We start from the raw sequence: 457,024 nt of genomic DNA, 5'->3' as shown, positions 1-457,024 counted from the left end.
GTCATGCTCCGAGGTATCCCGATGAAGTCGCTCACCCTTCGCCGCCCTGATGACTGGCATCTGCATCTGCGCGATGGCGCCATGCTGGAAGGCGTGATCGGGGATACGAGTCGCCATTTCGCCCGCGCAATCATCATGCCGAACCTGGTGCCACCGGTAGTCACCTGCGCCGATGCCCGCGCCTATCGCGAACGCATCGTCAAGGCCATTCCGGCGGGCGACCGTTTTGAGCCGCTGATGACGCTTTATCTCACCGAGGACACGCAGGCCGACGACGTGGAAGAGGGCAAGAAAAGCGGCCTTATCACCGCCGTGAAGCTCTATCCGGCCGGCGCGACTACCAATTCCCACGGCGGCGTACGCGATTTCAACAAGGCGATGCCGGTTCTGGAACGCATGGCGAAGATCGGCCTGCCGCTTTGCGTGCATGGCGAGGTGACGACGCCGGAGGTCGATATTTTCGACCGCGAGAAAGCCTTCATCGACACGGTTCTGGAGCCGCTGCGCCAGCGCCTGCCTGAACTCAAGGTGACGATGGAGCACATTACCACCCGCGATGGCGTGGACTACATCAAGTCGTCCAAGGCCAATCTCGCCGGTTCCATCACCACTCACCATCTCATCATCAACCGCAACGCCATTCTGGTCGGTGGTATCAAGCCGCATTATTACTGCCTGCCCGTCGCCAAGCGCGAGGAGCACCGGTTGGCTCTCCGTGCGGCCGCGATTTCGGGTGATGCCCGCTTCTTCCTCGGCACCGATTCCGCCCCGCATGTCGATCCGCTGAAGGAATGCGCCTGCGGCTGCGCCGGCATCTATACCTCGATCAACACCATGAGCTGTCTTGCGCATGTCTTCGAGCAGGAAAACGCTCTCGACAAGCTGGAAGCCTTCGCTTCCCTCAACGGCCCAGCCTGGTACGGGTTGGCGCCAAATGAGGAGACGATCACGCTGGTGAAGCGCGATGAGCCGGTGTCGTTTCCCGCCAAGATCGAGACGGGCGCCGGGCCGGTGACCGTATTCGATCCGATGTTCCCGCTTCATTGGGACGTGAGCTGATTTTTTTGATGACCGCCGGCAATGCCGGCGGTTTTGTTATGATCCACAGGCATCCATAAGTTCCGGTGCCGCCTGCGGATGCCTGCAATGCTGAACCGAGACGTTGTGCTTTCCGAAAACTGGCCCCGGTTTTCGGAGCGATAAACCAAGGCCGAAAAAGGAGAACGCCTATGAACCATTTCACATTCACTGACCGCACTGTCGTTGCAGAACTGGTTGCGAAGATGTTGTGGGAAATCAAGGCGGTCCACTTCAACTCGGAAAGCCCGTACACCTTCGCGTCGGGCATGAAGAGCCCTGTTTATATCGACATGCGCAAGCTCATTTCCTTCCCGCGTATTCGCTCTGCGGCAATGGATTTTGCGGCAGCGGCGGTGATGCGCGAGGCCGGTTTCGAGAAATTCGACTGTGTCGCGGGCGGTGAAACGGCGGGCATTCCCTTCGCGGCTTTCCTTGCCGAGCGTCTTGGCCTGCCGATGATCTATTGCCGCAAGAAGCCAAAGGGCCATGGCCGCAACGCTCAGATCGAAGGCCATATGCCGGAAGGCGCCCGCGTGCTCGTCATTGAGGACCTGACGACGGCCGGCGGCTCGATGTTCACCTTCATCGACGCCATCCGCGCGGCAGGCGGCATTGTCGATCACGGTATTGCGCTCTTCTATTACGGCATTTTCGAACAGGCCGAAGCGCGCTTTGCCAATGGCAATGTCAAGCTGCATTATCTCACGACCTGGCGCGATGTTCTGGCTGTTGCCCGGGCTGAAAAGCTGTTCGACGAAAAGACCCTGTCGGAGGTGGAAGCATTCCTCGATAACCCGCTGCCCTGGTCTGCAAAGCGCGGCGGCGTCAGCGAATTGCCGCAATCTTAATTTCGGATGCGGCCAGCCAGCTTGTGGCTGGCCTTCCGATCGATCTTCGTCTAAATCGATTTAAGTCCATTTGATTTGCTGTTTGAGGAGGACCGTAATGATCCTGTGTTGTGGTGAAGCCCTGATCGACATGCTGCCCCGGCAGACGACGCTGGGTGAGGCGGGTTTTGCCCCCTATGCAGGCGGAGCGGTCTTCAACACGGCCATTGCGCTCGGGCGTCTCGGTGTCCCGTCCGCTTTCTTCACGGGTCTTTCCGATGACATGATGGGCGATATCCTGCGGACAACCCTGCGGGCGAGTAACGTGGATTTCAGCTATTGCGCAACACTTTCGCGGCCGACCACCATCGCCTTTGTCAAGCTCGTCGATGGCCATGCCACCTACGCCTTTTATGACGAAAACACCGCCGGCCGGATGATCACCGAGGCCGAGCTTCCGGCCTTGGGCGCCGATTGCGAGGCGCTGCATTTCGGCGCGATCAGCCTGATTCCGGAACCCTGCGGCAGCACCTATGAGGCGCTTATGGTGCGCGAACATCAAAGCCGAGTCATCTCCCTCGATCCGAATATCCGCCCCGGTTTCATCAAGGACAAGCAGTCGCATATGGCCCGCATCCGCCGTATGGCTGCCATGTCTGATATCGTGAAATTCTCTGACGAAGACCTCGAGTGGTTCGGTCTGGAAGGTGACGAGGACACGCTCGCTCGCCACTGGCTGCATCACGGCGCGAAACTGGTCGTCGTGACCCGTGGCGCCAAGGGTGCGGTCGGTTACACCGCCAATTTCAAGGTGGAAGTGGCTTCCGAGCGGGTGGAGGTCGTCGATACCGTCGGCGCGGGCGACACCTTCGACGCCGGCATTCTCGCCTCGCTGAAAATGCAGGGGCTTCTGACGAAGGCGCAGGTCGCTTCGCTGACGGAAGAGCAAATCAGGAAGGCTTTGGCGCTCGGCGCAAAGGCTGCTGCGGTGACCGTCTCGCGAGCTGGCGCAAATCCGCCCTTCGCGCATGAAATCGGATTGTAAAGGATATGGTTGAACCGTTTTGAAAAGGCGGTTCACCACTCCTGCCTGGGCCAGGGTCGTAAAAAACCGATATTTGGATATCAAGAAGCTTGTGTCGGCCGGTCTTTCACGAAACAAGCATCGCATGAGCGTTCCAACAACCCATCCTTTCGATTTCGACCCGACCTATGGCATGCGGCGCGAGCAGTTGCTGGCCATTATCCCGCCTGAGGCGCCGCCGGGCTTTGATGATTTCTGGAAGAAGCGTTATCGCCGCGCGCTGGCCACGGATCCGCGACCGGTGCTGCGCAAGAGCAAACTCAGCCATCCCCGCTGGCATGTTCTCGATATCTCATACACATCCACCGGCGGCTTCCGCATCGGTGGATGGATGCTTCTGCCGCGCAAAGGACAGGTGCGGCGCGGACTTGTTGTCGGCCATGGTTATGGCGGGCGGGGAGAGCCCGATTTCGATGTGCCGGTTGAAGAAACGGCCGTGCTGTTTCCCTGTTTTCGCGGGCTTTCGCTAAGCGCCTGTCCGCCGATTTCGTCTGACCCGGCCCTTCATGTCCTCTACAACATCGACAGAAAAGACGACTACATCATCGGTGGCTGTGTCGATGATCTGTGGATCGCCGTCTCCACGCTCGTCACGCTCTATCCATGGCTGGAGGGGCAGGTGGGCTACAGCGGCATCAGCTTCGGGGGCGGGATTGGGGCTTTGGCGATACCATATGATGCGCGCATTGACCGGGGCCATCTGGTCGTACCCACATTCGGACACCGGCCGTTCTGGCTGACGCTGCCGACCGTCGGCAGCGCGGATGCGGTCCAGACCTATCAGAAGACCCATGCCAATGTGCTGGAAATGCTGCGTCTGTTCGATGCCGCTTCTGCGGCTTCCCGCATAAAAGTGCCGATGCTGGTCGCGCCCGCCCTGTTCGATCCGGCGGTGGCGCCGCCGTGCCAGTTTGCGGTTGCCAATGCCCTGCCGTTCTCAAAATTTAATGAAATCTTCATCCTAGACGCGGGACATTTCGAATACGCTGACAGTGCATCCCAAGATGCGGTCCACAGGGACAAGGTCAGACAGTTTTTCAAGGTGCCATGAAACGCGAATATCTCCGCTGGTATAGTCAAAGGCTTCATCGTGATATGGAGCTGTTGATATTCGGTCATTCTGGCGCCAAGGTGATGATGTTTCCCACACGCGACGGGCGCTTCTTCGAATATGAGGAACTTGGCCTTGTCGACAGTATGGCCGATAAAGTGGAGGCCGGTCATCTTCAGCTCTATTGTATCGAGGGGCTGGCCAAAGAGACCTTTTATGCGGCCTATAATCACCCGGCCGAGCGCATTCGCCGCCATGCCGCCTTCGAAGATTATATTCTCAATGAAGTGCTGCCGCTGATGGCTGAGAAAAACCCGCATGGTGATACCATCGTGCAGGGCTGCAGTCTCGGCGCGTTTCAGGCCGCCAGCCTCGTCTTTCGTCACCCACATCTTTTCCGCAAGCTCGTCGCCTTTTCCGGCCGCTACGATCTGACGATGAAGGTGGAATCCTTCGGCGATCTGTTCGACGGTTACTACGATGACGATGTCTATTTCCACATGCCGAGCCACTTTCTGCCGGACCTCGCCTGCGGCTGGCGGCTTGAAAACCTCCGCCGCATCGACATGGTTTTCACCATCGGCGATGCCGATCCGTTTTTGGACAACAACCATCACCTGAGCCGGGTTCTTAATGACAAGCACATAGGGCATCAGTTGCATGTCTGGGAGGGACGTGCCCATCGGGCAGGCCCCTGGCGCAAGATGGCGGCGCTGTATATCTGAGGCGACCGGCGCCGCCTCAGGCGAGGAGAAATTCCATCAGGGCATTCTGCGCGTGCAGAAGAAATGCCTTTGCGGGCCGGCTTTGACAGGCCGGATGGGTCATTGCGTCTGCCGTCACTTCCTGACCACGGGCGACCGGCGGGCAGGGTAAAAAGATCACCTCGGGCTGCATCCTGTCGAGAAGGGATGCGGATATACGGTAGTCGATCAGGATATGATCCGAACCGGCGGGCCAGGAATCGGTAATGACCACATCCGCGTCCAGCAACTCCGCCATATCAGAGCTGGCCCGGAAATTCGGGTTGATGAGCGCAGCATCGGTGACGTGCCATTGTTCGGGGTAAACTTGTGTGACCTGAATTGGCAGGGACATCGAGGCCTCGACCCAAGAGCGCAAAATATTGGCATCCGGCGCGACGCCGACGATCTTGAGACCGTCGACCCGGCCTCTCAAGCTTTTGATGTGGGCAAGATCGCCAAGCGTCTCGCAGGGATGATTGGACTTGGTCCGCGCGTTGATGACGGGTGCGCGCATTTCGCCCGCAAGCGCCCGGAGGGTCGAGAGTTCTTTCGTGCGGATAATGACTAGATCGAACCAGTTGTCGAGATAGCCCGCCAGGTCGGCGATTTCTTCGCGGCCATTAAAGCTGATCGGGACGGTGACACAAATACCGCCCATGGCCTGAATGCCGAGATCGAAGGCGGCGGTGTTGCGCCAACCGGTGTCGTCGACGATCAGCCCGATGCGTTTTCCCTTGAGCAGCTGTGGCATCGTGCCCTTTGACCAGTCCTGCGCCAGACCGCCTGCACGGTCTATGATCGACAGCACCGCATCTTCAGGCAGGTCATGAAACGCCAGAAAATCCTTGCCTTGCCGCAGTGCCATATGTGCCTCCAATCGGCGTTCCATCGATGCTGAATTGAAAAAGCCGGAAGTTTCCTTCCGGCTTTCGTAATCATCAAGGGAGCAAGGATTTTACCCCGCCAGTCCCGACAGTACCTTCACCAGACCCTGTGTCGAGCTGTCATGGCCGGCTGCACTTTCCTTGCCTTCAACGACGGGAAGCAGGCCGGTTGCCAGTTCCTTGCCAAGCTCCACACCCCACTGGTCGAAGGAGTTGATGCGGAACAGCACGCCTTCCACGAAGACGCGGTGTTCGTAGAGCGCGATCAGACGGCCAAGCGCAAATGGCGTCAGTTTGTCGTAGACGAAGGTAATGGACGGGCGGTTGCCGGTGAAAACGCGGTGCGGCGCGATGAAATCTGCTTGGCTGTCTTCCATGCCCTTGGAGGTGAGCTGGGCTTTCGCTTCGGCCAGCGTGCGGCCCTTCATCAGGGCTTCCGACTGCGCCAGGCAATTGGCGATGAGAAGCTGGTGCTGATGGCGCAGTTCCGGTTCGAAACCGTTGGCGGCGATCATGAATTCCGCCGGAATGACGCTCGTGCCCTGGTGGATGAGCTGGTAGAAGGCGTGCTGGCCGTTGGTGCCGGGTTCGCCCCAGACGACCGGGCCGGACTGGCCTTCGACAGGTGTCCCGTCGATCGTCACGCCCTTGCCGTTCGATTCCATGTCGAGTTGCTGCAGATAGGCAGGGAAACGCGACAGGCGCTGGTCATAGGGCAGGATCGCCCGTGTGGAATAGTTTAGCACGTTGCGGTGATAAAATCCGATGAGACCGAGCAGCATCGGCAGGTTTTCACGGATCGGCGCCTCGCGGAAGTGCTTGTCCATGGCATGCGCGCCATCCAGAAACTTTCCGAAATTCTCCGGCCCGATGGCGATCATCAGCGGCAGGCCGATAGCCGACCAGATCGAATAACGTCCGCCAACCCAGTCCCAGAAACCGAAGATGCGATCGCTCTCGATGCCGAAGGCGGCAACCTTTTCCAATGCTGTCGAAACGGCGGCGAAATGGTGCTTCACAGCCTCTTCACCCAGCTTTTCGGCAATGAAACGGCGCGCGGTCGCGGCATTCGTCATCGTTTCGATTGTGGTGAAGGTTTTGGAGGCGACGATGAAGAGCGAGGTCTCGGGATCAACGAGCTTCAGCGTGTCGGCAATATGCGCGCCATCGATATTGGAGACGAAATGCGCACGCGGACCATCATGGAAAGGCGCAAGCGCCAGCGTCGCCATGACGGGGCCGAGATCGGAGCCGCCGATACCGATATTGATGATGTCGGTGATCTTCTTGCCGGTCGCACCTTTCAGGGAACCGGAGCGAATGGCGTCGGCAAACTTGCCCATGGCGGTAAGAACGGCGTTCACATCCGGCATCACATCCTTGCCGTCAACGAGAACCGGCGTGTTGGAGCGATTGCGTAGTGCGGTGTGCAACACGGCACGATCTTCGGTGAAATTGATCGCCTTGCCGGAGAACATCTCCTCGCGCTTTGCCTCGACGCCACCGTCGCGCGCCAGCTGTTCGAGAAGCGTGACGATTTCGTCATTAACAGCGCATTTGGAATAGTCCATCAGCAGGTCATCGAATTTGGCGCTGAAACGGCTGAATCGTTTGTCGTCGGCCGCAAAAGCAGCGCGCAGATCGGTTGCGGCTGTGCTGCTTGCCGTTGCTTTCAGTTTTTCGATGGTGGCCTGCATCTCGTGCTCCTCGGCTTCCTGGAAGGATGAGGAAACTATTCTTTTTCAGGCGACCAAATCAAGGCGACTTCGGTAAAAGAAATGGACTGGGAGAAAAGAAAAGAGCCGGTCACCCGGCTCTCGTCCTTCAGTTCAGATTGCGCAACTCACGCCGCAAGATCTTGCCGACGTTCGATTTCGGCAGCTCCGTTCGGAACTCGATGATTTTCGGCCGTTTGTAGTTTGTCAGGCTTTTGGCGCAGAAGGCCTTGAGTTCCGCTTCCGTCAGCGACTGATCCTTCTTGACGACGAAAAGCTTGACGGTCTCGCCGGAATGTTCGTCGGGAACCCCGATTGCCGCGCATTCCAGTACGCCGGGATGGCTGGCGGCCACTTCCTCGATCTCGTTCGGATAGACGTTGAAACCGGAAACGAGGATCATGTCCTTCTTGCGGTCGACGATCTTGGTGTAGCCGCGCTCGTCCATGAAGCCCATGTCGCCTGAACGGAAGAAGCCGTCTTCGGTCATTGCTTTCGCGGTTTCATCCGGCCTCTGCCAGTAACCTGCCATGACCTGCGGCCCGCGAATGCAGATCTCGCCGACCTCGCCGGTCGGCAGGCTTTTGCCTTCCTCGTCGCGAATGTCGATTTCCGTAGAGGAAATAGGCAGGCCGATGGTGCCGCTGAATTCCGTGGCATCGAGTCTGTTAACGGTGGCAACGGGCGATGTTTCCGATAGCCCGTAACCTTCGGCGATCGGGCAGCCGACCATGGAAAGCCAACGCTCGGCCACCGGCCGCTGCACCGCCATGCCGCCGCCGAGGACGAGAATGAGCGAGGACAGATCGAGCTTGCGGAAATCCTCATTGTTCATCAGCGCGTTGAACAGCGTATTGATACCCGGAAAAATATGCGGTCGATAATGCGACAACTCTTTCACGAAGCCGGGAATATCGCGTGGATTGGCGATCAGCAGGTTATGGCCGCCAAGCGCGATGCCCATCAGCGAATTCACTGTCAGCGCAAAGATGTGGCACAGGGGCAGCGCGCAGATGAAGTTGAGGACTTCTGGACGGTCCTTGCGTTGGGTGAAAGCGGCATCCAGCCACAGGCTGATCTGGGCCTTGTTGGCCAGAAGATTGGCGTGGGTGAGGATCGCACCTTTGGAAATGCCCGTCGTTCCGCCGGTATATTGCAGGAATGCGATATCCTGCGGCAGGAGGCGGACCGCCTTCAGGGAAAAACCCTGACCTTCCTTCAACACGGCCTTGAAGCTGATGGAGCCGGGAATAGCGTAGGCCGGCACCAGTTTCTTCACCTTGCGAACCACAAGATTGACGATATGTCCCTTGAGGCCGAGGAGATCACCCATGGCCGCAACGACCACATGTCTGACGGCGGTTTTCGGCACCGCCTGCTGCGCCACATGGGCGAAATTCTCCAGTACGAAAAGCGCTTTTGAGCCGGAATCCTTCAGCTGGTGTTCCAGCTCGCGCGGCGTATAGAGCGGATTGACGTTGACCACGATCATGCCTGCCCGCAAAATTCCGTATACGGCGACGGGGTTCTGCAGGATATTCGGCATCATCACGGCAACCCGGTCGCCTTTTTCCAGCCCTCTGGATTGCAGCCATGCGGCCACCGCGCGGGTTTCAATATCCAGATCCCGGTAGGTCAGGGACTTTCCCATGCTGGAAAAGGCCTTCCTGTCGGCAAATTTCGCGCAGCTCTTTTCGAGAAGTTCGACAAGGGAGGTATTGGCGGATGCGGGGATTTCGGAAGGTACGCCCGGCGGGTAGGATGCCAGCCAGCGCTTCTCTGCGCTGACATTTTCCGGATGTCCCAGGGACAATTCACTCATGCTTCTCCTCCCAGAGTCTCTGTCGCGCCGTGCGTTCGATGGAACGCATGAAAGGCGCTATAAGCTGCCTGATCATCATGAGACCCCCAATCAACCGGCGTAATGGCCGGATTGAGGGAACCGCACGTGGCGTCACCGGATCGACTGCTCCTCCGCTCCCCGATGACGAATGATAGACGTCTAATCACCTGACGTCCATCGTATCGGCAAAGCCTATTTAACTCTAACGTAAACGTCAATATTCCTGCCGAACATCTCGCAACCTCGTGAATGGAAACCTATTTTCCCCGCCTTTTGACTTTAATCCTGATTTGAGCGATCAACATAATTCGCAAAGCAGGGCAGGATTGGAAATGGCAGGCAACGCAGCGCTTGAACTGAAATCGGTCGGAAAAAGATTCGGCGATACGGATGTATTGTCCGATATCGATCTGACCGTCGAACGCGGCGAAATCATTTGTCTGGTGGGACGTTCCGGCTGTGGAAAATCGACCCTGCTGCGCATTATAGCGGGTGTGGAAACGCCGGATCATGGCAACGTTTGTGTAAATGGCGCAGTCGTTGCTGGTCCGGCCGGTTTCGTGGAACCGGAAAAGCGCAATATCGGTTTCGTCTTTCAGGATTATGCGCTCTTCCCGCATCTCACCGTCGAACAGAATGTGATGTTTGGTCTCAGGTCATTGCCAAAGGCCGAGGCCCGCCGCCGGGCTGCGGAGATGATCGAGCACGTTCATCTGCAGGAGTTGGCCAAGCGCTATCCCCACACGCTTTCGGGCGGTGAGCAGCAGCGCGTAGCCCTCGCCCGCGCCCTTGCCCCGCAACCCGGCCTGCTGTTGATGGATGAGCCCTTTTCCAATCTGGACCGGGGATTGCGCGACACTGTGCGCGAGGAAACGCTGGGCGTCCTGCGGCAACTGGGCACGACGGCGATCATGGTCACCCATGATCCGGAAGAAGCGCTTTCCGCCGGCGATCGTGTGGTGCTGATGCAGCGCGGTCGTATCGTCCAGAGCGGCACGGGCTACGAAATCCACGATCATCCCAAAAGCCGCTACGCCGCCGATTTTTTCTGCGCCTTCAACAAGATCGAGGGCAGGGTGAGGGAGGGGCGGGTGGAAACGCCGCTCGGGCCTCTGGGCGATGCGTCCGGTCTGGCGGAAGGTCTTGCCGCCACCGCCTATGTTCGCCCCAATGCGATTTCGATCATCGAGGACAGCGCTGCGAAAGACGGGATTGCCGGCGAAATATCAAGTCGTGTGTTTCTCGGCGAGATCGAACAGCTCGGCATAGCCGTTCCCGGCCTTCCAGCCGACCTGCGCGTCAGGACGATGCAGCGCACACCCGCCAAGACCAAGGCCGTGCGCTTCGACATCGATCCGAAGGGTGTCCTGATATTTACCTGAAGTTGAATGAGCGGATTTGCATGTTTATTTTCGCTCTATTTTCAACTGTTGGTGATCGAAACCCGTCTGAAAACGGCCAAATAAAACTTGATTTGATACGTCATGTATGATGTTTGCTCCCCCTATATTGCGCCATCGAAGAGGGAGACACACCATGACGAAATTTGCCAAACTTGCCCTGCTTGCCAGCACGGTCACTTTTGCAGCGGGATCAGTCAGCGCTGCTGAACTGAATATCTACACCACGAGAGAGCCGGCCCTGATCCAGCCCCTGCTGGAATCCTTCACGGCCTCCAGCGGTGTCAAGGTCAACACCGTATTCCTCAAGGATGGCCTTGCAGAGCGCGTTCTGAGCGAGGGTGCAAGCTCACCTGCCGACGTGCTGATGACGGTGGATGCCGGCAATCTCGTCGATCTCGCGGAAAAGGGTGTTACCCAGCCGGTTGAATCCGAAACCCTGAACAAGGCTATTCCGGCGGAACTTCGCGACGCCAAGGGCCACTGGTTCGCACTTTCCATGCGTGCCCGCGTTCTCTATGCGGCGAAGGATCTCGACCTTGCCTCCTTCAACTATGAAGACCTGGCAGATGCGAAGTGGAAGGGCAAGATCTGCATTCGCGCCGGCCAGCATCCCTATAATACGGCTCTCTTTGCCGACTACATCGCTCACTATGGCGCAGCGGACACCGAAAAGTGGCTTGCCGGCGTCAAGGAAAACCTGGCCCGCAAGGCAGGCGGCGGTGACCGTGACGTTGCCAAGGATATCCTCGGCGGCATTTGCGATATCGGCATCGCCAACTCCTATTATGTCGGCCTGATGCGCTCGGGCAAGGGCGGCGAGGAGCAGGTGAAGTGGGGCGACGCGATCAAGGTCGTTCTGCCGACGTTCAAGAATGGTGGCACGCAGGTCAACATCAGCGGTGCGGCTGTTGCCAAGAACGCTCCGAACAAGGCCGAAGCCGTCAAGCTTCTGGAATACCTTGTTTCGGACGAAGCCCAGAAGATCTATGCCGAAGCCAACTTCGAATATCCGGTCAGGCAGGGCGCAGCACTCAACGACATCGTTGCCTCCTTCGGCACCCTGAAGGTTGACAACAAGTCGCTGACGGAGATCGTCTCTCATCGCAAACAGGCGAGCGAGCTGGTCGACAAGGTCGGTTTCGACCAGTAAAGGCCAATTGGCGACAACAAGTTGGAAGGCGTTCGCATCCGCGGGCGCCTTCCCTGTATTTTCAAGAAGCTCATGAATCCAGACGCCGTCCAGCCATTGATGCCCCGCGCAAGACCAAGGTTTTCATCCTCCTTCTGGTGGCTGAGCCTGTCTCTGGCAGCGGTCTGTGGCGCCATGCTGCCGGTTCTGGCACTCGTCTCACAGGCGGTGCAGGGGTCTGATGGCCTGTGGTCCCATCTCGGTTCCAGCGTGATTTTGACGGCTTTGCCGGATACCGCCGTTCTGATGCTCGGCGTCGGGTTGCTGGCCGGTGTTATCGGCACATTTGCCGCCTGGCTGGTTACGGCCTATGATTTTCCCGGCCGCAAAATACTGGAATGGGCGCTGCTGCTGCCGCTCGCCATGCCCACCTATATCGTCGCTTACGCCTATCTCGATATCCTGCATCCGATCGGGCCGGTGCAGGGGGCGATCCGCTGGCTGCTGGGCTATTCCAGCCCGCGTGAATTCCGCCTGCCGGACATAAGGTCCATGACGGGCTGCATCATCCTGCTCGGTTTCGTGCTGTTTCCCTATGTCTATATTCCCGTGCGCGCCATGTTCCTCACGCAGGCGGGCAACCTGCTTGAAGCGGCACGCACGCTTGGCGTTTCCAGACGCGCGGCTTTCTTCAAGGTTGCGGTGCCTTTGGCGCGCCCGGCCGTCGCGGTCGGCATCAGCCTTGCCCTGATGGAAGCGCTGAACGATATCGGCGCATCGGAATTCCTTGGTGTCCGAACACTCACCGTTTCGGTCTATACCACATGGGTCACGAAATCCGACCTGCCAGGTGCGGCGCAGATCGCGCTTTCCATGTTATTCATCGTGGTTGCCCTCGTGGCATTTGAACGATGGGCGCGGCGTAAGCAGCGTTATACCGTGTCGGCGCAGAAAAGCAGGGAACTGGAGCCTGTGCGTCTCACCGGTCTTAAAGCTTGCGGTGCCTTTGCGCTCGGCAGCCTGCCGGTTCTGATCGGCTTCGTGGCGCCGGCAAGCTATCTCGTCACCGAGGCATGGAAGCGTTTCCGGTTCAGCGGACTGTCGTCCCGTTTTGCCGATGAGGCTCTGAATACCATCCTCTTTGCCGGACTGGCGACGGCGATCACCCTCGTCCTCGGCCTTGCGGTCGCTTACGCGATGCGCCTTGCTCCGGGACGCCTCTCGCTCTGGTCCTACCGGCTTTCCACGGTAGGTTACGCGGCCCCCGGCACGGTCATCGCCATAGGTGTACTGATCGCGCTTGGCGGCTTCGACCGGTTTGTCGACCAGACCATGCGCGACTGGTTCGGCATATCCACAGGCCTTATTTTCATCGGCAGCGGTGCGGCCCTGATTTACGCCTATTCGGCGCGGTTCCTCACCATTGCGGCTGGCGGCGTCGATGCCGGCCTGAGCCGTATCCCGCAATCCTTCGATCACGCCTCGCGAACGCTGGGACGATCCGCAACACAGACATTCCGACAGATCCATCTGCCGCTTTCAAAGGCATCGCTGGCCGCCGCCGCCTTGCTGATCTTCGTCGATTGCGTCAAGGAACTTCCCGCCACACTCCTGTTACGGCCGCTGAATTTCGAGACTTTCGCAACCCATCTTTACGGTGAGGCGGCGCGTGGCACCTACGAGGAAGCGTCGATTGCGGCCTTGGCGATTGTCGTCATCGGCATCCTGCCGGTCATGCAGCTTGCAAGGATCGGGCGGCGCAAGAGCTGACGCCTGCACCATAAATGACAGGCGCAAAACTGTGCGAGAAGCCAATAAGCTTCAAATCTGCCCAGAAAACGACAAGCATCCGGCCTTAATCCTGATGTAAATACTCAGCTTAATTGAGGTGCTGCGGCCTGCCGTATATAAACGTCGGCCGTGATCTGTTTCGGGGCATATCTTGAAAAATTTGCATGAGATGTTTTTGGGCCGCCTGGCTTTGGGAACGGCTGCCATTGTCTTGATGGCGCCATTGGTAGGTCACGCACAGCAGACGACCGTCCTGCGTGAGATCACCGTCGAGGGGCAGGGCGCGGAAAACGCCACCGGTCCGGTCCGGGGGTACGTCGCGAAGAAAAGCGCGACGGGTTCGAAAACTGAGACGGAAACGAAGGACATTCCTCAGTCCGTATCGGTCGTCGGCCGCAAGGAAATGGATGACCGCGGCGTCGTGACCAAGATCGACGAGGTACTGCGCTACACGCCCGGCGTAACGGCGGAACCTTTCGGCACCGACCCAGATACGGACTGGTTTTACATTCGCGGATTCCAGGCAACCCAGACCGGCGTGTTTCTGGATGGGCTGAACCTGTTCAGCTACGGTTTCGGCGGTTTCCAGATGGATGCCTATGGTTTGGAGCGGGTGGAGGTGCTGAAGGGACCGGCTTCGGTGCTCTATGGCGGCGCCAATCCCGGCGGCATCGTGCAGATGGTTCGCAAGCGCCCGCAGGATGAGCCAGTCCGCGAAACGGAAATCGGAATCAACAATTTCGGCAATGCTTTCTTCGGTTTCGATCTCGGCGACAAGGTTGACGGTGAGGGCGTGTGGAAATACCGCGTCACTGGCAAGGTCTCGGGCGGCGATAATTACACCGACTACTCCGAGGATCTGCGTGGCTTCATCATGCCGCAGATCACCTTCGAGCCGGATGCTCAGACCAGTGCCACGCTCTACGGCTATTTCTCGGCGCTGGATCAGGTGCATGTCGGGAATGGCTTCCTACCCTATGTCGGGACTGTGGTTGACGCACCTTTCGGCAAGCTCGACCGCAAGGCCTTTTATGGCGAGCCTGATATCGACAATGGTCGCGTCTACCAGTCCATGGTGGGTTACGAAGTCAGCCACGAATTCGACAATGGCTGGAAGATCAGCCAAAATGCCCGCTACGGCCACCTCTACAAGCACGAAACCGGACCCTATTCGGGCGGCTGGGCCAATACCGACGCCAATGGCCAGCCAATCCTCGATGCCACCACCAATGACTATATGCTGACCCGCTTTGGTTATGACGGCCTGTCGAAGGTCGACAGTTTCGGCGTCGACAACCGCGTCGAAGGCCAGTTCGATACCGGTGCTGTCAGCCATTCGCTGCTCTTCGGTCTCGATTATAAATACTACAAGCTGGATCAGGTGCAGGCGTGCTGCGGATCGAATGCGATCGGTGCGCTCAACCCGGTCTATGGTTCGACGCAGGGAACGAATTTCGTCTACGCCAATAACGTCGTGACGCAGCAGCAGATCGGCATCTATGCACAGGACCAGCTGCGTTTCGGCGATGGCTGGCTGGTAACGCTGAACGGGCGCTACGATTACGTCGATACGGAACTGAACAACAGGCTGCCAGCGGGTGTGTCTCGCCGCTCAAATGACGATGCGCTGAGCGGTCGCGCCGGTCTTGCCTATGAATTCGACAATGGCCTGACGCCCTATGTCTCGGCGGCCACCTTCTTCAATCCGCTCATCGATACACTTGCGGACGGCAGCTCCGCCGTACCCGAGGAAGGACATCAGTTCGAGGCCGGTATCAAATACGAGCCGACCTTCTTCGATGGCAGCATCACCGCCTCTGTCTTCAAGCTGGTGAAGGACAACGCCATCGTTTCCTATACCGCCGGCGGCGTAACGACGAGCGGCCAGTTCGGACAGGTGGAGTCCACCGGCTTCGAGCTGGAGGCGAAGGCCAATCTCACCGACAACTGGAAAACCATCGCCTCCTATTCCTATACCGATCTCGATATCACCAAGGACGCCAATCCTAACCTGATCGGCAAATCGCCGTGGATCGTGCCTGCTCACACCGCGTCGCTTTGGGTGGATTACGCCTTCACCGATGATACGTTTGAAGGCCTCAGCATTGGCGGCGGCGTGCGCTATCAGGGCAAGTCCTGGGCAGATGCGGCAAACACGCTGCGTGTTCCGGATGCTGCGGTCTTCGATGCCGCGATCCGCTACGAGAAGAACGACTGGACGGCATCCGTCAACGTCGCGAATGTCTTCGACAAGGAATACGTCAAGAGTTGCGCCGGCGTCTCGGTTTGCGGCTGGGGTGACAGCCGCACCATCACCTTCAAGCTTTCCAAGAAGTGGTAACGGGTAGCTGGCAGTTGCGGGGAAAATAGTTTGCCCCTATAAACATGAATAATCTTATCATGTTTATAGGGGCGCCTTTGCGCCTTGCGGGATCGAGAGGCCATGGCTTTCCGCGTTCGGATGGAAAATGAGATCGAGGGCTTTGCCGTCATCGGCGGCCCACGCTCGCGGGTGTGGAACGGCATCGTCGCCGATCTCTGGGACGTGCGTTGCGCATCGAAGGCGGGTGGCCGCTATGTCGGCAAGGACCCGCGTTTCGTTTTCCTGCTTGATATGGATGGCACGGATGATGGCCAGTTCATGATGAACCGTAGCCGCCGCGACAATTACGCGTCATCCGAAGCGAACCGCATTTCCTTCGTACCGGCCGACCTGGATGTACATGCGGAACTCAGCAATGTTTCCTTCGTGCGCCATCTCGATCTGCACTTCGATGCGGGATTGTTGGGGGCGCGGCTGGTGCAGGGGTTCGATCCGCACGGGTTGCTCGATCCGCACCTGATGTTCGAGGATGAGCGCCTGCTGGTGCTTGCGCGGCTGATCGCCGCCGAATGTGATAATCCAGACCCTTTGCACGATCTATACGGCGAAAGCCTCGTGCTGGCGCTGTTGACGGATTTCCTCAAGGTGAAGCGGGAGCCGGTCAAAAAACGCAGCAAGCTGGCCTCCTGGCAGTTGAGGGCGGCGACCGATTACATTCGCGAACATTGCTTGCGGTCGATAAGGCTGGAGGAACTGGCAGAACTCACCAACCTGTCGCAATCCCATTTCAGCCACGCCTTCAAGGCGTCGACAGGCGTACCGCCGCATCAATGGCAGATGCAGGCGCGTATCGATCGGGTCAAGGACCTGATGATGCGAACCGACATGGCGCTGACCGACATCGCCATCGCAGCCGGGTTTTCGGATCAGGCGCATTTTTCCCGCGTCTTCCGTAAAATGGTCGGCGTTTCTCCTTCCGTCTGGCAAAAAATCCGCCAATAGGGCTTTTTCCGCGCCTCCTGATCCGCGTCTTCAGTCCGCAGCGCGCGAAAAGCTTCGGAACGAATTTCCGGTGGAGGGGTTTACCAGGCGTAATACTCACGAGGAAAAAACCAAGGAGGAAAGACGTTATGTTGCATCAAGAACCCCGTGCCGGGCAGGACCCTTACGTCAAGGATACACCGAGCCTGATCGCCAGCGACAAGGTTGAAGGCACGCGCGTCTATGGCGCCGATGGTAAGCATATCGGCTCGATCCAGCGGATCATCCTGGAAAAACGCGGCGGCCGTGTCGCTTATGCGGTTTTGAGCTTCGGTGGCTTTTTCGGAATCGGCGACGACTATTATCCGCTGCCGTGGGAAAAGTTGCATTATGACGAAGAGCTTGACGGCTATCGCATCGATCTTACTAAAGAGCAGATCGAAAATGCGCCTCACTTCGCCAACCTGGACGACGACGACCTGCTGCATTCGCGAGACCGCAAGGTTTACGACTACTACGGCGTCGCACCTTACTGGATGTAGATCGAACGAAATATAGCAAGCATGAAAATGGCCCCTTTCGAGGGGCCATTTGTCGTCTGAATATGGTCAGTGCGGATTTTTCTGCATCTCGGAAACCGCATCGGTAAAGCACTTTCGCGCTTCCTCCGGCGATTTGCGTCCATCAAGCGCAGCGCGGCAGGCGCTTCTGGCTCTCACGAAACTCAATCCGCGAATTTTGGGCCAGCCTTCCGTCAATAACATCAGTGCCTCGAACGGGCCGGCGATAACGCTTTTGCCCTTCGCCTCGAGATTGACCTCGACAGGCTCTGTCCATCTCTCGTTCTTCATCGTGCACCTCCCAGAGCAACGCGATCCCGAAATACACCCGACAGCAAAGCAACCCATGAACGCAGCCGTGTGTTACCGCTGATTAGAATAAGCGCAAGCGATCGAATTGACAACGGTGATCAACGAAAGCCGAAAAACGAAAGAATCGCCAGAACGATGACGACGAGGCCCACGATGTAGATGATCTGGTTCATGATTTTCTCCTTAGCTGGTGTCATCACCATAACGTGAGGGAGAAGATGAGGTTCCAGTCGGAATTACGAATTTAATCACGTACTAAAATATTGTGCGCATCTGATGGTTGTTCCGTCATATGCCGCGCAAATCTCATTTGCGCAGGATCACCCAGATCGCGTGAATGATGCCGGGAATGTAACCGCAAAGCGTGAGCAGGATATTCAACCAGAAATGCAGGCCAAGTCCGACCTGGAGAAACACGCCAACCGGCGGAAGAATGATGGCGATGAGAATACGAAGGACATCCACGATGGCAAGCTTTCCATTTGATTGCGACTTGCTGCTCAACGTGCGGAGGCCTGTTTGGTTTCAAAGGTTTTATGATTGCAGCAGCAGCGCCAAATGACGATTTCCGCCAGTGGACAACGCCGCGTCAAAGACAACTCAATGTCGGAAATGAATTTTTTGGGAAGAAATGGTGCCGCTTACGTGACTCGAACACGTGACCCCGTCATTACGAATGACGTGCTCTACCAACTGAGCTAAAGCGGCCCGATTGTGACCCGTTTGTTACGGATCAGCTTCATGGCGGGCTGATACAGGCAATGCTGACGGATTTCAAGCCTTGAATGCGCGGGTTTCGAAAAATCCGAAAAAAAGCTTTGCCTGCCCGTTGTTTATAAGTGGCCTCAGCCTCTCGCGCAGATGCGCTGTCTGGCTGCCTCATACTCGCGTACCAGCCGATCGACGAGGTCAGCCACCGGCTCCACCACCTTGACCGCGCCGATGCCTTGTCCGGCGCCCCAGATATCCTTCCAGGCCTTTGCGCCGCCGGTGGCGGTTTCGAAGTCCATCTTGGAAGGGTCCGCTTCCGGCAGGTTGTCGGGGTCCATGCCTGAGGCGACGATCGAGCTTTTCAGGTAGTTGCCGTGTACGCCCGTGAAATAGTTCGAATAAACGATGTCCTTGGCCTGTGCCTCCACGATCGCCTGCTTGTAAGCGTCGGAGGCCCGGGCTTCCTGCGTCGCGATGAAGGGGGAGCCTATATAGGCCATATCCGCGCCCATGGCCTGCGCCGCAAGGATGGAGCCGCCATTGGCGATGGCGCCAGCCAGCAGCAGGGGGCCATCAAACCATTCGCGGATTTCCTGAACCAGGGCGAAGGGCGAAAGCGTGCCCGCATGTCCGCCGGCACCCGTTGCCACTGCAATCAGCCCGTCCGCGCCCTTACGGATGGCGGAGCGGGCGTGGCGATCGTTGATGACATCATGCAGCACGATACCGCCATAGGAATGCACGGCCGCATTGACTTCCGGTACTGCACCAAGCGAGGAAATCACCACCGGCACCTTGTATTTGACGCAGAGGCCGAGATCGTGTTCCAGCCGCCGGTTGGACATATGTACGATCTGGTTGACGGCGAAAGGAGCGGCCGGGCGCTCGGGGTTGGCCCTGTTGTGGGCGGCCAGCTCCTCGGTGATCATTGCCAGCCATTCGTCCAGCTGGCTTTCGGGCCGCGCATTCAGCGCCGGGAAAGCGCCGATGACGCCCGCCTTGCATTGCGCCAGCGTCAATTGCGGATGCGAAATAATGAATAGCGGTGACGCTATGACCGGAAGACGCAGATTGTCTTTCAGCACGGACGGCAGCATGTCTCCTCCCACGGATTACGTTTACGCGCACGTAAGTCAATATCGTGTTCGGTGGCGGATTGAAAGCGAAAACAGCGTCGCACTGGCCCGCCGGACCTGCGCTCGCAGCGCCACAATGGATCGATTTTCCCCAAGGCAATCCGGTCTTTATCGCAAACGATGCTTGCGGAGGCGCGGCATAGCCGTTACCGAATCGTAAACCAATGGCGCACTGCCACATATTTTTTGCGAAGAGCAGTAGAATAAGGATCGGTCGTGAGCGGACTGGAAACGGCAATCAGAAATGCTCTGGAAAAATCGGACAGATCGAACGCCGAAGTTCGTGCACGAATTTACCAATCGTCCCGTCAGGCACTGGAAGCGGGCCTGCGCAAGCAGGGCATAGACGACCCGCAGATTGTGGGCCAGCAGCGCCAGCGGCTCGAAAGCCTGATCCATGTTATAGAGAACGAAGAGCGGAACCGTCTTCTGGACAGGGTGGAGCAGCAGTTGCGGCCGCCTGTGCCGGAAAGTGCGGCGCATGACGGCCCCTCGGTCGATCCCGTCTCACAATCGCAGCATCACGGCGATATGGCCGTCGAGCCGGAATTGCGTGGCGAAACGCGCGATGTGCGGCCGGGCGCCGCTGCGGCTCCGGAACCGCTGAGTGCTGGACGTCGTAGTGGAAAACCGCCAAGGAGAGGCTCCAGCGCAGGTGACGCCTCGCTCGCGTTTCGTCCGGAAGGTGCCGTTGGCCGCCGCAAGCGTCGCGGACTTTTCGCCCGGCTTTTCATGCTCGTGACACTGCTTGCCTTTGTAGGTTTCGGCGCCTGGTGGGTCTATTCCTCCGGCCTGCTGCTCACGCCGGAGCAGCGCGATACCAGCGTGCCCAATCCGCCGGCACAAGTCCAGGCGGAGGACTTCAACGGTACCGAGCCCGCGCCGAGCCTTTCCGCCGGCCGCGGTTTTTCCGACGACTGGGTGGAAGTATTTAATGCGGAGCGCGGCAGTTCCGGAGTTTCGGCAGGCTCCCGCGCCAGTGTCGAGAACATCGCCACACCCGCCGGCAAGGCGATACGGGTGACGTCGAGAAGCGTCTCTCAGGACGGCGCAATCAGCGTCGAGGTTCCGGTGGAAGTGATGCGCGACATGGCGGGTAAATCCTCGACCATCTCGATCACGCTGCAATCCTCCAGCGATCGGCAAACTCAGGTTTCCGTAGCATGCGATTTCGCCACGTTGGGCGATTGCTCCCGTCACCGTTTCACGGCAACGGCCGAGCGTGCGGATATGCTGCTGAACACGACGTTCGAGCGTTCGCTTGCCCCGAATGCGCCCGGCAAGATCTTCATCAACAGCGATATCGATGGCAATGCCCGCCCGGTGAACCTGTACTCCGTGCGCATTTTGCCGGGTCAGTAAGAATCCAGCAAGAAGAGGGAACAAGCGCCGCAGCCGGGGCGCTTGTTGACATCTCCCAGTCTTATTTCAGAAAACCCGGTCCTGATCCAAGGATCTTGTCGTCGATTTCGCCAATCGCCTTTTTGTCCTTGCCGTCGTAGTCAAGCGTATTGAGGATGTGGCGAATGAGGTTCACCCTCGCACGGCGTTTGTCGTTGGCGCGCACCACCGTCCACGGGGCGACATCGGTGTGGGTCTTTTCCAGCATCTCGTCGCGCTTTTGTGTGTAGTCGTCCCACTTCGTCAGCGCGGCGATATCCATGTCGGAAAGCTTCCAGCATTTCAGCGGGCTGTGGCGACGGTCATGGAAGCGCTCGATCTGCGTTTCGCGGCCGATATCAAGCCAGAACTTGAACAGATGAACACCCTCATGGACCAGCATCTTTTCGAGGCGTGGTGTTTCCTTGAGAAAGCGCTTGTGCTCTTCCGGGGTGCAGAAGCCCATGACAGGCTCCACCCCGGCGCGGTTATACCAGGAACGGTCGAAGAGGACGAATTCTCCAGCCGTCGGGAAATGCGAGATATAGCGCTGGAAATACCATTGGCCACGCTCGGTCTCGGTTGGTTTGGTCAGCGCCACGACACGGGCATAGCGGGGGTTGAGGTAAGCGTGGGCCGCAAAGATCGCGCCGCCCTTTCCGGCGGCATCGCGTCCTTCGAAGACTGCCATCACTCGTTTGCCGGTGGCCTGCAGCCAGAACTGCACCTTGACCAGCTCTACCTGCAGGGCCTCGAGGGTGGCGTCGTATTCCTCCCGCTTCATCTTTTTGTCGTAAGGAAAATCTCCGGCGGAAAGCTTTTTTTCCTCCACCCAGTCGGGAAGAACCGGATCGTCGATGTCGAAGCTGCGCAGCTTGCCGCCAATGGTGATCTCCACCGATCGCTTCTTCGTTTCTTCGCCCATGCTTTCCTCCTGATGTTGTTGTGTAAAGGCAACTCGCTGCCAATGAGTTCATATCCACCCGCATAATTCAAGTGAAAGAGGATTGGTTAGCCGGAGTGCTACCGCAGTGACGATTGCGGCGCAGATTTTGCGCATATACGCTGTGGAAAATACGCGATGATGAATCTCTGTCATGAAGCTGGCCTATGAGACTCCGATGCGCTGTCAGGTGAAAGTGGAAAGTGTGCTGAAATGGCAGTCATGAAAGGCGAGAGCGGATTGAAGCTTTTTGCGAAAAAGCTTGGCCGAAACTGGTTGCCTGTTCTCGTCGTCAGCATGCTTGCAGTCGCTGCCGTTTCTGAGTTGCAAACGCCCTACATGCCCGCCGTCCTGTGGCTCTGTGCCGTCATCGCTATTTTGACCGCCCGGCAAAAGCCGGAGGAGCCGGCTAAGGATGAAACCGCAGCTGCTGAGGCGGAAGAACCTGATGTGCCCGGCGAAAACGTCATTTCCGGGGTGAGGGCGGGTCTGGCCGTTCTGGATACGCCGGTCTTCATCCTCGATAAAAACGCAGGCGTTCTTTATCAGAACGGCGCGGCGGAACGCGCCTTTGGCCAGCTTCCGGCCGGCGCGCATATTTCCGCCCGGCTGCGTTCGCCGGGCTTGCTGGATGTCATTCGCGAGACCATCACCACCGGCCAGCCCAACCAGGTCGAGCATTCCGAGCGTTTTCCCTCAGAGCGGGTCTTCATCGTCCGCATTGCCCGGGCGGATGCGGGAGAGGCAGCGGGTCCACCGTTCTACATACTTTCGTTCCGCGATGTTTCGGAGCTTCGCCGCATCGACCGCATGCGCAGCGACTTCGTCGCCAATGCAAGCCATGAATTGCGCACCCCGCTCGCCTCGCTGCGCGGTTTCATCGAAACCATGCAGGGGCCGGCCCGCAACGACCCCAAAGCGCAGGAACGTTTCCTCGCCATCATGCTGGATCAGGCCACACGCATGAGCAGGCTGGTGGATGACCTCATGTCGCTTTCAAGGCTGGAATTGCGGGCGAATATTGCGCCGGACCAGAAGGTCGATCTCGTCCCAGTCATCGGCCATGTGCGGGATGCGTTGCTGCCGCTCGCCAACGAGCTGGATGTGGTTATTACGCTGCATCTGCCCGACCGGCCGGCAGAAGTGCAGGGCGACCGCGACGAGCTGGTGCAAGTGTTTCAGAACCTCGTTGAAAATGCTTGTAAATATGGCCAGGAAGGCAAGGTCGTGGATGTCTGGCTGCGTGCCGAACCCGGTAAGCCGGTGGAGGTGAGCGTCATTGACAAGGGGCCGGGCATTCCTGCTGAACATGTGCCGCGTCTGACGGAACGGTTTTACCGCGTCAGTGTCGCTGACAGTCGCTCCAAAAAAGGGACCGGCCTCGGGCTTGCCATCGTCAAGCACATCCTCACCCGCCACCGCGCCCGCCTCATCATTAAATCGGAACTGGGCAATGGCACGGACTTTACCGTCAGATTCTGACATAGAGTATGTTCCAGTCTTTAGCTTCGAAAAATTTTATAAATAAAATCAATAATTTAGGCTGTCACAAATCTTTCACCGAAGTGACATAAAAGGAAGTGGTTACGGTGGTTAAGAAGAGACCGCCGAGCGCATGCTAAGAGCGTCTGCCGCTATCGGCTGCGTCCACAAACAAGCCCACGACGGGAGAGACAAATGAACTTCGTTAAATTTTCCGCAGCAGCTCTGGTGGCTTCTGTCGCCTTCGCTGGCGCCGCCGCTGCTCGCGACCAGATCCAGGTTGCTGGTTCCTCCACGGTTCTGCCCTATGCCAAGATCGTTGCCGAAACTTTTGCTGAGACTTTCCCGAACTTCAAGGCTCCGGTTGTTGAGTCTGGCGGCACGGGCGGCGGTCTGAAGGCGTTCTGCTCCGGCGTCGGCGAAGGCACCATCGACATTGCAAACGCTTCGCGCCCGATCAAGAGCGACGAACTTGCCGCTTGTAAGGCCGCTGGCGTTGCCGACGTTCAGGAAGTGAAGATCGGCTACGACGGCATCGTCTTCGCGATGGACTCTTCCAACAAGGACATCAAGCTCGAGCCGAAGGATCTGTACCTCGCGCTCGCCGCTGAAATCGTCAAGGATGGCAAGCTCGTTGCCAACCCTTACAAGAAGTGGTCGGAAATCAACAAGGAACTGCCTGATGTAGCGATCGCCGCTTACATTCCGGGTTCCAAGCACGGCACACGTGAAGTCTTCGAAGAGAAGATCATGGCTGACGGCTGCAAGGAAGCCAAGGCGACCGACGCCATCAAGGCGCTGATCACCGACGCCAAGCAGGCTGCTGCCAAGTGCGTTGCAGTTCGCAAGGACGGCGCTGCAGTCGACATCGACGGCGACTACACCGAGACGCTTGCCCGCATCGACGCCAACAAGACCGGCCTCGGCGTTTTCGGCCTCGCATTTTACGAGAACAACGCTGACCGCCTGAAGGTTGCGACCGTCAGCGGCGTTGTTCCGTCCACGGAAACCGTTGCCAGCGGCAAGTACCCGGTTTCGCGCCCGCTGTTCTTCTACGTGAAGAAGGCTCACCTGGGCGTTATCCCGGGCCTCAAGGAATATGTCGAGTTCTTCGTTTCTGACGAAATGATCGGCCCCGACTCTCCGCTCGCAAACTACGGCCTCGTTGCCGCTCCGGAAAAAGAACGCGAAGAAATTCGCTCCAAGTTCGCTGCCGGCGCTTCGATGTAATAAACAAGGAGGGGTGCGGCCTGCCGCACCCCTCTCTCCGCTCCGGTACCGTTGTGCTTAAGGCGGCTGTCTACGGTTGACAGTTCCCATCCATCGCCGTCCACATAATTGTTGATGGATTACAGATGGATAGGATGTATCAACCTTGACGCTTGCCAGACTTTGTTACAGTCAGGCGGCAAGCATCTCTGGATGGTCCAGCGGTCTCGTTTTGATGACTTTTTGATTTGCCCGATATCGCACCGTGCTCTTGAGGCACGACGAGGGAACTCTAATGAACACATCGATCCTTTTGCTGATACTGGTGTTGATCGGCATCGGCAGTTATCTGCTCGGCAGCCGCCGCGCCGTTGCTTTGTCTGGTGGGCGTCCCTCCAGCATGCATTCCCGTGCCGGTTATCACGGTTCCTACGCTGTCGTCTGGGCGGTGCTGCCTGCAGCGCTCATTCTCTGTATCTGGCTTGTTATCAGCCCGCTGATCGTTACCTCTGCGGTGCGTGGCGAATTTCCCGAAGATGTGCGCTCCCAATCCGAAGCGCAGCAGAGCCTGACCTATGGCATGGTAACGTCCATCGCCCGCGGTCTTCAACGTCTGACGCCGGAAGAAACCGCAAAGGTTGATGCGGATACGGCTGCGGTAAGATCGCTTCTTGCATCGAAGGGCGTGGCAATTGCCGGCGAACCCCAGCGTTTCATGGTCGATGCCGCCCAGACGCTGAATGCGATGACCTCCACCAGCCGCCTGGGCATGATCGCCACCGTGCTGCTGGCCGCATTCGCCGGTGCCGCTTATGCACTGCGTTCAATCGCGCCGCGTTTTCGGGCGCGCAACAGGGTGGAGCGGGTCATTCTCGCGGCTCTGGTCGTCGCGTCGTCCATCGCCATCCTGACGACCATCGGCATCGTCCTTTCGATGCTTTCAGAAGCAATCCAGTTCTTCACCATGGTTCCGGCGCACCAGTTCTTCTTCGGAACGGTATGGGATCCGCGTTTTGCCGCTGCCGGTGCGACCGACTCTTCCGGCCAGTTCGGCCTGATCCCGCTGCTCGCCGGCACGCTCTATATCGGTTTCGTCGCAATGCTGGTCGCCGTTCCGGTCGGGCTGTTTTCGGCGATCTATATGTCGGAATATGCGACGCCGCGCCTTCGCTCGATTGTAAAGCCGCTGCTCGAGGTGCTCGCGGGCATCCCGACAATCGTCTACGGCTTCTTCGCGCTGACGACCGTTGGTCCTTTCCTGCGAGACATTTCCACGCAGATCAGCGGTCTTGCGACAGGCAACTACGCCAACTTCATCCAGGCGCAGAGCGTCATCACCGCCGGCTTCGTCATGGGCATCATGCTGATCCCTTATGTTTCGTCGCTGTCTGACGACATCATCACCGCCGTGCCGCGTTCGCTGCGCGATGGCTCTCTCGGTCTCGGCGCCACGCGCTCTGAGACCATCAAGAAGGTCATCCTTCCCGCCGCTCTTCCCGGCATCGTCGGCGCCGTGCTGATGACGGCGTCGCGTGCGATCGGCGAGACCATGATCGTAGTTCTTGCGGCTGGCGTCGCTGCCCGCCTGCAGCTCAACCCCTTCGAACCCATGACAACAGTGACGGTCAAGATTGTCAGCCAGCTGACGGGTGACCTTGAGTTTACCTCGCCGCAAACGCTGGTGGCCTTCGCGCTGGGCATAACTCTTTTTGCAATCACGCTTTGCCTGAATATCTACGCGCTTTACATCGTGCGCAAATACCGGGAGCAATATGAATGACCGACATCGTTTCCCCGGCGGCCGGTGCTGCCGCCGTGAACAAGGCCACGCGCCGTGATATCGGCATCAAGCGTCGCTATGCTGCTGAACGCCGCTTCCGCGCCTATGGATTGGCAGCAATCTCGTTCGGCCTCATCTTCCTCTTTCTGCTGCTCTGGTCGGTCGTATCCAAGGGTCACACCGCCTTCCAGCAGACGATGATCACCGTTCCGGTCGAGTTTTCCGAACTGATCATCGATCCAAAGAACGAGCGCGCAACCAATCCCGCAAAGCTGATGACGGCCAACTACCCCGTCCTCGCCCGTGATGCAGTGGCCAAGGTTCTCGGCGTCGCGCCGACGGATAAGGCCGGTCTTCGCGCCGTCAACGTCATGATCTCCGACAGCGTACGCACCCAGTTGCGTGATATCGTCGTCGCCGATCCGTCCGTCATCGGCACCACGCGCAGCGTCACGCTTCTGGCGTCGGGTGATGTCGACAGCGCCTTCAAGGGCCAGGTCGACATGTCGGGGGATGAAGCAAACCGCCGTATCTCGAACCAGCAGCTCGGCTGGATGAACCAGCTCGTGGAAAGCGGACAGCTTGGCAAGCATTTCAATACCGGCATCTTCGTCAACGGCGCTTCGAGCCGTCCGGAAGCCGCGGGTGTTGGAGTTGCGCTGATCGGCTCGTTCTACATGATGCTGATCGTGCTGGTGCTGTCGCTGCCGATCGGTGTTGCGGCCTCCATCTATCTGGAGGAATTTGCCCCCAAGAACCGTTTGACGGACCTTATCGAGGTCAACATCAACAATCTGGCGGCTGTTCCCTCCATTGTTTACGGTCTGCTCGGTCTCTCCGTCTTTATCAACTTCATGGGCTTTCCACGCTCGGCCTCGCTGGTCGGCGGCCTCGTCCTGACGCTGATGACCCTGCCGACGATCATCATCGCCACCCGTGCTGCATTGAAGGCCGTGCCGCCGTCGATCCGCGCCGCCGCACTTGGTCTTGGCGCTTCCAAGATGCAGACGATTTTCCATCACGTCCTGCCGCTGGCAATGCCTGGCATTCTGACCGGCACCATCATCGGTCTCGCCCACGCGCTGGGCGAAACGGCGCCGCTGCTTCTGATCGGCATGGTGGCATTCGTCGCGAACTATCCGACAACGCCTATGGATCCGTCCACGGCCCTGCCGGTGCAGATTTACATGTGGGCGAACGAAGCTGAGCGTGCCTTTGTCGAACGGACATCTGGCGCTATCATCATCCTGCTTCTGTTCCTCATTCTCATGAATGTTGGCGCAATCCTGTTGCGTCGCCGCTTTGAGCGGCGCTGGTAGAGGGAGCTAGAGCAATGAACATGTTGTCGGAAGCAGCAGTTGAAAAGGCGCTGGACAAGAAAATGAATGAAGTCTCATACAAGATGATCGGCAAGGATGTTTCGGTTTATTACGGCGAAAAGCGCGCGCTTTACGACGTGAACCTCAATGTCCGCGAAAACACGGTGACTGCACTTATCGGCCCGTCCGGTTGCGGTAAATCCACTTTCCTGCGCACCTTGAACCGCATGAACGACACGATCGACGGTTGCCGGGTCACCGGCAAGATCACGCTCGATACCGACGATATCTACGATCAGCAGATCGACGTCGTGGAACTGCGTGCCCGCGTCGGCATGGTGTTCCAGAAGCCGAACCCGTTTCCGAAGACGATTTATGAGAACATCGCCTACGGCCCGCGTATCCACGGTCTCGCCCGCAACAAGGCGGATATGGACCAGATCGTCGAGCATAGCCTGCAGAAAGCGGGTCTCTGGAACGAGGTGAAGGATCGTTTGCTGGAATCCGGCACGGGTCTCTCCGGTGGCCAGCAGCAGCGTCTGTGCATCGCACGCGCGGTTGCCGTCAGCCCGGAAGTGATCCTGATGGACGAGCCGTGCTCGGCGCTGGATCCGATCGCGACTGCGAAGGTCGAGGAACTGATCCACGAACTGCGCACCAACTACACCATCGTCATCGTCACGCACTCCATGCAGCAGGCGGCGCGCGTTTCCCAGCGTACGGCCATGTTCCATCTTGGTCATCTTGTCGAAGAAAACGAAACCGACAAGATGTTCACCAATCCGGACGACCAGCGCACGCAGGACTACATCATGGGCCGCTTCGGCTGATCCCCGGCCGGTGCTTTATCGTAACCGTACAAGACTGGTGCCTCTGCCGTGCCCCGCTGTTGGGCACGCGCATGCAGGCCAAGCCGGAGGAATAGACCATGACACAGACAACGACCCATTCGCATATCCTGTCTGCCTATGACGACGAACTGAAGTTTCTGACGCGCCGCATCGCCGAAATGGGCGGTCTTGCCGAGCAGATGTGCGGTGACGCCGTGCGCGCACTCGTCAATTCCGATGCTGCGCTCGCGCAGAAAGTCATTTCGGACGATACCATTCTCGACCACGCTGAGCGCGAAATTGGCGACAAGGCGATCGTAACCATCGCCAAGCGTCAGCCGATGGCGGCAGACCTTCGCGAGATCATCGGCACCCTGCGTATCGCCGCCGATCTCGAACGCGTCGGCGATCTTGGCAAGAACACGGCCAAGCGCGTTATCGCTGTCGCCGGCACCGGCGTTCCGCGCAAGCTCGCCCGCGGCATCGAGCATCTGTCCGACCTGGCGCTGGTGCAGCTCAAGGAAGTCCTCGACGTCTATTCCACGCGCTCCGCCGAAAAGGCCAATGCGATCCGTGAACGCGACGAGGAAATCGATGCCATGTACACGTCGCTCTTCCGGGAGCTTCTGACCTACATGATGGAAGACCCGCGCAACATCACCACTTGCACGCATCTTCTGTTCTGCGCCAAGAACATCGAGCGTATCGGCGATCATGCGACGAATATCGCAGAGACGATCTATTACATGACCACCGGCAGCCAGCCGGAGGGCGAGCGTCCGAAGGACGACAGTTCCAACACGCTTGGTTCGGTGACCGAGTAACAGACAAGCAGAAGCTTGCGGAGTTCAGCATATGGTGCCCAAGATTGCAGTTGTGGAAGACGAGGAAGCGCTGAGCGTCCTGCTTCGTTACAATCTCGAGGCTGAGGGATACGACGTCGACACGATACCCCGTGGCGATGAGGCGGAAATCAGGCTGCAGGAGCGCATTCCGGATCTTCTTATCCTGGACTGGATGTTGCCCGGTGTCTCCGGTATCGAACTGTGCCGGCGCTTGAGAATGCGGCCGGAAACAGAACGCCTGCCCATCATCATGCTGACGGCGCGTGGCGAAGAGAGCGAACGGGTTCGCGGTCTCGCTACCGGCGCTGACGATTATGTCGTCAAGCCGTTCTCGACGCCGGAACTCATGGCCCGGGTCAAGGCCATGTTGCGCCGGGCCCGTCCGGAGGTTCTGTCGTCGGTGCTCAAATGCGGCGATATCGAACTGGACCGCGAGACCCATCGCGTTCACCGCAAAAGCCGCGAAGTGCGTCTCGGCCCGACGGAATTCCGCTTGCTGGAATTCCTGATGACGTCGCCGGGTCGGGTGTTTTCCCGCTCGCAATTGCTGGATGGCGTCTGGGGTCATGATATCTATGTCGACGAGCGCACTGTCGATGTGCATGTCGGACGTCTGCGCAAGGCCCTGAACTTCTCGCACATGCAGGATGTCATCCGCACGGTGCGTGGTGCGGGATATTCGATGGAAGCCTGAGCGAAGCGGAACCAGATAGTTTCGCTGGCGAAGTAGTGCAGCAAAAAATCAGGAAGCCCGAAATCTGAAACGATTTCGGGCTTTTTCTATATGAGTATTCGCCAGACTCGATGCCATTGTCCGTTTTAACCGGAGGAGATCGGCTGCGCGTTGAAATCCGGATTGAAGGGTCACGCCCAATAGTAAGGGGAAAGGGTGTGGCCTGCCATCAAGCCGCCCAGAAAGCGGCTTTATTTTTGTCATAAAAAAACGGGCCCGAAGGCCCATAATTTTTGAGTGCTGAATGCGTGCCGCAACACTCAAGCCTTGCGGCGCTCGCTCACCGGCTGGTAGGCGAGTTTCGCATGGAACTTGCAATAGGGCGAAGATTCCAGCGCTTCACAACCGCAGAAATGGAAGTCGTCCTTCAGCGGATCGCCAACCGGCCATTTGCAGGTGCGCTCGGTCAGTTCCGTCAGCGTCAGGCGACGGGAAATCGGCGTGACAACGTTCTTGGAAGGAACGTAATCGAGCACCTGCGCGGTCTCGATATCGATCTCCTCGTGCAGCGCCGTTGCAGCGTTCGAACGGGTGAGGATACGCGCCGGTGCCGCGTTGACGCGACCTGCGAAAGTCGTCGCGCGCGGGGCAGGGGCAGCTGTGCGCTTCGGCGCGGAGCGTGCCGAAGTCACTGGACCGCCAGCCTTGACGCGTCCCGGCAGATTGAGACGATGGACCTTGCCGATCACGGCATTACGGCTGACGCCGCCCAGCTGCGCTGCAATCTGGCTGGCGCTAAGGCCCTCGGACCACAATTTCTTGAGCTTTTCGACTCGTTCGTCTGTCCAGTTCATGCCGCTTCTCCGCTTGTCGCGTGTATTTTCGGCAGAATCCCTCTCCGTCTCGCGCGCATGCCGCAAGCGTGGTTTCCGCCTGATTTTCGGTGACTAGTTCCGCCGCAATGCAGTCTAGTAATTAGCGATTAACCTAGTGCCAGCCCGACTCCGTGGCAAGAGTCGCGGGAATCATCTGGAATCGATTTTCCGGTTTTCCCCAACTTGCTGGCGTATTGAGTCTGAAAGGCAACACCTTGGGGCTGGCCCGCCGCCGCATACTAGTGCTTGAGAAGCCCGGGAAACGCTGACTTTTGTTGACATCGGCAAACGAAGTGACAATAGTGCCCCTGCCGCCGCAAGGCGGCATTTTGATTTTCAGGCGAGGGATAACCCCGCAAGCCTATTGACAACAGTTTGACAGCGCATCTGCGCAAGGAGTGATACAGCCATGGCCGAAGCCGGCGCGCCATTGTTTGATACGTTTTCAAGAGCCCCCCTGCGCTTCGAGCGCGGTGAGGGTGTATGGCTGTTCACGGAAAGCGGCGAGCGATATCTGGATTTTGCGGCCGGTGTCGCTGTCAACTCGCTGGGCCACGCCCATCCTCACCTCGTTGATGCGATCAAGACGCAGGCCGAGAAGGTCTGGCACGTCTCGAACCTTTATGAAGTGCCGGGACAGGAAAAACTCGCCAGGCGCCTGACGGAAGCGACTTTCGCGGACAAGGTATTCTTCACAAATTCAGGCGCGGAAGCCCTGGAATGCGCCATCAAGACCGCCCGCCGTTATCACTATACCAAGGGCCATCCGGAGAAGTTCCGCATCGTGTCCTTCGAAGGCGCTTTCCATGGCCGTACACTGGCGACGATCGCCGCGGGTGGCCAGCAGAAATACCTCGAAGGTTTCGGTCCCAAGGTCGAAGGTTTCGATCAGGTTCCGTTCGGTGATGTCGATGCCCTCAAGGCCGTCATCACGGCTGAGACTGCAGCACTTCTGATCGAGCCCATCCAGGGCGAGGGCGGCATTCGCTCGCCCAGCAAGGAATTCCTGCAAATCCTGCGCGGATTGTGCAACGAGCACGGCCTGCTGCTGATTTTCGATGAGGTCCAGACGGGTGTCGGCCGCACAGGCAAGCTGTTTGCTTATGAACATACCGGTGTTGCGCCCGATATCATGGCGGTCGCCAAGGGTATCGGTGGCGGTTTCCCGCTCGGCGCATGCCTTGCCACGGCAGATGCCGCTTCCGGCATGACGGCGGGCGTACATGGCACCACTTACGGCGGCAACCCGCTGGCCATGGCAGTCGGCAATGCCGTGCTTGACGTCGTTCTCTCCGAAGGTTTTCTCGAGAAGGTCCGTGACGTCGCGCTGGTCTTCCGGCAGGGTCTGGCCTCGCTCAAGGACCGTTATCCTGACGTGATCGAGGAAATTCGCGGCGAAGGCCTGCTTCTGGGCATCAAGGCGAAGATTCCTTCGGGCGAATTGCTGCAGGCCATGCGCGCAGAGCATCTGCTTGGCGTGCCTGCGGGCGACAATGTCATCCGTCTTCTGCCGCCGCTCGTCACCACGGCGGAAGAGGCCCGTGAGGGTCTTGCACGTATCGACGCGGCTGCCGCCTCCCTGACGGTTGCGAAACAGGCAAAAAGCGCCTGAAAAAATCAAGAGCGGGCCTCTCTTCAGGGGCTCGCAAGCATGGGACAGATTAGAATGGGTTCACCAAAACATTTTCTGGACCTCTCGGCCGTCGGGTCGGAGGATCTGCGGACAATTCTTGATGATGCGCGCACGCGCAAGATTGCCACCAAAACCGGCACGGCGGAAAAGCCGCTTGCTGGCAAGATGCTGGCAATGATTTTCGAAAAACCGTCCACACGCACCCGCGTCTCCTTCGATGTCGGCATGCGCCAGCTCGGCGGTGAGACCCTGTTCCTGTCGGGCACGGAAATGCAGCTGGGCCGCGCGGAAACGATTGGCGATACGGCCAAGGTGCTGTCGCGCTATGTCGATGCCATCATGATCCGCACCACGGATCACTCGCGTCTGCTCGAGCTTGCCGAACACGCCACCGTGCCTGTTATCAATGGCCTGACGGACGACACGCATCCCTGCCAGATTATGGCGGATATATTGACGTTCGAGGAACATCGCGGCCCGGTCAAGGGCAAGACCATTGCCTGGACGGGTGACGGCAATAATGTGCTGCATTCGTTCGTGGAAGGCTCCGCCCGTTTCGGTTACCGCATGGCGATGGCAGTACCGATGGGTTCGGAACCGCACGACAAGTTCCTGAACTGGGCACGCAACAATGGTGGCGAAATCTCGCTGTACCACGATGCCGATAAAGCAGTGGCGGGCGCTGATTGCGTCGTCACCGATACCTGGGTGTCCATGAACCAGGAACACAAGGCGCGCGGCCACAATATCTTCCAGCCTTATCAGGTCAATGAAGCGCTGATGGCGAAGGCCAACAAGGAAGCGCTGTTCATGCACTGCCTGCCGGCGCATCGCGGCGAGGAAGTAACGGATGCAGTGATCGACGGGCCGCAATCGGTGGTCTTCGACGAGGCGGAAAACCGGCTCCATGCTCAGAAGTCCATTATTGCATGGTGCATGGGCGTCATCTGACCGCTATCGGCCGGGTGCTTGAACTCGGCGATGCACATTCCCATCTGTGGGGCTTCGAAGACGCTCGTCGGCTTTTCGCTGGCGGGCCACCTCACGATTTGCACGATTTTCCCCGGAGGCGGTTTCGCTTCCCGGATCTCTGTGCGACAAGCTGAAAAAGTACATTTTAAAAGCCGGACTTTTGGACGGTAGCGGCGCAACGGCTGCGCCAAGGAGTTATGACATGGCAGATGTAACGGTTGAACTGGACAATCTCGATTTAGCTGGCGACGACAAGGTTGTGCCCTTTCAGGTCGAAGGTCTGGACGTGCGCGGTCGCGCCGTACAGGTCGGGCCGCTGTTGAATGCCATCCTCGAACGTCACGAATATCCCGAGATTGTCGCCCGCCTGCTCGCGGAAGCAACGGTTCTGACGGCGCTGATCGGCACATCCCTGAAATTTTCCGGCAAGCTGACTGTGCAGACCAAGGGCGACGGCCCGGTTGACCTTCTGGTGGCGGATTTCACCGCGCCCGAGAGCATGCGCGCTTATGCTCGTTTCGATGAGGAGCGGCTGGCGGAAGCTGTCGCTGCGGGGCAAACCTCGCCCGAACAACTGCTCGGAACCGGCATTCTGGCCTTCACCATCGATCAGGGCGTCGGCATGCAGCCTTATCAGGGCATCGTGCCGCTGGACGGTTCTTCGCTGGAAGAAATCGCCGGGGTTTATTTCCGTCAGTCGGAACAGCTTCCCACCCGCGTGCGCCTCGGCGTTGCCCAGTTCTTCGACCGTGACGGCGAAGGCAAGCCGCGCCATAGCTGGCGTGCAGGCGGCGTGATTGCCCAGTTCCTGCCGCAGGCGCCCGAGCGTTTGCGCATGCGCGATCTCCATGGCGGTGACGGCGACGAGGGCGATTATGAAGTGGCGGAGGACGATGCCTGGACAGAGGCAGTGTCGCTGCTGAATACGGTGGATACCGACGAGCTGACCGATCCGCAGGTGCCAGTGGAGCGTCTGCTTTACAGGCTTTTCCACGAGAGCGGCGTTCGCATCTACGATCCGCAGGTCATTTTCGACCGTTGCAGCTGTTCACGGGACAAGATCAAGGGTGTGCTGTCCGGTTTCACCGCTGAGGAGATCAAGGCGAGTGAGGAAGACGGTGCGATTGCCGTGACGTGCGAGTTCTGCTCCACGACCTATCGTTACGATGTCAGCGAGTTTGAAAACGTCTGACGAGGAGAGCCGCGCTTGTGAATGGCGCGGCTTTTTTGTCAGTTCAGCACCCGCAACAGGCCGGGTGAATCCAGTGAAAAGGCGGGGATGGTGACGTTGAACACCTCGCCTTTGTCCGTTTCCATTTCATAGTGGCCAAACATAAGGCCTGACGGCGTATCCAGCGGGCAGCCGGATGAATATTCGTAACTGTCGCCGGGGTTCAGATGCGGTTTTTCGCCGACGACACCCGGCCCGTAGACCTCATCCACCTGTCCGTTCTGGTCGGTGATGTGCCAATAGCGGTTGACGAGTGTTATCGGAACATCGGAATTGTTCGAGATCACGACTTTATAGCCCCAGACATAACGATCGTCATCCGGGTCGGACTGCTCCTCGAGATAATACGGATCGACCGTTACCTCGATATCCCTTGTCAGAGCACGATACATACGCGCCACACCTCGATATTTTCCCTGCTGCCATCATCCTACACTACAGGTTCTGGCTATCGTCAAGAAAATGAATGACTTGACGACCACGTGCATCTTCTGTTGCGCCGTTTTTTCACCGTTAGGGATAACGGTAAAGGTAAATATTGGTTGCCCGACGCGGGCTCTCACCCAGGCGGGATGCGTGCCATGGCCCGACGGCGAAGTCGGGCCATGGCGGTATGTCGATTGAATCCTTAAACTGAAACGGCCGCAAGACCCTTCGCCAGATCTTCCAGCAGATCGTCCGTATCTTCGATACCGCAGGAAAGACGCAAGGTCCCGCCGGAAATACCCAGTTCGGCACGCGCCTCGTCGGTCAGGTTCTTGTGCGTCGTGGTGCCAGGGTGGGTAATGAGGCTCTTGGCATCGCCGAGATTGTTGGAAATCTTCACGATATCAAGCGCGTTCTGCAGTGCGAATGCCGCTTCCTTGCCGCCCTTCAGTTCGAAAGCCACGAGCGTCGAGCCGCCCGACATCTGCCGCGCGATGATGTCTGCCTGCGGATGGTCGGCGCGACCAGGATAGATCACTTTGGCAACCTTGCCGCTGTCGGCGAGGAAATCGGCGATCTTCGAGGCATTGGCCGTCTGTTGCTTGACACGCAGCGGCAGGGTTTCGATGCCCTTCAGCAGCGTCCAGGCATTGAACGGCGACATGGCTGGGCCGGTGTGGCGGAAATAGTCCTGCAGCTCTTCCTCAATCCACTTCTTGTCGGAAAGGATCACGCCGCCAAGGCAACGGCCCTGACCGTCAATATGCTTCGTCGCCGAATAAACGACGATATGGGCGCCGAGTTCGAGTGGCTTCTGGAAAAGCGGTGTGGCGAAAACATTGTCGACAACCACTTTCGCGCCGATCTGGTTGGCGAGCTTCGCCACGCCGGCAATATCCACCACTTCGAGCGTTGGGTTGGTCGGGCTTTCGAGGAAAAACAGCTTGGTGTTCGGCTGGATCGCCTTTTCCCAATTGTTGAGATCGCGTCCGTCGATCAGCGTGCACTCGATGCCGTATTTGGGTGCAAGCGTTTCTACCACCCAACGGCAGGAGCCAAAAAGCGCGCGGGCAGCAACGATGTGATCGCCGGCACGCAGCTGGCACATGATGGCGGCTGTCACGGCGGCCATGCCGGAGGCAAGCGCACGGGCGTCTTCCGCACCTTCCAGCAGGCACATGCGCTTTTCGAACATGTCATTGGTCGGGCTTGCATAGCGGGCATAGATGAAGCCATCCGTTTCGCCCTTGAAGCGCGCTTCGGCGGCTTCGGAGTTTTCGTAAACGAAACCCTGGGTCAGATAGATCGCTTCCGACGTTTCACCATAGGGTGAGCGTAGCGTACCACCGTGAACGAGCTGGGTTGCCGGGCGCCATTTATTGCTCATGTGATCACCTCAAAACAAAAAAACCGGTCGCAAAAGCAGACCGGTTCCTAGCACCCGGTCTTTTTAGCCACTTGTTTAACGTGGCTGCAAGCCGACCGGCCAAATCACCACGGGATAAGCTTGCCATACTGCCGTTACCGGCTTGCGTCAATGCTTTCCTTTTGGTTTTGTCGCCGTAAAAAGGAATGATGATCATGACCAGAACCACGGGCATTTTGGCGGATGGCGCGATCAGGGCGCTGTTTGCGGGCGGCAAGCTGAAAAGCGAGGCTGATCTCGATGTCGATCAGGTGCAACCCGCGAGCCTCGATCTGAGACTGGGCTCCAAAGCCTATCGCGTGCGCGCCAGTTTCATGCCCGGCCCCGGAACCCGAGTCATCGACAAGCTCAACCGCTTCAGCCTGCACGAGGTCGATCTGAGCGAGGGGGCGGTGCTGGAAACCGGTTGCGTCTACATCGTGCCCTTGATGGAGAGCCTCGAGCTGCCGGCGGATATGTCGGCTTCGGCCAATCCGAAAAGCTCGACGGGGCGTCTTGATATCTTCACCCGTGTCATGACCGACAATGCGCAGGAATTCGACAAGATACCTGCGGGCTATGCCGGCCCGCTCTATCTGGAAATCAGCCCGCGCACCTTCCCGGTCGTCGTGCGCCGTGGCTCGCGCCTCTCGCAAATCCGTTTCCGCATCGGCCACTCGTTGCTCAACGAAGCCGAGCTTCTGAAATTGCACGAGACGGAGATGCTGGTCGCCAGCGAAACCCCTAATGTGACCGGCGGCGGCATCGCGCTTTCCATCGACCTAAAGGGGTTTGGCGAAAAAGGGCTGATCGGCTATCGCGGCAAGCATCACACAGCGGTGGTAGATGTCGACAAGAAGGCTCAGCACGATGTTCTCGATTTCTGGGAACCTCTATACGCCCGCGGCCGTGCCGAACTGATCCTCGATCCGGATGAGTTCTATATTCTCGTTTCGCGTGAAGCCGTGCATGTACCGCCACTTTATGCGGCCGAAATGACGCCCTTTGATCCCTTGGTGGGCGAGTTCCGCGTGCATTATGCGGGCTTCTTCGATCCAGGCTTCGGCCATGCGCAGGCGGGCGGCACGGGCAGCCGCGCCGTTCTCGAGGTGCGCAGCCACGAGGTGCCCTTCATCCTCGAACACGGCCAGATCGTCGGCCGGCTTGTTTACGAGCACATGTTGCAAAAACCTGATGGCCTCTACGGCAGCGGCCTTGGCTCCAACTATCAGGCACAGGGCCTGAAGCTCTCCAAGCATTTCCGCACCGAGTAATGATCCTGTCGGGTGCTTGACACCCGATAAGAACTGTCCGATGTCTTGTGCGCGGCGCGGGTGTAGCTCAATGGTAGAGCAGCAGCTTCCCAAGCTGAATACGAGGGTTCGATTCCCTTCACCCGCTCCATATTTTCAAGGCAATCCAAACAACTTCCTGGCCGGTCAAAAGCGCGCATGTCACCGCCATCGCTGCGGCAAACGTGCGACTATGCGATTTAGCTTGACTACAATTAAATTGCACGTAATAGTTGATGCGGTCGTAACATTATTGGGGGAGTGTTATGAGTCGCAAGCTTCTTTCGGAATTTCTTGGCACTTTCTGGCTCGTGTTCGGAGGTTGCGGCAGTGCTGTTTTTGCCGCTGCTTTTCCTGAACTCGGCATTGGCTTTCTCGGTGTCGCTTTCGCTTTCGGTCTCACGGTTTTGACCATGGCCTATGCGGTCGGCGGCATTTCGGGCGGTCATTTTAATCCGGCCGTTTCCGTCGGTCTGTCCGTTGCTGGCAAATTTCCGGCATCGAACCTCGTTCCTTACATAGTGGCGCAGGTTTTAGGGGCGATTGTCGCGGCGGGGGCGCTTTATGTCATCCTTACCGGCAAAGCCGGTGCCGATATTGGCGGTTTTGCCGCAAATGGTTACGGGGAACATTCACCGGGTGGATATTCGCTCGTGTCGGCGCTGCTGATCGAAGTCATTTTGACGGCATTTTTCCTGATCGTCATTCTGGGATCGACGCATGGCAGGGTTCCCATTGGTTTTGCGCCGATCGCAATCGGCCTTGCTCTCACACTTATTCATCTGATCTCCATTCCGGTCACCAATACATCCGTCAATCCGGCCCGCTCGACGGGACAGGCATTGTTTGTTGGTGGATGGGCGCTGCAACAGCTCTGGCTGTTCTGGCTCGCTCCGATCCTCGGAGGCGCAATCGGCGCCGTGGTCTGGAAACTTTTCGGCGAGAAAGACTAAGGCTCAAGGCCCGCTTTCTCCGGCCCGCACAGACATGAATGGGAAGCATTGTTTCTCCGAATGGTCGGGGAAACCTGTGAGGAGGATGACATGGATCTTACTTCGATATTGGCCCAAATTGTCGGCGGTGCGGTTGGCGGTTCGGCCGGCGGAAAAATACTCAAGGATTCTGATCTCGGTGCGCTCGGCAACCTGATTGCCGGCGCTATTGGCGGCATCGGCGGAGGAACCGTGCTCGGATCGCTGCTCGGGACGGCGGGAACTGCTGCCGCCGGCGGCATGGATATAGGCGCTCTTGCCGGCCAGCTTGTTGGCGGCGGCGTCGGCGGCCTGATTGTCCAGATCATTGTGGGCCTTATCAAGAACAAGCTCGTTACCAAGTAGAGCTGCTCGGCCGATCTTTTGCGAAGCGATAAAGCTTGCCGATGGAGAAACCTCGATCGGCAAGGCGTTTTGGTTTGTGCCATATCCGCAGTGGCGGCGCTGACGGAACCGGAATTCGTTTATGAAATCTGGTCGTCAGGCCTTGTTCCTGATGACCGGCATATGCGGCGTCTTGTTCCAGACGAACGGCTTGGTTTTCAATTCCACCACGGCGCGCCATGCGGCGAGTGACAGCATCAGCCAATAAAGCGGGATCGCCAACCAGCGCCGTCCGACCTGTTGTTTCTCATGAGCTATCATCCTGTTTCTGCCCATCAGTACGAAGATGGCGTAGCTTCCGAAAATATTCAGCGTATCGATGAAAAACAGAATGCCCTGCCAGGAAAGCAGCATATCCGTGCCGTTTTCCCGGATTGCCATGGCCATGAAGGCGAAGGAAACAAACAGCAAGGGATGGGCCAGCGACGACAGAAGCATGCCGCCGATCAGCAGCTGAAAGACGATATAGGCGATCCATCCCATGCGGCGCGCGGTCGTGAAGGGCGAGCGGGTCATGACCAGCCAGCTTTGCAGCCAGCCCTTGTACCAACGCGCGCGCTGGTTCAGCCAGACGGAAAGCGAGGTCGGGGCATCCTCCAGTGTCTGTCGCCGGATGACACCGCAGCGATAACCCAGCCTGTGCAGCCGGAGGCCCATATCGGCATCTTCCGTCACATTATAGGGGTCCCATCCTCCCACCCGGCGTAACACGGCGGTGCGGAAATGGTTGGAGGTGCCACCAAGCGGCAGCGGTAACCTGCACGCTGCAAGAACTGGCAACATGCAGCGGAAAAGGCCGGAATATTCCAGTGCGAAACAGGCGCTGAGCCAGGAGGAACTGGCATTGCTGATAATAAGCGGCGCCTGCACACAGGCCACCTCGTCCGGCTGGTCGCGGAAGGCGGCATAGGCCTCGCGCAATTGCAGCGCATGCGGCCGGTCCTCGGCGTCGTAAACGGCAACGAAAGTGCCACGCGCGCCGGAAAGCGCATAGGTCAGGGCCTTGGGCTTCGTGCGTGGCATGGATGGCGGCACCTTGACGATCTCGATATGCGGACCGGGATTTATCCGCTGGATGGCCTCGATCGTCGCTACGTCGTCTGCCTCGCATACAAGCTTGATATCGAGCCGGGATTTGGGCCAGTCCAGCCGCTCCAGCGCATGAATGAGCTGCTCAACGACCGCCTCTTCGCGATAAAGCGCCACAAGAATAGTGTAGACCGGCAGCTCCCCGTCCTGCTGGAGTGGTATGACGGTTTTCGCATCGTTTCCTTTTGGCGTATGGACAAGTGCAAACAACCTGAAAAGCAAGGTGGAGAGATAAAGCATCGTGAGGGTGACGTGAATATAGGCCATGGCCGCCTGCGTATAAAACAGTAGCGACAGAACGAGCAGGGTAACGAAAATGCCGCTGACAAAACCCTGCTCGCCATGCAGCGTGATCCTTGCGGAATGCTGCGGCGCCGCGTTGAAAAGCTGATGTCGCGTGTCTCGGCAGCGGCGTGCTTCGCCGGCCTTCCAGATTGCGCTGCGCATGGCCTGTGGTGTGGTCACGGCAAGTTCTTCGAGAAGATACGGACGCTGATCGAGGATGCCTTTCAGCAATTCCATCCTTGCCAGTTCCGGCACGATCAGCAGCACTGGCTTACCATTCAGCGGTGTCAACCGCAGGAGCCGTGGTTCGGCTAGTTGCGCGTCCAGGTGATTGAGGTCTGCCACACGACCCGGATCGATTTCCGGTCGGAACGGCAATCGCAACAATCTGGCAAAAGCACCGTAATACGCATCCGCATCGACCAGGCCGCTCGCCAGCAATTCGTCTTCCACGGTTGAGCCGTTTTTGAGGGCCTGCTCTTCGAATGCAGCGATGTAAGGCTTGCCGAACCCCAGCGAAGAGAGAAAGCGTGTTGGTCCGTGCTCGTCCGGTTCGGGCGCTGTCCAAAGCGGATTGTCGCCGATGAGCGAAAACGCAATTTTTCGCCCCGCTGACGTCGTGCGGAACGATTCTCGTGTATAGTGCCTAAAATAATCCATGCATCGCCGCCGCCGCCATGGTAACGCCCTGCTTCTTGCTACGGACAGTATAGATGAGAATGATGAATGTAACGCGGAATATAGTTATTGGTTTTACTTTAGCTGTCGCTTTACAATTCGGTGGTAATTTGGGAGAACTTCACGCGGAAGGTCTCTCGGACAGAAACCGCATGCCGGTGCTGTTTGATGCGCAAGAGCGGTTTCCGGGTGGCGATCTCTCCTCCGTCCCCCGGATCAGGTTTTTGATGTCGGTCGATTTCCCACCCTTTAATTTTACCGATCAGGAAGGCCGGCTTGCCGGTTTTCATGTCGATCTGGTGCGCGAAATCTGCGCCCAGCTGAAGGTTGAGAGCAAATGCCAGGTGCAGGCACTGCCGTTTGACGAGCTGGAGGCAGCGCTGGAAATGGGAGAGGGCGAAGCGGTGATTTCCGGCATTGCCACCACCGCCGATCTGCGCAAGAGTTTCACCTTCTCGCGACCCTATCTGCTGTTGCCCGCCCGTCTTGCCGTCAACAAAGCTGCGAAATTCACTGGCTCCGGCGCAGATGCCCTGTCGGGAAAGAAGGTGGGTGTGGTCACGGGCTCGCGGCACGAACAGATGCTCAAGGCATTTTTCCCCAAAGCCTCGGCTGAAGGCTTTAATGGTTACGAACCCATGTATGAGGCGTTGAAGACGGGCAAGGTGGACGCGGTTTTTGCGGATGGGCTGCGTCTGCCTTTCTGGGTTTCGGGAAGCGCGTCCGGTGCTTGCTGTGCGCTTTTCGGCGGACCTTATTTATCCGACAGATTTCTTGGCGAAGGCCTTTCCATCATGGCAGTTGATCCGGACGATGTGCTAGTACCGGCCTTTGATCAGGCGCTTGCCGCGCTTTCGCGTAATGGCCGGCTGGAAGAAATCTACCGGCGTTATTTCCCCTACGGGCTCTATTAGAGAAATCCGGTTTCACTCGGATCGGGGCCCGGATGACGTTCTATTTGGCGGTCGCAAAGGCTTCTTCGTTGCGCCGCAATCGCAAAAGCGCGATCCAAACGGCGGCGGCGATGGCGGTTTCCACGAAGAAATAGCTGCCGATCGTTCCGGAAATGCTGAAGGACCAGGTGAGGAAGGCGACGATAACGGAGCCGATGAGATTGCCGCTGTTCCATATCTTGGCGCGGATATCCTGCCGTCCGGATGCGCCAAGCGCCTCAAGCGCGGTCGCCGCAACGGCCATCGGCAGCACGACCCAGCAAAGGATACGGGTGATGATCGGCAGCGAGACGTATTCGTCGCCGAACAGTAGCGGCAGGAAGGGTGCGATGATGAAGATGACCAGCGCGCTGCCGACTGCGATTACAAGCGCTGCCTTCAGCACATTATAAGCGCGCTCTATGGTCTTTCCGATACCCTGCAGGGCGGCTGAGGCCGACCCCGGATAGATCAGCCGGTTCAGAGCCTCGACGGAGAGGTAGGAGCTGTCGAGAATTCGCCGGGCAATGGAGTAGCTGCCCAGAACCTCGGCGCTGGCAACGGCACCGAGAACGAGAATATCGGCATTGCCACGCACGGCCTTGAACAGGAACTGGGTGGAAAACAGGATGCCAATGCGGATTTCATCGCGAACGATCCGGAAGACCGGCCGACCGAGCCTGCTGATCGCCTTCAGCGAAATCACTGCCGCAATTGTATGGGCAGCCAGGTTCCACAGGGCCCAGGCCTCCACCGTCTCCACCTTGAAGATGAGACAGGCGACCACGGCGGCAATTGTGCGGGCAACGGCGAACATCACTTCCAGCTTGTTGGCGGAGGCGAAGTCGGAATGGGCGATGAAGCTTTGGGTGGAAAGCGAAATGACTTTCAGAAGGATGAGGTTCGTCACCAGGATCACGAAAGTGGTGATGAGGGTATGCAGCAATGTTTCCGACGTCGGGAAAAACACCGGGATCGTGACCATGCCGATGATGGTCAGCACAATGCCGGTAGCGGCGCTCAAGAGATAGCTGTGGCCGAGCATCACGGGAAACATGCTGCGATCCTGCGCCACGCGGCGGATCAGCGATTCCTGCGAACCGAAACCACAAATCTGTACGCCGAGATTGGTCACGGCCGTGATCGAGGCATAGAGCGCGAATTGTTCCACGCCGAGATGGCGGGCAAGCAGGGCGAAGGTCAAAAGCTGGGCGGCGCTGGACATCAAAAGCGCCCCGCCGGATGCCATATAGGTCAATCCGAGTCTGACTAGATGGCTGAACCGCGGCGTATTCAACGACACCTTATTCTCCGTGCTTTCCGGCGTCGCCGGGCGAATTCAAGATAACTGCCGTGTTCTTAAAATTGATGAACTGGAAAACCCGGCAAGGGTGCAATAATTCGAAGGCCGTCGACCTCTATGAATGGCAGTTGCCCAGTCTTAGCCTTCTTGAGGTAAGAGAGGGTTAAAGCAATTGTATAATAATGATGATAATGACTGTTATGGTTATTTGGACATGGCCCGGTTTCAAAAAGGGTTTCGTTGTTCGTCACAAGGCAGGCCAATGATCCGATTATCCTTTTTCGATGTGGCCGACGATGCCGCCTTTCACTGATACGCAGTCCATTCCTGTACAAAGCAACAGCATGTCGCTTACGGGCGGCCGTCGCGACGCGATTTTTTTCGTCGTCACGATGCTTTATATCTGGATTTCCGTTGCGCCTTTCGAAAATCTTGCGGCTGCACCCGTGCCGCACGCCGCCGCAAACCAGCTGACCGGGCTGGTAATTGCGCTGATGCTGGGTGTTTTTGCCCTGCGTCATCGGCTGACGGGGCTTTTGTTGCGGCCGCGTCTGCCCATTCTGCTGTTGTTTTCCTGGCTGGTGATTTGTTCGGTGCTTGGCTCCCAGCCTGGCACTTCGCTGCAACGTTTGCTCTTTACGGGCCTTCTGTGCTTCATCACCAGTGTCCTCGTCGTCATGCCGCGCGACAGGCGGCAGTTCGACCGGATGATGGCCATCTTCGCCGTCATCCTGCTGGCGCTCTGCTACTTCGGGGTGATCTTCCTGCGCTCGCGCTCGATCCACCAGCCCTACGATCTCGATGAAACGGCGCTCGCCGGCGATTGGCGCGGCATCTTCAATCACAAGAATGCCGCCGCTCCGGCCATGATCATTCTCGTCATGATCGGGCTTTACCTGCGCAATAGCTGGTCGACGGTTGGCGGCATTGTCATCACGCTTCTGGCAGGGTTCTTCCTCTGGAAAACCAACGGGAAAACCGCAGCAATGCTGTTGCCCGTCACTGTTGCGCTGGTCTGGGTCATGGAAAGACATGCCGGTCGGACATTGCTGATGATCGGAGGTCTTCTGGCTTTCCTCAACATCCTCGCGGTCGGCTCCACCTATTTTCCGAGCATACGGCATGTGGTCGATAGTCTGGGGATCGATTCCACCTTTACCGGCCGAACGGATATATGGCGCCTGTCCTTCGACACGTTTGCGCAATCGCCGATCTTCGGGCAGGGTTTTCAGGCATTCTGGACGAGTGACCGGCTTCTGGCGCAGGCCGATACTGCCGGCACCTGGGCGGTCACCGCCTTCCATGCCCATAACGGCTTTGTCGAAAGCCTGCTGAATGGCGGCCTGCCGGCCTTTGTTCTCATCGTCATATGGCTCGTCATCATACCCGCAAACGATTTTCGTATAGCTGTGAACAAGGGTACCGATCCGGCATTAACGCGGCTTTTTGCACGAATTTGGGTGTATGCACTGCTTTCTTCGTGTCTTGAGAGTAATTTCTTTACCGGAACCGGGCCTATCTGGTCTTCTCTACTGATTGCAATCTATTGTTTGAGGCATCAGGCGTACGACATACTTGAGCAGGGGCAGTAATTTGCAGACAGGCCGGGGGGCTTATGCATGACACAAAAAATCGGGACATTTGCAGACAGGATCAATAACCGGCTGGTGCAGTACTTTCCAGGACCGGCGGCGCTGATCAAAACGTCCGAACCAATCGTCTCCTTCACATTCGATGATGTGCCGGCGACCGCCTGGACAAAGGGCGCGCGCATTCTGGAAAGCGAGGGTGTTCGCGGGACATTTTATCTCGCAGGTACTTTTATCGACAAGCACTATGAACAGCAGGACATGATTTCAACCGAAGGCTGTTCGGAACTTGCAGTGGCTGGCCACGAGCTTGCCTGCCATACTTTTTCCCATCGCAAACTCTCGAGCTTTTCACGGCGCGGGCTTGAAGAGGATCTTGATCACAACGAAACCGTGCTGGGATCGTTCGCCAAAAACCGAGGCAGGCGGAATTTCTCCGTTCCTTTCGGCATGGCCTCGCCCGTCATGCAGCCCCTGTTACGACGAAGGTTCAAGACCGCTCGCGGCATCATGCCTGGCATCAACCGGGGCAGCATCGATCCGTACAATCTTGCCGGGGTGGAGTTGCGCGCGGACCAAAACTATCTCGATGCCGCCGATCGTTGGCTCGAGGATGTTTTGCAAAATGGCGGCTGGCTCATCATTTTCACCCATGATGTTTCGCAGACGCCGAGCTTTTACGGTTGCCCGGAAGACAAACTTCAGAGCCTTGTCCGCAGGGCAGCTTCCGGCGGCGCGAAGATCATGACGGTTGATGCCGCGGCAACGTCACTCGGTCTGTAAAGGGATAGTATCGACGCCTGCTCTCTGAGTTGTGCCCGGGCAAGTAGGACGCCTGTCTTCGCAATGGCGGTGTCTATTGGCTGGCCCAGATGATGCGGGCGATCCATTCCACATCGGCCATGTCGAAGCTGCGGTTCGGATGTTCGGGATTGAGCGAAAGAAGCTCTATATTCTTGGGGCTTTGCCGCGCCAGCACCTTGGCCATCACTTCGCCGTCTCGGCTTTTCAGCACCACGCGGTCGCCGCGCCGCACCTGCGCGCCCGGCTCCACGATCAGGATATCGCCGTCGCGGTAAAGCGGCATCATGCTTTCGCCCTGTACTTCCAGCGCGTAGACGCCCTGCTTGCGTTCGGGAGAAGAGGGGAACTCCACCACATCCCAGCCTTGACCGGCCGGAAAACCGCCATCGTCGAAAAAGCCGCCGGAGCCCGCCTGCGCAAAACCGAGCAGGGGGATGGCATTGTCCGCACCTGAAGGCTGCATTGTCTGCGTCCTGCCGAAAGCATAACCAAAAAACTGGTCGACGCTTGCCCCCGTCGCCTCCAGCACCTTGGATACCGATTCCGTCGAAGGCCAGCGTTTGCGGCCATCCGGGCCGAAACGCTTCGATTTGTTGAACGAGGTAGGATCGAGACCGGCACGCTTCGCCAAGGCCGAAGGCGTCAGTTGGTGACGTTTGGCAAGCGTATCGATGGCGCTCCAGATCGTCTCGTGTGAAAGCATGATGAAAGCCCGCAGGTGGAGCCCGTGGCGGAAAAGCTCCTGTCGTTTACTTCGCGGAATCTAGACCATATCCCGTCAGGAGTAAAGAAAAGAAAGGAATAAAATCCTCGATTATGCCACCATGGCCGATGTGTTTATCTTGCTGAGCTGTATCACCGCCTGTGTACGGCTATCGACCTTAAGCTTCAACAGAATAGCGGAGACATGCGCCTTGATGGTGGCTTCCGAAACATTCAGCGCATAGGCGATCTGCTTGTTCAGCAGGCCTTCGGCCAGCATGCCCAGAACCCGACTCTGTTGCGGCGTCAGCGTTCTGAGCCGGCCGATGAGATCAGCCACGTCAGGATCATGCTCCTTTTCGCCCTGACAGCTTGCCGGTATCCACACATCGCCTTCAAGAACCGCGCGAATGCCATCCCTGATATCGTCGATGCCCGAGGATTTGGAAATAAAACCGGAAGCGCCGAGTTCGATGGACCGGCGAACAGTGGTCGCGTCGTCCGTTGCCGAAACGATGACGATGGGCAGGCTGGAAAATTCCGCCCGCAGCGCCATCAAGCCTGAAAATCCGCTGACACCCGGCATGGCGAGGTCCAGAAGCATCAGATCGGCGTCGTTGCATGCCGTCGCGGCACTTCTGGCAGCCTCGAAATCCCCGGCTTCCATGATTGTCTGCTGCCCGTCGAGACCGGATACGGCCTGTTTGAGGGCACCGCGAAAAAGCGGGTGGTCGTCTGCGATGATAATGACAAGTTCCGACATTCTGGCCCCCTCCCAAGGGCGTTATGCGGTTCTTTGAAAGGTATGGCGCACTCCCGTTTGCCGGCAGTCTAGACTGCTTCCGGCTCCTCTGCTGAAAGGTTGCTCTAATCGGTTGCGTATTACAAGAAAAAGCTTGGGAACAGCCGTCGCGGGAATAAAAATGCCGTGGAAACTGTGGACAATCGACCCGCTTTGCGGCAAACCGCCCAGACTGAAAAGCCTTGGAAAGCCTTCGGAGAGCCCCATGCAGGAAACGTCCGCGATCATTTACAAAATCGTGCCGGAGACGTTGTGGAACGCAGCCAGGGCACAAGGCGTCTTCGAAGGCGCCGCCATCGATCTGACGGATGGGTTCATTCATTTTTCAACGGCAAAGCAGGCGGCCGAGACTGCCGCCCGGCATTTTTCCGGCCAGACCGACCTGCTTCTGATCGCTGTTGATGGTGCAGCACTTGGCGACAAGCTGGTTTATGAACCCTCGAGAGGCGGCGACCTTTTCCCCCATCTCTATGCGTCTCTTCCCTTGACCGCCGTGCTTTGGGAAACGCCGCTTTCACTCGGCCATGATGGCCAGCACCAGTTTCCGGAGATTTTGTGATGAGCGGATTATTTTCCTCAATCGGCCGCAAGGGCCTGTTTCTTGTCGATGCGGAAAAGGCACATGGTCTGTCCGTGGCGGCGCTGAAAAGCGGCTTTCTGCCCACCTGCATGGTGCCGCACGATCCGCGGCTGCAGCAGACCGTTGCAGGCCTCGTTTTCCCCAATCCGCTCGGCATGGCGGCGGGTTACGACAAGAATGCGGAAGTCCCGGGACCGCTTCTGAGGCTCGGTTTCGGCTTTACTGAAATCGGCACCGTCACGCCGCGTGGGCAATCCGGCAATCCCAAACCGCGCATCTTCCGTCTGGTTGAGGATGAAGGCGTCATCAACCGCCTCGGTTTCAACAATGAAGGCCATGCCGCGGCGCTGGAGCGCCTGAAGCAGGCGCAGCTACGCGGCATCGTCGGCGTCAATATCGGTGCCAACAAGGACAGCGAAGACCGCATCGCCGATTATGTCCAGGGCATCGAGGCCTTTTATTCGGTCGCATCCTATTTCACCGTCAACATCTCTTCGCCCAATACGCCGGGTCTGCGTGACTTGCAGGCGCGCGAAAGCCTCGCGGCACTTCTTGGCGCCGTGCTGGAGCGCCGCAGGGCAGAAGCCGAACGTTTTGGCAAACGCATTCCGATCTTCCTGAAGATCGCGCCCGATCTGACCGAGGAAGGGCTGGATGACGTGGCGGAAGAGGCGCTGGCCCATGATCTCGATGGCCTGATCGTCTCCAACACCACGCTCTCGCGTGAAGGCCTGCGGCCCGGTCCGCATAAGGGTGAGGCGGGTGGATTGTCCGGCAAGCCGCTATTCGAGCTGTCGACCACTGTTCTCGCCAAGATGCGCCGGCGCGTCGGCAGCAATCTGCCCATCATCGGCGTGGGTGGCGTTTCTTCGCCGGAAACGGCACTGGAAAAGGTAAGGGCAGGGGCCGATCTGGTTCAGCTCTATTCCTGCATGGTCTATGAAGGCCCCGGCCTGCCGTCGTCCATCGTCAAAGGCCTGTCGAAGCTGGTCTCTCGCGAAGGTGTGCAGTCCATTCGTGACCTACGCGACAGCACGGTCGACCGCTGGGCCGACCGCAAGCTTGGATGACGATGACCTGAACGGTCGAGACGCTGCGTCGGTTAAGATAAGTGCTTATCGTGGTGGTGTGCTCTCCTGTCTCATCCCTGTGACAGGGACAGGAATGAGGGTGGAGGGGGCGCCCCCCGTTATCTCACGCGCAGAGCACCATCGCCCAGTAGGGCCGGTTGCGGCTTGCGGCATCATAGGCAACCGCGACGCCAAGGCCATTATATGGTCCGAGCATGTTTTCGAGATGATGTTTCGAGCCGATCCAGGCCTTGACGACACGCTCCACGCTGTCCTGCCCGGCCGCCACGTTTTCCGCTGCTGGTAGCGGCACATTGCCGTCCTTCATGCGGATGAGGAAACTGTCGGTCAGGCCGATCAGATGCGCCATCTTCTGCGCCTTGACCATGCGTCCGGCCTGATAAGCGGCCGCACCACTTGCCGCACTACTGAAGGAGAGTGGCGAAAGCCCTTTCGAGCGGCGCAACTCGTTGACCATTGGAAGCGCTGCCGCGGTCTCATCGCGGGTGCCTGACGGCATGCCCTTGTTTGTAGGCACGGAAACACAGGCGGAAAGAACGGAACCGGCGGAAATCAGCACGAAGCCGCGCCGCGTAAGCGTCTGGAAAGATGTGTCGGTCATGTCAGCGGCGATAGCTCAGGAGGCGCAGGATGATGAAAATGGGTATGACGATCGTCGCGCCAAGGATCAGATAGTCGCCGATTGCGCCAAGCGCGTGGAAACCGCTGCGCCACAGATCGACCACGAAGTCGCGTGCGCCATAGATGATATTCCATGGCGTCAATCCGAAGATCGCCATCAGAAAGCCGACGAGCAATGAAACCACCAGCAGCTTCACCACGGTGCGGGCCACCGTATCACCCAGCATTTTGTTGACCTCACCGGCCATCAGCAAGTCTCCTGTTTTGTCCTGACATATGAAGCACGCTGCTTCGATGCAAGTTTCGGTGCACTATATCGCGTCATATTCGCAATTCCATGAGTGCGCCATGAAATAGGACTTGAGTTTTTTTATGGCTTGATAAATGACAGCCGACATCTTCTCAGGAAATCTTGAATGGCCCCAAACCAGTTTTCTTCCGGTGACGTCATTGCCGACCGCCGGGCGGACTATGCCCGCATGTTGGCGGAGAGCGGTGATTATCCCGCCGCCGCCGAACTCATGGAGCAGGCGCTTGAACTTGCGCCGCGGTGGACGGCGGGCTGGTTTCGCTTCGGGGAATATCATGAAAAGGCGGGGGAAACGGACAAAGCCGTGGCGGCTTACGAAAAAGTCGCCGAACTGGATACGGAAGGGCTGTTTGCAGCCGAACTGAAACTCGCGGTTCTCGGCGCCGCGGACACACCGGAGCAGCCGCCGAGCCGTTATGTGGAAGGGCTGTTCGACGATTATGCAGACCGTTTCGAAACGTCGCTCGTCGAGAAACTGGATTACAGCGTACCGCAGAAGCTGGCGGAACTGATCGGCAAGGCGACGGGAGGCGGCGTCTTCGACACCATTGTCGATATCGGCTGCGGCACCGGCCTTCTCGGCGTTGAAATCCGCTCCCTGGCGAAGCGGCTGGAAGGTTTCGACATTTCCCAGAACATGCTCGCCAAGGCGGAGGAAAAGGGACTTTACGACCATCTCGGCCAGGCCGATCTATCGCTGGAAGCTGACGCCTCGGGACTGTTCGCGTCGGCAATGCCGCACCACCGCGCGGACCTCGTCGCCGCCGCCGACGTGATGATGTATCTCGGCAGTCTCGAAACCGTCATGCCCCTCGTTTCGGCCCTGCTTGAGCCCTCCGGCTTCTTCGCCTTTTCGGTGGAGGACGCAGGGGATGAAGATGGTTTCGTGCTGCGGGAATCGCTGCGTTACGCACATTCGAAAAGCTATGTGAGCGGCCTTCTTGAGCGGGCGGGCTATTCTCTTATCGAAATCCGCAAAACCACCATTCGCAAGGATGCCGGAAAACCCCTTTCCGGCATTCTTTTTCTTGCCCGCGCCAAAGCCTGAACATTTCGTTTCTTGCCTTTTTCACGATAGGTCAGTCGTCCTTACGTATCCATCTTGATCGCGTGTTTGTTGCAGTGCAAAATGCGCGGAAACCTGAGGGAAAAAGCGTGAGCAGAACGAGAAGCGTTTACAGCATGTGGAGTTCGGATCCGGCCAAACATGCGCCGGTGGAAGACGTGCAGGGCATCGTTACCGGAGCTATCGTATCGGCGCTCGGTTTTTATCTGCTGAACAAGGTCGGCCTTTTGACCGGTGGCACCGCCGGCGTCGCCTTCCTCATTCACTATGCCTTCGGCATCAGCTTCGGCCTCCTGTTCTTCCTCGTCAATCTGCCCTTCTATTACCTCTCGTTCCGCCGCCTCGGTCTTGCCTTTTCCATCAAGACCTTCATTGCCATCGGTCTTGTTTCGGTGCTGACGGAAGTGGAAGCGCGCTGGATGGTCATTGACAGCATCAACCCGCTCTGGGCGGCGCTGCTCGGTGGCCTGCTCCTCGGTTACGGGTTGCTGGCGCTTTATCGCCATCGCGCCAGCCTCGGCGGCATCGGCATTCTGGCCATCTATATTCAGGACCGCTTCGGCATCCGCGCCGGCCTGATCCAGCTTGCCTTCGATGCATTCGTGATGCTCTGCGCCTTCCTCGTCATCGATCCGGCCACCGTTATTTATTCGATTGTCGGCGCTTTCGTCCTCAACATGTTTCTCGCCATCAACCACCGCTCGGACAGATACATCGTTGTGCGCTGAATAAAGTACGCTTGAAATCTCTCGCGCTTGGGCGCAATAGCTCGATCAAGGCCGGAAAATCAGGGGAACAGGCATGGGCGATACGACTACGCGAAAGCGCGTGAATATCTGGGCTTCCGCGCCCGATCGCCATTCGCTGCTGGAAGATGCCCAGGGCGTTCTGGCGGGCAGCATGCTGGTCTCGCTCGGCGTGACGCTGCTTTCCGCTGCGGGCCTCCTCACCGGGGGTGTGGTGGGTATTGCCTTTCTGGTGCACTATTCGATCGGCTTCAGCTTCGGCGCGGTGTTCTTCCTCGTCAATCTGCCGTTTTATTATCTCGCCTTCCGCCGTCTCGGCCTTGCCTTCACGGTCAAGACCTTTTGCTCCATTGCCATGACGGCGCTGCTTTCGGAATATATGCCGGGCTTCTTCGCTTTCGAAAGCATCAATCCCGTCGCGGCCGCCCTTTTCGGCGGGTTGACGGTCGCGGCAGGCATGCTGGCACTGTTCCGCCATCGCACTAGCCTCGGCGGCTTCGGCATATTGGCGCTTTATCTCCAGGACCGTTTTGGCTGGCGCGCCGGTCTCGTCCAGCTCGCCTTCGATGGCATGGTGCTGGCCTGCTCATTCTTCGTGGCGACACCCTTCGTCATCCTGTGCTCCATCCTCGGCGCGCTGGTCATGAACCTCGCGCTCGCCATCAATCATAGAAATGACCGCTACATCGCCATGTAACGGTCGTCCGGTGCAGGTAAAGCGGATCAGGCTGCTTTTGCTGCCGCTTCGACCGGGTGCTGCGAACGGAAGCCGACGGCGATGCGGTTCCAGGTGTTGATGGCACCGATGGCAACGGTGATCTTCACGATGTCCTCATCGGAGAAATGCGCCTTCAGGGCCTCGAAGGCGTCATCCGGAGCGCCGGTTTGGGCAATCTTCGTTACCGCATCCACCCAGCCGAGCAACGCCCGTTCCTGTTCGGTATATAACGGGGATTCCCGCCAAACGCTCATCAGGTTGATCCACTGTTCGGAAAGACCGTCGTGACGGCTTTCCTTCACATGCATGTCCACACAGAACGCGCAGCCATTGATGATTGATGCGCGCAGCTTGATGAGATGAACGAAGCGGCGCTCGAGGCCGCTGCTCTGGACGTAAGTTTCGAGCGCCATCACGGCTTTGAAGGCTTCAGGGGATGCCTTGGCGTAGTTCAAACGGGTTTTCATGTGTCTCTCTCCATTCGTGGTTCAGGTTGAGGGGCATGTGTCATCGTTCCGGGAAGCTGCGAAGCTCTCCGGTATTTCAGATGGTTGGGTGTTTTTAGGTTCTAGCGCGTCGCCGTCCTGCGCTCGTTCAGCTCCAGAAAGGCGCAGCCGCGTGCCGCAATGCCGCCGTCGTCAGTGGCGGCAAGGTCGCCCAGAATGTCGGCAATGCTGGTTTTAGCGAGTTCCGCCCGATAGGCTTTCTCCGCCTTCAGCATCGCGGCGTTGATGCCGCAGGGCTTGGTGAAATAACGTCCCGGCAAGGGGTTCGGCCCACGCTGGCGAATTTCCGCGCAGCGAAAGGCAGGCTGTGGTCCCTCCACGGCCAGAACAATATCAAGCAGGGTAATCTTGTCGGTTGTCCGGGCCAGACGATAACCGCCCTTCGGCCCTGGTACGGTGGAAACTATTCCGGCACCGGAAAGCAATTGCAGGTGCTTCAAGAGATAACTCGTGGAAACGCCATGGAATTCTGCCAGCGCCGCCGCCGAGAGCACGCCGCCTTCGGAAAGTCCCGCTAACATGCCTACGCTGTGAATGGCCTGTTCAACGCCGTCGCCGAGTTTCATCCGATTTGCTCACGTTTGGTTTGCTTTAGTATCGTGGACATTATTTATCCATGATTATGCATTCCTGTCAAGCAGCTCTGTTCCGCTCTTCTTTTTTCAAGGTTTCTCACTACCTTGAAGGCGTGAAACACGCTGAGTCTCCCATTTCCGGCACGCATGTCGGCACCTTGCCCCTTTCATTCCAGAAATGGTTTGCCGAAAAAGGGTGGTCCCCGCGCGCGCATCAATTGGAGCTGATGGCTCGGGCGCGTGGCGGCGAAAACATGCTGCTGATTGCACCGACGGGTGCCGGCAAGACGCTGGGCGGCTTCATGGCGTCGCTCACCGATCTTGCTGAACGCGGCAAGGTGCCGCCGGGCTCCGCCTTTGTCGGCGTGCACACGCTTTACATCTCGCCGCTCAAGGCACTTGCGGTGGATATCGAACGCAATCTCACCAAGCCTGTCACGGAAATGGGCCTGCCGATCTCAATCGAAACCCGCACCGGCGATACGCCGCAGGCAAAACGCCAGCGCCAGAAGGTCAAACCGCCCGATATTCTCCTGACGACGCCGGAACAGGTGTCGCTGCTGCTTGCCAACAAGGAAGCCGAGCGCTTTTTCCGCGACCTGAAATATGTGGTGCTGGATGAGCTGCACTCGCTCGTCACCTCCAAGCGTGGCCATCTGCTGTCGCTCGCGCTCGCGCGGGTGCGCAGGCACGCGCCGCATGTCCGCTTCATTGGCCTTTCCGCCACGGTGGCGGAGCCGATGGATTTGCGCCGTTACCTGGCACCGCAGGGGCAGGGAGAACCGCCCGCAGGTCTTATAACAGTGGAAGGCGGCGCCAAGCCAAACATCGCCATTCTGCAGACGGAGGAGCGTATTCCATGGTCCGGCCATTCCGCGCGCTACGCCATGAAGGATTTGTATCCCGCTCTGAAGGCGCACCAGACGACGCTCATCTTCGTTAACACCCGTTCGCAGGCGGAACGGATTTTTCAGGAACTCTGGAATGTAAACGACGATAATCTTCCGATCGCCTTGCATCACGGTTCGCTGGATGCCGGACAGCGCCGCCGGGTGGAGGCCGCGATGGCTGAAAACAAATTGCGCGCGGTCGTCGCCACCTCCACGCTCGATCTCGGCATAGACTGGGGCGATGTCGATCTCGTCGTGCATGTCGGCGCGCCAAAGGGGGCGAGCCGCCTTGCCCAACGCATCGGCCGCGCCAATCACCGCATGGATGAGCCGTCAAAGGCAATCCTCGTTCCCGCCAACCGTTTCGAGGTGATGGAGTGCCGGGCCGCACTCGATGCGAACTATATCGGCGCGCAGGATACGCCCCCCATTGCCGAAGGCGCACTGGATGTTCTTGCCCAGCATGTGCTCGGTATGGCCTGCGCCGAACCTTTCGATGCGGATGATCTCTATCGTGAAGTGACCAGCGCTTCACCCTATGCCGATCTACCGCGTTCTACCTTCGACCGCGTTGTGGATTTTACCGCTACCGGTGGATACGCACTGCGCACCTATGAACGTTACGCCCGCATCCGCCAGATGAAGGACGGCCGCTGGCGTGTCTCCAATCCGGCGGTCGCGCAGCAATATCGCCTCAACCTCGGCACCATCGTCGAGGCTGCGGAACTCAATGTCCGCATGGTCAAGCGCAATGCCAAGGGCTCGGTCGGACGCGGCGGCATGTCGCTCGGCAAGGTCGAGGAATATTTCCTCGAGCAGCTGGTGCAGGGCGATACCTTCCTGTTTGCCGGCAAGGTTCTGCGCTTCGAAGGCATCCGGGAGAATGAATGCCTGGTGTCGCAGGCCTTTTCGATGGACCCGAAGATACCCTCCTATGCCGGCGGCAAGTTTCCGCTTTCCACCTACCTTGCGGACCAGGTGCGCTCCATGCTGTCCGATCCCGCCCGCTGGCAGTCGCTGCCGGATCAGGTGCGCGACTGGCTGGCAATCCAGAAGGAAAAATCGATCATTCCCAAGCGCGACGAGCTGCTGGTCGAGACATTTCCCTTCCGCAAACGCTTCTTCATGGTCATGTATCCTTTTGAAGGGCGTCTGGCCCACCAGACCCTCGGCATGCTTCTGACACGGCGGCTGGAACGGGCGGGCGCAAAGCCCATGGGCTTCGTTGCCACCGATTATTCGCTCGCCATCTGGGCCATGGAGGATATTGGCAGGCGGCTGAAATCCCGCCGCCTGTCGTTGGCGGAACTTCTCGACGAGGACATGCTGGGCGACGATCTCGAGGCGTGGCTGGACGAATCCTTCATGCTGAAGCGGACCTTCCGCAACTGTGCCGTCATTTCAGGCCTCATCGAACGCCGCCATCCCGGAAAGGAAAAGACGGGCCGTCAGGTCACGGTCTCCGCCGATCTTATTTATGACGTTCTTCGCAGCCATGAGCCGGATCATATTCTGCTGGAGGCAACCAGACGTGATGCGGCGGCGGGACTTTTGGACATTGGCCGTCTTGGCGATATGCTGAAGCGAATCAAGGGTCACACCACCCATCGTGCACTGGAGCACGTCTCGCCGCTTGCCGTTCCTGTCATGCTGGAAATCGGCCGCGAGACGGTGGCGGGCGAGGCGATGGATCAGGTGCTGGCCGAGGCCGCAGACGAGCTTATCGCCGAAGCCATGTCCTGAAGCATCAAACTGGAATGAAGGAACGACCACAAAAGTGCTAAGCCGACTGACATTGAGCGACAGGTTTTCCAATGGCTTCGAATGCCTTGGCAGCGAAACTGCCATCAACGGCGTCGCCGCCTGGTGTGACCCGTTGGGTGGGCTTTACCTGCCCGATCTGTCGCTGCTGGTTGTCTCGGACCTGCATCTGGAAAAAGGTGCGGCCTTTGCCCGGCGCGGGCGCATGTTGCCGCCTTACGACACGATCGCTACCCTCAAAATCCTGTCTTCCCTTGTCAGCCGTTACGATCCGAAGATCGTCGTCAGCCTCGGCGACAATTTCCACGATCGGGTCGGGTCCGAGCATCTGCCGCTTATGCTGCGCGAACTGATCCGCGAGATGGCCCGTGGTCGTGACTGGATATGGATCAACGGCAATCACGATCCGGATGGCACGGTCGATCTGCCGGGATCTTCGGTAGATGAGATGTTTTACGGCAATCTCGTTTTCCGCCACGAGCCTAAGGTAGGAGATGCCGCGGGTGAAATCGCAGGCCATCTGCATCCCTCCGCCACTGTTCGCCGTCGCGAAAAAACGGTGCGGCGCCCCTGTTTCGCCACCGATGGTTCCCGCCTGTTGATGCCGGCCTTCGGGGTGATGAGCGGCGGACTGGATTTGCGGCACAAGGCCATGCGCGGTCTCTTCGACCACGCTGCACTCGTCGCGCATCTGATGGGGCGGGACCGCATCTATTCGGTACGGTTTTCAAATCTGCTCGGCTGAGCGCATCGCTCCGCCCGTCTATTGGCGGTATACCAGCACCGGTATCTTCGAGTTTTTCAGCACCTTGGCCGTAACGCTGCCGACAAGCATCTCGACGAAGCTTCTGCGCCGGTGCGAAGCCATGGCGATGAGGTCGCAGCCTGTCCTGTTGGCGATTTCGACAATCGCCTCATCCGGCCGTCCCGCCCGCGCCAGCAGGGCTTCGCAATCCAGCCCCATCGATGCGGCGTGCGCCTGCGTATCTCTCAGAAAATGCTCCGCCTCCTCGCAACGGTGGAATTCCTCTTCGGCAATGGCGGCAATGTCCTCGACATCGCTGGCAATCACGTGAAAGGGTTCGGACACCGTCACGACGGTCACCTTTGCGCCTGCCTCTCTGGCGAGAGCGAACCCTTGGTCGATTGCGATCTGCGCCAGCGGCGAGCCATCGGTGGGAATGAGAATGTGCTTGAACATGACATTTCTCCTTTTCATCCCGGTCACAACCGCACTTGCCGCCATAAGCTGCGTACGTGGTTGTAACGTCTTGAATTTTACCGCAAACCATTGAAGGAAGCGAACGCTATCTTTTACGCCGAAGGCGAAAGACGCGCTCTTTTACGGGAATGAAAAACACTCAGTCCTTGCGGAAAATAATACTGGCACTCCAGCCCGTGACGACGGCGAGGAGAACGCACAGCGCGCCATAGGCAAGCGGTGTCTGATGCGCGGCATCGGTGATTGCCTGTTCCATGCCGGTCTTGACGACGCGCAGTTTCAGCTCGCGCTGGGCGATGAAATTTCCGCTCTTGAAGAGATAGGCACGGGCCGTATGCACGCCGTTCGGGACGTTGGCGGGCAGGCGCAAGGTTGCCCAGAACAGACCGGTGCGTTCAAGCCGCACGCCGGTCGTGTCGTTGCGATAGATGCCGCTTGAAAGCCGCAGGCGCCGATAGGCCTCCTGAAAATCGAAGACATTGTCGGGCACGCCGGAAAACACCGCACTTTTGAGCGACAGATGTTCGACACCCAGCCCCATTGCCCGCAAGGTGCCAGGCGAAGCGACGGCGCTGATATCGCGCGTGCTGGCCATGGAATAGGATTCCGGTAGCGGCGTGAAGGTGATGGCGCTTGTATTGATCCAGATACCGGCCACGCGCTCCTTCTTGCGCACGGTCATGTAGTCGCTGGGGCCTTCGAGGGTAACAACGATATCATATTGGCCGATAGCGAGCAGCAACTGGTCGGTGTTGTTAAGGGCGCCGAAAAGCGTGAAATCCGCCCCGCGAAAATCGGAGGTGATCGGAATCTCCGTCGTCGATGCGCCGATTTCGATATTTTCCTGCAAGGACCGCTGCTGTGTGCCGGGAGGCAGGGCAAGCGGCGGTGTCTGCGCCGAAGCGGTAAAGGCAAGGCAGGAACCGATAAGCAGAAAGGCGCAAAGCAGCAGGCGGTGGGTCAATAACCTAACCCTCCGACGGCGACCGAGAACAGGTCTTCGGGGCGAACAACCAGTGCCACGGCAAGGCGAAGGGCGACTGCAAGCACCAGAAGCGCCAAAAGCGCGCGCAGTTGTTCGCCGCGCAGTTTCTGCCCGACGCGCACGCCATATTGCGCGCCGATGACGCCCGCGACCATCAGGATGAAGGCCAGCACCACATCGACGGAATAGTTCGTCGCGGCCTGAACGATGGTCGTATAGGCGGTAACGAAAATGATCTGGAACAGCGAGGTCCCGACAACGACGTTGGTCGGAATACGCAGAAGATAAATCATGGCCGGCACCATGATGAAGCCGCCGCCGACACCCATGATCGAGGTCAGGATGCCGATACCGAAACCCAGCGTGACGACGGGAATGATGCTGAGATAGATCTTCGACTTCTTGAACCGCATTTTCAGCGGCAGGCGGTGAACCCAGTTGTGATGGCCGGGGCGGCGCAGCGTCACCGTCTCATTACGGGCAGCACGGCGCAGGGCGGAAATGCTCTCCTTCAGCATCAAGGTGCCGACAGTGCCAAGCAGGATGACATAAAGCAGCGAAACGATGAGATCGAGCTGGCCGATGCTGCGCAGGAAGGAGAATATCCACACGCCCACCGTAGCGCCCACAAGACCGCCGACCAGCAGGACGCTCCCAAGCTTCACATCCAGCGTTCCGCGCCGGAAGTGCGTGATCGAGCCGGAGACGGAAGAGGCCACCACCTGGTTTGCGCCCGTCGCCACAGCCACTACGGGCGGAATATTGTAAAAAATCAACAAGGGGGTGATGAGAAAACCGCCGCCCACGCCGAACATGCCGGAAAGAAAACCGACGGCCGCGCCCATGCCGAGAATGATGAAAATGTTCACCGACAGTTCTGCAATCGGCAGATAGACAGTCACGGCTCGGACCTCGGGCAAATGGTTCCGGGCGGCAGGGCTTGTCCGGGTGTGGGGCCGCGCCGCGATTTACATTTTCTGTCTGAAAAGACCGGGCATGCCCAGCCTTCATCCGTCATGCCCGCGAGGGTCCGACGTGTCAACATTCAACGGTAAATACGTTGATAATTTGGAAAGATAGCGATCAGGCGTGGGAGCAGCGCCACATTCCGGCGCCAAACTGCGGGGAAGCGGCCGGGAAGGCCGCTTCATCCGTTGCGAAACGGTTATTTGTTGCGGGCGAGCAGCGCCGTCACCAGCTCGTTGGTGATGCGCCCGTCGGGTGTCTGGCCAACGGATTTCTGGAAATCCTTGATGGCGGTAACCGTGTTCTTGCCAAGCTTGCCGTCGGGCTGGCCGGCATCGAAACCGTTCTTGTTCAGGATTGCCTGAATGTTGCGGATCGCCTTTTCCATGTCCACGGAGGCAGTCTTCACGCCGTCCTTGCCAGCCCATTCCTCGGGCGGATTGACACTGTTGGCGTCTTCCGAAAGCGGCTTGACCTTCCACGCGTCGGCTTTCGCACGTGCGCTCTGAAGCTGCTGCGGGTTCATCGCTCCCGCAACCTCGTCACGCTTCTGGGCAGCGTCCGTGTCGCCATCCTTGGCGGCAATGGAGAACCACTTGTAGGATTCCTCGATATCCTGCTTCACGCCGCTTCCGCGCGCGTAGAGAATGGCAAGGTTGAACTGGCTGTCGCGGACGCCGAGTTCGGAAGCCTTGATGAACCATTGCGCGGCGGTGGTGAAATCCGGCTGGCCGGCCGCATCGGAGGCGAGCAGGACGGCGAGATTGTGCATGGCGCCTGCATTGCCCTGTTCGGCTGCCAGCGTGTAATAGCGCTTCGCTTCGGAAAGGTTGCGCTCGACGCCATTCGCCTTCTCGTAAAGGTTGGCGAGACGATATTGTGCGGGAGCAAGGCCGCGATCCGCAGCCAGCTTGTACCATTTGGCGGCTTCCGCGCGATCGGCGGCAAGGCCGCGACCCTCGGTGTAGCGTGCTGCGATCTCGTACAGCGCCTGCGTGTCGCCTTTCGCTGCGGCTTCCGCCAGCGATGCTGGCTCGATACCGGCGGGAACTACAATCGCGCCCTGGGCGGCGGCAGCCGTGGTAGCGGCCTGCACCGGTGCCTGCGGCTCACTCTGTGCGACAGTGCCTGACGTCGCCGCATCCACAGCGGGCGCATCGGCAACAGGCGGTTCATTGGCAAGCGGCGCGCCGCCAATGGTACGCGGATCGATGGTGTTTTCCGATGGTGCTGCGTTTTCGATGCTGTCGGCGGATGCCGCCTCCTGCGGATCGATAGCCAGTTCGGACGGAATGGTCACGGCCTTGTCGCCGGTCTCGGGAAGTGCGGAGACCGGGGCATCGCCCATCTTCTCTTCGATGACCGGTGCCGGGGCTTCCGCGCCGCCCATCATCGTCTTGACGAGCGGCATGGCCATCATCGCAAGAAGAATGGCGCCGATGCCGAGCAGCAGCGGGCGACGATAACGTGAAAGCGCCGAAGCGTCGGGCTTGCGATTTTTCTTGCCGGTTTCAAGCTTCTCCGGTGAGGTTTCCATGGCGGCAGCCTGCGCTGCGCGACGGGCGGCGGCGATGAAATCCGTGCGGCCTTCTGCATCCGCCGCCTTGCCGCTGGAAGCGACCTGGCTGGCGCGCACCCGTTCCAGTATTTTCTTGATATCAGGTGCGCCAGAGCCGGGCTCCAGAAGTTCGTTCTCCTGGCCCGCGGGCAGCACGTCGATTGGATCGAGCGAGGGGGCGGGTTCCACCTGCGTGCGGGTGGTGGTTGCCGATACGGGTTCCTCTGCCGATTTGGCGGTCTTCGCCGTGCCGGTTTTGAAACGCTTGGTCAGGCCGGCAAGCAGGCTCTTTTTCTCTGCTTTTGCGGGTTTTGCAGCGGCGGGCGGCACGATTGCCATCGCATCCGCGCCGTTTTCGCCGGCATCGCGCGTGTCTTCGAGAATAAGCTGTTCTTCGGTGATGTAGCCCTCTTGCGGGAAGATGGCGGCCGGCATGGCCACGTCTTCGCGGGCGGGCGTAATCATATGCTGCGCGACGTTGCGTGGCGCTGCCTCTTCGCGATAGGCGGGAGCGGGAGCGCGATTATCAAGGCTGTCCAGTCGACCGGCGATCTGCACCAGCGTCTCGTGCAGCGCCTCGAAGGTGCGGTGCGTGCGTTCTTCCGTGTTGCGGCTCAGTGCCTCGAGGCTGCGCAGATCGGTGGCAAGATCGGTCAGCATCGTCATATCGGCGAAGTTTGCGCCGGAGGAGACATTGTTGCGCGTAAAGGCGTCCAGAACGGCCTCGGCCGCCTGTCGAGCCGCTTCGATGATATACTCATCGTTGGACGCCATGTAGTCCTCGATCGCCGACATGCGGGCATCGAGTTCCGGCGACATGCCCGCCGGCTGGTGATGACCCGGCTGGCTGATTAGCGAGGAGAGATGGGCGATCTGATTTTCGAGGCTGAGCAAAGCGCCGCTGTCGGCGGGTGCGGCATGGGCGGTCTCGTCCAGACGGGCCGCGATATCGCCAAGCCGTTCTTCCAGGCGCGAAAAAGTGCCTTCGTTGAAACCAGCAACGGGCTGCGGCTGGCTGTAGCGATAGTCGAGGTCTTCGATGCGCCGGGAAAGCGTGTCGAGCCGTTCCGCCAGGCCGTCATTGACGGTGCCGTGATCCAGCGCGTCGATCTTGCGGGAAATGTCGCTGAGGAACGATGTCAGTTCCGCCTGCTGTGAGGGGCGCTGCGAACGCTCCAGAAGCAGGGAAAGCTGGTCCAGCCGCTCGTGCAGCTGTGCCGCGTCGCGCGCCGTGCTCAATTCGTCGATCTTGGCGGCCAGCGTTTCAAGACGGGCGGTGAGATCCACAGCAGGATCGGGCTTTGCGGCGGCAATACGATTGATATCACCGAGCTGTTCGGCAAGGCCGTTCAGGCGGGTTTCCAGCCGCTGTGCCAGTGCGTTGTCGGTGGCCTGTGCACTGTTGGAGCGGGCGCCAGTAGCGGCAATGGCGCGGCTGATTTCATCCAGTCGCTGGTCCAGACCGGAAAACTGTTCGGTAAAGGCAGCCTCGTTCGGCTGCATATGCTTGCCGAGCTGCTCCACCGCGCTTGCGATGGTGATCAGCTTTTCCTCAAGCACGCGCACGGCGGGATTGTTGCTCATGCCGCCGAGCTGGGTCTTGATGTCGTCGAGACGATAGGCGAGCGAGACGATTTCATCCTGCAGCGAGGCCGTGTCGAAGCCGCGCAACGTGTCTTCCACGGTGTTCCAGCGGCTTTCGATCCGATGTACGCTGTCTTCACGCGCAAGCTGGTCGATGGTGAGGCGCAGGTCATCGAATTCATTGCGCAGCCCGTAGGCATCGGGAGAGGCCAGATTGCCGAGCTGGTCGATGCTGCCGGCAAGCCTTGCAATATCGTCGCGCAGGTCGCCGATGAACTGCTGGTCTTCCGCGATCGCGCGAATGTTTCGGATTTCGGCTCGCAGCCCTTGCGCTTCGCGCGCCACGCCCTCCGAGATATCGTGCTTCAGCTCATGCCGCAGGTTGACGAGCGCTTGCGCGATCTCCTGCAAGGCTGCGTCGTTTCGCTGCTGCTCCTGATAGGGCGGGATGGAGCGCGCGCGCGGTGCGGGGTTGGCCGCCGCGTTCTGCACGTCGTTCGGCCGGTATTCAGGCGCAAGCGGTCTGGTAATGGTTCGTTCCGGGCGCGCAACGGGCTCCTGCGGGCGCTGGAAGCTTGCCTCAAGCAGGCGCTGGCGCTGGCGGATTTCGTTGACCGGGTCGAGTTGCGGCGGGGTGACGGTGGCGCGTGGCTCGCGCGGCGCGGCATGGGCCTCGTTTTTCGGCTCAGCTGTCGTGGCGCGGTGGTCGCGCGGAAATTTCTGGCTCATCAGCCCTTCGATGCGGGCTTCAAGGCCTTCAATGGTGCGATTGAGAGCATCAAGAGACGACCTGTCGCTCGGGCTTTGGTTTTTCGATCGCAATCCGTTCATCTTCTCGCTCGCTTCGCTTCCGTCCGGCGTGCCCGGTGTTTGTTGCAACGGCTACCCGCCTGATAATGCCGTCGCACAACATGCAGCAATTCTAGAGCCGGTATTTGCCCCCATGGAGGAAAATGCTTCGATTGACGAAGCAGTTACCTCGTGTCGGAGAATTCACGAAACGTGGTAAAGAAGTGGTTAACTATGGTTGGAATTTTTTAACTTTTGCGGCGCGTAACGCTTTCGCGTGGGGCTGGCCAAGCATTGCGCGGAAAAAGGGCCATGACATTCGACCGGAATTTATTTGACGTTTACGCGCACGTCAAATATTGTCATCCCATATCGGCCGGATCGGCTCCGGCTTTCACGATGCGGAGGAACATCGGTAATGCCTGTTTACAAGGCCCCAGTTAAAGACACGCTTTTTATTCTGAACGACGTTCTTGGCCTCGAGCGGTATAACAACCTGCCCGGCTTCGAGGATGCAACCCCTGACATGATCGAGGCTATTACCGGCGAGGCGGCGAAACTTGCCGAGGAGCGGCTTTTCCCGCTGAACCTGTCTGGCGATCAACAGGGCTGCAAGCGTGCAGATGATGGTTCGGTTTCCGTTCCTGATGGTTTCAAGGAGTCTTACGACGCCTATTGTGAAGGCGGCTGGATCGGCCTCGCCGTACCGCCGGAATTCGGCGGGCAGGGCCTGCCCTATACGCTGCATGCGGCGATTGGCGAGTATATGTCGTCCGCCAACCTGTCGCTGATGATGTATCCCGGCCTGACGCAGGGCGCCATCGCTGCCGTCCTCGTCCATGGCACGCAGGAGCAGAAAGAAACCTATCTGCCGAAGATGGTCGAGGGAACATGGTCCGGCACCATGAACCTGACGGAACCCCATTGCGGCACCGATCTCGGCCTGCTGCGCACAAAAGCAGTTCCGCAGGGCGACGGCAGCTACAAGATTTCCGGCCAGAAAATCTTCATTTCGGCCGGCGAACATTCCATGACTGACAATATCGTCCATCTGGTGATTGCCCGCATCGAGGGCGCGCCGGAAGGCACCAAGGGTATTTCGCTGTTCATCGTGCCGAAATTCCTCGTGAAGGAGGACGGTTCGCTCGGCGAGCGCAACGGCGTCACCTGCGGCGCGATCGAACACAAGATGGGCATCCACGGCAACGCCACCTGCGTCATGAACTATGACGATGCGACGGGGTATCTCTTGGGTGCGGAGAACAAGGGTCTCTCCGCCATGTTCGTGATGATGAACGAAGCCCGCCTCGGCGTCGGCCTTCAGGGCCTGTCCGTGGGTGAGATCGCCTATCAGAATGCGGTCGAATATGCCCGCGAGCGCATTCAGGGCCGTTCACTTTCCGGTGCGAAATTCCCCGATAAAAAGGCCGATCCTATCATCGTGCACCCGGATATCCGCCGTACGCTGATGACTATCAAGGCCTATAACGAGGCTGGTCGCGCCTTCCTTCTGTGGACCGCGCTGCAATCCGATATCGCCCATCGGTCGACCGATGAGAAAGAGCGTCAGACGGCAGATGACCTGCTCGGTCTCGTCACGCCGATCCTGAAAGGCGTGCTGACCGACAAGGGCTTCGACCATGCCGTGATGGCGCAGCAGGTCTTCGGCGGTCACGGCTATATCGAGGAACATGGCATGAGCCAATATGTCCGCGATGCCCGCATCACCATGATCTATGAGGGTGCGAACGGCATTCAGGCGCTCGATCTGGTCGGCCGCAAGCTCGGCATGAATGGCGGCCGTGCCGTCATGGCGCTGTTCAAGGAAATCGGCGATTTCTGCGAGGAAAACCGCGCCGACGAAAAGCTCAGCCTTTACACAAAGGGCCTGAAGAAGGGCTTGAACGATCTACAGGCCGCAACCATGTGGTTCATGCAGAACGCCATGGCCAAGCCAGACAATGCCGGTGCCGGTTCGACCGATTACATGCACCTCTTCGGTATCGTGGTGCTGGGTTACATGCAGGCCCGCATGGCGAAGGCGGCGAGCGAAGCCCTTGCGGCAGGTAGCACTTCTGACGAGGATTTCCTCAAGACCAAGCTTGTCACGGCGAAGTTTTATATGGAGCGCATCATGCCGGAAACGGCGCTACGCAAGGCCCGCATCGAAACCGGCGCGGACACCATGATGGAACTGGCTGCGGAAGCATTCTGACAGGGCGTGTCACGCGCCGAGGGAGAGAGTTAATGACCGACGTTTACATTTATGACCATGTCCGCACCCCGCGCGGACGCGGCAAGAAGGATGGCAGCCTGCATGAGGTGCCCTCCGTTCGCCTTGCCGCCAAGACGCTGGAAGCCATCCGCGACCGCAACGGGCTCGATACGTCTGCTGTCGATGACATCATCATGGGCTGTGTCGATCCCGTCATGGATGCCGGTGCAGTTATCCCGAAAGCCGCCGCCTTCGAGGCCGGTTATTCCAACAAGGCACCGGGAATGCAGATCTCGCGCTTCTGCGCTTCAGGTCTCGATGCCATCAACTTCGCGGCCGGCAAGGTCAAGGCAGGCTCCGACGATATCGTCATTGCCGGAGGCGTGGAAAGCATGTCGCGCGTCGGCATGGGCATGTCTGGTGGCGCCTGGTACATGGACCCTTCGGTCAACTTCCCCGCCTTCTTCATGCCGCAGGGCGTGTCGGCAGATCTCATCGCCACGAAATACGGTTTCTCCAGGGACGATGTCGATGCCTATGCCGTCGAGAGCCAGAAGCGCGCCGCGCATGCCTGGGAAAAGGGCTATTTCAACAAGTCCGTTATCCCCGTGAAGGACCGCAACGGCCTGACGATCCTCGACCGCGACGAACATATGCGACCCGGTACGGACATGCAGGCGCTGGCTTCCCTCAACCCCTCTTTCCAAATGCCGGGTGAAATGGGCGGCTTCGAAGCCGTCGGCATCATGGCGCACCCGGAAGTGGAGCGTATCAACTACGTGCACCATGCGGGCAATTCGTCCGGTATCGTCGATGGCGCGGCCGCCGTTCTGGTTGGTTCCAAGGCGGGCGGCGAGGCTATGGGCGTGAAACCGCGTGCCCGCATCAGGGCTTTCGCCAATATCGGTTCCGATCCGGCGCTGATGCTGACCGGCCCGGTGGATGTGACCGAGAAGCTTCTGAAAAAGACCGGGATGTCGCTTGCCGATATCGATCTTTTCGAACTGAACGAGGCCTTCGCCGCCGTCGTGCTGCGTTACATGCAGGCCTTCGACATCAGCCACGATAGGATGAACGTCAATGGCGGCGCAATCGCCATGGGCCATCCGCTGGGTGCGACAGGAGCGATGATCCTCGGCACGGTGCTTGACGAGCTGGAGCGGCGCGATCTGAACACCGCGCTCGTCACGCTCTGCATCGGCGCGGGCATGGGCACAGCGACCGTTATCGAGCGGGTTTGAGTTACGGAGGGCTAACCCCAGGCTCCTCACCCTGTGCTCGTCACAGGGATTCCAGCAGCGCCGCGTCTGCGGCGCGCGAGAGTCTTCCAGCCCAAAGACTTGGGCTGACTGGGTTCCTGTGACAGGCACAGGAATGAGGGATCGGGAAGTTCGGCGAAACGAAATTCAGGGAAGAGGAATCCCAAAATGAGCACTTATACCAATTTCACCATCGAGACGGACGCAGACGGCATTGCCCTCGTCACCTGGGACATGCCGGAAAAGTCCATGAATGTCTTCACTTCCGAGGTGATGGACGAACTGAACGCCATCGTTGACGCAACTGTCGCCGACGCTGCCGTCAAGGGTGTTGTCTTCACCTCCGGCAAGAGCACGTTTTCCGGCGGTGCCGATCTTTCGATGATCAAGTCGATGTTCTCCTTCTACAATGACGAGAAGGCGAAGGACCCGGATCAGGCAGCCGCCAAGCTGTTCGAACTGGTCGGCCGCATGACCGGCTTGTTCCGCAAGCTGGAGACCAACGGCAAGCCCTGGGTCTCAGCCATCAACGGCACCTGCATGGGCGGCGCTTTCGAGCTGTCGCTTGCCTGCCACGGTCGCGTCGCGTCGAATGCCAAGAGCCTCAAGATAGCCCTTCCTGAAGTCAAGGTCGGCATCTTCCCTGGTGCCGGCGGCACCCAGCGCGTGCCGCGCCTGACCGATGCGCAATCCGCCTTGCAGATGATGACCACCGGCCAGTCGCTGACCGGTGCGCGCGCCAAGGCCATGGGGCTGGTTCATCAGGTGGTGGAGCCGGATCAGCTCATTTCCGCTGCCAAGCAAATGATCAAGGACGGCCTGAAGCCGGTTGCCCCCTGGGATGAAAAAGGCTTCAAGGCCCCCGGCGGCGGCATCTGGACGCCGGCCGCTGCCCAGCTCTGGCCGGCCGCTCCGGCGATCCTGCGCCGTGAAAGCGCCGGCAACTATCCGGCAGCACTTGCTATCCTGAAATGCGTCTATGAGGGTCTGCAATTGCCGTTCGATACGGCGTTGAAGGTGGAACAGCGTTATTTCACCGAAATCCTTCGCTCGAAGGAAGCTTTCGGCATGATCCGCTCGCTGTTCGTTTCCATGCAGGAACTGGGCAAGGGCGCGCGCCGCCCGGCCGGTCAGCCGAAGACGGAGTTCAGAAAGGTCGGCGTCGTCGGCGCGGGCTTCATGGGCGCCGCCGTTGCTTATGTCACCGCCGCAGCCGGTATCCCCGTCACGCTGGTGGACCGCGATCAGGAAGCCGCCGACAAGGGCAAGGGCCATTGCGAGGAAAGCGTCAAGGCCGCCATCGGCAAGGGCAGGCTGACGCAGGATGAAGGCAAGGCCTTGCTCGACCTCGTTACCCCGACAGCGGATTACGCGGCGCTCTCCGACGCCGATCTCGTCATCGAGGCCGTCTTCGAAGACCGCGACGTGAAAAAGGCCGTCATCGAGGCCGTGGAAGCCGTGTTGCCGCAAGGCGCAATTTTCGCCTCCAACACCTCCACTTTGCCGATTACCGGGCTTGCGAAGAACTCCAAGCGCCCGGTGGATTTCATCGGCATCCACTTCTTCTCGCCGGTCGAGAAGATGATGCTGACGGAAGTCATCCTCGGCAAGGAAACGGGCGATAAGGCGCTGGCCGTCGCGCTGGATTATGTGGCCAAGATCAGGAAGACGCCGATTGTCGTCAACGATACGCGCGGCTTCTTCGTCAATCGCTGCGTGCTGCGTTACATGGCGGAAAGCTACGACATGCTGATCGAGGGTGTGCCGCCCGCCATGATCGAGAATGCCGCGAAATTCGCCGGCATGCCGGTCGGCCCGCTGGCGCTGAACGACGAAGTGGCAATCGATCTTTCCTACAAGATCCTGAAAGCAACCGTCGCCGATCTCGGTGAAAAGGCTGTCGATCCGCGCCATATGGAACTGGTGAAGAAGCTGGTGGAAGGCGAGGGCCGTTTTGGCCGCAAGAACGCCAAGGGCTTTTACGACTACCCGCCAAAGCCCGCCAAGAAGTCCCTCTGGCCCGGCCTGAAGGATCTCTATCCTCAGCAGAAGCCGGAGGATGTGGATATGGAAGTGCTGAAACAGCGCTTTCTGGTCACCGTGGCGCTGGAAGCCGCCCGCACCGTGGAAGAAGGCATCGTCACCGACCCGCGTGAGGCCGATGTCGGCTCCATCCTCGGTTTCGGCTTTGCGCCCTACACCGGCGGCGCCCTCTCCTATATCGACGGCATGGGCGTGAAGACCTTCGTGGCGCTGGCCGAGAAGCTGAGCGAGACCTATGGCCCACGCTTCAAGCCGACGCCGCTTCTGAAGGACATGGCGGCCAAGGGCGAGACCTTCTACGGTCGCTTCGATCCCTATGGCAGCACCGCGAAAGCGGCATAAGCCTTCAAGACACACAAATGAACAGGCCCTTCGGGGCCTGTTTTTTTATCGGCCTATCGTGCCGATACCGTCGCTTTATGTGCATCCTTTGCCCGGCTGGGGCGTTGAGAAGGCGTGAACGGGCGATGCGCGCCCGGTGCCGCAATTCAGGACACTTCAGGAGACTGCAATGAAGACATCGCTGCGATCCCATGGTTTCGACAAACCATCGGACCTTGACGACCACTTGGCTGAACTTGATGAAGAAGCTGCGGAGAAAGAGGCAGAAAAGCCCGCTGTCCGAGAGGCGCGTGCTTCCGCTACGGTGGACCAGTCGATACGCGCGGAACTGGACGAACTCCGCAAACAGTTGGAAAAGCTGCGCCGCGATGTGAAAAAGCTGGAATCGGCGTCCCATCCAACCCGCCACAAACCCGCAGATCTCAGGCACGAGAAAGACCACGAGAATTCGCGCCTGATGATGGTTGTGCGCTCCGTTGCCGTTACCTCGCTTGCCAGCCGCATCTTCGCGTCCTCACCCGTCATGGCAGCTCTGGTGGCTGTGGTGCCTTTTGCGCTTGGACTTGCCGCACGGCGCAGGGAAGGGGCATAATTGCCCCAAGCCGCCCAACCGCCGCTCGCCCGGATCAGCCGCGCCTGAACCCGCCACCTGACTTATGTTGATCAGGTCTGGCGGTTTGCCGATAGCGCGTTTCCAGCCACGATAAGGCCTTCACAGCGCACGTATTCCAGCCATCCACAGGCGCCGTGAAAAAACTGTCAAAAAACTTCGCTATGGCGCTTGCCATGTCCGAACAAGATGTTATAACCCCGCTCACTTTCGGGGCACCAAACAGCCCCGCCCGCCAAAAGCGGAGGTTCTTCAAGGACCTGAAGTGCCCGGATAGCTCAGTTGGTAGAGCAGCGGATTGAAAATCCGCGTGTCGGTGGTTCAAATCCGCCTCCGGGCACCATTCTTCTTAATTTCATTTTTTCCTGAATTGAATGCGTGTTGCCTCCCCCGCGCTGGCGAGATCAGATTGCTTCCGTTGTCATCAGTTTTTTAGCGCGGACGATGTAACTCGATGCGTTACGTCTGCCTACTTGTCCAACAATCGGAAAGCCGCCCGCAAGTGGATCATCGGATAAGACCCGTCGCAGGAGAGTTTCCTTGACCTTCAGGAAGGTAATTCACGCAAAACTTGTCTGAGTCCGCGGTGCTAAAGATGCTCCCGATTATCCGAGTTCTGCTCCGCCCGGTCCCGATAAAGCGCGGCACGCCCCAGCAGCATCAGCGACACTGGTGTCGTCACCGTCACGAAGATGCCGATGAAGATCTCGTGGAAGGCGAAACGGTCGCCGGAGACGGAGAAATAGATGATGGAGGCCATGACGATGCCGCCGGTGCCCCAGCTGGTGCCGAGCGTCGGTGCGTGCAGGCGCTCGTAGAAGCTGTTGAGCTTGGCGAAGCCGATGGTGCCGATCAGCGTCAGCGAGGCGCCCAGAAGGACGAAGAACGCCACCAGAATGGCGGCCCAGAGCGGAAATTCTGCTGCATTGTTCATTCAATCACCTCGCCACGCATCATGAATTTGGAAAGGGCAACGGTGGAGACGAAGCCGAGGATCGCAATGAGCAACGAGGCCTCGAAATAGATGTCGTTGCCGGTGCGCAGGCCGAAGGTCAAGAGAAGCAGCATGGCGTTGACATAGAGCGTGTCGACGCCGAGCACCCGGTCCTGGGCGCGTGGGCCGATGGCGATGCGGTAAACGGAAATCGTCATGGCAATGGCGAGCATCAGCTGCGCGAGCGAAAAGGACCAGAAAAGGATAATCGAACTCATTCGAATATCTCCATCAAAAGTTTTTCATATCGGTTCTTGATGAGGCTTATCCAGGCCGCCTCATCCTCATCGTCGAGAACATGGAGCAGAAGCGTTCCCTGGCTGGAATTATATTCGAGCCAGGCGCTTCCCGGTGTCGAGGTGAGGATTGTCGCCAGAACGGCCAATCCCATCGGATCGCGAATATCGAGCGGCACCGCTAGGAAACCGGATTTGCGGTCTCTCTCGCGCTGGAACAGAATGATCTTCACGACGGAAATATTGGACAGGACGATGTCGTAAAGCACGATCGCGATCAGCTTGACGAGCTTGTGCCAGTTGCGGATGCGCGGTTTTGCCGGCCGGAGCGACGCCATAGCCCAGGAGGCGATGAGGGCCACACCGGTGCCTAGCAGCAGATGTCCGGCTGAAAAGCTGTTGATCGTCATCCAGAAGATGATCAGCGACACCGTCAGCAGCGGGTAGGGCAGGACACGGCTTATCATGGCTGCGCCTCCGGATTGGTTCCCGCTCTCGGGGCGGAAATGACGCCCTGAATGTAGCTGGCCGGCAGATCGAGAATACGCGCCGTCTCCTGCATGTAGCGCATCACCGGCCCCGCCTGCACGGTCATGGCGAGTGTCAGTCCAAGCAGCAGCATGATGGGCGCTATTTCGATGACGAGAACACGCGGCACTGTGCCTTCGAGGGAGGCCCAGAAGGTGCGGATGCCCGCGCGGGTCATCGAGATCAGCGAGGCGAAACCTGCAAAGACAATCAGGAAGACCAGCCACCAGGAAAGGGTGGAGACGCTGTCATTGGCCCCCAGCCCTGAAGGGTTGAGAATGGCGGTCAGCATGGAGAATTTGGCGATGAAGCCCGAGAGCGGCGGCAGACCGGCGAGGAGAATGCCGCAGGCTGCAAAACACGCCCCGAGCACCGCCATGGTGCCGGGCATGGTTACGCCGACTTCTTCTTCCTCTTCCTCCTCTTCGCCCTCGCCATAGGCTTCCATGGTTACGGCAAGAACGTTCGCGCCGGCATCCTGCCCGCGTTCCACCAGTTCGATCAGCATGAAGAAAGCGCTGATGGTGAGTGTGGAACTGACGAGATAATAGAGCGCGCCGGCTGCAACCGTGGGATTGCCGGTGCCCATGGCGGCGAGAAGCGTTCCTGAGGACACCAGAACCGAAAACCCGGCCAGCCGCCCAAGCGCCTGCGAGGCAAGAACGCCGATGGCGCCGAAGATGATGGTGGCGATGCCGCCGACAAGCAGGGCATCATGACCAAAACCGGCCGATTCCCCGGCCGTCTGCCCGAAAAGCAGGAAGGACAGGCGGGCAATGACATAGATGCCGACCTTGCTCATGATAGCAAACAGCCCGCCGACAGGTGCTGAAGCCGAGCCATAGGCGGAAGGCAGCCAGAAATTCAGCGGCCACATGCCGGCCTTGACCAGGAACGCGATGCCGAGAACCGCAGCGCCGGTTTCAAGCAGCATGCGCTGGTCCGGGTTGAGGCCGTCGATGCGGTGGGCAAGGTCACCCATGTTCAGCGTGCCGGTGACGCCATAGATGAGGCTGACGCCGATCAGGAAGAACAATGCGGCGACGAGGTTGATGGCGATGTAATGCAGCCCGGCCTTGACGCGCTGCTGACCGGAGCCATGCAACAGCAAACCATAGGATGCCGCGAGCATAACCTCGAAGAAAACGAAGAGGTTGAAGAGGTCACCGGTCAGGAAAGCACCGTTGACGCCCATCAGCATCATCTGGAACAGCGAATGGAAATGCGCGCCTGCCTTATGCCATTTCGCCAGCGAATAGATCAGCGAGGGAATGGCAAGCAGTGCCGTCAAAAGCACCATCAGCCCGGAGAGGCGATCGGCAACGAGCACGATGCCGAAGGGCGCCGGCCAGTTGCCGAGCAGATAGACCCCGCTCGAAACCACCGCCGCGATCTCGGTATTGACCGTCGAGTTCACCTCGCGGAACAGCAGGATGGCGACAACAAGCAATATCACGGTCGAGGCAAGGCTGATGGCGGCCTTCGCCACGCGCTGGCGCTCGTCGAAGAACAACAGGAGGGCTGCGGTGATCAGCGGCACCAGAATGGGCGCGATGACGATGTGGAAGGGGAACGACATCATTTCGATTCCCTCCCGTCCACATGGTCGGTGCCGGTAAGCCCCCGGGCGGCCAAAAGCACGACGAGGAACAGCGCAGTCGTCGCAAAGCCGATGACGATTGCCGTCAACACCAGCGCCTGCGGCACGGGGTCGGCAAGCGTGGAACTGTCGACGCCGTTCACCAGCACCGGCGGCGCATTGGTCTTGATGCCGCCGACGCCGAAGATGAACAGGTTGACGGCATAGGACAGCAGCGAAAGCCCGACGATGACCTGATAAGTGCGTGGGCGCAGGATCAGCCAGACGCCGGAGCCGGTCATGATGCCGATGCCGATTGAAAGAATGAGTTCCATTACACGTCCTCCGCTTTTGCGGCTTCAGGCGTGCGAACGCGGTAGTTACGCAACGATTGGTGTGCCAGTGCTATAAGAATAAGAACGGTGGAGCCGACGACCAGCGAGAAGACGCCGAGGTCGAACAGCAAGGCGGATGCTGTCGGCATTTTGCCGATATAGGGTATCTCCGTGTACTGGAAATAAGAGGTCAGGAACGGATAGCCGAAGTACCAGGACCCCATGGCGGTTGCCGCCGCCATCAGAAGGCCGAAGCCCATCCAGCGCAGCGGCAGGATGCGGATGCGATCCTCCGCCCAGCGCGCGCCGCCGGCGAGATATTGCAGCAGGAACGCGATTGCCATGGTGATGCCGGCCGCAAAGCCGCCGCCGGGCAGATCGTGGCCGCGTATGAACAGGAAGATCGAAAAGGTGACGATAACCGGGAACATCCATTGCATGACGATGGACGGTACATAGAGATAGTCGCGCACCGTATCGCCCTTGCTGCGGTCGGGCCGCTCCGCATCGAAGGCGTTTTGCATCTGCTGCTGTTCCGGCACCCCGATGCTTTCATGCGCAGGGCGGAAACGGCGAAGCAGCGCAAAGACCGTCAGCGCCACGATCGCCAGCACCGCGATTTCGCCGAATGTATCGAAACCGCGGAAATCGACGAGGATGACGTTGACGACATTGGTGCCGCCGCCTTCCGAATAAGCGCGCTCGAGGAAATAGGTCGCGATGGCGTTCGGCACGGGCAGGGTCATGACCGCATAGGCGATGACGGACATGCCAATGCCGCTTGCGGCGGCCAGCAGGAAGTCACGGGCGCGCCGAAGCTGCGCCGGCAATTCATCGCTGCTGTCCACCTTCTCGAAGCGTTTCGGCAGCCATCTGAGACCGAGCAGGATCAGAACGGTGGTCACGATTTCGACCAGCAACTGGGTGATCGCGAGATCGGGTGCAGAGAGCCAGACGAATGTGAGGCAGGTGACAAGGCCGGAGACGCCGAGCATGATGAGTGCGGCGAGACGATGATATTTCGCCTGCCAGGCGGCACCCAGCGCGGCGATCATGCCGATCAGCCACAGAATGGCAAAGATCGGATCGAAGGACGTCACGCGCGGCAGCGACAATGAAAATTCCGAGAGGAAAAGCGGCGAGAAACCGGCAAGAATCGCCACGAGGATCAGAAGCCTCAGCTGCGGCTGCAGGCGCCGGGTGCCGAGCGTGCTTTCCAGCCACCGCGCCCACTTCCAGGACACGGTGACGAGAATGCGCTCGAAGATGCGCTGTCCCCGAAGATGCCGGAAGATTGGCGGGCCGTCGTCGCAGCGGGAGAAATAGCCGCCGAGCAGGGCATAGATGGCAACGCCGCCGCCGAGTGCCGCAATACTCATGATGAGCGGCAGGTTGAAACCGTGCCAGATCGACAGGCTGTAGACGGGTGTTTGCGGACCGAGAACGGAAAGCACGGCCGAATGCAGGAACGGGCCGATCGACAGGCTCGGAACGATGCCTACGATCAGGCAGGCGAAAACCAGGAACTCGATAGGGAAACGCATCCAGCGCGGCGGCTCATGCGGATTGGGGTTCGGCAGGTCAACCGGCTTGGGGCCGAAGAAGACCGTGTGAATGAAGCGTAGCGAGTAGGCGACGGCGAAGGCGCCTGACAACGTCGCGACGTATGGCAAAGCCCGGTCGAGTAGCGAGTCTGCGTGGGTTTCGACGGCCTCGGCAAAGAACATTTCCTTGGAGAGGAAGCCGTTGAACAGGGGTACGCCGGCCATTGCAGCGCTCGCCGCCATGGCGAGCGTCGCGGTTGCCGGCATATAGGTGTAAAGCCCGCTCAGCCGCCGCATGTCGCGCGTGCCGGTTTCATGGTCGATGATGCCGGCCGCCATGAACAGCGATGCCTTGAAGGTGGCGTGGTTGACCATGTGGAAGATCGCTGCAACCGCCGCAAGCGGGCTGCCCAGGCTCAAAAGCGTGGTGATGAGCCCCAGATGGCTGATGGTCGAATAGGCGAGCAAGCCTTTCAGGTCCTGCTGGAACATGGCGAAATAGGCGCCGAGCAGCAGGGTGATGACGCCTGCAGCACCCACCAGCCAGAACCATTCCGGCGTGCCTGCCAGCACCGGCCAGAACCGCGCCAGCAGGAAAACCCCGGCCTTCACCATGGTGGCCGAGTGCAGATAGGCGGAAACGGGCGTGGGCGCCGCCATGGCATTGGGCAGCCAGAAATGAAACGGAAACTGTGCGCTTTTCGTCAGCGCGCCGCCAAGGATGAGAATAAGTGCGGGCAGATAAAGGGAATGGGCGCGGATATCGGCACCGGCCGCGATGATCTTGTCCAGATCGTAGCTTCCCGCCATGTGGCCGAGGATCAGAAGCCCGGCGAGCAGGCTGAAGCCGCCGATGCCGGTCACGGTCAGCGCCATGCGGGCGCCATCGCGCGCGCCGGCGTTCTGGTGCCAGTAGCCGATCAGCAGGAACGAGAAGATGCTGGTCATTTCCCAGAAGATCGACAGCAAAATGACGTTGCCGGACAGCACTATGCCGAGCATCGAGCCCATGAAGGCGAGCAGAAAGGCGAAAAACCGTGGAATAGGGTCCTGGGCCGACATGTAATATCGGGCGTAGAGAACCACGAGCAGGCCGATGCCGGTAATGAGGATCGCGAAAATCCAGGCGAAGCCATCCAGCCGCAGGGTAAAATTAAGCCCCAGCTGCGGCAGCCATTCCACATCGTATTTCAGCACGCCACCGCCACTGACATTTGGATAAAGAAGGATGCTGCCGACCAGGCCGAAGAGGGCTACGGCGCTAGCTACGTAGGCCGCGCTTGCGGCCGCGCCTTCGCGCGGCATGAAGGCCGTTATGAGAGCGCCGACGAACGGCAATGCGATAATAAATGGTAGAACGGTTGCAAGTGTCATATGCGGCGGCGGTTTTCTCTCTGGAATTGGAGCCTACGGCGGGTTTCCGACGACTCCGATCCCTCAAGGTTCGCAAGGAACCGAATGATGAGGACCGCCGGAATGACTAAGAGATAATATGCGGAGGTGCTCTTGGAACCACGTTCGCAAAGTCTCGGAAAGTTTGTGGCGCGATGGCAACAGGCGTGACGGCCGGTTTGGCGTCAGCCACGATCCGCAGGATGGTCGAGGGAAAACCGACGGGGCGAAGCCCCGGAGCACCGTTGTGAGCCTTGCAGCCGTGATCGTCGCCGGTGGTGCAGTCCTTATCGCGAAGCGAGGGGGAGTGGCTTAGGTCAGCCGTCTGCAATCGTTCCAGACGGCTGGTCTTTGAGATTGCCTTGATGCCGGATGGCGCCTGAAAGCCGATGATGACGAGCAGGCTCGCAACCACAAGACCGATCAACACTTGCGGATGGCGCCTTGAACAGCGGCATTTCTCCATCCGTAACAAGTTGGCGTCTCCTTGATCGTAAAGGTCTCTCTAAAGCATCACCGCTGAGCGAATATCCCGTTGATTTGTTTTAGGGGAAGGCGGACACGCTTGTCCAGCGCACAGGCTGGAAAAACCGCCCGTCGCGTCCGATTCCTTTTCGTTTTTGCCCGTTTGCGGCAAAGTAGGGGCGACAATGGCTAAAAGCTTTTACAAATTTTACCGTTTGACGCCGGTGCTGATGTTTCTTAACTTTCAAGCAAGGAATTAACCATAAAGATTGATGGTATTTCCACGGCGGAATGGGGTTATCTCCCCTTCCAGGCATGACGCCGCACTGCCGTACCGGGCCCGATCCGGTATTTCGTTTCTTGGTTCAAGAAGGTCAGGCAAGCGTCGATGCCGCATCGTCCGCGATGGGTATGTTCGTTCAAAAATCCCCCTTAAGGGTGCTGGCGTTCTGAACCTTGCCATTTGGCCGGGTTTTACCGGCCGTCATATTATTGGGGTCGTCGGTTGGGGCAGGACTTGCCATCAGAACAAGCGCGGAGATCGGCAGGCGCAAGCCTGGCGGGGCGGTTGCGCTTTGCCGGCCTCGACGAGACGCAATCCGATTTCCTGCGCAATTATCGCAGCATGCTGGAGCCTTACGTTAAGGCCGGCCTGCGCGATGTGATGAACCGTTTCCAGTCTATGCCGGACTGTTCGCCGTCTTTCGAAAGCGAAAACCAGCTCGACCGCCTGCACGATTTGCAATCCTCGCACTGGAGCGTGCTTACCGATGCGCGTTTCGATGGGCTTTATGCGGAACGGGTGAAAGTGCTTTCCGACAATGCCGGTCGCATGGGTCTCGATCCGCGCTGGCAGATCGCCAGCCATGCCGTCGTTCTGGAACATCTGCTGGGCGGTCTGGTGACTGAGCACGCGCCGCGCTCCATCCTGCCCGGCAACCGCAAAAAGAGCCGCGAACTGGCGGAAGCCGTCAAGAACGTCGTCCGTCTGGTGATGGTCGATACCGAGATTGCCGTATCGTTGCGCTTCAATGAATTGCGCCTGCGCCATGGCCGGGAACTGGCAGAACAGCGCGACAATGACCGCTCTGAAGCCGCAAGGTTGCTGGGCGAAGCGTTGACGGCATTTGCCGCAGGCGATTTGCAGGCCCGCATCGGCGGCGACGTGCCCGACGCCTACCGCGACGTTGCTGCCACTTTCAATGCGGCACTCGAGACGATTGGCGTGTCACTGACATCGGCTCAAAACAGCATCGGCGAAGCCGAGGCGCTGAGCGCGCGGTTTGCCGACATTGGCCGTTCCATGGCGGAGCGCTCCCGCCAGCAGGCCGCAGCCCTTGCCGAGACCTCCCGTGCGATCCAGACGATGATCGGGGATGTGACCGAAAACGGCGCCCGCATTTCGGCGGCGGAGACGGCGGTTTCCCATGCCCGAGAGGCGGCGGTCGAAAGCGGCAAGGCAATCGGCGAGGCGATAAACGCCATGTCGGATATCGAGCAATCCGCCGAGCAGATCGGACGGATCATCGGCACGATTGACGAGATCGCTTTCCAGACGAACCTTCTCGCCCTCAACGCCGGCATCGAGGCAGCACGCGCCGGTGACAGCGGACGCGGTTTTGCCGTTGTCGCGCAGGAGGTCCGGGCATTGGCCCAGCGTTCCGCAGACGCTGCAAGAGAGATCAAAAGCCTCGTTGGCTCCACGAAAAAGCAGGTCGAAGGCGGCGTGCACATGGTCAACCGCACGCAGGACGCAATCGGCGGTGTTGTCCGGCAGGTATCCGGCATCAACGACATGATCACTGAGGTCTCCCGGCACGCGGCAGAGCACGCCGGCGAATTGCAATCAGTCGCTGCCGACATCGGTGAACAGCAAAGACAGGCTGACCGGAACCTTGCCGATATGGGCAATGGCTCCTCGGAGGCCGATACGCTTCACACTGTCATTCTGGAACTCGGCCGCACCATTCGCGAATTCCGCATTGCCCGTCAGGGACAGGCGGCAGCTGTCGCCGCTACGGCTCGGCAGGACACATCATTTGTGGACCGTGCGGATAACCGCACGGATTACGGCCAGGATTACCAACAATTCAGACGCCAAGGAGTCATGTAATGGCAGCCAGAAAAGCAGCTGAGGCGACGCTGAAACTGTCACCGGTGCTGGATCTCAACGAGGCATCGGCGCTGCACGGCAAGCTGATGACGCTGAGAGGAGCACCTTTGTCGGTGGATGCGTCCGAGGTGGAACGTATCGGTGCGCTTTGCGCCCAGGTCCTGATGGCCGGTGCAAAGTCCTGGGAAGAGGACGGCAAGCCGTTCGGTTTTGCCAGAGTGTCCGATGCATTCGACAAGACCATGAAACTGATAGGCGTCGAAATCGATCATTTGCTCCTGAAGGAGATCAAGAAGTGAAGAAAAAAGTTCTTACCGTGGATGATTCCAGAACGATCAGGAACATGCTCCTGGTCACGCTCAACAATGCCGGTTTCGAGACAATTCAGGCCGAAGACGGCATTGAGGGTCTCGAAGTGCTGGAGCAGAGCAACCCCGACGTTATCGTGACCGATATCAACATGCCCCGTCTTGACGGTTTCGGCTTCATCGAGGGTGTGCGTCGCAACGAGAAGTACCGGGCCATACCGATCCTCGTTCTGACGACCGAAAGCGACGCAGAGAAGAAGAACCGCGCCCGTCAGGCCGGTGCGACCGGCTGGATCGTCAAGCCGTTCGATCCTGCGAAGCTCATCGATGCCATTGAACGCGTAACTGCCTGATACGGGACATTTCACGATGGATATGAACGAAATCAAGGAAATCTTTTTCCAGGAATGCGAGGAACAACTCGCGGAACTGGAATCGGGGCTTCTTAAATTGAATGACGGTGACCGTGATCCGGAAACCGTCAACGCCGTTTTCCGTGCCGTTCATTCCATCAAGGGCGGGGCGGGTGCCTTCGGTCTGGATGATCTCGTGGCCTTCGCCCACGTTTTTGAAACGACCCTCGACTGCGTTCGCTCCAACAAGCTGGAACCGACACAGGACGTCCTGAAAGTCATGCTGCGTTCCGCCGACGTGCTGGCGGACCTGACCAATGCGGCAAGAGACGGCGGCAGCGTCGACGAAAGCCGCACCCGTGGCCTCGTCAAGGAACTGGAAGCCCTGGCCAACGGCGAAACCGTCCACGCATCCGCGCCGGTGGCAGCGCCGGTTGTCGCAAAGATGCCGGAACCCGTCGCGCCCAAGCCGACGGACGATAGCGGTTTCGAGCCGATCCCGTTCTCCTTCTCGGACTTTGCCGATGAAACGACGCCGTTGATGGAGACGCCGTCTTTCCAGATAACCTTCAAGCCGCACGCATCGCTTTATTCGAAAGGCAATGAAGCAGCCCTTCTCCTGCGCGATCTCTCGCGCATCGGTGAGATGAGCGTCAATTGCGACCTGTCGGAACTACCCTCGCTCGACAAGCTCGATCCAGAAGCGTCCTATTTCTCCTGGACGGTTTCGATCTCGACCGACAAGGGTGAAGAGGGTATCCGCAGCGTCTTCGAATTCGCCGAATGGGATTGCGATCTCGAAATCACCCCGATTCTCTCGGAAACCGCTGCGGATGCGGAAGAGCTGCCGATGATCCCGGTTCCGTTCGACCTGTCGGCTCTCGACGGTGATGCGGAAGGGGAAACGGCCGTTGTGACCGCCGGGGCGGAAGAGCCCTACGTTGCCGCAGTCGTCGAGGCTGCCGTCGCGACGACGCAGATCGCCCAGAGCGTCAACGCCGCCATCGAAAAGCGTGAGGCTGCGGCAGCGCCGGCCGCAGCGCAGGCGAATGCCAATGCCGCGGCCAATGCAAGCGCCGGCCAGACCATCCGTGTCGATCTCGACCGTGTTGACCGCCTGATCAACCTCGTCGGCGAGCTTGTCATCAATCAGGCGATGCTGTCGCAGAGCGTCATCGAAAACGATGCGAGTGGCACGTCTGCCGTCAACATGGGTCTCGACGAACTCCAGCAATTGACGCGCGAAATCCAGGACAGCGTCATGGCGATCCGTGCGCAGCCGGTGAAGCCTGTCTTCCAGCGCATGTCGCGTATCGTTCGCGAAGTTGCCGACATGATCGGCAAGCAGATCCGCCTCGTTACCGAAGGCGAGAACACGGAAGTCGACAAGACGGTCATCGACAAGCTGGCCGAACCCCTGACGCACATGATCCGCAATGCGGTGGACCACGGGATCGAAACGCCGGAAAAACGCGAAGCCGCTGGCAAGAACCCGGAAGGCACCATCAAGCTTTCGGCCAAGCACCGGTCGGGCCGCATCCTGATCGAGCTTCAGGACGATGGCGCGGGCATCAACCGCGAGCGTGTTCGCCAGAAGGCGATCGACAATGATCTCATTGCCGCCGATGCGAACCTCACCGATGAGGAGATCGACAATCTGATCTTCGCGCCGGGCTTCTCTACCGCGGACAAGATTTCCGACATTTCCGGCCGTGGCGTCGGCATGGATGTGGTCAAGCGTTCCATTCAGGCGCTTGGCGGCCGTATCAACATCTCCTCGCGCCCCGGTCTTGGCTCGACCTTCACCATGAGCCTGCCGCTGACGCTTGCCGTTCTCGACGGCATGGTGGTAACCGTGGCCGGGCAGACGCTTGTCGTTCCGTTGACGGCGATCGTGGAAACCCTGCAGCCGGAAGCGAAGAACATTCACTCCTTCGGCGCCAACCAGCGGCTGATTTCCATCCGCAACTCTTTCTGCCCGCTGGTCGATGTCGGACGCGTTCTGAACTTCCGTCCGACCCAGGCCGATCCTGTGGAAGGTGTGGCGCTTCTGGTGGAATCGGAAGGCGGCGGCCAGCGCGCCCTGATGGTCGATGCGATCCAGGGACAGCGCCAGGTCGTCATCAAGTCTTTGGAAGCCAACTATACCCATGTTCCAGGCATTGCCGCCGCCACCATTCTGGGTGACGGACGCGTTGCGCTCATTCTGGATGTCGACGCCATCGTCAGCGCTTCGCGCGGGCAGCCACTGAAACAGGAAATGTCACTCGCGGCGACGGGTTGAAGGCGGATATCCAATGGCAGCACTTAATCTCAGCGATCAGCGACAGTCTCCCGATGACGTTCTTGCCAGCGGCGAATATCCGCTGACGAGACGCGATTTGTCGGAGATCGCTGCGATGATCTACGCGGATGCGGGCATCTATCTCAACGACACCAAGGCGTCGCTGGTCTATTCGCGCTTGTCCAAGCATATCCGCAATCTCGGACTGGCCGGGTTTCGGGAATATTGCGCACTGGTGTCATCGCCCGATGGAGCGGCTGCACGCCGCGAAATGCTGTCGCACCTGACGACGAATTTCACGCGCTTCTTCCGCGAGAACCACCATTTCGAACACCTGCGCGACGAGGTTCTGCCGGGCCTCATTGCAAGGGCAAAGACTGGCGGGCGCGTCCGCATCTGGTCGGCCGCCTGCTCAGACGGGCAGGAGCCCTATTCGATTGCGCTCACCGTGCTCGCCATGTTTCCCAATGCGGCGGACTACGATTTCAAGATCCTGGCGACGGACATCGATCCGAAGATCCTGGCGCAGGCCCGTGCAGGCGTTTACGATGACAACGCGCTCGAAACCGTGTCTCCCGCCATGCGTAAGCAATGGTTCACGGAGGTTGATGCCGGCGGTCGCCGGAAGTTCCGCATCGATGACAAGGTCAAGCGCCTCATCACCTTCAATGAACTGAACCTGATGACGCAATGGCCCTTCAAGGGCAATTTCGACGTCATCTTCTGCCGCAACGTCGTCATCTATTTCGACGAGCCGACCCAGATGCGTATCTGGACGCGTTTTGCAGGCCTGCTGCCGGAAGGCGGTCATCTTTACATCGGCCATTCCGAAAGAGTGTCCGGCGACGCCAAGAACCTGTTCGACAATACCGGCATCACCACCTACCGCTACATTGGTCACACGTCCGGGAGGAAGGCATGAGCGCACTCGCACGGGTCCTCGTCGTCGATGATTCCCCCACCATGCGTGGCCTGATTTCCGCCGTCCTCAAGGCCGATCCGGAGGTTGAGGTGGTTGGGCAGGCCGGCAATGCCATGGAAGCGCGCGCCGCCATCAAGCAACTCAATCCCGATGTCGTGACGCTCGACATCGAGATGCCGGAAATGAATGGCCTCGAGTTTCTCGAAAAGATCATGCGACTGCGGCCGATGCCGGTCATCATGGTCTCGTCCCTGACGCACCGCGGCGCGGATGCCTCGCTCGCCGCGCTTGAAATCGGTGCTTTCGACTGTGTCGGCAAGCCGGCTCCAGGCGATGCGCGCCCCTTCGGCGACTTGGCCGACAAGGTCAAGGCCGCCGCACGGTCGCAACACGCAGCTTACCGCGCGGCGCGCCCGGAACCCGTTGTCGCAGCCCAGCCGACCCCGGTCAGCGATTATCGTGCCGGCCGCAAAGTCGTCGCCATCGGCTCCTCCACCGGCGGTGTCGAGGCACTGATTGCCGTGCTCCAGAAGTTTCCGGCCAATTGTCCGCCGACGGTCATCACCCAGCACATGCCGCCGACTTTCACCAAGAGTTTCGCGGAACGGCTGAACCGCATCTGCGCACCCGTCGTGGAAGAGGCGACGGATGGCGCGCGCCTGCAGACCGGCAAGATCTACCTTGCGCCGGGCGGTGAACGCCATTTGCAGATTTCCAATCGCAACGCGCCCTGCTGCCGGCTTATCGAGCGCGATCCCGTCAACGGCCATCGCCCTTCGGTCGATGTGCTGTTCGATTCGGTCGCCGAGCTTGCCGGACGCAACGCCGTCGGCGTCATTCTCACCGGCATGGGCCGCGATGGCGCGGCCGGGCTGCTCAAAATGCGGCATGCCGGTGCGCGAACCGTCGGCCAGAACGAAAAAACATGTGTCGTCTACGGCATGCCCAGAGTGGCCTTTGAGCTTGGCGCCGTTGAACTGCAATTGCCGCTGGCCTCAATCGGCGAAGAAATCCTGAAACTAACCACTGCCCGCAAAGAAGGTGCTGACTAATGTCTCTCGCAGAAAAGATCAAAGTTCTGATCGTCGACGATCAGGTGACCAGCCGGCTGCTGCTCAGCGATGCGCTGACACAGCTCGGCTTCAAGCAGATCACTGCCGCTGGCGACGGCGAGCAGGGATTGAAGATCATGGAGCAGCAGCCCCATCATCTCGTTATCTCCGACTTCAACATGCCCAAGATGGACGGCCTCGGTTTCCTGCACGCCGTGCGGGCAAACCCGACCCTCAAAAAGGCGGCCTTCATCATCCTCACCGCACAGGGCGACCGTGCGCTGGTGCAGAAGGCAGCGCAGCTCGGCGCAAACAACGTGCTGGCCAAGCCCTTCACCATCGACAAGATGCGCGCAGCCATCGAAGCGGTTTTCGGATCGCTGAAATGATTGAAGCTGCGGCCAAGCGCGTACATATCATTCAGGGCGAGTACAAGGTTGTCAGCGATCCCGACGTGGTCATGACGACGATACTCGGTTCGTGCGTGGCCGCCTGTCTGAGAGACCCCGTTGCCGGCATTGGAGGAATGAACCACTTCCTGCTGCCGGGAACGGGCAACGTGACCGGTGGGGATGCGACGCGTTATGGCGTGCATCTCATGGAACTGCTGATCAACGGTCTTCTGAAGAAGGGCGCACGCCGCGACCGGCTGGAGGCGAAGGTTTTCGGCGGCGCAAAAACGATTGCCAGCTTCTCCAATGTCGGTGAGCAGAACGCCATCTTTGCCATGCAGTTTCTGAAGGATGAAGGCATACCGGTCATCAGCTCCTCCACGGGCGGGGATCATGGCCGCAAGATCGAGTTCTGGCCGGTTTCGGGCCGTGCACGACAGCATCCGCTGAGCGGCGCGGAAACCCAGAAGACGGTCGCCATGGAAACGCGTCCGGTGCCGGCCCCCAAGCCCGTCGCCAACGACATCGAATTTTTCTAGTCACGGAGTTTCCAATGCAGATTGCAAACAACACCGGCACCACTCCGTTCGAAGAAGCCTTGCCCGACGTTCTGATGCGCGTGGTATCGGAACTGCACGATGTCGCCTATCTGATCGAGCGCATCGAGCCGCAACTGCTGGAAGCGACAAGCGGCGAATTGTCCAGCGATGGCGTCAAGCTCTTGCAGGGCATCGACCTTGCCGTCCAGAAAACCCGCGGCCTTGCCGAGTTCATCGATACCGTCACCGGCTCAATTCCCGGTGATTGGATCGTGGATGTCTCGACCGCGCTCAGCCTCGTCAAGCTGGCAGAAATGCAAAAGGCGCTGGGCGCAGCCATCCGCCACGGCCATTCGCAGCCGCTGGACAAGGTCGCCGGCGACTTCGATCTGTTCTAGACAGCATTCATCTGGCGGTTCCCTTCCTTTCGCGGATTGCGGATAAAGGCAACGCTCGCGCAAGCTTCGCACCCTATTGTCATTACGGGGCCAAAAGGTCTCGGACTCTATGAATGACGGTGCGGAACAGAATGAATCTGTTAAATCAAATCCCTCAGGTCTTGAAGAATTTCGCGGCGCTGGGTCAGACACGGTTGTTGATGCTGGGCGGCGTGGGCATTTTGTCCATGGCCATTATCCTTGCAGCAGCACTTTACGTGAACCGTCCCGCTTACGAGACCCTTTATGTGGGACTTGAAAAAAGCGACCTCAACAAGATCAGCATTGCACTCGCCGAAGCGGGGCTGGACTTTCAGGTTGGAACGGATGGCGCCAGCCTCCAGGTTCCGGTCGGCCTCACCAGCAAGGCAAGGCTGCTTCTGGCCGAGCGCGGCCTGCCTGACAGTGCCAATGCCGGTTATGAGCTTTTCGACAATGTCGGTTCTCTCGGCCTGACTTCCTTCATGCAGGAAGTGACCCGGGTTCGCGCGCTTGAGGGTGAGATCAGCCGCTCCATTCAGCAGATCGACGGAATTGCGGCCGCACGCGTCCATATCGTCATGCCGGATGTCGGTAATTTCCGCCGCGGTGAGCAGAAGCCCACCGCATCGGTCATGATTCGAGCCAATGCCACCGCCGGGCGCAAGGCGTCCGCTTCCATCCGTCATCTCGTCGCCTCGGCCGTTCCCGGCCTTGAAGTCGATGACGTGACGCTGCTCGATTCCACCGGCCAGCTTCTCGCTTCCGGTGACGACGTCACCAACGCCGCCATGAACCGCTCGCTGACGCTGGCGCAGAACGTTCAGCAGGAAATTACCACCAATATCGACAAGGCGCTGGCGCCTTTCCTCGGCATGGACAATTTCCGCTCCAGCGTGACGGCGCAGCTCAATACCGACAGCCGGCAGATTCAGGAAACCGTCTACGATCCGGAATCGCGCGTCGAGCGCTCCGTCCGCACCGTTAAGGAAGACCAGAAGTCCCAGGAAACGCAGCCCGATACGGCCGCGACCGTGGAACAGAACGTACCGCAGGCAGCGCCCCAGGGCGGCGCAGGCGGCCCGCAGTCTTCCGACCAGTCTGCCAAGAAGGAAGAGCAGACCAACTACGAAATCAACTCCAAAACGGTCGCCACCGTCAAGAATGGCTATACCGTCGAGAAGATTTCGGTCGCCGTGGTCGTCAACAAGGGTCGCATCGCCAAGATGGTCGGCGAACCCGTCGACCAGGCCAAGATCGACGCCTATCTTGCCGAAATGCAGAAGATCGTCACCTCGGCTGCGGGGGTTTCCTCCGATCGCGGCGATATCGTAACGCTGACGGCGATGGACTTCCTCGAAACGCAGCTGCTCGACGAAGCCGCAAGCGGGCCGGGCATCATGGAAGTGCTCAGCCGCAATTCGGCAGGCATCATCAACTCGCTCGCCTTCGTCGCTGTTGCTTTCCTCGTGGTCTGGCTCGGTGTACGCCCTCTGGTTCGTACGGTCACCGGCAACGGCGCGGCAGCAGGCCAGATCAGCCAGGAGACCGCAGGCCTCGAACTGCCGGATTTCTCTCCCGGCATGGATGCGGGTGCTGGTGGTCTCATGGAAGGGTTTGGGGCGGATTTCGGCTTCGACAGCACCGACGATCTTCTGGCAGGCGGCGACAGCGAAGGCACCTTCAACCGCCGGGTTCGCGAAGGACCCGAGCGCAGGCTCTCCCGCATGGTGGAAATCAGCGAAGAACGCGCAGCCAAGATACTTCGCAAATGGGCAGTGGAAAAAGCTGCATGATTTTGAAAAAGGCCGGGGTTATCCCGGCCTTTTGCGCATTTCCGGGTTCTTTGGTATCTTGGCGCCGCGCGCCGTCGCATTCCCGCTTTGGGACACTGTTTACAAAAAATTCAGCAACGATACAGTTTGCTGGGAATAGGCTGAGAATGCCGTTTATGGATTGGTCAGCTTTTCAGTATGTTTTTTAGGAATAGACGAACAAGGAAATACGTGGAAAGGCTGGTGTCAGGTAATGGCAAATCCCAGTCCGTTCCATAAAATGAAGTGATTCGGTCTCCGGGGGCTCACCATCCCATTTTGGTAAGCTTCTCGAATGGAATGATTCCATCCCGAGGTATAATCTCCCCATTGGGAGCAAGAGGGCGTAGGCGATTGAAAGTCGATGTTGATATCCGCAGGCTGTCTGCCAAGCCTATGGAGGGCATGGGTAAGCCCTTGCCACGCGACCAGCTTGCCAAGAACGTCGCAGCCTCGGCCGCTGCCGGCAACGTTTCAGGCGCGCTGGATCTGCTCGTAACCTACGCCGGCGCCTCGCATTATCTGCTGGCGCGGGAGGATCTTCTCGAAGAAACCGGACTGAAATTCATCATCACATCCGACTGGCCTTTCGATCTGGTACGCAGGCTTGGTGCCGAACTCGCCAACAGCCAGAACAGATCGAGCGAAATGGAAAAGTGCCTTTCGCTTCTGCAGCCGCGATTGCTTGTTCTTCCGGACGACGTTTCTGTCCCCTTCGGCATCGACCGGCAATATTCGGCGCTTTCCTTCTGTGTGGGCCGCATCCGTCTTTCGCTTCTGCTGCTGTTTCCAGAACACTCGGTTCCTTCGCCGGACCGTCTGCGCGAAATCGCGCTTCTGACCGGCTATTGCGTCAGCTTCGGCATTGCCAGCGAAGCAAAGGCCGTGCGTGACATCGACCTCACAGAACGTGAGCTTGAGTGCCTGTTCTGGATCGCGGAAGGCAAGACAAGCGACGAAATTGCGATGATACTTGGCATTTCGCGCAATACGATCAATAATTACATTACAAGCGTGATGCGGAAAACCGCGACGAAAACCCGCTCGGAGGCAATCGCCTACGCCGTGCGCAACAACCTCGTATAGATGGTCGGGACCCATGGTACAGACGAAAGATAATGAGGGTACGAGTCAAAGCAGCGGTATGTTTTACCGCAGCCCTGTTGTGACAAGCCGGTCGGATCTGTTTCCGAAGCTGGTCGCCATGCAGAAACTGGTCGGCGCACGTAATTTCGTGGTGACGAAGGCTGCCGCCTCCGGCTTCCCCAACAAGAAGAAGCTGACCTGCGAGCTGGAGAACTGGGGCATGAATGCCGCCGAACAGAGCGCGCAGTTCATCCGCGCTGTCGGCGATATTCTTTTGGATCATATCGAGACATCGCTGCTGCCGGTCATCTGGCGTAACAAGAATGCCGGCGGTTTTGCCGATCTTCCTGACGTGCCGGCTTTGATGCGCCGGATCGAGAACGATACATTGCCCTATGCGGGACTGGCTTTGCCGGTGCGGCTCGGCACGATCGGCAACGGCTACATCGTTTTCTGTGGCAGCAACCTCGTTCTCGACAACGAGGTCGTCATCGAACAGCACATCAAATGCTGCGAGATCATGGTCGATATGCTGGCGCTGGATGAGCGCAAGGTGGCACCGTCTGAAGCGTTGAGCGAAAGGGAAATCGCCTGTCTGCAACTGGCGGGTGATGGCCGTATCAGCGAAGAAATCGCGGTGAAGCTCGGGCTTTCGGTACACACCGTCAACGCCTATCTGGGTTCAGCGACGATCAAGCTCGATTCCGTCAACCGTATCCAGGCGATCGCAAAGGCCATCCGGCTCGGCTATATCCATTGATGAAGGGGGCGGGCTTTCCCGTCCCTGTAAGTCGGCAGGCGCCGGCGCGGCTTGTGTAATCCACTCTAAAAGCTGCTATCGGTACTTCGCGTTTTTTTAACAGTTGCCAACTAGAACTTTTATAAGTTTGGTTTTGGGGAACTGTTTCATGCACAACCGGCTCTTTAAGTCCGTTGCGGGTAAGGTCGTCGTGCTGACGATCGGCCTGATTGCGCTCAGCGTCGCGGCAGTTGGTTTTTCGACATACATTCGCCTGAAGGACAATATCATCACCACTGCGCTGCGTGACACGCACAGCGCGATGCGCGGCATGGCGATCCTTTACGAGATGAAGGTCGGCGGCGTGGCCCTCGAAATGGTGGATGGAGAGCTCAAGAGTATCGGCCGCGCCAGCATCGGGACACTGCGCGACAATGATCTCGTCGACCGCACTGCTGCCGGTAATGGCGGCATCGCCACGGTTTTTGAAGCCAAGGCCGGCGATTATATTCGCATGACCACCAATCTGAAGAACGAAAAGGGCGAGAGAGCAGCGGGCACGAAGCTCGCCACCGACCATCCCGCTTTCGAAAAGGTTTCCAAGGGTGAGGGTTATTTCGGCGCCGCCACGCTTTTCGGCACCAATTACATGACCGGATACATGCCGGTTCTCAACAGGTCCGGAGCGACCGTCGGTATTCTTTTCGTGGGCGTTCCCATGGCCGTCTACGAAGCCCAGATTTTCGGCCTGCGCGACCTGATGCTGATCTGTGGCGCAGTTGCCATGGTCGGCGTGGGATTGCTCGCCTATTTCGTCATCCGGCGCACCCTGCAGCCTCTGGGCAAGCTTACCGATGCGGTGAAGTCCCTTTCGGACGGCAATCTCGATACGCCGATCCCCTATGCCACCAATACCAATGAATTCGGCAACATCGCCCGCGCTCTCGTGATATTTCGCGAGAATGCGCTTGAGAAACTCGCGATCGAGGGCAAAAGCGCTGAGGAACGGTCCGTGGCGGAATCGGAGCGTCACCGCAACGATGCCGAGAAGCAGGAGCTGGACGGCCAGATCGAATTCGCAGTCAGCGAGATCGCGTCCGGCCTCGGCAGGCTTTCGCGCGGTGATCTGAGCCGCACGATCGAGACACCCTTTAACGGCCGTCTGGATCGTCTGCGCACGGACTTCAACGAATCCCTTCTCAACCTGCGCGATGCGCTGGGGCAAATCCGCGAGCGCACCCTGGTCATCCAGCATAGCGGTTTTGAAATCGAGCAATCGTCGGTCGATCTGTCGAAGCGCACGGAGAATCAGGCGGCCTCGCTGGAAGAGACGGCAGCCGCTGTCGAGGAAATCACCGCAACGGTCAGATCGTCGGCCGAGCGGGCGCGCGAAGCCAACGAGGCCGTCCGCATCACCAAACAGAGCGCCGACAGTTCCGGTTCGGTCGTCAGCAATGCCGTGGACGCCATGGGCCGTATCGAAGACGCCTCGCGCAAGATCGAGCAGATCATCGAGGTCATCGATGACATCGCGTTCCAGACCAACCTTCTCGCCCTCAATGCCGGCATCGAGGCTGCGCGTGCGGGCGAGGCGGGCAAAGGTTTTGCGGTCGTGGCGCAGGAAGTGCGTGAACTTGCACAACGCTCCGCAGATGCGGCACGTGAAATCAAGCAGCTCATCAACCAGTCAACGCATGAGGTGAGCTCCGGATCGAAGCTGGTGCAGGAAGCGGGCACGGTTCTTTCAGCCATCAGCCATCAGATTGTCGCCGTCAGCCAGCATGTCGAAACCATCGCGACGGCGACGCAGGATCAGTCCTCCGCGCTCCACAACGTCAACGGGTCCGTCAACCAGATGGACCAGATGACCCAGCAGAACGCGGCGCTTGCCCAACAGTCGAGCGCAGCCAGCAGGGTGCTGTCGGGCGAAGTGGAAGCGTTGCTCGATCTGGTTCAGCGTTTTCAGATGGAGCAGGGCTCGGCGACTGGCCAGGATCGACTGAGCCGCGCAGCCTGACATTGGAATTTTTGAAAGTCGAAGAGCTCCCGGATCGCAAGGTCCGGGAGTTTTTTTATTCTGCCGCCGCGCGGGTCGTGCTGGATATCTGGTTGATATAGGCCCGCAGCGCCGCCGGTTTGACCGGCTTATGCTGGACGGAAATCCCATATTTTTCCGCATCGCTGCGCACTTCCGGGCTGCGGTCCGCCGTCACAAGCAGGGCAGGGATCGTTTTGCCGTAGAATGTCCTGATCAGGCGGATGGCGCTGATACCGTCGCCGTCGTCGAGATGATAATCGGCAATGATGACATCCGGCGCCGCTGACATTGTCAGGAACGGTTCTTCGAGTGTGGCCACCGAACCTGCGGGTAAGACCTCACAGCCCCATCCCGTCAGCAATAGCGTCATGCCCTCGAGGATTTTCGGCTCGTTGTCGATGCAGAGTACCCTGACGCCGGCAAGCCGGTCGCTCGCCACCGGATTGGTGATCCCGCCAGCGGCCTTGGCTGGCGTCAGGCGGTCTGCCTCGCGCGGCAGGTGGATACGGAATGTCGTACCTTTTCCGGGTGTGGAAATCAGCTGTACCGGATGGTGCAGCATGCGCGACAGCCGGTCGACAATTGAAAGACCAAGTCCGAGGCCGGAGGCCGTTTTTGCACCCTCATCCAGCCGGGCGAATTCCTTGAAAACCGTGCGGAATTTGGATGCGGGAATGCCGATGCCGGAATCCGTCACCTGAATGACGACATCGCCTCCCCGGCGGCGCGCGCCAACGATGACCTTGCCACTCAGCGTGTATTTGATGGCATTGGAGACGAGGTTTTGTATCAGCCGCCGCAACAGGTTGGGGTCAGAGCGGACGGTGAGCGAGGTGGGCATGACCACGAGATCGAGGTTTTTTTCCTGCGCCATAGGCGCGAAATCGGTTTCGATGCGTTTCAGCAGCTCGTTCAGCGGCACCGATGTCATGCGCGCTTTCATCGAACCGGTGTCGAGGCGGGAAATATCGAGCACCGCGCCGAGAATGGTCTCTACCGACTCGAGCGCCGAATCGATGTTCTGGACGAGATCGCTTTCCCCCGAGGCGCCAAGCCGCTCGACCAGCGAGGAGGAATAAAGCCGCGCGGCATTCAGCGGCTGGAGGATATCGTGGCCAGCGGCAGCGAAAAACCGTGTCTTGCCGATATTCGCCTCGTCGGCCGATGCCCTTGCCTCCGCAAGTTCGCGGTTGACGCGGGTAAGCTCGACGGTTCGTTCCGCCACCCGCTGTTCCAGCGTTTCATTGGCCTGTTTCAGTGCCTGATCGCTCGCCACTCTCTGCGTGATATCGGTGAAGGTGGCGACGATACCCTTGTCCGGCATGGTGTTGGAGCGCACTTCGATGATGCGCTCGCCGCCGCCAAGCACCAGCGAGAAAGGCAGGTCCATGGTCAGGAAACTGGTGATAAGCTGTTCCGTGTCGCCCGGCGGCATGTCGCCGCGCTCCTGCAGCATGGAAACGATGTCCGTCAGCGGCAGCCCCACCTGCCCGAATTGCTCAGGTAGATCGAGAAGGGTGCGGAAGCGCCGGTTCCAGATCGTCAGCTGCTGCGAGTGTACCCTGTAGCGGTTTTTTGCAAATTTGACACGAGGAATTGCAAAAACGAACGTTTGCAATAGTCTGTCAGACTAGCTCCAACGTGGCCCTAAGTGTCTGTACCCTGTAGCGCGAAATCGGAATTTTGACACCAGAAATCGGAATTTCTAGAATTCCAATAACGGTGTCAAACCTGCCTTAAGTGGTTCTTGAGGGTCATTTAAAACCCATTCAATAACGCGGGCGGTTCACGTCACAGCGCAGATACGTCGAGCACGGTTTTCGTGACGGGATCGAAGTCGCAAGTGTACCTCACATGCTTCCATGCGCCGAAGCCATTCTGCATTTTTAACTTGTCACCAATGTAGGTGACGATGCCGTCTTTTTGGCTCTTCCAGCGATAGTGCGAGAGTTTCGTTTCAGACCAACTGTCGGTCCATTCGAAATCCCATTTTGCGAGCTTTTCGATTTCATTCGGGCAACGCGCTGTAGCCGCCGCCCAACCTTCTTCCCCCCAGCACTGGATGTCGGCGCGGCACGCGACGTCCTTCGCCTTGCTCTCTTCCTCGTCCTTCCGCCTTTGGGCTTCCGCTGCGAGTGCTGCGGTCTTTGCGTCTTCGTCGGCTTTCGCTTGCCGCTCTGCTTCCACTAAACGGGTTTTCTCAGCCTCGTCAGCGGCTCGCTGCACCCGCACTATTTCGTCTGCCTTCTTTATATCAGCCCAAATTGCAGCATCGGCGATGCCAGCTTTGTTTGCGCGAGACTGATCTTCCATGCTCGCAAAGCCTGCCATTTTAGCGTCGCGATCAAAAGAGAAACCGATACCAGCCAAAACCCCAACGCCTACCACGAAACCGGCTATGGCTCGGCGCTTCAGTAACTTGCGGTGGTCTTTCCGCCAGACCATCGAGACGACTGACCACAGAACAAACCCGCAGACCAGTATCCATATAAAGATGAGAAAGAGCGTCATTCTGTATCCCCAGCCAACGTTAGTGACTTGGTTGTAACGACTTCAAAATGACCCGTACAGAGGGCGGCTACGTCACGCCGTGAGCGTGGCACTTAGGCACCTGGCCGCACCAGACCGAGGCGTGGCACAAGTCCTTCAATGATCACGCATCGTTGAAGCCATGCGACATCAGCGGTGGGCGGTGCCGAAGCGCCGAATGCCGGCACAAACTTGTAGCTTGAATTGGCATCGGTATTGCCCGCATCGCAGGGTATGCCGCCATAGGTGATAGGCATCCAGCCGCCAGCACCTGACGCTGCACCCCACATCAAGGCACCGCCGGAATACGTGCGTAAACCGTTGTTCGCCCGTGTGACGAAGCTGGTAAACGGTACACGCTGCAAGGGATTGGCCTTGGCGAGCATAATGGCTGTGACCGTTTTCCCGGACATCGAGGCCCGCTCCGTCGCATCGAACGAATTCGATATGGACGAGAAATGCCCGTTAGCGTCTGCCGGCTTGACCTTGGCCGAGTATGCCGCACCTGCGCCAGGGTGGATATTTGCCGGGTCGGTATCTTTGGTTGCCGAACCGGCCGACACGGCAGAAAAGTTAACCGGAAGCGCACCAGACCAGTTTGAAAGATCGCCGTTGATGAACAGGTTTGTGCCGATCGGCAATTCCATCCAGCTGACGGTTGAAAACGCCGCCTTCTTTGCTTTCCTAAAGGACGCCATAAGCGCACCGGCCGCTAGCCGCGCACCCTCATCGTTACCCTGGGTATCGGACGGATGGTACACGGGCGAAACATCGTTCGTCCGGTAAAGGATCGGTGCCTTGCCCGCGTCGATATAAAGCTTGTGGGTATCGACGATGGTAAGGCTCGGGAAAACCGATGCCACGCCGAGGATGGCGTTATAAACCTTGTCGTATCCCGCGTTGTCGCGCCACGGGTTTTGGGTGGTGATGACCTGCGGCACGTCCTTCCATTGCCAACTGATCAAGCCGATGATCGACCAGAACAGCCCGCGCCCGATCGCCAAATCATTTCCCGGCGTCTCGAATGAGGACATGTTGTGGCCGTGATGGGTGATAGCAACATCGGGTCGCGGGATCGCGTCGATTGCGGTCGGCTTGCGCGATGCCTCAAACATGCAGCCGGCGACTTGGCCAGGAAGAGCAGCCAGCCAGAAGTCAATCGTCTGAGACGTTCCATTGCGGATGACAACCGGCGCGGCATAGTCCTTCGGACCATTGGCAGATGAACCACCCCATTCGGCCCACCGGTGCATGATAACGGTGGCGTTGTAGAGGTCGCCTAGAGCCACGGCGAATTTGTAGTACGGCCCGTATTCGGAATAGCCGGTACTGTCGGTGTTTGCGAAAATGTTGGCGTTGTTGCCCGCTGCCAGCTTGGTCTTCAGCGGGCCGAAGGCAGAGCTTACCTGGTTGACGGAGAAAACGTCTGCCTCATTCGCTGACAGCGCCAGTGGACCATTCTGCGGCAGGATAAGAGGCAGGTTCGCAAACCGCATCAGGAGTTGTCCCAAACGGTCAGCGTCTTGCTGGCCGGATTATTGCGTGCGACCAGGCGCAAGCTCGGAAGCTTGGCGATCCGCACGATAGGCGTGGACGTGCGGTTAAGTGTGGCGACGGTCACCCAATCTGCATCGACGGAAACGCGCGCTTGTACGTCCACGGTCGCTTGGTCGGTGGTGGCGGCGATCTGGAGGTAAATCTCATCTGCTGGTGTCCAGGGTGCGCCTTCGAGAGTTTCGGCAATGGTGGTGAGCTTGATCATGCGTTGCCTCCTTCAGGCCAGACAATGGACGCGACGGCCTCGGCCGTCGTTGCTGCGAGAACGTGCATGGTCAGTTCACCGAGCAGCGTCTGGCACTTGACGACATGCGCTTTGCCATTGCGGCCGGCCTGCTGAATTTGAGCCGCATTGTGCATCTTCCAAGCCCACGCTCCGACTGCATCGCAGACCCAGAACGGTGTCGCCCAATCGGCTGGCAGGTCTGGCATAAGGCTGTCGGTGACAGACCCCATGAGATTGATTTGCGCCTTGATGTCGCTCGGATAGGTGTGGGGGTTGCCAAGCGCGCTGGACGCGAAGCCGCCTATGATCGTTGCCTCACATGCTGCCCTGAGAACTTCAACGCGAGCGGCCTTCACCGCATCGAGCGAACCGTCCACGGGCGCGGGCGCTAGCAGCTCATTCCCTTTCAGAACCCAATCGTGATCGACCGCATCAGGAGCCTCCAAGACAGCCGGATCGTGCTCTCCCGTGGCACCCTCCCGTGTCGGAAGTTTCGGGTCGACATCGAAAATCTGGAGAACCTTGCTGTCCTGAACCAAAACGTACTTCATGCCTGTTTCCCTTACCAACGTAGCAGGACGAGACCGGCAGCGCCCGCCGCAGGAACTCCGTTAAAATATGCTCCACCAGCGCCACCGCCGGGCTGTGTTCCCGGCGAACCCGTCAGTCCGCCAGCACCACCGCGAGCCGCCGATCCACCAACAGGCGGATCGTTGACGCCCGCACCAGAGCCGGACCCGCCCATACTTCTGAGATTGAGAATGGTGCCTAACATGCCTTGTCCGGGACCAGACCCGCCCACACTGCGAGGTTCACCACGCTGCCCGCCCGTCGCGTAAATCAGTGCAGAGCCGCCTTCAGGCGAAAACGACGAAAGCCCACCCGGAGCGCCCGGAGCGTTACTATTTGCAGTCAAGGCTCCGGACCCACCTGCACCCACTACAACGGTGTATTTCGCCCCCGGCGTGACATCGTAAACGCCAAGGGAATAGCCGCCCGCACCAGCCGCACCGCCGTATTGACCGTTGACGTTTGGCGCTGATGCAGCGCCGCCGCCACCAGCCCAAAGCTCTACCTCGACGCGGGTAACACCGGCCGGCGCAGTCCAGGTGAAGGTGCCGGCCGTGGTATAAGATTGTACGCCAACACCACGAGCCAGTGAGGTCAGAAGACCTGAAATCTGCCAGCCGGTTGCGTCATAAATCAACTCGACGATCTGACCTGTCACAAGGTCACCCGCAATAAGAGGCGTTTGATCTGCGCGACGGATAGCTTTTGCGCCGAGCCCGTTGACGTTCAAAGTAGCGGGTCCGGTGTTAATCGCCGCGACCTTAAGGCGAATGGCTGTTCCCTCACGATAGGCATCGGGAGCGGGCGTCAGCGACGTTGTCAGCGCGTTCTCCGTTCCACCTGCAACGGCAAAACTCCATTTGCCTGACTGCACATCGAGCGCCGGTTTCTCAATCAGGCCGAGGCCGAAGCAATTGATGAACACTCTACCATCTGGCAGACCGAGGCCTTGGCCATTGTTATTGACGAAATACCGCCAAGACGAACCGGTCCATTGTGCGATCTGCCCAAATTTTCCTGCCCAAAGACCGGAAGCATTAGCTGGAATATAATAGGTGTCCCCGATGCCTGGGCTGCCAGGCGGACTGGATAAGGTGATCGAGATAACCGCCAGCCACTGGCGGCTTTGATTCTGAGGGGAAAGGCCCAAAGCGTTGAGCGCCTGCCACAACTGCGACCAGTCCGCATCGCTGGGAACAAGGCCCGCTGAAGTTATCACCTTCAGGATTTCTTCCTGCACACTGTTGAGGTGAAGGGCGGTGACTTCTGTGCCGGCCGCGCCAGCTGCAAGGTTTTCGTCGCGAAAGCCACGACGGCCGCCGCCGATATCGATAGTGTCAGCGCCATTGATGCGATCCATCAGGCTTCTCCGTACTTGAAAACAATTGTTGTATGGGCGGGCTTGTAGCGGCGCAGAACGCACTCGATGGCCGAGACCTGGAATGATCCAAGCCTGTGACCGGCACGGCTGGCACCTGCCCGAAAGTCAGTGAGTGTGACGAGGCCGGGAATATTGACACGCCAGACGAATTGAGACCCTTCGGGGCGCAGCCGCTGACCAGCGCGAAGCACGCCCGCGCGGGAGGGCCAGAATTCCTCTATCGTAATGGTGACGCCAAGCGCGGCAGCGACCGAGATAAAGTAGGGGATCGATTGTCCGCCTCGGGCAGTCCAGCGCTGGAAAGCGAGTTGTCGGCGCTGCTGGACGGACAGACCGTCTTGGTCGCGGCCGCATGGATCAGGGCCTAGGCATCGCTCAAAATCGGCAAGCAGCTTATCCGCCAGGCGCGGGTCCGTTTCATTCATCATCGCTTCGGCGGCCGCCTCGGCGTCTGCGATGGTCTCGGCGACCGCGCCGAGGATCACGCGCATGACGCCACCGCGATAACGCAGCGCCCATCCGATCGGCAGTTTCGAAAAGAGGCTTTGAAGGATGGTTGAAGAGGTCCTGGACATGTCTCAAGACCTCCTTAATTCAGCCAGGTGATGGCGGTGGCGACGGGACAGGCTTTGACGCCGAGCGTGTATCTTGCGGCCGGGATGGTCAGGTCATGGGAATATTCTCCATCTGCGGCGGAAATGGCTTCTGATATCCGCGACGGCTCAATGGTCGCGCCAATCGGGCTTTCGTTCTGCGGATCGTCCTCGTCACCGATGGTGGCGATGAAGCGATTGAATGCCGCCTGAACCGCCGCCCTCGTCAACGCGCCATCAGGGCGAAGGCGCACGCTGACGGGAATACTGACCAGCTCGGCCGCCAGCGGGATGACCCTTGCAGTGACGGGACGAGCGCCAGTTTGACTGCCCTGTGCACCGAGATAGTTGCCGATCGCCGTCAGCTCCAGCGCGGTCGGGATGCGCGGCGTGCCGTCATCGTTTTTCAGGGCGATGACGAGACCCACGGAGCCGCGACCAATCCAGTCTTCCACGACCTTCACGGCGTACACGCTGGCGACATTGCTAACCCAAGCACGGTAATCCGAGGCAGAACCGCCCATCGGCGGCTCACGGATGCGCTGAAGGTATCGCTCCTGAATGCTCTCCGGTTCCTCATCATCGGTGCCGCCGGCAAATGGGGTGGCAACCGTGATTTTCGATATCTGAGGAAAGGCAACAACGGTCGAGAGCTGCACGCCGCTTTCGAGGTTGCCAGAGCTTCCGGGCGCGACGGCTTGGGCGGTGACGGTGACGGTGCCGCCTGCCGCGATTGTCCCGCCTGCTGTCGTGACATACGTGGTGGAAGCCGTAGATGCCATCGCGATGCCCGAAGCAAGAACCGTTCCGGCCGCTCCCTCGATCGTGACCGAACCGATGGCTTTTTTGGCATCACGAGGATCGATGCCCCAGATGGAAGCGTGCCGCATGATCATCGCTTCGTCATCGGCACTGTCCGGCATCCATTGCCGCGCCCACCATGCAACATGGTCGTGGGTTTCGCGGACCTCAGGAGCGACGGCACTCCAGATCACCGCGAACATTCCGTTTGCCGAGCGCACGGCGCGGGAAATCTTTTTCACATCCGCCTGCGGATAGATGCTCAGCAGCAGCACTTCGGAGGCGGCTGCGAGGCGTGAGAAGATCGTTTTAGCGGCAGGAACGGGCCAGACCATCACGCCACCTTTCGCGTCAATTCGAGGGTGGCATCCTCGACCAGGACACGATAGGCCAGCACGCCGTCGCGCAGCCACCAGACTTCGATTTCGGCTGGCGTGCCTGTTTCGCTTTCCGCCCAGGCAAGGCCCTCGGCAATATAATACTCGGCGAGCTGGCGCGTAATCTCGGTTTCCTTCGCGCGCTCTAGAAGCCAGAGCTTGCAGCCGGACATGTCACCGGCAGCATTCAGGCCATCAAGCAGCGCGCCACGACGCTCGGAAAAGGAAACAGGCGCAAGAAACTGCGATCGGCCTTCCGGCAGCTCATCATCCGGAGAGGCGCGGCGATCGATGCCAAGAGAAAGCAGGATCGGGGTGATAGGGGTTTCGTCCACGACCAGGTTGAAATCGTCATCGAGCACCAGATCGCAGCAGCGCCGCGTGGCGTCATAGGTCAGGGCAAGGTCGAAAAATCCGGTCATGGCGCGAAACTATCGCGCGCGCGCAAGGCTGATCAGGCCCGCCGTGGCGGGCGGTTAGTCGCTAACTGGCGGACCAGGAGGACCGGGCGGAGCAGTAACGCGCCCATGGTCACTGCCGATGTTGATGCCGTTGTGCGTCAGCCTGCCACCAACTATGGCAACGCCATCTGCGCTTTGTGTCATGGTCACGCCGCCCACCTTCTGCGTGATGGACGCGGCCGCCTGAACCTCGATGCCGCCGCCTGCCCGGATGATAATGCGATCGCCGAACTTATTAGAAAGACCGACGTCGCCCTTGCTCAAGCCGCCCATGCGCTGGGAGGGATTGGCGAGCGGCAGGATCACCATGTCGCCTTCGTCGCCGCCGATCGCCAGCGCCACGCCGACAGCGCCGTCATCATCAGGAACCGAGTGGAACCCATAGGGCTGCATGATTTCGAGATCGTCACGCCAGACACCCTCGGCCACCTCCGCCGAGGCGGTTTGCATCTGGCCGTCATCCTTGATGTCTTTGACGGTGACGCGACGGACAAGACCGCGCAGCTTGTTGACGATCTCGCTCATAACGCCTCGGCCTTCCCATCGAGCGGCCCGGTGCTTTTGTTGGCCTTGCCCTTTCCGGATTTGTTTGTTCGTCGCTTGCCGACCGGCTCCTTATCGAAAGCCTCGGCCGAGCAAACGGAGATATCCGTGGTGATCTGGTCGGCCTCGGCATAACGGACAGCCGAGATTAGCAGATCGCGCTCAATGCCAAGGAAGGCATCCGATACGGGTACGACCTGGTTGACTGTCCAAAGCGCACCATTCGCCTCGTGGCCCTTGACGGTGTAGGTCTGTTCGTCGCCTTCAGCACGAGACGTTCGATTGCGCCAGTCGGCTTCGTCCTGGGCGCTGTCTGCACCAGCCTTGCTTCGGGCAAGATGGACTTTCGGGCGATATCGCTTGATTTCATCATCTTCGGCCCGGCCAGTCGCGACGGTTCCCTTGCGCTCTCGCTCACGGGCCGAGCCGTCACCGTCATTGCGACCGTCCGCGCCGATCGGCTCGGCTGTAGCATCGAGCGCGGCAGCGCTGCGGGCTTTGCCAGACCGTTCCGATTGACCCCGCACTACAGTCTTGCTGAAGCGGTTTGCGGTACTGAAGGATGCGCTGACGGCCATGACGTTACCTGGCAGGCTAATCCCATCGGGTGCGCGTGTCTTGCCCGTTCGGGTGATGACGATGTTGCCGACGCCATCGGAAAGAATGAGGACACTGCGTTGCCGCGATCCTTTCTCGATGGCGGAAAAGGCGGTCTCGCCAAGGTCGATCGAATAGCGATCGAAGGTCTCGCCGGTGTCCACTTCCGTGCGGACCTTCAGGCCAAACGGTTCGGCGATCTTGGCGGCGGCGTCTTCCAGCTTGACGCCCTTCAGCTCGGCCGGACCTTCCGCCAGTGCCGAGCAGTCGATCAGATCGCCGGTCTTGTCGCGGCCGGAGATCGTCACCGATGCATTACCGTCGCTAACATCATAGGCCACATCTTCGACATGCCCCAAAAGGACTGTGCGTTTACCGATCATGATTTTAGCCTGCATCTGGGAGCGCAGGCGCGGTAGGATCGGCATAGAAGCGAAGACGAAAGTCTGTTTTGAAGCCTCGCCATCGCGAAAGGTAAAGCTGAAGGCACCGGAAAAATCCTTCAGGTCGCGGGTGACTTCGCCTGATGTCCATTGGTCATAGGCCACGCCGTCGAGGAAGAGCTTGATGCTTTTGGCCATTAGCTGCGCTCCAGAAACTCGACATCGCCGGCAGGCAGTTGCGCAGGGTGTGACGGATCATTGCGAGCGACGAGGTCGGCATAGACCGCTTCCAGCTGCGCTGGCGTGTCGCCCGACAGGTGCTGCGCGATTAGCCAGGCGTCGGTATCGCGGCTGACGGAGAGGCGGCGCACGGATGGCAGGCGGCCGATGACCTCATTGAGATCGGAGACGATGGCAGCAATCAACGATCGTGCGGATGATGAGGCGGCTGAACTGGCGGCCTGCATGGTGGCCGGTGCTTGTTGTTCGACCTGGTCAATGAACGAGCCGAGAGCCGAGGTCATGGCGGCGCGATACCGAAGGGCCTCCTGCCGAGATACAAAATCCGCATAAGAAGACTGCTCGGCCGACGCGGCTACGAATTGGCCGGCAGCGCCGACCAGCAAAAGTGCGTCGATCGCAGACGGTGCCTTACCCGCTTCCGCCAGTAATCCTGTTGCGATGGAAAGGCCAGCGCTCATCAGTGCCTGGGCGCTGGGCGTCGTGGTCGCGATCGTCGTCGCAGGGGCGACGGCCGGAACGTCGATCGTCTGCGCGATGACCGAGGCGGCCGAGCTGGCCCAGGCGTCGAAAGCGGAGGGCGAGACAGGAGAAGCGGCGGCCAGCGCGGAACGTATCTCACTGACGGCCGAACGGGCATCCGGACGCGCCACGATGGAATTGGTCACGGAAGACGTGATGCGCCGGCTGCGAATGGTCGCAGCGGTGCGGGCGCTGGAAATGACGGTCAGCGCGATCGAGGTGGCAAGCGAGGTTACTGCGCTGGTGAAGTTGGACAGGGCCGAGGGCAAAAGTCCGCCAGAGAAACCTGACACCGATGACGCCGGCGCGCGCTTGAACCGCGCTGAAATCCGGAAGACCCGGAGTTCCCTTTCGGAAAAGCGGATTTGCGCCGGCTCTTCCATGATGACCTGCATCGGGCCAAGCCATGGATGAATGAGAAGCGCCGGCCCTGGTGTCTCAAAGGCCTTGGAGAGCAGCTTTGCCCGTGCGCGATAATCGTCTCCGACATAAAGCGCTTCGATACTGATGCCGGAGGGCCCCACGCCGAAATCGTCATAGGCGGCGGGATCGACGCCGGGGAACAGATATTCGAGAACCCGCCGTCCATGGTCGCTCGACACATCGACGATGGAAATCGGGATGCCGCGATAGACACCCGGCAGCAGCCCTTCAGCAGAATCGAGACTGTCGAGCAGCATCAGTCCCTCCCGACGGCGCGGCCGGTATTGACGTTCGGCGACGGCGACGTGACCGTGGTAGTTTGGCCGACAACCTTGCCGGGGCCTTCGACAACAACCTTCGCCTCGGTTTTGACGTTGAGCTGCTGCGGCGCGGCGGGCGCGGTCGGCGATGCCTGTGCCGGCAGGACGCCGTTCTGGTTAGCGGGCTGGCGACTGCCAGGACCGAACTCCGTTAAATTGCGCTTGCCGGAAACGCCTAGTGCGTTCGAAACACTTTCGATGCTGAGGGCGGCCTTCACGCGCTCCAGTGCCGTGGCAACACTGTTCCACGCCTCGGCGATGCCGTCCGGCATGAGTGCGCTCCAATTGATCCCGCGGTTGACGGCTTCGACCAGGGACGCAAGTCCTTTCACCACCCACTCGATCGCCCCCGCTACGTCTTCAAGGATTTTGAATGCCGCTAGAACCGTCTGGCCGCCGAGGTCTCCTAGGAATTTCATGACGCCGGTAAACATGCCGGACATTTTGCCGCCTTCGCCCAGCCCGACAAGTTCGCGGATAGCAGCTCCGAGCCGGATGAAGCCGGTCGCGATGCCGCCGATCGATCTGACCGCGCCGCCTGCCGCCTTGCCGATCGGCTCAAGCCACGGTGCAAATCCGGAGCCGAATTCCTTCATGCCCTGCCATGCCCTGGCAATGCCGTTCAATGCGACATCAAGACCACGGAAGGCCGCGAGCTTGGCATCCTCGATTGTCAGGCCGGAAAGGTCGAACTTGAGATCGAGGCCATCGGCAAAGCCGGACATCAGCTTCTTCAGGTTTTGCCATCCTGCCGTCACGTCGTCGAGCGCTGCTCCGAGACCGGCGCGGATAATGGGGCCGTAGCGACCAGCCAAATCGCGGGCAACGCCCATGACCTGGTTGCCGATATTGCGCAGATGCGGAACCGCTGCGGCGGCTTTCTGACGAACAGTTCCCCAGACATCGCCGAGCCGGTTCCACATTTGCGACAGGCGTGGACCGTAGCTTGACCAGTTGCGATAGATATAGACGCCGGCAGCAGCGATGCCCGCCAGCGCGATACCCACCGGGCTGAACAGCGCCGCCAGAACCGACAGACCCGCGCCGATCGCAGGCAACACGACGCCCAGGACGCCGAGACCGACTGCCGCCAGAACGGCCACGCCTGCGAAGGCAAGGCCCTGCTTGACCATTCCGCCCGTCGCCGCGTCGAAGTCGCGAACCCATTTGAGGCCATCCATCAGATAGCCGTTGATCGCTGGCATCCATGTGCCGAAGGCAAGGCCGACTTCGCGGGATGCCTGCGTGCCGATTTCGCGGAAGATTGTGAGCTGGCGGTTGAGGCCCTGCATCTGGGTTTCAAAGTCGGCATCGACGGCGCTACCGGTCGCCTTGGCAACCTCGTCCTTGATCGACTTGTATTCGTCGATGTTGCCGAGCATCGGGATCAGGAAGTCCATCACCTGCATGTCAGAGAACAGTTCGCCGAGCTTGCCAGCGCCGTAAATCTTTTCGAGCTGCTCGCGCACGGTTGCCAGCGCGTCAGCGTCGGACATGCCGGCAGCCTTCGCCTTGCCCATCAGGCCCTGAATTTCCTTGCTGGAAACGCCGGTCAGCTTCGTGATCTTCTGTACAACAGCTTCTATCGGGTTGATGCCTTTCGTCACCGCGTCCTGCATCACACTCTGAATATCGACGCCCATGTCCGCGAAGTTCTTGACCGTGGCCGGGGCAAGGATTTTCGACAGGAAGTTCTTCAGGTTGTTGGCGGCCTCGGCCGGATCGGATGTACCTTTACGGGCGATCTGGAGGGCGGAACCTAGGAAGTTGATCGCCTCGCGGCCGGTCACGCCGAACTTCGCCATCTGCCCGGTCAGTGTCGGGAAGTAGCGCGACATGTCCTTCAGCTCGAAGGAACCGAGCTTGCCGGCCGTCACCAGCGCGCCCATGGCGTCATCCAATTGATCGGCCGGAAGCTTCAGCGTGGTGAGCAGCGACGTGGCGACGGACGCCATGTCGTTCATCTCGGCATTGGCGGCGGTGGCGGCGCGGCTGATCGATCCGATGGAGCGGTCTACAAGCCCGTTATCGACGCCGGCCGCGATCATCTGTCCCGCGCCTCGGGCGACAGTGTCGGAGAGTTGGCCGACATCAAGGGCGAGCTGCTCGAATTTTGCCTTGGACTGATCGACGAACGCAAAGGCCGCCTGTCCCGTCAGATTTGACGTTCCGGCTATGTCGATCAACTGCTGCTGAAAAGCTGCGGCCTCCTGCATGGGGCCGAGGAAGGAAATACCGGCAATGGCAGCGCCGACAAACCCGATCTTGCGAGCGGCATCAATGACGCCATTAAGCGCACCTTTAATGCCGCGCAAAGGTCCGCTCAAGAGGTCCTTGAGGCGAACGATGACATCAAGATTCATGTTCCGATTGGCCACGGCGCGCCCCGCTTCAAAATAAAACGGAATTTCTCACGCGCGCGTGAAACTGATCAGGCCCGCCGTTGCGGGCGGGCCTGATCTAGGTCTTTGCGAGGTCGTTTACATGTTTTCGGTAGGCCATGATGCAGTTCCACCAGAACTGCACTTTGTCGATCGTCATGTTGGCGATCTCGGCCTCGCTGAACCCGGAGCCGTCAGCGATGCCGCCGAGCTTTACTGGCCAGTCTTCGTCCCACTCGTCAAAAAACTCATAACAATCCTGTGGCCGTCTGCGACATCGACGCCATCCATTTTGTCGAAGAGTTTATCCATCACCATTTCAGAAATGCGGGTCGAGCGTGAGAACATCACGACAGATGCCTTGGCGTCGCTGGTCGCCTGGATGGCTCGCAAATCAGCGCCGTTGAAGCGATGGAAGACCAGTTCGGTGAAAACGCGGTCCCTGACCTTGCCGTCTTTACGGGTGGTGAGCGTGACTTTTTCAAAGAGCGGAAGCGTCACCGAGCCATTGGCGTTCGGGCGCGCACGCTTCGGCAGCTTTGAATCGGCGCTGGCGTCTTCGTCGATGATGTCGTCGTCCACGAGTGTGCCGGCATCCTCATTGATGACGGTCTCCGTTTTCGAAACAACGTCGTCGTTCGGTGCGTCTTCGTCGAGATCGACCTTCAGTGTAGTACTCATCAGAGAATTTCCTCGGGCGATCCGCCAGCCCATTTGAGTTCGATTTTCCCGCCTTCGCCGCCCGTCACGTCGGGAATGTCCCCCTCAAGAAAGGCGTCGTTCAAGACGTATGTCTGGCCGGTGTCGCAGACGATCTGCAATTCACCCTCGCCGGGATCGAGCAGGCTGCCCAGGCGCTGCCCCCTTTCGAGGTGGGTTGTGGCCGTGACCTGCGACCCTTGATACTCTTGGGCGCGGCCGACGCCTCGGCCATAGGTCACGGCGTTGTTCTTGATACCGCCTTTGCGGAATTTCGCCCCCTTCTCGACGGGGATGTTACGTCCCCGCCAGACGATATCGACGATGCCCAATACCTGTGTCATCGCTTAAAGCTCCTGTTAAACCTGAAATTCGAGACGGCCGGCGAAGACCATGAGATTGCCGACGATCACCACCTGCTGGCGGCTTTCCAGCCGCTGTCGATCGTCCGTGGAACGCTGGAAGACGCTTTCCTTGAGGGTGCGTTGGACGTTTTCGATCCAAACCTTCTTGCTATAAAGCTTGCATCGTGCCGCCCAGGAACCGGCCATGCGCTTCGCCGTCACCACGGCCGTGCCGGCGTCCTCGTCATCGTCATCGCGTGTAGCGAAGGATGCGTCGCTGTCGTCATCTACGAGCTTGGAACGCGGGTACATCAGGTTGATGTAGACCGACCAGTCATAGCGGATGCGGCTCATGGTGACCGGCACCATGATATCGAGCCAGGCGCGATCGGCGATGTCGAGCGTCGTCTTCTTGTAGGTCGTGATCATGCGCGAGATCGTGACCGAACCGTCAGACAGGCAGTCGAAGGTGGAAATGCCGTTGCGCAGCAGCAGATCGTTTTCCTCGTCAAGGAACTGATCCGCCTCGGCCGGCGCTTCGACACCCGGCAGAACGAGCGACTTCAACTGGCGGGCCGGGTCGTTGGTCAGGTGGAACGACGCGATACCCATGGCCGAGGCGGCCATCGCCCAGGAGGGCGTCGGGCTTTTCTTCAGGCCTGCCGTGGTGAGGAATGGTGAGTTGGTCAGATTGCCGAGGGTCGTGAGCTGGCCGTATGTGCCACCCATGAACACGAAGCCATGGCAGTCGAGCTTCGAGGTGGCGAGATAACGCACCCGCAGCCACTCGGCCGTTTTGGCAAGGTTGGTCGCATCCGACCAGGGATGCGTGAGCTTGGTTGCCCAGGTGCTGACAAGAAGATCAAGCGCCGGCTGCACGTCGGGATTTCCAGAGCCGCCCGCCATGGCGACGACAGCGCAAGTCAGACCGGCCGGAAGCGGCTGGGCTTTGGTATCGACGCGCAGATCGATTTCGTTGCCGACTTCCCCGCCATGACGAGAAGTGACGGTGACCACGCCGAGTGCTGCCGTCGCAGTCACGACCATGTCGAGATCGGCATTGATGGCGGCGGCAAGCTTTGTCGCCAGTGCGGCGACGGCATCGCTGGAGAGCGCCGTCATACGCACCTGCCGACCGCCAATCTTGAAGCGCAAGACGACGGAGCTGGTGGGCGAACCCGCGAAGGTGAAGGTGCCAGTCGCCTTCAGCGCGCCGCCGGCGTCGGGGAGTGCGATCACGAAAAGCGGCGCGTTACGGTTCGCCTTCTTGAAGTAGGCCACCTGTTCCGCACCGATCGAGCCACGGCCGAATAGTGCGATCGCCTGATCGGCGCGGGTCACTTCCTGTATTGCGCCGGCAGCGAGCGTGCCGGTGGCGAGCTTCTGGCCGATAATGAAGGCCTTTTCCGGCCATGGCAGAATGCCGACATTGCGATAGTTCGGCCCGATTTCGAGCAGTGTCGCAGGTTCGAGGCGATCGACGGGGATTTCGTTGAAATCCATTATTTGTCTCCTTCAGGCTTCTTGGCCGGTTCACGCGGCTTTTCGATCAGATCGCCGTCCTGGACGCGGCGGCGCGTGAAATGCGTGTCGGGATCGGGCATGCCTTCCTTCGGCCATTCGGAGCCGTCCGGGAGGTGGACCGTGCGGCCCTCGGCCGCGATGAGAACTTTCTGTGTGGCCATGGCCGGTTTTACTCCTGGGGTGGTTGAAGTTCGTCGGTGATGGTTTCGGTCGAGCCGTTCACAGACCAGGTGACGCCAAGCGCCTTGAAATCTTCGGGCTGCATCTTCCCGGTCGCAGCTGCACGGCATGCGAAGCTGAAGGTGAAATCGAGCTGGGCAATCGCGACGTTGTCGTCGGTCCAGCCGTCCGCAATGACGCTGTTGGAAAGTGTGATGTTGGTGACGCCCTGGTCATCGAAGTTGATGCCCTGGAGAAGCACGGAGGCGACGTCGACCATCGCATCCATGCCGATATCGAACTTGTCGCCCTTAAAGCGGGCTTCAAGGCCGCTCGAAACCCTGTTTATCAGGATCAGCCGCCAGAGCATGTTGCCCTTCAGCATACGGCCACTGTCAGGGTCCGGTTTCATGCCCGTCCAGGCGAGACCGATGAACGGCGACAACTTAACGACGCGCTTGAACTCATCCAGGCTAAGAACCTGTGGCACGCGCTCGATCGTGAAAGGGTTTTTCGGGAAGGCGATCCGGAGCCGCTCGATGATCAGCGGCTCCTGGTTACGGATCGGCATTAGGGGAAACGTGTCCATCAGAAACCCCGTAAGGTTTCGAAGGTGACGATGCGGTCACGATCGGAGATGCGCGGGCCGGAGCCGACCGCGTTGCCGCCTGTCGGCGATGCCAGCGGAATGTCCAGGTGCACCATTTCCTTGGCGATGTTCTCAAGCCATTTGATGACCTCGGCGCGACCCTTCGCCATTTCTTCCGAAGGGCTGGAGCGCTCGGTATCGGCGAGATCGTAGCGGGCGAGGATGCAGGTCGCGCGCACCAAGTCTTCTGGCGGACTTGCGATCGGCGTCATGTAGCGACCGCGAATGTAGCTGTTGATCAGCGACGTGGCGTCGGTCAGGGCAGTGTTGACCTTTTCCACGTTCGGCGTCTCGGCCTCTCGATCTTCCGTATTGGACAGACGCACGATCTGCACCTCTCCAAAGCGGGCGATCATGTCGGTGACGGTGGCGTACATGGCAAAGTCTCCAGTGGGGAAAAGGGCTGACCCGAAGGCCAGCCCCGGACAAGTCAGTTCGATCAGCAGTAAATCCAGCGGCGGTAATGCAGAGACTGCCCGCTGGTCAGCCAGCTTTCGCGGTAGATATCCTTCAGCTTGCCGATTGCCTTGAAACCGGAGACCTTCGGTAGGGCGAGACGTGCCCAGAGGAAGGCGGCGGGCTTGGCCAGGGCGTGCACCACGAAGCGCGCGATGTTGACGGCGAAGACGACGGTGCGCCCGGCAAACGTCGAAAAAGCTGTGAGGCAGGCGAAGAATGCGAGGCTGAAGTAGCCGTAACGTCGTGTCATGCAGATTTCCTCTTTGGGTTGGCTTCAGGGTTTTGCCGCTGTTGCCGATGGCCTCTTGCGAGCCTCGTGCCATCGGCGGGCTTCGGGGCGATTGGTCCGGCGACCTGATCCGGTCCGCAAGCCCCTCGCGGCGCTCCCGTCAGGAGTTACTTCTTGACGGTCTTTTTGCCGTCGCTGCCGTTGGCCTCGCCAGCGCCGCCCGCCTCGGTGCCGGACTGCTGGCTTTCGGAGCCGTTCGCCTGGGCGGATTTCAGCACGGCGATTTCGGTTTCAGCGGCCAGCAGCTTCTTGCCAAGTTCATCGATCGCGTTGTCGTGGGCCGCCTTCGTGTCGGCGAGCTTTTCCGCGACGGCATCAGAAACCGTTTTGTTGAAACTGTCCTCAAGCTTCTGGCGCTCGATCTCGACGCGAGCCTTCACGGCCTGCTCGATGTCGGCGCTGGATACTTCGGCGGCCTTGCCATGGACTTCCTGGACGATGAAGGCAGGATCGGCATCGAAGGCCTTAAGCTGATCTTCCGTCCAGTGGCCGGGTTCGTAGGTTTCCTGGGCGGGATGCACGACACCGTTGCGGCGAAGGCCCGGTATCGAGCAAATGATCTGGATTTTCGACATGTGTGGTTCCTTGGGCTTCGGGGTTCGGGAAAGCGGCTGCATGGCCGTTTTCCGGAAACCCGCCAGCAATCGGGAGGATGACTGCTGGCGGTGCGGTCAGGCGATGTGGAACGCCCGGCCGGTTACGCGAGGTGCGGGATGACTTCGACGCGGGCGGTTTTCGCCCAGACGTTGGTTTCACCGCCGTTGATCAACGCGGCCTCGACAACCTGACGGGCCTGTGCTTCGAGGGTCGGAGACACCAGCAAGACGGTCGGACGGATGGCCTTGATCTGGCCGTCACGCTGACGGATGGTCTGCATGGCGGTACGGGCGGCCGTGTAGTTTGCGACGTTCAGTGTGGCTTTCGATTTGTAGGCAAGCTGCCAAAGGCCGAAACCGGCATTGCCGCGCGTGTCGGCACCCCAGACGTATTCAGCCTTCCAGAAGACGTTCGGGTCTTTTTCGTCGAACATCTGCGTCAGCTTGATCGGCTTGCGGCTCTGCCAGACCATGGGCTTCAGAACCTGCGTATCATCGATCAGATACCAAGCAGGGCCGGCGCCATCGGTGAAGTTCGAAACCGAGATCACATTGCCCTGCTCGTTATAACCAGGGTGATCGCCGTCGAAGTAATACTGGCCATCATAGCAGAGCGTGGTTTCGCCCTTCTTGAACAGTGGCCACACCAGACTGTCAGGGAACGCGCCGCCGTCCTGGCCGAACTGTGCCGCAACCGGCGCGAAGATGCCGACCTGATCGTCCTCGATCTGCTTGCGCTTGATCTTCAGGGTCTTTTCGAAATCGCGGTTTGCGATCTGGTACAGTGTCGCGCCGACATCATGGGCGACGCGGTCACCGATCCATTCGCGGAAGCCGGGCAGATCATCCAGGCGCGGGTACTGGTTGGCGAATGTGGTGGAGGTCACCGTCATCGCAATCTTCTGGTAAAACGGCGTAACCGTTGCCATCGACTGGTTGAAGATGGTGGAAAGCGAGGTGTAAATGCCCCGCAAATTGGCGACGTTAATATCCATCGTGGTTCCTTAGAGGGGCTTCAGCCAGACGCCGTCAGCGTCGATGGCATCGATTTTTCCGGCCGGCAGCAATGCGCCGGCAACGAGCGTGAAGGTGTCGTCTGCCGAGGCATAGACCGTCTTGCCGATATCGGCCGGGGTCGCGCCTGCCAGCGGAATGAGCCTGATTTCCTTTTTCAGGTTGATCAGGCGATCACCGGTCGCGCCGTCGCGGTTATCGACGGCCTCTTCGGCGAACCCGATCAGCGCGACGCAAGACGCGTGGCCTGCCGGCACGGCGGCAAGAGCAGCCGTCACGCCGCACATCGTGCCACCAAAGATGCGGACGCCGGCAAGAACGGAATAACCGTAAGCATTGCCAGAGCGGGTTTTAGGGCGAATGTCAGCCGTAGCCGTCATGTCACATGTCCTTTCCGAAGAGCGACTTGTGCTCTTTCTTGAAGGCTTCCGGATCGACACCCATCATGGCGGCGACAGAAAGCTCTTCGCTGGTTGCGGTCTCACCCTCCTTGGGCGGCTGGCGGCCACCGAGGCCGCCTGCGTTGAGCGACGGCATGACCTTCAGCTCCGCCTCAACCTCGGCCGGGTCCTTCATGTGGCGGGCGATCATGTGCTCGCGCAGAGAAGGAACGACTTGCATCTTGGCGATCGCGGCGTCGATCACGGTGGTTGCCTTGTCCTTCGCCGTGTCGGTGACGAGGGTTTCAAGGCGGGTGTTGAGCGACTTGACCTGATTTTTCAGGGTCTCGTTTTCCTTCTCGACGCCGGTGGCCGGCTTCGTTTTCGCCTGAAGGGCGGTCAAGAGGGCGTCAGCGCCGGCCGTGACTTCGACGCCAGCGACTTCCGCCAGTCTCGCCATCAGGGCCGCATGTGCGGTCTCGGCAGAGTGAGCCGCAGTGATGGCCGCAAGGATCGCGGCTGCATCTGCGGTTTCCGGCAGGCCAAGCGCCTTCCGGAGAGCTTCCAAATCCATGGTGGTCTCCAAATTTTGAGAGTGAAGCGATTTCAGGTTGAGGTTGGGATCGTTGGTCAGCGCCACGCGCAGCAGCTTTTGAACCGCAAAAGGGGCTTTGGCGCTGTGCGTGAAAACCGGGGAAATGTAGCCGTAGGCTTTGCCCTGCATCATCGCGAGGCCGTCAGGCGTCCACTCGACCTTTGCCCAGACACCATCGTCTCGGCCCTCAAGTGCTGTCAGCCAGCCACGGGCGGGTGCGGAAAAACCCTGCTTTGCCGCAAGGTCTGTCGAATGGTTTTCATCGACCGGCAGCTTCTTGCGCTCGGCATTGAAAGCCGAGATCAGGGCGTCGGCATTGTCCAGGACGTAAGGGCCGCGACCATCAACGCCAGAGAAACGACCGGTCGGCAGAACGTGCAGCCATTCGGGCACCGTGGCGGCCGACTGCAACGCGACAATATGGGTCGAGACCGGCACAACCGAGGCCGAATGAAGTGCAACAACAGTGGTCGAGATCAGGTTTCGCATGGTCCGGATATGCCATGCGGGCAAAATTCAATTCATGCCTGCGCCTGCGGGCGGGCCTGAAGCAGAGTGAATTTCAGCGGGAGGAATAGCGATCCACAAAACCGAAGACGGTCTCGGCGATCATCGCTTCGTCATCCGACGATATACCGAGGAAGGGGCGTGCGGGCAAGGTAACACTGTCGGCTTTGATAAGGTTCCCGCCGATCCGGAACCAGAGATGCGTTGCCCGAACCGGCACGATCGTCGCGCCGAACTGGTGAGCGGCCGCGTAAATCACATCGGTGCCCACCTGCACCTCGTCATTGCTGGCCCTGGCATTGATGCTGTTCCGGAGCCGTCCGCTTTCGGTCAGGATGCGTGAATTGCGCTTCCCTTCTGCGTATGCCGTGTTCAGCGCTTGCCACGCCTGGCCGTCCGGATCGGTCTGGGTCACGAAGCGCATATGTGTCGAACCGACAAGGCCGACGCCGATCGCGCGCATGACGGGCGTGGTATTCGTCATCAGGCCTTCGAGTTGGCGAAAGCCGCGCCGCACTTCTGAATCGAGAACCTGTGTCGTGATCGAGACCGACGCGCCGCTCATGCCAAGAACCTCACTGCCAGCCGGAGCCGAAGGCGTCGGTCAGATCAGACCGGCTGACGCGCTGAAGCGAGGTCATGTAGACCGTCTTCCGATCGGCCTTCATGACGATATCGACATCGGCCCGATAAAAAACGCCATCATGCTCACCGACGAAGGCCGACCGGCCGCGATTGTCGCGCAGCAGTTTTCCCGATCGGACGAGCTGGCCGGGAATGACGCCGATCGTGTCGGGCGTCAGAGCTTCAGCTATTTGCGCCTGGCTGCGGATGGTGTCGGCCGTCAGGCGAATTTCCGTGCCAGCGGCGACATTGAGGGCGGCCCCCGTTGCCTTGTTTGCAGTCGCAACCGGCGTCCAGGCACCGTCAGGCCATTTGCCCTTCAGCGCCGATTGAACGAAGGCCGCGACCTGCACCTGGTCGGCGCTGACCGCCTTCGGACCAGGTGCGGTTTGCGTCAGCCAGGCAGCGCCGGGATTGTAGGCGAAGGACGGATCAATGCCCCGCGGCTGATCCGTGCCGAGCTGGTCAAGGTTGGGCGGGGTGTCGGGCTTGGATTTACCCAGGCGACGAAGACCAGGACGAGACACAGGCGTCACGAAGCAACCACACCGGTAACCGTTCGGCGGATACATTTTCGCCCAGACCGGATCGGTGGCTTCGTAGCATTCGCCGTCCCATGCTTTGTGCTCCAGGCGCGGATGCAGCGCGCCGGAATGATTGTACATCCAGTAGGGAAACGCTTCGAGCGTCTCCGGAGCCGACATCTGGGCGTAGCGGCCGGCCGCATAGGCGGTGCTGAGATTGGTTTCGAAGATGATGCGGGAGCGCCAGCCGCGTGAACCGTTGTATTGCCAGCCGTGACGCGCGACGATCGCATCGAAGTCGGCGCGGAAATCTTCGAGCGTCAGACCCTGTTCGGCGGCCTTGACGATCGCCGCCTGAAAGTCTTCGACCAGCGCCTTTTTATTTGCGCCGGCCACCATGAACATCTTCGAATGAGCCGCGTCCCAGACATCGCGATGGCTTGTCGTCGGGACGGCCGTTTTCTGACGAAGGAAGTCGATCGCCTCATCAAACGGCAGACTGATCGCGCCCACGGTCGTCGCCATCAGAGCAACGACGAAAGGCTTAAAAATTGAAGCAGGTTTAAAGGCCGTGGAAGCGTTTTTCGGGCCTGAAGCTACGGATGCCGCAAAAAGCCCCCTGAAGCGCGCCAGCGGGCCTCCTGTCATGACTGCCTCTTGAGGTCATCGATGAGCGCGGCCTGCCCAATCAGGTGCGCCATCGTCATGCCGCGCGCCATGGCTTCCCCGAGATCCTCGGCCGACAATTTGAGATCCGCGAGATTGCGCGCCGCCTCCCGAAGGTCCGTGGCCGAAAACAGGATATCGCGGACTTCATCGATCATGCCGTCCATGGCGGCCGCCGCGTCCTTCTCCAACCGGTCGGTCAGCTTTTCGAGCAGGTCCGGTTCCTCGCGGGAATGCGCCGAGGCAAAGAGCCGATCGAGGCTTTGCTTTGCGGTCAGCGGTTTTTTCTCTGTTTTGGCCTCGGGCGGAACGACCGTCTCACGTCCGCCGACCAACTCGGCACCCGTCGCGGGCGTGGGAATGCCGAGGCGGTCACGGAGAAAGCTGGCCTCAGCGGTCAGGCCATGCTTGGCGAGCTTGTCGAAAGCCTCGGCAAAGTCCTTCAGCGGCACCTCGTCCGGACGGCCGATGTGGATTTTCGGGTACTCGTCCTGGGGACCGAAATTGAAGGCGATGATATTAGGGACGAGCTGCGCATTGAGCGTGTCGGATGCGTCAAGCGCGTCGGAACGTTCAATGTCCTCCTGGACAAGGCGATGTTCCTTGGCGACGGCATGGCCACCGGAAACAGCGTCCGTCGTTGTCGTCTGGCCGAGGATCAGCTTGGAAATCTCGCGGTTATACCAGTCAGCCCGCTTTTCGAACATGTCCGTCGAGCTGCTCTTCGACCCGACCTCGTGAAACTCGATCAGCATCTCGCGGGGAATGATGGCCGCGCAGTCGCCGGCAATGCCGGAGACCGCCCGCCACAAGACATCCTTTTCCTGCTCGGTTGCGCCCCGACCATATTTGCCGATCCGGATCGGCTGGCCGTAGTTTTGTACGAAGACCGCCCAGTCTTTCACGGTGAAGCTCTTGAACATCCAGAGCCAGACGGCAACACGGGCGATGCCTGACCGGATGGTCAAGCCCGACTTCGCCTTGGAGCGATGGACAACGAACTTGTGCGGAATGAGCGGCTCACCGGCAACGCCCTCGCGCAGCAGCAAGGTTTCGCCATCTTCCCGATCAAACGTGAACCAGCGCTGTGTCCGCCAGACGAGAGCACGCGGCAGGATGTTGCCGTTCTTGTGGTGCCAATCTGTCTCCAGAACAGAGATTGCCTTGCCGATCGCATCTAGCATGTCAAAGAGAGAGGAACGCAGCACGCCTGTCTCAATCCAATCCCGCAGGAACTGGGCGTGCTTCTTGTGTTCCTCGCTATCCGACGCGGACGTGACGGTGATAGGAAGCTGCGCCACCGATCGGCGGCGCGTGGCGAGCTGCGCGAGGTAGTGACTGTCGCGCTCCTCGATGTCCTCGGCCAGCTCGAAATACGCTTCCACCTCGCCCTGGTCTGCGGCCCGCAGAATGGACGCGAGTTTCAACGGCGTCATGCCATCGGCAGGGTGACCGGAAATCCACTGACGAACCCCGCCCACCTGTGCGCCGGCAACTTCTTCCGTCAGCTCGGCCGCGCTGACGACCTTGCCGTCCTGATCCTTCATGGAGCTGGCGAGGTGACGAGAAATCTTCTGCTTCTTCTTTTTCGCCATCAGAGCGATCCTCTCAGGTAGATATCGACAGACCCGCCACGGCGGTCATCGTCATGCATCGGCGGGCCGCCATTGTGGCCCTGCATCGGATTGGTGGGTTTGCGGTTGGTCTCGTACTCGTAGGCGATTGCCTCCTGGTTGGAGGCAAACCATGCCAACGCTCCGGCCGGCGCGGTATCGCCATGACGATCGTAACCGTCAGCGCCCTTGGTCGAGTGTTCGTCCGGAACCTTGATGATGCCGTTGACGTAGGCCAGTGCCTGGTGATCGGCGAGAACGTCGGCGTCGTTCGGAAACAATACGCTCTTGTCGCCGAATGCTTCGATGTAACCGGGCATATTGGCGGCGTACCATTTGGCCGACAGCATCACTTCATGGATGCATTCCCCCCAGCGCTGGCGGGCCTTCTCGGCAAGGTACTGGCCGTTGCCTCGCGCATCGAGCGCGCCGCCGATCAGACGCGGCAGTGCATCGCCGACATAGAAGAGAATATCGCGTTGCTGGTCGAACGGGATGTTCTTCAGTTCGACGATCAGGCGAGCACGGCGAATGAGATCAGGCCCGATCTCGAAAACCACGATTGCCGTCTTGTCGCCGGAGCGGGCGAAGTCTTCACCGAAGCTGTGTTCGCGATCCTTGTCGAGCCGGTCTAAAAGCGGCTTCAAGAGGCCTTCACAGAACTCTTCAGCCTGTTCGGCGCGCTCGAAATCGTCAAGGTTCTTGAACTCGTCCGGCCGGTCCCACCGAATGACGGCCGGCAGATCGGCACTCATGCAGCGCTCGATCAGGACGCGGGTCAGTGCCGATCCTTCCGCCTCGGCCGGGATTGCGTCCAGCTCCTGTTTCATCTTGGAGGTGCGCGTGCCGTAGGCCGAACGGATTTTCGCTTCCCAGGCGTCTTCCTTTTCCTGCGACCAATCTTCGCCCTTGATCAGGCAGACGCGTTTGAACAGGCCGTTCTTGACCGCGTCGCCGAAGGTGAAGGTGTGGAAGTTGAAGCCGTTCTTTCCGGCCTCCGCTTCCTTGATCAATTCGTTGAACGGGTTGCTGACGCCATTGTGCGAGGAAATGATGCGGACCTTGCCGCCCCAGATCAGAAGTGCGGCGACGGAATCAATGACGGCGCGAACATCACGGTGGAAGGCGGCTTCGTCGATGCAGACCGTGCCCTGAAGACCGCGAATGTTTTCCGGGCGGGAAGAAAGCGCCTCGATGCGGAAACCGGACTTGAAGCGGATGATATAGCTGGAGATCGCGTTCGTGGTGCCGTCGTCGCGCTGATCGAAGAAAATGCCATCCTCGATCGTCAGCAGTTCCTTGGCGACGGTCTTGGCGAAATGCGCGGCATAGCCGATGAATTCCCGGCCCTTGGGCTTGGTGTCGGGAATATAAAAATAGTTCTGCCCGCCCGCTGACCGCTGGGCGGCTGCAATAAGGGTCGCGTCGAGCGCCTCGGCAAACGTGATGCCGGTACGTCGGCCCTTGGCGCAGCCCTTCAGGATGCTGTCATCGGCAAGCCACTCTGCCTGGTGCGCCATAAGCACGCCCTCGGCCAGCGGGTCGAGGTCGGCCGGAATATCGGCACCACGAGGCAATTCGACCGGCAACATGGCCGGATCGATCGGAAGCACTGGCGGGTCCGTCCATTTGCCTTGCGGCAAACCGGGCAAGGCTTCAGCCACGCTGTTCCTCCATGCAAGCAAGACCGGTCCCTTTGCAGGACCGGCAATCGTTCTTCAGGTCATAGACGGCGCTGGAAATGCTGCCGTCACGTCGGCGGTTGATCCGCCTGATGGCCCGCCCCGTGCCATCGCACCTGGTGCACGGGTCTTTCGGAAGGGTGACAGTCATTATTCGCCATCCTTCTTGTCTGCGTCAGGCGCAACCTCGGGAACAGATTTCGCCTTCGGCCGCACGCCGAGGAACTCGCGACGGGCGCGGGCGATAGCCTCTTTCGAAATACCGGGTTCGTTGGACAGCACGTCCAGGGCCTTTTCCGCCTTGGCATTCATGTCGGCCTCGATGCGGCGGGCCTTCTCTTCGGCTTCCAGCTTCAGGCGGCGGTTCGACGATGTGACCTGGGCGGCTGAAGCGGCGCGCAGCGCGTTCGCCAGTTCCATTGCACCCTTGGGCGAAATGCCCGCGTCGCCGGCAGATTGCAGCAGCTCGAAAATCAGCGTCTTGATCGCCTCGGCCGCGATCAGGGTGAGATCGTCGGAGCCGGCCGCGTCCATGCGCTCGGATATGGTGGCGGCGATCTCGCGTGTCTGTTCTAGCCGGCGTGTCATCTGCGACAGCCGGATGGCAAAGCGGTTGAATGCCGAAAATGAAGGGATGTCGAAATCGAGGCCGATTTCGCCCTGAAGCGCGATCAGCTTCGTTTTCCACTCGGCATAAATGTCGAGCTGGCTACGATCACGGTCCGCAAGTTCCTGCGACGCCCAGGAGATGGCATCGCTGCATTCCTCGGGCAGGAGATCGATTGCTGAAAGACGGCCGCGTGCTTTTGCCATGTTACGCACCCACGCGGGACGGACGCTTCACGCCCTCGATCGCGACATGACGATCGACATGGCGGCGGCCGAGATCAGTGAGCGAGGCAATCTTGACGGTTCCTGCGCTGACGACGACGACAGCGCCCATGGTTTCCAGATAATCGATCTGCTGATGCACCCAGGGCCGCTCCTGGTTGATGCCGAAATTGGCAAGAACCGGCTCAAGCATGGAACTGCTCAGGCTCTCATTCACCTGTTCCGCCAAGGCCCTCAAGATGATGAGCCGCGCTTCCTCGCGCATGATTTTCATATAGTCGATGCCGATGCTCATGGTTTGGCTGCCGTTTCCACTAATAGTTGGTTCATTCTCTCGTTGGTGGCCTTGATGGGCTTGAGGGTCTCGTTCAGCGTATCGAGACGCCCGTTCACCTTTTCGAGGGCAAGCTCCAGTCGGTGCTGGCTTTCCCGATCGGGCAGGTGGCGCATTTCCCCTTCGATTGCCTGGATGCGGCGATCGTGGCTTATCAGCTTGGTCTCATGGGCTTCGATGTCTTTGCCAAGAAGCGCGATTTCGTCGCGGCCACTCTTGATGTCAGCCTCAAGCTTCTTTTCGCCACTGGAGAAAAACCCTTTGAGATGACCAAGCAGAGCCACGCTGGAAAGCACCAGCGTCAGCCAGGGAATGATTTCGGTAGGCGTCATCTGCGGCCTTTCTCAAACTTCGTCTGACAGGCGATGCACCGGGTGGCCGATGGCAATGCGATGCGACGGTCGCGGGCGATGTCGTTCCCGCAGTCTTCACACTCGATCGTGCCGGGTGTACGCAGGGAGCGCGAGGCGGCGGCAATAGCCGCCTCGCGCTCCTGTTCGGCCCGCTCGGCCGCTAAATCGAAGGCGGCGTTTCCACCAAAGTTCATCTGGCGGTCTCCACCACCTGGCGGACACCAACGCCTTGGATCATCTCCGGCAGCTTCGACATGATTATCTCGTTCAACGCCTTCGCGTTGACACCGAGTTTCTCGATCGCCTCCGGGTTCTTCTCGATGACGTATTTTGCAGCGTCCGCTAGAATTGAATCGCTGACACGCCCGCCCACGTGGATAACCCCGGCTTTGGCCAGAGCGAACCGCACGGCATTCGCGGCCGATTGGTGCAGGGCATCGCGCAACTTGCTTTCGATATCGACGCGCTGCTTTTCGTCCGTGATCTTCAGGAGCGAAATCAGGCGGGCGCTGATCCAGGCGACAAGCACCGGTCCAACCGTCGAGACGAGCAGCACCGCGACAGGCTGCACGATCGTCCACACCTCGTACCAGATCGAAGACGGTGCAATGATCGCGCCAGCCTCCTGGGCGAAGGCGGGTGTCAGGACGAACCAGCTGATGCAGATGAAAGCCAGTAGGCCGGCAAGATAATAAAACAGCCTGGTCATGGTCAGTCCTCAACCTTCCTGGCTTCGCGCAGTGCGAGCGTGATAGCGGCATATGCCTCGGCGGCCTTCACGAGGGCGTTCGCAGCGGTGACGGAAGACGGATCACGGCAGACCACGTACGCCGCGTTCCACGCGGCTTGTTCCTTGGCCACTGTGGATGACTTGATGGTGCCGGTGCTGGCGACAACGACGAAAGCGCTATGCGCGGTCGCAGCTGCCGAGCAGACCTGCGGCAAACTCTTCTGGATCGCATTGTCGATCGATCCGGTGGACTGGCAGGCGGACAACGCAAGCGTTGCAGCGACTGCGACAAAGACAGACTTGAACATCATGGTCCTTTTGGTGATGGGTGTTGAGGGGGGCATTCCCGTCAGGCCTCGCTTTTCGAGACCGGCGCGCCGGCGCTGGAAAGCTCGACCTTGCCGCCGATCGGCGCGTCGGCCGTCTTGGGCCAGCGGATACCGCCAGTTACGAGGCGGCTTTTTTCGATACGGGTGATCGAAACCGAATTGTTCTGGTTGCCGCCCAGCACGTGGTAGTGCGTCCGGTCCTCACCGACATAAAAACCGACATGCCCGCCGCCGTTGCGGCTGAAGACAAGGATTGCACCGCGTGCGACCCGGCTTTCGACGCCGAACTTCTTCCAGTTCAAAGCGCCGAGAGGATTTGCAGGGAGCGCCTCTTTGGGGAGCGTGGTGGCGATGAGATTGCCGATAAACAGACCGCACCACGGAATATCGTCATCGGTGAAAAAGCTGGAGATCCAGCCGCCGAGCTTCTTGGCCCATCCCATGATGGTGGGGTTGGATTTCGGGCCGGAGATTTCCTTCAGGCCCATGAAACGGTGGCCCTCGCGCATCCAGACCGGCTCAGCGGGAACCACGACCTTGTCGTGAACAACAAGCGTGCTGCTCGGGTTCTTGCTCTTCACGCCGCGTAGGAGATTTACGGTCGCAGTATCAGCGCGGCCGGTCTCGTCCAGGCCTGCTGCATGCTGAAAACGCAAGAGCGCCGCGATAACCTCACGGCCATGGACACCGTCCGCGACGCCACCATAAGCGCCGGCGACGCGCAGGCGTTCGATCAGCCATTCGTCGAAAGTTTGAGTGGTCAAGGAAAGCCCCGTCATGATGGCAACTGGCGGAGATCGCGCGGGCCGATATGGGGGCAAATTAGAGTTTGGGCCTGAAACAAATCAGGCCCGCCGTGGCGGGCGGGCCTTCAGAACATTTCAATCTGGCGGGGGTCTGTCTTTCGCCTCGACTTGAGCGGTTCCCGCTTTCGGGCGCGCTTCAAAAGTCTCTCAACACCGCTTTCTGTCAAACCGAGCCGTTTGGCGATATCGCGGTTGCTCATTTCGGCATCGACATAACGACGGGCGCGGAACTCGCGTGCCAGAGGCACCCTTATATATCCGCCCGGATAGGCTTTGGCTAGACGGTATGCAGCATCAACTCCGATCGTCGAAGGAAGTTCGCTGCGCTCGGGATCAGCAGGGACATAAAGCCTGACACCGGCGTGCGCTTCGACCAGGGAGAAGAAGCCGTCTTCGCCAAGCGTCGATAACAGATCAAGGGTGAGATCATCGGCCACGGGTAATCCTGTTCGAAATGATGAGTTGCTCTTCGGTCAGCGCCCGCAGGCGTGCTTCCAGCTCAATGCGTCGATGTGAAAAGCGCGGTAGGTTGGCGATCCGCACCGCCAGTTCGTCGCGCCGCGATTGAAGAACGTCGATCGCCTGCCGGTCCGGCCAGCCAAACAACGGCATGCCAGTCGGGGGAGCGACGTTCCCGGTCATCACTGTTGGGCCTTCTTCTGCCGGCGAACCTGCGGCCCGAAATGGTTCATGACCGTGATCCACTCGGCATCGCTCAAGTTCCGGTAGCTGATGCTTTCGTTGGCGATGTGGGTGACGGCCTGCCAGAAAGCGTTCGGCTCGGCCGGATGCAGGATTGCCCATTGCGCGCGGGCGATCTTGTAACCGGGGCTTTTCTCGTAAGGCTCACAAGGCACCCGATCGGCCCAGGCGACGCCGGCGCGCCCAAGCATACCCTTCAGCGCCTCCACGACGCTGGCACCGTCGCTCGCCTTGTGAACGAAACGCATGTCGGAAATATCAGGCAACTGCCGGCCCATAGCGAAGGCTTCCAGGGCGCTGTCACGGCGATCGTCGATGACACCGAGATTGTAGCAGGCGATCCAGAGCGCCCGCATCTTCGGCAGGTACTTGCCGGAAAGCTTGCGCTTGCCGTCGCGGCCGTCCTGGCGAACCGGGACGGGTCGCGTCACAGTGCCGCGAAAGTTGACAAGGACCTTCTGGCGCTCGACTTCCGTCATGTCCTTGATGGATGTCTTGCCGGTCAGAATGTGCAGCTTGGCGCGATAGGTGTCATCGTCCAGGCCGAGTTTCTTCTGCTCGATCTTGATGGCAGCGATGGTCCGGCTCATTTCGACATTCCTTTCGCCGCGTGGGCTGCAATGTCGGTAAGGCAAAACTCGGAAGACTTGTCTTCGCCGCCTTCCTCGGTCACGACCAGGACGTACATCTTGCCGCCTTTGGCGTGAACGAAATGGCCGTCCTTTAGAAATGCATCGATCAGCGCCGTCAGAAACTGATCAGGTTCAAATGTCCTCGGCATCGTAGGCCTCGCTGATTTCCTTGGTGGTAAAGGTGGCTTTGAAGACCGGAACGAAAAAGCGCACGTAGACCAACTGGACGGACCAGCCGCGACGTTGTGCCTTTTCCCAGGTCTCGCGTTTGCGGTATTTGGATGCGATCGCCTTGGCGGCGGTCGCGCTCCACGTTTTCGGCTGAAGCTTTCCGGATGGAGAGCAGAGCACGTAGCCTTTCGCGAAGGCCGCAGGGATTTGCCGCTTACTCGTCATGAGCGACAAACTCCAGTTCACCGGGGTGGCAATGGCTATAGTGATCATCACCGTGAAAATGGACGCGCACATAGTGCTGGTGCGAGCGGCCTTCCGGCTTGATCTTGCCGTACCGGGCGGTCACCGTGTGCCGGACGAGCCGGTTCACGGTGATCTCAATGCCATAGTAGTTGCGGATGTAATCGTAGCTCACTGGCGGACGCCCCCGACTAACGCCGGGGCCAAATGCCGCAACACCATGGCCTCGATCTCTGTGAGCGGCACGCTGGCGCTGGCAATCGTTGTGAGCTGCGCGACGAACCACATGTGCGTGTCGTCATCGAGCGCCGCAAGCAGCGCTTTCTCCGGATGGGCGATCACAAGGCTTTTCAGGTTGGCCTCGATCTTGCCGAGTTCCGCTTTCTTGGCGGTGAACCACGAAAGCCCGGTTGCCAAGTCTCCGATGTCGTCTTCACAGAGCGATGGCATGTCGGACCAGTTGCGGGTCGCGATGCCGAGGAAATCTAGCGCTTCCTGCCTCGTGACAACCGTTGATGGCTGTTCCATTGGCAGCGCGGCGCCGGCCGGTTTCGCGGCCTGCCACATGTAGTCCCGCAACTGTTCGAGGGTGATGAGGGCGTGATCCGGGTATTCTTCAGGAGAGGTTATGTCAGGCGTCTCACAAAGATACGTCCAAGCCTCTTCTGGCGTCAGCTTGTTTTCATCAGTTGCCCGTCTATTCCACGCAGCGGCCGCCTCTTCCTCGGTTTCCCCGCAGACGGACGGTCCAACAGAGCAACCGCCATCCTCGTCGTAATGGTCACCGTTCGAGCAACGGATCAGCTTCTTGGTAGGACGACCACCATGCCAAGGCTGCACTGTGGCCTCACCGCCGCAAAAGGGGCAAGGCAGTAAACTGATCGTGCTCATGCTGCACCGCCTTCCTCGATGTCGAACGAGGCAGTTGCGGCGATGGCGCGAAAACCGGCTGCATTGTTAAGGGCCATGCAGAAATAAGCAGTGAGTGCGGTCACATCCTCGTCAGGCATCATGCCGGTCGGGTCGATGGTCAGCACTTCTTCTCCGGCATTGTCGAGAATGGTGCCACCGTCCAGGCTCGATGGCACCAGAGGAAACAGGATGTTCCGCTTCTCCATTTCGGCGAGGAACGCTTCGGGTGTGGCGGGGTTGTCAAATCGAATATTGGTCATGGCTGCACCCTCACGCGTCAGCAATGTTGAGGGAAATGCGGATCCACTCGGCATCGTGCGATTCCCGGAAGCTGAAATGCAGATACTCTTTCGAGCCGATTACCCGCACGGCCGCGTTGATCGCCTCCATCGCATTGATCCAGCGCGGATCATCGCTTTCGATCTTGAACAGTTCGAACACGGCGTCCTTGCTGATTTTACCAGCCTGATCGACATTGAAGGCACGAGTGACGAGGCCACGGATTTCGGCGCGACCGTCTTCCGTCCATTCGTTCAGGCATTCGTCGATCAGACCTTTCGCGACCTGTAACTGCGGCCCGAACTCGATCAGCTTGTTTACGCGGGTCTCGACCGACATCAGCCCGTCTATCGTGCGATATTTCTGGTTCCCGGCTCCGGCGCGACCGCGCTTGATAAGGCCGTACTTGGCCTCAAGGTTGCGATCGAACTCGGCGATATCGGCGCGGGTATGCTTCTTGAACCGGCCCAACTCGGCCGAAAGCGTCTTGGCAAAACCAATGATCTTGCGGACCATCTGATCTTCAAGGAAGTCTTCGGGCTTCACCAGGGCGAGAGGCGTCAGGCCGCCGTCGCCGTTGGTGACGTATTCTTTGCCGTTTACGACAGTGATGCCGGCTGCGGCCTTTTCTTCCAGAATTACAGCTTCCATGGGTTTAACCTCATAATTTAATGTGAAAGGGGATCAGGCCGCGTCGCCACCGGACGGCGCGGTAGGTGCAGGGGCATTGGAGGGTTTGGGGCGGAACTGGACGACCTTGCCGCCGTCCATGGTGTCGGGCCGCATAAGGCCGAGGACCTCGGCCGTGATCGTGTTCATGTCGGAGAGCAGCTTGACGCGATCCTCAGACGCGCGGCGGTTCCACTCCGCCTGCGACCAGGCGTTTTCGAGCCTTCGCGCCAGATCGGCTATCCGGCCGAGGTGAACGATGAAGCTGGCGGACGTGACGCGATCGAGATGGATCAAACCGTGCTGAGCGACGACGCTATTCAGGTCGCGCTGCAACTCATGCAGAAAATCGGAAACGCATTCAGGCTTCGCCGTCATTCTTCTTTCCTCCAAAGTTCGGGCGGATGATGTTGCCTTCGGCCTTTTTCAGCAGGCCGGTCAGTTCGCCGGTGGCGAGTTGCTCGGCCGTCTTGGCGAGAAGCTTCCCGGCCTCGCTGTCGCGCAGGATGGAAAGCTCCAGCTCAAGGTGGCCGGCCTGCTGTGAAAGCGCGCGAAGGGTTTTCAGGACGGTCTGGGCGGATTGTGCATCCAGCTCCAGCTTTTCGTCCGGCTTCATCTTTCTGGCTTCCGCGAAGATGCCCGCGAGGTAATCCAGATGAGATTTCAGGGAAGGGGCCGCCGATGTCATAGGCTGTCTCCCATGTCGCGGTTCTTCCAGGCGGCCTGAAGATGCTCCAGCCGCACGCCTTCCTCGCCGTCTCCGATGGCAAGCATAGAGGCGGCTTTCATGGTGCGGTCGATCTGGCGCAGCGCACCCGGCTTGCTGGCAATGCCTTTCAGGAAGGTGGCGCAATCGGTGCCTTCCTCAATGCCCCAGGCCTTGATGAGGATTGCAGCGTCCGCAGCCGGATTGCGCGCCGTCCTGACCTGTCGGTCAAACCGGGAAAGCACCTGTGCGCGGCTTGCTACTGAACGCCCGAGGTCCTTCACGAAGGCCGTGGCGGTATCCTCATTGCCGAGCAGGGCAACGCCGCACTGGTCGTTATCGACGAAGTGACGAAGCTGGTTGATGGCTTCCGGTACCGCGTTCTGTGCCTCGTCGATGATCAGCAGCGAGCCTTCGCCGACACGTTTCAGCTTGGCACCGATCGAGCGGACGAACCGCGCAGGGTTATGCTCGTGCACTTCCAGTGCCGCGCAAAGTTCAACGAGCATGCCGTGAACGGTTTTGGTGCTCGGGCTAAGTGTGGCCATGAAGACGTGCGGCCGCGTGTTCAGGAAGTGCTTTGCAGCCGTGGTCTTGCCGGAGCCTGCGGGAAGCGTGACGCGGATGAAACCGGATGTCACCTGGGCAAACAGCAGGGCATTATAAACGTCCATACCCACCGCCGTGCGCTGGAATGGCGGCGATACCGGCATCGTGGCAGCCATGTTCTGGCTCGCGTCGAGCGCATCGAGCCAGTTGGCGACCTTCTGGTTGATGTTCGACAGGACGCCGAGATATTTACCGCTGAACCACGGCGACAGCGTGCCGTCAGGTACATCGGTGCGGCGGGACACTTCGGCTTTGGTCCAGCCGAATTCGGTTGCAGCGTCAACCATCCGCGATGTCAGCTTGCGCCATTCGTCAACGTCGGAAGCAGGATGCTTTGCGATAAATTCGATTGTCGGTTGCGACTGGTCCCACACGATATTTGTGTTGGTGGTCTTTTTCATGCTAGAGGTTCCTTTGTTCAATTGCGGGGCGGCCTTCGGGTCGCTCATTTTTTTTCGCCCTGTTGGACTGGAACCGTACTCAGTACTTTTCGGCTCTTCTTTTGCGGGCAGGCTTGCCGCCTGCCTCGGTATTCCCGGTGGGGAATTGGATGATCGCGCTTTCCCCGCCTGCCACTCTGGCGAGGCCACGCGCAAAACTGTCTTCGAATTGATCGGCGCTGACCGTCTCGACCGGCGCATGTGCGAGGTTGCCGGTGACGAGGCGCGTGACGACGGAACGAACCGGCGTCTGCGGACGCTTCGCGGCCTCGGCCTTCCGGCCTTTCTCCATGATCTCGCCAAGCTGCATCGGTGAGAGCGCCGCATTGCTCTTTGCCACGGCCTGAAGGTTCTTGACGTGGGTCTTGCGCGCCTTCTCCTGACGACGGGCGGCACCCGTATCGGCAAAGCCAGTCTTGACAAGGCAATCGGCGTCACAAAGGAAACGGCCTTCCGGATCGTAGACCTTGACCGGCTTATGCAGGTCAGCCGGATCAAACCGAACCGTCAGCTTCTTGCCGATCCACTCGTTAAGCACCGCATTCCAGTAGCGATTACCGTGCATGTGGATCGCGCCGTCCGGCTTGCGCGCCGTGATGGCAACGGCCGAGAGCATCCAAAGCGAACGCTGTGCCATGCTGGCATAACGAACGATGGTGGACGGCTCCGCGATCGACGCGTCGAACGTCTGCGCGAAGCTGCGACCGTTGGCGGTTTCCGTGGTGCGGTTCAGCCTGTGATTATGCTCGTCAACGCAATGTGCGACATGGCGCTGGAGCGTTTCTAGCGGAATGGCGCTGTTGCCGTAGTTTTCTGGCTTCGCCTCTGGCTTGTTGCCGGTGTAGCAACCGGACATCGACGGATGCTTGGAGATTTCCTCGGCTAGATCGCGCCAGGCGCGTTCGATCGGCTTCGACTGACCGGAGCGCGGCTTGACGAAATGCGGCTCGATGTCGAGGGTTTTCAGGAGGCCGGCAACATCGTCCTCATTGACCTTGAAGCGGTGGCGGGTCTTTGCCCCGCCCGAAATCATCTTGCCCGCAAACGCGCGGCCGTTGTCCATATAGATGTGATAGGGCAGCATGCCGTCATGGTTCTCGATCATCGAACCGATGCAGGTGCGGACAGCCTCCCAAGTCTCAGCCTCGGCCAGCGTCCACGAAAGCACCTTGCGGGAATAGATGTCCTGAATACCGATGAGTATGATGCGCACCGGCGTTTGAGACCACGGAACCCGAACAAACAGATCGAGCTGGTGACCGTCGGTGTTGACGATCTCCATGGCATGCAGGTGGGCCACGGTGCGCTTTTGTGCCGGGAAAAGCTGTTTCGCCTTGTCCTTGCCTTCGCGGGCGATGATCTGGGCGGCCTTCGGCACTTCCGCGTCGAGGCGGCGGCGCAAGGAACGCTCCGAAGGGATCGGCGACAGGTTCTGGTCACGGGCGACCATCATCATGCGACGGTAGCAGGCGCTAAAGGATGGACGTTCCGGCCGCAGGAAGTCGGATTTCAGGATTTTCCATGCTTCCGGGTGGCAGGGGGTGACATCGGCGACTTCACCGCTTGCGCTTCCGCAAAACGAAGGGGCGAGTGCGGCAAGCCAATCCTGTCGGGAATGCCCCTCAACGCTTTCCATCCAATTATAGACGGTGCGGGGAGATACCGATGCTTTTCTGGCGCAAAACTCTATTGCCTTTACAACCTGCAACCCGGCCGCGCGAAGCTCTGCGACTTCGGTGAGCACATCGAAGCGGGTTTTGCAGATGGCTTTATGGGCATCCGAAAGGGCCTCAAACCGGTCCCAAAGCATCTTTGAAAGCTTTGTCGGGCGCGGATCGGTCGGCTCCGCATTGAGAAAAGCAAGCTTCGCCTGCGCCACCGGAGGCAGGAAGGAATAATGGTACTCAAACCCGCCGCCCTGACCGGCCTTTGGGCGGGCCTTCGCGGTGGACCGCACACCAGAGCGGTCGATAAAAAGATCGATGCCTTTTCGGGACTGCGGCAGGCCGGGGAGGGCCGCGTCAGACAGCTCGGCGGATGTGAACCATTCTTTCTTCATTTGCGCACCCGACGAATGTGCACTGGCGTCGCCTGAAGAACTTTCAGTTCCTGGGCGAGCTTCTTTTGCTCCTGGCGAATACGTGACATTTCCGCGAGGCGGGCTTCGTCGCCTTCGAGCAGCAACAGGCCGTCATCGGAAACAACGACATCCCAAAGCCAGAAAGCGTTGGTCGCGCGGACAAACGCCTTGAAGCGCGGCATGCTGATGTCGTGGGCCGTTTTGCTTTCGGCGGTGTAGCTGTCGAGAGCGGACTTCGAGACCTTGTCCAGGCCGAGATAGTAAGCCATGCGCGCGGCGATCGTGTCGCGGTCGTACTGGCATTCCCGGATGGCACGCGCCATTTCGCGTTTCAGGGTCGAACGGAAGCGGTCGATATCGAGACGTTCCGATGCAGAGCGCACCGGGAAAACTGTCTCTTTGAAAAAGTCCATCTGGTTGGGATCGCGTTTCGTGCTCATGCTGCCTCCTCGCGGATCGCAGCCATGAGGGCATCCGGCGTGTTCGACATGCCGATGTGCTCAAGGAAGCTGTCGCGGGTTTCCTCGCTCGCCTCGTCCCAGGCGGCGATCAGTTTCGTGAGGATGATGGATTGAGAAGGGGCGGGTGGCGTGGCGACCAGAGCCGGGGGCTTGGTGAAGGCCAGTACCTTTTTCACATCCCGGGTGTGCTTCAACGCGCCGGCTATAGCGATCTGGTCTTCCCGAGGAAGCTTGGCCAAGGTCAAAAGCTGCGACTGATCGTTTTCAGCCGTGGTGCCGCGCACCGCCTGCTTCAGCACTGGATCAAGCTTCGTTCCAATGCTGACTGCGCGTTCGTACTTGTCTTGGCTAATGCCGAGGCGTTCCTGCACCAGTTTGGACAGCTCGCGGCCGGCGCTGAAAACCAAACCCGCATTTTGCGGTTTTGATTTCTGGTCGCCGCCTCGTGTGATCTTGCCGTGCTTTTCTTCCCACAACTCGCGGTACTTCATGACAAAGATGGCGCGATCGAGCGGGTTCAACTCGTTGCGATATAGGTTCTCGGAGATTTCGAGCAGCTGCGCTTCAACGGCGTCAGCCTTGACGACAATGGCGTCGATCTCCGTCCAGCCGAGCAACGTCGCGGCGGTGGTTCGGTAGCCGCCTGCCACCAGCGTGTAAGGAGTTCCTTTTTTGGCAGGCGTCTTGCGGATCATGATCGGGCTGATCTGCCCGTGTTCAGACATCGAGGCGGCAATGGCCTCGGCATAATCCATGTCGATCGGGCGAAGGCGCTCACCGATATGGATGCTGGATACGGCAACGCGAATGAACTCAGCCATATGCCGCGTCCTGTCCGGCTGCTTCGTGCAGCATGGTCATAAAGTTGTCTTTTGCCCGCGCGGCAATCCGTTCGTAAGCCTTGTCAAATACCGGCTCGAAGCGTCTCGCCTCGACGATGCGGACAGCCTGCATCACAGTCCAGCGGGCCACGCCGAGCAACACGACCAGGCGCCGGCGCGGCACATTGAAATCGACATGAAGCACATAGATCGCTAGCTGACGAGCAAGCTTCGCGTCAAACATTTCGGCAGGGGGATTGATGATGTGACGAAGGGGAAGGTGATTGAAGTGAGAGCGAGTGGCGCGGTAGCTGGACGCCACCATCGCCTGCAGGCGCTCTTCATCGGAATACGGATTGACCATCGAAAACCTCGGGTTCGTCGCGCGGCGACGGCATTGCGGCAGATCGATGCCGGGGCGGTGGGGACCGGGATTTTGGCCGCCCCGGCATCTGGCGTCGCTCCCAGGGGGTAACAGAGCGACGGTTCGGAAAATCAGCGTGATTTGAGGGTGCCGGGGCGAGAAAGGATGTGGCAAAGCTCCGGCTGCATATCGATCGTCAGGCAATCGATCAGCTTGGCGTCGATATCCTCATTCTGTTCGGACAGAAGGAAATCGACGAGCATGTTTCCGGGCGTCATATCGACAAAGACATCCGTCACCATGTGTTCCGCTTCGGCCTCAAGCAGATCGCGCAACGCTTCTGCAACGATCGTATCTTCGACGATGATTGAATCGGGGCTGTAGCCCGCTTTACGCTTTGTTTCGAACAGGTCGTGCGCAGCCTTAACGACAGCCCGAGCCTGTTCTAGGCGCAAAGTCCGCTCCGGAGATCGAGCCACTTCACAAGCCATGTCCTGTCCCGAGCGCTGCACAATCTTTGTGATCGTCGGGCGTTCAGCAGAACTGACGCGCAGTTGGTTCGCCGCCTCGTCACTGATGTTAGAGACAGCCGTCAGCAACTGCTTTCGGGTGACAGCTACCGGCTGAACCTCGGACGGATGAGGTCGCTCGATCAGACCGTTTTTGACGCGTTCGTGCCAGTGGGCGAAGTCGTCAAACGTTGGCCCTTCGAGATTGCGCTTTTTCACGGCGTTGCCGAAGAAATAATAGGCTTCACGAACTGACTGCCCGCGCTCGACGATGTTGTCGAAAGTGGTGATGACCAAGTCCATAATGCGTGGCGGGACACGGTCAAAGAAAGGCACGGCGACGTAGTTGCGGACTGCGGTCATTGAGCTGCTCCATAGTGTTTGATGATGGTGAAAAGGACGGCCGAAACGCCTGCGAACGCAGGACTAAAAATCAGCAGGGTTTCGGCCCACCGGCACACGCGAGAGCGGGCCGGAATGAAAATCGGGCTGTCGAAATTGGCATGCGGTTTTGTCATTGTGGGGTGTCTGCTGATCGGCGATGGTCGGGGTGTGGAGCGGTCGAGAGATTGGGTCTGACAGCCGGGGCGATTGAGCGCCTTGCACACGATGTGCGGCAGGCTAGAGCAGCAATCCCGAACCGTTCCACGCTTCATGCTGCGGCCTGATCCGCCTCGACGGCGCGACGGCCGTTCCGGTAGTTTTCCGAGGGCTGCGGGCTAAGCCTGCGACCATCGGCCAGGTAGCGGGAGAACCATAGAAGGTGGGGCCGGGTATCAAGGGCCGCTGCAATAGCGCGTTCGCCAGCCACATGAGGCTCGTATACGGCGTTACCGGCCGTGCCGGTCGGCAGGCCATATTTCTTGTCGATCTCGGCAAGCGTAATTTTGGCAATGATGAGCATGCCCTTAATCCGGGCAATTTCTTCCAGCCGCCTGCGTTCGGCAAGGGTAACCTTGCCGTCGTCAGAGACACGGTGCATAAAGGATTCCTTCCAGAAGGGAGGCCCTGACCGGCCTCCTTTTTTGGGGTTATTAATTCTGCGAACACAGAAAGGATTAAACCAGAAATTCGGTTTTGTAAACTGGATTATTGGTTTAACTGGGAAATTATTGGCTAGACCTGAAGCGAAACCGAAAACGCCGCTCGCGGAGCGTCTGCGAGACTTGCGGCGTAGGCTCGGCGATCCCGAAAGAGATTTGTTCGCCGAGCAACTCGGCGTCAGTAAAAATACGCTGGCTTCATATGAGCGCGGGGAAACAGAACCTACCGCATCGATCCTTGATGCCTACCGACAGAATTTCGGAGCCAGTGTCCTATGGATTGTCACCGGGCAAGGTGACATGTTTTCCGAATCTGCGACGATAACTGAAGGCGTGGATATGGTGAAAATTCCGCGCTACGATGTTCAAGCCGCCGCTGGCTCAGGCTTGATCCCAAAGGATGACAGCCCCCACAATGAGGTGGCGTTCAGCCGAGCTTTTCTCCAAAGCATCGGCGCGAAACCCGAAAGCTGCATTATGCTTGAGGCGAAGGGCGAAAGCATGTTGCCCACCATTCCGGACGGCGCATTTATGATCGTCGATCAGAGCAAAACTGACATCGTCGATGATGAGGTTTTTGTTTTCCGGGTCGGCCCTGGTATCAAGGTAAAGCGGGCAAACTGGCGCATGGACGGTTCGCTTGAACTGCGATCCGACAACGAGCAGAACGGCTATCCCGCCGAAGTCATCAGCGAGGACATTGCAGATGATCTTTCCGTGATCGGCCAAGTGCTCTCTCTTCTTCGTCGAGCATAATTTGAGATTCTCTCAATGGTGGCATTGACTCATTTCTCAATGAGAACAAAATAGGAACATTGGTAACGCCAAAAGTGAGGTAAAAGGGTATGGCGCCAACTGATAAGTTCGTTGTTGTTCCATTCGCGGAGCGGAGAATTGAGATGGTGGATGTTGACTGGAAGATTGCCCCGAAAAACGCCCGCTGGTGGGCGATCGATGCCACTGGCGAGGCTCACTGGTTTTGTGAACCTGATATCGCGGCATTTACGGATTTCTGGTTTTCGGAGCCGGTTATTGCACCATCCTTCGGCTTCAATGGTGACTGGAGAGCGAGCTTAACGGAACGCCCCGCCCGATTTGGCCTGGTCAGGTAATGCAAAAAGCCGCCTTCCATCTTCTGGAGGGCGGCTTTTTTCGCTTCGGCGTTGATTTTGCAAGGTTATTTGTCTTTTCAGACGAACATGGCAGCTTCTTCCATCTTAGAATTGGAAAGTGGGCGCTCTTTGATGTCTGTTTGAGTGCGGCAGCTTAGTCCGCCGAGATTTTCGAAAGGCCGGTTTTCCGGGCTTTGAAGGCTCTTAAAAGGCCGCTATAGCTATTCTTGAAGGGTTGTTGAGGGCCGTTCGAGTTTTCGCGATTTTTGCCACGGCGGTTCGCAGATCACGGCGCAGGTCTGTCAAACTCGGTTTTGAATGGTGATCTTCAAGTCCTACGAAAGCCCCTGATTTATAAGGCTTTCTCGCCAGTTCCCACATATTCCCGGATATTCCCAGAGATTGCAGTAAGTGGTGACAAAGTACAGCGAGCTGTCGAAAACGGCGATGCCCTGGTCCATCTGCGCCAGCGCCGTTTGCAGCATGTCCTGATTATATTGCAGCGCTTCGCTTGCCTGATCCAGCAGCCAGGCCGTGTCGGCGCTGGTGTCCTCCGCCTTCTGGAGAATGATCGAAAGCACGAGACGGGCTGAGGAGGAGCCGATGGCGCTGCCCAACAATTGTTCGGAGAAATGGATCAGCGCCATGTCGGCGGGCTGGTCGTCATTGAGCTTCCTGCCCGCCGTCTTTTCATAGGTCGCCAGTGAGCGCAGCATGCGCTCTTCACCGAGATAACGGGCAATCGCGCTTTTGAGATCGCCGACGCTGACGCGGGTTTTCCAGCCGCGCGTGGCGAATTGTGATTTCGAATGGCGCTTCACGAAGATGCCGGACTGGATGCGCTCCACCGGTCGTGGGTTGCGTGAAAGCGAGCCAAGCACGAAAGCCATGCTGTTGACGAGCAGGCTGAGGATGACCGCGTTCACAAAAGGATCGGCCTCGGGACCGTTGAAGACCGTACTGCCGGAAAACAGGAAGCCGAGAACGGTGGCCGCGACCTCTGAGTTATCAGGCCCGCCGAAGCTTGGCAGAAACAGCAGGTAGGCCCAGACAAAAAAGCCTGAACTCAAACCGGCAATCGCACCGCGCGCATTGGCGCGCCGCCAGAACAACCCGCCGAAAAGGGCAGGTGCCATCTGGGCGATGGCGGCAAATGCCAGGAGGCCGATGGAGGCAAGCCCGGTGGCACTATCGGCCGCACGATAATAGCCGTAGCCCAGAAGCATCACCGCAAAGATCGCTGTTCTGCGGATGTTGAGAAGCGTTTTGGCAAAGTTGTCCCGGTGCGGCGAGCGGTTCAAGAGCTTCTGCCGCAAAAAGATCGGCATGACGATGTCGTTGGAAATCATGATCGACAGCGCGACCGAGGCAACGATCACCATGGCGGTCGCCGCTGAAAATCCGCCAATGAAGGTAATCAGCGAAACGACCGGCATCTGATGCGCGAGCGGTAATTGCAGGACGTAAAGATCGGCGTTGCCATTGGCGCCGAGCGTCAAAATTCCGGCAAGCGCTATCGGCAGCACGAAGATGTTGATCGCAATCAGATAAAGCGGCAGCAGGAACCCCGCCATGCGCAGCTCTTCCGGCGTACGATTTTCAACCACGGTGACATGGAACTGGCGCGGCAACAGGATGATCGCGAAACCGGAAAGCAGGGTCATCACGATCCAGCGGCTGATGGGCGTGTGATAGGATATGGCCCGCATAGCCCGTTCATTGCCCGACGCAAGTTCCCACAAATGCGAGGGGCCGTCGAAGAGGACGAACAGAACGTAAAAGCCGACGGTGCACATGGCCACGAGCTTGACGAGCGATTCCATCGAAATCGCCAGAATAAGCCCGTCCTGATGTTCGGTGGCGTCGGTATGCCGGGTGCCGAACATGACGGCGAAGCCCGCCATGACGATGGTGACGAGCAGCGGCAGATCGAGGAAATAGAGGTTGCCGCTGCCAATGCCGTAATCGCCGGGATCGACCATCGTCGCCACCGAACTGGAAACGGCCTTCAATTGCAGCGCGATATAGGGAATGGCGCCGACAAGCGCGATGATGGCGACAATCATCGCCACGGTGGAGTTCTTGCCGTAGCGGGCGGCAATGAAATCGGCAACCGACGTCAGCTTTTCGGTTTTGGCAAGCTCCACGATCCGGCGAATGATCGGCATGCCGATGGTGAAGGCAAGGATCGGCCCGGTATAGATGCCGAGGAATTCCAGCCCCTTGTCCGCCGCAAGCCCGACGCCGCCGAAATAGGTCCAGGAGGTGCAATAGATCGCCAGGCTAAGCGCATAGACGAACGGCCGCCCCTTTTTGGGAGCGTTTCTTTTCCGGCTGTTCCTGTCCCCATAACTTGCAACCGCAAACAGCAGCAGGACATAAGCGAAGGCCGAACCGAATATGATCCACCCAGGAAGCACGCATCCTCCCCATGCAACAATCCCTGAAAACGAGCATAGGCGAATTCCGGGCCGTTGAGAATGAGCGCGGTCTGATCATAAAGTTCAAGACTACCGTGCAAAAAGCCTAATAAATGCAATCTTGACGAATTCCAAATGGGACAGGGAATCTATATGGTTGAACCCGTAGGGACAGTCACATAGCTTCAGCTCGCGAAGCAGGAGAGGGACCATCTGATGCTTAACGAATTTAAAACCTTCATTGCCCGTGGCAATGTCATGGATCTGGCCGTGGGTGTTATTATCGGGGCGGCGTTCAGCAAGATCGTCGATTCCGTCGTCAACGACCTTATAATGCCGATCGTCGGTGCGATTTTCGGCGGGTTCGATTTTTCGAACTACTTCCTGCCACTCAGTTCCAGCGTCACCGCCAGCTCGCTTGCCGCCGCGCGCGATCAGGGCGCTGTCTTCGCTTATGGTAACTTTCTCACGGTCCTCATCAACTTCCTCATCCTCGCCTGGATCATTTTCCTGATGGTCAAAGGGGTCAACAAGCTTCGCGCTTCTGTCGACCGGAACAAGATCGAGGAAAAGTCGGAACCGGCTCCGCCGCCGGAAGACGTCAAGCTTCTCACCGAAATCCGCGATCTGCTGAAGACGCGTTGAAGCTTAGATTGTCCCGGCGCGATATTGCTGACCATGGGTCAGCTCCCTTTCGCCGGGCATCCATCCATAAAGAAAATCCATGACTGTTGCACGGAATATCATGCATATCGCCCGTTCGATGCGATAAGAAGACACCAAACGGAGTGTCTTTAATGTCCATTTTGAACAGTCTGAGTGCGCGCTCTCTGGCGGCTCCCGAGAGCGGCATTGTCGAGGTCGTGAATTATGCCCGGGGACGGGACAATCTTCTGCCGCTTTGGGTCGGCGAAGGCGATCTGCCAAGCCCGGACTTCATCAACAAGGCGGCCATCGACGGGCTCAACAATGGCGAGACCTTCTATACCTGGCAACGCGGCATTCCCGAATTGCGCCAGGCGCTCAGCAGCTACTACGAGCGTCACTTTTCAGCCTCTCTATCCGCAGATCATTTTTACGTAACAGGTTCCGGCATGCAAGCGATTGCGCTTGCCGTGCAGGCGCTGACCTCGCCGGGCGACGAGATGATCTATCTCACGCCCACCTGGCCCAATATTGTTGCCGCCATCGGCGTGGCGGGCGCAAAGGCGGTCGCAGCCGGCATCGATTTCCACGATGGTCGCTGGGATCTCGATATCGGCAAGCTGGAAAGTGCGATCACCGGTAAGACGAAGGCGCTCTTTATCAACACGCCGTCCAACCCGACCGGCTGGACCGCAACGCGAGACAATCTTCGCGATGTTCTGGCACTCGCCCGCAAGCACGACCTCTGGATCGTGGCGGATGAGATTTACGCACTTTATCACTATACCGGCACCCGTGCGCCGTCGTTCCTCGACGTGATGGAACCGGATGACAAAATCGTCTTCGCCAATTCTTTTTCGAAGAACTGGTCCATGACGGGCTGGCGTGTTGGCTGGCTTGTGGCGCCGCCGGTCATCGGCCAAGTGATCGAGAACCTTATTCAATATTCCACCTCCGGCGTGGCGCAGTTCATGCAGCGCGGCGCAGTCGCGGCTCTCGACCATGGCGACGGTTTCGTCCGCGAGAACTACGAACGCGCTCTGACATCCCGCGACATTCTCTGCGATGCGCTGATCGCGACGAACCGCGTGGAAACATTGAAGCCGGATGGCGCTCTTTATGCCTTCCTCAAGGTGGACGGCGTGACCGACAGCCGCGCCACGGCTCTGGATATCGTTGACAAGACCGGCGTCGGCCTCGCGCCGGGCACCGCCTTCGGCCAAGGCGGAGAGCTGTTTCTCCGTGCCTGCTTCCTGCGCAACCCAAAGCAGATCGAAGACGCAGCCGATCGGCTTGCGTCCTATATTCTCGGCAGATAACCGCAATCCTGCGATAGCCCGCCCTGCCGCGCCGAATTTGGCCGCGGCAGGCAGATTTTCTACCAAAAGAATCATGGCGAGCCGCTAAAACTACAACCTCACGGCGTACCAATCGACGTGCGGGCTTTTCTGTGCTATGCGCCTTGTGTTCCATTTATGAGAACATTTTCATCTAATAAATAAAACACACTTCATTGCGCTAACCAATCGTAAGCCACCTTTTCATAGGGGCGAGGGATAGGTGGGGTATTTGCTGTGCAAGTAATCAATGATGAAGAATTATTGGCTTTGATGGACGCAACAAAAGCAAACAGGGAAGTAATGTCATGGCTGTTCTGGTCACCGGTGGGGCCGGTTATATAGGAAGCCACATGGTGTGGGCTTTGCTCGACGCCGGTGAAGACGTCGTTGTTGTCGACCGTCTTTCGACCGGATCACGTTGGGCGGTCGCGCCAGCGGCGCGTTTCTATCTCGGCGACGTCGCCGATCGCGACTTGCTCGGCCAGATTTTCGAACACAACCAGATCGAGACCATTTTCCACTTCGCTGGATCCGTCAGCGTCCCTGAATCGATCAGCCAGCCGCTGGAATATTACGAAAACAATACCGGCACGACCCGCGCCCTTGTTGCGGCGGCAGTCGGTCATGGTATCCGCAATTTCATCTTCTCTTCAACTGCCGCGGTCTATGGGAACCAACCCTTTGATGGCCCGGTGCCGGAAACGGCAGTTCTCAGCCCGGAAAATCCCTATGGCCTGTCGAAACTCGCCTCAGAAATCATGTTGCGCGATGTCGTGCAGGCGCATGATTTCAACTATGTGGCGCTGCGTTATTTCAATGTTGCCGGCGCCGACCCGAAGGGCCGTGCCGGGCCGTCCCCCACGGGTGTGGCGAACCTCATCAAGGTAGCGTGCGAAGCGGCAACCGGCCGGCGCGACAAGGTTGAGGTTTACGGAACCGATTATCCGACCGCTGACGGCACCGGCGTTCGCGACTATATCCATGTCAGCGATCTGATCGACGCGCATATGCTCGCCATGGCGCATCTGCGTGCTGGTGGCGGCACACGAACGCTCAATTGCGGTTATGGCGTCGGCTATTCGGTACTGGACGTGCTGCACGCCGTGCAGCGGGAATCTGGAAACGATTTCCCGGTTATCCATTGTCCCCGCCGCGCCGGCGACATTGCCGCGATGGTTGCGGATTCGAGCCGCATCCAGTCGGAACTCGGATGGTCGCCGCGTTTCAATGATCTCACAACCATCGTTCGCACGGCCCTTCAGTGGGAGGCTAAACGTCAAGCCCAGCGAAGCGACAGGATTCTGCCTGGGCAACATAAACTGGCAGCGATAGGCTGAGTAGCCGTTGGTTTTCGGGATGCGGTTCTACCTGACGGAAAAATAGAGGACCGGTCGATCCGAAAGAGTGGCAGCGGGAAGCCATTTCTCGCTGTCGAAAAAGCTGCGCGTGAGCTTCAGTCCCGGCAATTGTTCCGTTGCCAGCAAAATCAGGTTCAGCCGATGCGGCGCAGACGGCTCCGGCTTTAGGGAGACGGAAATACCGAAATGCTCTGCCTGATAGGGTTGCAGCCTGCGTGCCGGCTCAAGCATGCTGGCAAGGTCGGCCCAGCGCGTCTGCTCGATGATCATCGCCAACGCGTCCTCAAGCTTCGTCAGAATAACGGCACCATCAGGTGTCTGCGGCGCAACCACTTTCATCCTGATAGAGCGAACCTCGTCGGACGCCTCGCCTCTGATGTCGAGAAAAAGCGATGCCCGTTCCGACGCGTTCGCCGTGTCCCCGACCACAAGATCGGCCATGCATTCGAAATTGCGGATCTTCACCGGGCTTGCGTGCCAGCCTTGCGGGTTGGAAAAGCCCGCCGCGGTAAAGCGGTCGCAGAGGTCCTTGCCGGACAGAACGAAGTCGCGGGCAAAGGATGCCCTGTCGCCGCCTTGCTCGAATTTCAGCAGATGCGGCGGTAGATTGAGCTTTTGGGCGGTAACCTTTTGCCGCTTGACGGGCTTCATCCGGGCTGGCTGCTCGGCGGAGCGTGTGGCAGGCGCAAGGTTGAGATAGCTCAGCAGGCTTTTGAGATGTTTCTTGTCATTGGCAAGCAGCACCGTTGCCAATATGGCAAGACAAACTGCCAGCACCGCAAACAGCAGCGCGCCAGGCCTTACTCTTTTTTGCAGGCTTGCGTCCATCGGGGAACCCTAATGGCTGCCGGGGGAGGGGCGTCAACCGGTTTTTGATATGGCTTTCGGGCTGTCGGTAACCCGGTGAATATACTGCGAGCTGAAGGTCATTAAAAATATTCTGTATTCCACCGCCGGATTTTCCGGCGGCGCAACGTTATTCGGAGGAATTTTTGAACGAGTCCTGCTCGTCCGCGCTGCTTTCGTCGTCGGCGACAGGAATGGCGTAGGAACCGTTCAGCCAGCGGGCGAGATCGAGCGAGCGGCAGCGATCCGAACAGAACGGATAGTCTTCCCGTGTCGAGGGCCGCCCGCACTCCGGACATGGCTTCGTTTTCCGAAGCGGCGTAACATTTCCCGCACCTTCAGGAGATGATTTTGTCATGGTCTATCCTTCGAGCCAGCCCGACGTCACCTCGAATCCTTCACCGGAAAGAAGCGACATGGTCTCATACAGCGGCAGGCCGACGACATTGGTGTAGGAGCCGGTCAGTTTCTGCACGAATGAGCCGGCAATGCCCTGGATACCATAGGCCCCGGCTTTGCCGCGCCATTGCCCGGAGGCGATATAGGCGTCGATCTCGCGCGTGGTAAGGCGTTTGAAACGCACCTTGGTTTCCACAACCTTCTGACGGATTTTGCCGCCGGGCGTCACAAGGCAGATGCCGGTATAGACCCAATGGCTGCGCCCCGAGAGAAGATGCAGCGCTGCGGAAGCCTCTTCGGTATATTCCGCCTTGCCGACAATGCGGCGACCCACGGCCACCACGGTGTCGGAGCCGAGAACATAGGCGTCTTTCCACGTCTGCTCGCTCTTCAGCGCCGCATGCGCAGCCTCGGCCTTCTGTAGCGACAGGCGACGGCACAGCGTGCGCGGATGCTCAAGCTTTACGGGCGTTTCGTCTATATCCATCGGCATCAGACGTGCCGGCTCGATGCCGATCTGATGCAACAGTTCCAGACGCCGCGGCGAACCGGATGCCAGAACGAGCTTTTGTTTTGAGTTGGTCATTGCGCTGCCCGGGCTTCCGAATGCCGAAAACGGATTACTTGAAGCGATAGGTGATGCGGCCCTTGCTCAGGTCGTAAGGCGTCATTTCGACCAGCACCTTGTCGCCCGCCAGAACGCGGATACGGTTCTTGCGCATGCGGCCCGCCGTGTGGGCGATGATTTCGTGTTCGTTCTCAAGCTTCACGCGGAATGTTGCGTTCGGCAGCAATTCGGTTACGATGCCCGGGAATTCGAGGACTTCTTCTTTTGTCATGTAAGGGTTTTCTTCCTGTTGATAGTGCCGGACCTGTCGTGTCCGGGAAAATTGCGCGGAAACTACACAATCCCGGCACATTTGTGAACCTCTAAAGCATCACGGCGAAAATCGGAACCGATTTTCGCCAGGTGAGAGGTGCGGATCGAATAAATGCCTGTCCTGTGCGGCGTTTGAAGTGTCTGGTCCGATCGAAGCGGACACTCAACCTCAGTCTTTTGAAAGCGTATCTGCTGCCGGCTGCGGCCTTCCTGGCAGGCGTTCGGCAATCAGCCTGGCAAGATGGTCCCGCACCTCGCGATAGGCATCCAGAATCTGGTCCCGCGTGCCGGTGATGACGGTTGGGTCCATGGTTGGCCAATAGACAACGTCGAGCGAGTTCGAGCGTGTCAGTTCAAGCGCTGCGTGATGAGCTTCGGGTGTCAATGTAATGATCAGATCGAAAAAATCATCCTCGATCTCGTCCAATGTGCGCGGTTTGTGTTTGCCGAGCGAAAATCCCTGTTCTTCCAGCACCGCATCCACAAAGGGGTCACGCTCGCCCGCCCGCACGCCGGCCGACTGGATGTAGATGCCGGGCGCCACCAGTCGTTTGGCGATGACCTCGGCCATGGGAGAACGGATGGAGTTCATGCCGCACATGAAGAGGACCGATTTGGGAGCCTGTCCCCCATTTGGAGCCGTGGCGGGATTTCTCATCTCTAACCCCGCCAATAAAGCACACAGACAAGGGTGAAAAGACGGCGCGCAGTATCGAAATCGATTTTGATCTTGCCGGAAAGCCGGTCCATCAAAGTCTGCGAGCCGTCATTGTGAATGCCCCGCCTGCCCATGTCGATCGCCTCGATCTGGCTTGGAGTGGAGGAGCGTATCGCCTCGTAATAGCTTTCGCAGATCAGGAAATAATCCTTGATGATGCGGCGGAACGGCGTCAGCGACAGGATATGGGTCGAGACATCCTTCTCGTCTTCGGTCTTGATCGAGAAAACCAGCTTGGCATCGACCAGCGATATATGCAGCCGGTATGGGCCGCCCTCATGGCCGAATGGTTCGAACGTGTTTTCCTCTATCAGATCGAAAATGGCGACGGCGCGTTCATGCTCCACGTCCGGCGTGGACCGGCCGATGCTATCGTCCAGAACCACATCGCAGAGCCGGAAATCGCCTGAAGCCATCTCTTAACTTTCCGGGTTTAGGCGAATGGAGACGGAGCGCGCATGCGCGTCCAGCCCCTCCGAACGGGCAAGGGTGATCGCCGCCGGCGCAAGCTGCCGCAGCTGCTCAGGCCCGAGACGCAGGATCGAGGTACGTTTGACGAAATCCAGCACTGAAAGACCGGAAGAGAAGCGCGCTGAGCGCGCCGTCGGCAAAACGTGGTTGGAGCCGCCGACATAATCGCCGATCACCTCAGGCGTATGGCGCCCGACGAAGATCGCGCCGGCATTGCGGATATGCGCCATCAGCGCGTCCGGATCGTCAACGGCAAGCTCCAGATGCTCGGCCGCAATGCGGTTGGCCAAGGGAATGGCATCGGTGAGCTTTTCGACGAGAATGATCGCACCGAAATCCGCCCAGCTCGCCGCTGCCGTCTCGGCGCGCGACAGCCGTTTCAGCTGCCGTTCCACCGCCGCCTCCACCGCCTTGCCGAGTTCGGCATTGTCGGTGATGAGGATGGACTGCGCGCCACGGTCATGCTCCGCTTGCGCCAGAAGATCGGCGGCCAGCCAATCCGGATCGTTGTCCTTGTCGGCAATGACAAGCACTTCGGAGGGCCCGGCGATCATGTCGATGCCGACAGTTCCGAAGACATGCCGTTTCGCGGCCGCCACATAGGCATTGCCGGGGCCGACAATCTTGGCGACAGGCGTGATTGTTTCCGTGCCGTAGGCGAGTGCAGCCACGGCCTGTGCGCCGCCAATGCGGTAGATTTCCTCAACACCTGCGATGCGCGCGGCGGCAAGAACGGCGGGGTTTATCACGCCGCCATTCGCCGGCACGACCATGACGATACGCTCGACACCGGCAACCTTGGCCGGGACAGCATTCATAAGGACGGAGCTCGGATAGCTCGCAGTGCCGCCGGGCACATAAAGGCCGACAGCTTCGATCGCCGTCCAGCGTGAACCAAGGCCCACACCGATCTCATCTTCGTAGATATCGTCCTTCGGCATCTGCCGCGCATGGTGTTTTTCAATGCGCCGGGCTGCGAGTTCGAGAGCTTCGATGACACTTCTGTCAACGGCTGCGACGGCCGCATCGATCTCTTCCGCTGTCACCCGCATCGAGACCTTCGAGAAATCGATGCCGTCGAATTTAATGGAGTAGTGGGCAAGGGCCGCATCGCCGCGATTGCGGACGTCATCGATGATGTCGCGAACGGTCGCGTTGACGTCTTCCGAAACTTCCCTCTTGGTTGTCAGGAAGGCAGCGAATTTCTGTTCGAAATCAGCCGATGCCCGCTCCAGCCAGATTGCCACGCCATTACCCTCTCATTTTCCTCGCGGCGATCCCGCGAGGTGCACGAACTCACCGCAGAAAAATGCGGCTCTGGTATGTGGCATAAATCGAAACAGTGACGAAAGGCAACCGTTGCAATGGCGTGGAGAGCTTATTCGCTATCGGGATGATGCGGTTTAGCGGCAGTTTCCCAGGCGCCGCTCACATCCGTCAGCTGCGCCTCGATGCATTCGACATCGAGTGCGATCGCGCCACCGCCCGAAAGCGTCAGTTCGACGGCGCCATCAGGGCCTTCGCCGTTCTGCACGAAGCGGATTGCAAGGAGCGAAAGCACCTGTTCCTTATCAGCGCGATTGATGCCGTGCGAGCGGACGGCGGAGACCCGCTTCAGGAAAACCACGCTGCGGCATCGCTCCGGCGGCAGGTTCTTTTTATTCGCGCTTTCCCAGACGAAACGATTGGCGGAAAGTGTAAATTGGCCCTGCTTTGCCTCGAATGCAACGTCCTTCAGTTTGAAGACGCTGTCCTGCATGTGCGTCGAAATGACGGAGAGATCTTCAGTATCCAGCGCGAGCAATTTCAGGCCGCTCATCGTTTTCTTCCTTTTCCGCGGGGCCGCGCCCGCAATGTCTATTCCTTGTACAGGAAATAGGCAGTCGCGGCCCGCTCTGCAACGGGGAGAAAACGAATGAGCGGCGATGAAAGGATCAATCGCTGACGCGTTCGACCAGCGCACCGCAGCGGGTGAGCTTTTCTTCAAGCCGTTCGAAACCGCGATCGAGGTGGTAGACGCGCGAAACCATGGTCTCGCCTTCCGCCACCAGGCCCGCAATGACCAACGACACCGAGGCGCGCAGATCGGTTGCCATGACAGGCGCACCCTTCAGGCGGGTAACGCCTTCGATACGGGCCATCTGCCCGGAGAGCGAAATCTTCGCGCCGAGACGGGCCAGTTCCTGCACATGCATGAAGCGGTTTTCGAAGATGGTTTCGGTAATGTGGGATACACCCTGCGACCGGGTCATCAGCGCCATGAACTGCGCCTGAAGGTCGGTAGGGAAGCCGGGGAAGGGTTCGGTGACGATATCGACCGGCTGAATGCCGTTGCCGTTGCGCACGACGCGCAGACCGGTCTCCGTGTCGCTGATCGACACTCCGGCAAGCCGCAGCGTGTCCAGCGCATTGTCGAGCAGCGATGCACGCGTGCCTTCCAGCACCACATCACCGCCAGCCATGGCAACGGCCATGGCATAGGTGCCTGTCTCGATACGGTCAGGCAGCACCCGGTGGCGTGCGCCGGAAAGCGATGTGACGCCCTCGATGGTGATGGTGGAGGTGCCAGCGCCTTCGATCTTCGCGCCCATCGCAATCAGGCAGTGCGCTAGATCGACGACTTCCGGTTCGCGGGCGGCGTTGTGAATGACGGTGGTGCCTCTTGCAAGGCTCGCGGCCATCAGCATCACATGCGTCGCGCCGACGGAGACTTTCGGGAAGGTATAAACAGCGCCGATAAGGCCGCCCTTTGGAGCGCTGGCGTTGATATAGCCGCCATCGATCTCCATCGTTGCGCCAAGCGCCTGCAGGCCCTCGATGAACAGGTCCACCGGACGTGTGCCAATGGCACAGCCGCCGGGCAGTGAAACGCGCGCACGGCCTTCACGGGCCAGAAGCGGGCCGATGACCCAGAAGCTGGCGCGCATCTTGGAAACCAGCTCGTAAGGTGCGGTGGTGTCGACAATGGTACGGCAGGTGAAGTGGACCGTGCGGGAATAGGCTTCGCCCTGGCTTTCACGACGGCCATTGACCGAAATATCGACGCCATGATTGCCGAGAATACGGATGAGCTGCTCGACATCCGCCAGATGCGGCACGTTTTCGAGCGTCAGCGTATCGCTGGTCAGAAGCGAAGCGATCATCAACGGCAAGGCGGCGTTTTTCGCGCCGGAGATGGGGATGATGCCGTTGAGCTTATTGCCACCCGTAATTCTGATGCGATCCATGCGTCCCTACGGGCCTGTGCCCGCCTTTCTTAATCATGCCTTGCGGAAATGCGCGTCCTTAGACGAGTTTCCGCGGCGTTTCAAATGATGCTGGTGAATTCTCTATGAGGATGATTCGTCCGTTTTTGCGGCAGGCAGGCCAATCGTCTCATCCGCATCGCCGGCCCGGCGCGCGCGAACCTGCTGTTTGCGCTTCTGCAGGTTTTCACGCAGCTTCTTCGCTGCCCGCGCCTTGCGCTCCGCTTCGCGTTGCCGCGCCTTCTCGCCGGGACCTGCCTGCGCGTTTCCGCTTGCCGCAAGGGCAACGGGGTCTTCTGAAGCGTTCACGGAAAACGCCGCCTTTGCCTGTTTGTCATGATGTTCGTTCATAAATTCAGCAATATCCGAAAAATACGTTTTTCAACAGGGGGAACGCTTTTTTGCCTCGCTTGTTGAAGAATATCGTTTTGCGACTTGCGCTCGTCAAAAACCTATGGCAATAGGCCGCCACGCTTGATGCTGAAGCAAACGCTTCGGCACCGGATGCTGCTATAGCTCAGGGGTAGAGCACTCCCTTGGTAAGGGAGAGGCCGAGAGTTCAAATCTCTCTAGCAGCACCATTTTCCCTAATAAAATCAGAAGTTTACGCAACGTGCCGGTGGGTCTTGTCCACTATGTCGGCTTGCTTTTTCGCGCATTCTGCACCGGTCTCGGTAAATGTGAAAACCGCGCCTCTTGCGAAGCGCGGTTTCCATTTCCGAATATTCTGTTGCTGCCAGAGCGGGACGAAACCGCCCGTAGCCAACGGGCGCCGCTTACTGGCGGAATAGCGACAGGATATTCTCGGAGCTGGTATTGGCGATGGAGAGCGACTGGATTGCCAGCTGCTGCTGTGTCTGCAGAGCCTTCAGCTTGGTAGACTCTTCGTTCATGTCGGCATCAACGAGGCGGCCGACGCCCTTGTCGATGGAGTCTGTGAGCTTGTTGACGAAATCTTCCTGCAGATCGAGGCGCATCTTGATGGAGCCGAGATCGGCGCTCGCGCTGATCAGCGATTCCAGCTTGGTGTTGACGAACTGGATCATGTTGTCGAGGCCGTCATTGTCCGTCAGCGGCTGACCCTTGGCGTCCAGCAAACCGCTGAGATCCTTGGTGATGTCGAGATCGATCAGCGAGTAGCCGAGCTTCTGTGCCATCTGGGAATCTGCGGCGGCGGTTTCGAGGTAAATATTGTTATTGGACGAACCGCCGGTTCCGATTGTCGTTACAGTGGTGCCTGCAGGCGTCGGCGCGGTATTGTTGGCTTTTACGTAGAGGGCTTCACCCGCTGCGTTTTCGCCGATCTTGAAGTAGGTGCCGTTGTTTCGTGCGGTTGTCGCCGCAGCAACGGTTACGAGGCCGGTTACTGCGTCTGGAGCAGAAACTGTGGTCGTCGTCCCCGAGGGGAAACCCAGAAGCTGGGATTGCGTGAACACCTTTGCGGTAGAGGGCGTGTTTGTGGCAACACCTGCGGGTGTGGTCGTGGTGATCTCGAAATTGCGCAGGGAGCCTGTATCGGAATAATAGGCGGCGCTATCGAGGATACCGTTTTTCGCCGCACCGGTCGAGGTATCGAAAAGGGCAGTCTTGTTGTCGACCTGAACGTTGATCGTCTTGACTGCAACATTGCCCGCGCCGTCACGGATGAAGGAGCCGACGATCTGCTTCGTTATCGGGGTGAGGTTGCCGGATGCGTCGCTGATCTTGCCCTTCAGCCAGTTTTCACCGGAGAAGGATGCGGATTCGCCGATGCTTTTCAGCTGGTCCTGTAGCTGACGGATTTCTTCCTGGATCTTTGCCTTGTCGACGCCGGCCTCGCGGGCGGCAACCAGCTTCTTGCTGATTTCCTTGACGACATCGACAGTGGTTTCCATGGCGGAATAGGCTGTATCGACCTTTGCAGCGCCGAGGCCGAGGGCGTCCTGAACAGCGGAAAGAGCACCGTTATCCGAACGCATGGTGGTCGCGATAGACCAGTAGGCGGCGTTGTCGGAGGCGGTTTTGACGCGCAGGCCGGAGGACACACGCGACTGCGTTTCTTCCATGTCGCTGCCGATTGCGCGGAGGGTCTGAAGGGCGGCCATTGCCGCGACGTTCGTCAAAATGCTGGTCATAATTATTTGCCCCTTGATTGGCTTAAATGAAAAGGGACATTCCGGATTGCCGCCGGTAACGATCGCGCGGCTTGATGCCTGTTAACCTCTTTTTCGTCTTGGTTAACCAATCGTTTCGATGGCTAGGTTTTAGGGCCCGAATGGTTAACAAAGCCTAAACTGTCGTTAATAAAAATTAGGAAATAATAATTTCTCTTAACCATGACGGAAAAAGCCGCACCCTTTCGGATGCGGCTCGATTTTTTGGCGATGTCTTTTCCGATTAACGGAAGAGCGACAGGATGCTCTGCGAGTCGTTGTTGGCGATTGACAGGGCCTGAACAGCAAGCTGCTGCTGGGTCTGAAGAGCCTTCAGCTTCGTGGATTCTTCGTTCATTTCAGCGTCGACGAGACGGCCGATGCCCTTGTCGAGCGAGTCGGTCAGCTTGTTGACGAAGTTTTCCTGCAGTTCGATGCGCATCTTGACCGAGCCGAGGTCGGCAGCGGCGGACGTCATGCTCTGGAGCTGCTTGTCAACGAAGGAAACCATGGCGTCGAGGTACTGGTTTTCCGAGACTGCCGAGCCGTCGCTGTTCTTGAACGTGCCGGTCAGATCCTTGGTGATGTCCAGAGACGTCAGGGAGTAGGTGAGCTGCGTTGCGAGCTGGGCGGTTGCGCCTTCTTCGAGGTAGATCTTGGTGGTGCCGTCGAGGCCAACGGCAATGTTGGTCTTGGTTGCCGGCGAGGTCGGCGCAGTCGTGTTGATTTTCACATACTGGTCGTTGCCAAGATTGAAGTAGGTGCCGTTGACGTCGGGGACTGTCGCATCGGCGTTAGCGATCGTGACGATACCCGTTGCAGCAGCGGTTGTGAAGGTGACGGGGGTGCCGGCAGTTGCTTCCTTCAGGCCCTTCAGCTGGGCTTCAGTGTAAACCTTGGCTGCTGCAACCTTGGTCACCGGCTGGGCGGCGCCTACGCCGTCCGAGTCATTGGTGATTTCGAATAGCTTGTAGCTGCCCGTGGAAGAAAAATAGGCGTAGGAGTCGAGGACGCCCTGCTTGTCCTTTGCAGCGCCCGAAGACGTGTCGAAAAGCACCGTGTTGCGGCTCAGGTCAACATTAACGGTCTTTACGGACACGTTGCCGGCAGCGTCGCGGATGAAGGAGCCAACGATCTGCTTGGTGACGTTTTTCAGTTCGCCAGCACCGTTGCTGACGGTTGCCTGCAGCCAGTTTTCACCGGAGAAAGACGAGGAGCTGGAGATCGACTTCAGCTGATCCTGCAGCTGGGTGATTTCTTCCTGGATCTTGGACTTGTCGACACCGGGTTCGCGGGCGGCAACCAGCTTGTTCTTGATTTCCTTGACGACGTCGATGGACGATTCCATACCCGAATAGGCAGTGTCGACCTTTGCGGCGCCGAGGCCGAGGGCGTCCTGAACAGCAGAAAGCGCACCGTTGTCCGAACGCATGGTGGTCGCGATCGACCAGTAAGCGGCGTTATCGGAAGCTTCGCCGACGCGCTGGCCGGAAGACACGCGGTCCTGCGTCGTTTCCATGTTCTGGCCGATGGAGCGCAGGGTCTGGAGTGCAGACATAGCTGCTACGTTAGTGAGAATGCTCGTCATAGTAAATTTGCCCCTTGAATGGCTGATTAAAGAAGGGACATTCCGGTCTCACCGGGAACAGCGCACAGCATCATGCCTGCTAACCTGCTGATTTTTAATGGTTAGCTCGCCGTTTCGATGGCTCTAGCTAACCTCCATATGGTTAATGAAGAGCTAAGGGTCGCAAAAAAATGCACACGCTGAGATTTTATTATGCAATCTTCGCGCGCATGCGCGCGTAGCCTGAAATGTTTAAAAAATAATAAAGCCGCACCCGTTTCCGGATGCGGCTTTGGTAAAAGGGCAATACGCTTGGGTCAGCCTCCGTCACGTTTGCCTGTTTCACGCAATTGCAAGACAGTCAGCCTCCGCTTGCGATCCTGCGTGTTGTGTCATTCAGGCCAGCGGCTATCCGCCTGTCCATGCCCAAAATCTGACAGCCGGTGCTTTCCAATTCCCTAATTTCAGGGCGCTCCCGGCGCTTCGCTCAAATCGTGGTAAATGCTTTCAAAGCAAGGATGGTAAACGAAATCTTCCCGTTTGCGGAGCACTCCACAAATGCAAAACCGCGCCCTTTCGGGCGCGGCTCGACTTTTGTAATTTTCGGTCCGATTAACGGAAGAGCGACAGGATGTTCTGCGAGTCGCTGTTGGCGATCGACAGAGCCTGGATTGCCAGCTGCTGCTGCGTCTGCAGAGCCTTGAGGCGGGTCGACTCTTCGTTCATGTCGGCGTCAACCAGACGGCCGATACCCTTTTCCATCGTTGCCGTCAGCTTGGAAACGAAGTCGCCCTGCATCGAGATGCGATTGGAGACCGCGCCCAGATCGGCAGCAGCGCTGTTGAGGGTTTCAAGCTGCTTGTCAACGTGGGTGATGAGCTTGTCGAGGATGTCGTTGTCCGTTGCAGCGGCAGTGCCGAGCATGGTGGCACCAGCGCCCTTGTAGATGCTCAGGTCGGAAATATCGAGGTTCGAAACCGACTGCTTAACGCCGTCTGCGACAGCTGCCTTGTCGAGGATGCCCGTACCCTTGCCGTCTGTTACAGCGCCGGTATCGAACAGAACGTTCGAGCCGCTGAGCTGCAGATCGACGCGCTGAACCTTGACGGCGCCAGCGGAGTCACGGGTGAAGGAAGCAACAACCTGCTTCTTCAGGTTGGCAATAGCCGCATCGTCAGTACCGGCAGCGAATGCTGCGCCGTCGTTGGATGCTTTCGTCTTCAGCCAGTTTTCACCGTTGAAGGTCGCGGAGTCGGCGATCGACGTCAGCTGCTTCTGGAGCTGGCCGATTTCCTTCTGGATCTTCTTCTTGTCGGCAGTCGGGTCCTGGGCAAGGATCAGCTTGTCCTTGATTTCCTGAACGACCTTGATCGTCGCTTCCATGCCGGAGTACGCGGTGTCGACCTTGGCTGCGCCGATGCCGAGTGCGTCAGAAACGGTGGAGAGCGCCGAAGCGTCCGAACGCATCGTGGTCGCGATGGACCAGTAAGCGGCGTTGTCGGAGGCGGAGCCTACCTTCAGGCCGGTCGAGATACGACCCTGCGTGGTCTCCATGTTGTTGCCGATCGAACGCAGCGTCTGGAGAGCAGCCATAGAGGAGGCGTTGGTGAGAATGCTTGCCATAATATTTTGTCCCTTGTTTTTACGAGATACTGGAGTTGGGGACATTCCGGACTTTGTATTACCGGTCACAACGTTTCGGCTTCATGCCACTCGGTTCCGAATTACTTGCCTTTGGAAACCAAACCCGCTGTGTGTAGGGAGAATTTGGCAGCAAAGAATTGCCCAATTGTTAATTTGAGCACTAAGAAATACTAGAAAATACTTATGGTTACTGCGACGTATATTTAATTGGTAAGTTTTTAATTTAAAATTATAGTTATCTGACCCCTAGCAAAAACGGTAACCAAAGGGTTAAAATGCGAAAACCCCGCAGCCGTGGGGCTGCGGGGTTAACAAACAGGATTAACGAAGATTATTTCGGCACAATTGCCGTCAGTTGAACGATCTCACAAGGCTGCCGACCAGCAGGTTCCAGCCGTCGATCAGCACGAAAAAAAGGATCTTGAACGGCAGGGAAATCGAGGTGGGTGGCAGCATCATCATGCCCATGGCCATGGTGATGGTGGCGACGATGAGATCGATGACCAGAAACGGCAGGATGATCAGGAAACCGATCTCGAAACCGCGCCGGATTTCCGAAAGCATGAAGGCCGGAACGAGCACGCGGTAGTCGACCACATTGTCGGTCATCACGACCTGTCCGCGCTCGCGGGCGATATCGACGAACAGCTTCAGATCCTTGTCGCGCGTATTGGCGTTCATGAAGGTACGGAAGGGTTCGGCGATGCGCCCAATCGCCTGCTGTTCGTTGATCTGGTTCTGCAGCAACGGCTGCACGCCGTCTGTCCAGGCTTTATCGAAGGTCGGCGACATGACGTAGAAGGTCATGAACATCGCCATCGACAAGAGGATCATGTTCGACGGGGTCGAGGCAAGCCCCATGCCGGAGCGCAGGATCGAAAAGGCGATCACGAAGCGCGGAAAGCTCGTGACCATGATCAGGATGCCCGGCGCGACTGACAAGACAGTCAAAAGGCCGAAGGTGCGAATGATCCATGCGGCGACGGATCCGTCTATCTGTGTATTGAACAGATCGGTCGGAAATTGCTGGGCGTTGGCAAGGCCCGGCAAAGCCAAAAGAACAGCGATGGTAACAAGAAATCGAATCATTCGATGACAAAGGTCCGGAACATGACCTTGGATACGCGCCCTTGAGAGCGCAGGTCAACTCGTTCCTGAATGTCATCCTTAAGATATTGAAAGCCGCGCGGGCCTTCCAGCTGCTGAAGGGAAACGGTGCGGACGTAGGCCATGATATCCTGATGGATATCCTCCGCGAGATTGACCTCTACCGGACCCTTGAACATCAGCGCCACTTCAAGCCGCACCCAGTTCGTGGATGGGTATGCAAGGTTGGTGGTGATGGGATCGAGCTGGACGATACCGTTCGCCTCTGCCGGGATTTTATCGATGCCCTCGCCCTTCTTCTCGCCATGTTCGCCGGCGGCAACCGGGGCATGCGCCTCGGCGCCGGCGATCTTCGGGGCGACCATGCCGCCCACGAACCAGCCGCCGCCCGCACCCAGCAGGGTGAGGATTGCAACGCCAGCGATGGTAATGACCATCGGCGAGGATTTTTTCTTGCCCTCAGTCTGTTCGTTTTCCATGGGTCAGTCCCGCTTTCGCATGTCGGCGTCAGAGCGGCGAGAACAGGTCGACGACCTGCTGACCGACCGGGGGTTGCTGCACTTCCGTCAGGCGGCCGCGGCCACCGTAGGAGATGCGCGCCTCGGCGATGCGCTCGTAGGAGATCATGTTCTGCGCATCGACATCCTGCGGCCTGACGATACCGCCGACGTTGAGGATGCGGATTTCGTGATTCACGCGCACTTCCTGCGAACCGCTGATGATGAGGTTGCCGTTTTCGAGAATGCCGGTCACCACGGCCGCCACCATCAGCGTCAGCTTTTCGGAACGCTTGGTCTTGCCCTTGGCCTGGGTGTCTGTATCGGAGCCGTATTTGATGTTGGAATCTGCCTCCGGCGCCCAACCTAAGATTTCCGCCTTTGCCTTCCAGTTCAGGCCGCTGGAATTAGTACGGTTGCGCTCGGTTTCATTGTCGAAATCGGCCTTGTCGTTGATCTGGATGTTGACGGTCAGGATGTCGCCGATGTTAAGCGCACGTAGATCCTTGAACAGCGCACCCTGGCTGTCGCTCCACAACGAATAGCCGCTCGCCATGTGCTTTGGCTGCTTCGGATACATGCCCATCTGCGGCGTCTGGCTGAATTGCAGGCCGCTGCCGATCGGGCTCATCGCGGGAGCGTTGCCGATTTCCTTAAGGGTCTGGTTGTTCTGGCAGCCGGCAAGCAGGGCAAGCGGCAGGAGGAGGGCCGGAAGACGCGGGGTCATGAAGGATCCTTCGAAGTGTTTTTGTCGATTGCCTGCGACATGATGCCGGCGACGATTGCGGCTTTCTGAGCATCCATTTCACTGAGGATGAGGCCCGATTGGCGCGGCGGAAGCTGCATGATGATGGCAGCCGCGATTTCCACATGCATCTTCTCGAGCTGCGGTGCTGCGGCATCCGCCTTCATCGTCTTGTAGATATCGACCAGATTGCTTTTCGCCTGCTCGAGGAAATGATTGCGGCGTGCCAGCCAGTCCTCATATTCCGCCTTGCGGTCCTGCAACGCGGAAATGCGCTCGTTGACGTCAGCCTGAAGCTTTTCCAGCTCCTGCTTCTGCATGAGATAGCGCTGGTCGCGGGCCGCATCGGCAATATTGGTGCAGAATTTTTGGATTTCATCCTGCGTGCTGAGTTCGGACACCACGTTTTGCTGGCTTTCGGCGCCGGCGGCGGGCAGCAGGAAAAGCAGCGAGGCAACGGCCGCGAACCGGGTAAAGCCGTTCCTGAAAGCAGTTTTCTTCTGAAGTTCCATCATTGCAGCACGAGCTCCGCCTGAAGGGCGCCGGCGGATTTGATGCCTTGCAGAATGGCGATGATGCCGTCCGCCTTGAGCCCGATGCTGTTGAGACCGGCAACCAGCGTGCGAAGGTCAGGGCCTTCGACGATGGCGACCTTGCTGCCTTCCTGCAGTGCCATGATATCCGTCTGCGGTTGCACCGCCGTCTCGCCGCGCGAGAAGGGCGCCGGCTGGATGACCTGCGGCGATTCCGTCACCTGCACGGTAAGCGTTCCATAGCTCACCGCCACGCGGGAAATACGCACATCCGCGCCGATGACGATCGTGCCCGTGCGCTCGTTGATCACGACTTTCGCCGGCGTATCCGTCTGGACCGTCAGGTTTTCGATTTCCGCCATCAACCGCGTCAGGTCGGCGGTGCGGGGCTTCTGCACCGAGATTTCCTGCGAATCGCGCGGTTCGGCGATGCCATCACCGTAACGGGCGCGGGCAAAGGCGTTAACGACATCGGCGACGCGCACCGCGGTCGAAAAATCGGGATTGCGCAGCTGAAGGACCAGATTGACCGAATCCTTGAATTTCGACGGCAGTTCCCGCTCGATGATCGCGCCGTTCGGCACACGCGCCGAGGTCGTTACGCCCTGCGTCAATGTCGCTGCATCGCCCTGTGCCGAAAAGCCGTTGACGATCAGTGCTCCCTGCGCGACCGCATAGATCTGCCCGTCTGCACCGGAAAGCGATGTCATGATGAGGTTGCCGCCGCGAAGCGAGGAGGCGTCGCCGAGTGAGCTGACCGTCACGTCTACACGGCTGCCGGGGCTGGCGAATGGCGGCAGGTTGGCCGTCACCATCACGGCGGCGATGTTCTTGGCATTGGACTGGCCGCCCTGCGTGGTGATGCCGAGGTTCTGCAGCATGGCGCGCATGGACTGTTCGGTGAAGGGTGAAGAGCGCAGGCTGTCGCCGGTGCCCTGTAGGCCCACGACGAGACCATATCCGATCAGCTGGTTGTCGCGTCCGGCCTGCAGGGATGCGATATCCTTGATACGGGACGTGTCTGCCTGGGCTGGCGGCGTCGAGAGGAAGGGCAGGGCCGAAATGACCAGAGCCGCACAGAGGATACGAAGCACTTTCATTTCGCCATAACCTGAATGGTTCCGTCCTTCATGACGGTACCGCTGACCATCACGCCGGAATCGATGTTGCGTACCCTTACGACCTCGCCGAGCGAGCCGTCGCTCATGGGCGTTCCGGACGCCATCAGCGTCATGTTGCCGATGTGGAAAACGAGTTTGACGCTCGTGCCGCGCACCACAAGTGACGGTTCCCGAAGCGCTGCAATGGGGATTGTGCGGCCGGGAAGCAATGTCTGCTTGGAGATCATGCCTTCCACTTCGCTGATATCGCTCGCGTAACCAGCGGAAATGTTGGGGTTGGTCACTTCCACCGGCTTCACCTGTTCGGGCGTGATCGTCTCGCCCGGATAGATCGTGCGAGTAGGAACCAGCGCCGTCGGTGCCTGTGCAAAAGCGGGAGCCATGGCACCCAGTGAAAAGGCAGACGCAAGGCACATACGGACGAGTGCCGTTCTGCAGCTGCTATGTTTCCGGCCAAACCTCATGTCCGCCTGCCTTTCCGTTCTTACTTCAGGTTCTTGCTGACAATCGAAGCCATTTCGTCAGCGGTGGTGATGACCTTGGAATTCATCTCGTAGGCGCGCTGCGCCGTGATGAGGTCGGTGATTTCCTTGACGGCATCGACGTTCGAGCCTTCGAGGTAGGATTGCTTGATGTAGCCGTAGCTCGGATCGTCAGGCACGCCGATAACGGCGGCGCCGGAGGCCGGCGTCTGGGAAAAGAGGTTGTCGCCGAGCGGCTTCAGGCCCGCCTCGTTGGCAAAGTTGGCGATGGTCAACTGGCCGAGTTCAGTGAAATCCGCAGCGTTGCCGATGCGGGCGGTCACCTGACCCGTGCGGGTGATGGTGATGTCCTGCGCGTCGGTCGGGATATTGATGTTCGGGATGACATTGTAGCCATCAACCGTCACGAGGTTGCCGTCAGCATTCTTGTTGAAGGCGCCGGCGCGGCTGTAGAGCGTCGAACCGTCGGCCGCCTCGATCTGAAACCAGCCCTGGCCGATGATTGCCACGTCGAGCTTGTTGCCGGTTTCGATCAGGTTGCCCTGGGTGTGGATGTTGCGCACCGCGGAAGTCTGCACGCCGAGGCCGATATTGGCTCCCTCAGGCACAATAGCCTGGTTGGCACGGTTCGGCACACCCTGCATGCGTTCGGTCTGGTACAGAAGATCGGTAAACTCTGCACGCGCGCGCTTGTAGCCGGTGGTGTTGATGTTGGCGATGTTGTTGGCAATGACTTCCAGATTGGTCTGCTGGGCGTCCATACCGGTGGCAGCGATGGCAAGAGCTCTCATGTCATTTTTCCTGCGGGGCTAGAGCATTTCCAGTAAAGGCGCGGAGCGGTTCTGCGTCCGGAAAGTGCTTAAAAACAAAGGCCTAGAGCGCGGCCAACGATTGGCGTCAAACCGGACGCGCTCTAGATCTGCATCTTGGTAATGTCGAGATAGGCCGACACGATCTTGTCGCGGAACGCGATGGCCGTTTGCAGGGACTGCTCGGCCGAAAGCACGGCATCGACCACTTCGCGTGTGTTTGCCTTGCCCTGAATACCTTCGAAGGAGGCCACTTCCGCCTTCTTCAGGTTGTTCATCGCATCCGTCGACATATTGCCGAGAACGCTTGCGAAGCTTGCGCCCGTCTGCTGGGCGGGCGTCGTCTGCTGGCTGCCGAAAATGCTGTCGGTCAGCGAAGAGACGTTGCTCGTGCCACGCGTGAGCGAGAGGGAACCGAGTTGTTTGATGCCGTCGATCATTGCGATGCTTTCAGAAGGTCGATGGTGGAGGCGACGAGGTCGCGTGTCTGGCGGATGACCTGGAGGTTGGCGTCGTAGCTGCGGTTGGCTTCGCGCATATCCGCCATTTCGATCAGAACGTTGACGTTCGGCATCTTGACCATGCCGCTGGTGTCGGCGGCCGGATTGCCGGGGTCGTATTCATGGACGAAATCGCCGCGGTCGACGCCAAGCTTCTTTACCGTCACGCGCTGCACGCCGCTTACGCGGTCAAGCTCGGAGCCGAATGTCACGGTCTTGCGGCGATAGGGGTCGGCGCCAGGCGTGTCGCCGGTCGATCTTGCGTTGGCAATGTTTTCCGAAACGATACGCAGTCGGGTGGACTGCACTTCCAGGCCGCTGCCCGCGATCTTGCTCGCCGCACTCAAGGGATCCATGGTTTACCTCTTTACCGTCATCAGCATCATGCGATGGAAGGATTTGACGAGACTGGCGTTCAGGTCGTATTGCCGCTTGATCTCGCCGGTCTTGGTCATTTCCTCGGCAAGCGCGACCGAATTGCCGGACTCCTGCATGCCGATCTCGTTATTGATCGGGTTGTCGCGCACCGCGATATTTTCGCTGAGCTCGCTAGCACCGAAATGGGCGGGATGGGTCTTCGCCATGCCAACCTGCTGGCTGGTGGCCTGCATGACCGCTTCGAAAGGACTGACATCCTTGGCGTGAAACTTGGGTGTGTTGGCGTTGGCGATGTTGGTCGCCACGACTTCCTGCCGCACGCTCAGCCATTCCGCTTGGCGGGAGGCCAGATCGAACAGTTGAATCGGTTGCATAGACTTCTCCATCTCGTATGGCCCGAACCTACGGTGCTAATCTTGCGTCAGACTTGCGGTGAGGGGCGCAGGTGCGGAAGCACTGGAGAATCTGATCCCGAAGGCGATTGCGGAAACAAAAATGGCGCGCCGTTAAATGCGGCACGCCTTGGGATCGAATAGTGGATTGCGAAGACGTCTCCGTCCTGCCGGACTGGATCCGGCGACGGCAGCAGACTTCAGCAGAGTGCCGGTCTGGCTACTTCTCGGGATGATAGGTTTTACCGGAAGAAGTCTCTATCATCCACTCGCCGTCGCGCTGCTCGATTTTGGTCAGGCGCGCATTGTCGGGCAATGTGGAGCCCACCCGTACCATATACATGCCCGATCCGTCCTCGATGAGGGCGCGGCCGTTGGAGACATGCAGCAGGCGGAAGGAGGTCTGGCCGGGGAAGGGCTGGTCTTCAAGCCCTGCGGCGAGATTGTTCTGCTTTTCCTTACCCTTTTCGCTGACCGTCGCCGTCGTCAGCATGTCCGGCAATTCGCCGGGGGCTGGCGCGTCTTCCTTGTTGCGATTGGTCATGGCCAGGGGCGAAACGCTGAAGACTTCACGCGGACCGGTATGGGGCAGGTCGCGCGTGCGGTCGCCGTCTGCCACTCTCATTCCAAACTTGTCCTCGTTGAAGAACACGTACCAGGGGAAAAATGCGGCGGCGGCGGCAAGTCCTATTCCCGTCCACGCCAGAATACGGTCGGGCGTGAAGAAGGGAGGCTGCGGCTGTACGTTCTCGAGGTCGCTATCGTCGATCTTGTCGATCTGTTTCTTTTTCACGGGTCAGCCTCTCATTCTCGGGTTTACCTGTGGCTGATTATTTTGCACTCCACCGCGCAACGCGGTCGCCAGATCGGCGTAGGCGTCCTGCGCCGCCGGTTCATTCGGAAGCTGTTTCAGCGTTTCATAGATGATCGGAACCTGTTTCACCGCCATGTCGAGATCGGGATCGGTGCCGGGTCGATAACCGCCGATGAGGCGCAGATCCCGCGTTTCCTCAAAGCGGTGCACCAGCGCTTTCAGACGCGACACCAGCTTTTCCTGATCCGGGGTCCATGCCTTCTTGGCGAGACGCGAGATCGAGGCCAGAGGATTGATCGGTGGATAGCGGCCTTCTTCTGCAAGGCTGCGATCCAGCACGATGTGGCCGTCGAGAATACCGCGGGTCGAATCGGCAATCGGATCGTTGTGGTTGTCGCCGTCCACCAGAATGGAGACGATGGCGGTGATGGTACCGCTGCCTTCGGCGCCGGGTCCCGCCCGCTCCAGAAGGCGCGGCAATTCGGTGAAGACCGAGGCCGGATAGCCGCGTGCCACCGGCGGTTCACCCGAAGCGACCGCCACTTCGCGGATCGCATGGGCAAAACGGGTCACGCTGTCGATGATAAGAAGGACGTTGTCGCCCCTGTCACGGAAATATTCGGCAATGGTGACGGCCGAAAGCGGCGCCATCTTGCGCAGCATCGGGCTTTCGTCGCTGGTCGCGACAACGGCGACGGACTTGCCCATATTCTCGCCCATCGTATCTTCGATGAACTCGCGCACTTCGCGACCGCGCTCGCCGACAAGCCCGATGACGACCTTGTCGAAGGCATCGGCCTTGGCAAGCATCGATAGCAGCGTGGATTTGCCCACGCCTGAGCCCGCAAAAATGCCGAGACGCTGACCAAGGCAGAGAGGCGAGAAAATATCGATTGCCCGGACACCCGTCTTGAATGGCGTCTCCACCCGCTTGCGCGTCATCGACGGCGGTGCACTGCTGGAAATCGGACGGCGCTCCGTGCCTGATGCAAGCGGACCCTTGCCATCGATGGGTTCGCCAAGCGCATTGATGGTGCGGCCGCACCAGCTGTCGTCAGGCGCAACGCGGAAGGCACCCTTGCGGATGACGGTGTCGTGAATGCCAATCGGCTCGCCCGGTTCGATGGGGCAGACGTAGCAGATATCGGGTTCCACACGCACGACTTCGCCGAGATGGATACCGGTCGCGCTGCGATGGGCGACGAACTCGCCCAGCCTCACATGCCGCGACAGGCCGGAAACCGTGTAGTGTCCGGCGGCGATGGTGCGGACATGGCCGCCCGGCGCCACCGAAAACTCCGGATCGGCATAGTGCCCGGCAAGGCTGGCCAGCAGGGCGAGCTTCGGTGAAATCGCGTCGACCGTGAGCGTGGATTCCGGCATTGTCATCGCTCAGTTCCTTAACGTGCGCCGCCAAGCGTCTTGATGGCATCGCCGAAAGTGGATTCGGTATCGCGCATCAGCGACGAAATGCTCTCGAAGGCCCGGTTGACCTGGATGAGCTGCGTCATCTGGGAAATGCCGTTGACGTTCGACTGCTCGAGATAACCCTGAACGACGCCGACCTCGTGATTGTTGACGACCGCCGTCGGCGGGGCCACGGGCTTCACGCCGCTATTGGGATGGCGCAGGAAGCCTTTCGAGAAATCCGCCTGGAAGATACCGAGCGTGGCGACGATGTTGTCGTTCTGCCTGATCGCACCATCGAGACTGACGGTGATCGGGCCACCATTCGCATTGAGCTGGATGGGACCGCCGCCGGCGTCGAGAACCGGATAACCGCTTGAGGAGATGAGCGCGCCGTCCGGGCGCATGGTGAAACGCCCGTCGCGGCTCAGGATCTGGCCGTCTGGCGTGTCCATCGCGAACCAGGCATCGCCCTTGATGGCGAAATCGAAACTATTGCCAGTCTGTTCGAAGGCGCCCTGACGGGTGGAGAGATAGTCGTTACCCTGCGATACGAACGCCACCTTGGCATTCATGTCATTGTGGTTCTTGGCGACCATTTCGTCGAATTTCACTTCGGAACCGCGGAAACCCACCGTGTTCGCATTCGCCATATTGTCGGAAATGGTGGTGAGACGACGCTCCAGCGCAATCTGCGAGGAAAGGGCGACGTATAGTCCGGATTGCATATCATTTGCCTCCGAGTTTCAGGGAGTTGATGGAGATCAGCAGGTCCGGGGAAATGCCGTAGCCGCTGGAGGAGCCGAAAACGGCCAGAGGATCATAGGTCGTGGAGGGATTTTGCATTTCCCACATGATGGTGAAACGCTCGAGCAGCTTGCCGACCTTTTCAGGATTTTGCAGATCCTTGATATTGATGGATTTTTCGATGAGCGCGGCCTGTTTTTCGACGCTTCCTGCCGCAATTTCGTCAGGCAGGTTGTAGGCGGTGCGGAACACCTGCGCGAGCGCGTCGTCGGCTAGAAAATCGAGACCCGATTTGATCGTTGGTGCCTTGCGCTCGAAGTAAAGAGCAAGCCGGACACCGTTATTGTCGCCGCCCGCCTCCTGCTCCAGCGTCTGGCGGGTGTATTTGCTGATGATGCCGGACTGGGCCGCTTCGGTCGCAGTTGCAGCTGCACCGAGACTTGCAAAGTCGAGCGATTTCGCAAGGTCCGAATAGCGGCTGTCGGAAAGCTTGTTGGCGAAGGCGTTCTTGTCGGCCGTGCCTTCGGTCAGCACCTTGCGGATGAAGGCTTTCGCATACGCCATGTCCTCGAGGCCGTTAGCTTTCAGCGCATAATTGTAAAGACGGGTATCGGCCATGAAGTCGTCGACGGATTTCACGCTGCCGATCTTCGACCGGTAATATTCGGTTTCGCGCGCCACGTCGGGTTGCTTCGACACACGCTCAAGCGATTTGCCGATGTCCTGACTGATCAGTCTGTAGCTGGTGTAGGTGGAAGTCACTGAACCGCCGCTCTCGTTTGATCCCGATACCAAGGCGCACGTCCGCCTTTGTCGGGATAATGCCGGATGTTGCTTGTGCGAAACTGGCTGCGGCGACGAGGGAAAGAGGCCCCGCGGACAGGTTCACGCAAGCCACATTTTCTAGAGATGGCGGCATGGAACACTGTTCGGGCGTGGTCGATCAATGAATATTGTAATTGGACTTATAATCACCTTCGGCTGCATCATCGGCGGCTACATGGCGATGGGCGGCCATCTGGACGTGCTGGTTCAGCCGTTCGAATTGTTGATTATCGGCGGTGCCGGCCTCGGCGGCTTCATCATGGCAAACCCGATGAAGGTCGTGAAGGATTCGGGCAAGGCGCTCGGCGAGGCCTTCAAGCACTCGGTCCCGAAGGAGCGCAACTATCTCGACGTACTCGGCGTACTTTATTCGCTGATGCGCGACCTGCGCACGAAATCGCGCAACGAGATCGAGGCGCATATCGACAATCCGGAAGAATCCTCGATCTTCCAGAGCGCACCCTCGGTGCTGAAAAACAAGGAGCTGACGTCGTTCATCTGCGACTACGTCCGCCTCATCATCATCGGCAACGCGCGCAGCCACGAAATCGAAGCACTGATGGACGAGGAAATCGAGACCATCCTGCACGACAAGCTGAAACCTTACCACGCGATCACCACCATGGGCGATTCCTTCCCCGCCATCGGTATCGTCGCGGCGGTTCTCGGCGTCATCAAGGCCATGGGCAAGATCAACGAATCACCGGAAGTGCTGGGCGGCCTCATCGGCGCCGCACTGGTGGGCACCATGCTCGGCATCATCCTGTCCTATTCGATCTGCAACCCACTCGCTTCGCAGGTCAAGATCGTCCGCACCAAGCAGCACCGCCTCTACATCATCGTCAAGCAGACGCTGATCGCCTACATGAACGGCTCGGTGCCGCAGGTCGCGCTTGAATACGGGCGCAAGACCATCTCCAACTACGAGCGGCCGTCCATCGACGCCGTCGAACAGGAGATGATGAACCCCGGCGGCGAAAACAAGGCGGCATGACCATGGCTAAAGCTGCACAGCAAAGAGCACCCGTCATCGACACGTCGCTGCTCGCGAAACTTACCGGCGGGCTTTCCGACCGCAAGACAATCGCGAAGGTCGGCTCCGATATCGGCCATCTCTACAGCGAATTCCTGCCTGATATCTTTCACAGCGAGACCGGCATTGCGATAGACGTCGAATATATCGGCTCCGAATCGGGGCTGATGACCGATCTCATCGCCAATATCGGCGGCAATTTCTCGGTTGCGGATTGTTCTCTGCGCAACTGGTGCCCCAATTTCATGATGGCGGTCGGCAACGGCTTCGTCATCGCGCTCATGGAGCGCATGCTGGGCGCCGCCGCCGACACCATCGGCGAGCCGGACGAGCGCAGCCTGTCCCACATCGAACTCGACCTGGCGGCCATGGTTCTCGGGCGCATCGGGGGTGTCCTGCGGTCGGGCGTCAACGCGCCGGGCGGTTTCGAGGCGACGATCGACCCGCCCTTTACGGCCAATGGAAAAAGCGCCTTCGAGGAGATGATCGCCGGCCTCTACGGCGTGACAGTCCGCATGAAGATCGCCATCGGCAAGGTTTCTTCGGAATTCGCGCTGATCGTGCCGCAGCGGCCCCTGCTCAAGACCTCCATCGCCGCTCCCAAGGCTTCAGCCCAGGCGCTGAAGAAGCAGGCGGAATGGGTGGATTTGATCTCTGAGCAGGTGAAAAGATCGCAGGTAACGCTCGAGGCGCGCATCAAGCTCGAAACCTTGACCCTGCGGACGATCTCCAGGCTGGTGGCTGGCGACGTCATTCCGTTTCAGGATCTGAAGCAGGACGACATCGGCGTCGAGGTCAGCGCCAACGGCTCCAAGCTCTATAATTGTGAATTCGGCAAGTCCGGCGACCGCTACATGGTTCGGGTAAAGAACAATGTCAGCACGGACGACGAGATCTTGCGACATCTGATGGGTTAAAACCTGTCCACCTTTTTTGGGTTCTGGGCAGGCTGACGCAAGTTTCAAAGGGAATAATCAGCGCATGGCTACGAAGAAAACACCTGTGACCGATGATATGGCGCTGCCGTCGCTTGAAGATGGCGGTGAGCTCGACCAGGCTATCGGCGATCTGCGTGGCGTCCTCAAGACGGATGCGGAAGGTTCGCTGTCCGACTTTGGCGACTTCGGGGATTTCGGGAGCGTTGACGACGCTTCCGCCGACAGCGACCTTTCCGCCTTCGGTGGTGGAGCGGGCGATTTTGCAATGAACGATTTCGCGGCCACCCCACAGGTCGCGGGCATCAAGGCGCCGCTCGGCAGTGGCCTGTCCGACAATATGGACCTGATCATGGATATCCCGATCGATGTCCAGATCGTTCTCGGCACCAGCCGCATGCTCGTCTCGGGTCTGATGAGCCTTGAAGAGGGTGCAACGATCGCGCTTGACCGCAAGATCGGTGAACCGGTCGAGATCATGGTGAATGGCCGCCGTATTGCGCGCGGTGAAATAACGGTACTTGAAGACGACGATACGCGCTTCGGCGTAAAATTGATTGAAGTAATGAGTACGAGAAAAGCCTGATCCCTGTGGGGACGGAGAGGAAAGACCATGATGGACTTCGAGGATTTCGGTAACCCGCTGGCAGGGAAGCCGTTGTCTCAGGCCGACAAGGCGGCCGCGGTGCTTCTTGCCATGGGCAAGGGCGTCGCCGGCAAGCTGCTGAAATTTTTCACGCAGCACGAATTGCAGATGATCATTTCCTCGGCCCAGACGCTGCGTGTCATTCCCCCTGACGAACTCGCCCAGATCGTGGCGGAGTTCGAAGACCTGTTCACGGAAGGAACGGGTCTGATGGACAATGCCAAGGCGATCGAAAGCATTCTCGAAGAGGGCCTGACACCGGAGGAGGTGGACAGCCTTCTCGGCCGTCGTGCAGCCTTCCAGGCCTATGAAGCGTCGATCTGGGATCGCCTGCAGGAAGCGGAGCCGGAATTCGTCGGCAAGTTCCTGCTGCGCGAGCATCCCCAGACCATCGCCTATATCCTCTCCATGCTGCCCTCGTCCTTCGGTGCCAAGGTCCTTCTGACCATTCCCGAAGGGCAGCGCGCCGATATCATGAACCGCACGGTCAACATGAAGGAAGTCAGCCCAACGGCTGCCCAGATCATCGAGAAGCGTGTGGTCAACCTCATCAACGAGATCGAAGCAGAGCGCAATGCGGGCGGCTCCACGAAGGTTGCCGACCTGATGAACGAAATGGAAAAGCCGCAGGTCGATACGCTGCTCAGCTCGCTCGAAACGCTCAGCAAGGAAGCTGCCAACAAGGTCAAGCCGAAGATCTTCCTCTTCGACGATCTCATGTTCATGCCGCAGCGCAGCCGCGTCCTGCTGCTCAACGATGTCTCGGCGGACGTTCTCACCATGGCGCTGCGTGGCGCAACCATGGAAATCAAGGAGTGTGTGCTGTCCAGCATCAGCCCGCGCCAGCGCCGCATGATCGAATCGGACCTCGCCGTGCCGCAGGCTTCCATCAACACCCGCGAAGTGGCGATTGCACGCCGCGCCGTGGCGCAGGAAGCGATTCGGCTGGCCAATTCCGGTCAGATTCAGCTGAAGGAAGCCTCCACAGAGGAACAATCCGCAGCAGCCTGAGCGGAAGCCGGTTGATAACCCGCCTTATAGGCAATGCCGGCCATTGCGATGGCCGGTCTCGGGCGCTAGTTTTGGAATGACGGCCTGCCGCGATCGGCGGGCCTTTTTTTATCCCGGGAACGTGCCTTGGCAGACGATCAGGACAAGGACAGTAAAACAGAAGACCCAACGGAGAAAAAACTCCGTGATGCGGCGGAAAAGGGCAATCTTCCCTTTTCCCGCGAGGTGCCGATCTTTGCTTCGTCACTCGCCTTTTACTGCTATCTGGTTTTCTTTTTGCCCGACGGCGCCGGTCGCCTCGGCGTAACGCTGAAGGACCTGTTCGGCCAGCCCGAACAATGGAACCTCAGCACCAGGCCGGATGCCCTGTCGCTGCTTTATTTCCTCGGGACGTCCATGGCCTATCTGCTCATGCCGGCCATGATCATGTTCATCGTCTTCGGCCTTGCCTCCTCGTTTTTCCAGAACCTGCCGTCGCCCGTGCTTGAGAGGGTGCGTCCGCAATGGTCGCGCATCTCGCCGGCAAAGGGGTTCGGCCGCATCTACAGCAAGCAGGGATTTGTGGAATTCGGCAAATCGCTGTTCAAGATCTTGATCGTTTCGATCATCATGTTCCTGTCTCTGCGCGGCGATTTCTACAGTCTCATCGACCTGATGTTCTCCGACCCGCAGGTCATTTTCGTCAGGGTTGTCGAACTCACCAAAAAGATGATGGTCGTGATTCTCTTTTCGACCGCGCTGCTTGCCGCCGTCGACCTTTTGTGGACGCGCCACCACTGGTTCAGCCAGCTGAAAATGACGAAGCATGAGGTGAAGGAAGAGTACAAGCAATCGCAGGGCGACCCGGTGGTCAAAGCCCGTCAGCGTTCGGTCGCCCGTGACCGCGCCCGCCGCCGCATGATCGACAATGTGCCGCGCGCGACACTGGTGATTGCCAACCCGACACACTTTGCAGTGGCGTTGCGTTACGTTCGCGAAGAAGGCGACGCGCCTGTCGTCGTTGCCAAGGGTCAGGACCTTATCGCATTGAAAATCCGCGAGATTGCGGAAAAAAATAATATCCCCGTTTTTGAAGATCCGCCGCTCGCACGCTCCATGTTTGCGCAAGTCTCGATCGATAGTGTGATTCCACCAGCTTTTTACAAGGCTGTAGCTGAGCTCGTTCATCGGGTTTACGCCATGAAGTCATCGAAAATACGGGTTCAATAAAACCAATGAAAAAATCCGCCTATTCTGAAAAGCGGGAAATGATCGTCGCAGAGGCGATCAACCCGATCGCCACCGAACTGCGCCTGCTCGATCCGGCCGACCTGATTTCATTGCTCAGATTCGAGTGCTACGGCAGCATTGCCGACCTCGTCTCGTCGGCCGCGGAGCTTTATTATCATCCGGGCACGATCAATTTCGGTGCCGGTGGCGAATACAGGCTCGAATGGGAAGGGGCGCCGGAGATCGTCCTCGATCTCGAACTGAAACCGCACGGCGCGACGGTTTATGCGCAATTGATTCTGGCCAACGAGCATGCTGCGGTCGAGATCAATCATGTTTCGTTTCAGAACCCTTCGGAAAATCCGGACGAGAACACCGAATTTCTCCGTCAGAGCCTGACGGCTGCCCGATTCGTGTCGGCCCGCCAGGGCGAAGCTGCCTGAACCAGTCCAGCGGACATTTTCATATATTATCCATTGCGCCTTCCGAATTCGCGGGCGCGATGGCTTGATTCGGGCACTTTTTCACCCGACCTTGCCTGAAGCGTGTCGGTTTATGCAAAACCGGCCTGTGAAGGCAAGGAACGCCTTGCAAATCAGCGTTGTTGTTTGGTACCTATCGAATTAACGATTTGTTAACGAACGGCAGGTCGCGGTGGCTCTTTTTACCATCGCTGATGCGCATGATGCCTCTGCTCGTTTTCGGCGCAGCGCCGGATTTTTCCTGACAGTACCAATTGGGTGGACCCAATGACCAGCATTTTGACCAATGCGGCGGCGATGGCCGCGCTGCAAACCTTGCGCATGATCGACAAGAATCTCGAGACGACGCAGGCGCGTGTGTCGTCCGGCTACCGTGTCGAAACGGCGGCGGACAATGCCGCCTACTGGTCTATCTCCACAACCATGCGCTCCGACAATGCAGCGCTCTCGGCCGTGCAGGATGCATTGGGACTGGGCGCCGCCAAGGTCGATACGGCCTATGACGCCCTTGCGAACTCGATCGAGGTCGTCAAGAAAATCAAGGAAAAGCTTGTCGCCGCCTATGGCGTCGGGGCTGACCGCGGCAAGATCCAGGACGAAATCAAGCAGCTTCAGGAACAGCTGAAGAGCACGTCGGAATCTGCCTCCTTCTCCGGCGAGAACTGGCTGCAGGCCAGCATCAGCAATGGTGGCACGCCGCCGGTTGTAGAACCCATCACCAAAAAGGTCGTCGCGTCCTTCACACGCACCGGTTCGGGCAATGTCGGCGTCACCACGGTTGACTATGTGCTGGACGGCAGTGCCGTGCTTTTCGACCTCAGCGGCGGAAAACTCGGTATTCTCGACAAGAGCGCCGTTTTTGTCGCGAAGACGGAACAACAGATCACCCAAACATCGACGACAGCCGGCGTGACCACCAATGCGGGTTACGTCGTCAAGAAATTGACGGACGCGGAAATCGGCACGCTGAATGCGGCGACGCCGGATACGAATACCGACCCGAGCGTCTACAGCAACGGAACGGTGAATTATCTTCGTTTGTCCGAGAATACCTGGGTCAAGGTGACGGCGACCAACCCTTCGAGCGGCACCACCACCGTCGCGGCGGCCTATCGGGACACAGGCAGCAACGATTGGTTTTATGACACGACCGGTGCGCCGACCTCCGTTGCCAGATCCCTCGGTCTTTCCGTCTCCACGCTCGATCTCGACAATCTCGATGTCGTGGCGGCAGCCATGAGCGGTTTTTCCGGTGGCACCACGAACTACACCGCTTCCGACGCCATCGATGTGATGATGAGTTTTGTCGACAAGCAGCTCGAAGCCATGACCAGTACGGCCTCCAGCCTCGGCTCCTTGCAGAGCCGCATCAACATGCAGGAAAACTTCGTCTCGAGCCTGATGGACGTGATCGACAAGGGTATCGGCCGTCTCGTGGATGCGGATATGAACGAGGAATCGACCAGGCTGAAGGCTCTGCAGACACAGCAGCAGCTCGGCATCCAGGCGCTCTCGATCGCCAATGCCAACGCGCAAAACATCCTTCAGCTCTTCAAGTAAACCGGCGTCGGTCCGGCGGGTTCGGGGGAGTTGGTTGCAAGGTTTCTGAAAACGGGGCCCGCCTTCATCCTCGCACAAGTTTGAACACCTAACGTCGGGGCAATATCGGGTGGATCGCATGGCGTGATCCGGCCGGAAACAATTGAAGAGACGGGCAGGGTAGCAAGGATGACGGTGGTGCCGCCAAACGGCTTTGATCGCAGGCAACGAAACATGTCTCGCCCCTTTGGCCTGTTTTGCCGGGGGCGGGCATGAGCGCGTCCATTGCAAGATATCTCAAGGATTTCGGTGACGTGCAGCCCGCGGGACTGACGTTCGGCGAACCGTTGGCGGATGTCGACGGCATTTCCGGTTTTGGCGATATTGCGTCCGGTTTCGATGAATTCGAGCCGCTCGACGTCGAAAGCGAAAAACAGGCCGCCTATGCCCGTGGTCACGAGGATGCGACCCGCGAGATCACGGAGAAAATGCAGGCCGAGCGCGAGGAGCTTCTTGCTGCTCATGCCGCAGAACTCGAAGGCTTACGTTCCGTCTATCTGGAAGAAATTGCCGTTTTCCTGTCGCTAAGACTGCGTGAAGGCATCGATGCGATCGCCACCAATCTCAGCGAACAGACCGCCAATATCCTTGCCCCGGTTCTGACCGAAGAGCTGTCGCTGAAGGCGGTTTCGGCGCTTGCGGATGTCGTTCGCGCTTCCATGCCGGATGGCGAGGCCGTGACCCTTGTCGTGAAAGGCCCGAAAGATTTGTTTGAGCAGCTGAAGACGCAGCCGGGCTTTGAAGAAGAGACGATGAAATTTATCGAGACGGCAGATATCGACCTCTCCGTTGAGTTGGGTGAAAGCGTGTTCGTCACGCGCATGTCCGCCTGGGCGTCCAGTCTTCGCAAGGTGATGAAATGAGTGAAGGCGAAAATCACCACCACGGCAAGAACGAGATCATCATCGTCAAACGCCACAAGGGCGGGCATGATGGCGCCCATGGCGGCGCGTGGAAGATCGCTTATGCCGACTTCATGACGGCCATGATGGCGTTCTTCCTCGTCATGTGGCTGGTCAACGCCGCAAACGAGGAAACCAAGGCCTCGGTCGCCAGCTATTTCAATCCGATAAAGCTGTCCGATGAGAAACCCTCGTCCAAGGGGCTGGAAAAACCCGTGGACAAGGAAGAGGGCGTCGAGAAGAAAGACCAGTCCAACATAAAGGCGGAAAAGGTCACCCAGGGTTCAGCCGCCGCGACAGGTGAAGACCTGACCTCGCAGACCGGGGAGCAGTCGAACTTCTCAGAAGCGGACTTTTTCGAGAATCCCTATTCCGTTCTGGCGGAAATTGCCCAGCAGGTCGGGCAGCAGGCCAATGTCAGCGCCAAGGGCGAAGGTGGTGCTGCCGATTCCGGCCCGGCGACGGGTGCGAGCGGCGGTGAGGCTTACCGCGATCCCTTCGATCCCGATTTCTGGACCCAGCAGGTGAAGATCACACGTGCGGACCAGCAGCAAAATCCGGTCGAACAGCAGCAATCTGCCGAGAACAAGCAGCAGGACGCTGCCAAGGATAATGAAGCGGTTGCGGCTAAATCGTCTCAGCAGCCAGCCGATGGTGCAGATCACGGCAAGGCCATGGAAGTCGCCGCCGTGGTGCCGCAGCAGCGGCCGGGTGCCGCAGAGCAGGCAGCACTTACGCAGCCTCAGCCGGAGCAGCAGCAAGGTACTGCTGCGCAGAAGGAAGAGGCCAAAGAGCTGCGCCAAGAGATCGAGAAGCAGATATCCGGCATTAGCGGCAAGCTCGCCGAAGGTCTGGTGGTGACGCCCGCCGAAGGCGGATTGCTGTTGACCATTTCCGACCAGACGGAAACGCCGATGTTCAATGTCGGATCGGCTGTGCCCCGCGGCGAAATGGTCCTGGCCATGGAGAAGATCGGCAAGTTGCTTCAGGAGCGTGGCGGCAGCGTGGTGATCCGCGGCCATACCGATGGACGCCAGTTCAAGGGTGAGGCCAATGACAATTGGCGGCTTTCCATGGACCGCGCGCATAGCGCCTATTACATGCTGGTTCGCGGCGGCCTATCGGAAGAGCGGGTGAAACAGGTTTCGGGTTTTGCGGATCGCAGATTGCAGGTGCCGGCAGACCCGCTGGCGAATGCGAACCGCCGTATCGAAATCCTGCTTGAGGCCGATCGGGGGTGAGTGTGACGAAATCCTCGAAACGTTGGGTTTTTCTTGCGGCGACACTGTGTGGTCTCGGTGCCGAACCGGCGAAGGTTTTTGCGCAATCGCAAGACAACCTCATGCCCTATGCCATGTTGCGCTCCCTGCAGTTCGTGCAGGATTCCGTCACCATGGGAGACCATTCGGCAACCGAAATGCAGCGGTTTCTGCTCCAGACGATCGACGAGCGGCTTAAGAGCGCACCTTCGGCGATCTTCAAGGATCCGCGCAATGTCGATGCGGCGCTTGTCTACGCGATGAGCGGCGGCAATCCGGCCACGCTCGAATTGCTCGTCGCGCGGGATGTGGACGGCAATTTCGACAGCCGCGTCGCCGATATTCTGCGCAAATATCTGTCCGGCAAGGGAACGCTGGTCGCCCAGAGCATCGCGGCCATGGTGCCCGAGTATCGCGGCACGAGAATTGGCGCCTATCTTGCACTGATCGGCGGCAATGTGACGATCCCCCGCGATCCGGTGGCTGCCCTCGGTTTCTATGACATAGCCCGGCTCGAAGCGCCCGGTACCATCGTGGAGGAGGCTGCACTCCGCCGCTCGCTTGCTATCGCCGTTGAAGACGGCGATGCCGGGCGTGGCGTCGAATATGCACAGCGTTACGCGCGGCGGTTCCTGCATTCGCCCTATGCCAGCCAGTTCGCGGACCTTCTGGTCTCACTGGTGGTCAAACGTGTCGATTCCATCGGGCACGACACGATAGAGGAAACATTCGCCATGATGGACGCGGAGAGGCAGAAGGAAGCTTATCTGCGCCTGTCCCGTCTCGCGGCGATCAGCGGCAAGGATTCGCTGGCGCGCATGGCGGCGTTGAAGGCGAAAGCGCTGTCGCCGGATATGCCGGACCAGCCGCAAGTTCAGGCAAATCTATATGAAAGCCTTTCCAATATCGGCACGCCCGATGTGGTGAGCGCGATTGAAACAATCGGGCAAATTCCCGAGGCCCAGCTTTCGGATCGCGACAGGGCCCTGCGGGACGCGGCAAGGGCAATCGCCGACCAGGTGGTTCGTCCGCCTTCCCCGCAGCCTGGCGCCGATCCCGGTGTCACGGCAGGGCAGGGGGCCGGGTCGGGCGCGCCCGCGAATGAGGCGGCCAGTGCCGAGACCAAGGGCATATGGAGAGTTGAAAACCACAAGGCTGAGGATGAGGGCGAGAACGTCCGGCAACTCGTGACGAGCGGCCGCAGTAAGCTCGATGAAATCGACAGCCTTTTGAAGAAAGGCGAGGGGGCACCATGATCGACGCAACCATCAACGCGATAGTGAATGCGCCATATAACGATCCGCGCGCTGGCAGCGCCAGTGTGAGGGACGACGCCAAAGGCGGAAGTTTCGGCGACACCCTCGCGACGGTCAGGGAAGAGCGCCCGCCGCAGGCACCGCATTCGCGTCATCAGCAGGAAGCGGGATCGGCTGAGGAGCAGCATGCGCAACCGGATGACGATGCGGAAAAGACTGATGTGCCGGTCAAGCGGCCCCCGAGCTTCCTGAACGTGCTCGTCAAGGACCATTCCGGAGAAGGCCATGGTCACGAGGCGCTGGCGGAGCTTCAGAATGCGATTAAGACGGCGCACACATCGCCTGAAAACGGCAAACCTGGCAAGAAGGTCAAGGACGCCGACAAGGAGAGCCAGACGGCGGCGGATGCAACCGATCCGAAGCTGGCAGAGCTGCAGACGCTCACGGCCAATGTCGGCGATATCGTGACAGCCAAGACGCCCCTTGAGGAAATTGCGCAGGCGATTGCCGGCAAGGCCGATGTCAAATCCGAAAAGGTCGAAACTGTCAGGGGTAAGGCTGAGCCTCTGGCGAAGGACATGCACGCACGGACCGAGCTTGCCGGAAACGAAGCCGGATCCGGATCGGGCACTGAAGGCGACGCCTCGGCATTCCGCTTCGCATCTCCTCGTTCCGGCACAGCCCGCGCTCTCGATATGAGTACGGTTCAGCGGGATGGCCGCGTCGAGTTCGATGCCCGGGAAAGCAGTGGCAAGGCGACCGAGACGATTACCGTTCTCGATTCGCGGCGGTTCATTGGTCTGGCACCTTCATCCAACGCCTCGGCTCTGACTGGCCTCATCGCCAATGATTCTGAATGGGTTAGCGCCATGCAGCCCGGCTCGTCGCTGTCCAATGAGGCGGCCAAGAGCAGCACCGGCAAAGTCGTCCATACGCTGAAGCTGCACATGACGCCGATCGAGCTGGGATCGGTGACGATGTCGTTGCGTCTTGCCGGTGATGAGCTTGCCGTTCACATGACGGTGGAGAACGTGGCCGCCTACAAAAAGCTTCAGCAGGACAGCAAGAGCATCCTCGAGGGCCTCAAGGCGCAGGGTCTGACGGTTGATAACATCACGATCAGCATTGCTTCTTCTGACAAGAGTGACCAAACGGGCACACAAGCCAACAATCAGCAAAATCAGCAGGCGCAGCAGCATGGCCAACAGGCCGCCGCAGGGCGCAACCGTGACGAGTCCGGCACACGCGGCGGACGGCAGGGCAATGGTGATAATTTGGGGGTGCATAATGAAGGCATGGATGGCGCTCTTGGCTCTGCCCGCACTTCTGCTGACAACGGCGTTTACCTCTGAAAACGCCTCCGCTTCGGCAACGTCAGGTGTCTGTGAAAGGGAAATTCAGTCCGCTGCCCGCAAATACGGCGTGCCGGAGGGAATTCTCTATTCTGTCGGCCTGACCGAGACCGGTCGCAAGGGTCGGCTTGACCCCAACGCCATGAATATTGAGGGAAAACCGGTATTTGCCTCCTCCACCGAGGAGGCATTGACCACTTTCGAGACGGCAAAGCGCAACGGCGCCAAGCTGATCGACCTCGGATGCATGCAGATAAACCACTATTTCCATGGCGAAAACTTCACATCCGCGCGTGAAATGTTCGATCCGCGCCGCAATGTCGAATATGCCGCCATGTTCCTGCGCAATCTCCACAACAGGCACGAAACCTGGACCATGGCGGTTGCCCGCTATCATGCCGGGCCCAACAACGACCCGGCTCAAAAGAAATATGTCTGCCGGGTGATCGCCAATCTGGTGGCGACGGGCTACGGAAAATGGACCGCCAACGCGAAAAATTTCTGCGACGGATAACAACCATCGATTGTTTTGATGCGGTCAAGGACTCGCAATTTGAAATGTGGCGAGAGAAAGCCCTAAAAAGGCGTCGCAAGCGATTTTTTCGGATTTTTGAAATTTTTACACAAAAATTTTGTACCGTATATGGTTAACAACCACTATATATAGATCAAATCGGCACAAAATGGTTAATCAATTATTAATAACTATCGATGATTTCCTACAGTTGTCGCTGAATCCCCCGATTCGTACCAATGCCGCATTGGAAAACACCACACTGATTCGGAGGCGGACGAATGATCGTAGTGGTTGATGAGCGCGAGCTCGTTAAAGACGGCTATACTTCTCTATTTGGGCGTGAGGGCATCCCCTCGACCGGTTTCGATCCGGTCGAATTCGGGGAATGGGTCTCGACGGCAGCGGACAGCGATCTGGCGGCCGTAGAGGCATTCCTGATCGGTCAGGGCGACCGGAGCTTCTCCTTGCCGAAGGCGATCAGGGATCGCACGACGGCACCGGTGATCGCGGTCAGCGACCAGCCATCGCTGGAATCGACGCTGGCGCTGTTCGACAGCGGCGTCGACGATGTCGTGCGCAAGCCGGTTCACCCCCGTGAAATCCTTGCGCGTGCGGCGGCGATCCGTCGCCGCCTGCAGGTTATCTCGAATTTCACCGATGCGGGACCGATCCGGGTTTTCTCCGACGGTCGTGATCCCGAAGTCGGTGGCGAGGTCTTCGCCTTGCCGCGGCGCGAGCGCCGCATCCTTGAATATTTGATTGCCAATCGCGGACGCCGCGTTTCCAAGGCGCAGATTTTCAATGCCATCTACGGCATCTTCGATGATGACGTCGAAGAGAACGTCGTGGAAAGCCACATCAGCAAGCTGCGCAAGAAGCTTCGCAAGAAGCTCGGCTACGATCCGGTCGATTCCAAGCGTTTCCTCGGTTACAGCATTGATTGGCAATAATATTCATTCATCCGCGTGGTCTTTTTCAAACGCGGTATTTCAGACAGCTTCACGCAAGCCAAACGCTTTACCTTCTCCCTGAAGATGACCACGAGGGTTTTTGAATGAGTATTTTCGGCACTATGCGAACCGGTGTGTCCGGCATGAATGCACAGGCTAACAAGCTGGGAACCGTTGGCGACAACATCGCTAACGCAAGCACCACCGGCTACAAGCGCGCATCGACGTCGTTCTCCTCGCTCGTTCTGCCCTCCTCGTCGGGCAGCTATGCCTCCGGCGGCGTGCAGTCCAACGTTCGCTACAGCATTTCAGAGCAGGGCAACCTGTCCTACACCACGTCGAGCACCGATCTTGCCATTCAGGGCAACGGTTTCTTCGTGGTTCAGGATGGTGGCGGCACGCCTTATCTCACACGTGCCGGCTCGTTCGTGAAGAATGCGGAAGGCTACCTGGAAAACGCAGCGGGCTTCCAGCTGATGGGTTACCCCTACGGGGCAAATGCGCCAGCTGCCGTCGTCAACGGCTTTACCGGCCTTGAGGCCGTCAACGTCAATAATTTCGGCCTGACAGCATCGCCCTCCACGCAGGGCAGCTTCCCGGCCAACCTCAATCGCGATGAAGCCGCTGTTGCGGCGGGCTCGCGTCCGAGCGACAACCTTGCAACATCGACGATCGGTAACAAGACATCGTTGACGGCGTACGACAGCGGTGGCGCGAAGGTTCTCTACGATTTCTATTACACCAAGACCGGCGCCAATACCTGGGAAGTGGCAGTCTATCGTCAGGACCAGTCGACCAATGGCGGCTTCCCTTACACGGCGACCCCAGCAGCGAACCTTGTCAAGGAATCAGTCACGCTGGCATTCGACCCGGCGACCAATAAGCTCACACCTACCTCTCAAAAGTCGATCACCATCAACGACACGGTCAGCGGCGTCCCGCAGGCAATAAGTATCGACCTGTCCGACATGTCGCAGTTCTCGACGAAGTTCACGCCCGGCACCGCGATCCTGAACGGTAACGGCCCGAGCCAGATCAAGGACGTGGAAATCGGCAAGGACGGCGTAGTGACTGCAGTCTATCAGGATGGTGGCCGCCGCAACATCTACCAGCTGGCGGTTGCCACGGTACCGAGCGTCGACAACCTCTCCCCTCAGAACGGCAACGTTTATCTGCCGAGCAACGAGTCGGGCGTCGTCACGATCGGTTTCCCGCAGACGGGTAGCTTCGGTTACATCCAGAAGGGTGCGCTTGAGGGCTCGAACGTCGATATCGCCAGCGAACTCACCGACATGATTGAATCCCAGCGTATCTATACAGCGAATTCGAAAGTCTTCCAGACCGGGTCGGATTTGATGGATGTCCTGATCAATCTGAAGAGATAGTAATTCTCACGAGGACAAATGAATGTCGCTCACGTCAGCAATGAATACTGCGCAGTCGATCTTCAACAATACAGGTAAGCAGACGGACGTTACTTCGAAAAACATTGCCAATGTGGGTAATGCGAACTACGTCAAGCGAACCGCCATTCTCGGCACGACCATGTCAGGTGCAAGTATTGTCGCCAACGGCCGTGCCCAGAATGAGAGCCTCCTAAGGCAGACGATCTCCAGTGCATCCCTCGCCTCCGGCCAGAAAACCGTTCTGACCGGGCTCGAGGAGATGAAAAGCCTTTTCGGCGGCAACGATTACGAGAGTTCGCCTGCCACCTATATGAAGGAACTGCTGAAGAGCCTTGACGGTTACGCCTCAAAGCCGAGCGATTCCGCGCTTGCTGCGACTGCGGTTACATCCGCCGTGGACGTCGCCAATTCCCTGAACAAGGCTTCGTCCGAGTTGCAGGCGATGCGCCTGCGTGCCGACAAGGAAATGTCCCTTCAGGTCGACAAGCTGAACGGCCTGCTCGCGAAATTCGAGGAAGCCAATAACGAGGTCAAGGCGCAGACCGCGATCGGCGGCAATCCAAGTGATGCTCTCGACCAGCGCGAGACGCTGCTGAAGGACATTTCGTCCATCATCGGGATCAACGTCGTCAATCGTGAAAACAACGACGTGGCGCTCTACACGGCAGATGGCGCGACCCTGTTCGAAGTTGTACCGCGCAAGGTTACTTTCAAGGCGCAGCCGGGCTACGACGCGACGGTCACGGGGAACGCGATCTACGTTGATGGCGTCGCGATCAAGGCGAGCAGCGGCAGCAACACGACAGCGGAAGGTTCGCTTCAAGGTCTGATGCAGGTTCGTGACGACCTGGCGCCAACCATGCAGAGCCAGCTCGACGAAATTGCGCGCGGCCTCATCACCATGTTTGCGGAAAAGCCGGCCAGCCCGACCAGCACGCTGCCGAAGATGCCAGGCCTCTTCACCTACGGCTCCCCTGCGGCCACAACCATTCCGGCAAGCGGTGTTGTCTCTCCCGGGCTCGCTGCGAGCATTACCGTCAACCCTGCGTTAATTATTTCCAAAGGTGGAAACCCGGAATTGTTGCGCGACGGCGGTATCAACGGTACCGCTTATGTAATCAACAGCACAACTTCAGGCGGAACCGGGTTTTCCGCACTGATCGACAGCTATGTCACTGCTTTTGACGCGCCCATGAATTTTGCCGCGTCGACACGTATCGATACGAATACAAGCATCCTGAAATACGGCACCAACTCGGTGGGGTGGCTCGAACAGGAACGATCCGGCGCAACTTCGGCAAACGAAGCGAAAAGCGCGCTCTATGAGCGCTCCGCCACCTCCTATTCGAACAATACTGCCGTCAGCCTGGATGAGGAGCTTTCGCTGCTCATGGATATCGAGCAATCCTACAAGGCCGCCACGAAGCTGGTGACCACCATCGACGACATGCTCAAGTCGCTGATGGATATGGTGAGGTAATAGATGAAAACGTCCTTCATTTCATCGCTGGCGATGCAGAACAGCATGCGCAGCACCATCCTCAAGGCCCAGCTTGAGATGACGAACCTCAATACCGAGCTGACCACGGGCAAACATGCGGACCTGGGCGTGACGCTGGGTGCCAACACGGCCCGCAGTCTTGACCTTAATCGCGATGTCGATCGTCTCTCTTCGCTCGTCAGCGTCAATTCCATCGCCACGCAGCGCCTCAAGTCTTCTCAGGCGGCACTTGATGGCATGGCAAAGGCCGCCCAGGAAATTCAGAAGGTTCTTGTTCCGAATACCAGCAGCGCAGCACCAACGCTGGCAACGGTCGCCAAAACCATTTCGAATGCGTTCAACACCTTCACCGGTTTTGCCAATACGGCAGTCAGTGGCGAATTTCTGTTTTCCGGCATCAATACGGATGTGAAGCCTATCGATGACTACTTTGCCGAAGGATCGACGCTGAAGGCAGCCTATGAGGTTGAGCTGAACGCGTTCATGGCGGCACAGACACCTGCGGTCGGTAACATTGCCGACCTGTCCAAGGATCAGGCCGCGGCGTTCATGACCCGTATCGAAGGCGTGTTCAACGGTACTACGCCGGTTACGAACCCACCGCACAGCGATCTGACGGCCGGCCAGAATTACGATTTCTGGACGACCTATGGGTCGAAGGCGAGCGACACGAACATGACGAGCCGCATCAGCCAGAACGAGGTGGTCGAGACATCGACCAACAGCAACTCGCAGGGCATGCGTTATTTCGCGATGACAGCAATGACGGCGATGACGTTCCTTGATGACAAGGTCCCAAGCGACGTTCGCGAATTGGTGGCAACCAGGTCGGTGACCAATATAGGCACGGTCATTAGTGGTTTGAACCAGCAGCAGAGCCAGCTCGGCCTTTCCGAAAGCCGTGTTTCGAAAGCGAACGACTCGCTCGCCGCCCAGAAAAAGATCATCGAGACTCATCTGCTGGATATCGAGGGGATCGATACCTACGAGGTGAAGACACGCCTGGATCTGCTCCAGCAGCAGATTGAAATTGCCTACAGCCTTACGTCGCGTCTGCAAAAAATGAGTCTGGTAAACTACCTCTGATGAACAGGGGTGGCGGCAGATAAAGGATACATGAATGTACCAGTTTTCCTACGCCGAAATCATGGAGGATGGTGTCGCAGACGCGAAGGATCGCGAGCGGCAGGCGTTGACAAAATCGATCGATCTACTGGTGGAGGCAAAGGATTCCTCTTCCCAGCGCCACACGATCGAAGCGCTTTTTTACACTCGACGGGTCTGGATCCGCTTCATTGAGGACCTCAAGCAGCCCGAAAACCAGCTGGCCATGGAACTCAGGGCAAATCTGATTTCGATCGCGATCTGGATTTTGAAAGAGTGCGAACTGATCCGGAAACGTCAGTCGACGAATTTCCAGGGTATAATTGACGTGACAACCATCATCAGGGATGGACTGAAATGAAAAGTACACTTCGAATCTCGCTGAAATCGGGCGAAAAGATTTTCATCAACGGCGCGGTTTTGCGGGTGGATCGCAAGGTGGCCCTCGAATTCCTGAACGACGTCACGTTCCTGCTTGAAAACCACGTCCTGCAGCCGGAGCAGGCGACGACGCCGCTCAGGCAGCTTTATTTCATCGCCCAGATGATCCTCATCAACCCGGAAGGACGCGAACAGTCGACGAACCTGTTCCGTAAATCCGTGAGCATGCTGCTGAATTGCTTCCAGCATGAGGAGATTCTGGCCGAACTCAAGCGTATCGACGGTCTGGTTGCCTCGGGTAAGGCTTTCGAAGCGCTGAAGGCCATTCGTGGCCTGTACCCGACCGAGGAAAAGATCCTCAACAATCAGGAAATGACCCCCGCAACGATCGAGCAGATTCGCAAGGAGATCGCACCATGGCGGTAGATGCAGTCACGTCGGCAGCCTCTAACCCCTGGGCAAATGCCGGGGCGAGCAGCAACGACAAAAGCGCGGCCTCGCTTAACTACGACAGCTTCCTGAAGCTTCTCATCGCCCAGATGAAAAACCAGGATCCGACCAGCCCGATGGATGCCGGCCAGCAGATGTCGCAGCTTGCGAGCTTCTCGCAGGTTGAGCAGACGATCAAGACCAACACCCATCTGAAGAGCATGCTGCAGGCCGAAGCCCTGACGCGCGCTTCCGACCTGGTTGGCAAAACGGTCAAGAGCGCCGACGACAAGGTCACCGGCGTGGTAAAGGAAGTCGAAGTCTATTCGGACGGCGTCGTCGCCATCACAGAAGCTGGTGACAAAGTGCTGCTGCAGGCCGGTGTGACCTTCTCGAACGGTCCGATCGCGACTACACCTGATAGCGGCACCGATTCGGACGTGCCGGCAGGTTCCTGACATTGAAGAGGCGGCATGACGCCGCCTTTCCGGAATAAAGGATGCGACGATGAACGAGGCCGATGCGCTTGATATCATGCAGGCGGCAGTCTGGACGGTTCTCGTCGCGGCCGGTCCCGCCGTTCTCGCGGCCATGATCGTTGGTGTCGCCATCGCCTTCATCCAGGCCCTGACCCAGGTTCAGGAAATGACGCTGACCTTTGTCCCTAAAATCGTAACGATCATGATCGTTCTCGGCGTTGCCGCCCCGTTCGTGGGCGCGCAGATCGCCCTTTTTTCCAATCTCGTCTTTTCGCGGGTTCAGTCGGGCTTCTGACGCCCGTACCGTCTGGATGCCATCCTCGCGCAAGCTTCAGCGACTAGGGATAGGCTGAAGCATCGGGCTGAATTGCGTCAGCGATTTTAGAAAACCGGTGCCGCGGAACCGTGCGGCGGCTTTTCCGTCGCCCTTCTCATGAAGAGACAGGACGATTTTATGGCGCAACCACCAGTCATTTCCTTGCCCAAGGTAAGCCCGAGCATGCGGGATGTCGGTTTCGCATTGGGCATCGTGTCGATCCTCTGCGTGCTGTTCCTGCCCATTCCGGTCGTTCTGGTGGATGTCGGTCTGGCCTTTTCCATAGCACTTTCGGTCCTCATCCTCATGGTGGCGCTCTGGATACAGCGTCCGCTGGATTTCTCGTCTTTTCCAACCGTGCTGCTGATCGCGACCATGATTCGCCTGTCGCTGAACATTGCGACGACGCGTGTCATCCTTTCGCACGGCAACGAGGGGCCGACGGCGGCGGGCGGCGTGATTGCGGGCTTCTCCAGCCTCGTCATGTCCGGCGACTTCGTGATCGGTCTGATCGTCTTTCTGATCCTGATCACCGTCAACTTCATCGTTATCACCAAGGGTGCCACCCGTATCGCCGAAGTCGGCGCGCGCTTTACGCTGGATGCCATTCCCGGCAAGCAGATGTCGATCGATGCGGATTTGTCCGCCGGCATCATCGATGAAAAGGAAGCGCAACGCCGTCGCCGCGAGCTGGAAGAGGAAAGCTCGTTCTTCGGTTCGATGGACGGTGCTTCCAAATTCGTACGCGGCGATGCGATCGCCGGCCTGATCATCACCGCGATCAATATTTTCGGCGGCATCATCATCGGTTACTTCCGCCACGGCATGCCGATCGGCGAGGCTGCCGATGTTTTCGTAAAGCTTTCGGTCGGCGACGGTATCGTTTCGCAGATCCCGGCCCTTATCGTGTCGCTGGCGGCTGGCCTTCTGGTGTCGCGCGGCGGCACCTCCGGATCGACGGATCAGGCCGTCATCAATCAGCTGAGCGGATATCCGCGTGCCTTGATGGTCGCAGCCATGCTGATGGGGCTTCTTGCCGTCATGCCTGGATTGCCCTTCCTGCCCTTCACGCTTTTGGGCGGCATCATGGCCTTCGGCAGCTGGTATATTCCGCGCCAGGTCGAAGCGGAAAGCGCGCAGCGCCGTCAGGAAGAGGAGGACAAGGTTCTCCAGACCAACGAAGCGGAAAAGGACTCCGTCAAGCAGGTCCTCAAGACGTCCGAAATCGAACTTGCCCTCGGCAAGCAGGTTTCGACCCGCCTCCTCGGCGCGCATCAGGAACTGGCTTTCCGTGTCGGCAAGATGCGCAAGAAATTCGCGACCCAATACGGCTTCGTCGTGCCGGAGATCAAGGTCTCCGACGACATCATGATCCCGGAAAAGGCCTACCAGATCCGTGTCCATGGCACGACGATCGCGTCGAGCAATCTGCGCGTTGGCGATGTTCTTGTCGTGACGGGGGCAGGGCGCAAGCCGAGCATTCCGGGCGACGAAATCCGCGAACCCGCCTTCGGCATGCCGGCCGTTTCCATTCTCGAGACATTCACCGAGGATTTGAAGCGCGAAGGTTTCCACCCGATCGACAATGTCTCTGTGGTGCTGACGCATCTGAGCGAAGTCATTCGCAACAATCTGCCGCAATTGCTGTCCTATAAGGACGTCAAGATCCTCATCGACCGGCTGGACCCGGAATACAAGAAGCTTGCCGACGAAATCTGCTCGTCGCACATGTCCTATTCCGGCCTGCAGGCCGTGCTGAAACTGCTGCTCGCCGAGCGTGTGTCGATCCGCAACCTGCATCTCATTCTGGAAGCGGTCGCCGAACTTGCCCCGCATGTGCGCAAGACCGAGCAGATCGTCGAACATGTACGGGTGCGCATGTCGCAGCAGCTCTGCGGCGATCTTGCCGACAATGGCGTATTGCGTGTGCTTCGCCTCGGCAACAAATGGGACATGGTCTTCCATCAGGCGCTCAAGCGCGATCAAAAGGGCGAAATCGTCGAATTCGATATCGATCCCCGCCATCTCGAGGAATTTTCCGAGCAGGCATCGAAAGTTATCCGTGAATTCATGGATCGCGGACTACCCTTTGTCCTTGTCACGTCGCCGGAAACACGGTCCTATGTGCGCATGATCATCGAACGACTCTTTGCGACCCTGCCGGTTCTCTCGCATGTGGAACTGGCCAAGGGGCTGGAGATCAAGATTCTGGGCGCCATTTCATGATAACCGACCCGCAAGGGACAATTATCGCATTGTTCCTTGCAATTTGCCGTATCGGCGCCTGCTTCATGACCATGCCGGGCTTTTCCAGCTCCCGCATCTCGCCGCAGATACGCATTCTCCTGTGCGTTGCGGTGTCCATGGCGCTTCTGCCGGTACTGTGGGATACGATCTATCCGAAAGTCTCCGGCGCAAGCCAGGGCGCCGTTGTCGGCCTCATCTTCACCGAGATCGTCATTGGCGCGATGTACGGGCTGATCGCGCGGTTTTACACGCTCGGCTTCCAGTTCACGGGCGCGCTCATCGGCGCATCCATCGGGCTTAGCGCTCCCGGCGGAGCGGATGCCGTTGAAGACGTGCAGGAAAACCAGATATCGAACTTCATCACCTTCGGTGGGCTCATGGTGCTGTTCATCCTGGATTTCCATCATATCGTCCTGCGGGCGCTGGTCGATTCCTACGCCACGACACCGGTCGGCGCGCTCATCAGCGGCCAGAAGATGCTGATAACCCTGACAGACACGCTGCGCGCCTCCTTTTCCATCATGCTGCGGCTTGCCAGCCCCTTTGTAATTTACGGTCTGATGTTCAACGTTGCGGTCGGCCTCATCAACAAGCTGGCGCCGCAGATACCGGTCTACTTCATATCGACGCCTTTTGTTCTCGCGGGCGGTATTTTCATGCTTTACCTGTCGATCGCGGCCCTCATCCGGCAATTCGTGGATGGTTTCGGCCCGGTCTTCATCGGCTTCTGATCTGGAGAAAACGCCATGGCTTCGGACAAGCGTTCGGCCAAACTCAAGCGCCTGGTAACGGTCCAGCGCCACATGGAGAAAATGGCCGAGGTGGAACTGGCCGACACCACCCGCGTGCGTGCCGAAGTGGCGCAATCCATGGAGAACGTGCTTGAAGCGATGAGTTCCATGGAGCCGGTCCACCAGACGTTCTCCAGGCACTATTCGGATCGTTACGGCCGCCTTGTCGTCAAGGACCGTCAGCTCTCCGGCGTGCAGCAATTGCAGGAAAACAAGGTGCTCAAGGAAAAGACCAAGGCCGACCGGCTGGAGGACAGGATGCACCTCGCGCGCGATCTCGAGGATCGGGAGGCCGACGACAATGCAATCTATGATCTGTTAGAAATCACGAACGCATCCCGGACACCAGCCTCCAGCAAGGTTGGCGATCCATAGTCTGTCCCGTTGTTGCATCGTTGGGCGTCCAGAGAGACGTATTCAGCGGTGTTTCTTGATTGAGCGAACGCCCCGGTTTTAATGCCGCCCGTTCGTCAGCTCGGGAGTTCTGGACGTGGCGATATCGGTTATAAGCGATCTGGTGATGGATGTGGTTCGCGCTGCGGACCCTCAGGAAGTGCAGGTCGCCCAGGAAAAATTGAAGGCGAACAAGGCGGCTTTCGCTGCGACGAGCCTTGCCGATTCGGGCAAGGGCTTTGGCGCTGCCATTGATATGCTTGACAGCGCCACCTCGAAGGCAGGTCTCGGCAATACCAACATCCGCTCTGCCCGTACCGAAGTTCCGGAAACATATCGCAAGTATGAGGCTTCCGTGCTTCAGACCTTCGTTGCCAACATGCTGCCGAAAGACAGCGAGGAGGTCTACGGCAAGGGCAACGCCGGCGAGATCTGGAAAAGCATGATGGCGGAACAGTTTGCCGACACGATCTCCAGAAATGGCGGCGTTGGCATTGCAGAACAGGCCTACAAGGATGCGTTGCGGAAAGCCGAGAGCAAAGGCATTACCGACGTATCCATGAATGACAAAGACCATAATGCTGCAATTCGGATGGTGGCGGAGTTCGAAAGGCAGGTCCTCGGCGTTTCCAATGATAAAACGGACGAGGCTTGAGCATGATAAATCATAACGAGGAGACAAGCATGGACCTTATGTCGAACGACCACCGCATCAAATCCGTTCTCGGCCGTCTTGAAATGATCATCGACAATGAGAATGACAATATCGGTAAGGACCCCCAGTTCGATTTCAAAGTCTCCAATGCCCATAAAAGCCGTTGCCTCTATGAGTTGACGATGTTGTTCCGCGATACGCCCCATGAGGAAATCGCCGCCGGACATCTCGATCAGGTGCAGGGCATCAAGTCCAAGCTCGCGACCAATGCCAGCCGCGTCGAGGCGCATCTGAATGCGGTTCGCGCTGTTGCGGATCTTCTCAAGACCGCGATTCAGGAAGCCGATACGGACGGCACCTATTCCCAGGAACAGTTCATGTACGGCGCAGCCTCCTGATGTTGAAGCTTCTTCTCACCGGCGTCTGGGTTTGCGCCGTCACGCTCGGCGCGGTGTATTTCTCCGTCCAGATGGCGACGGCCCCCTCGTCGGGAGATGAGGCGGGGGCGAAAAAGGCAAGTCTGCAGCTGGTCAAAGGCGAAAGCATCACCATCCCCGTCATCAATGACGGTGGTGTGAACGGTTATTTCCTCAGCCGCATTTCCTTGCGTGTCGACAAGGACAAGATGGCGAAGATCGAACTGCCCGCAACGCAATTGATGACCGACGAACTCTTCACGCTTCTGGCGGGTTCTTCCATGGTCAACATCGCCAATATCTCCACCTTTGACCCTGATGTCTTCAAGCAGCGCATCCGAGAGGGGCTGAACAAGAAACTTGGAGACGAGGTGGTCGGGGACGTACTGATCGAGCAGCTCGATTATCTATCGAAGGCCGATATTCGCGAGCAAAAGGGCAACGGCTCGCCCCGGTCGGTGAAGCTTGTCGAAGGCGAGAAAGTCGACACCGGAAAAGAAGCGGCCCCAAGCCACTGACGGCGGCGCGGTGCAGGCCACCGGTCTGGTTAATCGCCCCTTTCTATTTTCCGGAATATTCGATCGGTTGCCTTCAGGGTAAATTCAACCAGCACCTGTATAAACAGACCCATGAGCTGCCGTCCCGCAAACCATGCGCCGGATTGGCGGCGGTGGATTTGGCATTCGGGGGCTGGCATGAATTTCGCAGCAGATTTTGCGCGGACGGGATCGCAACGGAATATTCACGGACTGCGCGTCTGTGATCTGGACTGGAACGGGGCGCTGGAAATGGTCAGCGGCCAGGCTTCGGCTTGTGATGGCCACACGATGCTCTCGTTTCTTACCATCCAGAATGCCAGGCTATCCCTCAAGGACATTGCTTACAGGCAGATTCTGGAAAGCTGTCTGCTTCTGCCGCAGGGCAGGGGGATGAATGCCGCCGCACGCGCCGAACACGGCAAGCCTCTGCCCGAGACCATCGATGGCGTTGCCTTCGTCATGGCACTTCTGACCTATATGGCGGTGCCGAAACGTATCGGCGTTGCGGGGGATGATGCAGCACAGGTCGGAGAGGTCCTCGCCAAGCTGCGCGCACATGCGCCCTGGCATGATTTCGTCATGCTGAACCGGGATACGTCGGGCGTGAAGGTGGATGTCGTGCTGGCGGGCATGCTTGCGGAAAACCAGGAGAAATGGCTGCATCGCAGCATCAATCGCGATGATGCGCGTCTCGTCATCGCGGTCGGTCCCCTGTTCAAGGTGCTGGCGTCCGAAGTGGCTGGCATGCCCGAAATCTTTCGCAAGCTGCATATGAGCTGGCTTTACAGCCTTTGCGCCGAGCCCTGGCACATCGCGCTCGGCAAGGGCTGAGGCGGGTCGGCAAGGCCCGCGTTAACCATTTGTTTGCCACGATCCTTTAACCTCCCGTAAGGTTTTGAAAGCCGCCTGTTGCGGGCGGCGCCGAGCGTGGCAGACGGCTTCAGATGGTTGATCACAGTCCCGATATGATGGCGACGCGCCCTGATGAGGATGGTGTTGCCGTGCCTGCGTCGCAATTTCGCAAACATTGTCTGCGGCTTCTGACAGCCGGTTGCGTAGCCGCCGCCACCGTTGTGGGGGCTGCACTTCCGCTGCTGCTAATCGATTCCGGTTTTCGCGGATATGTTTCGCAGGCGCATGTCGAGGTTACCCAGGCCGGCTACGATGCACCCGATGCGGCACGCTTTCTTGCCATGGCCCGCCGCACCCTGCTTTCTCCGTCCGGTCTGGACCGTATAACGGGCGACCTCAAATTGAAGCCCGCCGACATGGTCGGCGTTCGCAATCAGGGCGAACTTGGCCTGCTTTTCGACCTTTTGACCGGGGCGGATGCCCGTTCGCTTTCCCCGCGTGAAGCATTGAACGGTGCTGTGGGCGAGGCGATCCGTCTGGAACTGACGCCGGATGAAAACACGCTGATCGTAACCTCGAAGGCAGCGACGCCGGAAACCGCGATGCGGCTTACGGATTATCTTTCGATGCGTGTCATGGCGGATGGCAAGGCCGGCACCATGACGCCCGCCATGCGCGAGACGGAGCGGGCGCGCACCCGGTTGGACGAGGCGGAAGCCGCCTTGAACGGTTTCCAGATGCGCCACGGCGAGACCGTCCTGGCGGAAGTGCAGCAACTCGAGCAGCAATTGCGCGATCTCAATGACAGCCTTGCGGGGACGACCCAGCAGCAGCAGTCGCTTCAGACGGATCTGGCGGTGGCCACCGGCCTCAAGCCGAGTGACGTATTGTCAAAGCCTCTGCCGTCAGGCGCTGCTTTCTCTATGCTTGAGGACATCAGGCAAAGACATGCAAGTGCCAGCATGGCGCTTTCAGGCGTCTCGATCGATTACGGCCCGAAACATCCCCGCCGCATCGCCGCCCAGAATGCCGTAGACGCCGTGCAGGCGCTTGTCGCTCCCGCATTGCGTCAGCTGGTCGATGGCTTGCGCGCCGATGAGAAGCGCGTCGCACAGGAAGTTGCAACCGCGAACGCCGAACGAACGAAACATCTCGACCGCCTGAGCAGCCTTGGCGTCACGCCCGGTGAATTCTCCAGATTGCAGGGTGAACTGGAAACGGCGCGAAATGCCTATCTTGAGGCGAGCGAGCGTCGGGACATGTCCTCATCCACCACAACCGCCGTTGAGACCCGCCTCACCAGGAAGGCCGGACCGGGCGAATTGTCGCGCGACCTCACACAAGCCGCTATGCTGGCAGGCGGTGGCGCGTTGCTCGGCCTGCTGGGCAGCCTGTATCTCCTGAGCTACCGTCGCCATGACGAGGAGGAGGCACTCGTCCTTGATGATGCGCACGTTCTGCCCTCCGAAAAAGCGCCTGAGCAATCGGGGCAGTTTCCCGAGTTCGAGCCGATCGAGCCGGATGTGTTCGATGATCTTGAAGAACTGGCCGCGGATAGCGAATTCGAGCCGGAGGCTGAGTTCGCGGACTATTACGCCGGGGCGGCGAACGATAGCGGATTCGATACCGATGACATTCCGCTGGACGAGCGTGTGCGGCAGGTTCTGATGGGCAACCGCACCGTCAGGAATACCCCCCAGACGACACCGGAGCTGCCGCCCTTGCTCAGTGAAGCCCTTGCCGGGCATTTCGATCACGAGCAGGCCGAAGCCGAGGAATTGGCGGAATTGAGACGCGAGTTGGCGCTCTTGAGGGAGCGCCTCGCCGATTACGCCGAGCATCGCGACGACTACCGCAAAACTGCCTGACGAAGCTGCATTTTTGCTTGCATTCCTGCAAAGTCGGCACCATACGGGGCCAACGTAATCCAGCAGGAGCAGGACGCATGGCAGTTGTGATTGACGGAAAGGCAAAGGCGGCTTCGGTAACGGAGGCGGTCCGCAAATCGGCAGAAACGCTTGAGGCGGAACAGGGTGTGAAGCCCGGTCTGGCGGTTGTCATCGTCGGCAACGATCCGGCCAGCCACGCTTACGTGAATTCCAAAAGCAAGACAGCCAAGCAATGCGGTTTCAATTCCGTTCAGCACACGCTGCCGGAAGAAACAACTCAAGATCAGCTTCTGAAGTTGGTCGGCGAACTGAACGCCGATCCCTCCATCCACGGCATTCTGGTACAGCTTCCTTTGCCGAAACACTTCAATTCCGATGAGATCATCCAGTCGATCCTGCCCGAGAAGGATGTGGATGGCCTGAGCGTGCTGAACGCCGGCAAGCTGGCGACCGGCGATCTCGCAACCGGCCTCATCTCCTGCACGCCAGCCGGCGCCATGCTTCTGGTGCGCAGCATTCACGGCGAAGATCTTTCCGGCCTGAACGCCGTGGTCATCGGCCGCTCCAACCTCTTCGGCAAGCCGATGGGCCAGCTTCTCCTGAATGCCAACGCCACGGTGACGATGGCGCATTCGCGCACCAAGGATCTCGCCACCGTCTGCAAGACGGCCGATATTCTCGTGGCGGCGGTGGGTCGCGCGGCAATGGTGAAGGGCGATTGGGTAAAGCCCGGCGCGACCGTCATCGATGTCGGCATCAACCGCATTCCCGCTCCGGAAAAGGGTGAAGGCAAATCGAAGCTGGTCGGTGACGTCGCCTATGATGAGGCAAGCGCAGTCGCTGCTGCCATCACCCCCGTTCCGGGCGGCGTAGGCCCGATGACGATTGCCATGTTGATGGCCAACACCGTCATCGCCGCCTATCGCGCACTTGGAAAGACCGCACCGAAGTTCTGAAATCGGTAGTTACTCTTTCGGAGCCGGTCCTGTGGAGGCGCGGACGACAAGTTCCGCCTTCCAGAGTTCCTGATGAGGTTCGGTCTGGTTAAGCTTGATCCGGTTGATCAGGCGCTGCCCGACACGCACCCCCGCCGCCCGCAAGGATGAACGGGTGGTGGTGAGCGGCACCGAGAAATTGTCGGGCTTCAACAGCGGCAACACATCGTCATGGGCAATCAGCGAAATATCCTTGCCCGGTTTCAAGCCACGCTGGTTGAGCGAGCGGATCACGCCGAGTGCCAATGCGGTACTCGCGCACACGATGGCGGTTGGTCTTTCCGGCTGTGACAACAGCGCTTCCATGCCGAGATAACCCTCCTCGTCGGTCATGCTGCTGTGTCTTGTATTTTCCGGGCGCAATGTCAGCCCGTTTGCCGTCAGCGCCTTTTCCACCCCGAGACAGCGGCGGAAGGTGAAGTCGTAGCCCTCCGGCCCGTTCAGAAGCCCGATCCGCTTGTGGCCAAGCTGAAGCAGCAGCTGGGTAGCGTCGCGAAATGCGGCCTCATTGTCCACGTCGAGAAAGGGATAATCCTCTTCCACGCCGATGGAGCGGCCATGGACGAGGAAGGGCAGGGAAAGCGATTGCATCATGGCGATGCGGGCGTCGTTCTTCTTCATATAGGCGAGGTAGATGCCATCGACGCTGCCGCTCGCCGCCAGCCCCCGCAGGGCTTCCCGTTCCTTTTCCGGCTCCGTGGGCGTGATGACGAGGTGAAATCCGCTGCGAGCCGCTTCTTCGCCTAGACCACTCAGGAATTCGCCGAAATGCACATCCGAGCGGTGGTGCTCGCCAACCGGCATGACCAGTCCGATGGAGCCGACCTTGCCGGTCGCCAACCGTTGCGCCGCGGCATTCGGGCGATATCCGGTCTTTTCGGCGGCTTCCATGACGCGGCGGCGCGTCTCTGCGCTCACCTCGGGATATCCGTTGAGCGCTCTGCTGACGGTTGTCTGAGAAATCCCCAGCAGTTGCGACAACTGTTTCAGGTTCATGTCTGTTTTTCCTCCATGCGCGCGCATCGGAAATGGCAAAAGCCTCTCCTCTAACTCCCAAAGCGCTTTAGTTTTTTACCAGTCCCTGCCGGTTTTCTCAATCGAAAACGATAGCCGCCTTTCCAAGTAAGTATGACTATTCATACGACAATGCGGCATGTCTAGCGAAAGAGCCTCTTGACTCCTTCTCAATGACAATGAGATGAATAGGCAGCCAAAGCGCTTTGATTTATGGGAGATGCTTTGAGCCTTTTATGTGATGGGAGGTAAATCACATGCAGAAGACCTTTTTGGCGACGGCGGCTTCTATAGTGCTGCTGTCGGGTTCGGCCTTTGCCGCCGATCTGAAATTCGCGCCCGGTCAGGATGCCAAGTTCAACTGGAAAAGCTACGAAGACTTCAAGGCGGCCCATGCCGATCTGAAAGGTCAGACGCTGACGATTTTCGGGCCCTGGCGCGGTGAGGACGAGGCGCTGTTCCAGACGGTGCTGGCCTATTTCTCCGACGCGACCGGCGTGAACGTCCGCTATTCCTCCTCGGAAAACTACGAACAGCAGATCGTCATCGATACGCAGGCGGGTTCTCCGCCCAACATCGCCATCCTGCCGCAGCCCGGTCTTCTGGCCGATCTCGCCGCCAAGGGTTTTCTGGTTCCGCTCGGCGATGAGACCGCAAACTGGGTCAAGGACAATTACGGCGCTGGCCAGTCCTGGGTTGATCTCGGCAGCTACAAGGGCAAGGACGGCAACAAGGCTTACTTTGCATTTCCCTTCAAGGCCGACGTGAAGTCGCTCGTCTGGTACGTGCCTGAGAACTTCGAGGAAGCGGGCTATAAAGTGCCCGAGAGCATGGAAGACCTGTTCAAGCTGACGGACCAGATCGTTGCCGATGGCGGCACACCCTGGTGCATCGGCCTCGGTTCCGGCGGTGCGACCGGCTGGCCGGCAACGGACTGGGTGGAAGACCTGATGCTGCGCACGCAGCCGCTCGACGTCTATCAGAAATGGACGACGAACGAAGTGAAGTTCACCGATCCGGCCGTAGTTGCGGCAATCAATGAATTCGGCAAATTCGCCAAGAACGAAAAATATGTCAGCGGCGGCGTTGCGGCTGTGGCCTCCACCGACTTCCGCGACAGCCCGAAGGGTCTCTTCGACATTCCGCCGAAGTGCTACCTCCACCATCAAGCCTCCTTCGTGCCGTCCTTCTTCCCTGATGGTACCAAGGTCGGAACGGATGTGGATTTCTTCTATATGCCGACCTATGCCGCAAAGCCTGAACTCGGCAAGCCGGTTCTGGGCGCCGGCACGCTCGTCACCATCACCAAGGAAGCGCCCGCCGCCAAGGCTTTCGTCGACTTCCTGAAAACCCCGATCGCCCACGAAGTCTGGATGGCACAGTCCAGCTTCCTGACGCCGTATAAGGGTGTGAATGTCGATACCTATGCCAATGAGCAGATGAAGCGCCAGGGTGAAATCCTCACCTCCGCGACCACCTTCGGCTTTGACGGTTCCGACCTGATGCCGGGCAAGATCGGCGCGGGTGCATTCTGGACCGGCATGATCGATTTCGTCGGCGGCAAGTCGGCCGATCAGGTCGCTGCCGATATCCAGAAGGCCTGGGACGGCCTGAAGTAACCTCAACAGAGCTTGGCCCGGCGGTGATGCCGCCGGGCCTTTGCCAACGGAACGGCCGTCGACCGCATAAAATCAGCGCGGCGCGGAGAGGATCAAGGGAGGGAACATGGCTCAACAACTCGTTTCTGCCATCGGCGTCATGGTGGCCGGCGTTTTTGCCTGCGCTGCCTATTATTGGCTATCCGACAAACTGTTGCAGGTAATCTTTCCCGTCCGCTCGGGAGACGTGTTGCAGGCATCCCGCAACCTCAACCGCCGCGCGTCGGTCAGGCCCTGGCTGTTCATCGGCCCCGCTCTTCTCCTTCTTCTCGTCTATCTGGTCTATCCTGTCATCGCGACGCTCATCCTCTCGTTCTATGACCGGACCGGCGCCGAATTCGTAGGTCTTGCCAATTATCGCTGGGCATTTTTCGATGCCGGCTTCCGGCAATCGATCTTCAACAACATCCTCTGGCTGGCCGTGGTGCCGGCCGCCTGCACCTTCTTCGGCCTCGTTATTGCCGTCATGACCGACCGCATCTGGTGGGGCAACATCGCCAAATCCATCGTCTTCATGCCGATGGCGATCTCCTTCGTCGGTGCCTCCGTCATCTGGAAATTCATTTACGAGTATCGCGCCGAAGGTCAGGTGCAGATCGGCCTCCTCAACGCCGTCGTCGAGTTTTTCGGCGGCAGCCCGGAGGTGTGGATTTCCATGCCCTTCTGGAACAACTTTTTCCTGATGGTCATCCTCATCTGGATTCAGACCGGCTTTGCCATGGTCATCCTGTCGGCAGCGCTGCGCGGCATTCCGGAAGAGACAATCGAAGCGGCCGTCATCGATGGCGCCAATGGCTGGCAGATCTTCTGGAAGATCATGGTCCCGCAAATCTGGGGCACTATCGCCGTCGTCTGGACGACGATCACCATTCTCGTTCTCAAGGTTTTCGACATCGTGCTGACCATGACCAACGGTCAGTGGAACACCATGGTTCTCGCCAACCTCATGTTCGACTGGATGTTCCGCGGCGGTGGTGACAGTGGCCGAAGTGCGGTCATAGCGCTCGTCATCATGGCGGCCGTCACCCCGATCATGGTCTGGAACATCCGCCAGGCGAACCGTGAGATGGAGGGCCGCTGAGATGGATATCGTAAAACGTCTGCGCCGCGTCGGCCTGCCGCGCCTCATCGTCCATGCCAGCGTGCTGGTCGTCGTGCTTCTCTGGCTTCTGCCCACACTCGGTATTCTCGTAAGTTCCCTGCGCGACAAGGACCAGATCACCGTGTCGGGCTGGTGGACGGCCTTTTCCAGTTCCGAGCAGACCGCGGCGGTTCGCCTTGCCGACGCTGCCGTGCAGAAGCAGGACGGGAACCGCTACGTCATATCAGGTAATGTTTTTGAAACCGGACAGGGGGGCAAGGTTGCAGCCTTCGGCGTTCGCGTGCAGGAGCCTACGGCCTTCAAAGCCGGTGAAGCGGCAGATATCGGCGACGGGGAAACGCTGCTCGTCAACACCGATGGCACCTACGAATACAGCAAGGCCTCAAGCTTCGAGGGCTCTCGCGGCAAGCGCGTCTATATTTCCGTCGCGACACCGCCGGTCTTCACACTCGACAATTATCGAACCGTCCTGACCTCGGAAGGCATCGGCCAGTCCTTCGTCAACTCGCTGACAGTCGCCGTGCCGGCAACCGTCATTCCGATCCTCATCGCCGCCTTCGCCGCCTATGCGCTGTCATGGATGAGCTTTTCCGGCCGCAATTTTCTGATTGCGATGGTGGTGGGCCTGATCGTCGTACCGTTGCAGATGTCGCTGATACCGCTCCTGAAACTCTACAACGAAATCGGCAATATCTTCGGCGTTCCGTCCAAGACCTATGCCGGCATCTGGCTGGCGCACACCGCCTTCGGTCTGCCGCTCGCCATCTACCTGTTGCGCAACTACATTTCCGGCCTGCCGAAAGAGATCATCGAAAGTGCGCGTGTCGACGGCGCGAGCGATTTCGAAATCTTCGTCAAGATCATCTTGCCGCTGTCCTTCCCGGCGCTCGCCTCCTTCGCCATCTTCCAGTTCCTGTGGACCTGGAACGACCTGCTCGTCGCCATGGTCTTCCTCGGCACGCAGAAGGATGAGCTGGTGCTGACCGGAGCGCTAAACGCGCTGCTCGGTTCGCGCGGCGGCAACTGGGAAATCCTCACCGCCTCGGCCTTCGTTACCATTGTCGTGCCGCTTGGCGTCTTCTTTGCCCTTCAACGTTATCTCGTGCGTGGCCTGCTCTCAGGCTCCGTCAAGGGAGGCTGATTATCCATGAACGCCCATACCAGACAGGATGAGACTATGACCGCTCCGGTGACTTCCGCTTTGACGCCCAACAAGGATTGGTGGCGCGGCGCCGTGATCTATCAGATCTACCCGCGCTCCTATCAGGACTCCAATGGCGACGGCATCGGCGATCTCAAGGGCATCACCGACCGGTTGGCGCATATTGCCGGTCTCGGTGCCGACGCAATCTGGATTTCGCCCTTCTTCACCTCGCCAATGAAGGATTTCGGTTATGACGTCTCGAATTATGTCGATGTTGATCCGATGTTCGGCACGCTTGCCGATTTCGACGGGTTGATTGCAGAAGCGCATCGTCTGGGCATCCGCGTCATGATCGACCTCGTCATGTCCCACACGTCTGATCAGCATCCCTGGTTCGTGGAAAGCCGCGCCAGCCGCAACAATCCGAAATCAGACTGGTATGTCTGGTCGGACAGCAAGCCGGATGGCACGCCGCCCAACAACTGGCTGTCAATCTTCGGCGGCTCCGGCTGGCAGTGGGACCCCACCCGCATGCAATATTACATGCACAACTTCCTGACCTCGCAGCCGGATCTCAACCTGCATAATCCGGAAGTGCAGGAAGAACTGCTCAATATCACCCGCTTCTGGCTGAAGCGCGGCGTCGATGGTTTCCGCCTCGATACCATCAACTTCTATTTCCATGATCTGGAATTGCGCGACAACCCGGCGCTGGCGCCGGAGCGCCGCAACGCCTCCACGGCACCTGCGGTCAATCCCTACAATTTCCAGGAACATCTCTACGACAAGAACCGCCCCGAAAACATCGCTTTCCTGAAACGCTTCCGCGCCGTGCTGGACGAGTTTCCGGATATCGCCGCCGTCGGAGAAGTGGGCGACAGCCAGCGCGGGCTCGAAATCGTCGGTGAATACACCTCCGGCGACGACAAGATGCAGATGTGCTACGCCTTCGAATTCCTGGCGCCGGATGCGCTCACGCCGCAGCGTGTTGCCGATGTGCAGGCGGATTTTGCCAGGGCCGCACCGGAAGGCTGGGCCTGCTGGGCTTTCTCCAACCACGATGTCGTTCGCCATGTCAGCCGCTGGGGCGAGCATGTCGAGGATAAGGATGCTTTCGCCAAGGTGCTCTCGGCGTTGTTGATGACGCAGCGCGGCTCCGTCTGCATCTATGAGGGTGAAGAGCTGGGCCTTACTGAAGCCGATATTGCTTTTGAGGATTTGCAGGACCCCTACGGCATTCAGTTCTGGCCGGAATTTAAAGGCCGCGACGGTTGCCGCACACCGATGGTGTGGGATGCGGGCCATGCGCAGGCCGGCTTCTCGACGTCGGACAAGACCTGGCTGCCCATTCCGGCCGAACACAAGCAGCGCGCCGTCAGCGCCCAGCAGGGCAATGAGGCATCCGTGCTGGAGCACTACCGCCGCTTCATTTCTTTCCGCAAAAAGCATCCCGCTTTTGCCAAGGGCGGAATCGAATTCCAGCCAGTGGAGGGCGACGTGCTGAGCTACACCCGCACGCTCGGCAACGAAACCGTTCTGTGCCTCTTCAATCTGTCCGCGACACCGGCAAAGGCGACGCTGCCGGAAGGGAACTGGGAGGTTCTCGAAGGCCACGGCTTTGCAAACGGTGTGGACGGCAGAAGCGTAGAACTTCCGGCATGGGGCGCTTTCTTCGCCCGTTACGCCTGATAGAGCAGGGAGGAACAACCCATGACAAGTCTCGTTCTCAAGGATATCCGCAAATCATACGGGCAGGTAAAAGTCCTGCACGGCATCGATCTGGAGATCGAACAGGGCGAATTCATCGTTTTCGTCGGGCCGTCCGGCTGCGGGAAATCGACGTTGCTGCGCATGATTGCGGGTCTGGAGGAAATCACCGGCGGCGAAATGTTCATCGACGGCCAGCTGGTCAATGAAATCCCGCCCTCGCGTCGCGGCATTGCCATGGTGTTCCAGTCCTATGCGCTTTATCCGCATATGACTGTTTACGACAACATGGCCTTCGGCATGAAGATCGCCAAGGAAAATAAGGAGGAGATCGACCGCCGCGTCCGCGCCGCTGCCGAAATCCTGCAGCTGACGCAATATCTGGAGCGTTTGCCCAAGGCTCTTTCTGGCGGCCAGCGCCAGCGCGTCGCCATCGGCCGTGCCATTTGCCGCAATCCCAAGGTGTTCCTGTTCGACGAACCCCTGTCGAACCTCGATGCCGCGCTGCGCGTGGCAACCCGCATCGAGATCGCCAAGCTCAATGAGCAGATGGCAGACACGACGATGATCTACGTCACCCACGATCAGGTGGAGGCGATGACGCTGGCCGACCGTATCGTCGTTTTGAATGCGGGTCGTGTGGAACAGGTCGGCCCGCCGCTGGAACTTTATGAAAACCCCGCCAACCTCTTCGTGGCGCGGTTCATCGGCTCGCCCGCCATGAACATCATTGCGGCAAAAATTGCCGTAACCGGAGAGCGGACTTCGATCGAACTTGCCGGAGGCAAGACGCTGAACATCGTCGTTCCCACGCCTGCAACCGAGCAGGGCAAGGCCGCGAGCTTCGGTGTCCGGCCGGAGGATTTGAGCATCGTCACCGGCGACGATTATCTTTTCGAGGGAAAAGTCGCGATTGTCGAGGCTCTCGGTGAAGTGACCCTGCTTTATCTCGAAGCGCCCAAGGGGCAGGAGCCGATCATCGTCAAGGTGCCGGGCATCGTATCCGTCGCCAAGGGTCAGACCCTGCGTTTTGCGGCACCGCAGGCAAAGCTCCACCTCTTTGATGCCGAGGGCAAGAACTACCGCAGATAGTTGCGGAAACAATGGCCGCGAGCTTCAGGAAACATGCCCCGGAACGTCCCGTTCCGGGGTTTTTTCATGATATTTTGCCGCTGTGGAAAAATGCCAAAAATGTTCCGTCTTCGGTCTGTTTAAGGTGACGCTGATATGAATTGTTAAAGACTACGTTTTAATCTCGGAGACGTAGAAAGAGCATGGAGGTCAGGGCGTGCAGAACAGTGCGGGTGTTATCAAGAACAGTTACCTGACCAAGGAAGAATCCTTCATGTACGACCGCGAAGGCCGGTTTCGCATGGAAGACACCATGAATGCGGCGCGCATCGAATATACCGAGAAGGCCGTCATGCATATGGCCGCTCGCCGTTGCGACGTCATTCGCATTTCCCAGACCGAGGCAGTGCTGGCACTGCTGACGAAATACAATCTTCCGAACCAGTTCTATCTGGATATTCCCGACGCCCGCATCACCAAGATCGGCTGCGTTATGTTGCGCGTCAACGCCAACAACACCATCCACGTTCGTTTTCTGCGCATGTTGACGCAAAAGGAACTCGACCGCATTTTCGTGTTCAGCACGCATCCGGCGCATAAGGACCGGAAGCTCGATATCCGGTCTTTCTGAGGGGCTGGAGAATCTCCGGCTTCAGGAAAGCCCACCCAGAACCGTCTGCTTCAGCTTCACATCCGGCACTTCCGCAAAGGCAAGATCGCTGCGGCCGAAATAGGATTTCTGGTTGGTGGCGGACCAGTCGTTGCAGACCAGTTTGTATCGCTCTCTTGTGACCGGTTTTTCCGGCATGGCGTAAAGATAATCGCCGGTGCGGTCAGCAAGCGGAATGTCGCCGTCCTGATTGCAGCGCTTGAGGATTTGCGCAAGCGTTTCGCCATCCACTTCCGTCACCATCAGCTTGCCGTCGAAACGCAGCGAGGCGTTGAAATCGTAGCGGCGGATATCACCCTTTGGCAAACCAGCGCCGAAGGAGGTGTGGCCTATGAAGCCGACATCCGCGCCGGTTTTTGCGGCGATCAGTTGCGCCACACGGCGTCCGGCCTCGTCAACTGTCATCGCCTTTTCCGTTTTGCCGACAACCGCCTTCTCTTCTGCCGTCAGATGTTTGTCGAGTGTCTGTTCGATCAGGCCTTTGAGCGCCGGGGAGGAGGGGGCGTCGCTGTCAATGGCGACGGTCTCGATCGTCGGCGCCTTGCCAGAAGCTTCGATCGTCGCAATGGCCATGGATGTGCACCATGAGCCCGTGTGGACATAGCGCGTCGCACCCTGTTCATGCACGAAGTTCAGGTGATCGTGGCCGCCGATCAGCAGGGTGCCATCAGGCAGCAAAGGCAGGATATCGCGGTCGGCAACAACACCGGCGTGGCTGAGAACGATGTTGATGGCCTCCGGCTTGACGATTGCCGGCAGATTCGCCTTGGCCCATTCCACAGGCTGTGGAATATCCAGCATCTCACGCGTCGCCTTCGGATAGGTATTGATCGCGTTGGTGGCAAGGCCCGCAACGACGACCGGCCGTCCGCCCACACTTACCTCCACACTGGCCGGTGCATAGGGTGCGCCGCTGCGCTTGTCGATGATGTTGGACAGCACGGTGATGCCGAGCGCGCGGGCACGACTGACGAAATTGGCGAGGTCGTTATCGATATCCGGTTCATGGTTGCCGATATTGATGACGGTGGGCGCGAGCCTGGCGAGCGCCGAGAGGAACGTCCACTCGATTTCGCCGGACGACCTTGTTGCCACAGCATTGCCGGTTTCGAACAGGTCACCGTTCAGAAGAATAATGTGGGGCGTCTTTTCAGCCGCGATGCGCATTTCTATGGCCGCTAGGAGCTGCCCGATGCGCTCATAGGCCGAATGCAGGTCGGAAATCACGATTGCACGCAGGGCCACATCCTGCGCCTCCGCCGGCGTTGCCACCACCATCAGCGGCAGTATGGCGGTGCCAGCCATAAGCTTCAGCACGTCACGGCGTTTGCTTGAGAAAATCGTCATGTCTGGCCCCATCATCTTGAAATGCGTCATCGTCCCGCGGCTGGCTGAGAAGCCCCTATAGGGCGATCATCACAGCCGCATGACAAGTTTGGCGTTTAAGAGACGGGAAATAAAGCGGTTTCAGCGCGGGTTGTGCAGGTCATGCCAAGAGGGTGCGGAGGCGAGGCCGAATCCGGCCTTCGCCTCCGGGCGATCAATGGAACAGAACGCTGGCGCCCTGGTCGGCAGGGCCGACATTACGGCGGAACGGGGCGAAAAGTTCGCGGCCCATGCCCCATTCGTTGGCGGAAAGGTCGGCGCGCGTCGGTTCGCGCTTTGCCAGCTCTGCGGCTGGAACAAGCACTTCAAGCGTTCCGGAAATGGCGTCGAGACGGATGATGTCGCCATCGCGGATGAGCGAGATCGGGCCGCATTCGGAAGCTTCCGGCGTGACATGGATGGCGGCCGGCACCTTGCCGGAAGCGCCGGACATGCGTCCATCCGTCACCAGCGCCACCTTGAAGCCGCGATCCTGCAGTACGCCAAGTGGCGGTGTCAGGCGGTGCAGTTCCGGCATGCCGTTGGCCTTCGGACCCTGGAAGCGGACGACAGCGATGAAATCGCGGTTGAGCTTGCCGTCCTTGAAGGCATCCTGAAGCTCCTGCTGGTCGTTAAAGACGATCGCGGGCGCCTCGATGATATGGCGTTCGGGCTTGACGGCGGAGATCTTGATGACCGATTTGCCGAGATTGCCGGTCAGCATTTTCAGACCGCCGGTCGGCTGGAACGGCGTTTCAATGCTGGCGAGAACCTTCGGGTCGTGGCTCTGCTCGGGAGAAGGCTCGCGGGTCACTGCGCCGTTTTCGTCAAGCTTTGCATCCACGGTGTAGGCTTCGAGCCCCTGTCCGAAGACGGTGCGGACATCGTCATGCACGAAGCCCTGTTTCAAAAGCTGCTTGATGAGGAAGCCCATGCCGCCTGCGGCGTGGAAATGGTTCACATCCGCAAGACCGTTGGGATAAACGCGGGCGAGCAGCGGCACGGTATCCGACAGATCGGAAATATCCTGCCAAGTGAGGATGATGCCGGCTGCGCGCGCCATGGCGATCAGATGCATGGTGTGGTTGGTCGAGCCGCCCGTCGCGTGCAGGCCAACGACGCCGTTGACGATAGAGCGCTCGTCGATCATTTCGCCCGCAGGCGTGAACTCGTTGCCCTGCGCGGTGATAGCGAGTGCCCGTTTGGCGGCCTCGCGTGTCAGCGCGTCGCGCAGCGGCGTGCCGGGATTGATGAAGGAAGAGCCGGGCATGTGGAAACCCATGATCTCCATCAGCATCTGGTTGGAATTTGCCGTGCCGTAGAAAGTGCAGGTGCCGGGACCATGATAGGATTTGGACTCCGCCTCCAGCAGCTCGGCGCGCCCAACCTTGCCCTCTGCATAAAGCTGGCGAATGCGGGATTTCTCGTCGTTCGGCAGGCCGGTGGTCATCGGCCCGGCGGGGATGAAGATGGAGGGCAGGTGACCGAAGGAAAGCGCTGCGATGACGAGGCCGGGAACGATCTTGTCGCAGACACCGAGATAGACGGCGGCGTCGAACATGTTATGCGACAGGCCGATGCCGGCAGCCATGGCGATGGCATCACGGGAGAATAGCGAGAGCTCCATGCCCGGCTGGCCCTGGGTTACGCCGTCACACATGGCAGGCACGGCACCCGCGACCTGCGCCACGCCGCCGGCTTGCGCTGCGGCCTCGCGGATGATTGCCGGAAAGGTCTCGTAGGGTTGGTGCGCCGACAGCATGTCGTTATAGGCGGTTATGATGCCGAGATTACCAACCCGGTCGCCGGCAAGGAGGTCCTTGTCGGCGGGGGAACAGACAGCAAATCCATGCGCGAGGTTACCGCAGGAGAGAGTGGAGCGATGAACGCCCTTCGAAACCTGCAGCCGCAGCCGCTCGAGATAGGTCTCGCGGTAAGGCTTGGAGCGTTCGACGATGCGGGCGGTAATGGCCTGAATGCGGGAATCGGCGGACATGAGCGTTCATCCTGTTCGTTGGTCGAGAACCGGTGTTCCGGGAGATGAAGGACCGGTTATCGTGTTTTAGTCTTGTGTCGTCGGGCGCTGTCGCGGGGCCGCTTGCGCGGCAACCGCATCCAGTTATGGCGCCCAGTAAATATCCAGGGCGGTTTCTGCCCGGTTCAGCACGGCGCGGATCGGCATTTCGTCCTCATCCTCGCCCGACTGTGCTTTTTCAAGCGTCGCCTTTTTTGCTGCACCTTCGATGTGGAGCACCAGAAAACCTGCATCGTGAAGGCTGGAGAAGTTGAACGTCAACCGTTCTTCCCCCGCGGTTTCCGCCGCCATGGTCAAAACGCCGCGCGGTTCGTCAAGGTCGAGCGCTTCGTAGAGATTGTCGCCACCGGGAAAGAACGATGCCGTATGCCCATCCGTTCCCATGCCCAGCACGACGACATCAAAAGGATCGCAGATCGCTTCGGTCTTGACGGTCGCAAGCGTCGCTGCATCCTCAGGCGAGGCCGCGGGCTGGAACAGCGGCACGAAATAGGCCGCCTTCGCCTTGTCCTGCAACAGGTTCTCGCTGACCAGCCGGTGGTTCGAGCGCTCGCTCTCCGGCGGCACGAACCGTTCGTCCACCAGCGTCACGCTGATGTTGCTCCAGTCGAGATCATGATGGGAAAGCGCCTGGAAGAACAGCTTGGGCGTTGAACCGCCCGAAACGGCAATGCTTGCCGTTCCGTATTCTTTCGTTGCCGCGTCGAGACGCGCGGCAACATCCGCCGCCAAGGTTTTCGCCAGTTCAGCGGCTGTGTCGAAGACATGGATTGTTTCGCTCATACCCGCGCCCTCAGTCAGCGTCGTGCCAGGTGCGGCCGTCGCGCTCGATCAGTGCGATCGAGCCGCTCGGACCCCAGGTTCCGGCAGTGTAACCCTGTACGCCCTGTCCCAGCTCTTCCCAGCTCTTGAGGATCGGATCGACCCAGTCCCATGCCGCTTCCACTTCGTCGCGGCGCATGAAGAGTGTCTGGTTGGAGCGGATGGTATCCATCAAAAGCCGCTCATAGGCATCGGGGCTGCGCACATTGAAGGCCTCGGCAAAGCTCATGTCCAGCGAGACCTGACGCAGCCGCATGCCGCCCGGGCCGGGATCCTTGATGAGCAGCGACTGCTTGACGCCTTCGTCCGGTTGGAGGCGAATGACCAGCTTGTTGGCTTCGATCTTGCCGGCCGCATCGTCGAAGATCGAATGCGGGATCTGCTTGAACGTGACGACGATTTCCGAAACGCGGGTCGCAAGGCGTTTTCCCGTGCGAATGTAGAAAGGAACGCCGGCCCAGCGCCAGTTTGCGATTTCGGCCTTGATGGCGACGAAGGTTTCCGTGTTGGAAACGCCGCCCTCCAGCTCCTCCAGATAACCTTTCACCGGGCCGCCTGCGGAAGCGCCGGCGCGGTACTGGCCGCGAACCGTCAGCTTTTCAACATTGCTGGTGTTGATCGGCTTCAGGGAGCGCAGAACCTTGAGCTTTTCGTCACGCACGGCTTCCGCGTTCATGGAAGCGGGCGGCTCCATGGCAACGAGGCAAAGCAATTGCAGAATGTGGTTCTGCACCATGTCGCGCAACGCACCGGCCGTATCGTAATATCCGGCGCGACCCTCAAGGCCGACAGCTTCTGCGACCGTGATCTGCACGTGGTCGATATGGGCGGAATTCCAAAGCGGCTCGTAAAGCGCGTTGGCAAAACGCAGTGCCATCAGGTTCTGCACCGTCTCCTTGCCGAGATAGTGGTCGATGCGGAAGATCTGTTCTTCCTTGAAGACATGGCCGATGGTGTCGTTGAGTTCCTGCGCCGAGGCAAGGTCGCGGCCGATCGGCTTTTCGACGACGATGCGGGTCGAGCGGGTGATAAGCTTGTGTTCGCGGATCTTGTCGGCGATATCGCCGAAAATGCCGGGCGCAACAGCGAGATAGAAAGCGCGTATGCGCTCCTTGCCCTCATCGAGCAGCTTCTTCAACACGTCCCATCCGTTGCCGGATTTTGCGTCGACGGGAACGTAGAAAAGCCGGTTGAGGAACAGCGCAACCTGCGCATCATCATATTCGCCCGCCTTCAGATGCTCCTTCAGCGCGTCCTGCGCGAATTTGCGATATTCCTCATGGCTCATGACCGAACGCGACGCGCCGATGATGCGGGTCGGCTCCGTAAACTGGCCTTCGACCTGACGGTGATAAAGGGCCGGCAAAAGCTTGCGCTCTGCCAAATCGCCTGTGCCGCCGAAAACGACACAATCAAAAGCTTCAACAGGAATGATCTGACTGCTCATATCGATACTCTCGATCTTCAAGGGTTGGGGCATCCATAATCTAATCGATTTAAAAATGCCAGTCTCAGTTATGTGAAATTATGAATTTTGGTTTCACGGGTCGAAAACCCGTACCGATTGTCATTGAGTGATGCCGGCTAGAAAGCAGGGTTCTTGAACAAGCCTTTGGCCGGCGGCGGAACGGAAAAAAAGAAAAAAACGACGATTGCTGCGATTTTCCCCATCCATGATCGCGGTGATGGCTCATCGACCTTGTGCGAGGCATCTATACTGTCCAGCAGCAGTCTTGCCTCATGCCGCTGCCACTCCGGCACCCGGATTTCCATGCCTCCGAAAGCGACCGTCAAATGCCAGTTCACGGAAACGATATGGGCCGAGGGCACGGTGGTGTGGATGCCATAGGCGCGCAGAAACGAGCACGTCACGGCGGTTTCCGCCATCCCGTAACCGGTCGCAATCGTTACAAGCCTGTCGCTAGGTCTTTCCATAAGATCTCCAGAGGTGGGCGGATTTCCTAAAACCTGTCTCGCAACGCGTACCATGAGAGCGCCAGGAAAAGCAGCGGCGCCCGCAGCGATGCACCGCCGGGGAACGACGGAACCTTCAACCGCGCGAATGGCGCCAGCATATCCTGTCTGCCGAGAACGAGATCGGCATAGAGCTTGCCGCAATAGTTCGACAGCATAACCCCGTGTCCGGAATAACCGCCGATGGAGGTGACCCCTGGCATGACTTCCCGCACGAACATCCGCCTTGGCAGGGTGATGCCGACGGAGCCGCCCCAGGAATGGGTGATCTCGACATTTCCGAGTTCGGGATAGATTTCCGCGATCTGCCGGCGAATATGGCTGGAAATGTCGCGCGGCGTATCGGCCGTATAGGCCTCGCGCCCGCCGAACAGCAGCCGGTTGTCGACCGTCTTGCGGAAATAGCGCACCACGAAACGGGAATCGGCCACGGCTTCCTTGCCGGGAATAATGTCGGGATAAGCGTCAAGCGGTGCGGTCGCGCCGATGAAGGAGCGGATGGGCATGATATGGGCCGCCGTCACCGGTTCCAGATTGCCGATATAGGCATTGGTCGCAATCAGCACCCGCGTTGCGGTCAGCGTGCCGGAGGGCGTTTCGATGATGGTCTTGCCGCCCGCCTGGCGTATGGATTTGGCGGGCGTCATTTCATGGATGCCGGCGCCCGCCTCTTTTGCGGCTTTCGCAAGCCCGACCAGCAGCTTCAGCGGATGGATATGGCCGGTGCCGGTATCGCGTGTGCCGCCGAAATAATGGCTGGAGCCGACACGTCTGCGTGCGTCCGCCCGCTCCATGTAGGAAATATGCGGGTAGCCGTAGCGATTGTTCATCGCATCGACGCTTTTGCGGTAATCGTCTTCGTAAGCAGCCTTGTGCGCCACATAGAGCTGCCCCGGCAGATACTCCATGTCGATGCCGTGATCGCGGGCGAAGTTGAGGACGTAGTGTTTGGCATCCTCGGCGATATCGAACAGTACCTTCGACTGCTCGAAGCCGATCTCGTCTTCCATCTCGTCGGGAAACGAGCGCTGCCCGGTGCCGAATTGCCCGCCGTTGCGGCCGGATGCGCCGTCGCCGAAACGATGCGCCTCGATCAAGGCGACGGAGACACCGTTGGCCGCAAGATTAAAGGCGGCCTGAAGCCCGGTATAGCCACCGCCGACGACCGCGACGTCCACTGCTTTCGACCCGTCGAGCGCCGGATATTGCGGCCGCTCCTGGGCGCTTGCCTGATACCAGGAAATCCCCGGCGCTATCGGGCTTTGCCACGTCATGCTTCAGACCTCACACGTTGAGAAGCAGGAATTCCCGCTCCCATGGGCTGATGACCTGCATGAATGTCTCGAATTCCCCGCGCTTCAGGCCCGCATAAAGGCCTACGAATTCATGGCCGAACACCCGCTCGAACTGTTCTTCGCCTTCCAGCAGCGCCACGGCTTCCAGCAGCCCGCGCGGCAGGTCGATGGAGCCTTCATTGGCCGTATCGGCGGTCGGTTCGGTCGGCTCGATATTGTTGACGATGCCGAGCCAGCCGCAGGCAAGCGAAGCGGCGAGCGCGAGATAGGGATTGGCATCCGAACTCGGCAGGCGGTTTTCGACACGCCTTGCCTGCGGGCTGGAAATCGGCACGCGGAAAGCCGTCGTGCGGTTGTCGTAACCCCAGGCATTGTTGACCGGGCAAGCCATGTCAGGTGTCAGGCGGCGATAGGAATTCACGTAAGGAGCAAGCATCACCAGCGCGTTCGGAACATAACGCTGCATGCCGCCGACGAAGGCGAAGAACTCCTTGGACGGGCCGCCGTCCTTGTTGGAGAAGATATTGCGGCCGCTGTCGATCTCCACCACCGACTGATGGATATGCATGGCCGAACCCGGTTGACCCTGCATGGGCTTGGCCATGAAGGTGGCGTAGATGCCATGCTTCAATGCTGCTTCACGGATCGTGCGCTTGAACAGGAACACCTGGTCGGCAAGTTCGATCGGATCGCCATGGCGCAGGTTGATTTCCAGCTGGGCCGGGCCTTCCTCGTGGATCAGGGTATCGATCTCGAGGCCCTGCTTTTCGGAGAAGTGATAGATATCGTCGATCAGTTCGTCGAACTCGTTGATGCCGGCGATGGAATAGCTCTGCCCACCGACGATGGAGCGTCCGGAGCGGCCCTTAGGCGGATGCAGCGGATAGTCAGGGTCGTCATTCATGGCGACCAGGTAGAATTCGATTTCCGGCGCGACGACCGGCTTCCAGCCTTTTTCCGTGTAAAGCGAAAGCACGTTTTTCAGCACGTTGCGCGGCGTATAGGGAACGAAATTACCCTCGGCATCCACGACATCGCAGATCACTTGCGCGGTCGGGTCGCTTTCCCATGGCACCACGGACAGCGTGGAAAGATCAGGCACGAGCTTCAGGTCGCTGTCGCGCGGCTCATAGCGGAAGTTTGCCGTCTCATCCGGGTATTCGCCCGAGATCGTGTGGCGATAGAGCGCGGAGGGCAGGGCAAGCGAGGTGTCGCCCGTAAATTTCGCCGTCGGCATCATCTTGCCACGCGCAACCCCGGCAAGATCGGGTGTTATGCATTCAATATCCTCAATACCGCGCGCCCTCAACCATTGCGAAGCTTCGCGCCAGGAGGAAACGCCACGGGTAGAGGAAAGGTCGAGGGGAGGTTTCTTTGCCATGGTTGCCTGTTTCTTCGGGCGGAGCATGGTTTTCTTCGGGGGCATGTATCACCGGGTCTGTGTTTCGACTGGCGCCATCATAACCGGAGTTTGGCAATTGGCGAGGGGGAAAGCGCCATTGACAACGGGCGACACTTCGAAAAGAGGAAAGGGAGAAGCAAACGGAAAGCAACTATGGCAGACAAATGTGACGTGCTGATTTTGGGGGCGGGGGCTGCCGGCATGATGTGCGCCATCCGTGCCGGCCAGCGCGGCCGCTCCGTCATCATCCTCGACCATGCCAAGGCGCCGGGCGAGAAAATCCGCATCTCCGGCGGCGGCCGCTGCAATTTCACCAACATCCACGCCGGGCCGAAGAATTATCTCTCCGCCAACCCGCATTTCGCCAAATCCGCACTTGCCCGTTACACGCCGCGCGATTTCATCGCTCTGGTCGAAAAACATCGTATCGCCTGGCATGAAAAGACGCTTGGGCAGCTGTTCTGCGACGATAGCGCCAAGGACATCATCCGCATGCTGCTTGGCGAAATGCAGGCTGCAAAGGTGAAATTGAGGCTCGAAACCGCTGTTTCTGATGTCGCCCATGATGGCGGCCGGTTTCGCTTGACGACCTCCGGCGGCGTGATCGAGGCGGAAAGCCTTGTGGTCGCAACGGGCGGCAAGTCGATCCCGAAAATGGGTGCGACGGGTTTTGCCTACCAGATCGGCGAGCAATTCGGCCTGTCGCTCATCGAGACGCGCCCCGGCCTCGTGCCACTGACGCTTGATCCTGCGGCACTGGAAAGACTGAGCCCCCTTGCCGGTGTTGCCGTGCCAGCCGAAATTTCCCATGGCAAAACGGCTTTCAACGAAGCACTGCTGTTTACCCATCGGGGCCTAAGCGGCCCCTCAATCCTGCAAATCTCCTCCTATTGGCGGGAGGGCGATACGATCCGCCTGAAACTGGAGCCTGCGCGCGATATCGTCGCCTTGCTAAAGGAAGCGAAACAGAAGAACGGCCGCCAGTCGGCCCAGACCGCTCTTGCGGAAATCCTGCCGAAACGGCTGGCGCAGCATGTCGTCGAAAAATCGGGGCTGACCGGCAACCTTGCCGATATGTCAGACAAGGCTCTGGCGACCCTGGCAAATGAGGTGCAGGACTGGCAGATCAAGCCAGCCGGTTCCGAGGGGTATCGCACGGCGGAAGTCACGCTTGGCGGCGTGGATACGACCGGCCTCGATTCCCGCAGCATGGCAGCGAAAACCGTGGCGGGCCTCTATTTCATCGGCGAATGTGTTGACGTGACCGGCTGGCTGGGCGGTTATAATTTCCAGTGGGCCTGGGCCTCCGGTCAGGCAGCAGGTGAATTCGCCTGAAACCGCTCGTATTAACACCTTGTTAATAGGCACGGAGTCATCCTGACAGAATGCCAGCAAAGCCGGATCGCGTTGTGGTTCCGCTGTACATGATGTCATGCTGGAGGCTCTTAACAGGGCATGGGTCGGTTGAGTTTTTCGTCAGGAGCCCGCGCATGAACAGATCCGCACATCGCCGCCCTCGCGCCATTGCTATCGCCCGCGCCGAAAGCGAGAGCAGGCAGTTGGCCTTTCGCCTGACTGCAATCGCAGCCGGTGCCGTGGCTGCCCTGATCGCCCTTTTTTACTAAGGTCAGGCTCTTCGCTTTCGCCTTTGCAGCAATCGCGGTAAACAGCCGCCACGGCCAGGATGCCTCGGCCATATCGGCATAGAATTTCTCTTCCTGCCGGATGGCTTCCCGCCGCGTGCGCGGCGTCTGGTTCTCGATGATGGCCAATGCTGAATAAAATACGTGCATGTCACTCTCCATGTTGCGGAGGGCCATGATGCACGCCGTTTTTTGTTTTATCTGCGCAAGAAAATGCGCTACGTTTTTCATAAATGAAAAACGTCACTTGGGATTCATACCAACTTTTCCTCGATGTGTCACGCAGCGGCGGCCTGACGGGTGCTGCGGCGCTGACGGGTTTGAGCCCTGCGACTATCGGGCGACGCATGGTCGAACTGGAGGAGCGTATCGGCAAGGCGCTGTTCCAGCGCAGCCAGACGGGATACGCGTTGACACCGGATGGCCGCGCGCTGTTTGACCGCCTTCAGGCGATGGAAAACGCGGCAAAGGATATCGAGGGATGGCAGAAGGCGTCATCAGCCTCTTCCGTCGTACGTATCGCCGTCGGTACCTGGAATGCCTGGCTGCTGACCGGGAACTTTTCCGCCATCTGCACGGATCGCGATGATTTCCGCATCGATCTTTTCATCGCCGAACAGAGGGCGTCTTTGGCGCACCGTGAAAACGACATCGGTATTCGCGCTTTCGAGCCCGAGGAACGCAACCTCGCTGCCATCAAGACGGGGGAGGTGGCCTATGCGCCCTACAGGTTGCGCAACGCCGCCAGCTCCGTTTCAGACCGGTGGTTGGCGGTGGCGGAAGAAAACGCCATTTCCGCCTACCTGCGCTGGCCGCATGAAAACCGGCGAGACAATATCGTGGTGACCGTCAACAGGCCAACGGCACTGCTCGATCTCACGCTGGCGGGAGCAGGGGTTGCCGTGCTGCCGTGTTTCGTGGGCGATGCCGATGCGCGGCTAATGCGTGAGGGTGACGAAATCGAAGCGCTTCGTCACAATCAGTGGATCGTCATGAACAATGACGATCGCCACCGCCGCGATATACGGACGGTGGCGGACCGGATGACGCGTCTCATCAAGCGACATTCCGATTTGTACGCCGGACGAAAAAGCCGTCCGGCGTGAGCGGTGTCACGCAGCAGCACTTCCCTGCGCAACGATGACCGGGATCAGAAGATCGCCCCAGTTGCCGCCCCCGCCGTGATGGCGGGCTGAGCGGACGAGTTCAACGGAAACACCGGCCTCAACTGCCTTCATGACGGCCTGATTGAGGCGGTGCAGATCGTTGGCCAGCATGCGGATGGCGACCTGTTGATCCTGCGTCATGGCAGAGGACTGCTCCTCGGCGCGTTCCTTGACGTGGGTCTTGATGGGGTTATGGGCATTCATGGCATTTCTCCTCTCTTTATTGGTTGGGGTTCTTGATGCGATTTGCAAGCCCTTCCCGTTCAAGGGAAGGGCAGTTTTCCAGTTTATTCCGCCGCCGGGCGGAACTGGTCGTGCTCGGTGGATTCCTTCATGGCGGTGGTCGAAGACGTGCCGCCCGAGATTGCCAGCGACACGGCGTCGAAGTAGCCGGTGCCGACTTCGCGCTGGTGTTTGGTGGCGGTGTAGCCGTTAACCTCGGCCGCGAATTCCGCTTCCTGAAGCTCGGAATAGGCCGCCATCTGCCGCTCCTTATAGCCGCGCGCCAGTTCGAACATGCCGTAATTCAGCTGGTGGAAGCCGGCCAGCGTGATGAACTGGAACTTGTAGCCCATTGCCCCGAGTTCGCGCTGGAACTTGGCAATCGTCGCGTCGTCGAGGTGCTTTTTCCAGTTGAACGACGGCGAGCAATTGTAAGCCAGCTTCTTGCCGGGATGCGCCTTGTGCACGCCCTCGGCAAACCTGCGCGCCTGCTCGAGATCTGGCTTGGAGGTCTCGCACCAGATCAGATCGCAATAGGGCGCATAGGCCACCGCACGGGCGATGCAGGGTTCAAGACCGTTCTTCACCTGATAGAAGCCCTCTACGGTGCGGCCGGCATCATAATCAACGAAGGGCTGGTCGCGCTCGTCAATGTCAGAGGTCAAAAGCTTGGCTGCCTCCGCATCGGTGCGGGCGATGACCAGCGTCGGCACGCCCATGACGTCGGCTGCAAGTCGTGCCGCCGTCAGGTTGCGAATATGCGCCGCCGTGGGGATCAGAACCTTGCCGCCGAGATGGCCGCACTTCTTTTCAGATGCCAGCTGGTCTTCATAGTGAACACCGGCTGCACCGGCCTCGATGAATGCCTTCATGATCTCGAAGGCGTTGAGCGGTCCCCCGAAACCTGCTTCCGCATCGGCAACGATAGGCGCGAACCACGTGTCGACCGAAAGGCCCTTGCCCTCTGCCGTCTCGATCTGGTCTGCCCGTTGCAAGGTGCGGTTGATGCGCTTTGCGAGCTCCGGGGCCGCATTGGCGGGGTAGAGCGATTGGTCCGGATACATGGCGGAGGCCGTGTTGGCATCTGCCGCAACCTGCCAGCCGGAAAGATAGATCGCCTTCAGCCCGGCGCGAACCATCTGCATGGCCTGGTTGCCGGAAAGCGCGCCGAGCGCATTGATGAAATTCTCTTCGTTGATCAGCTTCCACAGCCGGTTGGCACCCATCTCGGCCAGCGAATGGCGGATTTCAACGGAGCCGCGCAACCGCTCCACGTCGGCGGCGGTATAAGTGCGCTCAATGCCGTCGAAGCGTCCCTGCGGTGCGCCCGGAACAAGTTTGTAAAAATCCGTCATACTTCTCTCTCCCATGATAAGTGCGGTTTCAGAAACGTGCTATCTTCAACTGTGTGAAGCGCCGTTCGATGTGACTACATTTACATTTTCATGAGTTTGAGCGCCAGAACAAACATAAAAACAGTGACTTGAAAGAGGTTATGCTGTAGTGTGCATGACAGGGTGGAGCTGTAAAATTGTAAATTTTGTAAAAGCCTCGTGCCCGGCGATTTTGTAACAGACTTGTATGAGTCTTTCGATTTGAGGTTGAGGTTGAGGCTGTGTCGGAAAACAAGATTTTTGCTGGCCCGCGCGTACGTCGTATTCGCAACGGTCTGGCGCTGACGCAAACGGCCATGGCCGAGGCGCTGGCAATCTCGCCTTCCTACCTCAATCTCATCGAGCGCAATCAGCGGCCGCTGACCGTGCAGCTGCTCTTGAAGCTCGCTTCAGTCTACAAGGTGGATCTGGACGACCTGCAAGGCGAGAGTGCCGGTTCCGCCGGGCAATTGCGCGAGGTCTTCGCCGATCCGCTCTTGGTGGGCGAGGTGCCGTCGCCGCAGGAGCTGATCGAGGTGGCAGATGCCGCGCCCAATGCGGCAAGTGGCGTCGTTAAGCTGTATAGGGCGTATCGGGAACAGGCGCAGCGCCTTTCCGACCTCTCGGATCTTCTGGCGCGCGAAGGGCATGAGACGGCGCTTTCCTCCACCCGCCTGCCGATAGACGAGGTGCGGCACGTCTTTGAAAACCGGCCGGCCTATGTCCATTCCATCGATGCGGCGGCAGAAGAACTCCACAAGCAATTGTCGGCGGGCGAAGATCTCGCCGCGGGCCTTCGCGCATGGCTTCAGAAAAACCACGGTATCGTGGTCAGAACTCTGCCGGTCCATGCCATGCCCAATCTGCGGCGGCGTTATGACCGCCATTCCATGCGGCTGTTTTTGTCCGAGCGCCTGTCGCAGCCGGATCAGCTCAGGGAAATGGCGATGGAAACCTGTCTTCTGGCGCTTCGAGAGGAGATTGGCGCTGAGCTGGAGACGCTTGGCCTGAAGGGGGAGGAGGCACGGCGCATCGCCCGCTTCGAGCTGGCGCGTTATGCCGCCCATGCCCTGATGATGCCCTATGGTGCGTTTTTGAGTGCCGCCCAGCGCGCGAAATACGATCTCGATGTCCTGCGATCACGCTTCAATGTGTCGTTCGAGCAGGCCGCCAACAGGCTCGTCAGCCTGCAAAGGCCGACGGCTGCGGCAATCCCGTTCTTTTTGATGGAGACTGACAATGCCGGCAACCGTTTCCGTCTTGCGGGCGCCGGTGGCTTCCCGAGGGCACGGTTTGGTGGCCTCTGTCCGCGTCTTAATATCCACGCAGCTTTTGCCCAGCCGGGGCAGGTGCTGGTGGAGCCGGTGGAGATGCCTGACGGTGACGCCTTCCTGACTGTGTCGCGCACACTTGAAGGCCCGCAGGCCGGTTTCGGCGAAAGGGTGCGGCGAACGGCCGTGCTTCTGGGCTGCGATCTCGCCCAGGCCGGGGAGACGGTTTATGGGGCTGCCGGCGCAGGTGGGCCGACCATTGCCATTGGTCCCTCGTGCCGGCTGTGTGAAAGGCAGGGCTGTCTGTCGCGGGCTGAGGCCCCGCTGACGAGGCCGCTCGGCCTGGACGAAATGGTGACCGGTCTTAGTGTTTTCGACTTCCAGTAGAGGTTTCGCATCACTTTTTTCCCGGTGGAACACATTCGGTTGAAAATGCTGTGCTGCACATTTCCCGCTTGCTCCCTTTTGTTTTCCTTTCTAGTCTCACTAAAAAAGGGGATCACGCTTCCGTCACGAGGATGCGTTAACAGGAGAAATCATGAAAAACCGTTCGCTCCGTTTCACTTTGGCTCTCACGACGGCGCTCGTTGCTGCAGGCTCGGCAATGGCCCAGGAGAAGGTCGTTCACGTCTTTAACTGGTCGGATTATATCGACGAATCGATCCTTACCGATTTCACCAAGGAAACCGGCATCAAGGTCGTTTACGATGTATTCGACAGCAACGAACTCGTGGAAACGAAGCTTTTGGCCGGCAGCTCCGGCTACGACGTGGTGGTGCCGACAGGCCCCTTCCTCGCCCGCCAGATCAATGCCGGTGTTTTCCAGAAACTCGACAAGTCCAAGTTGCCGAATCTGAAGAACATGTGGCCGGATGTCTCCGAGCGTCTGGCGAAATACGACCCCGGCAACGAGTATGCCGTGAACTACATGTGGGGCACAACAGGCATCGGCTATAACGTCGCCAAGGTGAAGGCGGCTCTTGGTGATGTTCCGGTCGACAGCTGGGATATTCTCTTCAAGCCGGAAAATGCCGAAAAGCTTAAATCCTGTGGCATCAATATTCTCGATGCATCGGACGAGACCTTCGCCATCGCGATGAATTACCTCGGCAAGAACCCGGACAGCAAGGAAACGGCCGATCTGGAAGCGGGCGGTGCCGTCTATTCGAAGATCCGTCCCTTTGTGAAGACCTTCAACTCCTCCGCCTATATCGACGAGCTGGCGAATGGCGACAGCTGCATCACGATCGGCTGGTCGGGTGACATTCTTCAGGCGAAAAAGCGTGCCGAAGAAGCCAAGAACGGCGTCGAGGTGAACTACGTCATCCCGAAGGAAGGCACCTATATGTGGTTCGACAACCTTGCCATCCCGGCGGATGCGAAGAATGTCGAGGAAGCTCACACCTTCATAAACTACCTGATGCGCCCGGAAGTCATCGCCAAGGCGTCCAACTATGTTCAGTATGCGAACGGCAACCTTGCCTCGCAGGCGCTGATGGATCCGTCGGTTGCCAAGAACCCGGCGGTCTACCCCAATGCCGAGACGATGAAGAAGCTCTTCACCATCTCACCCTACGGACCGAAGGAACAGCGTGTCTTGAACCGCGTCTGGACGCAGATAAAGACCGGTAGCTGATAGCTCCGCGCGCTGGTTGAGAAACGGCCGGCGGGCCTGTTTCTCTGATACCTTGCCGGCAGGTCACGCAACCTGCCGGCGCTGCCCGCCTCATGGCATCGGACCGAAAAGTGTGACGCGGTTTTCGGGAAATCCGATGCTCAAATCTACAAAATCAACGGGATTTGAGGGTAGGGTGAATGGCGAAAACTCTGGGGCCGGTCAAACGCAAATTTAGCCCTTGGGACAATCCCGATGCGGTTCCCTTCATCCGTTTTGAAAACGTCACCAAGCGGTTTGGCGATTTCGTCGCCGTCGATAATCTGACGCTCGATATTTACGAGCGGGAGTTCTTTTCGCTGCTCGGTCCTTCCGGCTGCGGCAAGACCACGCTGATGCGCATGCTGGCCGGTTTCGAGGAACCGACCAATGGGCGTATTCTCCTTCAGGGCAAGGATATTTCCGGCGTGCCGCCCTACAAGCGCCCGACCAATATGATGTTTCAGTCCTACGCCCTTTTCCCGCATATGTCGGTGGAGAAGAACATTGCCTTCGGTCTGGAGCAGGACGGTCTGCCCAAGGCAGAAATATCCTCGCGGGTCGAGGAAATGCTGCGGCTCGTCAAGCTCAGCGAGTTTGCCAAGCGCAAGCCGAGCCAGCTTTCGGGCGGCCAGCGGCAGCGCGTGGCGCTTGCCCGCTCGCTTGCCAAGCGGCCGAAGGTGCTTTTGCTGGATGAACCGCTCGGTGCGCTCGACAAGAAGCTGCGCGAGGAAACCCAATTCGAGCTGATGGACATCCAGACCAATCTCGGCCTCACCTTCCTGATCGTCACCCATGACCAGGAAGAGGCAATGACGGTGTCGGACCGGATCGCGGTCATGGACAAGGGCATTGTGGTGCAGGTGGCAACGCCTGCCGAGATCTACGAGGCGCCGAACAGCCGTTACGTGGCGGATTTCATCGGCGACATCAATATTTTCGACGCCAACGTCGTCACTAACGCGTCCGATATCGGCAAGCCGGGACTGGTGACACTCGATTGCGACGGGCTGACAGTTGCCGTGGAGCAGGAATGTGCCGCTGTCACCGGAAGCCGGGTGGCTTTCGCCATCCGCCCGGAAAAGGTCCGCATCTCGCTCGATCAACCCACCGACAGCGCCGTCAATTCCGCTTATGGCGAAGTCTGGGATATCGGCTATCTCGGTGACTTCTCGGTGTTCATCGTCAAGCTTGCCGATGGCCGTGTCATCCGTGCAGCGCAGGCGAATGTCTCGCGTCTCGTGGATCGCCCGATCACCTTCGGCGATATGGTGTGGTTGAACTGGAAACAGGATTCCGGTCTTGTGCTAACGCACTGAGGGAGGCTTTTATGGCGATCACCACTCCTGAAAACCGGCAAAGTCCCTGGCGATGGCTGGTCGTCGCCGTTCCCTATTTCTGGCTGATGCTGTTTTTCGCAGCGCCCTTTTTTATCATTTTCAAAATATCGCTTTCGGATACGGCGATATCCATGCCGCCCTATACGCCAGTCTTCGAAGGGTTTTCGAAGCTTGGCGCATTCTTCTCGCAGCTGGATTTCGAAAACTACCTGTTTCTGACGGAAGACCCGCTCTACATCGACGCCTATCTCTCGTCGCTGCGCATCGCATTCATCTCCACCTTCCTGCTGTTGCTGATCGGTTATCCCATGGCTCTTGCCATGGCGCGTTCGCCGTCATCCATCCGCCCCACGCTGGTGATGCTGGTCATCCTGCCGTTCTGGACCTCGTTCCTGATCCGCGTTTACGCCTGGATTGGTATTCTGAAGCCCGAAGGTCTGCTGACGGTGCTGTTCCAATGGCTCGGTTTTCTGGGGCCGGACCAGCAGGTCAATATCTTCCGCACCGAGACGGCGATCTTCATCGGCATCGTCTATTCCTATCTGCCGTTCATGGTGCTGCCGCTTTATTCGGCGCTGGAAAAATTCGACAATACGCTTCTGGAAGCGGCGGCCGATCTGGGTTGCCCGCCCTGGAAAGCCTTCTGGAAGATTACCTTCCCGCTGTCGCTTCCGGGCGTGGTGGCCGGGTCGATGATCTGTTTCATCCCGATAACCGGCGAATTCGTCATTCCCGATCTGCTTGGCGGTGCGCAGACGCTGATGATCGGCAAGACGCTCTGGACGGAATTCTTCGGCAACCGCGACTGGCCCCTGGCATCCGCCGTTGCGGTGCTGCTTCTACTGTTGCTGGTGGTGCCCATCGCCATCTTCCAGAACCAGCAGAAGAAAGTCGGGTGAGGCCATGAAACGCGGAAAATTCGACATCACCGTCCTGACCCTCGGTTTTGCCTTTCTCTATATCCCGATCATCATCCTGATCGTTTATTCCTTCAATGCCTCGAAGCTGGTCACCGTCTGGGGCGGATTTTCGCTGCAATGGTACAAGTCCATGTGGTCGAACCAGGGGCTGATGGATGCAGCCTGGGTGACGCTTCGTGTCGGTATTTTGAGCGCCACCATCGGCACCATCCTCGGAACGCTGGCGGCGCTGTCTCTGACGCGCTTTGCGCGCTTTCCGGGACGCGTGCTGTTTTCGGGCATGATCTATGCGCCGCTCGTCATGCCGGAGGTCATTACCGGTCTGTCGCTGCTTTTGCTGTTCGTGGCTGTTGGGGTGGATCGCGGCTTCTGGACGGTAGTCATCGCCCACACCACCTTCACCATGTGTTATGTGGCAATCGTCGTGCAGTCGCGTCTGTTGACCTTTGATCGCAGCCTCGAGGAAGCAGCGCTCGATCTCGGTTGCCCGCCGGTCAAGACCTTCTTCAAAATTACCCTGCCGCTGATCTTCCCGGCCGTCATCGCCGGCTGGATGCTGGCGTTTACGCTGTCGCTCGATGATCTCGTGATCGCAAGTTTCGCCACTGGTCCGGGTGCGACGACGCTGCCGATCAAGATTTATTCGCAGGTTCGTCTTGGCGTCACACCTGAGATCAACGCCATCTGTACGATCCTTATCGGGCTTGTCACAATCGGCGTGATTGTCGCTTCCATCGCTTCCAAACGCACGGAACTCCAGCGGATGAAGGACGAACACGCAGCCGCGCGCAACTGATCGAATATTCCTCTCCGATTTCTACGCGTTACTGTTGAGGCATCGATAAAATTAGAAACCTGTAATTTAGTTTTTGACTTTTACGGTCTCAAAATAGGAATTATCGTCGGTAATTGATCGATTTTGGTTTTAACCGCTTGTTAATAGGAGTTGGCGGAAAGTAAATCCCAACGCAGGGCTGTCAAACTTTAGATAGCCGGGATTGATAATTTCCATATGGCGAGGTTGTCCCCCTTTCTCTCGTTAAAAAAGCACAACTAATACAGGCGGCCGAGAGGCCGCCTTTCTTTTTGCCGCCATGCGGGTTGCCTTCAGCGGTTTTCCGGATGATCCATCGATTTCGACACGAGAAGCACGGGGATAAGCCCGGCAATGATGATGATGATCGCCGGCACGGCGGCATCCTGCACTCTTGAGCGGGACGCGTCTTCATAGACCAGCGTGGCGAGCGTGTTGAAGCCGAAGGGCCGCAGCAGGATCGTCGCCGGCAGCTCCTTCATGGATTCGATCAGTACCAGAAGAAAGGCTGTCAGCGCCGCAGGCCGCATATTCGGCAGCAGCACCTTGAACAGTGTCTGCAACCGGTTGCGCCCAAGCGTTCGCGAGGCCATGTCGATATGCGGCGAGAGCTTCTGGAACCCGGCATCAAGCGTTCCCTCCGCCATGGTCATGAAGCGTACTGAATGGGCGTAGATGATGGCAAAGGCAGTGCCTGACAGCAGCAGGCCGCTCGAAAATCCAAAGTGGGAGCGGACAAACCCGTCGACGTGATTGTCGAGACCAGCCAGGGGAATGAGCACGCCGATGGCGAGCACCGTTCCCGGCACGCCATATCCCATGGAGCCAAGTCGCGCGGCCACCTTTGACGTGCGCGAGCGCTCGGTGCGGATGGCATAGGAAAATACGAAAGCCGCAATCAGGGTGACGAAGGCGGCGGAAAGCGAGACCTCGAGACTGTGACCGAGTGCTTTCAGCAGCTTCGGCGCAAACAGCGCATCCAGCCTTTTTGCGGCGTAACCGCCAAGAACGATGACGGGAATGAGGAAACCACTCGCCACGGGAACGATGCAGAAGAGGCTTGCAGACCAGCGCCGCCAGCCGCGAAGGCTTTTCAACCGGTGGCGTTGCGCCATGGTCGTGGCTTTTGGAGCGGCAAAGCGCTGTTTTTCGCGGGCATTGCGTTCGATGAAGATCAACGCACCAACGATGAGCAGAATGACAGCGGCGATCTGTGTCGCATTGGCAAGATTGCCGCGATTGAGCCAGGTCTCGTAAATCGTGAAAGTCAGCGTCTGGACACCGAGATATTCGACAGCGCCAATATCGTTCAGCGTTTCCATCAGAACCAGCGAAAGACCGATGGCGATCGCCGGCCGCGCCATTGGCAATTGCACGGAAAAGAATACGCCAAGCGGTTTCGCACCAAGTGTGCGCGCAGCTTCGGCCGCAAACCGTCCCTGCATGGAAAAGGCGGCGCGGGCCGAGAGATAGACATAAGGGTAAAGCACCGAACTCAGAACCACCACGGCGCCGCCAAGCGAGCGTACGTCCGGAAACCAGTAGTCGCGGATGCTGTGATAGCCGAAGGCGGCGCGAAGGGCGCTTTGTACCGGGCCGGTGAAATCGAGGAACTCGCCGAAAGCATAGGCTGCCAGATACGAGGGAATGGCGAGCGGCAGGACAAGTGCCGCCGATAATACCCGCCGCAAAGGGAATTCGAATGTGGTGACGAGCCAGGCGCAGACAATGCCGAACAATGCCGTCGTTGCGGCCGTCATCGCCAGCAGCAGGAAGGTGCGCAACCCGGCGCGCGGCAGAACATTGGCTAGAAGGTGTTGCCATCCTTCCGTGCTGCCGGTCAGCGCCAGCCAGAAGACCGCCAGAACAGGCATGGCGGCGATGGCTGCGACGATGACCGCCGTGATGGGCAACAATGAAACGCGTCTTGTTGCCGGAATGGAAACCGTCATGGAAATGCCAGCCTGCTGTCCTGCGAAAGCCTCAACCGGCTGTCCGTTTAGCCGGCGGTTCCCGCATTGCTACGCCCGCATGGCCTCAGTTGGCAAGAACCCGCTGCGACGGAAAGGTAATTTCCACCAGCGTTCCCTCGTTCGGTGTCGAGGTGATGGAGAAGTTCGCGCGGTTGGCGTCCACCATCGCCTTGGTCAAGGGAAGGCCGAGCCCGGTGCCATCGCCGCGCACGCGCTTGCCCGATGACGCCACCTGCCGGAACGGCTTCATGGCCTGTTCCAACTCAGCTCGGGTCATGCCGATGCCCGTATCGCGGATACGCAGCGCGACGCTGCCATTGGCCTCATAGGCGGTGGAAACCACGATCTGGCCGCCTGATGGCGTGAAGCGGATGGCGTTCGACAGGATGTTGAGCACGATCTGCTTGATCGAGCGCAGGTCGGCAACGATCTGTGGAACGGATTGCGAAAGCGCCGTACGGATGATGACACGCTGATTGTTGGCTTGCGGCTGCACCAGCGAGACCGCCTCGGCCACCGTCTCGTTCAGCGGAACCGCGATGAAATCGACATCCATCTGCCCGGCCTCGATCTTGGAGATGTCGAGGAGGTCGTTGACGATATCGAGCACATGCCGGCCCGAACGTCCGATATCATTGGAATACTCCACATAACGTGGATGACCGATCGGCCCGAAACGCTCGGTCGCCATCATGTCCGCAAAGCCGATGATGGCGTTGAGAGGCGTGCGGATTTCGTGGCTGACACGCGCAAGAAAATCGGTCTTGTGTGCATTGGCGGTTTCCGCCGCGCGCTTGGCGTTGCGTAACTCTTCTTCCGTGCGCTTCCACTGGGTGATGTCACGGATGACCACGCAATAGCCGTGCGAGGATTTGAGTCGCCCGATCGTCATGAACAGCGGCAGAAAACCGCCGGATGCCTCGCGGCCAATCACCTCGCGGCCATCGTTCAGCACACTGGCGACACCGTTATTGGCAAGGCCGGAAAGATAGTCCAGCACCGCGCGCTGGCTCTCATGCGCAAACAGGGTGACGAAGGGCTTTCCTGCGATTTCGCCATTGTCATAGTTGAATAGCGCACTGGCAGAGCGATTGAGCGAACGGATTTCGCCGTCGTCTCCCAAAAGCACCACGCCATCCGTTGCCGTTTCCAGAATGGAATGCAGTTCTTCGACTTCGCCCTGCAATACGGAAACGCTGCCTGCGTCGGCATTCGCGGTTTCGGCCGCTGACGTATTCTCGTTGGCTGCCGTAACCGGTGCCTGCTTTTCTTCCAGCGGAACCAGCGACAGCATCAGCGCCTTGGTGTCTTCCCAGCGGATGGATTGCAGCCGTGCCTTGACCGGAATGATGTCATTTTCGGCGCTGACGACGACCATGCCGCCTTCGTTATCAGGCATATCCTCAAGCTCCTGCCGTTGCAGCAGGGCTTCCAGTCCACCGACCTCGTCCAATTCATCAAGAGAGCCGTAGCCCGTCAGCCGCAGGAAATCCGGATTGGCATGGATCAGCCTGTCACCGGCATGCACCAGCAGTGCCACGGGCATCTGGTCCAGCGTTTCGGCGCTCAGCGCATCGGCGGGGCGCAGCTGTGGGCTAACCATCGCAGCGGCGATATCGGCCGCCGGTACCACCTCGGTGAAGGCGACTGTCTTTTCTTCGATGTGGATTTCATCGGCAGGCTTGTTCGTGGCCGCAGGGCGTTCGCCGCGAACATAGTCCGCGAAGAGATCGTCTTCCTCAGCCGGTTCTGCGGCATTAACGTCTTCTTCCAGCACGGGCGGCAGGTCCACCGGTGTTACCGCGTCGATATCGTCTTGGATATGCTGTGCAGCCGGATCGGTAGAAGGAGCGTCTTCTTCCGCCTTCGGGCCTTCGTCTGAAACGGCATCTACGGGTGCCAGCGTCCGGCCGATTTCGCGGAAGGCGGCCTGCTCGCCTGCGGTCAGGCCCTCGCGGGAGCGCCAGCGGCGCTCTTCCAGATGGACGACTTTGTCGGAGTAGGTTGGCTCAGGCTCTGGTTCCGTGGTCGGTACGATTTCCAAGGCCGGCACTTCGAATTCCGGCGGGCTGTAATCGTGGGGCCGCTCTTCGTCCGAAATCTCGGCTGGCGCATCTTCAGCGGCCGGGGTTTCCTCATCGAGCTCATCGAGAAAAGCCAGCAATTCCTCGTCTTCATCCTCGGCAGCCGGCTGCGGCAAAACCTCGGTTTGAAGGATGTCTTCGCCGTGCAGGAAGGTGAGGCCGGTAGCGTGCGGATCCTCTGCGGCATCGGCCAGCCGCACGATGCCGAAACCACGGAAACCGTCAAATTCGCGCGAGCGCGTATAGGTGGGAAGGGCGGCGAGATCGATCGGCACCATCAGAGAAGTGCCTTCAACCGGCCAATAGATCGTCTTGCCAGACCAGGTATCACGGCGGCCGAGAAGCTCGCGAATCTTGCCTTCCGGATCGAGATTGAACAGTGCCGCCACATCGGCAAAACTCATGCCTTCGACAGCTGCCGCCTTCGCGCCCACAGCCTCCGCAAATTCGTGCGAGATCGAGCTGAAGCGGCCCTCGGCATCGATTTTCCAGACGAAACGGGATGCACGCGCACCGGCATTGAAGACAAAAGGCCGGGGTTCGTCGGTCTGTTCCACGGCCGCTGGGGCATCCTCTTCAACGGGTGCAGCGTCCTGCGCCGCTATTGTTTCAGCGACCTCATCTTCCGCCTCTGCGCGCTCCACGTCCGGGGCCTGTTCGGTATGGTCTTCGCTGGAAGCCTGACCAGCTGCCGGAACCTCTTCCTCATCCGCATCCAGTTCGAAGAGATCGGCAATATCGTCCGTCATAGCCGCATTCGCAGCCGTATCGGCATCCTCCAGCGGGACATCCGCCGGAGCATCCGTTTCTTCTTCTGCTGCAAGCAATGGCAGGACGGCTTCCTCATCCTGTTCCACCGTCACTTCGTCTTCGACGTCGGAAGGCAGTTCCGGCACGTCCACATCTTCTATCCCAGCGACGGCGTCGAGCACGGAATCGAACGAGGCAGCCGTTGCGGCAACAGGCGCGGTCTCGGCAACCGGCAAAGCCGGTTGGGCGGCGGCCGGTGCTTCTTGCGGCTTGTCTTCGGCAAAGCCGTTAACGGGATCGAGTGTCCCGAGCGCGGTTTCGACCACGAACAACAGATTGAGTTCTGGCGATGTCGTGATCTGGCCGGCGGCGGCGGGCATGTAACCCTTGCCGGTCGGCACGGGCCGTTTGACGAGGTGGCCAGCCTGACCTGCGGCCATCCTAACCAGCGTCTTTGCCGTATGCGGCGTGATGCCGAGCGACGCAAACTTGGCCGAAGCGGCAACGACCTCGTTATCGCCATTGATGACAGCGATATGGATATCGGGATCGTCAAAGCCTTCAATCATGCGCCTTGCGCATTCCGCCGTGTCAGGTGCGGCCTGATCGGTGAGGGCGGAAAACAGAATAGCAGGCTGGCCCGGTTCGGCCTCGATGATTTCCGCCTTGGCGGTAACGGCAAGGCTGCGGAAGCCCGCATTGATACGAATGGTAAACGACAGGCTGTCGCCCGTCTTCGAAAGACGCGCCGCCGTCGCGGCCAGCTGCCGGAAGGTCACGTCCTGCCGTTTGGGTCCCTGTTCCAGAAAATCATAGACCATCGGCGTGCCGAACAGCGCTGCACCGCGCCCATTGGCCCAGAGCGCACTCTGAAGATCGAGCGAGAACAAAGCCATCGCCTCGCCGCGCCCGAAACCTTCGCGCACCCGTTCATGCACTGCGATATCGATAAAGGGATACTGGACGGCGGGCATGTCGAAACCTATTCTGGCACTACCGGACCTTGCGAGGCTTTCGGCTTCCTCATGAAGCTGAAACGTAAACCCGCTGAGGCACCACGTTAACAGAATTTTAAATAACTTCACAGGGCGGCGCGGTCCACCGCCGCCTGAATGAATCGCCAAATAGAGTTAACATGAACAGGCCCGGCAAGACCCGTTCTGGCCCCGTTCCAGATTGCAAGCGGTATACCCGGCTATCGACTGTTGCCAGCTCTGGCGCCATGAAAACGGCTTGCCTTTCCAAGCCTTTTTTCGCAAAATTCGCTGAAGGACTTGCAAATAGCGAAAACACCTTTTATGTCACCCCCCGTGGCGCCGGTTCGGCGTTTGATGTGCGGTTGTAGCTCAGTTGGTTAGAGCGCAGGTTTGTGGCACCTGAGGTCGGAGGTTCGAGACCCCCCAACCGTACCATCTCCAATTTCCTAAAATTCCTGAAAATCATTGCAGCGATTTCAAACCCGATTTGGGTTATCGCAAACGCATGTCTTTGCTGCGCGTCGACTGTGCGGTTTCCTCCCTTCCAAAAACCATTTGGCTAAAATCTCTTGCGCTGGTATTGTCCGCCCAACGAAACCTTATGAAAGCCAGCAGCATAGCGTCTACGCTTGTGCGCGGCGAAATGGACAAGACAGTGATCGACCCCGGAAACGGCCCAAAGCCGTCGGAACAAGGGGCGTCGGTGGCAAACAAAGGGAAAGCGAAGCGATCCCGTCGTGGCAAGAAAAACAGGCGTGACGGTAAACCCCGTGACGTTGCTGTGCTGTCGCATGATGTTGCCGCGGATGTTCCGGCCGGTTCCCCCTATGTATCGGCTCTCGAGCCGGATGCCGAACCGCGCAAAAGAAAGCGGCGTCGGCGTTCCCGTGGCAAAGGCACCTCCCATCAGACGCCGCCTGCTGCCAGTGAACAGCCAGAGGCTGTCGTCGCAACGGATGCCACCAATCCATCCTCCGTGCCGCCTGCCGGTGGTCGCAAGTCGCGTAACCGCAAGCGGGCTCACCGTGATCCGCGCAGCCGCGATCCGCAGGGTCGCCCGCTGGTTCCCTCCCATGCGCCCCGACATGTCGGTAAGCAGAACGGTCGCGCCAATGGGACGGCTCAGGAACCGCACCGGCAACAATCCGAAATGTCCGCCCGTCACGGCGCCCGCCATCACGAGCATGGCTCCGAATTCGCAACGGACATGTATGCGGCGCTCGATCTCGGAACCAATAATTGCCGACTGCTGATCGCGCAGCCGACACGGCCCGGCCAGTTCCGGGTCGTCGATGCCTTTTCGCGCATCGTCCGGCTGGGCGAGGGGCTGGTATCGACCGGCCGTCTTTCAGACGATGCCATGGATCGCGCGGTGGAGGCTCTCAAGGTCTGCTCCTCGAAACTTGCTGGACGCCCGATCAGGCGTATGCGCCTCATCGCCACCGAAGCTTGCCGGGCAGCAACCAATGGCGAGGAGTTTCTGGAGCGGGTTACCCGGGAAACCGGGCTCAAGCTTGAGATCATCAGCCGCGAGACGGAAGCGCGTCTCGCCGTTTCGGGTTGCGCCTCCCTGGTCGGGCGTGAAGCCCGTTCGGTGGTGTTGTTCGATATAGGCGGCGGATCGTCGGAAATCGCGGTCATCAAGGTCGGCGAAAACCGTTCCAACCGGCTCGCCAACCACATCACCCACTGGACATCGTTGCCGGTCGGCGTTGTTACCCTCTCGGAACGCCATGGCGGCCGCGATGTGACGCCGGATGTGTTTGCCGCCATGGTGCGGGAAGTCGAAGGGCTGCTGGATGCCTTCCAGTGCCCGCCTCTGGCGCCGCTTGCGCATCACGAGGATTTTCACCTGATCGGAACCTCGGGTACGGTGACGACGCTCGCGGGCGTTCACCTCGACCTGCCGCGCTACGATCGCCGCAAGGTGGATGGCCTCTGGCTTTCAGATACCGAGGTGACGGCGATGCAGGACAAGCTTCTGGCATGGGATTTTGCCGGCCGCGCCGCCAATGCCTGCATCGGTCCTGACAGGGCCGATCTGGTTCTGGCCGGCTGCGCCATCCTCGAGGCCATTCGCCGTCGCTGGCCGGCGCGGCGCATGCGTGTGGCCGATCGCGGGCTGCGCGAAGGCCTGTTGACGGATATGATGGCGGATGACGGCGCATGGCGGCGTAACCGGATAAGGCGCATGCAGATGGCACGGCAGGACAGAACGGAAGGTTTGACATGAGCAAGGCGCCCACAAGCACCAATCGCACCGGCCGAAAGATCGGTCAGAAGGTCAAGAAGACCAAGCTCAAGGCCTCATCGCGCCGCTGGCTGGAACGTCATATCAACGACCCCTATGTGCAGCGCGCAAAGCTTGAAGGCTATCGCGCCCGCGCCGCCTTCAAGCTTCTGGAAATCAACGACAAGCACCAGATCCTGAAGGGTGCCACCCGCATCATCGACCTTGGTGCGGCACCCGGAAGCTGGTCGCAGATCGCTTCTAAGGTGACGGATTCCACCGAGGATGATATCCGCGTCGCCGCTATCGATTTTCTCGAAATCGATCCCATCCCCGGCGTTAAGATCCTGCAGCTCGACTTCCTCGATCCGACCGCACCGGACCAGTTGATGGAGGCCGTTGGCGGCACGCCGGATCTGGTGCTGTCCGACATGGCGGCACCAACCACGGGCCACCAGAAGACGGACCACATCCGCACCATGCATCTGTGCGAAGTCGCGGCCGATTTCGCGGTTCAGGTGCTGGCGGAAGGCGGCCATTTCCTCGCCAAGACCTTCCAGGGCGGCACGGAAAAGGCCTTGCTCGACATGCTGAAGAAGAACTTCAAGCAGGTCCTGCATATCAAGCCGGCGTCCTCGCGCTCGGAATCAGTCGAAATGTTCCTGCTCGCCAAGCATTTCAAGGGCCGGACAGCCGAAACGCAGTCCGTTATGCACGTGGATGAGGCGGACGAAGACTAATCACTCTGCCGGTTGCGAGACTTTGCCGCGGTGGCCGGAAACGGCCGCGCCCGCTTGCGCGTCCATGCGGATGATCGGCACGATTGCAAACAGCGAAACGAGCGCCACGATGGTGAAGGCAACGTGGAAATCGGCGAGCTGCAGATGCGAGCCGGATAACATGCTGCTGACTTCCAGGATGGCGGCTGCGAAAGCCACGCCGAGCGCAAGGCTGATCTGTTGCAGCACGGATGCCATCGAAGTTGCCTGACTTGCCTGGCTGTCGTCTATATCGGAATAGCTGAGCGCGTTGGATCCGGTAAAGAAGAAGGACCGGGCAAAGCCCGCCGTGACCAGGCAGATCATGATCAGCGGGTAGGGCGTTTCCGGCGTGAAGAAGCTGTTGGCGAGCGTCGTGAAGGCGCCGACGATGCCGGCTCCGATCAGCGTTGATCTGAACCCCGTTGCGGCAAAGACCCGCTTGGCCATGAATTTCGTGGTGATCGCGCCGATTGCCCCGGCAAAGGTGATCATGCCTGATTGAAAGGGGTTGAGCCCGAAACCGATCTGCAACATCAACGGCATCAGGAAGGGAATGGCGCCCGTGGAAATGCGGAAGGCGGTGCCGCCAACGGTGGCCGCCCGGAATGTCGGGTTGCGGAAAATGCGGAAATCCAGAATGGGGGCAGGGTGGTTTGCCGCGTGGCGCACATAAAGAAAGCCGCAGATGAAACCGATGACCGTCGAAGCGATGCCGATGGCGGGCGGCAATGCAGGAAGGCTGACGACCGACACGCCGAAAACCACGCCCGATGCTGCAAGACCGGATAATACGAAACCCTTGCCGTCCATCGGTGGCGGATTGGTGGTCTCGATTTCCGGCAGGAAGATCGTCGACAGCCAGATGCCGATGACGCCGATGGGCACGTTGATGAGGAAAATCCAGTGCCATGAAAAATAGGTGGTGATGAAGCCGCCGATCGGCGGGCCGGTCAGAGGCCCGACAAGCGCCGGTATCGTCAAAAGCGCCATGGCGGAAACCAGTTCGCTGCGTTGCGTCGTCCGCAGGAGGACGAGGCGGCCAACGGGCGTCATCATCGCCCCGCCCATGCCTTGCAGGAAGCGCGAAACGACGAATTCGAATACCGATGACGAGACTGCGCAGCAGATCGAACCGACGACGAAGACGCCGATGGCGAAACGGAAGATTTTCTTCGCGCCGTATTTGTCGGCCATCCAGCCGCTGATGGGAATGAAGATCGCCAGCGACACCATATAGGCCGTCAGTGCGAGCTTGAGCGTGATCGGACCCACATGAAGATCGGCCGCAATGGCCGGAAGCGACGTTGCGATGACGGTGGAGTCCATCTGCTCCATGAAGAGAGCGACTGCCAGTATCAGGGGAATGATGCGGTTCATGAGGCTGCCTGCGGCTCTCCGCTGCGACAATGGTATCGCAGTTCCTCCTACGCCTGATGGGCCGACTTGCCAACACGTTAATTATCAATTTCTGAAGTTCCGATCAAACCTGCGTGAGGCCGGTTTTCTTGCAACTTTCTCGCTCTATTGTCCGTTGGGCAAAGTGACATTGGCGAGAATCGGGAGAAAAATGATGACTCAATCCTTGAGCATGAGCAGACGCGGCCTTATCGGTGTGGCGGGAGCAAGCGTTCTCGGCGCGCCGCTTTTGATGGCGCGCACCGCAACGGCGCAGACGAACCAGCCGCAAACTTCCATGGAGATCAAACACGCCATGCCGCCTGAAACCAATCGCTTCAAGCTTGGTAATTTCGAAGTGCTTGTCGTGAAGGATGGCGCGCGCGCCGCGCCCAATCCGGGCGAGACCTTCGGCACCGATCAATCGGCGGAAACCGTCGGCAAGCTGCTGGAAGACAATTTTCTGCCGAAGGAGCAATTCGTCAATTCCTTCTCGCCGGTTCTCGTAAATACCGGCACGGACCTCGTGCTGTTCGACACGGGTTTCGGCGAGTCCGGCCGTGGCGCTGGTAATGGCCGTCTTATCGAAGGCATGGCGGCTGCCGGTTACTCTCCTGAGGACGTGACCGTGGTGGTGCTGACCCATATGCACGGAGACCACATTGGCGGATTGATGGAAAAGGGCGCGCCGGCCTTCTCCAAGGCGCGTTATGTTTTCGGCCAGGCGGAATATGATTTCTGGACGGACGAGAAGCGGGTTGGCACGCCTGCCGAAGGCGGCCAGAAGGGCGTCATCGCCAACGTCAAACCGCTGGCGGAAAAGGCGACCTTCATCGGCGACGGCGCTGACGTGGTTTCCGGCATCACCGGCATTGCGGCGTTTGGCCATTCGCCGGGCCACATGATCTTCCGTGTCGAATCGGAAGGCAAGCAGCTGATCCTGACGGCTGACACGGCCAACCATTTCGTCCTGTCGCTGCAAAAGCCGGATTGGGAAGTGAAGTTCGACATGGACAAGGCGGCGGCCGCTGCAACCCGCAAGAAGGTCTACGACATGATCGCCACGGACCGGCTGCCGTTCCTCGGCTATCACATGCCTTTCCCGGCTGTCGGTTACGCGGAAAAGCTGGATACGGGGTACCGTTTCGTGCCGAAGTCCTACCAGTTCGACATCTGATGCATATCGCGCAAAAGCGTTAAGCGGTTTTGCGATAACGACATGCGTAAAAACAAGCAGTTAAAGCGCGTCGTGCGGAACAGGGATCCACAGGACGCTGTTTAACGCCTGCTGCAATGCAGCAACAGAATAAGCCCGGAAGGTCATTCCGGGTTTTTTCTATTTCCTTCCTGTCATGAACGTGTTACCAGCCCTCGCCAACTTCCAAGCAATCCTTGCAGGGCGCCGGGGTGAACTTTTCGTTCCGGGACGGCCACGCATTTTCATTATGAAGGAATTTGGTCATGGCACGCATCATTCAAACACCCACTGGTTTGGACGCTCTCACATTTGACGATGTGTTGCTGCAGCCCGGACATTCCGAGGTTATGCCGGGACAGACAAATATCGCCACCCGCATTGCCCGTGATATCGATCTCAACCTGCCGATCCTATCTTCCGCCATGGACACGGTCACGGAAGGCCGTCTTGCCATCGCCATGGCGCAGGCCGGCGGCATCGGCGTCATCCACCGCAACCTTACCCCCATCGAACAGGCCGAAGAAGTCCGGCAGGTAAAGAAGTTCGAGAGCGGCATGGTCGTCAACCCGGTCACCATCGGCCCGGATGCCACGCTGGCAGAAGCACAGGCTTTGATGAAGGCGCACGGCATTTCCGGCATTCCGGTGGTTGAAAACGGCGGTGCCGGCGGCCACAAGAATGGCCGTCTCGTCGGCATTCTGACAAACCGCGACGTGCGTTTCGCATCCGATCCGCAGCAGAAGATCTATGAACTGATGACCCGCGAAAACCTTGTTACGGTCAAGGAAAGCAGCGTCGATCAGCAGGAAGCGCGCCGTCTGTTGCACAAGCACCGCATTGAAAAGCTGCTGGTGGTGGATGGAAAGGGCAATTGCGTCGGCCTCATCACCGTCAAGGATATGGAGAAGTCGCAGCTCAACCCCAACGCCACCAAGGATGCGCAGGGCCGTCTTCGCGCCGCTGCCGCCATCAGCGTCGGTGCCGATGCCATCGAGCGCGCAGAACGCCTCATCGATGCCGGTGTTGACCTTCTGGTCGTTGATACCGCGCATGGCCATTCGCAGCGCGTGCTCGATGCCGTTTCGGTGGTCAAGAAGATGTCGAACTCCGTTCGCATCATCGCCGGCAATGTTGCGACCGCTGACGGCACCAAGGCACTGATCGATGCCGGCGCCGATGGCGTCAAGGTCGGTATCGGCCCCGGTTCCATCTGCACCACCCGTATCGTCGCCGGCGTTGGCGTTCCGCAGCTTGCTGCGATCATGGCCTCGGTCGAAGTGGCCAATGCTGCAGATATTCCTGTCATCGCCGATGGCGGCATCAAGTTCTCGGGCGATCTGGCGAAGGCTATTGCCGCCGGCGCCTCCGCCGTCATGATCGGCTCGCTTTTGGCCGGCACGGATGAAAGCCCGGGCGAAGTGTTCCTCTATCAGGGCCGTTCCTTCAAGGCCTATCGCGGCATGGGTTCCGTTGGCGCCATGGCGCGCGGCTCCGCCGACCGTTATTTCCAGGCGGAAGTGCGCGACACGCTGAAGCTCGTTCCGGAAGGTATCGAAGGTCAGGTTCCCTATAAGGGTCCGGTCTCCGGCGTCCTGCACCAGCTGGCCGGTGGCCTGAAGGCTGCCATGGGTTATGTCGGCGGCGGCACGATCAAGGAATTCCAGGAGCGCGCCACCTTCGTGCGCATTTCCAGCGCGGGCTTGCGCGAAAGCCACGCCCATGACGTGACGATCACCCGCGAAAGCCCGAACTACCCCGGCGCGGTTTGATCTTTCGAGCCGAATCCGCAACAACATAGTCTCAGTATTTGGCGCTCCCCGATTCATGCCGGATCGGGGAGCGTTATTGTGATTGGAGGAGAAAGCATGTCACCAACGACCGCAATGTTCTGGCCGATGATAGCCCATGCATTTCTCGTGTTCGTTCTTTACGCCCTACTGCTTTACCGCCGCAAAAAATACACGCTGACGGACCGCGACACCGCGCTTAGATATCGCGATACGGGACAGGAAGGGCGCGAAAGCTATCTGGTCAACCGAAACATTGCCAACCAGTTCGAGCTTCCGGTTCTCTTCCACCCCGTCTGCCTGCTGCTTTATATTACCGACGCGGACAATATCGTTACCGTCGTTCTGGCCTGGCTGTTCGTGATTTCCCGTTATGCGCACTCCTTCGTTCACGTCACCAGCAACCGTCTGCGTTATCGTGCGCCATTGTTCGCGATTGGTTTCGCGCTTCTCGTCTGCCTCTGGGGCTGGCTCGCCATCTGGTTGGCGCTGGAGTGAGATGGCACCGTAAGGTTGCTTCATAAGTGAGACAATCGCGCCTCTAAAATGCTGCGATTTGCGATGGGTCAATTCCGTGACGCCCCATCCCCGGTAGTCTCTGCCTCGCCGTCGAGAATTTCAGGCGAGCAGAGATTAGGGAGTATGTCATGGCTAAAACAATGAAGGCCGCGGTTGTCCGCGCATTTGGCAAACCGCTGACCATCGAGGAAGTGGCGATACCGGATCCTGGCCCGGGTGAAATTCTCATCAATTACAAGGCGACCGGCATTTGCCACACGGACCTGCACGCCGCAACGGGCGATTGGCCGGTCAAACCCAATCCACCATTCATCCCCGGCCATGAAGGCGTCGGCTACGTCGCCAAGATCGGCGCTGGCGTGACCGGCATCAAGGAAGGCGACCGCGCCGGCACGCCGTGGCTTTATACCGCCTGCGGATGCTGCATTCCGTGCCGTACCGGCTGGGAAACTCTTTGCCCAAGTCAGAAGAACTCGGGTTATTCCGTCAATGGCAGCTTTGCGGAATACGGGCTTGCGGATCCGAAATTCGTTGGCCGACTTCCCGACAATCTGGAATTCGGCCCCGCTGCACCCGTGCTCTGCGCCGGTGTCACCGTCTACAAGGGTCTCAAGGAAACCGAAGTGAGGCCCGGCGAATGGGTGGTCATTTCGGGCATTGGCGGGCTTGGTCATATGGCCGTGCAATATGCCAAGGCCATGGGCATGCATGTCGTTGCCGCCGATATTTATGACGACAAGCTGGAGCTTGCGAAAAAGCTGGGCGCGGATTTCACCGTCAACGGTCGGGCGCCGGATGCGGTGGAACAGGTGCAGAAGGCGACCGGCGGCGTCCACGGCGCGCTCGTGACGGCGGTTTCGCCCAAAGCCATGGAGCAGGCCTACGGTTTCCTGCGCTCCAAGGGCACGATGGCACTTGTTGGCCTGCCGCCGGGCTTCATCTCCATTCCGGTTTTCGAAACGGTGCTGAAGCGCATCACGGTGCGTGGCTCCATCGTCGGCACAAGGCAGGATCTGGAGGAGGCGCTTTCCTTCGCTGGTGAAGGAAAGGTAGCCGCCCACTTCTCCTGGGACAAACTCGAAAACATCAACGACATCTTCCGTCGAATGGAAGAGGGCAAGATCGACGGCCGTATCGTCGTGGACCTTGCCGCCTGAGACAGATGACCAGCGGTGGCGCTCACGCAAAAGTGTGCCGCCGCTTGTTCACCGGGCGGCGATCTGCGCTATCCTCCCTGTGCATCTGCGCGTTCAGGGAGAAGAGAGCGATGGACGACAAGCCGAAGATTACGCAGGCCATGATCGACGCTTACGATGAATATACCCATCTCAGTCTCGATCGCCGCAAATTCATGGAAAAGCTCAGCCTGCTTGCCGGGTCCGGCGCAGCTGCTGCCGCAATCGCGCCGCTTCTTTCGGCCAACAGCGCCCGTGCGGCAATCGTCGCGCCTGATGATGCGGGTATCGTTGCGGAAGAGGTGACCTATCCCGCCCCCGGTGGCGAGATGAAGGGCTATCTCGTCACGCCGAAATCGGTTTCCGGCCCCATTGGCTCGGTTATCGTCATCCATGAAAACCGGGGCCTGAACGACCATATCCGCGATGTGGCAAGACGCGTGGCGCTTGCGGGGTTCAGGGCGCTTGCGGTTGATTTCCTGTCGCCGCAGGGCGGCACGCCTTCGGACGAGGATAAGGCACGGGAGATGTTCAGCGGCCTCGATATGGACGCGACAGTCGCCAATGCCGAAGCCGGTCGGGTGTGGCTCGCTGCAAGGCAGGGTGCGAACGGCAAGGTTGGTGCGGTCGGTTTCTGCTGGGGCGGCGGGCTGGTCAACCGGTTCGCCACCAAATCGGCAGGCCTGAATGCCGGCGTCGCCTATTACGGCCAGCAACCGCCGGCGGCCGATGTGCCTGCTATCAAGGCGCCCCTGCTGTTACAGTATGCCGGTCTGGACGAGCGCATCAATGCCGGTATCGACGCGTATAAAAAGGCGCTGGAGGAAAACGGCAAGACCTTCGAAATCTTCGTTTATGACGGCGTCAACCACGCCTTCAACAACGATACGTCCTCGGCGCGATACGACAAGGCCGCGGCCGATCTCGCCTGGGGCCGGACAACGGAGTTCTTCAAAAAATATCTGGCGTGATGGGGTTTTGGTCCGCTGTGACGGACAACCCCTGAAATCCCGCTCTAGACGCCGCCAGCCCCGCGTTTCAAATGCTCATCAAGCCGGGGCATGATCTCAACGAAATTGCAGGGCAGGTGGCGGTAATCGAGCTGGGCTTTGAGAATACCGTCCCAGGCATCCTTGCAGGCGCCGGGAGAGCCGGGCAGCACGAAGATGAAGGTGGCGTTTGCCACGCCGCCGGTCGCCCGTGACTGGATGGTGGCGGTGCCGATCTTTTCATAGGAAATGCGATGGAAGATGGCAGAAAAGCCGTCCATGCGCTTTTCGAACAGGGGTTCCAGCGCCTCGGGTGTCACGTCGCGGCCTGTAAAGCCGGTGCCGCCGGTGGTGATGACCACATCCACGCTCCCGTTGAGCGTCCAGTCGCGCACGGTGTTGAAAATAGCAGCCTTGTCGTCTGCCACGATGGTGCGAGCAGCGACCTTGTGTCCGGCTTCCTCTATGCGTGCGACTAGCGTGTCGCCGGACTTGTCATTCTCAAGCGTGCGGCTGTCCGAAACGGTCAGAACCGCGATGCCGAGGGGAATGAAGGGTCTTTCGCCTGCCATGGCCTTATCCTCGAATTGTGTTGTCTTCAGATGGTCCGCGTCGCCTGAAAATACCAGCCGGGGCGCTTGTTTCGAAGCGATGTTTCCGCTTTTCGGGCGGCCTCGAAGGAATGAAATAGTCCAAAACAGGTGGCACCCGAACCGGACATGCGCACAAGGGAAGCGCCTTCCTGCGACAGCATACCGGCGATTGCGCCGATATCCGGCAGGAGCGCCTTGGCGGGGACTTCCAGATCGTTGCGGCTTTGCGCCAGAAAATCCATCCAGCCGCCTTCTTTCCGCTCCGGCAGGGGCGGGTTGGCCTTGTCGAGCAATCGCCGAAAAATCTCCGGCGTCGAGACTGCTTTCAGAGGGTTGGCCAGCACCAGAAAGAATTCCGGCAGATCGGAGACCGGCTCGATATCCTCGCCGATACCTCGTGCGATGAGTGGACGGCTTTGAAGGCACATCGGCACGTCAGCGCCAAGCGCAAGCGCGATGGGTGCGAGATTTTCAGAAACAATCCCGGCATTCCAGTGCCGCAACAGCGCCCGCAGTGTCGCTGCCGCATCCGCTGAGCCGCCGCCAATGCCGGAGGCGACCGGCAGGTTCTTTTCGAGATGGATGGCAACCGGGCGCGCCGATTGACCTGCCGCCACAAGCGCATCACGCAAAAGGTCTCTGGCACGGACGACGAGATTGTTGCCGCCATCGCCTGAGCGCAGCAGATCGCCAAACGGGCCGGAGATGGAGAAAGTGTCGGCATCGGCATCGCGAACATGGATCGCGTCGCCTGCTTCGGTGAAGGTCACCAGCGTCTCGAGCAGATGATAACCATCTGCCCGCTGACCGGTTACATGCAGTGCCAGATTGATCTTGGCCGGGGCCGCCTCGGTTGTTTCGACAGCCCCGGTAATGTCATCCGCGCGCATGTCGCGTCAGGATTTCTTGTCCGGGGCAGGGGCAACAGGGGCCGGTGCTGGCGGAGCCGGCGGCTGCGGCGCGGCCTCCTTCTTGGCGGTGTTTTCGGCGTCCTTTTCCAGCGGCGGCAGGCCGTTGGCAATCTTTTCCTTCACCTTGGCCTTGTCCAGATCGTCATTGTCGCCAATCAGCGCGCGGTTCCACTGATACACGGCCTCGATCTTGCGACCGACACGCCAGTAGGCATCGCCCAGATGATCGTTGATGGTCTGATCGCCGGCCTTGAGCTCGATTGCCCGCTCCAGTTCGGTGACGGCCTGGTCAAACGCGCCCAGCCGGAAATGCGCCCAGCCAAGCGAGTCGACGATATAGCCGTCATTCGGCCGAAGCTCGACCGCGCGGCTGATCATCTTCATCGCTTCGTCGAGGTTGATACCTTTGTCCACCCAGGAATAGCCGAGATAGTTCAGCACCTGCGGCTGTTCCGGGTTGAGTTCGAGCGCACGCTTGAAGTCCGGCTCGGCCTTGTCCCATTCCTTCAGGCGCTCATGGGCGATGGCGCGCTGGAAGAACACGGTCCAGTCCGACTTCTGCGGCACGGCACCGATCACCTCGACAGCCTTGTCGTAGTTTTCGGCCATGGCCTTGTAGTCCTTGGCGTCGGAAAGCACGCTGCCATAGGCGAGGTAAGAACGGATATCCTTCGGATCGGATTGCAGCAGGGATTGCAGGTGGTTGCGCGCTTCCTCCACCTTGCCCGTCTGCGCCAGCGTCAGCCCGAGCTGCAGCTCGGAGATGCGGTGCATCGGCGAATCCTTCGGCACGTCGCGGTAGAAGGCGATGGCGCGGTCGGGCTGTTTCATCGCCTCGGCAAGTCCGCCGAGAAGGATCAGCGTATCGGCGCTTTGCGGATCGAGCGCACGCGACGTCTGAAGGTAAAGCGTGACGATCTCTTCGGCACCTTCGCGGTTCAGCGCGCCCGCGATGGAAAACATCACGGAAGCCGCGCCTTCAACGGCATTGGTGATCTGCTGCGGCGGCTTCTCGCCCTTCTCGATGGATTGGCGAAGCGCTTTGAGCGGCGCATAGTTCGGCGCAAAAGTGTCGCCGACCGCAATTGCGTCCAGCGCCTTCTGCTTGTTGCCGGCTGAAGCCTCCAGCCGTGCAAGCGCCATCACCGCGCGCATATAGGTGTCGGAAGCGGTTGCCCCGCCTTCACGATCCGTCACGGCCTCATTGAGGCTCTTGCGGGCAGCATCTGTGTTGCCGGAGACAAGGGCGATCGCCGCGGCATTGTATTTCTGGAAAATCGAAATCCAGCCCGGACCCTTCATGTTGTTGACGAGGGCCAGCGCTTCCTTGGGCTTGCCTGAACCGGCGCGCGCCCATGCCGTCAGAAGCGTGTTGACCATGCGGTCGAGATCGTTCGGGCCGGTATATTTCAGGATTTTCTCGGCTTTGACGAATTCCTTGTCCTTGATGGCGTCGAGGCCGCGCACGATGGTCGTCACGCGTTCGACGGAGGTATCGTCCTTCATCGAATCGGCAATCTTGGCGCCAGCCTCGAAATTGCCGCTCAACAGTTCGGCGATCATCAGGCGCTGGCGGATTTCCGAATTGGCCGGATCGAATTCCAGCGCCTTCTTGTAGAGCGAAATCGCGGTGGGGTAATCCTGATCGACATCGGCATTGCGCGCGGCAAGGAATGCGCCGGAGAAGGTATTTACCTTGGCAGGATCGAAAGTAACGGCCTTGGCGTCCGTTTTCGTCTCCGCAAAGCCGGGGCTTGCACCCGCGCCAAGTGCGAGAGCGGCGGCAAGAGCCGCGCTGCAGAGAAGACGAAGTGCTGGTTTACGCCGCATGAGGGAACCTTTGCCTTTGTGCAGAAGCACGGAAAAATCAGTTTCCATTGTTTGGTCACGATAGAATGGCTTTTTTGAAGCAACCCCGCAAGAAATTATGGCCCGCGCCACAATCTACCCTTGCGGGACACCCAGTCCGAAACAGCGGCGGACGGTCTTGTCCATCCGCCGTTTGCCTGAGGCCTCCAGCGTCAGTTGAGACGCTCGATGCAGAAGTCGATGACTTCCAGAAGCGCGTTTTTCCACGGGCTTTCCGGCAGCGGTGCAAGCGCATCGCGGGCAATGGTGCCGTAATGCGTGGCCCGGCCGATCGTATCGCCAAGACCGTTGTATTTGGTGATGAGACCGAGCGCCTTTTCGAGGTTTTCGTCGCTGCTTTCGCCGTTTTCGATGGCGTTGCGCCAGAAGGCGCGCTCATCCTGCGTGCCGCGGCGATAGGACAGGATGACCGGCAGGGTTATCTTGCCCTCACGGAAATCGTCACCCGTATTCTTGCCGAGATCGGCGGATTTGCCGCCGTAATCCAGCACGTCGTCAACGAGCTGGAAGGCGAGGCCGAGATTCATGCCGTAGGATTTCAGCGCGCTGCGGCTTGCCTTGTCGGTTTTGGCGACGATGGGGCCAACTTCCGCGGCCGCTGCAAAAAGGGCGGCCGTCTTGGCGCGAATCACCTGCAGATAATCGTCCTCGGTCGTCTCCATGTTCTTGGCGACCGAAAGCTGCAGCACTTCGCCCTCGGCGATGACCGAAGCGGCGGTGGACAGCACGTCGAGCGCATCCAGCGAGCCGACATCCACCATCATGCGGAAGGCTTGGCCGAGCAGGAAGTCGCCGACGAGAACGCTTGCCTGGTTGCCCCAGATGGTGCGGGCGGTGGACTTGCCACGGCGCAGATCGCTTTCATCCACCACGTCGTCATGCAGCAGCGTCGCCGTGTGCATGAATTCCACGCTGGTGGCGAGCTTGATATGGTGGTCGCCCTCATAACCGAACATCGAGGCAGAGGCCAGCGTCAGCATCGGCCGCAGGCGTTTGCCTCCGGACGAGATCAGATGGTTAGCCACCTCAGGTATCATCTGGACATCGGAACCGGCTCTGGAAAGGATAAGCTGGTTCACCCGTTCCATGTCGGCACGGGTCAGGTCGACAAGCGGCTTGACGGATGCGAGTTTGTTTTTGCTTTCTTCAAGCGGTATGACGACGCCCAAGGGACAGGACTCCTGTTCGAATTTGAGTTCGACAATAAAAACTGGCGCCTGTCGCGGCAAGGGGCGAATTGCCGCTAGCCATTCAAAAAAATGGGAATTTGGGGCTTATCCATGCGTGAACTGATCCGTACCAACGATGCCGTGCTGTTATCCTTCGCCGAAAGCCTGATGAAGGACGCTGGCATCCATTGCCTTGTCGCCGATCAGGCAATGAGCATTCTGGAAGGATCGCTCGGTCTTTTGCCCCGACGGTTGCTGGTGGAGGAAGACCGCGCCGGTGAGGCCCGCCGCATTCTCGTGGATGCCGGTCTGGGCGACGAATTGCGCAACGAAGAGGCGTAAACGAACGTGGGCGGCGAGATTTCGGAAACTTTGGATGCGTTTCACCGGGGCCGTTTTCACATTCTCCAGCCCAAGGGCAGGGGGCACCGCGCCGGCATGGACGCCATGCTTCTTGCCTCGATGGTGGCAGACGAGCGCGCCTGCCGCATAGCCGATCTCGGCGCGGGCGCGGGCGCGGCAGGTTTCGCGGTTGCCACGCGGCTTGAAAAGGCCGAAGTGACCCTGTTCGAACGTTCGCCGGAAATGGTGGAATTTGCCCGCCGCAGCCTGGCATTGCCGCAAAATGCCGCTTTTTCCGCCCGTATCAGCGTGCGTGAGGCCGACGTGACACTGCGTGGCAAGGCGCGCGTCGAGGCCGGACTGCAGGACGGGCATTTTCACCACGTCATCATGAACCCGCCCTATAATGATGCAGGTGACCGCCGCACGCCCGATGCGCTGAAGGCTGAGGCCCACGCCATGACGGAGGGCCTGTTCGAGGACTGGATCAGGACCGCAGGTGCGATCACGGTTCCAGGCGGGCAGCTTTCCCTTATTGCACGGCCGCAATCGGTGACGGAGATCATTGCCGCCTGTGGCAGCCGTTTCGGCGGCATCGAGATCACACTCATCCACCCACGCCCCGGTGAGGACGCGGTGCGCATGCTCGTAACGGCGATCAAGGGGTCACGGGCGCGGCTGTCGTTCCGGGCGCCGCTCGTCATGCACGAGACCGGCAGCCATGCCTTCACGCCCATCGTGGATGACCTGAATAATGGCCGCACCGCCTATCGCCGTAATGTAAAGGCAATCGGGCCTGGCCTATAAATTCGCCGTTCCTCCGGCCGCAAACCATTGTGTTTCGCAGGGCAATACATACATCCGTGACGAACAGGCAAATGCTGCGAGGAGTGAATTGTGGGTTTTCTGAAGTATCTGGTGCCGAAACGCTTTCGCAAAAAAGAACTCGTCATCCCGGTTGTGCGCATGCATGGCGCCATCATGGCTGGCGGCAACCAGTTCCGCCCCGCTCTCAATCTTGCCTCCTATGCACCGCTGCTGGAAAAGGCCTTTGCCGTCAAGGACGCGCCAGCTGTCGCCATTTCCGTGAATTCTCCCGGTGGCTCGCCGGTGCAGGCGCGAATGATCTATAATCGCATCCGCCAGCTTGCCGAGGAAAAGGACAAGAAGGTCCTGATCTTCGTTGAGGATGTGGCGGCCTCCGGTGGCTACATGATCGCGCTTGCCGGCGACGAGATCATCGCCGACCCCACCTCCATCGTCGGTTCGATCGGCGTCGTTTCCGGTGGTTTCGGTTTCCCGGAAATGTTGAAGAAGATCGGGGTGGAGCGCCGCGTCTATACGGCCGGCGAGAACAAGGTCATCCTCGATCCCTTCCAGCCGGAAAAAGAGGGCGACATCGAATATCTGAAGTCGCTTCAGGTCGAAATCCACAATGTTTTCATCGATATGGTCAAGATGCGCCGCGGTGCAAAACTGAAGGGCGATGAGACGGTCTTCTCCGGCCTGTTCTGGACCGGTATGCGTGGCCTGGATCTCGGCCTGATCGACGGCTTGGGCGACATGAGGGAAGTTCTGCGCCGCCGTTACGGGACGAAGGTCAAGCTTCAGCTCGTCACCGGCGGGCGCTCGCTGTTCGGCAAAAAAGTGCCGGGCGTGAATGCGGCACTCGGCCTCAATGCCGAAAGGCTTGCGGCAGGCGCCGTCTCGGGACTTGCGGAAGTTGCCGAAGAAAAGGCATTGTGGTCGCGTTTCGGTCTATGATGTCGCAGGAATAGGGCCTTATGGCGCAGCTTATTACAATTGTTCTTCTGGTGGTGGGATCCGTCATCCTCTACCGCCGCTTCGTTCGCGATGCGGAAAAGCTTTCGGCAAAATCGAAGCAGCGCGAAAAGGAACGCGAAACCGGCGCCATCGGCACGCTGATCAAGGATCCCGAAACCGGCGAATACCGCGTGAAGCGTGAGGATGAGACGTAAGCCGGTGTCTCCACGCATAAATCCTTGACCCCTTCGCCATGCCGTGGCACCAGTCCGCATCCGAAGTAAGTCAGTGCTTACTTATCCTCACAACGCCGCGATGACTGCAATGACCGATATTCCAGACCATATGAACCCCAAGCGTTCCTTTCAGGCGCTGATCCTGACGCTGCACAATTACTGGGCCGACAAGGGCTGCGCGGTATTGCAGCCCTATGATATGGAAGTGGGCGCGGGTACGTTTCATCCGGCAACGACGCTGCGCGCGCTGGGCCCGAAGCCGTGGAAGGCTGCCTATGTGCAGCCCTCGCGCCGGCCTTCCGATGGCCGCTACGGTGAAAACCCCAACCGTTTGCAGCATTATTACCAATATCAGGTCATTCTGAAGCCCAACCCTTCCAACCTTCAGGAACTCTATCTCGGTTCGCTGAAGGCCATCGGTCTCGATCCGCTGCTGCATGATGTGCGCTTCGTCGAAGACGACTGGGAAAGCCCGACGCTCGGCGCCTGGGGTCTCGGCTGGGAGTGCTGGTGCGACGGTATGGAAGTGTCGCAATTCACCTACTTCCAGCAGGTCTGCGGCATCGAATGCTCGCCGGTTGCTGGCGAACTGACCTACGGTCTGGAGCGTCTGGCCATGTATGTTCAGGGCGTCGACAATGTCTACGACCTCAACTTCAACGGCCGCGAGGGTGAAGAGAAGATCTCCTATGGTGACGTCTTCCTGCAGGCCGAGCAGGAATACTCCCGCCATAATTTCGAATTTGCCGACACCGGCATGCTGCATCGCCATTTCATCGACGCGGAAAAGGAATGCCTGGCGCTTCTCGCTGCGGGCGCGCCGGGTGATGATGACAATCAGCGCCTGCATAAATGCGTGTTCCCGGCCTATGACCAGTGCATCAAGGCAAGCCATGTCTTTAACCTGCTAGATGCGCGCGGCGTGATCTCGGTGACGGAACGCCAGAGCTATATCCTGCGCGTGCGCACGCTGGCAAAAGCCTGCGGCGAAGCCTTCCTGCTCACGGATGCGGGCGGGTTGAACTGGAACAGGGCCGCCTGAACCTTTATGTAAGGCGGGGCAACAGTCTAACGTGCGGGTGCCGTTGCGGCGCTCGCGCCTCTTGAGGAGGGGTCGGGAATGTTCATCACGCTGGCAATCATCGCGGCAATCGCGCTCTATGTCGTCTTCATCTATAACGGGCTCGTCAAGGCGAGGCAGATGAAGGAAGAGGCGTGGTCGGGCATCGACGTGCAGTTGAAACGCCGCGCCGATCTCATTCCCAATCTCATCGAGACCGTGAAGGGCTACGCGGCGCATGAAAAAAGCACCTTCGAAGAGGTGATTGCCATGCGCAACCGGGCCCAAGCCGTGCCGGCTGGCGATGTCGAAGGCCGCGCCCAGGCGGAAGGCATGCTATCGCAGGCGCTCGGCAAGCTCTTTGCGCTCGCTGAAGCCTATCCTGATCTGAAAGCCAACACGAACTTTCTGGAATTGCAGCGCTCGCTGGAAACCATCGAGGGCGAACTGCAGATGTCGCGCCGTTATTACAATGGAGCCGCGCGCGATCTGAACGTCAGGGTGGAAAGCTTCCCATCCAATCTGATTGCCGGCCAGTTCGGTTTTGCCAAGGCACCCTATTTCGAGATCGACAACCCGGCAGACCGCGCCGTGCCGACCGTGAAATTCTAAGGCGACCGTTCCCCGGGTCCAAATCCTCCCGCCGACATTCCTGTATCCTGGCTCTCTGCCGCATTCTTTGACAAGACGACGATCATGATCGAACTGACCATCACCCCGCCCGGCCACCCGCTTTCCGGCAAGGTAGAGCCACCCGGCTCCAAATCCATCACCAACCGCGCGCTTCTGCTGGCTGGCCTCGCCAAGGGAAAAAGCCGCCTAACCGGCGCTTTGAAGAGTGATGATACGCTCTATATGGCCGAAGCCCTGCGCGCCATGGGAGTTAAGGTGACAGAACCTGACGCCACGACCTTCGTGGTGGAGGGTACAGGCGTGCTTCAACAGCCGGAAAAGCCGCTTTTTCTCGGCAATGCCGGCACAGCCACGCGGTTCCTGACTGCGGCTGCAGCACTGGTGGATGGCGCCGTCATCATCGATGGCGACGAGCACATGCGCAAACGCCCGATCATGCCGCTGGTGGAAGCGCTGCGCGCCCTCGGCGTCGAAGCGGATGCGCCGACCGGCTGCCCGCCAGTTACCGTGCGGGGCAAGGGCATGGGTTTCCCGAAGGGCAGCGTCACCATCGATGCCAACCTCTCCAGTCAGTATGTGTCGGCACTTCTGATGGCGGCCGCCTGCGGCGACAAGCCTGTCGATATCATCCTCAAGGGCGAGGAAATCGGCGCGAAGGGTTATATCGATCTCACAACATCAGCCATGGAAGCTTTCGGCGCAAAGGTGGAGCGGGTCAGCAACGCCATCTGGCGCGTGCATCCGACCGGCTACACCGCGACCGATTTCCACATCGAACCGGATGCATCCGCCGCCACGTATCTCTGGGGCGCGGAGCTTCTGACCGGCGGTGCTATCGACATCGGCACGCCCGCCGACAAGTTCACCCAGCCGGATGCCAAGGCCTATGAGGTCATGGCGCAGTTTCCGCATCTGCCCGCTGAAATCGACGGTTCGCAGATGCAGGACGCCATTCCGACCATCGCCGTTCTCGCCGCGTTCAACGAAACGCCAGTACGTTTCGTCGGCATTGCCAATCTGCGTGTGAAGGAATGCGACCGCATCCGCGCCGTCTCGCTCGGCCTCAACGAAATCCGCAACGGTCTGGCGCATGAGGAAGGCGACGACCTGATCGTGCATGCCGATCCGGCGCTCGCTGGTCAGACTGTCGATGCCTCCATCGATACTTTTGCCGATCACCGCATCGCCATGAGCTTTGCGCTGGCGGCGCTGAAGATCGGCGGCATCGCCATCCAGAACCCTGCCTGCGTTGGCAAGACCTATCCGGGCTACTGGAAGGCGCTCGCCTCGCTCGGCGTCGACTATACCGAAAAGGAAAGTGCTGCCGAGCCGCAGCACTGAAACCGGCTGGAGGAGACCGCCCCGTGAAGACCATCGCCGCAAGACTTCTCGCGCTGCTTGTCTTCCTGGGCGCGACCTGCCCGGCCTTTGCGGAAGAATTCATCCGCTCCTATCATTCCGTCGTCGAGGTTGCGAAGAGTGGCGAACTGACGGTGACGGAAACCATCACCGCCCGTGCTGAAGGTCAGAACATCAAGCGCGGCATCTTCCGCGATTTCCCGCTTTATGCGCTGGATGCGAATAACCGACGCACCAAGGTGGATTTTAACGTCGTATCGGTGGAGCGAGACGGCGCGCCGGAGAACTGGCGCACCGAGAATATCGATGGCGGCATCCGCATTTATACCGGCAGCGCCGACCGTTTTCTTCCGACCGGCGAGCATATCTTCCAGATCACCTACACCACCGCCCGGCAGATCCGTTATTTCAGCGACTATGACGAACTCACCTGGAATGTCACCGGCAATGGCTGGCAGTTTCCGATGGGTGAGATTTCCGCCACCATCACTTTGCCACAGGGCGTGAAGGCCACCGATACTGCCGTTTTCACCGGTCCACTCGGTGCCAAGGGCAAGGATGCGCGCATTTTGAGCGAAGGCAACGAGGTGTTTTTTGCCTCTACCCGCCCGTTTTCAGTGGGCGAGGGCATGACAGTTGCCGTGAAGTTACCGAAGGGCGCCATTACCGCCCCCGACTCCTCCCAGGAGGCAGGTTGGTGGCTACGTGACAATCTTGCCATCCTGCTTTCGGGCGGCGGGCTTTTCGCAGTGCTGCTCTATTATCTGCGAGCATGGTTCGCGGTCGGCCGTGATCCGGCCAGGGGTGTAGTCGTGCCGCGCTGGGATGCACCGGAGGGGCTTTCGCCGGCTCTGGTCAATTACGTTGATAACAGGGGTTTTTCCGGCGCAGGCTGGACAGCGCTGTCCGCCTCCGCCCTTGATCTGGCGGTCAAGGGTTATGTCGTTCTGGAGGATCTGAAGAACTCCATCGTCATCCGCCGCACGCAAAAGCAGGCTGGGGTGGAGTTGCCGAGCGGGCAGAAGACGCTGTTGTCCTCCATCGGTGGTCCGGGCGAGACGCTCACCATCGACAAGGCGCATGGAACGGAAGTCGAAAAGGTCGGCAAGCAGTTTCGTGCGGCGATAGAGAAAGAGCACCGCGGCAAATATTACCGCAGCAATGCCGGTTACATCGTTTTCGGCATCTTCTTCAGCGTCGCCATCATCGTCGCGACGCTGGTGTTCGGTGATCTCGATGAAAGCGCCATTGCCGCCGTGCTGGTCTTCGGCTTTTTCGCCTTCTTCTTCAGCATCCTGTCGATCGGCATCGGCCGACAGTTCTCGCGTGGCGCGTCGTTGAGCAAGCGCATCGGCGGCATCGTCATGCTGGCCTTTGCCGGTTTTGTGGCTTTCTCGGTCATTGGCGGCATTGCCACGCAGATCCTGCTGGATGTGACGCATGACACCAAGTCGCTGGCGCTGGCCGCCATCGGCGGCATCGTGCTTACCAACGCGCTGTTCCTGTTCCTGATGGGTGCGCCGACGCCGCTCGGCCGCAAGCTGATGGACGGCATCGAGGGCCTCAGAACCTATCTGACGCTGGCGGAAAAGGACCGGATGAATATGGCGGATGCCCCCGCCATGTCGCCGCAGCATTTTGAGACATTGCTGCCCTATGCGGTCGCGCTCGGCGTGGAAAAACCCTGGAGCCGTACCTTCGAGACCTGGCTCGCGACAGCCGCCGCTGGTGCCGCCGCGGCAAGTTATGCGCCCGGCTGGTATTTGGGCAGCAATTACGGCAGCTTCGGAGACCGGATTGGTGGGTTCTCCACTTCCATGGCGAATACAATCGCTTCCACCATTCCCCAGCCTGTCAGCTCATCTTCCTCCAGCTTTTCAGGTGGCGGTGGCGGTGGTTCTTCCGGTTCGGGCGGCGGCGGCGGTGGTGGTGGCGGCTGGTAACGTCCACCGGCGGTAATTTAACCGATAGCTGATGACTTTTGCCGCTGGTCTTGCTAAGTCCGCGACACTCTTTTGCAACAGATTAAAGTCCTTATCCCATGCCCGATCTTCTGCTTGAACTTCGCTCCGAGGAAATCCCCGCACGCATGCAGCGCAAGGCGGCGGGCGATCTGAAGAAACTCGTCACTGACGCCTTGGTGGAGAGAGGGCTGACCTATGAGGGTGCGCGCGAATATTGGACGCCGCGCCGCCTCACGCTGGATATTCGGGGCCTCAACGCCCGCTCCGCCGATGTGCGTGAGGAAAAGAAGGGTCCGCGCACCGATGCCAACGAAAAGGCGATTGAGGGCTTTCTGCGCGGCGCTGGCCTTAATGATGTCTCCGAGGCTCAGGTCGTTTCCGATCCGAAGAAAGGCGATTTCTACATCGCCATCATCAACAAGCCCGGCCGCCCGGCGGAAGAGATCATCGCCGAGGTGATGCCCGGCATCATCCGCTCCTTCCCCTGGCCGAAATCCATGCGCTCCGGCCCGGCCTCCATGCCGAAGGGTTCCAGCTATGCCGGCATCGAAGGCAAGGGCTCGGAGAGCCTGCGCTGGGTGCGCCCGCTGCAATCCATCGTCTGCCTGTTCGGCCCCGAACATGACGAAACCCAGGTCATTCCCTTTGTCATCGACGGCATCGTCGCTGGCAACGTCACCTATGGCCACCGTTTCCATGCGCCGGGTCCGATCACCGTGCGCCGTTTCGAGGATTATGTCTCCAGCCTTGAAAAGGCGAAGGTCATTCTCGATGCCGACCGCCGCAAGGATATCATCCTGCACGATGCCAAGGATCTGGCATTTGCCAACGGCCTTGAGCTGGTGGAAGACGAAGGCCTGCTGGAAGAAGTCTCCGGCCTTGTTGAATGGCCGCAGGTGCTGATGGGCACTTTCGAGGAGGATTACCTGCAAATCCCGGCGGAAATCATCCGGCTGACCATCAAGACCAACCAGAAGTGTTTCGTCACCCGCAATCAGGGTGCGGAAGAGGGTCTTTCCAACCGCTTCATCCTGATCTCGAACATCGAGGCAAGCGACGGCGGTAAGGAAATCATCCATGGCAACGGCAAGGTCGTCCGCGCCCGCCTGTCGGATGCCCGCCATTTCTGGAACCGTGACCAGGGCGATCTGCCCGATCTGGAGACGCTCAAGGATTCGGCTGCGAAATTTGGCCTCGATCTCAAGAAGCCGCTCGACCAGCGCATGGCCAAGCTCGATGCGCTGAACGTTACCTTCCATGCCAAGCTAGGCACTCAAGGGCAGCGTGTGGCCCGCATTCGCGAACTGGCCAAGGCTCTGGCCCCCGTCGTCGGTGCCGATGCTGCTCTGGTGGACCGCGCCGTGGTGCTGGCGAAAGCCGACCTGCGCACCGAAGCCGTCGGCGAATTCCCCGAGCTTCAGGGCCTGATGGGCCGCAAATATGCGACCTTGCAGGGCGAAAACGAAAGTGTCGCCGCGGCGATCGAGGATCACTACAAGCCGCAGGGTCCCTCCGACCGCCTGCCAGCCGACAAGGTGGCGATCACGGTTGCTCTCGCCGACAAACTCGACACGCTCGTCGGCTTCTGGGCCATCGATGAAAAGCCTACCGGTTCGAAGGATCCCTTCGCACTGCGCCGTGCGGCGCTGGGCGTAGTTCGTATTCTGCTTGAAAAGAACGTGCGCCTGCCTCTCTTGAGCGTCGCGAAGGATACTGACCTTCTCTCCTTCTTCCACGACCGCCTGAAGGTCTATCTGCGCGATCTTGGCGCCCGCTACGATCTGATCGATGCAGTCCTGACACCGGAGTCCGACGACCTGCTGATGATCGCCCGCCGTGTCGAGGCGCTGACCGCCTTCATCACCGGCGAAGATGGCCGGAACCTGCTGGCCGGTGCAAAGCGCGCCACCCAGCTTCTGGCCGCAGAGGAAAAGAAGGGCACCGTGGTTGCGAACAGCGTTTCAGAAGAACTGCTGAAGCTCGACGCCGAAAAGGCGCTTTACGCGGCGATCAAGACCGCTTCCGCCGATGCCGCAAAGGCCGTCGAGACGGAAGATTTCCGCTCCGCCATGCAGGCGCTTTCGACACTTCGCGCGCCCGTCGACAAGTTTTTCGAGGATGTTCTCGTCAACGACGAGGACGCAGCCATCCGCGCAAACCGTTTGGCGCTGTTGAAGGCCATTCGTGAAGCCACCGGAACGGTTGCGGATTTCTCGAAGATTACGGGGTGAGGCAGGGTTGCCAATGGTAATGTTTATGTTACTATTGCTCCATGAAGGTCGTTGAATATCTGGACCCTAACGGATCGAGCCCATTTGAGCGATGGTTCGTGAAGATCGACGCGCGTGCAGCGTCGAAGGTAACGATGGCCGTGACCCGATTGGGGCAGGGCAATCTCTCCAACGTAAAATCCGTTGGCTCCGGTGTTCTCGAATACCGGATCGATTATGGCCCCGGATATCGTGTCTATTTCGGGCGTGACGGTGATGAGCTGGTGATATTGCTGATTGGTGGAACCAAGGCGCGGCAGCAGAACGATATCGAAGCGGCCAAGGCCTTTTGGCAGGATTATAAATCCAGAAAGGGTGCCCACAAGGGTGCCGGGATGGGTGATTGACATGGCGCTAACGCGGGAATTCAAACAGACAGTCAAGGCGAGGGCGGAAAAAGACCCAGCCTTCCGGGCGGCTCTCTTGTCGGATGCTGTGGAACTGTTGCTGGAGGGAGATGTCGAAACCGGCAAGTCGGTATTGCGAGATTTCATCAACGCCACGATCGGTTTCGAGACTTTATCCAAACACGTGGATGTGCCTGCGAAAAGCCTGATGCGCATGTTCGGCCCGAAGGGAAATCCCCGGGCCGATAATCTGTTTAGTGTCATTCAAGCGCTTCAGAAGAACTCGGGTATACATCTCGCTGTCGCAGCGGCCTGATGATCACCAAAATCCTAATCAGCGCCTGCCTTCTCGGCCAGCCGGTCAGATATGACGGCAAGGGCAAACCTCTCGTACACCCGGCGATAGACCGCTGGCGGGATGAAGGCAGGCTGGTGGCGATCTGTCCGGAAATGGCGGGCGGGATGCCCGTGCCGCGCCCGCCGGCAGAGATCGAGAAGGGAGCTTCCGGTCTCGATGTGCTGGAAGGCCGCGCCCGGGTGCTGGAAGTAACCGGCGGCGATGTCACGGCGGAATTTATTGCCGGTGCGGAAAAGGCGTTGGCCCTTGCTAAAGCCAATGGCTGCGCGCACGCGCTGTTGATCGACGGCAGCCCGTCCTGCGGATCGGTTGCGATCTATGACGGCTCGTTCTCCAGCATCAAGCATGCGGGCAATGGCGTGACGGCGGCGCTGCTTGAAAGAGCGGGAATTAGGGTCTTTTCGCCTGCCGATATCGACCGGCTGGATACTTTGACACGTTGAAACAAAAAAACGCCGGAGTTTCCTCCGGCGTTTTCGTTTATACATCACCTCAGCGTCTATCACCCCGCCATGCGCATCTGCTCTGCCATGCCGTGCAGCTGGTGGCTGGAGGAGACGCGGAAGCCGCGGATGAGGTTCAGCAGCTCTTCGGTATCGACGGCCAGCGCTTCCGCCGAAGCCGTGGTCTCTTCTGCCATCGCCGCATTGTGCTGGGTGGCGACGTCGAGCTGGTTGAGCGATGTGGAGATAGAGCGCAGCGTCGTGTCCTGTTCGGCCGCCGAATGGGCGATCTTGCCGACGATCTCGTTGGCGGATTTGATCTGGTCCGAGATGCGTTTCAGCGCGTCACCGGCTTCGCCGACAAGACGCACGCCGTTTTCCACCTGGTTGGAAGAGCGGGCGATCTGGTCCTTGATCTCCTTGGCGGCGGCGGCAGATTTCTGCGCCAGTTCGCGCACTTCCTGTGCCACCACGGCAAAGCCCTTGCCCGCTTCCCCGGCACGCGCCGCTTCCACGCCCGCATTCAGTGCCAGAAGATTGGTCTGGAAAGCGATATCGTCGATCACGCCGATGATGTTCGAAATCTGATCGGAAGATTGTTCGATGCCGCTCATCGCCGCAATCGCTTCTTCCACCACCCGGTCGCTGCGCATCGCTTCGGAACTGACTGTCGTGACGCGTTTGGCGGCGTCGGCTGCACCTTCAGCCGTCTGGCGTACCGCAACCGTCAACTCGTCGAGCGCGGCAGAGGTTTCCTCGAGATTTGCCGCCTGCCGTTCGGTGCGCTGCGAAAGCTCGTTGGAAGCCTTGCGGATTTCTTCCTTCGAGCCGCCGATATCGATGCTCTTGGAATTCACCTTGGCCATGGCGGCGTCGAGATGGGTCAATGCCTCGTTGAAATTGTCGCGCAGCGCGGCGTAACGGTTGCCGAGATCGGCGCAACGCACGGTCAGATCACCGCCGGCGAGTTTTTCCAGCGCCTCGCCAATGGTGGTGACGACACGCGCCTGCAATGCGGCCTCGTCGCGCTGCATGTCGAGGTTGTTCTGGCGCTCGGCGTTGAGCTGCTGCTGCTGTTCTTCCTCCCGGCGCTGCATGGCGTGGCGCTCCCGCACCTTGTCCTGAAGCGAGGCCGTGGCCTTCGCCATCATGCCCACTTCGTTGGTCAGCCCGGTATGGGGTATGGTGAGCGAGACGTTCTCATTGGCGACTTCACCGAGCGCCCTGTGAATGTCGCCGAGCGGCTTCGATATCCCCCGGATAACGTAGAAGGCGGCGGCAAGTGCCAGCACGAAGATGGCGGCACCGATGGACAGCGCCCTCATCACCTCGCCACGAACCTGGGCATTCAGATCATCGATGTAAACGCCGGTCACGACCACCACCTGCCAGGGCTCGAAAGCAAGGGCGTAGGAGCTTTTGGCGTAGTCATTGCCTTCCATGCCGGGCTTCGGACCGTAGAAATCCGTCTGGCCGCCGCCGTTGCGGCCAAGCCGTACGAGCTCGTCACGATACTGGAAGCCCTTGCTGTCCGGCTTGCCCTTGTAGTTCTCGCCGACACGCTTCGCGTCGGGATGGAATTTCATCGTCACGTCGTAGTCGTAACCGAACAGATAGCCATCCGGGGTGAACCGCATGGCGCTGACGGTGGCGAAGGCCTGCTTCATGGCGTCTTCGTGTGAAAGCGTCCCGGCCTTTTCCTTGTCGTGGAAGGATTGCAGGATGGAAATGGCTGATTGCACCTGTGTCCGCAGCATGCCGTAGCGTTCTTCATAGATCGCGTCGGTGGCAGATTTCAGCTGGTAAAACGTTGCTGCTGCGAAGGCGGCCATAAGGGCCACCACGAGCACGATCAGCTGACGGGAAATGGAAAGATTCTTCATGGGCGCTCACAAGCTTTTGCGTCGCGAGCCGGAAAAAGCCGCGCGCTGCCGAAGTTTCGAAAATGGGAAGGCGCCTGATGCGCTGTGATCAGCCTGAAAGCGAAAGTCCGCTCCAAGCCCTCATGTCGTGCTGCATCGCACTATGAGGTCACTTAGCGGCAAAAAATTTGAATAAATATTTAATTAGCAAAAGCTTTATGAGCGTGCTTGGCAGAATAATGGATGCATAATTTATTATTCACCGGATGGTTGCCGTGCACTTCGAAAAATGCAGCGATGACGCGATTATTTGACTTTTGTCATCAAAGACGCCGCCGACACTGTCGGTCAATTGCCGCGCAATTTGAAATCCTGGAAATCGGGTGCCGCCATTGCTGATGCGCTTGACGGTGCCGTGGCATTGGCCGCCGAAATTGTCTTCGTCGCTGCCGTGGTCGCGGTCATGTCTATGCCTGCTGGCGTGGCTGCCGTTTCCTCGGGGGGAGTGCCAGCTTCACCCTCATCATAGGTGGCAATTGCGGTGCCGGGGGTTTCCTGCGGCATCCACGCGGGGTTGGTGCTGACGAAGGTGACGGGCGCGCCGCCAAGCCAGGCCTCGGTGCGCACCAGCGTGCGCTTACCCTCGATTTCACGCATTTCCGTGTGCTGCGTGCCCGGCTCGATGGAGGGGATGGCAAAGCCCTCGGGGGCAGGGTTGTCCTTCAAGGGCTGGCAGCGGGCGCAGTCGAGGCGAACGAAGCTGCCATTGCTGGTGTGGGTGCCGTTTACATATTCGATGGAAGACGCCATCGCAGACCCGCCGGTCAGCGCGACAACCGCTGTCAAAAGAAGACGACGCATCGAAAAACCCCCGAAATGACGGCGCAGCCTCACGATCGAGACAGAATGCGCCCTTCAATGTTCGGCAGATATTATCGGTCTTTCGTTTCCATCAGGTCAGCAAACTTGGTAAAAATTGAGCGAAATATGCGCTCGGGCCGCTGTATGCCTTGAATGGTCAGACTTTTTCGCGCGCCACGGCCTGCCAGCCGATATCGCGACGGCAGAAGCCGTTTTCCCATTCCACCTTGGCCGCCAGCGCATAGGCGCGCGCCTGCGCTTCCATCACGTTCTTGCCAAAGGCGGTGACGTTCAGCACACGTCCGCCCGTCGCCACCAGTCTGCCGTCCTTCAGCGCCGTCCCGGCATGGAACACCTTTGCCTCTTCGCTGGCATCGGGAATATGGGCGATGGGCGTGTTCTTGTCGTAGGCACCGGGGTAACCCTTGGAAGCTAGAACAACGGTCAGCGCCGCATCGTCGCGCCATTCCGCTTCCACCTTGTCCAGCGTGCCGGTAGCAGTGGCGTAGAGGATCGGCAGCAGGTCGCTCTTGAGGCGCATCATCAGCACCTGACATTCCGGATCGCCGAAACGCACATTGTATTCGATCAGCTCGGGGCCTTTGGCGGTGATCATCAGACCGGCGAAAAATACGCCGGAGAAGGGATTGCCGTCTTTCGCCATGCCAGAAATCGTCGGTTCGATGATTTCTTTCATGGTGCGCTCCACCATGGCCGGTGTCATCACCGGGGCGGGGGAATAGGCGCCCATGCCGCCGGTGTTGGGGCCGGTGTCGCCATCACCCACGCGCTTGTGGTCCTGGGCTGTTGCCAACGCCAGCGCGGTTTTGCCATCGGAAAGGCAGAAGAAACTGGCTTCCTCACCGTCGAGGAAAGCTTCCACCACAACCTCGGCGCCGGCAGCGCCAAAAGCGCCGTCGAAACAGTCGTCGATGGCGGCAAGCGCTTCCGCCTCGCTCATGGCAACCGTTACGCCCTTGCCGGCGGCAAGCCCGTCGGCCTTGATGACGATGGGTGCGCCCTGTTCACGGACATATTGCTTTGCCGGTTCGGCGGTCTTGAAACGCTGGTAAGCCCCGGTTGGAATATCGTAACGGGCGCATAGATCCTTCGTGAACCCCTTGGAACCCTCAAGCTGAGCGGCTGCTTTCGAAGGCCCGAAGGTGGCAATACCGGCCGCACGCAGATCATCTGCCAGACCGGCAACCAGCGGCGCTTCCGGTCCGACGACGACGAAGTCGATCGCCTTTTCCTTGGCAAAGGCGATAACGGCGGCGTGGTCTTCCACGTCAAGCGAAACGAGTGTCGCATGGTCGGCGATGCCGGGATTGCCGGGAGCGGCATAAAGTTCATCGAGCAGGGGAGACTGGGCGATTTTCCACGCCAGCGCATGTTCGCGTCCGCCGGAACCGATCAACAGAACTTTCATGGTCAACACCCCTGCAAATTCGCCTGTAACCTTGTTTGAGGGGCGTTAAGGGCAGGGGGGCGAAAGGTCAAGGAGAAAGCGCCTCAAATGCCCGTCTTTCCCTCGAACTCAGCCTTTCCTGTGGAATCGTTGCCGCCTCTTGTTGTCACGCCACAATCAGACATTATGTTCGCCGCTCCAGATGTGACATCAGAGAACCCCATGACCGCAGATAATGCCCGCCTCGCCACGCTCATCGCCTCCGAAATCAACGCCCGCGCCGATCAGGTGAAGGCGGCAGTGGCGTTGCTGGACGAGGGAGCGACCGTGCCCTTCATCGCCCGTTACCGCAAGGAAGCGACGGGAGGGCTGGATGATACCCAGCTTCGAACGCTTGCCGAACGCCTCGTCTATCTGCGTGAACTCAATGCGCGCCGCGCCTCCATTGTTGATACCATCAACGGTCAAGGCAAGATGACGGACGCCCTGATGGTCAAGATCATGCAGGCGGGCACCAAGGCGGAGCTGGAAGACCTTTATCTGCCCTACAAGCCGAAGCGCCGCACCCGCGCCGAAATCGCCCGCGAGCGCGGTCTCGGTCCGCTGGCCGAAGCGATCTGGGCAAACCGCGCAGCCGATCCGGCAAAGCTTGGCGAAGCCTATGTGCAGGGCGAGGTGGCGGATGTGAAGGCAGCGCTTGAAGGCGCGCGCGACATCGTGGCGGAAACCATGACGGAAAACGCCGATCTTCTTGGACGCCTGCGCGACTATATGCGCCAGAACGCCATTTTCCGCGCCAAGGTGGTCGATGGCAAGCAGGCGGCAGGCGAAAAATTCTCCGATTATTTCGATCATTTCGAGCGCTGGGCGACAGTGCCGGGACACCGCGCGCTGGCTATGCTCCGCGGCTGGAACGAGGAGATTCTGACGCTGACCATCGATGTCGATGCGGATGATCCCTCTCCAGTCAAACCCGCGCAGCGTACCGTCGCAGCGGCCTTCGATATCCGCAATGCCGGCCCCGCCGATCAATGGTTGATGGAAGTGGCAGGCTGGACCTGGCGTGTGAAGCTCTCCATGTCGCTTTCGCTCGATCTCATGCGCGAATTGCGCGAACGTGCGGAAGAAGAGGCGATCAATGTTTTCGCCCGCAATCTCAAGGATTTGCTGCTGGCTGCACCGGCGGGCTCACGCGCCACCATGGGGCTCGATCCGGGCATCCGCACCGGCGTCAAGGTGGCCGTGGTGGATGGCACCGGCAAGCTGCTCGACACCACGACGGTCTATCCCTTCCAGCCGAGGAACGACGTGCGCGGCGCGCAGGCGGAACTCGCCATGCTCATCCGCAAGCACAATGTCGAGCTGATCGCCATCGGCAACGGCACGGGCAGCCGTGAGACGGAAAAGCTGGTCGCCGATCTGCTGACACAGATGCCGGCTTCGGCTTCCGGCGCAAAGCCCACCAAGGTCATCGTTTCGGAGGCGGGCGCATCTGTCTATTCCGCGTCGGAACGGGCGGCGGCGGAATTCCCCAATCTCGACGTGTCCCTGCGTGGCGCGGTGTCCATCGCCCGCCGCCTTCAGGACCCGCTGGCCGAACTGGTGAAGATCGAGCCGAAATCCATCGGCGTCGGGCAGTATCAGCACGATGTCGATCAGGGCCGTCTTAGCCGTTCACTCGACGCGGTCGTGGAAGATGCGGTGAATGCCGTCGGTGTCGATCTCAATACCGCCTCCTCGCCGCTTCTGGCGCGGGTTTCCGGCCTCGGTGCTTCGATTGCCGATGCCATCGTTGCACACCGCGACCAGACCGGCCCCTTTGCCAGCCGCAAGGAGCTGTTGAAGGTGCCGCGCCTTGGCCAGCGCACCTTCGAGCAATGCGCCGGCTTTCTGCGTATTCCCAACGGCAAGGAACCGCTGGATTCGTCCTCCGTGCACCCCGAAGCCTATGGCGTTGCGAAAAAGATCGTTGCCGCCTGCGGTCGCGACCTGCGCACGCTGATGGGTGACAGCGCCACGCTGAAGGGGCTGGATCCGAAGCGCTTCATCGACGAACAATTCGGCCTGCCCACCGTCAAGGACATCATCGCCGAACTGGAAAAGCCCGGCCGAGACCCGCGCCCAAGCTTCAAGACGGCGACCTTTGCTGACGGCGTGGACGAGATCACCGATCTGAAACCGGGCATGTTGCTGGAAGGTACCGTCACCAATGTCGCCGCCTTCGGCGCTTTCGTGGATATCGGTGTGCATCAGGACGGGCTCGTGCATGTCTCGCAGCTGGCCGACCGTTTCGTGAAAGACCCGCATGAGGTCGTGAAAGCGGGTGATGTCGTCAAAATCCGTGTCGTGGAAGTGGATGTGAAGCGCAAGCGTATTGCCCTCACCATGCGTAAGGACGGCGGCGAGGCGGCACCCCAGCCAATGCGCGAAAAGGGCAATGCGGGCGCCATGCGCCACGCGAATTCCAAACCGCAGGGACACAACGAAGGGTCGCAATCCGGTGGTGCTCTTGCTGCGGCTCTGGCCGAAGCGATGAAGCGACGCTGACCTCCGGTTGAAATGATTTCTATGGAAAAGCCCTGCCGGAAACCCCGGTGGGGCTTTTTGCTTGATGAAATCGTTCAATTTTTTTGAAATAAGACTATCTTGAAACTTGTGCCGAAAGGAATACGGTCAGAAAAATTGATAAGTGAGACTTAGCAATTGGGGGTGCCATGGCGTCGTCTCTGCATGTTCTTCTCGAAAAGATAATCAAGAACGGTAATCTTGTCGTCAATAGCCCGGGTGGTAGCCGTACATTTGGTAACGGTACAGGAACAAGGGTGGTTCTGAATTTCACCGACGAAGCTGCCATGCAGGAGATCGCTGCCGATCCTGCGCTGAAACTCGCCGAAATTTATATGGAAGGCCGTATGCAGGTCGTCGAGGGCGACATCTACGACTTTCTGGCGCTGGTTAAAAGCAACACGCTAAGCGAGGCGCTGTCCTTCGGCATGGTGTGGCGTGGTATGGCCCGCATCATCGCCGCCCGCATCAGGATGCATCTGCCGGTAAACCACAACAAGAGCAACGTCGCCCATCACTATGATCTGAGCGCCAAGCTGTTCGACATCTTCCTTGATGAGGACTGGCAATATTCCTGCGCCTATTTCAATCCGCCGGGCATCAGCCTTTATGAGGCGCAGGTCGCCAAGAAGCGGCACATCGCCGCCAAGCTGATGACGGAGCCGGGCCAGAGCGTACTGGAGATCGGATCCGGCTGGGGCGGCATGGCGATGTATATTGCCGAAAGTGCAGGTGCCGATGTGACCGGCATCACGCTCAGCGAGGAGCAACTGCGCGTTTCCCGCGACCGTGCAGCAAAACGTGGGCTTGCCGGCAATGTTCGTTTCGAATTGCAGGACTACCGTTACCTGCCTGCCTCGAAGAAATTCGACCGTATCGTCTCGGTCGGCATGTTCGAACATGTCGGGCCGACCCATTACCGCGATTATTTCGACAAGGTGGCGGAGGTTCTGGACGACAAGGGCGTAATGGTGCTGCATTCCATCGGCCAGCCCAGTCCGGCACTGGCGACTAATCCCTTCATCGAAAAATATATTTTCCCTGGTGGTTACATCCCCTCGCTTGCCGAGGTGCTGCCGGCCATCCAGAAGTCTGGGCTGCTGGTGAAGGATATCGAAATCCTGCCCATGCATTATGCGCATACGCTGCGGCACTGGCGCGAACGTTTCGTTGCGCGCAAGGCAGAGGCGGTAGCACTTTATGACGAACGTTTCTTCCGCATGTGGGAATTTTATCTGGCGGGGTCCGAAATGGCCTTTACCCACGAAAATTTCCATATTTTCCAGATCCAGCTCGCCAAGGATCGCGACGCTGTTCCGCATAATCGCGATTACATTGCCCGCAACGAGGAAAAGCTGCTGGAGTTCGAAAAGACGCGGCCGCCGCTTGCGAAGGTTATGTTCTAAGGCTTGTCCATTCGCCATCGTCAAGCCGGACCTGATCTGGCATCCAGCCAGCCCAAGTCCTTGGGCTGAAAGAAGGCTTCCTGCCGCGCAGACGCGCGACGTCTGAATTCCGGCTCAGGGCCGGAATGACGGAAGAGCTAATCGCCGCCTTCTCGCGCTGGTTAATGGAATGGAAACGGAATCCCTCTAATTCTACGCTTACCTGTTTGTATTGCGTTTCCTGGGGTTATTTTCATGTTCAAGCCATCAGCGGCCGTCGCCGCTTGTGTTTTATCGCTTTTTGCCGTCGGTAACGCCCATGCCGATGGCTGGTTTTCCGGCGACTGGTATTTGAAGCTCGGCGGTTCGGGTTTTTCTGCGCCGAAATATCAGGGCGACAACAAGAACGAATTCGGCTTTTCGCCCATCATTTCTCTCGGCCGTCAGGGTCAGGGCGCGCGTTTCACGTCGCGCAACGACAGCGCCTCGATCTCGCTGCTGGACAATGGCCCGATCAGCATGGGTCTTGCGGGAAAGCTGGTGTCTCCGCGTGACCAGAAGGATTCGGCCGATCTGAAAGGCATGACCCGCATCAAGCGCGGCGGCGAGCTTGGCGGTTTCGCCGAGGCTTATCCCACCGACTGGCTGCGTATTCGCGGCGAAGCCCGTCAGGGCATCCGCAGCCATAGCGGCGTGGTCGCCGACCTCTCGGCCGACGTCTTCACTGATATCGCCCCCGGTATCCAGATTTCCGCCGGCCCGCGCGCCACATGGGTCAGCAGCAAATACAATGAACGCTATTACGGCGTAAGCGCCGCGCAGACAGCGGCCGGCGCGCCATCGCCCTACAGCCCCGGCGGCGGCCTGCATTCCGCCGGCGTTGGCGCCGCCATCACATGGAAGGTCACGGAAGCCGCTGAAGTTGGTTCCTTCGCCGAATATCGCCGCCTGACGGGCGATGCCGCCGACAGCTCGCTGGTGCGTGAGCGCGGCTCCAAGAACCAGTTCGTCGTCGGCGTCCAGGCAAGCTACAAATTCGGCTTCACGCTGCCCTGAGGCGGGCGAGTATGCCCACCCCAAGCCCCGCCGCGAAAGCGTTGCGGGGCTTTTTTGTGTCTGCGGCCAAGTGCTGAAATCGATTCCGATTCGCCTGCCGATGCTGTAGAACCATCGCCATGGTTCACCACAGCGATTTGTCAGACCGCGTCTCCGACGCACCATCCAACAACTGGGTCTATCGGATTTTGCCGAGACCCCTCTGGCCCTATGCGCAGCTGGCAAGATGGGACCGCCCCATCGGCTGGCAATTGCTGATGTGGCCGTGTTTCTGGTCCGCAGCACTCGCGGCCAATGCCGCGGTAGCAAGCGGCGGTTTTTCCTGGGGCACGCTGATCTGGCATTTGGCGCTGTTTTTCATCGGATCGGTGGCGATGCGCGGTGCAGGCTGCACCTATAACGATCTTGCGGACCACAAGATCGACATGGCCGTTGCGCGCACGCGCTCGCGGCCGCTGCCATCTGGTCGCGTGAGCAGGGCGCAGGCGAAGGTCTTCATCGTGTTGCAGGCGCTCGCCGGACTCGTGGTGCTGTTGCAGTTCAACGGATTTGCGATTGCCACCGGCATATTCTCGCTGGTCTTCGTGGCAATCTATCCCTTCGCCAAGCGCTTCACCAACTGGCCGCAATTTTTTCTCGGCCTTGCCTTTTCCTGGGGTGCGCTGATGGGCTGGGCCGGGCAGTTCGGGTCCATCGCCTGGCCAGCTGTCCTGCTTTATGTCGGCTCCATCGCCTGGACGATCGGTTATGATACAATCTACGCCCATCAGGACAAGGAAGACGACACGGCTGTGGGCATCGGTTCAACTGCCCTGCTGTTTGGAGACAACACACATCGCTGGCTGGTTTTTCTTTATGGCACAGCCCTTGTCATGATCGCCCTGTCCTTCTGGGGAGCGGGCGTTAACCTGATCGCCTATAGCGGCCTTGCCGCCGCCGCCATCATGCTTTTCCGGCAGGTCTGGGTGCTCGATATCGACGACGTGGCGCAATGCCTTGTGCTGTTTAAATCCAACAACCGCGTCGGCGTGCTGATTTTCGCCGGCCTCATTCTGCCGCTTCTGTTGGCGTGAGGTTGTTGAAAGGCAAGATGCAAAAAAGCCCGGCCGCGATATCCGCGCCGGGCTTTTTATTGTTTTGTCTGAAGATTATCAGCTGCGAGCGATGATTTCCTTGCCCTCGATCTTCATGCTCATGCCGAGAGAACCGGTGGAGCGGCGCACGAGGAAGCGCGGGCGACGATCCGCGAAATAGGAGTGCCGGCGACGGGGGCGGCTGTTCTTGGTGCGCACCTTGCCGAGATGTTCTTCCAGCGGACGGGCGACGCCATCGGCCTCCACCATCAGCATCGGAATACGATAGGCCTCGGACCAGCTGCGCCAGTCGGCGGCGATGTCGCAAAGATCATGGGCGACGAGAAGCGGAACGCAAAGTTCCGGATCGTCGTGGTGAAGCTCCAGCGTCACCGTCACCTGTCCATCACCATGGTCGATGGCGCGGGCGGCAACGCCCTTGAAAGCGCGGGCTGGCAGGGCGAAGGACAAAGGCAGGCCGGAAGAGGACAGGACCTTTCGCAGAACGGCACCCCGTTCATCGAGCGTGACGGCAACATCGGTTGCGCCATTGCCCCTGCCATAGGTGACCTGTTGCGGAAAACGTGCCGGGTCAAGTCTGAGTGTGGCGACGGCCCAGTCGGGCTTCAGAACGGTCTTGGTCATGTTTATTCTACCCTTGTTTTACCTGAGAGCCGGTTTCCGGTCTTCTCATCGGGACTTTTCGTCCTCTGATGTCAGGAGAATATCCGCCGCATGTTCGAGACTGCTTAAAAATCGCGGTTAAGAAAACTTTGCATTCCCAAATGGTTAGCAAAACCCACCGTGGCATGGTTTCGCTGAGGTAAAGCCGATTGAGACAATGCGATTTTTCTAAGTCCCGAAACTGTGCTCTTTCAAGCTCCGGGCAAGGCGCGTCATGCACAGTCGCGCCAAGGCCTGCCGTGCGTCCGGATGGAGGTGTGGTGGGCGAATTCAAAACCGGAGCCGGCCGTATCCAGCGTGATGCGCGGTGCTCCAGGGGGCATTCGCATGGTATCGACTTTTCTGACCTACGACCTCATCAACCGCGATATGAAGGCAAGCATTTCACGCGTGTCGCAGCAGGGGATCGTCGAGCGGCAGACGAAATATTACAAGGAAAACATCGGCAATGTAAAAAGCGTCGACGAGTTCCTCAATAACTACCAGCTCTATTCCTATGCCATGGATGCCTTCGGTCTCGGCGAGATGACCTATGCCAAGGCCTTCATGAAGAAGGTGCTGGAAAGCGACCTGAACGACCAGAACAGCTTTGCCAACAAGCTGACCGATGAACGTTATCGCGAATTTGCCGCATCCTTCAACTTCACGCAGTCCACCACCACGGTGCAGACGGAGGCGCAGCTCGACAAGATGATCGGGCTTTACGACACCTCGATCACCAACCTCGATGACAGCCTGTCCGAAGAAACCCGTTATTATAAGGCGATCATCGGAACGGTCACGAACGTGGACCAGCTGCTTCAGAACGATAGAACCCGCGCCTACATCTTCGAGGTCTTCAGCATTGATGAGAAGACCTACAGCTATTCCCACATCAAGGGATTGATGACGAGCGATATCGATGACCCGAACAGCTATCTGAACCAGAAGTTCGGCGCGGCCTATTCCGCTGCCGTGGAAAAGCTTACGACCAAGGGCAATATCGAGTTGCATGGGGATGTGACGGATCGGATAACGGCCATCGATACCGCGCTGGCTGATACCACGCTGACCGCCGAACAGCGAACCGCCCTTGAAACAGAGAAAACCACCCGGCAGGATCAGCTCACCCAGCTTGAAGCCGTGCTGCCGCCGAAGGACCAGTGGGCGGCGACCCTTGCCTCCATCACGGCGGAGCAGACCCAGCTCTCCAATACCGTCTCGCAATATAATACGATGGCGCAGATGGCCCAGGCTTTCGAATTTGCCAATGACGGTACCGTTGCGGCCGGCCAGGCGCAGACCGCCGACAACGTCAAGATCCTGACCCAGGCCTATGTCGGCAGTGCCCCGCGTGTGACCCCGACCGTTGCCACCTTGAACAGGGATTATTTCGAATCGAAGATCGGTTCGATCAAGACCGTCGATGAGTTAATGGCAGACCCGCGTCTGGTGAATTACATCAAGGTCGCATTCGACCTGAATGACTTGACCATAGTCAATGCGACGATCGAGAACATTTTGACCAGCGATCTCAGCGATCCCAACAACTATATCGCCAAGTTCGGCAATGGCGACAAACGTTACATCGCATTGCGCGAAGCGTTCAATTTCAAGGCGGATGGAACGCTGCCGGACGGCACGGCACCACAGACGACGACCCAGACCGTTACCACGACCAACGGGTACATGAACCATTATAACGACAAGGACGAAGCCGCTGACGAAAACGCTTTGAAGCTGTTCAAGAGCGATATTGCCAACGTCAAATCCGTTGCGGACTTCCTGGAAAGCAGCGCGGTTTACACCTATGCGCTCAAGGCGGTCGGCCTCGATCCGACGAAGGTGAATATTGCGGACGTTCGTAGAGCCCTGACCAGCGACCTGCTGGACAAGAAGAGCTACGTTTATGCGCTGAAAGACGACCGTTACGTCAAACTCGCGGAACTCTTCAACTTCAAGTCTGACGGATCGCCAGGCTCTCCGGTTCTTGCGCAGTCCGAACTTGAAATTCAGAGCATGTCGGTCGACTACATCAAGAAGAAATCAGCCTTCGGAACAGACCAGGAAAAGGAAGCCGCCAAGAAGGAGGCGGAATTTTTCCGTTCGGAGCTACAGAAGGTCAAGACGCTCAGCGATTTTCTGGGGAATGATCGCCTGACGAAATTCGCGATGGAATCGCTTGGCATCGACCCGACGAAGGTCACCAAGGACCAGCTGCAAAAAATGTTCACGTCCAATCTGGATGACAAGGACAGCTATCTCAACAAGGAGATGGACCCGGCTTTTCGCCGTCTCGTCACCGCGTTCAATTTCGATACGGACGGTAATATCCTGCGCGAGGATCGAAGCTCCATCCAGACTCGTCGCGGCCTCTACGAGACGCTGGACAATTATCTGACGCAGACGCTGGAGACGCAGGCAGGTGAAGAAAATGCGGGCGTGCGTCTGGCGCTCTATTTCAAGCGAATGGCGGCGGGAACAACGTCCTATTACTCCATTCTTGCCGACACCGCGATCCAGAACTTCATCACGACCACCTTTGGCATTCCCGATGAACTCGGCAATGCCGGGGTCGATACGCAGGTGGCGATGATGAAGAAATATTTCGACATCGAGGACTTCCAGGACCCCGATAAGGTCAAGAAGCTGATCGCCCGTTTTACCATCATGTACGACGACAAGCAGAACACCACCAACCCGATCATGATGCTGTTCAACGGCAGCGGCTCGGTGGGCATCAGCGGCGACACGCTGCTGGCTGTCGCATCGCTGCGTGCGCGGTAGGCTGGAAAGCGAAGACGGACGATGGAAAGGCCAAGCTTACCCGGTTAAGGCGTCTCACACGACCGCATTTGCGGACCCATTCACCAGCCCGGCAGCATGTGCCCGGCGCGTAGGCGCGGCATCTTCGGGTAGGTCTTCACATCGTTATCCAGCTCATCGGCGACGTTCATCGGAGAGATGTTGTCGAGGCAGGCGGTGATGTGGTCTGTAATGGCGTTCACCAGCGAGGGCGACAGGCCGGGCCGTTTCATCAGGCCGATCTGGACCGGCGGCAGCGGTGGGAAACCGTCCGAGGCGGTCAAAACCTTCATGCCGGTACGCAGCGCCGATTCCGGCAGCACGGAAACCGCCATGCCTGCCAGCACGGCGGCGGCAACCACGGTGGAAGACCAGCTGGTGAACAGCACCTGATAATCCCGCCCGTCGGCATCGAGCGCCGAGCAGGCAAGTTGGCGCCAGTGACAGTCGCGCCGGCCGACAGCCAGCGGCACTGGCGCATCATCCTTCAGCGGATGGTTCGCGGAGGTGACCCAGCAGAGTGGCTCGGTGCGCACGACATCGGATGAGCGGGCGCGGGGATTGTGGGTGACGAGTGCTATATCCAGCTCGCCGCGCGCCATTTTTTCGGCAAGGCTCACCGAAGGTTCGCAGACGATGTAAAGCTCGACATTCGGATGGGTCTTGGCGAAACGCCCGATGATCTCTGGCATGTAGCGGTCGGCATAGTCGTCCGGGGTGCCGATGCGCAACGTGCCCTCGAGCCTGTTGTCATCGAAGGCCGCAATCGCCTCGTTGTTAAGGCGAATGATGCGGCGGGCATAATTCATCAGTTTCTCGCCCTCGGCCGTCAGGCGGTTGCCGCGCCCGTCCTTTGCAAAGAGCTGTTTGCCGATCCGCTCCTCAAGTCGCCGCATCTGCATGGATACGGCGGATTGCGTCTTGAAAACGCGCTCAGCGGCCTTGGTAAAGCTGCCGGTATCGACAATGGCGATGAAGGTGTGCAGCTGGTCTATGTCGAGAGGTGCGGACATTGATACTCATCCATCAGAATGATTGATGCCTCACATTAGAAACATTCGTTGGACTGATCAATAGTCTTGCGACATTTTGACACCCAGCAAATCAATCTCAACCCCGGGGCGGGCACATCGTCAGGCCCCCAACCCAAGGCAGCTTCCCGCGCACGGTGCGTCGGGAGCGGTGCCGCATCGTGCCGTTACGGAAGGATCATTGTTATGCGCACGGCAGAACGGAAAATGGAACTGGAATTCGCAACCGGCCAGCAGAGCGACACCCTGCGTCGCATCGCTTTCGGTGTTGCTTCCACCGTGAAAACGTTTGTGCAGCGCATCTACAATCGTATCGTCGCAAATGGTCTCACGGAGCTTGACGATCGCCTGCTCGCCGATATCGGGCTGGCGCGCTCGGATGTGACCAACGCGCTCAATACCGGCTTGCTCGAAGATCCGACCGCCCATCTGACCCGCGCCGCACGCACGCGCTCAGTCACGCGGTTCAAGACGCTCTAGGCTTGTGTTCGTGCAATTCCGGCGTACCTCCAGACGCCGGGATTGCTTGCGAACCGATAAGGTTTTCCCCGCAGGGTGATTTGCCAATAACCCTGCCTTTGCCCGGTGTCAGGCCCCTCGGCCGCACCGGGTTTTTTTATGGCAACGCCTTGCCTGTCTTGCGCATTGTCCAGACATAAAGCCGCTGCGCAGTTTCAGCGAAATGCTTTAATACTGATATTCATCGAATACTGGCAGCACCGATCCACCCCAGCGTCCGTTATAGAGCGCAAGCAGGTCTTCGGCGAGCGTGGTCTTCTTGGCAAGGACCTCGTCCAGCGAGGACAGGAACACGGTTTCGTCCTGGCCTTCGCCGTTCAGCCGGTTGCGGTTCTTGAGGCCGGTGCGGGAAATGTCGAGCACCTCGCGGGCGAAACCGAGAAGCGGCTTGCCGGCGATCTCCGCGGCCAGCCCCTTGGCCGGCACGGTATTACGAAGGGCGATGACCTCATCGAAACTCCAGTCGGCTGTCAGCGCATCGGCTGCGTCAAGCGCTTCCTGATTATAGAGAAGGCCGACCCAGAAAGCGGGCAGGGCACAGATGCGTCTCCATGGGCCGCCATCGGCACCACGCATTTCCAGAAAGCGCTTCAGGCGCACATCGGGGAACAGCGTGGAGAGATGGTTCGTCCAGTCACCCATGGTCGGTTCCCATTCGGCGATTTCACCCTTCAGAGCCCCGTTCATGAACTGGCGGAAGGTGACATGGGTGCAATCGTGATACTTGCCGTCGCGCACGATGAAATACATCGGCACATCCAGCGCCCATTCGACATAATCCTTGAAGCCGAAATCGTCATTGAAGGTGAAGGGCAGCACGCCGGAGCGGCGATTGTCGGTATCGCGCCAGATATCGCCACGCCAGGAAAGCAGGCCGTTCGGCTTGCCTTCGGTAAAGGGCGAGGATGCAAACAGTGCGGTGGCCAGCGACTGGAGCTTCATGGAAACGCGCATCTTCTGGCGCATATCCGCTTCGGAAGAGAAGTCGAGGTTAACCTGAATGGTGCAGGTACGGTACATCATGTCGAGACCCTTGGTCCCGACCTTCGGCATGTAGCGCGTCATGATCGCGTAGCGCGATTTCGGCATGCGCGGTGTTTCGTCATAGCTCCACAGCGGGCTGCCGCCAATGCCGAGAAAACGGATACCCATCGGCTCCGCCACTTCGCGCAGGGTCGCCAGATGCTGGTTGGATTCCTTGCAGGTCTGATGCAGGTTCTCGAGCGGGGCACCTGACAGTTCGAACTGGCCGCCCGGCTCGATCGATATGGCGCCCATGCCGTGCTGTTCGCCAAGTCCGATGATGTTTTCACCATCCATGATCGGCTCCCAGCCGAGCTTTTCCTGCATGCCCTTCAGCAGAGCGGAAATGCTGGCCTCGCCGAAATAGGGAACCGGCCGGTTGCCCTCGCGGAAAAAGGCGAATTTCTCGTGCTCGGTGCCAATGCGGAAGTCGGCTTCAGCTCTGCAACCGCCGGCCAGATAATCTGTAAGCTCCGTGACGGAGGAGAGGGGTGTCTGGTCGGTCGTATCGCGTGCCATGGCTTACCTTGTTATGACGTCTCTGTTGCGGCGAGGCATATGTGTGGCAGATAGAGCCGGATCGTATCCGGAGGCAAATGAATTTCTTTTAAAGATGCATGAAGCGCAATGGTTCAGCGCATGTCGCGTAAAACTGTGCAGCGGTTTTGCGATAAAGACATGTTCCAGATAGGTCAATTCCAGTCGCCGATCGATGCCTGAATGACCGCAAGGGCTGCGACCGCAGCCGTATCGGCCCTGAGGATACGCGGCCCGAGCGGGATGGGGGTGACGAAGGCAAGGCTGCGCAGCAACTCTCTTTCCTCTTCGGAAAACCCGCCTTCCGGGCCGACCAGAAGAGCGATTTTGCGTTCCTTGATGGATTGCAGGACAGGCAGCGGATTTTGCCCCGCGTCGCCCTCGTCGCAATAGATGATCCGTCGATCCTGGGGCCAGGTCTCGAGCATGTCTTTCAGTTTCACCGGCTCGGCCACGTCAGGCAACGACAGGATGCCGCATTGCTCGGCGGCCTCGATGGCATTGGCGCGCAGCTTTTCGGTATTGTGGATCTTGCCCTGCACATGCTGGGTCATCACCGGCTGCAAAAGACCGGCCCCCATCTCGACCGCCTTCTGCACCAGATAATCCATGCGTCCGACTTTCAGCGGCGCAAAGAGGTAGTGCAGATCTGATGCCGACGGCTGGGGCCGTGTCTGTTCCAGAGGGATGAGGGTAATCTTCTTGCGGCTCGGAAAGGAGAGCCTCGCCTTCCATTCCCCGTCGCGGCCGTTGAACAGCAGGATTTCCGCGCCATCGGTCATGCGCAGCACATTGGCGAGATAATTGAACTGTTCGGTCGTCGCTTCCTGCGCCGCGCCCGCGACAAGCGGGGTTTCGACGAACAGGCGTTGCATCCGGAAATTTGCGCGCATGGGACTTTTCGGTTTCAGCGTCAGAGAAAGAGGAAGGACATAAGCCAATATAACAGTGCTGCAAGCGTAGCACTTGCGGGAACGGTCACCAGCCAGGCGGCGATGATGGTCATGAAGTGGGATCGCCGGACGAGATAACGGCGGCGTATCTCGGAAGGATTGTCCAGATATCGATCGGCCCGGCGGATTTGGCTGGTGCCGGCCTGGACGAGTTCCTGCCGCCGTCGAGACGCCTGCGTGTACCATTCGCGGAAGAAGCCGACGCCGAACACGGCGCCGATCGCCGTATGGGTGGTGCTGACCGGCAGGCCGAAGCGTGATGCGACGAGAACCGTCAGAGCCGTAGCCACGGAAACGCAGAAAGCGCGCATCGGGTTGAGCTTGGTGATCTGTTCACCGACAAGGCGGATGAGGCGCGGGCCATAGAGAAGAATACCGCAGGAAAGCCCGAATGCGCCGACCAGCATCACCCAGAGCGGCGCTCGGGCGGACGTCTCCACCGCCTCGTCGTGCAGTGCCCGCACGATTGCCACCACCGGGCCGATGGCGTTCGAAACGTCATTTGCCCCATGCGCAAAGGACATGAGGCCAGCCGCAAGAACGAGCGGCCACTGGAACAGCGTTCGAAGCGACTGGTTGCGGTTTTCCAATCCCACCGATTGTTTGCGGATGATCGGCACGCACATCCGCCAGGCGACGAGGCCGGTCAAAAGCCCGATGCCGCTTGCATGGCCAAGCGAGACATGCACGATCTGCCTCAGCCCCACCCAGATGAGATAAGCGGTGAAGACCCCGGTCATGATGCCGATCAGAACAGGAACCCAACGCTTCGCGGCGTCGATCTTGTCCTCCCGGTAGATGATAAATTCCTTGATGAAGGCAAGGAGGGCGATGGCGATGGCCGCGCTTATAAAGGGCGCTAGAACCCAGGCAAAGGCGATGCTGCCAAGCGATAGCCAGTCGACTGCCCGGATGCCATAGGCCGCCATTCCAGCCCCCGCAACGCCGCCAACCACCGTGTGGGTGGTGGAAATCGGCGCTTTCGTCCAGGTCGAGATATTGACGAGAAGACCGGCGGCGAGAAGGGCCGACAACATAGCCCAGGAAAACACGGTGCGGTCGGGAATGGTCTGGATGTTGATGATGCCGCTGGAAATGGTCTCGACGACGTTGCCGCCGGTGATCAAGGCACCCGCGATCTCGCAGATGGCGGCGATGATGAGTGCCGCTGCAAGCGGCATCGCCTTGGCGCCGACCGCCGGGCCGACATTGTTTGTCACATCGTTTGCGCCGATGTTGATTGCCATATAGGCGCCGATGGCAACGGCCGCGATGATGATGACGGCGCCCGCCGTGCCCGTGACGAAGGCGCCGGCAAATATCGCCGCCAGAACAACGAACATCACCCCCGCACCAAGGCCGGCAAGCTGCTGCGTGACGTGCAGCGTCGCCTCTTCGACACGGGTGATCTTCTCGAGATCCTTGTCGAGCGTCGGCTTCATGTTCGGTGGCGGCTTCATTGCCATTCAGACCTCGTTCGCCAGCATTCCCATTCGTCCGGCAATGTCGCGGGCTGAAGGCAATTTACAGAAAGACTGTTACATCTCGCACATCTTTCCAAAATGAAAGACAGTAAAAGCCATGTTGGAAAAACAAACTGCAGATTGCCACTATTCGGGCGTGGACGCTATTTCGAAAGCGCCATCCGCTTGTCGAAAGTGAGCATGAGCGCTTTCAGTTCCGGCTCGTTGACCCGTTTGGCGGCCTCTTCGGGAGTGACCCATTCAAGCCGTCTGGAATCCTTCTCGGGAAAGCTGTCCTGCAGCTCCGCCACTTCGAGCAGATGTACCTGAACCTTACACAGCACATTGATGCCGCTGTTCAGCTTTTTCTCATACTCATAAAAGCCGAAGGGGGCCTTATCCACCCTGCCTTTGACACCGGCTTCCTCGTAGGCTTCCTGTTCGGCAACTGCATGCGCCTTCTTGTTGGCCATGGGCCAGCCTTTGGGAATGACCCAGCGCCCCGTATCCCTGCTTGTCAGCAACAGGACTTCCGGCTCACGAAGTTTTTTGGACGATCGATAGCACAGCGCTGCGTATTGCTGTCGCGGCGGTCTGCGCAACATCAAGCCTACATCTGTCGCCAATCGATTCAAAATCTTCAATCCGTGTGGATCCTTCTTCGCCTGTTAGTCGTAACTGCTAATATAGATATCCTTTATGTCCCGCCAATCCCCTCTCACGCATAACCCACGATTGTCTTCATGCCGTTGAAGATCGTAGGCAGCAGGGGATGTGGCAGGGGTGCGAACGAAGGCTTTGCCCGGTACGTAACCGTCAGCGACCGATCGCGGGAATACTGCATTTTTTCTGTTTTACGCTATTCAGAACGCAAAACCGCTATGAATTATTGCCGGAACTGCGTTGGCCAGTGTGCAATCCCCAATTCTGGAGACCTTCGATCACACCGTCAGCTTCGGTCGCGCGCGAGAGGAAAAAACGGCTGTCATTGTTCGCCAGCGAAAGAAGCTCCGGCAAGGCATTGCCAACGATCACACCGCGAATACCATTCAACTCGAACATCGCCCGATCATTGCAAGTATCGCCCGCAACCACTGATTCGTCGAGACCAATGTGCAGTTGTCCACATAACCACGCCAATGCCGCACCTTTGTCTGCGGCCTTGGGTAATATGTCGAGGTCGCGGTTGCTGGAATAGACGATCCGGGCATCGATATCCGCCGCGACGAGCGTGGCTTCGATATCACTGAGCGTCTTCTCATCCGCACCATGCAGGAACCAGCTGGATTTGAGGCCATGCTGATAGCGTTCCGCCTGCATGGTCACACCCGGCAGGCCGGCCATGACATCGGCGATCTTTTGCCGGTCGAAACCCGTACCGAGCGAATGCGTATAGGCGCTTTCAAGCTCGCCCCGCTCTCTTGCGTGCAGCATGGTGCCGACCCCGCCGATAATGTAGTCGGGCCTCGGCAAGGGAACGTCTTCCAAGAGGGCGAGCTGGTCATCGACCAGCCTGCCGCTGTTGAAGACCAGAACCGGGCGAAGATCGTCCGGCAGCGAATGCCAGAAATCGCGGAACCGGCGCGTAGCGGCGTTATCGCCGACGACGGTTCCGTCGAGATCGGTGGAAAACAGGCGAAGCGGTTTCAATCGCCGTCGTTCCATGGTTCTGCCCAATCGGATTCTTCCAGAACAGGCATCAGCGGCCTGCCTTCCACCAGCGCCAGCAATTGCTGCGCGATTCCCGTCCAGGTGAAAAGGCTGCGCGCCTTGTGCGCCCCCATGCGGGAAAGCCGCCCATACAGCCGCTCGTGCTTGAACGGCTTCATCATGGTGATGCCAAGGTCTTCCTTGTCGAAAGGATCGGCAAATAGCGCGTGGCGGCCGTAGCTGACGGCACGGAACAGCCCGCCGTGGATGGTTACCACGGTCGGAGTTCCGCTCGCCATCGCCTCGATTGCGGTCATGCCGAATGGCTCGTAACGGCTCGACAGAACGAAAAGATCGGCTGCCCGGTAGATATCAGGCAAATCCTCGTCCTCGACATAGCCGGAAAACGCCACCTTGTCCTCCAGCCCGAGCGATTTGACCCGCTCTTTCAGCTGATTGAGAATGGTGGTTTCCTGCTCGTCCATATTCTCGCCGCCGACAGCCAGATGAAGGCGGGCTTCCGGTTCGCGCGCCGCAAGAACCGAGAAGCCGTCGATCAAAAGGTCGTAACCCTTGTTGGTGGCAAGGCGTCCAAGCGCCAGCACCACCTTGCCCTCGAAACCGAAACGCTGCCGGATCATTTGCCGCGTCGCATCCGAGACGGGGAAGAATCGGTTGTCGTCATAACCCGGCGGGATCATGTGGATGTGCTTGCGCTTCAGGCCGTAATCTTCGATCAGGACGTCGAGTTGCACCGGCGTCGTCGCAATCACCATGTCGCAACTGCGATAGATGATGAGTTCGTGCTGGATACGTTCCTTGAAATTGAACTCAAGTTCGAAGGTATCGGCCTTTTCCGGGTAATCGGTTTCCATCTGGCGTTTTTTCCAGAGGCCGAGCGAATGCGGCGTGTGCAGATGCGGGACTTTCAGCGCCTCGGAAAGCCGCTGCCCGGCAACGCCCGCATCCCAGTAGTGGCTGTTGATGAAAGAGTAGTTGAGGTTGTTTTTCTTGATGAAGCGCAACGCGTTTTCGCACCATTCCATCAGGTGGCGGTGCAGATATTCCTTGGGAATGAAATCGCGCCCGCCGCAGGGAATGCGCACCACACGGACGCGCTCGTCAACCTCGTCGAATTCCGGCTGGTCTTCGAAGCGGCGGGTATAGAGATCAACGGTGTAACCGAGCTGGCCGAGTTTGCGTGCAAGCTCAAGCACATAAACCACTTGTCCCCCGGTGTCCGCTGCGCCGAGTGGCGGGTGCGCGGCGACATAGCCATGCGTCGATATGAGAGCTATCCTTGGATAGCGTTCAGTTTCGCTCGTGGTCGTCATGGGTCCCATCTTGGTAAATTTTTCCAATTAACCCCAGAAAAAGACCAAAGAGGACAAAAGGTTCCATAAAATCTGAAGAAAAGCGATGCCGCATTTCGTCTGAAGCTGTTTTCAGGCGTTGCGCTGCTGTTGTCGCAGGCGTGAAATCCGGTCCCATTCCCTTGCCTGATGCGCCTTGGATGTGGTGTCCACGATGAAATCGATATGGGTTTCCGCCGCAGCCCTTGCCCCTGCCGCATTACCGCCCGCAATGGCCTCGTGGATGGCGATATGCTGTCTCAGCACCTCGTCATGCGCACCTGCGACACTGAATATGAGATGGCGGTTATAGAAGATGTCGTCGCTCAGGAGCCGGTAGCAGGACCGCAATGTGTGCATCAGCACGATATTATGTGCCGCCTCGCCGATGGCGTTGTGAAATTCCACATCGCTTGCAAGTTCTTCTTCGAAGCGACCAGCCTCATGCGCCTCCCGCATTTTTTCGACGATAGCCGCAAGGTTGCGCCTGTCCGGTTCAGTCGCCCGCTGTGCCGCAAGTTCGGCGGTCATGCCTTCGATATATCGGCGATACTCCAGAAAATCCCGCGTTGCGCGGCTGTGGCGTGTGATCAGCGCGCTCAAGGGATCGGAAAAGACCGGGCCGACAATATCGGCCACATAAGTCCCACCGCCGTGCCGGCTGGTGAGAAGGCCGCGCGTTTCGAGTTCCTTCAGCGCTTCCCGCAGGATTGGCCGCGAGACATCGAGCTTCTGCGCCAGTTCACGCTCGCCGGGCAGCCGGTCGCCATCCCGCAATATGCCGTCGAGGATGAGCTCCTCGAAACGTAAGATCACCTCCTGCGATGTGCGGCTGTGCTCTATTCGGGCGAACAGTGTTTCGTCCATCGCAACATTCTCCGGCGAAGTCCCGCCCCGTATTCGATGAGGCAAATTATCAGCGAAGCATCGCACTGGTCAAATATTCTGTCCAGTTCTGCCATAAGCTCTGCGCCATGCCTGCGGCAACACGGCACCTGCCTTTTTAAACTGGCTTTTGTTAAAGCACCCGCACAGGGTGATGATGGCGGTTTTCTCCGTCAGGTGCATCAAAACAATTACATATGCTTCGATTGCGGTGTCGTCATCGCGATGGATGTTCTAGATAACCGGCGAAACAGGCGGGGACGATATCGCAATGGCCAAGGGTAGATTTGCTTTCGCAAGCGCGCCGGAAAGATCGCTGGCTCTCGGCGAGGTTCATGCGCGGCCGACCGTGCTTCTCGCGCCGTCGCGCATCATCGTCCAGCTTGCCTTCATGATGGATGGCGGTTCTGCCGTGCATCACTCGGTCATTGCGGAAATGTCGCGTAGCCGGGGTGTCGCGCCGCCGGAACGGGATGCCCGCCACCATGCCATGCCCTGGGGGCAGGGTACGCTGCGCTGGGAGCGGCATACCGAATTCTCGACATGGTTCTGGGATGGCCCCGCGCCGGAAAAATTCGGCGGCGATATTGTCGGCGACCCGTTCGGCGACGGTTTTTCACCACCCGGCTCCCTGATATCAGGCATACGGCTGGAAATCCGTCCAGATGGCGCAACGGCCCCCAACGCGGAGACCATGTTCGAGCCGACGAGCCTCTGTTACAGCGACGTGCGCGACGGGCAGGCGGCGATCCTCACCGATTTTCGTCAGGATCGCGACGGGTTAACGCAGATATTGGTGATCGACCGTGGCTTGAGCGATTACAGCCGCGGTGCGCTGGTGCAGCGGCTGCTGGATATCGAGACCTATCGCACGCTTGCAATGCTCGGACTGCCGATGGCGCAGACGCTGTCGCCGGAAATCCGTCGCATCGAAGATGGCCTGACGGGAATCACCCAGCGCATGAAAAACGGCGCACGCGACGAGGCCGATGCGCTGCTGGCGGAGATGACCCGGCTTGCGGCGGAACTGGAAGCCAATGCCGCGCTCAGCCTCTATCGTTTTGGCGCCAGCCGCGCCTATGACGGCATCGTGCGTGAACGTATTCGCGCGCTTGCGGAAACGCCGGTTCAGGGGCACGAGACCATGGGCAGCTTTCTGGAAAGGCGTCTGGCGCCCGCCATGCGCACCTGCCAGTCGGTCGAGGAGCGGCAGGCCAACCTGTCGCGCAAGCTCTATCGCGCCACGGCACTCGTCAGAAGCTGGATCGACGTGGAACTGGAACGGCAGAACACGGTGCTCCTGAACACCATGAACAAGCGCGCCGCCATGCAGCTTCGCCTGCAGCAGACGGTGGAAGGCCTGTCGGTCGCCGCCATCTCCTATTACGTCGTCGGATTGATCGGTTATCTCACCAAGGCGATCAGCCACGACGTGCTGCCGGTTGATCCCGCCGTGGTCACCGGTCTTTCCGTTCCCTTTGCCGTGCTCGGCGTCTGGTGGGTGGTGCGCCGCATTCGCCGCTCCCATGTCGAGGGCGGGCACTGAATACCGGCGTCAATCATGCTCCCAATAGGGTGAGGGGCCGTAAAGTCCGGCGAGATAGTCGATGAACAGCCGCACCTTCGCGGGCAGGAACTGGCGGCTTGGATAGACCGCCGACAGCGTCACGTTTCGCGATCCCTCATAGCTGGGTAGAACCTGCACCAGCCGGCCGGCGCGCAATTCGTGGCCGATATCCCAGGTGGAGCGCAACGCAATTCCCAGTCCCGATATCACCGCCTCGCGGATCACTTCGCTGGAATTGGTGACCAGCATGCCTTCCGGGCGGATGCTGAGCGCCCCGCCAGGTCCTTCCAGTCGCCAGATATCGTTGTTGTGGGCCGGCAGGCAGCGGTGCTTCTTAAGGTCCTCGATCGCAGCCGGCATGCCGTGGGCAGTGACATATTCCGCCGAGGCGCATAGCACGCGGCGGACCGGCGCCAGCCGGCGGGCGACGAGGCTGGAGGAATTGAGATCGGCGATGCGGATCGCCAGATCGTAACCGCCTTCGATGATATCGATGAATTCGTCGCTGAGCACCAGATTGACCGACAGGTCCGGGTGGCGCTCCATGAACGTCTTCAGATGCGGCGCAATATGCATGCGACCGAAGGAGGTGGGAGCTGAGATTTTCAGCGTGCCGTTGACGGTGTTGGCGCGCCCAGACACGAAATCCTCGGCATCCTCCAGCCCTTCCAGCACCGCAAGTACCCGTTCGTAAAAGCCCTGGCCCGCTTCGGTCAGTGAGATCTGCCTTGTCGTGCGCTGGAACAGCCGTGCGCCGAGCTTTTCTTCCAGCCGCTTGATGCGCTTGGAAATAACAGCGGGCGAATAACCAAGCTCCTTGGCGGCAAGCGACATGCTGCCGGAGGCGGCAACGGTTGCGAAGACCTCCAGGTCGCCCAGATTTGTCACAGTTGCCTCCCGATTATTTCCAGAACGGAAAAAATCCTTAGCATTTGATTGCGCTCCTTCAAAGTGGTAAAGAAACAATACCACTTGGCAAGACGTGCATGGAGGAGGGGGCGGTGACGCAGCCGATCAAGTTTCTGGAGCCGCGTGCGGCGGTTTTATCGGGCCGTGACCGCATCATATCCGATCTGAAGGATATCCTGGCCGAGGACTGTCTCGTGCACGAGCCGCGTGAGCTCGTGCCTTTCGAGACCGACGCTTTCGTCTCCTACCGCCGCCTGCCGCTGGCCGTCGCCTTGCCGAAGACCACCGAAGAGGTCGCAGCGGTACTGAAATATTGTCACCGTTACGGCATTCCTGTCGTGCCGCGCGGCGCGGGTACCTCGCTTTCCGGCGGCGCCATTCCGCAGGAAGATGCGGTGGTGATCGGCCTTTCGAAGATGTCCGCGATCCTCGAACTCGATTTTTACAATCGCACGGCAAGGGTACAGGCGGGCGTCACCAATCTCTCCATTTCCGATGCGGCCGGTGCGGAAGGCTTCTTTTATGCGCCGGACCCAAGCTCGCAGCTTGCCTGCACCATCGGCGGCAATGTCGGCATGAATTCCGGCGGTGCGCACTGCCTGAAATACGGTGTCACCACCAATAATCTGCTCGGCGTAAAAATGGTGCTTGTCGATGGCACGGTGCTGGAGCTGGGCGGCAAGCATCTTGACGCTGCCGGTTACGATCTTCTCGCCCTCGTTTGTGGTTCGGAAGGCCAGCTCGGCATCGTCACCGAGGCGACGGTGCGGCTGATTGCCAAGCCGGAGGGCGCGCGCCCGGTGCTGTTTGGTTTCGAAACCTCCGAAGAAGCCGGCTCCTGCGTGGCCGATATCATCGGCGCGGGCATCATTCCTGTCGCCATCGAATTCATGGACAAGCCGGCAATCGAGATTTGCGAGGCCTTCGCCAAGGCCGGATATCCGCTGGATGTCGGCGCGCTGCTGATCGTCGAGGTCGAAGGCTCGGAGGCGGAAATGGACGCCATGCTGGCCGATATTGTCGCCATTGCGAAAAAACACGGCGTGAAGACGGTCAGGGAATGCCAGTCGGCCATGGAGGCCGCGGCGATCTGGAAGGGCCGGAAATCCGCTTTCGGCGCAACGGGCCGCATCGCGGACTATATCTGCATGGATGGCACGGTGCCGCTTTCCCAGCTTTCCTATGTGCTGAAAAAAACAAGCGAAATCACCGACCGCCTCGGCCTTCGCGTCGCCAATGTCTTTCATGCGGGCGATGGCAACATGCATCCGCTGATCCTGTTCAACGCCAACGATCCGGAAGACGCCGCCAGGGCCGAAGAGGCGGGCAATGAAATCCTGAAGCTCTGCGTCGATGCGGGCGGTTGCCTCACCGGCGAACACGGTGTCGGCATCGAAAAACGCGACCTGATGCGGCACCAATATGCCGAGGCTGATCTTGCCCAGCAGATGGCGGTTCGCGCTGCTTTTGACGAGGGTTGGTTGATGAACCCTTCCAAGGTGTTTCCGCTGGAGGGGAGGGGATGATGCACTTTAGCTTTGTAGCCTTGGTGGGTGCGGCTCACCCCTCCGTGCCCGGCAGGGCAGAGGAGGGTATCTCTTGCTCGGAGCGCACCCCATGCTGACCCCTTATGCAGAAACCCAGGTCGCCGACATCATCCGCGACCACACAACCCGAAAAACCCCGCTGAAAATCATCGGCGGCAACACCCGCTCCGGTTTCGGCAATGCGGTCGAGGCAGATGAAACGCTTTCCTCCCGCGCAATGTCTGGCATCATCGCCTACAACCCCGCCGAAATGGTCATGACGGTCAAAGCAGGCACACCTCTCGCCACCGTCGAGGCCGCCCTTGCCGAAAACCGGCAGATGATGGCCTTCGAGCCGATGGACCACCGCCCGATCATGGGAACCACAGGCGAGCCGACCATCGGCGGCGTCTTTGCTGCCAATGTTTCCGGCCCGCGCCGTTATGTGGCTGGTGCGGCGCGTGACAGCCTGCTCGGCATCCGTTTCGTCAATGGAAAGGCGGAAGTCATCAAGGCGGGTGGCCGGGTGATGAAGAATGTCACCGGGCTAGATCTCTCGAAGCTTCTGGCGGGTTCACACGGCACGCTCGGTTTTCTCACGGAAGTAACCTTCCGCGTGTTGCCGAAACCGCCAGCGGAAAAAACCGTGGTTGTCTGCGGTCTGGACGACGAGGCCGCGACGCGGATCATGGCGGCGGCGATGGCGATGAGCGTCGAGGTTTCCGGTGCGGCCCATCTGCCGGAAAGCGTTCGCTCCCATTTCATCGCAGGCGCGCTGCCGGAAGGTCCGGCGACAATCCTGCGGTTGGAAGGGCTCGGGGCTTCCGTCGAGGCGCGCGCGGCGAAACTCCTTTCCGTCATGGATCGGGTTGGCCCATGGGCGCTGCTGGAAGGCGAGGAGAGTGCTGTTTTATGGCGGCAGGTGCGGAATGTCGCGCCCTATGCCGGGCAAGATGCCAAACCGCTCTGGAAAGTCTCGGTCGCGCCGAGCGAAGGCCACAGGCTGGTTGCTGCCTTGCGCATGGAAGCGGGTATCGATGCCTTTTACGACTGGCAGGGTGGTCTCATCTGGATGCAGATGGAGGCGGACCCCGAAGCGGAATTGCTGCGCGGTGCCATCCGCGCGCTCGGCGGCGGGCACGCCACCTTGATGCGGGCGAGCGACGCGGTGCGCGCCACCGTGCCGGCATTCGAACCGCGCCCGACGGCGGAGGCCATATTGTCTGCGCGCATCAGGGAAAAGCTCGATCCGGCGGGCATCTTCAATCCTGGCAAGATGGGAAGGGCCGTCTGAACCATGCAAACATCCTTCACGCCCGAGCAGCTGGCTGATCCGCATGTGGCGGAATCAGAAAAAATCCTGCGCAAATGTGTGCATTGCGGCTTCTGCACCGCCACCTGTCCCACCTATGTCACGCTTGGCAATGAGCTGGACAGTCCGCGCGGCCGCATTTACCTCATCAAGGACATGCTGGAAAATAGCCGCCCGGCGGACCGCGAAGTCGTCACCCATATCGACCGCTGCCTGTCCTGCCTTGCCTGCACCACCACCTGTCCGTCCGGCGTCGACTACATGCATCTTGTCGATCACGCCCGCGCCCATATCGAACAAACCTATAAACGTCCCTTCATGGACCGCCTGACCCGCAATCTTCTGGCTGCAGTTCTGCCTTATCCCGGTCGCTTCCGGCTGGCCTTGCATCTGGCACGGATCACGCGACCCTTCGCCGGTGTGCTCGCGAAGTTTCCCGCGCTGAAACCGCTGCAATCCATGCTCGCTCTCGCCCCGGCTTCCGTGCCCGCCGTTTCAGCTTCTGCCCGTCCGGGTGAACGGTCAGCCGAAGGTGAAAAGCGTGGACGTGTCGCCATTCTTACCGGCTGCGCCCAGCCGGTGCTTGACCCTGGTATCAACGAGGCGACGCTGCGTCTTCTGGCGCGGCTTGGCGTCGAGGTTGTCGTGCCGAAGGGGGAAGGCTGCTGCGGATCGCTGGTGCATCATATGGGGCGCGAGGCCGAGGCGCTCGCCGCCGCCCGCCGCAATGTCGATGTATGGATGCGTGAAATGGAAAATGGCGGCCTCGATGCCGTCATCATCACCGCATCCGGCTGCGGCACGACCATCAAGGACTACGGCCATATGCTACGGCTTGATCCGGCCTATGCGGACAAAGCCGCACGGGTATCGGCACTCGCGAAGGACATCACCGAATATCTTGCCACGCTCGACCTGCCGCAAAAGGAAAGCCAGGGCCTGACGGTTGCCTATCATTCGGCCTGCTCCATGCAGCATGGCCAGAAGATCACCATGGCACCGAAGCAATTGCTGAAAGCGGCTGGTTTTACCGTCCGCGATCCGGCGGAAGGGCACCTCTGCTGCGGGTCGGCCGGAACCTACAACATCATGCAGCCGGAGATCTCAGGAAAGCTGAAGGCGCGCAAGGTGAGGAACATCGAGGCCACACGCGCGGATGTCATTGCCACCGGCAATATCGGCTGCATCACGCAGATCGCGACTGGCACGGAAATGCCGATCCTGCACACGGTCGAGCTGCTGGACTGGGCTTATGGCGGACCGAAACCCGCGAGGCTTTTGGCTTAGAGCGCCGTTCGCTTGTAAGGGCCATCGGACCCGACACAAGGTTCGGGCCGGTGCGTCGTTCGCTCTGCTCATCCTGTGACAAGCACAGGAGTGAGGTTTGAGGGTAGCTTGGCACCTGTCGGAAAGCGCCCTCTATTTCCATCCCAGCTTTAGAACTTGTAGGCCACGCCGAAGTTCACCGCATTGGTCATGATATCGGTTTTCAGCTTGCCGCCATTGTCGATATCCACGTCGATAAAGGAGTAGGTGCCTTTATATTCCACGAAGGTCGACCAGTTGTCGGTTATGCGGTAGCTAAGGCCGGCCTGCGCCTGCAGGGTTGCGCCACCGAACTGGTATTCGAAGGTTTTGCCGGAAGCCCGGGTAACCTCCACATGCGGCACGTTGATGCCAACGCCCGCGCCCACGTAAGGCGTCAGGCGCCAGGTCTCCAGCGGGAAACGATAGAGCGCGTTCAGCGTCAAAAGGTTCAGGCCGTCGGTGAACTCGAAATGCGACCAGCCGGAACGCGCCAGCGTCTGGTCGTCGGCATAGACCTTGTCGTGGGTGTAATCGAGCGAGATGCCGAGATTGTTGAGCTGGCCTTCCTCGAACCAGTAGGTGCCGCGCACCCCCCAATAGGCCGGGCTCGAAAATGCCTTCCCTTCCCACCCCGCCCGGAAGTCCGTTCCGTCCGAAACCGTGACATCGCTGTGCGGGGCGCTTTGCCAGCCGCCGTAACCGGAAAATTCAAATTCCCCCGCGATTGCGGAAGAGAAGGAAACGCCGCTGAGTAGCAGGGCGCAAAGAATGGAAACGTGGCGCAGCATGGGGAGAATCCAGTTTGGTGTTGAGGACACACCAAACCGCTTTTTAGTAACATTTAAATGACAGAAACGAAAAACGGGCGGTCAGTTGACCACCCGTTTCAAGGCCGTTCCATCATCCCCTGAGAGAGGTCCGGCGCCTGGCGTCCCCCGCCAAGTCTCCTTCAATCAATCTAGTAGCGATTGTACCGCTGCGGGACATCAATTCAAGCGCGATCTGCCGTGGTGTGGGCTGCAAGTCCGCGTATTAGCGGCACCGTTGCCGTCATATCACAATGACGGTTGTTCCGACGTTCACACGCTCGTAAAGATCGGTGACATCCTCGTTGCGCATGCGGATGCAGCCTGAGGAATTGTTGCTGCCGATCGTCCAGGGCTGGTTGGTACCGTGGATGCGGTAAAGCGTGGAGCCGAGATACATGGCGCGCGCGCCCATCGGATTGGCAGGTCCGCCTTCCATGAAGGCCGGAAGGTAGTGTCCCTTCGTCGCTTCGCGGCTGATCATTTCTTTCGGGGGCGTCCAGCTCGGCCATTCCGCCTTGCGGGTTACCTTGTGCGTTCCGGCCCATTCGAAACCGGGCTTGCCGACGCCGACGCCATAACGACGGGCCTTGCCATCCGCCATGACGAGATAGAGGAAGCGGTTCGGCGTATCGATGACGATGGTGCCGGGCTTCTGAGTGGTCTGGTAGCTCACGATCTGGGGCAGGAATTGCGGGGCGATCTGCGTGCGCACCGGCGCATTCGGGCGAACGGCGGCGTTCTGTACCCGGGCCGGGCGCTGCGAGGTGACGCCGGAGCTTGGGCGCTGTGGCATGGCGGCCTGGCGCTGCTGGAAGAAAGGCTGGCGGGCTGCTGGCGCGCGCGGGTAAACCACGGGGCGCACATTGCCGCCACCAAGCTGCGTTACCCAGGGGGCGGAAAGGTCTGGACTGACGACGACAGGCGGGCGCTCCCGGTAACGCTCACCAGCTGCGGCGGCCGGGGCGGCGAAGGTGGAAACGAGGCTCAGCGCCAGAAAAACGGACTTCATCGTCATCGGGTGGACTCTCTCTGCGGTATGTCGCAACAATAGCAATTGCGGGATCATTCGCCCGCCTTGCCGGCTACGTTCGCACCTTGACGCCAGCGAATCGTAAATGGCTGTTCATTAAAAAGCGCTTGATTAGAAAAAGCTGGATTTAAGGTTAGCGACCCGTTTTGAAACGTGGTGAATGAGTGGTAAGTGCGCGCATCACGCCGGTCACGGGCGGGAGCGAAAAAGGGTGGTTGCGGTATGAACGAGGCGGGACTTGAAACGGGCGCGGATGGCCGCGTGCGGTGTTTCTGGCAGCAGGGACTTGAGGATTACAGCCGCTACCATGACGGAGAATGGGGTTATCCCGTCACCGACGATCGCCGCCTGTTCGAGAAGATATGTCTCGAGGGCTTCCAGTCAGGCCTCTCTTGGCTGACGGTGTTGCGCAAGCGCGAGGCTTTCCGTCTTGCCTTTGCCAATTTCGAATTCGAAAAAGTGGCGCAGTTCGGTGAAGCCGACATTGAGCGCTGTGTTGCGGACAAGGGCATCATCCGTCATCGCGGCAAGATCGTGTCGACCATCAACAATGCCCGTCGCGCCATAGCGCTCCGGGACGAATTCGGTTCGCTTGCCCATTATTTCTGGGGGTTCGAGCCTTCCGCCGCAGAAAGGCCGCAAAGGCTGGACTATGCGACGTTAAGGGCCAACCCCACCAGCGACGCGTCCATTCGTCTTTCCAGGGATTTGAAAAAGCGCGGCTGGACCTTCGTCGGCCCGACGACCGTCTATGCATTCATGCAGGCCATGGGTATGGTCAACGATCATATCGAAGGCTGTCATTGCCGTGAGCCGATCGAGGCCATGCGGCGGGAGTTTGTACGTCCATGAAAGCAAAGTCCCTTCTTCTGGCTTTTGCCATGGCCGTGGCGGCCGTGCCGCATCCATCCTCTGCGGAAAGCCGCAACGTCGACGGCATCTGGCTGGACGACGGCGAAAGGCTCAAGGAAGTTGCCCTGCCGCCCACCGGGCCGCTGAAACTAGATGGCTGGACACGGCGCGGCCGTGGCGATGTCTACCGCCTGAAGGTCAAGGCCGGGCAGACGATGAAGGTCGAGCTTACCTCTTCCAGCGAATTTGTCCTGATGGCGATCTTTGATTTTTCGACGCCGGATCAGGACGCGATCTTTTTCAGCGACTCCGAAGGTAAAATCGCCACGTTGACGCCGAAGGCGGATACCGAATGGCTGATCCGCCCGACGCTTATCCTGGGATCACCGCGTCGCGGGCTCGGCGCGCATTATATCCTGACGGTCAGCACTCAGAAATAACGGCCCGCCGCACCTTCAGGCCGTTTGCGTCAGCGCGATCAGGCCGAAGCTCAAGATTCCAAGCAGCACGAGCGAGAGGCTGGCGGCGACGATGACCTTGCCCCCGGCATGGCGAAGGCTGCGAATGTCGACCGACAGCCCAAGCGCCGCCATCGACATGATGGTGAGGATGTTGGAGAGCGAGGCGAGGGGGCCTAGCAGAACCTCGGGAATAAGGCCGAAGGAACGGGCCATGATCATCAGCACGAAGCAGATGATGAACCACGGAACCATCTGCTGCAACTTCAGCCGGCCCTTACCAGACTGGCCGTGGATGACGGAGAGGGCAGCAATGACCGGCCCCAGCATCAGGACGCGTATGAGCTTGACGATTGTCCCGGTCTGCACCGCAACGGCGCCGAGCGGGGCGGTGGCGGCTAGCACCTGCGGTACGGCATAGACCGTCAGGCCGGCGAAGATGCCATATTGGGTGGCATCAAGACCGAGAAGCTGCGGCAGAAACGGCATCAGCAGAACGGCGGCGACACCGAGAACGGCTGTAAAAGCAATCGATGCGGCGACATCTTCTGGCTTGGCGCCAATGGCGGGCGCTGCCGCCGCGATCGCCGAATTGCCGCAGATGGAATTGCCGCAGGCGATAAGGGTTGCGAGTTTGGGTGGCAGCCCCAGCATCCGCCCGGCGGCATAGCTGAAGATCAGCGACAGGGCGACGATGACAGCGATGCCGCCGATCAGCAAACCGCCGGCGCCTTTTAGAATGGCAAGGCTCAAGGATGCGCCAAGAAGCGCCACCGCAATCTCGAGCAGGGTCTTGGCACTGAACTTAATGCCGGCCGAAGCAACCGCTGGCAGCGACACGAGCGAACGCAAAAGTGTACCGATCAGAATAGCCAGCACCAGATCGCCGAGCCATGCATGTCCGGCAAGCCGCACCTGAAATCGTTCCGCCAGAATGGCAGCGCAACTGACCGCCGCGCAAAGCAGAATGCCCGGCAGAAGCGGGGTCAGCGAGCGAAAAGAAGACTGGAAGGGATGAGTGAGGGTGCGATGCTGTGCCATGGCCAGACAATGCCGGAATGACCTGTTTTATTCTATCAAATAATATGGCATATATTATTCGATAAAATCGAATGAAAAAGCCATGACCTTCGAACAACTCCGCATTTTCATCGCCGTCGCCGAACGCGAGCACCTGACAAGGGCCGCGCAGGCGATCGGTCTGACCGCCTCGGCCGTCAGTTCCGCGATCAAGAATCTCGAGGCCTTTTATAATGTCGAGCTGTTTCATCGCGTCGGCCGCAATATCGAATTGACCGAAAGCGGACGGGTGTTTCTGGGTGAGGCCAGGGCGACGCTGGCGCGTGTGCGCAGCGCCGAACTGATTCTCTCCGAGATGGGCGGTCTGACGCGCGGCGAAATCACCGTATGCGCCAGCCAGACCATTGCCAGCTACTGGCTGCCGCCGATCCTCATGCAATTCAAGAAGCTTTATCCGGGTGTGACGCTGAAACTCGATATCGGCAATACGAAAACGGTAACGCAGGCCGTGCTCGATGGGCTGGCTGAGGTCGGCTTCATCGAGGGCAAGATCGACGAGCCGGCGCTGATGGTGCAGCCCGTGGTATCCGACAAGCTTCTGGTCGTCACCGGCTCCGCCCACCCCTTCGCCGACGGCCGTTATCTCACCGCCCTCGATATTCTATACGGAACGTCGTGGGTGTTGCGCGAACAGGGTTCCGGCACCCGCTCCGCCTTCGAGGCGGCGGTGCGGCAGATGGGTGTCGACCCGGCAGATCTTTCCGTGATGCTGGAACTGCCATCCAACGAGGCCGTGGTGATGGCGGCACGCTCCGGCGGCGCGGCGACAGCGGTTTCCGCTTCCGTCGCCTCCCTCTTCTTACGCCAGGGATTGTTGGTCCGCGCCGGCATCGATCTGCCCGCCCGCAATTTTGCTCTGTTGCGCCACAAGGAACGTCACACCAGCCGTGCCGCCATGGAACTGGAACGCCTCAGCCGTGCCGCCTCGGAGGACTACAAGGCCGGTCTTGCCGGTTTGTAGGTCGAAAGGCCGCGCGGCATTATCGGGATCGCGGCGCGGGGGCAGAGCCTCTCACGTCAGCTCATGCGCAACAACGTGATGAACGATTCGATAGTCCCTGCTTTCCTCTCCCAACGGAGCGAGTGGCCATTCCCATGCGGCGGCCGGCGCGGACAGATCAGCGCCATGCAGCAAGTCCTCGTGCTGGTGCAGGCTGCCGTCTTTGCCGATAACGTCAAAGGATGTGTCCGTTACCAGGCACACCTTGCAGGGAAGGGCGGCCAGCGCATCCAGATGCGTCTGAATGAGCCTCGGCAAAAGGTCATCAGGCGCGCCGGCAATCTTCTCCCGCTCCAGCCGATGCCGCGCGCCGGTGCCGATCTGTGACAGGAGGTTGGCCGAGACGACGAAATCCAGATAGGGCACCCGCCGCAGGAACTCGAGCGGTTCCGGTTCTTTACCGGCAACGATATCGTCAAAACCGGAAAGATCGCGGTTGACGATGCGCACATTCTTTTTGGAATTGAAGCGCAGTTTCGCCTGCACGCTGGCAAGATGCACCAGATCGACCAGAACCACGGTATCGAACATCGCCACCAGCGCATCGTATGGCACGTCGCGCAGCAGACCCGACCCGAGCACCACCGCCGTCCGCCTCTGTTTGAGTTTTCTCACCGATTGCAGCACAAATTGCTGGCTGTTGTTTTCATGCTCCGCCCATGCTGTTGCGCAGCGATTGGCGCGCGCCCATAGATTGACGGAATAGCGGATATGCGGCCGGAATGGTTTCGGCGTGGCCGCACGCGTGGCGGCATATTGCAGGGCTTCGAGGATCATTGATGCCTAACGGTAGATTTCGCGGCGATGGCCAATTTCCACCACCAGCACGACAAGCTTGTGGTCCTGTATATCGCAGATGATACGGTAATCGCCTACCCGGTAACGCCAGAAGCTGCCGAGTTCTGAGCCTTGCAGGGCGGCACCTGTCTGGCGGGGATTGTCGAGCGCCGCTACTCGGATACGCTGACGCGTCTGCGGATCGATTTTCCGCATCTCTTTCTGGACAAGAACATCGTATTCAATTGTCCAGATCACGCCAGAACTCCTCGGCGCTTACCACCTTTGATTCACCGCGCTGGATGCGCCGCGTCGCCTCTTCGGCTAGATAGAGATCTTCCATATCCTCAATATGTTTCTCAATCGCCTCGCGGATATAGTATGCGGACGTACGGCCCGTGCGCTCGGAAAGCGCTTTCAGCCGTTCATAGGTCTCGTCCGGCAGGCGGATGGCAGTCTGTTTGCTCATTGCTTGCGCCCTTTTCGACTAAAATGGGATACATGCATCCCATATAGCATTGTTTGCCCCGTGCGGCCAGTAGAACCAGAGGCTTTGCGGCTTGCCGCACCGGGCTTCATCATCTAATACACCGGCATAATTTCAGGAAAATATCGGATCGGCATCATGAGCGAAAAAGCAAAAAAGCCTCAGAAACTGAAAGCCCGCCTGCCGCGTGGCTTCGTGGACCGTTCTGCTGCCGATATCCATGCCACCAATGAAATGATCGACAAGATCCGCAAGGTCTACGAGCTTTACGGCTTCGATCCGGTGGAAACACCGCTGTTTGAATATACCGATGCGCTCGGCAAATTCCTGCCTGATAGCGACCGTCCGAACGAGGGCGTATTTTCGCTGCAGGATGACGACGACCAGTGGATGAGCCTGCGTTACGATCTCACTGCACCGCTTGCCCGCCATGTCGCGGAAAATTTTAACGAAATCCAGCTGCCCTACCGTACCTATCGCGCCGGTTATGTGTTTCGCAATGAAAAGCCCGGCCCCGGCCGCTTCCGCCAGTTCATGCAGTTCGATGCCGATACGGTCGGTGCTGCCGGTGTGCAGGCCGATGCCGAAATGTGCATGATGATGGCCGATACGCTGGAAGCGCTTGGCATTGCGCGCGGTGACTATGTCATCCGCGTCAACAACCGCAAGGTGCTGGACGGCGTCATGGAGGCCATCGGCCTTGGCGGCGAGGAAAATGCCGGTCGTCGCCTGAACGTTCTGCGCGCCATCGACAAGCTCGACAAGTTCGGCCCGGAAGGCGTGAGACTACTGCTCGGCCCCGGCCGCAAGGATGAATCCGGCGATTTCACCAAGGGTGCGGGTCTTGATGACTATGCGCGTGAAAAAATCATGTTGCTTTTTACCCACAACGGCGACCAGTCCGCGGACTATTTTGCTGCTATGCAACCGTCCGATGTTTTGCCCTCTGACGCATTGCTGACAGGAGGACAAAGCTCACTGCCTTTGGTTATAGCGAATCCAAGTTTTCTCGATGTATTTGAGCAACATTTCCCAGACGCTGATTTGTTTAGAGAAGGTCTTGATGAACTACGTAAGATCAGTTCTCTCGTTCGTGCGGCAGGTTATGGCACTCAACAAATTCGCATCACTCCTTCCGTAGTGCGTGGCTTGGAATATTATACAGGTCCTGTATTCGAGGCAGAACTTACTAAAGCCATTCCGAATGAAAAAGGTGAGATCGTGCGCTTTGGCTCGGTTGGCGGCGGCGGGCGTTATGACGGTCTCGTCTCGCGCTTCATGGGGCAGCCGGTTCCGGCCACGGGTTTTTCCATCGGCGTGTCGCGACTGATGACGGCCTTGAAGAACCTCGGCAAACTCGGTCAGGTCAAGCCGCTCGCCCCGGTTCTCATCACCGTCATGGATGGCGATGTGGACAGCATGGGACGTTACCAGCGCTTCACACAGGCGCTGCGTGCCGAGGGCATCCGCGCCGAAATGTACCAGGGCAACTGGAAGAAATTCGGCAATCAGCTGAAATATGCCGACCGTCTCGGCTCCCCCATCGCCATCATCCAGGGCGGTGACGAGCGCGCCGAAGGCGTCGTGCAGATCAAGGACCTGATCGAAGGCAAGCGCCTGTCAGGTGAAATCGAGGACAATGCCAGCTGGCGCGAAGCGCGGGTGGCACAGATCACCGCGCCAGAAGCCGAACTGGTGGCGAAGGTTCGCGAGATTCTGGAGCATCATGCAGAGGACGTTCGCCGCGCCGCTGAAGGGCACTGAGGCGATGGCGATCCTCGCGCTCGATCACCTTCAACTGGCGATGCCCGTCGGCCGGGAAGACGAGGCGCGCGCCTTTTATGGCGACCTGCTCGGCTTTGCGGAGCAGGCAAAACCCGCCAATCTGGCGGCGCGCGGCGGATGTTGGTTCTCATCTGGACCGATAAAACTCCACCTCGGCATCGATCAGGATTTCAGACCTGCCAGGAAAGCCCATCCTGCCTTTCTGGTAGACGATCTCAGTATCTTGCGAAAAACACTTGAAACTGCAGGCTACCATGTGGTTGAGGATGAGCCGCTCGAAGGATATCACCGGTTTTATGTCCTTGATCCCTTCGGAAACCGCATCGAAATGATGCAGCCGCTCGAACCGTGACGAAAAGTACCGTTCCATGCCCCTGATCGACATGCCGGAATTTTCCGGAGAGCTACTGGAAGAATTCGCCGCGCGCCGCACAAGTCGTGTGAACACGCCTGTGATCCAGCCTGCCGAACCGTTTCTGGATATGGCGGGCGAGGATTTGCGTCGGCGTATTTTCATGACGGAGAGCGAGACAGGCGAAAGCCTGTGCCTGCGCCCCGAATTCACTATTCCCGTCTGCCTGCGCCATATCGAGACAGCGACGGGTACGCCGAAGCGTTACTCCTATCTGGGTGAGGTCTTCCGCCAGCGCCGGGAGGGTGCGAACGAGTTTTATCAGGCCGGCATCGAGGATCTTGGCGATACCGATATCGCCGCCGCCGATGCCCGCGCCGTGATTGATGCAACCGCCATTCTGAAACGCCTTTTGCCTGGCCGTTCGCTCGCCGTCACGCTGGGCGACCAGCAGGTGTTCGAGGCGGTCGTTGCAGCGCTCGGCCTGCCGCTCGGTTGGCAGAAACGGCTGGTGCAGGCTTTCGGCGATATGGCGCAGCTCGACGCGCTGCTGGAAAGCCTCGTGCACCCCAAGCCCATGACCGGCCTTGACGCGCGGGTCGCTGGACTTCTGGCAACGGGCGAAGAGGCGGTGCTGGTCGATTATCTCGACACGGTAATGCAGGAAACCGGCTATTCCACCAATGCCAGCCGCTCGCCGCAGGAAATAGCCCGCCGTCTGCGGGAAAAGCTGGCGCTTGCCGCCACGCGTCTGCCGGATGAGAGTTTCGAACTGCTCAAGCAGTTCCTGGCCCTGCAGGCGCCCTTGCCGCAGGCCTCGCAAGTTCTGGCCGATTTTGCCGCAAAGGCGAAGCTGAAGCTGGACGGTGCGCTTTCCGCTTTCGATAAGCGTGTCGCGGCCCTTGCGAATGCCGGGGTCGATCTCGAAACAGTCAGCTACGGCGCGGCCTTCGGCCGTCCGCTCGATTATTATACTGGCCTCGTTTTCGAGGTGATGGAAGAAGGTAGCGATAGCGTTTTGGCCGGTGGTGGCCGTTTTGACCGGCTGCTGACGCTGCTTGGCGCGCAGGAAAAAATACCGGCCGTGGGCTTTTCCCTCTGGCTGGATCGCATCGAAACGGTGCGCGGGAGCGATAAGCCATGATCACCATTGCCTTGCCCTCCAAGGGCCGGATGAAGGAAGACGCCTCCGCCGTTCTCGAACGCGCCGGGCTGAAGGTCGCCGCTGTCGGTAACGACCGGTCCTATCGCGGCCGCATCGAAGGGCGCGACGATATCGAGATTGCCTATCTCTCAGCCTCCGAGATCGCCCGCGAAATTGGTGCTGGCAGCGTGGATTTCGGCGTGACGGGTGAAGACCTGGTGCGAGAGGGGCTGACCAACGCCGATGCGCAGGTGGAATTCTGCGCCCGCCTCGGTTTCGGCCATGCCGATGTCGTTGTCGCCGTGCCGGAAATCTGGCTGGATGTGGACAGCATGGCCGATCTCGGCGATGTGGCCTCGGAATTCCGTGCCCGTCATGGTCGCCGTTTGGCAATCGCAACCAAATACTGGCGGCTGACGCAGCAGTTCTTTTCGCGCCAGCATGGCATTCAGCTTTACCGTATTGTCGAAAGCCTTGGCGCCACCGAAGGTGCGCCGGCGGCAGGGCAGGCGGATATCATCGTCGATATCACCTCCACCGGCTCGACGCTGAAAGCTAACCACCTGAAAATCCTCTCCGACGGCATCATCGTCCGCTCGGAAGCCTGTTTCGTGCGCGCCCGCAAGCCGGAGCACGAAGGTGATCCGGCGGTTCAGGAGATCGCGGCGCGAATAAAAGCGGCTGTCTGAAAGCACAAAAGAAAAAAGGCCGCCGGATCGCTCCGGCGGCTTTTTTCTTGGTCAGCCTATGGGTTCAGGCGCGGGCGGCAACGAAGCCGCGCTTTGCGTCGACGGAGTAGGCGCCTGCACCGAAGGTTGCGAGCAGGATATAGGCGCCGGCAAGGGTGATGTTCTTCATCAGCATGATGCCGTTCAGCGTGTTGATCCAGCCGAGAGCAGGCTCAGGCCAACCGGGAACGGCAACGGTGCCGCTGTGGAATACGAGGCCGGTGAACACGCAGAATGCTGCAAGCGCCCATGCGGCGATCTTCGTCTGGAAACCGGCGAGAATGGCAAGACCGGCAACGAGTTCGAACAGGCCGGCAAGATAGGCAAGCGCGGTTGCGGCAGGCATGCCGGCGCCCGAGATCATGCCGGCAGTGCCAGCCGGATCAGTGAGTTTGCCGAAGCCGGAATAGATGAAGATGAAGGAAAGCAGAATGCGGGCGATGAGAACGAGAGCGTTCTGGCTGCTGGACATGGAGTATCTCCGGTAAGTGATCGGCGTGTCGCCGGTTAAACTGCAAGGTGATGTCTGGAGATATCAATGACCGAAAATCATGCATCTATAAAGATGAACAATAGAAGACAAATTGTCTTCATTTTGTGAACGACCAACAATGTCGTTCAATGACATTGAGCGCGCATCCCCCGTTTGAACGGGACCATTCGACTCGATCTATCTATTTGTTTTAAAAAAATTTCCTGACATAAAGCCGCTGCGCAGTTTTACTGGAAACGCGCTAGGCGGCGAAGCGCATATCCTCGAAACGCGGAAACAGGAAGAGCCCCGAAATGCGCCCTTGCTGGCCGATCTCGAAACCCGAGGATTCGCCCATGCAAATAAGCGGCTGCCGCATTGCCGGCAGGGTGAACAGGCCGGTGGAAAAGCAGAAGCGTGAGGGTGCGGCGGAAGCCTGTTCGAAAATTTCGAGCACGCGGTCGTGGTGACCCCGATCGTAACAGCGGATCAGGCTGAGCAAGCCGCACTCACCCTGCGGCAGCCCATGCATGAAAGATGCGTGTTCGCCAAGCTTGATGACGCCGCTCGAAAGATCGCCGCTCCATTCCTCCGAAATAAAGAAATGCGACAGGGTCTGAGTATCCGGCATGGTTGTCGCGACCGCAGGCAGAGCATCGTTGCGTCTTGATATTTCGAACAAATCGCGCCCCCGCATGAACATCGTACCAGCGCTGCAATCTCAAGCGTCGCTGCCAAGTTGATTTTTCATCGCCATCCGCATTCCAGCGTGCTTGCCAAGCATCGAACCCCTTCAATGCTTGCATCCCGCCGCGGCACCCTCACGGGCGCTGACTTATAGTTTATTTTCTTCTACCCACAACAACCTGTCAGAGAGAAAATCAAAAATAATATGTATTCCTTCATCGTAATCGCGAAATATATGAAAAAAAGACAACTAAATGTCGTGCTTATAAACTGGAGAGGGCGAAAATCCGCCCCATCGGCAATTGTGATTCGCCTCTATCGGCACCCGATTATTGCACGCGCTGCCAAAAACAAGCCGACTAAAGTTATCGCTGTTTCAAAAAGAGACAATATTTTTTAAGCCCTATCCCGGCAAGTGAAGATATCGCGCCAGCTCTCACAAGGCGCATGGGCGGCAACGAAAAAAGGGTGATCCGAAGACCGCCCTTTCGTATTCAAATGGCAGGACTGATTGGAAGTCCATGCCGCCCGTCTGGCGCGCTTGCGGCGCCAAATCACCAAAAGGCATGGGTGGCAACGAAAAAGGGCGATCCGAAGACCGCCCTTTCGTATTCAAATGGCAGGACCGATTGGAAGTCCATGCCGCCCGTCTGGCGCGCTTGCGACACCAGATCACCAAAAGGCATGGGCGGTAACGAAAAAAGGGCGATCCGAAGACCGCCCTTTCGTATTCCAGTGACAGGACTGATTAGAAGTCAATGCCGCCCGTCTGGCGCGGTTGCGACGCCAGATCACCAAAAGGCATGGGCGGCAACGAAAAAAGGGCGATCCGAAGACCGCCCTTTCGTATTCCAGTGACAGGACTGATTAGAAGTCCATGCCGCCCATGCCGCCGCCAGGCATCTGGGGCATTGCCGATTCCTTCTTAGGAAGTTCGGCGATCATGGCTTCGGTGGTGATCAGCAGCGAAGCAACCGAAGCTGCGTTCTGCAGGGCCGTGCGAACAACCTTGACCGGGTCGACGATGCCGAGCTGGATCAGGTCGCCATATTCGCCGGTCTGGGCGTTGTAGCCGTAGTTGTCTTCGTTCCGGTCGAGGATCTTGCCAACAACGATGGAAGCTTCGTCACCTGCGTTTTCTGCAATCTGGCGAACCAGAGACTGCAGAGCCTTGCGGACGATGTTGATGCCGGCTTCCTGGTCGTCGTTCTCACCCTTGACGGTGATCTTCGTGGAAGAACGCAGCAGGGCAACGCCGCCGCCCGGTACGATGCCTTCCTGAACAGCAGCGCGCGTCGCGTTGAGAGCGTCGTCGATGCGGTCCTTCTTTTCCTTCACTTCAACTTCCGTCGAACCGCCAACGCGGATCACGGCAACGCCGCCAGCGAGCTTGGCAAGACGTTCCTGCAGCTTTTCGCGGTCGTAGTCGGAAGTGGTTTCTTCGATCTGCGCCTTGATCTGGGCAACACGGCCTTCGATGTCGGACTTCTGGCCAGCACCGTCAACGATCGTGGTGTTTTCCTTGGAGATCGAAACCTTCTTCGACTTGCCGAGCATGTCGAGGGTAACGCTTTCGAGCTTGATGCCGAGGTCTTCGGAAATGACGGTACCACCGGTCAGGATGGCGATGTCTTCCAGCATGGCCTTGCGGCGATCGCCGAAGCCAGGAGCCTTGACGGCAGCGATCTTGAGGCCGCCACGCAGCTTGTTGACGACGAGCGTTGCAAGGGCTTCGCCTTCTACGTCTTCAGCGATGATGACGAGCGGCTTGCCGGTCTGAACGACAGCTTCGAGAACAGGCAGCATGGCCTGGAGGTTCGAAAGCTTCTTTTCGTGCAGAAGGATGTATGCGTCTTCGAGGTCCGCAACCATCTTTTCCGGGTTGGTCACGAAGTAAGGCGACAGGTAGCCGCGGTCGAACTGCATGCCTTCGACGACTTCGAGTTCGGTTTCAGCGGTCTTGGCTTCTTCAACGGTGATCACGCCTTCGTTGCCCACGCGCTGCATTGCTTCAGCAATGTCGAGACCGATCTGACGCTCGCCGTTTGCAGAGATCGTGCCGACCTGTGCAACTTCTTCCGAAGTGTTGATCTTCTTGGCCTTGGCCTGAAGGTCCTTGACGACTTCAGCAACGGCCAGATCGATACCGCGCTTGAGGTCCATCGGGTTCATGCCGGCAGCAACTGCCTTTGCACCTTCGCGAACGATGGCCTGGGCCAGAACCGTTGCGGTGGTGGTGCCGTCACCGGCGATGTCGTTGGTCTTGGAGGCAACTTCGCGAACGAGCTGTGCGCCCATGTTCTCGAACTTGTCTTCGAGTTCGATTTCCTTGGCGACAGAAACGCCGTCCTTGGTGATGCGCGGTGCGCCGAAGGACTTGTCGATAACGACGTTACGACCCTTCGGGCCGAGGGTGACCTTCACTGCATCAGCGAGAATGTCGACGCCCTTGAGCATCTTTTCGCGCGCTGTGCGGCCGAATTTGACTTCTTTGGCTGCCATTTTCAAAACTCCTGGTTTCGAATGGCCGGACGGGGTCCGGCTTGAAATTTAAGGAAACGATGGGTGCGGCGAAATCAGCCGATGATACCCATGATGTCGGCTTCCTTCATGATCAGAAGGTCTTCGCCGTCGAGCTTGACTTCGGTGCCCGACCACTTGCCGAACAGGACGCGATCGCCAACCTTGACGTCGAGAGCGACGACCTTGCCGGCCTCATCGCGAGCGCCGGAACCGACGGCGACGATTTCGCCTTCCTGCGGCTTTTCCTTGGCGGTATCGGGAATGATGATGCCGCCCTTGGTCTTTGCTTCGGACTCAACGCGACGAACGACGACGCGATCATGAAGCGGGCGGAAATTGGTGCTTGTCATTGCCTAATCCCTCGATCAAATGACTTCAGGAACCTTTTGCAGGTTCACGTGATGGGTGTTAGCACTCCTCTTGTTGGAGTGCCAGCAAAGCCGAGATAAGGAGGCGTCCCCCCGGAGTCAAGAACGCACTGCCGGAAAAATTTCACGGCCTATGGTTACCAGCGTTCCATGACAGAAAATTTCCACGCTCTGACGCGCGCGGACAAATCGCTCTTTTTCAGGCAGCCTTCGTTTTCGGCGTAGAGGGGTTTTATGTTCGGATGGTGGCCGGTGGGCCGGAGGCGGGCCTGGCACCGCTTTTTTCCTTGCCATCGGCGTCCTGCTTTGCCATGTGACGCACACCCTTTTTTCGCACCCGGAAAGCATATCATGGCCCATCGCATTCTCACCCTCGCCGAAATCACTGATGGGTTCGACGTTGTTCTTTCGGATGTCTGGGGCGTGCTGCACAATGGCGTTAGCGCTTTCCCGGATGCGGCGGTTGCGCTGCACGACGCGCGCAAGGCCGGCAAGACCGTGGTGCTCATCACCAATTCGCCGCGTCCGGCCCCCGGTGTCATCGCCCAGCTTCGCGTTCTCGGCGTGCCGGATGAGGCCTATGACCGCATCATCACATCGGGCGACGTCACCCGCGGCCTGATCGCGGAAGGCCCAAGAAAAGTCTTTCTGCTCGGCCCCGAGCGGGACATGCCGCTGCTCGAAGGTCTCGATGTCGAACGGGTCGGCGAGGTGGAAGCGGAATCCGTCGTCTGCACCGGTTTCTTCGATGACGAGACGGAAACGCCGGAAGATTATACGGAAATGTTGAAAGGCTTCGTCGCCCGCAAGGTGCCGATGATCTGCGCCAACCCCGATCTGGTGGTAGAGCGCGGCGAGCGCATCATTCCCTGCGCCGGCGCCATGGCCGCATATTACGAACAGCTTGGCGGCGAAGTCCGTATTGCCGGCAAACCGCACGCGCCGATCTATGAAGCCTGCCTTGCGGCGGCGAAAGAAGTGCGCGGCGATTTCCCGAAGGATCGCGTGCTCGCCATTGGCGATGGCATGCCGACGGATGTGAAGGGCGCAATTGCGAGCGGCCTCAACCTTCTTTATATCAGCGGCGGCATTCACGCCGCCGAATATACGCTGAATGGCCAGACGGACGAGGCGCTTCTGAACGCCTATCTGAAGGGGCAGGGCGCGGCTCCCGGCTGGTGGATGCCCCGCCTTGCCTAGGAAACGTCTGGCGTAAGCCGGCGTAAACAATGGATCGACTGCAATGACCGTCTTTCATCGCAATGAAAAAAAGGAGCCGCTGCCTGAAGGCTTGCGCGGCGGCGTCATCGCGATCGGCAATTTCGATGGTGTGCATCGCGGCCACCGTGCCGTTCTGGACCGTGCGCTGGAACTGGCCGAGGCGCGTGGCGTTCCGGCACTGGTGCTGACCTTCGAACCGCATCCCCGTTCCGTCTTCCGCCCTGAAACGCCGGTCTTCCGCCTGACACCTGCGCCGTTGAAGGCACGTATTCTCGAGGCCATCGGTTTCCGCTCGGTCATCGAATACCCCTTCGACCGCGAGTTTTCGCAGCGCTCGGCGGAAGAGTTCGTCAATTCCATTCTGGTCGACTGGCTGGGCGCCAGCGCCGTCGTCACCGGCTTTGATTTCCATTTCGGCAAGGGCCGCGAAGGTGGCCCGGCATTTCTGATGGCGGCCGGCAAGCGCAACGGCTTCGACGTGACGCTCGTGGATGCCTTTCGCGACGAGGGTGCGGATGTCGTCTCCTCTAGCCGTATCCGCTCGCTTCTGTGCGAAGGAGATGTGGCAGGTGCCGCCGGACAACTCGGGTATCGTTTCACGGTGGAAAGTGAAGTCATCGGCGGCCAGAAGCTGGGGCGAACGCTGGGTTACCCAACGGCCAACATGGCGCTTTCACCCGAAACGGAGCTGAAAGCCGGCATCTATGCCGTGCGGTTCCGCCGCCCCGACGGGGCGATTTACGATGGCGTTGCAAGCTTCGGTTACCGCCCGACGGTCACCGATAACGGTGCGGCACTTCTGGAAACCTACGTCTTCGATTTTTCCGGTGATCTCTACGGTGAGGTGTGTTCGGTATCCTTCTTCGGGCACCTGCGTGACGAGCTGAAATTTGACGGCTTGGACCCTCTGGTCGCGCAGATCAGGCGGGATGAGGAAGAGGCGCGGGCGATGCTGTCAGGCGTTCGGCCGCTCAGTGAATTGGATGCGAAGATAGCATTTTGAGCGGGCAGATAATCCTGTCCCGGATTGTCGTCGCTTTTCACTTCCTTTTTGCCCGAAAACCGCATAAACAACCGGCCATGTCCCAATACCGGTTGCTGTTTAAAGTTCAGATAGGCCGAATTATTGGCCCGGCCTTCCGCCCGCTCTGAAGAGCCGGAAGGTCCGGGATTTTGGCGCTCGTCATGGCATTTGACATGGCGCTTTCCGTATTTGCCCTCTTTGAAATTGAGACGGCGCGACCGACACGGCGCGCAACAACGGTACAATTATGAGCGACACCGCAGAAAAATTCGACTATTCCTCGACCCTCTATTTGCCGCAGACGGATTTCCCGATGCGTGCCGGCCTGCCGCAGAAAGAACCGGAAACGGTGAAGCGCTGGCAGGAAATGGGGCTTTATAAAAAGCTCCGCGCATCCGCCGCCGGTCGCGAGAAATTCGTGCTGCATGATGGCCCGCCCTATGCCAACGGCAACATCCACATCGGCCATGCGCTGAACAAGATCCTGAAAGACGTCATCACCCGCTCGTTCCAGATGCGCGGTTTCGACGCCAATTACGTGCCCGGCTGGGATTGCCACGGCCTGCCGATCGAATGGAAGATCGAGGAAGCCTACCGCGCCAAGGGCAAGAACAAGGACGAGGTTCCGGTCAACGAGTTCCGCAGGGAATGCCGTGACTTCGCGGCTGGCTGGATCAAGGTTCAGTCGGAAGAGTTCAAGCGCCTCGGCATCGAGGGTGACTTCGAAAACCCCTACACAACCATGAACTTCCACGCGGAAGCCCGAATCGCCGGCGAACTGCTGAAGATCGCCAAGAGCGGCCAGCTCTATCGCGGTTCCAAGCCGATCATGTGGTCGGTTGTCGAGCGCACGGCGCTGGCGGAAGCCGAGGTTGAGTATCACGACGTTGAAAGCGACATGATCTGGGTGAAGTTCCCGGTGAAGGACGCTGCGCCAGCTCTTTCCGGCGTCTCTGTCGTCATCTGGACAACCACGCCGTGGACCATCCCCGGCAACCGCGCCATCGCCTTCTCCTCGCGGGTCGAATATGGCCTGTTCGAAGTCGAAAGCGCGCAGAACGATTTCGGTCCGCAGCCGGGTGAAAAGCTGATCTTCGCCAGAAAGCTTGCCGATGAGGCTGCTGCCAAGGCGAAGGTGACCTTCAAGTTCGTGCGCGATGTGAAAGCTGAAGAACTGGCCGCCATCACCTGCGCCCATCCTTTGGCGTCGCTTGGCTACGATTTCCCGGTTCCGCTTCTCGATGGCGACCACGTCACCGACGATGCAGGCACGGGCTTCGTGCACACCGCGCCGAGCCATGGCCGCGAGGACTTTGACGTCTGGACCGCGCATCAGCGTGAGCTGGAAGCGCGCGGCGTTTCGCCGGCCATCCCGTTCCCCGTTGGCGATGACGGTTTCTACACCGAGGACGCACCCGGTTTCGGCCCGTCTGCCGAAGGCGGTGCGGCCCGCGTCATGGATGATAACGGCAAGAAGGGCGATGCCAACGAGCGCGTCATCAAGGCGCTGATCGCGGCCAACAACCTGTTCGCGCGCGGCCGTCTGAAGCACAGCTATCCGCATAGCTGGCGCTCCAAGAAGCCGGTGATCTTCCGCAACACGCCGCAGTGGTTTGTCTATATGGACAAGGAACTGGGCGACGGCACGACGCTGCGCTCGCGTTCGCTTGATGCCATCGACCAGACCCGTTTCGTTCCGGCATCCGGCCAGAACCGCCTGCGCGCCATGATCGAAGGTCGGCCCGACTGGGTTCTGTCGCGCCAGCGCAGCTGGGGCGTGCCGATCGCGGTCTTCGCCGACGAGCAGGGTGAGGTTCTGGTCGACGAGGCTGTCAACGCCCGCATCCTCGAGGCTTTCGAGGCTGAAGGTGCGGATGCCTGGTTCGCCGAAGGCGCCAAGGAACGTTTCCTCGGAAATGACCATGACCACGCCAAATGGCAGCAGGTCATGGACATCCTCGATGTGTGGTTCGATAGCGGCTGCACTCATACCTTCACGCTGGAAGACCGCCCGGACATGAAGTGGCCGGCGGATGTCTATCTCGAAGGATCGGACCAGCATCGCGGCTGGTTCCATTCGTCGCTGCTGGAAAGCTGCGCGACGCGCGGCCGCGCGCCCTATAATGCCGTCGTCACCCATGGCTTCACCATGGACGAGCAGGGCCGCAAGCAGTCTAAGTCTCTCGGCAACGTTGTTGCACCACAGGACGTGATGAAAGAGTCCGGCGCGGATATCCTGCGCCTGTGGGTCATGACGACCGATTACTGGGAAGACCAGCGTCTGGGCAAGGCCATCATCCAGACCAACATCGACGCGTATCGCAAGCTGCGCAACACCGTGCGCTGGATGCTCGGCACGCTTGCCCACGACAAGGGCGAGGAGATCGCCTATGCCGATCTGCCGGAACTGGAAAAGCTGGTACTGCACCGCCTGTCCGAGCTGGACAAGGTCGTGCGCGACGGGTACGACGCCTTCGACTTCAAGAAGATCGCCCGCGCCCTGATCGATTTCGCAAATGTGGAGCTGTCGGCTTTCTACTTCGACATCCGCAAGGACACGCTTTATTGTGACGCGCCGTCGTCGCTGAAGCGCCGTGCATCGCTGTCGGTCATCGCCAAGCTGTTCGATTGCCTCGTCACATGGCTTGCGCCCATGCTGCCCTTCACCACTGAAGAAGCATGGCTTTCGCGCTATCCGGATGCGGAATCGGTGCATCTTGCCCAGTTCCCGGAAATTCCGGCGGAGTGGAACAACGACGCGCTGGAAGCGAAGTGGGAGAAAATCCGCAAGGTCCGCACGGTCGTCACCGGTGCGCTCGAAGTGGAACGCCGTGAAAAGCGTATCGGCTCCTCGCTTGAGGCAGCGCCCATCGTGCACATTGCCGACGCCGATCTTCTGGCGGCTCTCTCCGGGCAGGATTTTGCCGAAATCTGCATCACCTCGGCCATTTCGGTGGTCGGCGATGAAGGCCCTGCCGATGGCTTCCGCTTGCCGGAGGTCGCAAAGGTCGTGGTCGAGCAGAAGCTGGCGGAAGGCGCAAAATGCGCACGCTCCTGGCGTATCACCACCGATGTCGGTTCCGATCCGGACTATCCGGAGGTTTCGGCCCGTGATGCGGCGGCACTGCGCGAGCTTGCCGCGCTGGGATGATTTAAAGCTGCTGCGCATCGTTCCTGTCGAAAAATCGATTTCGAGTTTCGGGCCGATGCGCGAGGAAAATGGCCGGATGAATTGCGCTTTAGCTCTTCATCCGGTACACCTGCCTGAAAATGGCCGGATTTGCACGGCAATGCGGGCTACCGCCTGCCGAAAGACGATGTCTGGCGCAATGGGACGGACGGCTGGAAGGGTTTTTATGAAGACGATGAAGGCTTTTGGGCAGGATAACGCGCAGGGTTTGAGCATGTTCCGCACGGTTGCAGGTATCACGGCGATAGGCGTGCTGCTCAGCGCCTGCACGAGCCCGACCTATGGTACGGGCAAGACTGCGGCAGAACAGCTTGTAGACGACCTCGGCAACGCGACTTCGATCACCGGCAACGATCAGGAAAAACGCAACCTGAAATACAGCCCGCGTCCGGGTCTGGTTGTCCCCGCCCAGTCCCGCGCCGAGCAATTGACGACGCCGCAGCAGAACATGGCCAGCCGCGAAAACAACCCGCAATGGGTCGAATCGCCGGAAGAAACCCGTGAACGCCTGCGCGACGAGGCGGATGCCAATAAGAACAATCCGCATTACCGCTCACCGCTGCTTGCCGGCAACGGCACGGCCGGCCAGATGACCGAAAGCCAGAAATGGGAAGCCTTCCGCAAGGCCAAGGCAGATGCCCAGGGTGGCTCTGTCGTCAACGCCCAGCGCAAGTTCCTGACTGATCCGCCGCAGGAATATCGTAGCGTTCCGCAGGATCAGCTGACTGACCTCGGTGAGCCGGAGCAGAAGAAGGAAAAGCGCCGTAAGAAAGAAGCGGCGATGGCAAACACCGGCAAACCCTGGTGGAACCCCTTCTGATAAAATGAAGGGCTTATGGCCTGCGGGAAAGATTGCATCTCCCGCCGGCTGCTTATTCGTCGAGACGTTTCTCGCGAAAGAATTTCCGCAGAATTTCAGCACTTTCGCTTTCCGCCAGCCCCGAATACACATCAGGCGCGTGGTGGCATGTCGGCTGGCTGAAGAAGCGCACGCCACTATGCACCGCGCCGCCCTTCGGGTCTTCCGCACCGTAATAGAGACGACGGATGCGGGCAAACGAGATCGCCGCCGCGCACATGGTGCAGGGTTCCAGCGTTACATAGAGATCGGCACCGGGCAGGCGTTCTTGTTCCAGCGCCTCGCAGGCCATGCGGATTACGGCGATTTCGGCATGCGCCGTCACATCGTTCAATTCACGGGTGCGATTGCCGGAACGGGCGATGACGCGACCGTCCATAACCAGGACTGCGCCGATCGGAACCTCCTGCCGCTCACCGGCGGCACGGGCTTCCGCCAGCGCCAGTTCCATGAAATGCGTCCTTTCGGCCATTGCGTTTCAATTTCCTCTTAACCCTTGTGCTTGGACCTGATAGGACAGCCCAAACAACAGGCAAACAGCAAATGACTTTTAAAGACAAGCCGAAGCGTGACGGTGGCAAGACTTTTAGCCGCGACAAGAAGCCGAAAGGCCCCGGCAAGCCCGCCGCAGAGCGTGAAAAGAAACCGGTAGAAGCCAAGGCGGCTCCGGTGCAGGAAGCCGTTATGGGCACCAAGCCAGAGCGCATTTCCAAGATCATGGCGCGCGCCGGCGTTGCCTCGCGCCGCGATATCGAGCGCATGATCATGGAAGGCCGCGTGTCGCTGAACGGCGTCAAGCTGGACACCCCGGTGATGAACGCGACTCTTTCCGACAAGATCGAAGTGGATGGCATGCCCATCCGCGGGGCTGAGCGCACGCGCCTGTGGCTTTACCACAAGCCCGCTGGCCTGGTGACGACCAATTCCGACCCGGAAGGCCGCCCGACCGTTTTCGACAATCTGCCGGGTGAATTGCCGCGTGTGCTCTCTATCGGCCGCCTCGACATCAATACCGAAGGCCTGCTGCTGTTGACCAATGATGGCGGTCTCTCCCGCGTGCTGGAACTGCCGACGACCGGCTGGCTGCGCCGCTACCGCGTGCGCGCCCATGGCGAGGTCGATCAGGCAGCGCTCGACAAGCTGAAGGAAGGCATTGCCGTTGACGGCGTGCTTTATGGCGCTATCGACGCGACGCTCGACCGCACCCAGGGTCACAACGTCTGGATCACCATGGGTCTGCGCGAAGGCAAGAACCGCGAGATCAAGAACGTGCTCGGCGCGCTCGGCCTTGAGGTCAACCGCCTGATCCGTATCTCCTACGGCCCGTTCCAGCTTGGCGATCTGCCTGAAGGCAAGGTGCTTGAAGTGCGTGGCCGCATGCTGCGTGACCAGCTTGGTCCGCGCCTCATCGAACAATCCGGCGCCAATTTCGACGCGCCGATCTACGATGCGCCTGTCGCCGACGATGAAGAAGAAAATACGCCCAAGCGCGCGCCCCGGTCCGAATGGGCAAAGAGCGATGCGCCGGAAGGCAAGCCGCGGTTCGACAGGGCTGCCGGCAAACCGGAAGATCGCCGCGAAAAGGCGCTCGGCCGTCTCGACACCAAGCGCGGTGACAAGCCAGCCGGCAAGTTCGGTGGCAAACCTGCCGGGAAATTCGGCGCGAAAACCCGTGGCGAAGAGGATGGCGAAGAACGCCGCCCCGCCCGCCCGCCCGCGGGCACCAGCCGCACGGCCAATGTCTGGATGGCGCCCGGCGCAAAGCCCACCCGTGATGGCAAGGAGCGGAAGTCTTCTGCCCGCGCGGAAGCGGAAAGCCTGTTCAAGAAGCCATCCGCCCAGGCGGAAGCGCGCCGCAACGTCGTCAGGCATGCCGATTCCGAGGGCGAGTGGATCCGTTCGGATTCCCCGCGCGAAGAGGAAGGCGGTCGTGGACGTGGCGACGGCCCGCGCGGTGGAAAGAGCTTTGGAGATCGCGGCGGGAAATCCTTCGGTGACCGCCCGTTCCGTGACAAGCCACGTGAAGCGGGAGATCGCCCGCGTGGCGACGGTCCTCGCGGCGAGAAGAGCTTCGGAGATCGCCCCGCACGCGGTGGAAAACCGTTTGGCGACCGTCCGTTCCGTGACAAGCCACGTGAGGAGGGTGATCGCCCGCGCAGCGACCGCCCCCGCGGCGAGAAGAGCTTCGGAGATCGCACAGCACGTGGTGAGAAACCTTTCGGTGAGCGTCCGTTCCGCGACAAGCCCCGCGAAGACGGTGATCGCCCACGCGGCGACCGGCCTTTTGGTGACAAGCCAAGAGGCGCAAAACCGGGTGGAAAACCCGGCGGCAGGCCCTCATCGGGCAAGCCTTCTTTTGGAAAACCGGGTGAACGTGGCGAACGTTCGGGTTTTTCAGGCAAGGGCAAAGGCCCCGGTGGCGGTAGCGGCCCCGGCGGCGGCAAACCGGGCGGCAAAGGCCCGGGTGGCAAACCTTCTGGTGGCAGGGGAATGACACGTAATGCGGATCGTAGGCGGTGAGTTCCGCGGCCGAAATCTGGCCGCGCCGAAAACAAATTCCATTCGTCCGACAATCGACAGGACACGGGAAAGCCTCTTCAATATTCTAAGCCACGCCTATCCGGAAAGTCTTGACGGTACGCGCGTTCTGGACGTTTTTGCCGGAACGGGCGCGGTCGGGCTGGAGGCGCTTTCGCGTGGCTGTCGTGTGGCGCTCTTCGTCGAAAACGGCGTTGAGGGCAGGGGGCTGTTGTGGGAAAATATCGATGCGCTGGGGCTGCATGGGCGTGCCCGCATCCTGCGGCGTGACGCGACCAAGCTTGGCGGCGTCAACAATATCGAGCCCTTCGATCTCCTGTTCGCCGATCCGCCCTATGGCCAGGGCCACGGGGAGAAGGCATTTGCTGCTGCCCATGCTGGCGGCTGGCTGGCCCCCGGTGCGCTCGCCATTCTGGAAGAGCGCGGCGATGTTGTGGTCAATGTCGAGCCGGTGTTCAAACCGCTCGAAAGCCGCATCTTCGGTGACTCGAAAATGCACTTCTACCGCTACGAGCCCTAGAGCATTTCCAGCAAAAACGGCCCCGGTTTCCGTGCGGAAATGGTGCAAGCCAAAGAGTTAGAGTGTTTTCGCTATTTGAAGAAAAGCGAAAACGCTCTGACGGCAGCACTTTCCCGTCGCGTCACGGTCTTGTCTTGTTTGCCGAATAGGCAGAGGCTTTGCCGTGGAAAGGGTCTTGGGTATTTGGCATGGAGCAGGGTGTAAACGACAGCGTCACAATGGTTCACGCCGGGCAAGAGGCAATCGATGCCAGCCGCGAGAGCGGTCATGAGCCGACATTCGGCCTGGCGCTCGGCGGCGGTGGCGCACGCGGCATCTGCCACATCAACGTTATCGAGGCATTCGACGAACTAGGCATTCGCCCGGTCGCGCTTTCCGGCTCCTCCATCGGCTCCATCATCGCAGCAGGCATGGCGGCCGGCATGAGCGGCAAGGAAATCCGCGAATATACGCTTGAACTCATGGGGCGGAAGGGTTCGGTCGCCAACCGTCTCTGGAGCCTCGGCCCCGCATCCATGCGCCATGCGGTAGATGGTTTTCGTCTTGGCCAGTTCAATCTCGAACTCATTCTGCACGCCTTGATGCCGCAGGCCCTGCCGAAGGATTTTTCCGAACTTGCCATTCCCCTGAAAGTGGTGACCACGGATTATTATGCGCAGACCGAAGTGGTGGTGGAAACCGGCGAGATCATTCAGGCGCTGGCGGCTTCTGCGGCTATTCCGGCTCTATTCATGCCGGTGCGCGTTAACGGCCGCATCATGATCGATGGCGGCATCTTCAATCCCGTGCCCTATGAGCATCTGATGGATCAGGCCGATATCATCGTCGGCATCGATGTGGTTGGTGGCCCTGAAGGTGACGGCACCACCATGCCGAACCGGCTGGACAGCCTGTTCGGCGCCAGTCAGCTGATGATGCAGGCGGCCATTGCCCTGAAACTCAGATTGCGCCCGCCGCATATTTTCCTGCGCCCACCGGTGCACCGTTTCGGCGTGCTGGATTTCCTCAAATCGGAAGAAGTTCTGAACGCTTCCGCCGGGATCAAGGATGATCTGAAACGGCAGATCGAAATGCAGGTGGAACTGTTCCATCGCGGGCAGGGCGTGGAGGCTTGAGCGGTACTCCTTGAGTATTCGCTATGGGCGAGCGCGTGCCGCTTAGTGGGTGACTGCTATTTCACCCTCGTCTTCGTCCTCTTCTTCCTCGCGCTTTTCCACCTTGTTCTTCGGCTTCATCAGTGGCTCGGGCTTCACTTCGCGCACCGGCTTGTTGTGCAGCATCTGCCTGCCGGCGGCGAGCCCTTCCACGGCCTGTAGCTGCAATCTCTCCTCGTCGCGCTCGCGTATGTCGTCGGAAATGGCAAGCGCCCTTTCGCCGTCCATGTCCAGCCCTTCCAGAATGCGGCGGCCAAATAGCAGGCCGGATTCCAGAGTCTCGCGGATTTCGTATTCCACGCCCTTTTTCCTGAGATCGAGGGAATGAATGCGGTCATAGGAGCGGGCATAGATGCGCACGCTTGGAAATTCCGACTGGATCATGTCGATGATGCGGTCGGTGACTTCCTTTTTATGTGTGCAGACCGCCACGAGATCGGCGCGCTCTATGCCAGCCGCGATCAACACGTCCTTGCGTGTACCATCGCCAAAAAAGATGCGGAAACCGAAGCGGGAAGCCTGACGTACACGATCGGCCGAACTGTCGATGACTGTCACGTCGCGCCCACCGGCAAGCAGGATTTGCGAGGCGATCTGGCCGAAGCGCGAAAAGCCGATCATCAGCACATCGGCGCCAGCCCCGTCAAAATCCTCGTCCAGCGTGTCCTCATCGGCATCCTCCGCCGTCAGCCGGCGAGAAACCACTGCCAGCAGCGGCGTCAGCGCCATGGAAAGCGTCACGATGGCGACAAGGATGGAAGCCGTCGCCTGCGGAAATAGGCGGGAGGCGGCAGCAGTGGAAAACAGCACGAAACCGAATTCGCCGCCCTGCGCCAGCAGCAGCGCGATACGGCTCGATGCATAACGGGACGAACCGGCGATGCGGCACAGCCCATAGATTACGGCCGCCTTCACAGCCATCATCGCCGGCACGGCGATCAGGATGAGAAGAATGTGCTCGTAGACGATGTTGATGTGCAGCGACATGCCGACAGCCATGAAGAACAGCGCCAGAAACAGCCCGCGAAACGGCTCGATATCGGCTTCCAGCTCGTGCCTATAGGAGGATTCCGACAGCATCAGCCCGGCCAGCAGCGCACCCATGCCCATCGAAAGCCCAACCGCCTCCATGATGGCGGCCGCACCGATGACGACGAAGAGGGCGGCGGCGATCATCACCTCCCGCGCACCCGTGCGGGCGATGATCTGGAACATCGGCGTCAGCAGATAACGCCCGGCCAACACCATGCCCGCCACCGCGACAACGGAGGCGACGAGATCGTAGGCCATCGAATCCGTCGGCACGTCCGGGCGGTTGGAAAGAATGGTGACAAGGGCAAGAAGCGGTACGATAGCGAGATCCTGAAACAGCAGGATCGAGAAGGAGCGGTTGCCATGCCGCGTATTCATGTCGCCATCGTCTTCAAGAATCTGTAACGCAAAGGCGGTGGAGGAGAGTGCAAGGCCGAAACCCGCAACGAGGCTGCCGCGCGCGTCGATCAGTCCGGCCCACCAGGCAATCAATGCCAGCACGCTGCCCGTCACCAGCACCTGCGCCAGCCCCAGCCCTAAAATATCGCGCCGCATCTGCCATATGCGCGATGGCTTGAGTTCGAGGCCGATGATGAAGAGCAGGAAAACCACGCCCAGTTCCGAGACGTTGAAGATATCTTTCGCGTCTGTCACCAGATGCAGGAACGGCCCGATGACGATGCCCGCCACCAGATAACCGAGCACGGTGCCAAGGCCGAGTTTGCGGAAAATCGACGCCGCGATGACAGCGCCGGCCAGAAGCAGCAAGGGTTCGGAAAAGAGAGCGTCGTGCTCGGTCATGCTGGCTGACTTTCGAATATGGTGGCGACAAAGCCTTGTCGATGGAGAAAGCGGCGTTTCGCCCTTGATGCGGGGTTGATGGCACAATAAATGGAACAGGAATGAAAGGCCAACTCATGTCCTCAGAAATAGATTCTTCCAAACTTCTCGATCGCGCCAGCGAGCTTGTCGATCTTGCCCGTGCTGCAGGCGCGGATGAGGCGGATGCCGTCGTCGTCCGCTCTCGCTCGCAATCGGTCGGCGTCCGGCTTGGCAAGGTGGAAAGTACCGAATCCTCCGAAAGCGATGATTTTTCGCTTCGCGTTTTCGTCGGGCGGCGGGTGGCGAGCGTTTCGGCCAATCCCGGCTTCGACCTGAAGACCCTGGCGGAACGGGCGGTGGCCATGGCGAAGGTTTCGCCGGAAGACCCCTTCGCCTGCCTGGCAGACAGGGAACGGCTCGCAACCTCCTACGACGATCTCGAGCTTTTCGATGCGACCGAGGTCTCTACAGATCAATTGCGTGAGGCAGCGCTCGCCTCGGAAGAGGCGGCGCTTGCCGTCAAGGGCGTCAGCAATTCCTCAGGTGCTGGCGCATCGAGCGGCATGGGCGGCCTCGTCCTTGCCACCTCGCACGGTTTTTCCGGCAGCTACATGGGCAGCCGTTTCAGCCGTTCCGTCAGTGTCATCGCCGGCGAGGGCACGAAGATGGAGCGCGACTACGATTTCGACAGCCGCCTTTATTACGCCGATCTGGATGCAGCAGAAGAGATCGGCCGCCGCGCCGGCGAAAAAGTCGTGCGGCGGGTCGGCCCGCGTCAGGTCGATACCGGCAGCAATATTACCGTGGTTTTTGATCCCCGCATCGCGCGCGGTTTCGTCGGCGCCATTGCCGGCGCGATCAATGGCGCTTCCGTTGCCCGCAAGACCAGCTTCCTGCGCGACAGGATGGGGCAGCAGGTTCTGAAAAAGGGCCTTTATCTGACGGACGATCCGCAGATCGTTCGTGGCCCCTCGTCGCGTCCTTTCGATGGCGAGGGTGTCCGGGGCGAGAAGATGACGATGATCGAGGACGGGGTGCTGAAGCATTGGTTCCTCTCCACCTCGGCAGCGCGTGAACTCGGCCTTGAAACCAACGGTCGCGGCGTGCGCGGTGGCACTTCGGTATCGCCGTCCTCAACCAATCTCGCGCTGGAGCCAGGCGATATTTCGCCGGAAGATCTGCTGAGGGACGTCGGAACCGGCTTTTACGTCACCGAACTGATAGGCCATGGCGCCAATATGCTCACCGGTGAATATAGCTGCGGTGCGAGCGGCTTCTGGATCGAGAATGGTGAAAAATCCTTCGCGGTTTCCGAGGTCACCATCGCTTCGAACCTGAAGGACATGTTCATGCGTGTCACGCCGGCTAACGATATCGACCGCAAATATGGTGTCGCAGCACCGACACTTGCTATCGAAGGCATGACGATCGCGGGCAAGTGAGGCGACCTGTGGGTTGTTTTCGCCAGCACTTTGTGTGCAAGTGCGAAGGGAAAAACAGGCGCGCCGTATGAGGCGCGCGGAAAAGACGGCAAAATGAACGATATGGCTGAGGCCCGCTGGGCTTCCGATCTGAGGCTGGTCCTCGAAGCCGCACGCAAGGCGGGCGAGACGGCCCTCGGTTTCTTCCGCAAGGACCTCGAGGTCTGGTGGAAAAATGGCGGGCTTTCACCGGTCAGCGCGGCCGATTACGCGGCAAACGAAATTCTCGAAACCATCCTGCGTACCGCCCGGCCGGAATATGGCTGGCTTTCGGAAGAGACGGATGACGATACGACAAGGCTGGCCCGCTCCACCGTCTTCGTCATCGATCCCATCGACGGAACGCGCGCCTTCATCGGTGGGCGGGATACCTGGTGCGTCAGCGTCGCCGTGGTGCATGAGGGCCGACCCGTCGTTGCCGCCCTTGTTGCGCCTGCACTCGCAGAGGAATTCACCGCACTTGAAGGCGGCGAAGCGCTGAAGAATGGCAAGCCGATTTCAGCCGCCCGTGAAAACACCGGCGTTTTCCATCTCGCCGCACCTGAAGACGTGATTACGCATCTGCCGGAAGAGGTGCGCAGCACCGTCAAGCGCATTCCGCATGTGCCCTCGCTCGCCTACCGGCTGGCGATGGTGGCGGATGGCCGCATCGATGGAACGCTGGTCAAGGCGAACTCGCACGAGTGGGATCTGGCCGCCGCAGACCTGATCCTCGAAAGGGCAGGCGGCAGTCTGGTCGGACTTGACGGAAAACCCCTGATGTATAATCGCCGCGAGGTAAACCACCCCGCATTGTGCGCTGCAGCAGAATATGCGCTTCCCGCGCTTTTGAAAGCGTTTTCACATCTGTCCGATGGTTGACGTTTGCCCGGAAATCCCGCAGATGAGGGGCTCTCAGAGCTTAAGAAAGAGACAAGACATGACGGAATCTGGCAAACAGAAACAGCTGCTGCACCTTGTGTTCGGCGGCGAACTGGAAAATCTTCAGGATGTTCAGTTCCGGGATTTGAATGCGCTCGATATCGTCGGCATCTATCCTGACTACGCTTCCGCGCTGACCGCGTGGAGATCCAAGGCGCAGATGACTGTTGATAACGCCCATATGCGTTATTTTATCGTGCATATGCACCGTCTTCTCAATCCCGACGATAAAAATTGAGTCCTTTTGCCCTTGCGTTGTAATACTATTGGGTGAAGGCGAGTTTTCCCGTGATTCCTGCCCGGAATGGCAGGCAGGAAATTCGGTTGCGAGAAAACGTGATCGCGCTTTTGTTTCCGATGATAAAAAATGACGCAATTTGAGAAGAAGTAGGCGGCGATAACAACAAAGAACAGGGGCAGGGCATTGCGCGGAATGATCAAGGGCAGAATGTCATGAGCAGCCGTATCGCACGTTTCGCTCTTTCCGGTTACAGGATTGCCGGTATAGCCGCTTATCCGTTTGCACGGCCTTATCTTTCCTATCGGGCCGCAAAGGGCAAGGAAGACAAGCGCCGCCGTCTAGAACGTTTCGGTTACGCCAGCGCGGAGCGCCCCCGTGGCCCGCTCGTCTGGTTCCATGCCGCAAGTGTCGGCGAAACGCTCGCCCTCATTCCGCTGATCCGCGAAATACGCAAGCGCGATATCTTCGTGCTTCTGACCACAGGCACCGTCACCTCGGCCGAGCTGACCCGTACCCGGCTTGGCGATGATGTGATCCACCAATATGTGCCGCTCGACATCAAGATCGCGGTCAACCGTTTCCTCGCCTATTGGGCACCGGATGCCGCCATCACCGCTGAATCGGAAATCTGGCCGGTAACGATGATGGAGCTGGAGCGCCGGCACATTCCGCAGATCCGGGTCAATGCGCGGCTCTCAGACCGTTCCTTCGACCGCTGGAACAACCGGCACGACATTGCGGAATCGCTGTTCTCCAAGCTGGCGCTGGTGGTTGCGCAATCCGATGTCGATGCCGAACGCTTCCGTGATCTCGGCTCCTGGCCGGTGGTTATATCCGGCAACCTCAAGGGCGATACGGATCCGCCGCCTTGCGACGAAGCTCTGCTCGAGCACTATCGCAGGCAGATCGGCACCCGCAAGACATGGGCGGCGATCTCCACCTTCGACGGTGAAGAGAAGGCAGCAGCCACCGTGCATGCGGCGATCAAGTCGCGCAACGGTCAATTGACCATCATCGTGCCGCGCCACCCCGAGCGCGGCGACGACGTGGAAGCCATGCTGAAGGGCATGGGGTTGACCGTGGCGCGCAGAAGCCGCAACGACGTGATCACGCCGGAAACCGATATCTTCCTCGGGGATTCCATTGGCGAAATGGGGCTTTACCTGAGGCTCACCGAACTTGCCTTCGTCGGCCGTTCGCTGACGGCCGAGGGTGGGCAGAACCCGCTGGAGCCGGCAATGCTGGGCTGCGCCGTACTGTCAGGCGCGCATGTACAGAATTTCCGCGAGGCCTATCAGAAGCTGATCCGCGCCGGCGGCGGGCGCATCGTCCGCGATGTCGAGATGCTGGCCAAGGCGGTGCATTACCTCCTGGTCAACGACAATGAACGCTACAAGATGATCGATGCCGGCAACCGGGTCATTCAGGACATGCGCGGCGCGCTTTCCGCCACCGTCAAGGCGCTGGAGCCCTACATCAACCCGCTCACAGTCACCGCCAAGCTGCAACCGCGGAGTGCCATCGGCTCATGGTAGCGGATATGGAAATTGATGCGACCCGATCGATTGCCGCAGTCCTTTTCGACAAGGACGGTACGCTGTTGGGTTATGACGCAAGCTGGGGGCCGGTGAACCGTGAACTTGCGGCGATTGCCGCCAAGGGCGATCCCGTTCTTGCGGACCAGCTTCTCGCCGCCTGCGGCATGGATCCGGTTACCGGGCATGTGGTGCCCGACAGTCTTTTGGCTGCCGGCAATACGGCGGAGATAGCTGCCGGTCTCGTCGCCGCCGGTTCGCCTTGCGATGTCGTGGAGTTGACTGCGCGGCTCGACCGGCTATTCACTGAAGCAGCGGATAAATCCGTGCCGGTCACCGATCTCAAGGCATTTTTCGCAAGGCTCAAGGCACGCGGCTACAAGCTTGGCATCGCCTCCAGCGACAACGAAAAATCCATCCGCCAGACGGCGATCCGTTTCGGTTTCGAAAGCGATGTCGATTTCGTCGCCGGTTATGACAGCGGTTACGGCACGAAGCCGCAACCCGGCATGGTTCTCGGTTTCTGCGACGCGATTGGTCTTGCGCCTGCACGCGTGGCAGTGGTCGGCGACAATAATCACGATCTGCACATGGCAAGAAATGCCGGCGCAGGATTGCGCATTGCCGTTCTCACCGGAACCGGCTCGCGCGAAAGCCTTGGCGCCGACGCCCATTATTGTTTCGATGATATTACCGCGCTGGAAACCCTGCTTCCGGAACGCGTTGTTTAGGTCATGTCCCCGCAGTGCGCGCCACTTGTCGCACAAGATGGGAAGAGACAAGCTGCGCATGTATAGCCGGGTTTTGCAATTCAGGGTTTTTTCTGGCAAATACCCATGTGACTTATCGAATTTAAGCGCAATGCCGTGGGTGATGCGGCCGGGAGCAGGCATATATGGTTTCTGAAGCGCCGCCTTTCTGGTGGCAGAAAGCAGGCTGGCAAGCCTGGCTGTTATCACCGTTTTCCCTTCTCTACGGCAATATTGCCGGCCGGCGGATGCGCACGGCAAAACGGGCGAGCGTTTCCGTTCCTGTCATCTGCATCGGCAACTTCACCGTTGGTGGTGCAGGAAAGACGCCGACCGCAATGGCAATCGCCCGAGCCGCCACCGCAAAGGGCCTGAAACCCGGCTTCCTGAGCCGTGGTTATGGCGGCACACTTGATGTCACCACCCTCGTCGATCCCGCGCAGCACCGCTCCGCTGATGTCGGCGATGAACCCCTGCTGCTTGCCCGCGAGGCGGTGACGGTCATCTCCCGCAAGCGGGTGGAAGGTGCACATCGGCTGGTGAAGGAGGGCGTGGATCTCATCATCATGGATGATGGCTTCCAGAGCGCACGCCTGACATTGGATTATGCGTTGGTCGTTATCGATACGGTGCGTGGCATCGGCAACGGCCATCTTGTGCCGGGCGGCCCGGTCCGGGCGCCGCTTGCCGAACAGATGCGGCATATGACCGGACTCTTGAAGGTCGGTAACGGCCATGCGGCCGATCCGCTGGTCAGAACCGCGGCAAAGGCCGCCAAACCGGTTTTCGTCGCGGCGATAAAGCCGCAGGAACCGCAGGATTTCAGGGGAAGGCGCGTGCTGGCCTATGCTGGTATCGCCGATCCCGCCAAGTTTTTCCGAACTGTCGAGGGGCTTGGTGGCGAAATCGTGCTGCAGCGCTCCTTTCCTGACCATCACCATTTCAGCGATGATGAGATCGCCGATCTTCTGCAGGACGCGGATAAGGAAAACTTGCAGCTGGTGACAACGGCCAAGGACGCCGTGCGTCTTAACGGACACCATGGCCGTGCGGAAGAATTGCTGTGGAACAGCCTGGTGATCGAGGTCGACATGGTGTTCGACGATCCCAATGCGGCCACAACGATCATCGAGACGGCGGTGCGCAACTGCCGCGCCCGTTTGCTGCGGGAAAATGCGCGGACGTCAATTTAGAGCATCTCGGAACGCAAGCCGCCGGGCACTCACCCCCTCATTCCTGTGCTTGTCACAGGAATTGAGCAGCCCTCAGCGCGAAAAGAAGAATTCGCACACGCGGCCATTTCGGGCGTGCTTCCGCGCCTGATCAGGCGGGCAAATTACCAGCCTTGCGCTCTGCCTCCAGTGAGGCGCTGGCATCCACATAGGCTTCCTGCCGGGCGACGCTCCAGTAGCGCAGCTCGTCGACCGGAATGGTCTTGCCGGTGATGGCGCATATGACATGCGAGCCGGTCTGCACGATCCGGAAGTCACCGTCGAGATATTCGATGACGGCGATGCGGTTTCCGCCTCCCTCAAATCTGTTCATCCGTTTTCGTCTCCTGCTATGTCCTGTCAGTGCATCCAGCCCAAAACGGCGTAGCGTTCTCCTGAACAATCCGGATGCTCCAGTCCCTTGAATTTATATCGCTGAGCTACGCCCAAGGCCAGCCCTGCCTGCTGCCCCCGGGTTAAGGCTCAGCTTCGGCCGAAGAGACGTTCTATATCGGAAAGTTTTAGCTCAATATAGGTCGGACGACCGTGATTGCACTGTCCTGAACCCGGCGTGTTTTCCATCTGCCGTAAAAGCGCGTTCATCTCCTCCGGCCGCATGCGCCGCCCTGAACGCACCGAGCCGTGGCAAGCCATGGTAGCGGCGACATATTCCAGCTTGTTGGCAAGCGTGGAGGCAGCGTCCCATTCAGCGATCTCGTCGGCAAGCTGCCGCACCAGCCCCTGCACGTTGACCTCGCCAAGCATCGCCGGCGTTTCGCGAACCGCGACCGCCCCCGGCCCGAAACGCTCGATGACCAGTCCCAGCGCATCGAAACCAGCCGCATGGTCCATCAGCCGGTCGCAATCCTCTTCGGGAAGGTCGATGATCTCAGGAATGAGCAGCACCTGTGAAGGCGGGCGTCTGGAATGCAGCGCATTGCGCATTTCCTCAAACACGAGCCGTTCATGCGCCGCATGCTGGTCGACGATGACGAGGCCGTCTTCCGTCTGCGCGACGATGTAATTTTGGTGCAACTGCGCCCGCGCGGCGCCGAGCGGATATTGTGACGGTTCCAGCGACGGGCTTGCCGAGGCCTCGTAAACCTCGCGGGGTTCTGCCCGCGCGGTCGGCATGGTGATGTCGGAAAAGCGCGATTGCACTGCCTCGGCAAATTGCATGTTCCCGGAAACGGCAAGCGGTCGGGAAGGCGAGGCCGCGGCGGACCATGTCGCAGCGGCAGACGGTCGGAGATTGGACGGGCTGTAGCCGGGGCGAAAGGCGTTCATCATCTGGCTGGCACCAGTCGTCGCCGCCCTGTCACCGTCGCGGGTCAGCGCCTGGCGGATCGCACCGACGATCAGCCCGCGAACCAGGCCGGGATCGCGGAAGCGCACATCTGATTTCGCCGGATGCACGTTTACGTCGACGAAGGCGGGATCGAGGGTCAGGGACAGCACCGCGACCGGATATCGCCCGTGCGGTACGGTTTCGGCATAGGCACCGCGAATGGCGGACAACAGCAATTTGTCCTGCACCGGGCGACCGTTGACGAAAACATATTGATGCGCCGAGTTGCCGCGGTTGAAGGTCGGCACGCCGGCAAAACCGGAGAGCGTTACATCCTCGCGCCCGGCATCGATTTCGATGGCGTTGTCCTTGAACTCGGCACCGAGAATCTGCGCCATGCGGGCAAGGTGATCGTCGCCGGTGGAGGGGATTTCAAGCGTGGAGCGGTCGGTGCCTGACAGCACGAAGCGGATATGCGGAAAGGCAATTGCCATCCGCTTGACGACTTCGGTAATGGCGGCAGCCTCCGCTCGCTCCGTCTTCAGGAATTTCAGCCGTGCGGGCGTCGCGAAAAACAGGTCGCGCACCTCGACGATGGTGCCGGCATTGGCAGCGGCGGGCCGGACCTCGGAGACTTTGCCGCCGGTGACGGAGATCACCGAACCCTGTTCTGCGCCGTGTTGCCGGCTGGTGATGGAAAGCTTGGCAACCGAGCCGATGGAGGGCAGGGCCTCGCCGCGAAAGCCAAGCGTGCGGATATCGTCAAGCGTGGTGGATATTTTCGAGGTGCAATGGCGTCGGACCGCAAGCTCCAGATCGGCAGGCGACATGCCGGAGCCGTTATCGGTGATGCGGACCAGTCCCTTGCCACCGCCCGCCGTGGCGATCTCGATGCGCGTTGCGCCCGCGTCGATGGCGTTTTCCACCAGCTCCTTCGTGGCGCTGGAGGGTCTTTCGATGACCTCGCCGGCGGCGATCTGGTTGATGAGGGTTTCTGAAAGCTGCTTGATGGCCATGATCGTCATTTTCGCGGATTCGTCACGGCTTCGAAAGCAAAAAACTCAAGTCGTGAAAGTTTGCACATGTTTTGCGGCCTGCCCGGCGTTTGATCATTTCCGTTCAACGTCAGGATAAGCGTTAATCCGCCTTTAATCGGCCTTGCATATGGTGAGGCGGCTTGAAATGACTGCAGGAACGAGGCCCCCCTTCGCCGGGTGGTGTGACGTCGTATATGGGTGAACGTCATCTTCCCCTCAAGACTGCTTCAAGTAGCGAACCCTGATGTCTCTTTTGCGGAATTTACCGTTTCATCCCGGCATTTGCCTCGGACGATTCCAATAGAAACATAAGCCTGACCCTGAAAACAGGTGGGAGTTTGCAGTTGAGTGATTTGGCGTCCTCCGGCGCGGGCGTTCATACAGTGATGCTTGATGCCCTTTGCGACGCGCTTGGCGCGGCGATCGTCGTTTACGACCGGAACGATCACATCGTTTTCGCAAGCCGGAAGCTTTTGAGTTTTTTTCCACTGCAAGAGGCCGTTATCGGGCCGGGCGCGCGGCTGCGCGACTATCTGAGCGCGCTTTACGATTGTTATCTTCTGGAAGCGGAAAGCCTGTCCGCCAATGCCCGGCAGCTGGGACGCGAGGAATGGATTGGCGAGCGGCTGGCGCTGCACTGGAAGGAAAGGTCTGAAAAAACCGAGCGGTTGAAGGGGGAGCGCTTCCTGCGCTTCGTCATGAACCGCCTGCCTTCCGGGCTGGGCATCAGCGTCGTTGCCGATATTTCCGAACAGAAGAAAAGAGAAGAACAGTGGCGCATCGACCTCGAACGCGTGCAGCTGATCGAAGACATTCTCGACAATCTGCCGTTTCCGGTCCTCGTCAAGGACCGGAACCTCGCCTATGCCGCCGTAAATAAAGCCGCCTGCACCATGGTCGAGACCAGTGCAGAGAGCATTCTCGGCCGCACGGTTTTCGACCTGCATTCGCGCCAGGTCGCAGGCCGGATCGACGCTGCCGATCGCATGGTGCTGGACAGCGGCACGCCGAGCATCCTTCCCGAAAGGGTGAGGCGCGCGAATGGTGAAGAGGTGCTGACGATTACCCGCAAGCAGCGGGTGGGTCGGCCTGGTCGGCATTTTCTGGTCACGACGATGGAGGACGTGACCGCGCTCGCCACCATCGACGCGAACGGCATGCCCGTCATCCCCTCGCTCGAACATGTCGATTTCGTCGCCTCCACCTATGGCAAGGATGAAGATCGCGATGCCGCAGGCGGTCTGCTGAAAAGCAAGGCGGTGCTGGTGGTTACCGGAAACGGGCGCTTTGCCGAAGCCGCCTGCCACCGGCTTGCCGCGAGCGGCATGGATCATGCCGTGGTGAGGAGCGAGGAAGAACAGTGTAGTTTCATCGATATCGCCGCTTCCGCAGGCGTCGGCATCGATGTCGTCGTTGTCGACGCCCAGATGAGTGTCACATGCCTCGATATCGCGGCTGCGCATGACCTGCCGGTCGTCACCATCGAGGAAGAGGAGATCGACGCTTCGCTGCTGCATTATCTCGCCGTCGGCCTCAAATCGTCTCCGAAGGAAAAGTCCTCCGACGAGGACTGGGAGATCATGACCGAGGACCTGCCCAAAATCCTCAAGACTGGCGGCGTCTGCGAGATACTTCTCGTTGAGGACAACAGGGTCAACCAGATCGTCTTCTCACAAATCCTTGAGGGATTGGGACTGTCCTGGCGGCTTGCCACGTCGGGTGAGGAGGCGTTGCGTCTTTTTGCGGAACAGGCGCCGTCCGTCGTCTTGCTCGACACCACGCTTGGCGATATCGACGGTTTTGAGGTCGCCCGCCGTATGCGTGCACTGGCCGGCGACGAGCGCATTCCCATCGTCGGCGTCATCACCCACGCTTTCGAGGGCGATCTCGACAAATGCCTGGCGGCGGGCATGGAAGACATGCTGCTGAAACCCGTCAGTCCCGATATGGTCGATGCCGTTTTTCTGCGCCTTTTCGGCAAGGATGCCCTGCGGCTGCAAGCCTGAAGCTCCTCCATTTCGGTTTTTTTTGTTCGAGCCGCTGGCCTTGCGGAAACGCCGCCGCATTTTCGGTGCGCGGTTCTATGGCTTTTTTAATACTTGCCCTGCATTGTGATCGCGGTCGACACGGGATTCACGAGATGCAGGAATGAAACGGGCAGAGCCGCAGGCGTTGCACGTCAGCCAGAACGAGCTGCAGGCGATGGCTTACAGCGATCCGCTGACGGGGCTTGGCAATCGTTACCGTTTGCGGGACAAAATCCGCATGCTCGCCAGCGAGCGTTCCAGCGATCCCGCGCCCTTCACCGTCGGCATTGCGAATATTGACGGCTTCAAACCCATCAACGATCTTTTCGGCGTGCAGGCGGGCGACGAGATTTTGTGCCAGGTCGCGCATCGGCTGAAGGCTTGCATTCCCGATGGCGCCGCCGTGACGCGCCATGATGGCGACGAGTTCGCCTTCGTGCTGCCGCTGGTATTCGAACGCACCGGCGCAGAGCGCATCGGCAACATGATCAAGGACGTGCTTTCTGCGCCTTACGATCTCGGCGACCGCAACGTCCGGCTTTCCTCATCCTTCGGTTTTGCCATCTATCCCTTCGCCGGCGATGATTTCGAGGATTTGCTGAAAAGCGCCGAGACCGCGCTTTACCGCTCCAAGCGCCGTGGCCGTGGACAGATAACGGTCTATTCGCGCGAGATTGCGCAGGAAATGAAGCGCGCCACCCAGCTGGAACAGGCGTTGCGGAACGCCATCATCACCGATGCGATCGACGTGCATTTCCAGCCCATCGTCAGGCTGGAAGAAGCGAAGGTCATCGGTTTCGAGGCACTCGCCCGCTGGAACGACCCCGATCTCGGTTTCGTGTCGCCCGCCGTTTTCGTGCCGCTGGCCGAAGAACGCGGTTTCATCGACGCGCTGTCGGAAGCGCTGCTGAGGAAGGCGGCGGAAGCGGCGCTGTTCTGGCCGCGAGAGCTTTTCCTGTCCTTCAACCTGTCTTCCGCGCAATTGATGGACCCCGGCACAGCGGATAATATTCTGTCCATCCTGTCGCGTGTCGGCCTTGATCCGCACCGGCTGGAGCTTGAAATCACCGAAACCGCTGTCATGACATCCGCCGATACCGCGCAACGCATCATTAGCGAATTGCAGGGTGCGGGTGTTCGTATCTCTCTCGACGATTTCGGCACCGGCCAGTCGAGCCTTGGCCGCCTGCGCGACTTTACCTTCGACAAGGTCAAGATCGACCGCGCCTTTGTCTCCCGCATCAGCAGCGACCGTCCTTCGGAACATATCATCAAGGCCATCGTCGCCATGTGCGAAGGGCTTGATCTCGAGGTCGTCGCGGAGGGTATCGAGGAGCAGGCGGAAGAGGAAAAACTGCGCGCGCTCGGCTGCGCTATGGGGCAGGGCTATTTTTACGGCCGCCCCGCCGATGCCGCCGCCACGCAGCGTTACCTTCACGAAAACTATCGCGAGATCCTGTCGGATATTCCCTGAGAAATGGAGTGGCCTTGCACATAAGGCTGTAGGGACCTCCCCAACCTCATCCCTGTGACGAGCACAGGAATGAGAAGGCGGCACGCGCCGCGCTTCACAACCGGTAGAGCGGCTCGAACCTGCCCTTCACCTCAATCCCGAGCTCGAATGTCTTTCCGTGCTGCGGATTGGCGGCAATGGCGTCGTCGTCAAGATTTTCGCGGGCGGATGTGACGAGAAGGCGCGACGCATCGGGGCCGATGAAGGCCGGGCAGGTGGTCTGTCCCGCTGGCACCAGATAGCGTTCGATGTGGTTGCCGTCGGCATCGTAACGATCGACCGCACCCATCCCCCATCGGGCGTTCCAGATATGCCCTTCCGCATCGCAGACCGATCCGTCTACGCCACCGTCGATGCCGGCGGTGTCAATGAGCACCTCTGCCTTGCCGGTGGGAAGTCCCGTCTCGGCATCGAGCGGCACCTTCATAAGCTCGTTGACCTTGGTGTCGACGTAATATCCGGTCGCGCCATCGGGCGAAAAGCAGATCGAATTTGGAATGCTGACATCGGCAAACAGCTTGGTCACGGTTCCCCTGGCAACGTGGTAGATGCTGCCCGCGCCGATTTGCGCCTTGCGGCCCATGGTGCCGATCCACAGCGCGCCCGAGGGATGCATACGCCCGTCATTGGAGCGGTTGTCGGGCATGTGATTTTCAAGCTCCGCATGCAGCGTCAACACGCCGGTTGCCGTATCGCGAAGGAAAAGGCCGTCATCGGACGCGATCAATTGCTTGTGGTCGCTGATTTTCGCCAGTGCGCTGCCCATGAAGGGCAGGGCGTGCACCGTTTTGCGGCCGGAAGCGAGATGCAATTCATGCAGTTCGCGCCCGATGATATTGAACCACCAGGCCGTGCCGGTCGCCGGGTCGAAAGTCGGGCCTTCGCCAAGCGTCATCGGCGTTTCGTCAAGAACACGTCCGGCAAAGGGAAAAACGGTCGCCATGCTTTTATCCTCCAATTGCTGCATCATAGGCCGAAAGTGTGACGATGGCGCGCTCGCGCACCTCCGCGGCCGTCATGCCGGGCTTGTAGAGACTGGTGCCAAGCCCGAAAGCGAGGATGCCGGCGTTGGTATAGTCGGCGAAATTCTTGTCCGAGACGCCACCGACGGCGGCAATGACCAGATCCTTCGGCAGGATCGTCCGGATCGCATTGATGCCGGACGGGCCGATGATGCTGGCGGGAAAGAACTTCAGCCCGGTTGCTCCGGCTTTTGCGGCAACCAAAGCCTCGGTCGGAGTCAGAACGCCCGGCATCGTCACCATGCCCTTGACGCGCGCGGCGGTGATGACGTCGGCATCGGCGTTGGGGCTGACCATCAGCTTGCCACCGGCGGCGTCCAGCGCATCCACGTCTTCCGTGCTGAGCACGGTGCCGGCGCCGATCAGGCAATCGGCGGGCGCCATCTTCGCGGCGATCTCGATCGAGCGGAACGGATCGGGCGAATTGAGCGGGATTTCGATGGCGCGGAAGCCGGTCTCGATCAGCGCGCCGACGACGCCTTCGGTTTCCTCGGGTTTAAGGCCGCGCAGGATGGCGATCAGCGGATATTTCATGGCGGGGAAGGGGATACGCATGGTGGGTCTTTCGTCCTTGAGCGGGATGGCGAAAAGCGTGAGCGGTTTTCGCCTGGAATTCCGCTCCACTGAATAATCTATGACCAGATGGCATTTGCGGCGGCTAACAACCCGCGCCGAACGGCCTCGTCTGCGTCGATGACAGTATATTGAATCTCAAGGGCTGCGAATGCACCCTCGTAAAGCGCGCCGAGCGCGCCAGAGCCGATCAGCACCACCGGCGTGTCCCGCCGTACGGAGGAATGCGCACCGGCGATTTCCAGTCCGATCATGATGCCGGAAAGCTTGGCCTTGGCGTCTGTCGCGGTGAGGCCGTGCAGCAATTGTCCGGAGCGCAGGGTGAACAGACGGTTGGTGGCGAGCTGCGGATTGGCATAGACGTCGCGCACCGCCGCCCTGAATACCTCGTGCTCGCCGGTAAAGGCTTCGGCTTCCGCCACCGCATGGGAAAGGATGGTCTGTTTCGAGATGACCTCGAACAGCTCACCGGTCATGAAGGTGGCAAAGCCCGTCACGTCGCTGCCATCCACCGTTACCCATTTGGAATGGGTGCCGGGCATGCAGACCAGCTTCCTGCCGCCGCCGGCAGAGCTGAGTGCACCGAGCAATTGCGTTTCTTCGCCACGCATCACATCGGGTGCGTTTTTGTCCCGCTGCGCCAACCCCGGCAGAATGCGGACATCCCGCTCCTGACCCGGCACGCGCACCGCACCATCAAGAACGGCTGAAAGCGATGCAGGCACGTCGATATAACCGGCCTCCACCCAGCCCTGCCGCGCACCCGCCATGCCGCAGATAAGAACCGGCAGTTTTTCCGGTGCGCCGATGGCATCGAGATGCGATTGCAGCACCTCTGTAAAGCCGGTCCGCATGGCCGTCGTCATGCCTTCAGCACTTCTGCGCTCAGCCAGCACCGCGCCGGACCGGCTGAGCAGCCAGAGCCGGAAACTGGTCGTGCCCCAGTCGACGACGATAAAAGCGGGTTCAGACATTATAACAGGCCTCCGTCTACGATTATGGATTGCGCGGTGATCGCGCTCGATGCCGATGATGCGAGAAACAGGCACGGACCCACCAGATCGGCGGCGACAAGCGTGCGCTTGAGACATTGCCGTGCCGTGGTCGAGGTGACGTCGTCGTCCGTCAGCCACAATTCTTTCTGCCGTTCCGTCACGATCATGCCCGGCAGCAACGTGTTGACGCGGATATTTTCCGGCCCCAACCGTCCGGCCAGGCTTTTCGTCAGGCCGATGATGCCGGCCTTGGCTGCCGCATAAGAAGGAAGCTCGCCCATGTTCAGCAAAAACGAAATCGAGGAGAAATTGATGATGGCTGCGTCCTGCGCCTGCCGCAGATGTGGCAAGGCGGCCTGAACCGTGAAGAACATCTGCTTGATATTGACGGCCTGATTGGCATCCCAATAGGCTTCTGTGACGGTATCGATGTCGTGGCGGTCGTCCCATGCGGCATTGTTGACGAGCACCTTGATGCCGCCGGTTGCAGCTGCTGCCGCCTCCACGCTCTGCCGGGTCGCCGCAATGTCGCGCAGGTCGGTCTTGAAGAAATGGACCGGATGGCGTGCGGCATGAGCAAGCCGCGCAACGAGCGCCACACTCGGCTCTTCGGCGATGTCGATGAACGCGACCCTCGCGCCCTGCGCCGCAAAGGCCTCCACCAGCGATGCCCCGATGCCGGAGCCGCCGCCGGTCACGAGCACGCCCGCGTCCTTGAGGTCAGGGAAATGGGCTTGCATCATCGGCATCGTCTCGTCCAGTGGGGGCTTGATTGTTCCATTATTTGGAACTAGATTTTACTAAGTGGAATTATTCTCTTGGCCGCAGGCTTATGTCAAGACAGATGACGGTGGATGTTGCCATGCCCGATCACAAAAACCCAAATGACAGCGAGCATGAGGTGGTTCCTGCCTTGGAGCGAAAAAAGGAAAGCGTAACCGGCACGCTTGGTAAGGCCGTCTCGCTTCTGGAGCTTATCGCCCTTGCCGAAAAACCGATGCGCTTCACCGACGTTGTCGAGGCTTGCGGCCAGCCGCGCGGCACGGTGCACCGCCAGCTCGCCCATCTCGTGGCCGAAGGTCTGGTCGATCATGTCGCCGACCAGACCTATGTCGTGGGTCTGAGGCTGCTGCAATTGGCTGCCAAGGCCTGGAGCGGCAATGATCTGCGCAGCGTTGCCGCGCCGCATCTGGCGGCATTGCAGGAGGCGACGCAGGAATCCGTGCATCTTGCCGTTCTGAACGGCGGGCAAGTCACCTATTTGGACAAGATGGAGGGCAAGCATACTTTGCGCATGCATTCGCAGGTGGGCAAGACATCCCCCGCCTACTGCACAGGGGTGGGCAAGGCCGCGCTGTCAATGCTTTCCCCTGACGAACTCGCTGCACTTGCCGCAGAGCTGGACTTCCACCGCTTCACGCAAAATACGATCGTAACCCCGCAAATGCTGGCGCAGGATGTGGCCGCCATTCGCAGCAATGGCTACGGTTTCGACCTTCAGGAGCATGAAATCGGCATCCACTGCGTTGCCGCGCCGGTAAGGGCGCCGGGGCGCAATTTTCTCGCGGCGATTTCCGTCACCGGCCCAGCCTATCGCGTGGATGTGGAGCAACTGCGGAAATGGGGTCCTCTGGTGCGCGAAACGGCCGATCAAATTTCGGCGGAACTTGCCTGCAGATTATCTCCGGTTGCGAATGGTTGAGAAAAATGGATGCGTGAAGCTGTTGGTTTCCGCTCCAAAAACGGCAGATCGCGCGCCGATGCGTGTAAGTGAAATCTTATTTTCGATTATTCGGAATTAAGTTTCAACTTTTGTTTGCATGAATCATTTTGGCGAGTAACATCCGCGCAATTTCCGCACGAAGGCAGGCCTTTGCGGCGGTATTTTCTCTTTTTTGAAGAACCGCTTCATGCAGAAAACAGAGACGGCCGCCGTTCAGTCGATTGGTGTTGATTGCGTTCGCGAGATCGCCGGTCTCAACACGCAATTCGATATATTCCGGTTTTTGAAACGGCTGACGGAAGCCTGGGGATTCAAGGCCTTCATGGTGCTTGACCTCTCGGCCGAAATGGCGAGCGAATTGTCGCAATGCACCATCATCACCAGCTGGCCGGCCGAGCTTTTGCAGCGTTATGATGAAGAGGGCATGCTGCAGAGAAGCCGGGTGATGGCGCAGTTGAAAAAATCGACCACACCCTTTTCCGTCTCTCTGGATTTTCTGGTCAGCGGCGACGAAAACGCGCCGAAGAAACCGGTCATCGGACTTTTTGAGCGGTTCGATATGATCAATTCGGTGTGGTTTCCTGTTCACGACATCACCACGATGCGGGGAGCGGTGTCCTTTTCCGGTAACAAAACGACTTTGCCCACCAGCCAGCTAGCGGAACTTTTTTACATTTCCAGCCACATCTTTGCCCGGCTATCTGAAATCCGCCGCCTTGACCTGCGGGTTCCCGAGACATTGAACGAGCGCGAGATAGATTGTCTGAACTGGACGGCCGCCGGCAAGACCAGCGCCGAGATCGCTGAAATCATGATGCTCTCGGAACATACCATCAATCACTACCTGAACCGTGCGACGAAAAAACTCGATACGGTCAACCGCACCCAAGCCGTCGCAAAGGCGCTCCGGGTCGGTCTGATTAAATAGCGAAACCGCAAATTTATCATTGTGATAAATGGGTTCCTGGGCGATCCTTCTTTCGAATCACCGGGAAGGAGAAATCGTTTGCCGGAACGGCATAGGATAAAAGCGGGGTTTTCTCCGACTGTCGATTGCGCCGTACTGATAGCCGCTGCCGAAAAAGGCTTTGCTGCCGACGAAGGCGTCGAACTGGAACTCATCCGAAAACAATCCGCGCGCGCCGTGCTTGCAGCACTTGGCGAGGACGAGGTTCAGATCGCCCATTTGCCCGCCGCGGTTCCCGTCGGTTCCGCGGTTGGCCTCGATGACCTGCCGGCCGATATTGTCGGCGTCTTCACTCTTTCCCTTGGCGGATCGGCAACGACCGTTTCGCACGGATTTTTCGACGAGCTTTACCGGGAGGGCATGAAGCTGCCGGACCCGGCCGCGTTCGGGCGGGCGATGGCCCGTGTCTGTTCCGCGCGCCGGGCGGCGGGTGAAAAACCGCCGGTCTTTGCGATCGAGGATATTGTGTCCACGCCGTTTTATGCGTTGCGGTATCTGCTCGGAAGCTGCGGCGTGCTGCTCGGCCGCGACATGGAAATCGTTGAAGCCCTGCCGAAGGCTATGCCGGCACTTTTGGAAAGCGGCAAGGTCGATGCGCTCTGTACCGCCGAACCGGCGGGCAGCGCTGTGGTGCTGGGTGGCGGCGGGCGGATCGTTACCACGGGAGCGCTGATCTGGCACAATGCGCCTGAAAAGATACTGGCCGTGAAGCGGCCCTGGGCGGAAGAGAACGCCACCGTGCTGGAAGGCTTGCTGCGTTCGCTTTATCGCGCCGGCGAATGGTGCGCCAACTCCGCCAATATCGAGGAACTTACCGGCATTCTTGCCGCCCCCCATTATATTGACGAGAACGGCGAATTCCTGCTTCCGGCGCTGACGGGCTATATTTCCACTTCGCAAAGGGACATGCAGCGTTTTCAGGAGTTTTTCGTAACAAGCGCCAAGGCCGCCAATTTCCCCTGGCAAAGCCAGGCGCTGTGGTTCTTCAGCCAGATGTTGCGCTGGGGCGAGGTTCCCCCCGATCGCCGGTTCGATGCAGCCGTGGTGGAGGCCGCGCGCAATGCCTATCGGCCAGATATCTTCCGCAAGGCGATGAAGCCGCTTTTCGTGCCGGTGCCGGGCGCGAACCTGAAGCTGGAAGGCACGTTGCGGGAGCCGGTCCATGTCGGGGCGTCACGCTCGGGTCTTGTCCTCGGCCCCGACTGTTTTTTCGATGGTCGGGTTTTCGATCCGGAAACGCTTGATATGGACGACGAAATCTGAAGTCTGCGAATAAACCGTCGCGACGATCCGCTGTTTGCGGTTTGGCATTGGCGAACGGGCCGCGTTTGTCTATGGATGGCGCGGAATGCAGCCCATATCCGGCGGGATGATGTAGCGGAGTAAACATATGGCAGAGGTCAGCAAGCACCAGGTCGAAAAGGCTTTGGAGGCAGTCATCTATCCGGGCAGCGGCAAAAGCATTGTGGCGCTTGGCATGGTCTCGGAAATCTTCATCGCCGACGCGAAAGCCTATTTCTCTATTACCGTCCCGGCCGACAGGGCAGCCGACATGGAGCCGTTGAGGCTTTCGGCTGAACAGGCCGCCAAGGGCGTTCCGGGTATCGCCGGTGCCGTCGTCGCGCTGACGGCGGATCGCAAACCCGGCACACAACAACCCGCACCGGCGCGCCCGGCGCCAGCACCCGCGCGCCCTGCGGCTGCAACCAGCCGCCCGCCCGCGCAGCCCGGCTCGTCGAAGGTCGGCGTTCCCGGCGTCGGCGCGATCATCGCCGTTGCCTCGGGCAAGGGCGGGGTCGGCAAGTCCACGACCGCCGTCAACCTGGCGCTGGGCCTGCAGGCGCTGGGCCTCAAGGTTGGCATGCTCGACGCCGACATTTACGGCCCCTCGCTGCCACGACTGCTGAAGATTTCAGGACGCCCGCAGCAGCAGGAAGACCGCATCATCATTCCCATGGAAAATTACGGACTGAAGGTCATGTCCATGGGATTTCTGGTGGATGAGGAAGCGGCGATGATCTGGCGTGGGCCGATGGTTCAGTCCGCATTGATGCAGATGTTGCGTGAAGTCGCCTGGGGTGAACTCGATGTGCTGGTGCTCGACATGCCGCCTGGCACCGGCGACGCGCAACTCACCATCGCCCAGCAGGTGCCGCTCGCCGGCGCCGTCATCGTCTCCACGCCGCAGGATCTGGCGCTGATCGACGCGCGCAAGGGCATCACCATGTTCCGCAAGGTGGAAGTGCCGCTGCTCGGCGTAGTCGAGAATATGAGCTACTTCATCGCACCGGATACCGGCGCGCGTTATGATATTTTCGGCCATGGCGGTGCTAAGGCAGAGGCTGAGCGGATTGGCGTGCCGTTCCTCGGCGAAGTGCCGCTCACCATTTCCATCCGTGAAATGTCTGATGCCGGAACGCCGGTGGTTGCCGCCGAGCCGGATGGTCCGCAGGCCGCCATCTACCGCGATATTGCGGAAAAAGTCTGGGCCCGCATCGGTGCGGGCGAAAGAAAAGCCGCCCCGAAAATCGTTTTCGAATAACGTACCGGTTGCGGAAGAAAAAAGGCCGGACGGTTGCCCTGCCTGGATATATTTTAAAAACAATATGTTAACCGGTGGCTTCGGGAAAGGCCGATGCATTTGAACGCCAGAGATGCATCGCCTGCAATGCTGTCGCGAGAAAATATTGCTTGATTGGGTCTCGCTTTGGGAGCATAGCCCTGCGCCGTTTGGTTCTTGGTCCGTCAGTCCGGCGGGATGTGAAAATCCCGCTCGTTCCGGTGTTCCCTGAAGTGTCGTCCAAAGGTTTGCCGACCTTGAACAGGATATGTTAAGCAGCATTGCGGCTGAAGCCAGCGATGCGGACCGGAGAAACGGATTGATAAAAGCCTATCGCGCCAACTGCGAGGCGATCAGCCTGTCGCCAGACGACGGCCGTGAACAGATTCCCGACGATATCGTCTGGATCGACCTTATCAATCCGACGAGAACGGAAGAGCAGTATGTTGAAAAACTGCTGGGGCTTGAGCTGCCCACCCGCGAGGATTTGAAGGATATCGAACCTTCCAGCCGCCTTTACATGGAAGATGGCAACGTCTTCATGACCGCCTCTCTGGTTTGGAAGGCAGATTCCGACGGTCCACGCCTGACCGATGTCGCCTTCATTCTTGCCGGCAAGCGCCTTGTGACGATCCGTTATGCCGAGCCGAAATCATTCCACCTCTTCACCGCCGCCATCACCCGCGTGCCGCACGAGATGCGCAGCGGCACCGCGCTGTTGCTGAAACTGCTGGAAACCATCGTCGATCGCACGGCGGAAATTCTCGAAAACTCGGTGGCAGGCATCGACAATCTCGCCGCCGATCTTCTCGGCAGCCAGGCGCGCAGCAAGCGCAAGGCGCCGCGTTATCTGGAAGACCGACTGACGAACATTGCCGCCTATCACCGGCTGATCTCCAAGGTTCGCGACAGCCTTGCTTCCCTTGCACGCCTGCAGACTTTCCTGTCCACAAGTGGGCAGGTCCAGCAGGACAAGGAAGCGAGGGAACAGAGCAAATCGATCGGTCGGGATATCCAGTCGTTGAGCGAACATGCCTCCTTCGTTTCCGGCAATCTGACATTCCTGCTGGACGCTTCTCTCGGCATCATCAACATCGAGCAGAACGGCATCATCAAGATCTTCTCGATCGCGTCGGTCGTGTTCCTGCCGCCCACTCTGGTGGCGTCGGTTTACGGAATGAACTTTCAGCTCATGCCAGAGTTGAACTGGACGTTTGGCTATCCACTCGCGCTCGTCGTCATGCTGATGTCGGCAATCATCCCGTTTCTCTTTTTCCGTTGGAAGGGCTGGCTCTAAGGAGCCAGGATCATCATGTCTCAAATCGCAGACAAGGACTTTACCGAGAAGCCGGATTCGGATGACAAGCATCAGAACAAGGGGCTTTATGCCGCGATCCTTGGTTCTATCGGCGTCGTCTACGGCGATATCGGCACCAGCCCGCTCTATGCCTTCCGCGAAGCGCTAAAGCCGATCGCCTATGATGGCGTGACGAGAGAAGAAGTCATCGGCCTGACATCCCTGATGATCTGGTCTCTGACGATCATCGTGACGTTCAAATATATCACGCTTCTGCTGCGCGCCGACAATGACGGCGAGGGCGGCACACTCTCGCTTCTGGCGCTTTTGATGAAGACGGCGGGCACTCACCGCAGCGTTCTCATCGTGCTCGGCCTTATCGGCGCAGCCCTGTTCCTGGGCGATGCCATGATCACGCCGGCGCTATCAGTGCTTTCGGCGGTGGAGGGTCTGAAGCTCGTCACTCCGGCCATGGACGACTTTATTATTCCGATCTCCGTCTGCATTCTCATCGGCCTATTCGCGATCCAATCGCACGGTACGGGAACGGTGGCGAAATTCTTCGGACCGATCACCGCCGTCTGGTTCCTGGTCATGGGTTTAGCCGGCCTCATTCACATCGCCGATGATTTCGGCATTCTCTATGCCTTCAACCCCTGGCATGCGGTCGAGTTTCTCGCCAATGAAGGCTTTTATGGCATCGTCGTGCTGGGCGCGGTTTTCCTGACGATCACCGGTGCTGAAGCGCTTTATGCCGATCTCGGCCATTTCGGCCGCCGTCCCATCCAGTGGGCATGGTTCTGTCTGGTTTTCCCGGCACTGACGCTGAATTATCTCGGTCAGGGCGCGCTGGTTCTCAAGGACCCGGCGGCGATGTCCAATCCGTTTTACCTGATGTTCCCGCAATGGGCGATCCTGCCGGCCGTCATTCTGGCGACCGCCGCCACCATCATCGCCAGCCAGGCGGTTATAACAGGCGCGTTCTCGCTCGTGCGTCAGGCGATCCATCTCGGCTATCTGCCGCGCATGGAAATCCTCTTCACTTCGGAAACCAATACCGGGCAGATCTATCTTCCTGCCGTCAACACCATCCTGCTGTTCGGCGTCGTCGCACTGGTGCTCACCTTCAAAAGTTCGGATGCACTGGCCACCGCCTACGGCATTTCCGTTACCGGCGCGATGGTCGTCACCAGCATGATGTTCTTCGAATTCGTTCGCAAGCGCTGGCAATGGTCCATCTGGCTGGCGATTGGCGTGCTGGCGCCGCTTCTGCTGCTGGAACTGATTTTCCTCGGTGCAAACCTGCTCAAGATACATGATGGCGGCTATGTGCCGGTGTTGCTGGCAATCGCTTTCACCATCATCATGACCACCTGGCAGCGCGGCTCGAAAATCCTTTTCGCCAAAACCCGCCGCAGCGATGTGCCGCTGAAGGCTTTCGTGGCTTCGGTGGAAAAGGAAAGCGCCCATGCGCCGGTGCGCGTGCCCGGCACAGCGATTTTCCTGACTGGCGATCCGGATGCCGCACCCGCTGCATTGTTGCACAATCTCAAGCACAACCACGTCCTGCACGACAAGAACGTGATTTTGACGATCCGCACGGAAGACCAGCCGCGCGTCCGTCCCGAAAATCGTTACACACTGACGAAGCTGAGCGATCGTTTTGCCGTGGTCGAACTGCATTTCGGCTTCATGGAAACGCAGAACGTCACCCAGGCGCTCGGTTACCTCAGGCGCACGGGTTACAAGTTCGACATCATGTCCACCTCGTTTTATCTCGGTCGCCGCAAGCTGGTGCCGGATCCGAAATCGGGCATGCCCGGCTGGCAGAACCGACTGTTCATCGCGCTTGCCGAAACGGCGGCCGATCCCTCTGACTACTTCCGCCTTCCGGCCAACCGCGTGGTGGAACTCGGGTCTCACGTCGTCGTCTGATTATTAGAAGGTGGTTACACATTAACGTGAAGCCGCGCCCGCGCGCGGCGTTAACCAAGCATCAAGGTTAATAAGAGATTCTCGAACACCTGTAACAAATATGGTTCCTGGTGTTCGGAGTGCTGGTTTTGCGTTCGAAAAGAGTAATGCGTCGTCGGTCCTTTGCGTCCCTTCAGGCATGGACCTCACCCGTTGTCTTCGGCCTAGCTGCCTGGCTCGTCTTTCCTTCCATTGCCGCACGCGCGGATTTGGCCTCCCTGCTGGCAGGGCTGGACAATGGCGGCGAGCAATGGCGCATGGTGCTGACCGCGTCACCGGCAGGCTCTGTCCATAATGCCTCGCTCACCTTTAACGATGCGGAAGGGGAGGCGGCGCTGCATGGCAGCGGCATGACCCTGCCCGATGGCCGCAAGGTGGCTTTCGTTACCAACAAGAAGGGTGACGAGACGACACCCGACAGCGAGCGCGTCAACCGTGCCGCCAAGAAGGGTCGCATCGTCGCAACCGAAATCATGCAGCCGCCAAAGGCCTTCACCGCCGGTTCCGTGCTGGAACGCACCAGCATGCTGGATATAGAGCCGCTGAAGCGCAAGGACCGCACGGCTTTCGTGAAACCGAAACGCGGCAGCGACGTCAAACTTGCCTCCTTCTATTTCCGCCGTGAAGAAAAGAAGGCGGACAAAAGCGTCTCTCCGATGCTGGCGGAACTCGTCACCAACAGGACTCCCGATATTTTGGCCACGGCTTACGCGCCGGCCGAACCGGATTTCGCCCGTGAATCGCCGTTCGACGCCATTCTGAAAAAGCCGGAGGCCGGCCGCTTCGTGCCGTTGATCGGCGCGGACGATCACGCATGGGCGGCAACGCCGCTGCCCGCTGCCGTGTTTTCCGCAGCCGAACAGCAATGCCTCGCATCCGGCATCTATTTCGAGGCGCGCGGTGAATCGGTCAAGGGACAGGCGGCGGTGGCACAGGTGATCCTTAACCGCGTACGCAACCCCGCTTATCCGAAAACCATCTGCGGTGTGGTTTATCAGAACAAGGACTGGCGCAACCGCTGCCAGTTCTCCTTCGCCTGCGACAATATAAAGGACCGGGTGAATTCCGAACGTCACTGGAAAATGGCGCGCGAAGTGGCCATGGCAACCACCGCCGGTAAAATCTGGCTGACGGAAGTGGGCTCGGCGACTCACTATCATGCCGTCTATGTTCGTCCCGCCTGGGGAAAATCCATGAAGAAGGTCGGCAGGATTGGCTTGCACGTCTTTTATCGAACCTATGGTGGCGGCTGGAGCTGATACCACCGCCAATTTGTCGCAATTTGCGTGTCAAAAATGCCGATTCCCGGGGGAAACATCGTCGACAAACGGCGATTTGGCGTTAAGTATTTGTTTTTAAATATTTAATTTGTGAAAAAACAAGCTTCGCCAGTGCCTTGACTAGCGAAGCCCCTAAAACTATGTTGCGCGCGACTTCAGAGCGGGCTGGAACAGGCTTAATCCGTCACCGTTTACAACTCCAAAGGGTTCTGGCATGGCTGGAACGGAGAAAATGGGTGGGATTTTAAGATGACTGGCAACCGTGACGATAGTCTGGACGAGCGTCGCAAGCGCCTTGCCGAAGAGTTGGCAAAGGTGAAGGCGGAGGATGAGGCGGAAGTGAGGGCGGAGACCAATGCCGCGGAAAGCCGGAAAGGCTTTGCGATGGCGGTGAAGCTCTCATCGGAGTTCATTTCGGCCATCGTGGTCGGCGCTATGCTGGGTTATCTTCTGGACTATTTTGTCGGCACGACGCCGTGGGGGATGATCGTTCTTCTTCTTCTCGGTTTCTGCGCAGGCGTATTGAATGTGTTGCGCTCCACGGGCGCGGTGGCAAAGCCGCCGCTGCTTGAGAGAGCCGACAAGCGAGACGAGGGTGGAAAAGACGGCGTTTAAGCTGTTTTTTCTTGCAGTTGAGATGCCGCCGTGAGCGGCGACAGGTAAAGAGGGCAGCCGGTGGCAAACGATCCGACCCATCAGTTCTTGGTGCAGCCGATCATTCCGATCGAAATTGGCGGCGTCGATTTTTCCTTCACCAATGCGTCGCTTTTCATGGTCGCGACCGTGGCCGCCGCTTCCGGTTTCCTTTATTTCGCAACGTCGAGCCGCGGTCTGATCCCGACCCGCATGCAGTCCGTTGCTGAAATGTCCTATGAATTCATCGCCTCCATGCTGCGCGAAGGCGCCGGCAAAAAGGGCATGGTGTTCTTCCCATTTGTATTCTCGCTGTTCATGTTCGTGCTGACTGCGAACCTTCTCGGCATGTTCCCGTATTTCTTCACGGTCACCAGCCAGATCATCGTCACCTTCGCGCTTGCCTGCCTCGTCATTGGCACGGTCGTCGTTTACGGTTTCTACAAGCACGGTCTGCATTTCTTCGGCATCTTCGCACCTTCTGGCGTGCCGAAGGCGCTTTTGCCGCTTGTCGCGTCAATTGAAATGATTTCGTTCCTGTCGCGTCCGATCAGCCTTTCCGTTCGTCTCTTCGCGAACATGCTGGCTGGCCACATCACGCTCAAGGTTTTCGCAGGCTTCGTCGCCTCCATGGGTGCGCTCGGCGCGCTCGGTATCGGCGGTGCAGTCCTGCCTCTCATCATGACGGTCGCAATGACCGCTCTCGAATTTCTCGTTGCCTTCCTGCAGGCTTATGTGTTCGCGGTACTGACTTGCATGTACCTGAACGACGCCGTGCATGGTGGTCACTGAGAAGTAAAGTCGCTGGCCCCGGCAACGGGCGCCAAAAGATAGCCGCAACAACCAATATCTCAAGGAGTCTCACATGGAAGCGGAAGCAGCAAAGTACATCGGCGCAGGTCTCGCATGCCTCGGCATGGCTGGTACGTCCCTCGCACTCGGCCGTATCTTCGGTGATTACCTCTCCGGCGCACTGCGCAACCCCTCTGCTGCCGACAGCCAGTTCGGCCGTCTGGTATTCGGCTTCGCCGTTACGGAAGCTCTGGGCATCTTCTCGCTGCTCGTAGCTCTCCTTCTCCTGTTCGCTGTCTAATAACGGCATCAGGTCTGGATCACGGCTCGCGCAAATTGCGTGCCGTGATCCTTCGCATTTGCAGTCCCCCTGGAGGTGAGCATGTTCGTGACCGAGGCTTATGCCCAGTCAGCACCGACCGTAGGTGAAACGCATACGGAAACTCCGGCTGTCGGCCAGCCGCAACCGGAAGCCACGCACACGGAAACCGGTGTAGCGCACGGCGCCGAACACGGTGCTTCCGGCGTTTTCCCGCCGTTCGACCAGTCTACTTATGCATCGCAGGTCCTGTGGCTGGCGATCACGTTCGGCCTTTTCTACCTGCTCATGCAGAAGGTCATCGTTCCTCGCGTCGGCGGCATTCTCGAAAACCGTCATGGGCGCATTGCACAGGATCTCGATGAAGCGGCACGGCTGAAAAGCGAAGCCGACGCAGCCGTCGAAACCTATGAAAAAGAACTCGCGGCAGCCCGCGCCAAGGCAAGCTCGATAGGCTCCGCGGCACGTGACGCCGCCAAGGCGAAAGCCGATGCCGACCGCGTCGCTATCGAAGCCGGACTTGCCGAGAAGCTTGCCGCCGCCGAAAAGCGCATTGCGGGTATCAGGGATCAGGCATTCGCGGATGTCGGCGCCATTGCCGAGGAAACCGCGACCGCAATCGTTGACCAGCTGGTTGGCGCCAAGGTCAAGGATGCCGACGTCAAGGCCGCCATTGCAGCCGCTTCGACTGTGAAGGGAGCCTGATATGGCGTTTGATGCATCATTTTTCGCTCTTGTCGGTCTTGTCCTTTTCTTCGTCCTGATCGCCTATCTCAAGGTTCCGGGCATGCTCTCCAAGTCTCTGGACGAGCGCGCGCAGAACATTCAGGACGAACTGGCCGAAGCCAAGCGTCTGCGCGAAGAGGCACAGCACCTGCTGGCCGAATATCAGCGCAAGCGCAAGGAAGCCGAAGCTGAAGCAGCTGGCATCGTTGCCGCTGCCGAACGCGAAGCGGCCGCCCTGACTGCCGAAGCAAAGCAGAAGACGGAAGAATTCGTCGTCCGCCGCACGGCCCTGTCGGAACAGAAGATCAAGCAGGCCGAAGAAGACGCCATCGGCGCCGTTCGTGCCGCCGCCGTGGACATCGCCATTGCAGCTTCCGAGAAGCTCATTGCCGAAAAGACCACCGCTGCCGCAAAGGCCAAACTTTTCGCCAACACCATTGGCGAAGTGAAGTCGAAGCTGAACTAAGTTCATCTCGGACTATTCAAAACCCCTCCGGCACCCGCCGCGAGGGGTTTTTTATTTTATGCTTCAGCCAGGGGCGGTGTTGGCAAGCTCGCGGGTGCACACTGTGGTGCCGGCTTGCAGCGTGTCTATCGATGTCTGTCGACCTTTGGAGCAAAAGCATCGGCTTTGAGGACTGGATGCTGGCCGGCAATTCGCGGCTGCCAATTTGTCGAGGCTTGTTAAGTGATCGCGGGATAGATTGTCTTGGCCTCGAGCGCTATCAGCACCGCCAGTACAAAAGCTGCCGCGGTGGCAACCAGAAATGCGCCACTGAAAGCCAGGCCTGCTTTCGCGATGCCCAAGCCGAGATCCTGCATCAGCCATCTTATCTGAGCCTGCGCATACCAGATCGTGGCGAGCGCGATAATGGCGAGCCCGAACGTAAGGCCATGTTCCAGAGGCATGGATGCAAAATCGAAGCCCAGAACCAGGACAAATGTAAACGGCGCAGCCACGTAACATTGGCTGAAGAACGGCGGACGCAGGGAGTTTCGGGTGATCCTCACCCGTTTCCACCGCAGAAGCGTGACGGCCATACACAGCGGATAAATCCCGAATATAACGCCACGCGCTATGAGCAGGTTCGAACCCGAACCAAGCTCCCGGGCGGCCAATGTGGGATCGTAAATGGTCGGAAGGGAGGCGGAGAGCCCCTGCGAAAATAGCAGAGTGATCAGGAGGAAGAGGGGCGGACTCAGTGTGTCGTCATACTGGTCCTCAAGCCGATCCGCGAGTTCGCTATCGGCGTAGCGCATCATGCTGAGCGGTGCGACGACCGATCGCCACATTGTAAGCGGATAGAAGAGGAGCCATGAAACCAGCTCGTAGAGAAGTTCTTCGAGCGACTTCAACAGTTTCATGAAATCCAAATCTCTTCTCCCAAAGCCCGTCAAGTCCACGCATTGAGATAGAATTCTACCAGTGGAGACGGAGATCGTCACCTCATGGCAGGGCGCTGAAATCCCGGGCGAGACCGCATTCTCCGCTTCAGGATCGTGGTTTTCGATCAGTCCTGCTTCAGCGGCCTGAAACTCATCCGGTGCAGCGGGCAGGGCCCATGGCTTTCTATGGCGCGCAGGTGGGCTGGTGTGCCGTAGCCGGCATGGCCTTCGAAACCATAGGAGCTGTGCACTACACCGGCCCGTTCCATCATCCGGTCACGGGTCACCTTGGCGATGATCGAAGCGGCGGCGATTGAGAGGGAGCGGGAATCGCCCTTGATGACGGCCTTCGACTCGCAGGTGATGCCCGGCGGCTTGTCGCGGCCATCTGCCAGCACGAGGGCTGGGGAAATTTCGAGGCCGAGTACGGCGCGACGCATCGCGTCGAGGCTGGCGCGCAGGATATTCATGGTGTCGATAAGGCCGGGGCCGGAGGAGGCGACGGAAACGATCGATGTTTCCATGATTTGCAGAAACAGGCTTTCCCGTTTCAGCTTGGTCAGTTTCTTGGAATCGTCAAGACCACCAGGAATATTGTCGGGATCGAGAATGACAGCTGCCGCAACCACTGGTCCCGCGAGAGGCCCCCGGCCTGCCTCATCCGTGCCGGCCACGGGCCAAAGCCCCTTCTTCCTCGCTTCAAGTTCGAAGGAGAAATCGGGGCCCGTATCGGCGAGATCAAAGAGGGCAGGAGAATCGGGTGTGGTGCGGCGTTTCATGCGGCAGAAACTTGCACACACACCCGATCTCCTGCAAGCCCCCGGAAGCGGGCGATGACGGGCGCGGCCAGCCGGGTCAAGGGGCGTGGCCAACCGTGCCCCTTAGGTCGTCATGACCTTTGATCCTCCAACGGGGCGGCGGAGGAAAAACGATCGCACGCGAGGCGGCGGGTTCCGGGGGTGATGTCCGACGGGCCAGGGAAAACCCGCCGGGCATTTCGTCAAGAGCATGGCCCCGTCAATAGGAAAGGGCTGCCACTCCTTATGTGTCTGCACCGCTGGGTATCGTTGCGCGCATCGTAATGCGCCCTCGATCGGCCAAGCGGGCCTCATATTTTCAAAGCAGCGACAATTGCACGCCGGCACCTCCCGGCGGCACGAAGATATCGTCGCGCAGGTGAATGCCGCGGCGGATGAGGCCAAGCCGTTTCGTCGCCATTTCGAAACGCCTGCCTATCTGCCATGCATAGGGACCAGCACCCTTCATGCGTTTTCCGAATTCCGCATCGTAATCCTTGCCGTCGCGCATGGAGCGCACCAGCGACATGACATGCCGGTAGCGGTCCGGATAGTTGCGCAGCAGCCAGTCGCGGAAGAGCGGGCTGACCTCCAGCGGCAGGCGCAGCAGCACATAGGAGGCCTCCGTTGCGCCAGCCGCCTTGCCGGCTTCGAGAATGCGTTCGATCTCATGATCGTTGAGTGCGGGAATGACGGGTGCCATCATCACCGCCACGGGAATGCCGGCATCCGTCAGCGCCTTGACCGCTTCCAGCCGCTTTTCGGGCGTGGCGGCGCGCGGTTCCATGCTGCGTGCCAGCTTGCGGTCCAGCGTCGTCACGGAAATACCAACCTTGACGAGACCTTTCTTGGCCATGGGCGCGAGAATATCGATATCCCGCTTGATCAGGGCCGATTTGGTGACGATGGCGACGGGATGGTCGGCCTTTGCCAGCACTTCCAGTATCTGCCGCATGATCCGCCATTCGCGCTCGATCGGCTGATAGGGGTCGGTATTGGTGCCGATGGCAATGACGCGCGGCTTGTAGCCGGGCTTCGCCAGCTCCCTTTCGAGCAGCTTTGCCGCATCCGGCTTGGCGAAAAGCTTCGCCTCGAAATCCAGCCCCGCAGAGAGCCCCATATAGCTGTGCGTCGGACGGGCGAAACAGTAGATGCAGCCATGTTCGCAGCCGCGATAGGGATTGATGGAACGGTCGAAAGGGATGTCAGGCGATTCGTTTCGGCTGATGATGCTGCGCGGCTTTTCCACCTGCACTTCGGTGCGGAACTCCGGCAGCTCCTCGAGGGTCTGCCAGCCATCGTCGAAAACCTCCCGCTGCAGGGCCTCGAAGCGCCCGCCCGGGTTAAGTCCGGCACCACGCCCGCGACGACGGTCGATCTCGATGCGCAGGCCCGACGCATCGGCCAACGCATTGGCAATGTCAGGCGTATGGCTCGGCTGGAAAGCAGCCTGCCCCGAAAGCGTATGGTCTCTCATCTGGATGCTCCCAGGGTGCCGCACGCCTCTCAAGGCAAGCCAACGCCCTAAACCGTTTCCACTCGAACCGGCGTTTCATTGCCTCTTCGAATGATTAAATTCCTACCGCAGAAACGAGAACATTACAAGAACAAAAAATGCAAAATCGATAGCTGGCCGACCCGCGGCCGGGGTCTTGTTTGTATCAATCCCACCTGACGGTAGGCTAGAGTTAAGCCTGAACGTCGCGGATTTTCTGACATCCAGTGCAGTGGCAATTTATTGTGCGATGCGTTAGAGCTATGCATATGTTGACAGTCATAATGGAATGCCGGGATCAGGAACCGGAACTGGCGCATACGCTGTCTGCGCTTGTAACCGGGGCCGTGGAAGGGCTGGTAAGCGACGTTGTGATCCTCGATCACGGTTCGCGCGATGGATCGTCGCGCGTCGCCGATGCCGCTGGTTGCCGTTTTTATGCGCAATGGGATATTGAGGATGTCATGCGCTCGGCGCGCGGGCATTGGATCCTGCTGGTCGAACCGGGTGCGCGTCCGCAGAGCGGCTGGATCGAAGAGATTCTCGAATATGTGGCTGTCTGTGCCGAGCCCGCGCGTTTCTCACCGTCCCGGTATCACAAGCGGCCCTTTTTCAGCCGGATAGTGCGCCGCCGTCCTCCCTTGGAATGCGGCTACCTGATGCCGAAGAAACATGCAGTGGCGATCGCAAAATCCGGCATGGCCCTGACACAGCTCGTGCACGCGCAAAAGCCGCGCCGCCTGAATGCGGAACTGGTTCCCGCCTGGACGGCGAGAACTTCCAACTAACCTGCAACGATGATGAAGCTGCTGTCCCTAGCGGGCGGTGATCACCTTGCCGGGGTTCATAATGCCGGCGGGGTCAAAGGCGTGTTTGATGCGTCGCATCAGGTCCATTTCGATGCCAGGCCTGATAGCGGCCAGCTCGTCGCGCTTCAACTGGCCGATGCCATGTTCGGCCGAAATTGAGCCGCCGAGCGACAGCACGATGCCGTGCACGATCTCGTTCATATCCCGCCAGCGACCGATGAATTCAGCTTTGTCTGCACCAACCGGCTGGGAAATATTGTAGTGGATGTTGCCATCGCCCAGATGGCCGAAGGCGCAGACGCGGGCGCCGGGAATGGCGGCAAGAACGGCCTTTTCCGCCGTTGCCATGAATTCCGGTATCTTCGACACCGGAACGGAAACGTCGTGTTTGATAGAGCCGCCTTCCGGCTTTTGCGCATCCGACATGCTTTCGCGCATATGCCAGAGCGCCTGGCGCTGCGCTTCCGATGAAGCGATCACCGCATCCTCGACCAGCCCGGCCGAAAAACCGCGCTCCAACAGCGATTGCATCATTGTTTCAGCCGTCTCAGCCGAATCGGAGGTGGAGATATCGATGAGCGCGTACCAGTCATGCGGCGTTTGTAGCGGATCGCGCACGCCGGGAATATGTTTGGCGGTGAATTCCACGCCGATGCGCGGCATCAGCTCAAAACCGGTCAGCGCTGTGCCGCAGAGGTTCGAGGCCATTTCGAACAGCTTCAACGCATCGTCGGTGGATCGAAGACCGGCAAAACCCACCTGATGGCCGAGCGGCACGGGGAAAAGCTTCAGCACCGCACCGGTGATAACGCCGAGCGTGCCTTCCGAACCGATGAAGAGATCGCGCAGATCGTAACCCGTATTGTCCTTTTTCAGCCGGCGAAGCCCGTCCCAGATTTCACCTGTCGGCAGCACCACTTCAAGCCCCAGGCAAAGCTGGCGCATATTGCCATAAGCGAGAACTGCCGTGCCGCCGGCATTGGTGGCCAGATTACCGCCGATGCGGCACGAGCCCTGCGAACCGAGCGACAGCGGGAACATCCGCTCCACGGTCGATGCGGCCTTGTGAATGTCGTCGAGAATGCAACCGGCATCCGCAACGATGGTGTTGGCGACCGGATCGATGTCGCGGATACTGTTCATACGCTCGAGCGAGAGGATGATGTCGGTTCCGTCAGCACGCGGCGTCTGGCCACCCACAAGGCCGGTATTGCCGGTCTGCGGCACGATGGGCGTGCCGGTCTCGCTGGCTAGCTTCAGGATGGCTGCAACCTCCTCGACAGTGCCGGGCTTGAGCAGCAGCGGTGACGCACCATGGTAAAGCCCGCGATTCTCCACAAGACGCGGCGCCATTTCCACAGCGTCGCGCACCGCGTTTTTTTCGCCGACAATGGCAGTGAAGCGGTCGAGGATGTCGGAGGAGGGGGCTGCGATTGTCATTGGCGTCTCGCTGTCATTTGAAACGGTGGGCGAAATGGTGAAGTACCGTCAGCCTCGCGGCGCGGCGGCGCGGGAAAGGCGGTCATTGATCGCCTCTCCAAGACCGTGGGCGGGAATGGTTGTGACCGCGATTGTCGCGGCACCGCTCGCATCGGCCGCTTTGAGATAATCGAACAGATTGGCGGCCGCCTCGGCAAGGTCGCCGGAAGGGCTGAGGTCGAGAACGGTACGGGCCGTCTCTTGTCCCTCAACCGCGATGCCGCCGAACCGGATCAGTGCCTCGTCGGAAGAAACGGACGTCGCGTCGAGGCGAACGGCTGCACCGGGCGCATAATGCGAGGCGAGCATTCCGGGTGCCTCGATGGCAGCTGATGCCTTTTCCGGCCGTTCGAGCTGGGTTCCGGTGATGCGCTCGATCTCCTCGGTGACGATGCCGCCGGGACGAAGCAGCCGCACCCGCCCGTCGTCTTCCACTTTGACGATGGTGGATTCGACACCGACGGAGGCAGCACCGCCATCAAGAATGAGGTTGATCCTTTTACCGAGATCAGCCTCGACATGGGCGGCACTAGTGGGGCTGATCTTGCCTGAACTATTGGCACTGGGCGCAGCAAGAGGTTTGTCGAACCGGCGGATCAGATCACCGGCGAAACCCTGCGGAACGCGAATGCCGACGGTATCGAGCCCGGCCGTTGCGAGTGAGTGAATGCCGCTTGCCGGTTTCAGTGGCAGAACCAGCGTCAACGGGCCGGGCCAGAAGGCTTCGGCGAGGCGTCGCGACACGGGATCGAAAACCGCATAACGTTCGGCCATGGCGATATCGGCCATATGGCAGATCAGCGGATTGAACTGCGGCCTGCCTTTCGTTTCGTAAATGCGGGTAATGGCCGCCGGATCGGTGGCGTCCGCAGCAAGGCCGTAGACGGTTTCCGTGGGCAGGGCGATTGGCTGGCCGCGGGAAAGCTCCTCGACAGCCGCCTGCAAGGCGGTTTCCCGCTCGTTTTCGATATCGATATGACGCGCCATGATGCTGCCTTTCAGGGCGTCAATAGCGTATTTCAGGGCCTTATGGAAAGCGCTATCGTGGCTTTTATATTGCCTTGATGATCTTGCGCATCTCGTCCGAGCGGGCGCCGAGCATAAGCACGTTTTTGAGCGCTACGCGCGGGTCGTGGGTCTGGAACAGCAGGCCGCCGCGATGGAAGGAGGTATCGATGGCGACGTTCTTGTTTGGAAGCGCGTTGATGGCGACTGCGAAATACATCCGCGAATAGCGCGCATCGATGTTTTCGAAGAAGTTCTCGGCCCCACTCAACTCGGCGAAGAAATTCGCGAAATAGAATGACCAGAGCACATGGCGCTCTGCGTCGAAACTGGTTTTCGCTGCCGTGACATGGCAATAGCCGAGATGCGGCCGCTCATCCAGCAGATGGTGGAAAACCATCTTGGGAAAACGGATGGACTGGTGAAAGCCATTGAGACGGCTATGGGTGGCATCGGCAGCAGCCTCGAGCTTGCGTCCGGTCATCGCCGCCACTTCTTCATGGCTGTAATAGACGCGTTCCCTCGGCAGCCAGCGTTCTTCGTAGCGGCTTATGCGCCCGGTTCGCAGGAAATCCGAATGCGCGGTCTTTGAACGTATCGGCGTGACCGAATGTTTGCCGGCATCGAAATAACGTATGCGTGTCGCCTTCTCCACCCGGAACGCCCTCGTTGTTGTCGATCAGGCAATATAGTTTAGGGCATGTTAAAACTCCGTTGCGCCACAACCCCCGTTTTTTAACGGGTAGAGAGGGAGCTGCGCGACATCATCCGTCATATTGCGACGTGGTTTCCGGCGGGGAATAGCTGCCGGATTTCGCAGCGGAATGGCGTGCAACGGCCATTGGCGCATGTCGCAATTTGTCGCCAATGCGGAAGCCGATGTCGCTGTCTGCGCTACCGCAAATGAACGCTGATGTTTAGATGGGATCACACTTCCGCAGTCCGATAAATGGTGTGGGGCAGGGCGGTTTGATCGAGGATTTGGCCATGGAATTGCGTGATACCGTACTGCGTCAGCTGAAGAACCGCCGCGAAGGCTTCAGCCTGGAACAGTCTTTCTACACGGACCCGGATTATTTCAATCTGGACATGGAAACCATCTGGTACCGCGACTGGCTGTTTGTCGGCCATGATTGCGAAGTGCCGAAGGCCGGTAACTACATCACCGTTCAGGTCGGCGCCTATTCCGTCGTCATCATTCGCGGTCGCGATGGACAGATTCGCGCCCTCCATAATTCCTGTCGCCATCGCGGTTCCCGCGTATGCTCTTCTCATAAGGGCCAGTCCGCACGCCTCGTCTGTCCCTATCACCAGTGGACCTACGATCTGGACGGCAAGCTGCTGTTTGCCCGCCATATGGGCGATGATTTCGACAAGGCTGAATTCGGCCTGAAGCCGGTCCACTGCGAAACCGTTGCCGGTTACGTCTTCATCTGCCTGGCAGACCAGCCCGCCGATTTCGCGCCGATGCGCGCCGAGGTCGAAAGCTACATGGCGCCGCATCGCATCTGGGAAGCCAAGGTCGCGCATGAAAACACGATCATCGAAAAGGGTAACTGGAAACTCGTCTGGGAAAACAACCGCGAGTGCTACCATTGCGCCGCCAACCATCCGGAACTCTGCCGCACCTATCCTGAAAACCCGAGCGTTACGGGTACGGACGGTGGTGCAAGCGATCCCGAGATCGGTGGCCACTGGGCGCGCTGCGAGGCTGCCGGCCTGCCGAGCCGCTTCAAGATCGATCCGAAAGGCCAGTTCCGTGTTGCCCGCATGCCGCTGATCGGCGAGGCGGAAAGCTACACCATGTCGGGAAAACGCGCCGTGCGCCGGCCGCTTTCGGATGATGTCAGCATCAGCCATATCGGCGCGCTGCTTCTGTTCCATTATCCGACGACCTGGAACCACTTCCTCGGCGACCACACCATTTCCTTCCGCGTGCTGCCGCTCAACGCCAATGAGACCATGGTCACTACCAAATGGCTGGTGCACAAGGATGCGGTTGAAGGTGTGGATTACGATCTCGAGGATCTCACGCACGTCTGGAACGAAACCAACGATCAGGACCGCCGCATCGTCGAGGAAAACGCCTTCGGCATCCGCTCGCCCGCTTACCAGCCCGGCCCCTATTCCATGGAAGACGAGGGCGGCGTGATGCAGTTCGTCAACTGGTATGCCGATTTCATGGTTGACCGGCTGTCGGGCGACAAGGCCCGCCTTTCGGCAGTAGCGTAACGCGAAGATGAATATGGCTGTGACCTACAAGCACATAGACGAGATGAAGCCGTGGAGCGATAAGCTTCACCTACTGGAATGCATTTCGGTGACGCCCGAGACGCCTGACGTGATGACATTCCTGTTCCGGTCGGAGGATCAGAACTGGTTCCGTTACCTGCCGGGCCAGTTCGTGACACTGGAGTTGCCGGTAGGCAAGGAGCCGCTCTACCGCACCTACACATTGTCCTCCAGCCCGTCGCGGCCCTATGCGCTGTCGGTCACGGTCAAGGCGCAGGCCACCAGCATCGGCACGCGCTGGATGTTCGACAATCTGAAGCCCGGCATGAAAATCCGGGCGCTCGGCCCGCTCGGCGATTTCTCTTATGTACGGCATCCCGGCGACAAATACCTGTTCATCTCGGCCGGCTCCGGCGTGACGCCGATGATGTCGATGGTGCGCGACATGAGCGACCGCGCGCCGCAGAGTGACATCGCCTTCATCAATTGCTCGCGCTCGCCATCCGATATCGTGTTCCGTCACGAGCTGGAATATCTTGCCCGCTTCATGCCGAAACTGTCGCTCGGTTTCATCGTGGAAAATTGCGGCCGCACTGATCTCTGGTCCGGCTTGAAGGGCATGGTCGACAAGGCCAAGATTGCGCTTCTGTCGCCTGATTTCATGGATCGCACGGTGTTCTGTTGTGGACCGGAGCCTTTCATGGCCGCCATCCGCTCCATGCTGGATGCTTCCGGCTTCGACATGAGCCGTTACCACCAGGAAAGCTTTTCGCCAGCCGCCCCGGTTGCTGTGGGCGAGAGTATTCACACCGTGGCGGATGGCGAAGCACTCTCGATGGTGGGGTTTACGCTTTCCGGCAAGGAGGTGCCGTGCCAGCCCGGCCAGACCGTTCTGATGACGGCGCGCGCCGCCGGTGTGCGCATCGGTGCCGCCTGCGAATCGGGGATATGCGGCACCTGCCGGGTGCTGAAGCTCTCCGGCGAGGTGGAGATGAACCACAATGGCGGCATTCTCGATGACGAAATCGATGAAGGCTATATTCTCGCCTGCTGCTCGCGGCCGTTGACCGACGTGAAGGTGGAAGCCTGAGCGCACGAAATCCTGCGTCTTATGCGGGAATCTATTTTTGAACCGGAACCAAAGGTCTTAAAACTCGTTTGCACGTCATCGAATTCTTTTCGGGTGTTTCAATGGGGCTGCCCCTACCTCCGACAAGACCGAGTAGTTAGAAAGCGCGGTTCAACGCGCTACAGCAAACGGAGGAAAGATCATGATGAATTTCCGCACGACGAGCGTCGCTACGGCGGTTGTCCTGTTCCTGACAAGCTTCACGCCGTCGCAGGCGTTCCAGGCACCTGTTCCGATGGCGAAACCGGCAATCTCAACCGAGAATGTAGTGCCGGTGCAGTATCGTGAATGGGACCGCCGAGGTGACCGTAGATACGGCGACCGCATGTATCGTCCGCGCCCGTCGCGGGACGGATATTATAACGGCCATCGCGGCTATCGCGACCGCCGTCCGGGCTACCGCTATCACAACGGAATGTGGTTCCCGCTGGCGGCATTCGCCACTGGCGCAATCATTGGCGGTGCCATGGCGCAGCCGAGACCGGCTTATGGCGGCAGCCATGTTGCCTGGTGCCAGAATCGTTGGCGCTCTTACCGCGCCTACGATAACAGCTACCAGCCGAACAGCGGTCCGCGTCGTGTATGCGTATCTCCATACAGCCGTTAAGCACGCCTTTCGAAAGCCCGGATCGGATCCGGGCTTTTGTTTTCGGGTGGCGAGTTTCGGTAACCGAAGCGTGACAACGCCGTTAATGCTGGGTTCAGGCGAAAGCGCCTAGCCTGCAACCTGTGATGTTCCAGCCAGCACCGACAAACTGGCTGGATAAAAAGAAAAAGGTGTAATTATTCACGTGCAACGGCCTGTCGACCGTCGTGAATGGAGGAAGTCAGATGAGAAGCTATGTGAAGAATATCCTGGCTGTCGGTCTTTCTGCAATCGTGGTTGCAGGAGCGATTGTTCCCGCTGAGGCAATGCCATTGCTGATGGCGCCGAAGAGTGTCGAGACCCTGGGTAACGATGCCGGCAAGAATGTCGTCAATGTGCAATACTGGCGCGATCGTGGCAATCGTGGCGGCTGGGGCGGCGAACGCCGCGGCTGGTACGGCGGCCATCGCGGTTATCGCGACTACCGCCCGGGTTATCGTCACCACGACGGTTACTGGTTCCCGCTCGCAGCCTTTGCGACGGGCGCGATCATCGGCGGCGCACTGTCGCAGCCGCGCGAAGTCTACCGTCCGGTTCCGGAATATCGCCCGCGTCCGGTCTACCGCGAATATCGTCCGGTCCGTCGTGCCGGCATGAGCCAGGCGCATGTGAACTGGTGCTATGGCCGGTATCGGTCCTACGATGCCTATAGCAACACGTTCCAGCCCTACAATGGCCCACGCCAGCCCTGCTATTCGCCTTACAGCTGATAGCACTACTCCGTCACTCCGGCCTTCATCCGGCAAGACGGAGTAGCGATTGACCAGCCTGATAGTTATTACGAGCCGCCCGGATACGGGCGGCTTTTTGTTTTCACAGAATGCGCGCCCGCTTCAGCACGAACCAGGCAAGCATAACCGAAATCACGATGAAGATGCTGGCCGCCATCGTGCCGCCGGTGCCGACCGTAAATGGCAACTCATCCGTGTTCATGCCGAAGAAGCCAGTGACCAGCGATGGCGGCAGCAGGAATGCCGTCATCAGCGACAGGATATAAAGATGCCGGTTGGTTTCGGACGAGAGCTTGGAATCGATTTCCTCGTGCAGCAGCCTTGCGCGTTCCTGAAGGGCGTAGACATCGTGATCGACGGCCTCGAGGCGGCCCATCAGCCGCGAGGCGACATCCTCGAAACCGTCAGGCATCTCGTCCTCATCGGCGGCAGACGCCCGCCGCATCAGGGTGAGCACCGTGCGCAGATGCCGGTGGAGGCGAACGACCGTGCGCCTGAGCGGCGCAAGCCGCCGCCGCTCGTCGCGGTTTTCGCTGTCATAGACCAGATCCTCGATGGCATTCAGCTCTTCGGTCGTTTCCATCACCAGGCTGATCAGCGAACGCTGGAACTCCGCGACGAGGCCTTCGAAGACATGGGCCGGCGTGAGGTAGCGGTTGGAATTCTTGTCGACTGCCGCTTTCAGCCGGTCCACTGAGCGCAACGGTTGCAGACGGGTGGTAATGATGAAACGGTCGCTGACCGCGAAATGCAGCCAACCGAAATCACGCGTTTCCTGATCGAACTCGCGCTGGAAATCGACCAGCGTTCCATAAAGTGACTTTTCATCCACCGTGATGGACGGATGGGTTTCATGGGTGGTGAGGCTTGCCAGCGCTGCCGGATCGAGACCATCGATCGTTTCGAGAAAGCCCGCCACCCGCTGATCCGCGAGATTGAGGTGCAGCCAGAAGAAGCCCTCGCATTGCGCCATCTCGCCAAAGCCCGCATCGGGCGCAAGCCGCCGGCATGGCGCCGTTCCGGGGTGGAATTGATAGGCCCAGACAAGGCCGGGGATAGCGGGCGTTATGAGATCCATCGTGGCAGTCCTGACCGGCGGAATGGGAGGGGAGGCGTCCGTCGCCCCAAAACGGAAACGGCAGCGGTGGCACGGCACCTGTCAGCGCATGCTGAGCAAATTCATATGACAGTTTTATAACAATCCCGCTGAAAAGGCGGGAATTTTCAAATTGACGTTTACGTAAAAATCATTTAGCCCGAAAGCAACAGCACGATAGGCAAGAGCTTCGGGAGGAGGCAGCATGTATACCGCGCCGGTGGATGATATCGCCTTTACACTCAAACATGTGGCGGGTCTGCAAGACGCGTTGTCCAGAGGTGCTCTGGGAGACCTCGGTGAAGATGTGGTCGATGCCATATTACAGGAGGCCGGCCGTTTCGCCACCGAGCAGGTCGCGCCGCTTGCCGATATAGGCGACCGACAGGGCGCGCGGCTGAGCGACGGCAAGGTCTCAACGCCGGACGGCTGGGCCGATCTTTACCGGCGCTGGGCTGAGGCCGGCTGGAACAGCCTCACCGCACCGGAAGAATTCGGCGGCCAGAACCTGCCGCATATGCTGAACGTCGCCGCACTCGAAATGTGGAATTCCGGTTCCATGGCTTTTGCGCTTGCGCCGACGCTCACCATGGGCGCGGTGGAAGCTCTCGTTGCCCACGGTAGCAACGACCTGAAGCGCATCTATCTTCCCAAACTCGTCTCCGGCGAATGGACCGGCACGATGAACCTCACCGAACCGCATGCGGGATCGGACCTTGGCGTACTGAAAACCCGTGCCGAGCGTAATGGTGACGGCACCTACCGCGTTTTCGGGCAGAAGATTTTCATCACCTGGGGCGAACATGACGCCGCGGACAATATCATCCACCTCGTTCTCGCCCGCCTGCCGGATGCGCCGGCCGGCACGCGCGGAATTTCGCTGTTCCTCGTGCCGAAATTCCTGCCCGAAGACGACGGCACGCCGGGCAGCCGCAACGACGTCTTCTGCCATTCGCTGGAGCACAAGCTCGGCATTCACGGTTCGCCCACCTGCACGATGATCTTCGGGGACGGAAAGTTTGGCGAAGAGAAGGGTGCCTTGGGCTGGCTGATCGGCGAGGAGAACAAGGGTCTCACCTGCATGTTCACCATGATGAACAACGCCCGCCTTGCCGTTGGCATGCAGGGCGTGGCGATCTGCGAGGCGGCGACACAGAAGGCAATCGAATACGCCAGGGAACGCACGCAGGGCAAGGCGCCCGGCTGGCAGGGTTCGGGCATGAGCCCGATCATCGAGCATCCCGATATCGCCCGTACGCTGTTGACGATGAAAGCGCTGACGCAAGGTGCGCGCGCCATCTCCTTCAACTGCGCCCACGCCATCGATATGGCGCATGCCGCCGAGGACGTGGCTGAACGCGCTCACTGGCAGGAGCGCGCAGCTCTTTTAACGCCAATCGCCAAGTCCTTCTCCACCGATGCCGGTGTCGATGTCGCTTCCATGGGCATTCAGGTGCATGGCGGCATGGGTTTCATCGAGGAAACCGGTGCGGCGCGTTACCTGCGCGATGCCCGCATCGCGCCGATCTACGAAGGCACCAACGGCATTCAGGCGATCGACCTGGTGGTGCGCAAGCTGCCGCTTTCCGATGGCGCACAGGTGCGCGGTTTCATCGCAGAATTGCGTGAAATCGTCGCCCGAACTGCTGCCTCGAACCGCAGTGATCTCGGCGAGACTGCCCGTTATCTCGAAACGAGTCTCACCGATCTAGAAACGGCGACCGACTGGTTGCTGGAACGCCTGAAAGCGGGCGAAACCGAAACCGCGCTCGCCGGTGCCACGCCCTATCAGCGCCTCTTCGGGCTGGCGCTCACCGGAGCCTATCTTGCCAAGGGCGCCCTGGCCCAGGTGGATGACGGCAGGGGAGCGCATCGCGCATCGCTCTGCCGGTTTGCGGCGGAAAACCTGCTGGCGGAAACGGCAGCGCTGAGGGATCGCGTCATTGCCGGTGCAGCAAGCCTTGCCGCCGCCCGCGCCGTACTGGGTTAAGGAGAAAACCATGTCGGACGACCATATTTTAGTCGAGCGGGTCAGTCATGCGCCTGACGTTATGACCATCCGCTTCAACCGGCCGGAAAAGAAAAATGCCATCACCGATGCAATGTATCTGCGCATGGCAGAGGCTCTGAAGGCCGCCAATGCAGACCCGGATATCCGTGTCGTCGCGTTTCTGGGTACGGAAGGCTGCTTTTCCGCCGGCAATGACATGGCCGATTTTCTTGCCTTCGCCATGTCTGGTGCAAAGGGCAAGCTCGCGGTGCTCGATCTTCTGAAGGCGCTGGCAACCTTCGAAAAGCCGCTGGTTTCGGGCGTCGATGGGTTGGCCATCGGCATCGGCACGACGCTGAACCTGCATTGCGATCTGACCGTTGCCTCCAACCGCAGCCTGTTCAAGACGCCGTTTGTGGATCTGGCGCTGGTGCCGGAAGCTGCGTCCAGCCTGCTTGCGCCAAAGCTCATCGGCCATCAGCGCGCCTTTGCCCTGCTGGCCATGGGCGAAGGTTTTACCGCCGAACAGGCCTTGCAGGCCGGAATGATCTGGAAAGTCGTGGCGCCGGAACATGTCGAAAGCGAAACGCTGGCGCTTGCCACGCGGCTTGCCGCCAAGCCGCAGCAGGCGCTGAAGATTGCCCGCGATCTCGTGCGCGGCAATCCGGCAGATGTGCTGGCCCGCATCGATGAGGAAGCCCGCCATTTCACCGCGCAATTGCAGAGTGCCGAGGCGCGGGCCGCTTTCGAGGCATTCATGCGGCGTTAAGCGTTCCGGCAGGAATTCCTTGCGGTTAAGGAACCGGGTAATATGGCTTGGGTTAGATAACGCAACGTCATCCTTCGAAGGCCACCCGCCATGCGTCACTTTGTTTTCGCCCTGACCGTCCTCCTCTCCGCTGCGACTGTCGCAGAGGCGGCGGCGACCGTGCCTTTGCCGGGTTCGAGCAATAACGTCATTTTGGCGCAGTCCACGCAAGACGACAGCCCGAATTATTACTCCGGCAATTCCCGCGATCGCCAGCGCCGCGCGCGTTTCGTTTGCGTCATCACTCCACCGGACAGCGCCAATCGTCGTCGGCCCTATGTCTGCCCCATCGAGCAGGGCCGCGTTGGCGGCGCCTGCCGTTGCTCGGGCGTGGTCGGCAACGGCACTGTTGACACCGCCTGGTGATTATTTCTCCAGCGTCGCCACCGCTTCCACATGCGGCGACCACAAGAACTGGTCGACCGGCGTGACGCGCGTGACGCGATAGCCGCCCTCCACCAGAATGGCGAGGTCGCGCGCAAGCGTCAGCGGATTGCAGCTGACGGCGACGATTTTCTTCACCGCGCTGCGCGCAAGTTCCTTGCACTGGACTTCCGCACCGGCGCGCGGCGGATCGAACACAACGGCATCGTAATTCTTCATTTCGCTCGTCATCAACGGCCGGCGGAAAAGATCACGCTTTTCGATGCTGACGGGTTTCAGGCCCTGCGTGTTGCGCGCGGCGAAATCGAGCGCTTTCAGCGGCTTGTCCTCTGCCTCAACCGCATGCACGCGGCCGGCGCGCGCAAGCCGCAGCGCAAACGTGCCGGAACCGCAGAAGAGATCGGCGATGCGTTTGGATTTGCCAACATGGGCAAGCACCAGTTCCGCCATGGCGTCTTCGGCCTGTTTGGTTGCCTGCGTGAAACCGCCGGCCGGTGGGGAAACCGGAATGCCGCCGAATTCGATGATCGGCTTTTGCGGTTCGATCAGGATTTCGCCTGATAGCGCGACACGGGCGATGCCACGCATTGCCAGCACCGTTTCCGTCAATGTGCGCCGCTGTTTGTCGCCGACGGATTTGATGCCTTCGACGGAAATGTCGAGGCCCGAAAGCGTTTCAAGAACGGTCATGCGGAACGGTTCGGCATTCGACGCAAGGGAAAGGCCGATTGCGCGCACGGCGTCCAGCCGCGCGACGATACCGGGCGAGGTGACGGGACATTCCTCGATGGCGACGATGTGATGGCTGTTTGCCTGGTTGAAGCCGAGCAGCAGGCCCTTTTCCGTCTTGCGGGCGGCAAACACCGCGCGGCGGCGCTCGCCGGGGCGACAGATGACGAGATCGTCTACTGGCGGCGTCAGGCCTTTCGATCTCAGCGCCGAAACCACCAGCTCTCGCTTGAAGGCGTGGTAGGGCTGGTCGGCAAAATGCTGCAGCGAACAGCCGCCGCAGGTGCCGTTAACGCCCTCGGGGCCGAAGTGGCGGCACACGGGTTCGCGGCGATCCGCGGAGGCTTCCGCAATCGAGATGATGGTGCCGGTATCCTTGACCTTGGCGATGGCCACCGTTTCGCCGGGCAGGGCGAAGGGCACATAGACCGGGCCGTCGGGACAGTGCGCAATGCCGTCGCCTTGGGCGCCAAGGCTCTTGATGCTGACGGTCTGCGTGCTCATGGCTTTTCGCCTCCGAGAAGAAATTCGATATTGCCATCGCCGCCGGAAATCGGCGAGGGGATGAGACCGAGGCTCTTCCAGCCCATGTCTTCAACGAGCCAGCGTTCCAGTTCGGCAGCAACGGCAGGCGCCGTTTCCGGCTCTTTCAACAGCCCGGCCTTGCTGATGGCATCACGGCCTGCCTCGAATTGCGGCTTGACCAGCAGAACCGCTTGCGCGCCGGAGGCGGCAAGTGCGAGTGCCGGGGCAAGGGCGAGCTTTATGGAGATGAAGGACACGTCGGAGACGATGAAGTCCACGGACCGGTCATCAATGTCGTCGGTTGTCAGGAAGCGCGCATTCAGCCCTTCCAGATTGGTCACGCGCGGATCGTTCTCGATCCGTGGATGCATCTGCCCGTGGCCGACATCGATGGAGGTGACGTGTTTTGCGCCGCGATGAAGCAATACCTCGGTGAAGCCGCCGGTGGAGGCGCCGACGTCGAGGCATTCATGGCCCTTCGGATCGAGCCCGAAGTGATCGAGCGCGGCGGTGAGCTTGAGGGCGGCGCGGGAAACATAGGCCTGCGCCGGATCGGTAATGGCGATCTTGACGTTTCCGGCAACGGTTTGGCTGGGCTTTGTGGCCGTTTTCCCGTTGACGCTCACGGTGCCGCGCGCAATCGCATCGCGCGCACGCGAGCGGCTGGCAAAGTGGCCGAGCGAAACAAGAAGCTGGTCAAGCCGTTCATTTTCAGGTGTTTTGGACATGGTCCCGTGTCAATGACCGCCAAACCCCGCAGATGCAAGCGATTTATCACGGGCAAGGCTTCGCAACGGCACCATTTGCCGCAGCGCAGGGTCGTTTCGTGGTCGTTAAACAGCATATGCGATTAATCCAATATAAAGGCTTGTATTGCACTTTGTCTGCAAGGCCCGTGCGGCCAGTCGGAACCTGCCATGACGGCATCTCCTCCCATTTCCAAAATTGCGACCGTTGCAGCGCAGACGCTTGCTCCGTGGCATCAGGTCGCCGAGAGAGTTTGCGATGTCGCTAAAAAATTTCCCCATCAACATTAAGCTCATTGTCACCTTCTGCGTCTTGATGGGCGTTTGCCTGCTCGCCTCGGCGGTGGTCTTCTGGCAGACGCTGGGGAGCGAGCACGTCACGGTCCAGAACAACAAGGCCAACAACATCCTGCATGCGGTTGACGGTGCAACGGCCGCCATGCTGGAACAGGCCGTCAACCAGCGCGGCTTTCTGCTGTTTCGCAGCGACAGCACCTACAACGATGTTTTCGCCCAGCGCGATCTGATGCTGAAGAAGCTTGGTGAAGCCCGTGCGCTTGCCGCCGGCCAGCCGGACATTCTGAAATCCATCGATGACATGCAGGCATCCGCCACCGTGTTCTTCAAGGAACTGGCGGAACCGCAGCTTGCCGCCCGCAAGACGACCGAAGCACCGATTTCCGAAATCATCGAGATCGGTCGCAATCAGGCCAAGGGTCAGCTCGACGGTTTCCGCGCCTCCGCCGCCAAGATCAAGGACCAGCTGAACGGCTTGTCGGCAAGCTACGCCGCACAGCAGGACGCTGCCGCACTCAACCTCAAGCTCGCACTTCTGGGTGGCGGCGCGGTTGCCGGTCTTCTGGCCGTGGCCCTCATCTGGGCGCTGTCGCGCTCCATCGTCACGCCGATCGTCGGTATGACGGCGGCTATGAGCAGGCTTGCCGATGGTGACATGACCACGGAAGTTCCGGCTCTCGACCGCAAGGATGAAGTCGGCAAAATGGCGAAGGCCGTTCTCGTCTTCAAGGAAGCCGGGCTGGAAAAATCCCGCCTTGCCGGCGAAACCGAGCGCATGCGCTCCGCAACCGAGACCGAGCGCCGCCGCAACGAAGAAGAGAAGGCCCAGGACGAAGCCGCCAACGCCCTTGCGCGTGACGAGCTTGGCAAGGGTCTTGCGGCTCTGGCGGAAGGCGATCTCGCCTACCGTATCGAAACGCCGTTCGCCTCCTACATCGACCCCATCCGTATCGACTTCAACAGCGCTGTCGAAAAGCTGCAGCAGGCCATGCGCGCCGTTGGCGAGAATGCCGCTGCAATCAATGCCGGGGCTTCGGAAATGCTCTCTGCTGCCGACGACCTGTCGCGCCGCACCGAACAGCAGGCCGCTTCCATCGAGGAAACCGCCGCAGCACTGGAAGAAGTCACCACCACGGTGCGCGACAGCGCAAGGGGTGCTGAGGACGCCGGCAATCTGGTTCAGCGTGCCCGCAGCGGAGCGGAAAAATCCGGCGTCGTGGTTCGCAAGGCGGTTGCCGCCATGCGCGAGATCGAAAAATCATCAGGCGAAATCGGCAATATCATCGGCGTCATCGACGATATCGCTTTCCAGACCAACCTGCTTGCGCTGAACGCAGGCGTCGAAGCCGCCCGTGCGGGTGATGCGGGCAAGGGCTTTGCCGTCGTCGCGCAGGAAGTGCGTGAACTCGCCCAGCGTTCCGCCAATGCCGCAAAGGAAATCAAGACGCTGATCGGCGCTTCCAGCCAGCAGGTGGAAAACGGCGTCAACCTCGTCGACGAGACTGGCAAGGCGCTCGAACTCATCGTGGCAGAAGTCGAGGAGATCAACGCCCATGTCAGCGCCATCGTCGTCGCTGCCCGCGAACAGGCGACTGGTCTGCAGGAAATCAACACGGCCGTGAACACCATGGATCAGGGCACGCAGCAGAATGCCGCAATGGTTGAGCAGCAGACCGCCGCCAGCCATTCGCTCGCCCGTGAAGCGGAAGCGCTCAATAGCCTGCTCGGCCAGTTCAAGGTGGGCGGCGTTCGAGGTGCCGTTGCCGGCGCCGGCGGATATTCTGCTCCTCGCCAGTCCTCGGTGAAGCCTGTCTACCAGTCCGCACCCGCAGCACCAGTCAGAAAAGCCGCAGTGAAGCCTGCCTCCACAACCGCAAGGCCGGTCGCTTCACCCGCCCGCGCCCTTGGCCAAAGCCTCGCCCGCGCCTTTGGCGGCAAAGCGGAAGCGCCGGCTGCCAAGGATCAGGACTGGACGGAGTTCTGAGCCTGACGGTCACGATCATCAAGCGTGAATCAGGGGGCTGTGAAGCCCCCTTTTTGTTGCTAGATTTACGGCGCGAGCACTCAACCACGCGTTCTGTCGCAGTTTCCCAACAAAGGTGATTTCGAGATGGCACCTAGGATCAAGTTGAAAGTTCTGGATGGTGCATATGGGGTGGCCCGACTTGAGGCATCTGAAGCCATTCCGGCCTGGGCCGATGGCGGTGGCTTCGTCAGTATCACCCGGACCGATGATGAGCTTTCCATCGTCTGCCGGGAAGATCGTATACCTGGGCATGTCAGATCTGATACGGGTTGGTCCTGTCTAAAGCTACAGGGGCCATTTGCCTTCGATGAAACGGGCATCGTCTTGTCCGTTATCGAGCCGCTCTCGACCAATGAGATCGGTATATTCGTGGTTTCGACTTTCGATGGCGACCACCTGCTTGTGAAATCGAACGATCTGGAAAAAGCTTTCGTTCTGCTGAAAAATGCAGGACATTCGCTCATCTAATATCCATTTCGCAGCGACACTGATGCACTATGCGTTGGTGGGACGATGATAGTCTCACGCGGCGTGATCGGCCCGCATGGGGTGCCAGACGGAAATGTCGCGCGGGGCATCTAGAAGCTCGGGCAAGGCATCGTGCCAAGCCTGCCGATAGGGACGATGGATCTGAACGGCGAGTACGTCCTTATGATCGCTCCAGGTCTCATGCAGCAGGAAGTGGTTTTCGTTTTCGCCGTCCCGATGCAGGGTTGCGTTCACAAAGGTGTTCTCGTGTCGCATGGCGTCGAGCAGATCATTCAGCAATCCTAGAAAACGTTCGCGCTGATCGGCACGGACCTTGAAGCCGATGAGATAGGTGGTGTGCATGGATAGTTACTCCTTTGTACCGTTCATCAGGGCGGCGCGGGTCTCAGCGTCGGCCGGGTAGAAACATTCCAGCACCAGCTCGGACAACGTCACATCAGTGGCGGTTCCGAAAACCGTGGTGGTCGAAATGAAGCGCAGCACGCCCCCGGACAACGGATCGCGTAGTTCGAGCGGTATCGCCAGCGGATCGGCCCCGGCGGAATGCCGTGGAGCTGCGGGCGCGGGATAGGCGGAAAGTTCCGCATGCAGCCTGGAAAGCGTCTCGTCTCCGGTCTCTTCGACTTGGCGGCGTAGGCGATCCAGCAGGTGATGCCGCCATTCGGCAAGATTGACGATGCGTGAACTCAAGCCATCAGGATGCAGGCTCAGCCGCAATACATTGAGGGGCGGGTGAAGCAGGTCTTCGGATATGCCGGCGAGAAGCGATTTGATCGCATCATTTGCAAGAACCAGATTCCAGTGGCGGTCGACGGCAAGTGCCGGGAAGGGCATGTGGCCCTGCACCACGGTTTCGACGGCCTTACGAACGGCCGTCATATCAGGCGCATCCAGTGATCGTTCGGAATGGATCGGCGCATAGCCTGCCGCCAGCATCAGCCGGTTGGCGGCGCGGGCTGGCATGGAAAGCTGCTCTGCCAGCCTCGCCAGCATTTCACGGCTGGGCGATGATCGTCCGCTTTCCACAAAACTCAGATGGCGCGCCGATATCTCGGCATCGGACGCCAGATCGAGCTGGCTCAATCTGCGGCGCGCCCGCCATTCCTTAAGCACCTGGCCGACATGTTCTTGATGATGTGTCATGCCCCGCAGCCTAGCAGAAGATATCGGCAATGCGATTACCTCGCAGGTAATTGTTCTGCGTCACAGCCCCCGGCATGCTCAGGCCGTCAACCAAAAGGAGCGCAATCATGACGCAACATCTCAAAATCGCCGAAACCTACCTCGCTGTCTGGAACGAGGAGAACGATGAACGCCGCCAGCGCCTCGTCAGCCAAGGCTGGGCTGAAATGGCGTGCTATACAGATCCTTTGATGCAGGGTGAGGGGCAGCAGGGGATCGCCGCGATGATCGAGGCGGCGCGGCAGAAATTTCCGGGATATCGCTTTGTGCTCACAGGCACCCCGGATGGCCACGGCAACTTCACCCGTTTTTCATGGCGTCTCATTTCGCCTGACGGAGAAGATGTCGCCGGCGGAACCGATGGCGTCAGCCTAAATGCCGAGGGGCAGATTGAAAATGTCGTCGGTTTTCTCGATGGCGCCGCATCCTGAGGCAGAGGCGGGTCGTCCCGCCTTCTGTCCCGGTAATGCTGTCAGCCGGCGAAACCGACGCCGGCCTGACGCTGGCCGAGCGCATTGAACACGGTGGAAACGATGCCGGCGCGGTCGAGGCCGGCATTGGCATACATGGTCTCGGGCTTGGCCTGCTCCACCCAATGGTCGGGCAGCGTCAGGGTCCGAACCTTCGGGCCGTGGTCGAGCAAGCCTGCGCTTGCCATGAAATGCAGCACATGTGCACCGAAACCGCCGACAGAGCCTTCCTCGATCGTCACCAGAACCTCGTGATGAGCGGCAAGCTGGCGGATGAGGTCGAGGTCGAGCGGCTTGGCGAAGCGCGCATCGGCAACCGTGGTCGAAAGTCCGGCGGCATCGAGGTCTTCGGCAGCCGCCAGGCATTCGGCAAGGCGTGTGCCGAAGGAAAGGAGTGCAACCTTCGTGCCTTCCTTGATGATGCGGCCCTTGCCGATCTGCAAAATCTCACCGCGCGCGGGCATCTCCACGCCCACGCCTTCGCCGCGCGGATAACGGAAGGAAATCGGGCCTTCATCATAGGCTGCGGCTGTGCGAACCATATGTTTCAGCTCGGCCTCGTCGGACGCCGCCATAACCACCATGCCGGGCAGGGTGGCGAGGAATGTGGTGTCGAAAGAGCCGGCATGGGTCGGTCCGTCTGCGCCGACGAAACCGGCGCGGTCGATGGGGAAGCGCACGGGCAAGCTCTGGATCGCCACATCATGCACCAGCTGGTCGTAACCGCGTTGCAGGAAGGTGGAATAAAGCGCGCAGAACGGCTTGTAACCGTCAGCCGCAAGCCCCGCCGCGAAAGTGACGGCGTGCTGCTCGGCAATGCCGACATCGAAGGTGCGGGCCGGGAAAAGCTCGGCCATCTTGTCCAGCCCGGTACCATTAGGCATGGCGGCGGTGACGCCGATGATCTTGTCGTCGAGGGTCGCTTCCTGGATAAGCGCTTCGGCAAACACGCTGGTATAGCTTGGCGCATTCGGCTTGGCTTTCGCCTGTGCGCCGGTAATGACATCGAACTTGTTGACGCCGTGATATTTGTCCGCTGCCGCTTCTGCTGGCGCATAACCCTTGCCCTTCTGCGTCACCACATGGATGAGAACAGGGCCTTTCTGGTTGTCGCGCACATTGCGCAGCACCGGCAGCAGGTGATCGAAGGAATGACCGTCGATCGGGCCGATGTGGTAGAAGCCAAGCTCCTCGAACAGCGTGCCGCCGGTTACGTAACCGCGCGCATGGGTCACGGCGCGGGTAATGGCGCGGTCGATGGTCTTGCCGAGATAGGCGGTGAGTTTCTTGCCGAAATCGCGAAAGCCCATATAGGTGCGGCCGGAGGCCAGCCGCGCGAGATAAGCGCTCATCGCGCCCGTCGGCGGCGCAATCGACATGTCGTTGTCGTTGAGGATGACGATCAGCCGCGCGTCGAGCGCACCGGCATTGTTGAGCGCCTCAAACGCCATGCCCGCAGACATGGAGCCATCACCGATGACGGCGATAACCTTGCGGTCGCTCTGATCCAGCCCCGCAGCCACCGCCATGCCGAGACCGGCGGAAATGGAGGTGGAGGAATGGCCGGCGCCGAAATCGTCATATTCGCTCTCTGCCCGACGCGTGAAACCGGAAAGCCCGCCTTCCTGGCGCAGCGTGCGGATGCGCTCGCGACGGCCGGTCAGGATCTTGTGCGGATAACATTGGTGGCCGACATCGAAGATCAACCGGTCTTCCGGCGTGTTGAACACCTTGTGGATGGCAATCGTCAGCTCCACCACGCCCAGACCGGCACCCAGATGCCCGCCGGTGCTCGACACCGCGTCGATCATCTCGTCGCGCAACTCCCTTGCCAGTTCCGGCAGGTCGCGATCGTCGATCTCCTTGAGATCGGATGGAAAATTCACCCGGTCAAGCAATGGGGTCTGTGGCATTCCGGTCAATCGTTCGGCCTTTTCTCGTGTCAGCGGTGGGCACCAGTGCGTCTTTCATATGGAAAGCCGGCAGTTGAGCCCTGCATGTCGTTCACTTCTATAGAATTTCAACCCTCCGGCAAAGGGACAAACTCTTCTTCGTCGCCGGGAACGATATCGAAGCGTCCGGTTCTCCACTCCTGTTTGGCCTGCTCTATGCGTTCTTTTGATGACGAAACGAAGTTCCACCAGATGTAACGGCGCTGGTTGAGTGCCGCACCGCCGAAGATCATGATGTGACAGCCGCCGCTGCCGCTCTGCAATGTGATGTCGTCGCCGGGCCGGAAGACGAGCAACTGGTCGGCGGCAAAAACGTCACCCGCGACATCCAGAGAGCCGGAAAGAATGTAGATCGCCCGTTCCTCATGGTCGGCGGAGAACGGGAATTTCACACCCGGTTCCAGCGTCAGGTCAACGTAAAGCGTGTCAGTAAAAGCCGAAACGGGGGAAGTGAGGCCTTCGAAATCACCGATAACGACCCGGCCGGATGCGCCCTTGATATCGATCAGAGGCATGTCTTCCCGGGCGGTATGGGAAAAAGCCGGAGCGATTTCCTCCATATGATCGGGGAGGGCAAGCCAGGTCTGCAGGCCGGACATGGAAAGCGGATGGCCGCGCAGGTTTTCCGGCGTGCGCTCCGAATGCACGATTCCGCGCCCCGCCGTCATCAGGTTGATGTCGCCGGGCCGGATGACCAGTTCGGTGCCGAGGCTGTCGCGATGCTTGATTTCGCCGTCAAACAGATAGGTAACGGTGGAAAGCCCGATATGCGGATGCGGCTTGACATCCAGCGCTTCGCCCGCCTTCAGGATGGCCGGACCCATGCGGTCGAAAAAGATGAATGGGCCGACCAGCCGCCGCTGCCGCGTCGGCAGCGCCCGCCGCACGGCGAAGCCGCCAATATCGCTGGTGCGCGGAATGATGAGGTTTTCGATGGCGTCGCAGGCGAAAGCATCACCCGCGACAGGATCGTTGCCGGGAAAGAAGGACATCCGAAGCTCCTCGTATCGTTACACGCAAGCTTACCACGAACGATACGACGTGGGAGCGCCGTAATGTTGAACGCTGTGTCGCCCCCGTTCAACAGGACGTGTTTATTCCCCGTCCAGCGGCTCCACGCCCTGTGGTTTTCCGGCGCGGTCGAGACGGATTTTCTCGATACGCTTTTCGGCGGCGTTCAACAGCGTCTCGCAATGTTTTTTCAGGGCTTCGCCGCGCTCGTAGATGGCGATCGACTCGTCCAGCGCCACGTCTCCGCGCTCCAGGCGTGCAACAATGCTTTCCAGCTCGGCGACGGCCTTTTCGAAGGAATAACCGCTGACATCGGCTGTGTTGGCATTTTCCGTCATTTTCAACCCTTCATCATTCTCAAAATATGCATGGCCGCCGATTCCGCCAGCCCTTCCAGATCATAACCGCCTTCAAGCAGGCTGACGACCCGGTTCGAGGCGTATTTGTCCGCCATTTCCAGCAGCCGCCCCGTCGCCCAGTCGAAATCCTCGCCCACCAGATTGATCTGCGCCAGCGGATCGCGGTGATGCGCGTCGAAACCGGCGGAGATGATGATGAGATCGGGCGAAAAATCGGCAATCGCCGGCAGGACGCGGGATTTGAACGCCTCGCGAAAATACTCGCTGCCGGTATTGGGGGAAAGTGGCGCGTTGACGACATTGTTCTTCAAGCCGGTTTCGTTTTTATCGCCGCTCCACGGGTAAAGCGGCATCTGGTGGGTGGAACAGAACAGCACTGACGTGTCGTTCCAGAAAATATCCTGCGTACCGTTGCCGTGATGCACGTCCCAGTCGATGATGGCGACGCGCTCTGCGCCGTGCACCTTCTGGGCGTGACGGGCGGCGATTGCCGCATTGTTGAAGAGACAGAACCCCATGGCCTTTGCGGTTTCCGCATGGTGGCCGGGCGGGCGGGACGCAACGAAGACGTTGTCGGCGGCACCCGTAAACACGTCATCTACCGCCACCATCGCAGCGCCAATACCGGTCAGCGCCGCCTGGAGGCTTTTCGGCGAGACATAGGTGTCGGCCTCGACGCGGTTGATCTCGCCATCTTCCTCGGGAATCTGGCGCATGACGGACAGCAGATGCTCCTCCGGATGCGCCAGAAGCACGGCATCCTCGTTGGCCTGCGGTGCTTGCTTGCGGACCAGTCGCTCGAAATTCGGATGTTCGAGCGCAATGTTCAGAGATCGCAGCCGATCCGGCCGCTCGGGATGGCCTTCCGGCGTGATGTGTTCAAGGAAGATCGGATGTTCGTAAAGACGGGTCGCCATTCTCTAATCCTCCCGAAATAAGCTGATCAAGCGCGCTGCGGCAAAAGCGGATAACCGACCATCACAGCGCGGCCGGCAAGGGCGGCAAGCACGGCCTTCAACGCATCGCCGGGAATGAAGGCGAGCGAACCCATGAACGCCTTTTCAAACCCGAGCCCGACCACCAGCGCCAGATAGGAGATGCCGAAGGCATAAAGCACGACCACGCCGCCGGCGAGGCTTGCGATGAAGAAACCGATACCCTGCGTCAGAGCCGACTGGCCGCGATTGACGAGTTTTTCCGAGAGCGTGCCGGTGACGAAAGCGGCAGCAATCCAACCGATCAGGAAGCCCGTGGTCGGCGTGGTGAAGATGGAAAGGCCGCCGCGTCCGCCTGAGAGGACTGGCAGGCCGATAGCGGCGATGAGGATGGTCAGAAGAATCGCGAGCGTGCCGCGTTTCGCCCCCAGCACGACACCGGCCAGCATGACGCCAAGCGACTGCGCGGTGATGGGCACCGGAATGAAACCAAGCGTGATCGGCGGCAAAAGTCCGAGTGCGATGATGATGGCGGAAAACAGCGAGATCAGCACAAGGTCGCGGGTCGTCATGGCTCGGGAACTCCGGATGGTTGTTTTGCCGTCAGCTTTGGCCTCTGAAACCGCGCGCGTCAATGGCGTCGGCAATGGCATCCGCATCCTTCAACGTCATAATGACGAGCGGCACGATGATCGTGGCCAGCCGAACGGGGAGGCCGCGCGCGCGGTGCGCATCGCGCACGGCATGGTAACGGTTGACGATCTCCGGCACGAACCGCACGACGAGCCCGACCGCGAGCCCGATATCGGCCGCCTTGACCAGCCCCAGCCTTTCCAGCGGGGCGGCGGCAAGCGCGATTTCGTCCATGAATTGCGAGATGCTGACGGTGATGGTGACGGCGGTGGCGAGAAACGCCAGTGCAGTCAGCCGCAAAAGATTGACACTCGCATCGTGTATCGGAAGCAGCAGATAGCTGAAGGCGGCAACGAGGAGAATGGTCAGCATCACCGGGCGTAGCCGCAGGCCGATCTCGCGGAATTGCAGCCGCGTCTCGCGCAGAATGGCGGCGGCCACAACGACGGCGCATCCCAGCAAAAGCAGATCGCGGGTGAGAAACAGCGCAATGCTGAAAACCATCAGCGTCACGAGCTTGAGTCGCGGAGAGACGCGGTAGAGCCAACCCGTGCCTTCGACATGCAGCGACTTCATCGCGACGCAACCTCCAGATAACGTGCCACCCCCTCTTCGGGGTTGGCGTCTGCAACAAGCTCGCCTTCGTGAAAAACCAGTACGCGATCGAAGCCGGAAAGCAGCGGCAGATCGTGGGTGATGACGACAAGCGCCTGCGACAGCGCAGCCATTGTCTTTTCAACGATCGCGCGGTTTTTGAGGTCGAGCTGATTGGTCGGTTCATCGAGAATGAGGATTTGCGGTTCAGTGACGAGCAGGGCGGCCAGCGCCGCCAGCTGCAATTCGCCGCCGGAAAGCTCGTGCGCGCGCCGTTCTTCCAGATGAGCGATACCGAGCCGGGCAAGCACGGCCTTGACCCGCGTTTCTGTCTCCGTCTTGCCGATACCGAGTCGCTTGAGGCCGAAGGCGACATCGTCGCGTATGATCGGCAGGATGATCTGGTTCTGCGGATTCTGGAAGATGAAACCGACTGCCTGCAATACCGCTCTCGCATCTTTGACGGTGTCGAGACCGTTCACCGACACCTTGCCGCGCGTCGGCTTTGTCAGACCATTAATCAGCCGCGCAAAGGTGGTCTTGCCCGAGCCGTTGAGGCCGATGACGCCGATACGCCGTTCAGTCAATGTCAGGGACACGGGCTGTAAAGCCTGCCTGCCCTCGAAGGCGACGCCTGCGGTGTCGAAACGGATTTCCAAGATTGATGCATCCCTCTATCGCTTTCCGGTTCTATATCGTGTCATCAACAGAAGTGAAACAAAGAACAAAAAAAGAACATTGCAATCCTGAAAAAGCCGTCATACCTTCTGCTTTATGACGATCAAGGTTTCAAACGAAGCGGCAAGGCGGATTTTTCTGGCGCGGCAGGGGCTTTGCTCTCCGCCCGGAAAGGCGCTTTCCAAGGATGGCCTGCTGCAGCTCATTACCGATATCGGTTTCGTGCAGGTGGACAGTATCGGCACGGTGGAGCGCGCCCATCACCAGATAATATTCTCCCGAAACCAGACCTACAGGCGCGAACATCTGACAGCACTGCTGGAAAAAGACCGCGCGCTGTTCGAGCACTGGACGCATGATGCCTCTATCGTGCCGACCGAATTTTACCCCTATTGGAAGCACCGCTTCCGCCGCCGCGAGCCGATCATTCAGGAGCGCTGGCGCAAATGGCATGGTGAGGGGTTCGATGCGGCTTTCGCCGAGACGCTGGAGCGCATCGCCGCCACGGGTCCTGTTCTGGCGCGTGAGTTGAAGGAGGAGGGGGATCAGTCCGGCGGCTGGTGGAACTGGCATCCTTCCAAGACCGCACTCGAATATCTGTGGCACACCGGCAAGCTTGCCATATCCGGCCGCGTGAATTTCCAGAAGGTCTATGATCTGGCTGAGCGGGTCATTCCCGGCGAGCACCACGAAAGCGAAGTGGAGCATACGCAATTCGTCGACTGGGCCTGCCGGCAGGCGCTCACCCGGCTGGGTTTTGCCACCCATGGCGAAATCGCCGCCTTTTTTGATCTCGTTACCCCGCAGGAGGCGAGGGACTGGGTCAAGAGCCACCGTGACGAACTGTGCGAGGTCTCGCTTCTCGCGAGCGATGGCGGTGCTGCCCGTCCGTCCTATGCCTTTGCGGATTTCAGCGCCGATGTCGCCAACCTGCCGGAACCGTCGTCCCGCGTCCGTGTGCTGAGCCCCTTCGATCCGTTGTTGCGCGACCGCAACCGCACGGAGCGGCTGTTTGGCTTCTATTACCGTATCGAGGTCTTCGTACCCGAGCCGAAACGGCAATATGGCTATTACGTCTTCCCGCTTCTGGAAGGCGACCGGCTGATCGGCCGTATCGACATGAAGGCAGACCGCAAGCGCAGCACGCTGGATGTGCGCCGCCTGTGGCTGGAACCGGGCGTGCGCGCCTCAGCAGGAAGGCTCGAGAAACTAGACGCGGAATTGTCGCGGCTTGCGAAGTTTACGGGGGTGGAGAGTGTGAATTATCTGGAGGGGTGGCGGGAAGTGTAATTGCGCCTTGAGCCGGCGACTGCCTCTTCCGTCATGCTCGGGCCCGTCCCGAGCATCTGCAACGAAAAATGTATAGGATGCGTCTGCAGATCCTCGGCACAAGACCGAGGATGACGCCGGCCGGGCGGAGAGGACGCCAAATCGAAGCGCCCTCGCGACGTCCCTAAATCACCCGATATCCGTTGCCGAAATCTTGATCCCGAAGCCTTCCAGCCCGACATAGTGGCGCTCGCGGGTCGTCATCAGCTTGATCGAGCTGATGCCGAGATCTTTGAGAATCTGCGCGCCGAGGCCGATTTCCAGCCACTCATTTTCGCGGGAGCGGGCCTGTGCGTGCGCTTCGTCGGGATCACGCGCCTTGCGCCGTCCGTCCACCTGGCCGACGCCGACAGAACCTTCGCGTAGATAGACGATGACGCCGCGGCCTTCTTCGGCGATCTTCTGCATATAGTGCTGCACCGGCTGGCGGTCGCCGAACACGTCGTCAGCAACGTTTTCAGGGTGCAGGCGGACGGGAATATCGACGCCATCGCGGATATCGCCGAAAATCACCGCCATATGCTGCATCCGGTCCCATGGCAGGGAATAGGTATGCGCCTTGGCCGGTCCGAACGGGGTTTGGATGGTGAAGGAGGATTCCATCTCCACCAGCGTTTCCTTGCGCTGGCGATAGGCGATCAGATCGGCGACCGAAACATGCTTCATGCCGTGTTTTTCGGCGAAATCCAGGACCTGCGGCCCACGCATCACGGTGCCATCGTCATTAACCAGCTCGCTGATGACGCCGATGGGCGGCAGGCCGGCGAGCCGGCAGAGATCGACCGCCGCTTCGGTATGGCCGGAACGCATCAGCACGCCGCCTTCGCGGGAAATCAGCGGGAAAATGTGGCCTGGCCGGGTGAAATCCGACGCGCCGACATTCGGGTTGGCGAGGTTGCGCACTGTCAAGGTGCGGTCATCCGCGGAGATACCGGTCGTGGTGCCATGCTTGAAATCGACGCTGACGGTGAAGGCGGTCGTGTGGGCGCTGTCGTTTTCCGCCACCATGGCGTTGAGGTTCAGCCTCTTTGCCTCGTCACGCGGCATGGGCGCGCAAACGATGCCGGATGTGTGGCGCACGATCAGCGCCATTTTTTCCGGCGTGCAATGAACCGCCGAAATAATCAGATCGCCTTCGTTTTCACGGTCGTCGTCGTCGGTCACGACAACGATCTCGCCTGCTTCGAAAGCGCGGATAGCGTCGACGACACGTTTCTGATCATAGGCCATTTCGGATTTACCTCACTTCAACCGGCCGGTCTGGCCACGATCTCTCAAATAATGGTCGGCAACGGTGCAGGCCACCATCGCCTCGCCGATCGGCACGGCGCGGATGCCGACGCAGGGGTCGTGGCGGCCCTTGGTGCGCACATCCACATTGCGGCCGTCTGTGTCGATGGACTGGCGCTCCGTCAGAATGGAGGAGGTGGGCTTGATGGCAAAGCGGGCGATAACGGGTTCGCCAGTCGCGATGCCGCCCAGAATGCCGCCGGCATGGTTCGACAGGAAAATCGGTTTGCCGTCATTGCCCATGCGCATCTCGTCGGCATTCTCCTCGCCGGAAAGCTCGGCCGAGGCAAATCCCTCGCCAATCTCCACGCCCTTGACGGCGTTGATCGACATCAGGCTGGAGGCAATATCCTGATCGAGCTTGGCGTAGATCGGCGCGCCGATGCCGGCCGGAACACCTTCCGCCACGACTTCGACGACCGCGCCGATCGACGATCCCGCCTTGCGGATGCCGTCAAGATATTCTTCCCACACAGGCACCATCGCCGGATCGGGGCAGAAGAACGGGTTCTGATCGACCTGGTCCCAATCCCAATTGTCACGGTTGATCTTGTGTTTGCCGATCTGCACCAGCGCACCGCGCACGTTGAGGCTCGGTACCACCTTGCGGGCGATTGCGCCTGCGGCAACACGCGCCGCCGTCTCGCGGGCGGAAGAGCGTCCGCCGCCGCGATAATCGCGAATGCCGTATTTCAGGTCATAGGTGAAGTCGGCATGGCCGGGGCGGAAGCTGCGGGCAATCTCGCCGTAATCCTTGGAGCGCTGGTCGGTATTTTCGATCAGCATGGAGATCGGCGTGCCGGTGGTTATCATCGTCTCGCCGTCCTCATCCAGCATCACGCCGGACAGGACTTTGACGATGTCATCTTCACGGCGCTGGGTGACGAAGCGGCTTTGGCCGGGCTTGCGCTTGTCCATCCAGTGCTGCACTTCGGCAAGCGTGAAGCGGATACCGGGCGGGCAGCCGTCCACCACGCAGCCCAAAGCGGGCCCATGGCTTTCGCCCCAGGTGGTAACGCGAAAAAGATGACCGAAGCTGTTATGCGACATATTTCTCTAGACCGGAAAACGAGGGCGCGCCTGCGGACAGGGGCCGTTTAAAACAAGCGGATTTGTCATAGTAGAAAATCGGACCAAGGCAAAAGCCTTTCTTTCATCGCAAGTCCGATAAGACGGTGACGCATCGTTCACGACGGCGAGCAGCCCGTAAATCGACAGGCGTGACGATGGCTGACGACTGGCCGGATGAATGATTCGGCGGAAACGGCGCAGAGTTTTCCAGGTGACAAAAGTGTAAAGGTGCTGGTGTTTTCCACGCTGTTTCGCGGTTTTCCAATATTGCCGGGAAATGCGGTGTAAAAATCACTAACGACTTGAACGCGATCCAAAATCCGTTCATCAATTGGGCCGAAAATGTCATGGTTGCGGGCAATTTCCGCCACATTCGAAAGGCAATTCTTCATGCATGTAAGGTTTTCACGCAAATTCACGAAAGCTAGATCGATGCGTATGATGATTGCCGCCTTTCTGGCCACCGCCAACTTGCTTATGCCTATCAACAGCTACGCCCAGAGCGTCGATGTCGAGGGAACGATCAGCAAGATCGACGTGAATGCGCTGACCATTACCTTGAGCGACGGCAAGAATTACCGTGTGCCGGAAGAGTTCAATTTTGAAGGCCTGAAGGCAGGTGTGAAGGTCGTTGTTTTCTACACGGAAGTGGACGGAAAACGCGTGGTCGATGATCTCGAGGTCGTGCAGTAAACTGCGGTTTCGGCTCTGCCTGTTGTCGAGGCGGACCTCTTTAGTCCCGGTCGGGAAGCTCCAGAATTTCCATTATGCCGGACTTGATCCGACATTCAGCCGACGAGCGCCTGCGTGGCGGGATTGGTTTTTCAGCCTAAAGATTTGGGCTGGCCGGGTTCCGGCTCGAGGCCGGAATGACAGAAGAGGATCGGTACCCTCACGAAATCCACTCAGCACTGTTCCTGTCGATCTCGACCTTCAAAATCCGGTCCTGCGGGATCTGCGTCGTAGAGGCTTCATCCTTGTCCATGCCGGAAACCAGGCGGAAGATCGAGCGGATCACGCCGCCGTGGCAGACACATACCGTCGGCACCTCGACTGAGGAAAGCCATGCGCCAATACGCCAGGACAGGATTTCATAGCTTTCGGCATGCTGACCTGGGGGAATGAAGTCCCACTTGTTGGCCTTGCGCGCTTTCACCCGGTCGGGAAATTCTTTTTTCAGTTCCGGCAGGGTCTGGCCTTCCCAGTCGCCGAAGGAAACTTCGACGAGGCGGTCATCGGTACGGTATGCGTGGGGATCGAGCCCCATCGCCCCGCGCATCAGCTCCATGGTCTCGCGCGTGCGCCCGAGCGGGCTTGCCACGTAATCGAAATCACGCGCGGAGTCGCCGAGAATTTGCGCCAGAACCTTGCCGTTGCCGACCGCTTGCGCGCGGCCGAAATCATTGAGCGGAATGTCTTTCTGGCCCTGAAGCCGGCGTATCGCATTCCAGTCCGTTTGTCCGTGCCGGATCACATAGACGAGCAAGGCGATACCCCTGTTTCAAAGTTCGGTCGGCTCAGTCCTTGACCACCGAAATATCCGGCGCGTCAACGGCCTTCATGCCGATGGTGTGATAACCGGAATCCACATGGTGGATTTCGCCGGTGACAGCCGTCGAAAGGTCGGACAGCAGGTAAAGCGCCGACTTGCCGACTTCTTCGATGGAAACGGTGCGCTTCAGCGGCGCGTTGTATTCGTTCCATTTCAGAATGTAACGGAAATCGCCGATACCGGAAGCCGCAAGCGTCTTGATCGGGCCAGCGGAAACCGCGTTGACGCGGATGCCGCGACTGCCGAGGTCTACCGCGAGATAACGAACGCTGGCCTCGAGTGCAGCCTTGGCCACGCCCATGACGTTGTAGTTCGGCATGACCTTCTCGGCACCGTAATAGGTGAGCGTGATGATCGAACCGCCATCATTCATGATCGGCTCTGCCCGCTTGGCAACGGCGGCCAGCGAGAAGACGGAAATGTCCATGGTGCGGTTGAAGTTGTCGCGGCTGGTGTCGAGATAACGGCCGGTCAGCTCGTCCTTGTCCGAAAAGGCGATGGCGTGCACGACGAAATCGATCTTGCCCCAATGCTTTTCCAGCCCGGCAAAAACCGCATCGATCGTCTCGAGGTCGGTCACGTCACAGTGGCCGGCCATGAAGGCGCCCAGTTCCTGCGCCAGCGGTTCAACACGCTTCTTCAGCGCGTCGCCCTGCCAGGTGAGCGCGATTTCCGCGCCCGCGTCCGCGCAAGCCTTGGCAATGCCCCAAGCGATTGAACGATTATTGGCGACACCCAAGATGATGCCGCGTTTGCCAGCCATAAGGCCGGATGCCTGAGCCATTGTATGCTCCCTGATACTTTCGATTGATCCTGCCTATGGCATAGGCTGCAATCCTGTTCAAGATTGCCGAGGATCATCTACTGTTAGGGAACGTAACAAAGGGTGCGTTGTCCCGCCTATTCGCAAAACTTTTACAAATAAAGGCCTTCGCGCATGTGGCGCATGAGGTCAGTCACCTTCTCGTCCGGCTTTTCGAGCAGGATGATGCGCAATTCGATGACGAGATCGCCATATCCACCCTTGCCGTCCGCAAGCCCCTTTTCGGCAAGCCGCAGCTCGCGATCGGAGCCGGACCAGGCAGGAATGGTGACGGTTTCCTCGCCAAGCGGCGTCCGGATACTCGTCTCGCAACCCAGAACCGCGTCACTGAGAGAGATTGGCAGCGTCGTATGAATATCGAAGCCGCGAAGGGAAAAGACGTCGTCGCGTGCCGCCAGCAACGTGACGGCCAGATCGCCGCGCGCAATGTTCGGCAGCTTCAGCCCCTGGCCCTTTAGCCGCACCACATGACCGTCCGTCATGCCGGGTTCAAGCTGGAAGCGAACCTCGCGTTCGTCGGCAAGGGATACGGTGATCCATTTGCGCTCCAGAAGTTCGGTGACCGTAACGGTGGCTTCCGCCGTGATGTCAGGTGCCTTTTCCGGCGGTGTCTGCGGGGGGCGGAAGCGGCGCACGAGAGCGCTGAAGAGATTGGCGGCGAGCGAAGCGGCTGCGGTTTCGCTTGCAGACGTCTGCGTGGTCTCGCCAGCACCGGGCGCATCGCCTTTAACGCCCGTGGCTGCGGCTTTCGCCGCTTCGGCTGCCTGCTGCACCTTGGGGTCGTTCTGCGCGTCTGCGCCAAAAATCCGCTCGACGATATCTTCGGCCGTTTCGGGTTTTGCATCGGCTTTCTGGCCGGTTTGCGCCCTGTTGCGGGCATCCGCACGGGCCAGTTCCTCCATCAGCTTCTCAGCGGCCCTAGCGCGCTCGGCGGCCTCGCGCGCCGCCTCCCGCTGCTGCATGATTGTTTCGCCGCGCTGCTTTTTCTCGGCCGCCTTGCGGGCCTGGTCGTAAAGATCGCGCTTTTTGGGGTCTTTCAGAAGATCGTAGGCCTGCCCGACCTCGGCGAATCGCGCCGACGCGTCAGGGTCATCGCGATTGGCGTCCGGATGGACGGTTTTTGCCTTCGTGCGCCAGGCAGCCTTGATGTCTTCGTGACGGGCGTCACGTTTTAAGCCGAGGATAGAATACGGATCGCGCATGCGAAACACCAGTTACATTGGCTCAGGCACGTGCAGCCGCTCATGGCGCAATCCTGAAACAAACCCCTCCGAAAAGGGATGCCTGCGATCATTCGCATGCATGCCCTCGGTTCAAACAACGTCGACTGTGGCAATAAGTTGCTAAGCAGTTGTTTACGGGGAATGCGCGCCGCCATGCGGCCGGATTAATTCCGCGCGCCAGGGTAAACAGTTTATTTCTGTTCGAAGCGGGTGAGTAACCATTCGCCGGTTTCCGACAGGCAGGCCTGTCCGGCATAACTCGCCACACCTTCGAAAGAGTGGCGTGTCGTCTTGAAATCGCGGCAGACGAAACCGCTGGACTTGTCTTCGTGAATGGTGGTGACGACACCGGCGCTGCCGGTTGCGGCATTGGCCCAGGGCAGGGGCTGTTCCGCGAGTTTGGTGAGATCCGCCGATGTGACCGCATTGCGGATGGTCGCGTCGTCGGTCTGCGGGCTATTATTGGGCTGGTTGGGAACAGAGGCGGTGGAAAGCGAGCGATCGACCTTGTCGCCGCCGAACAGGTCAAGGCTGACGCATCCGCTCAGCACCACAAGCATTGACACGATGGCGGAAACTTCCGCTATCGATGAAAGGAGGCCCTTTGTTCGACTGTTCGACTTTGCTATGACGGTCACCATCTTTCGCCAGAGATCATCTCTGGGGTCCAAATCAGCTCGGGAGCATTTTAGTCAATATGTCGGAAATGGGGTTAACATCCAGTGACTTCACTGAAGAAAATGAACCGTTCACGCTTTTTGCCGAATGGCTGAAGGACGCGACGGCCTCCGAAATCAATGATCCGAACGCGGTAGCACTCGCAACCGTCGATGAAAACGGCCTACCGAATGTGCGCATGGTGCTGCTGAAGGACGTCGACGATCGTGGCTTCGTTTTCTATACGAATTTCGAAAGCCAGAAGGGGCGCGAGATCCTGGGCCAGAAAAAAGCGGCCATGTGTTTCCACTGGAAAAGCCTGCGCCGGCAGGTGCGTCTGCGCGGCGAAGTGGAGATCGTTACCGACGCGGAAGCGGATAGCTATTACGCCTCGCGTCCGCGCGGAAGCCGCATCGGCGCCTGGGCGTCGAAGCAGTCGCGGCCGCTGGAAGGCCGGTTTGCCCTGGAAAAGGCGGTTGCCGAATACACCGCGAAATATGCGATCGGCGATATTCCGCGCCCCTCCTACTGGTCCGGTTTCCGCATTCGCCCGGTCAGCATCGAGTTCTGGCACGACCGCAAGTTCCGCCTGCACGACCGTGTCGAATTCCGCCGCGAGACGCCGGATGAACCGTGGTCCAAGGTCCGCATGTATCCTTGAAAGCTGCAGGAGGCAGGCCGTCCTTGCCTGCCTATTTCAGCAGCGAATCAAATAGCGGCAAGCCGATGACGGCAGAAATGGCGATCAGGCCGTAGCAGATGCGCCTGAACGCCGCCTCGTCGGCAAGCCCGTGCAGCCGTGCACCGCCATAAAGACCCGCCCCGTAAAACGGCAGGGCCAGCAGGAAAAAAACAAAGACGTCGGCAGTGAACAGGCCACCAAAAAAATAGCTGGTGGCGGAGATCACGGTGGAAATCGCGAAATAGAGAATGACATTCGCGCGCACGAAAGCGCCCTTGAGGGCGCCGCCAAGCCAATAGGCGACGATGGGTGGACCGCCCAGTTGCGCCGCACCTGAAAACAGCCCGGCAACAAGCCCGGTGAACAGGGTGAGCGGCGTTTTCGGCCGGCCGCTGTAACGCCAGCCGGAAACGAGAAATGACAGCAGCACGACAACCACGATGGAAATGATCCAGCGCAGGGTGAGCGGATCCCCGCCGGAAAGCAGCAGCGTTCCAAGCGGGACGCCGACAAGCGCACCGGCTGCCATGGTGAAGACTTCACGCCGGTCGGCCATGCGCCAGGCCGGCGGTATCATGCCGGCGTCAAAACGCCGTCCACCACAAGAAGAACCACCGAGGCGATGCGCGGGCCGACAATGGCGCTTGCCAGCGGAATGAAGATGAGGGCCGCACCAAAGCCGGAAAAGCCGCGGGCAAGTCCGGCGAGAAAGGCGGCGCCCACAAACATGGCGAGCAGCGTCGGACTATGCGCGATGATGAGAGCCGAGAAAAAATCGAGGAGAGGCATGGGTGACTGCATGGGTTTCGAATACCTCTTTATCCCGCATGCAGGCACCTGTCGCGGAAATTTCAGCTGATTATCGCACGATACGCTTTCGAATCGACGCCGCCGGAGAATCGTGATCAGACTTGTATCTCACGAACAAAGGATGAACAAATGCTTGCTGTCTTGATGCGCCAGTTTGAAGCTGCCTCACAGAAATACGCCGAGGAAAATGGGATCGTCCGCGATCCCGACTGGTATATGCTGAAGCTTCAGGAGGAGGTTGGTGAGGTCACGCAGGCCTGGAACCGGCTGACGGGGCGTGGGCGCAGCAAAGGCAGAAGCGAAGAGGAGATGAAACTCGATCTTGCCGACGAAACCGCCGATCTCCTCGGCCACGTTTTGCTGCTCGCCCATTATAACGGTCTCGACATCGAAGCATCGATAGAGCGCAAGTGGCGTTTTACACCGTCGGTTTGACAGTTTGCGGGGAGGGACGCGACCCTAGCGCTGCGCTCTGCCGCTGCCGCGATTATGAGAGCGAAACGACAGAGAGCAGAGCTGCGAGAATGGCGGCCACCGGCGTCATGACCTGCCGCAGGGTAATCTGAAATGCGCAAAGAGCGAGCAATATCAGCGCCGCGCCGTTTATGGATGAGCCGACAAATGAATTCGAGCAGGATCGGCCTGTCAGCCTATATGTGAGGCTCCATAAAGACCAATGGCTAAAGGCATGTGACGGGCCTTCATGCCTCTGATAACGGCGCCTGTTGCAGGAGGCCGGCAACCGCATGAAGGTCGCTTGAAACGGCGATACACTTCTCCCGCATTTCCTCGGTCGGCGGCGCGACATCCGGCACCATGATCGTCATCATGCCCGCCGAGGAGGCGGAGCGCACGCCGTGCCAGGAATCCTCCAGCGCCAGGCAACGGCCCGGATCGATGCCGAGACGTTTTGCGGCAGTAAGATATGGCATGGGCGACGGCTTCGGCTCCGAATAGTCGCCGCGGGCGACGATGGTATCGAAACGTTTGAGCAGGTCATAGGGGCCGAGATGACGCGTGACGGAATCGTGCCGCGAGGAGGTGGCGATGGCGCGGCGTATATCGAGCCTGTCGAGAAGATCGAGGATTTCGACGACGCCGGGTTTCAGCGCCACGCCTTCCGCCATCATCACGGCAAGATGCCGGAGCCAGGCGTCGCGGAAGCTGTCGATCGGAAAATCCGCGCCATAATCGGCGAAAATGGTGCCGGTAATGACATCCCACGGGCTGCCGCAGACCTTCTGATAGGTCTCGACCAACATTCCGTGGCCGCCCTCATCTGACGCGGCCAGAAAGGAATCGCGATAAAGCGTCTCGCTTTCGATCAGCAATCCGTCCATGTCGAAAACGACTGCATGCGGGAGAAAAGGCAGCATGGCGGCTCAACCGAACCGGAAGGGGCGTTCGCCGAGGCTTTCGAACGGGCGGAGCAGGTAACCGTCCGGATCGGCGACGATGAATTGCCGGTTGCCGACCTCGACTGTGCCGCGCCTGTACCATTTTTCCTCTGACGGCAGGACAAGATCGATTGCGGCCCGCTCAAGCCGCGCGAGGATGGGCAGCAGGGAAGGAACGGCAAGTTGCAGATTCATGCCGCGGCCCAGCGGAAATTCAAGCGCTGCATTTTCCGCCACGAAGGTCCGGGTCGCACCGATCTGGTCGATCATCAGCTGCGCATCACCCAGCGCCAGATAGGCAAAGCCCTCTTCGGCGCGCTCATAAACCACATGAAAACCGATCAGGTCGCAATAAAAAGCGCGGCTTTTCTGCCAGTCGCTGACGGCTAGTTCCGGGACGAGGGCATTTCGTATGATGGTCATGGTCTCCTTTGCCGCGCAGGCCCGGCGATGGGAGGCGTGGCCTGCGGTGATGGGGCGATATTATCGTCTTCCGGGTGACTTGCCAGAGGAATCCTCATCATGGCAGCCATGTGCGGAGTTGTGGGCTGAAGCAGGTTCAACTTTTCGCCCTGCCACAGCTTTTCTCACCTCATGCCGGACACGATCTGGCACCTAGTCAGCCCAAGTCCTTGGGCTGAAACGGCTCATCTCGCCAAGCGGACGCGGGTAGGCTGGATTCCGGCTCGAGGCCGGAACTACGCCTTCGTGCCGCCGACGGTGATCTGGTCCATGCGCAGATGCGGCTGGCCGACGCCAACCGGAACCCATTGCCCGGCCTTGCCGCAATTGCCGATGCCGGTGTCCAGTTTCGAATCGTTGCCGATCATCGAGACGCGTTTCATTGCGTCCGGCCCGTTGCCGATCAGCATTGCACCCTTCACCGGCGCGCCGATCTTGCCGTTCTCGATGAGATAAGCCTCGGTGCAGCCGAACACGAACTTGCCTGATGTGATATCCACCTGACCGCCACCGAAGGAAACGGCATAGATGCCCTTCTTGACGGAGGAGATGATCTCCTCGGGCGTCTTGTCGCCTGACAGCATGTAGGTGTTGGTCATGCGCGGCATCGGCACATAGGCATAACCCTGCCGGCGGCCATTGCCTGTCGCCTTTGCACCCATCAGCCGGGCGTTCTGGCGGTCCTGCATGTATCCCACCAGCCTGCCGTTCTCGATCAGCACATTATAGGCCGACGGTGTTCCCTCGTCGTCGACGGTGAGTGAACCACGGCGGCTGTCGATGGTGCCGTCATCCACCACAGTCACACCCGGGGCTGCCACCATCTCGCCCATCAGGCCGGCAAAGGCCGAGGTTTTCTTGCGGTTGAAATCGCCTTCGAGGCCATGGCCCACAGCCTCATGCAGCATGACGCCGGGCCAGCCGGAGCCGAGAACCACATCCATGGTGCCAGCGGGCGCATCGACGGCGGTCAGGTTGACGAGCGCCTGGCGCAGCGCCTCGTCCGCACCGCGCTGCCAGTTCTCCGTGGTAATGAAATCGCCAAAGCCGACGCGGCCGCCAATGCCGTAGGAGCCGCTTTCCTGCCGGTCGCCTTCACCTGCGACCACGGAAATATTGATACGGGTCATGGGCCTGACATCGCTGACGCGATGGCCATCGGCGCGCAGAATATCCACCACCTGCCAGCTTGCGGAAATCGTCGCCGTCACCTGTCGGACATTCGCGTCTTTGTCGCGCAAATAGGCATCGATATCGGTGAGAAGTTTCACCTTCTCCTCGAAGCTCGGGCTGCCGATCGGGTTTTCGTCGCCGTAGAGCTTTTTGTTAGTGCGTTGTGGGGCTGCGGCATAGGAACCGGAATAACCTCTGGTCACGGCGCCGACAGCATCCGACGCCCGCTTCAGCGCAGCCTGCGACAGCTCGCCCGCATGGGCGTAGCCAACGGTCTCGCCGGCAACGGCGCGCAGGCCAAAACCCTGGTCGGTATTGAAGGAGCCGCCCTTGAGGCGGCCGTTATCGAAGGTCAGCGATTCGGCCTGCGCATGTTCGATGAACAACTCGCCATCGTCTGCGCCGGTGAGCGCTTCCGCGACCAGCTTGCGCAACTGCGTCTCGTCGCAATCGAAGAGATTTACAAGGTCGTTGGTCATTGAAGGCTCCAGTCTTTATCGTTCCTTCGATTTAGGCACTGGAGCCGACAGACGCAAGGCTGTCTCTTTACACGAGGCTTCAGGGAAGCGCGTCGTAGCCTTCGGCAAAGCCGGTGAGCTCGATCGGAATACCGACACGATCCTGATCGACGGATTCACGCAGCGCGAAAACCGCGTTCTTGCCGGCGCGCAGAACCTTCAGCAGCTCGTCGTCAATATCGACCTCGACATAGCAGCCTTCGGAGAAGCAGCGGGTGAAATAGGCGCGGCCAATATTGTTGTTGTCGATATAAAGCTCCATGCCGTCCTTCAAAAGCACGCCAAGCGGTGCGAGGATACGCAGGATGCGCGACTTGCGGTCCGCGGTTTTCAGGACCACCACCGAAAGCCCCACTTCCGGGCGGTCGTCGGCAATCACGTTCTGCATCAGGGCGCATTGATCTTCGGATGCGCCTGCCGGCTTGTCGCAGATCACCGACCATGCTCCATGCGTCGACTTCGGCGTTCCGGGCGGCTGCTGTTGCGCCAGCGCCGCTGCGGCGGGAGCGATGATGGCAAGACCGGCGGCGGCAAGAAAAGTGCGCGCGAGCGGGGAAAGACGCATGGATACCTCTGGGATTCGAATCAGTGCGGCTATTTTGACGCCATAATCCGGAAAAAAAAGCCTTGGTACCTCAATTCCAGCCGAGTTGGGCGGAAATAGGACCTGTTGCCGGGTGCAGGCGCCTGATTTGACCGTGCAGCAGCCGGTCCCTGGTGGCTCAAGCCTGCTGCAAAAGCGCTGCCAGCAGGGGCTGCGCCGGATTTTGACCATTGCCAAGCGCACCTGAAATATCTTGCGGGATACGGGACATGGGAAACTCGACTGCGACGAACAATGGTGAAATTGGCTGACATCCGTGTCCTTACGCATATTGCGGCAGAGGACAAACTGTGGTTTGAAGTTAGTACCATAAGCATGGATTCTGCGTCTGTAATTGATCAAGATCAGACGCGTGAGGGAGAGGGTACCGTGACGAATAGGATTTACGCAGCATTGGCGGGGATGACCTGTCTGCTCACGGCTGTCGGCGCCCACGCCGATCAGCCGGTGCATTGGCAAATGGGCATGCAGGAGGCCGCCACGCCGATCATGCACGAAATACGCTGGTTTGAACAATATACGCTCTGGTTCATTGTTCCGGTTACGCTTTTCGTTCTTGCGCTGCTCATTATCGTCGCCTTGAAATTCCGTGCATCGAAAAATCCGGTGCCGTCCAAGACCAGCCACAACACCGCGATCGAAGTGGTGTGGACACTTGCGCCCGTTCTCATTCTCCTGTTCCTCGCTTTCCCGTCGTTCAATCTTCTGAACGCGCAGCTGACGCAGCCGGAAAACCCTGATCTGACGCTGAAGGCGACTGCGACGCAATGGCTCTGGAACTACGAATACAAGGCTGCCGAGGGCGCCGAGCCGCTCGCCTTCGACAGCTATCTGCTGAAAGAGCAGGATCGTGCAGCTGCAGGCAAGGAGGACAAGGCCCGCTACCCGCGTCTTCTCGCGGTAGACAATGAAATGGTCGTTCCGGTCGGCAAGACCGTTCGCCTTCTGGTGACAGCGGCGCCTACGGATGTCATCCACGCCTTCGCCATGCCCGCTTTCGGTGTTAAGATCGACGCCGTTCCGGGCCGCCTCAACGAAACTTGGTTCAAGCCGGAGAAGGAAGGCCTTTATTACGGCCAGTGTTCCGAGCTTTGCGGCAAGGACCATGCCTTCATGCCGATCGCCATTCGGGTGGTTTCCGAACAGCAGTACAATGCCTGGCACGCCGCCGCCGCTTCAGATCTGAACGGCGCGAACCGGGCACTGATGGCCTCCGTCGATGGCGCTCCGCGCACGGTCGACGTTGCCGCCAACGAAACCAACTGAGACCTGGAGTGACGACAATGGCTGGACCTTCCGCACACGACGATCATCACTCGCATGGTCAATCCGCTCATGATGGGCACGCGCATGATGATCATTCTCATGATCATTCCCACAAGCCGGGCTTTTTCGCCCGCTGGTTCCTGTCGACCAACCATAAAGACATCGGCACGCTCTACCTGATCTTCGCCATCATGGCGGGTATCATCGGTGGCGGGCTTTCGGTTGTCATGCGTATGGAGCTGCAGGAGCCGGGCATCCAGATCTTCCACGGTCTGGCCTCCATGGTTTACGGTTTCGAGGGCGACGCTGCCATCGACGGCGGCAAGCACATGTTCAACGTGTTCACGACAGCGCACGCGCTCATCATGATCTTCTTCATGGTCATGCCGGCGATGATCGGCGGCTTTGCCAACTGGATGATCCCGATCATGATCGGCGCTCCTGACATGGCTTTCCCGCGCCTCAACAATATTTCCTTCTGGCTGATCGTTCCGGCGTTCATCCTGCTGCTCCTGTCGCTTTTCGTCGAAGGTCCGGCGGGCGGTTACGGCGTGGGTGGCGGCTGGACCATGTATCCGCCGCTTTCGACCAACGGCATGCCGGGACCGGCGGTGGATCTTGCGATCTTCTCGCTGCACGTTGCCGGCGCGTCCTCGATCCTTGGCGCCATCAACTTCATCACCACCATCCTCAACATGCGCGCTCCGGGCATGACACTGCACAAGATGCCGCTTTTTGCCTGGTCGGTTCTGGTCACCGCATTCCTACTGCTGCTTTCCCTGCCGGTTCTGGCTGGTGGCATCACCATGCTTCTGACCGACCGTAACTTCGGCACGGCATTCTTCTCGCCGGAAGGCGGCGGTGATCCGATCCTCTACCAGCACCTGTTCTGGTTCTTCGGCCACCCGGAAGTGTACATCCTGATCCTGCCCGGCTTCGGCATCATCAGCCACATCGTGTCCACCTTCTCGAAGAAGCCGGTCTTCGGCTATCTCGGCATGGCATACGCCATGGTCGCCATCGGCGCTGTCGGCTTCATCGTGTGGGCACACCACATGTACACGGTCGGCCTTTCGCTGGAAGCGCAGCGTTATTTCGTCTTCGCAACCATGGTCATCGCGGTGCCGACAGGTATCAAGATCTTCTCGTGGATCGCGACGATGTGGGGTGGTTCGCTGACCTTCTCGACCCCGATGGTCTGGGCAATCGGCTTCATCTTCCTGTTCACGGTCGGCGGTGTCACCGGCGTCCAGCTCGCCAATGCCGGTCTCGACCGTTCGCTGCACGACACCTACTACGTCGTGGCGCACTTCCATTACGTTCTGTCGCTCGGCGCGGTCTTCGCGATCTTCGCCGGCTGGTATTACTGGTTCCCGAAGATCACCGGCTACATGTACAACGAGTTCATCGGCAAGCTGCACTTCTGGGTGATGTTCGTTGGCGTGAACCTGATCTTCTTCCCGCAGCACTTCCTCGGCCTTGCCGGCATGCCGCGTCGTTACATCGATTATCCCGATGCCTATGCCGGCTGGAACCTGGTGTCTTCCTATGGTTCCTATATCTCGGCCGTTGCCGTGTTGATCTTCCTCTTCGGTGTTTGGGAAGCCTTCGCCAAGAAGCGGATCGCTGGCAACAATCCCTGGGGTGACGGTGCGACGACGCTCGAATGGCAGCTGTCCTCTCCGCCGCCGTACCACCAGTGGGAACAGCTTCCGCGCATTCGCTGAATGCCGGACCGGAGTGCGCGGGCAGGGCTTGCGAACTCCGGAAGCTGAAAAGAGGGGATGGTGTGGGCTTATCCGCGCCGTTTCCCTTGAGGCGGACGGAGTCTGATGCTGCGTGAGGCATTTTGTCCAAGCGAAGCTTTTCGTGCGACATGATAAAAGCCAAGTACTGCCACTATGAATGGGCAGACGCAGCAGGGCGACGGAACGGGCGTGGCGATATGCCAGGCGCATGGCATCGGGTCTTTGACCCCGGTGCTGCTCGTGCCGGAACGTTCGGACCAATGAATTGACGCACCGTGCACGCCGAAAACGACACTCTGTTTTCGGGCTGGTGCAAGGGATGCCGCGACAAGCGGCATCTGAAGAAAAACAGGATACGAAATGACCGTCATCGACAATCGCGAAATGCTTGGCCTGGAAAGCTCCGAACTTTCGGAAGCCGGCGCGCGCGATTATTTCGAGTTGCTGAAACCGCGCGTCATGTCGCTCGTCGTCTTCACGGCGTTTGCGGGCCTCGTGCTGGCGCCGGGCCACATCAACCCGGTCCTCGGCCTCATCGCCATTCTCTGTATTGCCGTCGGTGCCGGCGCATCCGGCGCGCTCAACATGTGGTACGATGCAGATATCGACGCCGTGATGAGCCGCACCGCCAAGCGGCCGATCCCGTCCGGCCGCGTAGCACCTGGCGAGGCGCTGGCCTTCGGACTGACGCTCTCGGCCTTTTCGGTGGTCATCCTCGGGCTTGCGGTCAACTGGTTCTCCGCCGGATTGCTCGCCTTCACCATTTTCTTCTACGCCGTCGTTTATACGATGTGGCTGAAACGCTCGACACCGCAGAACATCGTCATTGGTGGTGCTGCCGGCGCTTTCCCGCCCATGCTTGGCTGGGCCTGCGTCACCGGCGGCGTTTCGCTTGATAGCGTCATCCTCTTCCTCATCATCTTCTTGTGGACACCAGCCCATTTCTGGGCGCTGGCGCTGTTCAAGATGCGCGACTACGGCTCCGTCGGCATTCCGATGATGCCGAACGTGGCGGGCGAGCGCTCCACCAAGAACCAGATGATCGTTTACGCAGTGCTGACGGCTGCAGTTGCGGTCGCGCCGTATTTCACCGGTCTGGCGAGCCTCGGTTATGGCATTTTCGCCGCCGTGCTGAGCGCGATCTTTGTGTACTGTTCGCTCGATGTCCGGCGCATGCCTGACGGTGACGAAAAAATGCTGCCCGCCAAGAAGATGTTCGCCTATTCGGTGCTTTACCTCTTCGCCATCTTCTCCGGCCTTTTGGCCGATCATTTCGCTCCGGCCCTGAAAGCCGTGATTTCGGGAGTTTTTTGATGGAAACCGTGGAACTGAGCGCGGCGCAGAAAAAATCGAGGCGCGGGCGCAACGTCGCGCTCGGCGTCTTGCTCGCCGGTCTGGTGGTGCTGTTTTACGTCATCACCATCATCAAGATCGGCTCGCATTGACGGCCTGACAGTGAGGGCATGATCGGAGGAGAGGAGGGGGACATGGCGAATACTGGGGCAAATATCGGGGCAGACAAGGCAACGGCCGGCACGCAGCGGGTGAGCAATCGCTCCATCCTCGTGCTCTGTCTCGTGTTTTTCTGCGCTATGATCGGCATGGCCTACGCCGCCGTTCCGCTCTACAGCCTGTTCTGCCGCGTCACTGGCTATAACGGCACGACCCAGCGCGTCGAGCAATATTCCGACGTCATTCTCGACAAGACTATCAACGTCACCTTCGACGCCAATACGTCGAATGGCCTCAACTGGGATTTCCGCCCGGTCGACAAGCTGGTCACGCCGAAAATCGGCGAGACGGTGCAGATCAATTTCAAGGCGACGAACCGCTCAGCGGTGGCAACCACGGGCACGGCGGTCTTTAACGTCACGCCCATGGAAGCAGGCGCTTATTTCAACAAGGTGGAGTGTTTCTGCTTCACCGAAACGACGCTTCAGCCGGGCGAAACGCTCGAAATGCCGGTGGTGTTTTTCATCGATCCGAATATCGCTACGGCGCGCGAAACGAAGAACATTCATACTTTGACGCTGTCCTATACGTTTTATCCGGCCAAAACCGAAAAACCGGTTGCGTCCTTGCCGGTAAAGACTGAATCTGGCGAAAGCAAATTGTGAGAGGAGACTCGGGCCTTTTGAGCAGGGCCGGGTCTGGGAAGAGATACCAGGGGATTGTCACACATGGCAGATACGCATCAGAAGAACCACGACTACCACATCATAGATCCAAGCCCCTGGCCGCTTCTGGCCTCGATCGGCGCCTTCATTCTGACCTTCGGCGGCGTCTGTTACATGCGTTACCTGTCGGCTGGCTCCTTCAAGCTGTTCGGAATGGAACTGGCCAATCCCTGGCTGTTTTATATCGGTCTCGTCATCGTGCTTTACACCATGTACGCATGGTGGGCAGACACGATCAAGGAAGCCAATGAGGGTAGCCACACCCGCGTCGTTTCGCTTCACCTGCGTTACGGCATGATCATGTTCATCGCCTCTGAGGTGATGTTCTTCGTCGCGTGGTTCTGGGCCTATTTCGATGCCAGCCTTTATCCGCACGAGGCCATTCAGGCGTCCCGCCTCGAATATACCGGCGGTCAGTGGCCGCCAAAGGGCATCGAGGTCATCGATCCCTGGCACCTGCCGCTCTACAACACCGTCATCCTGCTTTTGTCGGGCACCTGCGTCACCTGGGCGCACCATGCCCTGCTGCACAATGACCGCAAGGGGCTGATCACCGGTCTCGTCCTCACCGTTGCCCTCGGCGTCCTGTTCTCGACCGTGCAGGTTTACGAATACATGCACGCCCCGTTCGACTTCAAGAACTCGATCTATGGCGCGACCTTCTTCATGGCGACCGGCTTCCACGGTTTCCACGTTTTCGTCGGCACGGTTTTCCTGCTGGTCTGCCTGCTGCGCGCCATTGCCGGCGGCTTCACGCCGAAACAGCATTTCGGCTTCGAAGCGGCTGCCTGGTACTGGCACTTCGTTGACGTCGTCTGGCTGTTCCTGTTCTTCGCGATCTACATCTGGGGCGGCTGGGGCGCGCCGCTGGCGGAGTGATGCGGTTTGTTTTCTGACTCGGAGGGCGGCATCTGCCGCCCTTTGTGTTTAAACAGGCGGGCCGGACGGAGGTTTAACCGGCCCAGGGCGGGAGGCCATCATGTCTGAACCCGGAAACGGCGGTTTTGCGCCGGTGGACCCAATAAAAGTCGGGCTGAAGGGCTGCTGCCCGCGTTGCGGCAATGGCAGGCTGTTCGACGGCTTCCTGACCCCGAAACCCGCATGCAGCGCCTGCGGGCTGGATTACGGCTTTGCCGATGCGGGTGAAGGCCCGGCCGTCTTTGTCATGCTGATCGTCGGTTTCCTTGTCGTCGGGCTGGCGCTTTGGTTCGATCAGCGTTTTGCGCCGCCCGTCTGGGTGCATGTCATGCTCTGGTTGCCTTTTGCGGTGATCGTCTCCCTCGTGCTGCTGCGCAAGATGAAGGGCATCATGATTGCGCTGCAATACCGCAACAATGCAAGCGAAGGCAGGCTTGATCGTGAATGAGGTTTCCCACATGAAGGCGGCGGAAAGACGCATCTGGTTTGCCGCGCCGCTCGTCCTTTTGGCACTTGCCATCCTTCTCGGGCTAGGCACATGGCAGGTGAAGCGGCTTTACTGGAAAGAAGCGCTGATTGCCGATATCGAGGCGCGGCGCAACGCAAGTCCGGCCACGCTCTCGCAGATCGAGGTCATTGCCAAAAGCGGCGGCGAAATTGAATATCGCAGGGTCAACGTTTCCGGCGTTTTCGATCATGCCCGCGAGCGGCATTTCTTCGCCACCCATCAGGGCAGAACCGGCTATTACATCTATACTCCGCTGTCGCTTGCCGATGGCCGCATCCTCTTCGTCAATCGCGGCTTCGTGCCGTTTGAGATGAAGGAGGCAACGAAGCGGCCTGAAGGGCAGATCGTTGGCGAGGTGGAGATCAAGGGGCTGGCGCGCGCGCCGCTCGTTGCAAAACCGTCTTCCCTGCTGCCGGATAACGATATCGCCAAGAACATCTTCTACTGGAAGGATCTGGCGGCCATGGCGTCGAGCACCGATATCCCGCCTAACAGGCTGGTTAACCTGTTCGTGGATGCCGACGATGCGCCGAACCCCGGCGGCTGGCCACAGGGCGGCGTGACGCTGATAGATTTGCCCAACAATCACCTGCAATATGCGATAACGTGGTATGGTCTGGCGGCGGCCCTTGTCATCGTCGCCGGTTTTGCCTATTTCCGGAACGGTAAGGCGCAAGGTGAATAACGCGCGCCCTGTCCGGTAAGGCTGGCTACCGGGCAAGGGCAAGGAGCACGCCAAGGAGCACGAATGAACATCGCCGTTTCCAAACCCCCTTTGACGATAAGGCTGTGCGGACCGCGCGGCTTTTGCGCGGGCGTGGACCGGGCGATCCAGATCGTCGTGCTGGCGCTGAAAGCCTATGGCGCGCCGGTCTATGTCCGCCACGAAATCGTCCATAACCGATATGTGGTCGAGGGGCTGGAAGCCAAGGGCGCGATTTTCGTCGAGGAACTGCACGAAATCCCCACCGAGCATCGCGAGCAGCCGGTGGTCTTTTCCGCCCATGGCGTGCCGAAATCCGTGCCGGAGGATGCGCAGGCGCGCAACCTGTTTTATCTCGATGCCACATGCCCGCTCGTCTCCAAGGTCCATAAGCAGGCCATGCGCCACCAGCGCCTCGGTCGCCATGTCGTGTTGATCGGCCATGCCGGTCACCCTGAGGTCATCGGCACCATGGGCCAGCTGCCCGAAGGTACTGTTTCGCTGGTCGAGACGGTGGAGGATGCCGGCACCTATGAACCGGTGGACCGAGAAAACCTCGGTTTCGTTACCCAGACAACGCTGTCTGTCGATGATACCGCAGGCGTTATCGCCCGGTTGCAGGAGCGTTTCCCGGCCATTCAGGCGCCAGCCGCCGACAGCATTTGTTACGCCACCACCAACCGTCAGGATGCGGTGAAGCAGGCGGCCCCCGGCTGCGATCTCTTCATCGTGGTCGGCGCGCCCAATTCGTCAAACTCGAAGCGGCTGGTGGAAGTGGCGCTGCGCGCTGGCGCCAAACATTCGGTTCTGGTGCAGCGTGCGGCGGAAATCGACTGGGATGCGATCGGCGATATCCGCACCGTCGGTCTTTCGGCGGGCGCTTCTGCGCCGGAGGTCATCGTTGATGAGATCATCGAAGCCTTCAAGGCGCGTTTCGATACGACGCTCGATCTGGCCGTCACGGTGGAGGAAACGGAACATTTCCTCGTCAACCGCGAACTGCGCAGCATCGAGCTGACGACGGACGATATGGCTTTCGTGAACGGCAATGCCAGCAATGCCCTGCCACCGAAAGCCGCCACTGGCGCCTAGACCGGGATGGCGAGATATGTGAGTGGTTCCCACCGCGCATATGTCATCCCCTCTTCAGATTTTCACTCCATCCTTCATCAAGAGATTTGAAATTGGCAGTTTATACGGACATCACCGAAGATGATCTGAGGAATTTCCTCGTACAATACGACGTTGGCAGCCTCACATCCTATAAGGGCATTGCCGAAGGCGTCGAAAACTCCAATTTCCTGCTGCATACGACGAAGGATCCGCTGATCCTGACACTTTACGAAAAGCGCGTGGAAAAATCCGATCTGCCGTTCTTCCTCGGTCTCATGCAGCATCTGGCCGCCAAGGGTCTGTCCTGCCCCTTGCCGCTGCCGCGCAAGGACGGGGAACTGCTGGGCGAATTGTCCGGCCGCCCGGCGGCGCTGATCTCCTTCCTTGAAGGCATGTGGCTGCGAAAACCGGAAGCGAAACATTGCCGGGAAGTCGGCAAGGCGCTGGCCGCCATGCATCTTGCCGGTGAGGGGTTCGAGATCAAGCGCCTCAATGCACTCTCCGTCGATGGCTGGAAGGTGCTGTGGGACAAGTCTGAAGACCGCGCCGACGAGGTGGAGAAGGGCCTGAAGCAGGAGATCCGCCCGGAAATCGATTATCTCGCCGCCCATTGGCCGAAGGATTTGCCCGCGGGCGTCATCCATGCGGACCTGTTTCAGGACAACGTGTTCTTCCTCGGTGACGAGCTTTCCGGCCTCATCGATTTTTACTTCGCCTGCAACGACCTGCTCGCCTATGACGTGTCGATCTGCCTCAATGCCTGGTGCTTCGAGAAGGATGGCGCTTATAACGTCACCAAGGGCAAGGCGCTGCTGGAAGGTTACCAGTCGGTGCGTCCGTTGAGTGAGGCGGAACTGGATGCCTTGCCGCTTCTGGCACGCGGCTCGGCGCTGCGCTTCTTCCTGACCCGCCTCTATGACTGGCTGACGACGCCGGCGGGCGCGCTGGTGGTGAAGAAAGACCCGCTGGAATATCTGCGCAAGCTGCGGTTCCACCGCTCCGTCAGCCATGTCGCCGAATACGGGCTGGTTGGCGAATGAAACATGTCGATATCTTTACCGACGGCGCCTGCTCCGGCAATCCCGGTCCGGGCGGCTGGGGTGCTGTGCTGCGATATGGCGAGACCGAAAAGGAATTATCCGGCGGCGAGGCCGATACCACCAACAACCGCATGGAACTGCTGGCGGCCATCTCGGCGCTCAACGCGCTGAAAAGCCCCTGCGAAGTCGATCTCTATACCGACAGCGCCTATGTCAAGGATGGCATCACCAAGTGGATTTTCGGCTGGAAAAAGAAGGGCTGGAAAACCGCCGATAACAAGCCGGTCAAGAATGTGGAGCTGTGGCAGGCGCTGGAGGCTGCGCAGGAGCGCCATAAAGTGACGCTGCACTGGGTCAAGGGCCACGCCGGCCACCCGGAAAACGAGCGCGCCGACGAATTGGCACGCAAGGGCATGGAGCCTTTCAAACGCCGGTAACGGAAGTCTGATTTCTTCCATGCGGCCCTGGTCCGAGCCAACCGTGATAAAGGATTGTGAAAACTGAAACCCGATCTATCTTGTCGTCAAACAGTTGGACGATGTTCCAGCGGAGGAGAGACATTCAGATGATCCTGCATTGTGTATTTCTACGGTTCAAGGCGGCAACGGCATCCTCTGAAAAACACGCGGTGTTTGAAGCAATTGCGGCCCTCAAGGACGTGATACCCGGCATAATCGACGTGAAATACGGCCAGAACGTTTCGCCGGAAGGCCTGAATGGCGGTTTCGTCGATGGCTTCATCGTGACGTTGGACAGCCCGGAAGCCCGCGACGAATATCTGGCGCATCCGCAACACATGGAAGTCGGTCAACGTCTGGTCTCGCTGACCGATGGCGGTCTGGCAGGGCTTCTGGTGTTTGATATGAATGTGTGAAAAAGGGCGGTTTGACCGCCCTTTAATGGATACTGTGCTTCATTCGCGACGACAGAGAGGTGGCTTAAAGCTGCTCGATCATCGCTGCAGCGGCCGAGACCGTCGCCTGGCCGGGATTTTCTTCCACGTTGAGCGATGTAACCACGCCGTCTTTCACCAGCATCGAATAGCGCTTGGAGCGCACGCCGAGGCCACCGCCGGAGAGGTCGGCATCGAGGCCGAGCGCCTTGGTGAAGGCGGCGTCCCAGTCGGCGAGGAAGTGAATTTTGCCCTGGCCGCCGGACGATTGTGCCCATGCGCCCATGACGTGCCAGTCGTTGACGGAAACGACGGCGATGTCATCCACGCCCTTTGCGAGAATGGCGTCGCGGTTTTCGAGGTAGCCCGGCAGGTGGTTCAGCGAGCAGGTGGGAGTGAAAGCGCCGGGTACGGCGAAAAGAACCACCGTCTTGCCGCCAAAAAGCGCATCGGTGGTGGTTTCCACCGGGCCATCGGCGGTCTTTTCCTTGAAGGTTGCGGAAGGCAGTTTTTCGCCGATCTTGATAGTCATGTCCATGCTCCTATGGCCGTTTGGTTCGCGCGACTATAGAGCAAGGAAAAGAAAACTGTCATACGGTTTTCGCGGGAAATTACATGGCTGAGACAGCCGTTCGGGATATGCCGCCTGAACGGTCAGGGCTTTGGAAAATTGAGCATGGTCTCCATGGTCCGATCGCCGGATTTGACAAGAATGGGCCAGCTGTTGCCCTGCACCTGATAGGTTTTTGGCAAGCCCTTGATGTTCATGTAGAAGGAGAGCTTGCGCTTGTCTCGCACCAGGTTCTGCGGCTCATAATAGGCAAAACCGGAGGGGCCGGCGATGAATATCTCGGTGTCCTTCGGCGCGTTTTCCGGCAGCTGCAATTGCACGCCAAGCATGGTCTTGTCGGGCGTGATGTGGAAATCGACAACCTTGAAATCGTCGGACGCAGCCTCTGGCAGCGTCTCGCGCGCCTCTTCCAGCAATCGCCGCTCTTCGTGGTCGTCATCGCCCGCATTGCCGCGGCTGATCGAAAACGTCGCCTCAAAGGGAATGCAGATATTCTGGCAGACGCCGATGAAGGCGGTGAGGTCGATATTGCCTCCCGCTTTGGCGTCCACGGCTTTCAACTGAAAGGGAATGCTAACAGCGTGATCGTAGCCGATATCGGTGATATCGCCGTTCTCGATGAGTTTGGGAACGGGATAGGCCATCGATGTCAGGCTTACACCGCTTGCCGGATCAAGCGTGATCTTGGGCGGTATTCCAGCTTCGCCCGGTTCGCGCCAATAGGTTATCCAGCCGTCTTTCGGCTCGATCTGCAACACGCCGCGCACCAGGCCGTCCGCATCCATGGCAAGGCTTGCCACACGCATCTGGCCGCCTTCACTTCTCGCCCAGTCGGTAATTTCGGCCTGCGCTACTTGCCCGCTACCGAGAAGGGCGGCGAAGGCAACGGCGAGGCGAAGATGTGAAAATCGAAAGAATGTCCTGACGCTCATTCTTTCCGTCTAACCCAACATCGCCCGATGGACCAGTTACGAATTCGTGCGGTTCATCATTTTCGGTTGATTGATCGGGCGCGATGCCGCATCCTGTGCTTTGTCGAAGTGCGAACGCCGCTTTCCCGTTCAATGATGGAATTCGGCAAGCTGGAGGCGCCGGTGAGCTTTTCAACCCTGATGGACAAACGCGAACGTGGCTTTTTTGACAGCCAGTTCCTCATTGCGATGCCGGGGCTGGACAATGGCAATTTTGCCCGTTCGGTGGTCTATATCTGCGCCCATTCGGATGCCGGAGCCATGGGTTTCATCATCAACCGGCCGCAACAGATCACCTTCACGGATATTCTGCTGCATCTGAAGCTGGTGGACAGCAACGACGCCATCATGCTGCCCAACCGCACCCGGGAATTTCCGATCCAGTGCGGCGGCCCGGTCGAATCCGGCCGGGGTTTCGTGCTGCATTCCGATGATTATTTAAGTGAATCGAGCATTCCCGTCAGCGACGACATTTCCTTGACGGCGACGCTGGATATCGTGCGCGCCATTTCCAACGGTCGCGGCCCGCAAAAGGCCACCATGATGCTCGGTTATGCCGGCTGGGGTCCGGGTCAGCTGGAAAACGAGATCGCCAATAATGGATGGCTGAATTGCCCGGCGGCGGAAGAGCTGATTTTCGACCGTGGACTGGACAACAAATACGAGCGGGCGCTTGCGCTTATGGGTGTGGATGCTCGCATGCTTTCTGCGGAAGCCGGCCACGCCTGATTTTTTCGTGATGCTCCTTTTGTCGACTGCTGGAACCAATCCCAATCCCTAACGTTAACTATCCCGAAAGCCGCACAGACAGTACGGCTCAACTAGGGAGCAGTAACATGGGTAGCACATCAGACAAGATCGCCGGTACAGCCAAGGAAGTTGCTGGCAAGGTCAAGAAAAACGTCGGCGAAGCAACCGGCAACAACGAGCTGCGCGCCAAGGGTGCCGCTCAGGAAACCGAAGGCAAGGTACAGAAGAACGTCGGCAAGGCCAAGGATGCGGTCAAGGGTGTCGTTGATCGTATGTAATGTCGCCTGACGGGCTCCCGTGTCTCTGATGCGGTGCTTTGGAGCGCATGTGTTATCGCACATGCGCTCTTGTCGTCTGGAGGCCTGAAGGGCGGGTTTGTTACGCCTTTCACCTTGGTCTCATATATTCGCTTTCACCCAATTCATCCACCGCAAGGGTTTCATGAATGAAGCTTTTTTCCTGCGCTTCCTGTGGCCAGCCGGTCCACTTCGACAATCGTTTCTGCGTCTCTTGCGGCCATCGTCTGGCCTTCGTGCCGGAGCGCCTTTCCATGGAAGCGCTGGCGCCTGCGGGTGAGCCGAACTGGCAACTCGTGGCCCAGCCGGAAAGACATGTGCGGTTCTGCGCCAATGAGGTGAACGACATCTGCAACTGGTCTGTGCCGGCGGAAAGCCAGAACGCCTTTTGCCCGGCCTGCAGCCATAACCGTCTCGTTCCAAATATCGCGACGGATGAGGGTATCGAACAATGGCGCGGCATCAGCCAGGCGCAGCGGCATTTGTTCTATTCGATATTGCGTCTCGGCCTGCCGCATCCCAACCGCGATGCCGATCCTGTCGGCGGGCTAGTCTTCGACTTTCTGGTCGACGAGGTCGCACCTGACGGTTCCGTCATTCCCGCCATGACCGGCCACGACGAGGGCCTGATCGCCATTCGCGCGGCAGAGGTGGATGATGCGACGCGCGAGCAGGTGCGCACCAACATGAACGAGCCGTATCGCACCATGCTTGGCCATTTCCGCCATGAGGTTGGGCATTTCATCTGGAACAAGCTGGTTCGTGATGAGAACCGATTGGAGGCCTGCCGCGCGGTATTCGGCGATGAGCGCGAAGACTATGCCGCGGCGCTACAGCGCAATTACGAGCAGGGGCCGCGCCCCAACTGGCAGGAAACCTTCATAAGCGCCTATGCCTCCGTGCATCCCTGGGAGGATTTTGCCGAGTGTTTCGCGCATTATCTTCACATCGTCGATACGCTGGAAACCGCGCGCGCCTTTGGCGTGGCGATAGACCCCGACGGACATGAGGAAATGGCGGCGGAGGTCACTTTCGATCCCTATAATGCCCGTAGCGCCGCACAACTGGTCAAGGCCTGGATTCCGCTCAGCGTCGCCATCAACTCGATCCAGCGCAGCATGGGGGAGGCGGACCTTTATCCCTTCGTGCTGGCCCCGCCTGTTGTGAGCAAGATGGAATTCATCCACGACCTGCTACACGGCAGGATCGACGCGATGCCTCAACAGCAGATGCAGCAGTTCTCGATGGCGCAGTGAATACGAGACACGAGAAGTCATAGTCAGGAAACGCGTCGTTTCCTTCTCCCGTCATTCCGGCTCAATGCCGGAATGACGGCGGTGGATTGAGTAGCCCTTTACCACCCCATATTCCAATACCTCTTACGAAGCTCGCTTCGTCGGCTGGAACCGCTCCCGCAGAAGCTTCAGCGCCGCATCGCCGGAAACCGGTGTGCCGAACAGGAAGCTCTGGCCGAAATGGCAGTTCATGCGTGAGAGTTCCGCCGCATCCTCAGGCGTTTCAATGCCTTCCGCCACCACCTGCATATCGAGCGCGCGCGCCATGGCGATAACGGAGCGCAGCAGCACGTTGCGCTTGTCGCTGGTATTGGCCACCAGTGCCTTGTCGAGCTTGATCGTGTCGAAGGGGAAGCGGGTGAGATAGGCAAGTGACGAATAGCCGGTGCCGAAATCGTCCATGGCGAGGCTGATGCCCGTTTCCTTCAGCTTGGAAAGCACCAGCCGCGCCTGTTCCGGGTTCTCCATCACCACGGATTCCGTCAGCTCCAGCTTCAGCTGCTGCGGATTACAGCGCGTTCGCGTCAGCATGCCGCGCACGTCGTTATACAATTCGTTATTCAGCAATTGCGCGCTGGAAATATTGACGGAGATGAAGATCGGCATCTTCTCGATGGAATGCTGCCAGTCCATCAGGTCGGTCGCTGCCCTTTCCAGCGCGAACATGCCGAGCGGTTCGATCAGACCGGAGGCTTCCGCGATGGGTATGAATTCGCTTGGCGGAATGTTGCCGCGTTTGGGGTGTTCCCACCGCATCAGCGCCTCGAAACCGGCCAGCGCGCCATCGTCAAGCTTGACGATGGGCTGATAGGCGAGCGACAGCTCCTTGCGCTCGATGGCGCGGCGAAGATCGCTTTCCATTTGCAGGCGGTCGGTGCCGGACGTGCGGAAAGCGGGACGGAACGGCTCGACGCGGTTTCCGCCAGCGCGCTTGGCGCGGTACATCGCCAGTTCCGCATCGCTCAAGAGACCTGCGGCACTTTCCTGCTGGTCTATCCATGAAACGAGGCCGATGGAGGCGGTGAGGATGATTTCGCGATTGGCGAAATTGATCGGCACCATGATTGCCTTGTTCACCGCATCGGCGAAATCGGCCACCCGCTGCGGATCGCGCTCCGAGGTCAGGATCAGGCCGAATTCATCGCCGCCGAGACGCGCCAGCGTATCCTGCGGTTTCAACAGGCGGCGCAGACGCCGTGTCAGTGCGATGAGAATATTGTCGCCTGCAGCAATGCCGAGCGTATCGTTGACCAGCTTGTAACGGTCGATATCGATCGCCATCACCGTCGGGCGCACGCCGTCGCTTTCAGGAGAGAGGTTGAGGATCGATTGCAGGCGGTCGAGGAAGACCTGCCGGTTTGGTAGCCCGGTCAGATTGTCATTCATCGCATCCTGCAACAGCCGCTCCACCGAGTTCTTCTGCTCGGTGATGTCGGTGATGGTGCCGACGCAGCGGATGATTTCGCCGTTGGAGCCGAGAACCGGGCGGGCGCGGATTTGCAGCCAATGGAAATGTCCGTCTTCAGCGCGAATGCGGAATTCGTGATTGAGGCGGCCCTTGCGATGGTCGAGCAGCACGTCGAGCGTTGCCTTGAACCGGTCGCGATCGTCAGGATGCAGGCGCGGCAGCCAGTTGCGCGCAGCACCATGCATCGTGCCGGGCTCCAGCCCCAGACGGTTGGAAATGTCAGGTGTGGTGACGATGCGGTCGCGCGTCACGTCCCAGTCCCACACGGTATCGCCGCTGCCCGTCAGTGCGAGAGATTGCCGTTCGAGATCGGAAAACAGGCCCTGCTGATAGGCGCTGCCGGCAAAGGCATGCTGGATGACTGTGAAGCCGATCAGAAGCACGATCAGCACCAGCCCGCCGCCAAGCGCCGGCTGAACGATGTCGTTGTCCAATTGTCCGGTCACCGTCAGCCAGCTGCCGAACAGCCAGACGAGGATGAGCGCCCAGGACGGAACGAGCAAAATCGCCCGGTCGTAACGGTTGAAGCCAAGATAGATGATGAGTGCGATGCCGGCCGTCGCCGTCAGCGCGAAGGAGACGCGCGCGATACCGGAGGCGACCGAAGGATCGTAAATCGCGACGCCGAACAGCAGCGCCAGACCCACCACCCAGGCAAAGGTCGCATAACCCAGATGCGCGTGCCAGCGGTTTAGATTGAGATAGGTGAACAGGAAGACCACGAAGCTGGAGGCGAGAGCCACTTCGGCGCCCGCCCTCCATATTCGCTGATCGCTGGATGTGACGGTGATGAGTTTTTCAAGGAAGCCGAAATCGACGCAGATATAGGCGAGCACCGCCCAGGCGAGCGCGGCCGACGCCGGCAGAACCGAGGTTCCCTTGACGACGAACAGGATGGTCAGGAGCACGGCCAGCAGGCCGGCAATGCCGAGAACGATGCCGCGATAGAGCGTGAAGGCGTTGATCGTATCCTTGTAGGCTTCCGGTTCCCACAGATAGATCTGCGGCAATTGCGGGGTCGACAGCTCGGCAACGAAGGTGATGACGGAGCCGGGATTGAGCGTGATGCGGAAGACGTCGGCATCCGGGCTTGGCTGCCGGTCAAGCGCAAAGCCTTCGCTCGGTGTGATCGCGATGATGCGCTGCGAGCCGAGATCGGGCCAGAACAGCTTGGAATTCACCAGACGGAAATGCGGTGCGACGATAACGCGCTCCAGCTGCTCTTCCGAGACGTTGGCGAGCGCGAAGACGGCCCAGTCGCCCTGATGGTCGGTGGAGCTGGCGCGCACCTCGATACGGCGGCGGATGCCATCCGGACCGGGCGCGGTCGAGACCTGAAAGGCTTCACCCTGATTGGCATAGATATCGGTTGTCGCGGTGAGATCGAGCGCCGTATCGTCACGGGAAATCTTCACCGGCTCGAAGGCGTAGGAAAGAGACGAAAAAAGCAGGAAAAACAGGAAGAACGGCGCAGCCAGTGCAATTGCCGCCAGACGTTTCGACAGGCACGGCGCAGAGTGAGTGTAAGTCATGTATCGTACTTCGTTCCACTGGAGCTTTGCTTGTCGGCAAGAAGGGAAAACATCGTATGATCCCGCCATTGGCCGTTGATTTTCAGATATTCCCGCAAGAGGCCTTCCCGCTGGAACCCGGCATTTTCGAGAAGCCGGATGCTTTTGAAGTTTTCCGGAATACAGGCTGCCTCGATACGGTGCAACTGAAGTCCGTTGAAGATATAGGGTATTACCAATTTTAATGCGGCAGACATATGGCCTTGCGCGGCGTAGCGTTCGCCCACCCAATATCCTATCATGCAGCTTTGTGCAGCACCCCTCCTGATATAACCGATGGTGATGCCGCCAACGAGCAACGTCTCCTTCTCGAATAGCAGAAACGACACGGCGGTGCCGGAGGAAAACTCCTGGCCGTTGCGCACCACACGCGTGCGGAAGGAGCCTTCCGTCAGTTCGTCCGGGCGCCAGGTGGGTTCCCATGGCTGGAGAAACTGACGGCTTTCCGAGCGCAGAACGTGCCACTGCTTGAAATCGCCATAGCGCGGCAGTCTGAGAAGATGGTTGGCGCTGCGCAGTTCCGGGGTGTCGTTATGTCGGGAAAGAAAACGCAGCATTCACCATCCCTGTACGGAAAGAAACCGCAACCCTCAGCCGTTCGCCTTTATCCTTGCGGGCTGCTGCGCGGAAAGCGCGGCAGTAATGTCTGAAAGAGGCGGCAGCTGTTCGAGCGGGCCAATTGCAGACAACGTCGGAACTGTATCGAAAAACAGCCGTCCTGCAAGATCGGTCAGGCGTTCCCGCGTGATGTCGTTCAGGCGCTCCATCATCTCCTCATTGGGGATGGGTCGGCCGTAAAGCATCATCTGCCGTGCCATCTGGCCGGCACGGGCTGCCGGGCTTTCCTGACCCATCAGCAGTTGCGCGCGGATTTGTGCGCGGGCGCGGTCGATTTCTTCCTGATGAATGGTCTGGGAAGACTTGCGCAACTCGTCGACGATGACGGGCATCAGTTCCGGGAGGTCGTTGCCGCCGGTCGCCGCATGCACGCCGAAAATGCCGGTGTCGGAAAAACCCCAATGGAAGGCATAAACGGAATAACAAAGGCCGCGGGACTCTCGCACTTCCTGGAACAGGCGCGATGACATGCCGCCCCCAAGAATATTGGCGAGAATTTGCGAACAGTAGAAATCGCGGGCGTGATAGGCCTTGCCCTCGAAGCCGAGAAGCACCTGCGCGTCCATGAGGTCACGGGTCTCGCGGATTTCCCCGCCGGTATAGATCGCCTTTTCGAGAACCGGCGTGGTGACCGCCAGCTGCGGCAGCGAGGCAAAGCGTTCTTCCACCTGCTTCACGAAGCTTTGGTGATCGACAGCACCCGCTGCAACCACGAAGATGCGATCCGTCGTATAGTTGCGGGCGAGATAATGCCTGATCTGGGCGCTGGTGAAGGATTGCACGGTTTCCGGAGTGCCGAGGATCGGGCGGCCGATGGTCTGGTCGCGATAGGCGACGCCGGAAAAATTGTCGAAAATCACATCGTCAGGCGTATCGGTGGCGGCACCGATTTCCTGGAGGATGACGTTTTTCTCCCGCTCCAGCTCGTCTTCGTCGAACAGCGACTCTGTCAGAATGTCTGCAAGAATATCGACGGCGAGCGGAACGTGGTCTTTCAGGACGCGGGCGTAGTATGAAGTTGTTTCCGTCGATGTCGCGGCGTTGACTTCGCCGCCGACATTTTCGATCTCTTCGGCGATCTGCCGGGCGGTGCGGCGCGCCGTACCCTTGAAGGCCATATGCTCGAGAAGATGGGCGATGCCGTGCTCGGCAGTCGTCTCGTTGCGGGACCCGGATTTGATCCACACCCCAAGAGCAACGCTTTCGAGATGCGGCATTCTTTCCGTGACAACGGTCAACCCGGACGAAAGCCGGGTCACATTAACTCTCATATCAAGTCTTTCCGCGTCTCTATTTGCCGGCGCGTGCGTGGCTGCCGATGAAGGTTTCCACCGTCTTCAGCTCTGCGTCCAGAATGTCGAAACGCTCCTCCCGGTTCATAATGTCAGCTAGCCATACTGGAAGCGCCGGGTCGATTGCGCAAGCGGATTTTACGGCGGCCGGGAATTTAGCCGGATGGGCAGTGGACAGGACCACCATCGGGCTTGATGCCTTTTCGTGTTTTTCCGCCACAAAAACGCCGGTCGCCGTATGCGGGTCGATCAGGTAACCGGTTTTCTCAAGCGTATCGCGGATCGTCGCCGCCACCTGCTTTTCGGTGGCACGGCCGGCGCGGAAATCCTTCTTGATGAATTTCAGCGCATGCGGCGGGATTTCAAACGCGCCGGATTGCTTGAGGCCATCCATCGATGCCTTTACAGAAGCGGAATCGCGGCCATAGGCTTCAAACAGCAGCCGCTCGAAATTGGACGAGATCTGGATGTCCATCGAGGGCGAAGTGGTGGGCGTGACGCCGCGCATCTCGTAACGGCCTGTCTTCAGCGTGCGCGCCAGAATGTCGTTGTCGTTGGTGGCGATGACAAGCTTGTCGATCGGCAGGCCCATCTTCTTGGCGACGTAACCGGCGAAGATATCACCGAAATTGCCCGTTGGAACTGTGAAGGAAATCTTCCGGTCGGGACCGCCGAGCGACAGGGACGCCGTGAAATAATAGACCACCTGCGCCATGATGCGCGCCCAGTTGATGGAGTTGACGCCCGAAAGCTTGACGCCGTCGCGGAATTTCGCGTCGTTGAACATTTCTTTGACGAGGTTCTGGCAATCGTCGAAATTGCCGTTGATCGCCAGCGCATGCACGTTGGAGGCGGTGGAGGTCGTCATCTGGCGCTGCTGCACCGGAGAGACCTTGCCATTGGGGAAAAGGATGAAGATGTCGGTGCGCTCGCGCCCGGCAAAGGCGTCGATGGCTGCGCCGCCCGTGTCGCCGGAGGTGGCGCCGACGATGGTGGCGCGCTCGCCGCGCTCAGCCAGCGTATAATCCATCAGGCGGGCGAGAAGCTGCATCGCCACGTCCTTGAAGGCAAGCGTGGTGCCGTGGAAAAGCTCCAGCACGAAGGTGTTCGGCCCGGTCTGCGTCAGGGGTGCTACGGCCGGATGGCGGAACGTCGCATAGGCGTCGTCGATCATCGCCCTGAACTTGTCGGCCGGAATTTCACCGCCGGTGAAACGGTAGAGAACCTCAAACGCGATGTCCTGATAGGACTTGCCGCGCAGGTTGCGGATTTCCTTTTTCGACATGGAGGGCCATTCGCGCGGCACGTAAAGCCCGCCATCACGTCCAAGGCCCGCCAGAAGCGCGTCGCAGAAACCAAGCGAAGGGGCCGCACCCCTGGTCGATACATATTTCACGAGATAGTCCCTTGTCGTTTACCGGTCTGTCCGTTGCCGTTACCGGCTCTTTATCAGCAGCATCCCGCCGGAATGAGGCGATTGGCGAGGTAATGAAGGGCTTTTTTGAAAATTCAAGCAAAACCAAACATGCCAATCGATTTTTTCCGGCGTCGCTGCTATAGACCATCGCCAACCTGCGTGAAAGGTCAATAAACAGCGTCTCCGGTTCGGTTCCGGGACAATGGAGAGGGAATTAGAAGAGTGTCAGGGAATTTCTTGCGTTTGTCCGCCGCGATGTCGCTTCTGGCCGTTGTTGCAGGATGCAATTCCTCCAATCCGTCAGACTCGCTTGCCGTCAACCCTCCGGCGGCGCAGGCAAATGCCGTTGCTCCGGTGGTGCAGGCCAACTGCCCGACGGTCACGGTTCTCGATGCCAATGCCGTCCACCGCGTCTATGCCGGTGGCGCAAAGGACGATCCGCAGAAACTCGCCTATCAGGTTTCGCTGTCAGACACGACGCGCTCTTGCACCGCGAACGAAACCACGCTGACGGTAAACGTGCTGGCCCAGGGCCGTCTCGTTCCCGGCCCGATGTCGAAGCCCGGCCGCGTGACCGTACCGATCCGCGTCACCGTTAAGGACGGCGACGGCGAGATTTACGGCGAAACGACCAATTTCGCCATCGACGTTGCTGCAGGCGGTGCCGGCACGCAGTTCATCTTCAACAACGATCATGTCGCCATTCCCAACGGACCGGGCGGCGCACCGAGGTCGGTCAGTGTCTATATCGGTTTTGCCGAGCAGGGCGCAAAGGCCAAGACCAAGCGCCGGTGATTTGACGGGCGAAATGTAAAAACCGGAGGCTGCTTTTGCGGGCTTTCGGGCAGATCGCAAACAAACCATGCCTCATACGCAACGTCATCCTCGGGCCTGTCCCGAGGATTCGAACACGTATCGTGGAATCAAGTCGTTGCAGATGCTCGGGACAGGCCCGAGCATGACGAAGTGGCGTTTGTGACAAAGCCAGAGATTAAAAAGCGCCTTCCCACTCCGCCATCGCTGCAATAACGGCGGGCAGGTCCTGCATGCGTGAAATCACCGTTTCCGCGCCCGCGTCCGTCAACCGGTCGGCATGGCTCGGATAGGTGTGGGATGCGCCGGTGAAGCCGATGACGCGCATGCCGGCTGCCTTTGCACCATGCGCGCCGTGCACGGAATCCTCGATTACGACGGCACGATCCGGTGAAACGCCGAACTGGGCTGCGCCATGCAGGAAGATATCCGGCTTCGGCTTGACGCGGTCGGCTCCGAGATCCTTGGCGGAGTAGATATGTGGTGCGAAATAGGGCTTCAGGCCCACCTTCGTCAGCATCATGTCGAGGCGGTGGCTTGAGGAATTCGAGCAGATGCAGCGTGGTGTCGTCAGGCGCGACAGAGCGAACTTGACGCCCTCGATGATCTTCACGTCGCGTTCCAGCCGCGCGTCGAGCAGCTTTTCCGACTTGTCGAGCAGCGATGCGGAAAACGGGATGCTGGCTTCGCTTTCCACCTGCAGGAGGATGTTCTTCCAGGTCATGCCGGCGAAACGCTCGCCCATTTCCTCGACGGAGATCGGATACCCGGCCTCGGTCAGAAGTCGGGACTCCACCTGTGCGGCGATGATTTCGGAATCGACCAGAACGCCGTCACAGTCGAAAATAATGAGGTCGAAGCCGCTCATGGGCGCTCCCTGTATCGGATTTGCCTTGGAAAAAAGTGATGCCCGGGCTTTTAGACCAAGTCCGCGTCAAGCTCAACCGGCTGGCCCGCAAGGGTCGGTCGCGCCCGGCTCATAGCTGGGATTTGGCTTTGCGCGTTTCCTGCGTGCAAAAACAGCTACACAGATCAGCGCCGGATGCGTTATGGGATGTTATGCCCAAGACAGCGAAAACCAGACCCGAAGATACCATTGCCGCACGCATCAGCCGCACACTGGCTGACCGCATCGTGCGCGGTGAGCTGTCGCCGGGTGAACGTCTGAGGCAGGATCACATCGCCGCCGAATTCGGCGCATCGCATGTGCCGGTGCGCGAAGCGTTCCGCAGGCTGGAGGCGCAGGGCTTGGCCGCCAGCATTCCGCGCCGCGGCGTGCGGGTCGCGGATTTCGGCCTCGCCGATGTGCGCGAAGTCGCGGAAATGCGCGCCGCGCTTGAGGTTCTGGCGCTGCGCCACGCCATTCCAAACATGACTTCAGCCATTCTCGACCAGGCGGAGGCCGCCACGCTCGAAGGCGATAGCGCGGTCGATGTGCAGCATTGGGAAGAGGCCAATCGCCGCTTCCACCGCCTCATCACGGCGCCTTGCAACATGCCGCGCCTGATGGAGGCGATCGACGGCCTGCATGCCGCGAGCGCCCGGTTCCTGTTTTCCGCCTGGCGGGCAGGATGGGAGCGCCGCACCGATACCGATCACCGCGCGATCCTCGACGCATTGCGCGGCGGCCGTGCCGAGGAGGCGGTGCGAATTCTCGACGGGCACGTGCAATGGATCGGCCGCAAGGCAATCCGCACCCCTTCAGGCTCGGTGCACGACGCCTTCGCCATCGTCGGATAGGCCGGGAACGATTGGCTGGGCTCGTTTGGACTCCGCCGGAAAAGTCGGTTATCGATATCCGCCCGCGATGACGATCCGCGGTGCGTGAAGGGAGCATGGATGGCTGCTGATACGGCGAAATCACGGAGCGGATTTTTCCTCTGTCCGCCGATCTGTTTCCTTCATCGGAAACGCGCCCTGTGACGGTCCGCCTTCGCCCCCATCACCTTCTCTGTATGCTGACCTATGTGGGGAAGGGATATACCTCCGGCTTTGTCGAAAACTACGACCGTGTCGCCGCTCGGCTGAACGCCGGCGAAGAGGATATCGAGCTGGTCGATGGGCCGGACGATATCTGCGTTGGCCTGTTGTGCGAAAGCCATGCCCACTGTTTCAACGAGGGCGTGGTGCAGAGGGACGAGGCGGCCCGGCTTTCGGTTTCAACGCTTTTGAACGAGACAATCACCGCCGGAAAGCGGCTGCGGGCAACGCCGGAGCTACTGGAGAAAATGCGTCTGGCCTTCGCCGCCGGAGATATCCGGCAGGCCTGTCGCGGCTGCCAGTGGATTAGGCTGTGCGATCGCATCGCGGCATCAGGATTTACCGGCGTGAAGATTGGCGAGCCGCCGCCGCACCCGGCCGGGCAGCGGCTTACTGCTACTCCGGCACATTCGTCTCGGTTCTCTCGGCGGCCTTGACCGTCGCCTTGATCTCCTTCGGCTCGCGCCCGGATTTCTTGTCGTAGCTCACCTTCACCGAATAATCGCCGGGATGCAGGGTCTCCTGATGCCGGTTGCCATAACGGCCGGAAATTTCCTTTTGCGTACCCTGAAGGTCCTTGGTCGTTTCGACGATGTCGATCCGCTCCGCACCCGGTGCCGTGATTGCCAGAACACCAGCATCGAGGTTGAGGTTGATCTCAGTGCGTTTTCCTGCAGTTACGGTGAAGGGCTGTTCCACCGTGACCTTGCCCAGACGCGCGCGCATCACGAAATCGCCGGCAGGCATTTCCATGGTTTTGCCGGTGCCGTAAACGCCGTTGATGGTCTGGCGCGTGCCATCGAGCGTCTCCTTGGCTGAAAGCGCTTCGAAACGGATATCGTCCGTTTCCACAGCTTTGCCACCGTCCGTATAGGCCGCCTTGGCAACGACCACGCCGCTCGGGATGACTAGATCGTGGCTGATCGTCTCGCCCGGCTTGATGGCAAGCGTTTCCTGCGCACGCGCAGGGCCGATGCTGCCGGTGAGGAGGAGTTCGCCCGCCGGCACGAAGGTCGTGTTCTGCCCGTAGACACTGTCCTTGAAATCGTCCTTGGTGATTTCGGTTTTCGCCTGGCTTTCCACATCGCCGCCGGGGCTGCGTTTTGGCACCACCGTCAGTTCCGCCGCGTCGAAATTCGCCTTTGGCCTCGTTAGGCTTCCCTCCTTCACCTCGAAGGGTATTTCGCGACGGATGTTGCCCAGCGCTGCCACGCCGACATATTTGCCCGCCGGCAGCTTCGCTTCGAAGGTGGCGTCGTAGGAGCCGCCGGCATTGACGTCGCTGCGCACGCCGGCCCGGTCGGCCTTGTAGAAATCCCACCGCACCCTGTCGCTATTGCCGAGCGAGGGGCCGCCATCGAACAGCACAGCGTCGGTGACGACGTTGTATAGCGGTGCCGGCTCCTGCGCCCCCAAGCTTGACGGCAGCGCCGCCAGAAGAAGAGCCGCGGAAAAGGCATGCACTGAAAAAGAAGCCACTCGCGTTACGGACGTCATTGCGGATTACCCCCTGAGTTGCCGGTATTGCCAGCACCGACATGCGGAACAGGACAACCCGTTGTGCACAACGTTTTTGCGCCACTTCGGGTTCCCCGCCCGCGCCAGCAAATTGCGCGTGTCGGCCGCAACAGCCATTTATTTCGCATTTTCCGTGACTTGTTCAGGCTTTGATAACCATCTTCGGTAACCATAAGCATCAGTAGAGAGTAAGCGTATGGAGCGAGTACCAATGGCAGCAGTTTTTCCGCTGGCCGATTTTCGGCGTGCCGGTTTTGATCGTGCGGGCGAGAGTGACGCCTGGAAAGACAGCATAATCAAAGGTGATTGTGTCGCTGCCTTGGATGCCCTCCCGAGCCAGTCGGTGGATGCGATTTTCGCCGATCCGCCCTACAACCTCCAGCTTGGCGGTACGCTTCACCGGCCAGATCAGTCGCTGGTTGATGCGGTCGATGACGAGTGGGACCAGTTCTCCTCCTTCGAGGCCTATGATGCCTTCACCCGCGCCTGGCTGCTGGCCTGCCGCCGCGTGCTGAAGCCGAATGGTACCATCTGGGTCATCGGCTCCTACCACAACATCTTCCGCGTCGGCTCCATGCTCCAGAACCTCGATTTCTGGATCCTGAACGATATCGTCTGGCGCAAGACCAATCCCATGCCCAACTTCAAGGGCCGCCGTTTCCAGAACGCCCATGAGACCATGATCTGGGCGAGCCGCGATCCGAAAGCCAAGGGCTATACCTTCAATTACGAAGCGCTGAAGGCCTCCAACGACGACGTGCAGATGCGCTCCGACTGGCTGTTCCCGATTTGCAGCGGTCATGAGCGGCTGAAAGGTGACGACGGCAAGAAGGTGCATCCGACCCAGAAGCCGGAAGCATTGCTGGCACGCATCATCATGGCCTCCACCAAGCCTGGCGACATCGTGCTCGACCCGTTCTTCGGCTCCGGCACCACGGGTGCGGTTGCAAAACGTCTCGGCCGCCACTTCGTTGGTATCGAACGCGAACAGGATTACATCGACGCGGCCTCTGCCCGCATCGCCGCCGTCGAGCCGCTCGGCAAGGCGGAGCTGACCGTCATGACCGGCAAGAGGGCCGAACCGCGTGTTGCCTTCAACACTCTGGTGGAAAGCGGTCTCGTCCGTCCCGGCCAGGTGCTGACCGATGCAAAGCGCCGTTATAGCGCCATTATTCGTGCCGATGGTACGATTGCATCCGGCGGGACTGCCGGCTCCATTCACCGTCTTGGTGCAAAGGTGCAGGGTCTCGACGCATGCAACGGATGGACGTTCTGGCACTTCGAGGATGGCGACCAACTGAAGCCTATCGATGATCTGAGAACAATCATCCGCAGTGAACTGGCAAAGGCCTGACAGTCTAAAGCCCAAAAGGCTGAAGGCAACGATCCACCGCCCGCCATTGTCAGCATACGTCTCCGTCCGGTTTAGTACCTTCAGTCCCGGATGGAGAACGACCAACGCCCGGCACTTCGGTGTCGGGCGTTGGTATTTTTGAATATCTAAATTTAGCCAGACAAGTTTCGCGCAAGAGAACGGTCATAGTGTCCTACGCAAAGCAATGGTTGTGAAAATCCGGTTCGGAAAGTTCACGAAAACATTGCTGTCCCATGCCGCTTGCGGCAGGACTGGCGCAGGCAGGAGACCGCCATTTCCGCCTGCGCCAATTTTCTTTTTGGATCTGATGGTCTGTCAGACATCCACGCCGTAGGATTGCAGATCCTGCTTCAGCTTTTCCGCTCCGGTAAAATGCACCGCCTGCCAGCCGGCGGCCTTGGCGCCTTCGACATTCACAAGCGTATCGTCAATGAAGATGCTTGCGGCAGGGTCGAGGCCAAATTCCTTCGCGTGCAACTCGTAGATCGCCACATCCGGTTTAAGCAGCTTCACATCGCCAGAGACCGTCACGCCGCGCGGCAGGGTGAGGAAGGGGAACATCTTCTGCGCTTCGCGGAAGGTATCTGAGGCGAAGTTGGTCAGCATCGTCACGTCGTGACCGTTATCGATCAGGCCGGTCATGATCGCGACGCTGTCGTCATAGGAATGCGAGACCATCTCATGCCAGAACTTGCGGAAGGCGCGGATATGCTCTTCCCGCTCGGGAAACTGCTCCATCAGCAGCGCCTCGGCGTCTTCCCAGCCGCGTCCGCGATCCTGTTCGAGGTTCCAGTCATGGGTGCAGACATTCTCGAAGAACCATTTGCGCTCGTCGGCATCGGGAATGAGGCGGCTATAGGGAATATGCGGATCGTAGTGGATCAGCACCTTGCCGATGTCGAATACGATATGCTCAATCTTGGTCATCGAAACTTCCTGCTTTCATCGAATGCGGATGGAATAGCCTGTGCGATGACTTTTTTCATCACCGTCGGCAAAGCTTGCGCGTCAAGATTTGTAACCGGCTCCCACCATCCGTCATCCGCGCCGGTTTCAAGCCCATCCGGTACCTGTGCCCGATAGACGGTGAGCCGCAGCTCGAAATGGGTGAAGACATGCACAATGACGCCCGCCGCTTGCCAAGACGCGGCAAAAGGCGCGTGGCTCGTGTCGGTGCCGCCATCCACGCGGGCGGTCCATGCTGTTGTCGGCACCTCCGTCATGCCACCGAGAAGGCCGCTTTCTATGCGCCGCCGCAGCAGAATTTCGCCGCTTGCATTCACCGCCACGAAGGCGGCTCCCAGCCGCACCGGTTTTGCCTTTTTCGCGGCCTTGACCGGAAACCGCTCCGGCTCGTCATGGGCAAGCGCCAGACAGCCGCCATTGAACGGACAGAGCGCGCAGGCAGGGCGCTTCGGCGTGCAGATCGTCGCACCGAGATCCATCATCGCCTGCGCAAAATCGCCCGGCCGGTCGGGAGGCGTAAGCTCCGCCACCTTCGCCTTCATGGCGGGTTTCGAGCCGGGCAGGGGTGCATCTATGGCGAAAAGGCGGGAGATGACGCGCTCCACATTACCGTCCATCACCGCCGCCTGCCGGTTGAACGCAATGGCCGCCACGGCAGCAGATGTATAGTCGCCGATGCCGGGCAGCTTCTTCAGGCCCTCTTCGGTATCGGGAAAGACGCCGCCATGCTCTTTCGCCACAGCTTCCGCACATTTTTTCAGGTTGCGGGCGCGGGCGTAATAACCAAGTCCCGCCCATGCAGCCATCACATCCTCAACCGGTGCCGCCGCCAGATCGCTGACATGAGGCCACGTTGCGAGGAACTTCAGGAAATAGGGTTTAACCGCCTGCACCGTCGTCTGCTGCAACATCACTTCGGAAAGCCAGACATGATAGGGATCGGCACGTTTTCCTTGTGCCGCCATGGCCGGCGAGGTGCGCCAAGGCAACTCGCGATGGTGGCGGTCGTACCATGCGAGCAGCATCTGCGCGTGCGATGACGGGGCGGTTTTTTGAAGCATGGTTTGCCGTTTCTCTTCGATTCGGCCTATAGTTGGGCCATTCATACCGACCTATCAAGAAGCTCCGGACTGTCCGGTCCTGAAACCCGAGTGAAAAATGCGATATCCACGCAAAGGCGTCATCCAGATTGCCGAAATAGCCAATGGCATCATGGATCCCCTCCTGTCTAAACGGGCGGGCATCAACACGGCGCTGCTCGGCTCGTGGGACGAGATAGCCGGCGATGACTTTGCCGATTGCACGCGGCCCGAAAAGATTACCTGGCCGCGTCGCGACGAGGGGCCGGATCGCGGCGGTTACCAGCCGGGCGTGCTGACGATTGCCTGCGAAGGCGCGCGCGCTCTGTTCCTCACCCACGCACAGGGCGAGCTCATCGCCCGCATCAACGGCTTTTTTGGCTTTCCGGCGGTACGCCAGATCAGGATCGTGCAGAAGCCGGTATCGCAGCCCGTTCCCCGCCGGCGAAAGCCGCCGCCGCTGCGCGGTGATGCGGCAAAACGTCTCGACGATATGATGGACGGCATCGAGAGCGAAGCGCTGCGCAAGGCAGTGGAAAGGCTCGGCACGGCGGTGATGCAGAAGAAGAAGCCGCGGGGCGGGACGATTTGATGTCGCGCACGGTCCTTGACTGGTCACAATTCTTTGACAAGAAGAGTTCAAAACCCCGCTTGTGATGAACAGGCCGTCGCTATATCGGAATCAACAGACAATAGAGTCTATTACCAACAGGTGCTTTCATGCATTTTTCCGAACTGACCATTTCCCGTCGCAGCCTTCTCGGCGGCGTTGCACTTGCTGCCCTTGCCACGGCCCTGCCGTTTGCCTTCACGCCGGGCGTTGCCCAGGCGCAGGAATTGCCTGAATCCACCGGTGACGTGGATATGGCTGCGGTGTTGAAGCCCGGTCCGCTGCCGGAAGCGGCGCTCGGCGATGCGAACGCTCCCGTCAAGATCGTCGAATATATGTCGATGACCTGCCCGCATTGCGCCAATTTCCACAACAAGACCTTTGACGAGATCAAGAAGAAATACATCGATACCGGCAAGGCCTATTTCGTCATCCGCGAATTCCCGTTCGATCCGCGTGCCGCTGCTGCCTTCATGCTGGCGCGCTGCGCACCGGAAGGACAGTATTTCCCGTTCGTTTCCATGCTGTTCAAGCAGCAGCAGAGCTGGGCAACAGCCCAGGATGCCCGTGCGGCCCTGCTGCAATTGTCGAAAATGGCCGGTTTCTCACAGGAGTCTTTCGAGGCCTGCTTGACGAACCAGAAGCTTCTGGATGATGTGAACGCAACGATGCAACGCGGTGCGACGGAATTCGGCGTCAACTCCACGCCGACTTTCATCATCAACGGCAAGAAATACGCGGGAGACATGTCGGTTGAAACCATGTCGGCTGTCATCGACAAGCTGCTCTGATCGCCGAACCCTCAAAGGAACGGGCGGCGGATATTTCCGTTCGCCCGTTTTTTATTGCCGTTATTTCAGGCGGAGCGGAGCGGCATGAAGTTCAACAAGCTCCGCGTCGTCGGTTTCAAATCCTTCGTTGAACCCTCGGAATTCATCATTGAGCCGGGTCTGACCGGTGTCGTCGGTCCCAATGGTTGCGGCAAGTCCAATCTGGTCGAAGCGCTTCGCTGGGTGATGGGCGAAAACTCCTACAAGAACATGCGCGCATCCGGCATGGATGACGTCATCTTCTCCGGTTCCGGCAATCGCCCGGCCCGCAACACCGCCGAGGTCGGCCTTTATCTCGACAATTCCGATCGCACCGCGCCCGCCGCCTTCAACGATGCCGATGAAATTCAGGTGACGCGCCGCATCGAGCGCGAAAACGGCTCGGTCTATCGCATCAACGGCAAGGAAGCGCGCGCCAAGGATGTGCAGCTTCTGTTTGCCGATGCCTCCACCGGCGCGCGTTCGCCCTCGATGGTGGGGCAGGGGCGTATCGGTGAACTCATCAATGCCAAGCCGCAGGCCCGCCGCCAGCTTCTGGAAGAGGCGGCCGGCATTTCCGGCCTGCATTCCCGCCGCCATGAAGCGGAGCTTCGCCTGCGTGCTGCGGAGACCAATCTGGAGCGGCTGGAGGATGTGACCGCCCAGCTTGAAAGCCAGATCGAAAGCCTGAAACGCCAGGCGCGGCAGGCCAACCGTTTCAAGATGCTGTCGGCGGATATCCGCGCCCGCGAGGCGACCCTGCTGCATATCCGCTGGGTAGAAGCCAAGGAAGCCGAAGGCGAAGCGGAAAGCGCGCTTAATCAAGCCACGAACATCGTTGCCGAAAAGGCGCAGGCGCAGATGGAGGCGGCCAAACAGCAGGGCATTGCCAGCCTGAAGCTGCCGGAATTGCGCGAGGATGAAGCGCGTGTCGCTGCCGCCCTGCAACGTCTACAGATTGCCCGCACCCAGCTGGATGACGAGGCTAACCGCCTGCTGCGCCGCCGTGATGAGCTGGCGCGCCGTCTATCGCAGCTTGGCGAAGACATCGTTCGCGAAGAACGGCTTGTCTCTGATAACGCCCAGATCCTTGCACGGCTCGATGAGGAAGAGGCAGACCTTCTCGAAATCCTCGCTGATTCCGGCCGCCATGCCGAAGAGATGCGCGAAGCCTTTGAGGCAGCTGCCGCTAAACTGACTGAAAGCGAAACCGTTTTCACTGCCATCACCGCCGAGCGCGCCGAGGCCGCCGCCGGGCGCCAGCAGCTGGAACGGGCGATCCGCGAGCTTTCCGATCGTAAACTCCGGCTGGAACGCCAGTCGCAGGAGGCATCCTCCGAGATCGATGCCGTCGATGAAAAACTTTCCGGCCTTCCCGATCCTTCGGAGCGCCGCGAGGCGGTCGAGGCAGCCGAGATCGCGGTGGAAGATGCTCTGATCGTGGCAGAGGAAGCCGAAGCCGCCGTTGCCGAGGCGCGGTCCGCCGAAGCGCTGGCGCGCGGCCCGCTGGAAACGGCGAGAAACCGGCTGAACGCTCTGGATACGGAAGCGCGCACCATCACCAAAATCCTGGCGGCCAGTGCTGCCGCCAATGGCAGCTTCACGCCGGTGGCGGAAGAAATGACGGTGGAACGTGGTTTTGAGGCAGCGCTTGGTGCAGCCCTTGGCGACGACCTCGAAAGTGCCCTTGATCCCGCTGCTCCCGCCTATTGGGCCGGCAACGGCGATGGTGCGGGCGATCCTGCTTTGCCGCAGGGCGTCAAGCCGCTTCTGAACTATGCGCAGGCGCCGGACGCATTAAGGCGCGGTCTCGCCCAGATCGGCGTTGCAGCCGACACTGCGGAAGCCTTGCGCCTGATGCCATCGCTGAAGGCCGGTCAGCGGCTGGTGACGCGCGAGGGCGCGCTGTTTCGCTGGGATGGCCACATCGCCAGCGCTGATGCGCCGGGAGCCGCCGCCCTTCGTCTGGCACAAAAGAACCGGCTTGCCGAAATCGAGACGGAACTGGAAGAGGCCCGTTTCAGTCTGGAGGAGGCCGAAGAACAGCTCTCCATCAGGACCGACGACATCAAAAGCGCCGAGTTGCGGCTTTCGGAAGTGCGCGACAGAAGCCGGCTGGTGACGCGTCATCTTGCCGAGGCACGAGAGGCGCTGACATCAGCCGAACGCGCCTCTGGCGATCTTCTGCGCCGCCGGGATATCGTCTCGGAAGCGCTGAACCAGATCGGCGCGCAGATCGACGAGATCGTCGTTCAGGAAGAAAACGCCCGCATCGAAATGGAAGATGCACCGGATCTTTCCGCCCTTGATCTGCGCCTGCGTGAAAGCCAGCTGGAGGTCGCCACAGACCGTGGCCTGCTGGCAGAAGCGCGCGCCCGCCACGAGGGGGTGAGCCGCGAGGCGGAAAGCCGCCAGCGCCGGCTTCAGGCAATCGCGCAGGAGCGCTCCACCTGGGCATCGCGGGCCGCCAGTGCCGCCGATCACATCGCCACCCTGCGTGAGCGTGAGGAAGAGGCGCGCGAGGAAATCGCCGAACTGGACATTGCGCCGGAAGAGTTCGACGAGAAACGCCGCAACCTCCTGACCGAGCTTCAGAAAACCGAAGACGCCCGCCGCTTGGCCGCGGACCGGCTGGCGGAGGCGGAAAACCTGCAACGCGCCGCCGACCGCGTTGCCACCACCGCCCTTTCCGAACTGGCAGAAGCCCGTGAAAAGCGCGGCCGCGCCGAAGAGCGGCTTGTTTCCGCCCGCGAGAAGCGGCAGGAAACCGAACATCGCATCCGCGAAACGCTGAATACCGAGCCGCATATGGCGTTGCGCCTGACCGGCCTTGGTCCCGACCAGCCGAAGCCAGATATTCGCGATGTCGAGCGCGATCTCGACCGGCTGAAGATAGAGCGTGAGAGGCTGGGCGCCGTCAACCTGCGTGCCGAGGAAGAGCAGGCGGAGCTTTCCGCCAAGCTCGCGGCCCTCATCAAGGAACGCGACGATATCATCGACGCGGTGCGCAAGCTGCGCGCCGGTATCCAGAACCTCAACCGCGAAGGCCGTGAACGGTTGATTGCGGCCTTCGATGTGGTCAATTCGCAGTTCCAGCGGCTTTTCACCCATCTGTTTGGTGGCGGCACGGCGGAATTGCAGCTGATCGAATCCGACGATCCGCTGGAAGCCGGCCTGGAAATTCTCGCCCGTCCTCCGGGCAAGAAGCCGCAGACCATGACGCTGCTTTCCGGCGGTGAACAGGCGCTGACGGCCATGGCGCTGATCTTTGCGGTCTTCCTCACCAATCCCGCACCGATCTGCGTGCTGGACGAGGTGGACGCGCCGCTCGACGACCATAATGTCGAGCGTTACTGCAATCTGATGGACGAAATGGTTGCCTCCACCGAAACGCGTTTCGTCATCATCACCCACAATCCCATCACCATGGCGCGCATGAACCGCCTCTTCGGCGTCACCATGGCCGAACAGGGCGTGTCGCAACTGGTTTCCGTGGATTTGCAGACTGCCGAGCAACTGCGCGAAGCCGTCTGAGTTTCCCGTTCCGGGTCTGCCCCTTAAGCCTTGTCCATCGCGAATTTATCTGGCCGCATCACCCATTCGGGTGGGCGACAATGCGCGGCATTTTGCTATGTCTTTTTGAAAGGAATTTGGGCTCTTTTCAGACCCCCCATCCGGTTTCCTGTACCGGATGGAAAGCCTTGCGAGGTCGCTGCCGTGGCCTCGCAAGGCTTTTTTTTGGTCTTGTGCCTAGCGTCCGTCGTTCCTCAACCAGTCACAGGAGACCAGCCGACTTGCCGCCCTCTTACACCGGCACCAACCGCAGCCGCGTGCCCCACGGATCAATCGCTTCCACAACCTTGTTTTCCATCTCCACCAGCACATAACCGGCCGCCCGCAGCCGCGTTTTCTGCGCTTCAAGGTCCGTGGTATTTTTGATGGCAAGAGAGAACCAGTCGAGGCCGGTTTCGGTGGCGTTGCGCTCTTTCGCCCCCCGGCTGTTCCATGTGTTGACGGCCAGATGGTGGTGATATCCACCCGATGACAGGAAGGAGGCATCCGAACGGGCATCCTGCGTCGGTTTGAGACCAACGGCTTCCTCGTAAAAAGCGCGTGCGGTGGCAATCTCGCCGACCCGAAGGTGAATATGCCCGATGCGCATTCCGGAAGGTGCGGCCTCGTAATCGCTCTTTTTGGTGTCGGTCAGCGTTACGAGATCATCGACGTCGAGCGGTTCGGTCCCCATTTTAACCACGCTGCCGCTCCAGACCCATGTGTCCTTCGGCCGGTCGCTGTAAACCTCGATGCCGTTGCCTTCGGGATCGTTGAGATAGACCGCTTCACTGACATTATGGTCGGCAAAGCCTGTGAGCGGCACCTGCCTTAACGCCGCATGTACCAGCCACCGCGCCAGATCCTTGCGGGTGGGCATCAGATAGGCGATGTGGAACAGGCCGGCTGAGGTGGGGCTTTCATAATCCGCCGTTGGCTTGTGAACGAGATCAAGCAGGGGAACGGTGCCGGCGCCGAGCGTCACGCCCCGTGCGTTGCGCGCAACCTCATTCAACCCGAGCACGGAACGGTAATAATCGATCATCTGATCGAGATCGCGCACCCGAAGCGCCGCCTGACTGACATGCATCGGCGTGGTCAGCGCAAAGGGAAGGGCGATGCCTGCACTTGCTGCGGGTGGGGCGCCTTCTGCTCTAAGAGCACCGGCAAGGGCGGTGGCGGCGCAAGAAATTCCGGCAAATTTCAACGTGTGGCGGCGAGTAAATTGCATGAATAATCTCTTTTTGGGCGATGTGGATGGCTTAGGGAACACTCCGTTTCTGCGCACTACACGAATGCGTCAGTAACGCTGTTATTTTGCTTTTGCGGCAATTCTGGCGCGCAATTCGCCGCAATTATGCTGCACTGCGATGTAAACTGGACGTTGTGGCGTTTCCAACATGCTGCCAATGCTGTAGATGATAGAAAAATGACAACGCTTCTGGGTGGAGAGCGTGGAATGAAAAAGTGGGTTTATACCTTCGGCAACGGTGCTGCCGAAGGCCGGGCAGGTGACGTTGCTATATTGGGCGGCAAGGGTGCAAACCTTGCCGAAATGGCAAGTCTCGGCCTTCCCGTTCCCCCCGGCCTCACCATCATAACCGATGCCTGCGCCCTTTATCACAAGAACGGCCGCGATCTCCCCGAAGAGCTGAAGCTGCAGGTCATGGCCGGCCTTCACGGCATGGAAGCCGTGACCGGCAAGACATTCGACGGCAGCCAGACGCCGCTGCTGTTGTCGGTTCGATCAGGCGCGCGTGCCTCCATGCCGGGTATGATGGACACGGTGCTCAATCTCGGCCTCAACGACCGCACGGTGCAGGCGCTGGGCCACGATGCGGGCGACGCCCGTTTCGCCTGGGACAGCTATCGCCGCTTCATCCAGATGTATGCCGATGTCGTCATGGGTCTCGACCATGAGCTGTTCGAGGAAATTCTCGAAGACGAGAAAGGCCGGCTCGGCCATGAATACGATACCGATATGTCGGCGGTCGAGTGGCAGCATGTCGTTGCGCTTTACAAGCAACTGATCGAGGACGAGTTGGGAGAGGCTTTCCCGCAGGATTGCCATGTTCAGCTCTGGGGCGCGATCGGTGCAGTCTTTGCCAGCTGGACGAACCATCGCGCCGTGACCTATCGACACCTGCACAATATTCCCGGCGACTGGGGCACGGCGGTCAACGTCCAGGCCATGGTCTTTGGCAATCTCGGCTCGTCATCGGCAACCGGCGTTGCCTTCACCCGCAATCCCTCCACCGGAGAGGCGGAGCTTTACGGTGAGTTCCTCGTCAATGCCCAGGGTGAAGATGTGGTGGCGGGCATCCGCACGCCGCAATCCATCACCGAGGCTGCGAGGCTGGCGTCGGGTTCCGACAAACCCTCCATGGAAAAGCTGATGCCGGAGGCTTTCGCCGAGTTCATGGTGATCTGCAAGCGGCTGGAGACCCACTATCGCGACATGCAGGATCTGGAATTTACCATCGAGCGCGGCAAGCTCTGGATGCTCCAGACCCGTTCCGGCAAGCGCACCACACGCGCCGCCATGAAAATCGCCGTCGATATGGTCGAGGATGGGCTGATTTCGCAGGAAGAAGCCGTCTGCCGCATCGAGCCGTCATCGCTCGACCAATTGCTGCACCCCACCATCGATCCCGGTATTTCCCGGCCCATCATCGGCTCCGGCCTGCCTGCCTCCCCGGGTGCGGCAACCGGCGAGATTGTCTTTACCTCGGAAGAAGCGGTCGCTGCGGAAGCCGAAGGCCGAAGCGTCATTCTGGTCCGCATCGAAACCAGTCCGGAAGATATTCACGGCATGCATGCCGCCGAAGGCATTCTGACGACGCGAGGCGGCATGACCAGCCACGCCGCCGTGGTAGCGCGCGGCATGGGCATTCCCTGTGTTACCGGTGCGGGTTCGATGCGCGTCGATATGCGCAACAAGGTGCTGATCGGCGTTGGTTGCATGCTGAAACGCGGCGATGTCATCACCATCGACGGCTCTTCCGGCCGGGTGATGAAAGGTGAAGTGCCGATGACGCAGCCTGAACTGTCAGGCGACTTCGGCAAGCTGATGCAATGGGCCGATAATCTGCGCCGTATGACAGTGCGCACCAACGCCGATACACCGGCCGATGCCCGCGCCGCCCGTGCTTTCGGTGCAGAAGGTATAGGTCTTTGCCGCACCGAGCATATGTTCTTTGAAGGCGACCGCATTCATGTGATGCGCGAGATGATTCTCGCCGAAAGCGAAAAGGGCAGGCGGGCAGCGCTTGACCGGCTTTTGCCGATGCAGCGTTCGGATTTCACCGAGCTTTTCCAGATCATGCACGGCCTGCCGGTGACGATCCGCCTGCTTGATCCGCCGCTGCACGAATTCCTGCCGAAGAGCGATGGCGAGATCGTAGAGGTCGCCGCCGCCATGGGCATGCCGCAGACCGTATTCCGCCAGCGGCTGGATGCGCTGCACGAATTCAACCCGATGCTCGGCCATCGCGGCTGCCGGCTTGCCATTTCCTATCCCGAAATTGCCGAAATGCAGGCGCGCGCTATTTTTGAGGCTGCGGTTGCGGCGGCGCGCATCACCGGTGCACCTGTCGTGCCTGAGATCATGGTGCCGCTGGTCGGCCTCCGGTCCGAACTCGATTACGTCAAGGCTGTCATCGACACGGTGGCCGCCGAGGTGGCGGAAGAGACCGGCATGACGCTCGAATATCTGACCGGCACCATGATCGAATTGCCGCGTGCGGCGCTGCGCGCACATGTGATTGCGGAAGCTGCGGAGTTCTTCTCCTTCGGCACCAACGATCTGACGCAGACGACCTTCGGGATTTCCCGCGATGACGCGGCACGTTTTATCAATACCTATCAGCGCAAGGGCATTATTGAACGCGATCCGTTCATCTCGCTCGATTTCGATGGTGTGGGAGAGTTGATCCGCATTGCCGCCGAGCGCGGCCGCCAGACGCGTCCGGAGCTGAAACTCGGCATCTGCGGCGAACATGGCGGCGATCCGGCCTCGATCCATTTCTGCGAGGATGCGGATCTCGACTACGTGTCCTGCTCGCCCTTCCGCGTGCCCATCGCGCGTCTTGCCGCCGCGCAGGCGACACTTGCCGCAAGGGCAAGGCAGGGTGAAACCGCCAGCAATGTCGCCTTCATTCCGGTCAGGGGTTTGGTTGGACGATGATCCGCCGCTCCACCACCACCGGACGATAGAACATGTCGCGGTTCATCTGCGCCTGCCAGGCGCGGTTGTCGGCGCGACGATCCATTTCCAGATCGAGAAGGCAACCCGCCATGGGGTCGGTGCCGGGGCGGAAACCATAACCCCGGCATGTCGCCTCATCCCGCGCCCGGCGCTCTTCCGGCGTCAGCGTCTGGCAGGCGGTGAGCGCCAGTAGAGCGGCGAGCGAACCTAAGACGATGGAAACGCGCATTTTGTTTCTCCCTAGAACATGACAGCCGGGCGGCACTTTTATTGCCGCGATTGATACGCCTGATTCATGATCGGGAAAAGCGGGTGAAGACTGGAAAGTTGCATCGTCTATTGCCTGATGCCGCAATCTTCTTTTCACGCCAGGGATGTCCGCGGCCGCCACCCGTTCTTGTTTTGCATTATTACTCTGAGCAGCCGTCCAGTATCGTGCCCCTGCTATCTTCAAGCGAGGCGTTGCTGCCTTTCGTGCGCAAAGTGTAGCTATAGTTCGGGTCGATTGCGTTATAAACCGCTCCGGACGCCGATATTGTTTCCGCCATAGGTATCATTTCTTCCATCTGCTGCAGGATCGCGAAGCTTTTTCCATCGGCGCCGTTGACGTAAACTACACGTAGGACTTCGTTCTTGGCGCACGAATAGGACACGGAATCAACAGTTGTTCCCGCTGCTGCGGTCAAATTAGGGAATGCAATGAAGGAGAAAATACTCAGGAGAATTATAGACGATTTTTTCATATTTTTTCTCGGTGCAATTTTGTTTCCCATAATTATATTAGGGTAATTGCAGTTAAAATTGATGATTCGCAAATTTATACTTCAATATTTTTGGGATTATTGTCAATGTGGGCATCGCTAAAGTGATAGCGGCGCCCGTCATGGAGATATGAAGGTACCACCTCGGCGGCACCACTTTCATTCGTTCTTCACTCAGGCGGCCACCGCGTCGCGGTCATCGAGTGCCTCGATGTCCTTGGCGTTGTTGTAGACTGCCTCGTCCAGAATGCCTTCACGTTTGGCGACGATGGTGGGCACCAGCGCCTGACCGGCGACGTTGACGGCCGTGCGGCCCATGTCGAGGATCGGGTCGATGGCGAGCAGCAGGCCAACACCTTCGAGCGGGAGACCGAGCGTGGAGAGCGTCAGCGTCAGCATCACCACGGCACCCGTCAGGCCCGCCGTTGCGGCCGAGCCAAGCACCGAGACGAACACGATCAGCACATAGTCCTGAATGCCGAGCGGCACCTGGAAGAACTGGGCGATGAAGATCGCCGAAATCGCCGGATAGATGGCGGCGCAGCCGTCCATCTTGGTGGTGGCGCCGAGCGGCACGGCGAAGGCGGCATATTCGCGCGGCACGCCGAGGCTCTTTTCCGTCACGGTTTCGGTGACGGGCAGGGTGCCGATGGAGGAGCGCGACACGAAGGCGAGCTGGATTGCCGGCCATGCGCCCGCAAAGAAGCGCGATGGCTTCAGGCCATGGGCGAGAAGCAGCGCCGGATAGACCACGAAGAGAACCAGCGCCAACCCGATATAAACGGCCGCCGCATACCAGCCAAGCTGCGAAAGCGTCGTCCAGCCATATTGGTCAACGGCGCGACCGAGCAGGCCGATGGTGCCAATGGGCGTGAGGCGGATGACCCACCACAGGATCTTGCGCACGATGGCAAGCAGCGACTGGTTGAAGGCAAGGAACGGCTCCGCCGCCTTGCCCGCTTTCAGCGCCGCGACACCAAAAGCAATCGACACCACGAGCAGCTGCAACACGTTGAAGTTCAGCGAGGTGCTGGCGGAACCGTTATTGACCTTGGTCGAGGCCTCGAGGCCGAACACGTTGGCCGGCACGAGACCCTTCAGGAAGTCGAGCCAGGAACCGGTGGAGGAGGGTGCTGCCGCTGCCGTATTGGCAATCGCGGTGTTCACGCCCGGCTGAATGACGAGGCCAAGGACGATGCCGATGACCACGGCGATCAGCGCCGTGATGGCGAACCACAGAAGCGTCTGCCAGACGAGCTTTGCCGCATTGGAGAGGTTCTTGAGATTGGCGATGGAGGCGACGATGGCCGTGAAAATCAGCGGCGGCACCAGCGCGCGCAACAGCTGCACGAAAATGCTGCCGATGGTCTGCAACGTCACGGAAAGCCAGTTCGGGCTGCCGGCGGCATCAGGACCGATATTGCGCGCAACGAGCCCGAGCAGCAGGCCGATGACCATGGCGATCAGAACCTGAAAGCCGAAGTTGCGATAAAAGGGTTTTGACCCGGATGAGCGGGCTGGCGTCGTTGCCTGTGACATGGCTTGTCTCTTTTTTATGCAAGAAAACGAGGATAATGCACTTTTTACACGCATTCTCGAAGGAAGGGACGAAGAATACGCCGATTTCCTCAGCAAATAAGGGATGAGCTTGCGTATTTGTTGCACTGCCGATGCATTATTCTCTTAAAGGGAGATAATGCGGAAAAATATTCCGCTCTATCGTGGACGCAGCCTTTCACGCGCTCAAAACGATGTAGGCTGAGGCCGTTGCGTTCCCACTCCGTCACCCCGGACCAGATCCGGGGTCCATTGCGATCAAGTCCTTGATCGCGGGAGGCTTCTTTCAGCATGCAGACGCACCGTGGCTGGATGCCGGATCAAGTCCGGCGCGACAAACGTGGGTTTACGCACTTTACCCGCAGATCAGACCCGTCCTTGTTTTCCTAACCGCAAATCCGGTCTATGACATCATATGCAGGTGATTCCCTTGCCAGATTTCGGGTGCAACGCTTTTACGCCAATGCGATCTAACGGATATCCGCTTCCATGACTGTGCGTTTCGTCCGGCCTTTTTCAGTTGCAGCCTATCTTTCCCGCTATCTCGGTATGGCGGCGCTGGCGCTTTTTCTTGTCGCCGCTGGCATCCACCGTTTCGGACCGTTGACAACGCCCGATCTCGTCGGCCTGCTGATGATTGCCGCTGGAATCGCTTTGGTGGCAATGCTTCTGGCGTTGGTTGGTCTTGAACGGCTATGGACCACGGGTGCGCGCGGCGGCCTTTCTGCGCTTGCCGCGCTGCTGTTGTCGGCGCTGCCGCTCGGCGTCGTCGGTTACGGCGCATTTCTGTACTGGCAGCAGCCAAAGATTTACGACATCTCCACCGATCTTGCCGATGCGCCGGAATGGCTGGTGCCGCCCGTTGCCAATCAGCAATGGCTGGCAAGACCGGCCACTGTTGCAAAAGCGGACCGGGACGCGCAGGCGGTGACCTATGCGAGCCTTGCCGGACGCCGTTATGAAGGTGCGATAGACCGCATCTACACAGCCGCCAAAAAAATGGCCGCCGCCCAGAGCATCCGCATCACCCATACTAAAGGCGTCATCGGCACGGTGGAGCCGCCCTCCGTCGGTGTTCCCGAACAGGACAAGTCTCAGCCCACCGAGGAAGCGCCGGTAGAGGACCTGCCCTCCATCGTGCCGGTTCCCATGGCACGGCCGGTCGAGGCACCGCAGCCCACCTTCTTTAACGGCAGCGGCGTGGTGCTGATGCAGGGCGAAAAGCGCACGCGCATCTGGGGCCTGCGTTTCGACATCCTCATCCGCCTGAAAGAGGAGGCGGAAACCACGATCGTCGATGTGCGCGTTGCCTCCCGTTACGGCCCGCACGATCTCGGCATGGGTGCAGCAATCGCAGAAGCCTATCTCGATGCGCTGGATGCGGAAATGCAGGGCCTGAACGACAATTAAGGCTTAGTTTCCCTCTTCGTCATTCCGGCTCAAGGCCGGAACGACGGGAAAATGCGACGGTGGTTGAAATGTTTGAACCGGATATGATGACGCCGATATGAGCGTTACGCCCAGACGCCTGCCTCACGCCGGAAAATATTCCCCCAGCAACGAAGGCGCACCCTCGGTCCGCACCTCGCCCTTTTCGATCAGGTCTTCGATATGCGCGAGCACGGAAAGTGCCGCAGCCCCATGCAGGCGTTTGTCGGTGCTGGCATAGATCACCTTCACCATATCGGCTATCCGCCGGTCGCCTTCCCGGATGCGCTTCAGAACTGCCCGTTCCCGCATGCGGCGGTGGGCGCGAAGCCCGCGCATGAAGGCTGCGGGATCGTTGACCGGGCCGCCATGGCCGGGCAGGAACAGCCGGTCGTCGCGGGCGAGCAGGCGCTCCAGCGAGGCCATGTAATCGCTCATCGACCCATCAGGCGGTGCGACGATGGTGGTGGCCCAGGCCATGACGTGATCGGCGGAAAAGACGATGCCGCTGCCTTCCAGTGCGAAAGCGGCGTGGTTGGCGGTGTGCCCCGGCGTGTGCAGCGCCGTCAGCGCCCAGCCGTCGCCGGAAAGGCGCTGCCCGTCGCCAAGTGTCACATCCGGCGCGAAAGCCGTATCGGAACTTTCGGCAAAGGGATTGGTCTCACCCACATGCAGTGGCCGAGCGGCGCGGTGCGGGCCTTCCGCAACTGTGATAGCGCCGGTCGCCTGCCGCAGCCGCTGCGCAAGCGGCGAGTGATCGCGATGGGTGTGGCTGACGAAGATATGGGTGACCTCGCGTCCATCAAGCGCCGCCATCAGCGCCTGAAAATGCGCCTCATCCTCCGGGCCGGGATCGATGACGGCAACGGACCGGTCGCCGACGATATAGGAGTTGGTGCCATGGAAGGTAAACGCGGAAGGATTGTTGACGGTGATGCGCTGGATGAGCGGGGCAACGGGAACCGCCTCGCCATAGGCCGGCCTGAAATCGAGATCGAATGCCGGGTCCGCCATCAAGACCTCCTGAAATATGCCATGCCACGCAGAGCCGCAGCCTCAGCCGCGCAATCGCCAAGCCCTAACATGCCATGTCAGGCACGGCATCCAAAAAGCTTGGATTTTGTGAAAAAATAAGCCGTCAGGTCATTGCCGCGTCGGGCAGGCTTTGCTAATCAGGCCCGGTTCAGGCAGCGGCGTTTCGCCCAAGCTGCCCTGTTGGGGCGTCGCCAAGCGGTAAGGCACCGGTTTTTGGTACCGGCATTCCCAGGTTCGAATCCTGGCGCCCCAGCCATCACTTCCAAAATCAGAACAGCGTGCACAGGTGCCGGCGTGCATCTATCAGCCGTACCATTTCACTGCGATCCCGGATGTTGTGACGCGCGAAAACCTGTCCTCCGTCATCACCAGCCTTGACCCAAGAATCCACAAGCCGTTGAAATCCATGAATCCTCGCGAAGAGGCCAGGATGACGCGTGTGTGTTAAAGGCCTGCTTAAACAAAAACGCCGCGCATCCAAAGACACGCGGCGTCCAAACTTAAAATCGCGGCTAAGCCTTAAAGCGCGATATCCGGAACCTTCTTCACCGGCGCGCCAGCAGGTGCCGCTCCCGCGCCCTTCAGCGCGCCAAGATCGATCTGCGGCGGGGTCGGCAATTGCAGGTGCTCGGCCGTATAAGCCCATTCCTGCTGAACTTTTTCCGGGTCGTCATTGAGCTTGGTGCCGTAGCTCGGAACGATCTGGCGGATCTTGGCCTGCCATTCCGGTGTCGCCACCTTGTCCTTGAAGACCTTTTCCAGAACGCTCAGCATGATCGGTGCGGCCGTGGAGGCGCCAGGGGAGGCGCCGAGCAGACCGGCGATGCTGCCATCCTGCGCGGCGACGATTTCCGTGCCGAGCCTGAGTACACCGCCCTTTTCCTCGTCGCGCTTGATGATCTGCACGCGCTGGCCCGCCTGCCACAGACGCCATTCGCCCTGTTTCGCGTTCGGGAAATATTCCTTCAACGCGGCAAAGCGGTCGTCGTCCGACATCATCAGCTGGCCGGCGAGATATTCCACCAGCGGATATTCATCAATGCCGACGCGCACCATCGGCCAGGCATTGCTTGTCGTGACGGAGGAGACGAGATCGAAATAGGAGCCTTCCTTCAGGAACTTGGTGGAGAAGGTGGCGAAAGGTCCAAACAGGATGACGCGCTTGCCACCAAGCACGCGGGTATCGAGGTGTGGAACCGACATGGGCGGCGAGCCGACCGAGGCCTTGCCGTAGGCCTTGGCCAGATGCTGCATCGTCACGTCAGGATTGTCGTTGATCAGGAACGAGCCACCAACCGGGAAACCGGCGTAATTGTCGCCTTCCGGAATACCGGACATCTGCAACAGATGCAGCGCACCGCCGCCGGCGCCGATGAACACGAATTTCGCATCCACGGTCTGCTCTGCATCGGTCTTCAGGTTGCTATAGGTCACTCGCCAGCTGCCATCGGCATTGCGCTGGATATCGGAAACCTCGCTGTTGACCTGCAGGTCAAAATTCCGGTCGCTTTGCAGATGCGAAACGAACTGGCGGGTGATCTCGCCGAATTCCATGTCGGTGCCGAGCGGCGACCAGGTCGCGCCGATCTTCTGGGAAGGATCGCGGCCTTCCATCATCAGCGGCACCCATTTCTTAAGCTGCTCGGGGTCGCTGGAATATTCCATGCCGGCAAAAAGCGGGCTTGCCTTCAGCGCCTCGAAGCGCTTTTCGAGATAGGCGATGTTCTCATCGCCCCAGACGAAGCTCATATGCGGCGTGTGGTTGATGAAGGAGCGCGGGTTCTTCAAAACGCCGTTACGCACCTGCCATGCCCAGAACTGCCGGGAAATCTGGAAGGATTCGTTGATGTTGACGGCTTGGCTGATCTTGATGTTGCCGTTGTCGTCTTCCGGCGTGTAGTTCAGTTCGGCAAGCGCGGAATGGCCGGTGCCGGCATTGTTCCAGCCGTTGGAGCTTTCAAGCGCCACGCCGTCCAGTCGCTCGAGCATCTGCATCGACCAGGTTGGCTCCAGTTCACGCAGCCACACGCCGAGCGTCGCGCTCATGATGCCGCCACCAATCAGAAGCACGTCGACCTTCTTGGTAGCCGTATTGGCGAGAAGCGAGGATGTCGGCAGCGCTGTCGCTGCAAGCCCTGCGAGCGCAGTGCCGAGAACCTGTCTGCGGTTCATTGGAAGCGCATGGGAGGGAAGCGCGTCTGAGGAAAGATCAGTGAGCTGGGATTTGTCTTGATCGATGGGAGTCACGGCCATACCTGATTCTTGTTTTGTGTTAAAAACACTCCTCCCAGCCGCCCCGTTACATCAAAGCCGAAACAGGCACAACCCTGACTTATTCACTCCAGTTCAAGCGCTTTTGGGGGGATTTTGCCGGGACATAAGGTCGCATTTGCAGTTTTTGCCATTTTGCGGATTGTCATTTTTGTGGTTGCGAGGATTAGACGGTGCTTTCAAACGGTTGAAAGTGTCTCAAGCGCGAATATCGCGAAAACGCCGTCAATTCGGCGTTTGCCGCGCTTGGCGGATCAGGTTGCGCTGGTCCGTGTGAAAAAAATTCAGGAAAAATGAGAATAATCGCAAAAAAGTGAAAAGGCCCGCCGGTTAGGGCAGGCCTTGGCTCGTTTCGTCAGCTGGACGAAAACTCAGTTTGCGGCGAGGAATTCCGCGCAATAGCTCGGGCCGTTGACGCCGGGGCGGTCGGAAACCGTGCGTACCGAAGTGATCGTGTAGTCGCTGGAGACGGTGAGCTGAACCGTGCAGGAGAGCGAGGCGGTGCGGGCGGGCGAAATCTGGCGACCCTTCTTGCCGTCCTTGCCTTCTTCGAACTTGGCCGGAATGGTGGCCTTCTTGTAACCGCCGCGCCAGTTATAGATGGTCGAGCTGCCGGTTTCCGTGTCGCTCAGCGGCGGGCCGAATTTTGCAAAGAAAATACCTGCGGACTGACCGACCCACCGCGTTTCAACGGGGCTCTTCTGGGTGAAGGAAGGGGCAGAGCCCGTCGATGTCGTGCAGGCGGAGAGCGCAATGGCGAGCCCTGCGAGCGTTACGCTGCGAAATAGCATGGTGAAATGTCCTTTGTGCCGTGTCCGGCTTCCCGCCGGTCATTACGTTCCCCTAGCAGATTTGGCGGCGACGGGCAGGGGAGCTGTGCCGCTTGACGAAAATTTCCTGCCACAATTGCTTTTTTGTAACGTTTTCACACACGCCGCCCGGTGCGGCAGGCACTTGGCGACCGCCCTTCGCAGCGCGTTGAAAACTTGTCACAAAAAATGCAATATGCCGCTTGTCGAATGCTGGAGGCTGGTCTATAGAAGCGCCGCTGGTCACGGAGTGTAGCGCAGTCTGGTAGCGCACGTCGTTCGGGACGACGGGGTCGGAGGTTCGAATCCTCTCACTCCGACCAGCTTAAGCCCAATATCTCCCAGGGCTTTCAAATGATCCCAACACTTCTGAAGATCCTTGGATCAAGGCATCGTACGGAGACCTGACCGTTTAAAACCGGACGGGTAAACGCATTCGGCGTCCGCGGCTGCAAATCACGACTTTGGTGATTGCACGGAAGGTCAATTTCTCCTCCTCGCCAACGGGAGAATGAGCAAAACGCAAACAAGAGCCGTCGGCCAGAAGTCGGTTAAACCATCCCAGGACCAATTCCAGAAGTAATAACCCTCCAGATGGGGAGGAGGCATTTCTACGGACACCTCGTAGTCCCGCTTTTCCCTGCCATGAAAATGACCGGCGGCGAAGGCCAGCCCGATTATCCACGCCATTCGCCAGCTAACGAGCAGGCGAAACAGAACGGCGACAATCGCCGCCATGATGACGGCCTCTAGAATGTGCCCCGCCCAATCCCAATGGTCTTGAATGTAGGTCCAGTCGATCATCGGTAGCGGTAATCACCGCGCCAGTCGCGACGATCGTGCCAATCCCTCCGATCGCGCCAATCCCTCCGATCGCGCCAATCCCTCCGGTCGCGCCAATCCCTCCGGTCGCGCCAGTCGCGACGGTCATAGTCACGGTAGTGGCGATCGCGTTCATAAGTGCGGTAGTACACGCCTGTCGTATAATATCCGCCGCTACGGTAGCCCCGATCATCGACACAGCCGCTTAGGATGCCCACCGAAACCAGGCAGATCGCTGCAGTCAGAATTTTCATAATCTTCATCTCCCAATGACGGACACTAACGTGCGCTGAACCACGCAGTTCCATTGCTGAGAGAGTGAGGTGTCGGTCATTAACCGGGCCTGAACACAGCGCCATGACGCTGGCCATCTTCTGGGCTCTGCCAAGCGTCGAAAACTTGATGCGTTTGACGTTATCGACTGCGATGAAGCCGTCGTCAGCGCAGTCGCAGGGAACGCAACTGCGCCTCAACCGTTATCCCACCACAACAACGATGGAGGATAACATGCTAAAAGGTATTGCACTGTGGGCGATGGGTGTTCCGATTTTTGTGATCATTCTGCTTTACATGTTCGTGTTTTAAACGAGGCCTGATCCAAAGGCTTTCAAACAAAAAAGGCGACCGCTTGGACGGTCGCCTTTTTGTTGTGCGTGCGTGTCTGTCAGTCCAGATCGCTGATCAGCCGTGAGGCTGTCGCGCCATCCGTGCGGCGGATGTCGATCTCGTCGCGGTGCTTGGCCAGCAGTTCGCTTGCCAGAAGCTTCTCGGCAAGATGGGCGGGCAGGGAGAGAATGACACGGTCACCCTGTTCTTCCGTCGCGCCAACGCTGCGTTTGCCGGCAATCATGCCACCCGCCACCGTGTTGTTGGTGTCGGGGTCGATCAGGATGAAAGAGCCCGTTGCCCGGTTCTGCTCATAGGCATCGAAGATCGCCGTCTCGTCGAAGGAGAGCCGCACCTTGCCGATGGCGTTCATCGGCAGCGATGTCTCGTGCGCCTGCCATTCGCCTTCTTTCAGGTTGAGCTGGCTGACCGGCTGCACGCTGACGCGCTGGCGGCGGCTGCCGCTTTTCAGCCAGTAACGTTTGCCGGCCTCGATGCCACCCGGCTGCAACGCCACGATCTGCGCGTCGAAGGCAAGCCCTGTCTGCGGTTGTGCCTCGATGGACACGATCATGTCGCCGCGCGAGACGTCCACCTGACGGTCGAGAACGAGCGTGACCGCGTCACCAGCAACGGCGGCGTTACGCACCAGATCGAAAGTGACGATCTGCTTGACATTCGCGACCATGCCTGACGGCAGCACGACAACGCTGTCGCCCGGCTTGACCGAGCCGCCGGCAACCGTGCCCTGATAACCGCGGAAACTTTCGCCGGGGCGCGACACGCGCTGTACGGGGAAGCGGAAACCACCCGATTGCGCCGAGCGCACCGTGGCAAGCTCCAGCGTTTCGACCAGCGTCGGGCCTTCATACCAGGGCATGGAGGCCTTGCCTGATAGTACGACGTTTTCGCCCTTCAGCGCCGACATTGGAATGGCTGTGATCTGCTTGATGCCGAGGTCGGAGGCGAAATCGCGGAATTCGTGGGCGATCAGTTCAAAACCTGCCTTGTCGTAATTCGTCAGGTCGATCTTGTTGATGGCCAGCACGAATTGCCGGATGCCCATCAGTGCCGCGATGGTGGCGTGTCGGCGTGTCTGTTCCAGAATGCCGGTGCGCGCATCGACCAAAAGTACGGCGAGATCGGCCGTGGAAGCGCCGGTCGCCATGTTACGGGTATATTGCTCATGGCCGGGCGTGTCGGCCACGATGAAGGCGCGCCGGTCGGTTGAGAAATAGCGATAAGCGACATCGATGGTGATGCCCTGTTCGCGCTCTGCCTGCAAACCGTCGAGCAGCAGCGCGAAATCTGGCAGGCCGAGATCGTTCTGCTTGCCGCTATCGCGGTGCAGGGTGGCGGCCTGATCTTCCTTGACGGCCTTGGTGTCCCACAGGAGACGGCCGATCAGGGTCGATTTGCCATCATCCACGCTGCCGCAGGTGATGAGACGAAGCGGGCGCGTATCACGCGTCGCCTTCGAATGTTCTGCAAAGGGCAGAATGGTGGCCGTGGAGGCGGTGTTGGTAGCAGCGGCGGTCATCAGAAATAGCCCTCGCGCTTCTTCTTCTCCATCGAGCCGGACTGGTCTCGATCGATGGCGCGGCCCTGCCGCTCGGAAACGGTGGCGATTTCCAGCTCTGCGATGACCTCCTGAAGCGTCGCCGCCTCGGAGTGGATCGCGCCGGTCAGCGGGAAGCAGCCGAGCGTGCGGAAGCGGATCGAGCCGTGCTTGATCTCTTCGCCGGGCAGCAGCTCCAGCCGCTCGTCTTCGGCAAGGATCATCATGCCGTCACGCTCGATATAGGGGCGCTCGGCGGCGTAATAGAGCGGCACGAGCGGAATGTTTTCCGCCTCGATGTAACGCCAGATATCGACTTCGGTCCAGTTGGAGAGCGGGAAGGCGCGCACGCTTTCGCCCTTGCGGACCATGCCGTTATAGATGTTCCACAGCTCAGGGCGCTGGTTGCGCGGGTCCCATTTGTGGTCCGGCGTGCGGAAGGAATAGATGCGCTCCTTGGCGCGGCTTGCTTCCTCGTCGCGGCGCGCACCGCCGAAGGCGGCATCGAACTGACCGGCGTCTAGCGCCTGGCGCAGGGCTTCCGTCTTCATGATGTCGGTGTAGAGCGCCGAACCGTGGGTGAAGGGCGTCACGTTTTCGCTCGCGCCGCGCGGGTTTGTGTAGGAGATGAGATCGAGGTCATATTCCTTGACGATCTTGTCGCGGAATTCGATCATTTCCTTGAATTTCCAGCCCGTATTGACGTGCAGCAGCGGGAAGGGCACGCGGCCTGGGAAGAATGCCTTGCGCGCCAAATGCAGCAGCACGGACGAATCCTTGCCGATGGAATAGAGCATCACGGGATTGTCGAATTCGGCGGCGACTTCGCGGAAGATATGAATGGCTTCGTTTTCAAGCGCCTTCAGATGCGGATCGAGCGGCGGCTTGGATGCGACAGTATTCTTGCTGTCCGTCTCGTGGACTGCGTTGGACATTTTAAACTCCGGAACTGGTCTGAATGATTATCGTTGTGGGATGGCGGAAATGGCGGATGTCTGGTCCGCACCGGCGACGTGAAGACCGCATTCGCGCTTCTCGTCGTTTTCCCACCACCATCGTCCGGCGCGCTCAGGCTCGCCGGGCTTGATAGCGCGTGTACACGGCTCGCAGCCGATGGAGGGGTAACCACGCGCATGCAACGGATTGACGGGAATGTTTTCAGAAGCGACATAGGCCTTGATCTGGTCGATGTCCCAGTCCGCCAAGGCATTGACCTTGATCAGATTACGCTCGGCGTCGAACTCGGCAAAAGGTGTGGTCGCACGATTGCCCGACTGGCCGCGGCGGAGCCCGGTGATCCAGAAGGTGGCACCTTCCAGCGCCTTGCCGAGCGGGATCAGCTTTCTGACATGACAGCAGGCGTGACGGGCCTCGATGCTTTCGTAAAAACCGTTGAGGCCGTATTTTTCGGCATAGGCGTCGATATCGTCCTGTTCGGGCCGAAAGCGACGGATGTCGATGCCGAAGCGTTCCTCGGTTTCCTCGATGAGATCGACGGTTTCCTTGAAGAGCCGGCCGGTTTCCAGCGTCACGACGTCGATCGGCAACCGGTGGGTGCCGATGGCCGCCGTGATGACCTGGTCCTCGATGCCGAGGCTGGTGGTGAAGACCGCACGGCCGCCAAGACCGGCGATAAAGGAAAGTCGTCCCGCAAGATCGAGCCCGGCAAGCGTGGCGTCGAGGGATGCGGTATCGGCAGAGGCATTTGCTGAATTGATCGTCATTGTCACGTCCGGGATTTCCATGGCCGATTATTGTTGAAATCGGGCCTCTGGAACAGAAATGACAGTCTTTGTGCGCTGCACTTCAGAGCAAAAATGCCTCACGCGCACGATCTATGAGCAAAAGATGCCCGTTCACCTTCTTTGCAGCTTGGATTTGAATTGTGACAACTTCTGCGCTAAGCCGGAATTGCCGGGTATCCGGGCTTGTGTTCTACTGGTTTCACGATGATTTCGCAGAAGGCAAAATATGCGCTGAGGGCGCTTCTTTCGCTGGCAAAGGCCGACGGCGGCTGTCCTGTGCAAATTTCCGATATTGCCCGCGAACAGGCCATTCCGAAAAAATTCCTTGAACAGATCCTTCTCGAAATGAAGAAGGAACGCATCGTCGAAAGCAGGCGCGGCAAGCAGGGCGGTTATTTGCTGGCGCGCCCGGCTGCCGATATCACCTTCGGCGAGGTGCTGCGCCTCATCGACGGGCCGCTGGCTCCCTTGCCCTGCCTGTCGCAGACCGCCTATCGCCGGTGCGAGGATTGCGATGGCGAAAAGCAGTGCGAAATACGCCACGTCTTCGCCCGCGTGGCCGATGCGACCCGCAATATCCTTTTCAACACCACCGTTGCGGATGCCGTTTCAGGTGTGGAAGTGCCCGAACTTTTGACGGCCTGACGAAAAAATCGTCTAAAACACCTGAATATTTTTCGCCGTAACGCCAAAAAATCGTCAAAAATGTGAAACGGTTTTGCATTCAGCAAAGTTTTACACGACGCTTGTTGCGCCTTTCGCCTATGCTGCGCTGTATTTGTTGCCCGTGGAAACGCTCTCGGGAAACACTTTTTCGATCGTATTCGGCCTCATTGACCAACTCTACCGGTCCAGTAGAGTTAAGCCATCTTCATCAGGAGGGAATACCGATGTCCAAGCTTCTGTCCGGTTTGAGCGTTTTCGCTCTCGGTCTATCGCTGGCTCTGGGAGGTGTCGGCTCGGCTGCCGCGCAGACCAAGCTGCTTAACGTGTCCTATGATCCGACCCGCGAACTCTACAAGGATTTCAACGAAGCCTTCGCCAAGAAGTGGAAGGCCGATACCGGTGAGGATGTCACGATCCAGCAGTCGCATGGCGGCTCCGGCAAGCAGGCTCGCTCGGTCATCGACGGTCTGGAAGCCGATGTGGTGACGCTGGCGCTGCAGAGCGATATCGATGCCATCGTCCAGAATTCCGGCAAGATCAACAAGGATTGGCGCGGCCGCCTGCCGCATAATTCCTCGCCCTACACCTCCACCATCGTGTTCCTCGTCCGCAAGGGCAACCCGAAGGGCATCCATAACTGGGGCGATCTGGTAAAGGGCGACGTGCAGATCGTTACCCCGAACCCCAAGACATCAGGTGGCGCACGCTGGAATTACCTTGCCGCCTGGGCATGGGCGAATGAAGAGTTCAAGGGCGATCAGGACAAGATCAAGGCCTATGTCGGCGAACTCTACAAGCGCGCTCCGGTGCTCGATACCGGTGCCCGCGGCTCCACGGTCACATTTGCGCAGCGCCAGATCGGCGACGTGCTGCTGGCTTGGGAAAACGAAGCCTATCTGGCCGGTCAGGAATTCGGCGCGGATGCCTTCGACATCATCGTGCCGCCGATCTCGATCCTCGCCGAGCCGCCGGTCGCCGTGGTTGACGCGAACGTCGACGCCAAGGGCACCCGCAAGGCGGCGGAAGCCTATCTGCAATATCTCTATTCCGACGAAGGTCAGAACATTGCGGCGAAGCACTTCTATCGTCCTTCGAACCCCGCGGTTGTCTCCAAGGATCTGCTGAAGCAGCTGCCCGACATCAAGCTCGTCACCATCGACGATCCGCAGTTTGGCGGTTGGGCCAAGGCGCAGCCTGAACATTTCGGTGACGGCGGCATCTTCGACCAGATTTACAAGCCCGCCAAGTAAGCGGATGATGGGCTGAAGACAAATCCGCCCACCCCGCTTAAGGGAACTTGAAAAACGACAAATCGATCGACCGGACACCGTGCCGGTCGATCCTTTATAACAAGGCCGGGGAACACCGGCTCCCAGAGAGCATTTCCAGGAAAAGTGGACCCCGGTTTTCTGTCCTGAAATGTGCCAAACTAAAGATTATCCGGAGCGTTGATGAGCAATAATACATCCGGAAACAGGTGGAAGTGGCGTCAATCGAGCGTGATACCCGGCTTCGGCCTGACGTTCGGTTATACGGTCGTCTATCTGTTTCTCATCATTCTTATTCCGCTCGGCGGCCTCATCTGGTCCACGGCGAAACTTGGTTTTGCAGATTTTATTGCGATCGCTGTCGATAGCCGTACGCTGAATGCGCTGCGCGTCAGTTTCGGCACCGCCTTCATCGCCGCACTGGTGAACGCTGTTTTTGGCGTCATCGTCGCCTGGGTTCTCACGCGGTATCGTTTCCCCGGCCGGCGTTTCGTTGATGCCATCGTGGATCTGCCCTTTGCCCTGCCGACGGCGGTTGCCGGCATCGCGCTCACCACGCTTTATGCCAATCGCGGCTGGGTTGGCTCGCTGTTCGAACCCTTCGGCATCAAGATCGCTTTTACGCCGACCGGTATCGTCATCGCGCTGATCTTCATCGGCCTGCCATTCGTGGTCCGCACCGTGCAGCCGGTCATGGAAGAAATAGACCGGCAGGTGGAGGAGGTGGCGGCAACGCTCGGCGCCAACCGTTTCCAGACCATCAGCCGGGTGCTGCTGCCAAGCCTCACGCCCGCCATCCTGACGGGCTTCGCACTCGCCTTCGCGCGTGGTATCGGAGAGTACGGTTCGGTCATCTTCATCGCCGGCAATATTCCTTACGTCTCGGAAATCGCACCGCTCCTCATCGTCATACGGCTGGAGGAGTTCAATTATGCGGGCGCGACGGCCATCGCCACCATCATGCTGATCATTTCCTTCGCCATGCTGTTCCTCATCAATCTCATTCAGGCCTGGAGCCGCAAGAGGTACGGTTATGTCTGATGCTTCCCGCACCTCGTCCCGACCGTTCCGCGATCCCGCCAGCGAGAGCCTGCCTGTCCGGCTGGTGCTGATTGCCATTGCCTTCCTATTCCTTGCGGCTTTCCTCGTGCTGCCGCTGGTATCGGTGTTCTTCGAGGCATTTCGCAAAGGCGCCGATGCCTTCTGGGAAGCGATCGTCGAGCCGGATGCACTCTCCGCCATCCGTCTGACACTGCTTGTCGCCGCCATTTCGGTGCCGCTCAACCTTATCTTCGGTGTCGCCGCCGCCTGGGCGATTGCGAAATTCGAGTTCAAGGGCAAGGCATTCCTGATAACGCTGATCGACCTGCCGTTCTCGATCTCGCCGGTCATATCGGGTCTGGTCTATGTCATCCTGTTCTCTTCGCACAGCGTGCTCGGGCCATGGCTGAAAAGTTACGGCATCGAAATCCTCTTTGCTGTTCCGGGCATCGTGCTTGCCACCATCTTCGTCACCTTTCCCTTCGTCGCGCGTGAACTGATCCCGCTGATGCAGGAGCAGGGCAATGGCGATGAGGAGGCGGCGATCTCGCTTGGCGCAACCGGCTGGCAGACCTTCTGGTATGTCACGCTGCCGAATATCAAATGGGGACTGCTCTACGGGGTGCTGCTCTGCAACGCCCGCGCCATGGGCGAGTTCGGCGCCGTCTCTGTCGTATCAGGCCATATTCGCGGCGAGACCAACACCATGCCGCTGCATGTCGAGATACTCTATAATGAGTACAATATCGGCGCGGCCTTCGCGGTGGCGACGCTGCTGGCTGGTCTGGCGCTCGTGACGCTCGTTCTCAAAACCATTCTCGAAATACGCTTTGGCGCGGGCAACGCAGCCGGCAAGCATTGAAAGGCATATTCATGGAAGTGAAAGTTTCCGGCATCACCAAGCAGTTTGATCGCTTTCCGGCGCTGAACGACGTGTCGCTCGACATTCGTTCCGGCGAGCTGATCGCGCTGCTCGGTCCCTCCGGTTCCGGCAAGACGACGCTGCTGCGCCTCATCGCCGGCCTGGAGCAGCCGACCCAAGGCCGCATCTTCTTCGGCGATGAGGATGCCTCGCACCGCTCGGTGCAGGAGCGCAATGTCGGTTTTGTGTTTCAGCACTACGCCCTGTTCCGCCACATGACAGTTGCCGACAACATCGCCTTCGGCCTGAAGGTGCGCCCTTCCGCCTCCCGCCCGCCGAAGGCGGAAATCCGCAGGCGAGTTTCGGAGCTTCTGGACATGGTGCATCTGACCGGCCTCGAAAAGCGCTACCCGACCCAGCTTTCCGGCGGCCAGCGCCAGCGCGTGGCGCTGGCTCGCGCAGTTGCCATCGAGCCGAAGGTGCTGCTGCTTGACGAACCCTTCGGCGCACTCGATGCCAAGGTGCGCAAGGAACTGCGCCGCTGGCTGCGCGAATTCCACGACCGCACGGGCCACACCACCGTCTTCGTTACCCACGATCAGGAAGAAGCACTGGAACTGGCCGACCGCGTCGTCGTCATGAGCCAGGGCAAGATCGAACAGGTCGGCACGGCGGATGACGTCTACGACACGCCCAATTCCCCGTTCGTCTTCTCCTTCATCGGCGAATCCTCCAGCCTGCCGGTGACGATCCGCGACGGCCAGGTGGTGTTTCAGGGCGAGAGCATCGGCGTCGCCGAAAATGGCGCAGGTGAGGGCGAGCTGTTCTTCCGTCCGGAAGATGTGGTGTTGACCGACGAGAAAAACGCGCTTTACGGCAAGGTTACCACCTGTCGCCGCCTCGCCGGCACCCGCATCGCCGAAATCGACATCGCCAATAACGGCCATGACCCCTATCACCTCGAAATCGAGGTGCCGCTCAACGCCGCCGTGGCGGTAGGTGCCGAACTGCGGTTTCGTCCGACCCGGTGGAAGGTGTTTGGCAAGAAGTAGGGGAGATGCGGCTGCGATTGGCAGCTGGCGGTTGCGCCTATCCTGAGTTCCCCGTCATACCGGCCTTGAGCCGGTATCCAGCCAACCCAACTCCGTGGGTTGAAAAGAACCTTTCCGCCGCGCAGACGCGCGTCCGACGGATGTATAAGATGTCTGCAACGCTAGCGTACACACCGTCATTCCTGTGATCGTCACAGGTTGCCAGCCGGCGCGCGTCTGCGCGGCGGTGAAACTCCATTCAGCCCAAAGACTTGGTCTGGCTGGATCTCTGTGACAAGCACAGAGATGAGGGAACCGGGTAAACGCGCCAATCACCCCAGAAACGGAAAAGGGTCGCCAGAGGCGACCCTTCCATGAGCTTGGTCCTGTTTACAGACCCGGGACTGTTTCTCAACGTTCCGAAGGCAAGAGGTTTTTACGCCGAGGGCTGCCCCGTCGAAAACCCACCCTTTCCATTGCCTGCACCAGAGACCGAAATCTCATTAGACATTGGATCACCTCCTTCCGATACGTTGAACATAACTAGAAGGTAGTACGATTCGTCATTAATGCAAGAGGTCTGATCAGGACACCCGCATCACGATCTTGCCGATATGATTGCTGGTTTCCATCAGCCGGTGGGCCTCCACAACTTCGTCCAGCGTGAAGACCTTGTTGATGACAGGCGTAACCTTGCCGCTTTCGATGAGTGGCCAGACCTGTTCGATAAGCTCATCACGGATGGCGCGTTTCTCGTCAGCGGTACGTGGCCGCATGGTGGAGCCGGTGACGGTCAGGCGTTTGACCATGATTGGCCGCAGATCAACCTTTTCAGCCACGGCGCCGCCCAGAAAGGCGATGATGGACAGACAGCCATCCTTGGCGAGTGCGGCAATGTTCTTTTCGAAATAGGCCGCACCGATCATGTCGAGAACCACATCGACACCCTTGCCATCGGTTTCGGCCTTGATGACGGCGGTGAAATCCTCGTCGCGGTAATTGATGGCCCGTTTGGCACCAAGCTTGACGCAGGCCTCGCATTTTTCCGCAGAACCCGCCGTCGCATAGACATCAGCGCCGAAGGCTTTGGCGAGCTGGATGGCGGTTGTGCCGATACCGCTGGTGCCGCCGTGGATGAGCACGCTTTCGCCTTCGGTCAGGCCCGCCATCTGGAAGAGGTTGGCCCAGACGGTGAAGAAGGTTTCCGGCAGCGCGGCGGCCTTGACGGCGTCGTACCCCTTGGGGAAGGGCAGGGCCTGACCGGCCGGCACGGTGCAATATTGCGCATAACCGCCGCCATTGGCGAGCGCGCAGACCTTGTCGCCAGGTTTGAATTCGCTGACGCCTTCGCCGAGCGCCACCACTTCTCCGGCAATTTCGAGGCCGAGGATCGGGCTTGCGTCCTTCGGTGGCGGATAGGCGCCCTGCCTCTGCGCGACATCGGGGCGGTTGACGCCGGCCGCCTCGACCCTCACCAGGATTTCGCCTCTGGCGGGGGTTGGCAAAGGTGCTTGCGAAAGCTGCATCACCTCCGGGCCACCATGGGAGGGAAGGTCGATGAAGCGCATTTTTTCGGGCAGGGTCACATTTTCGGGCATGGCCAGGGGCAATTCCTCATTTGTCGGCGTTACCTGAAGATTTAGGACAGATGTACCGCTTAGGGAAGGAGGCCCTTTGTCGCTGATGTCATTTTGTCTCCCCGAACACCCGGATGACGAGGCCGCCTTCGTTTTCTTTCGCGGCTGTCTTGATGCCGGCGATCTCGCTGCCGATGCGCTCGGGATTGGCGATGATCAAACCTTTTGGCAATGTGAGAACGCCGATGGAGCAACGCAGCAGGGCAAAATCCCGCTCATTGCCGCGACGGTCCAGCCCGACCATGCGACCAGCCTGACGGTCCTCTGGCGAATAGAGTTCGGCCACTTCACCGTGAAAATCGCTCAGCAGCCGCTCGAGGATTTCCGTCAGTTCCTCCACCGCCCAGTCACGCACGCCGACGAAGAAGTCGTCGCCGCCGATATGGCCGAGAAAGCAGTCGCCGGCGAAAAAGTAGCGACGCATCAGTGCGGAAAACAGGGTGATGGCGTGGTCGCCGGCATTGAAGCCGTATTTATCGTTGAAAGGTTTGAAATTGTCGAAATCGCAATAGCAGAAGAAACGGGTCTCATCGCCATCGCCGCAGCTGTCGGCGATGAAGCCGCCGATGGCGCGGTTGCCCGGTAGCGCCGTCAGCGGGTTCTGGTCCTGCGCCATCTTGAGCTGTTTTTCATTGATGACCTTGATGAGTGATGCGGCTGAGACGATGCCGGCGTAACGCATGTTTTCGGTCAGGATGATGCAGGCGCTGCCGCCCATGCTGGCGAACATGTTCATCAGTTGATCGGCATCGGCGTCGAGACCCACGATCGGCGCAGGATCGACGAAGTGGGAAATGGTGCGCTCGTAGATCTTGTTCTTGAGGAGATCGCGCCCGAAAGGTCGGTAGATGTATTCCTTGAGGTGATATTCGTTGATGACGCCGCGCGGTTCGCCATTGGCGTTGAGCACCGGGAAAAACGCCTGCTGCGGGTTTCTGCGGAACAATTCGAAGACGCTGTCGACGCTGTCATGCTCATAGACGGTGGGAAGACGCTCTATTTCGCGACGGATGAGGATTTCGTCCAGCGACTGGCTGTTGCGCCGCGCCATGCCCACGCGGTTGAGGTGCGGAAAGCTCTCGGGAAGTTCGCTGGTGAAAACCGTCGGCCTGGCGATCAGCCAGCCCTGCACCAGATCGACGCCATATTCGCGGCAGGTGAGAAATTCCGCTTCGGTTTCGATGCCTTCCGCAATGACCCGGACGCCGAGAACATGAGCGATGTTGACGATGTTGCGCACGAGATGCTGCTTGCGCGGAAGATGATCGACACCGCTGATGAAATGCCGGTCGATCTTCAGGTAATCAAGCGGATAGTCGCATAAAAGCTTCATCTCGCCGTGACCGGCGCCGAAATCGTCGATCGCCAGCTTGAAACCTTCCTTGCGCATGCGGGCGATCAGCGCCTTGAACTCCGGCACGCTGGTATTGTCGAAACGTTCGGAAAGTTCAAAGCAGATGGAGGAGGCCGGAATGCCCGCCCGCGCCAGATGGCCAACGAGCTTGTCAAGAATGGCGTCCCCGTGCGGGATAAGCCTTACATCGAGATTGAGGAACAGGGTGGTGGTGGAAAAATCCGCCAGGGTGGAGAATTTAGCGAGCGCCCGGCTTGCCAGCATCTGCTCGAAGGCCTTCAGCTCGCCATCCTCGGCAGCCTGGTCGAGAAGCGCGAGCGGATTGGAAAACCCAAGCCGGTCATGGCCGCGCATCAGTGATTCATACCCGAAAATCGTGCCCGTCGTCGCCTCGACGATCGGCTGAAACGCGGTTTCAAGCACAAGCTTCGCCATGGGAAACATGTGCCCGGAGGCAAACCGCCTTATGACATCGTTCTCCAGCGTTACGGCCGGCATTTCTGTTCTCCGCTATTGCCAGTTCCCGTTGGTGGCATGACAAGTCAAATGCACACACGGGAACTTGTCTCTTTTCAGCAGACAATCGCAGATTACAGGTCAACAAAAGCTTTCACGACTGTGAAGCTTTAATGAAGGTTTTGTCACGGGCCCCTCAATAGCCAGGGGTATCCGGCAGGCCCTCAGGCCCGGCGCACACGGCCGGTGTGAGCGGCGTAAAGTTCCGCAACATTCAGGCGTTCACGATCCGCCTCGACAGGTGCTGCAGCCTCTGTATCTGCGCCGGTTGCGGCAGCAGAGGCCGCCCATAGTCTCAGCGCGGCCCTTACGACCTCGCTGCCGGATGCGTAGGCGCCGCTATTCACGGCCTCGCGCATTCTTGCTGCCTGTTCCGGGGAAATCGATACTGTCACCATTGGCATGATATCACTCCCTTGTTCAACCGTTGCGAAGGCATCTCCGGTCCGTGCCGGGACCTGATTGGGATCGCGGTCTTGCGGGCGTTTTTTCAGTTTTCGTCTGGCGCCGCTTCCAGCGAAATTTGTATCACTCTGCATATTAGCACGAAACGTGTTCCATTCCCAATTTGCAGTATATCACGGTTTAGTTTTTCCCCTGTGAGCGGCTCCTCAGCATGGGAGCGGCTAGTCTTATCCGGCCTTGCCCGGTTTTCTTTGACCCATGGCAAATCAGCGACATGAAATGGCGCGTTTTTTATTGATTGATTGATCAATCAAGAATATTTTGCCCGCCATCAAGGAGACCCTTATGCCCAAGATCGGAATGGAGCCTTTGCGCCGCAAGGCGCTTGTGGATGCGGCGTTACGCACCATAGGCCACCATGGTTCGCTGAATGTGACAATGTCGGATATTGCCCGGGAAGCGGGCGTATCGCCGGCGCTTGCGCATCATTATTTCGGCAGCAAGCAGCAGCTTCTTCTGGAAACCATCCGCAGCCTGCTGCGGGATCTGAGGCGCGATGCGGTGGCGGCGCTGACCCGCGCCAATGGCCCGCGCGAACGGCTGAGCGCCATCGTTCACGTCTCTTTCCAGAGCGACCAGTTCACGCCCGAGACGGTGGCGGCATGGCTTGCCTTTTATGTGGAGGCGCAGCGCTCGGAAGAAACGCGCCGCCTGCTGGTGCTCTATTCCCGTCGCCTGCGCTCGAACCTCATGGCAAGCCTGAACCGGCTATGTCCACCCGATGACGCCGCGCGCATTGCGGAAGGGGCGGCAGCCCTTATCGACGGGCTGTATATCAGGCACAGCCTGCGTTCGGCCCCGCTTGGGCTCGCCTCAGCGCCGGCCCTTGTCGAAGACTATTTCGACTTGCAGCTCAAACCATATCCTGATGGACAGCGCCCGAAGCCGTCCGTCCGCATTCTCTAGGAGTATTCGACATGACTATCGCGACGTCTCTCAGGGCGCAGCCCAAAGCCTCGCATTTCATTGATGGCGACTATGTCGAAGACAATGCCGGCACGCTTTTCGAAAGCGTCTTTCCGGCCACCGGCGAAGTCATTGCAAAGCTGCATGCGGCAACGCCCGCGATTGTCGAGCGCGCCATTGCATCGGCCAAACGCGCCCAGAAGGAATGGGCGGCAATGAGCCCCATGGCGCGCGGGCGTATATTGAAACGCGCCGCCGATATCATGCGTGAACGCAACGAGGCGCTCTCCACGCTCGAAACGCTGGATACCGGCAAGCCGATCCAGGAAACCATCGTCGCCGATCCGACCTCGGGTGCCGATGCCTTCGAATTTTTCGGCGGTATCGCGCCTTCCGCGCTGAACGGCAACTACATCCCGCTCGGCGGCGATTTCGCCTATACCAAGCGCGTGCCGCTCGGCGTGTGTGTCGGCATCGGCGCATGGAACTATCCACAGCAGATCGCCTGCTGGAAGGCGGCCCCGGCGCTCGTTGCCGGCAACGCCATGGTCTTCAAGCCCTCGGAAAACACCCCGCTCGGCGCTCTGAAGATTGCCGAAATCCTGATCGAGGCAGGGCTGCCCAAGGGCCTGTTCAACGTCATTCAGGGTGATCGCGATACCGGCCCGCTTCTGGTCAACCACCCGGATGTCGCCAAGGTCTCGCTCACCGGCTCGGTGCCCACCGGCCGTAAGGTGGCGGCCGCCGCCGCCGGGCATCTCAAGCATGTGACGATGGAACTCGGTGGCAAATCGCCGCTGATCGTGTTTGACGATGCCGATATCGAAAGCGCTGTCGGCGGCGCGATGCTCGGCAATTTCTATTCTTCCGGTCAGGTCTGCTCCAACGGTACCCGCGTTTTCGTGCAGAAAAAGGCAAAGGACCGCTTCCTCGAAAACCTGAAGCGCCGCATCGAGGCGATGATCCTCGGCGACCCCCTGGATTACGCCACCCATCTCGGCCCGCTGGTCTCCAAAGCCCAGCAGGAAAAGGTGCTTGGCTATATCGAAAAGGGCAAGGCGGAGGGTGCGACGCTGGTAACCGGCGGCGGCATTCCCAACAATGTTGCAGGCGAGGGCGCCTATGTGCAGCCGACCGTGTTTGCAGATGTGACCGATGACATGACTATCGCGCGCGAGGAAATCTTCGGCCCGGTCATGTGCGTGCTGGATTTCGATGATGAGGATGAGGTTCTCGCCCGCGCCAACGCCACCGAATTCGGCCTTGCCGGCGGCGTCTTCACCGCCGATCTGGCCCGCGCTCATCGCGTGGTCGACCAGCTGGAGGCGGGCACGCTGTGGATCAACACCTACAATCTCTGCCCGGTGGAAATCCCATTCGGCGGCTCCAAGCAGTCTGGTTTCGGGCGCGAGAATTCGGCGGCGGCGCTGGATCATTATAGCGAGCTGAAGACGGTTTATGTGAGCACGGGCAAGGTGGACGCGCCTTATTGAGATTTGGTGGGGGGGACCCCACCCTCAGCCCGTTAATCGGAACCAACGCTCATTGAAGAGAGAGCAAATCATGCACGCAGATTACGTCATCGTCGGTTCCGGTTCCGCAGGCTCCGCCATCGCCTATCGCCTGTCGGAAGACGGCCGTTATTCGGTGATTGTCATCGAGGCTGGCGGCTCGGATTTCGGGCCTTTCATCCAGATGCCGGCCGCACTCGCCTGGCCGATGAGCATGAAGCGCTACAATTGGGGCTATCTCTCCGAACCCGAACCGAACCTCGACAATCGCCGCATCACCGCCCCACGCGGCAAGGTCATCGGCGGTTCGTCCTCCATTAACGGCCTTGTTTACGTGCGCGGCCATGCCGAGGATTTCAACCGCTGGGAGGAATTGGGCGCGCATGGCTGGGCCTATGCGGATGTGCTGCCTTATTTCAAGCGCATGGAACACAGCCATGGCGGCGAAGAGGGGTGGCGCGGCACGGATGGGCCGCTGCATGTTCAGCGCGGGCCGGTCAGCAATCCGCTGTTCCACGCCTTCATTCAGGCTGGTGCGCAGGCAGGCTTCGAGCTGACAGACGACTATAACGGCTCCAAACAGGAAGGTTTTGGCCTGATGGAGCAGACCATCCATAATGGCCGCCGCTGGTCCGCCGCCAATGCCTATCTGAAGCCGGCGCTGAAGCGCGGTAATGTCACGCTGGTCAACGGCTTCGCCCGCAAGGTCGTCATCGAGAACGGCCGTGCCGTCGGCGTCGAAATCGAGCGCAGGGGCGGGGTGGAAACCATCAGGGCCGATCGTGAGGTCATCGTCTCGGCATCGTCTTTCAATTCGCCGAAATTGCTGATGCTTTCGGGCATCGGGCCTGCCGCTCATCTGAAGGACATGGGCATAGAGGTTAAGGCGGATCGGCCGGGTGTCGGTGCAAACCTTCAGGACCATATGGAGTTTTATTTCCAGCAAGTCTCCACCAAGCCGGTGTCGCTTTACTCCTGGCTGCCCTGGTTCTGGCAGGGGGTCGCTGGTGCGCAATGGCTGCTGTCGAAAGGCGGGTTAGGGGCCTCCAACCAGTTCGAGGCCTGCGCCTTCCTGCGTTCAGCGCCTGGCCTGAAACAGCCTGACATCCAGTACCATTTCCTGCCCGTCGCCATCTCCTATGATGGCAAGGCTGCTGCGAAAAGCCATGGTTTTCAGGCACATGTCGGCTACAACCTGTCGAAGTCGCGCGGCAATGTCACGCTGCGTTCCGCCGATCCACATGACGACCCCGTCATCCGCTTCAACTATATGAGCCACCCGGAAGACTGGGAAAAATTCCGCCATTGCGTGCGCCTCACGCGCGAGATTTTCGGCCAGAAAGCCTTCGACGATTTTCGCGGGCCTGAAATCCAGCCGGGCGAAAAGGTGGAGACGGACGAACAGATCGACGCCTTCCTGCGCGAACATCTGGAAAGCGCCTATCACCCCTGCGGCACCTGCCGCATGGGCGACAGGAACGACCCCATGGCGGTCGTTGATCCCGAATGCCGGGTGATCGGCGTGGAGGGGCTGCGGGTCGCCGACAGCTCGATCTTCCCGCACGTGACCTATGGCAACCTGAACGGTCCCTCGATCATGACGGGCGAAAAGGCGGCGGACCACATCCTTGGCAAAACCCCGCTGCCGCGCTCCAATCAGGAGCCGTGGGTAAACCCGCGCGCGGCTGTCAGCGACCGGTGAGGATCAATGGTAATCGTCCTCGCGCTGGTGGCGAACGGCGGCAATGGTGACTGTTTCCGGGCCGTCGATGCGGAACAGCACGATATAGCCGGATGACCCGAACGGCACGAGGAGTTCACGTATCAGCCCGTTTTCAGAAGATGCCTTACGGCAACTGAAGGGAAAATCGCTAAGAATGTCTAATCCTGCTCTTATGGCGTGAATGGCCTTCTCGGCCACATCGATGTCGTATGCGATCAGAAAATCATAGATGCGATCGAAATCCGCCAGTGCTTCTTCGGTATAACGAAGCTGATATGTCATTTCCGTTTCGCGGCTTTCGCAGCATCGAGTTTTCTTTGCATCATCGAAAGAACATCGTCGGTGCTATAATAGACACCGGTTCGCTCCGCTTGTTCGAGCGACGCCAGCCCGCGCGCAATGAATTCCGCCTGCGATTTGCGGATTTCCACCTGCCTGCGGACCGAATCCTCGACAAATGACGATAGCGTCTCGCCGTCTTTCAGAACGCTTTCTGCCGCCTCGCGGAAATCCGCCGTTACACGCAGCGAAGGCAAAGTTGCGGTTTTCATCTTTTCTCTCCATGCGTTGCATTTGCGATGCGCAGCTTCTGCCATCTGTCGCAACGAGTCAAATGCAAAACTTGCAATCGCCGGCTGGCAGGCCGATAAAAGGGCCTCCCGCCCGACAATAACTGAAATCACCGATCTGGATCCCCATGCCCGTCGACTACAAAAAGCTGAAGATGCTCCGCCGTTCCCGTGTTGTGTGGGGTTCATGGCGGGTGTGGAAGCCGAGGGCGGTTTTCTGGATCGGCGCGATTGCGGTGGGCCTTATCAGCGTCGGTTTTGCCTGGGCGGCGGATCGCGCCCAGCATCTTTTCTTCTCGGCAACATCTTCCGGCGAATGGGCGTTTCTGCTGCCGCTTGTCGTGACGCCGCTCGGTTTCACGCTGTGCGCCTGGCTGGCGCTGACGGTTTTTCCCAATGCAGGCGGCAGCGGCATTCCCCAGGCCATCGCCGCGCGGCACCTGCGTGACGACGCGGATCGTTCGCGGCTCCTGTCGCTGAAACTCGCTTTCGGCAAGGTCGCGCTGACGGTCGTCGGGCTTTTGTCCGGTGCGTCGATCGGGAGAGAGGGACCAACCGTGCAGGTCGGGGCCTCGATCATGCTTCAGGCGGCGCGCTGGGGCGGCATGGCACAGGCAAAAGGTCTTATTCTTGCCGGATCAGCGGCGGGTATTGCGGCAGCGTTCAACACACCGCTGGCCGGCATCGTGTTTGCCATCGAGGAAATGAGCAAGACCTACGAATCCCGGGCAAACGGCCTCGTCCTTACCGCCGTCATCCTGTCCGGCCTTGCCTCGCTGGCGCTGGTCGGCAGCTATACTTACTTTGGCACCAGTTCCGTCATGGCGAAAACCATGATGGACTGGCTGCTCGTGCTGGTCTGCGGCATTGGCGGCGGTGCGTTCGGCGCGCTGTTCAGCGCGGGGGCGCTGCGCCTGTCCGCGCGCATCCGGCGCTTCGCCCAGGCCATGCCGTCAAGGCGGATGCTGGCGGTTGCCGCCGCCTGCGGCCTTGCCTCCGCCGTGATCGGCATTGCGACTGATGGCGCGACCTTCGGAACGGGTTACGAACAGGCGCGCGCCGCAATCGAGGGCCAGGCCGCACCGGCCTTCTTCTTCATTGAAAAGCTGGCGGCCACGTTTCTGGCGATGATGTCGGGCATTCCGGGCGGCATATTCGCGCCGTCGCTGTCCGTGGGCGCGGGCTTTGGCAGTACGATGGCGACTTTGCTGGGTACGAGCATCGGCCTTGGCGCCATTGTCGGCATGGCGGGATATTTCGCGGGCGTGGTGCAGGCCCCCATGACGGCTTTCGTGATCATCCTCGAAATGACCGGCAATCATGACGGCGTCATCCCCATCATGGTGGCATCGATGCTGGGATATCTAACCTCCCGGCTTTTCTCCCGGGAGCCGCTCTATCACGGCCTGTCGCGTGTTTTTATTGCCCAGAGCATCCGCGCCAAACGCGCAGCACAGGCCGCTGAGACCTGACCCGACTTTACGCGCGGATACCCGCCACTCCGAAATAGCCAAGTCCCGGTATCTTCACGCCGGGCCGGCTGAAATCGAAGCCCGCGACCAGGCCGAGGAAATTGACCTCGAAGCCACTGCGTGCGCCCGCCGAAATACCGAACAACCCGCCAAGCGAGAGGCTAGCATCCTTCCAGTCGTCGGCGACGTGGTAAAACGCGCCGTTGGGCAGATAGTCGCGGCCCACCGCGTCTGATGGCAGAACAACACCGAGCTCCGGCACGCTGCGCAGCACATGGGCAACGAAAGTGTTGGAGTTGGGACCGGGATAGATACGATAGCCGCCCGGTTTGCCATAGGGATAGTCGGCAATCGCCTGTTCGATCTTCGGGATCAGTTTTTCCGCTGCCGCCCCATGAATGGCCACCACCTGACGCGGCGTGTTGGAATACCAATAGGCATCCGCCGGATAGCCATTGTGGCGTATCGGCATTCCCCAGCCCACCTTGTCGTAGCGATCGTAGGCCGTCGCGCCCGGCTTTTTCAGCACGATCCAGGCATGGCTGGCGACGGAGCCTTTAAAGCCACCGGTCATGGCGGAAAAAACGTAAACCGCCGCCTGCCGGTCGGCACCTGCTTGCGGCAGGGTGCCGGAGGAAGACCAGCGCGCGTCACGCCAGCCCTGCGGGTGATCCCTCATGGCCCACAACCCCGCCGATGCCAGAGCTGGCAGCAGATAGATGATGGCAATCGCCAGCAGCAGACGTTTTGCAAATTTCACTGATAGCCTCGTGCATCGAAAAATCAATTGCGCTATCAACGACATAAAATCAGAACTTTTTGAGGCCGCAAAAATGAACAATTCCGTTACCGTCGAAGTCCTCAGGGGCAGTCTGGTCGAAAGCCGCCACCAGGGTCTTGCAGTGGTGGTGGATGGCGATGGTGGCGTCGTGTTTTCAGCTGGTGATGTCGAGCGTGGCGTCTTCCCGCGTTCTGCCTGCAAGGCCATGCAGGCGCTGCCGCTGGTGGAAAGCGGCGCGGCGGATGCCTATGGCTTCGGCAATCGCGAACTGGCGCTTGCCTGCTCTTCTCATTCCGGCGAGGACGAACACGCGGCGCTCGCCGCCTCCATGCTCGCAAGGGCGGGCAGGGATGTGGATACGCTGGAATGCGGCGCGCACTGGTCTTCCGACCAGAAGACCATCATCCATCAGGCCCGCACGCTGGAAAAGCCGACGGCACTTCACAATAACTGCTCCGGCAAGCACTCCGGCTTCATCTGCGCCTGCTGTCACACAGGCACCGACCCCGAGGGCTATGTCGGTTACGACCACCCCCTGCAGCGGGAAATCCGCGCGACGATGGAAAGCCTGACGGGTGCGACGCTTGGCCATGACAATTGCGGCGTGGACGGTTGCTCGATCCCCACTTATGCCGTGCCGCTCAAGGGTCTGGCGCATGGTTTTGCCAAGATGGCGACGGGCAGGGGGCTGGAGGCCGGGCGCGCGCAAGCCTCCCGCCGGCTCTTTGACGCCTGCATGGCGGAACCCTTTTACGTGGCGGGCACTGGCCGCACCTGCACCAGGCTGATGCAGATCGCGCCGGGCAGGATTTTCGCCAAGACCGGCGCAGAAGGCGTGTTCGTGGCCGCACTGCCGGAAAAGGGCATCGCCATGGCGGTGAAATGCGAAGACGGCACGACGCGTGCGGCGGAAGCGATGATTGCCGCAATGCTGGCGAAATATTTCGATGGCGCCGAGAACGAGGCGCTGCTTGCCATGGCAAACCGGCAGATGCGCAACTGGAACGGCATCCACGTCGGCGATATCCGGGTTGTCGGCCTCTAGAGGCATCTCCTGTAAAACTGCGCAGCGGCTTAATACAAAAAATAAGGCGCGCGGTATGCCTTCAGTTAAACGCGACACGCTTCAGAAATAACCTTTGACGCGGCCCGCTGCCGGCAGGATTATGGATTGCCCTTGCATGTGATGGTCTGCCAGATCGCCGCCGCAGGGGCTGGCGTCTGCACGCGAGGAGGTGGGCGCCCCTCATTGCCCTGGAGGTTGCATATCCATGTTCACACTGTTTTTCTCCCCCGGTTCCTGCTCCCGCGCCAGCCATATCGTGCTTGAGGAATCCGGCCTGCCTTACACGGCCCATCGCGTCAACTTCGCCGAGGGCGAGCAGCGCTCCGAGGCATTCCTGAAGATCAACCCGAAAGGCCGCGTGCCAGCGCTGGCAACGGCAAGCGGGGTGCTGACGGAAACGCCTGCCATCCTCGCCTTCATTGCGCAGATGGCTCCGGAGAAGAAACTCGCCCCACTCGACGATCCCTTCGAATTCGCCCTGATGCAAGCCTTCAACGCCTTCATTTCCTCCACGGTGCATGTCGCCCATGCGCATGGCCGGCGCGGCAGCCGCTGGGCGAGCGAGGATAGCTCCCTGGCGGATATGAAAGCGAAGGTGCCGCAGACCATGACCGATTGTTTCGAACTGATCGAGCACGGCATGCTGCACGGCCCGTGGGTCTTGGGCACCGCCTATTCGGTCGCCGATCCCTATCTATTCGTCATGTCCGGCTGGCTGGAAAGCGACGGCGTGGATATCGCCCGCTTCCCGAAGGTGCATGATCACTTCAGACGCATGAACGAGCGCCCGGCCGTGCAGCGGGCGCTGGCGGGTGAGAAGGGGTGATGTGCTAAAAAGCTTGCTTCGTCATCCTCGGGCTTGTTCCGAGGATGACGTCGAGTGCGAAGAGAGGTCTGCCAACTATCCCCAGCTACTGCCTTCGTTCACGCCGCCTCGGCGGCCCGGCTGTCCCACATGGACTTGAATGCCGTGCGGGCCTGGCAGCGCTCCAGCCAGGCTTTCAGCGCCGGATGGGCGTCAAACAGCGGCTGGTGGCCCTGCGCGTAACGGACGATCTCCGCCACGTTGAGATCGGCGACGGTGAAACGGTCGCCTACCAGATAATCGTGGCTGGCAAGATGTTGCTCCAGCACCCGGAAGGGTCGCCTCAAGAGGCGCGCGGCGACATCGATCACCGCTTTGCCGGCATCGCTTTCCGAAAGCCCTTCGGCGATGGCGGAGGAAATCTTCAGCGAATTGGTCTCGATTTCGGTCGCGGCAAAGAACGACCATTGCAGCATCGCCGCATCTTCCTTCAGGTCGACCGGTGCGAGCGGTCCGCCATATTTGCGGACGAGATAAAGGTTGATGGCCATGGATTCATAAAGCACCATGCCGTCATCTTCGATGCAGGGGATGGTGCCCATCGGATTGATGGCCAGAAACGCGGGGGACAGCGTGTTGAGCGGCGCGTCTGCGGCCAGGGGATCGGCAACGCGGCGGGCCTGCACGACAGGCACGTGCTTGAATTCCATGCCCAGTTCCCCGGCAAGCCAGAGCGTGCGCGTGGCGCGGGAACGGTAGACACCATAGATCGTCAACATCGAAGTCACCCTTTTACCTTTTCGATGGCGGCACGTTAAGGTCTCGTCCTTTTAAAGTGAAGTTGTGGATGTCAGGGTCAACTATGATTTTTTCTGATCCGTCAGGAGGTCCGTATCCGGTGACAGCCGGGCCTCGAAACGGTCGATGAACCGATCGAAAAGCCGGGCGAATGTCTCGACATCCTCCTCCGGCCATCCATCCATCACGTCCTGGATGACGCTCATCTTGGTCCGGCGCATTTCCTGCAGCAGACTGGTGCCAAGTGGTGTGATCTCAACGATGCTGCGGCGGGCATCCTCCTGCGAGACGCCGCGTTTCAACAGGCCGCGCCCGACCATATCCGCCACCACCCGGCTGCCGCGCGAGGGGTCGATGCGCATGCCCTCGGCAATCGCACCAACGGTGACATCGCCGTCCGCGCGGCGCAATATATCGAGAACGTCGATATGGGAGAGTTCCAGACCCGGAGCCACCTTGGCAAGCGCCATGCGCCCGATGATGCGCCGTCCGATCATGATGCGCATACGCGTCATCGTATTGCCGATGCGCTTGATGTCTTCGGGCAGATCCTCGTTCCAGTCTTCCTCAGTCGACACGCTCAGCCGTTCCTTTCAATCCCGATTTGCGATCACATTTAGCGCCAATATCATGGATGTCAAAAACTTGCCATTGACATATATATGCTAATAGCACACAAATTGTCGCAGCAAAATTGCCGAAACTCAACGAGATTTTTCATGGATATGTCCGTTGCCCCTGTGGCGCCGCTTGTGTCGGATCACCGGCGTAGGCTCATCGTTTTCCTGTTTCTGATGCTGGCCATGTTCATGGCTACCCTCGACAACCAGATCGTCTCGACAGCGCTGCCCACCATCGTCGGCGAATTCGGCGCGCTGGAGCGTTTCGGCTGGATCGGCTCGGCCTATCTTCTGGCGACCAGCGCGGTCATGCCTGTTTATGGCAAGCTCGGAGACCTGTTCGGGCGAAAATACGTGATGATCGCGGCGGTAATCATCTTCACGCTCGGCTCGCTCGCCTGCGGACTGGCCTGGTCAATGGATAGCCTGATCGCGGCCCGCGTGCTTCAGGGCCTTGGCGGCGGCGGCATCATGGTTTCGATCTTCTCCGTCAATGCGGATCTGTTCGAACCGCGTGAAAGAGCCCGTTACCAGAGCTATTCCAGCCTCACCATCATGGCGTCGGGCAGCGTCGGGCCCATTCTCGGCGGCACGATGAGCGATCTGTTCGGCTGGCGGTCGATCTTCCTCATCAACCTGCCACTCGGGCTTATCGTCATCACCGGCCTGATTTTCCTGCTGCCCTACCGCCGTCCCGCGCGTCAGCCGAAGATCGACTATCTCGGCGCCGTCCTGCTGGCAGCGACGATCGCAAGCGTCGTCTTCTGGGCCGACAGCAGCGAATTGTTCGGTTCGCTTATCGCCGGTCCCAGCCTCGGTATTATCGCTTTCGCCGTCATCGCCGCCTTCCTCTGGGTGCAGGTGGAACGTCGCGCGCCGGAACCCGTGGTGCCGCTCAGGCTCTTCAAGGACAGCACCTTTCCGCTGTTGATGATCGTTTCATTGACCAGCGGCGGCATTGGCATCGGCATGGTCAATTATTACGCGCTGTTCCTGCAGACCACGACCGGGCTTTCCCCATCCCATGCCGGCCTGTTCTTCATCGCCGTCACCGGCGGCATCGTCATGGGTTCACTGTCTGCCGGGCGGTTGATCTCGATCACCGGCGTCTACAAGCCGTTTTCGGTGGCCGGGCTCACTATCAATGTCATCGCCATGCTGCTCTTCACGCAGATGCATGCGGGAACGCCGCTTTGGCTGATTGCGATTCTCATGCTGGCGCAGGGTTTCGCTGTCGGCCTCGGCCAGCAGGCACCCATTATCGGCGTGCAGAATTCCGCGCCGAAGGCCGATATCGGTGCCGCAAGCGGCGCGGTGACGCTCACCCGCATGGGCGGCGCAGCAATCGCCATCTCGGTCTATGGCGCGATCGTCACCTCCAGCCTCAAGGGCGTTGCCGTGACCATTCCGGGTGTCGGAAGGATTGAGGAATTGACGCCGAAGATGCTCTCCGAACTGCCCGCGGCATCGCAGGCAGCCGTTGCCTCGCTCTATTCGGATGCCTTCACGCCGCTGTTCTTCGCAGCCGCCGCAACCGCCGCCATCGGCCTTGCCGCAGCACTGATGCTGAAACCGGTCCGGTTGCCAGCCGCAGCACAGGCGGCCAAGCCGGCGGAAAGTGCGGGGGAGTAGGGGGCGGCTGTCCCTATAAGGCGCGGTGAACTAGAGCTGTGCCTTCCTCCGGCAACTTGCTCTTCCCTCCTCCCTGTGAGAAGCACAAGGATGAGGGATGGTTCCGGGCCTTTCCAATATGCCCGCGACCTCTGAGCGCGAAAACAAAACCGCACCCCTGGAAATTTAACGCCCGTTCCGCGTTATGCTCGCAGCACTTTAAATTCGCGCGGGCGGCCCTATCTCAATGAATATGAAGCCGGAACAGCTCCTGAACTCCACGCCCAAGGGTCTTTATTGCCCGCCGGGCGATTTTTATATCGACCCGGTGCGGCCGGTGGCGCGTGCATTGATAACCCACGGCCATTCCGATCACGCCCGCGCCGGCCACGGGGCGGTGCTGGCCACACGCCAGACGCTCGATATCATGCGCATCCGTTGCGGCGAGGACTTCTGCGGCAGCGAGCAGGCGGTCGCATTCGGGGAGACGGTGGAGGTAAACGGCGTGACCGTCGGTTTCCACCCGGCGGGCCATGTGCTGGGTTCGGCGCAGATCTCCGTGGACATGAATGGCATGCGCATCGTTGCCTCCGGCGATTACAAGCGCGGTATCGATCCCACCTGTACACCCTTCGAAACGGTGCCGTGTGATGTCTTCATCACCGAGGCCACCTTCGGGTTGCCGGTGTTTCACCACCCGCTGCCGCGGGTGGAAATCGGCAAGCTGCTCACCTCCATCAAGCAGTTTCCCGAGCGCACCCATCTGGTCGGCGCCTATTCGCTCGGCAAGGCGCAGCGCGTTATCAGGCTCCTGCGCGATAATGGTTATGCCGATCCCATCTATATCCACGGCGCGCTGGCGCGGCTTTGCGATTATTACGTGTCGCAAGGCATCGATCTCGGTGAGCTGCGCCCCGCGACGCTTGAAAAAAGCGATCCCGCCATCTTCAAGGGCGCGATCGTCGTCGGCCCGCCCTCTGCATTTCAGGAGCGCTGGGCGCGCCGTTTCAACGAGCCGCTGATCGCATTCGCGTCCGGCTGGATGATGGTCCGACAGCGGGCGAAACAGGGCGGCGTGGAGCTGCCTTTGGTCATCTCCGACCACTGCGACTGGCCGGAACTGCTGGAAACCATCAAGGAAATTGGCCCGCAGGCCGTCTGGGTCACGCATGGTCGCGAGGAGGCGCTGGTGCGCTGGTGCGAATTGCAGGGCATTGCTGCCAAACCGCTGCATCTTGTCGGTTACGAAGACGAGGGGGATTGAGATGAAAGCCTTCGCCACCCTTCTCGACCGACTTGTCCTCACCCCATCGCGCAACGGCAAGCTGAAGCTTTTGACCGATTATTTCCGCGATACGCCTGACCCGGACCGGGGGTATGGGCTGGCGGCGATTGCCGGCACGCTGGACCTCAAAAGCGTCAAGCCCGCAATGCTGCGCGAGCTGGTGCTGGAGCGCATGGACGAGGTGCTGTTCCGCTATTCATACGATTATGTCGGCGACCTGGCCGAGACCATCTCGCTGGTCTGGGGCAATATCGGCGGTCTGGATGATTCCGAGGCGCAGGATCCCCGTCTTGGCGAAGTCGTGACGCTGATGAATTCGCTCGGCCGCACCGAAGTGCGCGGAGCGGTGCGCGATCTGCTCGACCGGCTCGATACCTCCTCGCGTTTCGCCTTCCTGAAACTCGCAACCGGCAGCCTTCGCATCGGCGTTTCGGCGCGGCTGGCGCGGCAGGCACTGGCGGATTTCGCGGATAAGGACATCATCGAAATCGAAACCCTCTGGCACGGTCTGACGCCGCCTTACACGACGCTTTTCGCCTGGCTGGAGGGCAAGTCCGAGCGGCCGGTTCTGGCGACGCCCGCCATCTTTCACTCGGTAATGCTGGCCACCCCGGTTGCAGACGGCGATCTCGATGGTCTGGACCCTGCCGATTATGCGGCCGAGTGGAAATGGGACGGCATCCGTGTGCAGCTTTCCCGCGCAGGTGAGACGCGCAAACTCTACTCCCGCTCCGGCGACGATATTTCCGGCGCATTTCCCGATGTGCTCGATGCCATCGATTTCGAAGGCGTGATGGATGGTGAATTGCTGATTGGCGGCACGGCGCGCTCCAACAATCTCACGCGCACCTTTTCCGACCTTCAACAACGGCTGAACCGCAAGACGGTGACGGCCAAGATGCAGGATGACTATCCGGCCTTCATCCGCGCCTACGACCTGCTGTTCGATGGCGAGAGCGACATTCGCGCGCAGACCTATCTAGAACGCCGTGGCCGCCTGTCGGATATCATCGAGCATGCCCCGCATGACCGCTTCGACCTGTCTCCGCTCATCGGTTTTTCAACATGGGACGAGCTGAATACGCTGCGCGCCGCGCCGCCCGATCCGGTGATCGAAGGCGTCATGATCAAGCGCCGCGACAGCGCCTATCAGGCGGGTCGCGCCAAGGGACCGTGGTTCAAGTGGAAACGCGATCCCTACAATATCGATGCTGTCATGATGTATGCGCAGCGCGGCCATGGCAAACGCTCGAGTTATTATTCCGATTTCACCTTCGGCGTATGGGCGGAAGGTGAGGATGGCGAACAGCTGGTGCCGGTTGGCAAGGCCTATTTCGGTTTTACCGATGCGGAGCTGGAAGTGCTGGACAAGTTCGTGCGTGACAACACCGTCGAGCGTTTCGGACCCGTGCGCGCGGTGCGCGCCACGCCGGATTTCGGTTTCGTGCTGGAGGTGGCTTTCGAGGGCATCAACCGTTCTAACCGCCACAAATCCGGCGTTGCCATGCGGTTTCCGCGCATTGCGAGGCTCCGCGCCGACAAACTCCCGGCGGAGGCGGATCGCCTGGCGACGCTTGTGGCGATGATCGATGGCGTTGATGGGTAGGGGTCTCCGCTGTCTCCCTCATCCCTGTGCTTGTCACAGGGATCCAGCCAGCCCAAGTCCTTGGGCGGATGGGACTCTTCCCGCCGAGCCGATGCGCGTCGACTGGATTCCTGTGACAAGCCCAGGAGTAAGGGAATGTTTTGTCCAGAAAATGCCATGATGGCTGCGAATACATTGTTGTCATTCGCGAATCCGTGATTGGACAGCCTCTCGCCGCAGTGCTGAACTGCTTCTAATGTTTTGATCACTCAGGTGCGCATATGCCAGATAAACGCTTTCTCTCCTCAGCATTCGGACAGGAAGAAAGCGGCGCGACCTTAAGGAGCCTGACGCGACGCAATCTGCTTGTGGGTGCCATGGGCCTGTCAGCAGCGGCACTTCTGCCCGCAGGTGCGAAAGCGGGCATTCCCACGCCCGTAGTGCTGCCGCTGGAAAAGCAGGATTACGGCGAGGCGCGTAAACGGTTCCATACCCATTTGCTGCGCAAAATGTCCGCTCCGGAAAAATCATCGCCGCTCGGCACACCGCCGGGCGCGGAACGGGTCACCTATCGTGGCGGGCCGGATGGTTCCATCGAGCTTGTGGCCTGGCTTTCCCATTATCAGCCCTCGACGGTACTCAAACCCGCGGTGCTTTTCCTGCACGGCGGCAACGCCACCGGTGACGGCCATTGGGCGATGATGAAGCCCTATTGGGAGGCGGGTTTCGTGGTGCTTTTGCCGTCCTTCCGGGGCGAAAACGGCCAGAACGGCAATTATTCCGGTTTCTACGACGAAACAGCGGATGCGCTGGCGGCGGCGGCCTATCTGGAAAGCCTGCCCGGTATCGACAGGAAACGCTTCTTCATCGCCGGGCATTCCAATGGCGGCACGCTGACGCTCTTGGCCGCCATGAGCCGCAAATTCCGTGCCGCCGCGCCGATTTCTGCGGGCGTCAATTCATGGCGTTACTTCAACCGCTATTCGGACGAACTCTGTTTCGACGAAACCGACGAGCGGGAATTCATCATGCGCTCTTCGGTCTGTTTCGGTCCCAGCCTCAAATGCCCGGCGCTGTTGCTGCGCGGCACGGAGGAGCGCCCGTTCGACGCCGATCACCAGCTTTTCGTCGACCGCGCCGTGTATTCGGGATTCAAGGTCGACAAAAAACTGCTGCCCGGCACACACAATGGCGTGGTGCCGGGCGCCGTGACGGAAAGCATCCGCTTTTTCAACGAATTTGCATAAAAAAGGGCCGAAAACCGCTTTGCAGCTTTCGGCCCTCTCGTAAAGTCAGGCGCTCTTCTTGAAGTAGCCGAGCAGCCGCATGGCATTGGCGGTGACGAGAACCGTAGCGCCGGTGTCGGCGAAGACAGCGAGCCACAGGCCGGAGAGGCCGGTAACCGTTGTTAGCAGGAATACCGCCTTCAGGCCGAGCGCGATCGTTACGTTCTGGTGGATATTGCGCATGGTGGCGCGCGATAGGCCGATCAGGCGGGCAGCATCGCCGACATTGTTGCGCATCAGCGCTGCATCCGCCGCTTCCATCGCCACATCCGTGCCCGAGCCGATGGCGACACCGACGCTTGCAGCCGCGAGGGCGGGCGCATCGTTGATGCCGTCGCCCACCATCACCACGGTTTTCTTCTGGGCAAGCTTGCGGATTTCCTCGACCTTGTTCTGCGGCAGGAGTTCGCCGCGCGCTTCAAGTCCCAGCTTGTTGCCGATTGCCTTTGCCGTGCGGGCATTGTCGCCAGACAGCATAAGCGAGGAAATACCCATTTCCTTCAGTGCCTTGATGCCTTCTGCCGCATCCTTGCGCGGTTCGTCGCGCATGGCGAAGAGACCGCTCGCCGCTCCCTCGGCCATGACGACGGCCACGGTCTTGCCTTCGCTTTCCAGTGCGGAAATGCGCTCTGCAAGTTCCGTCGATACGGTCCCGACTTCGGTTGCAAAACGCGGCGCGCCGATGAACAGGCGCTTGCCGCCGACGGTGCCCTGCATGCCACGACCGGAAATCGCCTTGATCTCCGAGCCGGGCAGGGGAGTTACGCCTGCCTTGTTGGCATGGTTGACGATGGCTCTGGCAAGCGGATGGCTGGACTCGTTCTCGATGGTCGCGGCTTGCGCGATCAGCCCGGCCTCGTTGCCGTCAAGAGCCACCACATCCGTCACGACAGGTTCGCCGAGCGTCAGCGTGCCGGTCTTGTCGAAGGCCACGGTTTCGGTGCGTGCCAGCATCTCGATAACCGCACCGCCCTTCACCAACATACCGTGCCGTGCCGCAGCCGAAAGGCTGGAGGCGATGGCAGCCGGAACGGAAATGACGAGTGCGCAGGGGCAACCGATCAGAAGCAGGGCGAGACCGCGATAAATCCAGGTGTCCCAATCGCCAAGGCCCACAAGCGGCGGCACGACGATGGTAAGTGCGGAAATCGCGACGATCAGCGGCATGTAATAACGCGAGAAGTTCTGGATAAAGCGCTCGGTCGGGGCGCGGGCGTCCTGTGCTTCTTCAACGAGCGTGATGATGCGGGCAATGGTGTTGTCTTCCGGCGCGCGGTCGACCCGAATGCGCAGCGAACCGTCATGGTTGATCGAACCCGCAAAGACGCGTGCGCCTTTTTCCTTGGCGACCGGAATGCTTTCGCCGGTCATCGGCGATTCGTCCACGCTGGATTCGCCTTCCATCACCACGCCATCGGCAGCAATGCGGTCGCCCGGACGCGCCACGACCACCTGTCCGATGCGAACCTTATCGGCGGCCACCTGCCGGAGCGTACCGTTTTCTTCCACCAGTGCCGTTTTTGGCAGCAGGGAACCGAGAGCCTTGATGCCCGAGCGGGCACGTGCGGCGGCAAAGCCTTCCAGCAACTCGCCAACGGAGAACAGCAGCACGACGATCGCCGCTTCTTCCGCCTCGCCAATGATGATGGCACCGATGGCGGCAATCGTCATCAGCATCTCGATGGTGAAGATCGCCCCGAAACGCGCGGCGTTGAAGGCGTTGCGCGCAATGGGAAACAGCGTAACCAGCGTTGCGACGATGAAGGCGTAACTGCCCCATGCCGGGAAGCCAAGCTCCGCCGCATAGGCAACGGCCACGAGAATGGTGCCGGTGAAGGTGTTGCGCGCCTTGGCCGTGCGCCACCACACGCCTTTTTCATCCGCGCCATGGGCGTGGCCTATGTCGGCGCTCTGCGCGACGGTTTCAACGCTCCCGTGGCTATGCGCGTGCTTCGCATCGTCATGATGGTGGCCGCCGCAGCTTGAGTGGTCGTCGCCTGAATGATCATGTTTGTGATCGTGATCAAGGCCGTGATGACCGCCGCATGATCCATGGTCATGGTCGTCCGCATGATCATGATTATGTTCTTCGACCTTGCCGAGTGCGGTTTTTTCCTGCGGCAGCAAGGCAGGCTTGAAGCCGAGCTTGCGCAGCGTGTCCTCGATCTTGTCGACCGGGGTTTTGTTATCTGCCAGAGAAAGGTTCAGCCTTTCGCGCGCAACGGATACCTTGACGTCGGCAACACCGGGCAGACGCGAGAGCGCGGTTTCGATCTTGGCCGCGCAGCTGCCGCAATCCATGCCGCCGACAGAGAAGGCCAGGGCATTGTTCTGCTCAATGCTCGGTGCTGCTTCCACATGGTGATGACCACCGCAAGATGAATGGTCATGATCATGCCCATGATGTGCCGCCGCAATCTTTTCGCGCGGAGCCTTGTCCTGCGGCAGCAAAGCGGGCTTGAAGCCAAGTTTGCGCAGCGTATCCTCGATTTTTGCGACCGACGTTTTGTCTTCCGCCAGCGAAAGGTTCAGCCTTTCGCGCGCAACAGAGACCTTGACGTCGGCAACGCCGGGCAGCCGGGAGAGCGCCGTTTCGATCTTCGCCGCACAGCTGCCGCAATCCATGCCGCCGACCGTGAAGGTCAGGTCTCCTGATTCCCCGTTCAAACTGCCGCGTGTCGAAATATTCATGGTTCTAGCTCCTGAATTCCACTCGACAGCCAATCTGGCACCTCTAGCAACTAGAGGTTCAAGGGCAAAAATGCGCTTTTCCGATTTTTTTTGAAAGGCACACACCAGCCTCGCGCCAGCCGCGCAATGCATCATGCCTTCAAACTTGGTTCCATGAAGCGGTTCAGATGACAGCACTCCTATTGAAAAACTGCCGCCGGGCGGCCTCGCTGGCGGTTATTGCGCTGCTGCCTTTCCTGAGCGGCTGCCTTTTCGTGACGGATACGAGCCGGATGAACCCGGACGTCTTCGTTCAGGAAACGGCGCCGGTGTTCAATTTCAATTCCGTAAGCTCCAATCGCCAGCCGGAACTGCCACCACAGCCGGGTCAGCTTTCCACGCGCCCGCCGGATCTGTTCAGAACCCGCTTCCATCAGGAATACGGTCCGCCGGTGCGCGGGCAGGGCCTGAGCGCGCCGCAGGTGCAGGGATTGAATGTGCCGCAGGCGCAAGGTCAGGCGATGGCCTATGGCCTTCCAGTCTCCAATCCGCTGCACCGGGTCATGTATGGCCCGATTCGCGATGACGACCGGTCCCTGCCGGCCATTCCCTATGGTCGCATCGATCCGCGTTATCTCCGGCAGGAGGTGAGCTACCAGACAGCGGAAGCGCCGGGTACAATCGTCGTGGATACGAAGCAGCATTTTCTCTATCTGGTGCAGCCGGGCGGCAAGGCTATCCGGTATGGCGTTGGCCTCGGGCGCGACGGTTACGCCTGGTCGGGTCGCGGCAAGATCCAGTGGAAGGCGAAATGGCCGCGCTGGACGCCGCCCGACGAAATGGTCAGGCGCCAGCCGGAACTCACCTCCATTTCCGCCGCCAATGGCGGCATGACGCCGGGTCTCAACAACCCGCTCGGCGCGCGTGCCCTTTATATTTTCAAGGACGGCAAGGACACGCTTTACCGCGTGCACGGAACGCCCGACTGGCAGTCCGTCGGCAAGGCAACTTCGTCCGGCTGCGTGCGCATGCTCAATCAGGATGTGATCGACCTCTACGAGCGCGTACCGAAGGGCGCACAGATTGTGGTTATCTGACCACTTTCTAAAAGAAAGCGCTGCATCGTGGGGTTCCCCCAGCGCCTTCTGACTGGCTTTTAGCGGTCGGTTAACTATTTTCGCAATACGCCTGTGTACGTGGAACAAACGATGTACAACGGCGATATAGCCGTTCGAAATGTGGGACAATCCGGCCTTATGACAAGCACCGACACAGATCTTTCCAGACGCACTTTCCTTTCCCTTCTGGGTATTTCCTCCGCTTCGTTGCTGGCGGGCTGCGCTTCTTCCGGCACGGGTGAAGCCATTCGCCAGCAGGCGAGCAGCATCGGCAGCGATTTCCGCCAGATGTTCTCGTCGGGCGTTAGCGATGCGGAACTGGCCGTCATGTACGGTTCGGTCGAGGATGGCGGTTACGTCATTCCCGCGGTTCCCTACCAGAAGATCGACCGGCGTTATTATCGTCAGCGCGTCGTCGATCCGACCGGCGAACGCCCCGGCACCGTCGTCGTGGATACGCGCTCGCGTTTCCTCTATGTCGTGGAGCAGGGCGGCAGCGCCATGCGTTACGGCGTCGGCATCGGCCGTGATGGTTTCGCCTGGTCCGGCGAAGGCGTCATCCAGTGGCGCCAGAAATGGCCGAAATGGACCCCGCCGGACGAAATGGTCGCCCGCCAGCCGGAACTGGTCAAATATTCTTCCAAGAACGGCGGCATGCCACCGGGCCTGAAAAACCCGCTCGGTGCCCGCGCGCTCTATATCTTCCAGAACGGCAAGGACACGCTTTACCGCCTCCATGGATCGCCGGAATGGAACTCCATCGGCAAGGCCGTCTCTTCCGGCTGCGTACGCCTGATGAACCAGGACGTCATCGACCTCTATGACCGCGTGCCGCAGAAGGCACGTGTGGTTGTTTGGCAGTAGGTCTGACTGGAAGCTCTGATAGGCATCCGCTAAATTAACTGGCGAATAATGGCTGCAACATGAAGCATGTTGTGGCCATTATTTATTTCTAATATATCGACATTATTTTTAATGTTAATAATCAATTCTGTAGTATATTTAGAAATTCCGTGACTTTTGTTGATTTTATACTATAATGGGTTTGGGTATTCATAATTATTTTCGAAATGAATTTCCTGCATTGCAATCATTCTAATATCTCTGTCGTTAATCGAGGAGTGAATGGCATGACTCTTTATCTCTCAAATATTTGGCAGGTCGGTACTAGCCCCTACGAAATCTTTTACGGTGATCGCTATGGTGTGGCGAGAAACGACGTATTTCAGCTGGGCGGCAGCGAGACCGGCACTCTGGGTGGTGTTCGAAACGGATGGGAAAAATTTTATGGCGGCGCGGGTGTAGACACGATTTACGTCGCTCCCAAGTATTATTACTCCTGGACTGCCGTGATGATCGACCACAATGGCTTGGACAGCGTGGAACGTATCGAGTTTAACAGCGCCACCTCCTGGCCGGTAAAACCAGTCTATTTCGCTGGAATGGCAGATTTTTCGAGCGTCACATACATGTCGCCCGGCGTGACGATCTATGGCCGCGAGAACAGCAATATATTCGTCGGTAGTCAGCTTGGGGAAAGGGTCGAAGGCGACGGCGGTGACGATCTGCTCTTTGGCAACGCCGGAGACGACACGTTGTACGGTGATACGACCGCGGTAAATCCCTGGCCGGCGCAATTGAATGCCGCTGGCAATGACTGGTTGTTCGGTGGCGCCGGAAATGACTATCTTGATGGTCAGGGTGGTAACGACAATCTGTCCGGCGACGCTGGCGATGACACTCTTTACGGCGGACCCGGAAGCGACCAGCTTAGCGGTGGAGACGGCGCCGATAAGCTTTTTGGCGGAACCGGAAATGACCAGTTGCGCGGCGGTGCGGGAAATGATGAGCTACATGGTGGAGATAACGATGATCTGCTTGATGGCGGTTCCGGTAGGGACATTCTCTGGGGTGACGCGGGCGCGGATACTTTCCAGTTCGTAACAATTGGCGCTTCGAGTTTGGTTGAAGACTTTCAAATCGGCGTTGATAAGCTACGTTTTCATAACGCCATTGCCGATGAATTCAGCGATTTAACGATCATCGATAATTCAACCGGGTACGCAAGTATAACTGTGGGCGATGTTGAAGTTATTTTGAACGGGGTGTCATCAGCCTCTTTAAATAGTTCTATGTTTGAGTTTGGCGTGTATGCATGATGCGAACGGCTCCGCCGGGACAAGCGGCGGAGCCTTATTAAATTTATTAGGATTGAAGCTCTGACTTTTTATATTTCTTTGTGACATTTCCATTTGAATCAAATATTTCCAACTCACCGTTTTCGTTGTATTCAATCATTTTCCGTCCATTATCATAGTATATAACGCCTGGTGTCACGGATACTTGGCCGTTTTCTCCAAGTTTAAGAGCCATAGCGGAACCGAAAAATTCCTTCAAAGCTCTTTCGCTATAATACATATCTTGGCGTGATACTGCGCAGTAATAGCCATTGTTTGCTTTTCTGAGTGCTGCCAATTCGACGCGAGCCTCATAGGCGCGATCACTGGTGAAATGCTCGACCTGCTTTTTAACAACAGTTTCATCTTCGCCATTCGCGATGCGTTTTGCACCCCATTCAGCATACTGAGCATTATATTCTTCACGCGGCGGTACTATGATTTCGGGATCATAGCGTGGACTGGCTCTTGATGCTTGGATGATCAGGTTCGTTACGATGAACTCCGCATTTTCCGCGGTGCGCTCAATCGGATTGACGTAATAGGACGACATCATATTCGTGGCGGCGGCGTTCATGGCGCTCATCGTCGCCTGCGGAATGGCGGCGGAGACGGTTTCTTTTTTTGCGACGGTTTCCAGCTTTGCTTTGGTAGCCTGCGAAGCGAGCGTCGAAATCGTCTCAATGGCCTGCGAAGTTCTTTGCTGGCCTCCGGATACCATCGCGAGTATCGAGCTTGCGGCATCTTTGTCCGATATTTTTGTCACTGAAAAAGTTTGATTGAGAATGGTCAGCGCCGTTGAATTTGCAGAGATAAAAGCCATCGCCATGCCTTTTGAAATCTGCCGCAAAATGCCTTCATCGGCTTCTGGGGCTGGAACGCAGCCATAAGTCATTTTAGCTGCATAAAATATAAATGCAACTTTATCGGGAAGTGGTTAACAGATGCTTTATGACCCCTGGTTTTTCAGGGGTTAACTCCTCGCAAGCCCATCTTTAAGCGCATTCACCTGGTCGCGCAGCTGCACCAGTTCCTCCAGCCCGCAGCCCGTGGCGTCGCCGATTGCCGCCATGATCTTCACGCCCTCCTTTTTGAGATCGGCGCCCTTGGGCGTTACGGCCACCAGCACCTGCCGCTCGTCAACAGTTCCGCGTTTGCGGGTGATCAGCCCGGCATGTTCCAGCCTTTTCAGCAACGGCGAAAGCGTGCCCGAATCGAGGCCCAGCATTTCACCGAGTGCCTTCACGGTGGAGGTTTCCTTTTCCCACAGGGCCATCATGACCAGATATTGCGGATAGGTCAGGCCGATCGGGTCCAGCAGCGGCTTATAGGCGCGGGTGAAAGCGTGCGCCGCGCCGTAAAGGGCAAAGCATATCTGCTGGTCCAGCCTCAGCAGGCTTTCCAAATTGGTGTCGTCGCTCTGTGCGCCCATTGTTCTGCTCCAAAAATCAACCGGGAAGGGAACAATCAGCCCTGCCTTTCGGTTCCTGCCACATGGATGCGCGGCGAAATTTCGTGAAATTATCGCAAAAAACAATTTTTTATTCAATGTGCAAAATTATATTGCGCACAATTGAATTGCGCATTATAAGAAACCCAACACCAACCCAACGGGAGTAAATGCCATGCCTATTCTCTACACGACCAAAGCATCCGCCACCGGTGGCCGCGCCGGCAACGCCAAGTCGGAAGACGGCGTGCTCGACGTAACGCTGACCGTTCCGAAGGAACTCGGCGGCGATGGCGCCCGCGGCACCAATCCGGAGCAGCTTTTCGCAGCCGGTTATTCCGCCTGCTTCCTCGGCGCCTTGAAGGCTGTCGCCGGCAAGCAGAAGGTAAAGATTCCTGAAGACACGACTGTGACGGCAACCGTTGGCATCGGTCCGCGCGAAGACGGCACCGGCTTCGGCATCGAAGTGTCGCTGAAGGTCAACATTCCCGGTCTTGAGCGCGAAAAGGCAGAAGAACTGGTAGCCGCCGCCCACATCGTGTGCCCTTACAGCCACGCCATGCGCACCTCTACGGAAGTGCCGGTCTCTGTGGCCTGATCCAGCAAGTTCCAGCAGCAAGGCCGGGTTAATCCCCGGCCTTCTTGTTTATGGAAAGAAAAGTGCTATATTCTTTCTAGGGAAAGGATATATGCCATGAATATTCACGCCAAGACCGCCATGGATCCTGCTTCGCAGGGCAGGGTCGTCACCAAGGCCGTTATGACCGCTGCCGAGCGGCTGGGCCTTAACGCGGCCCGCACCGCGGATATTCTCGGTGTTTCCGCCCCGACGGTGTCGCGCATGAAGCGGCTCGATTTCCTGCTGGAGCCGGGCGCCAAGTCTTTCGAGCTTGCGGTGCTGCTGATCCGGGTTTTCCGTTCGCTGGATGCAATCGCCGGCGGCGACGAGGCGGTAGCCAAAAACTGGCTGCGCAATCACAATACGGCGCTCAACGCCGTGCCTGCCGAGAGGCTCACCACCATTACCGGATTGATCGATGTCCTCTCCTATCTGGACGCCCGACGCGCTCCTGTCTGAAAAGCGCGCCGCATCGGGAAAATACTGGCGGCTGGTGGAAGCGCAGCATCAGGTTTCCACCATGAAGCTGGTTGATACGGTGGAGGAGCAATCGCTGCTGGAAGATATTCTGGAGGCGAGCAAGCGGCCATTTCCGCCGGAATGCGCCGGGCTCGATTATCTTCTTGCCACGCCCTTCCGGTATGGTGCGGCCTATCCACATGGCTCGCGTTTCCGCCGGGCTGGCTTTACCGAAGGCGTTTATTACGCCGCAGCCAAGGTGGAAACCGCGCTTGCCGAAATGGCATTCTACCGACTGCTGTTTTATGCGGAATCTCCCGGCACACCGCTGCCTGCCAATCCCGCCGACTATTCCGCCTTTGCCGCCCGTATCGCCACCGATGCGGCGCTGGACCTGACGCAACCGGAATTGAACCGGGACGAGGCGCTGTGGACCGACCTGCAGAATTACGAGCCATGCCAGGCGTTGGCCGAGCAGGCGCGTCTGGCGAAGATCGAGGCGATCCTCTACCGCTCGGTGCGCGATCCCGCAGGTGGCCTCAATATCGCGGTGCTGTCGCCGAAAGCCTTTGCCGAAAAAATGCCGGTGGAACGGATGAGCTGGCGCATCCGCCTGTCGAAGACCGGGGTGCAGGCACTGTGCGAATTTCCGATGCGCAGAACAGGGTTTGCGGTCGCGGATTTTTCCGGTGATCCACGCCTCGCCAGCCTGCTGGGCTGACGGGCGTTTCGCTTGTTTTTACTCTGAGCCCGTCTGAGGGGCCTCATGCCGACGCGAAAAACGCTTCGGGATCGTCGACTTCCACCAGCCTGCGCTTGTCGATCAGCCAGAAACGTGTCCCGACCGCCCGCACGAAACTCCTGTCATGCGAGACGAAGACGCAACTGGCCGAACGGTTGATGATTTCCGCCTCAAGCGCTTCCTGCCCATCTATATCAAGATGGTTGGTGGGCTCGTCCAGCAGGTAGAAATTCGGTTCCGCCAACCGCAGCGCCAGCATGGCGAGCCGCGCCTTCTGGCCGCCGGAAAGCGTTGCGATCCGACGTTTCTGCATTTCCATGTCGATACCGGCACCCGCAAGCAGGCCGTGTATGCGCTGGTCGCCAATGTCGAATCGGT

At 59.3% G+C, this 457,024-nt stretch carries 444 protein-coding genes, 7 tRNA genes, 3 pseudogenes and 1 riboswitch (1 of these 455 running past the window's edge); of the genes and pseudogenes, 230 read left to right on the top strand and 224 right to left on the bottom strand.

Annotation, left to right across the window (positions count from 1 at the left end; all coding sequences use genetic code 11):
* Window positions 1-21: 21 nt before the first annotated feature.
* The 5 genes from pyrC to J5276_RS12800 all read left to right on the top strand — a co-directional run bounded on the left by pyrC (window position 22) and on the right by J5276_RS12800 (window position 4,767).
* On the top strand, window positions 22-1,059 hold the full coding sequence (gene pyrC / locus J5276_RS12820; RefSeq protein WP_013635404.1) for a dihydroorotase: 1,038 nt from the start codon (window positions 22-24) through the stop codon (window positions 1,057-1,059).
* 170 nt (window positions 1,060-1,229) lie between these two features.
* On the top strand, window positions 1,230-1,928 hold the full coding sequence (locus tag J5276_RS12815; protein WP_003514873.1) for an orotate phosphoribosyltransferase: 699 nt from the start codon (window positions 1,230-1,232) through the stop codon (window positions 1,926-1,928).
* Window positions 1,929-2,025: 97 nt separating this feature from the next.
* Complete coding sequence (locus tag J5276_RS12810) at window positions 2,026-2,952, top strand: carbohydrate kinase (protein ID WP_003514875.1); 927 nt, start codon at window positions 2,026-2,028, stop codon at window positions 2,950-2,952.
* A 124-nt stretch (window positions 2,953-3,076) separates the two neighbouring features.
* Window positions 3,077-4,042, top strand: coding sequence for an acetylxylan esterase (locus J5276_RS12805; RefSeq protein ID WP_065661600.1), 966 nt, complete (start codon window positions 3,077-3,079; stop codon window positions 4,040-4,042).
* On the top strand, window positions 4,039-4,767 hold the full coding sequence (locus J5276_RS12800) for an esterase family protein (protein WP_112154787.1): 729 nt from the start codon (window positions 4,039-4,041) through the stop codon (window positions 4,765-4,767). Before J5276_RS12805 ends, J5276_RS12800 begins: the two co-directional genes overlap by 4 nt.
* Window positions 4,768-4,783: 16 nt before the next feature.
* On the opposite strand, the gene J5276_RS12795 is transcribed toward J5276_RS12800, so the two are convergent.
* The 3 genes from J5276_RS12795 to J5276_RS12785 all read right to left on the bottom strand — a co-directional run bounded on the left by J5276_RS12795 (window position 4,784) and on the right by J5276_RS12785 (window position 9,209).
* A complete protein-coding gene (locus J5276_RS12795; protein ID WP_112154786.1) occupies window positions 4,784-5,653 on the bottom strand; it encodes an ornithine carbamoyltransferase in 870 nt (289 codons plus the stop codon).
* Between the two features lie 90 nt (window positions 5,654-5,743).
* On the bottom strand, window positions 5,744-7,369 hold the full coding sequence (pgi, locus tag J5276_RS12790; RefSeq protein WP_112154785.1) for a glucose-6-phosphate isomerase: 1,626 nt from the start codon (window positions 7,367-7,369) through the stop codon (window positions 5,744-5,746).
* 127 nt (window positions 7,370-7,496) lie between these two features.
* Window positions 7,497-9,209: a long-chain fatty acid--CoA ligase gene (locus J5276_RS12785; RefSeq protein WP_003514883.1), complete on the bottom strand. Its 1,713-nt coding sequence runs from the start codon at window positions 9,207-9,209 to the stop codon at window positions 7,497-7,499.
* A gap of 353 nt (window positions 9,210-9,562) precedes the next feature.
* On the opposite strand from J5276_RS12785, the gene J5276_RS12780 reads away from it, so the two are divergent.
* From J5276_RS12780 to J5276_RS12755, 6 genes are all read left to right on the top strand, one after another.
* Complete coding sequence (locus J5276_RS12780) at window positions 9,563-10,612, top strand: ABC transporter ATP-binding protein (protein ID WP_112154784.1); 1,050 nt, start codon at window positions 9,563-9,565, stop codon at window positions 10,610-10,612.
* A gap of 154 nt (window positions 10,613-10,766) precedes the next feature.
* Complete coding sequence (locus J5276_RS12775) at window positions 10,767-11,783, top strand: Fe(3+) ABC transporter substrate-binding protein (protein ID WP_025592309.1); 1,017 nt, start codon at window positions 10,767-10,769, stop codon at window positions 11,781-11,783.
* A 72-nt stretch (window positions 11,784-11,855) separates the two neighbouring features.
* Window positions 11,856-13,532 (top strand): iron ABC transporter permease, encoded by a 1,677-nt coding sequence (locus J5276_RS12770; protein ID WP_026330643.1) that lies wholly within the window; start codon window positions 11,856-11,858, stop codon window positions 13,530-13,532.
* Between the two features lie 172 nt (window positions 13,533-13,704).
* Window positions 13,705-15,894 (top strand): TonB-dependent siderophore receptor, encoded by a 2,190-nt coding sequence (locus J5276_RS12765; protein WP_112178702.1) that lies wholly within the window; start codon window positions 13,705-13,707, stop codon window positions 15,892-15,894.
* Window positions 15,895-15,996: 102 nt separating this feature from the next.
* Window positions 15,997-16,878, top strand: a complete 882-nt coding sequence (locus tag J5276_RS12760) for an AraC family transcriptional regulator (RefSeq protein ID WP_162632881.1) — start codon at window positions 15,997-15,999, stop codon at window positions 16,876-16,878.
* A gap of 128 nt (window positions 16,879-17,006) precedes the next feature.
* Window positions 17,007-17,399, top strand: a complete 393-nt coding sequence (locus J5276_RS12755; RefSeq protein ID WP_111790144.1) for a PRC-barrel domain-containing protein — start codon at window positions 17,007-17,009, stop codon at window positions 17,397-17,399.
* A gap of 66 nt (window positions 17,400-17,465) precedes the next feature.
* Here the strand turns inward: J5276_RS12755 and J5276_RS12750 are convergent, their stop codons facing one another.
* The 4 genes from J5276_RS12750 to J5276_RS12735 all read right to left on the bottom strand — a co-directional run bounded on the left by J5276_RS12750 (window position 17,466) and on the right by J5276_RS12735 (window position 19,537).
* Window positions 17,466-17,708: a DUF982 domain-containing protein gene (locus tag J5276_RS12750; protein ID WP_003514896.1), complete on the bottom strand. Its 243-nt coding sequence runs from the start codon at window positions 17,706-17,708 to the stop codon at window positions 17,466-17,468.
* A 327-nt stretch (window positions 17,709-18,035) separates the two neighbouring features.
* A complete protein-coding gene (locus J5276_RS12745; RefSeq protein WP_003514897.1) occupies window positions 18,036-18,194 on the bottom strand; it encodes a YqaE/Pmp3 family membrane protein in 159 nt (52 codons plus the stop codon).
* 167 nt (window positions 18,195-18,361) lie between these two features.
* Window positions 18,362-18,437, bottom strand: a tRNA-Thr gene (locus tag J5276_RS12740).
* A gap of 137 nt (window positions 18,438-18,574) precedes the next feature.
* Window positions 18,575-19,537, bottom strand: a complete 963-nt coding sequence (locus J5276_RS12735) for a nitronate monooxygenase family protein (RefSeq protein ID WP_065661405.1) — start codon at window positions 19,535-19,537, stop codon at window positions 18,575-18,577.
* Window positions 19,538-19,792: 255 nt separating this feature from the next.
* Between J5276_RS12735 and J5276_RS12730 the strand changes: the two genes are divergently transcribed.
* Window positions 19,793-20,938, top strand: a complete 1,146-nt coding sequence (locus J5276_RS12730) for a hypothetical protein (protein ID WP_065688366.1) — start codon at window positions 19,793-19,795, stop codon at window positions 20,936-20,938.
* 61 nt (window positions 20,939-20,999) lie between these two features.
* Here J5276_RS12730 and ppk2 read toward each other — a convergent pair whose 3' ends face one another.
* On the bottom strand, window positions 21,000-21,881 hold the full coding sequence (gene ppk2, locus J5276_RS12725) for a polyphosphate kinase 2 (protein ID WP_003514903.1): 882 nt from the start codon (window positions 21,879-21,881) through the stop codon (window positions 21,000-21,002).
* Window positions 21,882-22,121: 240 nt separating this feature from the next.
* On the opposite strand from ppk2, the gene phoR reads away from it, so the two are divergent.
* The 7 genes from phoR to phoB all read left to right on the top strand — a co-directional run bounded on the left by phoR (window position 22,122) and on the right by phoB (window position 30,058).
* A complete protein-coding gene (gene phoR / locus J5276_RS12720) occupies window positions 22,122-23,381 on the top strand; it encodes a phosphate regulon sensor histidine kinase PhoR (RefSeq protein ID WP_046205579.1) in 1,260 nt (419 codons plus the stop codon).
* Between the two features lie 195 nt (window positions 23,382-23,576).
* A complete protein-coding gene (locus J5276_RS12715; protein WP_003514907.1) occupies window positions 23,577-24,611 on the top strand; it encodes a substrate-binding domain-containing protein in 1,035 nt (344 codons plus the stop codon).
* Between the two features lie 274 nt (window positions 24,612-24,885).
* Window positions 24,886-26,370 (top strand): phosphate ABC transporter permease subunit PstC, encoded by a 1,485-nt coding sequence (gene pstC / locus J5276_RS12710; RefSeq protein WP_003514909.1) that lies wholly within the window; start codon window positions 24,886-24,888, stop codon window positions 26,368-26,370.
* Entirely contained in the window at window positions 26,367-27,689 is a 1,323-nt protein-coding gene (gene pstA / locus J5276_RS12705; protein WP_003514911.1) for a phosphate ABC transporter permease PstA, read from the top strand. The genes pstC and pstA overlap by 4 nt, the downstream gene beginning before the upstream one ends.
* A 14-nt stretch (window positions 27,690-27,703) precedes the next feature.
* The gene (gene pstB / locus J5276_RS12700; protein ID WP_003514913.1) at window positions 27,704-28,519 is read left to right on the top strand and encodes a phosphate ABC transporter ATP-binding protein PstB; all 816 of its coding nucleotides are present in this window, start codon (window positions 27,704-27,706) and stop codon (window positions 28,517-28,519) included.
* A gap of 98 nt (window positions 28,520-28,617) precedes the next feature.
* Window positions 28,618-29,343 carry a phosphate signaling complex protein PhoU gene (gene phoU / locus J5276_RS12695; RefSeq protein WP_003514921.1) on the top strand — a complete coding sequence of 242 codons (726 nt, stop codon included), beginning with the start codon at window positions 28,618-28,620 and terminating at the stop codon, window positions 29,341-29,343.
* 31 nt (window positions 29,344-29,374) lie between these two features.
* A complete protein-coding gene (gene phoB, locus J5276_RS12690) occupies window positions 29,375-30,058 on the top strand; it encodes a phosphate regulon transcriptional regulator PhoB (RefSeq protein WP_003493692.1) in 684 nt (227 codons plus the stop codon).
* 299 nt (window positions 30,059-30,357) lie between these two features.
* Here phoB and J5276_RS12685 read toward each other — a convergent pair whose 3' ends face one another.
* A complete protein-coding gene (locus J5276_RS12685; RefSeq protein WP_003514924.1) occupies window positions 30,358-30,891 on the bottom strand; it encodes a GcrA family cell cycle regulator in 534 nt (177 codons plus the stop codon).
* A gap of 430 nt (window positions 30,892-31,321) precedes the next feature.
* Here J5276_RS12685 and J5276_RS12680 point away from each other — a divergent pair, with 430 nt between their 5' ends.
* The 3 genes from J5276_RS12680 (at window position 31,322) to J5276_RS12670 (ending at window position 34,709) form a co-directional block, all read left to right on the top strand.
* Entirely contained in the window at window positions 31,322-32,524 is a 1,203-nt protein-coding gene (locus J5276_RS12680; RefSeq protein ID WP_112154782.1) for an aspartate aminotransferase family protein, read from the top strand.
* Between the two features lie 54 nt (window positions 32,525-32,578).
* A complete protein-coding gene (gene argF / locus J5276_RS12675) occupies window positions 32,579-33,496 on the top strand; it encodes an ornithine carbamoyltransferase (RefSeq protein ID WP_003514928.1) in 918 nt (305 codons plus the stop codon).
* A gap of 223 nt (window positions 33,497-33,719) precedes the next feature.
* Window positions 33,720-34,709 carry an Hsp33 family molecular chaperone gene (locus J5276_RS12670; protein WP_003514930.1) on the top strand — a complete coding sequence of 330 codons (990 nt, stop codon included), beginning with the start codon at window positions 33,720-33,722 and terminating at the stop codon, window positions 34,707-34,709.
* Window positions 34,710-34,747: 38 nt separating this feature from the next.
* On the opposite strand, the gene apaG is transcribed toward J5276_RS12670, so the two are convergent.
* Window positions 34,748-35,140: a Co2+/Mg2+ efflux protein ApaG gene (apaG, locus tag J5276_RS12665; RefSeq protein WP_003514932.1), complete on the bottom strand. Its 393-nt coding sequence runs from the start codon at window positions 35,138-35,140 to the stop codon at window positions 34,748-34,750.
* A 236-nt stretch (window positions 35,141-35,376) separates the two neighbouring features.
* The gene (locus J5276_RS12660; RefSeq protein WP_003514934.1) at window positions 35,377-36,561 is read right to left on the bottom strand and encodes an O-succinylhomoserine sulfhydrylase; all 1,185 of its coding nucleotides are present in this window, start codon (window positions 36,559-36,561) and stop codon (window positions 35,377-35,379) included.
* A gap of 42 nt (window positions 36,562-36,603) precedes the next feature.
* Window positions 36,604-36,682: riboswitch (SAM riboswitch) on the bottom strand.
* 73 nt (window positions 36,683-36,755) lie between these two features.
* Between J5276_RS12660 and J5276_RS12655 the strand changes: the two genes are divergently transcribed.
* From J5276_RS12655 to J5276_RS12640, 4 genes are all read left to right on the top strand, one after another.
* Window positions 36,756-37,853, top strand: coding sequence for a 2'-deoxycytidine 5'-triphosphate deaminase (locus tag J5276_RS12655; RefSeq protein WP_111804437.1), 1,098 nt, complete (start codon window positions 36,756-36,758; stop codon window positions 37,851-37,853).
* Window positions 37,854-37,909: 56 nt separating this feature from the next.
* Window positions 37,910-37,983: transfer RNA gene (locus J5276_RS12650), tRNA-Gly, on the top strand.
* Between the two features lie 154 nt (window positions 37,984-38,137).
* Window positions 38,138-38,824, top strand: a complete 687-nt coding sequence (gene aqpZ, locus J5276_RS12645) for an aquaporin Z (protein WP_065703780.1) — start codon at window positions 38,138-38,140, stop codon at window positions 38,822-38,824.
* A gap of 90 nt (window positions 38,825-38,914) precedes the next feature.
* Window positions 38,915-39,208, top strand: coding sequence for a hypothetical protein (locus J5276_RS12640; RefSeq protein WP_019564341.1), 294 nt, complete (start codon window positions 38,915-38,917; stop codon window positions 39,206-39,208).
* 135 nt (window positions 39,209-39,343) lie between these two features.
* Here the strand turns inward: J5276_RS12640 and J5276_RS12635 are convergent, their stop codons facing one another.
* Entirely contained in the window at window positions 39,344-41,281 is a 1,938-nt protein-coding gene (locus J5276_RS12635; protein WP_162632880.1) for a glycosyltransferase family 2 protein, read from the bottom strand.
* A gap of 170 nt (window positions 41,282-41,451) precedes the next feature.
* On the opposite strand from J5276_RS12635, the gene J5276_RS12630 reads away from it, so the two are divergent.
* Window positions 41,452-42,213 (top strand): transporter substrate-binding domain-containing protein, encoded by a 762-nt coding sequence (locus J5276_RS12630; RefSeq protein WP_019564339.1) that lies wholly within the window; start codon window positions 41,452-41,454, stop codon window positions 42,211-42,213.
* 40 nt (window positions 42,214-42,253) lie between these two features.
* Here J5276_RS12630 and uppX read toward each other — a convergent pair whose 3' ends face one another.
* A complete protein-coding gene (uppX, locus tag J5276_RS12625; RefSeq protein ID WP_236761474.1) occupies window positions 42,254-43,480 on the bottom strand; it encodes a Wzx-type polysaccharide biosynthesis protein UppX in 1,227 nt (408 codons plus the stop codon).
* 350 nt (window positions 43,481-43,830) lie between these two features.
* Between uppX and uppY the strand changes: the two genes are divergently transcribed.
* Together uppY and J5276_RS12615 are read left to right on the top strand one after the other, a co-directional pair.
* Window positions 43,831-45,126 (top strand): Wzy-type polysaccharide biosynthesis protein UppY, encoded by a 1,296-nt coding sequence (gene uppY / locus J5276_RS12620; RefSeq protein WP_025592405.1) that lies wholly within the window; start codon window positions 43,831-43,833, stop codon window positions 45,124-45,126.
* A 27-nt stretch (window positions 45,127-45,153) separates the two neighbouring features.
* The gene (locus tag J5276_RS12615) at window positions 45,154-45,906 is read left to right on the top strand and encodes a polysaccharide deacetylase family protein (RefSeq protein ID WP_112154781.1); all 753 of its coding nucleotides are present in this window, start codon (window positions 45,154-45,156) and stop codon (window positions 45,904-45,906) included.
* Window positions 45,907-45,979: 73 nt separating this feature from the next.
* Here the strand turns inward: J5276_RS12615 and J5276_RS12610 are convergent, their stop codons facing one another.
* Together J5276_RS12610 and J5276_RS12605 are read right to left on the bottom strand one after the other, a co-directional pair.
* Entirely contained in the window at window positions 45,980-46,630 is a 651-nt protein-coding gene (locus J5276_RS12610) for a helix-turn-helix transcriptional regulator (protein WP_003514944.1), read from the bottom strand.
* A gap of 111 nt (window positions 46,631-46,741) precedes the next feature.
* A complete protein-coding gene (locus J5276_RS12605; protein WP_003514945.1) occupies window positions 46,742-47,392 on the bottom strand; it encodes a response regulator transcription factor in 651 nt (216 codons plus the stop codon).
* Between the two features lie 244 nt (window positions 47,393-47,636).
* Between J5276_RS12605 and J5276_RS12600 the strand changes: the two genes are divergently transcribed.
* A complete protein-coding gene (locus J5276_RS12600) occupies window positions 47,637-47,990 on the top strand; it encodes a DUF952 domain-containing protein (RefSeq protein ID WP_112154780.1) in 354 nt (117 codons plus the stop codon).
* Entirely contained in the window at window positions 47,990-49,081 is a 1,092-nt protein-coding gene (locus J5276_RS12595) for a quinone-dependent dihydroorotate dehydrogenase (protein ID WP_112154779.1), read from the top strand. The genes J5276_RS12600 and J5276_RS12595 overlap by 1 nt, the downstream gene beginning before the upstream one ends.
* A 124-nt stretch (window positions 49,082-49,205) precedes the next feature.
* Here the strand turns inward: J5276_RS12595 and J5276_RS12590 are convergent, their stop codons facing one another.
* Both J5276_RS12590 and J5276_RS12585 read right to left on the bottom strand, forming a co-directional pair.
* A complete protein-coding gene (locus J5276_RS12590; protein ID WP_013635432.1) occupies window positions 49,206-49,703 on the bottom strand; it encodes a CAP domain-containing protein in 498 nt (165 codons plus the stop codon).
* A 1-nt stretch (window position 49,704) separates the two neighbouring features.
* Window positions 49,705-49,971: a DUF6460 domain-containing protein gene (locus tag J5276_RS12585; RefSeq protein WP_003514949.1), complete on the bottom strand. Its 267-nt coding sequence runs from the start codon at window positions 49,969-49,971 to the stop codon at window positions 49,705-49,707.
* Between the two features lie 168 nt (window positions 49,972-50,139).
* Here J5276_RS12585 and J5276_RS12580 point away from each other — a divergent pair, with 168 nt between their 5' ends.
* From J5276_RS12580 to J5276_RS12570, 3 genes are all read left to right on the top strand, one after another.
* Window positions 50,140-51,081 (top strand): class I SAM-dependent methyltransferase, encoded by a 942-nt coding sequence (locus J5276_RS12580; RefSeq protein WP_162632879.1) that lies wholly within the window; start codon window positions 50,140-50,142, stop codon window positions 51,079-51,081.
* Between the two features lie 134 nt (window positions 51,082-51,215).
* Complete coding sequence (locus J5276_RS12575) at window positions 51,216-51,827, top strand: YitT family protein (protein WP_025592410.1); 612 nt, start codon at window positions 51,216-51,218, stop codon at window positions 51,825-51,827.
* A 73-nt stretch (window positions 51,828-51,900) separates the two neighbouring features.
* Entirely contained in the window at window positions 51,901-52,542 is a 642-nt protein-coding gene (locus J5276_RS12570; protein WP_174005492.1) for a YitT family protein, read from the top strand.
* Between the two features lie 26 nt (window positions 52,543-52,568).
* On the opposite strand, the gene J5276_RS12565 is transcribed toward J5276_RS12570, so the two are convergent.
* Both J5276_RS12565 and J5276_RS12560 read right to left on the bottom strand, forming a co-directional pair.
* Window positions 52,569-53,030 (bottom strand): carboxymuconolactone decarboxylase family protein, encoded by a 462-nt coding sequence (locus J5276_RS12565; RefSeq protein ID WP_112154778.1) that lies wholly within the window; start codon window positions 53,028-53,030, stop codon window positions 52,569-52,571.
* A gap of 101 nt (window positions 53,031-53,131) precedes the next feature.
* Window positions 53,132-53,635 (bottom strand): Rrf2 family transcriptional regulator, encoded by a 504-nt coding sequence (locus tag J5276_RS12560; RefSeq protein WP_013635435.1) that lies wholly within the window; start codon window positions 53,633-53,635, stop codon window positions 53,132-53,134.
* 50 nt (window positions 53,636-53,685) lie between these two features.
* Between J5276_RS12560 and J5276_RS12555 the strand changes: the two genes are divergently transcribed.
* Together J5276_RS12555 and pdeM are read left to right on the top strand one after the other, a co-directional pair.
* Window positions 53,686-56,277: a ligase-associated DNA damage response DEXH box helicase gene (locus J5276_RS12555; protein ID WP_236761465.1), complete on the top strand. Its 2,592-nt coding sequence runs from the start codon at window positions 53,686-53,688 to the stop codon at window positions 56,275-56,277.
* Window positions 56,278-56,311: 34 nt separating this feature from the next.
* The gene (gene pdeM / locus J5276_RS12550; protein WP_025592414.1) at window positions 56,312-57,040 is read left to right on the top strand and encodes a ligase-associated DNA damage response endonuclease PdeM; all 729 of its coding nucleotides are present in this window, start codon (window positions 56,312-56,314) and stop codon (window positions 57,038-57,040) included.
* Window positions 57,041-57,058: 18 nt separating this feature from the next.
* Here pdeM and J5276_RS12545 read toward each other — a convergent pair whose 3' ends face one another.
* From J5276_RS12545 to podJ, 4 genes are all read right to left on the bottom strand, one after another.
* Window positions 57,059-57,496 carry a universal stress protein gene (locus J5276_RS12545; RefSeq protein WP_003514961.1) on the bottom strand — a complete coding sequence of 146 codons (438 nt, stop codon included), beginning with the start codon at window positions 57,494-57,496 and terminating at the stop codon, window positions 57,059-57,061.
* Between the two features lie 160 nt (window positions 57,497-57,656).
* Window positions 57,657-58,481 (bottom strand): TIGR02186 family protein, encoded by an 825-nt coding sequence (locus tag J5276_RS12540; protein ID WP_013635439.1) that lies wholly within the window; start codon window positions 58,479-58,481, stop codon window positions 57,657-57,659.
* Complete coding sequence (locus J5276_RS12535; RefSeq protein ID WP_003514964.1) at window positions 58,478-59,404, bottom strand: sulfite exporter TauE/SafE family protein; 927 nt, start codon at window positions 59,402-59,404, stop codon at window positions 58,478-58,480. The genes J5276_RS12540 and J5276_RS12535 overlap by 4 nt, the downstream gene beginning before the upstream one ends.
* Window positions 59,405-59,667: 263 nt before the next feature.
* Window positions 59,668-63,441 carry a cell division protein PodJ gene (gene podJ / locus J5276_RS12530; protein WP_112154776.1) on the bottom strand — a complete coding sequence of 1,258 codons (3,774 nt, stop codon included), beginning with the start codon at window positions 63,439-63,441 and terminating at the stop codon, window positions 59,668-59,670.
* Window positions 63,442-63,817: 376 nt separating this feature from the next.
* On the opposite strand from podJ, the gene J5276_RS12525 reads away from it, so the two are divergent.
* The 5 genes from J5276_RS12525 to J5276_RS12505 all read left to right on the top strand — a co-directional run bounded on the left by J5276_RS12525 (window position 63,818) and on the right by J5276_RS12505 (window position 70,211).
* A complete protein-coding gene (locus J5276_RS12525) occupies window positions 63,818-65,614 on the top strand; it encodes an acyl-CoA dehydrogenase C-terminal domain-containing protein (RefSeq protein WP_112154775.1) in 1,797 nt (598 codons plus the stop codon).
* Window positions 65,615-65,646: 32 nt separating this feature from the next.
* A complete protein-coding gene (locus J5276_RS12520; protein ID WP_025592421.1) occupies window positions 65,647-66,855 on the top strand; it encodes an acetyl-CoA C-acetyltransferase in 1,209 nt (402 codons plus the stop codon).
* Window positions 66,856-67,041: 186 nt separating this feature from the next.
* A complete protein-coding gene (locus tag J5276_RS12515) occupies window positions 67,042-69,258 on the top strand; it encodes a 3-hydroxyacyl-CoA dehydrogenase NAD-binding domain-containing protein (protein WP_112154774.1) in 2,217 nt (738 codons plus the stop codon).
* Between the two features lie 169 nt (window positions 69,259-69,427).
* A complete protein-coding gene (locus tag J5276_RS12510) occupies window positions 69,428-69,850 on the top strand; it encodes a hypothetical protein (protein ID WP_112154773.1) in 423 nt (140 codons plus the stop codon).
* A 285-nt stretch (window positions 69,851-70,135) separates the two neighbouring features.
* Window positions 70,136-70,211 (top strand) — tRNA-Phe (locus tag J5276_RS12505).
* Between the two features lie 246 nt (window positions 70,212-70,457).
* Here the strand turns inward: J5276_RS12505 and mnhG are convergent.
* The 7 genes from mnhG to J5276_RS12470 form a co-directional block, all read right to left on the bottom strand.
* Window positions 70,458-70,802 carry a monovalent cation/H(+) antiporter subunit G gene (gene mnhG / locus J5276_RS12500; RefSeq protein ID WP_025592428.1) on the bottom strand — a complete coding sequence of 115 codons (345 nt, stop codon included), beginning with the start codon at window positions 70,800-70,802 and terminating at the stop codon, window positions 70,458-70,460.
* Entirely contained in the window at window positions 70,799-71,080 is a 282-nt protein-coding gene (locus J5276_RS12495) for a K+/H+ antiporter subunit F (RefSeq protein ID WP_003514989.1), read from the bottom strand. Before J5276_RS12495 ends, mnhG begins: the two co-directional genes overlap by 4 nt.
* A complete protein-coding gene (locus J5276_RS12490; RefSeq protein ID WP_003514990.1) occupies window positions 71,077-71,565 on the bottom strand; it encodes a Na+/H+ antiporter subunit E in 489 nt (162 codons plus the stop codon). Before J5276_RS12490 ends, J5276_RS12495 begins: the two co-directional genes overlap by 4 nt.
* A complete protein-coding gene (locus J5276_RS12485; protein WP_003514992.1) occupies window positions 71,562-73,208 on the bottom strand; it encodes a monovalent cation/H+ antiporter subunit D in 1,647 nt (548 codons plus the stop codon). The genes J5276_RS12490 and J5276_RS12485 overlap by 4 nt, the downstream gene beginning before the upstream one ends.
* Window positions 73,205-73,540 carry a Na+/H+ antiporter subunit C gene (locus tag J5276_RS12480; RefSeq protein ID WP_003514993.1) on the bottom strand — a complete coding sequence of 112 codons (336 nt, stop codon included), beginning with the start codon at window positions 73,538-73,540 and terminating at the stop codon, window positions 73,205-73,207. Before J5276_RS12480 ends, J5276_RS12485 begins: the two co-directional genes overlap by 4 nt.
* Window positions 73,540-76,458, bottom strand: coding sequence for a monovalent cation/H+ antiporter subunit A (locus J5276_RS12475; protein ID WP_112154772.1), 2,919 nt, complete (start codon window positions 76,456-76,458; stop codon window positions 73,540-73,542). The genes J5276_RS12480 and J5276_RS12475 overlap by 1 nt, the downstream gene beginning before the upstream one ends.
* A 106-nt stretch (window positions 76,459-76,564) precedes the next feature.
* Window positions 76,565-76,942, bottom strand: a complete 378-nt coding sequence (locus J5276_RS12470) for a hypothetical protein (RefSeq protein ID WP_038489792.1) — start codon at window positions 76,940-76,942, stop codon at window positions 76,565-76,567.
* 516 nt (window positions 76,943-77,458) lie between these two features.
* Between J5276_RS12470 and J5276_RS12465 the strand changes: the two genes are divergently transcribed.
* The 13 genes from J5276_RS12465 (at window position 77,459) to J5276_RS12405 (ending at window position 90,976) form a co-directional block, all read left to right on the top strand.
* Window positions 77,459-79,054, top strand: coding sequence for a globin-coupled sensor protein (locus J5276_RS12465; RefSeq protein WP_236761466.1), 1,596 nt, complete (start codon window positions 77,459-77,461; stop codon window positions 79,052-79,054).
* The gene (locus J5276_RS12460; protein ID WP_013635450.1) at window positions 79,054-79,353 is read left to right on the top strand and encodes an STAS domain-containing protein; all 300 of its coding nucleotides are present in this window, start codon (window positions 79,054-79,056) and stop codon (window positions 79,351-79,353) included. Before J5276_RS12465 ends, J5276_RS12460 begins: the two co-directional genes overlap by 1 nt.
* A complete protein-coding gene (gene cheY1 / locus J5276_RS12455; protein ID WP_003493773.1) occupies window positions 79,350-79,715 on the top strand; it encodes a chemotaxis response regulator CheY1 in 366 nt (121 codons plus the stop codon). Before J5276_RS12460 ends, cheY1 begins: the two co-directional genes overlap by 4 nt.
* Window positions 79,716-79,731: 16 nt before the next feature.
* Window positions 79,732-81,999 (top strand): chemotaxis protein CheA, encoded by a 2,268-nt coding sequence (locus J5276_RS12450; RefSeq protein ID WP_112154770.1) that lies wholly within the window; start codon window positions 79,732-79,734, stop codon window positions 81,997-81,999.
* 13 nt (window positions 82,000-82,012) lie between these two features.
* Window positions 82,013-82,921, top strand: a complete 909-nt coding sequence (gene cheR, locus J5276_RS12445; protein WP_019564320.1) for a protein-glutamate O-methyltransferase CheR — start codon at window positions 82,013-82,015, stop codon at window positions 82,919-82,921.
* A complete protein-coding gene (gene cheB / locus J5276_RS12440; RefSeq protein WP_013635453.1) occupies window positions 82,918-83,973 on the top strand; it encodes a protein-glutamate O-methylesterase CheB in 1,056 nt (351 codons plus the stop codon). The genes cheR and cheB overlap by 4 nt, the downstream gene beginning before the upstream one ends.
* Complete coding sequence (cheY2, locus tag J5276_RS12435) at window positions 83,973-84,362, top strand: chemotaxis response regulator CheY2 (RefSeq protein ID WP_003515008.1); 390 nt, start codon at window positions 83,973-83,975, stop codon at window positions 84,360-84,362. The genes cheB and cheY2 overlap by 1 nt, the downstream gene beginning before the upstream one ends.
* A complete protein-coding gene (gene cheD / locus J5276_RS12430; protein WP_003515010.1) occupies window positions 84,359-84,904 on the top strand; it encodes a chemoreceptor glutamine deamidase CheD in 546 nt (181 codons plus the stop codon). The genes cheY2 and cheD overlap by 4 nt, the downstream gene beginning before the upstream one ends.
* 14 nt (window positions 84,905-84,918) lie before the next feature.
* Window positions 84,919-85,302, top strand: coding sequence for a hypothetical protein (locus tag J5276_RS12425; RefSeq protein ID WP_003515012.1), 384 nt, complete (start codon window positions 84,919-84,921; stop codon window positions 85,300-85,302).
* A gap of 131 nt (window positions 85,303-85,433) precedes the next feature.
* The gene (fliF, locus tag J5276_RS12420) at window positions 85,434-87,116 is read left to right on the top strand and encodes a flagellar basal-body MS-ring/collar protein FliF (protein ID WP_003515013.1); all 1,683 of its coding nucleotides are present in this window, start codon (window positions 85,434-85,436) and stop codon (window positions 87,114-87,116) included.
* Between the two features lie 372 nt (window positions 87,117-87,488).
* Window positions 87,489-88,220, top strand: a complete 732-nt coding sequence (gene visN / locus J5276_RS12415) for a transcriptional regulator VisN (RefSeq protein ID WP_003515014.1) — start codon at window positions 87,489-87,491, stop codon at window positions 88,218-88,220.
* 58 nt (window positions 88,221-88,278) lie between these two features.
* Window positions 88,279-88,980 carry a transcriptional regulator VisR gene (gene visR, locus J5276_RS12410; RefSeq protein ID WP_003515015.1) on the top strand — a complete coding sequence of 234 codons (702 nt, stop codon included), beginning with the start codon at window positions 88,279-88,281 and terminating at the stop codon, window positions 88,978-88,980.
* 148 nt (window positions 88,981-89,128) lie between these two features.
* Complete coding sequence (locus J5276_RS12405; protein ID WP_112154769.1) at window positions 89,129-90,976, top strand: methyl-accepting chemotaxis protein; 1,848 nt, start codon at window positions 89,129-89,131, stop codon at window positions 90,974-90,976.
* A 55-nt stretch (window positions 90,977-91,031) separates the two neighbouring features.
* On the opposite strand, the pseudogene J5276_RS12400 reads toward J5276_RS12405, so the two are convergent.
* From J5276_RS12400 to J5276_RS12140, 53 genes and pseudogenes are all read right to left on the bottom strand, one after another.
* Window positions 91,032-92,552, bottom strand: a pseudogene (locus J5276_RS12400) (NahK/ErcS family hybrid sensor histidine kinase/response regulator); the annotation flags it as partial.
* Window positions 92,553-92,788: 236 nt separating this feature from the next.
* Window positions 92,789-93,508 (bottom strand): hypothetical protein, encoded by a 720-nt coding sequence (locus J5276_RS12395; protein WP_219256694.1) that lies wholly within the window; start codon window positions 93,506-93,508, stop codon window positions 92,789-92,791.
* A 92-nt stretch (window positions 93,509-93,600) separates the two neighbouring features.
* The gene (locus J5276_RS12390; protein WP_219256693.1) at window positions 93,601-95,022 is read right to left on the bottom strand and encodes an SGNH/GDSL hydrolase family protein; all 1,422 of its coding nucleotides are present in this window, start codon (window positions 95,020-95,022) and stop codon (window positions 93,601-93,603) included.
* Window positions 95,022-95,288, bottom strand: coding sequence for a hypothetical protein (locus J5276_RS12385; RefSeq protein ID WP_219256692.1), 267 nt, complete (start codon window positions 95,286-95,288; stop codon window positions 95,022-95,024). The genes J5276_RS12390 and J5276_RS12385 overlap by 1 nt, the downstream gene beginning before the upstream one ends.
* The gene (locus J5276_RS12380) at window positions 95,285-95,860 is read right to left on the bottom strand and encodes a hypothetical protein (RefSeq protein ID WP_219256691.1); all 576 of its coding nucleotides are present in this window, start codon (window positions 95,858-95,860) and stop codon (window positions 95,285-95,287) included. The genes J5276_RS12385 and J5276_RS12380 overlap by 4 nt, the downstream gene beginning before the upstream one ends.
* An 11-nt stretch (window positions 95,861-95,871) precedes the next feature.
* A complete protein-coding gene (locus tag J5276_RS12375; protein WP_219256690.1) occupies window positions 95,872-97,239 on the bottom strand; it encodes a DUF2793 domain-containing protein in 1,368 nt (455 codons plus the stop codon).
* Window positions 97,239-97,835, bottom strand: a complete 597-nt coding sequence (locus J5276_RS12370; protein WP_219256689.1) for a YmfQ family protein — start codon at window positions 97,833-97,835, stop codon at window positions 97,239-97,241. Before J5276_RS12370 ends, J5276_RS12375 begins: the two co-directional genes overlap by 1 nt.
* 14 nt (window positions 97,836-97,849) lie before the next feature.
* Window positions 97,850-98,989, bottom strand: a complete 1,140-nt coding sequence (locus J5276_RS12365) for a baseplate J/gp47 family protein (protein WP_219256688.1) — start codon at window positions 98,987-98,989, stop codon at window positions 97,850-97,852.
* Window positions 98,989-99,453: a phage GP46 family protein gene (locus J5276_RS12360; protein WP_219256687.1), complete on the bottom strand. Its 465-nt coding sequence runs from the start codon at window positions 99,451-99,453 to the stop codon at window positions 98,989-98,991. Before J5276_RS12360 ends, J5276_RS12365 begins: the two co-directional genes overlap by 1 nt.
* A 54-nt stretch (window positions 99,454-99,507) precedes the next feature.
* Window positions 99,508-100,017, bottom strand: a complete 510-nt coding sequence (locus tag J5276_RS12355) for a phage baseplate assembly protein (protein ID WP_219256685.1) — start codon at window positions 100,015-100,017, stop codon at window positions 99,508-99,510.
* Complete coding sequence (locus J5276_RS12350; protein ID WP_219256683.1) at window positions 100,014-101,213, bottom strand: phage baseplate assembly protein; 1,200 nt, start codon at window positions 101,211-101,213, stop codon at window positions 100,014-100,016. Before J5276_RS12350 ends, J5276_RS12355 begins: the two co-directional genes overlap by 4 nt.
* Entirely contained in the window at window positions 101,213-102,457 is a 1,245-nt protein-coding gene (locus tag J5276_RS12345) for a DNA circularization N-terminal domain-containing protein (protein WP_219256681.1), read from the bottom strand. The genes J5276_RS12350 and J5276_RS12345 overlap by 1 nt, the downstream gene beginning before the upstream one ends.
* Complete coding sequence (locus J5276_RS12340) at window positions 102,457-104,883, bottom strand: phage tail tape measure protein (protein WP_219256679.1); 2,427 nt, start codon at window positions 104,881-104,883, stop codon at window positions 102,457-102,459. Before J5276_RS12340 ends, J5276_RS12345 begins: the two co-directional genes overlap by 1 nt.
* Before the next feature lie 231 nt (window positions 104,884-105,114).
* Entirely contained in the window at window positions 105,115-105,582 is a 468-nt protein-coding gene (locus J5276_RS12335) for a hypothetical protein (RefSeq protein ID WP_219256678.1), read from the bottom strand.
* A complete protein-coding gene (locus J5276_RS12330; RefSeq protein WP_219256677.1) occupies window positions 105,582-105,944 on the bottom strand; it encodes a phage tail tube protein in 363 nt (120 codons plus the stop codon). Before J5276_RS12330 ends, J5276_RS12335 begins: the two co-directional genes overlap by 1 nt.
* Window positions 105,945-105,959: 15 nt before the next feature.
* On the bottom strand, window positions 105,960-107,447 hold the full coding sequence (locus J5276_RS12325; RefSeq protein WP_219256676.1) for a phage tail protein: 1,488 nt from the start codon (window positions 107,445-107,447) through the stop codon (window positions 105,960-105,962).
* Window positions 107,447-107,629 carry a DUF2635 domain-containing protein gene (locus tag J5276_RS12320; RefSeq protein WP_219256675.1) on the bottom strand — a complete coding sequence of 61 codons (183 nt, stop codon included), beginning with the start codon at window positions 107,627-107,629 and terminating at the stop codon, window positions 107,447-107,449. The genes J5276_RS12325 and J5276_RS12320 overlap by 1 nt, the downstream gene beginning before the upstream one ends.
* Before the next feature lie 8 nt (window positions 107,630-107,637).
* A complete protein-coding gene (locus J5276_RS12315; protein WP_219256674.1) occupies window positions 107,638-108,216 on the bottom strand; it encodes a hypothetical protein in 579 nt (192 codons plus the stop codon).
* Window positions 108,216-108,653 carry a gp436 family protein gene (locus J5276_RS12310; RefSeq protein ID WP_219256673.1) on the bottom strand — a complete coding sequence of 146 codons (438 nt, stop codon included), beginning with the start codon at window positions 108,651-108,653 and terminating at the stop codon, window positions 108,216-108,218. Before J5276_RS12310 ends, J5276_RS12315 begins: the two co-directional genes overlap by 1 nt.
* Window positions 108,654-108,715: 62 nt before the next feature.
* Window positions 108,716-108,985: a hypothetical protein gene (locus J5276_RS12305; protein WP_219256672.1), complete on the bottom strand. Its 270-nt coding sequence runs from the start codon at window positions 108,983-108,985 to the stop codon at window positions 108,716-108,718.
* A gap of 146 nt (window positions 108,986-109,131) precedes the next feature.
* Window positions 109,132-109,599: a hypothetical protein gene (locus J5276_RS12300; protein ID WP_219256671.1), complete on the bottom strand. Its 468-nt coding sequence runs from the start codon at window positions 109,597-109,599 to the stop codon at window positions 109,132-109,134.
* 122 nt (window positions 109,600-109,721) lie between these two features.
* A complete protein-coding gene (locus J5276_RS12295; protein WP_219256670.1) occupies window positions 109,722-110,615 on the bottom strand; it encodes a Mu-like prophage major head subunit gpT family protein in 894 nt (297 codons plus the stop codon).
* A 9-nt stretch (window positions 110,616-110,624) separates the two neighbouring features.
* A complete protein-coding gene (locus J5276_RS12290; protein WP_219256669.1) occupies window positions 110,625-111,014 on the bottom strand; it encodes a hypothetical protein in 390 nt (129 codons plus the stop codon).
* Window position 111,015: 1 nt separating this feature from the next.
* Window positions 111,016-112,098 (bottom strand): phage protease, encoded by a 1,083-nt coding sequence (locus tag J5276_RS12285; RefSeq protein WP_219256668.1) that lies wholly within the window; start codon window positions 112,096-112,098, stop codon window positions 111,016-111,018.
* A gap of 73 nt (window positions 112,099-112,171) precedes the next feature.
* Window positions 112,172-112,681: a phage virion morphogenesis protein gene (locus J5276_RS12280; protein ID WP_219256667.1), complete on the bottom strand. Its 510-nt coding sequence runs from the start codon at window positions 112,679-112,681 to the stop codon at window positions 112,172-112,174.
* 10 nt (window positions 112,682-112,691) lie between these two features.
* On the bottom strand, window positions 112,692-113,789 hold the full coding sequence (locus J5276_RS12275) for a phage minor head protein (RefSeq protein ID WP_219256665.1): 1,098 nt from the start codon (window positions 113,787-113,789) through the stop codon (window positions 112,692-112,694).
* A gap of 119 nt (window positions 113,790-113,908) precedes the next feature.
* Window positions 113,909-115,525: a DUF935 domain-containing protein gene (locus tag J5276_RS12270; RefSeq protein ID WP_219256664.1), complete on the bottom strand. Its 1,617-nt coding sequence runs from the start codon at window positions 115,523-115,525 to the stop codon at window positions 113,909-113,911.
* On the bottom strand, window positions 115,525-117,135 hold the full coding sequence (locus J5276_RS12265; protein WP_255610165.1) for a hypothetical protein: 1,611 nt from the start codon (window positions 117,133-117,135) through the stop codon (window positions 115,525-115,527). The genes J5276_RS12270 and J5276_RS12265 overlap by 1 nt, the downstream gene beginning before the upstream one ends.
* Before the next feature lie 240 nt (window positions 117,136-117,375).
* Entirely contained in the window at window positions 117,376-118,038 is a 663-nt protein-coding gene (locus tag J5276_RS12260; RefSeq protein WP_219256662.1) for a phage protein Gp27 family protein, read from the bottom strand.
* Between the two features lies 1 nt (window position 118,039).
* Window positions 118,040-118,351 carry a hypothetical protein gene (locus tag J5276_RS12255; RefSeq protein ID WP_219256661.1) on the bottom strand — a complete coding sequence of 104 codons (312 nt, stop codon included), beginning with the start codon at window positions 118,349-118,351 and terminating at the stop codon, window positions 118,040-118,042.
* Window positions 118,348-118,722: a DUF2730 family protein gene (locus J5276_RS12250; RefSeq protein WP_087745989.1), complete on the bottom strand. Its 375-nt coding sequence runs from the start codon at window positions 118,720-118,722 to the stop codon at window positions 118,348-118,350. Before J5276_RS12250 ends, J5276_RS12255 begins: the two co-directional genes overlap by 4 nt.
* Window positions 118,719-118,937: a TraR/DksA C4-type zinc finger protein gene (locus J5276_RS12245; protein ID WP_219256660.1), complete on the bottom strand. Its 219-nt coding sequence runs from the start codon at window positions 118,935-118,937 to the stop codon at window positions 118,719-118,721. The genes J5276_RS12250 and J5276_RS12245 overlap by 4 nt, the downstream gene beginning before the upstream one ends.
* Window positions 118,934-119,452 carry a hypothetical protein gene (locus tag J5276_RS12240; RefSeq protein WP_219256659.1) on the bottom strand — a complete coding sequence of 173 codons (519 nt, stop codon included), beginning with the start codon at window positions 119,450-119,452 and terminating at the stop codon, window positions 118,934-118,936. The genes J5276_RS12245 and J5276_RS12240 overlap by 4 nt, the downstream gene beginning before the upstream one ends.
* A 2-nt stretch (window positions 119,453-119,454) precedes the next feature.
* Window positions 119,455-119,784, bottom strand: coding sequence for a cell wall anchor protein (locus J5276_RS12235; protein WP_255609117.1), 330 nt, complete (start codon window positions 119,782-119,784; stop codon window positions 119,455-119,457).
* 38 nt (window positions 119,785-119,822) lie between these two features.
* Entirely contained in the window at window positions 119,823-120,566 is a 744-nt protein-coding gene (locus tag J5276_RS12230) for a TIGR02594 family protein (RefSeq protein ID WP_255609115.1), read from the bottom strand.
* A gap of 107 nt (window positions 120,567-120,673) precedes the next feature.
* Window positions 120,674-121,045, bottom strand: a complete 372-nt coding sequence (locus J5276_RS12225) for a sigma factor-like helix-turn-helix DNA-binding protein (protein WP_060642447.1) — start codon at window positions 121,043-121,045, stop codon at window positions 120,674-120,676.
* Window positions 121,035-121,250, bottom strand: coding sequence for a hypothetical protein (locus tag J5276_RS12220; RefSeq protein WP_219256657.1), 216 nt, complete (start codon window positions 121,248-121,250; stop codon window positions 121,035-121,037). Before J5276_RS12220 ends, J5276_RS12225 begins: the two co-directional genes overlap by 11 nt.
* On the bottom strand, window positions 121,250-121,900 hold the full coding sequence (locus J5276_RS12215) for a regulatory protein GemA (protein WP_219256655.1): 651 nt from the start codon (window positions 121,898-121,900) through the stop codon (window positions 121,250-121,252). The genes J5276_RS12220 and J5276_RS12215 overlap by 1 nt, the downstream gene beginning before the upstream one ends.
* On the bottom strand, window positions 121,897-122,091 hold the full coding sequence (locus J5276_RS12210; RefSeq protein WP_219256653.1) for a hypothetical protein: 195 nt from the start codon (window positions 122,089-122,091) through the stop codon (window positions 121,897-121,899). The genes J5276_RS12215 and J5276_RS12210 overlap by 4 nt, the downstream gene beginning before the upstream one ends.
* Window positions 122,075-122,338 carry a hypothetical protein gene (locus J5276_RS12205; protein ID WP_219256652.1) on the bottom strand — a complete coding sequence of 88 codons (264 nt, stop codon included), beginning with the start codon at window positions 122,336-122,338 and terminating at the stop codon, window positions 122,075-122,077. The genes J5276_RS12210 and J5276_RS12205 overlap by 17 nt, the downstream gene beginning before the upstream one ends.
* Window positions 122,328-122,531 carry a hypothetical protein gene (locus J5276_RS12200; RefSeq protein WP_219256651.1) on the bottom strand — a complete coding sequence of 68 codons (204 nt, stop codon included), beginning with the start codon at window positions 122,529-122,531 and terminating at the stop codon, window positions 122,328-122,330. Before J5276_RS12200 ends, J5276_RS12205 begins: the two co-directional genes overlap by 11 nt.
* Window positions 122,528-123,247 carry a Lar family restriction alleviation protein gene (locus J5276_RS12195; protein WP_219256650.1) on the bottom strand — a complete coding sequence of 240 codons (720 nt, stop codon included), beginning with the start codon at window positions 123,245-123,247 and terminating at the stop codon, window positions 122,528-122,530. The genes J5276_RS12200 and J5276_RS12195 overlap by 4 nt, the downstream gene beginning before the upstream one ends.
* Window positions 123,244-123,528: a hypothetical protein gene (locus tag J5276_RS12190; protein ID WP_219256649.1), complete on the bottom strand. Its 285-nt coding sequence runs from the start codon at window positions 123,526-123,528 to the stop codon at window positions 123,244-123,246. Before J5276_RS12190 ends, J5276_RS12195 begins: the two co-directional genes overlap by 4 nt.
* A 10-nt stretch (window positions 123,529-123,538) precedes the next feature.
* Window positions 123,539-124,198, bottom strand: a complete 660-nt coding sequence (locus tag J5276_RS12185; protein WP_219256648.1) for a DUF3164 family protein — start codon at window positions 124,196-124,198, stop codon at window positions 123,539-123,541.
* Window positions 124,199-124,231: 33 nt separating this feature from the next.
* A complete protein-coding gene (locus J5276_RS12180; RefSeq protein WP_219256647.1) occupies window positions 124,232-124,594 on the bottom strand; it encodes a hypothetical protein in 363 nt (120 codons plus the stop codon).
* Window positions 124,578-124,904, bottom strand: coding sequence for a hypothetical protein (locus J5276_RS12175; RefSeq protein WP_219256646.1), 327 nt, complete (start codon window positions 124,902-124,904; stop codon window positions 124,578-124,580). The genes J5276_RS12180 and J5276_RS12175 overlap by 17 nt, the downstream gene beginning before the upstream one ends.
* Window positions 124,901-125,932, bottom strand: a complete 1,032-nt coding sequence (locus J5276_RS12170) for an AAA family ATPase (protein WP_219256644.1) — start codon at window positions 125,930-125,932, stop codon at window positions 124,901-124,903. The genes J5276_RS12175 and J5276_RS12170 overlap by 4 nt, the downstream gene beginning before the upstream one ends.
* Window positions 125,933-126,011: 79 nt before the next feature.
* Window positions 126,012-128,030, bottom strand: a complete 2,019-nt coding sequence (locus J5276_RS12165) for a transposase domain-containing protein (RefSeq protein ID WP_219256642.1) — start codon at window positions 128,028-128,030, stop codon at window positions 126,012-126,014.
* Entirely contained in the window at window positions 128,027-128,491 is a 465-nt protein-coding gene (locus tag J5276_RS12160) for a hypothetical protein (protein WP_035222383.1), read from the bottom strand. The genes J5276_RS12165 and J5276_RS12160 overlap by 4 nt, the downstream gene beginning before the upstream one ends.
* A complete protein-coding gene (locus tag J5276_RS12155; protein ID WP_219256640.1) occupies window positions 128,488-129,333 on the bottom strand; it encodes a ParB/RepB/Spo0J family partition protein in 846 nt (281 codons plus the stop codon). The genes J5276_RS12160 and J5276_RS12155 overlap by 4 nt, the downstream gene beginning before the upstream one ends.
* Window positions 129,326-129,697, bottom strand: coding sequence for a hypothetical protein (locus J5276_RS12150; RefSeq protein WP_112191594.1), 372 nt, complete (start codon window positions 129,695-129,697; stop codon window positions 129,326-129,328). Before J5276_RS12150 ends, J5276_RS12155 begins: the two co-directional genes overlap by 8 nt.
* A 131-nt stretch (window positions 129,698-129,828) precedes the next feature.
* On the bottom strand, window positions 129,829-130,569 hold the full coding sequence (locus J5276_RS12145) for a hypothetical protein (RefSeq protein WP_219256638.1): 741 nt from the start codon (window positions 130,567-130,569) through the stop codon (window positions 129,829-129,831).
* 289 nt (window positions 130,570-130,858) lie between these two features.
* On the bottom strand, window positions 130,859-131,188 hold the full coding sequence (locus J5276_RS12140; protein ID WP_219256636.1) for a helix-turn-helix domain-containing protein: 330 nt from the start codon (window positions 131,186-131,188) through the stop codon (window positions 130,859-130,861).
* Between the two features lie 130 nt (window positions 131,189-131,318).
* Here J5276_RS12140 and J5276_RS12135 point away from each other — a divergent pair, with 130 nt between their 5' ends.
* The 3 genes from J5276_RS12135 to J5276_RS12125 all read left to right on the top strand — a co-directional run bounded on the left by J5276_RS12135 (window position 131,319) and on the right by J5276_RS12125 (window position 132,519).
* On the top strand, window positions 131,319-132,005 hold the full coding sequence (locus J5276_RS12135) for a LexA family transcriptional regulator (RefSeq protein WP_255609095.1): 687 nt from the start codon (window positions 131,319-131,321) through the stop codon (window positions 132,003-132,005).
* Between the two features lie 143 nt (window positions 132,006-132,148).
* Window positions 132,149-132,361, top strand: coding sequence for a hypothetical protein (locus J5276_RS12130; protein WP_145166631.1), 213 nt, complete (start codon window positions 132,149-132,151; stop codon window positions 132,359-132,361).
* A complete protein-coding gene (locus J5276_RS12125) occupies window positions 132,361-132,519 on the top strand; it encodes a hypothetical protein (protein ID WP_219256632.1) in 159 nt (52 codons plus the stop codon). Before J5276_RS12130 ends, J5276_RS12125 begins: the two co-directional genes overlap by 1 nt.
* Window positions 132,520-132,789: 270 nt before the next feature.
* On the opposite strand, the pseudogene J5276_RS12120 reads toward J5276_RS12125, so the two are convergent.
* Window positions 132,790-134,781 (bottom strand): annotated as a pseudogene (locus tag J5276_RS12120) (sodium:solute symporter family protein); the annotation flags it as partial.
* 216 nt (window positions 134,782-134,997) lie between these two features.
* Here J5276_RS12120 and mscL point away from each other — a divergent pair.
* The 3 genes from mscL to galE all read left to right on the top strand — a co-directional run bounded on the left by mscL (window position 134,998) and on the right by galE (window position 138,103).
* Entirely contained in the window at window positions 134,998-135,426 is a 429-nt protein-coding gene (gene mscL / locus J5276_RS12115) for a large conductance mechanosensitive channel protein MscL (protein WP_112154767.1), read from the top strand.
* A 152-nt stretch (window positions 135,427-135,578) separates the two neighbouring features.
* Window positions 135,579-136,745, top strand: coding sequence for a pyridoxal phosphate-dependent aminotransferase (locus J5276_RS12110; protein WP_019564317.1), 1,167 nt, complete (start codon window positions 135,579-135,581; stop codon window positions 136,743-136,745).
* Window positions 136,746-137,071: 326 nt separating this feature from the next.
* Entirely contained in the window at window positions 137,072-138,103 is a 1,032-nt protein-coding gene (gene galE / locus J5276_RS12105) for a UDP-glucose 4-epimerase GalE (protein WP_112154766.1), read from the top strand.
* A gap of 27 nt (window positions 138,104-138,130) precedes the next feature.
* Here the strand turns inward: galE and J5276_RS12100 are convergent, their stop codons facing one another.
* The 10 genes from J5276_RS12100 to J5276_RS12055 form a co-directional block, all read right to left on the bottom strand.
* On the bottom strand, window positions 138,131-138,952 hold the full coding sequence (locus J5276_RS12100) for a DUF6030 family protein (protein WP_019564315.1): 822 nt from the start codon (window positions 138,950-138,952) through the stop codon (window positions 138,131-138,133).
* A gap of 148 nt (window positions 138,953-139,100) precedes the next feature.
* Window positions 139,101-139,328, bottom strand: coding sequence for a DNA gyrase inhibitor YacG (gene yacG / locus J5276_RS12095; protein ID WP_013635461.1), 228 nt, complete (start codon window positions 139,326-139,328; stop codon window positions 139,101-139,103).
* A 3-nt stretch (window positions 139,329-139,331) separates the two neighbouring features.
* Window positions 139,332-139,955 (bottom strand): Maf-like protein, encoded by a 624-nt coding sequence (locus J5276_RS12090; protein ID WP_003515050.1) that lies wholly within the window; start codon window positions 139,953-139,955, stop codon window positions 139,332-139,334.
* Window positions 139,956-139,989: 34 nt separating this feature from the next.
* The gene (infA, locus tag J5276_RS12085) at window positions 139,990-140,208 is read right to left on the bottom strand and encodes a translation initiation factor IF-1 (RefSeq protein WP_003493814.1); all 219 of its coding nucleotides are present in this window, start codon (window positions 140,206-140,208) and stop codon (window positions 139,990-139,992) included.
* A 210-nt stretch (window positions 140,209-140,418) separates the two neighbouring features.
* Entirely contained in the window at window positions 140,419-140,907 is a 489-nt protein-coding gene (locus J5276_RS12080; RefSeq protein ID WP_112154765.1) for a low molecular weight phosphatase family protein, read from the bottom strand.
* A 2-nt stretch (window positions 140,908-140,909) separates the two neighbouring features.
* Window positions 140,910-141,383: a UPF0262 family protein gene (locus tag J5276_RS12075; RefSeq protein ID WP_003515052.1), complete on the bottom strand. Its 474-nt coding sequence runs from the start codon at window positions 141,381-141,383 to the stop codon at window positions 140,910-140,912.
* A 3-nt stretch (window positions 141,384-141,386) separates the two neighbouring features.
* Window positions 141,387-142,685 carry a histidinol dehydrogenase gene (gene hisD, locus J5276_RS12070; protein ID WP_003515053.1) on the bottom strand — a complete coding sequence of 433 codons (1,299 nt, stop codon included), beginning with the start codon at window positions 142,683-142,685 and terminating at the stop codon, window positions 141,387-141,389.
* Between the two features lie 131 nt (window positions 142,686-142,816).
* Window positions 142,817-143,257 carry a DUF2948 family protein gene (locus J5276_RS12065; RefSeq protein WP_080799414.1) on the bottom strand — a complete coding sequence of 147 codons (441 nt, stop codon included), beginning with the start codon at window positions 143,255-143,257 and terminating at the stop codon, window positions 142,817-142,819.
* Window positions 143,258-143,372: 115 nt separating this feature from the next.
* Entirely contained in the window at window positions 143,373-144,665 is a 1,293-nt protein-coding gene (gene murA, locus J5276_RS12060) for a UDP-N-acetylglucosamine 1-carboxyvinyltransferase (protein ID WP_013635466.1), read from the bottom strand.
* A gap of 102 nt (window positions 144,666-144,767) precedes the next feature.
* On the bottom strand, window positions 144,768-144,992 hold the full coding sequence (locus tag J5276_RS12055; RefSeq protein WP_370647617.1) for a hypothetical protein: 225 nt from the start codon (window positions 144,990-144,992) through the stop codon (window positions 144,768-144,770).
* Between the two features lie 197 nt (window positions 144,993-145,189).
* Here J5276_RS12055 and J5276_RS12050 point away from each other — a divergent pair.
* A tRNA-Thr gene (locus tag J5276_RS12050) sits at window positions 145,190-145,264 on the top strand.
* Window positions 145,265-145,459: 195 nt separating this feature from the next.
* Here the strand turns inward: J5276_RS12050 and J5276_RS12045 are convergent.
* From J5276_RS12045 to J5276_RS11965, 17 genes are all read right to left on the bottom strand, one after another.
* A complete protein-coding gene (locus tag J5276_RS12045) occupies window positions 145,460-146,797 on the bottom strand; it encodes a flagellin (RefSeq protein WP_112154764.1) in 1,338 nt (445 codons plus the stop codon).
* 262 nt (window positions 146,798-147,059) lie between these two features.
* A complete protein-coding gene (locus J5276_RS12040) occupies window positions 147,060-148,403 on the bottom strand; it encodes a flagellin (protein ID WP_111790166.1) in 1,344 nt (447 codons plus the stop codon).
* Window positions 148,404-148,994: 591 nt separating this feature from the next.
* The gene (locus J5276_RS12035) at window positions 148,995-150,005 is read right to left on the bottom strand and encodes a flagellin (protein WP_003515059.1); all 1,011 of its coding nucleotides are present in this window, start codon (window positions 150,003-150,005) and stop codon (window positions 148,995-148,997) included.
* Window positions 150,006-150,377: 372 nt separating this feature from the next.
* Entirely contained in the window at window positions 150,378-151,115 is a 738-nt protein-coding gene (gene fliP / locus J5276_RS12030; RefSeq protein WP_003515060.1) for a flagellar type III secretion system pore protein FliP, read from the bottom strand.
* Window positions 151,112-151,612 carry a flagellar basal body-associated FliL family protein gene (locus J5276_RS12025; protein WP_111804389.1) on the bottom strand — a complete coding sequence of 167 codons (501 nt, stop codon included), beginning with the start codon at window positions 151,610-151,612 and terminating at the stop codon, window positions 151,112-151,114. Before J5276_RS12025 ends, fliP begins: the two co-directional genes overlap by 4 nt.
* A 28-nt stretch (window positions 151,613-151,640) precedes the next feature.
* A complete protein-coding gene (gene flgH / locus J5276_RS12020) occupies window positions 151,641-152,357 on the bottom strand; it encodes a flagellar basal body L-ring protein FlgH (RefSeq protein WP_112154763.1) in 717 nt (238 codons plus the stop codon).
* Complete coding sequence (locus tag J5276_RS12015; protein ID WP_013635472.1) at window positions 152,354-152,890, bottom strand: MotE family protein; 537 nt, start codon at window positions 152,888-152,890, stop codon at window positions 152,354-152,356. The genes flgH and J5276_RS12015 overlap by 4 nt, the downstream gene beginning before the upstream one ends.
* Window positions 152,887-154,008: a flagellar basal body P-ring protein FlgI gene (locus tag J5276_RS12010; protein WP_013635473.1), complete on the bottom strand. Its 1,122-nt coding sequence runs from the start codon at window positions 154,006-154,008 to the stop codon at window positions 152,887-152,889. The genes J5276_RS12015 and J5276_RS12010 overlap by 4 nt, the downstream gene beginning before the upstream one ends.
* Window positions 154,005-154,493, bottom strand: a complete 489-nt coding sequence (flgA, locus tag J5276_RS12005) for a flagellar basal body P-ring formation chaperone FlgA (protein ID WP_013635474.1) — start codon at window positions 154,491-154,493, stop codon at window positions 154,005-154,007. Before flgA ends, J5276_RS12010 begins: the two co-directional genes overlap by 4 nt.
* Window positions 154,494-154,513: 20 nt before the next feature.
* Window positions 154,514-155,302, bottom strand: coding sequence for a flagellar basal-body rod protein FlgG (flgG, locus tag J5276_RS12000; protein ID WP_003515079.1), 789 nt, complete (start codon window positions 155,300-155,302; stop codon window positions 154,514-154,516).
* Window positions 155,303-155,424: 122 nt separating this feature from the next.
* Window positions 155,425-155,760: a flagellar hook-basal body complex protein FliE gene (locus J5276_RS11995; RefSeq protein WP_003515080.1), complete on the bottom strand. Its 336-nt coding sequence runs from the start codon at window positions 155,758-155,760 to the stop codon at window positions 155,425-155,427.
* A complete protein-coding gene (flgC, locus tag J5276_RS11990) occupies window positions 155,757-156,176 on the bottom strand; it encodes a flagellar basal body rod protein FlgC (protein ID WP_003515081.1) in 420 nt (139 codons plus the stop codon). Before flgC ends, J5276_RS11995 begins: the two co-directional genes overlap by 4 nt.
* Before the next feature lie 3 nt (window positions 156,177-156,179).
* Window positions 156,180-156,572, bottom strand: a complete 393-nt coding sequence (gene flgB / locus J5276_RS11985) for a flagellar basal body rod protein FlgB (protein WP_003515082.1) — start codon at window positions 156,570-156,572, stop codon at window positions 156,180-156,182.
* 238 nt (window positions 156,573-156,810) lie between these two features.
* Window positions 156,811-157,383 (bottom strand): hypothetical protein, encoded by a 573-nt coding sequence (locus J5276_RS11980; protein WP_013635475.1) that lies wholly within the window; start codon window positions 157,381-157,383, stop codon window positions 156,811-156,813.
* Window positions 157,384-157,386: 3 nt separating this feature from the next.
* A complete protein-coding gene (fliI, locus tag J5276_RS11975; RefSeq protein WP_112154762.1) occupies window positions 157,387-158,793 on the bottom strand; it encodes a flagellar protein export ATPase FliI in 1,407 nt (468 codons plus the stop codon).
* An 11-nt stretch (window positions 158,794-158,804) separates the two neighbouring features.
* On the bottom strand, window positions 158,805-159,539 hold the full coding sequence (flgF, locus tag J5276_RS11970) for a flagellar basal-body rod protein FlgF (protein WP_112154761.1): 735 nt from the start codon (window positions 159,537-159,539) through the stop codon (window positions 158,805-158,807).
* 1 nt (window position 159,540) lies between these two features.
* Window positions 159,541-160,320, bottom strand: a complete 780-nt coding sequence (locus tag J5276_RS11965; protein WP_003515087.1) for a DUF1217 domain-containing protein — start codon at window positions 160,318-160,320, stop codon at window positions 159,541-159,543.
* A gap of 184 nt (window positions 160,321-160,504) precedes the next feature.
* Between J5276_RS11965 and motA the strand changes: the two genes are divergently transcribed.
* The 29 genes from motA (at window position 160,505) to folD (ending at window position 187,888) form a co-directional block, all read left to right on the top strand.
* Complete coding sequence (gene motA, locus J5276_RS11960) at window positions 160,505-161,377, top strand: flagellar motor stator protein MotA (RefSeq protein ID WP_003515090.1); 873 nt, start codon at window positions 160,505-160,507, stop codon at window positions 161,375-161,377.
* The gene (locus tag J5276_RS11955; RefSeq protein WP_003515092.1) at window positions 161,374-162,333 is read left to right on the top strand and encodes a FliM/FliN family flagellar motor switch protein; all 960 of its coding nucleotides are present in this window, start codon (window positions 161,374-161,376) and stop codon (window positions 162,331-162,333) included. The genes motA and J5276_RS11955 overlap by 4 nt, the downstream gene beginning before the upstream one ends.
* Before the next feature lie 64 nt (window positions 162,334-162,397).
* Window positions 162,398-162,937, top strand: coding sequence for a flagellar motor switch protein FliN (gene fliN, locus J5276_RS11950; protein ID WP_003515093.1), 540 nt, complete (start codon window positions 162,398-162,400; stop codon window positions 162,935-162,937).
* Window positions 162,938-162,964: 27 nt separating this feature from the next.
* Window positions 162,965-164,008, top strand: a complete 1,044-nt coding sequence (gene fliG, locus J5276_RS11945; protein ID WP_112154760.1) for a flagellar motor switch protein FliG — start codon at window positions 162,965-162,967, stop codon at window positions 164,006-164,008.
* 126 nt (window positions 164,009-164,134) lie between these two features.
* Window positions 164,135-165,217: a flagellar biosynthesis protein FlhB gene (gene flhB, locus J5276_RS11940; RefSeq protein ID WP_003515096.1), complete on the top strand. Its 1,083-nt coding sequence runs from the start codon at window positions 164,135-164,137 to the stop codon at window positions 165,215-165,217.
* Window positions 165,218-165,222: 5 nt separating this feature from the next.
* Window positions 165,223-165,660, top strand: coding sequence for a hypothetical protein (locus tag J5276_RS11935; RefSeq protein ID WP_003515097.1), 438 nt, complete (start codon window positions 165,223-165,225; stop codon window positions 165,658-165,660).
* A 306-nt stretch (window positions 165,661-165,966) separates the two neighbouring features.
* Entirely contained in the window at window positions 165,967-167,259 is a 1,293-nt protein-coding gene (locus J5276_RS11930) for a flagellin (protein ID WP_065703820.1), read from the top strand.
* Between the two features lie 251 nt (window positions 167,260-167,510).
* Window positions 167,511-168,161 (top strand): hypothetical protein, encoded by a 651-nt coding sequence (locus J5276_RS11925; RefSeq protein ID WP_003515099.1) that lies wholly within the window; start codon window positions 167,511-167,513, stop codon window positions 168,159-168,161.
* Window positions 168,158-169,441 (top strand): MotB family protein, encoded by a 1,284-nt coding sequence (locus J5276_RS11920; protein WP_019564303.1) that lies wholly within the window; start codon window positions 168,158-168,160, stop codon window positions 169,439-169,441. Before J5276_RS11925 ends, J5276_RS11920 begins: the two co-directional genes overlap by 4 nt.
* Window positions 169,438-170,715: a chemotaxis protein MotC gene (gene motC / locus J5276_RS11915; RefSeq protein WP_003515101.1), complete on the top strand. Its 1,278-nt coding sequence runs from the start codon at window positions 169,438-169,440 to the stop codon at window positions 170,713-170,715. Before J5276_RS11920 ends, motC begins: the two co-directional genes overlap by 4 nt.
* Entirely contained in the window at window positions 170,712-172,067 is a 1,356-nt protein-coding gene (locus tag J5276_RS11910; RefSeq protein WP_112154759.1) for a flagellar hook-length control protein FliK, read from the top strand. Before motC ends, J5276_RS11910 begins: the two co-directional genes overlap by 4 nt.
* Window positions 172,015-172,581 (top strand): lytic transglycosylase domain-containing protein, encoded by a 567-nt coding sequence (locus tag J5276_RS11905; RefSeq protein ID WP_019564301.1) that lies wholly within the window; start codon window positions 172,015-172,017, stop codon window positions 172,579-172,581. Before J5276_RS11910 ends, J5276_RS11905 begins: the two co-directional genes overlap by 53 nt.
* Before the next feature lie 281 nt (window positions 172,582-172,862).
* Window positions 172,863-173,534 (top strand): transcriptional activator Rem, encoded by a 672-nt coding sequence (gene rem, locus J5276_RS11900; RefSeq protein WP_003515107.1) that lies wholly within the window; start codon window positions 172,863-172,865, stop codon window positions 173,532-173,534.
* Window positions 173,535-173,638: 104 nt separating this feature from the next.
* Window positions 173,639-174,919: a flagellar hook protein FlgE gene (locus J5276_RS11895; RefSeq protein WP_003515108.1), complete on the top strand. Its 1,281-nt coding sequence runs from the start codon at window positions 173,639-173,641 to the stop codon at window positions 174,917-174,919.
* A 22-nt stretch (window positions 174,920-174,941) separates the two neighbouring features.
* On the top strand, window positions 174,942-176,420 hold the full coding sequence (flgK, locus tag J5276_RS11890) for a flagellar hook-associated protein FlgK (protein ID WP_003515109.1): 1,479 nt from the start codon (window positions 174,942-174,944) through the stop codon (window positions 176,418-176,420).
* Window positions 176,421-176,423: 3 nt separating this feature from the next.
* Window positions 176,424-177,527: a flagellar hook-associated family protein gene (locus J5276_RS11885; protein WP_003515111.1), complete on the top strand. Its 1,104-nt coding sequence runs from the start codon at window positions 176,424-176,426 to the stop codon at window positions 177,525-177,527.
* Between the two features lie 34 nt (window positions 177,528-177,561).
* Window positions 177,562-177,906, top strand: coding sequence for a flagellar biosynthesis regulator FlaF (gene flaF / locus J5276_RS11880; RefSeq protein ID WP_003515112.1), 345 nt, complete (start codon window positions 177,562-177,564; stop codon window positions 177,904-177,906).
* Entirely contained in the window at window positions 177,903-178,352 is a 450-nt protein-coding gene (gene flbT, locus J5276_RS11875) for a flagellar biosynthesis repressor FlbT (protein ID WP_003515113.1), read from the top strand. The genes flaF and flbT overlap by 4 nt, the downstream gene beginning before the upstream one ends.
* A complete protein-coding gene (gene flgD, locus J5276_RS11870; RefSeq protein ID WP_003515114.1) occupies window positions 178,343-178,813 on the top strand; it encodes a flagellar hook assembly protein FlgD in 471 nt (156 codons plus the stop codon). Before flbT ends, flgD begins: the two co-directional genes overlap by 10 nt.
* Before the next feature lie 49 nt (window positions 178,814-178,862).
* A complete protein-coding gene (locus tag J5276_RS11865) occupies window positions 178,863-179,129 on the top strand; it encodes a flagellar biosynthetic protein FliQ (protein WP_003515115.1) in 267 nt (88 codons plus the stop codon).
* Between the two features lie 159 nt (window positions 179,130-179,288).
* The gene (gene flhA, locus J5276_RS11860; protein ID WP_003515116.1) at window positions 179,289-181,376 is read left to right on the top strand and encodes a flagellar biosynthesis protein FlhA; all 2,088 of its coding nucleotides are present in this window, start codon (window positions 179,289-179,291) and stop codon (window positions 181,374-181,376) included.
* A complete protein-coding gene (gene fliR, locus J5276_RS11855; protein ID WP_003515118.1) occupies window positions 181,373-182,128 on the top strand; it encodes a flagellar biosynthetic protein FliR in 756 nt (251 codons plus the stop codon). The genes flhA and fliR overlap by 4 nt, the downstream gene beginning before the upstream one ends.
* A gap of 15 nt (window positions 182,129-182,143) precedes the next feature.
* On the top strand, window positions 182,144-182,563 hold the full coding sequence (locus J5276_RS11850) for a hypothetical protein (protein ID WP_003515120.1): 420 nt from the start codon (window positions 182,144-182,146) through the stop codon (window positions 182,561-182,563).
* A gap of 115 nt (window positions 182,564-182,678) precedes the next feature.
* On the top strand, window positions 182,679-183,236 hold the full coding sequence (locus tag J5276_RS11845) for a rod-binding protein (protein WP_003515121.1): 558 nt from the start codon (window positions 182,679-182,681) through the stop codon (window positions 183,234-183,236).
* A 29-nt stretch (window positions 183,237-183,265) separates the two neighbouring features.
* Window positions 183,266-183,634: a hypothetical protein gene (locus J5276_RS11840; RefSeq protein ID WP_003515122.1), complete on the top strand. Its 369-nt coding sequence runs from the start codon at window positions 183,266-183,268 to the stop codon at window positions 183,632-183,634.
* On the top strand, window positions 183,634-184,170 hold the full coding sequence (locus J5276_RS11835) for a hypothetical protein (protein ID WP_003515123.1): 537 nt from the start codon (window positions 183,634-183,636) through the stop codon (window positions 184,168-184,170). Before J5276_RS11840 ends, J5276_RS11835 begins: the two co-directional genes overlap by 1 nt.
* Before the next feature lie 177 nt (window positions 184,171-184,347).
* Window positions 184,348-185,022: a WecB/TagA/CpsF family glycosyltransferase gene (locus J5276_RS11830; protein ID WP_025592490.1), complete on the top strand. Its 675-nt coding sequence runs from the start codon at window positions 184,348-184,350 to the stop codon at window positions 185,020-185,022.
* Between the two features lie 113 nt (window positions 185,023-185,135).
* Window positions 185,136-186,911 carry a hypothetical protein gene (locus J5276_RS11825; protein ID WP_112154758.1) on the top strand — a complete coding sequence of 592 codons (1,776 nt, stop codon included), beginning with the start codon at window positions 185,136-185,138 and terminating at the stop codon, window positions 186,909-186,911.
* 77 nt (window positions 186,912-186,988) lie between these two features.
* Window positions 186,989-187,888, top strand: coding sequence for a bifunctional methylenetetrahydrofolate dehydrogenase/methenyltetrahydrofolate cyclohydrolase FolD (gene folD, locus J5276_RS11820; protein ID WP_003515126.1), 900 nt, complete (start codon window positions 186,989-186,991; stop codon window positions 187,886-187,888).
* Window positions 187,889-187,897: 9 nt separating this feature from the next.
* On the opposite strand, the gene J5276_RS11815 is transcribed toward folD, so the two are convergent.
* Complete coding sequence (locus tag J5276_RS11815; RefSeq protein ID WP_003515127.1) at window positions 187,898-188,923, bottom strand: LacI family DNA-binding transcriptional regulator; 1,026 nt, start codon at window positions 188,921-188,923, stop codon at window positions 187,898-187,900.
* A gap of 275 nt (window positions 188,924-189,198) precedes the next feature.
* On the opposite strand from J5276_RS11815, the gene J5276_RS11810 reads away from it, so the two are divergent.
* The 6 genes from J5276_RS11810 (at window position 189,199) to J5276_RS11785 (ending at window position 196,254) form a co-directional block, all read left to right on the top strand.
* Entirely contained in the window at window positions 189,199-190,560 is a 1,362-nt protein-coding gene (locus J5276_RS11810; RefSeq protein ID WP_019564294.1) for an ABC transporter substrate-binding protein, read from the top strand.
* 106 nt (window positions 190,561-190,666) lie between these two features.
* A complete protein-coding gene (locus J5276_RS11805) occupies window positions 190,667-191,680 on the top strand; it encodes a carbohydrate ABC transporter permease (protein WP_003515131.1) in 1,014 nt (337 codons plus the stop codon).
* A 1-nt stretch (window position 191,681) separates the two neighbouring features.
* Window positions 191,682-192,842 carry a carbohydrate ABC transporter permease gene (locus J5276_RS11800; protein ID WP_065703830.1) on the top strand — a complete coding sequence of 387 codons (1,161 nt, stop codon included), beginning with the start codon at window positions 191,682-191,684 and terminating at the stop codon, window positions 192,840-192,842.
* A 36-nt stretch (window positions 192,843-192,878) separates the two neighbouring features.
* On the top strand, window positions 192,879-194,534 hold the full coding sequence (locus tag J5276_RS11795; RefSeq protein WP_112178699.1) for an alpha-glucosidase family protein: 1,656 nt from the start codon (window positions 192,879-192,881) through the stop codon (window positions 194,532-194,534).
* 21 nt (window positions 194,535-194,555) lie between these two features.
* A complete protein-coding gene (locus tag J5276_RS11790) occupies window positions 194,556-195,644 on the top strand; it encodes an ABC transporter ATP-binding protein (RefSeq protein WP_112154756.1) in 1,089 nt (362 codons plus the stop codon).
* Window positions 195,645-195,897: 253 nt separating this feature from the next.
* Entirely contained in the window at window positions 195,898-196,254 is a 357-nt protein-coding gene (locus tag J5276_RS11785; RefSeq protein WP_034501827.1) for a hypothetical protein, read from the top strand.
* Window positions 196,255-196,275: 21 nt separating this feature from the next.
* Here J5276_RS11785 and J5276_RS11780 read toward each other — a convergent pair whose 3' ends face one another.
* The 7 genes from J5276_RS11780 to J5276_RS11750 all read right to left on the bottom strand — a co-directional run bounded on the left by J5276_RS11780 (window position 196,276) and on the right by J5276_RS11750 (window position 205,210).
* Window positions 196,276-197,640 carry a metallophosphoesterase gene (locus J5276_RS11780; RefSeq protein WP_112154854.1) on the bottom strand — a complete coding sequence of 455 codons (1,365 nt, stop codon included), beginning with the start codon at window positions 197,638-197,640 and terminating at the stop codon, window positions 196,276-196,278.
* A gap of 193 nt (window positions 197,641-197,833) precedes the next feature.
* Entirely contained in the window at window positions 197,834-199,654 is a 1,821-nt protein-coding gene (gene edd, locus J5276_RS11775; protein WP_112154754.1) for a phosphogluconate dehydratase, read from the bottom strand.
* Window positions 199,655-199,777: 123 nt separating this feature from the next.
* Window positions 199,778-200,476 carry a 6-phosphogluconolactonase gene (gene pgl, locus J5276_RS11770; RefSeq protein WP_019564290.1) on the bottom strand — a complete coding sequence of 233 codons (699 nt, stop codon included), beginning with the start codon at window positions 200,474-200,476 and terminating at the stop codon, window positions 199,778-199,780.
* Between the two features lie 10 nt (window positions 200,477-200,486).
* The gene (zwf, locus tag J5276_RS11765; protein ID WP_003515142.1) at window positions 200,487-201,962 is read right to left on the bottom strand and encodes a glucose-6-phosphate dehydrogenase; all 1,476 of its coding nucleotides are present in this window, start codon (window positions 201,960-201,962) and stop codon (window positions 200,487-200,489) included.
* Between the two features lie 137 nt (window positions 201,963-202,099).
* Window positions 202,100-202,450 (bottom strand): hypothetical protein, encoded by a 351-nt coding sequence (locus tag J5276_RS11760; protein WP_013635497.1) that lies wholly within the window; start codon window positions 202,448-202,450, stop codon window positions 202,100-202,102.
* A gap of 26 nt (window positions 202,451-202,476) precedes the next feature.
* Window positions 202,477-203,763 (bottom strand): FAD-binding oxidoreductase, encoded by a 1,287-nt coding sequence (locus tag J5276_RS11755; protein ID WP_112154753.1) that lies wholly within the window; start codon window positions 203,761-203,763, stop codon window positions 202,477-202,479.
* Between the two features lie 10 nt (window positions 203,764-203,773).
* Window positions 203,774-205,210: a glutamine synthetase family protein gene (locus tag J5276_RS11750; protein WP_013635499.1), complete on the bottom strand. Its 1,437-nt coding sequence runs from the start codon at window positions 205,208-205,210 to the stop codon at window positions 203,774-203,776.
* 129 nt (window positions 205,211-205,339) lie between these two features.
* Here J5276_RS11750 and J5276_RS11745 point away from each other — a divergent pair, with 129 nt between their 5' ends.
* On the top strand, window positions 205,340-206,521 hold the full coding sequence (locus J5276_RS11745) for an NAD(P)/FAD-dependent oxidoreductase (RefSeq protein WP_019564289.1): 1,182 nt from the start codon (window positions 205,340-205,342) through the stop codon (window positions 206,519-206,521).
* A 110-nt stretch (window positions 206,522-206,631) separates the two neighbouring features.
* Here J5276_RS11745 and J5276_RS11740 read toward each other — a convergent pair whose 3' ends face one another.
* Window positions 206,632-206,979, bottom strand: coding sequence for a hypothetical protein (locus J5276_RS11740; RefSeq protein ID WP_162632894.1), 348 nt, complete (start codon window positions 206,977-206,979; stop codon window positions 206,632-206,634).
* An 83-nt stretch (window positions 206,980-207,062) separates the two neighbouring features.
* Between J5276_RS11740 and J5276_RS11735 the strand changes: the two genes are divergently transcribed.
* Window positions 207,063-207,935, top strand: a complete 873-nt coding sequence (locus tag J5276_RS11735; RefSeq protein ID WP_111794990.1) for a LysR family transcriptional regulator — start codon at window positions 207,063-207,065, stop codon at window positions 207,933-207,935.
* A gap of 6 nt (window positions 207,936-207,941) precedes the next feature.
* Here J5276_RS11735 and J5276_RS11730 read toward each other — a convergent pair whose 3' ends face one another.
* Together J5276_RS11730 and aceA are read right to left on the bottom strand one after the other, a co-directional pair.
* A complete protein-coding gene (locus J5276_RS11730; RefSeq protein ID WP_003515151.1) occupies window positions 207,942-208,199 on the bottom strand; it encodes a hypothetical protein in 258 nt (85 codons plus the stop codon).
* An 83-nt stretch (window positions 208,200-208,282) separates the two neighbouring features.
* A complete protein-coding gene (gene aceA, locus J5276_RS11725; RefSeq protein ID WP_111804403.1) occupies window positions 208,283-209,572 on the bottom strand; it encodes an isocitrate lyase in 1,290 nt (429 codons plus the stop codon).
* Between the two features lie 260 nt (window positions 209,573-209,832).
* Between aceA and J5276_RS11720 the strand changes: the two genes are divergently transcribed.
* The 5 genes from J5276_RS11720 (at window position 209,833) to J5276_RS11700 (ending at window position 215,571) form a co-directional block, all read left to right on the top strand.
* A complete protein-coding gene (locus J5276_RS11720; protein ID WP_003515152.1) occupies window positions 209,833-211,248 on the top strand; it encodes a short-chain fatty acyl-CoA regulator family protein in 1,416 nt (471 codons plus the stop codon).
* Between the two features lie 151 nt (window positions 211,249-211,399).
* A complete protein-coding gene (locus J5276_RS11715; protein WP_003515154.1) occupies window positions 211,400-212,497 on the top strand; it encodes a polyamine ABC transporter substrate-binding protein in 1,098 nt (365 codons plus the stop codon).
* Between the two features lie 179 nt (window positions 212,498-212,676).
* Entirely contained in the window at window positions 212,677-213,834 is a 1,158-nt protein-coding gene (locus tag J5276_RS11710; RefSeq protein WP_013635505.1) for an ABC transporter ATP-binding protein, read from the top strand.
* 11 nt (window positions 213,835-213,845) lie between these two features.
* Complete coding sequence (locus J5276_RS11705; RefSeq protein ID WP_003515156.1) at window positions 213,846-214,754, top strand: ABC transporter permease subunit; 909 nt, start codon at window positions 213,846-213,848, stop codon at window positions 214,752-214,754.
* A 4-nt stretch (window positions 214,755-214,758) separates the two neighbouring features.
* Window positions 214,759-215,571, top strand: coding sequence for an ABC transporter permease (locus J5276_RS11700; RefSeq protein ID WP_003515157.1), 813 nt, complete (start codon window positions 214,759-214,761; stop codon window positions 215,569-215,571).
* Window positions 215,572-215,882: 311 nt separating this feature from the next.
* Here J5276_RS11700 and J5276_RS11695 read toward each other — a convergent pair whose 3' ends face one another.
* Complete coding sequence (locus J5276_RS11695; protein WP_065688331.1) at window positions 215,883-217,541, bottom strand: iron ABC transporter permease; 1,659 nt, start codon at window positions 217,539-217,541, stop codon at window positions 215,883-215,885.
* Between the two features lie 85 nt (window positions 217,542-217,626).
* On the bottom strand, window positions 217,627-221,370 hold the full coding sequence (locus J5276_RS11690; RefSeq protein WP_112178698.1) for a PAS domain-containing sensor histidine kinase: 3,744 nt from the start codon (window positions 221,368-221,370) through the stop codon (window positions 217,627-217,629).
* A gap of 361 nt (window positions 221,371-221,731) precedes the next feature.
* Between J5276_RS11690 and J5276_RS11685 the strand changes: the two genes are divergently transcribed.
* From J5276_RS11685 to J5276_RS11675, 3 genes are all read left to right on the top strand, one after another.
* Window positions 221,732-221,808, top strand: a tRNA-His gene (locus J5276_RS11685).
* 166 nt (window positions 221,809-221,974) lie between these two features.
* Window positions 221,975-223,606, top strand: a complete 1,632-nt coding sequence (locus tag J5276_RS11680) for a Ppx/GppA phosphatase family protein (protein ID WP_162632878.1) — start codon at window positions 221,975-221,977, stop codon at window positions 223,604-223,606.
* Complete coding sequence (locus J5276_RS11675) at window positions 223,603-224,343, top strand: RlmE family RNA methyltransferase (protein ID WP_003515161.1); 741 nt, start codon at window positions 223,603-223,605, stop codon at window positions 224,341-224,343. Before J5276_RS11680 ends, J5276_RS11675 begins: the two co-directional genes overlap by 4 nt.
* On the opposite strand, the gene J5276_RS11670 is transcribed toward J5276_RS11675, so the two are convergent.
* Complete coding sequence (locus J5276_RS11670; RefSeq protein WP_003515163.1) at window positions 224,344-225,741, bottom strand: MDR family MFS transporter; 1,398 nt, start codon at window positions 225,739-225,741, stop codon at window positions 224,344-224,346.
* Window positions 225,742-225,934: 193 nt separating this feature from the next.
* On the opposite strand from J5276_RS11670, the gene J5276_RS11665 reads away from it, so the two are divergent.
* From J5276_RS11665 to J5276_RS11645, 5 genes are all read left to right on the top strand, one after another.
* Window positions 225,935-226,936 carry an MBL fold metallo-hydrolase gene (locus J5276_RS11665; protein WP_162632877.1) on the top strand — a complete coding sequence of 334 codons (1,002 nt, stop codon included), beginning with the start codon at window positions 225,935-225,937 and terminating at the stop codon, window positions 226,934-226,936.
* Between the two features lie 284 nt (window positions 226,937-227,220).
* The gene (gene guaB, locus J5276_RS11660) at window positions 227,221-228,726 is read left to right on the top strand and encodes an IMP dehydrogenase (RefSeq protein WP_003515165.1); all 1,506 of its coding nucleotides are present in this window, start codon (window positions 227,221-227,223) and stop codon (window positions 228,724-228,726) included.
* A 114-nt stretch (window positions 228,727-228,840) separates the two neighbouring features.
* The gene (locus J5276_RS11655) at window positions 228,841-229,242 is read left to right on the top strand and encodes an MAPEG family protein (RefSeq protein WP_003515166.1); all 402 of its coding nucleotides are present in this window, start codon (window positions 228,841-228,843) and stop codon (window positions 229,240-229,242) included.
* Window positions 229,243-229,391: 149 nt separating this feature from the next.
* Window positions 229,392-230,420, top strand: a complete 1,029-nt coding sequence (gene adhP, locus J5276_RS11650; RefSeq protein WP_003515167.1) for an alcohol dehydrogenase AdhP — start codon at window positions 229,392-229,394, stop codon at window positions 230,418-230,420.
* Between the two features lie 110 nt (window positions 230,421-230,530).
* Window positions 230,531-231,409, top strand: coding sequence for a dienelactone hydrolase family protein (locus J5276_RS11645; protein WP_065661349.1), 879 nt, complete (start codon window positions 230,531-230,533; stop codon window positions 231,407-231,409).
* 44 nt (window positions 231,410-231,453) lie between these two features.
* Here the strand turns inward: J5276_RS11645 and moaB are convergent, their stop codons facing one another.
* From moaB to J5276_RS11625, 4 genes are all read right to left on the bottom strand, one after another.
* Window positions 231,454-231,999, bottom strand: a complete 546-nt coding sequence (gene moaB / locus J5276_RS11640) for a molybdenum cofactor biosynthesis protein B (protein ID WP_003515169.1) — start codon at window positions 231,997-231,999, stop codon at window positions 231,454-231,456.
* 26 nt (window positions 232,000-232,025) lie between these two features.
* On the bottom strand, window positions 232,026-232,910 hold the full coding sequence (locus J5276_RS11635; protein WP_112154749.1) for a 4-(cytidine 5'-diphospho)-2-C-methyl-D-erythritol kinase: 885 nt from the start codon (window positions 232,908-232,910) through the stop codon (window positions 232,026-232,028).
* 6 nt (window positions 232,911-232,916) lie between these two features.
* On the bottom strand, window positions 232,917-234,761 hold the full coding sequence (locus J5276_RS11630) for a tetratricopeptide repeat protein (RefSeq protein WP_065703924.1): 1,845 nt from the start codon (window positions 234,759-234,761) through the stop codon (window positions 232,917-232,919).
* Between the two features lie 191 nt (window positions 234,762-234,952).
* Entirely contained in the window at window positions 234,953-235,969 is a 1,017-nt protein-coding gene (locus J5276_RS11625) for a polyprenyl synthetase family protein (protein ID WP_003515172.1), read from the bottom strand.
* Window positions 235,970-236,080: 111 nt separating this feature from the next.
* Here J5276_RS11625 and J5276_RS11620 point away from each other — a divergent pair, with 111 nt between their 5' ends.
* From J5276_RS11620 to J5276_RS11565, 12 genes are all read left to right on the top strand, one after another.
* Complete coding sequence (locus J5276_RS11620) at window positions 236,081-236,311, top strand: DUF2007 domain-containing protein (RefSeq protein WP_112154748.1); 231 nt, start codon at window positions 236,081-236,083, stop codon at window positions 236,309-236,311.
* A gap of 6 nt (window positions 236,312-236,317) precedes the next feature.
* Window positions 236,318-237,118: a tRNA1(Val) (adenine(37)-N6)-methyltransferase gene (locus J5276_RS11615; protein ID WP_112154747.1), complete on the top strand. Its 801-nt coding sequence runs from the start codon at window positions 236,318-236,320 to the stop codon at window positions 237,116-237,118.
* Window positions 237,119-237,205: 87 nt separating this feature from the next.
* The gene (locus J5276_RS11610; RefSeq protein WP_041694304.1) at window positions 237,206-238,075 is read left to right on the top strand and encodes a S49 family peptidase; all 870 of its coding nucleotides are present in this window, start codon (window positions 237,206-237,208) and stop codon (window positions 238,073-238,075) included.
* A 20-nt stretch (window positions 238,076-238,095) separates the two neighbouring features.
* Window positions 238,096-238,290, top strand: coding sequence for an NfeD family protein (locus J5276_RS11605; protein ID WP_003515179.1), 195 nt, complete (start codon window positions 238,096-238,098; stop codon window positions 238,288-238,290).
* A gap of 100 nt (window positions 238,291-238,390) precedes the next feature.
* Window positions 238,391-239,353: a glycine--tRNA ligase subunit alpha gene (locus J5276_RS11600; protein ID WP_013635520.1), complete on the top strand. Its 963-nt coding sequence runs from the start codon at window positions 238,391-238,393 to the stop codon at window positions 239,351-239,353.
* A gap of 78 nt (window positions 239,354-239,431) precedes the next feature.
* Window positions 239,432-239,983, top strand: a complete 552-nt coding sequence (locus tag J5276_RS11595) for a LemA family protein (protein ID WP_025592535.1) — start codon at window positions 239,432-239,434, stop codon at window positions 239,981-239,983.
* 84 nt (window positions 239,984-240,067) lie between these two features.
* Window positions 240,068-241,345, top strand: coding sequence for a 3-phosphoshikimate 1-carboxyvinyltransferase (locus J5276_RS11590; protein ID WP_111804409.1), 1,278 nt, complete (start codon window positions 240,068-240,070; stop codon window positions 241,343-241,345).
* Window positions 241,346-241,368: 23 nt separating this feature from the next.
* Window positions 241,369-243,306, top strand: a complete 1,938-nt coding sequence (locus tag J5276_RS11585) for a DUF2207 domain-containing protein (RefSeq protein WP_112154746.1) — start codon at window positions 241,369-241,371, stop codon at window positions 243,304-243,306.
* 98 nt (window positions 243,307-243,404) lie between these two features.
* Window positions 243,405-245,558: a glycine--tRNA ligase subunit beta gene (glyS, locus tag J5276_RS11580; protein WP_003515188.1), complete on the top strand. Its 2,154-nt coding sequence runs from the start codon at window positions 243,405-243,407 to the stop codon at window positions 245,556-245,558.
* Window positions 245,559-245,599: 41 nt separating this feature from the next.
* The gene (locus J5276_RS11575) at window positions 245,600-245,944 is read left to right on the top strand and encodes a type II toxin-antitoxin system RelE/ParE family toxin (RefSeq protein ID WP_112154745.1); all 345 of its coding nucleotides are present in this window, start codon (window positions 245,600-245,602) and stop codon (window positions 245,942-245,944) included.
* Window position 245,945: 1 nt separating this feature from the next.
* Window positions 245,946-246,260: a DNA-binding protein gene (locus tag J5276_RS11570; protein ID WP_003515190.1), complete on the top strand. Its 315-nt coding sequence runs from the start codon at window positions 245,946-245,948 to the stop codon at window positions 246,258-246,260.
* Window positions 246,260-246,745: a DUF523 domain-containing protein gene (locus J5276_RS11565; protein ID WP_112154744.1), complete on the top strand. Its 486-nt coding sequence runs from the start codon at window positions 246,260-246,262 to the stop codon at window positions 246,743-246,745. Before J5276_RS11570 ends, J5276_RS11565 begins: the two co-directional genes overlap by 1 nt.
* 59 nt (window positions 246,746-246,804) lie before the next feature.
* Here the strand turns inward: J5276_RS11565 and J5276_RS11560 are convergent, their stop codons facing one another.
* The 3 genes from J5276_RS11560 to purD form a co-directional block, all read right to left on the bottom strand.
* Complete coding sequence (locus tag J5276_RS11560; protein WP_013635526.1) at window positions 246,805-248,628, bottom strand: methyl-accepting chemotaxis protein; 1,824 nt, start codon at window positions 248,626-248,628, stop codon at window positions 246,805-246,807.
* Between the two features lie 327 nt (window positions 248,629-248,955).
* Complete coding sequence (locus tag J5276_RS11555; RefSeq protein ID WP_112154851.1) at window positions 248,956-249,468, bottom strand: plant virulence effector HPE1-like domain-containing protein; 513 nt, start codon at window positions 249,466-249,468, stop codon at window positions 248,956-248,958.
* Between the two features lie 157 nt (window positions 249,469-249,625).
* Complete coding sequence (gene purD / locus J5276_RS11550; RefSeq protein WP_112154743.1) at window positions 249,626-250,897, bottom strand: phosphoribosylamine--glycine ligase; 1,272 nt, start codon at window positions 250,895-250,897, stop codon at window positions 249,626-249,628.
* Window positions 250,898-251,098: 201 nt separating this feature from the next.
* Here purD and J5276_RS11545 point away from each other — a divergent pair, with 201 nt between their 5' ends.
* The 4 genes from J5276_RS11545 (at window position 251,099) to ubiA (ending at window position 256,955) form a co-directional block, all read left to right on the top strand.
* A complete protein-coding gene (locus J5276_RS11545) occupies window positions 251,099-253,423 on the top strand; it encodes a Tex family protein (protein ID WP_112154742.1) in 2,325 nt (774 codons plus the stop codon).
* A gap of 167 nt (window positions 253,424-253,590) precedes the next feature.
* Entirely contained in the window at window positions 253,591-254,847 is a 1,257-nt protein-coding gene (locus J5276_RS11540) for a cyclopropane-fatty-acyl-phospholipid synthase family protein (RefSeq protein ID WP_019564261.1), read from the top strand.
* A 234-nt stretch (window positions 254,848-255,081) separates the two neighbouring features.
* The gene (locus J5276_RS11535) at window positions 255,082-255,882 is read left to right on the top strand and encodes a MipA/OmpV family protein (protein WP_003515199.1); all 801 of its coding nucleotides are present in this window, start codon (window positions 255,082-255,084) and stop codon (window positions 255,880-255,882) included.
* Window positions 255,883-256,001: 119 nt separating this feature from the next.
* Window positions 256,002-256,955, top strand: coding sequence for a 4-hydroxybenzoate octaprenyltransferase (gene ubiA, locus J5276_RS11530; protein WP_003515201.1), 954 nt, complete (start codon window positions 256,002-256,004; stop codon window positions 256,953-256,955).
* A gap of 78 nt (window positions 256,956-257,033) precedes the next feature.
* Here ubiA and J5276_RS11525 read toward each other — a convergent pair whose 3' ends face one another.
* Window positions 257,034-257,600 (bottom strand): DUF6101 family protein, encoded by a 567-nt coding sequence (locus J5276_RS11525; protein ID WP_003515202.1) that lies wholly within the window; start codon window positions 257,598-257,600, stop codon window positions 257,034-257,036.
* Window positions 257,601-257,966: 366 nt separating this feature from the next.
* Between J5276_RS11525 and J5276_RS11520 the strand changes: the two genes are divergently transcribed.
* Window positions 257,967-260,405 carry a DUF1217 domain-containing protein gene (locus tag J5276_RS11520; RefSeq protein ID WP_112178722.1) on the top strand — a complete coding sequence of 813 codons (2,439 nt, stop codon included), beginning with the start codon at window positions 257,967-257,969 and terminating at the stop codon, window positions 260,403-260,405.
* A gap of 80 nt (window positions 260,406-260,485) precedes the next feature.
* On the opposite strand, the gene J5276_RS11515 is transcribed toward J5276_RS11520, so the two are convergent.
* Window positions 260,486-261,436 carry a LysR substrate-binding domain-containing protein gene (locus tag J5276_RS11515; protein WP_003515204.1) on the bottom strand — a complete coding sequence of 317 codons (951 nt, stop codon included), beginning with the start codon at window positions 261,434-261,436 and terminating at the stop codon, window positions 260,486-260,488.
* A gap of 204 nt (window positions 261,437-261,640) precedes the next feature.
* Here J5276_RS11515 and J5276_RS11510 point away from each other — a divergent pair, with 204 nt between their 5' ends.
* Entirely contained in the window at window positions 261,641-261,934 is a 294-nt protein-coding gene (locus tag J5276_RS11510) for a DUF1127 domain-containing protein (RefSeq protein ID WP_003515205.1), read from the top strand.
* Window positions 261,935-262,141: 207 nt separating this feature from the next.
* On the opposite strand, the gene J5276_RS11505 is transcribed toward J5276_RS11510, so the two are convergent.
* The 7 genes from J5276_RS11505 to J5276_RS11475 form a co-directional block, all read right to left on the bottom strand.
* Window positions 262,142-263,515: a glutamate--cysteine ligase gene (locus J5276_RS11505; RefSeq protein ID WP_013635532.1), complete on the bottom strand. Its 1,374-nt coding sequence runs from the start codon at window positions 263,513-263,515 to the stop codon at window positions 262,142-262,144.
* A 173-nt stretch (window positions 263,516-263,688) separates the two neighbouring features.
* Entirely contained in the window at window positions 263,689-264,426 is a 738-nt protein-coding gene (locus J5276_RS11500) for a 16S rRNA (uracil(1498)-N(3))-methyltransferase (protein WP_162632875.1), read from the bottom strand.
* 20 nt (window positions 264,427-264,446) lie between these two features.
* The gene (locus J5276_RS11495; RefSeq protein ID WP_112154741.1) at window positions 264,447-265,952 is read right to left on the bottom strand and encodes an inorganic phosphate transporter; all 1,506 of its coding nucleotides are present in this window, start codon (window positions 265,950-265,952) and stop codon (window positions 264,447-264,449) included.
* A gap of 161 nt (window positions 265,953-266,113) precedes the next feature.
* Window positions 266,114-266,554, bottom strand: coding sequence for an NUDIX hydrolase (locus tag J5276_RS11490; protein WP_162632874.1), 441 nt, complete (start codon window positions 266,552-266,554; stop codon window positions 266,114-266,116).
* A gap of 274 nt (window positions 266,555-266,828) precedes the next feature.
* Complete coding sequence (locus tag J5276_RS11485) at window positions 266,829-267,599, bottom strand: HAD-IIB family hydrolase (protein WP_112154740.1); 771 nt, start codon at window positions 267,597-267,599, stop codon at window positions 266,829-266,831.
* Window positions 267,596-268,942, bottom strand: a complete 1,347-nt coding sequence (locus J5276_RS11480) for a glycosyltransferase family 1 protein (protein WP_004432251.1) — start codon at window positions 268,940-268,942, stop codon at window positions 267,596-267,598. Before J5276_RS11480 ends, J5276_RS11485 begins: the two co-directional genes overlap by 4 nt.
* A gap of 102 nt (window positions 268,943-269,044) precedes the next feature.
* A complete protein-coding gene (locus J5276_RS11475; protein ID WP_004432249.1) occupies window positions 269,045-269,818 on the bottom strand; it encodes a FadR/GntR family transcriptional regulator in 774 nt (257 codons plus the stop codon).
* A 289-nt stretch (window positions 269,819-270,107) separates the two neighbouring features.
* Between J5276_RS11475 and J5276_RS11470 the strand changes: the two genes are divergently transcribed.
* Window positions 270,108-271,382, top strand: a complete 1,275-nt coding sequence (locus J5276_RS11470) for a DUF3422 family protein (protein WP_019564253.1) — start codon at window positions 270,108-270,110, stop codon at window positions 271,380-271,382.
* A gap of 9 nt (window positions 271,383-271,391) precedes the next feature.
* On the opposite strand, the gene J5276_RS11465 is transcribed toward J5276_RS11470, so the two are convergent.
* Entirely contained in the window at window positions 271,392-272,291 is a 900-nt protein-coding gene (locus J5276_RS11465) for a LysR family transcriptional regulator (protein WP_112154738.1), read from the bottom strand.
* A 98-nt stretch (window positions 272,292-272,389) separates the two neighbouring features.
* Here J5276_RS11465 and J5276_RS11460 point away from each other — a divergent pair, with 98 nt between their 5' ends.
* The 3 genes from J5276_RS11460 (at window position 272,390) to glcF (ending at window position 276,437) form a co-directional block, all read left to right on the top strand.
* Window positions 272,390-273,838 (top strand): FAD-linked oxidase C-terminal domain-containing protein, encoded by a 1,449-nt coding sequence (locus J5276_RS11460; protein ID WP_236761467.1) that lies wholly within the window; start codon window positions 272,390-272,392, stop codon window positions 273,836-273,838.
* A 91-nt stretch (window positions 273,839-273,929) separates the two neighbouring features.
* Window positions 273,930-275,132, top strand: coding sequence for a glycolate oxidase subunit GlcE (gene glcE, locus J5276_RS11455; protein WP_065703869.1), 1,203 nt, complete (start codon window positions 273,930-273,932; stop codon window positions 275,130-275,132).
* A 3-nt stretch (window positions 275,133-275,135) separates the two neighbouring features.
* Window positions 275,136-276,437 carry a glycolate oxidase subunit GlcF gene (gene glcF / locus J5276_RS11450; RefSeq protein WP_004432239.1) on the top strand — a complete coding sequence of 434 codons (1,302 nt, stop codon included), beginning with the start codon at window positions 275,136-275,138 and terminating at the stop codon, window positions 276,435-276,437.
* Between the two features lie 149 nt (window positions 276,438-276,586).
* On the opposite strand, the gene J5276_RS11445 is transcribed toward glcF, so the two are convergent.
* Window positions 276,587-277,246 (bottom strand): outer membrane beta-barrel protein, encoded by a 660-nt coding sequence (locus J5276_RS11445; RefSeq protein WP_112154737.1) that lies wholly within the window; start codon window positions 277,244-277,246, stop codon window positions 276,587-276,589.
* 262 nt (window positions 277,247-277,508) lie between these two features.
* Window positions 277,509-278,282, bottom strand: coding sequence for a L,D-transpeptidase (locus J5276_RS11440; RefSeq protein WP_004432233.1), 774 nt, complete (start codon window positions 278,280-278,282; stop codon window positions 277,509-277,511).
* Between the two features lie 237 nt (window positions 278,283-278,519).
* On the opposite strand from J5276_RS11440, the gene J5276_RS11435 reads away from it, so the two are divergent.
* Both J5276_RS11435 and J5276_RS11430 read left to right on the top strand, forming a co-directional pair.
* Window positions 278,520-279,149, top strand: coding sequence for a DNA-3-methyladenine glycosylase I (locus J5276_RS11435; RefSeq protein ID WP_004432231.1), 630 nt, complete (start codon window positions 278,520-278,522; stop codon window positions 279,147-279,149).
* Window positions 279,146-279,589 carry a hypothetical protein gene (locus tag J5276_RS11430; protein WP_004432223.1) on the top strand — a complete coding sequence of 148 codons (444 nt, stop codon included), beginning with the start codon at window positions 279,146-279,148 and terminating at the stop codon, window positions 279,587-279,589. The genes J5276_RS11435 and J5276_RS11430 overlap by 4 nt, the downstream gene beginning before the upstream one ends.
* Window positions 279,590-279,604: 15 nt before the next feature.
* Here J5276_RS11430 and J5276_RS11425 read toward each other — a convergent pair whose 3' ends face one another.
* A complete protein-coding gene (locus J5276_RS11425) occupies window positions 279,605-280,648 on the bottom strand; it encodes a YeiH family protein (RefSeq protein WP_019564245.1) in 1,044 nt (347 codons plus the stop codon).
* Window positions 280,649-280,730: 82 nt separating this feature from the next.
* Here J5276_RS11425 and J5276_RS11420 point away from each other — a divergent pair, with 82 nt between their 5' ends.
* Window positions 280,731-281,648: a LysR substrate-binding domain-containing protein gene (locus J5276_RS11420; protein WP_004432220.1), complete on the top strand. Its 918-nt coding sequence runs from the start codon at window positions 280,731-280,733 to the stop codon at window positions 281,646-281,648.
* A 51-nt stretch (window positions 281,649-281,699) separates the two neighbouring features.
* Here the strand turns inward: J5276_RS11420 and J5276_RS11415 are convergent, their stop codons facing one another.
* Genes J5276_RS11415 through J5276_RS11405 form a run of 3 tightly spaced genes read right to left on the bottom strand, consistent with a single transcriptional unit; the run spans window position 281,700 to window position 282,933 of the window.
* Entirely contained in the window at window positions 281,700-282,464 is a 765-nt protein-coding gene (locus J5276_RS11415) for a hypothetical protein (protein ID WP_013635546.1), read from the bottom strand.
* Between the two features lie 6 nt (window positions 282,465-282,470).
* Complete coding sequence (locus J5276_RS11410; RefSeq protein ID WP_065703878.1) at window positions 282,471-282,722, bottom strand: type II toxin-antitoxin system RelE/ParE family toxin; 252 nt, start codon at window positions 282,720-282,722, stop codon at window positions 282,471-282,473.
* A complete protein-coding gene (locus tag J5276_RS11405; protein ID WP_013635548.1) occupies window positions 282,706-282,933 on the bottom strand; it encodes a DUF6290 family protein in 228 nt (75 codons plus the stop codon). The genes J5276_RS11410 and J5276_RS11405 overlap by 17 nt, the downstream gene beginning before the upstream one ends.
* Before the next feature lie 156 nt (window positions 282,934-283,089).
* Here J5276_RS11405 and hisS point away from each other — a divergent pair, with 156 nt between their 5' ends.
* Genes hisS through hisG form a run of 4 tightly spaced genes read left to right on the top strand, consistent with a single transcriptional unit; the run spans window position 283,090 to window position 286,921 of the window.
* Window positions 283,090-284,715 carry a histidine--tRNA ligase gene (hisS, locus tag J5276_RS11400; protein ID WP_065703880.1) on the top strand — a complete coding sequence of 542 codons (1,626 nt, stop codon included), beginning with the start codon at window positions 283,090-283,092 and terminating at the stop codon, window positions 284,713-284,715.
* Between the two features lie 4 nt (window positions 284,716-284,719).
* The gene (locus J5276_RS11395) at window positions 284,720-285,088 is read left to right on the top strand and encodes a VOC family protein (protein WP_026330619.1); all 369 of its coding nucleotides are present in this window, start codon (window positions 284,720-284,722) and stop codon (window positions 285,086-285,088) included.
* Between the two features lie 16 nt (window positions 285,089-285,104).
* Window positions 285,105-286,232, top strand: a complete 1,128-nt coding sequence (locus J5276_RS11390) for an ATP phosphoribosyltransferase regulatory subunit (RefSeq protein WP_004432209.1) — start codon at window positions 285,105-285,107, stop codon at window positions 286,230-286,232.
* Complete coding sequence (gene hisG, locus J5276_RS11385; protein ID WP_004432208.1) at window positions 286,229-286,921, top strand: ATP phosphoribosyltransferase; 693 nt, start codon at window positions 286,229-286,231, stop codon at window positions 286,919-286,921. Before J5276_RS11390 ends, hisG begins: the two co-directional genes overlap by 4 nt.
* Before the next feature lie 64 nt (window positions 286,922-286,985).
* Here hisG and J5276_RS11380 read toward each other — a convergent pair whose 3' ends face one another.
* From J5276_RS11380 to groES, 4 genes are all read right to left on the bottom strand, one after another.
* Window positions 286,986-287,432: a DoxX family protein gene (locus tag J5276_RS11380; protein ID WP_004432207.1), complete on the bottom strand. Its 447-nt coding sequence runs from the start codon at window positions 287,430-287,432 to the stop codon at window positions 286,986-286,988.
* Between the two features lie 262 nt (window positions 287,433-287,694).
* A complete protein-coding gene (locus J5276_RS11375; RefSeq protein WP_112154848.1) occupies window positions 287,695-288,129 on the bottom strand; it encodes a hypothetical protein in 435 nt (144 codons plus the stop codon).
* Between the two features lie 857 nt (window positions 288,130-288,986).
* A complete protein-coding gene (groL, locus tag J5276_RS11370) occupies window positions 288,987-290,621 on the bottom strand; it encodes a chaperonin GroEL (RefSeq protein ID WP_004432205.1) in 1,635 nt (544 codons plus the stop codon).
* Between the two features lie 74 nt (window positions 290,622-290,695).
* Window positions 290,696-290,992 (bottom strand): co-chaperone GroES, encoded by a 297-nt coding sequence (gene groES / locus J5276_RS11365; RefSeq protein ID WP_003494080.1) that lies wholly within the window; start codon window positions 290,990-290,992, stop codon window positions 290,696-290,698.
* Between the two features lie 369 nt (window positions 290,993-291,361).
* On the opposite strand from groES, the gene J5276_RS11360 reads away from it, so the two are divergent.
* The 4 genes from J5276_RS11360 to J5276_RS11345 all read left to right on the top strand — a co-directional run bounded on the left by J5276_RS11360 (window position 291,362) and on the right by J5276_RS11345 (window position 297,265).
* On the top strand, window positions 291,362-292,210 hold the full coding sequence (locus J5276_RS11360) for a TIGR01459 family HAD-type hydrolase (protein ID WP_112154736.1): 849 nt from the start codon (window positions 291,362-291,364) through the stop codon (window positions 292,208-292,210).
* 43 nt (window positions 292,211-292,253) lie between these two features.
* The gene (locus tag J5276_RS11355; protein ID WP_004432194.1) at window positions 292,254-293,234 is read left to right on the top strand and encodes a bifunctional riboflavin kinase/FAD synthetase; all 981 of its coding nucleotides are present in this window, start codon (window positions 292,254-292,256) and stop codon (window positions 293,232-293,234) included.
* A 268-nt stretch (window positions 293,235-293,502) separates the two neighbouring features.
* A complete protein-coding gene (ileS, locus tag J5276_RS11350) occupies window positions 293,503-296,406 on the top strand; it encodes an isoleucine--tRNA ligase (RefSeq protein WP_038489976.1) in 2,904 nt (967 codons plus the stop codon).
* A gap of 205 nt (window positions 296,407-296,611) precedes the next feature.
* Complete coding sequence (locus J5276_RS11345) at window positions 296,612-297,265, top strand: hypothetical protein (protein ID WP_019564237.1); 654 nt, start codon at window positions 296,612-296,614, stop codon at window positions 297,263-297,265.
* Between the two features lie 52 nt (window positions 297,266-297,317).
* On the opposite strand, the gene J5276_RS11340 is transcribed toward J5276_RS11345, so the two are convergent.
* Entirely contained in the window at window positions 297,318-297,776 is a 459-nt protein-coding gene (locus J5276_RS11340; RefSeq protein ID WP_013635558.1) for a nucleoside deaminase, read from the bottom strand.
* A gap of 71 nt (window positions 297,777-297,847) precedes the next feature.
* On the opposite strand from J5276_RS11340, the gene J5276_RS11335 reads away from it, so the two are divergent.
* The 3 genes from J5276_RS11335 to J5276_RS11325 all read left to right on the top strand — a co-directional run bounded on the left by J5276_RS11335 (window position 297,848) and on the right by J5276_RS11325 (window position 301,477).
* Window positions 297,848-299,824 carry a pseudouridine synthase gene (locus tag J5276_RS11335; RefSeq protein WP_174005512.1) on the top strand — a complete coding sequence of 659 codons (1,977 nt, stop codon included), beginning with the start codon at window positions 297,848-297,850 and terminating at the stop codon, window positions 299,822-299,824.
* Window positions 299,805-300,362, top strand: coding sequence for a 16S rRNA (guanine(966)-N(2))-methyltransferase RsmD (gene rsmD / locus J5276_RS11330; RefSeq protein ID WP_004432183.1), 558 nt, complete (start codon window positions 299,805-299,807; stop codon window positions 300,360-300,362). Before J5276_RS11335 ends, rsmD begins: the two co-directional genes overlap by 20 nt.
* 188 nt (window positions 300,363-300,550) lie before the next feature.
* Window positions 300,551-301,477 (top strand): patatin-like phospholipase family protein, encoded by a 927-nt coding sequence (locus J5276_RS11325; RefSeq protein ID WP_013635561.1) that lies wholly within the window; start codon window positions 300,551-300,553, stop codon window positions 301,475-301,477.
* A 42-nt stretch (window positions 301,478-301,519) separates the two neighbouring features.
* Here J5276_RS11325 and J5276_RS11320 read toward each other — a convergent pair whose 3' ends face one another.
* Entirely contained in the window at window positions 301,520-303,349 is a 1,830-nt protein-coding gene (locus J5276_RS11320) for a monovalent cation:proton antiporter-2 (CPA2) family protein (protein WP_004432178.1), read from the bottom strand.
* Between the two features lie 116 nt (window positions 303,350-303,465).
* On the opposite strand from J5276_RS11320, the gene J5276_RS11315 reads away from it, so the two are divergent.
* From J5276_RS11315 to lpxK, 6 genes are all read left to right on the top strand, one after another.
* A complete protein-coding gene (locus J5276_RS11315; RefSeq protein WP_065658307.1) occupies window positions 303,466-304,812 on the top strand; it encodes a TldD/PmbA family protein in 1,347 nt (448 codons plus the stop codon).
* Between the two features lie 93 nt (window positions 304,813-304,905).
* Window positions 304,906-305,712, top strand: coding sequence for a 3'(2'),5'-bisphosphate nucleotidase CysQ (locus J5276_RS11310; RefSeq protein WP_112155189.1), 807 nt, complete (start codon window positions 304,906-304,908; stop codon window positions 305,710-305,712).
* Between the two features lie 58 nt (window positions 305,713-305,770).
* Window positions 305,771-306,010 carry a DUF4170 domain-containing protein gene (locus tag J5276_RS11305; protein ID WP_019564234.1) on the top strand — a complete coding sequence of 80 codons (240 nt, stop codon included), beginning with the start codon at window positions 305,771-305,773 and terminating at the stop codon, window positions 306,008-306,010.
* 215 nt (window positions 306,011-306,225) lie between these two features.
* Window positions 306,226-307,548: a lipid IV(A) 3-deoxy-D-manno-octulosonic acid transferase gene (gene waaA, locus J5276_RS11300; RefSeq protein WP_004432170.1), complete on the top strand. Its 1,323-nt coding sequence runs from the start codon at window positions 306,226-306,228 to the stop codon at window positions 307,546-307,548.
* Entirely contained in the window at window positions 307,542-308,279 is a 738-nt protein-coding gene (locus J5276_RS11295; RefSeq protein WP_019564232.1) for an HAD family hydrolase, read from the top strand. The genes waaA and J5276_RS11295 overlap by 7 nt, the downstream gene beginning before the upstream one ends.
* A gap of 164 nt (window positions 308,280-308,443) precedes the next feature.
* Window positions 308,444-309,490: a tetraacyldisaccharide 4'-kinase gene (lpxK, locus tag J5276_RS11290; protein WP_111783301.1), complete on the top strand. Its 1,047-nt coding sequence runs from the start codon at window positions 308,444-308,446 to the stop codon at window positions 309,488-309,490.
* A 130-nt stretch (window positions 309,491-309,620) separates the two neighbouring features.
* On the opposite strand, the gene J5276_RS11285 is transcribed toward lpxK, so the two are convergent.
* A complete protein-coding gene (locus J5276_RS11285; protein WP_003519053.1) occupies window positions 309,621-309,842 on the bottom strand; it encodes a DUF2093 domain-containing protein in 222 nt (73 codons plus the stop codon).
* Window positions 309,843-309,991: 149 nt separating this feature from the next.
* Entirely contained in the window at window positions 309,992-311,812 is a 1,821-nt protein-coding gene (mutL, locus tag J5276_RS11280; RefSeq protein WP_041694517.1) for a DNA mismatch repair endonuclease MutL, read from the bottom strand.
* A gap of 407 nt (window positions 311,813-312,219) precedes the next feature.
* On the opposite strand from mutL, the gene J5276_RS11275 reads away from it, so the two are divergent.
* Window positions 312,220-313,839: a response regulator gene (locus J5276_RS11275; RefSeq protein WP_162632943.1), complete on the top strand. Its 1,620-nt coding sequence runs from the start codon at window positions 312,220-312,222 to the stop codon at window positions 313,837-313,839.
* 142 nt (window positions 313,840-313,981) lie between these two features.
* Window positions 313,982-315,334 (top strand): bifunctional diguanylate cyclase/phosphodiesterase, encoded by a 1,353-nt coding sequence (locus J5276_RS11270; RefSeq protein ID WP_003519050.1) that lies wholly within the window; start codon window positions 313,982-313,984, stop codon window positions 315,332-315,334.
* A gap of 94 nt (window positions 315,335-315,428) precedes the next feature.
* Here the strand turns inward: J5276_RS11270 and J5276_RS11265 are convergent, their stop codons facing one another.
* From J5276_RS11265 to J5276_RS11250, 4 genes are all read right to left on the bottom strand, one after another.
* Window positions 315,429-316,316: an SMP-30/gluconolactonase/LRE family protein gene (locus J5276_RS11265; protein WP_112155191.1), complete on the bottom strand. Its 888-nt coding sequence runs from the start codon at window positions 316,314-316,316 to the stop codon at window positions 315,429-315,431.
* A 4-nt stretch (window positions 316,317-316,320) separates the two neighbouring features.
* Window positions 316,321-316,950: a 2-dehydro-3-deoxy-6-phosphogalactonate aldolase gene (locus tag J5276_RS11260; RefSeq protein ID WP_111796236.1), complete on the bottom strand. Its 630-nt coding sequence runs from the start codon at window positions 316,948-316,950 to the stop codon at window positions 316,321-316,323.
* Between the two features lie 77 nt (window positions 316,951-317,027).
* Window positions 317,028-317,942, bottom strand: coding sequence for a 2-dehydro-3-deoxygalactonokinase (locus tag J5276_RS11255; RefSeq protein ID WP_112155192.1), 915 nt, complete (start codon window positions 317,940-317,942; stop codon window positions 317,028-317,030).
* A complete protein-coding gene (locus J5276_RS11250; RefSeq protein WP_112155193.1) occupies window positions 317,942-318,712 on the bottom strand; it encodes an SDR family NAD(P)-dependent oxidoreductase in 771 nt (256 codons plus the stop codon). Before J5276_RS11250 ends, J5276_RS11255 begins: the two co-directional genes overlap by 1 nt.
* Window positions 318,713-318,795: 83 nt before the next feature.
* On the opposite strand from J5276_RS11250, the gene J5276_RS11245 reads away from it, so the two are divergent.
* The 12 genes from J5276_RS11245 to J5276_RS11190 all read left to right on the top strand — a co-directional run bounded on the left by J5276_RS11245 (window position 318,796) and on the right by J5276_RS11190 (window position 330,700).
* A complete protein-coding gene (locus J5276_RS11245; protein WP_026330616.1) occupies window positions 318,796-319,665 on the top strand; it encodes an IclR family transcriptional regulator in 870 nt (289 codons plus the stop codon).
* Between the two features lie 208 nt (window positions 319,666-319,873).
* Complete coding sequence (locus J5276_RS11240; RefSeq protein ID WP_025592618.1) at window positions 319,874-320,614, top strand: autoinducer binding domain-containing protein; 741 nt, start codon at window positions 319,874-319,876, stop codon at window positions 320,612-320,614.
* Between the two features lie 78 nt (window positions 320,615-320,692).
* The gene (locus J5276_RS11235) at window positions 320,693-321,916 is read left to right on the top strand and encodes a CmpA/NrtA family ABC transporter substrate-binding protein (protein WP_003519038.1); all 1,224 of its coding nucleotides are present in this window, start codon (window positions 320,693-320,695) and stop codon (window positions 321,914-321,916) included.
* Window positions 321,917-322,043: 127 nt separating this feature from the next.
* A complete protein-coding gene (locus tag J5276_RS11230; protein WP_112155194.1) occupies window positions 322,044-323,195 on the top strand; it encodes an Mrp/NBP35 family ATP-binding protein in 1,152 nt (383 codons plus the stop codon).
* A gap of 337 nt (window positions 323,196-323,532) precedes the next feature.
* On the top strand, window positions 323,533-324,510 hold the full coding sequence (corA, locus tag J5276_RS11225) for a magnesium/cobalt transporter CorA (protein ID WP_003511691.1): 978 nt from the start codon (window positions 323,533-323,535) through the stop codon (window positions 324,508-324,510).
* A 15-nt stretch (window positions 324,511-324,525) separates the two neighbouring features.
* Window positions 324,526-326,445 (top strand): potassium transporter Kup, encoded by a 1,920-nt coding sequence (locus J5276_RS11220; protein WP_003511693.1) that lies wholly within the window; start codon window positions 324,526-324,528, stop codon window positions 326,443-326,445.
* A gap of 146 nt (window positions 326,446-326,591) precedes the next feature.
* On the top strand, window positions 326,592-327,743 hold the full coding sequence (locus J5276_RS11215) for a cell wall hydrolase (protein WP_019564219.1): 1,152 nt from the start codon (window positions 326,592-326,594) through the stop codon (window positions 327,741-327,743).
* A 270-nt stretch (window positions 327,744-328,013) separates the two neighbouring features.
* Complete coding sequence (locus J5276_RS11210; protein WP_003511695.1) at window positions 328,014-328,379, top strand: AtpZ/AtpI family protein; 366 nt, start codon at window positions 328,014-328,016, stop codon at window positions 328,377-328,379.
* Window positions 328,380-328,439: 60 nt separating this feature from the next.
* The gene (locus J5276_RS11205) at window positions 328,440-329,189 is read left to right on the top strand and encodes a F0F1 ATP synthase subunit A (protein WP_003511697.1); all 750 of its coding nucleotides are present in this window, start codon (window positions 328,440-328,442) and stop codon (window positions 329,187-329,189) included.
* A 73-nt stretch (window positions 329,190-329,262) separates the two neighbouring features.
* Window positions 329,263-329,490 (top strand): F0F1 ATP synthase subunit C, encoded by a 228-nt coding sequence (locus tag J5276_RS11200; RefSeq protein WP_003494147.1) that lies wholly within the window; start codon window positions 329,263-329,265, stop codon window positions 329,488-329,490.
* A gap of 81 nt (window positions 329,491-329,571) precedes the next feature.
* The gene (locus J5276_RS11195; protein WP_003511698.1) at window positions 329,572-330,213 is read left to right on the top strand and encodes a F0F1 ATP synthase subunit B; all 642 of its coding nucleotides are present in this window, start codon (window positions 329,572-329,574) and stop codon (window positions 330,211-330,213) included.
* A gap of 1 nt (window position 330,214) precedes the next feature.
* Window positions 330,215-330,700 (top strand): F0F1 ATP synthase subunit B, encoded by a 486-nt coding sequence (locus J5276_RS11190; protein WP_003511699.1) that lies wholly within the window; start codon window positions 330,215-330,217, stop codon window positions 330,698-330,700.
* Window positions 330,701-330,918: 218 nt separating this feature from the next.
* Here J5276_RS11190 and J5276_RS11185 read toward each other — a convergent pair whose 3' ends face one another.
* From J5276_RS11185 to J5276_RS11175, 3 genes are all read right to left on the bottom strand, one after another.
* The gene (locus tag J5276_RS11185) at window positions 330,919-331,608 is read right to left on the bottom strand and encodes a hypothetical protein (protein WP_003511701.1); all 690 of its coding nucleotides are present in this window, start codon (window positions 331,606-331,608) and stop codon (window positions 330,919-330,921) included.
* Between the two features lie 137 nt (window positions 331,609-331,745).
* On the bottom strand, window positions 331,746-332,399 hold the full coding sequence (locus J5276_RS11180) for a ribonuclease HII (protein WP_019564214.1): 654 nt from the start codon (window positions 332,397-332,399) through the stop codon (window positions 331,746-331,748).
* A gap of 337 nt (window positions 332,400-332,736) precedes the next feature.
* The gene (locus J5276_RS11175; protein WP_003511704.1) at window positions 332,737-333,894 is read right to left on the bottom strand and encodes a PA0069 family radical SAM protein; all 1,158 of its coding nucleotides are present in this window, start codon (window positions 333,892-333,894) and stop codon (window positions 332,737-332,739) included.
* A gap of 287 nt (window positions 333,895-334,181) precedes the next feature.
* Between J5276_RS11175 and J5276_RS11170 the strand changes: the two genes are divergently transcribed.
* Window positions 334,182-334,700 (top strand): glycosyl transferase, encoded by a 519-nt coding sequence (locus J5276_RS11170; protein ID WP_111783346.1) that lies wholly within the window; start codon window positions 334,182-334,184, stop codon window positions 334,698-334,700.
* 27 nt (window positions 334,701-334,727) lie between these two features.
* Here the strand turns inward: J5276_RS11170 and J5276_RS11165 are convergent, their stop codons facing one another.
* The 3 genes from J5276_RS11165 to J5276_RS11155 form a co-directional block, all read right to left on the bottom strand.
* Complete coding sequence (locus J5276_RS11165; protein ID WP_112155196.1) at window positions 334,728-336,161, bottom strand: FAD-binding oxidoreductase; 1,434 nt, start codon at window positions 336,159-336,161, stop codon at window positions 334,728-334,730.
* A gap of 48 nt (window positions 336,162-336,209) precedes the next feature.
* Entirely contained in the window at window positions 336,210-337,187 is a 978-nt protein-coding gene (locus tag J5276_RS11160) for an L-threonylcarbamoyladenylate synthase (RefSeq protein WP_112155197.1), read from the bottom strand.
* 64 nt (window positions 337,188-337,251) lie between these two features.
* Complete coding sequence (locus tag J5276_RS11155; protein ID WP_013635584.1) at window positions 337,252-337,860, bottom strand: DUF6656 family protein; 609 nt, start codon at window positions 337,858-337,860, stop codon at window positions 337,252-337,254.
* Between the two features lie 332 nt (window positions 337,861-338,192).
* On the opposite strand from J5276_RS11155, the gene J5276_RS11150 reads away from it, so the two are divergent.
* The 4 genes from J5276_RS11150 (at window position 338,193) to J5276_RS11135 (ending at window position 341,922) form a co-directional block, all read left to right on the top strand.
* Complete coding sequence (locus J5276_RS11150; RefSeq protein WP_112155297.1) at window positions 338,193-339,437, top strand: aromatic ring-hydroxylating dioxygenase subunit alpha; 1,245 nt, start codon at window positions 338,193-338,195, stop codon at window positions 339,435-339,437.
* 7 nt (window positions 339,438-339,444) lie between these two features.
* The gene (locus J5276_RS11145) at window positions 339,445-340,527 is read left to right on the top strand and encodes a hybrid-cluster NAD(P)-dependent oxidoreductase (RefSeq protein WP_013635587.1); all 1,083 of its coding nucleotides are present in this window, start codon (window positions 339,445-339,447) and stop codon (window positions 340,525-340,527) included.
* Window positions 340,528-340,708: 181 nt separating this feature from the next.
* Entirely contained in the window at window positions 340,709-341,173 is a 465-nt protein-coding gene (locus J5276_RS11140) for a BA14K family protein (RefSeq protein ID WP_003511718.1), read from the top strand.
* Between the two features lie 224 nt (window positions 341,174-341,397).
* Window positions 341,398-341,922: a BA14K family protein gene (locus J5276_RS11135; protein WP_174011259.1), complete on the top strand. Its 525-nt coding sequence runs from the start codon at window positions 341,398-341,400 to the stop codon at window positions 341,920-341,922.
* A gap of 103 nt (window positions 341,923-342,025) precedes the next feature.
* Here the strand turns inward: J5276_RS11135 and J5276_RS11130 are convergent, their stop codons facing one another.
* Entirely contained in the window at window positions 342,026-343,021 is a 996-nt protein-coding gene (locus J5276_RS11130; RefSeq protein WP_003511722.1) for a transporter, read from the bottom strand.
* A gap of 223 nt (window positions 343,022-343,244) precedes the next feature.
* On the opposite strand from J5276_RS11130, the gene J5276_RS11125 reads away from it, so the two are divergent.
* The 3 genes from J5276_RS11125 (at window position 343,245) to J5276_RS11115 (ending at window position 346,203) form a co-directional block, all read left to right on the top strand.
* Complete coding sequence (locus J5276_RS11125; protein WP_112155198.1) at window positions 343,245-345,029, top strand: acyl-CoA dehydrogenase; 1,785 nt, start codon at window positions 343,245-343,247, stop codon at window positions 345,027-345,029.
* Between the two features lie 10 nt (window positions 345,030-345,039).
* Window positions 345,040-345,798, top strand: coding sequence for a crotonase/enoyl-CoA hydratase family protein (locus J5276_RS11120; RefSeq protein WP_019564207.1), 759 nt, complete (start codon window positions 345,040-345,042; stop codon window positions 345,796-345,798).
* 90 nt (window positions 345,799-345,888) lie between these two features.
* The gene (locus tag J5276_RS11115) at window positions 345,889-346,203 is read left to right on the top strand and encodes a hypothetical protein (protein ID WP_003511727.1); all 315 of its coding nucleotides are present in this window, start codon (window positions 345,889-345,891) and stop codon (window positions 346,201-346,203) included.
* Here J5276_RS11115 and J5276_RS11110 read toward each other — a convergent pair whose 3' ends face one another.
* Together J5276_RS11110 and J5276_RS11105 are read right to left on the bottom strand one after the other, a co-directional pair.
* The gene (locus J5276_RS11110) at window positions 346,204-347,454 is read right to left on the bottom strand and encodes a class I SAM-dependent RNA methyltransferase (protein ID WP_112155199.1); all 1,251 of its coding nucleotides are present in this window, start codon (window positions 347,452-347,454) and stop codon (window positions 346,204-346,206) included.
* On the bottom strand, window positions 347,451-348,203 hold the full coding sequence (locus J5276_RS11105; protein WP_019564205.1) for a TlyA family RNA methyltransferase: 753 nt from the start codon (window positions 348,201-348,203) through the stop codon (window positions 347,451-347,453). The genes J5276_RS11110 and J5276_RS11105 overlap by 4 nt, the downstream gene beginning before the upstream one ends.
* A 277-nt stretch (window positions 348,204-348,480) precedes the next feature.
* On the opposite strand from J5276_RS11105, the gene J5276_RS11100 reads away from it, so the two are divergent.
* Both J5276_RS11100 and J5276_RS11095 read left to right on the top strand, forming a co-directional pair.
* Complete coding sequence (locus tag J5276_RS11100) at window positions 348,481-350,502, top strand: methyl-accepting chemotaxis protein (RefSeq protein WP_112155200.1); 2,022 nt, start codon at window positions 348,481-348,483, stop codon at window positions 350,500-350,502.
* Between the two features lie 126 nt (window positions 350,503-350,628).
* Entirely contained in the window at window positions 350,629-351,012 is a 384-nt protein-coding gene (locus tag J5276_RS11095; protein ID WP_003511736.1) for an ACT domain-containing protein, read from the top strand.
* Between the two features lie 54 nt (window positions 351,013-351,066).
* Here J5276_RS11095 and J5276_RS11090 read toward each other — a convergent pair whose 3' ends face one another.
* Together J5276_RS11090 and J5276_RS11085 are read right to left on the bottom strand one after the other, a co-directional pair.
* Window positions 351,067-351,375, bottom strand: a complete 309-nt coding sequence (locus J5276_RS11090) for a putative quinol monooxygenase (RefSeq protein WP_112155201.1) — start codon at window positions 351,373-351,375, stop codon at window positions 351,067-351,069.
* A 6-nt stretch (window positions 351,376-351,381) separates the two neighbouring features.
* Window positions 351,382-352,176 (bottom strand): helix-turn-helix domain-containing protein, encoded by a 795-nt coding sequence (locus J5276_RS11085; RefSeq protein WP_003511741.1) that lies wholly within the window; start codon window positions 352,174-352,176, stop codon window positions 351,382-351,384.
* 107 nt (window positions 352,177-352,283) lie between these two features.
* Between J5276_RS11085 and J5276_RS11080 the strand changes: the two genes are divergently transcribed.
* Window positions 352,284-352,646 carry a nuclear transport factor 2 family protein gene (locus J5276_RS11080; RefSeq protein ID WP_112155202.1) on the top strand — a complete coding sequence of 121 codons (363 nt, stop codon included), beginning with the start codon at window positions 352,284-352,286 and terminating at the stop codon, window positions 352,644-352,646.
* Window positions 352,647-352,687: 41 nt separating this feature from the next.
* On the opposite strand, the gene dxs is transcribed toward J5276_RS11080, so the two are convergent.
* The 7 genes from dxs to J5276_RS11045 all read right to left on the bottom strand — a co-directional run bounded on the left by dxs (window position 352,688) and on the right by J5276_RS11045 (window position 358,828).
* Window positions 352,688-354,607 (bottom strand): 1-deoxy-D-xylulose-5-phosphate synthase, encoded by a 1,920-nt coding sequence (dxs, locus tag J5276_RS11075; protein ID WP_003511745.1) that lies wholly within the window; start codon window positions 354,605-354,607, stop codon window positions 352,688-352,690.
* Window positions 354,608-354,705: 98 nt separating this feature from the next.
* A complete protein-coding gene (locus J5276_RS11070) occupies window positions 354,706-355,629 on the bottom strand; it encodes a pirin family protein (RefSeq protein ID WP_003511747.1) in 924 nt (307 codons plus the stop codon).
* A gap of 102 nt (window positions 355,630-355,731) precedes the next feature.
* Entirely contained in the window at window positions 355,732-355,986 is a 255-nt protein-coding gene (locus J5276_RS11065; protein ID WP_003503059.1) for an exodeoxyribonuclease VII small subunit, read from the bottom strand.
* A 2-nt stretch (window positions 355,987-355,988) separates the two neighbouring features.
* Window positions 355,989-356,924, bottom strand: a complete 936-nt coding sequence (locus J5276_RS11060) for a histone deacetylase family protein (protein ID WP_112155203.1) — start codon at window positions 356,922-356,924, stop codon at window positions 355,989-355,991.
* 26 nt (window positions 356,925-356,950) lie between these two features.
* Window positions 356,951-357,514, bottom strand: coding sequence for a biotin transporter BioY (locus tag J5276_RS11055; RefSeq protein WP_065658259.1), 564 nt, complete (start codon window positions 357,512-357,514; stop codon window positions 356,951-356,953).
* 31 nt (window positions 357,515-357,545) lie between these two features.
* Window positions 357,546-358,151 carry an energy-coupling factor transporter transmembrane protein EcfT gene (locus J5276_RS11050; RefSeq protein WP_111789421.1) on the bottom strand — a complete coding sequence of 202 codons (606 nt, stop codon included), beginning with the start codon at window positions 358,149-358,151 and terminating at the stop codon, window positions 357,546-357,548.
* Complete coding sequence (locus J5276_RS11045) at window positions 358,148-358,828, bottom strand: energy-coupling factor ABC transporter ATP-binding protein (protein WP_111789420.1); 681 nt, start codon at window positions 358,826-358,828, stop codon at window positions 358,148-358,150. The genes J5276_RS11050 and J5276_RS11045 overlap by 4 nt, the downstream gene beginning before the upstream one ends.
* Window positions 358,829-358,943: 115 nt before the next feature.
* Here J5276_RS11045 and J5276_RS11040 point away from each other — a divergent pair, with 115 nt between their 5' ends.
* Window positions 358,944-360,137, top strand: a complete 1,194-nt coding sequence (locus J5276_RS11040; protein ID WP_112155204.1) for a winged helix-turn-helix domain-containing protein — start codon at window positions 358,944-358,946, stop codon at window positions 360,135-360,137.
* A gap of 168 nt (window positions 360,138-360,305) precedes the next feature.
* Here J5276_RS11040 and ribB read toward each other — a convergent pair whose 3' ends face one another.
* From ribB to J5276_RS11025, 3 genes are all read right to left on the bottom strand, one after another.
* Window positions 360,306-361,406, bottom strand: a complete 1,101-nt coding sequence (ribB, locus tag J5276_RS11035) for a 3,4-dihydroxy-2-butanone-4-phosphate synthase (protein ID WP_003511757.1) — start codon at window positions 361,404-361,406, stop codon at window positions 360,306-360,308.
* Window positions 361,407-361,418: 12 nt separating this feature from the next.
* The gene (aroC, locus tag J5276_RS11030; RefSeq protein WP_003511758.1) at window positions 361,419-362,516 is read right to left on the bottom strand and encodes a chorismate synthase; all 1,098 of its coding nucleotides are present in this window, start codon (window positions 362,514-362,516) and stop codon (window positions 361,419-361,421) included.
* Window positions 362,517-362,653: 137 nt separating this feature from the next.
* Complete coding sequence (locus tag J5276_RS11025) at window positions 362,654-362,929, bottom strand: hypothetical protein (RefSeq protein ID WP_162632926.1); 276 nt, start codon at window positions 362,927-362,929, stop codon at window positions 362,654-362,656.
* A 40-nt stretch (window positions 362,930-362,969) separates the two neighbouring features.
* On the opposite strand from J5276_RS11025, the gene J5276_RS11020 reads away from it, so the two are divergent.
* Window positions 362,970-363,230 (top strand): DUF1344 domain-containing protein, encoded by a 261-nt coding sequence (locus J5276_RS11020; RefSeq protein WP_162632939.1) that lies wholly within the window; start codon window positions 362,970-362,972, stop codon window positions 363,228-363,230.
* Window positions 363,231-363,429: 199 nt separating this feature from the next.
* Here the strand turns inward: J5276_RS11020 and J5276_RS11015 are convergent, their stop codons facing one another.
* The 4 genes from J5276_RS11015 to J5276_RS11000 all read right to left on the bottom strand — a co-directional run bounded on the left by J5276_RS11015 (window position 363,430) and on the right by J5276_RS11000 (window position 366,776).
* Window positions 363,430-364,023, bottom strand: coding sequence for a histidine phosphatase family protein (locus J5276_RS11015; RefSeq protein ID WP_003511761.1), 594 nt, complete (start codon window positions 364,021-364,023; stop codon window positions 363,430-363,432).
* Between the two features lie 31 nt (window positions 364,024-364,054).
* A complete protein-coding gene (gene fabI, locus J5276_RS11010; protein ID WP_003511762.1) occupies window positions 364,055-364,873 on the bottom strand; it encodes an enoyl-ACP reductase FabI in 819 nt (272 codons plus the stop codon).
* Window positions 364,874-365,004: 131 nt separating this feature from the next.
* Window positions 365,005-366,114, bottom strand: a complete 1,110-nt coding sequence (locus J5276_RS11005; protein ID WP_112155206.1) for a DnaJ C-terminal domain-containing protein — start codon at window positions 366,112-366,114, stop codon at window positions 365,005-365,007.
* 212 nt (window positions 366,115-366,326) lie between these two features.
* The gene (locus tag J5276_RS11000; protein WP_112155207.1) at window positions 366,327-366,776 is read right to left on the bottom strand and encodes an RT0821/Lpp0805 family surface protein; all 450 of its coding nucleotides are present in this window, start codon (window positions 366,774-366,776) and stop codon (window positions 366,327-366,329) included.
* A gap of 56 nt (window positions 366,777-366,832) precedes the next feature.
* On the opposite strand from J5276_RS11000, the gene pdxH reads away from it, so the two are divergent.
* Entirely contained in the window at window positions 366,833-367,453 is a 621-nt protein-coding gene (pdxH, locus tag J5276_RS10995) for a pyridoxamine 5'-phosphate oxidase (RefSeq protein WP_174005514.1), read from the top strand.
* Between the two features lie 31 nt (window positions 367,454-367,484).
* On the opposite strand, the pseudogene J5276_RS10990 reads toward pdxH, so the two are convergent.
* Window positions 367,485-368,263, bottom strand: a pseudogene (locus J5276_RS10990) (sulfite exporter TauE/SafE family protein).
* A gap of 150 nt (window positions 368,264-368,413) precedes the next feature.
* Here J5276_RS10990 and J5276_RS10985 point away from each other — a divergent pair.
* Window positions 368,414-368,719, top strand: coding sequence for a MazG nucleotide pyrophosphohydrolase domain-containing protein (locus J5276_RS10985; protein WP_112155208.1), 306 nt, complete (start codon window positions 368,414-368,416; stop codon window positions 368,717-368,719).
* 266 nt (window positions 368,720-368,985) lie between these two features.
* Here the strand turns inward: J5276_RS10985 and J5276_RS10980 are convergent, their stop codons facing one another.
* From J5276_RS10980 to J5276_RS10965, 4 genes are all read right to left on the bottom strand, one after another.
* Window positions 368,986-369,660 carry an HAD family phosphatase gene (locus J5276_RS10980; RefSeq protein WP_080799218.1) on the bottom strand — a complete coding sequence of 225 codons (675 nt, stop codon included), beginning with the start codon at window positions 369,658-369,660 and terminating at the stop codon, window positions 368,986-368,988.
* A 6-nt stretch (window positions 369,661-369,666) separates the two neighbouring features.
* Entirely contained in the window at window positions 369,667-370,104 is a 438-nt protein-coding gene (locus tag J5276_RS10975; protein WP_019564190.1) for a VOC family protein, read from the bottom strand.
* Window positions 370,105-370,379: 275 nt separating this feature from the next.
* Window positions 370,380-371,795 carry a metalloprotease TldD gene (gene tldD / locus J5276_RS10970; protein WP_003511774.1) on the bottom strand — a complete coding sequence of 472 codons (1,416 nt, stop codon included), beginning with the start codon at window positions 371,793-371,795 and terminating at the stop codon, window positions 370,380-370,382.
* Window positions 371,796-371,874: 79 nt separating this feature from the next.
* The gene (locus tag J5276_RS10965; RefSeq protein ID WP_003511775.1) at window positions 371,875-372,399 is read right to left on the bottom strand and encodes an invasion associated locus B family protein; all 525 of its coding nucleotides are present in this window, start codon (window positions 372,397-372,399) and stop codon (window positions 371,875-371,877) included.
* A gap of 441 nt (window positions 372,400-372,840) precedes the next feature.
* Between J5276_RS10965 and coxB the strand changes: the two genes are divergently transcribed.
* The 12 genes from coxB to J5276_RS10910 all read left to right on the top strand — a co-directional run bounded on the left by coxB (window position 372,841) and on the right by J5276_RS10910 (window position 382,785).
* The gene (coxB, locus tag J5276_RS10960) at window positions 372,841-373,704 is read left to right on the top strand and encodes a cytochrome c oxidase subunit II (protein WP_236761479.1); all 864 of its coding nucleotides are present in this window, start codon (window positions 372,841-372,843) and stop codon (window positions 373,702-373,704) included.
* Window positions 373,705-373,721: 17 nt separating this feature from the next.
* A complete protein-coding gene (gene ctaD / locus J5276_RS10955) occupies window positions 373,722-375,431 on the top strand; it encodes a cytochrome c oxidase subunit I (protein WP_112155210.1) in 1,710 nt (569 codons plus the stop codon).
* 381 nt (window positions 375,432-375,812) lie between these two features.
* A complete protein-coding gene (cyoE, locus tag J5276_RS10950) occupies window positions 375,813-376,766 on the top strand; it encodes a heme o synthase (protein WP_065688067.1) in 954 nt (317 codons plus the stop codon).
* Entirely contained in the window at window positions 376,766-376,897 is a 132-nt protein-coding gene (locus J5276_RS30360; protein WP_013635615.1) for a hypothetical protein, read from the top strand. The genes cyoE and J5276_RS30360 overlap by 1 nt, the downstream gene beginning before the upstream one ends.
* A 42-nt stretch (window positions 376,898-376,939) precedes the next feature.
* Entirely contained in the window at window positions 376,940-377,569 is a 630-nt protein-coding gene (locus J5276_RS10945; protein WP_112155211.1) for a cytochrome c oxidase assembly protein, read from the top strand.
* Window positions 377,570-377,632: 63 nt separating this feature from the next.
* Entirely contained in the window at window positions 377,633-378,508 is an 876-nt protein-coding gene (locus tag J5276_RS10940; RefSeq protein WP_003511788.1) for a cytochrome c oxidase subunit 3, read from the top strand.
* Window positions 378,509-378,608: 100 nt separating this feature from the next.
* Window positions 378,609-378,995, top strand: coding sequence for a DUF983 domain-containing protein (locus tag J5276_RS10935; RefSeq protein WP_019564184.1), 387 nt, complete (start codon window positions 378,609-378,611; stop codon window positions 378,993-378,995).
* 10 nt (window positions 378,996-379,005) lie between these two features.
* Complete coding sequence (locus J5276_RS10930) at window positions 379,006-379,740, top strand: SURF1 family protein (protein ID WP_112155212.1); 735 nt, start codon at window positions 379,006-379,008, stop codon at window positions 379,738-379,740.
* A gap of 63 nt (window positions 379,741-379,803) precedes the next feature.
* Complete coding sequence (gene ispH / locus J5276_RS10925) at window positions 379,804-380,850, top strand: 4-hydroxy-3-methylbut-2-enyl diphosphate reductase (protein ID WP_019564182.1); 1,047 nt, start codon at window positions 379,804-379,806, stop codon at window positions 380,848-380,850.
* 92 nt (window positions 380,851-380,942) lie between these two features.
* Window positions 380,943-381,911 carry a homoserine kinase gene (locus tag J5276_RS10920; RefSeq protein WP_112155299.1) on the top strand — a complete coding sequence of 323 codons (969 nt, stop codon included), beginning with the start codon at window positions 380,943-380,945 and terminating at the stop codon, window positions 381,909-381,911.
* Window positions 381,908-382,348 carry a ribonuclease HI gene (gene rnhA, locus J5276_RS10915; protein ID WP_003511799.1) on the top strand — a complete coding sequence of 147 codons (441 nt, stop codon included), beginning with the start codon at window positions 381,908-381,910 and terminating at the stop codon, window positions 382,346-382,348. Before J5276_RS10920 ends, rnhA begins: the two co-directional genes overlap by 4 nt.
* Before the next feature lie 128 nt (window positions 382,349-382,476).
* Complete coding sequence (locus tag J5276_RS10910; RefSeq protein WP_013635620.1) at window positions 382,477-382,785, top strand: Dabb family protein; 309 nt, start codon at window positions 382,477-382,479, stop codon at window positions 382,783-382,785.
* Window positions 382,786-382,849: 64 nt separating this feature from the next.
* Here J5276_RS10910 and J5276_RS10905 read toward each other — a convergent pair whose 3' ends face one another.
* Both J5276_RS10905 and J5276_RS10900 read right to left on the bottom strand, forming a co-directional pair.
* Window positions 382,850-383,335: a peroxiredoxin gene (locus tag J5276_RS10905; protein WP_003511803.1), complete on the bottom strand. Its 486-nt coding sequence runs from the start codon at window positions 383,333-383,335 to the stop codon at window positions 382,850-382,852.
* A 122-nt stretch (window positions 383,336-383,457) separates the two neighbouring features.
* Window positions 383,458-384,306, bottom strand: a complete 849-nt coding sequence (locus J5276_RS10900) for a protein-disulfide reductase DsbD domain-containing protein (RefSeq protein ID WP_112155213.1) — start codon at window positions 384,304-384,306, stop codon at window positions 383,458-383,460.
* A gap of 162 nt (window positions 384,307-384,468) precedes the next feature.
* On the opposite strand from J5276_RS10900, the gene J5276_RS10895 reads away from it, so the two are divergent.
* From J5276_RS10895 to J5276_RS10885, 3 genes are all read left to right on the top strand, one after another.
* Window positions 384,469-385,074, top strand: a complete 606-nt coding sequence (locus J5276_RS10895; protein WP_003511807.1) for a YqgE/AlgH family protein — start codon at window positions 384,469-384,471, stop codon at window positions 385,072-385,074.
* Between the two features lie 107 nt (window positions 385,075-385,181).
* Window positions 385,182-385,373, top strand: coding sequence for a CsbD family protein (locus tag J5276_RS10890; protein WP_003511808.1), 192 nt, complete (start codon window positions 385,182-385,184; stop codon window positions 385,371-385,373).
* A 167-nt stretch (window positions 385,374-385,540) separates the two neighbouring features.
* Window positions 385,541-386,647, top strand: a complete 1,107-nt coding sequence (locus J5276_RS10885) for a putative zinc-binding metallopeptidase (protein WP_112155214.1) — start codon at window positions 385,541-385,543, stop codon at window positions 386,645-386,647.
* Between the two features lie 123 nt (window positions 386,648-386,770).
* Here J5276_RS10885 and J5276_RS10880 read toward each other — a convergent pair whose 3' ends face one another.
* Genes J5276_RS10880 through thrC form a run of 4 tightly spaced genes read right to left on the bottom strand, consistent with a single transcriptional unit; the run spans window position 386,771 to window position 393,031 of the window.
* Window positions 386,771-389,686 (bottom strand): EAL domain-containing protein, encoded by a 2,916-nt coding sequence (locus J5276_RS10880; protein ID WP_003511812.1) that lies wholly within the window; start codon window positions 389,684-389,686, stop codon window positions 386,771-386,773.
* Window positions 389,683-390,282, bottom strand: coding sequence for a GNAT family N-acetyltransferase (locus tag J5276_RS10875; RefSeq protein WP_003511814.1), 600 nt, complete (start codon window positions 390,280-390,282; stop codon window positions 389,683-389,685). Before J5276_RS10875 ends, J5276_RS10880 begins: the two co-directional genes overlap by 4 nt.
* Window positions 390,283-390,315: 33 nt before the next feature.
* Window positions 390,316-391,614: a pitrilysin family protein gene (locus J5276_RS10870; protein WP_209159377.1), complete on the bottom strand. Its 1,299-nt coding sequence runs from the start codon at window positions 391,612-391,614 to the stop codon at window positions 390,316-390,318.
* Between the two features lie 19 nt (window positions 391,615-391,633).
* Complete coding sequence (thrC, locus tag J5276_RS10865) at window positions 391,634-393,031, bottom strand: threonine synthase (RefSeq protein WP_112155215.1); 1,398 nt, start codon at window positions 393,029-393,031, stop codon at window positions 391,634-391,636.
* Window positions 393,032-393,307: 276 nt separating this feature from the next.
* Between thrC and J5276_RS10860 the strand changes: the two genes are divergently transcribed.
* Window positions 393,308-393,847, top strand: a complete 540-nt coding sequence (locus J5276_RS10860) for a hypothetical protein (protein WP_003511819.1) — start codon at window positions 393,308-393,310, stop codon at window positions 393,845-393,847.
* Window positions 393,848-394,043: 196 nt separating this feature from the next.
* On the opposite strand, the gene J5276_RS10855 is transcribed toward J5276_RS10860, so the two are convergent.
* Window positions 394,044-394,733: an HAD family hydrolase gene (locus J5276_RS10855; RefSeq protein ID WP_112155216.1), complete on the bottom strand. Its 690-nt coding sequence runs from the start codon at window positions 394,731-394,733 to the stop codon at window positions 394,044-394,046.
* A gap of 191 nt (window positions 394,734-394,924) precedes the next feature.
* Between J5276_RS10855 and J5276_RS10850 the strand changes: the two genes are divergently transcribed.
* Together J5276_RS10850 and J5276_RS10845 are read left to right on the top strand one after the other, a co-directional pair.
* Complete coding sequence (locus J5276_RS10850) at window positions 394,925-395,605, top strand: GntR family transcriptional regulator (RefSeq protein WP_013635630.1); 681 nt, start codon at window positions 394,925-394,927, stop codon at window positions 395,603-395,605.
* Between the two features lie 215 nt (window positions 395,606-395,820).
* Window positions 395,821-396,282: a DUF1284 domain-containing protein gene (locus tag J5276_RS10845; protein WP_041694521.1), complete on the top strand. Its 462-nt coding sequence runs from the start codon at window positions 395,821-395,823 to the stop codon at window positions 396,280-396,282.
* Here the strand turns inward: J5276_RS10845 and J5276_RS10840 are convergent.
* Window positions 396,242-397,342 carry a hypothetical protein gene (locus J5276_RS10840; RefSeq protein WP_112155217.1) on the bottom strand — a complete coding sequence of 367 codons (1,101 nt, stop codon included), beginning with the start codon at window positions 397,340-397,342 and terminating at the stop codon, window positions 396,242-396,244. The genes J5276_RS10845 and J5276_RS10840 overlap by 41 nt on opposite strands.
* A 232-nt stretch (window positions 397,343-397,574) precedes the next feature.
* On the opposite strand from J5276_RS10840, the gene J5276_RS10835 reads away from it, so the two are divergent.
* Window positions 397,575-398,717, top strand: coding sequence for a site-specific DNA-methyltransferase (locus J5276_RS10835; RefSeq protein WP_003511827.1), 1,143 nt, complete (start codon window positions 397,575-397,577; stop codon window positions 398,715-398,717).
* Between the two features lie 336 nt (window positions 398,718-399,053).
* Here J5276_RS10835 and J5276_RS10830 read toward each other — a convergent pair whose 3' ends face one another.
* Together J5276_RS10830 and mutY are read right to left on the bottom strand one after the other, a co-directional pair.
* Entirely contained in the window at window positions 399,054-399,665 is a 612-nt protein-coding gene (locus J5276_RS10830) for an HAD family phosphatase (protein WP_003511829.1), read from the bottom strand.
* Window positions 399,662-400,765 carry an A/G-specific adenine glycosylase gene (mutY, locus tag J5276_RS10825; RefSeq protein WP_065702726.1) on the bottom strand — a complete coding sequence of 368 codons (1,104 nt, stop codon included), beginning with the start codon at window positions 400,763-400,765 and terminating at the stop codon, window positions 399,662-399,664. Before mutY ends, J5276_RS10830 begins: the two co-directional genes overlap by 4 nt.
* Window positions 400,766-400,862: 97 nt before the next feature.
* Between mutY and J5276_RS10820 the strand changes: the two genes are divergently transcribed.
* From J5276_RS10820 to J5276_RS10810, 3 genes are all read left to right on the top strand, one after another.
* Window positions 400,863-401,375: a DUF721 domain-containing protein gene (locus tag J5276_RS10820; RefSeq protein ID WP_003511832.1), complete on the top strand. Its 513-nt coding sequence runs from the start codon at window positions 400,863-400,865 to the stop codon at window positions 401,373-401,375.
* Window positions 401,376-401,503: 128 nt separating this feature from the next.
* A complete protein-coding gene (locus J5276_RS10815; RefSeq protein ID WP_003511833.1) occupies window positions 401,504-402,184 on the top strand; it encodes a DsbA family protein in 681 nt (226 codons plus the stop codon).
* Between the two features lie 84 nt (window positions 402,185-402,268).
* On the top strand, window positions 402,269-405,736 hold the full coding sequence (locus J5276_RS10810; protein ID WP_003511835.1) for a chromosome segregation SMC family protein: 3,468 nt from the start codon (window positions 402,269-402,271) through the stop codon (window positions 405,734-405,736).
* Window positions 405,737-406,007: 271 nt separating this feature from the next.
* Here the strand turns inward: J5276_RS10810 and J5276_RS10805 are convergent, their stop codons facing one another.
* Entirely contained in the window at window positions 406,008-406,985 is a 978-nt protein-coding gene (locus tag J5276_RS10805; protein ID WP_112155218.1) for a VOC family protein, read from the bottom strand.
* A 228-nt stretch (window positions 406,986-407,213) separates the two neighbouring features.
* On the opposite strand from J5276_RS10805, the gene ppdK reads away from it, so the two are divergent.
* A complete protein-coding gene (ppdK, locus tag J5276_RS10800; RefSeq protein ID WP_112155219.1) occupies window positions 407,214-409,940 on the top strand; it encodes a pyruvate, phosphate dikinase in 2,727 nt (908 codons plus the stop codon).
* Here ppdK and J5276_RS10795 read toward each other — a convergent pair.
* The 3 genes from J5276_RS10795 to J5276_RS10785 form a co-directional block, all read right to left on the bottom strand.
* Window positions 409,918-410,190, bottom strand: a complete 273-nt coding sequence (locus J5276_RS10795) for a hypothetical protein (protein ID WP_003511845.1) — start codon at window positions 410,188-410,190, stop codon at window positions 409,918-409,920. The two genes, ppdK and J5276_RS10795, sit on opposite strands and share 23 nt — an antisense overlap.
* A gap of 181 nt (window positions 410,191-410,371) precedes the next feature.
* Entirely contained in the window at window positions 410,372-410,704 is a 333-nt protein-coding gene (locus J5276_RS10790; RefSeq protein WP_041694318.1) for an MliC family protein, read from the bottom strand.
* Between the two features lie 192 nt (window positions 410,705-410,896).
* Window positions 410,897-412,261 (bottom strand): dicarboxylate/amino acid:cation symporter, encoded by a 1,365-nt coding sequence (locus J5276_RS10785; protein WP_065661285.1) that lies wholly within the window; start codon window positions 412,259-412,261, stop codon window positions 410,897-410,899.
* Between the two features lie 507 nt (window positions 412,262-412,768).
* On the opposite strand from J5276_RS10785, the gene J5276_RS10780 reads away from it, so the two are divergent.
* Window positions 412,769-413,689 carry a DUF1499 domain-containing protein gene (locus tag J5276_RS10780; protein ID WP_112155220.1) on the top strand — a complete coding sequence of 307 codons (921 nt, stop codon included), beginning with the start codon at window positions 412,769-412,771 and terminating at the stop codon, window positions 413,687-413,689.
* 123 nt (window positions 413,690-413,812) lie between these two features.
* On the opposite strand, the gene J5276_RS10775 is transcribed toward J5276_RS10780, so the two are convergent.
* Window positions 413,813-414,721, bottom strand: a complete 909-nt coding sequence (locus tag J5276_RS10775; RefSeq protein ID WP_112155221.1) for an MBL fold metallo-hydrolase — start codon at window positions 414,719-414,721, stop codon at window positions 413,813-413,815.
* A 202-nt stretch (window positions 414,722-414,923) separates the two neighbouring features.
* On the opposite strand from J5276_RS10775, the gene J5276_RS10770 reads away from it, so the two are divergent.
* Window positions 414,924-414,998 (top strand) — tRNA-Gln (locus J5276_RS10770).
* 263 nt (window positions 414,999-415,261) lie between these two features.
* Here J5276_RS10770 and mqo read toward each other — a convergent pair.
* Both mqo and J5276_RS10760 read right to left on the bottom strand, forming a co-directional pair.
* A complete protein-coding gene (gene mqo / locus J5276_RS10765; protein WP_162632937.1) occupies window positions 415,262-416,995 on the bottom strand; it encodes a malate dehydrogenase (quinone) in 1,734 nt (577 codons plus the stop codon).
* Window positions 416,996-417,384: 389 nt separating this feature from the next.
* Window positions 417,385-417,804, bottom strand: a complete 420-nt coding sequence (locus J5276_RS10760; RefSeq protein ID WP_003511854.1) for a hypothetical protein — start codon at window positions 417,802-417,804, stop codon at window positions 417,385-417,387.
* Window positions 417,805-418,068: 264 nt separating this feature from the next.
* Here J5276_RS10760 and J5276_RS10755 point away from each other — a divergent pair.
* Window positions 418,069-418,145 (top strand) — tRNA-Pro (locus J5276_RS10755).
* A gap of 160 nt (window positions 418,146-418,305) precedes the next feature.
* Here the strand turns inward: J5276_RS10755 and J5276_RS10750 are convergent.
* Window positions 418,306-418,626, bottom strand: coding sequence for a hypothetical protein (locus J5276_RS10750; protein ID WP_065702712.1), 321 nt, complete (start codon window positions 418,624-418,626; stop codon window positions 418,306-418,308).
* Entirely contained in the window at window positions 418,623-418,898 is a 276-nt protein-coding gene (locus J5276_RS10745; protein WP_112155301.1) for a hypothetical protein, read from the bottom strand. The genes J5276_RS10750 and J5276_RS10745 overlap by 4 nt, the downstream gene beginning before the upstream one ends.
* 103 nt (window positions 418,899-419,001) lie before the next feature.
* Here J5276_RS10745 and J5276_RS10740 point away from each other — a divergent pair, with 103 nt between their 5' ends.
* Window positions 419,002-419,229, top strand: a complete 228-nt coding sequence (locus J5276_RS10740) for a hypothetical protein (protein ID WP_112155222.1) — start codon at window positions 419,002-419,004, stop codon at window positions 419,227-419,229.
* Between the two features lie 79 nt (window positions 419,230-419,308).
* Here J5276_RS10740 and cysN read toward each other — a convergent pair whose 3' ends face one another.
* From cysN to J5276_RS10725, 3 genes are read right to left on the bottom strand one after another with little or no spacing between them, the layout of a single operon-like run.
* Entirely contained in the window at window positions 419,309-420,790 is a 1,482-nt protein-coding gene (gene cysN / locus J5276_RS10735; RefSeq protein ID WP_003511861.1) for a sulfate adenylyltransferase subunit CysN, read from the bottom strand.
* Window positions 420,790-421,743, bottom strand: coding sequence for a sulfate adenylyltransferase subunit CysD (gene cysD, locus J5276_RS10730; protein ID WP_065661277.1), 954 nt, complete (start codon window positions 421,741-421,743; stop codon window positions 420,790-420,792). Before cysD ends, cysN begins: the two co-directional genes overlap by 1 nt.
* Window positions 421,744-421,770: 27 nt before the next feature.
* Window positions 421,771-422,553 (bottom strand): phosphoadenylyl-sulfate reductase, encoded by a 783-nt coding sequence (locus tag J5276_RS10725; protein WP_013635643.1) that lies wholly within the window; start codon window positions 422,551-422,553, stop codon window positions 421,771-421,773.
* A gap of 204 nt (window positions 422,554-422,757) precedes the next feature.
* On the opposite strand from J5276_RS10725, the gene J5276_RS10720 reads away from it, so the two are divergent.
* The 5 genes from J5276_RS10720 (at window position 422,758) to J5276_RS10700 (ending at window position 427,442) form a co-directional block, all read left to right on the top strand.
* Window positions 422,758-423,198, top strand: a complete 441-nt coding sequence (locus J5276_RS10720; protein ID WP_003511868.1) for an Rrf2 family transcriptional regulator — start codon at window positions 422,758-422,760, stop codon at window positions 423,196-423,198.
* 245 nt (window positions 423,199-423,443) lie between these two features.
* The gene (locus tag J5276_RS10715) at window positions 423,444-424,469 is read left to right on the top strand and encodes a sulfate ABC transporter substrate-binding protein (RefSeq protein ID WP_003511869.1); all 1,026 of its coding nucleotides are present in this window, start codon (window positions 423,444-423,446) and stop codon (window positions 424,467-424,469) included.
* A 201-nt stretch (window positions 424,470-424,670) separates the two neighbouring features.
* Complete coding sequence (cysT, locus tag J5276_RS10710; RefSeq protein WP_025592705.1) at window positions 424,671-425,528, top strand: sulfate ABC transporter permease subunit CysT; 858 nt, start codon at window positions 424,671-424,673, stop codon at window positions 425,526-425,528.
* Window positions 425,521-426,390, top strand: a complete 870-nt coding sequence (cysW, locus tag J5276_RS10705; RefSeq protein ID WP_112155223.1) for a sulfate ABC transporter permease subunit CysW — start codon at window positions 425,521-425,523, stop codon at window positions 426,388-426,390. The genes cysT and cysW overlap by 8 nt, the downstream gene beginning before the upstream one ends.
* A gap of 11 nt (window positions 426,391-426,401) precedes the next feature.
* Window positions 426,402-427,442 (top strand): sulfate/molybdate ABC transporter ATP-binding protein, encoded by a 1,041-nt coding sequence (locus J5276_RS10700; RefSeq protein ID WP_003511873.1) that lies wholly within the window; start codon window positions 426,402-426,404, stop codon window positions 427,440-427,442.
* A gap of 563 nt (window positions 427,443-428,005) precedes the next feature.
* Here J5276_RS10700 and J5276_RS10695 read toward each other — a convergent pair.
* From J5276_RS10695 to J5276_RS10685, 3 genes are all read right to left on the bottom strand, one after another.
* A complete protein-coding gene (locus tag J5276_RS10695; protein ID WP_162632936.1) occupies window positions 428,006-429,019 on the bottom strand; it encodes an NAD(P)H-quinone oxidoreductase in 1,014 nt (337 codons plus the stop codon).
* Window positions 429,020-429,107: 88 nt separating this feature from the next.
* Window positions 429,108-430,910, bottom strand: coding sequence for a GGDEF domain-containing protein (locus J5276_RS10690; RefSeq protein ID WP_112155224.1), 1,803 nt, complete (start codon window positions 430,908-430,910; stop codon window positions 429,108-429,110).
* 182 nt (window positions 430,911-431,092) lie between these two features.
* Window positions 431,093-431,332 (bottom strand): type II toxin-antitoxin system ParD family antitoxin, encoded by a 240-nt coding sequence (locus J5276_RS10685; protein ID WP_112155302.1) that lies wholly within the window; start codon window positions 431,330-431,332, stop codon window positions 431,093-431,095.
* A gap of 346 nt (window positions 431,333-431,678) precedes the next feature.
* Here J5276_RS10685 and betI point away from each other — a divergent pair, with 346 nt between their 5' ends.
* The 3 genes from betI to betA all read left to right on the top strand — a co-directional run bounded on the left by betI (window position 431,679) and on the right by betA (window position 435,512).
* Window positions 431,679-432,299: a transcriptional regulator BetI gene (betI, locus tag J5276_RS10680; protein WP_003511878.1), complete on the top strand. Its 621-nt coding sequence runs from the start codon at window positions 431,679-431,681 to the stop codon at window positions 432,297-432,299.
* 11 nt (window positions 432,300-432,310) lie between these two features.
* Complete coding sequence (betB, locus tag J5276_RS10675) at window positions 432,311-433,792, top strand: betaine-aldehyde dehydrogenase (RefSeq protein ID WP_111803543.1); 1,482 nt, start codon at window positions 432,311-432,313, stop codon at window positions 433,790-433,792.
* Between the two features lie 70 nt (window positions 433,793-433,862).
* Complete coding sequence (betA, locus tag J5276_RS10670; RefSeq protein WP_065658185.1) at window positions 433,863-435,512, top strand: choline dehydrogenase; 1,650 nt, start codon at window positions 433,863-433,865, stop codon at window positions 435,510-435,512.
* 3 nt (window positions 435,513-435,515) lie between these two features.
* Here betA and J5276_RS10665 read toward each other — a convergent pair whose 3' ends face one another.
* The gene (locus J5276_RS10665; RefSeq protein ID WP_065661272.1) at window positions 435,516-435,815 is read right to left on the bottom strand and encodes a type II toxin-antitoxin system RelE/ParE family toxin; all 300 of its coding nucleotides are present in this window, start codon (window positions 435,813-435,815) and stop codon (window positions 435,516-435,518) included.
* Window positions 435,812-436,084, bottom strand: coding sequence for a YlcI/YnfO family protein (locus J5276_RS10660; RefSeq protein WP_003511882.1), 273 nt, complete (start codon window positions 436,082-436,084; stop codon window positions 435,812-435,814). Before J5276_RS10660 ends, J5276_RS10665 begins: the two co-directional genes overlap by 4 nt.
* A gap of 146 nt (window positions 436,085-436,230) precedes the next feature.
* Here J5276_RS10660 and J5276_RS10655 point away from each other — a divergent pair, with 146 nt between their 5' ends.
* Complete coding sequence (locus tag J5276_RS10655; protein ID WP_162632935.1) at window positions 436,231-437,574, top strand: chloride channel protein; 1,344 nt, start codon at window positions 436,231-436,233, stop codon at window positions 437,572-437,574.
* A 7-nt stretch (window positions 437,575-437,581) separates the two neighbouring features.
* On the opposite strand, the gene J5276_RS10650 is transcribed toward J5276_RS10655, so the two are convergent.
* The gene (locus J5276_RS10650; RefSeq protein ID WP_003511884.1) at window positions 437,582-438,334 is read right to left on the bottom strand and encodes a DUF3750 domain-containing protein; all 753 of its coding nucleotides are present in this window, start codon (window positions 438,332-438,334) and stop codon (window positions 437,582-437,584) included.
* A 73-nt stretch (window positions 438,335-438,407) separates the two neighbouring features.
* Between J5276_RS10650 and J5276_RS10645 the strand changes: the two genes are divergently transcribed.
* Together J5276_RS10645 and J5276_RS10640 are read left to right on the top strand one after the other, a co-directional pair.
* Complete coding sequence (locus J5276_RS10645) at window positions 438,408-439,400, top strand: asparaginase (RefSeq protein ID WP_111789401.1); 993 nt, start codon at window positions 438,408-438,410, stop codon at window positions 439,398-439,400.
* 226 nt (window positions 439,401-439,626) lie between these two features.
* Entirely contained in the window at window positions 439,627-440,247 is a 621-nt protein-coding gene (locus tag J5276_RS10640; RefSeq protein WP_013635651.1) for a glutathione S-transferase family protein, read from the top strand.
* Between the two features lie 98 nt (window positions 440,248-440,345).
* Here J5276_RS10640 and J5276_RS10635 read toward each other — a convergent pair whose 3' ends face one another.
* A complete protein-coding gene (locus J5276_RS10635) occupies window positions 440,346-441,005 on the bottom strand; it encodes a glutathione S-transferase family protein (protein ID WP_003511889.1) in 660 nt (219 codons plus the stop codon).
* 81 nt (window positions 441,006-441,086) lie between these two features.
* Window positions 441,087-441,602, bottom strand: coding sequence for a MarR family winged helix-turn-helix transcriptional regulator (locus tag J5276_RS10630; RefSeq protein WP_003511890.1), 516 nt, complete (start codon window positions 441,600-441,602; stop codon window positions 441,087-441,089).
* 141 nt (window positions 441,603-441,743) lie between these two features.
* Between J5276_RS10630 and J5276_RS10625 the strand changes: the two genes are divergently transcribed.
* The 4 genes from J5276_RS10625 (at window position 441,744) to J5276_RS10610 (ending at window position 447,372) form a co-directional block, all read left to right on the top strand.
* Window positions 441,744-443,276, top strand: coding sequence for an MDR family MFS transporter (locus J5276_RS10625; protein ID WP_019564151.1), 1,533 nt, complete (start codon window positions 441,744-441,746; stop codon window positions 443,274-443,276).
* 226 nt (window positions 443,277-443,502) lie between these two features.
* A complete protein-coding gene (locus J5276_RS10620; RefSeq protein WP_162632934.1) occupies window positions 443,503-444,519 on the top strand; it encodes a ligase-associated DNA damage response exonuclease in 1,017 nt (338 codons plus the stop codon).
* 1 nt (window position 444,520) lies between these two features.
* Window positions 444,521-446,146, top strand: a complete 1,626-nt coding sequence (locus J5276_RS10615; RefSeq protein ID WP_003511896.1) for a cisplatin damage response ATP-dependent DNA ligase — start codon at window positions 444,521-444,523, stop codon at window positions 446,144-446,146.
* Window positions 446,147-446,406: 260 nt separating this feature from the next.
* Window positions 446,407-447,372, top strand: a complete 966-nt coding sequence (locus tag J5276_RS10610) for a S9 family peptidase (protein WP_111796196.1) — start codon at window positions 446,407-446,409, stop codon at window positions 447,370-447,372.
* A 45-nt stretch (window positions 447,373-447,417) separates the two neighbouring features.
* On the opposite strand, the gene J5276_RS10605 is transcribed toward J5276_RS10610, so the two are convergent.
* A complete protein-coding gene (locus J5276_RS10605) occupies window positions 447,418-450,102 on the bottom strand; it encodes a heavy metal translocating P-type ATPase (protein ID WP_112155226.1) in 2,685 nt (894 codons plus the stop codon).
* Window positions 450,103-450,269: 167 nt separating this feature from the next.
* Here J5276_RS10605 and J5276_RS10600 point away from each other — a divergent pair, with 167 nt between their 5' ends.
* From J5276_RS10600 to J5276_RS10590, 3 genes are all read left to right on the top strand, one after another.
* A complete protein-coding gene (locus J5276_RS10600) occupies window positions 450,270-451,178 on the top strand; it encodes a L,D-transpeptidase (RefSeq protein ID WP_019564146.1) in 909 nt (302 codons plus the stop codon).
* Window positions 451,179-451,337: 159 nt separating this feature from the next.
* Window positions 451,338-452,063, top strand: a complete 726-nt coding sequence (locus J5276_RS10595) for a L,D-transpeptidase (protein ID WP_013635657.1) — start codon at window positions 451,338-451,340, stop codon at window positions 452,061-452,063.
* A 266-nt stretch (window positions 452,064-452,329) separates the two neighbouring features.
* Window positions 452,330-453,358, top strand: coding sequence for a calcium-binding protein (locus tag J5276_RS10590; protein ID WP_209159378.1), 1,029 nt, complete (start codon window positions 452,330-452,332; stop codon window positions 453,356-453,358).
* Between the two features lie 46 nt (window positions 453,359-453,404).
* Here J5276_RS10590 and J5276_RS10585 read toward each other — a convergent pair whose 3' ends face one another.
* Together J5276_RS10585 and J5276_RS10580 are read right to left on the bottom strand one after the other, a co-directional pair.
* On the bottom strand, window positions 453,405-454,271 hold the full coding sequence (locus J5276_RS10585; RefSeq protein ID WP_111828802.1) for a hypothetical protein: 867 nt from the start codon (window positions 454,269-454,271) through the stop codon (window positions 453,405-453,407).
* 78 nt (window positions 454,272-454,349) lie between these two features.
* Entirely contained in the window at window positions 454,350-454,808 is a 459-nt protein-coding gene (locus J5276_RS10580; protein WP_065702690.1) for a MarR family winged helix-turn-helix transcriptional regulator, read from the bottom strand.
* A 193-nt stretch (window positions 454,809-455,001) separates the two neighbouring features.
* On the opposite strand from J5276_RS10580, the gene J5276_RS10575 reads away from it, so the two are divergent.
* The 3 genes from J5276_RS10575 (at window position 455,002) to J5276_RS10565 (ending at window position 456,625) form a co-directional block, all read left to right on the top strand.
* Window positions 455,002-455,424 carry an organic hydroperoxide resistance protein gene (locus J5276_RS10575; RefSeq protein ID WP_003511906.1) on the top strand — a complete coding sequence of 141 codons (423 nt, stop codon included), beginning with the start codon at window positions 455,002-455,004 and terminating at the stop codon, window positions 455,422-455,424.
* Window positions 455,425-455,520: 96 nt separating this feature from the next.
* Window positions 455,521-455,904, top strand: a complete 384-nt coding sequence (locus J5276_RS10570; protein WP_003511907.1) for an MbcA/ParS/Xre antitoxin family protein — start codon at window positions 455,521-455,523, stop codon at window positions 455,902-455,904.
* Window positions 455,864-456,625 carry an RES family NAD+ phosphorylase gene (locus J5276_RS10565; protein WP_026330607.1) on the top strand — a complete coding sequence of 254 codons (762 nt, stop codon included), beginning with the start codon at window positions 455,864-455,866 and terminating at the stop codon, window positions 456,623-456,625. Before J5276_RS10570 ends, J5276_RS10565 begins: the two co-directional genes overlap by 41 nt.
* 43 nt (window positions 456,626-456,668) lie before the next feature.
* Here the strand turns inward: J5276_RS10565 and J5276_RS10560 are convergent, their stop codons facing one another.
* Window positions 456,669-457,024, bottom strand: the end of a protein-coding gene (locus J5276_RS10560; protein ID WP_112155228.1) for an ABC-F family ATP-binding cassette domain-containing protein. 1,159 nt of this gene lie beyond the right edge of the window; only the last 356 of its 1,515 coding nucleotides appear in the window; its start codon lies off the right edge, out of view; its stop codon occupies window positions 456,669-456,671.

Origin of the sequence: Agrobacterium sp. S7/73, assembly GCF_019355535.1 — a bacterium.
GTDB classification, from domain to species: domain Bacteria; phylum Pseudomonadota; class Alphaproteobacteria; order Rhizobiales; family Rhizobiaceae; genus Agrobacterium; species Agrobacterium tumefaciens.
This window is presented reverse-complemented; position numbering and strand designations above follow the sequence as displayed.

Coding starts and splice junctions, on each gene's coding strand:
- pyrC (WP_013635404.1), top strand. CDS start 22: ATGAAGTCGCTCACCCTTCGCCGCCCTGATGACTGGCATCTGCATCTG.
- J5276_RS12815 (WP_003514873.1), top strand. CDS start 1,230: ATGAACCATTTCACATTCACTGACCGCACTGTCGTTGCAGAACTGGTT.
- J5276_RS12810 (WP_003514875.1), top strand. CDS start 2,026: ATGATCCTGTGTTGTGGTGAAGCCCTGATCGACATGCTGCCCCGGCAG.
- J5276_RS12805 (WP_065661600.1), top strand. CDS start 3,077: ATGAGCGTTCCAACAACCCATCCTTTCGATTTCGACCCGACCTATGGC.
- J5276_RS12800 (WP_112154787.1), top strand. CDS start 4,039: ATGAAACGCGAATATCTCCGCTGGTATAGTCAAAGGCTTCATCGTGAT.
- J5276_RS12795 (WP_112154786.1), bottom strand. CDS start 5,653: ATGGCACTGCGGCAAGGCAAGGATTTTCTGGCGTTTCATGACCTGCCT.
- pgi (WP_112154785.1), bottom strand. CDS start 7,369: ATGCAGGCCACCATCGAAAAACTGAAAGCAACGGCAAGCAGCACAGCC.
- J5276_RS12785 (WP_003514883.1), bottom strand. CDS start 9,209: ATGAGTGAATTGTCCCTGGGACATCCGGAAAATGTCAGCGCAGAGAAG.
- J5276_RS12780 (WP_112154784.1), top strand. CDS start 9,563: ATGGCAGGCAACGCAGCGCTTGAACTGAAATCGGTCGGAAAAAGATTC.
- J5276_RS12775 (WP_025592309.1), top strand. CDS start 10,767: ATGACGAAATTTGCCAAACTTGCCCTGCTTGCCAGCACGGTCACTTTT.
- J5276_RS12770 (WP_026330643.1), top strand. CDS start 11,856: ATGAATCCAGACGCCGTCCAGCCATTGATGCCCCGCGCAAGACCAAGG.
- J5276_RS12760 (WP_162632881.1), top strand. CDS start 15,997: ATGGCTTTCCGCGTTCGGATGGAAAATGAGATCGAGGGCTTTGCCGTC.
- J5276_RS12755 (WP_111790144.1), top strand. CDS start 17,007: ATGTTGCATCAAGAACCCCGTGCCGGGCAGGACCCTTACGTCAAGGAT.
- J5276_RS12750 (WP_003514896.1), bottom strand. CDS start 17,708: ATGAAGAACGAGAGATGGACAGAGCCTGTCGAGGTCAATCTCGAGGCG.
- J5276_RS12735 (WP_065661405.1), bottom strand. CDS start 19,537: ATGCTGCCGTCCGTGCTGAAAGACAATCTGCGTCTTCCGGTCATAGCG.
- ppk2 (WP_003514903.1), bottom strand. CDS start 21,881: ATGGGCGAAGAAACGAAGAAGCGATCGGTGGAGATCACCATTGGCGGC.
- phoR (WP_046205579.1), top strand. CDS start 22,122: ATGAAAGGCGAGAGCGGATTGAAGCTTTTTGCGAAAAAGCTTGGCCGA.
- J5276_RS12715 (WP_003514907.1), top strand. CDS start 23,577: ATGAACTTCGTTAAATTTTCCGCAGCAGCTCTGGTGGCTTCTGTCGCC.
- pstC (WP_003514909.1), top strand. CDS start 24,886: ATGAACACATCGATCCTTTTGCTGATACTGGTGTTGATCGGCATCGGC.
- pstA (WP_003514911.1), top strand. CDS start 26,367: ATGACCGACATCGTTTCCCCGGCGGCCGGTGCTGCCGCCGTGAACAAG.
- pstB (WP_003514913.1), top strand. CDS start 27,704: ATGAACATGTTGTCGGAAGCAGCAGTTGAAAAGGCGCTGGACAAGAAA.
- phoU (WP_003514921.1), top strand. CDS start 28,618: ATGACACAGACAACGACCCATTCGCATATCCTGTCTGCCTATGACGAC.
- phoB (WP_003493692.1), top strand. CDS start 29,375: ATGGTGCCCAAGATTGCAGTTGTGGAAGACGAGGAAGCGCTGAGCGTC.
- J5276_RS12685 (WP_003514924.1), bottom strand. CDS start 30,891: ATGAACTGGACAGACGAACGAGTCGAAAAGCTCAAGAAATTGTGGTCC.
- J5276_RS12680 (WP_112154782.1), top strand. CDS start 31,322: ATGGCCGAAGCCGGCGCGCCATTGTTTGATACGTTTTCAAGAGCCCCC.
- argF (WP_003514928.1), top strand. CDS start 32,579: ATGGGTTCACCAAAACATTTTCTGGACCTCTCGGCCGTCGGGTCGGAG.
- J5276_RS12670 (WP_003514930.1), top strand. CDS start 33,720: ATGGCAGATGTAACGGTTGAACTGGACAATCTCGATTTAGCTGGCGAC.
- apaG (WP_003514932.1), bottom strand. CDS start 35,140: ATGTATCGTGCTCTGACAAGGGATATCGAGGTAACGGTCGATCCGTAT.
- J5276_RS12660 (WP_003514934.1), bottom strand. CDS start 36,561: ATGAGCAATAAATGGCGCCCGGCAACCCAGCTCGTTCACGGTGGTACG.
- J5276_RS12655 (WP_111804437.1), top strand. CDS start 36,756: ATGACCAGAACCACGGGCATTTTGGCGGATGGCGCGATCAGGGCGCTG.
- aqpZ (WP_065703780.1), top strand. CDS start 38,138: ATGAGTCGCAAGCTTCTTTCGGAATTTCTTGGCACTTTCTGGCTCGTG.
- J5276_RS12640 (WP_019564341.1), top strand. CDS start 38,915: ATGGATCTTACTTCGATATTGGCCCAAATTGTCGGCGGTGCGGTTGGC.
- J5276_RS12635 (WP_162632880.1), bottom strand. CDS start 41,281: ATGGATTATTTTAGGCACTATACACGAGAATCGTTCCGCACGACGTCA.
- J5276_RS12630 (WP_019564339.1), top strand. CDS start 41,452: ATGCCGGTGCTGTTTGATGCGCAAGAGCGGTTTCCGGGTGGCGATCTC.
- uppX (WP_236761474.1), bottom strand. CDS start 43,480: ATGGCATCCGGCGGGGCGCTTTTGATGTCCAGCGCCGCCCAGCTTTTG.
- uppY (WP_025592405.1), top strand. CDS start 43,831: ATGCCGCCTTTCACTGATACGCAGTCCATTCCTGTACAAAGCAACAGC.
- J5276_RS12615 (WP_112154781.1), top strand. CDS start 45,154: ATGACACAAAAAATCGGGACATTTGCAGACAGGATCAATAACCGGCTG.
- J5276_RS12610 (WP_003514944.1), bottom strand. CDS start 46,630: ATGCTTTCACACGAGACGATCTGGAGCGCCATCGATACGCTTGCCAAA.
- J5276_RS12605 (WP_003514945.1), bottom strand. CDS start 47,392: ATGTCGGAACTTGTCATTATCATCGCAGACGACCACCCGCTTTTTCGC.
- J5276_RS12600 (WP_112154780.1), top strand. CDS start 47,637: ATGCAGGAAACGTCCGCGATCATTTACAAAATCGTGCCGGAGACGTTG.
- J5276_RS12595 (WP_112154779.1), top strand. CDS start 47,990: ATGAGCGGATTATTTTCCTCAATCGGCCGCAAGGGCCTGTTTCTTGTC.
- J5276_RS12590 (WP_013635432.1), bottom strand. CDS start 49,703: ATGACCGACACATCTTTCCAGACGCTTACGCGGCGCGGCTTCGTGCTG.
- J5276_RS12585 (WP_003514949.1), bottom strand. CDS start 49,971: ATGGCCGGTGAGGTCAACAAAATGCTGGGTGATACGGTGGCCCGCACC.
- J5276_RS12580 (WP_162632879.1), top strand. CDS start 50,140: ATGGCCCCAAACCAGTTTTCTTCCGGTGACGTCATTGCCGACCGCCGG.
- J5276_RS12575 (WP_025592410.1), top strand. CDS start 51,216: ATGTGGAGTTCGGATCCGGCCAAACATGCGCCGGTGGAAGACGTGCAG.
- J5276_RS12570 (WP_174005492.1), top strand. CDS start 51,901: ATGGGCGATACGACTACGCGAAAGCGCGTGAATATCTGGGCTTCCGCG.
- J5276_RS12565 (WP_112154778.1), bottom strand. CDS start 53,030: ATGAAAACCCGTTTGAACTACGCCAAGGCATCCCCTGAAGCCTTCAAA.
- J5276_RS12560 (WP_013635435.1), bottom strand. CDS start 53,635: ATGAAACTCGGCGACGGCGTTGAACAGGCCATTCACAGCGTAGGCATG.
- J5276_RS12555 (WP_236761465.1), top strand. CDS start 53,686: ATGATTATGCATTCCTGTCAAGCAGCTCTGTTCCGCTCTTCTTTTTTC.
- J5276_RS12545 (WP_003514961.1), bottom strand. CDS start 57,496: ATGTTCAAGCACATTCTCATTCCCACCGATGGCTCGCCGCTGGCGCAG.
- podJ (WP_112154776.1), bottom strand. CDS start 63,441: ATGAACGGATTGCGATCGAAAAACCAAAGCCCGAGCGACAGGTCGTCT.
- J5276_RS12525 (WP_112154775.1), top strand. CDS start 63,818: ATGCCTGTTTACAAGGCCCCAGTTAAAGACACGCTTTTTATTCTGAAC.
- J5276_RS12520 (WP_025592421.1), top strand. CDS start 65,647: ATGACCGACGTTTACATTTATGACCATGTCCGCACCCCGCGCGGACGC.
- J5276_RS12515 (WP_112154774.1), top strand. CDS start 67,042: ATGAGCACTTATACCAATTTCACCATCGAGACGGACGCAGACGGCATT.
- J5276_RS12510 (WP_112154773.1), top strand. CDS start 69,428: ATGAAGACATCGCTGCGATCCCATGGTTTCGACAAACCATCGGACCTT.
- mnhG (WP_025592428.1), bottom strand. CDS start 70,802: ATGAACAATGCAGCAGAATTTCCGCTCTGGGCCGCCATTCTGGTGGCG.
- J5276_RS12495 (WP_003514989.1), bottom strand. CDS start 71,080: ATGAGTTCGATTATCCTTTTCTGGTCCTTTTCGCTCGCGCAGCTGATG.
- J5276_RS12490 (WP_003514990.1), bottom strand. CDS start 71,565: ATGATAAGCCGTGTCCTGCCCTACCCGCTGCTGACGGTGTCGCTGATC.
- J5276_RS12485 (WP_003514992.1), bottom strand. CDS start 73,208: ATGATGTCGTTCCCCTTCCACATCGTCATCGCGCCCATTCTGGTGCCG.
- J5276_RS12480 (WP_003514993.1), bottom strand. CDS start 73,540: ATGGAACTCATTCTTTCAATCGGCATCGGCATCATGACCGGCTCCGGC.
- J5276_RS12475 (WP_112154772.1), bottom strand. CDS start 76,458: ATGACACTTGCAACCGTTCTACCATTTATTATCGCATTGCCGTTCGTC.
- J5276_RS12470 (WP_038489792.1), bottom strand. CDS start 76,942: ATGGAGAAATGCCGCTGTTCAAGGCGCCATCCGCAAGTGTTGATCGGT.
- J5276_RS12460 (WP_013635450.1), top strand. CDS start 79,054: ATGGCAGCCAGAAAAGCAGCTGAGGCGACGCTGAAACTGTCACCGGTG.
- J5276_RS12450 (WP_112154770.1), top strand. CDS start 79,732: ATGGATATGAACGAAATCAAGGAAATCTTTTTCCAGGAATGCGAGGAA.
- cheR (WP_019564320.1), top strand. CDS start 82,013: ATGGCAGCACTTAATCTCAGCGATCAGCGACAGTCTCCCGATGACGTT.
- cheB (WP_013635453.1), top strand. CDS start 82,918: ATGAGCGCACTCGCACGGGTCCTCGTCGTCGATGATTCCCCCACCATG.
- cheY2 (WP_003515008.1), top strand. CDS start 83,973: ATGTCTCTCGCAGAAAAGATCAAAGTTCTGATCGTCGACGATCAGGTG.
- cheD (WP_003515010.1), top strand. CDS start 84,359: ATGATTGAAGCTGCGGCCAAGCGCGTACATATCATTCAGGGCGAGTAC.
- J5276_RS12425 (WP_003515012.1), top strand. CDS start 84,919: ATGCAGATTGCAAACAACACCGGCACCACTCCGTTCGAAGAAGCCTTG.
- fliF (WP_003515013.1), top strand. CDS start 85,434: ATGAATCTGTTAAATCAAATCCCTCAGGTCTTGAAGAATTTCGCGGCG.
- visR (WP_003515015.1), top strand. CDS start 88,279: ATGTTTTACCGCAGCCCTGTTGTGACAAGCCGGTCGGATCTGTTTCCG.
- J5276_RS12405 (WP_112154769.1), top strand. CDS start 89,129: ATGCACAACCGGCTCTTTAAGTCCGTTGCGGGTAAGGTCGTCGTGCTG.
- J5276_RS12395 (WP_219256694.1), bottom strand. CDS start 93,508: ATGACGCTCTTTCTCATCTTTATATGGATACTGGTCTGCGGGTTTGTT.
- J5276_RS12390 (WP_219256693.1), bottom strand. CDS start 95,022: ATGCGGTTTGCGAACCTGCCTCTTATCCTGCCGCAGAATGGTCCACTG.
- J5276_RS12385 (WP_219256692.1), bottom strand. CDS start 95,288: ATGATCAAGCTCACCACCATTGCCGAAACTCTCGAAGGCGCACCCTGG.
- J5276_RS12380 (WP_219256691.1), bottom strand. CDS start 95,860: ATGAAGTACGTTTTGGTTCAGGACAGCAAGGTTCTCCAGATTTTCGAT.
- J5276_RS12375 (WP_219256690.1), bottom strand. CDS start 97,239: ATGGATCGCATCAATGGCGCTGACACTATCGATATCGGCGGCGGCCGT.
- J5276_RS12370 (WP_219256689.1), bottom strand. CDS start 97,835: ATGTCCAGGACCTCTTCAACCATCCTTCAAAGCCTCTTTTCGAAACTG.
- J5276_RS12365 (WP_219256688.1), bottom strand. CDS start 98,989: ATGGTCTGGCCCGTTCCTGCCGCTAAAACGATCTTCTCACGCCTCGCA.
- J5276_RS12360 (WP_219256687.1), bottom strand. CDS start 99,453: ATGACCGGATTTTTCGACCTTGCCCTGACCTATGACGCCACGCGGCGC.
- J5276_RS12355 (WP_219256685.1), bottom strand. CDS start 100,017: ATGAGCGAGATCGTCAACAAGCTGCGCGGTCTTGTCCGTCGCGTCACC.
- J5276_RS12350 (WP_219256683.1), bottom strand. CDS start 101,213: ATGGCCAAAAGCATCAAGCTCTTCCTCGACGGCGTGGCCTATGACCAA.
- J5276_RS12345 (WP_219256681.1), bottom strand. CDS start 102,457: ATGCTGCTCGACAGTCTCGATTCTGCTGAAGGGCTGCTGCCGGGTGTC.
- J5276_RS12340 (WP_219256679.1), bottom strand. CDS start 104,883: ATGAATCTTGATGTCATCGTTCGCCTCAAGGACCTCTTGAGCGGACCT.
- J5276_RS12335 (WP_219256678.1), bottom strand. CDS start 105,582: ATGAGTACTACACTGAAGGTCGATCTCGACGAAGACGCACCGAACGAC.
- J5276_RS12330 (WP_219256677.1), bottom strand. CDS start 105,944: ATGACACAGGTATTGGGCATCGTCGATATCGTCTGGCGGGGACGTAAC.
- J5276_RS12325 (WP_219256676.1), bottom strand. CDS start 107,447: ATGGATTTCAACGAAATCCCCGTCGATCGCCTCGAACCTGCGACACTG.
- J5276_RS12320 (WP_219256675.1), bottom strand. CDS start 107,629: ATGGCCACACAGAAAGTTCTCATCGCGGCCGAGGGCCGCACGGTCCAC.
- J5276_RS12315 (WP_219256674.1), bottom strand. CDS start 108,216: ATGGACACGTTTCCCCTAATGCCGATCCGTAACCAGGAGCCGCTGATC.
- J5276_RS12310 (WP_219256673.1), bottom strand. CDS start 108,653: ATGTACGCCACCGTCACCGACATGATCGCCCGCTTTGGAGAGGTGCAG.
- J5276_RS12305 (WP_219256672.1), bottom strand. CDS start 108,985: ATGACACGACGTTACGGCTACTTCAGCCTCGCATTCTTCGCCTGCCTC.
- J5276_RS12300 (WP_219256671.1), bottom strand. CDS start 109,599: ATGTCGAAAATCCAGATCATTTGCTCGATACCGGGCCTTCGCCGCAAC.
- J5276_RS12295 (WP_219256670.1), bottom strand. CDS start 110,615: ATGGATATTAACGTCGCCAATTTGCGGGGCATTTACACCTCGCTTTCC.
- J5276_RS12290 (WP_219256669.1), bottom strand. CDS start 111,014: ATGACGGCTACGGCTGACATTCGCCCTAAAACCCGCTCTGGCAATGCT.
- J5276_RS12285 (WP_219256668.1), bottom strand. CDS start 112,098: ATGCGAAACCTGATCTCGACCACTGTTGTTGCACTTCATTCGGCCTCG.
- J5276_RS12280 (WP_219256667.1), bottom strand. CDS start 112,681: ATGAGCGGCGCGTCGGTCTCGATCACGACACAGGTTCTCGATTCAGAA.
- J5276_RS12275 (WP_219256665.1), bottom strand. CDS start 113,789: ATGGCGACGACCGTGGGCGCGATCAGTCTGCCGTTTGATGAGGCGATC.
- J5276_RS12270 (WP_219256664.1), bottom strand. CDS start 115,525: ATGGCGAAAAAGAAGAAGCAGAAGATTTCTCGTCACCTCGCCAGCTCC.
- J5276_RS12265 (WP_255610165.1), bottom strand. CDS start 117,135: ATGTTGCCGGTCGAATTGCCTCGTGGTGCCGATATTCCGGCCGACCTC.
- J5276_RS12260 (WP_219256662.1), bottom strand. CDS start 118,038: ATGGCAAAAGCACGCGGCCGTCTTTCAGCAATCGATCTCCTGCCCGAG.
- J5276_RS12255 (WP_219256661.1), bottom strand. CDS start 118,351: ATGAGCATCGGCATCGACTATATGAAAATCATGCGCGAGGAAGCGCGG.
- J5276_RS12250 (WP_087745989.1), bottom strand. CDS start 118,722: ATGACGCCTACCGAAATCATTCCCTGGCTGACGCTGGTGCTTTCCAGC.
- J5276_RS12245 (WP_219256660.1), bottom strand. CDS start 118,937: ATGAACTTTGGTGGAAACGCCGCCTTCGATTTAGCGGCCGAGCGGGCC.
- J5276_RS12240 (WP_219256659.1), bottom strand. CDS start 119,452: ATGACCAGGCTGTTTTATTATCTTGCCGGCCTACTGGCTTTCATCTGC.
- J5276_RS12235 (WP_255609117.1), bottom strand. CDS start 119,784: ATGATGTTCAAGTCTGTCTTTGTCGCAGTCGCTGCAACGCTTGCGTTG.
- J5276_RS12220 (WP_219256657.1), bottom strand. CDS start 121,250: ATGACCGGGAACGTCGCTCCCCCGACTGGCATGCCGTTGTTTGGCTGG.
- J5276_RS12215 (WP_219256655.1), bottom strand. CDS start 121,900: ATGAGCCGGACCATCGCTGCCATCAAGATCGAGCAGAAGAAACTCGGC.
- J5276_RS12210 (WP_219256653.1), bottom strand. CDS start 122,091: ATGCCGAGGACATTTGAACCTGATCAGTTTCTGACGGCGCTGATCGAT.
- J5276_RS12205 (WP_219256652.1), bottom strand. CDS start 122,338: ATGACGAGTAAGCGGCAAATCCCTGCGGCCTTCGCGAAAGGCTACGTG.
- J5276_RS12195 (WP_219256650.1), bottom strand. CDS start 123,247: ATGAGCACGATCAGTTTACTGCCTTGCCCCTTTTGCGGCGGTGAGGCC.
- J5276_RS12190 (WP_219256649.1), bottom strand. CDS start 123,528: ATGACCAATATTCGATTTGACAACCCCGCCACACCCGAAGCGTTCCTC.
- J5276_RS12185 (WP_219256648.1), bottom strand. CDS start 124,198: ATGGAAGCTGTAATTCTGGAAGAAAAGGCCGCAGCCGGCATCACTGTC.
- J5276_RS12180 (WP_219256647.1), bottom strand. CDS start 124,594: ATGACGGCGAAGCCTGAATGCGTTTCCGATTTTCTGCATGAGTTGCAG.
- J5276_RS12175 (WP_219256646.1), bottom strand. CDS start 124,904: ATGACATCGGCGGCCCCTTCCCTGAAATCTCATCTGGATTACCTCGCG.
- J5276_RS12170 (WP_219256644.1), bottom strand. CDS start 125,932: ATGAAAAAGACCACCAACACAAATATCGTGTGGGACCAGTCGCAACCG.
- J5276_RS12165 (WP_219256642.1), bottom strand. CDS start 128,030: ATGAAGAAAGAATGGTTCACATCCGCCGAGCTGTCTGACGCGGCCCTC.
- J5276_RS12160 (WP_035222383.1), bottom strand. CDS start 128,491: ATGAGCACGAAACGCGATCCCAACCAGATGGACTTTTTCAAAGAGACA.
- J5276_RS12155 (WP_219256640.1), bottom strand. CDS start 129,333: ATGGCTGAGTTCATTCGCGTTGCCGTATCCAGCATCCATATCGGTGAG.
- J5276_RS12150 (WP_112191594.1), bottom strand. CDS start 129,697: ATGGTCAATCCGTATTCCGATGAAGAGCGCCTGCAGGCGATGGTGGCG.
- J5276_RS12145 (WP_219256638.1), bottom strand. CDS start 130,569: ATGACCGCAGTCCGCAACTACGTCGCCGTGCCTTTCTTTGACCGTGTC.
- J5276_RS12140 (WP_219256636.1), bottom strand. CDS start 131,188: ATGCACCGTGTCTCTGACGACGGCAAGGTTACCCTTGCCGAACGCAGG.
- J5276_RS12130 (WP_145166631.1), top strand. CDS start 132,149: ATGGTGGATGTTGACTGGAAGATTGCCCCGAAAAACGCCCGCTGGTGG.
- J5276_RS12125 (WP_219256632.1), top strand. CDS start 132,361: ATGCAAAAAGCCGCCTTCCATCTTCTGGAGGGCGGCTTTTTTCGCTTC.
- mscL (WP_112154767.1), top strand. CDS start 134,998: ATGCTTAACGAATTTAAAACCTTCATTGCCCGTGGCAATGTCATGGAT.
- J5276_RS12110 (WP_019564317.1), top strand. CDS start 135,579: ATGTCCATTTTGAACAGTCTGAGTGCGCGCTCTCTGGCGGCTCCCGAG.
- galE (WP_112154766.1), top strand. CDS start 137,072: ATGGCTGTTCTGGTCACCGGTGGGGCCGGTTATATAGGAAGCCACATG.
- J5276_RS12100 (WP_019564315.1), bottom strand. CDS start 138,952: ATGGACGCAAGCCTGCAAAAAAGAGTAAGGCCTGGCGCGCTGCTGTTT.
- yacG (WP_013635461.1), bottom strand. CDS start 139,328: ATGACAAAATCATCTCCTGAAGGTGCGGGAAATGTTACGCCGCTTCGG.
- J5276_RS12090 (WP_003515050.1), bottom strand. CDS start 139,955: ATGACCAACTCAAAACAAAAGCTCGTTCTGGCATCCGGTTCGCCGCGG.
- infA (WP_003493814.1), bottom strand. CDS start 140,208: ATGACAAAAGAAGAAGTCCTCGAATTCCCGGGCATCGTAACCGAATTG.
- J5276_RS12080 (WP_112154765.1), bottom strand. CDS start 140,907: ATGAGAAATCCCGCCACGGCTCCAAATGGGGGACAGGCTCCCAAATCG.
- J5276_RS12075 (WP_003515052.1), bottom strand. CDS start 141,383: ATGGCTTCAGGCGATTTCCGGCTCTGCGATGTGGTTCTGGACGATAGC.
- J5276_RS12065 (WP_080799414.1), bottom strand. CDS start 143,257: ATGAGCGGCCTGAAATTGCTCGCGCTGGATACTGAAGATCTCTCCGTC.
- murA (WP_013635466.1), bottom strand. CDS start 144,665: ATGGATCGCATCAGAATTACGGGTGGCAATAAGCTCAACGGCATCATC.
- J5276_RS12045 (WP_112154764.1), bottom strand. CDS start 146,797: ATGACCAGCATTTTGACGAACGTCGCGGCAATGGCCGCCCTTCAGACC.
- J5276_RS12040 (WP_111790166.1), bottom strand. CDS start 148,403: ATGACGAGCATTCTCACTAACGTAGCAGCTATGTCTGCACTCCAGACC.
- J5276_RS12035 (WP_003515059.1), bottom strand. CDS start 150,005: ATGGCAAGCATTCTCACCAACGCCTCCTCTATGGCTGCTCTCCAGACG.
- fliP (WP_003515060.1), bottom strand. CDS start 151,115: ATGATTCGATTTCTTGTTACCATCGCTGTTCTTTTGGCTTTGCCGGGC.
- J5276_RS12025 (WP_111804389.1), bottom strand. CDS start 151,612: ATGGAAAACGAACAGACTGAGGGCAAGAAAAAATCCTCGCCGATGGTC.
- flgH (WP_112154763.1), bottom strand. CDS start 152,357: ATGACCCCGCGTCTTCCGGCCCTCCTCCTGCCGCTTGCCCTGCTTGCC.
- J5276_RS12015 (WP_013635472.1), bottom strand. CDS start 152,890: ATGATGGAACTTCAGAAGAAAACTGCTTTCAGGAACGGCTTTACCCGG.
- J5276_RS12010 (WP_013635473.1), bottom strand. CDS start 154,008: ATGAAAGTGCTTCGTATCCTCTGTGCGGCTCTGGTCATTTCGGCCCTG.
- flgA (WP_013635474.1), bottom strand. CDS start 154,493: ATGAGGTTTGGCCGGAAACATAGCAGCTGCAGAACGGCACTCGTCCGT.
- flgG (WP_003515079.1), bottom strand. CDS start 155,302: ATGAGAGCTCTTGCCATCGCTGCCACCGGTATGGACGCCCAGCAGACC.
- J5276_RS11995 (WP_003515080.1), bottom strand. CDS start 155,760: ATGATCGACGGCATCAAACAACTCGGTTCCCTCTCGCTCACGCGTGGC.
- flgC (WP_003515081.1), bottom strand. CDS start 156,176: ATGGATCCCTTGAGTGCGGCGAGCAAGATCGCGGGCAGCGGCCTGGAA.
- flgB (WP_003515082.1), bottom strand. CDS start 156,572: ATGCAACCGATTCAACTGTTCGATCTGGCCTCCCGCCAAGCGGAATGG.
- fliI (WP_112154762.1), bottom strand. CDS start 158,793: ATGACAATGCCGGAATCCACGCTCACGGTCGACGCGATTTCACCGAAG.
- flgF (WP_112154761.1), bottom strand. CDS start 159,539: ATGCAATCCGGACTATACGTCGCCCTTTCCTCGCAGATTGCGCTGGAG.
- motA (WP_003515090.1), top strand. CDS start 160,505: ATGAATATTGTAATTGGACTTATAATCACCTTCGGCTGCATCATCGGC.
- J5276_RS11955 (WP_003515092.1), top strand. CDS start 161,374: ATGACCATGGCTAAAGCTGCACAGCAAAGAGCACCCGTCATCGACACG.
- fliN (WP_003515093.1), top strand. CDS start 162,398: ATGGCTACGAAGAAAACACCTGTGACCGATGATATGGCGCTGCCGTCG.
- fliG (WP_112154760.1), top strand. CDS start 162,965: ATGATGGACTTCGAGGATTTCGGTAACCCGCTGGCAGGGAAGCCGTTG.
- J5276_RS11935 (WP_003515097.1), top strand. CDS start 165,223: ATGAAAAAATCCGCCTATTCTGAAAAGCGGGAAATGATCGTCGCAGAG.
- J5276_RS11930 (WP_065703820.1), top strand. CDS start 165,967: ATGACCAGCATTTTGACCAATGCGGCGGCGATGGCCGCGCTGCAAACC.
- J5276_RS11925 (WP_003515099.1), top strand. CDS start 167,511: ATGAGCGCGTCCATTGCAAGATATCTCAAGGATTTCGGTGACGTGCAG.
- J5276_RS11920 (WP_019564303.1), top strand. CDS start 168,158: ATGAGTGAAGGCGAAAATCACCACCACGGCAAGAACGAGATCATCATC.
- J5276_RS11910 (WP_112154759.1), top strand. CDS start 170,712: ATGATCGACGCAACCATCAACGCGATAGTGAATGCGCCATATAACGAT.
- J5276_RS11905 (WP_019564301.1), top strand. CDS start 172,015: ATGGCGCTCTTGGCTCTGCCCGCACTTCTGCTGACAACGGCGTTTACC.
- rem (WP_003515107.1), top strand. CDS start 172,863: ATGATCGTAGTGGTTGATGAGCGCGAGCTCGTTAAAGACGGCTATACT.
- J5276_RS11895 (WP_003515108.1), top strand. CDS start 173,639: ATGAGTATTTTCGGCACTATGCGAACCGGTGTGTCCGGCATGAATGCA.
- flgK (WP_003515109.1), top strand. CDS start 174,942: ATGTCGCTCACGTCAGCAATGAATACTGCGCAGTCGATCTTCAACAAT.
- J5276_RS11885 (WP_003515111.1), top strand. CDS start 176,424: ATGAAAACGTCCTTCATTTCATCGCTGGCGATGCAGAACAGCATGCGC.
- flaF (WP_003515112.1), top strand. CDS start 177,562: ATGTACCAGTTTTCCTACGCCGAAATCATGGAGGATGGTGTCGCAGAC.
- flbT (WP_003515113.1), top strand. CDS start 177,903: ATGAAAAGTACACTTCGAATCTCGCTGAAATCGGGCGAAAAGATTTTC.
- flgD (WP_003515114.1), top strand. CDS start 178,343: ATGGCGGTAGATGCAGTCACGTCGGCAGCCTCTAACCCCTGGGCAAAT.
- J5276_RS11865 (WP_003515115.1), top strand. CDS start 178,863: ATGAACGAGGCCGATGCGCTTGATATCATGCAGGCGGCAGTCTGGACG.
- flhA (WP_003515116.1), top strand. CDS start 179,289: ATGGCGCAACCACCAGTCATTTCCTTGCCCAAGGTAAGCCCGAGCATG.
- fliR (WP_003515118.1), top strand. CDS start 181,373: ATGATAACCGACCCGCAAGGGACAATTATCGCATTGTTCCTTGCAATT.
- J5276_RS11850 (WP_003515120.1), top strand. CDS start 182,144: ATGGCTTCGGACAAGCGTTCGGCCAAACTCAAGCGCCTGGTAACGGTC.
- J5276_RS11840 (WP_003515122.1), top strand. CDS start 183,266: ATGGACCTTATGTCGAACGACCACCGCATCAAATCCGTTCTCGGCCGT.
- J5276_RS11835 (WP_003515123.1), top strand. CDS start 183,634: ATGTTGAAGCTTCTTCTCACCGGCGTCTGGGTTTGCGCCGTCACGCTC.
- J5276_RS11830 (WP_025592490.1), top strand. CDS start 184,348: ATGAATTTCGCAGCAGATTTTGCGCGGACGGGATCGCAACGGAATATT.
- J5276_RS11825 (WP_112154758.1), top strand. CDS start 185,136: ATGGTTGATCACAGTCCCGATATGATGGCGACGCGCCCTGATGAGGAT.
- folD (WP_003515126.1), top strand. CDS start 186,989: ATGGCAGTTGTGATTGACGGAAAGGCAAAGGCGGCTTCGGTAACGGAG.
- J5276_RS11815 (WP_003515127.1), bottom strand. CDS start 188,923: ATGAACCTGAAACAGTTGTCGCAACTGCTGGGGATTTCTCAGACAACC.
- J5276_RS11810 (WP_019564294.1), top strand. CDS start 189,199: ATGCAGAAGACCTTTTTGGCGACGGCGGCTTCTATAGTGCTGCTGTCG.
- J5276_RS11805 (WP_003515131.1), top strand. CDS start 190,667: ATGGCTCAACAACTCGTTTCTGCCATCGGCGTCATGGTGGCCGGCGTT.
- J5276_RS11800 (WP_065703830.1), top strand. CDS start 191,682: ATGGATATCGTAAAACGTCTGCGCCGCGTCGGCCTGCCGCGCCTCATC.
- J5276_RS11795 (WP_112178699.1), top strand. CDS start 192,879: ATGACCGCTCCGGTGACTTCCGCTTTGACGCCCAACAAGGATTGGTGG.
- J5276_RS11790 (WP_112154756.1), top strand. CDS start 194,556: ATGACAAGTCTCGTTCTCAAGGATATCCGCAAATCATACGGGCAGGTA.
- J5276_RS11785 (WP_034501827.1), top strand. CDS start 195,898: ATGTACGACCGCGAAGGCCGGTTTCGCATGGAAGACACCATGAATGCG.
- J5276_RS11780 (WP_112154854.1), bottom strand. CDS start 197,640: ATGACGATTTTCTCAAGCAAACGCCGTGACGTGCTGAAGCTTATGGCT.
- edd (WP_112154754.1), bottom strand. CDS start 199,654: ATGTCCGCCGATTCCCGCATTCAGGCCATTACCGCCCGCATCGTCGAA.
- pgl (WP_019564290.1), bottom strand. CDS start 200,476: ATGAGCGAAACAATCCATGTCTTCGACACAGCCGCTGAACTGGCGAAA.
- zwf (WP_003515142.1), bottom strand. CDS start 201,962: ATGAGCAGTCAGATCATTCCTGTTGAAGCTTTTGATTGTGTCGTTTTC.
- J5276_RS11760 (WP_013635497.1), bottom strand. CDS start 202,450: ATGGAAAGACCTAGCGACAGGCTTGTAACGATTGCGACCGGTTACGGG.
- J5276_RS11755 (WP_112154753.1), bottom strand. CDS start 203,763: ATGACGTGGCAAAGCCCGATAGCGCCGGGGATTTCCTGGTATCAGGCA.
- J5276_RS11750 (WP_013635499.1), bottom strand. CDS start 205,210: ATGCCCCCGAAGAAAACCATGCTCCGCCCGAAGAAACAGGCAACCATG.
- J5276_RS11745 (WP_019564289.1), top strand. CDS start 205,340: ATGGCAGACAAATGTGACGTGCTGATTTTGGGGGCGGGGGCTGCCGGC.
- J5276_RS11740 (WP_162632894.1), bottom strand. CDS start 206,979: ATGCACGTATTTTATTCAGCATTGGCCATCATCGAGAACCAGACGCCG.
- J5276_RS11735 (WP_111794990.1), top strand. CDS start 207,063: ATGAAAAACGTCACTTGGGATTCATACCAACTTTTCCTCGATGTGTCA.
- J5276_RS11730 (WP_003515151.1), bottom strand. CDS start 208,199: ATGAATGCCCATAACCCCATCAAGACCCACGTCAAGGAACGCGCCGAG.
- aceA (WP_111804403.1), bottom strand. CDS start 209,572: ATGACGGATTTTTACAAACTTGTTCCGGGCGCACCGCAGGGACGCTTC.
- J5276_RS11715 (WP_003515154.1), top strand. CDS start 211,400: ATGAAAAACCGTTCGCTCCGTTTCACTTTGGCTCTCACGACGGCGCTC.
- J5276_RS11710 (WP_013635505.1), top strand. CDS start 212,677: ATGGCGAAAACTCTGGGGCCGGTCAAACGCAAATTTAGCCCTTGGGAC.
- J5276_RS11705 (WP_003515156.1), top strand. CDS start 213,846: ATGGCGATCACCACTCCTGAAAACCGGCAAAGTCCCTGGCGATGGCTG.
- J5276_RS11700 (WP_003515157.1), top strand. CDS start 214,759: ATGAAACGCGGAAAATTCGACATCACCGTCCTGACCCTCGGTTTTGCC.
- J5276_RS11695 (WP_065688331.1), bottom strand. CDS start 217,541: ATGACGGTTTCCATTCCGGCAACAAGACGCGTTTCATTGTTGCCCATC.
- J5276_RS11690 (WP_112178698.1), bottom strand. CDS start 221,370: ATGCCCGCCGTCCAGTATCCCTTTATCGATATCGCAGTGCATGAACGG.
- J5276_RS11680 (WP_162632878.1), top strand. CDS start 221,975: ATGAAAGCCAGCAGCATAGCGTCTACGCTTGTGCGCGGCGAAATGGAC.
- J5276_RS11675 (WP_003515161.1), top strand. CDS start 223,603: ATGAGCAAGGCGCCCACAAGCACCAATCGCACCGGCCGAAAGATCGGT.
- J5276_RS11670 (WP_003515163.1), bottom strand. CDS start 225,741: ATGAACCGCATCATTCCCCTGATACTGGCAGTCGCTCTCTTCATGGAG.
- J5276_RS11665 (WP_162632877.1), top strand. CDS start 225,935: ATGACTCAATCCTTGAGCATGAGCAGACGCGGCCTTATCGGTGTGGCG.
- guaB (WP_003515165.1), top strand. CDS start 227,221: ATGGCACGCATCATTCAAACACCCACTGGTTTGGACGCTCTCACATTT.
- J5276_RS11655 (WP_003515166.1), top strand. CDS start 228,841: ATGTTCTGGCCGATGATAGCCCATGCATTTCTCGTGTTCGTTCTTTAC.
- adhP (WP_003515167.1), top strand. CDS start 229,392: ATGGCTAAAACAATGAAGGCCGCGGTTGTCCGCGCATTTGGCAAACCG.
- J5276_RS11645 (WP_065661349.1), top strand. CDS start 230,531: ATGGACGACAAGCCGAAGATTACGCAGGCCATGATCGACGCTTACGAT.
- moaB (WP_003515169.1), bottom strand. CDS start 231,999: ATGGCAGGCGAAAGACCCTTCATTCCCCTCGGCATCGCGGTTCTGACC.
- J5276_RS11635 (WP_112154749.1), bottom strand. CDS start 232,910: ATGCGCGCGGATGACATTACCGGGGCTGTCGAAACAACCGAGGCGGCC.
- J5276_RS11630 (WP_065703924.1), bottom strand. CDS start 234,761: ATGCGGCGTAAACCAGCACTTCGTCTTCTCTGCAGCGCGGCTCTTGCC.
- J5276_RS11620 (WP_112154748.1), top strand. CDS start 236,081: ATGCGTGAACTGATCCGTACCAACGATGCCGTGCTGTTATCCTTCGCC.
- J5276_RS11605 (WP_003515179.1), top strand. CDS start 238,096: ATGGCGCAGCTTATTACAATTGTTCTTCTGGTGGTGGGATCCGTCATC.
- J5276_RS11600 (WP_013635520.1), top strand. CDS start 238,391: ATGACTGCAATGACCGATATTCCAGACCATATGAACCCCAAGCGTTCC.
- J5276_RS11595 (WP_025592535.1), top strand. CDS start 239,432: ATGTTCATCACGCTGGCAATCATCGCGGCAATCGCGCTCTATGTCGTC.
- J5276_RS11590 (WP_111804409.1), top strand. CDS start 240,068: ATGATCGAACTGACCATCACCCCGCCCGGCCACCCGCTTTCCGGCAAG.
- glyS (WP_003515188.1), top strand. CDS start 243,405: ATGCCCGATCTTCTGCTTGAACTTCGCTCCGAGGAAATCCCCGCACGC.
- J5276_RS11575 (WP_112154745.1), top strand. CDS start 245,600: ATGAAGGTCGTTGAATATCTGGACCCTAACGGATCGAGCCCATTTGAG.
- J5276_RS11570 (WP_003515190.1), top strand. CDS start 245,946: ATGGCGCTAACGCGGGAATTCAAACAGACAGTCAAGGCGAGGGCGGAA.
- J5276_RS11565 (WP_112154744.1), top strand. CDS start 246,260: ATGATCACCAAAATCCTAATCAGCGCCTGCCTTCTCGGCCAGCCGGTC.
- J5276_RS11560 (WP_013635526.1), bottom strand. CDS start 248,628: ATGAAGAATCTTTCCATTTCCCGTCAGCTGATCGTGCTCGTGGTGGCC.
- J5276_RS11555 (WP_112154851.1), bottom strand. CDS start 249,468: ATGCGTCGTCTTCTTTTGACAGCGGTTGTCGCGCTGACCGGCGGGTCT.
- purD (WP_112154743.1), bottom strand. CDS start 250,897: ATGAAAGTTCTGTTGATCGGTTCCGGCGGACGCGAACATGCGCTGGCG.
- J5276_RS11545 (WP_112154742.1), top strand. CDS start 251,099: ATGACCGCAGATAATGCCCGCCTCGCCACGCTCATCGCCTCCGAAATC.
- J5276_RS11540 (WP_019564261.1), top strand. CDS start 253,591: ATGGCGTCGTCTCTGCATGTTCTTCTCGAAAAGATAATCAAGAACGGT.
- J5276_RS11535 (WP_003515199.1), top strand. CDS start 255,082: ATGTTCAAGCCATCAGCGGCCGTCGCCGCTTGTGTTTTATCGCTTTTT.
- ubiA (WP_003515201.1), top strand. CDS start 256,002: ATGGTTCACCACAGCGATTTGTCAGACCGCGTCTCCGACGCACCATCC.
- J5276_RS11525 (WP_003515202.1), bottom strand. CDS start 257,600: ATGACCAAGACCGTTCTGAAGCCCGACTGGGCCGTCGCCACACTCAGA.
- J5276_RS11520 (WP_112178722.1), top strand. CDS start 257,967: ATGGTATCGACTTTTCTGACCTACGACCTCATCAACCGCGATATGAAG.
- J5276_RS11515 (WP_003515204.1), bottom strand. CDS start 261,436: ATGTCCGCACCTCTCGACATAGACCAGCTGCACACCTTCATCGCCATT.
- J5276_RS11510 (WP_003515205.1), top strand. CDS start 261,641: ATGCGCACGGCAGAACGGAAAATGGAACTGGAATTCGCAACCGGCCAG.
- J5276_RS11505 (WP_013635532.1), bottom strand. CDS start 263,515: ATGGCACGCGATACGACCGACCAGACACCCCTCTCCTCCGTCACGGAG.
- J5276_RS11500 (WP_162632875.1), bottom strand. CDS start 264,426: ATGCGCGCAAATTTCCGGATGCAACGCCTGTTCGTCGAAACCCCGCTT.
- J5276_RS11495 (WP_112154741.1), bottom strand. CDS start 265,952: ATGGCAATGAAGCCGCCACCGAACATGAAGCCGACGCTCGACAAGGAT.
- J5276_RS11490 (WP_162632874.1), bottom strand. CDS start 266,554: ATGTTGCGCAGACCGCCGCGACAGCAATACGCAGCGCTGTGCTATCGA.
- J5276_RS11480 (WP_004432251.1), bottom strand. CDS start 268,942: ATGGGACCCATGACGACCACGAGCGAAACTGAACGCTATCCAAGGATA.
- J5276_RS11475 (WP_004432249.1), bottom strand. CDS start 269,818: ATGGACGAAACACTGTTCGCCCGAATAGAGCACAGCCGCACATCGCAG.
- J5276_RS11470 (WP_019564253.1), top strand. CDS start 270,108: ATGGCCAAGGGTAGATTTGCTTTCGCAAGCGCGCCGGAAAGATCGCTG.
- J5276_RS11460 (WP_236761467.1), top strand. CDS start 272,390: ATGGAGGAGGGGGCGGTGACGCAGCCGATCAAGTTTCTGGAGCCGCGT.
- glcE (WP_065703869.1), top strand. CDS start 273,930: ATGCTGACCCCTTATGCAGAAACCCAGGTCGCCGACATCATCCGCGAC.
- glcF (WP_004432239.1), top strand. CDS start 275,136: ATGCAAACATCCTTCACGCCCGAGCAGCTGGCTGATCCGCATGTGGCG.
- J5276_RS11445 (WP_112154737.1), bottom strand. CDS start 277,246: ATGCTGCGCCACGTTTCCATTCTTTGCGCCCTGCTACTCAGCGGCGTT.
- J5276_RS11440 (WP_004432233.1), bottom strand. CDS start 278,282: ATGACGATGAAGTCCGTTTTTCTGGCGCTGAGCCTCGTTTCCACCTTC.
- J5276_RS11435 (WP_004432231.1), top strand. CDS start 278,520: ATGAACGAGGCGGGACTTGAAACGGGCGCGGATGGCCGCGTGCGGTGT.
- J5276_RS11430 (WP_004432223.1), top strand. CDS start 279,146: ATGAAAGCAAAGTCCCTTCTTCTGGCTTTTGCCATGGCCGTGGCGGCC.
- J5276_RS11425 (WP_019564245.1), bottom strand. CDS start 280,648: ATGGCACAGCATCGCACCCTCACTCATCCCTTCCAGTCTTCTTTTCGC.
- J5276_RS11420 (WP_004432220.1), top strand. CDS start 280,731: ATGACCTTCGAACAACTCCGCATTTTCATCGCCGTCGCCGAACGCGAG.
- J5276_RS11415 (WP_013635546.1), bottom strand. CDS start 282,464: ATGATCCTCGAAGCCCTGCAATATGCCGCCACGCGTGCGGCCACGCCG.
- J5276_RS11405 (WP_013635548.1), bottom strand. CDS start 282,933: ATGAGCAAACAGACTGCCATCCGCCTGCCGGACGAGACCTATGAACGG.
- hisS (WP_065703880.1), top strand. CDS start 283,090: ATGAGCGAAAAAGCAAAAAAGCCTCAGAAACTGAAAGCCCGCCTGCCG.
- J5276_RS11395 (WP_026330619.1), top strand. CDS start 284,720: ATGGCGATCCTCGCGCTCGATCACCTTCAACTGGCGATGCCCGTCGGC.
- J5276_RS11390 (WP_004432209.1), top strand. CDS start 285,105: ATGCCCCTGATCGACATGCCGGAATTTTCCGGAGAGCTACTGGAAGAA.
- hisG (WP_004432208.1), top strand. CDS start 286,229: ATGATCACCATTGCCTTGCCCTCCAAGGGCCGGATGAAGGAAGACGCC.
- J5276_RS11380 (WP_004432207.1), bottom strand. CDS start 287,432: ATGTCCAGCAGCCAGAACGCTCTCGTTCTCATCGCCCGCATTCTGCTT.
- J5276_RS11375 (WP_112154848.1), bottom strand. CDS start 288,129: ATGCGGGGGCGCGATTTGTTCGAAATATCAAGACGCAACGATGCTCTG.
- groL (WP_004432205.1), bottom strand. CDS start 290,621: ATGGCAGCCAAAGAAGTCAAATTCGGCCGCACAGCGCGCGAAAAGATG.
- groES (WP_003494080.1), bottom strand. CDS start 290,992: ATGACAAGCACCAATTTCCGCCCGCTTCATGATCGCGTCGTCGTTCGT.
- J5276_RS11360 (WP_112154736.1), top strand. CDS start 291,362: ATGGCCCATCGCATTCTCACCCTCGCCGAAATCACTGATGGGTTCGAC.
- J5276_RS11355 (WP_004432194.1), top strand. CDS start 292,254: ATGACCGTCTTTCATCGCAATGAAAAAAAGGAGCCGCTGCCTGAAGGC.
- ileS (WP_038489976.1), top strand. CDS start 293,503: ATGAGCGACACCGCAGAAAAATTCGACTATTCCTCGACCCTCTATTTG.
- J5276_RS11345 (WP_019564237.1), top strand. CDS start 296,612: ATGAAGACGATGAAGGCTTTTGGGCAGGATAACGCGCAGGGTTTGAGC.
- J5276_RS11340 (WP_013635558.1), bottom strand. CDS start 297,776: ATGGCCGAAAGGACGCATTTCATGGAACTGGCGCTGGCGGAAGCCCGT.
- J5276_RS11335 (WP_174005512.1), top strand. CDS start 297,848: ATGACTTTTAAAGACAAGCCGAAGCGTGACGGTGGCAAGACTTTTAGC.
- rsmD (WP_004432183.1), top strand. CDS start 299,805: ATGCGGATCGTAGGCGGTGAGTTCCGCGGCCGAAATCTGGCCGCGCCG.
- J5276_RS11325 (WP_013635561.1), top strand. CDS start 300,551: ATGGAGCAGGGTGTAAACGACAGCGTCACAATGGTTCACGCCGGGCAA.
- J5276_RS11320 (WP_004432178.1), bottom strand. CDS start 303,349: ATGACCGAGCACGACGCTCTCTTTTCCGAACCCTTGCTGCTTCTGGCC.
- J5276_RS11315 (WP_065658307.1), top strand. CDS start 303,466: ATGTCCTCAGAAATAGATTCTTCCAAACTTCTCGATCGCGCCAGCGAG.
- J5276_RS11310 (WP_112155189.1), top strand. CDS start 304,906: ATGAACGATATGGCTGAGGCCCGCTGGGCTTCCGATCTGAGGCTGGTC.
- J5276_RS11305 (WP_019564234.1), top strand. CDS start 305,771: ATGACGGAATCTGGCAAACAGAAACAGCTGCTGCACCTTGTGTTCGGC.
- waaA (WP_004432170.1), top strand. CDS start 306,226: ATGAGCAGCCGTATCGCACGTTTCGCTCTTTCCGGTTACAGGATTGCC.
- J5276_RS11295 (WP_019564232.1), top strand. CDS start 307,542: ATGGTAGCGGATATGGAAATTGATGCGACCCGATCGATTGCCGCAGTC.
- lpxK (WP_111783301.1), top strand. CDS start 308,444: ATGGTTTCTGAAGCGCCGCCTTTCTGGTGGCAGAAAGCAGGCTGGCAA.
- J5276_RS11285 (WP_003519053.1), bottom strand. CDS start 309,842: ATGAACAGATTTGAGGGAGGCGGAAACCGCATCGCCGTCATCGAATAT.
- mutL (WP_041694517.1), bottom strand. CDS start 311,812: ATGGCCATCAAGCAGCTTTCAGAAACCCTCATCAACCAGATCGCCGCC.
- J5276_RS11275 (WP_162632943.1), top strand. CDS start 312,220: ATGCTTGATGCCCTTTGCGACGCGCTTGGCGCGGCGATCGTCGTTTAC.
- J5276_RS11270 (WP_003519050.1), top strand. CDS start 313,982: ATGAAACGGGCAGAGCCGCAGGCGTTGCACGTCAGCCAGAACGAGCTG.
- J5276_RS11265 (WP_112155191.1), bottom strand. CDS start 316,316: ATGGCGACCGTTTTTCCCTTTGCCGGACGTGTTCTTGACGAAACGCCG.
- J5276_RS11260 (WP_111796236.1), bottom strand. CDS start 316,950: ATGCGTATCCCCTTCCCCGCCATGAAATATCCGCTGATCGCCATCCTG.
- J5276_RS11255 (WP_112155192.1), bottom strand. CDS start 317,942: ATGTCTGAACCCGCTTTTATCGTCGTCGACTGGGGCACGACCAGTTTC.
- J5276_RS11250 (WP_112155193.1), bottom strand. CDS start 318,712: ATGCCGATGATGCAAGCCCATTTCCCTGACCTCAAGGACGCGGGCGTG.
- J5276_RS11245 (WP_026330616.1), top strand. CDS start 318,796: ATGTCAAGACAGATGACGGTGGATGTTGCCATGCCCGATCACAAAAAC.
- J5276_RS11240 (WP_025592618.1), top strand. CDS start 319,874: ATGCAGAAAACAGAGACGGCCGCCGTTCAGTCGATTGGTGTTGATTGC.
- J5276_RS11230 (WP_112155194.1), top strand. CDS start 322,044: ATGGCAGAGGTCAGCAAGCACCAGGTCGAAAAGGCTTTGGAGGCAGTC.
- J5276_RS11220 (WP_003511693.1), top strand. CDS start 324,526: ATGTCTCAAATCGCAGACAAGGACTTTACCGAGAAGCCGGATTCGGAT.
- J5276_RS11215 (WP_019564219.1), top strand. CDS start 326,592: ATGCGTCGTCGGTCCTTTGCGTCCCTTCAGGCATGGACCTCACCCGTT.
- J5276_RS11210 (WP_003511695.1), top strand. CDS start 328,014: ATGACTGGCAACCGTGACGATAGTCTGGACGAGCGTCGCAAGCGCCTT.
- J5276_RS11200 (WP_003494147.1), top strand. CDS start 329,263: ATGGAAGCGGAAGCAGCAAAGTACATCGGCGCAGGTCTCGCATGCCTC.
- J5276_RS11195 (WP_003511698.1), top strand. CDS start 329,572: ATGTTCGTGACCGAGGCTTATGCCCAGTCAGCACCGACCGTAGGTGAA.
- J5276_RS11190 (WP_003511699.1), top strand. CDS start 330,215: ATGGCGTTTGATGCATCATTTTTCGCTCTTGTCGGTCTTGTCCTTTTC.
- J5276_RS11180 (WP_019564214.1), bottom strand. CDS start 332,399: ATGAAACGCCGCACCACACCCGATTCTCCTGCCCTCTTTGATCTCGCC.
- J5276_RS11175 (WP_003511704.1), bottom strand. CDS start 333,894: ATGAGAGACCATACGCTTTCGGGGCAGGCTGCTTTCCAGCCGAGCCAT.
- J5276_RS11170 (WP_111783346.1), top strand. CDS start 334,182: ATGTTGACAGTCATAATGGAATGCCGGGATCAGGAACCGGAACTGGCG.
- J5276_RS11165 (WP_112155196.1), bottom strand. CDS start 336,161: ATGACAATCGCAGCCCCCTCCTCCGACATCCTCGACCGCTTCACTGCC.
- J5276_RS11160 (WP_112155197.1), bottom strand. CDS start 337,187: ATGGCGCGTCATATCGATATCGAAAACGAGCGGGAAACCGCCTTGCAG.
- J5276_RS11150 (WP_112155297.1), top strand. CDS start 338,193: ATGGAATTGCGTGATACCGTACTGCGTCAGCTGAAGAACCGCCGCGAA.
- J5276_RS11145 (WP_013635587.1), top strand. CDS start 339,445: ATGAATATGGCTGTGACCTACAAGCACATAGACGAGATGAAGCCGTGG.
- J5276_RS11140 (WP_003511718.1), top strand. CDS start 340,709: ATGATGAATTTCCGCACGACGAGCGTCGCTACGGCGGTTGTCCTGTTC.
- J5276_RS11135 (WP_174011259.1), top strand. CDS start 341,398: ATGAGAAGCTATGTGAAGAATATCCTGGCTGTCGGTCTTTCTGCAATC.
- J5276_RS11130 (WP_003511722.1), bottom strand. CDS start 343,021: ATGGATCTCATAACGCCCGCTATCCCCGGCCTTGTCTGGGCCTATCAA.
- J5276_RS11125 (WP_112155198.1), top strand. CDS start 343,245: ATGTATACCGCGCCGGTGGATGATATCGCCTTTACACTCAAACATGTG.
- J5276_RS11120 (WP_019564207.1), top strand. CDS start 345,040: ATGTCGGACGACCATATTTTAGTCGAGCGGGTCAGTCATGCGCCTGAC.
- J5276_RS11115 (WP_003511727.1), top strand. CDS start 345,889: ATGCGTCACTTTGTTTTCGCCCTGACCGTCCTCCTCTCCGCTGCGACT.
- J5276_RS11110 (WP_112155199.1), bottom strand. CDS start 347,454: ATGAGCACGCAGACCGTCAGCATCAAGAGCCTTGGCGCCCAAGGCGAC.
- J5276_RS11105 (WP_019564205.1), bottom strand. CDS start 348,203: ATGTCCAAAACACCTGAAAATGAACGGCTTGACCAGCTTCTTGTTTCG.
- J5276_RS11100 (WP_112155200.1), top strand. CDS start 348,481: ATGTCGCTAAAAAATTTCCCCATCAACATTAAGCTCATTGTCACCTTC.
- J5276_RS11095 (WP_003511736.1), top strand. CDS start 350,629: ATGGCACCTAGGATCAAGTTGAAAGTTCTGGATGGTGCATATGGGGTG.
- J5276_RS11090 (WP_112155201.1), bottom strand. CDS start 351,375: ATGCACACCACCTATCTCATCGGCTTCAAGGTCCGTGCCGATCAGCGC.
- J5276_RS11085 (WP_003511741.1), bottom strand. CDS start 352,176: ATGACACATCATCAAGAACATGTCGGCCAGGTGCTTAAGGAATGGCGG.
- J5276_RS11080 (WP_112155202.1), top strand. CDS start 352,284: ATGACGCAACATCTCAAAATCGCCGAAACCTACCTCGCTGTCTGGAAC.
- J5276_RS11070 (WP_003511747.1), bottom strand. CDS start 355,629: ATGTCCTTCTTTCCCGGCAACGATCCTGTCGCGGGTGATGCTTTCGCC.
- J5276_RS11065 (WP_003503059.1), bottom strand. CDS start 355,986: ATGACGGAAAATGCCAACACAGCCGATGTCAGCGGTTATTCCTTCGAA.
- J5276_RS11060 (WP_112155203.1), bottom strand. CDS start 356,924: ATGGCGACCCGTCTTTACGAACATCCGATCTTCCTTGAACACATCACG.
- J5276_RS11055 (WP_065658259.1), bottom strand. CDS start 357,514: ATGACGACCCGCGACCTTGTGCTGATCTCGCTGTTTTCCGCCATCATC.
- J5276_RS11050 (WP_111789421.1), bottom strand. CDS start 358,151: ATGAAGTCGCTGCATGTCGAAGGCACGGGTTGGCTCTACCGCGTCTCT.
- J5276_RS11040 (WP_112155204.1), top strand. CDS start 358,944: ATGACGATCAAGGTTTCAAACGAAGCGGCAAGGCGGATTTTTCTGGCG.
- ribB (WP_003511757.1), bottom strand. CDS start 361,406: ATGGCCTATGATCAGAAACGTGTCGTCGACGCTATCCGCGCTTTCGAA.
- aroC (WP_003511758.1), bottom strand. CDS start 362,516: ATGTCGCATAACAGCTTCGGTCATCTTTTTCGCGTTACCACCTGGGGC.
- J5276_RS11025 (WP_162632926.1), bottom strand. CDS start 362,929: ATGAAGAATTGCCTTTCGAATGTGGCGGAAATTGCCCGCAACCATGAC.
- J5276_RS11020 (WP_162632939.1), top strand. CDS start 362,970: ATGCGTATGATGATTGCCGCCTTTCTGGCCACCGCCAACTTGCTTATG.
- fabI (WP_003511762.1), bottom strand. CDS start 364,873: ATGGCTCAGGCATCCGGCCTTATGGCTGGCAAACGCGGCATCATCTTG.
- J5276_RS11005 (WP_112155206.1), bottom strand. CDS start 366,114: ATGCGCGATCCGTATTCTATCCTCGGCTTAAAACGTGACGCCCGTCAC.
- J5276_RS11000 (WP_112155207.1), bottom strand. CDS start 366,776: ATGGTGACCGTCATAGCAAAGTCGAACAGTCGAACAAAGGGCCTCCTT.
- pdxH (WP_174005514.1), top strand. CDS start 366,833: ATGTCGGAAATGGGGTTAACATCCAGTGACTTCACTGAAGAAAATGAA.
- J5276_RS10985 (WP_112155208.1), top strand. CDS start 368,414: ATGCTTGCTGTCTTGATGCGCCAGTTTGAAGCTGCCTCACAGAAATAC.
- J5276_RS10980 (WP_080799218.1), bottom strand. CDS start 369,660: ATGCTGCCTTTTCTCCCGCATGCAGTCGTTTTCGACATGGACGGATTG.
- J5276_RS10975 (WP_019564190.1), bottom strand. CDS start 370,104: ATGACCATCATACGAAATGCCCTCGTCCCGGAACTAGCCGTCAGCGAC.
- tldD (WP_003511774.1), bottom strand. CDS start 371,795: ATGACCAACGACCTTGTAAATCTCTTCGATTGCGACGAGACGCAGTTG.
- J5276_RS10965 (WP_003511775.1), bottom strand. CDS start 372,399: ATGCGTCTTTCCCCGCTCGCGCGCACTTTTCTTGCCGCCGCCGGTCTT.
- coxB (WP_236761479.1), top strand. CDS start 372,841: ATGACCTGTCTGCTCACGGCTGTCGGCGCCCACGCCGATCAGCCGGTG.
- ctaD (WP_112155210.1), top strand. CDS start 373,722: ATGGCTGGACCTTCCGCACACGACGATCATCACTCGCATGGTCAATCC.
- cyoE (WP_065688067.1), top strand. CDS start 375,813: ATGACCGTCATCGACAATCGCGAAATGCTTGGCCTGGAAAGCTCCGAA.
- J5276_RS30360 (WP_013635615.1), top strand. CDS start 376,766: ATGGAAACCGTGGAACTGAGCGCGGCGCAGAAAAAATCGAGGCGCGGG.
- J5276_RS10945 (WP_112155211.1), top strand. CDS start 376,940: ATGGCGAATACTGGGGCAAATATCGGGGCAGACAAGGCAACGGCCGGC.
- J5276_RS10940 (WP_003511788.1), top strand. CDS start 377,633: ATGGCAGATACGCATCAGAAGAACCACGACTACCACATCATAGATCCA.
- J5276_RS10935 (WP_019564184.1), top strand. CDS start 378,609: ATGTCTGAACCCGGAAACGGCGGTTTTGCGCCGGTGGACCCAATAAAA.
- J5276_RS10930 (WP_112155212.1), top strand. CDS start 379,006: ATGAAGGCGGCGGAAAGACGCATCTGGTTTGCCGCGCCGCTCGTCCTT.
- ispH (WP_019564182.1), top strand. CDS start 379,804: ATGAACATCGCCGTTTCCAAACCCCCTTTGACGATAAGGCTGTGCGGA.
- rnhA (WP_003511799.1), top strand. CDS start 381,908: ATGAAACATGTCGATATCTTTACCGACGGCGCCTGCTCCGGCAATCCC.
- J5276_RS10910 (WP_013635620.1), top strand. CDS start 382,477: ATGATCCTGCATTGTGTATTTCTACGGTTCAAGGCGGCAACGGCATCC.
- J5276_RS10905 (WP_003511803.1), bottom strand. CDS start 383,335: ATGACTATCAAGATCGGCGAAAAACTGCCTTCCGCAACCTTCAAGGAA.
- J5276_RS10900 (WP_112155213.1), bottom strand. CDS start 384,306: ATGAGCGTCAGGACATTCTTTCGATTTTCACATCTTCGCCTCGCCGTT.
- J5276_RS10890 (WP_003511808.1), top strand. CDS start 385,182: ATGGGTAGCACATCAGACAAGATCGCCGGTACAGCCAAGGAAGTTGCT.
- J5276_RS10885 (WP_112155214.1), top strand. CDS start 385,541: ATGAAGCTTTTTTCCTGCGCTTCCTGTGGCCAGCCGGTCCACTTCGAC.
- J5276_RS10880 (WP_003511812.1), bottom strand. CDS start 389,686: ATGACTTACACTCACTCTGCGCCGTGCCTGTCGAAACGTCTGGCGGCA.
- J5276_RS10875 (WP_003511814.1), bottom strand. CDS start 390,282: ATGCTGCGTTTTCTTTCCCGACATAACGACACCCCGGAACTGCGCAGC.
- J5276_RS10870 (WP_209159377.1), bottom strand. CDS start 391,614: ATGAGAGTTAATGTGACCCGGCTTTCGTCCGGGTTGACCGTTGTCACG.
- J5276_RS10860 (WP_003511819.1), top strand. CDS start 393,308: ATGTCGCTTCTGGCCGTTGTTGCAGGATGCAATTCCTCCAATCCGTCA.
- J5276_RS10855 (WP_112155216.1), bottom strand. CDS start 394,733: ATGAGCGGCTTCGACCTCATTATTTTCGACTGTGACGGCGTTCTGGTC.
- J5276_RS10850 (WP_013635630.1), top strand. CDS start 394,925: ATGCCCAAGACAGCGAAAACCAGACCCGAAGATACCATTGCCGCACGC.
- J5276_RS10845 (WP_041694521.1), top strand. CDS start 395,821: ATGCTGACCTATGTGGGGAAGGGATATACCTCCGGCTTTGTCGAAAAC.
- J5276_RS10840 (WP_112155217.1), bottom strand. CDS start 397,342: ATGACGTCCGTAACGCGAGTGGCTTCTTTTTCAGTGCATGCCTTTTCC.
- J5276_RS10835 (WP_003511827.1), top strand. CDS start 397,575: ATGGCAGCAGTTTTTCCGCTGGCCGATTTTCGGCGTGCCGGTTTTGAT.
- J5276_RS10830 (WP_003511829.1), bottom strand. CDS start 399,665: ATGACCAAGATTGAGCATATCGTATTCGACATCGGCAAGGTGCTGATC.
- mutY (WP_065702726.1), bottom strand. CDS start 400,765: ATGCTTCAAAAAACCGCCCCGTCATCGCACGCGCAGATGCTGCTCGCA.
- J5276_RS10820 (WP_003511832.1), top strand. CDS start 400,863: ATGCGATATCCACGCAAAGGCGTCATCCAGATTGCCGAAATAGCCAAT.
- J5276_RS10815 (WP_003511833.1), top strand. CDS start 401,504: ATGCATTTTTCCGAACTGACCATTTCCCGTCGCAGCCTTCTCGGCGGC.
- J5276_RS10810 (WP_003511835.1), top strand. CDS start 402,269: ATGAAGTTCAACAAGCTCCGCGTCGTCGGTTTCAAATCCTTCGTTGAA.
- J5276_RS10805 (WP_112155218.1), bottom strand. CDS start 406,985: ATGCAATTTACTCGCCGCCACACGTTGAAATTTGCCGGAATTTCTTGC.
- ppdK (WP_112155219.1), top strand. CDS start 407,214: ATGAAAAAGTGGGTTTATACCTTCGGCAACGGTGCTGCCGAAGGCCGG.
- J5276_RS10795 (WP_003511845.1), bottom strand. CDS start 410,190: ATGCGCGTTTCCATCGTCTTAGGTTCGCTCGCCGCTCTACTGGCGCTC.
- J5276_RS10790 (WP_041694318.1), bottom strand. CDS start 410,704: ATGAAAAAATCGTCTATAATTCTCCTGAGTATTTTCTCCTTCATTGCA.
- J5276_RS10785 (WP_065661285.1), bottom strand. CDS start 412,261: ATGTCACAGGCAACGACGCCAGCCCGCTCATCCGGGTCAAAACCCTTT.
- J5276_RS10780 (WP_112155220.1), top strand. CDS start 412,769: ATGACTGTGCGTTTCGTCCGGCCTTTTTCAGTTGCAGCCTATCTTTCC.
- J5276_RS10775 (WP_112155221.1), bottom strand. CDS start 414,721: ATGGCGGACCCGGCATTCGATCTCGATTTCAGGCCGGCCTATGGCGAG.
- mqo (WP_162632937.1), bottom strand. CDS start 416,995: ATGGCCGTGACTCCCATCGATCAAGACAAATCCCAGCTCACTGATCTT.
- J5276_RS10760 (WP_003511854.1), bottom strand. CDS start 417,804: ATGCTATTTCGCAGCGTAACGCTCGCAGGGCTCGCCATTGCGCTCTCC.
- J5276_RS10750 (WP_065702712.1), bottom strand. CDS start 418,626: ATGATCGACTGGACCTACATTCAAGACCATTGGGATTGGGCGGGGCAC.
- J5276_RS10745 (WP_112155301.1), bottom strand. CDS start 418,898: ATGAAAATTCTGACTGCAGCGATCTGCCTGGTTTCGGTGGGCATCCTA.
- J5276_RS10740 (WP_112155222.1), top strand. CDS start 419,002: ATGACGCTGGCCATCTTCTGGGCTCTGCCAAGCGTCGAAAACTTGATG.
- cysN (WP_003511861.1), bottom strand. CDS start 420,790: ATGACCGCCGCTGCTACCAACACCGCCTCCACGGCCACCATTCTGCCC.
- cysD (WP_065661277.1), bottom strand. CDS start 421,743: ATGTCCAACGCAGTCCACGAGACGGACAGCAAGAATACTGTCGCATCC.
- J5276_RS10725 (WP_013635643.1), bottom strand. CDS start 422,553: ATGGAAATCCCGGACGTGACAATGACGATCAATTCAGCAAATGCCTCT.
- J5276_RS10720 (WP_003511868.1), top strand. CDS start 422,758: ATGATTTCGCAGAAGGCAAAATATGCGCTGAGGGCGCTTCTTTCGCTG.
- J5276_RS10715 (WP_003511869.1), top strand. CDS start 423,444: ATGTCCAAGCTTCTGTCCGGTTTGAGCGTTTTCGCTCTCGGTCTATCG.
- cysT (WP_025592705.1), top strand. CDS start 424,671: ATGAGCAATAATACATCCGGAAACAGGTGGAAGTGGCGTCAATCGAGC.
- cysW (WP_112155223.1), top strand. CDS start 425,521: ATGTCTGATGCTTCCCGCACCTCGTCCCGACCGTTCCGCGATCCCGCC.
- J5276_RS10700 (WP_003511873.1), top strand. CDS start 426,402: ATGGAAGTGAAAGTTTCCGGCATCACCAAGCAGTTTGATCGCTTTCCG.
- J5276_RS10695 (WP_162632936.1), bottom strand. CDS start 429,019: ATGCCCGAAAATGTGACCCTGCCCGAAAAAATGCGCTTCATCGACCTT.
- J5276_RS10690 (WP_112155224.1), bottom strand. CDS start 430,910: ATGCCGGCCGTAACGCTGGAGAACGATGTCATAAGGCGGTTTGCCTCC.
- J5276_RS10685 (WP_112155302.1), bottom strand. CDS start 431,332: ATGCCAATGGTGACAGTATCGATTTCCCCGGAACAGGCAGCAAGAATG.
- betI (WP_003511878.1), top strand. CDS start 431,679: ATGCCCAAGATCGGAATGGAGCCTTTGCGCCGCAAGGCGCTTGTGGAT.
- betB (WP_111803543.1), top strand. CDS start 432,311: ATGACTATCGCGACGTCTCTCAGGGCGCAGCCCAAAGCCTCGCATTTC.
- betA (WP_065658185.1), top strand. CDS start 433,863: ATGCACGCAGATTACGTCATCGTCGGTTCCGGTTCCGCAGGCTCCGCC.
- J5276_RS10665 (WP_065661272.1), bottom strand. CDS start 435,815: ATGACATATCAGCTTCGTTATACCGAAGAAGCACTGGCGGATTTCGAT.
- J5276_RS10660 (WP_003511882.1), bottom strand. CDS start 436,084: ATGAAAACCGCAACTTTGCCTTCGCTGCGTGTAACGGCGGATTTCCGC.
- J5276_RS10655 (WP_162632935.1), top strand. CDS start 436,231: ATGCCCGTCGACTACAAAAAGCTGAAGATGCTCCGCCGTTCCCGTGTT.
- J5276_RS10645 (WP_111789401.1), top strand. CDS start 438,408: ATGAACAATTCCGTTACCGTCGAAGTCCTCAGGGGCAGTCTGGTCGAA.
- J5276_RS10640 (WP_013635651.1), top strand. CDS start 439,627: ATGTTCACACTGTTTTTCTCCCCCGGTTCCTGCTCCCGCGCCAGCCAT.
- J5276_RS10635 (WP_003511889.1), bottom strand. CDS start 441,005: ATGTTGACGATCTATGGTGTCTACCGTTCCCGCGCCACGCGCACGCTC.
- J5276_RS10625 (WP_019564151.1), top strand. CDS start 441,744: ATGGATATGTCCGTTGCCCCTGTGGCGCCGCTTGTGTCGGATCACCGG.
- J5276_RS10620 (WP_162632934.1), top strand. CDS start 443,503: ATGAATATGAAGCCGGAACAGCTCCTGAACTCCACGCCCAAGGGTCTT.
- J5276_RS10615 (WP_003511896.1), top strand. CDS start 444,521: ATGAAAGCCTTCGCCACCCTTCTCGACCGACTTGTCCTCACCCCATCG.
- J5276_RS10610 (WP_111796196.1), top strand. CDS start 446,407: ATGCCAGATAAACGCTTTCTCTCCTCAGCATTCGGACAGGAAGAAAGC.
- J5276_RS10605 (WP_112155226.1), bottom strand. CDS start 450,102: ATGAATATTTCGACACGCGGCAGTTTGAACGGGGAATCAGGAGACCTG.
- J5276_RS10600 (WP_019564146.1), top strand. CDS start 450,270: ATGACAGCACTCCTATTGAAAAACTGCCGCCGGGCGGCCTCGCTGGCG.
- J5276_RS10595 (WP_013635657.1), top strand. CDS start 451,338: ATGACAAGCACCGACACAGATCTTTCCAGACGCACTTTCCTTTCCCTT.
- J5276_RS10590 (WP_209159378.1), top strand. CDS start 452,330: ATGACTCTTTATCTCTCAAATATTTGGCAGGTCGGTACTAGCCCCTAC.
- J5276_RS10585 (WP_111828802.1), bottom strand. CDS start 454,271: ATGACTTATGGCTGCGTTCCAGCCCCAGAAGCCGATGAAGGCATTTTG.
- J5276_RS10580 (WP_065702690.1), bottom strand. CDS start 454,808: ATGGGCGCACAGAGCGACGACACCAATTTGGAAAGCCTGCTGAGGCTG.
- J5276_RS10575 (WP_003511906.1), top strand. CDS start 455,002: ATGCCTATTCTCTACACGACCAAAGCATCCGCCACCGGTGGCCGCGCC.
- J5276_RS10570 (WP_003511907.1), top strand. CDS start 455,521: ATGAATATTCACGCCAAGACCGCCATGGATCCTGCTTCGCAGGGCAGG.
- J5276_RS10565 (WP_026330607.1), top strand. CDS start 455,864: ATGTCCTCTCCTATCTGGACGCCCGACGCGCTCCTGTCTGAAAAGCGC.